Annotated in this window: 289 protein-coding genes, 1 tRNA gene and 5 pseudogenes (1 of these 295 cut by a window edge); 164 read left to right on the top strand and 131 right to left on the bottom strand. The window is 66.8% G+C overall.

The features are described 5' to 3' along the window. The 3 genes and pseudogenes from J2W14_RS09535 to J2W14_RS09525 form a co-directional block, all read right to left on the bottom strand. Positions 1-447: pseudogene (locus J2W14_RS09535) on the bottom strand (hypothetical protein); the annotation flags it as partial. Between the two features lie 123 nt (positions 448-570). Continuing rightward, positions 571-1,641: an App1 family protein gene (locus tag J2W14_RS09530; RefSeq protein ID WP_307461584.1), complete on the bottom strand. Its 1,071-nt coding sequence runs from the start codon at positions 1,639-1,641 to the stop codon at positions 571-573. Between the two features lie 59 nt (positions 1,642-1,700). Beyond that, positions 1,701-2,456: a DUF72 domain-containing protein gene (locus J2W14_RS09525; protein ID WP_307461582.1), complete on the bottom strand. Its 756-nt coding sequence runs from the start codon at positions 2,454-2,456 to the stop codon at positions 1,701-1,703. 151 nt (positions 2,457-2,607) lie between these two features. On the opposite strand from J2W14_RS09525, the gene J2W14_RS09520 reads away from it, so the two are divergent. The 5 genes from J2W14_RS09520 (at position 2,608) to J2W14_RS09500 (ending at position 6,815) form a co-directional block, all read left to right on the top strand. Beyond that, positions 2,608-4,401 (top strand): glycoside hydrolase family 15 protein, encoded by a 1,794-nt coding sequence (locus J2W14_RS09520; protein WP_307461580.1) that lies wholly within the window; start codon positions 2,608-2,610, stop codon positions 4,399-4,401. Between the two features lie 122 nt (positions 4,402-4,523). Next, the gene (locus J2W14_RS09515) at positions 4,524-4,832 is read left to right on the top strand and encodes a YegP family protein (RefSeq protein ID WP_307461578.1); all 309 of its coding nucleotides are present in this window, start codon (positions 4,524-4,526) and stop codon (positions 4,830-4,832) included. Positions 4,833-4,875: 43 nt separating this feature from the next. Next, positions 4,876-5,613 carry an HAD family hydrolase gene (locus J2W14_RS09510; protein ID WP_307461576.1) on the top strand — a complete coding sequence of 246 codons (738 nt, stop codon included), beginning with the start codon at positions 4,876-4,878 and terminating at the stop codon, positions 5,611-5,613. A gap of 42 nt (positions 5,614-5,655) precedes the next feature. Further along, positions 5,656-5,970 (top strand): hypothetical protein, encoded by a 315-nt coding sequence (locus J2W14_RS09505; RefSeq protein ID WP_307461574.1) that lies wholly within the window; start codon positions 5,656-5,658, stop codon positions 5,968-5,970. Between the two features lie 83 nt (positions 5,971-6,053). Then, positions 6,054-6,815 (top strand): SDR family oxidoreductase, encoded by a 762-nt coding sequence (locus tag J2W14_RS09500; protein ID WP_307461573.1) that lies wholly within the window; start codon positions 6,054-6,056, stop codon positions 6,813-6,815. 16 nt (positions 6,816-6,831) lie between these two features. Here the strand turns inward: J2W14_RS09500 and J2W14_RS09495 are convergent, their stop codons facing one another. Next, complete coding sequence (locus J2W14_RS09495) at positions 6,832-7,248, bottom strand: sterol carrier family protein (RefSeq protein ID WP_307461571.1); 417 nt, start codon at positions 7,246-7,248, stop codon at positions 6,832-6,834. 334 nt (positions 7,249-7,582) lie between these two features. Between J2W14_RS09495 and J2W14_RS09490 the strand changes: the two genes are divergently transcribed. Next, on the top strand, positions 7,583-9,889 hold the full coding sequence (locus J2W14_RS09490; protein ID WP_307461568.1) for a DUF7402 domain-containing protein: 2,307 nt from the start codon (positions 7,583-7,585) through the stop codon (positions 9,887-9,889). A 66-nt stretch (positions 9,890-9,955) separates the two neighbouring features. Here J2W14_RS09490 and J2W14_RS09485 read toward each other — a convergent pair whose 3' ends face one another. Both J2W14_RS09485 and J2W14_RS09480 read right to left on the bottom strand, forming a co-directional pair. Further along, positions 9,956-10,972: an asparaginase gene (locus tag J2W14_RS09485; RefSeq protein WP_307461566.1), complete on the bottom strand. Its 1,017-nt coding sequence runs from the start codon at positions 10,970-10,972 to the stop codon at positions 9,956-9,958. Positions 10,973-11,007: 35 nt separating this feature from the next. Beyond that, positions 11,008-12,660: a molybdopterin-dependent oxidoreductase gene (locus J2W14_RS09480; RefSeq protein ID WP_307461564.1), complete on the bottom strand. Its 1,653-nt coding sequence runs from the start codon at positions 12,658-12,660 to the stop codon at positions 11,008-11,010. A gap of 382 nt (positions 12,661-13,042) precedes the next feature. Between J2W14_RS09480 and purD the strand changes: the two genes are divergently transcribed. Next, positions 13,043-14,347, top strand: a complete 1,305-nt coding sequence (purD, locus tag J2W14_RS09475) for a phosphoribosylamine--glycine ligase (protein WP_307461562.1) — start codon at positions 13,043-13,045, stop codon at positions 14,345-14,347. A gap of 2 nt (positions 14,348-14,349) precedes the next feature. After that, a complete protein-coding gene (locus tag J2W14_RS09470; protein WP_307461559.1) occupies positions 14,350-15,318 on the top strand; it encodes a phosphoribosylaminoimidazolesuccinocarboxamide synthase in 969 nt (322 codons plus the stop codon). A 57-nt stretch (positions 15,319-15,375) separates the two neighbouring features. Here J2W14_RS09470 and J2W14_RS09465 read toward each other — a convergent pair whose 3' ends face one another. After that, entirely contained in the window at positions 15,376-16,641 is a 1,266-nt protein-coding gene (locus J2W14_RS09465; protein WP_307461557.1) for a helix-turn-helix domain-containing protein, read from the bottom strand. A 144-nt stretch (positions 16,642-16,785) separates the two neighbouring features. Between J2W14_RS09465 and J2W14_RS09460 the strand changes: the two genes are divergently transcribed. Continuing rightward, complete coding sequence (locus tag J2W14_RS09460; protein WP_307461556.1) at positions 16,786-17,031, top strand: hypothetical protein; 246 nt, start codon at positions 16,786-16,788, stop codon at positions 17,029-17,031. Positions 17,032-17,172: 141 nt separating this feature from the next. Here the strand turns inward: J2W14_RS09460 and J2W14_RS09455 are convergent. The 5 genes from J2W14_RS09455 to J2W14_RS09435 form a co-directional block, all read right to left on the bottom strand. Next, a tRNA-Pro gene (locus J2W14_RS09455) sits at positions 17,173-17,249 on the bottom strand. Positions 17,250-17,355: 106 nt separating this feature from the next. Then, a complete protein-coding gene (locus J2W14_RS09450) occupies positions 17,356-19,185 on the bottom strand; it encodes an ABC transporter ATP-binding protein (RefSeq protein WP_307461554.1) in 1,830 nt (609 codons plus the stop codon). Further along, positions 19,182-21,014 (bottom strand): ABC transporter ATP-binding protein, encoded by a 1,833-nt coding sequence (locus J2W14_RS09445; protein ID WP_307461552.1) that lies wholly within the window; start codon positions 21,012-21,014, stop codon positions 19,182-19,184. The genes J2W14_RS09450 and J2W14_RS09445 overlap by 4 nt, the downstream gene beginning before the upstream one ends. A 296-nt stretch (positions 21,015-21,310) precedes the next feature. Beyond that, a complete protein-coding gene (locus J2W14_RS09440) occupies positions 21,311-22,258 on the bottom strand; it encodes a metallophosphoesterase (protein ID WP_307461550.1) in 948 nt (315 codons plus the stop codon). Further along, a complete protein-coding gene (locus J2W14_RS09435; RefSeq protein WP_307461547.1) occupies positions 22,255-24,552 on the bottom strand; it encodes a transglycosylase domain-containing protein in 2,298 nt (765 codons plus the stop codon). Before J2W14_RS09435 ends, J2W14_RS09440 begins: the two co-directional genes overlap by 4 nt. A gap of 37 nt (positions 24,553-24,589) precedes the next feature. Between J2W14_RS09435 and J2W14_RS09430 the strand changes: the two genes are divergently transcribed. The 3 genes from J2W14_RS09430 to J2W14_RS09420 are packed head-to-tail and all read left to right on the top strand — an operon-like array spanning position 24,590 to position 26,247. Next, positions 24,590-24,745 (top strand): DUF4177 domain-containing protein, encoded by a 156-nt coding sequence (locus J2W14_RS09430; protein ID WP_144671455.1) that lies wholly within the window; start codon positions 24,590-24,592, stop codon positions 24,743-24,745. Positions 24,746-24,747: 2 nt separating this feature from the next. Beyond that, positions 24,748-25,317, top strand: a complete 570-nt coding sequence (locus tag J2W14_RS09425) for a RidA family protein (protein ID WP_307461544.1) — start codon at positions 24,748-24,750, stop codon at positions 25,315-25,317. Between the two features lie 18 nt (positions 25,318-25,335). Beyond that, positions 25,336-26,247, top strand: coding sequence for an NUDIX hydrolase (locus tag J2W14_RS09420; RefSeq protein ID WP_307461541.1), 912 nt, complete (start codon positions 25,336-25,338; stop codon positions 26,245-26,247). Positions 26,248-26,668: 421 nt separating this feature from the next. Here J2W14_RS09420 and J2W14_RS09415 read toward each other — a convergent pair whose 3' ends face one another. Next, complete coding sequence (locus tag J2W14_RS09415; RefSeq protein ID WP_011693220.1) at positions 26,669-27,346, bottom strand: Crp/Fnr family transcriptional regulator; 678 nt, start codon at positions 27,344-27,346, stop codon at positions 26,669-26,671. Positions 27,347-27,564: 218 nt separating this feature from the next. On the opposite strand from J2W14_RS09415, the gene J2W14_RS09410 reads away from it, so the two are divergent. After that, positions 27,565-28,749 carry a MarP family serine protease gene (locus J2W14_RS09410; protein WP_307461539.1) on the top strand — a complete coding sequence of 395 codons (1,185 nt, stop codon included), beginning with the start codon at positions 27,565-27,567 and terminating at the stop codon, positions 28,747-28,749. A gap of 88 nt (positions 28,750-28,837) precedes the next feature. Here J2W14_RS09410 and J2W14_RS09405 read toward each other — a convergent pair whose 3' ends face one another. After that, on the bottom strand, positions 28,838-29,920 hold the full coding sequence (locus J2W14_RS09405) for a DUF2332 domain-containing protein (protein ID WP_307461537.1): 1,083 nt from the start codon (positions 29,918-29,920) through the stop codon (positions 28,838-28,840). Between the two features lie 2 nt (positions 29,921-29,922). Next, complete coding sequence (gene aroQ, locus J2W14_RS09400; RefSeq protein WP_307461535.1) at positions 29,923-30,396, bottom strand: type II 3-dehydroquinate dehydratase; 474 nt, start codon at positions 30,394-30,396, stop codon at positions 29,923-29,925. A 194-nt stretch (positions 30,397-30,590) separates the two neighbouring features. On the opposite strand from aroQ, the gene J2W14_RS09395 reads away from it, so the two are divergent. Then, positions 30,591-31,568 (top strand): SMP-30/gluconolactonase/LRE family protein, encoded by a 978-nt coding sequence (locus J2W14_RS09395; protein ID WP_307461533.1) that lies wholly within the window; start codon positions 30,591-30,593, stop codon positions 31,566-31,568. Positions 31,569-31,625: 57 nt separating this feature from the next. On the opposite strand, the gene J2W14_RS09390 is transcribed toward J2W14_RS09395, so the two are convergent. Genes J2W14_RS09390 through acs form a run of 3 tightly spaced genes read right to left on the bottom strand, consistent with a single transcriptional unit; the run spans position 31,626 to position 35,375 of the window. Further along, the gene (locus J2W14_RS09390; RefSeq protein ID WP_307461531.1) at positions 31,626-32,063 is read right to left on the bottom strand and encodes an SRPBCC family protein; all 438 of its coding nucleotides are present in this window, start codon (positions 32,061-32,063) and stop codon (positions 31,626-31,628) included. Then, on the bottom strand, positions 32,060-33,301 hold the full coding sequence (locus J2W14_RS09385; RefSeq protein ID WP_307461528.1) for a protoporphyrinogen/coproporphyrinogen oxidase: 1,242 nt from the start codon (positions 33,299-33,301) through the stop codon (positions 32,060-32,062). Before J2W14_RS09385 ends, J2W14_RS09390 begins: the two co-directional genes overlap by 4 nt. A 43-nt stretch (positions 33,302-33,344) precedes the next feature. After that, positions 33,345-35,375 (bottom strand): acetate--CoA ligase, encoded by a 2,031-nt coding sequence (acs, locus tag J2W14_RS09380; protein ID WP_307461618.1) that lies wholly within the window; start codon positions 35,373-35,375, stop codon positions 33,345-33,347. A 409-nt stretch (positions 35,376-35,784) separates the two neighbouring features. Here acs and J2W14_RS09375 point away from each other — a divergent pair, with 409 nt between their 5' ends. From J2W14_RS09375 to J2W14_RS09365, 3 genes are all read left to right on the top strand, one after another. Beyond that, entirely contained in the window at positions 35,785-37,170 is a 1,386-nt protein-coding gene (locus tag J2W14_RS09375) for a hypothetical protein (protein ID WP_307461525.1), read from the top strand. Positions 37,171-37,302: 132 nt separating this feature from the next. Next, positions 37,303-38,121, top strand: coding sequence for an endonuclease III (nth, locus tag J2W14_RS09370; RefSeq protein ID WP_307461615.1), 819 nt, complete (start codon positions 37,303-37,305; stop codon positions 38,119-38,121). Then, complete coding sequence (locus tag J2W14_RS09365; RefSeq protein ID WP_307461523.1) at positions 38,118-38,816, top strand: NUDIX hydrolase; 699 nt, start codon at positions 38,118-38,120, stop codon at positions 38,814-38,816. Before nth ends, J2W14_RS09365 begins: the two co-directional genes overlap by 4 nt. Before the next feature lie 8 nt (positions 38,817-38,824). Here the strand turns inward: J2W14_RS09365 and J2W14_RS09360 are convergent, their stop codons facing one another. Together J2W14_RS09360 and J2W14_RS09355 are read right to left on the bottom strand one after the other, a co-directional pair. Beyond that, a complete protein-coding gene (locus J2W14_RS09360; RefSeq protein ID WP_307461521.1) occupies positions 38,825-39,070 on the bottom strand; it encodes a YegP family protein in 246 nt (81 codons plus the stop codon). A gap of 142 nt (positions 39,071-39,212) precedes the next feature. Beyond that, a complete protein-coding gene (locus J2W14_RS09355) occupies positions 39,213-40,937 on the bottom strand; it encodes a bifunctional 3'-5' exonuclease/DNA polymerase (protein ID WP_307461519.1) in 1,725 nt (574 codons plus the stop codon). A gap of 157 nt (positions 40,938-41,094) precedes the next feature. Between J2W14_RS09355 and ssd the strand changes: the two genes are divergently transcribed. From ssd to J2W14_RS09320, 7 genes are all read left to right on the top strand, one after another. Beyond that, the gene (ssd, locus tag J2W14_RS09350) at positions 41,095-42,294 is read left to right on the top strand and encodes a septum site-determining protein Ssd (protein ID WP_307461517.1); all 1,200 of its coding nucleotides are present in this window, start codon (positions 41,095-41,097) and stop codon (positions 42,292-42,294) included. Continuing rightward, entirely contained in the window at positions 42,291-43,544 is a 1,254-nt protein-coding gene (locus J2W14_RS09345; RefSeq protein WP_307461515.1) for a TadA family conjugal transfer-associated ATPase, read from the top strand. The genes ssd and J2W14_RS09345 overlap by 4 nt, the downstream gene beginning before the upstream one ends. Beyond that, positions 43,541-44,368 carry a hypothetical protein gene (locus tag J2W14_RS09340; RefSeq protein ID WP_307461512.1) on the top strand — a complete coding sequence of 276 codons (828 nt, stop codon included), beginning with the start codon at positions 43,541-43,543 and terminating at the stop codon, positions 44,366-44,368. The genes J2W14_RS09345 and J2W14_RS09340 overlap by 4 nt, the downstream gene beginning before the upstream one ends. Continuing rightward, the gene (locus J2W14_RS09335; RefSeq protein ID WP_307461510.1) at positions 44,365-44,970 is read left to right on the top strand and encodes a type II secretion system F family protein; all 606 of its coding nucleotides are present in this window, start codon (positions 44,365-44,367) and stop codon (positions 44,968-44,970) included. Before J2W14_RS09340 ends, J2W14_RS09335 begins: the two co-directional genes overlap by 4 nt. Before the next feature lie 164 nt (positions 44,971-45,134). After that, on the top strand, positions 45,135-45,446 hold the full coding sequence (locus J2W14_RS09330) for a DUF4244 domain-containing protein (RefSeq protein ID WP_307461508.1): 312 nt from the start codon (positions 45,135-45,137) through the stop codon (positions 45,444-45,446). Positions 45,447-45,553: 107 nt separating this feature from the next. Further along, complete coding sequence (locus J2W14_RS09325; protein ID WP_307461506.1) at positions 45,554-45,937, top strand: TadE family type IV pilus minor pilin; 384 nt, start codon at positions 45,554-45,556, stop codon at positions 45,935-45,937. After that, complete coding sequence (locus tag J2W14_RS09320; RefSeq protein WP_307461504.1) at positions 45,934-46,428, top strand: Rv3654c family TadE-like protein; 495 nt, start codon at positions 45,934-45,936, stop codon at positions 46,426-46,428. The genes J2W14_RS09325 and J2W14_RS09320 overlap by 4 nt, the downstream gene beginning before the upstream one ends. A gap of 32 nt (positions 46,429-46,460) precedes the next feature. On the opposite strand, the gene J2W14_RS09315 is transcribed toward J2W14_RS09320, so the two are convergent. Together J2W14_RS09315 and J2W14_RS09310 are read right to left on the bottom strand one after the other, a co-directional pair. Continuing rightward, on the bottom strand, positions 46,461-48,848 hold the full coding sequence (locus J2W14_RS09315) for a DEAD/DEAH box helicase (RefSeq protein WP_307461502.1): 2,388 nt from the start codon (positions 48,846-48,848) through the stop codon (positions 46,461-46,463). Positions 48,849-48,909: 61 nt separating this feature from the next. Continuing rightward, entirely contained in the window at positions 48,910-49,602 is a 693-nt protein-coding gene (locus tag J2W14_RS09310; protein WP_307461499.1) for a GNAT family N-acetyltransferase, read from the bottom strand. 201 nt (positions 49,603-49,803) lie between these two features. On the opposite strand from J2W14_RS09310, the gene trhO reads away from it, so the two are divergent. Beyond that, a complete protein-coding gene (gene trhO, locus J2W14_RS09305; protein ID WP_307461497.1) occupies positions 49,804-50,697 on the top strand; it encodes an oxygen-dependent tRNA uridine(34) hydroxylase TrhO in 894 nt (297 codons plus the stop codon). 81 nt (positions 50,698-50,778) lie between these two features. Here the strand turns inward: trhO and J2W14_RS09300 are convergent, their stop codons facing one another. The 4 genes from J2W14_RS09300 to srmL form a co-directional block, all read right to left on the bottom strand. After that, positions 50,779-51,318 (bottom strand): hypothetical protein, encoded by a 540-nt coding sequence (locus J2W14_RS09300; protein WP_307461495.1) that lies wholly within the window; start codon positions 51,316-51,318, stop codon positions 50,779-50,781. A gap of 73 nt (positions 51,319-51,391) precedes the next feature. Then, entirely contained in the window at positions 51,392-51,964 is a 573-nt protein-coding gene (locus J2W14_RS09295; protein WP_307461493.1) for a hypothetical protein, read from the bottom strand. A gap of 67 nt (positions 51,965-52,031) precedes the next feature. Then, positions 52,032-52,535: a hypothetical protein gene (locus J2W14_RS09290; protein ID WP_307461491.1), complete on the bottom strand. Its 504-nt coding sequence runs from the start codon at positions 52,533-52,535 to the stop codon at positions 52,032-52,034. Between the two features lie 70 nt (positions 52,536-52,605). Continuing rightward, positions 52,606-53,763 (bottom strand): PheS-related mystery ligase SrmL, encoded by a 1,158-nt coding sequence (gene srmL, locus J2W14_RS09285; RefSeq protein WP_307461489.1) that lies wholly within the window; start codon positions 53,761-53,763, stop codon positions 52,606-52,608. Between the two features lie 367 nt (positions 53,764-54,130). Here srmL and J2W14_RS09280 point away from each other — a divergent pair, with 367 nt between their 5' ends. Together J2W14_RS09280 and J2W14_RS09275 are read left to right on the top strand one after the other, a co-directional pair. Beyond that, positions 54,131-54,895, top strand: a complete 765-nt coding sequence (locus J2W14_RS09280; protein WP_307461487.1) for a MerR family transcriptional regulator — start codon at positions 54,131-54,133, stop codon at positions 54,893-54,895. Positions 54,896-54,991: 96 nt separating this feature from the next. Then, on the top strand, positions 54,992-56,701 hold the full coding sequence (locus J2W14_RS09275) for a DUF7059 domain-containing protein (RefSeq protein ID WP_307461485.1): 1,710 nt from the start codon (positions 54,992-54,994) through the stop codon (positions 56,699-56,701). Positions 56,702-56,746: 45 nt separating this feature from the next. Here J2W14_RS09275 and J2W14_RS09270 read toward each other — a convergent pair. After that, positions 56,747-57,901: pseudogene (locus J2W14_RS09270) on the bottom strand (MFS transporter); the annotation flags it as partial. Positions 57,902-58,082: 181 nt separating this feature from the next. Here J2W14_RS09270 and J2W14_RS09265 point away from each other — a divergent pair. The 8 genes from J2W14_RS09265 (at position 58,083) to J2W14_RS09230 (ending at position 66,995) form a co-directional block, all read left to right on the top strand. After that, positions 58,083-58,751 (top strand): ArsR/SmtB family transcription factor, encoded by a 669-nt coding sequence (locus J2W14_RS09265; protein ID WP_370871238.1) that lies wholly within the window; start codon positions 58,083-58,085, stop codon positions 58,749-58,751. A 182-nt stretch (positions 58,752-58,933) separates the two neighbouring features. Next, a complete protein-coding gene (gene topA, locus J2W14_RS09260; protein ID WP_307461483.1) occupies positions 58,934-61,660 on the top strand; it encodes a type I DNA topoisomerase in 2,727 nt (908 codons plus the stop codon). 198 nt (positions 61,661-61,858) lie between these two features. After that, positions 61,859-62,308 (top strand): SseB family protein, encoded by a 450-nt coding sequence (locus tag J2W14_RS09255; RefSeq protein ID WP_307461481.1) that lies wholly within the window; start codon positions 61,859-61,861, stop codon positions 62,306-62,308. 64 nt (positions 62,309-62,372) lie between these two features. Next, a complete protein-coding gene (locus J2W14_RS09250) occupies positions 62,373-63,416 on the top strand; it encodes a Ppx/GppA phosphatase family protein (protein ID WP_307461479.1) in 1,044 nt (347 codons plus the stop codon). A gap of 116 nt (positions 63,417-63,532) precedes the next feature. Continuing rightward, on the top strand, positions 63,533-63,874 hold the full coding sequence (locus J2W14_RS09245) for a YciI family protein (RefSeq protein WP_307461477.1): 342 nt from the start codon (positions 63,533-63,535) through the stop codon (positions 63,872-63,874). A gap of 12 nt (positions 63,875-63,886) precedes the next feature. Continuing rightward, positions 63,887-65,317 (top strand): RNA polymerase sigma factor, encoded by a 1,431-nt coding sequence (locus J2W14_RS09240; protein WP_307461476.1) that lies wholly within the window; start codon positions 63,887-63,889, stop codon positions 65,315-65,317. A gap of 202 nt (positions 65,318-65,519) precedes the next feature. Continuing rightward, positions 65,520-66,353 (top strand): pyrroline-5-carboxylate reductase, encoded by an 834-nt coding sequence (gene proC, locus J2W14_RS09235; protein WP_307461472.1) that lies wholly within the window; start codon positions 65,520-65,522, stop codon positions 66,351-66,353. A 57-nt stretch (positions 66,354-66,410) separates the two neighbouring features. Next, a complete protein-coding gene (locus J2W14_RS09230; protein ID WP_307461470.1) occupies positions 66,411-66,995 on the top strand; it encodes an HhH-GPD-type base excision DNA repair protein in 585 nt (194 codons plus the stop codon). A 192-nt stretch (positions 66,996-67,187) separates the two neighbouring features. On the opposite strand, the gene J2W14_RS09225 is transcribed toward J2W14_RS09230, so the two are convergent. Further along, positions 67,188-67,826 (bottom strand): potassium channel family protein, encoded by a 639-nt coding sequence (locus J2W14_RS09225; RefSeq protein ID WP_370871241.1) that lies wholly within the window; start codon positions 67,824-67,826, stop codon positions 67,188-67,190. Positions 67,827-67,866: 40 nt separating this feature from the next. Next, the gene (locus tag J2W14_RS09220; RefSeq protein WP_307461467.1) at positions 67,867-69,297 is read right to left on the bottom strand and encodes a TrkH family potassium uptake protein; all 1,431 of its coding nucleotides are present in this window, start codon (positions 69,295-69,297) and stop codon (positions 67,867-67,869) included. Positions 69,298-69,400: 103 nt separating this feature from the next. Between J2W14_RS09220 and J2W14_RS09215 the strand changes: the two genes are divergently transcribed. Then, entirely contained in the window at positions 69,401-70,624 is a 1,224-nt protein-coding gene (locus tag J2W14_RS09215; protein ID WP_307461465.1) for an acetoin utilization protein AcuC, read from the top strand. A gap of 86 nt (positions 70,625-70,710) precedes the next feature. On the opposite strand, the gene J2W14_RS09210 is transcribed toward J2W14_RS09215, so the two are convergent. Further along, positions 70,711-71,223 carry a hypothetical protein gene (locus tag J2W14_RS09210; RefSeq protein WP_307461463.1) on the bottom strand — a complete coding sequence of 171 codons (513 nt, stop codon included), beginning with the start codon at positions 71,221-71,223 and terminating at the stop codon, positions 70,711-70,713. A 165-nt stretch (positions 71,224-71,388) separates the two neighbouring features. On the opposite strand from J2W14_RS09210, the gene J2W14_RS09205 reads away from it, so the two are divergent. Then, positions 71,389-71,973 carry an ArsR/SmtB family transcription factor gene (locus J2W14_RS09205; RefSeq protein ID WP_307461459.1) on the top strand — a complete coding sequence of 195 codons (585 nt, stop codon included), beginning with the start codon at positions 71,389-71,391 and terminating at the stop codon, positions 71,971-71,973. Between the two features lie 223 nt (positions 71,974-72,196). Continuing rightward, the gene (gene gdhA / locus J2W14_RS09200) at positions 72,197-73,534 is read left to right on the top strand and encodes an NADP-specific glutamate dehydrogenase (protein WP_307461456.1); all 1,338 of its coding nucleotides are present in this window, start codon (positions 72,197-72,199) and stop codon (positions 73,532-73,534) included. 119 nt (positions 73,535-73,653) lie between these two features. Here gdhA and J2W14_RS09195 read toward each other — a convergent pair whose 3' ends face one another. Then, positions 73,654-74,982, bottom strand: coding sequence for an alpha-hydroxy acid oxidase (locus J2W14_RS09195; protein WP_307461454.1), 1,329 nt, complete (start codon positions 74,980-74,982; stop codon positions 73,654-73,656). A 136-nt stretch (positions 74,983-75,118) separates the two neighbouring features. On the opposite strand from J2W14_RS09195, the gene J2W14_RS09190 reads away from it, so the two are divergent. Continuing rightward, positions 75,119-75,814 (top strand): FadR/GntR family transcriptional regulator, encoded by a 696-nt coding sequence (locus tag J2W14_RS09190; RefSeq protein WP_307461452.1) that lies wholly within the window; start codon positions 75,119-75,121, stop codon positions 75,812-75,814. 17 nt (positions 75,815-75,831) lie between these two features. Here J2W14_RS09190 and J2W14_RS09185 read toward each other — a convergent pair whose 3' ends face one another. Continuing rightward, on the bottom strand, positions 75,832-76,857 hold the full coding sequence (locus J2W14_RS09185) for a LacI family DNA-binding transcriptional regulator (RefSeq protein WP_307461449.1): 1,026 nt from the start codon (positions 76,855-76,857) through the stop codon (positions 75,832-75,834). A 355-nt stretch (positions 76,858-77,212) separates the two neighbouring features. On the opposite strand from J2W14_RS09185, the gene J2W14_RS09180 reads away from it, so the two are divergent. The 5 genes from J2W14_RS09180 (at position 77,213) to J2W14_RS09160 (ending at position 83,218) form a co-directional block, all read left to right on the top strand. Then, entirely contained in the window at positions 77,213-78,664 is a 1,452-nt protein-coding gene (locus tag J2W14_RS09180; protein WP_307461447.1) for a Gfo/Idh/MocA family protein, read from the top strand. Positions 78,665-78,706: 42 nt separating this feature from the next. Further along, positions 78,707-79,669, top strand: coding sequence for an NAD-dependent epimerase/dehydratase family protein (locus tag J2W14_RS09175; RefSeq protein WP_307461445.1), 963 nt, complete (start codon positions 78,707-78,709; stop codon positions 79,667-79,669). Continuing rightward, entirely contained in the window at positions 79,666-80,571 is a 906-nt protein-coding gene (locus J2W14_RS09170) for a 5-dehydro-4-deoxyglucarate dehydratase (protein ID WP_307461443.1), read from the top strand. Before J2W14_RS09175 ends, J2W14_RS09170 begins: the two co-directional genes overlap by 4 nt. After that, entirely contained in the window at positions 80,571-81,680 is a 1,110-nt protein-coding gene (locus J2W14_RS09165) for a mandelate racemase/muconate lactonizing enzyme family protein (RefSeq protein WP_307461441.1), read from the top strand. The genes J2W14_RS09170 and J2W14_RS09165 overlap by 1 nt, the downstream gene beginning before the upstream one ends. Positions 81,681-81,766: 86 nt before the next feature. Next, positions 81,767-83,218, top strand: a complete 1,452-nt coding sequence (locus J2W14_RS09160) for an aldehyde dehydrogenase (NADP(+)) (RefSeq protein ID WP_307461440.1) — start codon at positions 81,767-81,769, stop codon at positions 83,216-83,218. 120 nt (positions 83,219-83,338) lie between these two features. Here the strand turns inward: J2W14_RS09160 and J2W14_RS09155 are convergent, their stop codons facing one another. The 3 genes from J2W14_RS09155 to J2W14_RS09145 are packed head-to-tail and all read right to left on the bottom strand — an operon-like array spanning position 83,339 to position 87,795. Continuing rightward, positions 83,339-84,493 (bottom strand): M24 family metallopeptidase, encoded by a 1,155-nt coding sequence (locus J2W14_RS09155; protein WP_307461438.1) that lies wholly within the window; start codon positions 84,491-84,493, stop codon positions 83,339-83,341. Next, positions 84,490-86,619 carry a DUF6807 family protein gene (locus J2W14_RS09150; protein WP_307461436.1) on the bottom strand — a complete coding sequence of 710 codons (2,130 nt, stop codon included), beginning with the start codon at positions 86,617-86,619 and terminating at the stop codon, positions 84,490-84,492. The genes J2W14_RS09155 and J2W14_RS09150 overlap by 4 nt, the downstream gene beginning before the upstream one ends. A 15-nt stretch (positions 86,620-86,634) precedes the next feature. Then, a complete protein-coding gene (locus J2W14_RS09145; RefSeq protein WP_307461434.1) occupies positions 86,635-87,795 on the bottom strand; it encodes an acetylxylan esterase in 1,161 nt (386 codons plus the stop codon). 373 nt (positions 87,796-88,168) lie between these two features. On the opposite strand from J2W14_RS09145, the gene J2W14_RS09140 reads away from it, so the two are divergent. The 4 genes and pseudogenes from J2W14_RS09140 (at position 88,169) to J2W14_RS09125 (ending at position 92,345) form a co-directional block, all read left to right on the top strand. Beyond that, positions 88,169-89,113, top strand: a complete 945-nt coding sequence (locus J2W14_RS09140) for a carbohydrate ABC transporter permease (RefSeq protein WP_307461431.1) — start codon at positions 88,169-88,171, stop codon at positions 89,111-89,113. Beyond that, positions 89,103-90,053 carry a carbohydrate ABC transporter permease gene (locus J2W14_RS09135; RefSeq protein WP_307461429.1) on the top strand — a complete coding sequence of 317 codons (951 nt, stop codon included), beginning with the start codon at positions 89,103-89,105 and terminating at the stop codon, positions 90,051-90,053. Before J2W14_RS09140 ends, J2W14_RS09135 begins: the two co-directional genes overlap by 11 nt. 139 nt (positions 90,054-90,192) lie before the next feature. After that, positions 90,193-90,838, top strand: a pseudogene (locus J2W14_RS09130) (ABC transporter substrate-binding protein); the annotation flags it as partial. Between the two features lie 376 nt (positions 90,839-91,214). Beyond that, a complete protein-coding gene (locus tag J2W14_RS09125) occupies positions 91,215-92,345 on the top strand; it encodes an ABC transporter substrate-binding protein (protein ID WP_307461427.1) in 1,131 nt (376 codons plus the stop codon). A gap of 363 nt (positions 92,346-92,708) precedes the next feature. On the opposite strand, the gene pyk is transcribed toward J2W14_RS09125, so the two are convergent. From pyk to galT, 4 genes are all read right to left on the bottom strand, one after another. Next, on the bottom strand, positions 92,709-94,208 hold the full coding sequence (pyk, locus tag J2W14_RS09120; RefSeq protein WP_307461425.1) for a pyruvate kinase: 1,500 nt from the start codon (positions 94,206-94,208) through the stop codon (positions 92,709-92,711). A 232-nt stretch (positions 94,209-94,440) separates the two neighbouring features. Beyond that, positions 94,441-95,454 carry a UDP-glucose 4-epimerase GalE gene (galE, locus tag J2W14_RS09115; RefSeq protein ID WP_307461423.1) on the bottom strand — a complete coding sequence of 338 codons (1,014 nt, stop codon included), beginning with the start codon at positions 95,452-95,454 and terminating at the stop codon, positions 94,441-94,443. Next, a complete protein-coding gene (gene galK, locus J2W14_RS09110) occupies positions 95,451-96,623 on the bottom strand; it encodes a galactokinase (RefSeq protein WP_307461421.1) in 1,173 nt (390 codons plus the stop codon). Before galK ends, galE begins: the two co-directional genes overlap by 4 nt. Further along, complete coding sequence (gene galT, locus J2W14_RS09105; protein ID WP_307461418.1) at positions 96,620-97,774, bottom strand: galactose-1-phosphate uridylyltransferase; 1,155 nt, start codon at positions 97,772-97,774, stop codon at positions 96,620-96,622. Before galT ends, galK begins: the two co-directional genes overlap by 4 nt. Before the next feature lie 170 nt (positions 97,775-97,944). On the opposite strand from galT, the gene J2W14_RS09100 reads away from it, so the two are divergent. Further along, on the top strand, positions 97,945-98,742 hold the full coding sequence (locus J2W14_RS09100; RefSeq protein ID WP_307461416.1) for a DeoR/GlpR family DNA-binding transcription regulator: 798 nt from the start codon (positions 97,945-97,947) through the stop codon (positions 98,740-98,742). A gap of 347 nt (positions 98,743-99,089) precedes the next feature. Here J2W14_RS09100 and J2W14_RS09095 read toward each other — a convergent pair whose 3' ends face one another. Genes J2W14_RS09095 through J2W14_RS09080 form a run of 4 tightly spaced genes read right to left on the bottom strand, consistent with a single transcriptional unit; the run spans position 99,090 to position 104,344 of the window. After that, entirely contained in the window at positions 99,090-99,983 is an 894-nt protein-coding gene (locus J2W14_RS09095; RefSeq protein WP_307461413.1) for a carbohydrate ABC transporter permease, read from the bottom strand. Beyond that, positions 99,983-100,846 (bottom strand): carbohydrate ABC transporter permease, encoded by an 864-nt coding sequence (locus J2W14_RS09090; protein ID WP_307461410.1) that lies wholly within the window; start codon positions 100,844-100,846, stop codon positions 99,983-99,985. The genes J2W14_RS09095 and J2W14_RS09090 overlap by 1 nt, the downstream gene beginning before the upstream one ends. Beyond that, positions 100,847-102,127, bottom strand: a complete 1,281-nt coding sequence (locus J2W14_RS09085) for an ABC transporter substrate-binding protein (RefSeq protein WP_307461408.1) — start codon at positions 102,125-102,127, stop codon at positions 100,847-100,849. Positions 102,128-102,130: 3 nt separating this feature from the next. Then, positions 102,131-104,344 carry an alpha-galactosidase gene (locus J2W14_RS09080; protein ID WP_307461406.1) on the bottom strand — a complete coding sequence of 738 codons (2,214 nt, stop codon included), beginning with the start codon at positions 104,342-104,344 and terminating at the stop codon, positions 102,131-102,133. 136 nt (positions 104,345-104,480) lie between these two features. Between J2W14_RS09080 and J2W14_RS09075 the strand changes: the two genes are divergently transcribed. Next, complete coding sequence (locus J2W14_RS09075; RefSeq protein WP_307461403.1) at positions 104,481-105,599, top strand: ROK family transcriptional regulator; 1,119 nt, start codon at positions 104,481-104,483, stop codon at positions 105,597-105,599. Between the two features lie 113 nt (positions 105,600-105,712). Here the strand turns inward: J2W14_RS09075 and J2W14_RS09070 are convergent, their stop codons facing one another. The 6 genes and pseudogenes from J2W14_RS09070 to J2W14_RS09045 all read right to left on the bottom strand — a co-directional run bounded on the left by J2W14_RS09070 (position 105,713) and on the right by J2W14_RS09045 (position 112,570). Continuing rightward, entirely contained in the window at positions 105,713-106,150 is a 438-nt protein-coding gene (locus tag J2W14_RS09070; protein WP_307461612.1) for a type II 3-dehydroquinate dehydratase, read from the bottom strand. A gap of 93 nt (positions 106,151-106,243) precedes the next feature. Next, positions 106,244-106,480: pseudogene (locus J2W14_RS09065) on the bottom strand (LacI family DNA-binding transcriptional regulator); the annotation flags it as partial. Between the two features lie 490 nt (positions 106,481-106,970). Continuing rightward, positions 106,971-109,193 carry an alpha-galactosidase gene (locus tag J2W14_RS09060; RefSeq protein ID WP_307461401.1) on the bottom strand — a complete coding sequence of 741 codons (2,223 nt, stop codon included), beginning with the start codon at positions 109,191-109,193 and terminating at the stop codon, positions 106,971-106,973. 93 nt (positions 109,194-109,286) lie between these two features. Next, entirely contained in the window at positions 109,287-110,639 is a 1,353-nt protein-coding gene (locus J2W14_RS09055) for an ABC transporter substrate-binding protein (RefSeq protein ID WP_307461399.1), read from the bottom strand. Positions 110,640-110,713: 74 nt separating this feature from the next. After that, complete coding sequence (locus tag J2W14_RS09050; protein ID WP_307461397.1) at positions 110,714-111,613, bottom strand: carbohydrate ABC transporter permease; 900 nt, start codon at positions 111,611-111,613, stop codon at positions 110,714-110,716. Positions 111,614-111,625: 12 nt separating this feature from the next. After that, positions 111,626-112,570, bottom strand: a complete 945-nt coding sequence (locus J2W14_RS09045; RefSeq protein WP_307461610.1) for a carbohydrate ABC transporter permease — start codon at positions 112,568-112,570, stop codon at positions 111,626-111,628. Between the two features lie 189 nt (positions 112,571-112,759). Here J2W14_RS09045 and J2W14_RS09040 point away from each other — a divergent pair, with 189 nt between their 5' ends. The 3 genes from J2W14_RS09040 (at position 112,760) to J2W14_RS21210 (ending at position 115,489) form a co-directional block, all read left to right on the top strand. Then, positions 112,760-113,962 carry a Gfo/Idh/MocA family protein gene (locus J2W14_RS09040; protein WP_307461395.1) on the top strand — a complete coding sequence of 401 codons (1,203 nt, stop codon included), beginning with the start codon at positions 112,760-112,762 and terminating at the stop codon, positions 113,960-113,962. Positions 113,963-113,976: 14 nt separating this feature from the next. Further along, a complete protein-coding gene (locus tag J2W14_RS09035) occupies positions 113,977-114,996 on the top strand; it encodes a LacI family DNA-binding transcriptional regulator (protein ID WP_370871237.1) in 1,020 nt (339 codons plus the stop codon). A gap of 277 nt (positions 114,997-115,273) precedes the next feature. Then, entirely contained in the window at positions 115,274-115,489 is a 216-nt protein-coding gene (locus tag J2W14_RS21210; RefSeq protein ID WP_370871236.1) for an MmyB family transcriptional regulator, read from the top strand. Between the two features lie 247 nt (positions 115,490-115,736). On the opposite strand, the gene J2W14_RS09030 is transcribed toward J2W14_RS21210, so the two are convergent. Next, on the bottom strand, positions 115,737-116,174 hold the full coding sequence (locus tag J2W14_RS09030) for a TetR/AcrR family transcriptional regulator (protein ID WP_307461389.1): 438 nt from the start codon (positions 116,172-116,174) through the stop codon (positions 115,737-115,739). A gap of 386 nt (positions 116,175-116,560) precedes the next feature. Here J2W14_RS09030 and J2W14_RS09025 point away from each other — a divergent pair, with 386 nt between their 5' ends. Next, positions 116,561-117,919 (top strand): ABC transporter substrate-binding protein, encoded by a 1,359-nt coding sequence (locus J2W14_RS09025; RefSeq protein WP_370871235.1) that lies wholly within the window; start codon positions 116,561-116,563, stop codon positions 117,917-117,919. A 129-nt stretch (positions 117,920-118,048) separates the two neighbouring features. On the opposite strand, the gene J2W14_RS09020 is transcribed toward J2W14_RS09025, so the two are convergent. Next, positions 118,049-120,064: a beta-galactosidase gene (locus tag J2W14_RS09020; RefSeq protein ID WP_307461387.1), complete on the bottom strand. Its 2,016-nt coding sequence runs from the start codon at positions 120,062-120,064 to the stop codon at positions 118,049-118,051. 177 nt (positions 120,065-120,241) lie between these two features. Between J2W14_RS09020 and J2W14_RS09015 the strand changes: the two genes are divergently transcribed. The 5 genes from J2W14_RS09015 to J2W14_RS08995 are packed head-to-tail and all read left to right on the top strand — an operon-like array spanning position 120,242 to position 125,430. Then, positions 120,242-121,525 (top strand): ABC transporter substrate-binding protein, encoded by a 1,284-nt coding sequence (locus J2W14_RS09015; RefSeq protein WP_307461385.1) that lies wholly within the window; start codon positions 120,242-120,244, stop codon positions 121,523-121,525. Between the two features lie 45 nt (positions 121,526-121,570). Continuing rightward, positions 121,571-122,524 carry a carbohydrate ABC transporter permease gene (locus J2W14_RS09010; RefSeq protein ID WP_307461383.1) on the top strand — a complete coding sequence of 318 codons (954 nt, stop codon included), beginning with the start codon at positions 121,571-121,573 and terminating at the stop codon, positions 122,522-122,524. After that, a complete protein-coding gene (locus J2W14_RS09005) occupies positions 122,521-123,438 on the top strand; it encodes a carbohydrate ABC transporter permease (protein WP_307461381.1) in 918 nt (305 codons plus the stop codon). Before J2W14_RS09010 ends, J2W14_RS09005 begins: the two co-directional genes overlap by 4 nt. A 25-nt stretch (positions 123,439-123,463) precedes the next feature. Further along, the gene (locus tag J2W14_RS09000; RefSeq protein ID WP_307461379.1) at positions 123,464-124,117 is read left to right on the top strand and encodes a Poxvirus protein I5; all 654 of its coding nucleotides are present in this window, start codon (positions 123,464-123,466) and stop codon (positions 124,115-124,117) included. A gap of 53 nt (positions 124,118-124,170) precedes the next feature. Then, positions 124,171-125,430: an MFS transporter gene (locus J2W14_RS08995; RefSeq protein ID WP_307461377.1), complete on the top strand. Its 1,260-nt coding sequence runs from the start codon at positions 124,171-124,173 to the stop codon at positions 125,428-125,430. 112 nt (positions 125,431-125,542) lie between these two features. Here J2W14_RS08995 and J2W14_RS08990 read toward each other — a convergent pair whose 3' ends face one another. Further along, entirely contained in the window at positions 125,543-126,646 is a 1,104-nt protein-coding gene (locus tag J2W14_RS08990) for a LacI family DNA-binding transcriptional regulator (RefSeq protein WP_307461374.1), read from the bottom strand. 172 nt (positions 126,647-126,818) lie between these two features. Between J2W14_RS08990 and J2W14_RS08985 the strand changes: the two genes are divergently transcribed. The 10 genes and pseudogenes from J2W14_RS08985 (at position 126,819) to J2W14_RS08940 (ending at position 133,900) form a co-directional block, all read left to right on the top strand. Next, a complete protein-coding gene (locus tag J2W14_RS08985) occupies positions 126,819-127,988 on the top strand; it encodes a Gfo/Idh/MocA family protein (protein WP_307461372.1) in 1,170 nt (389 codons plus the stop codon). Further along, positions 127,988-129,202: a dihydrodipicolinate synthase family protein gene (locus J2W14_RS08980; RefSeq protein ID WP_307461370.1), complete on the top strand. Its 1,215-nt coding sequence runs from the start codon at positions 127,988-127,990 to the stop codon at positions 129,200-129,202. The genes J2W14_RS08985 and J2W14_RS08980 overlap by 1 nt, the downstream gene beginning before the upstream one ends. Then, positions 129,199-130,038: a sugar phosphate isomerase/epimerase family protein gene (locus J2W14_RS08975; protein ID WP_307461368.1), complete on the top strand. Its 840-nt coding sequence runs from the start codon at positions 129,199-129,201 to the stop codon at positions 130,036-130,038. Before J2W14_RS08980 ends, J2W14_RS08975 begins: the two co-directional genes overlap by 4 nt. Before the next feature lie 169 nt (positions 130,039-130,207). After that, a complete protein-coding gene (locus J2W14_RS08970; protein ID WP_307461365.1) occupies positions 130,208-131,404 on the top strand; it encodes a glycerate kinase in 1,197 nt (398 codons plus the stop codon). A 48-nt stretch (positions 131,405-131,452) separates the two neighbouring features. Further along, positions 131,453-131,668, top strand: coding sequence for a hypothetical protein (locus tag J2W14_RS08965; RefSeq protein WP_307461363.1), 216 nt, complete (start codon positions 131,453-131,455; stop codon positions 131,666-131,668). Beyond that, complete coding sequence (locus tag J2W14_RS08960; RefSeq protein WP_307461361.1) at positions 131,668-131,955, top strand: hypothetical protein; 288 nt, start codon at positions 131,668-131,670, stop codon at positions 131,953-131,955. The genes J2W14_RS08965 and J2W14_RS08960 overlap by 1 nt, the downstream gene beginning before the upstream one ends. Then, positions 131,952-132,101, top strand: a pseudogene (locus J2W14_RS08955) (ABC transporter permease); the annotation flags it as partial. The gene J2W14_RS08960 and the pseudogene J2W14_RS08955, both read left to right, overlap by 4 nt. A gap of 59 nt (positions 132,102-132,160) precedes the next feature. Then, positions 132,161-132,451, top strand: coding sequence for an ABC transporter permease subunit (locus J2W14_RS08950; protein ID WP_307461621.1), 291 nt, complete (start codon positions 132,161-132,163; stop codon positions 132,449-132,451). 48 nt (positions 132,452-132,499) lie between these two features. Then, complete coding sequence (locus J2W14_RS08945; RefSeq protein ID WP_307461360.1) at positions 132,500-133,228, top strand: rhamnogalacturonan acetylesterase; 729 nt, start codon at positions 132,500-132,502, stop codon at positions 133,226-133,228. Further along, positions 133,229-133,900 carry a DUF1961 family protein gene (locus tag J2W14_RS08940; protein WP_307461358.1) on the top strand — a complete coding sequence of 224 codons (672 nt, stop codon included), beginning with the start codon at positions 133,229-133,231 and terminating at the stop codon, positions 133,898-133,900. A 101-nt stretch (positions 133,901-134,001) separates the two neighbouring features. On the opposite strand, the gene J2W14_RS08935 is transcribed toward J2W14_RS08940, so the two are convergent. Beyond that, complete coding sequence (locus tag J2W14_RS08935; protein ID WP_307461355.1) at positions 134,002-135,405, bottom strand: FAD-binding oxidoreductase; 1,404 nt, start codon at positions 135,403-135,405, stop codon at positions 134,002-134,004. 82 nt (positions 135,406-135,487) lie between these two features. Then, the gene (locus J2W14_RS08930; RefSeq protein ID WP_307461354.1) at positions 135,488-136,519 is read right to left on the bottom strand and encodes a LacI family DNA-binding transcriptional regulator; all 1,032 of its coding nucleotides are present in this window, start codon (positions 136,517-136,519) and stop codon (positions 135,488-135,490) included. Positions 136,520-136,659: 140 nt separating this feature from the next. On the opposite strand from J2W14_RS08930, the gene J2W14_RS08925 reads away from it, so the two are divergent. The 8 genes from J2W14_RS08925 (at position 136,660) to J2W14_RS08890 (ending at position 144,971) form a co-directional block, all read left to right on the top strand. Beyond that, entirely contained in the window at positions 136,660-137,016 is a 357-nt protein-coding gene (locus J2W14_RS08925) for an L-rhamnose mutarotase (RefSeq protein ID WP_307461606.1), read from the top strand. A gap of 84 nt (positions 137,017-137,100) precedes the next feature. Next, positions 137,101-138,279 carry an L-rhamnose isomerase gene (gene rhaI, locus J2W14_RS08920; protein ID WP_307461351.1) on the top strand — a complete coding sequence of 393 codons (1,179 nt, stop codon included), beginning with the start codon at positions 137,101-137,103 and terminating at the stop codon, positions 138,277-138,279. Between the two features lie 4 nt (positions 138,280-138,283). Further along, the gene (locus J2W14_RS08915) at positions 138,284-140,320 is read left to right on the top strand and encodes a bifunctional aldolase/short-chain dehydrogenase (RefSeq protein WP_307461349.1); all 2,037 of its coding nucleotides are present in this window, start codon (positions 138,284-138,286) and stop codon (positions 140,318-140,320) included. After that, positions 140,317-141,792 carry a rhamnulokinase gene (locus J2W14_RS08910; protein WP_307461346.1) on the top strand — a complete coding sequence of 492 codons (1,476 nt, stop codon included), beginning with the start codon at positions 140,317-140,319 and terminating at the stop codon, positions 141,790-141,792. Before J2W14_RS08915 ends, J2W14_RS08910 begins: the two co-directional genes overlap by 4 nt. A 95-nt stretch (positions 141,793-141,887) precedes the next feature. Next, on the top strand, positions 141,888-142,907 hold the full coding sequence (locus J2W14_RS08905) for an acetylxylan esterase (protein ID WP_307461344.1): 1,020 nt from the start codon (positions 141,888-141,890) through the stop codon (positions 142,905-142,907). 236 nt (positions 142,908-143,143) lie between these two features. After that, on the top strand, positions 143,144-144,256 hold the full coding sequence (locus J2W14_RS08900) for a 3-deoxy-7-phosphoheptulonate synthase (protein WP_307461342.1): 1,113 nt from the start codon (positions 143,144-143,146) through the stop codon (positions 144,254-144,256). Between the two features lie 203 nt (positions 144,257-144,459). Next, positions 144,460-144,672, top strand: a complete 213-nt coding sequence (locus tag J2W14_RS08895) for a helix-turn-helix domain-containing protein (RefSeq protein ID WP_307461340.1) — start codon at positions 144,460-144,462, stop codon at positions 144,670-144,672. 200 nt (positions 144,673-144,872) lie between these two features. Next, on the top strand, positions 144,873-144,971 hold the full coding sequence (locus J2W14_RS08890) for a 30S ribosomal protein bS22 (protein WP_003792170.1): 99 nt from the start codon (positions 144,873-144,875) through the stop codon (positions 144,969-144,971). Between the two features lie 406 nt (positions 144,972-145,377). On the opposite strand, the gene J2W14_RS08885 is transcribed toward J2W14_RS08890, so the two are convergent. Further along, a complete protein-coding gene (locus J2W14_RS08885; protein WP_307461338.1) occupies positions 145,378-146,211 on the bottom strand; it encodes an HAD family hydrolase in 834 nt (277 codons plus the stop codon). Positions 146,212-146,420: 209 nt separating this feature from the next. Here J2W14_RS08885 and J2W14_RS08880 point away from each other — a divergent pair, with 209 nt between their 5' ends. Together J2W14_RS08880 and J2W14_RS08875 are read left to right on the top strand one after the other, a co-directional pair. Further along, a complete protein-coding gene (locus tag J2W14_RS08880) occupies positions 146,421-146,681 on the top strand; it encodes a glutaredoxin family protein (RefSeq protein WP_307461336.1) in 261 nt (86 codons plus the stop codon). Between the two features lie 90 nt (positions 146,682-146,771). Next, a complete protein-coding gene (locus J2W14_RS08875; protein WP_307461334.1) occupies positions 146,772-147,467 on the top strand; it encodes a redox-sensing transcriptional repressor Rex in 696 nt (231 codons plus the stop codon). A gap of 78 nt (positions 147,468-147,545) precedes the next feature. Here J2W14_RS08875 and J2W14_RS08870 read toward each other — a convergent pair whose 3' ends face one another. From J2W14_RS08870 to J2W14_RS08860, 3 genes are all read right to left on the bottom strand, one after another. Continuing rightward, positions 147,546-148,349, bottom strand: coding sequence for a hypothetical protein (locus tag J2W14_RS08870; protein ID WP_307461332.1), 804 nt, complete (start codon positions 148,347-148,349; stop codon positions 147,546-147,548). 214 nt (positions 148,350-148,563) lie between these two features. Next, positions 148,564-149,175, bottom strand: a complete 612-nt coding sequence (locus J2W14_RS08865) for a hypothetical protein (RefSeq protein WP_307461331.1) — start codon at positions 149,173-149,175, stop codon at positions 148,564-148,566. Between the two features lie 278 nt (positions 149,176-149,453). Next, entirely contained in the window at positions 149,454-150,002 is a 549-nt protein-coding gene (locus J2W14_RS08860; protein WP_307461329.1) for a YceI family protein, read from the bottom strand. A gap of 211 nt (positions 150,003-150,213) precedes the next feature. Here J2W14_RS08860 and J2W14_RS08855 point away from each other — a divergent pair, with 211 nt between their 5' ends. From J2W14_RS08855 to ccsB, 5 genes are read left to right on the top strand one after another with little or no spacing between them, the layout of a single operon-like run. Then, on the top strand, positions 150,214-150,879 hold the full coding sequence (locus tag J2W14_RS08855; protein WP_307461327.1) for a histidine phosphatase family protein: 666 nt from the start codon (positions 150,214-150,216) through the stop codon (positions 150,877-150,879). 2 nt (positions 150,880-150,881) lie between these two features. After that, complete coding sequence (locus tag J2W14_RS08850; protein WP_307461325.1) at positions 150,882-151,502, top strand: TlpA family protein disulfide reductase; 621 nt, start codon at positions 150,882-150,884, stop codon at positions 151,500-151,502. Positions 151,503-151,519: 17 nt separating this feature from the next. Then, entirely contained in the window at positions 151,520-152,275 is a 756-nt protein-coding gene (locus tag J2W14_RS08845; protein WP_282382820.1) for a cytochrome c biogenesis CcdA family protein, read from the top strand. Next, the gene (gene resB, locus J2W14_RS08840; RefSeq protein ID WP_307461321.1) at positions 152,275-154,179 is read left to right on the top strand and encodes a cytochrome c biogenesis protein ResB; all 1,905 of its coding nucleotides are present in this window, start codon (positions 152,275-152,277) and stop codon (positions 154,177-154,179) included. The genes J2W14_RS08845 and resB overlap by 1 nt, the downstream gene beginning before the upstream one ends. After that, the gene (ccsB, locus tag J2W14_RS08835) at positions 154,179-155,300 is read left to right on the top strand and encodes a c-type cytochrome biogenesis protein CcsB (RefSeq protein WP_307461319.1); all 1,122 of its coding nucleotides are present in this window, start codon (positions 154,179-154,181) and stop codon (positions 155,298-155,300) included. Before resB ends, ccsB begins: the two co-directional genes overlap by 1 nt. 484 nt (positions 155,301-155,784) lie before the next feature. Here the strand turns inward: ccsB and J2W14_RS08830 are convergent, their stop codons facing one another. The 4 genes from J2W14_RS08830 to J2W14_RS08815 form a co-directional block, all read right to left on the bottom strand. Then, entirely contained in the window at positions 155,785-156,762 is a 978-nt protein-coding gene (locus tag J2W14_RS08830) for a hypothetical protein (RefSeq protein ID WP_307461317.1), read from the bottom strand. A gap of 323 nt (positions 156,763-157,085) precedes the next feature. Next, on the bottom strand, positions 157,086-157,907 hold the full coding sequence (locus J2W14_RS08825; RefSeq protein WP_307461314.1) for an MBL fold metallo-hydrolase: 822 nt from the start codon (positions 157,905-157,907) through the stop codon (positions 157,086-157,088). Between the two features lie 156 nt (positions 157,908-158,063). Further along, positions 158,064-158,570: a GNAT family N-acetyltransferase gene (locus J2W14_RS08820; protein WP_307461312.1), complete on the bottom strand. Its 507-nt coding sequence runs from the start codon at positions 158,568-158,570 to the stop codon at positions 158,064-158,066. A 132-nt stretch (positions 158,571-158,702) separates the two neighbouring features. Next, positions 158,703-159,128 carry a PLD nuclease N-terminal domain-containing protein gene (locus tag J2W14_RS08815; protein ID WP_307461310.1) on the bottom strand — a complete coding sequence of 142 codons (426 nt, stop codon included), beginning with the start codon at positions 159,126-159,128 and terminating at the stop codon, positions 158,703-158,705. Between the two features lie 183 nt (positions 159,129-159,311). On the opposite strand from J2W14_RS08815, the gene J2W14_RS08810 reads away from it, so the two are divergent. Continuing rightward, entirely contained in the window at positions 159,312-159,620 is a 309-nt protein-coding gene (locus J2W14_RS08810) for a DUF4229 domain-containing protein (protein WP_307461308.1), read from the top strand. Between the two features lie 105 nt (positions 159,621-159,725). Here the strand turns inward: J2W14_RS08810 and J2W14_RS08805 are convergent, their stop codons facing one another. The 6 genes from J2W14_RS08805 to J2W14_RS08780 all read right to left on the bottom strand — a co-directional run bounded on the left by J2W14_RS08805 (position 159,726) and on the right by J2W14_RS08780 (position 164,797). Next, positions 159,726-160,349 carry a dihydrofolate reductase family protein gene (locus tag J2W14_RS08805; RefSeq protein WP_307461306.1) on the bottom strand — a complete coding sequence of 208 codons (624 nt, stop codon included), beginning with the start codon at positions 160,347-160,349 and terminating at the stop codon, positions 159,726-159,728. A gap of 98 nt (positions 160,350-160,447) precedes the next feature. Further along, positions 160,448-161,329, bottom strand: coding sequence for a 1,4-dihydroxy-2-naphthoate polyprenyltransferase (locus J2W14_RS08800; RefSeq protein WP_307461304.1), 882 nt, complete (start codon positions 161,327-161,329; stop codon positions 160,448-160,450). 48 nt (positions 161,330-161,377) lie between these two features. After that, positions 161,378-162,547, bottom strand: coding sequence for an AMP-binding protein (locus tag J2W14_RS08795; RefSeq protein ID WP_307461302.1), 1,170 nt, complete (start codon positions 162,545-162,547; stop codon positions 161,378-161,380). A gap of 9 nt (positions 162,548-162,556) precedes the next feature. After that, on the bottom strand, positions 162,557-163,510 hold the full coding sequence (locus J2W14_RS08790) for a 1,4-dihydroxy-2-naphthoyl-CoA synthase (protein WP_307461300.1): 954 nt from the start codon (positions 163,508-163,510) through the stop codon (positions 162,557-162,559). Positions 163,511-163,531: 21 nt separating this feature from the next. Beyond that, positions 163,532-163,972 (bottom strand): VOC family protein, encoded by a 441-nt coding sequence (locus J2W14_RS08785; RefSeq protein ID WP_307461299.1) that lies wholly within the window; start codon positions 163,970-163,972, stop codon positions 163,532-163,534. Between the two features lie 63 nt (positions 163,973-164,035). Further along, entirely contained in the window at positions 164,036-164,797 is a 762-nt protein-coding gene (locus J2W14_RS08780) for a CPBP family intramembrane glutamic endopeptidase (protein WP_307461296.1), read from the bottom strand. A gap of 52 nt (positions 164,798-164,849) precedes the next feature. On the opposite strand from J2W14_RS08780, the gene J2W14_RS08775 reads away from it, so the two are divergent. The 5 genes from J2W14_RS08775 to J2W14_RS08755 all read left to right on the top strand — a co-directional run bounded on the left by J2W14_RS08775 (position 164,850) and on the right by J2W14_RS08755 (position 171,209). Further along, positions 164,850-165,824: a metal ABC transporter substrate-binding protein gene (locus tag J2W14_RS08775; protein WP_307461293.1), complete on the top strand. Its 975-nt coding sequence runs from the start codon at positions 164,850-164,852 to the stop codon at positions 165,822-165,824. After that, positions 165,821-166,615 (top strand): metal ABC transporter ATP-binding protein, encoded by a 795-nt coding sequence (locus tag J2W14_RS08770; RefSeq protein WP_307461291.1) that lies wholly within the window; start codon positions 165,821-165,823, stop codon positions 166,613-166,615. Before J2W14_RS08775 ends, J2W14_RS08770 begins: the two co-directional genes overlap by 4 nt. Positions 166,616-166,618: 3 nt before the next feature. Further along, positions 166,619-167,494 carry a metal ABC transporter permease gene (locus J2W14_RS08765; RefSeq protein ID WP_307461289.1) on the top strand — a complete coding sequence of 292 codons (876 nt, stop codon included), beginning with the start codon at positions 166,619-166,621 and terminating at the stop codon, positions 167,492-167,494. A 181-nt stretch (positions 167,495-167,675) separates the two neighbouring features. Then, positions 167,676-169,355, top strand: coding sequence for an ABC-F family ATP-binding cassette domain-containing protein (locus J2W14_RS08760; protein WP_307461287.1), 1,680 nt, complete (start codon positions 167,676-167,678; stop codon positions 169,353-169,355). A 393-nt stretch (positions 169,356-169,748) separates the two neighbouring features. Beyond that, entirely contained in the window at positions 169,749-171,209 is a 1,461-nt protein-coding gene (locus J2W14_RS08755; RefSeq protein ID WP_307461285.1) for an amino acid permease, read from the top strand. Between the two features lie 569 nt (positions 171,210-171,778). Here the strand turns inward: J2W14_RS08755 and J2W14_RS08750 are convergent. Continuing rightward, on the bottom strand, positions 171,779-171,955 hold the full coding sequence (locus J2W14_RS08750) for a CsbD family protein (protein WP_224047463.1): 177 nt from the start codon (positions 171,953-171,955) through the stop codon (positions 171,779-171,781). A gap of 145 nt (positions 171,956-172,100) precedes the next feature. Between J2W14_RS08750 and J2W14_RS08745 the strand changes: the two genes are divergently transcribed. The 5 genes from J2W14_RS08745 to J2W14_RS08725 all read left to right on the top strand — a co-directional run bounded on the left by J2W14_RS08745 (position 172,101) and on the right by J2W14_RS08725 (position 176,356). Beyond that, complete coding sequence (locus J2W14_RS08745; RefSeq protein ID WP_307461281.1) at positions 172,101-172,559, top strand: SRPBCC family protein; 459 nt, start codon at positions 172,101-172,103, stop codon at positions 172,557-172,559. After that, the gene (locus tag J2W14_RS08740) at positions 172,559-173,233 is read left to right on the top strand and encodes a pentapeptide repeat-containing protein (RefSeq protein WP_307461280.1); all 675 of its coding nucleotides are present in this window, start codon (positions 172,559-172,561) and stop codon (positions 173,231-173,233) included. Before J2W14_RS08745 ends, J2W14_RS08740 begins: the two co-directional genes overlap by 1 nt. Before the next feature lie 185 nt (positions 173,234-173,418). After that, complete coding sequence (locus J2W14_RS08735) at positions 173,419-174,648, top strand: thiolase family protein (RefSeq protein WP_307461278.1); 1,230 nt, start codon at positions 173,419-173,421, stop codon at positions 174,646-174,648. Then, complete coding sequence (locus tag J2W14_RS08730) at positions 174,648-175,466, top strand: enoyl-CoA hydratase/isomerase family protein (protein ID WP_307461275.1); 819 nt, start codon at positions 174,648-174,650, stop codon at positions 175,464-175,466. Before J2W14_RS08735 ends, J2W14_RS08730 begins: the two co-directional genes overlap by 1 nt. Positions 175,467-175,468: 2 nt before the next feature. Further along, a complete protein-coding gene (locus J2W14_RS08725; protein ID WP_307461273.1) occupies positions 175,469-176,356 on the top strand; it encodes a 3-hydroxyacyl-CoA dehydrogenase family protein in 888 nt (295 codons plus the stop codon). Between the two features lie 11 nt (positions 176,357-176,367). On the opposite strand, the gene J2W14_RS08720 is transcribed toward J2W14_RS08725, so the two are convergent. Further along, complete coding sequence (locus J2W14_RS08720; RefSeq protein WP_307461271.1) at positions 176,368-176,601, bottom strand: DUF6480 family protein; 234 nt, start codon at positions 176,599-176,601, stop codon at positions 176,368-176,370. Positions 176,602-176,610: 9 nt separating this feature from the next. Next, entirely contained in the window at positions 176,611-177,081 is a 471-nt protein-coding gene (locus tag J2W14_RS08715) for an SRPBCC family protein (RefSeq protein ID WP_307461269.1), read from the bottom strand. Positions 177,082-177,115: 34 nt separating this feature from the next. Here J2W14_RS08715 and J2W14_RS08710 point away from each other — a divergent pair, with 34 nt between their 5' ends. Then, positions 177,116-177,736 carry a GNAT family N-acetyltransferase gene (locus tag J2W14_RS08710; protein ID WP_307461266.1) on the top strand — a complete coding sequence of 207 codons (621 nt, stop codon included), beginning with the start codon at positions 177,116-177,118 and terminating at the stop codon, positions 177,734-177,736. Between the two features lie 27 nt (positions 177,737-177,763). On the opposite strand, the gene J2W14_RS08705 is transcribed toward J2W14_RS08710, so the two are convergent. Then, a complete protein-coding gene (locus J2W14_RS08705) occupies positions 177,764-178,612 on the bottom strand; it encodes an SGNH/GDSL hydrolase family protein (RefSeq protein ID WP_307461264.1) in 849 nt (282 codons plus the stop codon). A 278-nt stretch (positions 178,613-178,890) separates the two neighbouring features. Here J2W14_RS08705 and J2W14_RS08700 point away from each other — a divergent pair, with 278 nt between their 5' ends. Together J2W14_RS08700 and J2W14_RS08695 are read left to right on the top strand one after the other, a co-directional pair. After that, entirely contained in the window at positions 178,891-179,571 is a 681-nt protein-coding gene (locus tag J2W14_RS08700; protein ID WP_307461262.1) for a tyrosine-protein phosphatase, read from the top strand. Positions 179,572-179,581: 10 nt separating this feature from the next. After that, complete coding sequence (locus tag J2W14_RS08695) at positions 179,582-182,185, top strand: S1 family peptidase (RefSeq protein WP_307461259.1); 2,604 nt, start codon at positions 179,582-179,584, stop codon at positions 182,183-182,185. Positions 182,186-182,309: 124 nt separating this feature from the next. On the opposite strand, the gene J2W14_RS08690 is transcribed toward J2W14_RS08695, so the two are convergent. From J2W14_RS08690 to J2W14_RS08680, 3 genes are all read right to left on the bottom strand, one after another. After that, positions 182,310-183,518, bottom strand: coding sequence for a globin domain-containing protein (locus tag J2W14_RS08690; protein ID WP_307461254.1), 1,209 nt, complete (start codon positions 183,516-183,518; stop codon positions 182,310-182,312). Positions 183,519-183,748: 230 nt separating this feature from the next. Next, positions 183,749-184,468 (bottom strand): DUF4397 domain-containing protein, encoded by a 720-nt coding sequence (locus tag J2W14_RS08685; RefSeq protein ID WP_307461250.1) that lies wholly within the window; start codon positions 184,466-184,468, stop codon positions 183,749-183,751. Positions 184,469-184,582: 114 nt separating this feature from the next. Next, on the bottom strand, positions 184,583-184,999 hold the full coding sequence (locus J2W14_RS08680) for a PaaI family thioesterase (protein WP_307461246.1): 417 nt from the start codon (positions 184,997-184,999) through the stop codon (positions 184,583-184,585). A 162-nt stretch (positions 185,000-185,161) separates the two neighbouring features. Here J2W14_RS08680 and paaZ point away from each other — a divergent pair, with 162 nt between their 5' ends. Further along, entirely contained in the window at positions 185,162-187,273 is a 2,112-nt protein-coding gene (gene paaZ, locus J2W14_RS08675; protein ID WP_307461243.1) for a phenylacetic acid degradation bifunctional protein PaaZ, read from the top strand. A gap of 240 nt (positions 187,274-187,513) precedes the next feature. Beyond that, positions 187,514-187,921, top strand: coding sequence for a VOC family protein (locus tag J2W14_RS08670; RefSeq protein ID WP_307461241.1), 408 nt, complete (start codon positions 187,514-187,516; stop codon positions 187,919-187,921). Positions 187,922-188,210: 289 nt separating this feature from the next. On the opposite strand, the gene J2W14_RS08665 is transcribed toward J2W14_RS08670, so the two are convergent. The 4 genes from J2W14_RS08665 to J2W14_RS08650 form a co-directional block, all read right to left on the bottom strand. Beyond that, positions 188,211-189,068 carry a DUF427 domain-containing protein gene (locus J2W14_RS08665; RefSeq protein ID WP_307461240.1) on the bottom strand — a complete coding sequence of 286 codons (858 nt, stop codon included), beginning with the start codon at positions 189,066-189,068 and terminating at the stop codon, positions 188,211-188,213. Between the two features lie 361 nt (positions 189,069-189,429). Beyond that, positions 189,430-190,035 (bottom strand): TetR/AcrR family transcriptional regulator, encoded by a 606-nt coding sequence (locus J2W14_RS08660; RefSeq protein ID WP_307461239.1) that lies wholly within the window; start codon positions 190,033-190,035, stop codon positions 189,430-189,432. A gap of 85 nt (positions 190,036-190,120) precedes the next feature. Beyond that, on the bottom strand, positions 190,121-191,449 hold the full coding sequence (paaK, locus tag J2W14_RS08655; protein ID WP_307461237.1) for a phenylacetate--CoA ligase PaaK: 1,329 nt from the start codon (positions 191,447-191,449) through the stop codon (positions 190,121-190,123). A 16-nt stretch (positions 191,450-191,465) separates the two neighbouring features. Then, on the bottom strand, positions 191,466-192,023 hold the full coding sequence (locus J2W14_RS08650; protein ID WP_307461236.1) for a hotdog fold thioesterase: 558 nt from the start codon (positions 192,021-192,023) through the stop codon (positions 191,466-191,468). 224 nt (positions 192,024-192,247) lie between these two features. On the opposite strand from J2W14_RS08650, the gene J2W14_RS08645 reads away from it, so the two are divergent. Continuing rightward, the gene (locus J2W14_RS08645) at positions 192,248-192,697 is read left to right on the top strand and encodes a cupin domain-containing protein (protein WP_307461235.1); all 450 of its coding nucleotides are present in this window, start codon (positions 192,248-192,250) and stop codon (positions 192,695-192,697) included. Between the two features lie 98 nt (positions 192,698-192,795). On the opposite strand, the gene J2W14_RS08640 is transcribed toward J2W14_RS08645, so the two are convergent. Together J2W14_RS08640 and J2W14_RS08635 are read right to left on the bottom strand one after the other, a co-directional pair. Further along, positions 192,796-193,992, bottom strand: a complete 1,197-nt coding sequence (locus J2W14_RS08640) for an acyl-CoA dehydrogenase family protein (RefSeq protein WP_307461234.1) — start codon at positions 193,990-193,992, stop codon at positions 192,796-192,798. Positions 193,993-193,995: 3 nt separating this feature from the next. Beyond that, entirely contained in the window at positions 193,996-194,490 is a 495-nt protein-coding gene (locus tag J2W14_RS08635) for a MaoC/PaaZ C-terminal domain-containing protein (protein ID WP_307461232.1), read from the bottom strand. 132 nt (positions 194,491-194,622) lie between these two features. On the opposite strand from J2W14_RS08635, the gene J2W14_RS08630 reads away from it, so the two are divergent. Genes J2W14_RS08630 through J2W14_RS08615 form a run of 4 tightly spaced genes read left to right on the top strand, consistent with a single transcriptional unit; the run spans position 194,623 to position 197,734 of the window. Beyond that, positions 194,623-196,206, top strand: coding sequence for an acyl-CoA carboxylase subunit beta (locus J2W14_RS08630; RefSeq protein ID WP_307461230.1), 1,584 nt, complete (start codon positions 194,623-194,625; stop codon positions 196,204-196,206). A gap of 12 nt (positions 196,207-196,218) precedes the next feature. Further along, on the top strand, positions 196,219-196,542 hold the full coding sequence (locus J2W14_RS08625) for an EthD family reductase (RefSeq protein ID WP_307461228.1): 324 nt from the start codon (positions 196,219-196,221) through the stop codon (positions 196,540-196,542). 2 nt (positions 196,543-196,544) lie between these two features. Then, complete coding sequence (locus J2W14_RS08620; RefSeq protein WP_307461227.1) at positions 196,545-197,213, top strand: EthD domain-containing protein; 669 nt, start codon at positions 196,545-196,547, stop codon at positions 197,211-197,213. 35 nt (positions 197,214-197,248) lie between these two features. Further along, on the top strand, positions 197,249-197,734 hold the full coding sequence (locus J2W14_RS08615) for a nuclear transport factor 2 family protein (RefSeq protein ID WP_307461225.1): 486 nt from the start codon (positions 197,249-197,251) through the stop codon (positions 197,732-197,734). 9 nt (positions 197,735-197,743) lie between these two features. Here the strand turns inward: J2W14_RS08615 and J2W14_RS08610 are convergent, their stop codons facing one another. From J2W14_RS08610 to J2W14_RS08600, 3 genes are read right to left on the bottom strand one after another with little or no spacing between them, the layout of a single operon-like run. Next, entirely contained in the window at positions 197,744-198,781 is a 1,038-nt protein-coding gene (locus tag J2W14_RS08610; RefSeq protein WP_307461224.1) for an MBL fold metallo-hydrolase, read from the bottom strand. Continuing rightward, positions 198,771-199,529, bottom strand: coding sequence for an SDR family NAD(P)-dependent oxidoreductase (locus tag J2W14_RS08605; protein ID WP_307461222.1), 759 nt, complete (start codon positions 199,527-199,529; stop codon positions 198,771-198,773). The genes J2W14_RS08610 and J2W14_RS08605 overlap by 11 nt, the downstream gene beginning before the upstream one ends. Before the next feature lie 58 nt (positions 199,530-199,587). Beyond that, the gene (locus tag J2W14_RS08600; protein ID WP_307461220.1) at positions 199,588-200,697 is read right to left on the bottom strand and encodes an alkene reductase; all 1,110 of its coding nucleotides are present in this window, start codon (positions 200,695-200,697) and stop codon (positions 199,588-199,590) included. Between the two features lie 150 nt (positions 200,698-200,847). Here J2W14_RS08600 and J2W14_RS08595 point away from each other — a divergent pair, with 150 nt between their 5' ends. Next, the gene (locus J2W14_RS08595) at positions 200,848-201,486 is read left to right on the top strand and encodes a TetR/AcrR family transcriptional regulator (RefSeq protein WP_307461218.1); all 639 of its coding nucleotides are present in this window, start codon (positions 200,848-200,850) and stop codon (positions 201,484-201,486) included. A gap of 172 nt (positions 201,487-201,658) precedes the next feature. Here the strand turns inward: J2W14_RS08595 and J2W14_RS08590 are convergent, their stop codons facing one another. Further along, positions 201,659-203,011 carry an MFS transporter gene (locus J2W14_RS08590; RefSeq protein WP_307461216.1) on the bottom strand — a complete coding sequence of 451 codons (1,353 nt, stop codon included), beginning with the start codon at positions 203,009-203,011 and terminating at the stop codon, positions 201,659-201,661. Positions 203,012-203,588: 577 nt separating this feature from the next. Between J2W14_RS08590 and J2W14_RS08585 the strand changes: the two genes are divergently transcribed. From J2W14_RS08585 to pta, 6 genes are all read left to right on the top strand, one after another. Beyond that, positions 203,589-205,124: a class I adenylate-forming enzyme family protein gene (locus J2W14_RS08585; RefSeq protein WP_307461214.1), complete on the top strand. Its 1,536-nt coding sequence runs from the start codon at positions 203,589-203,591 to the stop codon at positions 205,122-205,124. Continuing rightward, the gene (locus tag J2W14_RS08580; protein WP_307461211.1) at positions 205,121-205,942 is read left to right on the top strand and encodes a fumarylacetoacetate hydrolase family protein; all 822 of its coding nucleotides are present in this window, start codon (positions 205,121-205,123) and stop codon (positions 205,940-205,942) included. Before J2W14_RS08585 ends, J2W14_RS08580 begins: the two co-directional genes overlap by 4 nt. Positions 205,943-205,970: 28 nt before the next feature. Then, on the top strand, positions 205,971-207,737 hold the full coding sequence (locus J2W14_RS08575; protein WP_307461210.1) for an acetyl/propionyl/methylcrotonyl-CoA carboxylase subunit alpha: 1,767 nt from the start codon (positions 205,971-205,973) through the stop codon (positions 207,735-207,737). Continuing rightward, positions 207,734-208,600, top strand: coding sequence for an HpcH/HpaI aldolase/citrate lyase family protein (locus J2W14_RS08570; protein WP_307461207.1), 867 nt, complete (start codon positions 207,734-207,736; stop codon positions 208,598-208,600). The genes J2W14_RS08575 and J2W14_RS08570 overlap by 4 nt, the downstream gene beginning before the upstream one ends. A 24-nt stretch (positions 208,601-208,624) precedes the next feature. Beyond that, a complete protein-coding gene (locus J2W14_RS08565; RefSeq protein WP_307461203.1) occupies positions 208,625-209,110 on the top strand; it encodes a MaoC family dehydratase in 486 nt (161 codons plus the stop codon). A gap of 86 nt (positions 209,111-209,196) precedes the next feature. After that, positions 209,197-211,308, top strand: coding sequence for a phosphate acetyltransferase (gene pta / locus J2W14_RS08560; RefSeq protein ID WP_307461200.1), 2,112 nt, complete (start codon positions 209,197-209,199; stop codon positions 211,306-211,308). A 10-nt stretch (positions 211,309-211,318) separates the two neighbouring features. Here pta and J2W14_RS08555 read toward each other — a convergent pair whose 3' ends face one another. Then, on the bottom strand, positions 211,319-211,600 hold the full coding sequence (locus J2W14_RS08555; protein ID WP_307461197.1) for a hypothetical protein: 282 nt from the start codon (positions 211,598-211,600) through the stop codon (positions 211,319-211,321). A 209-nt stretch (positions 211,601-211,809) separates the two neighbouring features. Here J2W14_RS08555 and J2W14_RS08550 point away from each other — a divergent pair, with 209 nt between their 5' ends. Then, positions 211,810-212,982 carry an acetate kinase gene (locus tag J2W14_RS08550; RefSeq protein ID WP_307461194.1) on the top strand — a complete coding sequence of 391 codons (1,173 nt, stop codon included), beginning with the start codon at positions 211,810-211,812 and terminating at the stop codon, positions 212,980-212,982. A gap of 148 nt (positions 212,983-213,130) precedes the next feature. Here the strand turns inward: J2W14_RS08550 and J2W14_RS08545 are convergent, their stop codons facing one another. Continuing rightward, the gene (locus J2W14_RS08545; protein ID WP_307461192.1) at positions 213,131-213,712 is read right to left on the bottom strand and encodes a dihydrofolate reductase family protein; all 582 of its coding nucleotides are present in this window, start codon (positions 213,710-213,712) and stop codon (positions 213,131-213,133) included. Between the two features lie 590 nt (positions 213,713-214,302). Between J2W14_RS08545 and J2W14_RS08540 the strand changes: the two genes are divergently transcribed. Both J2W14_RS08540 and J2W14_RS08535 read left to right on the top strand, forming a co-directional pair. After that, on the top strand, positions 214,303-214,554 hold the full coding sequence (locus tag J2W14_RS08540) for a nucleotidyltransferase family protein (protein ID WP_307461190.1): 252 nt from the start codon (positions 214,303-214,305) through the stop codon (positions 214,552-214,554). Between the two features lie 38 nt (positions 214,555-214,592). Next, the gene (locus tag J2W14_RS08535) at positions 214,593-215,249 is read left to right on the top strand and encodes an HAD family hydrolase (protein WP_307461187.1); all 657 of its coding nucleotides are present in this window, start codon (positions 214,593-214,595) and stop codon (positions 215,247-215,249) included. A 94-nt stretch (positions 215,250-215,343) separates the two neighbouring features. Here the strand turns inward: J2W14_RS08535 and J2W14_RS08530 are convergent, their stop codons facing one another. Then, positions 215,344-215,634 carry an antibiotic biosynthesis monooxygenase family protein gene (locus J2W14_RS08530; protein ID WP_307461184.1) on the bottom strand — a complete coding sequence of 97 codons (291 nt, stop codon included), beginning with the start codon at positions 215,632-215,634 and terminating at the stop codon, positions 215,344-215,346. 235 nt (positions 215,635-215,869) lie between these two features. On the opposite strand from J2W14_RS08530, the gene J2W14_RS08525 reads away from it, so the two are divergent. Continuing rightward, positions 215,870-216,439 (top strand): GNAT family N-acetyltransferase, encoded by a 570-nt coding sequence (locus tag J2W14_RS08525; RefSeq protein WP_307461182.1) that lies wholly within the window; start codon positions 215,870-215,872, stop codon positions 216,437-216,439. Positions 216,440-216,693: 254 nt separating this feature from the next. Here the strand turns inward: J2W14_RS08525 and J2W14_RS08520 are convergent, their stop codons facing one another. From J2W14_RS08520 to J2W14_RS08495, 6 genes are all read right to left on the bottom strand, one after another. Then, positions 216,694-217,515 carry an HpcH/HpaI aldolase family protein gene (locus tag J2W14_RS08520; RefSeq protein WP_307461181.1) on the bottom strand — a complete coding sequence of 274 codons (822 nt, stop codon included), beginning with the start codon at positions 217,513-217,515 and terminating at the stop codon, positions 216,694-216,696. After that, positions 217,500-218,285, bottom strand: a complete 786-nt coding sequence (gene hpaH, locus J2W14_RS08515) for a 2-oxo-hept-4-ene-1,7-dioate hydratase (RefSeq protein ID WP_307461177.1) — start codon at positions 218,283-218,285, stop codon at positions 217,500-217,502. The genes J2W14_RS08520 and hpaH overlap by 16 nt, the downstream gene beginning before the upstream one ends. Positions 218,286-218,287: 2 nt before the next feature. Next, positions 218,288-219,373: a 3,4-dihydroxyphenylacetate 2,3-dioxygenase gene (gene hpaD / locus J2W14_RS08510; RefSeq protein WP_307461175.1), complete on the bottom strand. Its 1,086-nt coding sequence runs from the start codon at positions 219,371-219,373 to the stop codon at positions 218,288-218,290. A 144-nt stretch (positions 219,374-219,517) separates the two neighbouring features. Continuing rightward, complete coding sequence (gene hpaE / locus J2W14_RS08505) at positions 219,518-221,032, bottom strand: 5-carboxymethyl-2-hydroxymuconate semialdehyde dehydrogenase (RefSeq protein ID WP_307461172.1); 1,515 nt, start codon at positions 221,030-221,032, stop codon at positions 219,518-219,520. 92 nt (positions 221,033-221,124) lie between these two features. After that, positions 221,125-221,868: a GntR family transcriptional regulator gene (locus J2W14_RS08500; RefSeq protein WP_307461169.1), complete on the bottom strand. Its 744-nt coding sequence runs from the start codon at positions 221,866-221,868 to the stop codon at positions 221,125-221,127. Continuing rightward, entirely contained in the window at positions 221,861-223,450 is a 1,590-nt protein-coding gene (locus tag J2W14_RS08495) for a fumarylacetoacetate hydrolase family protein (protein WP_307461166.1), read from the bottom strand. Before J2W14_RS08495 ends, J2W14_RS08500 begins: the two co-directional genes overlap by 8 nt. A 249-nt stretch (positions 223,451-223,699) precedes the next feature. On the opposite strand from J2W14_RS08495, the gene J2W14_RS08490 reads away from it, so the two are divergent. The 6 genes from J2W14_RS08490 (at position 223,700) to J2W14_RS08465 (ending at position 231,202) form a co-directional block, all read left to right on the top strand. Then, complete coding sequence (locus tag J2W14_RS08490) at positions 223,700-225,643, top strand: FAD-binding monooxygenase (protein WP_307461163.1); 1,944 nt, start codon at positions 223,700-223,702, stop codon at positions 225,641-225,643. Between the two features lie 680 nt (positions 225,644-226,323). Beyond that, entirely contained in the window at positions 226,324-226,983 is a 660-nt protein-coding gene (locus J2W14_RS08485; RefSeq protein WP_307461161.1) for an IclR family transcriptional regulator, read from the top strand. A gap of 21 nt (positions 226,984-227,004) precedes the next feature. Then, positions 227,005-227,385, top strand: a complete 381-nt coding sequence (locus J2W14_RS08480; protein WP_307461159.1) for a VOC family protein — start codon at positions 227,005-227,007, stop codon at positions 227,383-227,385. A gap of 224 nt (positions 227,386-227,609) precedes the next feature. Continuing rightward, positions 227,610-228,866, top strand: a complete 1,257-nt coding sequence (locus J2W14_RS08475; protein ID WP_307461156.1) for a CaiB/BaiF CoA transferase family protein — start codon at positions 227,610-227,612, stop codon at positions 228,864-228,866. Next, on the top strand, positions 228,867-229,742 hold the full coding sequence (locus tag J2W14_RS08470; protein WP_307461154.1) for a hydroxymethylglutaryl-CoA lyase: 876 nt from the start codon (positions 228,867-228,869) through the stop codon (positions 229,740-229,742). Positions 229,743-229,816: 74 nt separating this feature from the next. Continuing rightward, entirely contained in the window at positions 229,817-231,202 is a 1,386-nt protein-coding gene (locus J2W14_RS08465; protein ID WP_307461151.1) for a 2-hydroxycarboxylate transporter family protein, read from the top strand. A gap of 379 nt (positions 231,203-231,581) precedes the next feature. Here J2W14_RS08465 and J2W14_RS08460 read toward each other — a convergent pair whose 3' ends face one another. Further along, positions 231,582-232,328, bottom strand: a complete 747-nt coding sequence (locus tag J2W14_RS08460) for a DUF998 domain-containing protein (protein WP_307461148.1) — start codon at positions 232,326-232,328, stop codon at positions 231,582-231,584. Positions 232,329-232,659: 331 nt separating this feature from the next. Here J2W14_RS08460 and J2W14_RS08455 point away from each other — a divergent pair, with 331 nt between their 5' ends. Further along, positions 232,660-233,745: an iron-containing redox enzyme family protein gene (locus J2W14_RS08455; RefSeq protein WP_307461145.1), complete on the top strand. Its 1,086-nt coding sequence runs from the start codon at positions 232,660-232,662 to the stop codon at positions 233,743-233,745. Between the two features lie 48 nt (positions 233,746-233,793). Continuing rightward, complete coding sequence (locus J2W14_RS08450; protein WP_307461142.1) at positions 233,794-234,042, top strand: CDGSH iron-sulfur domain-containing protein; 249 nt, start codon at positions 233,794-233,796, stop codon at positions 234,040-234,042. A 7-nt stretch (positions 234,043-234,049) separates the two neighbouring features. Here J2W14_RS08450 and J2W14_RS08445 read toward each other — a convergent pair whose 3' ends face one another. From J2W14_RS08445 to J2W14_RS08420, 6 genes are all read right to left on the bottom strand, one after another. After that, positions 234,050-235,669 carry an ABC transporter permease subunit gene (locus tag J2W14_RS08445; protein ID WP_307461138.1) on the bottom strand — a complete coding sequence of 540 codons (1,620 nt, stop codon included), beginning with the start codon at positions 235,667-235,669 and terminating at the stop codon, positions 234,050-234,052. Beyond that, positions 235,669-236,580, bottom strand: a complete 912-nt coding sequence (locus tag J2W14_RS08440) for an ABC transporter ATP-binding protein (protein WP_307461134.1) — start codon at positions 236,578-236,580, stop codon at positions 235,669-235,671. Before J2W14_RS08440 ends, J2W14_RS08445 begins: the two co-directional genes overlap by 1 nt. 285 nt (positions 236,581-236,865) lie before the next feature. Continuing rightward, a complete protein-coding gene (locus J2W14_RS08435; RefSeq protein ID WP_307461131.1) occupies positions 236,866-237,834 on the bottom strand; it encodes an alpha/beta hydrolase in 969 nt (322 codons plus the stop codon). Beyond that, positions 237,831-239,318: a flavin-containing monooxygenase gene (locus tag J2W14_RS08430; RefSeq protein ID WP_307461129.1), complete on the bottom strand. Its 1,488-nt coding sequence runs from the start codon at positions 239,316-239,318 to the stop codon at positions 237,831-237,833. Before J2W14_RS08430 ends, J2W14_RS08435 begins: the two co-directional genes overlap by 4 nt. Before the next feature lie 31 nt (positions 239,319-239,349). Continuing rightward, on the bottom strand, positions 239,350-240,504 hold the full coding sequence (locus J2W14_RS08425; protein ID WP_307461126.1) for an alcohol dehydrogenase catalytic domain-containing protein: 1,155 nt from the start codon (positions 240,502-240,504) through the stop codon (positions 239,350-239,352). Between the two features lie 168 nt (positions 240,505-240,672). Next, the gene (locus tag J2W14_RS08420) at positions 240,673-242,115 is read right to left on the bottom strand and encodes a PucR family transcriptional regulator (protein ID WP_307461123.1); all 1,443 of its coding nucleotides are present in this window, start codon (positions 242,113-242,115) and stop codon (positions 240,673-240,675) included. 125 nt (positions 242,116-242,240) lie between these two features. Here J2W14_RS08420 and J2W14_RS08415 point away from each other — a divergent pair, with 125 nt between their 5' ends. The 3 genes from J2W14_RS08415 to J2W14_RS08405 are packed head-to-tail and all read left to right on the top strand — an operon-like array spanning position 242,241 to position 245,404. Further along, complete coding sequence (locus tag J2W14_RS08415) at positions 242,241-243,599, top strand: aminotransferase class III-fold pyridoxal phosphate-dependent enzyme (protein WP_307461118.1); 1,359 nt, start codon at positions 242,241-242,243, stop codon at positions 243,597-243,599. Beyond that, positions 243,600-244,736, top strand: a complete 1,137-nt coding sequence (locus J2W14_RS08410) for a CaiB/BaiF CoA transferase family protein (RefSeq protein ID WP_307461114.1) — start codon at positions 243,600-243,602, stop codon at positions 244,734-244,736. It begins immediately after the preceding gene. After that, entirely contained in the window at positions 244,733-245,404 is a 672-nt protein-coding gene (locus J2W14_RS08405; protein WP_307461111.1) for an acyl-CoA dehydrogenase family protein, read from the top strand. Before J2W14_RS08410 ends, J2W14_RS08405 begins: the two co-directional genes overlap by 4 nt. Positions 245,405-245,418: 14 nt before the next feature. On the opposite strand, the gene J2W14_RS08400 is transcribed toward J2W14_RS08405, so the two are convergent. From J2W14_RS08400 to J2W14_RS08385, 4 genes are all read right to left on the bottom strand, one after another. After that, positions 245,419-246,138 (bottom strand): ZIP family metal transporter, encoded by a 720-nt coding sequence (locus J2W14_RS08400; RefSeq protein ID WP_307461107.1) that lies wholly within the window; start codon positions 246,136-246,138, stop codon positions 245,419-245,421. A 554-nt stretch (positions 246,139-246,692) separates the two neighbouring features. Next, positions 246,693-248,048: a purine-cytosine permease family protein gene (locus J2W14_RS08395; protein ID WP_307461104.1), complete on the bottom strand. Its 1,356-nt coding sequence runs from the start codon at positions 248,046-248,048 to the stop codon at positions 246,693-246,695. Positions 248,049-248,206: 158 nt separating this feature from the next. Then, a complete protein-coding gene (locus tag J2W14_RS08390) occupies positions 248,207-250,216 on the bottom strand; it encodes a hydantoinase B/oxoprolinase family protein (protein ID WP_307461102.1) in 2,010 nt (669 codons plus the stop codon). A 2-nt stretch (positions 250,217-250,218) separates the two neighbouring features. Further along, positions 250,219-252,273: a hydantoinase/oxoprolinase family protein gene (locus J2W14_RS08385; RefSeq protein ID WP_307461099.1), complete on the bottom strand. Its 2,055-nt coding sequence runs from the start codon at positions 252,271-252,273 to the stop codon at positions 250,219-250,221. A gap of 156 nt (positions 252,274-252,429) precedes the next feature. Between J2W14_RS08385 and J2W14_RS08380 the strand changes: the two genes are divergently transcribed. Beyond that, positions 252,430-254,031: a helix-turn-helix domain-containing protein gene (locus J2W14_RS08380; protein WP_307461097.1), complete on the top strand. Its 1,602-nt coding sequence runs from the start codon at positions 252,430-252,432 to the stop codon at positions 254,029-254,031. A 148-nt stretch (positions 254,032-254,179) separates the two neighbouring features. Here the strand turns inward: J2W14_RS08380 and J2W14_RS08375 are convergent, their stop codons facing one another. The 3 genes from J2W14_RS08375 to J2W14_RS08365 form a co-directional block, all read right to left on the bottom strand. Further along, a complete protein-coding gene (locus J2W14_RS08375; RefSeq protein WP_307461094.1) occupies positions 254,180-256,396 on the bottom strand; it encodes a S9 family peptidase in 2,217 nt (738 codons plus the stop codon). A 121-nt stretch (positions 256,397-256,517) separates the two neighbouring features. Then, positions 256,518-257,597 (bottom strand): LCP family protein, encoded by a 1,080-nt coding sequence (locus tag J2W14_RS08370; RefSeq protein ID WP_307461091.1) that lies wholly within the window; start codon positions 257,595-257,597, stop codon positions 256,518-256,520. 59 nt (positions 257,598-257,656) lie between these two features. Beyond that, complete coding sequence (locus J2W14_RS08365) at positions 257,657-258,247, bottom strand: arsenate reductase/protein-tyrosine-phosphatase family protein (RefSeq protein ID WP_307461604.1); 591 nt, start codon at positions 258,245-258,247, stop codon at positions 257,657-257,659. 241 nt (positions 258,248-258,488) lie between these two features. Here J2W14_RS08365 and J2W14_RS08360 point away from each other — a divergent pair, with 241 nt between their 5' ends. The 3 genes from J2W14_RS08360 to J2W14_RS08350 all read left to right on the top strand — a co-directional run bounded on the left by J2W14_RS08360 (position 258,489) and on the right by J2W14_RS08350 (position 262,025). Further along, positions 258,489-259,028 carry a hypothetical protein gene (locus J2W14_RS08360; RefSeq protein ID WP_307461088.1) on the top strand — a complete coding sequence of 180 codons (540 nt, stop codon included), beginning with the start codon at positions 258,489-258,491 and terminating at the stop codon, positions 259,026-259,028. Between the two features lie 192 nt (positions 259,029-259,220). Beyond that, positions 259,221-260,363: a hypothetical protein gene (locus J2W14_RS08355; RefSeq protein ID WP_307461086.1), complete on the top strand. Its 1,143-nt coding sequence runs from the start codon at positions 259,221-259,223 to the stop codon at positions 260,361-260,363. Positions 260,364-260,447: 84 nt separating this feature from the next. Then, a complete protein-coding gene (locus tag J2W14_RS08350; RefSeq protein ID WP_307461083.1) occupies positions 260,448-262,025 on the top strand; it encodes a polysaccharide biosynthesis tyrosine autokinase in 1,578 nt (525 codons plus the stop codon). Positions 262,026-262,086: 61 nt separating this feature from the next. On the opposite strand, the gene lepB is transcribed toward J2W14_RS08350, so the two are convergent. Continuing rightward, entirely contained in the window at positions 262,087-262,803 is a 717-nt protein-coding gene (gene lepB / locus J2W14_RS08345; protein ID WP_307461081.1) for a signal peptidase I, read from the bottom strand. Between the two features lie 131 nt (positions 262,804-262,934). On the opposite strand from lepB, the gene paaA reads away from it, so the two are divergent. The 7 genes from paaA to galU all read left to right on the top strand — a co-directional run bounded on the left by paaA (position 262,935) and on the right by galU (position 268,803). Further along, positions 262,935-263,966 carry a 1,2-phenylacetyl-CoA epoxidase subunit PaaA gene (gene paaA, locus J2W14_RS08340; RefSeq protein ID WP_307461078.1) on the top strand — a complete coding sequence of 344 codons (1,032 nt, stop codon included), beginning with the start codon at positions 262,935-262,937 and terminating at the stop codon, positions 263,964-263,966. Continuing rightward, positions 263,963-264,268, top strand: a complete 306-nt coding sequence (gene paaB / locus J2W14_RS08335; protein WP_024367847.1) for a 1,2-phenylacetyl-CoA epoxidase subunit PaaB — start codon at positions 263,963-263,965, stop codon at positions 264,266-264,268. Before paaA ends, paaB begins: the two co-directional genes overlap by 4 nt. Further along, a complete protein-coding gene (gene paaC / locus J2W14_RS08330) occupies positions 264,265-265,182 on the top strand; it encodes a 1,2-phenylacetyl-CoA epoxidase subunit PaaC (RefSeq protein ID WP_307461074.1) in 918 nt (305 codons plus the stop codon). Before paaB ends, paaC begins: the two co-directional genes overlap by 4 nt. An 11-nt stretch (positions 265,183-265,193) precedes the next feature. Then, positions 265,194-265,748, top strand: a complete 555-nt coding sequence (paaD, locus tag J2W14_RS08325; protein ID WP_307461602.1) for a 1,2-phenylacetyl-CoA epoxidase subunit PaaD — start codon at positions 265,194-265,196, stop codon at positions 265,746-265,748. Positions 265,749-265,763: 15 nt separating this feature from the next. Then, positions 265,764-266,996: a 1,2-phenylacetyl-CoA epoxidase subunit PaaE gene (gene paaE / locus J2W14_RS08320; RefSeq protein WP_307461071.1), complete on the top strand. Its 1,233-nt coding sequence runs from the start codon at positions 265,764-265,766 to the stop codon at positions 266,994-266,996. Positions 266,997-267,035: 39 nt separating this feature from the next. After that, positions 267,036-267,815, top strand: a complete 780-nt coding sequence (locus J2W14_RS08315; protein ID WP_307461068.1) for an enoyl-CoA hydratase/isomerase family protein — start codon at positions 267,036-267,038, stop codon at positions 267,813-267,815. A gap of 97 nt (positions 267,816-267,912) precedes the next feature. Then, positions 267,913-268,803 carry a UTP--glucose-1-phosphate uridylyltransferase GalU gene (galU, locus tag J2W14_RS08310; protein ID WP_307461065.1) on the top strand — a complete coding sequence of 297 codons (891 nt, stop codon included), beginning with the start codon at positions 267,913-267,915 and terminating at the stop codon, positions 268,801-268,803. Here the strand turns inward: galU and J2W14_RS08305 are convergent. The 4 genes from J2W14_RS08305 to J2W14_RS08290 all read right to left on the bottom strand — a co-directional run bounded on the left by J2W14_RS08305 (position 268,772) and on the right by J2W14_RS08290 (position 273,425). Further along, positions 268,772-269,293: a VanZ family protein gene (locus tag J2W14_RS08305; RefSeq protein WP_307461063.1), complete on the bottom strand. Its 522-nt coding sequence runs from the start codon at positions 269,291-269,293 to the stop codon at positions 268,772-268,774. The genes galU and J2W14_RS08305 overlap by 32 nt on opposite strands. Positions 269,294-269,318: 25 nt before the next feature. Next, the gene (locus J2W14_RS08300; RefSeq protein WP_307461060.1) at positions 269,319-269,912 is read right to left on the bottom strand and encodes an LPXTG cell wall anchor domain-containing protein; all 594 of its coding nucleotides are present in this window, start codon (positions 269,910-269,912) and stop codon (positions 269,319-269,321) included. 175 nt (positions 269,913-270,087) lie between these two features. After that, positions 270,088-271,959 carry a DUF4012 domain-containing protein gene (locus tag J2W14_RS08295; protein WP_307461058.1) on the bottom strand — a complete coding sequence of 624 codons (1,872 nt, stop codon included), beginning with the start codon at positions 271,957-271,959 and terminating at the stop codon, positions 270,088-270,090. Between the two features lie 80 nt (positions 271,960-272,039). Further along, the gene (locus tag J2W14_RS08290) at positions 272,040-273,425 is read right to left on the bottom strand and encodes a sugar transferase (RefSeq protein ID WP_307461055.1); all 1,386 of its coding nucleotides are present in this window, start codon (positions 273,423-273,425) and stop codon (positions 272,040-272,042) included. Between the two features lie 279 nt (positions 273,426-273,704). Between J2W14_RS08290 and J2W14_RS08285 the strand changes: the two genes are divergently transcribed. The 4 genes from J2W14_RS08285 to J2W14_RS08270 all read left to right on the top strand — a co-directional run bounded on the left by J2W14_RS08285 (position 273,705) and on the right by J2W14_RS08270 (position 278,644). Beyond that, positions 273,705-274,928 carry a DUF1972 domain-containing protein gene (locus tag J2W14_RS08285; RefSeq protein WP_307461053.1) on the top strand — a complete coding sequence of 408 codons (1,224 nt, stop codon included), beginning with the start codon at positions 273,705-273,707 and terminating at the stop codon, positions 274,926-274,928. 178 nt (positions 274,929-275,106) lie between these two features. Then, on the top strand, positions 275,107-276,180 hold the full coding sequence (locus J2W14_RS08280) for a glycosyltransferase family 4 protein (protein ID WP_307461599.1): 1,074 nt from the start codon (positions 275,107-275,109) through the stop codon (positions 276,178-276,180). Between the two features lie 10 nt (positions 276,181-276,190). Next, positions 276,191-277,243: a glycosyltransferase family 4 protein gene (locus tag J2W14_RS08275; protein ID WP_307461050.1), complete on the top strand. Its 1,053-nt coding sequence runs from the start codon at positions 276,191-276,193 to the stop codon at positions 277,241-277,243. A 267-nt stretch (positions 277,244-277,510) separates the two neighbouring features. Then, positions 277,511-278,644, top strand: coding sequence for an O-antigen ligase family protein (locus J2W14_RS08270; protein ID WP_307461047.1), 1,134 nt, complete (start codon positions 277,511-277,513; stop codon positions 278,642-278,644). Positions 278,645-279,035: 391 nt separating this feature from the next. Here the strand turns inward: J2W14_RS08270 and J2W14_RS08265 are convergent, their stop codons facing one another. The 9 genes from J2W14_RS08265 to J2W14_RS08225 all read right to left on the bottom strand — a co-directional run bounded on the left by J2W14_RS08265 (position 279,036) and on the right by J2W14_RS08225 (position 289,453). Next, complete coding sequence (locus J2W14_RS08265; protein ID WP_307461044.1) at positions 279,036-279,281, bottom strand: site-specific integrase; 246 nt, start codon at positions 279,279-279,281, stop codon at positions 279,036-279,038. 40 nt (positions 279,282-279,321) lie between these two features. Then, positions 279,322-280,080 (bottom strand): tyrosine-type recombinase/integrase, encoded by a 759-nt coding sequence (locus tag J2W14_RS08260; RefSeq protein ID WP_307461041.1) that lies wholly within the window; start codon positions 280,078-280,080, stop codon positions 279,322-279,324. 33 nt (positions 280,081-280,113) lie between these two features. Beyond that, positions 280,114-281,403, bottom strand: a complete 1,290-nt coding sequence (locus tag J2W14_RS08255; RefSeq protein WP_307461038.1) for an ISL3 family transposase — start codon at positions 281,401-281,403, stop codon at positions 280,114-280,116. A gap of 176 nt (positions 281,404-281,579) precedes the next feature. Next, a complete protein-coding gene (locus J2W14_RS08250) occupies positions 281,580-281,705 on the bottom strand; it encodes a hypothetical protein (protein WP_307461034.1) in 126 nt (41 codons plus the stop codon). Between the two features lie 767 nt (positions 281,706-282,472). Beyond that, positions 282,473-283,576, bottom strand: a complete 1,104-nt coding sequence (locus J2W14_RS08245) for an acyltransferase family protein (RefSeq protein ID WP_307461031.1) — start codon at positions 283,574-283,576, stop codon at positions 282,473-282,475. Between the two features lie 658 nt (positions 283,577-284,234). Further along, positions 284,235-285,413, bottom strand: a complete 1,179-nt coding sequence (locus J2W14_RS08240) for a polysaccharide pyruvyl transferase family protein (protein WP_307461028.1) — start codon at positions 285,411-285,413, stop codon at positions 284,235-284,237. A 98-nt stretch (positions 285,414-285,511) separates the two neighbouring features. Next, positions 285,512-286,969, bottom strand: coding sequence for a lipopolysaccharide biosynthesis protein (locus J2W14_RS08235; RefSeq protein WP_307461025.1), 1,458 nt, complete (start codon positions 286,967-286,969; stop codon positions 285,512-285,514). 272 nt (positions 286,970-287,241) lie between these two features. Continuing rightward, the gene (locus tag J2W14_RS08230) at positions 287,242-288,759 is read right to left on the bottom strand and encodes a polysaccharide biosynthesis tyrosine autokinase (protein ID WP_307461022.1); all 1,518 of its coding nucleotides are present in this window, start codon (positions 288,757-288,759) and stop codon (positions 287,242-287,244) included. A 229-nt stretch (positions 288,760-288,988) separates the two neighbouring features. Then, positions 288,989-289,453 carry an Lrp/AsnC family transcriptional regulator gene (locus J2W14_RS08225; protein ID WP_307461019.1) on the bottom strand — a complete coding sequence of 155 codons (465 nt, stop codon included), beginning with the start codon at positions 289,451-289,453 and terminating at the stop codon, positions 288,989-288,991. Between the two features lie 159 nt (positions 289,454-289,612). Here J2W14_RS08225 and J2W14_RS08220 point away from each other — a divergent pair, with 159 nt between their 5' ends. From J2W14_RS08220 to J2W14_RS08185, 8 genes are all read left to right on the top strand, one after another. Next, positions 289,613-290,863: a thiamine pyrophosphate-dependent dehydrogenase E1 component subunit alpha gene (locus tag J2W14_RS08220; RefSeq protein WP_307461016.1), complete on the top strand. Its 1,251-nt coding sequence runs from the start codon at positions 289,613-289,615 to the stop codon at positions 290,861-290,863. Beyond that, positions 290,860-291,972 carry an alpha-ketoacid dehydrogenase subunit beta gene (locus J2W14_RS08215; RefSeq protein ID WP_307461011.1) on the top strand — a complete coding sequence of 371 codons (1,113 nt, stop codon included), beginning with the start codon at positions 290,860-290,862 and terminating at the stop codon, positions 291,970-291,972. The genes J2W14_RS08220 and J2W14_RS08215 overlap by 4 nt, the downstream gene beginning before the upstream one ends. A 2-nt stretch (positions 291,973-291,974) precedes the next feature. Next, on the top strand, positions 291,975-293,429 hold the full coding sequence (locus J2W14_RS08210; protein WP_307461008.1) for a dihydrolipoamide acetyltransferase family protein: 1,455 nt from the start codon (positions 291,975-291,977) through the stop codon (positions 293,427-293,429). 201 nt (positions 293,430-293,630) lie between these two features. Beyond that, positions 293,631-294,578 (top strand): nitroreductase family protein, encoded by a 948-nt coding sequence (locus J2W14_RS08205; RefSeq protein ID WP_307461006.1) that lies wholly within the window; start codon positions 293,631-293,633, stop codon positions 294,576-294,578. A gap of 345 nt (positions 294,579-294,923) precedes the next feature. Continuing rightward, positions 294,924-297,029, top strand: a complete 2,106-nt coding sequence (locus tag J2W14_RS08200; protein ID WP_307461004.1) for an acyltransferase family protein — start codon at positions 294,924-294,926, stop codon at positions 297,027-297,029. Between the two features lie 373 nt (positions 297,030-297,402). Then, positions 297,403-298,218: an MBL fold metallo-hydrolase gene (locus tag J2W14_RS08195; protein ID WP_307461001.1), complete on the top strand. Its 816-nt coding sequence runs from the start codon at positions 297,403-297,405 to the stop codon at positions 298,216-298,218. 1,033 nt (positions 298,219-299,251) lie between these two features. Then, complete coding sequence (locus J2W14_RS08190; RefSeq protein WP_307460998.1) at positions 299,252-299,785, top strand: LysM peptidoglycan-binding domain-containing protein; 534 nt, start codon at positions 299,252-299,254, stop codon at positions 299,783-299,785. 123 nt (positions 299,786-299,908) lie between these two features. Next, positions 299,909-301,225 carry a MinD/ParA family ATP-binding protein gene (locus tag J2W14_RS08185; RefSeq protein WP_307460995.1) on the top strand — a complete coding sequence of 439 codons (1,317 nt, stop codon included), beginning with the start codon at positions 299,909-299,911 and terminating at the stop codon, positions 301,223-301,225. Positions 301,226-301,619: 394 nt separating this feature from the next. On the opposite strand, the gene J2W14_RS08180 is transcribed toward J2W14_RS08185, so the two are convergent. Both J2W14_RS08180 and J2W14_RS08175 read right to left on the bottom strand, forming a co-directional pair. Next, complete coding sequence (locus tag J2W14_RS08180) at positions 301,620-302,516, bottom strand: nucleotidyltransferase family protein (RefSeq protein ID WP_307460992.1); 897 nt, start codon at positions 302,514-302,516, stop codon at positions 301,620-301,622. Continuing rightward, entirely contained in the window at positions 302,516-302,812 is a 297-nt protein-coding gene (locus J2W14_RS08175) for a PqqD family protein (RefSeq protein ID WP_307460989.1), read from the bottom strand. Before J2W14_RS08175 ends, J2W14_RS08180 begins: the two co-directional genes overlap by 1 nt. A 115-nt stretch (positions 302,813-302,927) precedes the next feature. Between J2W14_RS08175 and J2W14_RS08170 the strand changes: the two genes are divergently transcribed. Next, on the top strand, positions 302,928-303,662 hold the full coding sequence (locus tag J2W14_RS08170; protein ID WP_307460987.1) for a GAF and ANTAR domain-containing protein: 735 nt from the start codon (positions 302,928-302,930) through the stop codon (positions 303,660-303,662). A gap of 448 nt (positions 303,663-304,110) precedes the next feature. Further along, positions 304,111-305,325 carry an MFS transporter gene (locus J2W14_RS08165; protein ID WP_307460984.1) on the top strand — a complete coding sequence of 405 codons (1,215 nt, stop codon included), beginning with the start codon at positions 304,111-304,113 and terminating at the stop codon, positions 305,323-305,325. A gap of 11 nt (positions 305,326-305,336) precedes the next feature. Here J2W14_RS08165 and J2W14_RS08160 read toward each other — a convergent pair whose 3' ends face one another. Beyond that, on the bottom strand, positions 305,337-306,113 hold the full coding sequence (locus J2W14_RS08160; protein WP_307460979.1) for a hypothetical protein: 777 nt from the start codon (positions 306,111-306,113) through the stop codon (positions 305,337-305,339). 10 nt (positions 306,114-306,123) lie between these two features. Beyond that, positions 306,124-307,356, bottom strand: coding sequence for an aminotransferase class I/II-fold pyridoxal phosphate-dependent enzyme (locus J2W14_RS08155; protein ID WP_307460976.1), 1,233 nt, complete (start codon positions 307,354-307,356; stop codon positions 306,124-306,126). 353 nt (positions 307,357-307,709) lie between these two features. On the opposite strand from J2W14_RS08155, the gene J2W14_RS08150 reads away from it, so the two are divergent. After that, the gene (locus J2W14_RS08150; protein WP_307460973.1) at positions 307,710-308,222 is read left to right on the top strand and encodes a hypothetical protein; all 513 of its coding nucleotides are present in this window, start codon (positions 307,710-307,712) and stop codon (positions 308,220-308,222) included. A 119-nt stretch (positions 308,223-308,341) separates the two neighbouring features. On the opposite strand, the gene J2W14_RS08145 is transcribed toward J2W14_RS08150, so the two are convergent. Continuing rightward, positions 308,342-309,262, bottom strand: coding sequence for a phosphatase PAP2 family protein (locus tag J2W14_RS08145; protein WP_307461597.1), 921 nt, complete (start codon positions 309,260-309,262; stop codon positions 308,342-308,344). A gap of 166 nt (positions 309,263-309,428) precedes the next feature. On the opposite strand from J2W14_RS08145, the gene J2W14_RS08140 reads away from it, so the two are divergent. The 11 genes from J2W14_RS08140 to J2W14_RS08090 all read left to right on the top strand — a co-directional run bounded on the left by J2W14_RS08140 (position 309,429) and on the right by J2W14_RS08090 (position 323,024). Next, positions 309,429-310,781: a glycoside hydrolase family 32 protein gene (locus J2W14_RS08140; RefSeq protein ID WP_307460970.1), complete on the top strand. Its 1,353-nt coding sequence runs from the start codon at positions 309,429-309,431 to the stop codon at positions 310,779-310,781. 248 nt (positions 310,782-311,029) lie between these two features. Then, the gene (locus J2W14_RS08135) at positions 311,030-311,446 is read left to right on the top strand and encodes an ester cyclase (protein WP_307460967.1); all 417 of its coding nucleotides are present in this window, start codon (positions 311,030-311,032) and stop codon (positions 311,444-311,446) included. A 442-nt stretch (positions 311,447-311,888) separates the two neighbouring features. After that, positions 311,889-312,386: a DUF6993 domain-containing protein gene (locus tag J2W14_RS08130; RefSeq protein WP_307460963.1), complete on the top strand. Its 498-nt coding sequence runs from the start codon at positions 311,889-311,891 to the stop codon at positions 312,384-312,386. A gap of 14 nt (positions 312,387-312,400) precedes the next feature. Further along, positions 312,401-313,201 carry a class E sortase gene (locus J2W14_RS08125; protein ID WP_370871227.1) on the top strand — a complete coding sequence of 267 codons (801 nt, stop codon included), beginning with the start codon at positions 312,401-312,403 and terminating at the stop codon, positions 313,199-313,201. 3 nt (positions 313,202-313,204) lie between these two features. Continuing rightward, a complete protein-coding gene (locus tag J2W14_RS08120; RefSeq protein WP_307460960.1) occupies positions 313,205-313,360 on the top strand; it encodes a hypothetical protein in 156 nt (51 codons plus the stop codon). Positions 313,361-313,363: 3 nt separating this feature from the next. After that, positions 313,364-314,356: an o-succinylbenzoate synthase gene (locus J2W14_RS08115; RefSeq protein ID WP_307460958.1), complete on the top strand. Its 993-nt coding sequence runs from the start codon at positions 313,364-313,366 to the stop codon at positions 314,354-314,356. Positions 314,357-314,435: 79 nt separating this feature from the next. After that, on the top strand, positions 314,436-314,957 hold the full coding sequence (locus tag J2W14_RS08110; RefSeq protein ID WP_307460956.1) for a MarR family winged helix-turn-helix transcriptional regulator: 522 nt from the start codon (positions 314,436-314,438) through the stop codon (positions 314,955-314,957). 251 nt (positions 314,958-315,208) lie between these two features. Then, positions 315,209-317,290, top strand: coding sequence for a PhoX family protein (locus tag J2W14_RS08105; protein ID WP_307460954.1), 2,082 nt, complete (start codon positions 315,209-315,211; stop codon positions 317,288-317,290). 235 nt (positions 317,291-317,525) lie between these two features. Beyond that, a complete protein-coding gene (argS, locus tag J2W14_RS08100; RefSeq protein ID WP_307460952.1) occupies positions 317,526-319,415 on the top strand; it encodes an arginine--tRNA ligase in 1,890 nt (629 codons plus the stop codon). Continuing rightward, positions 319,412-321,370: a 2-succinyl-5-enolpyruvyl-6-hydroxy-3-cyclohexene-1-carboxylic-acid synthase gene (gene menD / locus J2W14_RS08095; protein ID WP_307460947.1), complete on the top strand. Its 1,959-nt coding sequence runs from the start codon at positions 319,412-319,414 to the stop codon at positions 321,368-321,370. The genes argS and menD overlap by 4 nt, the downstream gene beginning before the upstream one ends. A 700-nt stretch (positions 321,371-322,070) precedes the next feature. Then, positions 322,071-323,024, top strand: coding sequence for a hypothetical protein (locus J2W14_RS08090; protein ID WP_307460944.1), 954 nt, complete (start codon positions 322,071-322,073; stop codon positions 323,022-323,024). Between the two features lie 164 nt (positions 323,025-323,188). On the opposite strand, the gene J2W14_RS08085 is transcribed toward J2W14_RS08090, so the two are convergent. The 4 genes from J2W14_RS08085 to J2W14_RS08070 form a co-directional block, all read right to left on the bottom strand. After that, on the bottom strand, positions 323,189-323,992 hold the full coding sequence (locus J2W14_RS08085; protein WP_307460941.1) for an amino acid ABC transporter ATP-binding protein: 804 nt from the start codon (positions 323,990-323,992) through the stop codon (positions 323,189-323,191). Between the two features lie 11 nt (positions 323,993-324,003). Beyond that, a complete protein-coding gene (locus J2W14_RS08080; RefSeq protein WP_307460939.1) occupies positions 324,004-324,795 on the bottom strand; it encodes an amino acid ABC transporter permease in 792 nt (263 codons plus the stop codon). Between the two features lie 93 nt (positions 324,796-324,888). After that, complete coding sequence (locus J2W14_RS08075; RefSeq protein WP_307460936.1) at positions 324,889-325,692, bottom strand: ABC transporter substrate-binding protein; 804 nt, start codon at positions 325,690-325,692, stop codon at positions 324,889-324,891. Positions 325,693-325,855: 163 nt separating this feature from the next. Beyond that, positions 325,856-326,766: the 3' portion of an isochorismate synthase gene (locus J2W14_RS08070; protein WP_307460933.1), read on the bottom strand. The gene runs 622 nt beyond the window's last position; the window shows 911 of its 1,533 coding nt (coding positions 623-1,533); its start codon lies off the right edge, out of view; the stop codon is at positions 325,856-325,858.

The raw sequence follows: 326,766 nt of genomic DNA, 5'->3' as shown, positions 1-326,766 counted from the left end.
CGTGGTCAGGGCCTGGCTCTGATCCAGCAGGGCGCCGGCGGCGTTTTCGCTCACCGTCAGGACACACGCGAGCTCCGCGATCATCGCCATCTCCTGGACGGTGCGGTCATGAAGGGACGCCGTCGGGGACGCCATCGCCCGGGTCGCCTCCGCGTAATCCGCGGTCAGGCGAACCTTCAACGCCGCGAACCGGGCCTCCTCCCGCGCCGCCTCGGCGAGCCCGTCCAGACAGGCATCCGCCCGATCCCGCAACGGATCAGCCCAAGGATCAAGCTCGGCGTCCCGCAGCGACTCGGCATCCCGGAACCGAACGGCGCCCGACTGATCAATGCCCGGCTGTTCAATGCCCGACTGAACAATGCCGGACTGATCAGCATTGTCCGCCCCGGCGCCGCTGATTGCAGCCAGCTCGGCAACGGACGCGGCGACGGCCGCCAGGGCCGCCATGCTCTCCGCACTCCAGACTCTTCCGAGATCCACAAAAACATCACCACGAAGCACCGACAGTAATGGTGGACCGTGTTGGCAGGCGACGCTGGCACCGGCTGACGCGCCGGCGTGGGCCGGCGCTTAGAGAATCTTGAGCTCCTGTAGGCTTTTCGCCATGCCTGCACCGTCCGGGGAGTAGATCCACGGAACGTTGGAGCCTGTGTGGTCGCCGGTCTCCGAGTGCCCACCGGCCAGGACGGCTTCGCTGGCCGAGAGCTGCCGGATGCCGATGGCGGCCACCAGGTCTCCGTGCTGCTGGGCGAAGTGCGAGTAGATCGCTTCGTCGTGCTGGCCGTTGTCTCCGAAGAGCAACCAGCGCATGTTCGGGAACTCCTCGGCTAGCAGGTCCAGGTTGCGGCGCTTGTGCTCCTGGCCGCTGCGGAACCAGCGGTCGTGGGTGAGGCCCCAGTCGGTGAGTAGCAGGGCGCCGGACGGATACATGTTGCGGGTGATGAAGCGCCCCAGGGTGGGGGCGGCGTTCCACGGCCCGGTCGACAGGTAAATGACCGGGGCCTCCGGGTACTCCACCATGATCCGGTCCATCAGCACGGCCATCCCGGGGGTCGCCATCCGGGCGCGCTCGTTGAGTACGAAAGTATTCCAGAGCGCAAGGAACGGCCTCGGGAGCGCCGTGACCATGATCGTGTCATCGATGTCGGAGACGATCCCGAGCTTGGTGTCGGGAGAAATGACGAAGATCTTCGCCGAAGCCGGCTTGGTCCCCTCGGCGCGGAGCACCGCGGTGTGCCACCCCGGGGTGAGCTCCACCTGCACAACGGTGTCCACGAGTCCGCCGCGGTCCGCATGCACCCGGGCGGTCACTCCGCCGATCTCGATCTCTACCTCGGAGTACTGGATCGGGACGGACGTGAAGGCCCGCCAGCCGCGGATGTTCTGGTTGCCGTTTTGCGCTGCCTGCTCAACCCGGCTGCCGGGGTGGGGCTTGCTGGTCAGTACCACCCGGCCGAGGACCCGGACCCAAGTGGTGGATCCGTAGCCTTGGTAGGCAACGGTCGTCGGGACAAAGTCCCAGCGCCGGGCCGCTTTCAGGCGGGCACGGTTAACGGTGTCCGAGACCAGGTGCGCCAGGCGAAACGCCCGGTTGCCGGTGATTGGTTGCTGCCGGGGAGATTCCTGTGACGCCAATTCCATGCCTCCACTCTCCCACAAGGGTCGGTCCCGCCGCGGACCGTGTCCGGAAACGCTACGTTTCAGTTGACGCCCAGCACATCCCTCAGCACCGTGGCGTTACGCACGGCGTTCCCGCCGCCGTCGTTGTTGAAATACACAAAGACCTCCTTGCCGGCCACCTGCCATTCACGGATCCGGTCCGCCCACCAGCGCAGCTCGTCGTCCGAATAGGAGCCGCCGTAGAGGTGCTCCCAGTCCGGACCGTGCAGCCGGACGTAGACGAATTCCGCGGTGGCCCGGAGGATGCACGGCAGTCCGGCGCCGCTCATGACGCAGTAGGCGGCGCCATGCCGTTCCAGCAGCGTGTAGACCTCCGGGGCGTCCCAGCTCGGGTGGCGGAATTCCACGCTGACCCGGATCCAGTCGGGCAGCGCCGCCAGGAAGTACTCCAGCCGCGCGTCGTCCCGGGCAAAATTCGGCGGCAGTTGGACCAGCAGCACTGCCCGTTTGTCGCCGAGTTCGTGCCAGCAGCGGGCGATCCGTTCGATCCAGACCTCCGGGGAGTAGAGCTTTTTGCCGTGGGTCAGTCCGCGGGGGGCCTTGACGGACAGCAGGAACCCCGGCGGAAGCCGACGGCGCCAGCTGGCGAAGGACGTGTCCCGGGGCCACCGGTAGAAGCTGGCGTTGAGCTCCACCGTGGTGAAGCGCGCCGCGTAGTGCGCCAGCCGCTCCCGCGCCGGCAGCCCCGGCGGGTAGAGCACGTTCTCCCAGTGGTCATAGCTCCAGCCGCTGGTGCCGATGTGCACAGGTCCATGCTGGGTCGCTTGGTGGTCCATCCCGCCATCCCCTTTCCGGGCAGGCCTCCGGGCCGGCCATGCCTAGACTTCCCCGGTCTAGTCGCCGGCATGCAGGGACGTTGTTCCGAAGTTCCGTTCCAGCATCTATGGATCCTAGTCCTGGGGATACCGGTGTGGCACTGTATGTCCCATGGCTCGCATTGAGGATTACGCACTGGTCGGCGATCTCCAGACTGCGGCCCTGATCAGCACCGAGGGTTCGATTGATTGGCTCTGCCTGCCGCGCTTCGACTCGCCGGCCTGCTTCAATGCCCTGCTGGACACTCCCCGGGCGGGGCGCTGGCTGCTGGCGCCGGCGGACGGCGGTGAATGCGCCCGAAGGCACTACCGCAAGGGCACTCTCATCCTGGAAACCGAATGGGAGACGCCCTCGGGAAAGGTCAGGGTCATCGATTTCATGCCGCCCCGTGACGCGGTAGCGGACATCGTGCGGATCGTTGTGGGCATCCGAGGAACGGTCAGGATGCGCGGTGAGCTGGTCCTGCGTTTCGACTACGGCCACATTGTCCCGTGGGTCCGCCACGACGATCAGGGGATCCACGCGATCGCCGGTCCCGATGCCGCGTATCTCGTGACCGAGGCGCCGCTCCGGGGCGAACGCCTGCGTACCATCAGCGATTTCACCGTCAAGGCCGGGGAGCGGGTCCCGTTTGTGCTGACCTGGGCGCCGAGCCATCTGGACCGTCCCCGCGCCGTGGACCCGGAACCGGTGCTCGCTTCGACTGAGGATTTCTGGCGGCTCTGGACTGCCAAGTGCACGGTCGCCGGGCCGTACCGCTCGGCCGTGCAGCGATCTCTGATCACCTTGAAGGCACTCACGTTCGCCCCTACCGGAGGGATCGTGGCGGCGGTGACAACTTCCCTGCCGGAGGAGCTCGGTGGCGAACGGAACTGGGACTACCGGTTCTGCTGGCTCCGTGATGCCACCCTGACGCTTCAGGCGCTGCTCGCGGCCGGATACACGGAGGAGGCCGCCTCCTGGCGTGACTGGTTGCTGCGGGCAGTCGCGGGAGACCCCAAGGACCTGCAGATCATGTACGGCATCCATGGCGAGCGCCGCCTCCCCGAGGTGGAACTGCCCTGGTTGCAGGGATACGAGAATTCCGCTCCCGTCCGGACCGGCAACGGTGCGGCCGGGCAGCTCCAGCTCGATGTCTGGGGCGAGGTGCTGGACTGCCTGTCGCTGACCCGGAACTCGCTGCTCACCAGCACCGACGAATCATGGGACCTCCAGCTAGCCCTGATGGAACACCTCGAGACGGCCTGGGACCGGCCCGACAACGGGCTCTGGGAGATGCGCGGGCCCCGACGGCACTTCACCCACTCCAAGGTGATGGCGTGGGTGGCGGCCGACCGTATGGTGAAGGGCGTCCGGGACTTCGGCCTGGCCGGACCCGCGGACCGCTGGGAGGAGCTCCGGGACACGATCCGGGCCGATGTCATGGCCAAGGGGTTCGACGTCGACAGAAACACCTTCGTGCAGTCCTACGGGCGGCCGGAGCTCGATGCGAGCCTGCTGCTCATCCCGCGCGTCGGGTTCCTGGCCCCGGATGACCCGCGGGTGATCGGGACGATTGATGCCGTCCAGCGGGAGCTGACCCATGACGGCTTCCTGCGCCGCTACAAGCCGGCAGAATGCGACGACGGGCTGCCGGGCGGGGAGGGAGTGTTCCTGGCCTGTTCGTTCTGGCTGGTCGAGGCGCTCCTGGGGGCAGGGCGGCACCGCGAGGCGCGGGAACTGTTCGAGCGGCTGCTCGCGCTGCGCAACGACGTCGGACTCCTCAGCGAGGAATGGAGCATCGAGGACGGGCGGCAGCTGGGAAATACGCCGCAGGCGTTCAGCCATTTCGCCCTCGTGATGAGCGCCCTCGAGCTGCACGAGGACGGCGTGCGGCGCAGCGACTCTCCGTCGGCGGGGCCCTGATCCAAAGCGCCGCGCGGGCCGAAGTCCGCTCTCAGTTACCCCGGCCGAGGTTTTCTTCAAGTCCTTAGATAAGTATACTTACTAATACCCTAGTGTGGGGGTAAGGATTAAAGGAGTGTGCGATGGCTGGATATTTCGAGCTCGTGGATGCGCCCGACGGCGGCTACCGGATTCGGATGCTGGACGGAGCAGGAAGCCTGATGGCTATTTCGGTCACGTTTCCCACAAAGCGCGCAGCTGTGGCCGGTATCGCCCAGGCCCGCGAAATCGCCGGCACTGGGCTCATCCGGGACCGGAGCGCCGGCGGGCAGTCCGCACCGGCGGGACCACTCTCCAGGGTATCGAGGAGGACCGCCGGAGGCGCCGGCCGCGGAACCTCCTTGTCCGGCGGATCGCTGGCAGCCGGAAAACGGGCACGAGCACACCGCTGATGCAAGTCCTGACAGTCCCCTCCGCCGCGGCCCCGCAGTCAGCATGACCGCCGCACCGCCCCGTGGCCCGCGCCGGGCGGCCGTGCTGTTCGACGTCGACGGCACGCTGGTTGACTCCGCCTACCTTCACACCCTGGCCTGGTGGCAGGCTTTCCGGCAGGCCGGTTACGACGTGCCGATGGCGAGCATTCACCGCTCGGTCGGCATGGGCGGGGACAGGATCCTCGCCAGGCTGCTGCCGGACGGCCGGGACAGGAACGAGGACAGCACCATCATGGCCTCGCACGCGGGCGTGTTCGCCACCTTCTGGCCGGCCCTGCGTCCGCTGGAGGGCGCCCGCGAGTTGCTGGCGCGATGCCACGAGGACGGGCTCGCCGTCGCGCTCGCCTCCTCCGCCCGGCAGCGGGACCTTGAGGTGCTGCGGGCCGCGATCGGCGCCGACGCCTTCATTGACGCGGCCACGAGTTCGGCTGACGCGAAGGAGAGCAAGCCGGCGCCGGACATCCTCGTCGCCGCCCTCCACACCGTGGGCGTGCAGGCATCGGATGCCGTCTACGTGGGCGACGCCGTGTGGGACATCTACGCCGCCGGGAAGCTCGACATCCCGGCCATCGGACTGACATGCGGCGGCACCAGCGAAGCGGAACTCCGGGACGCCGGTGCCGTCGAGATCTACACCAGCCCCCGGGCGCTGCTGGAAAATCTCGCGGACAGCGCGATCGGACGGCTCGCCGCCCGGGTCCGCACTATAGCTGAACCGGGAGCCCGCCGCGGGCCGTGAACTCACAAGTCCACCGCCTTGACCGGCGGGTACAGTGTGTCCATGAATCCGTCCAGCGGTAAGGAATCCGGGCCGTCCCGGCAACGGCGGCTGATCTGGCTCGCGGGGCCGCTTCTGGGTGCGGTCCTGCTGGCGGCGGGGGCGGTCTTCCTGTCGCTGCCGGGGCTGGAGGAGTTCGGCTGGTTCGCCTATGCCCCGCTGTCCCGGCAGACCTTTGCGGCCCCGGGCCTGCTGGTCATGGACGCGGAGAAATGGGCGGGCGTCGTGCTGGTCGGTCTCGGACTGTTGACGCTCGCCTTCTGGTCCGGCGTCCTCGCCGGCCGGCACTCCCGCCGGCCCCCCGCTGATGCGGGGTAGACCGGCACATCCCAGGCGGCACTTCGCCGCAATGTTGGCGCGGAACACTGTCATGGTGCGGGATCTGGGCATACGCTAGCCGGATGACACGACATCACCTGCCCGGCCGAGTGGCCGTAGTCACCGGCGCGGGCTCAGGGATCGGCCGGGCAGTCGCCCGGCTCATGCTCGCGGACGGGTACCGGGTGGTGCTGGCCGGCCGGCGGGAAGCGCAGCTGCTGGAGACCGGGGCCGGACATGCCCAGGCGCTCGCCGTGGCCTGCGATGTCACCGTGCCCGACGACGTCGAGCGGCTCTTCGCTGCCGCCCTGGAGCTGTGGGGCCGCGTGGACGTGCTGTTCAACAACGCCGGAGTGTTCGGGCCGGCGGCCTCCGTGGACGAGATCAGCCTCGCGGACTGGGACGCCACCGTGGCGGTGAACCTGACCGGCTCCATGCTGTGCGCCGCTGCTGCCGTCCGGGCCATGAAGTCGCAGTCACCCCAGGGCGGGCGGATCATCAACAATGGCTCGATCGCCGCCCACTCGCCCCGGCCCCGGACGGTCGCCTACACCGTCACGAAACACGCCATGACCGGGCTGACCAAGAGCATCGAACTCGATGGCCGCGGCTTCGGCATCAGTTGCGGTCAGATCGACATCGGCAACACGGCCACCGAGCTGATGGACACGATCGGCGTCGGCTCCGGGGCCGTCCAGGCCGACGGCAGCAGCCGCGTGGAGCCAACCTTCCCGGTCGACGACGCCGCTCGTGCGGTGCTGCTGATGGCCGGGATGCCGCCCTCCGCCAGCGTCGGATCCCTCGTGATTACCGCCGCCGGGATGCCGTATATCGGACGCGGATAGCCCGGACGCCGTCCGTCTAGAGCGGCAGCAGGCCGGATAGGTCGGCGCGCAGCCCGGAGGCCGCCACCCGGCCGGCGCCGACGGCGTCCGCCCAGCTCAACTGGCCGCTGACCATCGACAGCCAGGTGGCGGCGTCGCACTCAATGACGTTCGGGGGCGTGCCGCGGGTATGCCGCGGGCCCTCCACACACTGCGTGACGCCGAACGGCGGGACGCGCACCTCCACTGAATTCCCGGGTGCCCGGGCGGTGACCTCCTCCAGGGAGTAGCGCACCGCCGTCGCCAGCGTGCTGCGGGGGACCTGCGTGCCGGCTCCCGGGCTGGCCGTGTCCGCGGCGTCCGCGGTGTCCCGCCCTGGGGCGTTGGCGGCCTGCCAGGCGGCGAGGGCCGCGCGCCCCTCGTCGAGGGCGATACGACGTCGGGCTACCACCACTGTTTTGCCTCCCGGCCGATCGAAAGCGTTCGCGGCTAGCCGCTCATCTGGCCGCCTCTGGATCCACCCTACCCTCCACCCTTTTCGGCGGCGGCCCCGGCATCCCGGGTTCTCCGGACCCCTATTAACTATGTCGAAAAGCATGTAGCTTGGATATTAAGTAAAATAGATGTAGTTTTACTTGGTGGGTTGCCCCAGCGGAATCCTTGCCTGTTGTCATGACCGACACGGCAAAGTCATAACAGTAAGGATGAGCCAGATGCCGTCTTCCCGGCCTCGCAGAGGGTCCGTGGTTCTGCTGGCGTTAGCGCTGGTCGCGGCACTCACCGGGAGCATGGCGACCGCACCGGACGCCTCCGCTGACGCGGGGTGCGCTGCGGGCACGGCACTTAACATCGTCGCTCACCAGGATGATGACCTGCTGTTCCAGAGCCCCGGGCTCCTCTCGGCCATCCGCGACGGGCTGTGCGTGCGCACCGTCTACCTCACGGCCGGCGACGCCAACGACTCGGAGGCCTACTGGAGCTCGCGGGAGAGCGGCGTGAAGGCCGCCTACGCCCATCTCGCCGGGGTCGCCGACTCCTGGACGACTGCTGACGCCGGTATCGCCGGACACCCGATCCCGGTGGCTACCCTGGACGGTGCAACGCAGCTCTCGCTGGCCTTCATGCGGCTGCCGGACGGATACCGCGATGGAAGAGGCGGGTCGGACTACGGTTACCAGAGCCTGCAGAAGCTCTACAGCGGCGCGATCAGCACGATCACGGCCGTCAACCGGTCCTCCTCGTACACCCTCCCGGAGCTCCGGGCCACCTTGCTGGCGTTGATGAACAGCTACCAGCCGGACCAGATCTCCACGCTGGACTTCGCCGGCACGTACGGCGACGGAGACCACAGCGACCACCACGCCGTCGCCTACCTCGTGCTCGCCGCGCAGCAGCTCTACACCACACCCCACACGATCACCGGCTACCAGGGCTACCCCATCTCCCAGCGCCCGTCCAATGTGGTCGATCCAGATCTGACGGCCAAGACCGACGCCTTCCTGGCCTATGCCCAGCACGATTCCAAGACCTGCACGACGGCCCTTGCATGTTCCCAGAACTCGGTCGGCAGTTGGCTGTCACGGGCCTACACCGTCACGCCGCCTGCAGTGGCGCCGGCGGCGGGCACGGAGACGGTTAACGTTCCAGGCGACCTCGCCAACGTTGCGGCCCTGGCGACGGTCACGGCCAGTTCCCAGAACGACACCGCGGGACAGACTGCAGTGAAGGCCGTCGACGGCGTCATTGCCGGCCACCCGGTCGATTCGACCCGGGAGTGGGCGACCGTGGGTGGCCGGGCCGGAAGCTACCTCGACCTTGCCTTCCCGTCCGCCGTCACCCTGAACCGGGTGGTGTTTTACGACCGGCCGAACGCCAAGGACCAGATCACCGGCGGCACCCTGACCTTCTCTGACGGGACTAGCGTCGCGGTGCCGGCGTTGGACAATGCCGGACAGGCGACCAGCGTCAGTTTCCCTGACACTGCCACCACCAGCGTGCGGCTCACCGTCACCACCGTCAGCGGCACCACCCGAAACGTTGGGCTCGCCGAACTCCAGGTCTACCCGGGCACCGAGGCGCCCGCACCGACCGCGCCTGTGACTGAGGATCCGGCACCGGTCGTGCCTGTGATTGTGGATCCGGCGCCGGTTGTGCCCGTGACTGAGGATCCGGCGCCGGTTGTGCCCGTGACTGAGGATCCGGCGCCGGTCGTGCCCGTGCCAGCCCCCGTCACGGAACCCGTCAACGTCGCGGGCTCGGCGTCGGTCACCGCCAGCTCCCAGAACACGACGTCGGGCCAGACCGCGGTAAAGGCCGTGGACGGTGTCGTTGCCGGTCATCCGGTCGACGCCACCCGGGAATGGGCGACCGTCGGCGGCAAAGCCGGAAGCTACCTCAATCTTGCTTTCCCGGCCGCCGTCACCCTGAACAGGGTGGTGCTTTTTGACCGGCCCAACGCCGGAGACCAGATCACCGGCGGCACCCTGACCTTCTCCGACGGAACCACCGTCCCGGTGCCGGCGCTGGACAACGCCGGCCAGGCGACCAGTATCAGCTTCCCCGACCGCGCCACCACGAGCCTGCGGCTGACCGTCACCACGGTCAGCGGCACCACCAAGAACGTCGGACTCGCCGAACTTCAGGCCTACCCCGGCGTGACGGCCCCGGCCATAACCGCCGCGAACATTGCGGCCCTGGCGTCGGTCACGGCCAGTTCCCAGAACGAGCTTGCGGGACAGACTGCCAGGAAGGCCGTTGACGGTGTCATTGCCGGCTACCCGGTCGACTCGACCCGGGAATGGGTCACCATGGGCGGCAGGGCCGGGAGCTACCTCGATCTTGCTTTCCCGGCCGTTGTCACCCTGAACCGGGTCGTGCTCTATGACCGGCCGAACGCCAAGGACCAGATCACCGGCGGCATCCTGACCTTCTCTGACGGAACCACCGTCCCGGTGCCGGCCCTGGACAATGCCGGCCAAGCGACCAGCATCAGCTTCCCCGACACCGCCACCACAAGCGTGCGGCTGACCGTCACCACCGTCAGCGGCACCACCCGAAACGTCGGGCTCGCCGAATTCCAGGCCTACGCCAGCTGACAACCACCGCCGTCAGGCGGTGCCGGGCAGTGTCCAGTCGGGCAGCGTCCGGTCGGGCCGTGTCGGTCAGACGAGGAGCGCCGAGACGGCGTTGCCCAGGCGGATTTTGCCGACCGGCCGGCCGCCGCCGAGCACGGGGGTGACCACTTTGTCGAGGACACTGGCCACTTCCGGGACGTCGACGGCGCCGGCCGCTGCCAGCAGCGTCAGTCCGACGAGCGTCGTGGCCCGGATGTTGCCGTCGAGGATCTTGATGGCGACCGAGGCACCCGTGGGGGTGGCCATCGCCAGCACGCCCTCGGCGCCGATCTTGGCGAGGATGCCGAGGTCGTCCATGACGATTGTGTTGCATTCGCCCTTGCCCTGCACGGCCCACGGGTAGTCGAGCATGGACGTGGCGATCGTGGCGGCGCGGGCATTCGAATGTTTGTCCCCGGGCGCCTTGGCCAGCTTGGAGAAGGCCCGGGCCAGTCCGGTCAGGGACACGGCGGCCACCGGCGCGCCGCAGCCGTCGATGCCCAGGTGGGCGATGCTTTCGCCGCAGTATTCCTCGATGACGGAGCGGACGCGCTGCTGCAGCGGGTGGTTGGGTTCGAGGTAGCTGTGGGTGTCCCAGCCGTTTTCGGTGCAGGCCCAGAGGAACGCGGCGTGCTTGCCGGAGCAGTTGAAAGCGAGCTTGGACTTGCCCCGCTCGGCGCGGACCAGCCAGTTCCGGGCGGTTTCGTCCTCGGGCCAGGCTGTCGGGCACTGGAGTTGCTCTTCCTTGACGCCGGCGGCCTTGAGCATTCCCTCGACGACGTCCATGTGGTCCAGTGAGCCGACATGGCTGCCGCAGGCGATCGCTGCCTGCGCGCCGCGCAGGGGCACGCCGGACTGCATGGACGCGAGGGCCTGCAGCGGCTTGAGCGCGGACCTGGCGTAGATCGGGGTGGTGATGTCGCCCAGTTCGGTAACGACGGTGCCGTCCCCGGCAAGGAGGACGGCGGAGCCGATGTGCCGGGACTCCACAAAGCCGCTGCGTTCAACCACGGCCAGTTCGACGGCGGACTCGGCGGTGAAGGTGGCGTGAGAATTCAGGGGCATGCAGCAAGTCTATGGTGCCCGCCGGTGATACCCCGTTATTCCACGGTCACCATCAGCGACTGCCAGCCTGAGGCGCCGTCGGGCACCGGATCCGCGCGCTGGTCTGTCTGGACCTCGCCGGTTCCGTCGGTGGCGCGGGCCTTGATGTAGTGCGGGCCGGGCGTGGCTTCCCAGTCGAAGGACCACTGCCGCCAGGTCACGACGGACGCCTCGGTGGAAAGCACGGCCTCGGTCCAGGGCCCGTTGTCGATCTGCACTTCAACCTTGGTGATGCCGCGTGTCTGGGCCCAGGCGGTGCCGCCGATCGCGACCCGCCCGGCCGGTACCTTGGCGAAGGACTTGGGGACTTCCACCCGGGCCATGGTCTTGATGGGGCCGCGCTCGGACCAGCCGCGCTGCGTCCAGTAGGCCTGGCTGTCCGCGAAGCGGGTGACTTCCAGGTCCACCACCCATTTAGTGGCCGAGACGAAGCCGTACAGTCCGGGGACGACCATGCGCACCGGGTACCCGTGTTCGAGCGGGAGGGCTTCATCGTTCATGCCGAACGCCAGCATGGCGTCCCGGTCGTCCTGGAGGACCTCGAGCGGAGTGGAGGCGCTGAAGCCGTCGATGGAGGTGGAGAGCACCATGTCCGCGCCTTCCTGGGGCCCCGCCATTGTGAGCACGTCGCGGATGGGCATGCCCAGCCATTTGGCGTTTCCGGCCAGGTTCCCGCCGACCGGGTTCGACACGCAGGTCAGGGAAACGTGGGATTCAATCAGGTTCGCGTCGAGCAGGTCCTGGAAACTGAGCCGGATTTCCCGGTCCACGAGCCCGTGGACCCGCAGCTCCCAGTCCTGGGCACTGATTTCGGGCACGCTCAGGGCGGTGTCAATGCGGTAGAAATCGTTGTTGGGCGTCACCCATGGCGTCACGCCGGGCGCCTTGGACTGCACTCCGGCGGGGACGGCGGGGGCCGGTTTCGCCGGCGTCGGGAGCTGCAGGGATTCGCGGGCCTGGGCCACGTTGCTGCGGGCGGCGCTGAGCAGGCGCCCGCCGGTCGCGGCGATGGCTGAGGCGGCGGCGGTGACGCCGGTCGCGGCGAAGAAGGCGCGGCGGCTCGTGGCGGGACGGTCCGGAGCCTTGGCGGCCAGGTCCGAGTCCAGGTTCGGCCACACCTGCATGCGCCACAGCCTGGTGACCAGGAAGCGGAGCGCAATGAGTCCGGCCACGGTGCCGATCACCGTGGGAATAGCATCCAGCGGCTTCACCCCGGAGCGCGTCACGACGGCCGTCACGATCACCGCGCCCATCAGCAGCACACCGGCGACGCCGAGCGCCCATTTGCGGTACGCCACGACGCCCAGTACGCAGGCAAGCAGCAGGATGGTCACCGCCATGCCCACGAACAGGGCGACCTTGTCGTTGGTGCCGAAGGTGGCGATCGCGAAGTCCTTCAGCCATGACGGCGTGAAGTCGATGAAGGTCGAGCCCAGGGCGATCACCGGCGTCGCCCGTGCGGTGAAGAACGCCCCGATCAGTTCCGCCACGGACAGCACGACGGCGGCCGCGGCGACGCCGGCCAGGGCGGCAAGGACGGTGGGGCCGGTCAGCCGCTTCGAGGCCGTATGCTGCCCAGGCCGCTTCCGGGCGGGCTTCTCGATCCTGAGTTCTTCCGCGCGGGGCGTCTGCGTGCTGGGCTTGTCCATACTGGGTCTTCGTAGCAGTCCGGGCCGCGGATTGCCGGCCGGGGCGGCGGCAGTGTGGGACATGCCCTCCCTTCGGGCGCAGGAACGGGCATGTTGGCATTATGTCCGGCGGTCCTGGCCAGGACCGGACATGTCCCGTGGGGGAGCGGGCGCGCAGTGTGGGACATGCCCTTCCCTCGGGCGCAGTGCTGGGCATCTTGGCATTATGTCCGGCCGCCCGAGTCAGGACTGGGCATGTCCCCCGTGGGGCCGGGCCAGGGCAGCAGCGGGGACTGGGCATGTCCCCCATGGGGCCGGGCCAGGGCAGCAGCGGGGACTGGGCATGTCCAGCGGTGGACACAGCTTAGGAGCCTGCCCGGTCCACAAAGTACTCTTGGGAACTGTGAAGGTACTTGTCATCGGCCCCGGCGGCCGCGAACACGCCATTGTCCGATCCCTGCTTGCCGACCCGAACGTGTCCGAGGTCCATGCGGCCCCGGGCAACGCCGGCATCAGCAAACTGGTCCCCACACACGCCGTCGACGCGAACGATCCCGACGCCGTCGCGGCCCTGGCCGCCAAGCTTACGGTGGATCTTGTGGTGGTCGGCCCGGAGGCGCCGCTTGCCGCCGGAGTGTCCGACGCCGTCCGCGCCGCAGGCATCCCCGTGTTCGGCCCCAGCAAGGCCGCCGCCCAGCTCGAAGCCTCCAAGGCCTTCGCCAAGGAGGTCATGGCCGAGGCCGGTGTCCCCACCGCCATGGCCCGGGTGGCCAGCAACGCCGAGGAAGCCGCCGACGCGCTCGACACCTTCGGCGCACCCTACGTGGTCAAGGACGACGGGCTCGCCGCAGGCAAGGGCGTGGTCGTCACCAAGAACCGGGACGAGGCGCTGGCGCACGCGCAGAGCTGCTTCGACGCCGGCGGAACGGTCGTGATCGAGGAATTCCTCGACGGCCCCGAGGTCTCCGTCTTCGTCCTCTGCGACGGCCGCAACACCGTCGCGCTTTCCCCGGCCCAGGACTTCAAGCGGATCTTCGACAACGACGAGGGCCCCAACACCGGCGGAATGGGCGCCTACACCCCGCTGGAATGGGCCCCCGAAGGCCTCGTCCAGGAAGTCATCGACAGGGTCGCCCAGCCCACGGTCAACCAGATGGCGCACCGCGGCACCCCGTTCGTCGGTGTCCTGTTCGTCGGCCTGGCCCTGACCTCCCGCGGCACCCGCGTGATCGAATTCAACGTCCGCTTCGGCGACCCGGAAACCCAGGCCGTCCTCGCCCGCCTCAAGACCCCCCTCGGCGGGCTCCTGATGGCAGCCGCCAGGGGCGAACTGGACAAGGTCCAGCCGCTGCGCTGGTCCAAGGAAACCGCCGTCGCCGTCGTCGTCGCCGCCGAAAACTACCCGGACACGCCCCGCACCGGCGACCGCATCCGGGGGCTCAAGAAAGCCGAGTCCGTCGAGGGCGTCCACGTGATCCACGCCGGCACCAGGCTCGACGACGAAGGCAAAGTGGTGTCCGCCGGCGGACGGGTCCTCGCCGTGGTGGCGCTCGGCACCGACCTCGTGGAGGCCCGGGAACGAGCGTACGACGGCGTCGAACTGGTCCACTTGGAGGGCAGCCAGTTCCGCACCGACATCGGAGGCAAAGCGGCCCGCGGCGAAATCAAAGTGACGACCCCCGGCGCCGTCCCGAAAGCGAAGGCCTGAGCATGAGCACCCCCGAACCCTCCGTGCCGGAAGCCGCCTCGTCCGCGCCCAAGGGCGGCCTGGTCACCGCGACGCTGGACCTGCCCGGCTGGAAGCACATCTACTCCGGCAAGGTCCGTGACCTCTATGTTCCGGCGGACGAGTCCATCACCGAGCGCATCGGCCAGGAGTGCGTCCTCGTCGTCGCCAGCGACCGGATCAGCGCCTATGACCACGTCCTCGCCAGCGAGATCCCGGACAAGGGACGCATCCTGACCCAGCTGAGCCTGTGGTGGTTCGAGCAGCTCGGCGTGGAGCACCATGTGCTCGCGTCCACGGTCGACGCCGGTGTGCCCGCCGCGGTGGAGGGCCGGGCGATGATCTGCACGAAGCTGGACATGTTCCCGGTCGAGTGCATTGCCCGCGGCTACCTCACCGGCTCGGGGCTCCTGGAGTACAAGCAGTCCCGCACCGTGTGCGGCATCCCCCTGCCGGAGGGCCTGGTGGACGGGTCCCGGCTGGACGAGGCCATCTTCACCCCGTCCGCGAAGGCCGAGGTGGGCGAGCACGACGAGAACATCACCTACGACGCCGTCGTGGACATCGTGGGCGCGGACATCGCGTCCCGGCTGCGCGAGCTCACGCTGGAGATCTACACGAAGGCCGAGGGGATCGCCCGCGGCCGCGGCATCGTCCTCGCCGATACCAAGGTGGAATTCGGCTTCGACGCCGCCACCGGCGTCATCACGCTCGGCGACGAGGTGCTCACCCCGGACTCCTCACGGTTCTGGGACGCAGCCACCTACGAGCCGGGCAGGGCCCAGCCCTCCTACGACAAGCAGTACGTCCGAGACTGGCTGACCTCGGCCGAGTCCGGCTGGGACAAGTCCTCGGACGAGACGCCGCCGGCGCTGCCGGCCGACGTCATCGCCCGCACCCGCAGCCGCTACGTCGAGGCCTACGAGAAGCTCACCGGCCGGACGTTCGCGTAGGACGCCGCGGGGAGTAGACCCCCGGCGGGGAACAGGACGCAGCGCGGGGCAGGCCGCCTAGGTTCCGGTTGACGCGGCCTGCGCGCGGCGCTGCGCGAGCCGGATTTCCAGCACGGCGTCCATCGCCTGCTGGACCCGGTCCGAGGCGCCGGCTGCACTGAATTCCTTCTGGGCTTCGTCGAGATAGACGAGGGCCTCGTCGGATTCGCCCGCGGCCTTGAGCGCCTTGCCGAGCAGCAGGGCCACCTCCCCGGCGACGTGCTTGGCGAGCGCATCCTTGTCGGCATGGATCTCGCGCAGTTTCTGCACCGCTGCCACGATGTCCCCGGTCAGGTAGAGCCAGCGGGCCCGGATGAACGCGACCTCAAGCTGGTCCGTTCGGTTGCCGCCGACGATCGAGAGCGCCAGCTCGGCACGCTCGATCGAAGTCAGGGTCTCAGGCTCAACAATTCCGGAGGACAGGCGGACGGCGGCCGAGGCTTTGTTGAACCGCGCCCAAAGGTCGATGTCGTTGGCGGGGGAGAGCAGCTGGGCCGCCCGCTCGTGGTATTTGATGCCCTCCGTGTAGTCATGCCGCATGAAGGCTACATTCCCGATCACCCAGGCGACCTCGCCGGCGAGCTGGGTCATGGAGTGGTCGTCCATCTGCTCGTTCATGGCCTGGCAATACTCCCAGGCCTCATCGAGGCGTCCGCTTTCGGCCAGCGCGCCGATGAGGGCGCGCAGCGCACCGATGATCAGGGTGGAACCCTTGGGAAGCTCGGCGCAGAGCCGCACGGCCTCCTGCGCGTGTTCGACGGCGACTGTCAGCTGGCCCTGGCCGTGGCACACGGCCGCGAGCATCTGACGGGCGCGGACCCCCAGGCCTGCCGATTCGGCGGCCATCGGGTGGTCCAGCAGTCGCTGCACAAGGTCCTGGCATTCCTTCAGCTGGCCCTGCTTCATCAGGCACTCGGCCTGCATGTAGGTCATATTCCACCAGGCGCTGGTGTTCTTGGCCTCGAGGGCAATCTGGGCCGCAGCCGCGGCGTGGGTCGCCGCCAGCGCGTAATCCCGGAGGTCCCAGGCCTGACGCGCATAGAGGCCCGCGAGAACATACTCGGCGTCGCTGACCGACACCGGCTGGCTCCACGCCTCCAGCGCCTTGGGGGCGAGTTCGAGCCGCCGGGCCAGCTCCTCGATCACATCGGCTGTTGGTTCACGGCGCCCGGTCTCCAGCAGGGAGATGTAGCTGGGCGAGTACAGATCCCGGCCCAATTCCGCTTGCGTCAGGCCGCGTTCGAGCCTTTCCGCTCGGAGTTTCTCCCCGAATCCGTTCCCCACGGATACCTCCTAATTCCGGACAGTCTTTGTACTAAATGCTTGACAGTCTCTGTGCAAGCCATTTTACAATGTATGTCAACAAGGGCTCGTGCTGGCTTTGTAATGTGTCCGACTCGCGTTTCCGACCCGTATTGAGGAACCCACATGATCAAGAAGATTGCAGCTTCCGTCGCCCTGGCGGGGGCGCTGGCTCTCTCCGCAGCGGCTCCCGCAGTCCTGTCAATTAGCGCCATCGGCAACTGGCCTGACCCGATGGGCAGCACCACCCTGGCGATCGGCAACTGGCCCGATCCCATGAGTTCCACCCAGGGCAGCCTCTCAGCCATCGGCAACTGGCCGGACCCGATGACCTTCTCCACCAACATCGGCAACTGGCCGGACCCGATGTAGACAGTAGCTTGATAGCTCCGGGGCAGGCGCGAACCCTGTCCCGGGGCTATTTTTATGCCCTTCGAACCCCGCGCGGTGGCCGGTGGAACCCCGGGCGCGCAAAAGAAGAGGGCCTTCCAGCTGGAAGACCCTCTTCTTGATTGGTCGGGATGACAGGATTTGAACCTGCGACCTCGTCGTCCCGAACGACGCGCGCTACCAAGCTGCGCCACATCCCGATCCGTTACTTCAAAAGCAACTTCACAAGAGTATCCGATCAGGACCCCGGATGCGAAATCGGTCGGCCGGCGCGCCGGCATCAGAAGCCGCTCAGCCCGTAAGGTCTCAGACCAGCGAGTCCTTCCAGGCCCCGTGCAGCTGCGCGAAGCGGCCGCCGCCGCCGATCAGCTGCTCCGGCGTGCCGTCCTCGACGACCCGCCCGTCGTGGACCACGAGGACCCGGTCGGCGGTCTCCACCGTCGACAGGCGGTGCGCGATGATGAGGGCGGTCCGGCCGCTGTCGGCGCCGATTCCCTGCAGCAGCCTGGCGAGGCCGGCCTGCACGAGCCGCTCGGACGGGATGTCCAGCGAGGAGGTGGCCTCGTCCAGGATCAGCACGGCGGGCCGGGCCAGGAAGGCGCGGGCGAAGCTGATCAGCTGGCGCTGCCCGGCGGAGACGCGGCCGCCGCGCTTGTTGACGTCCGTGTCGTAGCCTTCCGGGAGCTCCTGGATGAACTCGTGGGCCCCCACGGCCTTCGCGGCGGCCTCGATCTCCTCGCGGGAGGCCCCGGGCCGGCCCAGGGCGATGTTGTCCGCGACGGAGCCGCTGAACAGGAAGGCCTCCTGGGTGACCATCACGACGTTCCGGCGCAGATCCGCCGTCGCCAGCTCCCGCAGGTCCACGCCGTCGAGCGTGAGGGAGCCGGCGGAGACGTCATAGAAGCGGGCGATCAGCTTCGCGAAGGTGGACTTCCCGGCGCCGGTCTGGCCCACCAGCGCCACGGTCTGGCCGGCCGGGATGTGCAGGTCCATGGTGGGGATGATGACCGGGCCGTCGCCGTAGCGGAATTCCACACCCCTGAAGTCGATGGTTCCCTTGGCATCGTGCAGGGCCACCGGATTCTTGGGCGGACGGACGGTGGGGACCTCCTCGAGCAGCCCGGAGACCTTCTCCAGCGCCGCCTGGGCGCTCTGGAAGGAGTTGTAGAACATGGCCATCTGGTCCACCGGCTGGAAGAAACGTTTGGTGGACAGGATCAGGGCCAGCAGCACACCGACGGCGAGCTCGCCGCTGAGCACCCGGAAGCCGCCGAAGAGCAGCACGACGGCGACGCAGACGTTGCCGATCAGCACCAGGCCGGGCTGGAAGATGCCGTTGAGGTTGATGGAGCGGACCGTGACCTTGCGGTAGTCCTCGGAGAGGTCGGCGTAGCGTGCGGCGTTTTCGGGTTCCTTGCGGAAGGCCTTGACCGCGCGGATGCCGGTCATGGTTTCGACGAAGTGCACGATCAGCCGGGCCGAGACGACGCGGGATTCGCGGAACGCGATCTGGGAGTGCTTCTGGTACCAGCGGGCCAGGAAGTACATCGGCACGCCGGCGGCCAGCACCAGGAGCCCGCTGCGCCAGTCGAGGGCGAACACGGTCACGGCTGTGAACACCATAAACAGCATCCCCGAGGCCAGCGAGCTGATCCCGGAGTCCAGGAGTTCGCGCAGCGCCTCCAGGTCCGAGGTCTGCCGGGCGATGATGCGCCCGGAGGTGTACTTTTCGTGAAATTCCAGGCTGAGCCGCTGGGTGTGCCGGAACACCCGGACGCGCAGGTCCAGCAGCATCGCCTGGCTCAGCCGCGCCGTGGAGGTCACGTACAGGGCGGTGAGGGACGCGGTCGCGACGGCGGCGGCCAGGTAGGCGACGCCGGTCAGCAGCAGCGGGAGGTTGTCGCCGGCGGTCAGGGCGGGCAGGGCCCGGTCGATGCCGAAGGCGATCAGCACGGGCCCGGCGACCCGCGCCGCCTGGGACAGCACGACGGCGGCAATGGTCAGCCAGAAGCGCCGGCGGACCGGGCGGATGAGCGAGCCCAGCAGGGCCAGGGAGCGGCGCCGGACGGTCTTGCTCTCGCTTTTGGACAGGTGCGCGTTGTCCTCGTTCGCGGTGCCGAAGGTTGCGCTGCTCATCGGGACACCTCCTCGGCGTTGAGCCCAGACAGTTCGGAGTCCAGCAGGTCGGAGTCCAGGTCCCGCGGTTCCGGGTCGAGGCTGGCGATCACGTAACGGTAGTGCCGGTTCTCCGTGAGCAGTTCGGTGTGGGTGCCGACCGCGGTGATCCGGCCCTCCTCCAGCAGCGCCACCCGGTCCGCCAGCGCCACGGTGGAGGGCCGATGGGCCACGATCAGGGTCGTGGTGTCGGTGAGCACCGCCCGCAGCCTGGTCTCGACGAGTTCCTCGGTGTGGACGTCCAAGGCGGAGAGCGGATCGTCCAGGACCAGGACCCTGGGCCGGGCCGCGATGGCCCGGGCCAGGGCGATGCGCTGCCGTTGCCCGCCGGAGAGGCTGAGTCCCTCTTCGCCGATCAAGGTGTCCAGACCGTCCGGGAGCGAGTAGGCGAAGTGGGCCTGGGCGACGTCGAGCGCCTCCTCGAGGGCGGCCTCGCGGCGCTCGGCCGGGAGGCCGGAGGGGGCGCCGAGCAGAACATTGTCGCGGACCGAGCTGGAGAACAGGGTGGTGTCCTCGAACGCGACGGCGACCACGGTGCGGAGCTCCTCGACGCTGAACTCGCGCAGGTCCACCCCGTCGATGGTGATGGATCCGTCGGTGACGTCGTAGAGCCGGGGGACCAGCTGGAGCAGCGCGCTTTTGCCGCTGCCGGTGATGCCGACCAGGGCCATGGTTTCGCCGGGCCGGATGTCCAGGGTGATGTCCTTGAGGATCGGCTTGTCCGGGGCGTCCTCATAGGCGAAGCTGGCGCCGTTGAAGCTGAGGGCGCCCTTGAGCTCGGCGGGGCGGCGGGGCTGTTCGGGGCTGGTGATGGTGTTTGCCGCGTCCATGACCTCGAAGTGCCGGTCGACGGCGGACTTGGCGGTGAGGGCCATGGCGAGCAGCATGCCGGAGAACTCGACCGGGGTGGCGATCACGGCGGCGGTGGCGAAGAACGCCACGAGGGCGCCGATGCTCAGCTCGCCGGTGGAGGCCAGCATGACGCCGACGACGAGGCCGGCGCCGAGGGCCAGCTCGGGCAGGAGGGTGACGACGAGGCTGAAGGTCGCGAGGTGCTTGGCCTTGACGATCTCCGTCTGGCGGAGCTCTTCGGCCTGTTCGTTGAAGTTCTCCAGCGCCTCGCGGCTGCGGCCGAAGGCTTTGAGCACGCGGATCCCGTGGACGGATTCCTCGACCGTGGTGGCGAGGTCGCCGGCCTGGTCCTGGCTGCGGCGGGCCACCTTGCTGAAGCGGGTGCGGAACCGGAAGCCGTAGATCATGATCGGCACGGCCGCGGCGAGGAAGATCAGCGCCAGCTGCCAGCTCATCGTGAACATGACCACAACGCCGATCACCACGGTCAGGGTGGTCACCACCAGCATGATGGCGCCGAAGGCCATCCAGCGGCGCAGGAAGTTCAGGTCCGTCATGGCGCGGGAGAGCAGCTGCCCGGAGCCCCAGCGGTCGTGGAAGGAGACCGTCAGGTCCTGCAGGTGGTCATAGAGGGACACCCGCATCCGCGTCTCGACGGTGGTGGCGGGGTTGATCACGAACTGCCGGCGCAGCGCCACCAGCCCGGCTTCGGCGATGCCGAGGCCAAGGATGATCAGGGAGGCGATCCAGACGGCGTCCGCGCTGCCGCCGGGCTGGAGGGACTCGTTGACCAGCACTCGCAGCACCTGGGGGATGGTCAGGGCCACCACGCTGGCGAGCAGGGCGCAGAGCAGCCCCAGGACGAGCCGCGGAATGATCGGCTTGACGTGGGGGTAGAGACGGCTGATGGAGGAGAAAAATGAGGTCTGCTTGGCCATGCCTGCTTCTTCAAGTGCACGTGCGGATATCTAACGCAACTGGATGTAGTTTCCTGTAGCAACTACCCTAGGCCATCGGGTGACCGGGTTCACATGAAAATGGACAGCATCAGGATCTCGCCCAGTAATTACATTCCGCAATGCGCGCCCGGCGCGCCATGCCTCCGGGGACATGTCCAGCCCACGCCGCGGGACATGTCCAGTCTTGGGCGCGGGGAGTGGACATGGGCCCACTATGCCCATCCGTGGAGCCCAGGGGAGGGCATGTCCCGTGGTGCCGGGGGAGCCGGGCAGGCTCAGGAACGCGCGGTGAGCGTGAGCAGCACGGCCTCGGGCTTGCAGGCAATCCGGACCGGGGCGAAACGCGAGGTGCCGATGCCGCCGGAGACGTTCACCGGCGTCGTGCGTCCCTTGCTTTCCCAGTCGTGCAGGCCCTTGGCGCGCCAGGTCGGGAGGTCGCAGTTGGCGACGAGGGCCCCGAATCCCGGAACGCAGATCTGGCCGCCGTGGGTGTGTCCGGCCAGCAGCAGGTCGGCGCCGTCCTCGGTGAAACGGTCCAGGACGCGCTGGTACGGGGCATGGATGACGGCAACCCGCAGGTGCGGTCTGGCGTCCTGGCCCTTGGTGCCCCTGGGCCAGCCGGCGTACCGTTCGAGGCCCAGGTGCGGATCGTCCACGCCGGAAAAGTCCACGCGCAGGCCCTTGATCACGAGCGACTGGCAGCGGTTGGTCAGGTCCACCCAGCCGCCCATCCCGAAGCCGGAGCGGAGCCGCGGCCAGTCGAGCTGGGCCTGGTCCTCGGGTTTGGAGGACGGCCCGAGGAAGTACGACGCCGGGTTCTTCAGCCGCGGCGCGAAGTAGTCGTTGGAGCCGGGAACGAAGACGCCGGGGAACTTCATCAGCGGGCGCAGCGACTTCAGCAGGGGTTCCACGGCCTTGACATGGCTGAGGTTGTCGCCGGTGTTCACCACCAGGTCCGGCTTCAGCTCCGCCAGCGAGGACAGCCATTCGGCCTTCCGGTGCTGGCCGGGTACGAAGTGGATGTCGCTCACGTGCAGCACCCGGATCGGGCCGAAGCCGGCCGGAAGGATCGGCAGGGTCTCTTCGCGCAGCACGAACTTGTTCTTCTCCCACAGTCCGTACCCGGTGGCGGCGGCACCAGCCACGGCCCCGGCGGCGGCGGTGACGGCAAAGCCGCGCCCGATGCTCCGGGCGCGGCTTGCCAGCGAGTCAAGCCCGGTCACGGGTTGGGCTCGTCTTCCTTCTTGTCCTGGCCCGGCGGAGCGGGCTCACTCGGCGCCGGGCTTGCCGGGGCGGAGCTGGGCGGCGCGGAGCCGGACGGCGCCGGCGTCGCCTGGGTGGATGGCCTGGGTGCCGGGGCCGGACCGGTCACCAGGTTCGACGGCGGGGCCGTGAACGGGTCGGTGCCGTAGGTCGGCGCCACCTGGGTCATGTAGTTCGAGAACTGCGGGCCCGCGATCATGTAACCGTCGATGGCGTCGTAGAACTTGCCGTTGAGGGTCAGGTTGCGTCCCGGCCGGTCCTGGCCGCCCAGCGCGTCGCCGAACCAGGAGGCAGTCGCCAGGCCGCTGGTGTAGCCGACCACCCAGGTGGAGTTGTTGGGGTCGTTGGTGCCGGTCTTGGCGGCGATCGGGAAGCTGGTCCGGGTGGAGATCCGCGGCTTGATCAGCGAGCCGGAGCCGCGGTTGAGGACTTCCTGCAGCGCGTAGCTCACGCCGCGGGCAACCTCGGGTTTGATCGCGTCGCGGCAGCTTGTGGCTTGGGCCGGCAGCTGGGCGCCGGTCGTGTCGGTCACCGATTCGATGGCGATCGGCTCGCAGTACTTCCCGTCGTTCGCGAAGGTGGCGAACGCGCTGGCCATGGTCAGCGGCGAGGTCTGGGTGGCGCCGATCAGGTTGGACAGTCGCGTCATCGGAACGGGCTCGTTGGTCTGGCCGGCGTGGATGCCCGCGGCGTCGACGATTTTCTGGATCCCGCAGAGGTCGACCTGCGCCGCCGTGGCGAAGGTCATCGTGTTGATCGAGTTCGCCAGCCCGTCGACGACGCTCATGTTCTTGTAATAGCCATCTTCGGCGTTCTGCAGGTCATCGGCCGCGCCCAGGCGCTTCTCGGCCGTGTTGTAGGCGCCGTCAACCCGGGTGGGGCAGGTGTTCTTCCAGCGGTAGTTCAGCGGATACTTGCGCACGGTGCCGTTCAGGATCGTGTTCATGGACTTGCCCTCGTTGAGCCACGCGGCGAAGGTGAACGGCTTCATCGTGGAGCCGGGCTGGAACCCGCCCAGCCCGCCGAGGTCGTTGCCCTGGGCGTCGCGCATGTCCACGTTGAAGTTGATGACGTTGTTGAACTTGCCTTCGGCCTCCAGGAACTGCGTGTTCTGGGCCATCGAGATGATCTTGCCGGAGCCCGGCTGCACGGAAACCAGCGAGGCGCCCCACTTGTCCGGGTTCTCTCCGGCGGAACCGTCAACCTGGGCCTGCGCCACGGCCTGGGCGTTCGGGTCCAGGGTGGTTTTGATGGTCAGGCCGCCGCGGAAGACCTTCCGCTCGCGCTCCTCGGCGTCGGCGCCGTAGGCCGGGTTGTTCAGCATCAGGTGCAGCACGTAGTCGCAGAAGTACGGGGCTGTCGACGAGTAGGCGCAGCCCTGGCGGGGCTGGGTGATCTTCGTTTCCACCGGGGTGGCCACGGCGGCGTCGTAGTCGGCCCGCGTGATCTTGCCCTGGGTCAGCATGGAGTCGAGCACCAGGTTCCGGCGGGACTGGGCGTTCTCCGGGTTGTTGATCGGGTCGAAGAACGACGGGCTGTTGACCAGGCCGGCGAGCAGCGCGGCCTGCGGCAGGGTCAGGTCCTTGGCGGTGGTGCTGAAGAAGAACTTGGAGGCAGCCTCGATGCCGTATGCGTCACGGTTGAAGAACACGATGTTGAGGTAGCCCTCCAGGATCTGCTCCTTGGTGAACTTCTTCTCCAGTGCGATGGCGAGCTTCATTTCCCGCAGCTTGTCGCCGACACCCTTGTTTACACCGTTCAGCAGGACCTGGTCGCTCTTGCCCTCGGCCTCGAGGGAGGAGTTGATGACGTTGTTCACATACTGCTGGGTGATGGTCGACGCGCCCTGGCGGTTGCCGCGGGCGGTGCTGACGAGGGCGCGCATGATGCCGGTGGTGTCCACGCCGCCGTGCTCGTAGAAGCGGCTGTCCTCGATCGCGATGACGGCGTCCTTGATGTACGGCGACATCTGGTCGAGGGAGACCCGGGTGCGGTTCTCGGCGTAAAGGTTGGCGATCACGCTGCCGTCGGAGGCCAGGATCGACGTCGACTGGCTCGGCGGGTCGACCTGCAGTTCGGCCGGCAGCGTCTCGAAAAACTTGATCGATCCGCTGGCCGAGCTGCCGGTGACGGCGGCCGCAGGGACCAGCAGTCCCGCCACCAGGACGCCACAAATGGCGCTCACGCCCAGGAAAAGAAAGAGCTTTCCGAGGGTGGTGGCCGTGTCAAATAAAGGGTTCTTACCAGTCGCCATGTTTTCCACTTTACCGGCAAGGACTAGGCTTTAGCTCATGACCAAATGGGAGTACGCCACGATTCCGCTCATTATCCACGCCACAAAGCAGATTTTGGACCAGTGGGGTGACGACGGCTGGGAGCTTGTCCAGGTTGTCCCCGGCCCCGAAGGAAACGGCCTGGTTGCCTACCTGAAGCGGGAGAAGCAGTAGCCATGAGCACCCCCGCATCGGCCGCCGCGGGCGGCTCCGCCGTCCCCGGAACACCGGCGGACGGCACCGCCGCGGCGGGCGCGCCGTCCGCCGTCGAACAGCGCCTGGCCGAGCTCGGCCTGACCCTGCCCGAGGTCGCCGCCCCGGTTGCCGCCTACGTCCCGGCCGTGATTTCCGGCAACCACGTCTACACCTCCGGCCAGCTGCCGTTCATCAACGGCAAGCTCGAAGCGACCGGCAAGGTCTCCTCCGGCACCGAAGGCGCCTCGGACGAGGCCACGGTCTCCCCGGAAGCGGCCAAGCAGTACGCCGCCGTATGCGCGGTCAACGCCCTGGCCGCCGTCAAGAGCGTCATCGGGGACCTGGACCGCATCACCCGGATCGTCAAGGTGGTCGGCTTCGTCTCCTCCGACCCGTCCTTCACCGGCCAGCCCGGTGTCGTCAACGGCGCGTCCGAACTGCTCGGCCGGGTACTCGGCGACGCCGGCCAGCACGCACGCTCCGCCGTCGGCGTTGCGGTACTTCCCCTCGACTCCCCGGTTGAAGTCGAACTCATCGCCGAATTCGCCTAGCGGCCAGGTCAGTTTCCCGTGCCCCAGTTAGCCCGACGCCTGTTTGCCCTTCCCCCGGATCTTGAGGGGGCGGCCCGCAGCTGGCTTGAACACGGCGAACGGACCCCCCGCGCGGCCCGGTTCGCGTCCTCGGTGGTGCTCCTGCGCGACTCGCCCACGGGCCTGGAGACCTGGCTGGGCTACCGGCCCGGGTCCTCGCCGCTGGGTGTGCTCGCCTTTCCGGGCGGGTCGCTGGAGGCCTCCGACGACGACGCCGTCGGCTGGCTGGGCCCCTCGCCGCAGCATTGGGCCGAGCAGATGGGGACGGCCGACATCGGCCTGGCCCGCCGCCATGTGGTGGGCGCCATCCGCGAGCTGTTCGAGGAAACCGGCGTCCTGCTCGCCGGCCCGGACCTGTCCACCACGGTGGAGGCAACGTCGAGCGCCGAATGGATGCGGGCCCGGGTGGCCGTCGCGGACCAGGAGAAGTCCTTCACGGACGTGCTCGCCAAACGCGGCCTCTCGGTGCGGACGGACCTGCTCAAGCCCCTGGTCAACTGGCTCAGCCCGGACTTCGCGCACCGCCGCTTCAACACCCGCTATTTCGCCGCCACGGTGCCGATGAACCAGCAGCCGTCGCTGCTGGCCAGCAAGGGGGTGTGGGGCCGCTGGGTGTGCGTCCGCAAGGTCATCGAGGGACGGAACACCCCCGCGCTCGGCGATGAGGTGGGCCAGGAGAACACGGTCGGGCGCACCCTCGGCCAGCTGCTGGTGCCCGGCTCGGAGATCATGCTCGAGAAGATGGCCGCCGCGAACGGCTGCATCGCCTACCTGAGCTACAAGCGCAAGGCCCACGTCTACCAGCCGAAGCTGGTCGAGGAAGACGGCCAGCTCATGCTCGAGGTCGAGGCGGCCAAGACCGTCGCCGGCGAACCCCAGCGCGAACGCTGACCCGGCCGCGGCCCGTCCCGCTCCGCCGCTGGACATGCTCTCCGCTGACCCGGACCGGTGGACATGTTGGCATTGTGCCCACTCGTTGCCGCGAAAAATGAGCATGTCCCGCGGGGCTCGCAGCTAGGAATAAGCACGCCCTCCGCACATCCCACCCAGCCGCTGGACATGTCCGCGTGGCTCGAGATTAGGAATGAGCATGCCCCCCGCTCCATCCGCGCGCGACTGGGCATGCCCCCTCCTGGGCCGGGCCCGTGGACATGATGGCATTGTGACCACCCGCTGCAGCCAGGACTGGGCATGTCCCGCGGGATCGGAGACCGGGAAAGAGCATGTCCTCCGGAGGGGCGTGCGGCAGGCTTAAACACCGAAGGCCGGCGCCGTTTTCACGGGCCGGCCTTCGGGGTGCTGCCAAACAGGCTTAACGGGAGCGCTGGCGGAGGCGCTGCATGTCGAGGATGACGACGGCGCGGGCCTCCAAGCGCAGCCAGCCGCGCTGCACGAATTCGGCGAGGGCCTTGTTGACCGTTTCGCGGGAGGCTCCGACCAGCTGGGCCAGTTCCTCCTGCGTGAGCTCGTGGGCCACCAGGACGCCGTCGGTCGCGGGGCGGCCGAAGCGGTCCGCCAGGTCCAGCAGCGCCTTGGCCACGCGGCCGGGAACGTCGGAGAAGACCAGGTCGGACAGGGAGTCGTTGGTGCGGCGCAGGCGGCGGGCCAGGGCCTGCAGCAGTTGCGCCGACACCTCCGGGCGGGTGCGCAGCAGGGCGTTGAGGCTCTCATTCTTCAGCCCGGCCAGGCGGGTTTCCGAGACGGCCGTTGCCGTGGCGGTGCGCGGGCTCGGATCGAACAGTGCCATTTCGCCGAAGAGCTCGCCCGGGCCGAGGATGGCCAGCAGCGACTCCCGGCCGTCCGGGGACGTGCGTCCGAGCTTGACCTTGCCGGAGACGATGAAATAGAGCTGGTCGCCCTGGTCGCCTTCCCGGAATACCGAGGCTCCGCGTGAGAGGTCCACCTCGGTGAGTTCGTCCGTCAGCAGACGGAACGCCTCGTCGTCGAGCGTGGCGAAAAGGGGTGCGCGGCGCAATACCTCGATATCCATGAAATCTCCTGACTAAACTGTGTCGGCTGGGGCGCTTCAGCCATTGTTTCAGAATTTTGGCGCGTCTGTGACGTACTTGGCACCCAAACGCGCCAAACGTCGTGACAGGGAGAGATCAAAGGGGAGAACGGGGGCCGGGTCCGGGCGCCGCCCGCGCTCGGGAAACCTGTCAGCCGGCGCCGGTAGAATTGGGGCTTACCTGCCTGTAAGGAGCATTGGTGTTCGGCTTGACCATCTTGGACCTCGTGTTGATCGTGACGCTGCTGTCCTACCTGTTCCACGGCCTGCGCAACGGCTTCCTGGTCACCGTCGGCGGCATTGCCGGCTTCGCCGCGGGGGCCGTGGCTGCGTTTGTGTCCGTCCCCATCGTCAGCGGCCTGGTCGAGGACAGCGGCTGGCGGCTCACGGCGATCATTGCCGCCGCCGTGCTGCTGATGGTCCTGGGGCACGGCCTGGGCACCGCCATCGGGCGCCGGATCCGCAGCGTCGTGCGGATCCGTCCGCTCCGGTCCATGGACCGGCTGGCCGGCGGCGGCGTCAACGTCGTCGTTTCCGCCCTGGTCATGTCGATGCTGGCCTTCAGCATCGGGGCGCTGGGCGTGCCCTTCGTGTCCCAGCCGCTCGCCGAGTCCAAGGTGATCCGCTTCATCGACGGCGCGACCCCCGTGCCGCTGAAAACCTCCATGGCCCAGTTGCGGTCCGCCGTGATCGGCAACGGCATCCCGACGCTGTTCGAGGGCATCGGGCAGGGCCAGCCGGTCCCGGTTCCGGACGCCAGCACGGACACGCCCGCCCTGAACCGGGCCGCGGCGTCGGTCCTGAAGATCGCGGGAACCGCCTACCAGTGCGGCCAGAACCAGACCGGTACCGGGTTCGTGGTGTCGCCGGGCCGGGTCGTCACGAACGCCCACGTGGTCGCCGGCGTGCCGGAACCGGTGGTGGAGATTCCCGGCGGCGGCGCCCTGCCCGGGCGCGTGGTGTACTTCGACGCCCAGCACGACCTCGCGGTGGTGGCCGTGGACGGGCTGCGCTCCGCCCCGCTGACGCTCAGCTCCGACCTGCCGGCCGGCAGCCCGGCCGCGTTCTCCGGCTACCCCCACGGCGGGCCGTTCCAGTCCCGGCCGGCCACCGTGCAGGACATCGCGACGGTGCTGGTCCCGGACATCTACGGCAATAACCCCGCGCCGGAGGACGTGTACCGGATCGCCGGGGACGTCCAGCCGGGCAACTCGGGAGGCCCGCTGCTGACCACCGACGGCCAGGTGGCGGGCGTGATTTTCGCGAAGGCCACGGGCGAATCCTCGCTCGGCTATGCCCTCACGATGACGGATCTGGCACCGGTGGCCGCCCGGGCAGCGGGCCTGGGCGATGCTGTCTCCCCGGGCCAGTGCATCCAGAACTAATGCTTCCTCCGGAACGAACGGTGCAGCAGGAACGAACGGTGCAGAAGGAAGCAGCAGCGGCCGCAGCCGACGTCCGGGTGTCGGCCCGCTAAAGCCATTCCAGGCTCTGGCCGTGCGGGCCGGTGATCGCCGTGGGCTTGCCGTTGTGCAGCAGCAGGAAACGGCCGCGGAGCCGGGACTCGTCCATCTCGGGCACCACACTGGAGCCGTCCGCCTGGATGACCACCGTGTGCCCTTCATTGGACAGCCAGTGGCAGCCGCGGTCGACGGCGAGCCGCGCCATGGTGGCCCGGAACCGTTCGCGCGCCTCCGCGTCGAGGTAGGCCATGACCGCGCTGTGGAAGACCACCAGGGTGGCGTCCGACGGCGCCCGCGCCGCCAGGGCGGAGAGCTGGTCATTGAGGTCCCCGGCCACGAGGAGGGGCGGATCCGCCTGCGCGATGGCGATCGCCCGGCGCAGCCGTTCGCGGCGGAAGTCCTGCTCGGGCCAGATCAGCGCCTCCAGCCACGCGACGTCGTCGGGATTCCGGACATCGAGGGGATTGAGGTCGATCCCGGCCCGCCAGACCACCCCCGGGAGCTCCGCCGGCAGCGGGACCGGCCCGGTGACGGTGCAGCCCAGGACTGGATAGGTGCCGGCCGCGGCGCCGGCCGGGGCCAGCCGCGTGAGCCCGGGACCGGCGTCGTACTCATAGCCGTAGCGGTCCGGGAACAGCGCCAGCCCGGCCGAGGCCCCGACCTCGATGAGTGCCAGCGGACGCCCGCCGTCGGCGGCGATCTGCGCCAGGGACGGCAGCAGCGTGGCGCAGCGCCCGGCCTCATTGGTCTGGGTGGCGCGGGCGAGCACGGTCCGGGACACGTCCTCCCAGTGCGCGTCCAGGAACGCCCGGAAGTCCGGGTACGGGCTGATCCGCGCGCCGAGGAAACGGGCGGCCGCGAGCATCAGCAGCGGCTGGCGCTTGTTGTACGGCCACTCGTCGATCCGCCGGAGCAGCTCCGGGTCCTCCGCGATGCCCACCGACCAGGCGGCGTAACAGTCGGAGTTGCCGGGCGCGTCGACGGTGCCGAAGTGCCGGTACCACTGCGCCGTGGCGGACTCCGCGCCGCGCGTTTCGCCGGCGGCCAGGTCCCCGGAAGGGGAACCGGTACTGCCGGGATCAACGGGGGACATGCTCAGTCCCGGCTGGCCTGCAGCCCGGCGAGGTACTCGACGGCGAACCGGTAGCCCAGGATCCCGGCCCCGGCGATCACGGCCTTGCTGATGTCCGAGAGATAGGAATGGTGCCGGAAAGCCTCACGGGCGTGGACGTTCGTGATGTGGACCTCGACGGCGGGCAGCTGCACCGCGGAGATGGCGTCCCGGATGGCCACCGAGGTGTGCGTGTAGGCGCCGGCGTTGATGACGATGCCGACGGCCCTGCCGCGCGCGGCATGGATCGCGTCCACGAGGGCACCCTCGTGGTTCGACTGGAAGCACTCGACGTCGAGTCCGTGCGCCGCGCCGGTGTCCTTGGCGAGCTGTTCGACGTCGGCCAGGGTGGCGGTGCCGTATTTCTCGGGTTCGCGGGTGCCGAGCAGGTTCAGGTTGGGTCCGTTGAGGACCAGGATGGTGCCGCGGCCGGCGCCGGCGGGGGTGGCTTCGCTCATGCCTGCCAATGTATCGCGTTGCGTCGCGGGCTGCCGCGCCGACGGCGGAAACGGCGCCCGGATGACCGCCCCGGGGGCGCCGCAGCCCGGCTGGCGCTGGTCCGGACCGACCCGCCTGCTTAAACTGAAAGGACAACCGTGCGGAGCTCCCGTACCGGTCAGCTCGCGCGGAAAGCCCGATTTCGGAGCACATCATGCGCAACATTCATGCAGGAAAATCAATCCGCAGGGCCGCTGTGGGCATCCTCGCCCTTGCGGCGTTCCTCGTGCCGGCGCCCCTGGCCACCGCTTCCGGCACGGACCGTGATGACCGGTCCCCGGTCATTAGACTTCCCGGCGCCACCGGCGCTGAAGGCATCGCCGCGGGGGACGGCGACACTTTTTTCGCCGGCGACCTGCTCAACGGGAACATCTTCCGGGGAGACATCGAAAAAGGCACCGCAAAACTGTTCATCACGGCGCCGGAGGGCCGGGCAGCGGTCGGTATGAAGGTCGACCGGGATAACGACCTGCTCTTCGTCGCCGGGGGAGCCACCGGCCAGGCCTATGTCTATGACCTGGAGACGAGGAAAACCGTGAAAGTCTACGATCTGGCTCCGGCCGGTGCCAGTTTCATCAACGACGTCGCCCTGACCGACGACGGCGCGTGGTTCACCAACTCCCGGGCCGGTGAGCTCTACCGGATCCCGGTCAGCCGCGGCGGGAAACCGGGCGACGCCCGGACCCTGGAGCTCGACGCGCCCGCCGGCACCGTGGATGAGGGGTTCAATCTCAACGGCATCGCCGCCGCCGACGACGGCGACCGGCTGATCGTCGCCCACTTTGCCCGCGGCGCCCTCTACACCGTGGACCCGGACGACGGATCGAACAAGCTGATCAAGGTCACGGACTCCTCCGGGACCCCGGTCGCCGTGACGAACGTGGACGGCATCCTCGTCCGTGACGACACGCTCTGGGCCGTGCAGAACTTCAGCAACCAGGTCAGCCGGATCGAGCTGAACGGGTCGCTGGGCAAGGGTGAGGTGCAGGAGGTCATCACCAGCAAGGACTTCGACGTCCCGACGACGGCGGCGCTGTTCGGCGACACTCTCGCCCTGGTCAACGCGAAATTCGCCACCCCCGCAGCCACGAGCTTCGAGGTGGTCCTGGTCGCGGCCTGCTCCGGCGGCTGAGGCCCGGGTTGCCAGCGGCGGCGGCATAAGTGACGGCGTGAGTGCAGGCGTGAGTCCCTAACGGGTCGCGAGCCGCTCGATCCGGCGCAGCGCCAGGGCGCACACCGGCAGGTAGAAGGGTGCCCACCACGGGACTGTGAAGGTGACGAGGCAGCCGCCGTCCTGCGGAATGACCCGGTGGCCGGTGGCCGGGATCCCGGCGACGGACCAGGACCAGTAGCGTCCGGGCTCAACCGCTGTCACGGTGTACGGCAGCGCCGCGCCCAGGACGGTGCGGACCCTGCCGCGGCTGCCCGGCGCCAGCCCTCCGGCTGCTGTTACGGATGCGGGCCCGGCGGGTGGCCCGGCGGGCCCGGCGGGTGGCCCGGCGGGGATTCCGGCCGGCTCGACGCCGGTGATCGAGGGGCCCCAGGCCGGCCACGTCCCGGTATCGGTGAGCAGTGCCCAGACGTCCTCCGCGGGCGCGGCGATCCGGCGCGACACGGAGAAGCTCACCGCGGCCGTCCGAGGATGGCGAGGGCGGCGCGGTGGCCGCTGACGAGTGCGCCGTTAATGGACGCCGTCTCCCGGTGGTCCCCGCAGATGACCAGCCCGGACAGGCCCCCCATCGGCTGCCCGGACCGAAGCGGCGGCGGCTGCAGGGGCAGGGCCTGCCGGACCTCGTGCCGCGCCACGAGGTCCCAGCCGGCCGTGGAGGCGCTGAACAGATCCGCGGCGTGGCGGCGGACGTCGTCGTCGGTCGGGTCCGGCCGGCCCGGGCCCAGCAGCGCGGAGGTCTGGATCAGGTGCCGCCCGGCGGGGGCGTAGCTCGGCGCCGCGTTGGAAATGACGGCCGCGTTGACCAGCGGCCCGCCCGGGTGCGCGCGGGCATCGACGTGGAGCATGTCCACCGCGCTGGGGGCGGTGTCGGCAGCGAACCAGTGCGTCAGTACCCCCTTCATGGCCGGCACGTCGCCGCCGGCCAGCCGGGCGGCGTTGACCGGATCGGCGGCGAGGACCACGTGGCTGGCCCGGAGCCTCGAATCCGCGGCGGTTACCAGGAACGAGTCCCCGTCCGGGTTGATCGACTCCACCCGGGTCGAGGTGCGGACCGGGGTGGTGAGGGTGTCCGCCAGTTGCCGCGGAAGGGCCTGCATGCCGTCGCGCGGCAGCCCGGGCACGCCGGTCGCAAATACCCGCACCAGCTGCAGCGCGAAGTCGTTGGACGTACTGCCCTCGTCTTCGAGCAGGACGCCGGCGAGGAACTGGTCCACGGCCCGGCGGAGTTCGCCGGCGCATCCGGCCCGGTCCAAGGCCTGCCGCAGCGGAACGTCGCTGCCGCGGTGCCGCCGGTGACCGGCGAACGCCGGGGCGGCCCAGCGCAGCAGGCCCGCGACAGCGCGGGGGTGCAGCAGTCCGCTGCGCAGGGTCTGCAGGATCAGGCCGGGCTCGCGCACCGGGTGGGCGAGGACGGCGAGGGAGTCCTGGCGGCGGACCCGGAGGCCGGCGCCGAAGGACTGCAGCGCCAAGGCCTCGACGTCGACCCAGCGGCGGACCGCGGGGTAGGCGGGATTCAGCACCTGAAACCCCCGGTCCACCAGGAAGCCGTCGACCCGGTCGGTCCGGATCCGGCCTCCGACGTCGTCGGAGGCCTCCCACACCTGCACCTCGCGCCCGGCGGCCTGCAGCTCCCGGGCGCACTGCAGCCCGGCCAGGCCGGCGCCGACCACCAGCACGTCACACGCAGCCGTCATTGCTGCATCGTCCTGCCCTGGCCGGCCCGGACCGGGTGCCCGCTCACTTTCGCAGCGAGAGCGCGATCTTGGCCATCACGGTGTTGTCGGCCAGGGTCGTGGCGTCGCCAACCTCGCGTCCTTCCGCGACGTCCTTGAGCAGCCGGCGCATGATCTTGCCCGAACGGGTCTTGGGCAGTTCGGGCACCACGAGGATGGTCTTGGGCTTGGCAATCGGCCCGATCTCCTTGCTGACGTGGTTCCGGAGCTCCTGGACGATCGCGTCCCCGGTGTCCACGGCATCCCCGCGCAGGATCACGAAGGCGACGACCGCCTGACCGGTGGTCTCGTCCGCGGCGCCCACGACGGCGGCTTCCGCCACGGCGGGGTGGGACACCAGCGCCGACTCGATCTCGGCGGTGGAGAGCCGGTGGCCGGAAATGTTCATCACGTCATCGACCCGGCCGAGCAGCCAGATGTCGCCGTCCTCGTCCTTCTTGGCGCCGTCCCCGGCGAAGTACATGGTCTCGAAGCGGGACCAGTAGGTTTCCTTGAAGCGCTCCGGGTCGCCCCAGATGCCGCGCAGCATGGCCGGCCACGGCTCGCGGATCACGAGGTAGCCGCCGGAGCCGTTGGGCACGGATTCCCCGGCCTCGTCCACGACGTCCACGGCGATGCCGGGCAGCGGGACCTGGGCGGAGCCGGGCTTGGTCGCCGTCACGCCGGGCAGCGGCGCGATCATCTGCGCGCCGGTTTCGGTCTGCCACCAGGTGTCCACGATCGGCGCCGGGTTTTCCTTGCGCTCACCGTTCTTGCCGGCGTTGCCGCCGATGACCTCGCGGTACCACATCCACGCCTCGGGGTTGATGGGTTCCCCGACGGAGCCCAGGACGCGGATCGAGGAGAGGTCCGACTTCGCCGGGATCTCCTTGCCCCACTTCATGAACGTCCGGATGGCGGTGGGGGCGGTGTACAGGATGGAGACCTTGTACTTCTCCACGATCTCCCACCACCGGCCCTGGTGCGGGGAGTCCGGGGTGCCCTCGTAGATCACCTGGGTGGCGCCGTTGATGAGCGGGGCGTAGGCGACGTACGAGTGTCCGGTGATCCAGCCGACGTCGGCCGTGCACCAGTAGACGTCCGTTTCCGGCTTCAGGTCGAAGACGGCCTTGTGCGTGTAGGCGCCCTGGGCGAGGTAGCCGCCGGTGGTGTGCAGGATGCCCTTGGGTTTGCCGGTGGTGCCGGAGGTGTACAGGATGAAGAGCGGGTGCTCCGCGTCGTGCCCGACGGCGGTGTGCTCGGGCGAGGCGGTCCCGACCGTGTCGTCCCACCAGTGGTCGCGGCCCTCGTGCCAGTCGACGTCCTGGCCGTTGCGCTTGACGACGACGACGTTCTCAACGGTGTGACCGGAACCGTCTCCCTTATGGGCGAGGGCCTCGTCGACGGCGGGCTTGAGCGCACTGGGCTTGCCGCGCCGGTAGGTGCCGTCCGCGGTGACGACAAGCTTGGCCTCGGCGTCGTCGATCCGGGAGCGGAGCGCCTCGGCGGAGAAACCGCCGAACACCACGGAGTGGATGGCGCCGATGCGGGCGCAGGCCAGCAGCGTGATGACGGCCTCGGGAATCATCGGCAGGTACACGGCGACGCGGTCGCCCTTCGCGACGCCGAGGGACTCGAAGGCGTTGGCGGCCCGCTTGACCTCGTCGGTGAGCTGGGCGTACGTGTAGGTGCGGGTATCGCCCGGTTCGCCCTCGAAGTAAATGGCGACGCGGTCACCGTGGCCGGCCTCGACGTGGCGGTCCAGCGCGTTGTAGGCGGCGTTGATCTCGCCCCCGACGAACCATTTGGCGAAGGGCGGCGTGGACCAATCCAGGGCCTGGCTGAAGTCTTTGCTCCAGGTCAGCAGCTCGCGGGCCTGCTTCGCCCAGAAGGCGGGCCGGTCGGCGTCGGCCTCGGCGTAATCCGCGGCGGTGACCACCGAATTGGCGGCGAACTCGGGGGAGGGGGCGAACTTGCGGTTCTCCTGCGACAGGTTTTCGAAGGCATCGCGCTGGGGAGCCTGCGTCGTCGTGGAGCCGGGGGTCTGCTGGGACATGGTGAACCTCATCATTCATCGATCCGTGCTGCGCGGGGACACCCGTTCCGCCGCAGCGCCGCGCCGCTTGCGCGTCATCGGGCGTCGGCTGGTCACGGGCGTACCGCAAAGAGCTGTTCCGAAATACACACTAGCGCCTGAGCCGCCCCCAACGTGGGCCGCGTCACACAGTGAACCGTGAGCGGTGTTTGTTAAGCGACGAATGGCGGTTCGGCGGCCCGCGGCGGCGCTGGCGCAGCCCGGTTCCGTACCGCCGTCCCCGGCTTGTCAGCTAGTGATCGGCGGGCCACTTGACTAGGCTGAGATGGAATTGTGACATCCGATGGAGGCGACGGGACCGCTCGCGGTCCCGGCTTGGCCTGCCGTTAGACGGCGCTGTCCAGAGTGCCGCCATGCTAAGGAGAACCGAATGAACGAGCAAACAAACGGGCAGCTTAAGCCGCCCGCCCAAAGCCAGGGCAACGGCGGCGCGGACCGATCCGGCGGCTTCGGGGAAGCACCCCGTTTCACGGTGGACAAGGCAAGCGGGAAGACGGCCGGCAAGAAGAACCAGGCGGTCCTCGGCCCGTTCACCATCCGTGACCTCACGGTGTTTGGCTCGACGCTGATTCTTTTCGTGGCCTCACTGATCCCGATGTTTGCCGTCCGCTACAACCTGTGGAACCTGGGCAGCCTGTTCTTCCTGGGCCTCGGAATCCTTCTGCCGGTGGTTGTTACCGCCCTGTTCGTGGCTCGCCGCGTCAGCCCCGGAACGAAGGTCCGCATCGGCTCCCTGTCGGTGGACCAGTTCGCCTCCGTGGTGGCGTCCTTCGCTGTCGCGTTCTTCTTCCTGGCCGTCGCCGGCGCCTATGTCCCCAGCATGCTGCTGGCCCTCGTCGGCGCCCTCGGGCTCCTCGCGGCCACCGTGCTGGGACGCCTGATTCCCTTCTTCGCCGGAGACTTCCTGGACCGCGCAGAAGTCCCCGCCCACGTTGTGGCCCGCGAGTCGGCGGTCCCCGTCCGCAAGCCGCGCGCCCCCAAGGCGCCGAAAGAGGCCAAGGACGAGAACGAGACCGCACCGAAGGCCGCCGGCACCAGCGCCGTTGCCGGCTGGGCGAAGCGGATGACGCCGGGCGGAAAGTCCGGCGCGGCAGGGGCAGCAGGCGCTTCAGGCGCAACTGCTGCGGGAGCAGCCGCAGCAGCCGGCGCGGCAACTTCGCGCCCCGCAACTTCAGACGCTGCAACCGGGGCATCGGCAGTTCGCCCCGCGGCCGCATCGCCGGCCCAGGAAGCACCGGCCCGGGCATCCGCGCCCACCCCGGTCGTTAGCTCCCCGGAAACCCAGGTCGCGGGCATAGTGCCCGCCGCGACCGCGCCGAAGCCGTCCGCGGCCGAGCAGACCCAGGCCGCCGTCGTGGCCCCCGGCGCCGCGGCCGCTGCCGACGGACAGCCCAAGGATGTCCATGCCGCTTCCGCGGCTGAGGAAACCCGGGCCACCGAGGTTCCCGTCACGTCAGGCCACAGTGCCCCCACCACGGTGAACCCGCAGGTGCGCCAGCAGGAACCGATCGGCGCCACCGTCGACCCGGCAAGCCGCCCCGAGGAACATGAGGCCCAGGTCGTCCACGAGGCCTTCTGGTTCGCCGTCGCCCAGCCCCGCACCGCCGTGGACGAGCACAGCGGCGTCGCAGCCTTCGTGATCGAACCGGGCGGCTGGGTGCTCGCCCTGGAGGACCGGGGCCACGAATTCCTGGTCCAGCACACCGACGGCCGCGTGGGCGTGCTCCGCGACCTCAGCAACATCGAACGCGGCTAGCCAGTCCCCGTGGCCAGCGAGTCCAGCCTTCCAGTGCCCGGCAGCGCCGCGGCCGACCCCGCCGGTGCGGAACCGCAACGTCCCGGCACCAAGGGCGCGGGCACTGGCGTGGGCACGGAAGGCGCCGGCCCCATGGGCCGGCGCCCGAAGAGCGCAGCCGCTCGGGCTGCGGGGGAGTCACTGCTGGGCTTGAAGCGGCGCGCCCGCCGGATCAACAAGGCGCTCGCGGAACAGTATCCCTACGCCCATGCGGAACTCGACTTCCGCAGCCCGTTCGAGCTGGTGGTGGCCACGGTGCTGTCGGCGCAGACGACGGATGTGACGGTCAACCAGATCACGCCGCTGCTGTTCGCCCGGTACCCCGACGCGCGGAGCATGGCGGAGGCGGACCCGGCCGAGCTGGAGGCCATCATCAAGCCGACCGGGTTCTTCCGCGCCAAGACCCGGAACCTGATGGCGCTGTGCAACCGGCTCGTGGATGAGTACGACGGCGAGGTGCCGGGCCGGCTGGATGACCTGGTGACGCTTCCCGGCGTCGGGCGGAAAACCGCGAACGTGGTGCTCGGCAACGCGTTCGGCGTCCCCGGGATCACCGTGGACACCCATTTCGGCCGGCTCGCCCGGCGTTTCGGTTGGACCGAGTCCGATGACCCGGTGCGGATCGAGTCCGACGTCGCGGAACTCTTCGAGCCCCGGGACTGGACCATGCTCTCGCACCGGGTGGTGTTCCACGGCCGGCGTGTGTGCCATTCCCGCAAGCCGGCCTGCGGCGCCTGCGCGGTCGCGAACTGGTGCCCGAGCTACGGGATGGGGGAGACGGACCCGGAGAAGGCGAAGAAGCTGCTGAAGTACGAGCTGGCCCCCGGGCAGGAGGAACTGCTGTCCAAGCTCCTCGCGGAGACCCACCGTGCCGCGGAAATCCGGATGGAATCCCAGAGGAGGCCGCTGTGACCGCCCGCCAGGACCTCATCGATCTGGTCGCCGCAGTGGAGGCCGGCACCGCGCCGTCCGCCGACCCGCGCTGGCGGGAACTCGTCGTCGAGCCCGGCCAGCGGGTCCGCCGGGCTGCGGTGCTGATGCTCTTCGGCTCCCTCGATGACGTCCCCGCGGCCTCGGTGAAGCAGCTCGCCCCGGCCGATCTCGATGTCCTGCTGCTGCAGCGCGCCCAGACCCTGGATGACCATCCGGGCCAGGTTGCGTTCCCCGGCGGCGGCATCGACCCGGGTGAATCCGTGATCGGTGCCGCCCTGCGGGAAGCGGAAGAGGAAACCGGGCTGGATCCGGCCGGCGTCGAGGTCCTCGGCGTGATGCCGGAACTGGCCCTTCCCCGCGGGAACTTCCTGGTCACCCCGGTCCTGGGCTGGTGGGCGTCCCAGTCGCCCGTGCGGGTCGTGGACTACGGCGAGTCCGCCCAGGTCTTCCGCGTCCCGGTCCGGGACCTGCTGGATCCGGACAACCGCGTGATGGCGACGGTGACCCGGGTGGGGCAGACGTTCCAGAGCCCCGCCTTTACCGTCAACGACGTGGTGGTCTGGGGCTTTACCGGGATGATCCTCAACCAGCTCTTCGACCAGCTGGGGTGGGCGGTGCCCTGGGACCGCACGAGCCTGCTCGACATCGACACGTGGAGCAGGCTCGACGGCTGAGGCGGGACCTAGCTGCGGGCCAGTCTGATGCCGGGCCCCGTGGCGGCCTTCGGGGGTCCGGGCTTGCTGCGCGCCCGGGACTTGTCGACGACCAGCCCGGTGGCGGCGTTCTCCCGCACGGCGGTGATGCCCGCGGCTGCGCCCTTGATCGTGTTGAACAGTGGTGAAACGGCGACCACCGTGCCGTCGGGTGCCGTGAGCTTGAAGAAGTACTTCTTCCCGCCGGCCTCGGCGATCTCAAAAATGCCAGCCAATTGTGCTGCCTCCCCAAAAAACTATGCGTCGTTGCATGGCCGGGATTGTCGGATCAATGACCGGCCTCTTCGAGGGTATCTGCCGTCACACACGGTGCACAACGCTACCGGCGGGTACGTTACGGCGGGCAACTCCGGATGTTTATTTGGCGTTGTCGTAGGAATCCACAACAGCGACGCTGACCGGGAATTCCACCGGGATCCTGCCGAACAGCAGTTCCTTGGCGGCGTTCGCGGCTTCCTCGATGGCCCGGGTGCAGTCGGCGACCGCGGCCTCGGGGCAGTGGACCATGACCTCGTCATGCAGGAAGAAGACCAGTTCCCCGGCGGGGCCGCCCGCCGCGCGCATGGCGCGGAGCCGGCGTCGCAGTTCGGCGAGCCAGCAGGCCGCCCAGTCCGCCGCGGAACCCTGGACAACGAAATTGCGGGTGAACCGGCCCCGCGAACGGGCGATGGAATCCGCCCGGCGCTGTTCCTCGGCGCTGGTCGACTGCTGGCTCTGCAGCCAGCGCTCGGACGGCGGCGGGCTGCTGCGGCCCAGCCGGGAGGTGACCGTCCTGCCGGCCTCGCCCTCGCGGGCAGCCTGTTCCACGAAGCCCACGGCGCGCGGGTAGGTGCGGGTCAGCTGCGGCATCAGGCGTCCTGACTCGCCGGTGGTGGCCCCGTAGATCGCGCCGAGCAGCGCTACCTTGGCTTTGGCGCGGTCCCCGCCAAAGCCCTGCGCGGCGATGCCGGCGTACAGGTCCTTGTCCCGCGCGGCCTCGGCCATCTTGGAGTCCTGCGCGAGCGCCACGAGCACCCGGGGCTCCAGCTGGGAGGCGTCGGCGACGATCAGCTTGTGGCCCGGATCGGCGTGGACGGCGCCCCGGATCTGGCGCGGAATCTGCAGCGCGCCGCCGCCGCGGGAGGCCCAGCGCCCGGAAACGACGCCGCCGACCACGTACTCCGGCCGGAACCGGCCGTCCTTCACCCAGGCATCCAGCCAGGCCCAGCCGTTGGCGGCGTGCAGGCGGGAGAGCTTCTTGAAGGCCAGCAGCGGCTCGATCGCCGGGTGGCTGGACTCCTTCAGTTCCCACTGCCGGGTGGTCTTCACTTCGATGCCGTTCCGGTGCAGGGCCCGCATAAGCTCCTGCGGGGAGTCCGGGTTCAGCGCGGGGGAATTCAGCAGCTGCCGCAGCTCGGCGGTGAGGGCCTCCAGCTTGGCCGGACGGTGGCCCACCGGAGGCCGGGGGCCCAGGTAGTCCGCCAGAATCCGCTCATGCAGTTCCTCACGCCACGGCACCCCGGTGTGCTGCATCTCCGCCGCGATCATGGCGCCGGCGGACTCGGCCGCGAGCAACAGCTGGAGGCGCTGCTTGCGGTTGTCGCTCTGGCGTTCGACGCCGGCCCCGCCCGCCTGGCCGAGCGCCTCCTGCTGGGCGGCGTATTCGGCGCGGAGGTCCTCGGGGCTGTGGCGGGGTGTCTTGCGCAGGCCGGGATCATCGAACAGGGCGCCCTGGTCAGCCGGCGGGGGAGGCGGCTGCAGCGCCCGTGGCGGCGGCGGCAGCTCATCGTCCTGGACCAGTTTCTCCGCGTCCTGCGCATACGCGGTGTGGGCGGTGAACTCCGAATGGGCCAGGATCGCGCCGCACAACGTGAGGTCGTAACAGCGTTCCAGCTCGACCCCGGCGGCGAGCAGGGCGGGGTACCAGTCCTGGGTGCGGTGCCAGATCCAGCGCGGCCTCCGCTTTTCGAGGCCACGCACGACGCCGGCCAGCTCGGCGGCGCTCACGGTCCGCGGTTCCGGTGTGGCCGGGTGCGGGGCGCCGTCGGCGGTGAGTTCCTGCAGGGCTGCGCCGTCGGCGTGGGCGGCGAGCAACAGGTACATAGGGTCAATTCTGCCCTGCGGTACGGAGTGCCCCGTGCACCTGCCCTGGTGACCTCCCCAGGTGACCCGGCCTGGTCACGCGCCCTGGTGACCCGGCTTGTCCACATAGCGGCCGCCGCGGGTTATGGCCGGTTCCGGGGCCGGGCAGAGTGGGCGCATGAGCAGGCACCAGCTGGCAACCTTCGGTCCCGGGTCCGGCACTGGTCCCGGGGCAGGCCGGCTGCCGGGCCCCGGGTCCGGGCCGGGCATTGCGTCACGCACCGCGCCAGGCACTGCGCCAGGCACTGCGGCCGGTGATGCGCCGTGGGTGCCGGACGGGTCGGCGGAGACGTTGCTCGTGACGGGGTTCGAGGCGCTGCGCGGTGAAGTGGAACGCGCCGTGGCGGCGTCCGGCGGGCAGCTGCGCACGGTGGCGAACATTCGGGAAGCGGCGCCCTTCTGGGACAGTGCCGCGGTGGTGCTGCTCGGCAGCGACATCCGCGAGTTGCCGCCGCGGGGACGTTCACCGGCCGTGCTCATTGGCCTCACCGGGGACGGCGACAGCCTGTGGCACCTGGCCGCCGCCATCGGCGCCGAACGCGTCGCTGTGCTGCCCGAGGCCGCGTCCTGGCTCGCCGAGTACCTCAGCCGCTCCCGTGCTCCCGAATCCGGCGGACTCGTCCTCGGGATTGTCGGCGGTTGCGGCGGCGCCGGAGCCAGCACGGCAGCTGTGTGGCTGGCCCATGCTGCCGCACGGGAGGGTCTGCGTGTCCTGCTGGTGGACGGTGACCCGTGGGGCGGGGGCCTGGAGCTGGCGCTCGCCGCGGAGGAAACGCCAGGGCTCCGCTGGCCGGATCTGGCGGATGCCAGCGGCACGATCGATCCCCGCCAGCTCGCCGACTCGCTGCCCCTGGCCGGGGGGTTCCCCTTCCTGTCCTGGCCCGGGAACAAGGAACGCCACAGCGGCGTGGAGCAGGCCGTCGTGGCCGGGGTGCTTGACGCCGCCCGGCGGGGGTTCGAGCTGGTCCTCGTGGACATTGGCCGGGGTGCGGAAGCGCTGCGGACTTTCGCCTGGGACTGCGACCGGATGATTGTTGTTGCGCCGGCGCTGCTGCGGGCGGCCGTGGCCACGGCCCGGCTCCTGCAGGACCTCCCTGCGGTGGAGACGGTGCTGGTGGTGCGGGGCAGGCCCGGGGCCTCGCTGGATGCAGAGCTGATTGCCGAGTCCGTCGGGTTGCCCCTGGCCGGGATCATGCCGGACGTCAGGCGCGCCGCGGCCGCCACGGAACTCGGGCGCCTGCTGGATACGGGACGGCAGCGCAATGTCCGGCGGTTCGCCGGCACGGTTCTCGATTTCGGCGCCGGAGCCGCCGGATGAGCGCCCACTCGGCACCGTGGCCCCCGGACTCCGGTGCCGGCCCCGGCGACCCCGGTGGCCGGCGCTACCGGCCGCCGGGCCGGGCCTCCGTGGACGCACGGCTGCTGGAGTCCGTCCGCGAATCCGTGATGTCCGACGCCGGGCCGGTGACCCCCTCCCGGGTGGCGGCCGCCGTGCAGGCGAGCGGACGCCTGCTGGGGACCGCCGGAGCCCTGGCCGCGGTTGAGGGGATCAGCGCGGAACTGAATGGCCTCGGGCCCCTGCAGGTCCTGGTCCGGGACCCGGCCGTGACAGACATCTTTGTCAACGGACCGGCCTCCGTCTGGCTGGACCGCGGCGGCGGACTCGAAAGGGCGCCGGTGGCGTTCTCCGGTGAACCGCAGGTCCGGGCACTGGCAGCCCGGCTCGTATCGGCCGGCGGGCGGCGCCTGGATGACGGCTCGCCCTGCGTGGACGTCCGGCTCGACGGCGGGTTCCGGGTCCATGCCGTGCTTCCGCCGATCTCCACAGCGGGGACGCTCCTGAGCATCAGGATCCGGCGTGAACGGGTGTTCTCGATGGATGAGCTGCGGCGGAACGGAATGTTCGGGGCCGTGGTGCAGACCGTGCTGGAGCGGATGGTGGAACGGCGTCTGAGCTTTTTGATCAGCGGCGCCACCGGGTCGGGAAAAACAACACTGCTCGCCACGCTCCTCGGCCTGTGTCCGTCCGGCGAGCGGCTGGTCCTGATTGAGGACGCCTCGGAACTGAACCCGGTTCACCCGCACGTCGTTTCGCTGGAGGCGCGGCACGGCAACCTCGAAGGCGGCGGCGCCGTGGATTTGGGCGAGCTGGTGCGGCAGTCGCTGCGGATGCGGCCGGACCGGCTGGTGGTGGGGGAGTGCAGGGGTGCCGAAGTGCGTGAACTGCTGGCTGCCATGAACACCGGACACAGCGGGGGCGGCGGGACCATCCACGCCAACACCGCGGCCGACGTGCCGGCGCGGTTGACCGCGCTGGGTGCGCTGGCCGGGATGGGGCAGGACGCCGTCCGGCTGCAGGCGGCCAGCGCCCTCGACGCCGTGGTCCACGTGGAACGGATGAACAACGGGCGGACCGTGGCCTGCATCGGAGTGCTCGAAGACAGCCCGGCGGGCCTGGTAGTCGGCTCCGCGCTGAACATTGGCGGCGGTGATGTCCGCGGCGGGCCGGCATGGCCGCGGCTGGCGTTCCGTCTCAGCGTCGACCCGTCCCTGGTGGAGCCGGCATGACCGCACTGCTTACCGGAGTGCTGGCCCTCGCCATGATCCTCGCGCTCTCCCCGGCGGGAGCCCCCCGTCACCGGCTTCGCGCGGCGCTCGCCAGCGCACGGGACGGCTCGGCAGCAGGCTCTCCTGCGCGTGCGGGCGGCGTGGCAGGGTGGCGGCGACGGAGCGCCCCGGCGGTTTCGATGACCCTGCTCGTGCAGCAGCTGGCGGCTTTGCTCAAGGGCGGCCGAGTTCCCGCGCGGTTGTGGGATGAACTGTGGATCCTGCATGCGGGCGACCCCGCCATAACCGTGTCCGGGGCAGGAGGTGCCGGCCGGAGCCTGGTGCTCGCCCCGGAATCCGGGCGGATACTTGCCGCGGCCCGTGCCGCGGCGGCGCGCGGGTCGCCGGTCGGAGCGGCGATCCGCTCCGCCGCGGCCGGGCCCGGCGGAACGGAGTCCGGGAAGGCCTGGGGAAACGGTGCCGGCGAGCGCGTCCGGGCGCGCCGCATCTGGTTCCAGCTCGCCGCATGCTTTGACGTTGCCGAGGCCAGCGGCTGCCCGCTGGCGGAGGTGCTGACGCGCTTCGCCGCCCAGCTTGAGGCCGAGGACGACGCCGAGGCCGCCCGGCAGACGGCGTTGGCCGGGCCCCGCGCGACCGTCCGGCTGCTGACGTGGCTTCCGTTCCTGGGTCTGGGCCTGGGCGTGCTGCTGGGCGTGGACCCTGTCGCGGTCCTGCTGGGAACCCCGCTGGGTGGGGCGGCGCTCGCGGCGGGCCTCGCCCTCACCGCGGCAGGCCGGATCTGGTCGTCGCGGCTCGTCCGGACGGCTGAGGGGTCCCGGCCGTGACAGCGGACGCCGCGGGTCTTGCGGTGCTGGCGGTGCTGGCCGCCGCGGCCGTGGCCGCGTGTTCGGACCGCGGCATGGCCAGGCGGAGACTCCGGTGCCAGGTGCTGCCCGCCCCGGACGCCGGAAAGGGTTCAGAACACAGCCGCGAGCGGGCCGGGGAAGCCGGCGGACCCGGTCTGGGAGATGCGGCAATGCTGCTGGAACTGGTCGGCGCGATGCTCGAGGCGGGGGCCGGCCTCGGCCGTGCCCTGACGCTCGTCGCCGAGCTGGCGGCGCCCGAAATCCGGGGGCCGCTGCGGCCGGTCGTCGCGGCACTGGCCGTTGGCGCCGACTGGGACACCGCCTGGGGCAGCTCCGGCGCCGGGACGCCGGAACTCCTTGCCGTGCGCGATGCGCTGGGGTTTGCCGCGCTCACCGGCGCCCCCTCCTCGGCAATCCTTTACGCCCAGGCGGCCCGCCTGCGGCGCGAGCGGTTCCGGACCGCGGAGAAACAGGCCGCAGCCCTGGGCGTGAGGCTCGTGGTGCCGCTCGGCTTGTGTTCACTGCCGGCCTTCATCTGCCTGGGCGTCCTGCCGGTGCTGCTGGCGCTGCTGCCGGGCTGACCCCGGTGGTGGACAAGGCGATGGCAGTGGCGCCCTTCCTCCACAGTCCGCGTTGGCCGCCGGTTTTCCACTTGGCTGGAGGGACGCCTTACGGGGCGCGGTCCCAGCGGGAAGAGTCTTAGAACAGCCGGCGGTCCCGCCGGAACCCAAGGAAAGGAAAAACCATGGCACGTCATCCCGCTGCGACCGCCGGAACCCGCGAGGCGCTGAAAGTCCATCCCGAGGCGGAGGACGCTGAGATCCGTGAAATCTATCCGGGAGCCAGCGCCGCCGACCCGCTCAGGGTGCGAACGTCCAGAAGGCCTCGATGGCTGAGGAGGCTGTTTGGCTCGGAGACAGGGATGGCGACGGCCGAATATGCCATTGCCACGCTCGCCGCCGTGGGGTTTGCCGGCATCCTCGTGTTCATCATGCGCAGCGACGAAGTCCGGGGATTCTTGTTGAACCTCATCCGTACGGCGCTCGCCTTGCCATGAGCTGCCGATGGCCGGCCGGGAGGATGAAGGGGGCAGCGTCGACACCGCCAGCCGCACGGCGCCCCCGGCGGTGGCAGTGCGCGGGCGGCGACACGTGCCGCGGCGTCGTGACTGCCGAATTCGCGGTGGCGCTGCCCGCCGTCCTGCTCCTGCTCGCCCTGCTACTGGCCGGCTCAGCGGCGGGAGTCACCCAGCTGCGGCTGGAGGAGGCGGCCCGGGCCGGTGCCCGGGCCCTGGCCCGGGGCGAGGATGCGGCCGCCGTGGACGTGATTGTCCGCCGGCTCGCGGGCGCCTCAGCGGCGTCGGCGGTGGCGTCCGACGGCGGATGGCTCAGCGTCACAGTGTCCGGCAAGGTTCCGGGCGCCGTTGGCTCGCTCCTCCCCTGGACCCTCACGGCCCGTGCCTGGACCCGGGGCGAAACGTCCGGGCCTTCGGCCGCTGCCCGCGTCCCCGCGGCCCGGCGCCACCAGCTACAGGGTCTGGCCGCGTGAGCCGGCCTCAGCGCCGCAGCACGCCCCACGTCGGGGAGTCGGCCGCTTCGGGCAAGCTTCCGGACCATGCGCTCGAGACACCGGATTGTCCGGGCGCGTCGGGCGGGCTCCCCGAACCCGCGATCCTCGGGGAATCCGGGGAGCCCGGGGAATCCGGGGAACGGGGCGCCGGCACCGTGCTGGCGCTGGGGCTGGCACTGCTGGTCGTGCTCGCCGCGGTCCTGCTCGCAATGCTGGCCCAGTCGGCCGCGATGGCGTCCCGGGCGGCGGCCGCCGCGGACCTGGCTGCCCTCGCCGCCGCGGACGCCGCCCGGGGAATCGCTCCGGGGGAGCCGTGCGCCGTCGCCGTGGAGGTGGCACACCGGAACGGCGCCCGGGTCCTGAGCTGCGCGGCGGGCGCCGGGTTCACGGTCCAGGTCCGGACTGAACTCGATGTCCGCACGCCCGTGGGTGCGGCCACCGGTCTGGCCAGGGCCGGGCCGCCGCCGTGAGCGGGTGGCCCTGGCCGTGGACGCAGCAGCGGCTACGCCTGCAGGGGTGTCGCGGCGTGGTCCGGCAGTCCGGTGCGCATCTGGTCTGTCGCGTCCTGGAGCAGCACGTCGATGAGGGTCACGGCGGCGTCCTTGTCGAGGGGATTGTTCTTGTTGCCGCATTTGGGCGACTGCACGCAGGACGGGCAGCCGGACTCGCATTCGCAGGCCTTGATCGCGTCGCGGGTGGCGGCAAGCCAGACTCGGGCCTTGTCGTAGCCGCGCTCGGCGAAGCCTGCCCCGCCGGGGTGGCCGTCGTACACAAAGATGGTCGGCACCCCGGTGTCGGCGTGAATGGCCGTGGACACCCCGCCGATGTCCCAACGGTCGCTGGAGGCCACCAGTGGCAGGAGACCGATGGCCGCGTGTTCCGCGGCGTGCAGGGCACCCGGGAACTGCGCCTCGATCAGCCCCGCCCCGGTCAGCGAGCGGTTGTCCATGACAAACCACACCGCCTTGGTGAACAGGTCCCGGGCACCCAGCTGCAGCGGCTCCTCGCCGAGGATCTCATTGGAAATCAGCGCCTTGCGCTGGAAGGAGACCACCTGCGTTGTGACTTTCACGTCCCCGAAGTGCACGGCCACGTCGCCCCACTGCGTGGTGCGCTGCGTTTCGAGCACCTCGATCTGGGTCACGTCCCGTGCGGTGGTGTAGTAGTCCGGGTTCGCCCGGCGCACCATCACGCAGTGATCGTCCTCGTTCAGGTCCTCCACCACGTAGCTCTCGCCCTGGTGGACGTAGATCGCTCCCGTGTGGGCCTGGTAGTGCGTCTGCGGGGAATCCATGGTCCCGAGCAGGGATCCCGTGTCGGCGTCCACGATGCTCACCGGGCCGCCGCCGTCGGCCCTCAGGTTCACCATGGCCGCCGCGCTTTGCGGGTGGGTCCAGAACCATCCCGCGGGGCGCCGGCGCAGGTAGCCCTGGGCCACCAGCTGGTCCAGCAACTTCTCGGACGTGGCACCGAACAGGTCCAGCTCCGCAGAACCCAGCGGCAGTTCTGCGGCTGCGGCGCACAGGTGGGGACCGAGCACATAGGGATTGGAAGGATCAAAAACGGTGGCCTCCACCGAGACGTCGAAGATCGCCTCGGGGTGGTTCACCAGGTAGGTGTCCAGCGGGTCATCGCTGGCGACGAAAGCGGCAATGGCATCCTGTCCGGCCCGGCCGGCCCGGCCGATCTGCTGGAACAACGACGCGCGGGTTCCCGGCCAGCCGGCCACGAGCACGGCGTCGAGGCCGGAGATGTCGATCCCCAGCTCCAGGGCCGAAGTGCTGGAGACGCCCAGCAGCTCGCCGGAGCGCAGCGACTTCTCCAGGGCCCGGCGCTCCTCCGGCAGGTAGCCCGAGCGGTAGGCCGCGACCCGCTGCGGCAGGCTGGGATCGACCTCGTCGAGGAGGCGCTTGGTAATGGAGGCAATGGTCTCGGCGCCGCGCCGGGACTTGATGAACGCAATGGTCCGCACCCGCGACGAGACCAGATTGGCCAGCAGGTCCGCGGTTTCCGCGACCGCCGTGCGCCGCTCCTTGGCGCCGTTCTCGCCGCGGAGCTCGGTCAGGGCAGGCTCCCAGAACGCCACGGTCGTGGAGCCGTGGGGCGAGGAGTCCTCCGACACGGCCCGGACCGGGGCGCCGATGAGCCGGCCGAAGGAAGTGCCGGGCTCGGACGCCGTGGCGGAGGCGGCGATGAACACCGGTCCGGACCCGTCGGGGCTGTAGTAGGCGCAGATGCGGCGCAGCCGGCGCATCAGGTTGGCCACGTGCGATCCGAAGACGCCGCGGTAGCTGTGGGCCTCGTCCACGACCACGTAGCGCAGCCGGCGGAAGAACCGCGCCCACCAGGCGTGGTTGGGGAGGATCCCGAAGTGCAGCATGTCGGGGTTGGCCAGGATGAAGTTTGCGTGGTCCCGGATCCAGCGGCGGGAGGCGGGGTCGGTATCGCCGTCGTAGGTCTCGGCCCGGACGGTGGGGAGCTTCAGCGCCCGGATCGCGGCCAGCTGGTCGGCTGCCAGGGCTTTGGTGGGGGAGAGATACAGGGTGACGGCGCCGTCGTCGTGGATTTTGCCGGGATCGGCGAGGACCCGCAGTTCGGAGCGGTGGATCGCGTCCAGCGCCGGCAGCTGGTAGGCCAGCGACTTGCCGGAGGCGGTGCCGGTGGCGATCACCACGTGCTCGCCGGCGTGGGCGAGGTCGGCGGCCTGGATCTGGTGGCGGTAGGGCTCCTGGATGCCCAGCGAACCGTAGGCGTTGACCAGATCGGGGTGGGTCCAGCCGGGCCAGGGCGCGTGCACGGCCTGGCGGGCGGGAATGGTGCGCACATGACGGAGCTGTTCCGGGTCCGGGCCGCGGCCCAGCAACGGAATCAGGGACTCATGTGGGTTCACTCGTACATTCTTTCACCCGGCCTCAAATCGTCCGGGGCGCGTGACCCGCCTGCCCAGGGCCTCAGCCCACGGACAGGTCCGAGCCCTCGTCCGAGGCGGAGAGCATCAGCACGTGGCTGACCGTGGTCCAGCCGAGGTGAGAGTAGAGCTTCTGCCCGTCGAGTGAGGCGAGCAGCAGCCCGGTTTCGACGTCGTGCTCGAAAGCCTGGGCGGCGAGGGCGCGCATGATGAAGCTGCCCAGGCCCCGGCGTTGGTACCCGGGTTCGGTGACGATCTTGTCGAAGATTGCGGTGTGGCCCACCACGAACATGCGGCCGCTGGCCGCCACCTCTTCCCCGGCATAGACCACGGCATGGTGGACCCCGTCGATCCGGGACGGAACCCACCGGAGATCATCATCCGGAAGCCAGGGATCCTCGGCGTCCTGGGTCTCCATGTCCACGATCATCATCGTCTGCGAGGCGGACGTGACGTTGAGCCCTTGCTGCTGGGCCAGGAAGTGGTATCGAGCAACGTCATTCGTGAGGACTGTGAGGATCCTGGCGGGGACCTCCACGGTGGCAGCGGCCAGCGCCGCGAACTCCGCATCGGAGGGATCATGGGCGAAGTATTCCCATTCGTGGGTAGTGTCCGCCCTGAAAGCCGCCGGGAAGCGGCCCTCCTTGCGTGTCTCATATCCCCGGCAGCCGGCCCAGCCGGTGACCCAGATTTCCAGCAGATGAGTGGTGTCTTCAACCATGGCCTCAAGACTCATGTGATGAGCGTATTCCAGCCCCGCCACAAGCAACAGGGGCCGCGTCCGGTAACCGGTCTTGCTTACGTAATTGTGACCGGACCGCGGCCCCGGTGTGGGCGGTGCGGGGGCCTGGACCGCTGCCGCTGGTCCGCACGAACGGGCTTCCCTGCGCCCCGGCTCGCTGCCCGGGGCTTTCAGTCCACCCGGTACCCTTAAAACGTGGCTTTGAACAGGATTGTGCTCTTTTACGGCTTTACCCCGCTCCCGGACCCGGACGCCGTCCGGCTCTGGCAGCGTGCGCTCTGCGAGAAACTCGGCCTCACCGGCCGCATCATCATCTCCAAGGACGGCATCAATGCGACCGTCGGCGGTGAGCTGAACGCGGTCAAGCAGTACGTGAAGGCCACCCGCGAATACAAGGGCTTCCACGGTATCGACGTGAAGTGGTCCGACGGCGGCGCCGCGGACTTCCCCCGGCTGAGCGTCAAAGTCCGCGACGAGATTGTGTCCTTCGGCGCCCCCGGCGAGCTCAGGGTCGATGCCGGCGGCGTCGTCGGCGGCGGCACGCACCTCAGGCCCGAGGAACTGCACGAGCTCGTGGCGGCGCGGAAGGAGGCCGGCGAGGAAGTCGTGTTCTTCGACGGCCGCAACGGCTTCGAGGCCCAGATCGGCAAATTCAAGGACGCGGTCGTCCCGGACGTGGCCACCACCCACGACTTCATCAAGGAACTCGACTCCGGCAAGTACGACGCGCTCAAGGACAAACCGGTCGTCACGTACTGCACCGGCGGCATCCGCTGCGAGGTGCTGTCCAGCCTGATGGTGAACCGCGGCTTCAAGGAGGTCTACCAGCTCGACGGCGGGATCGTACGCTACGGCGAAACCTTCAAGGACCAGGGCCTCTGGGAGGGCTCCCTCTACGTGTTCGACAAGCGCATGCACCTTGAATTCAGCGAGGACGCGAAGACGATCGGCGCATGCGTCCGTTGCTCGGCGCCGACGAGCAAATTCGAGAACTGCTCCAACTCGTCCTGCCGTACGCTCACGCTCTACTGCTCGGACTGTGCCGCCAGCCCGGAGACGTTGCGCTGCCCGGACGGTTGCGCGGCCTAAGGCCCTGCGGCCCTGAAGCCCGGCAGTTTGAAGCCCCTGCGGCCTAAGGCCCTGCCGGCTGGGGCTGCCGACCAGGGGACCTCAGATGCGGCTAACCCGGTAGGCGAAGTTGGCTCCGGCGTTGGCTTCGACCTTGATGGTGAGCACGGAGCCCGCGGGAAGATACACCACGTTCACGCGTGAGGTCCTGCAGCGCAGTTCCAGCTCCACCAGCTCCTTGTTCTCGTGAGCCACAGTGAAGGAGACCCGCCGCGGGCTCCGGCAGGCGAGGGTCACCGAGTAGCTCCCACTTGGCAGCGGGGCGGTGATCTCCTCCCGTACCTCGTCCGCTTCAAGGGTGCCGTAACCGGTATGGAACACCTGGCCTTCGGTGGCGGGGAGCACCTGCGCCAGCCACGCATCCAGCTCGGCCCCTGAGACGGGCCACCGCGTCGACGGGTCCCGCGGCAGCGCCGCATCGGTGAACTCCGGGGCGGATGGGGATTCCGTCCCGCTGGCAAAACCGTCGTCGTATTCGTACGCGCAGCCGGCCAGTGCCATCGCCATGGCCAGCATCCAGGAGAGTCCCACGGCGGTTGCCGTGCGAGTCCGGGCCACGCTCGACACCGGAACAGTGGGCATATCCAGACTTTAACCCCGCCCCTGCCCAGGCGCCAGAGTCCAACGGCGGCCGAAAGAGGCGCTGCGCCGGTGCCTACTGCCCAGACGCGTCAAAGCTGATCCGGACGCCTGCAACGGCGCCCGTTCCGGGCCCGGGGACGCCGCTGCCATACCGGATGAGGTGAGCCGATGCAGTCCCGGGAACCAGATCGATCAACGCTTCCGTCACCTCGCCGCAGTCGAAGTTGCGCTCCAGGAGCGTGCCGCCCTGACGCGCGCCCTGGGTGACGGACAGGTGCGCATCGGGTGCCCCGACGCAGGCTGCGGTGACCTTGTATTGGCCGGCCCGGGTGATAATGCCCGACGTCCCGAGTCCGCTGCTGCCGGTGCCGCCAATCCCGCCCGATCCGCCGAAGAGAAGACCCTCCGGCGAGCCGAGCACGGCCTCCAACTCCACCAGGTTGCGGGCCTCGGCGGCAGCCAGTTCCGGGTCCCGGGTGGGCAGCGGCGCCCTCGCCGGGTAGGACCGGGCGGACGGCCCGGCTGCGTCCGGTGGGAGCCCGACGTCGTCCGCGACTTCACATCCGGTTAGTCCCGCGGCAGCGGCGGCCACCGCCAGCAACAGTGCGGCCCGGACCGGCCGGTGCATACCCCCAGTAGCAGACATGCACCGAGCCTAGCGGCGGGGGCCTTGAACACAAGTCCCGGCTCTCTGCCGTGTCGGATGCAGGCTGCTAGGCCGCAGGCGCCAGGTGGTAGGCGTAAATGAGCGGGGCATCCACGCTGGAGGCGCCGATCTGAAGCGTGCCGGCGGCGGGGATTTTGATGCGTGCCGTCTCGCGGCTGCCGTTGCAGGCCGCGCCGGCCTCGGTCAGTCTGGTGCCGTCCAGGGAGACGTCGAAGAAGGCCTTGCCGCCGCCGTCGCAGGTGATGGTCAGGATATAGCTGCCGGCTGCGATCCCGGGTGCGGTCTTGACGATCGGGTCCCGGTTGAGGATCTTTCCGGCATCCTCGACCACTACCCCGGCGGCGGAGGGAAGCGCCGTCGCCCTCCACGCCGGCACATCGGCCGACTCGATGGAACCGGCCGAGGAGCACGCGGCTGCGGCCAGGACGACGGCGGCGCCCGCCGCGAGGCCGCGCACCGCACGCCCGACGGGCCAGGCCGGGTGACGGAAGGGCCGGGTGGCGCGCCGGACGGACCGGGCACGCCGGGGGCCGGGGAAAAGGAAGAGCATGCCTCCAACTTACCGCCGCTGCGGCCGGCAGCTGATTTCCCGGCTGCCGGCCCGCAGCGGCCCCGCAGCCCTACCCGGCGATCAGCTCGAGCACCTGGCCCCGGTGCAGGGCAAGGTACACGCGGTCGCGCAGGAGGTTGGCCTCCCCGTCCGTCAGCGTCCGGTCCAGCGGCTGCAGCACCAGCCGCAAAAGCACGTTCACCTGGCCCGGGGCGAGCCGGAGCCGTTCGACGGCGGCCGGCGGAAGCCCCGACGCCGGGGTGACGGCCCGGATCTCCAGCGCGGCCAGCACCTCGGACTCCGGCCCGAGGGCCGTCCGTGCACGGTCACCCAGCAGTTCGACGTCGGCGTCCGCCGCGGAGCCGAGCACGAGGGACAGATCGCGCCGGACCTCCGGCATGACCGACACGGGCCGGTAGGCGTCCAGGTCCAGCAGCTGGACCTGGATCTCGGAGTTCTCCGCGCGCAGGAGCCGGATGTCCCGGATCCCTTTGCGCAGCATCAGCGCACGGTCCAGCCCCAGTCCCAGGGCGAGACCTGCCCAGCGGCGGGGATCCAGTCCGGAGCCGCGAAGGACCTGCGCGGCGACGAGGCCGCATTCGGCCAGTTCCAGCCATTCCCGGCTGCCGTCCGGCTGGCTGACGAGCACGTCGAGCTGCCAGCCGGTATCCGTGTAGTGGTGGTTCGCCGGGGTCGCGCGCCACTGGACGTCCGGGTGCAGTGCCGCCGGCAGCACGGCCTCCACGACGGCCGCCATCATCCGGTCCAGCTCGGCGGGACCCAGCAGGCCGCGCGCTTTGAGCCGCCACAGATCCAGCTGGTGCGGGGCGCCCACATGGGTGCGGTCGATCGAGTCCCGCCGGTACACCAGGCCGGGCAGCGCATGCAGCCGGTCGTAGTGGCCCATTTCCTGGCGCAGCGAGTCCAGCAGGGCCGGAACACCCGCCGAGGTGTGGCTCCGCAGCATCACCGTGGGGCTGACATGGCGGGAGTAGCGTGAATCGCGCGTGACGTCGCCGGGGGAGTAGCCCAGGCGGTCGTAGTTGTCGGCGGTGGCGACGAGGGGGCTGAGCCGGTGCGTCTCAACTTCGATGCCCCAGAGGCTTTGCAGCGCCCTTGTGATTTCGGCCAGCAGCAGGGTCATCGCGTGCGGGCCCTGGGCTGGATCGGACAGATCGCGGAGCGCGAGGGCTGATTGCAGGTCAGCGGGGGTCAAATACGTCTTCATGAGGGGGTCCTTGGTCTGGAGTGCGGGAGGGGGGAACTGCACCCTCGGCCACTGCACCGGACGGACCCCGGCGGCTGCAGTTACGCGCGCGACAAGAAGCCCGTGCGGCCGGAAAGCGGCCGAGGGCTGATAAATCGCTGCTGCGTGTGCATACGCCAATAGTACGGCAGCCCGCCGCATCCGGGCTGAAGCTCCAGCTGCCGGCCGCAGAGCCAACGTTCCGGCCGACCACCGAGCCGGGCCCGACCCCGACCCGGCCCGAACCCGGGCCCAGGCCAGGGCCTTGACCTTGACGTAGCGTCAAGCTCTAGCATCGGGATACCGGCCCGGAAGGGGCCGGTTCCGGAACGGAAAGGGGGGCAGCCACGTGGAATGGTCTGTGCAGCAGATCGCCAGGATCGCCGGGACCACGAGCCGGACACTGCGCCACTACGACGACGTCGGGCTGCTCAAACCCAGCCGGACCGGCGACAACGGCTACCGGTTCTACAACCAGGCCTCGCTCGTGCGGCTGCAGCGCATCCTGCTCCTGCGGGACCTGGGGCTTGGGCTCCCCGCCATCGCCGAAGTCCTCGGCCACGAGCCCGATGCCGTTAAGGCCCTGGGCCGGCACCTGGACTGGCTCCGGCAGGAACAGGACCGGCTGGCACGGCAGGTCGCCTCGGTCCGGCAGACGATTGAAGCACTGAAAGAAGGAGAACAGATCATGGCGGAGAAAATGTTCGACGGCTTCGACCACACGCAGTACAAGGACGAGGTCGAGGAGCGCTGGGGCAAGGACGCGTACGCGCAGGGCGATTCCTGGTGGCGGGGGATGGGCCCGGCCGAAAAAGACGCCTGGAAGCAGCGCTCCCGGCAGCTGGGCAGCGACTGGATCGCGGCGGCGGAGTCCGGTGCCGCCGCGGACAGCGCCGAGGCGCAGGAGCTGGCCAGGCGGCAGGTCGAATGGCTCACCGGAATACCCGGCACGCCGGCCTCCGCCACCGGCCGTGAGGGCGACCTGAAGGGCTACGTCACCGGTCTCGGTGAGATGTACGTTGCCGATCCGCGGTTTGCCGCGAACTACGGCGGCGAAGCCGGGGCCGCCTTCGTCCGCGACGCCCTCCGGATCTACGTCGCGAAGAACCTCTGACCCGACGCGTCCCGCCACGCCGTCCCAGGCCCCCGCACAGCGGGGGCCTGGGCCCGGCCCGGCCCCGGCCCCGGGGGCCTGGACTAAACTTGTCCGGTGACTCCCTCAACGCATTTCACGGCCGGCAACACCCCCGACGCCCCTCGCAGCGACCTCCCCGTCCTGCTCGACGCCCTGGCCGCGGACCTGCGCGGCATCGGCTACACCGTTGACGGCGTCGCCGCACTGCTCGGCGCGGCCGCGCACAGCGCCCTGGGCCGGGACCAGCTGGTTCCGGCGCTGATCGTCACCGAGGCGGCCCGCCGCGGGGAGCCGACGACGGCGGCGCTCGCCGCCGTCGTCCGCTTCTGGCTGCTGGCCGAACCGCAGCCCGCCGCCACCCTCGACGCCGCCCTGCCCGGCATCCGCACGGCGGGCCTGCTGGAACTGGGCCTCGTGGAGCCGTCCGCCGACGGCCTGATCCAGGCGAAGGTGGACCTGCGGCCCTACGGCTGGGACGGAACCGCCGGGGAAAACACCCAGGGGGAAGACGCCCGGAGGGAAGGCGCCCGGAGGGAAGACGCCCAGGGGGAAGACGCCCGGAGGGAAGAAACTGTCAGCGGCGGCGCGGAGCTCTGGGTGGCCAGCGACCTCGCCGCCCACCAGCGCCCCGGGGTGCTGCGCCACGACCACGTCCTCGGGATCGGGCAGGCCTCCACCACACTGGTGCAGGTCACCGCCCGCCGGCACGTGGCCCGGGCCCTGGACCTCGGCACCGGCTGCGGCATCCAGACGTTCCACCTGCTCCACCATGCCGAGCACGTGACGGCCACCGACATCTCCGACCGCGCCCTCGCGTTCACCCGCTTCAACCTGCTCCTCAACGCCGGCCAGCTGCACCTGGACCCCTCCGATCCGGAAGCCCGGGTGAGCCTGCGCCGTGGCTCGCTGCTCGATCCGGTGGCGGGCGAGGAGTTTGAGCTGGTGGTCTCCAACCCGCCGTTCGTGATCACGCCGCGCAGCCTGGGGGAGGCCGCCGGCGACCAGTTCACCTACCGCGACGGCGGCTTGCCGGGCGATGACATCGTCGCCGCGCTGGTCCGCGACCTCCCCTCGGTCCTGACCCCCGGCGGAACGGCCCAGCTCCTGGGCAACTGGGAAATCCCGGCGGGCGCGGCCTGGGACGAGCGGCCCCAGCGCTGGGCCGGCCCGGACGCGGACGCCTGGTTCATCCAGCGCGAGCAGGTCAGCCCGGAACAGTACGCTGAAACCTGGCTGCAGGACGCCTCCGAGGCCCGCGACCGGCGGCTCTTCCAGGACTCGTACGCCGCGTACCTGGACGACTTCGCCTCCCGCAGCGTCGAGGCCATCGGCTTCGGGATGATCTGGCTGCGGCGGCCCGCCGACGGCGCCACCCCGGCGCTGCGGCGCTTCGAGGAGATCACCTATCCGATCGAGCAGCCCGTCGGCCCGCACCTGGGTGCCGCCGTGGAACGCGCCGACTGGCTGGCGGACCACGATCTGGCGGCGGCGCACCTGCTTGTGGCCGAGGACGTCACCGAGGAGCGGCACCAGCGACCCGGAGCCGAACACCCCGGCGTCATCCTGCTGCGCCAGGGTGCCGGCCTGCGCCGCACCAACCTGCTCAGCACCGAGCTGGCCGGCTTTGTCTCAGCGTGCGACGGCGACCTGTCCGTCGGGCAGATCGTCGGCGCCCTTGAGGCGCTCCTGGGCGGGGGCGAGGACTGGGACGCCGGGACCTTCCGCGCCGGCGTCCTCACCGAGGTGGGGAACCTGGTCCGCGACGGCTTCCTGCTGCCCGCCTGACGCCGCCGCCGGCGCAGTCCCTGCGGCGGGAACCGCGGGACTTGCCGCGCCCTCGCTGCCGTAGCGCGGCAGGACGTACGCGGTGACGACTAGGGCCGCCAGGACCCCGCCCACCCCGGCGACCAGGAAGCTCACCCGGATGGGGAGCAGGGCACCGAGCAGCCCGCCCAGCGCGAGCGCCCCGATGGCCACGGCCCGGGTCATGCCGCCGATGATCGCCATGGCCTGGCCGCGGCCGCTTTCCGGGATCCGCATGATCGCGATCGCCCCGAAGCACGCATTCAGCATCCCGCAGCTGGCCCCCATGGCGGTGTAGGCGATGAACAACAGTTCCATGTTCGGCACCAGGGACATGATCCCCAGGAAGGCCGAGGTCAGGGCCATCGAGACCAGCAGCGCGCGCAGCCGGGTGGGGTGGCTCGTGATCCGGCTGGCCAGCCCCGCCCCGGACGCCATCCCGAGGCCGAACGACGCGGCCAGCAGCCCGTACTGCGTCTCGGTGGCGCCGAGCTCGTCGCGGGCCAGGAACACCTCAAGGACGTTGGTCGCCTCGCCGACGGTGATAAAGAACAGCGCGCCGAGGACCAGGGCCCAGACCAGGCCGTCACGCCGGATCAGGCGCAGCCCGTTCAGCAGGGCCGGAGGCTCTTTGCCGACCCGCTCGGCGGCCGTGCCGCGGCGGGTCCGGATCAGCATGGCACCGGCGGCCATCGCCAGGTAGCAGCCGCTGGCCACCGCAAACACCAGGCCGGATCCGCCCCAGCCGCTGAGCAGCCCCCCGGCCGCCGGTCCAACCATGCTGGCGATCATGATGGTGGCCTGCATGGTGCCCAGCGCCCGCGGGGTCCGTTCCTCGCCCACGATCCGGGGCAGCAGGGCCTGCCAGGTCGGCCCGGCCACCGCCTGGGCGGTGTCGAGGAGGAACGTCATGGCGAACAGCACGGGTAGATAGTTGTCCAGATACTGCATGCCCAGCCCCATCCCGGCGACCGCGGCGGCACTGACCACGGCGGACGCCGTCGCCAGCGTCCTGGAATCCCGGGTGTCGGCCAGCCGGCCCGCCCACGGCGCCAGCAGCACCAGGGGGAGCGCCGAGCAGAGCAGATAGGCCGCCACGAGCCAGGGTCCGGCGATGGCCGTCTGGCCGGCGGCGGCGAGGTTCTGCAGGTGTAGCATGACGCTGATGATGACGGCGCCCATGCCGGCCGTGGCGATGAAGCGGGCACTGCTGGCCAGGACGAAGTCCCGGTTGCGCCAGAGGGGCTGCGCGGGCGGGGCGTCACCCGGCGCCGTCTGTTTCATAAATAGCAAGCTACTCTGCGGTACATTTTGGTGTCAAGCATTTCTTTCATAGTTTGGCGGAGCTCGGTAGACTGGTGGTGTGAATGCAGAAACCCCAATGGCGGAGTCACCGGTCCCTCCGGCGCCCAAACGCCGGCAGCGCCCGGAGAAGAAAGTGGAGATCACCGACCCGAAAGCGATCCGGGCGCTGGCCCACGCCGCCCGGCTGGAAGTCATCTCCGAACTGTATTCAACCCAGGTGAGCCGGACCGCCACCGAACTCGCCGCGCAGACCGGCCTCACCCCGAGCGCCATGAGCTACCACCTGCGCGCGCTGCAGAAGTGGGGCATCGTGGTCCCGGCCGCCACCGCCGGCGACGCGCGGGAGCGCCGCTGGAAAGCCGCGGGCACCGACTTCACCATCAACTCGGGCGGCGGGGTGGCGAGCCCCGAATTCGCCGTGCTGGATCTTGAACTGGACGCCTACCGCCGGCGCGTCAACGCCTACGCCAAGACCAGGGACGAGCAGCGCCAGCGCGGCGAGGCCGTGGACGGGCCCTCCTCCGTGGTGCTGGCCAGCAATCTGCTCTATCTGACCCCGGACCAGCGGGAGGAACTGAACAACCGGCTCTTCGAGCTGCTGCGGGACTACGATCTGGAGGATCCGGACCAGGTCCCCGACGGGGCCGAGCGGATGGCGACCCTGTGGTCGATGATCCCGGATGACCGCGGAAAGCCTCCGGCGAAGCCTTCCGGCAGCCCCGCCTGACAGCGGCGCGGGCCCGCCCCGGCCGGGCCCGGCGGAGGCCTGCCTGGCGGGGGTTCATTACGTCCGGAAGTCGTGCCCGGGGGCCCTCCGTTTGGGGCTGGATGCGCGGGAATCCGCAAAATATGGTGAACTAGGCGGGTATGGGCGCATCTGCCCGAGCAACCTTTTTCTGTAGGAGCACCGTGCCAAGCAAGGCCAAAACCGGTAAGAAACTCGTGATTGTGGAGTCTCCCGCCAAGAGCAAGACCATCGCCAAGTACCTCGGCGAGGGCTTCATCGTTGAGGCCTCCATCGGTCACATCCGCGACCTCCCGCAGCCGTCGGAACTGCCGGCGGAGCTGAAGAAGACCTCGGTGGGCAAGTTCGCCGTCGACGTTGATAACGACTTCAAGCCGTACTACGTGGTGTCCCCGGACAAGAAGAAAAAGGTCGCCGAGCTCAAGGCCCAGCTCAAAGACGCTGACGCTCTCTATCTCGCAACCGATGGGGACCGCGAGGGCGAGGCCATCGCGTGGCACCTGCTCGAAGTGCTCAAGCCCAAGGTGCCGGTCTACCGGATGACCTTCGGTGAAATCACCAAGGAAGCCATCCACCGCGCCATGGACAACCTGCGCGACGTCGACCAGGACCTCGTGGACGCGCAGGAAACCCGGCGTGTGCTGGACCGCCTCTACGGCTACGAGATCTCCCCGGTGCTGTGGCGCAAGGTGGCCCGAGGCCTCTCCGCCGGCCGCGTGCAGTCCGTCGTGACCCGCATGGTCGTGGACCGCGAGCGTGAGCGGATGGCCTTCAAATCGGCCTCCTACTGGGACCTGACCGGCCAGTTCGGCGCCGGGTCCGGCTCGTTCAAGGCCAAACTGGCCATGGTCGACGGCGCCAAGGTCGCCAGCGGCCGTGACTTCAACGACAGTGGCGAGCTCACCTCCCGCAACGCCGTGCACCTCAACCAGGACCTCGCCACCTCCCTCGCCGCCGGCCTGCAGGACGCCGACTTCCGGGTCCGCTCCGTCGACACCAAGCCGTACACCCGCCGCCCGGCCGCGCCGTTCACGACCTCGACGCTGCAGCAGGAGGCCGGCCGCAAGCTGCGCTTTTCCTCCAAGAGCACCATGCAGGTGGCGCAGCGGCTGTACGAAAACGGCTACATCACCTATATGCGTACGGACTCCTCCGCGCTGAGCAACGAGGCCGTCACGGCCGCGCGGCGCCAGGCCTCCGAGCTGTACGGCCCGGAATACGTTCCCGCCTCCCCGCGCGTCTACAGCGGCAAGGCCGCGAACGCGCAGGAGGCCCACGAGGCCATCCGCCCCGCCGGTGACTCGTTCCGCACCCCGGCCCAGGTGGCCAAGCAGCTCTCCGGCGACGAGTTCCGGCTCTACGAGCTGATCTGGAAGCGCACCGTCGCCTCGCAGATGGCCGACGCCAAGGGCTCCACCGCCACGATCCGCCTCGGCGCCATCGCTGCCGACGGCCGCGACGCCGAGTTCTCGGCCTCCGGCACCGTCATCACCTTCCCCGGCTTCCTCGCCGCCTACGAAGAGGGCAAGGACGAAAGCCGCGGCGACGACGAATCCGACGAGGCCCGCCGGCTGCCGAACGTGGCCAAGGACGACGCGCTCACCGCCTCGGAGATTGCCGCCATCGGGCACGAGACGTCCCCGCCGCCGCGCTTCACCGAAGCGTCGCTGACCGCCGAGCTGGAAAAGAAGGGCATCGGCCGCCCGTCGACGTATGCCTCCACCATTTCCACCATCCAGGACCGCGGCTACGTCCGGAAGCAGGGCTCCGCGTTGGTCCCGAGCTGGATCGCGTTCTCCGTGATCCGGCTGCTCGAACAGCACTTCCACGACTACGTGGACTACGAGTTCACGGCCGACATGGAAGCGGACCTGGACAAGATCGCCAACGGCCAGGCCGAGGGACCCGCCTGGCTCAAGCACTTCTACTTCGGCGAGGACTCCAACCCCGGGCTGCTGAGCATCGTCAACAACCTCGGCGAGATCGACGCCCGCGAAATCAACTCCATCCCGATCACCGAGGGCATCACCCTGCGGGTCGGCAAGTTCGGACCGTACCTGGAGAGCTCCGTCCCCACGGTCGATCCGAAGACCGGCGAAGTGGTTGAGGCCGCCCGCGCCAACGTCCCTGAGGACCTGGCCCCGGATGAGCTCACCGCGGCCAAGGCGGTCGAGCTGATGGAAACCGCCGCCCCCGAGGAGCGGGTGCTCGGCGCGGACCCGCACACCGGGCACACCGTCGTCGCCAAGAACGGCCGCTACGGCGCCTACGTCACCGAGGTCATCCCGGAGATGACCGAGGAACAGATCGCCAACCAGCCGGTCGAGTACTACAAGAACGGCAAGCCCAAGCCGCCGAAGAAGCCGGTGAAGGCCAAGCCCCGCACCGGCTCGCTGTTCGCCTCGATGAGCGTGGACACCATCACCCTGGACGAGGCCCTGCAGCTGATGAGCCTGCCCCGGGTGCTCGGCCAGGACGCCGAAGGCAACCCGATCACGGTGCAGAACGGCCGCTTCGGCCCGTACCTGAAGAAGGGCACGGACTCCCGGTCCATCGGTTCGGAAGAGGAAATCTTCACGATCACGCTGGAGCAGGCCCTGGAGATTTACTCCCAGCCCAAACAGCGCGGCGCCCGCGCCGCCGTCGCGCCGCTGGCCGAATTCGGTCCGGACCCGGTCTCGGAGAAGAACATCGTGGTGAAGGAAGGCCGCTTCGGCCCGTACATCACCGACGGCGTCACCAACATCACCGTGCCGCGCTCCACCTCGCTGGAGGAGCTCACCCGGGAACAGGCCGTCGAACTCCTCGCGGAGAAGCGCGCCAAGGGCCCGGTCAAGCGCACGACGACGGCGCGCAAGGCCCCGGCCCGCAAGGCTGCCGCCAAGAAGTAGGGGGTGCCGCCCAAACCGGAGCAATCCTCTGCGTGCTCGCTCGTTCCTCCCCGCCGTCCCCCTCTCCTCGCAAGCTCGGACAGGGAACCCTGACGGCGGGGCCCTCGCTTAGACGCACGCTGCCGGATCACTCCGGTTTGGGCAGCGGGGACGAGTTAGGAATTGCGGACCCGCCCGCAAACGTGGTCGAGTAGAGACATGACTGAACAGCCCGATCACTTGGACCTCCAGCCGCTGAACGACCTCGAAGAGCAGCTTGCCAAGGGGGAGGAGCCCGACGCCAACCCCGTTGACGTCATCCTGGCCTTCCTCAACAACGAGGTCTACATCGTCAGCTCCGACGCGCTCGAGGGCGCCGATTCCCAGGTCGAGCCGCTGGTGCTCGCCAACTCCGCCGGGAAGCCTGTCCTGGCCGTGTTCTCCCACCCGAGCCGCGTCACCGAGCAGTACCTGGCCGCCGCCCCCAACGTGCTCGGCACCCAGGGCGCCGCGATCCTGGGCAACCTCGGCGATGACCTCGGCATGGTCATCAACCCCGGCGCAGCCTTCGGCTTCGAAATCGATCCGGAAGGCGTGGCGAACATCCGGCGCGACTTCAAGCCCGCCGACGAGCCCGAAGACGAGTCCGGCCCGGACGGTCAGGCCTAAGCCGATGTTCGGGGCGCGGCCGGCCCGTTAGGCGGGCCGCGTTCCCGGGGGCAATAATGACACTATGCGTCTTGGCGTCCTCGATATTGGATCAAACACCGTCCACCTCCTGCTCGTGGATGCCCACCCCGGTGCGCGCCCTGTGCCGTTCGCCTCGCACAAGCGCCCGCTCTCCCTCGTGCAGTTCCTCGAGAGCGACGGCAGCATCAACGACGCCGGCCAGCATGAGCTGATCGAATTCGTCCTCGAAGCGTGGGAATTCGCGGCCAAGCACAAGGCCGAAGACCTGCTGGCGTTCTGTACCTCCGCCATCCGCGAGGCCACCAACGGCCCGGAAGTGCTGGCACGGGTCAAGCATGAGACCACCGTGACGCTGCGGGAACTGACCGGCAGCGAAGAGGCCTCGATGACGTTCTTCGCGGTCCGCCGCTGGTACGGCTGGGGCGCCGGACCCATCCTGAACCTCGACATCGGCGGCGGCTCCTTCGAGATGGCCTACGGGGAGGATGAACTCCCCGAACTCGCGACCTCCGTCCCGCTCGGAGCGAGCCGGCTCACCCGGGACTGGCTGCAGGAGGACCCGCCCTCGGCCAAGAGCGTGAAGGAACTCCGCCGCTATATCCGGACCACACTCAAGCCGGTGGTGCGCGACTTCGCGAAGCTCGGCAAGGCAAACCACGTCGCGGGGACCTCCAAGACCTTCCGCTCGCTGGCCCGGGTCGCCGGCGCCGCGCCCAGCGCCGCGGGCCCCTACGTCAAGCGGGAACTGTTCGCCACGGACCTGGGCCTATGGGCACAGCGCATCTCGGCGATGGAGGTGGAGGACCGGCTGAGCCTGCCCGGTGTCTCCGAAGCCCGCGCCCCCCAGCTTCTGGCAGGGGCCCTGGTGGCGGAAGCGGCCCTGGAGATGTTCGAGTTTCCGAGCATAGAGATCTGCCCCTGGGCACTCCGCGAAGGCCTGATCCTCCGCCGGCTGGATCAGCTGGTCTTCGAGGGGCCGCTGGACCCCGCACCCCATGTGACCCAGACCGACCACCCCACAAGGCCGCAGTCACCTGATTCAGAGGCGCCGGACGCATCGAAATCCGAATCAGCCGGCGCCCGGTGACGGCTTCCCCTCAGGCCTGAGTCCCGGGAGGGATGTGTCGATCCGGGGGCAGTCCGTTCGTCTAGTAGGTGAGAGGCCGGTACAGGACCGGCCGAATCGTCAAGGAGGACAGCACCATGGCACAGTACCTGCTCAGCGTCTACCAGCCCGATGGCCCCGCCCCGGCCCCGGAATTCCTGGAGCCGATCATGCGGGACGTCGAGGCCCTGAACCGCGAGATGGAGGAAGCCGGCGCCTGGGTGTTCGGGGCCGGGCTGCATCCCGCCGAGGCCGCCACCGTCGTGCGGCAGCAGGGCAGCGAGGTGCTCATCACTGATGGTCCCTTCGCCGAAGCCAAGGAGCACCTCGGCGGGTTCACCGTCATCGAGGCCGCGGACCTCGACGCCGCCCTCGGCTGGGCCGAAAAGCTGGCCCGCGCCACTACCCTTCCCATCGAAGTGCGACCCGTCCAGCACTAGGCGCGCCAGAAAATGGTCCGCGAAACAGGGTCCCGGCCGCCGCCCGAATCCGCCGGGGCACCGGAGGAGGCCGGGCAACTCGAGCCCGAGCCGCCGCCCGAGTCCGCCGGGACACCCGAGTCCGCGCCGCAGGGACCCGCCGGGGCGCCCGCGGCGGAGGCGGGCATCGCCGGCGTCTTCCGGAAGGAATACGGGCGGGCCGTCGCCGTCCTGACCCGTGTGCTCGGGGATATCGACGCCGCCGAGGACGCCGTCCAGGACGCCTTCACCCTCGCCGTCCGGCACTGGCCCTCCACCGGCCTCCCGCCAAGCCCCGCGGGCTGGATCATCACCACTGCCAGGAACCGGGCGACCGACCGGCTGCGCCGGGAAGCCGGACGCGGCGACAAACAGCTTCAGGCCGCGCAGCTGCAGGCCGCCAGGTCCCCGGCAGAACCGACGCCCGAGGAACTCGTGATCACTGAACTCTCAAGGGAGGGCACGGTGGACGATGACAGGCTGCGGCTGATGTTCACCTGCTGCCACCCGGCCCTCGCCACCAACGCCCAGGTGGCTCTGACGCTGCGGCTGCTGGGCGGTCTCACGACGGCGGAAATCGCCCACGCCTTCCTGGTGCCGGAAACCACCTTGGCCCAGCGCCTGGTCCGGGCCAAGGCGAAAATCCGGGAGGCCGGGATTCCGTACCGGGTGCCGCACGGGGCGGACCTTCCGGCGCGCCTGCCGCCGGTCCTTGCGGTGGTGTACCTCATCTTCAACGAGGGCTACAGTTCCAGCTCCGGTGGTCCGCCCATCCGGGCGGACCTCTGCGCGGAAGCGATCAGGCTGGGCCGGCTGCTGGCCGCGCTGATGCCGGACGAAGCAGAAGTGAAGGGCCTGCTGGCCCTGATGCTGCTGACCGAGTCACGGCGCGCCGCGCGGGAAGCCGGCGGCGGCCCCGTGCTCCTGGCGGACCAGGACCGGCGCTTGTGGGACCGTGCCCTGATCGCGGAGGGCCAGGACCTGGTGCGGCAGTGCCTGCGGCGGAACCAGCCCGGACCGTACCAGCTCCAGGCGGCCATCAGCGCGGTCCACAGCGATGCGCCCGACGGCGGCGCTACGGACTGGCGCCAGATCCTCCGGCTGTACGACCGGCTCCTCGAACTCGCGCCCGGACCGGTCGTGGCCCTCAACCGGGCGGTCGCCCTGGCCGAGCTGGAGGGCCCGGAACCTGCCCTGCGCCTCGTCGACGCGCTCGGGCTCGAGGGCTACTCCCCGTTCCACGCCGTCCGCGCCGACTTCCTGGCCCGGCTGGGCCGCATCGATGAGGCCGTCGCCGCGTACGACGCTGCGCTGCAGCTGGCCGGAAACGCCGCCGACCGGACATTCCTTGAGTCCCGGCTGCTTGAGTCCCGGCTGCGTGAGACGTGGCTGCCTGAAACCGGCCCGGGCGGAGCTGCCCGTTAACGGCGAAAGGCACCGGCGTTCCGCTGCGGGAAAATGGGGGAAACCCGCTGCAGTCCACCGGTGCCGGGCAGACATCCGCATGCCTGCCGCATCACTCGCACCCTCAATGAGGTAACCACCACGTTAGTTCCGGAGTTTGTGAAGACCCTGACCTGAAGATGGGAGCTGGCTGGGAATCGGGCCGGACTGCAATGATGGGGGCATGAGTAACCGAATCGCATTCCTGGGCTGTGGATCAATGAACGAGGCCATCATGGGCGGCCTGATCGCCGGCGGCACTGACCCGGCGGACATTGTCGCCACCGTCCGCCGCGCCGAACGCGCCGACCAGCTGGCCAAACGGCATCACGGCATCACAGCCATCGCCGGCGCCGAAGAGCCGGAGAACAACAAACAGGCGGCCACCGGCTCCGGCGTCGTGATCCTGGGCGTCAAGCCCGTAGGCATCGCGGACCTGGCCCGTGAGATCGGCGACTCGCTGGCACGGGACACGATCGTCATCAGCGTCGCCGCCGCCGTGTCGCTGGAGCAGCTGGAAGCGGCCCTGCCGGCCGGCCAGCCCGTGATCCGGAGCATGCCCAACACCCCGGCGCAGCTGGGCCGGGGCGTCATTTCCGTGTCGCCGGGCACGCACTGTTCCCCGGCGCAGCTCCAGCTCGCCAAGGACCTGCTGGCCTCGGCGGGCACCGTCGTCGAAATCCCGGAAGACCAGGTCGACGCGCTGTCCGCGATCAGCGGCTCCGGCCCCGCGTACGCGTTCTACCTGGCCGAAGCGATGGCGGACGCCGGCGTCGTACTCGGACTGGACCGTGAGCTGTCGCTGCTGATTGCCCGGGAAACCGTCGCCGGGGCGGGCCTGATGCTGGCCGAGGCGGGCGCGGATGCGGCGGCGCTGCGCAAGGCTGTCACGAGCCCCAACGGCACCACCGAGCGCGCCATCGCGACCTTTGACGCGCGCGGCCTGCCCGCGATCATCGCCGACGGCGCCCGCGCCGCCGCCGAACGCGCCGCGGAGATCACCAAACAGCTCGGCTAGCGGCAAACGCAGGCGCAACCCATGACGCGGACCGCACCGGGTGGCAGGATGGGACCCATGGAACTGCACATCACAGGGGATCCCGCGGCGGACAAACTACTGAGCGATGACGCGTTTGCGCTGCTCACCGGCATGCTGCTTGACCAACAGGTGACCATGGAATCGGCCTTCGCCGGTCCGGAAAAAATCCGGACGCGCATCGGTTCCATGGATCCGGCCGCGATTGCCGCTTACGATCCGCAAGAGTTCGTCGAGATGTTCAAGGAACGGCCGGCCGTCCACCGGTTCCCCGGATCAATGGCCGGCCGCGTCCAGTCCCTTGCCGGGACCGTGCAGAAAGACTGGAACGGCGACGCGACTGCCATCTGGACGCAGGGTGACCCCGACGGGCCGGAGGTGCTGCGCCGGCTCAAGGCATTGCCGGGATTTGGCGAGCAGAAAGCGAAGATCTTCCTGGCGCTGCTGGGAAAGCAGTGTGGCCTCCAGGCTGAAGGCTGGCGCGAGGCCGCCGGACACTACGGTCAGGAGAACGCCTTCCTGTCCGTCGCTGACATTGTGGACCCGGAGTCGCTGAGCAAGGTGCGGGCCAGCAAGCAGACGGCCAAGGCCGCCGCGAAGGCTGCGAAGACCGCCGGGTCCTGACAAGGCGGTAGCTCAGGCGACGCGCAATCCGCCTCATGACGCGCCAAAGCGCTGGCGCTGCCGGAATACGGCGGCGCCAGCGCTTTGGCGCGTCGCCAGACGGTATCCGCCGCGCTGGGGACCTTGCCAAGTGAACGGGAGGCTTCTCCGCGGAGTCGATCTGTGCCGGTCGTCCAGGACGTCGCGGCGCCGCTACGGCCGGGCGGCGAACCTCTCCAGCAGGTCCACGTGCCCGGAAACAATGAGCATGTCCCGGGAGGACACCTTCGTCTCCGGCCGGGCGTAGGTGAAGTCCTCGCCCGGGGACTTCACGCCCACGATCGTGACCCCGTACTTCGAGCGGACCTTGGATTCGTCCAGGGTGAAGCCCACGGTTTCGCGCGGCGGATACATCTTCACGATCGCGAAGTCGTCGTCGAACTCGATGAAGTCCAGCATGCGGCCGGAGACCAGGTGCGCGGCGCGGACACCGGCGTCGGCCTCCGGGTAGATCACGTGGTTGGCGCCGATCCGGGTCAGGATCTTCCCGTGCGAGGGCGTGATGGCCTTGACCCAGAGGTGCTCGATGCCAAGGTCCACGAGGTTGACGGTGATCAGCACCGAGGATTCGATCGAGGTGCCGACCCCCACGACGGCGGAGCTGAACTCCTGCGCGCCGAGCTGGCGGAGCGCATCGATGTTCGTGGCGTCGGCCTCGACGACGTGGGTCAGGGTGCTGGACCACTTCTGCACCAGGTTCCGGTCGCGTTCGATGGCCAGCACCTCGCGGCCCTGCTTGACCAGCTGTTCTGCGGTGGAGGCGCCGAAACGGCCCAGCCCGATCACCAGCACCGGGGCGTTGTGGGCGGGACGGTTGACGGCGCCTGAGGAACTAGCCAATGATGGGTCTCTCTTCCGGGTAGTGGTACAGCTGGCTGCGCTGGCGCAGGGCCAGGGCAGCGGCGAGGGTGACGGTCCCGACGCGCCCGGCGAACATCAGGGCGGTGAGGACGTAAACGCCCGACGGCGGCAGCTCGGCACTGAGGTTCGTGCTGAGCCCCACCGTGGCAAAGGCGGAAATGGTTTCAAAGAGCACCCGGTCCAGGGATGCGCCGCTGATGTGGAGCAGCAGCATGGCGGCGACGGCGACGAGGGTGGCGCCGGCGACAATGACCGAGATGGCCACCCGCATGGTGCCTTCGGGGATGGTGCGGCCATAGACCTTCACATCGGAGTCGCCGCGGGCCTCAGCCATGATCGCCAGGAACATCACGGCGATGGTGGTCACCTTGATGCCGCCGGCGGTCGACGCCGAACCACCGCCGGCGAACATGAGGGCATCGGTGAGCAGCATGGTGGTGGAATCCATCTGGTTCTGGTCCACCAGGTTGAACCCGCCGGAACGCGTCATCACCGAGGCGAAGAGCGAATGGATGACCTTGTCCGCGTCGTTCATGCCGCCGATGGTCCTCACGTTTTCCCACTCCATCAGCCCCCACAGCACCGTGCCGGACACCAGCAGGATCAGCGACACCTGGATGGTCAGCTTGGTGTGCAGGTTCCATTTCTTCCAGTTCAGGCCGTTCTGCTGCAGCACCATCACCACGGGGAAGCCCAGACTGCCGAGGAAGACGCCGACCATCAGCGGGACGAGGATCCACAGATCGGTCTCGTACGGGACGATGCCGTCCGAGTGCGGGGTGAACCCGGCGTTGTTGAACGACGAAATCGCGTAGAACACCCCGTGCCAGACCGCCTGGCCGAAGCTTTCGCCCAGCATCAGGAACCGGGGGATCAGCGCCAGCGCCAGGGCGGCTTCGATCACCACCGAGGTCACGATGACGATCCGCAGCAGGGTGCCCACTTCACCGAGGCGGCCGGTGTTCATGGCCTCCTGGGCGATCAGCTTGCCGCGGACACCCAGCTTCTTGCTCACCAGGAGGGCCAGCAGCGAGGCCAGCGTCAGGGTGCCCAGGCCGCCCACGAAGATGCCGACCAGGATGACGAGCTGGCCGAAGAAGGACCAGTGCACCGCCGTGGACACCACGGTCAGCCCCGTCACGCAGACGGCGGACACGGCGGTGAACATGGCCTGGTACAGCGGGGTGAAATCACCGGTGGCGGAGGACACCGGAAGGGACAACAGGCCGGTGAAGACAAGGACCACCATGCCGAACGCGGTGAGGGCGAGGCGGGCCGGGGTGGTGTTGGCAATGTTGTCGATGAAGTCGCGGAGGCGGGTGAAGACCCACAGGCCTTCCCGCTCCGGAGTGCCGGGCTGCCAGTTGGCCGGGCTCTTGGACCTCGACTGGCTCTGCGTCATGTGTGGCTTTTCCTCGCTTGAAACTGCTTCCTTCAGTAGTAAACCACTAAACCCCCCGCAATGACTGGGGGACGGGGCCCCGCGCTCCGGTAGCCTGTGATTGATGACATACCTTCCCGGGCTCGCCAAGGCCGCACTGCCAACGACGGTGGTGTGGGATCCCGCCATGACCGCCTACAACTTCGGCCACAGCCACCCGATGGCCCCGGAGCGGATGGAGCTCACCGCCAGGTTGGCCGGAAGCCTTGGTCTGCTGGACCTGGAGCACGTCACCGTCGCGGCGCCGGACGTCGCCAGCGACGCGGAACTGTGCACCGTCCACAGCCCCGAATTCGTCGCCGCCGTGCGGCGCGTGAGCGCGGACCCCGGCACCCCGGACCTGGAACGCGGCCTCGGCACCGAGGATGACCCGGCCTTCGCCGGGATGCATGAGGCCAGTGCCCGGCTTGCCGGCGGCTCCATCCTCGCCGCCGCCGCCATCCTGGACGGCAGCGCTGTCCGTGCGGTGAACTTCGGCGGGGGTATGCACCACGCGGCCCGGGAGCGCGCGAGCGGATTCTGCATCTACAACGACGCGGCCCTCGCCATCCAGCGGCTGCTCGACGGCGGCCTGCAGCGCGTGGTGTACATCGACATCGACGCGCACCACGGCGACGGAACCCAGAGCATCTTCTGGGACGACCCGCGCGTGCTGACGATCTCCCTGCACGAGACGGGGCTGACCCTGTTCCCGGGCACCGGCTACGCCAACGAGATCGGCGGGCCCAATGCTCAGGGCAGCGCCGTGAACGTCGCCCTGCCGGCCGGCACCGGGGACGGCGGCTGGCTCCGCGCCTTCCACGCCGTCGTGCCGCAGCTCGTGGGTGCCTTCGAGCCCGAGGTCGTCGTAAGCCAGCACGGCTGCGACTCCCACCGGCTGGACCCGCTCACCCACCTCAACATCAGCGTCGACGCCCAGCGCGAGGCCGCCACCGCGATCGGCAACCTCGCGGCCCGCTACTGCGAGAACCGCTGGATCTCCACCGGCGGCGGGGGCTACAACGTCATCACCGTGGTGCCGCGGGCCTGGAGCCACCTGATCGCGATCGCGGCCGGGCGACCCGTCCCGCTGCGTACCCCGGTGCCGGAGGACTGGCGCAGTTACGTGAAGGAAAAGTACGGGGACAAGTACGGGGTCGCCGCGCCGGAAATGATGGGCGACGACGTCGACCTCTGGTGGCGCTCCTGGGAGGTCGGCTTCGACCCGAACGACGACGTGGACCGGACCGTCATGGCCACCCGCAAGGAGATCTTCCCGCTCTACGGGCTGGACCCCTGGTTCGACTAAGTAGCTGGCAGTTGCGGCCGTTATGAGGCCCTCAAAGCGGCCCCTGCTGCGAGGTAGATGCTTATGCGGGTTAGCTGCTTGAACGGCTAACCGGCTTCGGAGGCCTGCGGGCTGGGCTTCTCGGTCTGGAACACCACCCCGGCCGCGCCGATGATCCAGCCCAGCAGCGAGAGCGAGAACGCCCCGATCAGGTCGGTGGAGGCGGTGCCTTTCACCAGCCACACGCCGAGCACCAGCAGCCCGACCACGAGGTACACCATCAACGCCGCGATGACCCGGCCGGAGAGCTTCGTGGTGATCCCGCCGGCCTCGAAGACACCGACCTGGGCCTGGCTGGCGGCCTTCCCGCTCCCGCTCTGCTCCTCCCGGCGGACCTCGGCCATGGTGAAACCCAGGGCGGACGCGGTCAGTGAACTCAGCGAGGTGGACAGCGCCCCGGCGGCGCAGACGACGGCGCCGTTCAGCCGGGGCGGGGTGCCCGGAATCTCCGGGACGAACACCCAGACCTGGAAGAGCACGTTGCCCCAGACGATCACGAACAGGGCTAGGAACACGGCTGCGATGATGTTGAACAGCTGGTTCCGGAAGAAATCCCCCATGGTGGTCCACTCCTCTGCGTCGGTAGGCTGCGGCCTCACCTGCCGGGATGGCGGTGCGTCCGTTCTAGCACCGCCTTCCGGGACGGGGCAATGCCCCGCGGCTACACAGCCCGGGGCCGCAATTAGTGGATGCCATCCGGCGTATATGTCGCTAGTGTTGAGGGCATGGTGACAGACGACGTATTTGCCGTCATTGCTGAGGCAACCCGGCGTGACATTCTGGTGTCCCTCCGCAAGGGGGACAAAGCAGTGGGGGAGCTGGTCCAGGAGCTCGAGGCCAGCCAGCCCACCATTTCCAAGCATCTGAAAGTTCTCCGCGAAGCGGACCTGGTGAGCATGCGCGCCCAGGGCCAGAAGCGCTACTACACACTCAATCCCAAGCCGCTGGCCGGGATCGCCAGCTGGCTGGAGACGTTCGACGTCGGCGCTGCCGCCACCCCGGAGCCGTCGCCGGCGCGGGCGGCCGAACCCCGGCTTCAGCCCGTCCCCGTGCCGGACTCCCTCGCCGCAGCCGTCACAGCCACCCCGCCCGCCACACCGGCATCGCAGCACGCCGCCCCGGCATCGCAGCCCGCCGCCGCACTCGCCGGACGGCCCGCCGGAAGCCCGCTGAGCCCCGCCGTCGTTCTTCCGGTCGGCACGGCAGGCGAGGACAAAATGCCGCAGCAGATCGGCCGGACCGTCGGCCGGGCCGCAACCCGGGCCGCCGACCTCCTGGCCAGCCTGCCGAAGTTCGGCCGCAAGAAGTAGCCCCGCCCGGTTCTGCCGGCCGCTCCCGGTTCTGCCCGCCGCTCCCGGTTCTGCCCGCCGGCCCGTTTCTGCCCGCCCCGCCTGTTTGTGTCCCGCGCCACCCCGTCTTAGTCACACGCGGTGCCATCCGGTGCCCGAATGGAGATCCCCGCCCGTCCGGTGCCACCATGGAAGGGTTTGTTTATTGCGCCCGATGAGGGGCGCCAGGGTTTAGGGAGTTGCAATGGACGCACGGCTTGAAGCCATCCGGGACACGGTGCTGGCACGCAACCCCGGCGAAGGGGAATTCCACCAGGCGGTCACCGAGGTCTTCGAAAGCCTCGGCCCGGTCCACGACCGCCACCCCGAGTTCCTCGAAGGCGCCGTCCTCGAGCGGCTCTGCGAGCCCGAACGGCAGATCATCTTCCGCGTCCCGTGGGCCGACGACGCCGGCCGCTTCCAGATCAACAGAGGCTTCCGGGTGGAGTTCAACTCGGCATTGGGCCCCTTCAAGGGCGGCCTGCGCTTCCACCCCTCGGTGAACCTGGGCATCGTGAAGTTCCTCGGCTTCGAGCAGATCTTCAAGAATGCCCTGACCGGCATGCCCATCGGCGGCGGCAAGGGCGGCTCCGACTTCGACCCGCGCGGACGCTCGGACGCCGAGATCATGCGCTTCTGCCAGGCCTTTATGACCGAGCTCTATCGCCACATCGGCGAGTACACCGACGTCCCGGCCGGGGACATCGGCGTCGGCGGCCGGGAAATCGGCTACCTTTTCGGGCAGTACAAGCGGATCACCAACCGCTACGAATCCGGCGTCCTCACCGGCAAGGGCATTTCCTGGGGCGGCTCGCTGGTGCGGCCCGAGGCGACCGGCTACGGCACGGTGATCTTTGCCGAGGAGATGCTCAAGACGCGCGGCCAGTCCTTCGACGGCCAGCGCGTGGTGGTCTCCGGCTCCGGCAACGTCGCCATCAACGCCATTGCCAAGGCCCAGTCCCTCGGCGCCACCGTCGTTGCGTGCTCGGATTCCTCCGGCTACGTCGTGGACGAGGCCGGGATCGACGTCGCGCTGCTGCGCCAGATCAAGGAGGTCGAGCGCGGACGGCTGAAGGACTACGAGGCCCGGCGCTCCGCCGTCGACTACGTGGACGGCGGCTCCGTCTGGGACCTCGACGCGACCGTCGCGCTGCCGTGCGCCACGCAGAACGAGCTCGACGGCGACGCCGCGGCCCGGCTGGTGCGCAACGGACTGCTCGCGGTGGCGGAGGGCGCCAACATGCCCTCGACCCGTGAGGCCGTCGCGGTGTTCCAGGACGCCGGCGTCCTGTTCGGCCCCGGCAAGGCCGCCAACGCGGGCGGCGTGGCCACGTCCGCGCTGGAGATGCAGCAGAACGCCAGCCGTGATTCCTGGTCGTTCGCGCACACCGAGGACAGGCTCACCAAGATCATGGTCGGGATCCACGACCGCTGCGCGGCCACCGCGGACGAATACGGGGATCCGGGGAACTACGTGCTGGGCGCGAACATCGGCGGCTTCGTGAAGGTGGCCGACGCGATGCTCGCCCAGGGGCTGATCTAGGCCCGGACTTCCGCGCTGCAGGGCGCCGCCGGGACGCCCCCGGGCTTACCCCCGGCCCGGACACAACAAAGGCGGCCGCGTTCTCAAGAACACGGCCGCCTTTGTTGTGTCCGCGCAGGCTACTTGGAGAGCAGCCGCACGTGATCCGGGGTCAGCTCCGAGATCCGGCTGACACCCAGCAGGGCCATGGTGCGGAGCATGTCCTTCTCCAGGATCTCGATGGCCCGGTCCACGCCGGCCCGCCCGCCAGCCATCAGGCCGTAGAGGTAGGCGCGGCCGATCATCGTGAAGTCGGCCCCCAGGGCCAGCGCGGCGATGATATCCGCGCCGCTCATGATGCCGGTGTCCAGGATGATCGCCGCGTCGCTGTTGTCCGCCTCGAACGCCGCCTTCACGTCCGGGAGCAGGTGGAACGGGATCGGGGCGCGGTCCAGCTGGCGTCCGCCGTGGTTGGAGAGCACCACGCCGTCGGCCCCGTGGTCCACGACCCGGCGGGCGTCCTCCACGGTCTGGATGCCCTTGACGACGAGCTTGCCCTTCCAGGTTTCGCGCAGCCAGTCGAGGTCATCGAACGTCAGGGTGGGGTCGAACATCGAGTTGATCAGGTCCGCGACGGTTCCGGTGTAGCGGGACAGCGACGCGAAGGTCAGCGGCTCGTGGGTGAGGAAGTTGAACCACCACGCCGGCCGGTAGGAGGCGTCCAGCACGGTCTTGATCGTCAGCGCCGGCGGGATGGTCATGCCGTTGCGGACGTCGCGCAGCCGGGCACCGGCGACGGCGGTGTCCACGGTGACCATCAGGGTGTCGTTGCCGGCCCTGGCCGCGCGCTCGATCAGCTCCAGCGAGCGGTCGCGGTCGGTCCACAGGTAGAGCTGGAACCAGTTCCGGCCGTCCGGTGCGGCGGCGGCGACGTCCTCGATGGAGGCTGTGCCCATGGTGGAGAGCGTGTACGGGATGCCGGCGGCCGCGGCGGCCTGGGAACCGGCGTATTCGCCCTCGGAATGCATCATCCGGGTGAAGCCGGTGGGCGCGATGCCGACCGGCAGCCGGGACGTCTTGCCGAGGATGTCGGTGGTCAGGTCTATTTTGGAGACATTACGGAGGATGCCGGGCCGGAACTCGATGTCCAGGAACGCCTCGCGGGCGCGGCGCAGGGTGATCTCCGCTTCGGCCGCGCCGTCGGTGTAGTCGAACGGGGCCTGCGGGGTGCGGCGCTTGGCCTGGTCGCGGAGGTCCCAGATGGTGCTGGCGCGCCGCAGCCGGGCGGCGCGGCTGAACTCGGGCTTCTTGAACTGCATCAGCGGGGCGAGGTCCGAGTACTTGGGGACCCGGCGCTTGAGGGCCGCCGGAATGATCCCCGGGATGGCTGCGGCGGAGCGCGTGCCCGCGCCGGTGTCTTCGGGCTGGGTGGGCGCCTCGGGGTTGCCGGGCTCGATGGTCTGCGTCATTGCTGCCTCCGGGCAGGTCTCGTGTTCCTGGATGTCGGGATCCCCGCCGGACTAAAACTAAAACCCAGCCACCGGGGGAGTGTGGTCCAACCACAGTCTAGGCGTGTGGTCCAACCACATCAAGTAGGATGGGCCCATGCGTACCCACCAGCTTGTCCTGCAGTGGATCGAGGGCCAGCTCTCCAGCGGTCAGCTGGCCCTGGGCGGACGGCTTCCGGCCGAGCGTTCCCTCGCCGAGCAGCTCCAGGTCTCCCGCACCTCGGTCCGTGAGGCCATCCGCGTCCTGGAGGCCATGGGTGTGCTCCGGGCCGGCGTGGGGTCGGGTCCGGAGGCGGGGACCGTCGTGATCGCCGACCCGACGGCGGCGCTGGGCTCGGCGCTCCGGCTGCACGTCGCCACCTCGCACCTGCCGGTCAAGGACATTGTGGAGACGCGCGTGCTGCTCGAATCCTGGGCCGCTTCCCGGGCGCGCCCGGAGTCGCCCGCCCTGGCCGAGGCGGCCCGGCTGCTGGAGCAGATGGACAGTTGCGCCGAGACGGAGGCTTTCCTGGCCCTGGATGTCCGCTTCCACCTGGCCCTGGCGGAAGCCGCAGGCAACGCCGTCGTCAGCGCCATGATGGGCTCCCTCCGCGAAGCCATCCAGGACTATGCCGGGCGGCTGACCGGAAACCTCCAAAACTGGGATGCGACGGCGGCGCGGCTCCGGGCCGAGCACCGGGGCATCCTGGCGGCCATCTCCAACCACGACGGCGGCCGCGCGGCGCAGCTGGTCGCGGACCATATCGAGGGCTACTACGCGGAGGCCGGGGTCAGGCCCGACGCGAAGGCCTGACCCGCCGGGATGTCATGTCACGGGGCGAGGTCCGCGGGGGAGGGGCCGCTGCTGGCCCTGATTTCGAGGCGCGGCTGGTACCGGGTGTCCGCCGTTTCGAGATCTTCCTTGCGGATCAGCGCCCGCAGCTGGTGCCAGGCCTGGCCGCCCAGCTCGGAGATGGGCACGGCGGCGGTGGTCAGGGTGGGCGTGGTGTAGCGGGCGAAGGGGATGTCATCGAAGCCGGTGATCGAAATGTCGCCGGGAACGCTCACTCCGCGTTCATGGAGTCCGCTCATCAGGCCCATGGCCACAAGGTCATTGAAGGCCAGGATGCCGGTGGCGCCGCTGTCCAGGACTGCGTCCACGGCCTCATGGCCGGTATCGAAGTCTGATCCGCCGTCGAGCATGCTGACCTCCACCTGCGGATGCCTGTTCCTGAACGCCTCCAGGCCCTCGAGCCGGAGCCGGTTGGAGGCACTGCCTGCAGGGCCGGCGAGGAAGGCCAGTCGCGTATGGCCGAGGCCCGCCAGATGCTCGGCGAGGTCCTGCACGCCCTGCCCGTAGTCGACCACGAGGCTGGGAACCCCGGCAGCCGCCGTCGTCCGGTTGATCAGGACCAGCGGGTGCAGCGACGGTGCGATTTCTTCGAGTTCGGCATCAGTCATGCGCGGGGCGCAGAGCACCAATCCATCGCAGCGGCGGCGGGCCTCGCCGGCCAGGATTGCTTCCTCGCTGGGGACCTCGAACGAATCGGCAATCAGGACGCGGTACCCATCCTCGGCCGCAGCCCGGCTCAACCCGCGCAGGATAGCCTGGAACGTGGGGTTGGCAAGGTCCGGCACCACGATGCCGATGGTGTCCGTCTTGCCCAGTGCGAGGCTTCGGCCGACCGGGTTGGGCTGGTATTTAAGTTCGACGGCGGCCTCCCGCACGCGTGCCGCGATCTCCGGGTCCACGGTGAAGTTTCCGTTCATTACACGTGAAACCGTGGCGTGCGAGACGCCCGCTTTCAGGGCAACGTCCGCAATGCCGATCCTGCCAGTGGCAGATTTTCTGGCCATGGGCCCGCCTTTCGTCAGTCCAGGCCCCCGTAATGACCCGGCGCCCGAGGGAAAGCATACAGCGCTCTCAGAAACCGGTTTCCATTTCCCCGGCGAGCCGTGCTGCGGCCGAACCGCAACCGATCCGGCGCCACGGCTAGAAAACGCTTTCTCTCAGATAGCATAAGGCTTGACGGGACAGCGCGTCTATTGATAGAAATCATGTAGCGGCTGCGAGAAAACGCTTTCTCAGTGCTGAACGGAATCTGCTCCACATCCACGGCACCGCAGTTGCAAGCACCACGTTCCAAGCCATTCCAGAGCACCACCAGCGGCCGCAGCCCGGCCGAGTATTGACGCCTTCGAAAGGGTCCTCATGGTCAACACAGCCGAATCGAGTTCTGCTACCGCTGCCTCCACATCCGCTCCGCTGACGGGCGACGAAGCCGAAGCCGCTCCGGGGCCGGGCGAACGCACGAGGTCACGCATTGCCTTGATCGGCACCGGTGGACGCTCCGAGATGTACATCCGCGCCATCTTCGGCGACCACGCTGACACCGCAGAACTGGTGGCGTTCTCGGACGTTAACCCCGGCAGGGTCGAGTACTTCCAGAAACTCATCCAGGAACTGGGGGCCCCAGGTCCGGTGGCTTCCTTTGACCCCGCCGATCTCACCGCCTTCATCCAGGCCAACAGCATCGACCGCGTTGTCGTCACCACTCCGGACTACACCCACGCTGACTACATCGTGGAGTCCCTGGAGGCGGGGGCGGACGTCGTCGTCGAAAAACCCCTCACCATCGACGCCGAGGGCTGCCGCCGCATCACCAGGGCCGTGGCGGAAACCGGCCGCAACGTCGTGGTCACGTTCAACTACCGCTACTCACCGCGCAACAGCGCCCTGAAGCAAATCATCCAGAGCGGCGTGATCGGCAAGGTCACCTCCATCGACTTCAGCTGGGTCCTGGACACGGTCCACGGCGCGGACTACTTCCGCCGCTGGCACCGTGAAAAGAAGAACTCCGGCGGCCTGCTGATCCACAAGGCATCCCACCACTTCGACCTGGTCAACTGGTGGCTCAGCGATGTCCCGGAGCGCGTTTTTGCCTCCGGTGGGCTGAAGTTCTACGGCGACCACAACGCGGCCGAGCGCGGGCTGGGCCCCCGCCCCGAGCGGGGAACGCCAGACGCCGGCGCTCCCGCCACCGGGGACAAGGATCCGTTTGCGCTGGACCTCCGTGACGATGAGCGGCTCAAGGCCCTCTTCCTGGACAACGAGCACCACGACGGTTACCGCCGGGACCAGGATGTCTTCTCCGGCGGCATCACCATCGAAGACAACCTTGCCCTTGTGGTGGAGTACCAGAACGGTCCGCGCCTGAGCTACTCCCTGAACGCGCACAGCCCGTGGGAGGGCTACCGCGTTGCGGTCAACGGCACCGAAGGCCGGGCGGAACTGGAAGTGGTGGAACGCGCCGCCGTCCTGAGCAGCACGGACAAGAAAACGGTGGTGGACCCCTCGGCCACCCCCGTCGAGGAAGAGGACGCCATCCGCCGCAACGGTGAGCGCCTCGTGGTCCAGCGCCACTGGGAAGCTGCCTATGAAGTTCCGATCGTCAACGGCGAAGGCGGCCACGGCGGCGGCGACGCACTCCTCCTCTCGGACCTCTTCAACGGCCCCGGCGAGGACCCGCTGGGCCGGCCGTCCGGCTACCTGGACGGCCTCCGCTCAGTGTCCGTTGGCATCGCCGGCAACCGCTCGCTGGAGTCCTCCCTCCCTGTCCGTATCGACGATCTGGATCTCGGCGTCGACCTTCGCCGCGCCTAACGGCCGCCGGGCCGCGGCCCTTCTGAAACTTAAGGAACCAATATGAGCAGGATTTTTGTCACCGGCGGCTCCGGCCGGCTGGGTCGCAGCGTTGTGGCCGGGCTCGCCGACGCCGGCCACAACGTCTTCTCGGTGGACCGTGACGCCATCCCGGCGGATCAGCTGCCGGCCGGCGTCGTGCAGGTAACCGGCGATCTGCTGGCACCGGGCGAGGCCCTGCGCCTCCTCCAGGAGACCAGGCCCGACGCCGTCATCCACCTCGCCGCGATCGCCGTCCCGTTCAGCGCACCGGAAGACGTCATCTTTGCCACCAACACCCGTCTCGCCTATGCGGTCATCAGCGCCGCCACGGAGCTGGGCGTCGGCAAGATCGTCACGGCATCCAGCCCCACGGTGCTGGGCTACGGATCGCCGGCCGGCTGGGTGCCGGACAGCTTCCCGCTGGACGAACGCACCACGCCGAAGCCGTGGAACGCCTACGCGCTGTCCAAGCTGATCGCCGAACAGACAGTGCGGATGTTTGCCGCGGCGCAGGGGGAGAAGATCAGGTACGCCGCTTTCCGACCGTGCTATGTCATCTCGCCCGAGGAATGGGACGGCGCGCCCACACAGCAGGGCCACACCGTGGCCGAGCGCCTCGCCGATCCCGCCCTGTCCGCACCGGCGCTGTTCAACTACGTGGACGCCCGCGATGTTGCCGATTTCCTGGACGTGCTCCTGCAGAAGATGGACTCCATTCCCAACGGGGAAACCTTCTTCGTCGGAGCTGCAGACGCCCTCGCCACCGCCCCGTTGGCCGGGCTGATGCCCCGCTTCCTGCCCGGAAGCGAGGCCGTGGCCGCCGGCCTGACCGGCTCCAGCCCGGCCTTCGCCATCACCAAGGCCCGGGACCTGCTCGGCTGGGAACCCAAGCGCACCTGGCGGACCGAACTGAAGACAAGCACCACCCTCAACGACGAGACAACTGCCCTGCTGGTCACAGCCGGATCCAAGGAGACATCATGAAATTCGACGGCGTCCTGTTTTTCCCCGTCACCCCGTTCACGCCGGAAGGCGCCGTCGACGTGGAGCTCCTCAAGGAGCACATCGGCTCCAGGCTCCCCTTCGGACCCGGCGGCGTGTTTCCCGCCTGCGGGACCGGCGAGTTCCATGCCCTGAGCATCGACGAGGTACGCACCGTGGTGAGCGCCGCCGTCGAGGTTGTGGCCGGAAAGGTACCCGTCGTTGCCGGGGCCGGCGGGCCCCTGGGCCACGCCCTTGCCGCCGCCCGCGTGGCCGACGAAGCCGGTGCCGACGCACTCTTGGTCCTCCCGCCGTACCTGGTCACCGGACCCACGGACGGCCTGGTGGCCTACATCGAGGCAGTGGCGGACGCCAGCAGCCTCCCGGTGATCGTCTACCACCGCGGCAATGCCAAGTTCACTGCCGCGTCCATGGTCCGCCTGGCCGCCAACCCCAAGGTGATCGGCTTCAAGGACGGGCTCGGCGATGTTGGCCTGGCCCAGGAAATTGTGTCCGCGGTCCGGGCCACCGGACGCGAGGATTTCGCATTCTTCAACGGCCTGCTGACCGCCGAACTGACGCAGGGCGCCTACCGCGGGCTGGGCATCCCGCTCTACTCATCGGCTGCGTTCGCCATGGCACCGGAGATCGCCAAGGCCTACTACGACGCCTACATTTCCGGTGACGAGGACCGCCGCAACGCCCTCCTGGAGGGCTTTTACGCTCCGCTGGTGCGGCTCCGTGACCAGACGCCCGGCTTCGGTGTCTCGCTCGTCAAGGCGGGCCTGCGGCTTGGCGGACTTCCTGTCGGCCCGGTCCGGCCGCCGCTGATGGATCCCTCCGAGGACCAGCTGGTCCAGCTAAAGGCCATCCTGGCCAAGGGGCACGAGCTGGCCGGCCGCTGATGAGTGCACCCGCCGTCGAAACCGTCCGGGCTGCACCGGTCATCACCGGCCTGACCACCCGCATCCTGACAGTGCCACTGCGCCGCAGCTGGGGAGCGGACGCGCCGGAAAACCACGTGATCGTCACGGAGCTCCGGACGGACGACGGCGGCGCGGGGCACGGATTCTCCTGGACCCCCACCATCGGCCCGCAGGCTGTCAAAGCGCTCCTCGACTACGACATCGCGTCGTTCGTCACCGGACTGCCCGCCAATCCCGAGACCGTGTGGGACACGTTGTGGAAGCGGCTGCATGAGGCCGGCGGCGGGGGGCTGACCACGATCGCCATGGCCGGCGTCGACCTTGCCCTCTGGGACCTGCAGGCCCGCCGGGCCGGTTCTTCGGTGACAGGTCTGCTGGGCCAGCGGCAGGATTCCGCCGAAGTGTACGGCTCCGGGGTGAACTTGCACTACACGCTGGAGGAGCTGGTGGCCCAGACCGAACGCTGGGTTGCCGCAGGTCACCGGGCGGTCAAGATCAAGGTGGGCAAGCCCGATATCCGCGAGGATGCCGAGCGGGTGGCGGCCGTTCGGTCCGTGCTCGGCCCGGACCGCAAGCTGATGATTGACGCCAACCAACGGTGGGACCTTCCCACCACGTTCAAGGCCCTGGACGCGCTCGCAGTGTACGGGCTGGAATGGCTCGAAGAGCCGATCCGCGCGGACGACCTTTGGGCGTACCGCAGGCTGCGGAGGCATTCACCGGTGCCCATCGCCCTGGGCGAAAACCTCCACACCATCTACCGGTTCCGCGATTTCATTGAAGCGGAGGCGGTGGACATCATCCAGCCCAATATCATTCGGGTGGGCGGCATCACGCCGTTCCGCCGGATCGTGGAGCTGGCCCGGACCAACAGCATCCGGGTGATGCCCCACCTGCTGCCGGAGCTGTCCGGACAGCTTGCGCTCACGCTGGCCGAAAGTACCCTGGTGGAGGACGTGGAAGATGCGTCCTTCGAACAGCTGGGCGTCCTGGCAGGACCCTCACCGGTGCGCTTTGGTAACAGCCGCCTGACCCTCACGGACCAGCCGGGCTTGGGTTTTCGCTTCACGGAGAACCCGCCGTGCTGATGGCCGCAGCTGATAACCGCAGCGGGCTCACCGCGGAACCGATGACCGCAGACACGACGATTCACGACGATGAACAGGTAACTCCAGTGACTACTGCAACTCTTTCCCTCTCAGAACTCACGGCTGCCGCCACCCGGGCCGCCGCCCTTGCGGGGGCGGCCTCGGACGCCGAGCGCGCCGGCTGGCTCACCGCCGTCGCCGACGCCTTGGACGCCAATGTGACCGAACTCGTGGAGATCGCCGATGCGGAGACCAGTCTCGGCACCACCCGGCTGACCGGCGAAGTCGCCCGCACATCCGGGCAGCTGCGGCTTTTCGCCCGGGTGATCACCGAGGGCTCCTACCTGGAGGCAATCATTGACCATGCGGACCCGTCCGCCACCCCGCCCAAGCCGGACCTGCGCCGCATCCTGCGGCCCATCGGGCCGGTGGCCGTCTTCTCGGCCTCCAACTTCCCGTTCGCGTTTTCCGTGGCAGGCGGAGATACAGCGTCCGCCCTGGCAGTGGGCTCACCGGTGATCGTCAAGGCACACTCGGGCCACCTGAAGCTGTCCGAGCGGACAGCCGAAGTTGTCACCGAGGCCCTGCGTTCCGCCGGAGCCCCGGAGGGACTGTTTGCGGTGGTCAGCGGCCGGGAGCTGGGCACGGCGCTGGTGCAGGATCCGGCCATCAAGGCTGTCGGCTTCACCGGTTCCATCCCGGGCGGCCGGGCGCTGTTTGACCTCGCGGTCTCCCGGCCCGACCCCATTCCGTTCTACGGCGAGTTGGGCAGCCTGAACCCGGTGGTCATCACCGCGGCGGCACTGGCCCAGCGGTCCAGCCAGCTGGCGGCAGGACTCGCAGCCTCGTTTACGATGGGCGCCGGGCAGTTCTGCACCAAGCCCGGACTGGTGTTCCTCCCGGCCGGGACCGGCTTCGGCGCGGAGCTGGCAGAGGCCAGTAAAGACAAGCCGGCGGCGGCCATGCTCACCGCCCGGATCTCCGATGCCTACCCGGAAGGACTGCGCAGCGTGGCTTCGCTGCCTGGCGTGCAGATCGTCAGCGGCACCGCGGACCAGGACGCAACACGCGACGGCGCCGCGCCCGTGGTGTTCTCCACCTCCGCCACCAGTGTCCTGCAGCACCCGGACGAGCTGCTCGAGGAGTGTTTCGGGCCCACGACGCTGCTGATCGAATACGCCGACCAGGAAGAGCTCTCAGCTGTCCTGGCCAAGGTTCCCGGCAGCCTGACCGCCACCGTCCACCACCAGCCGGGGGAGGACGTCGCTGAGCTCGTGGAGCAGCTCTCCGGCCTGGCCGGCCGAGTCCTCTTCGATGGCTGGCCTACCGGCGTCGCAGTGAACTGGGCACAGCAGCACGGGGGCCCGTACCCCGCCACAACGTCCCTGTTCACCTCGGTGGGGGCGACGGCGGTCCGCCGGTTCCAGCGCCCCGTTGCCTACCAGGATGCTCCCGAAGCGGTGCTGCACCCGGCCCTGCGCGACGGCAACCCGCTGGGCATCCCGCGCCGCGTGGACGGGAAGCTCCGCCTCCCCTAGCAACGCCCTCTCAGTTGATGCGGGTTTAATCGAAACGCTCTCTCAGTTGTTGCCGGTACTGCGGCTACAACTGAGAGAGCGTTTCGCGTTTTGGTGCAGGATCTGAGGGAGCGTGCGCCCCTACAGCTGGAGGGTGACTGGCCGCAGCAGGCCGTTGACCGTTGTAGCGGGCCAGCGGTCGTCCAGTGTCAGGACCTTCACGCCGGACTCGGTCAGCTGGACCGTGTCCTCGACCTTCACCCCGGGTCCCGACGGGTTCCAGGTGAACGGCTGGTTGGTTACGACGGAGTCCGTGGCGGACGCGGTGACGCGAGGATCCCGTCCCGCATAGCCGGCCGGTCCGCCCTGGTGATGCTGCTCCCACTGCTCCGCGCCGAATCCGTGCCGCGCGTAGGCTGCCTTGATCTCGTCGAAGACCCGGTCCAGCCGGGCGCCGGGAACGGTGGCGTCAAAAATGTCCGCCTCAACAGCGGCGATCCGGGCCTCGGCGTCGAGTTCTTCCGGGGTGCCGGCGTCGAACCTCACCCAACGGGTGAGATTGGCGACCAGGCCGTCCCGGCGGGCGCAGATCACGGCCATGGCGCGGCGGCCGAGGGGCGCGTGGGTGGCCAGCGGGTGGCGGAAGTCGCTCCGGGAGCTGCCGTTGCACAGGAGCACCAGGGGTTCCGCGCCGACGGCGACCACACGGGCGGCCAGGGCGGAGACCAGCCCGAATTCGGTAGTTTCCGGCCGGGCGGCGGAGAGCACGTCGGTCATGATGCCGGCCATTTCTGCGCTGAGCTGCGCATAGCGGGCGGACTCGCCGGGGAGCAGCTGCTGCCGGGCGGCCCGTAGCCCCGCGGTCACCGCGGACTCGGCGAGCGGGGATCCCGCGCCCGCCCGGGAAGCTTGCCCGACGGCGGCCGCTGCCTCGTGCAGGTTCCCGTACCAGGGAACGGAGTGCAGGGAGACCCCGGCAGGGAGCTCCTCTGCGGCGATCCGTCCGGCTTCGTTGTTGAACGTCACCAGATGGTCACCCTCCCGGTCCACCAGCAGCGCGGCGATGGGGTCACCGGCCAGGCTGATGTGCACGCGGCTCCCGTCCAGGTACCAGGTCAGGGCCGTGTGGGTGGTCAGCAGCAACGAGTCCCGGCCCTCGGCGTCCAGGATATCCAGGACCCTACGCCGCTTGACGGCTCGGTCCGCGGCGGAGGCCGGCGCCGTGCGTTTGCCGGTGCTCGGTGAGTCGGGGCTCGGCGTTCCGGCGGTTGGCGTGGCGGTGATGGTCTGGCTCATGAGTCGTCCCCCTGTGATGTGGTCAGTGTCTGGATGTCTTCGGTGCTGAGGATTCCGTCGGCGATATACACGCTCACGGTGCGGTGCACCGGGGCGCCGGGGCGGGCGATGACCGGCTCATCCCAGGCCAGCGACTGTCCGACCCCCGGGTATCCGTCCACCCGGACGAACCACGGGTCTGTTGAATCCGCTGCGGGGACGAATACCAGCGTGGCGGCGCCGGCAACGGTGCCAACGCCCGCGGCGCTGCCGGGGTCACTGCCGCCCTCGGCTGGTCCTGCAGTGAAGCTGCCGGACCAGGCGAGCCACGGCGTGACGCTGCCGTGGACCTCGGCTTCCCCGGCTCCGGCCGGGGTCCACACCCTCGCTCCGGAACATGCGGGGAGGCGCCAGAAGAACCCGCCATACCCGCCGCCCTCGCGGCCGTTGGAACCCGGGCTGCCGAGGCTCACGGGCCGGTTCCCGGCGGGGGAGAGGGCGAAGTCCAGCGTGAGGCGCCAGAGGGAAGGTCCGACGCCGGCCCACGTCCACGTGCGCTGCTCGGTCAGGAGGGGAGCGCCGTCCGGGCCGTTCCAGGACAGGGACTCGGTCAGCTCACCGCCGCCCGGGGATGGATCGCCCTGGGATGGCTCGCCCGGGATACCCTCGCCGGTCCGCACGATGCTGCCGTGGTCCGGCCGCCAGACGTACCCGCCCGCTTCCCGCGTGTAAGTGCGGCCGCCCCAGAAGTTGACGCCGGCCACGTCCTGGAGGGCCACGCCGGCGCCCAGATGCCACACATGATCCAGGGGCTGGTGGTCCGTGACCACGGTGCCCCCGAGCGTGCTGACGGGGTGGAGGTAGGGGCGGGGCGAGCAGGAGGCGCGGATCCGGCTGCCGTCCTGGTACCCGGCGACGGGCTTGCCGTCGACGGCGAACGTCCGGGCCGGCGGCAGGCTGCGCGCCCACGGGACACTCAGTTCGGCGAAGGTGGCCTGCGCCTTGGCTGCACGTGCTATCAGCTCAGGGATGCCGTTGACCACAGGGTGGGCGTTGTCGCCGTCGCCATGCCAGGTGGTGTAGTCGGGGCTGATCTCCAGCGGGTCCGGGGCCGTTCGGATCGCCTCCAGTACGGCGGTGAACGCGCCGGTATCAGCCAGGGCGCAGAGCAGGGGTTCGCCGGCGGTCCGGGCGGCAAGCAGGTTCTCCAGCAGGTCGGTCCGCCCGAAGGTTTCGCGGCGCTCGCCGGCCGGTGTTGTGGTGCGGACATCGTCTTGGGTGTAGTAGAACGTGATATCCCCCCGGGTGCCGTGGACCGTCACCGAAGGGTGCTGTTGTTCGGGGGCGCAGAGCGTGAGCGCGCACAGCAGGGTCTGGCCTGCAGCGGTGCGAACTCGGATCACGGAGGTGTCGTCGCTCTGGGTGTTGTGGGCGCGGTAGAGGTCCGTCTCCACGGAGGCCACATCGGCAATTGTGTGTGCCCCGGCCATGTGCAGCCCGGTGGCCACGGCATGTGCCAGGGCGTTGGTAGCCACGCCGTCCACCACATCGGTCCCGTCAAGGCTGCGCTTGCCCGCCCAGCGGGAACGCTTGAAGTAGCCCTTGGTGCGGAGCCACATGCCTGTTGCACTCAGGCCCAGGACGTCTCCGATGTCGCCGGATTCGATGGACGCGCGCATCGCGGGCAGGGCCAAGGATCCCAGGCTCTGGAACCCCACCTGCACACGACGGCCCGAGGCTTCCGCCGCTGCCAGCACCTCCTGGAATTGCGCCATGGAGGCCACCGGCGGTTTTTCCACGTACACATCGGCTCCCGCAGCGAGGGCGGCCAGGGCCAGGGGCGCGTGGGTCTGGATGGGCGTGGCCAGGATGATCACGTCGGGTGCCGATTCAGATGCCAGCAACTGGTCCAAGGAGTCGAAGACCCCCACAGAGTTGCCCAGCGTGCCCGCCTCCGGCGGATGAGGGTCTGCCACCGCCACGAGGTCCAGGACGCCGGCTGCTGCAAGCCGGGCCAAGTTGGACAGATGCCGTTCGCCGAAGCCGTGCACGCCGACGAGCGCGACGCGCGGGAGGGCCGCCGGAACAGGGCTTTCGCCTGCCGCTGGGGGGTTAGCGGGTGCCGTGGGAGCGTGGTGCGGAATCATCGAGGTCCTCGGTGGCTAAGTGGTGGGTAGGGGATGAAGGGTGGTCCGGGCGGCGCGCAGGGTCGTGGACAGGTAACTGATGGCTTCATTCTGCATCGCCGCAGTAAACACATGGCCGCCGGGCCAGAAGCTGCCCGTATAGCTTTCGCGCCCGTGCAGGGATTCCAGGATCTGGTGGGCCTGGCGCATTCCTTCTTCGGGGAACAGCTCATCGGCCAGCGCGTACTGCACCAGGAATCCTTGGGCAGCGGATCTGCCGGTCAGTTCCGGCCAGTCGCCCACCGCCCACAGACCTGGGGTCTGGAGCAGCCAGGAATGGGCATCGAGGTAGGCAGGCAGCAGCGACTGGAACGTGGTCATCATGCACGTGATCACGTAGTTCCGGATCCGCGGGCTGAGGACCGCCAGGGCCAGGGCACGGCCGCCGCCGCCTGAGAACCCGATGCAGCCCAGCCGCTCCGCGTCCACTCCGGGCAGGCCGGCAAGGATGTCCAGGGCGGCAAGGTCGTCATGGGCCGCCATCCCCGCCAGGCTGGTGCCCAGCAGGCCAGCGGCCTTGGCCGCCGTGTCCTCGTGGATTCCGGCGGCGGCGTTATACAGGTCCGCGTCAGAAGGTTCGATGCCGGCCTCCCGCCATTGCGACTTCCTTGCCTCCAGTGCGGCTTCCGTCCTCCACGGCGGCGTGGACAGATCGAAGCGCCGGCTGCCCCAGGAGAAGGTGTCATGGGCCAGGACGGCGAAGCCCCGGCGGGCAACGTCCGTGGCCAGTGCGCGCCCTCCGTAGTGTCCGGTCCGGGCCGCTGCCGCGGATGGGTGGGATTCGGGAAGGTCGACCAGCCGGTCGGCCCCGCCGAACTTGTTTCCGCCGTGGCAGTGCAGTGCCAGCACGCCGGGCAGCGGGCCGGAGCTCCCGGCCGGGCGCACAAGCCAGCCCGTGGTGGGGGGACCGAAGCCCAACTGCCAGCTCAACCGGGAGGTTGTCACGCCGCCGTGCGTTTCCTCGCAACGGACGGTTACGTCCGCCGGTGGGACAATGGACGGGACACCCAGTGCGTCCGACAGTTCCTGCGCCGCCGGGGTGGCTGCCTGGAAGCGCGGTCGGTCCAGGACGTAGGCAGGCCAGTTCTCAAAGCCTGCAATTGCACTGGGCCGGACCGGCCGGGAATCCTTGCTCACTGACCTGCCTGTTGTTTGGTTGATGAGGATGGCGAAGGCGCGTCGGATCTGTACCGGTGTTGATCAGCCGGTGAGGAATCCGTTTCAGAAAACGCTTTCTCAAAATCTACCCAAAGGGCTATACAGGAGTCAAGAAACCGTTTACTTTGGTACGGAGCCGCTTTCAACGTCCCGGGTGACGAACGCCGGATCCGGGAGCTGAACCCCAGCCGCCGCAGAGGGCGGAAACCGATCGTACAGTGCGATCATCCCTGACGTGGAGGGCCACGATGACCAAAGGAGGCCACATGGCCGCTAGAGACAGAACCGAGTTGCCGCGCCCGGCAGGAGTGCCGGCCGCAGCGGGCCTGCTGCGCGAGAGGGAGCCGCTGCTATGAGCGCCATGAGTGAACTGAGCACTCTCAAGGGCCGCAAGGGGCCGATGACAGCAGCGGAGAAGAAAGCCAACGGCCGGGATAACAAGGCCGCGTATATCTTCCTGCTGCCGTGGCTGGTGGGCCTGGTGGCCATCACCGTCGGTCCGATGCTGATGTCGCTGTATTTGTCCTTCACGGACTACAACCTGCTGCAACCGCCGGAATGGGTCGGGCTGGATAACTTCATCCGGATGCTCGGCGACGCCCGGCTGCACAACTCGCTGGCCGTGACGTTCACGTACGTGTTTGTGGGTGTGCCGCTGCAGCTCGCGGTTGCCCTGTTGATCGCGCTGGTACTGGACAAGGGCCTGCGGGGCCTGCCGTTCTACCGCTCCGTGTTTTACCTGCCGTCCCTGCTGGGCGGTTCGGTGGCCATCGCGATTTTGTGGAAGCAGATCTTCGGCACCACCGGACTGGTCAATCAGGCCCTAGCAATGTTCGGCATCCAGGGTCCGGGCTGGATCTCCGATCCGAGCACGGCCCTGAGTTCGATCATCCTGCTGCATGTGTGGACGTTCGGCGCCCCCATGATCATCTTCCTGGCCGGACTCCGGCAGATTCCGGTGATGTACTACGAGGCCGCAAAGGTGGACGGCGCCAGCACGCTTCAGCAGTTCCGGAAGATCACGCTGCCGATGCTCAGCCCGATCATCTTCTTCAACCTGGTGCTCCAGATCATCGGATCCTTCCAGTCCTTCACGCAGGCGTTCATCGTTTCGGGCGGCAACGGCGGCCCGTCAGACTCCACGATGTTCTTCACCCTGTACCTGTACCAGAAGGGCTTCGGCCAGTTCGACATGGGCTACGCCTCCGCGATGGCCTGGTTCCTGCTGGTCATCATCGGTGTGTTCACCGCCATCAACTTCATCGCCTCCAAGTATTGGGTTTTCTATGACGACTGACCTGCAGACGCTGCCCGCCCCGGACAAGAACACCGCCGGCGCCGGCAAGCCAACGAACCACCGCAAGCCCAAAAAGGTCCGCGAATCCCGCGGGACCCTGGCCTTCAGCCGGAAACAGCGGACCAAGGCGCTTGGCAAGCACGCCATCCTGATCCTGGCCGGGGCCCTGATGATCTACCCGCTGCTGTGGATGATCGCCTCCTCGCTCCGGCCCAACGACCTGATCTTCCGCGATCCCGGCCTCTGGCTGAACAGCCTGGAAATGAGCAACTACACCGACGGCTGGTCCGCGCTGACGCACCCGTTCGGGCACTACATGCTCAACTCGGCCATCGTGGTCATCGGATCCATCCTGGGCAACCTCATCTCCTGCTCGATGGCCGCGTACGCGTTTGCCCGCCTGCAGTTCACCGGCAAGAAACTGTTCTTCGGCATCATGCTGCTGACCATCATGCTGCCGTTCCACGTCGTGATCGTGCCGCAGTACATCCTGTTCTCACAGATCGGCTGGGTCAACACCTTCTGGCCGCTCATCGTGCCCAAGCTCCTGGCCACCGACGCGTTCTTCATCTTCCTCATGGTCCAGTTCATCCGCGGCATCCCCAAGGACCTGGACGAGGCCGCACGTATCGACGGCGCCGGCCACCCCCGCATCTTCCTGCGGGTCATCCTGCCGCTGATGGTGCCGGCCCTGGCCACCACCACCATCTTCACCTTCATCTGGACCTGGAACGACTTCTTCGGCGCCCTGATCTACCTCACGGACCCGGACATGTTCACCGTCCCTGTAGCACTGCGCGCCTTCGTCGATTCGCAGTCCGCCACGAGCTGGGGATCGCTGTTCGCGATGTCCATCGTGTCGCTGCTGCCGGTGTTCCTGGTGTTCCTCTTCGGCCAGAGGTTCCTCATCAAGGGCATCGCCACCACCGGCATCAAATAAGTCCGAAAGGCTACCCGCTCTACACGCTGGCCCGTCCCCGGATGGGCCAGCGGCGTCTCCGGAGGGGCGGGCCTGTTTCCGAAGCCCAGAAACCTTCTCCCAATGGCCGCTCCAGCCGCCGTACTCCGGCTTGATCCTGATCTCCGCGGCCACCGTCTTCGCCAACCCGGCCGTCTTCAAAGCAGCCGGTGTGGAAAATCCCATTGACAAGAACTGGACGTGGGAGGACTTCGAGCGCACAGCCGCGGAGGTCACCGCGAAGTCTCCCAGGGGCACTCACGCCGCTGCGTACGGCACGGATCAGGTTTCGTTGGGGGTGTTTGGCTCAGGCAGATCGGAAAGTCGCTCCAAGCCTCGGACGGCGGTCCAACCGGCTGCCCGCCGTGGAGAAGGCCGCCGGCAGCGAGCTGCAGATCCTGCGGTTCCCGTCCAAGACCGGCAACTCTTCCGACGCGCAGCTCTGGTGCACGGCATCCTCCCGCACCAAGCACCCCGAGAAAACCGCCAAATCCATCGACTTCCTGGCCAGCAGCAACAAGGTAGGCGAGTCCCTCCTGGCCGATCGCGGCGTTTACCCCAACTCGGACGTCCGCGCCGCGATCGCCCCTAAGCTGACGGCCGCCGACATCACAGTGGTCAAGTTCATCGATCAGAGCAGGGATGAGCTCGGTGAGGCGCCTGCCCCGCCGCCCGCGGGCATCCAAGAAATCGTCAAATCCACTTGGATGTCTGCGATGGGACTGTCGACAGGGTCAGTGGCAACCCAAGCTCTGCATTCGCTCTGACGTAGCCCGGTCGCACAAGTACCTGCCTGCCTGCACAACCGCCGGGACTGTCAAGTTTTCGTGTAACTGTCTTGGATCGGCGGAGCAACTGGAATGTGCGCATTTGTGACTTAATATGCGAATATTTGCGATTTAGTCTTGACGTGTGTCGTTCATCACTCCTACTGTGTGAGAAAGCGTTTTCTCGTTTATTGCATTGAGCTGAAAAGGATTCCAGATGACTCTGTTTGCCCGGAAGAAAATCACGGGAAAGATCGCCGCGGCCGTTGCCGCAGTATCCATAACGTTGACAGGTTGTGGAGCATCACCCCAGGCGGCGTCCGATGGCCCTGTGATTTTGCGGTTCAGCTGGTGGGGATCCGACACACGCCACAAGATGACGCAGAAGCTGATTGATGCCTTCGAAGCGAAAAACCCGGGCATAAAAATCAAGGGGGAGTACGGCGACTGGTCCGGCTACTGGGACAAACTGGCCACGCAGGTTGCCTCCCAGGACGCCCCGGACATCATCCAGATGGATGCACAGTACCTCGCTGAATACGCCGAACGCGGTGCCCTGCTGGAACTGAAGGACGTGGATCTGTCCAAGTTCGACCTGGCCGCCGCAGGTGCGGGGAAGGCTGATGGCGGGCAGTATGCCGTCACTGCGGGCATGAACGCCCTGGTGGTCCTGGCCAATCCGTCGCTCCTCTCCGCCAGCGGGGTGTCCCTGCCTGATGATTCGACCTGGACCTGGGATGAATATAAGGATAGGGCGGCCGACATCACAAGCAAGAGCCAAGCCGGCGTCTATGGTTCCGGACCGTTCGTCGGTGATGCCTCCTTCAATCTCTGGATGCGCCAGCACGGGAAGTCTCTCTTCACCGAGGACGGCGGTTTGGGCTTTGATGAGGGTGACGCCACCAAGTATTTCGAGATGCAGACCGACATGCGTGACGCCAAGGCTGTTCCGCCGGCCTCCGTGATAACCGAAGACAGCAGCGCGCCGCTGGATCAGCAGGGCTTGGCAACGAACCGCTTCGCCATGGGGTGGGTGTGGTCCAACCAACTTGCCCCACTGAGTACCGCCTCAGGGCAGGCACTGGAAATCCTCCGTCCGCCGAGCGTTGAGGGCGACGCCATGAAAGCCCAGCAGTTCTACAAGGCCTCGCAGTTCTGGTCCGCAAGTTCCCGGACCAAGCATCCCGCGGAGACCCAGAAGTTTATCGACTTCCTGGCCAACAGCGTCGAGGCCGGCGAAATCGGGCTGGCGGACCGCGGCATCCCGGGCAACTCGGAAGTCCGCGCAGCCGTCGCCCCGAGGCTGACGCCCACGGACGCCCTGACGGCCAAATTCATCGATGACATTGCCGATGAAGTAGGCGAGGCCCCTGCCGTGCCTCCCGCCGGATCCAGTTCAGTCACCGAAGTCCTGACCCGGTACGCCATCGAGGTGCACTTCAGCAGGATGTCCCCGCAGGAAGCGGCCAAGAAATCGATCGACGAGATCAAGAGCGCCCTCGCCTGATGCGGGAAGGACGACGCCGGATGCACAGTGCATCCGGCGTCGTCCTGTTTTGCGGCGGTTCCGCCCAGCAAAGCCTGAAGCGGACGCCCGTCATCCACCTTGCGGCGATGATGAGGAACCGTCTTACGGTGTTGCCGCGGTCTCGGGCAGCCCGCCGAGCACGGGCGCCCTACCGCTCGAAATGTCTGGTCAGGGCTGCATCCCGTGCCGCGGCAGGGGAGTGCCGAAGCCATGGGGCGGGTTGCCTTGTGGTTCTGTGAGAGCTGTGTGGGTACGCAGCCCGTTCGAGGGCGTCCACGACGTTCAAGGCCTGAGGTTCACGGAGGAGGCCATTAACCCTCCGCTTTACATGAACCCGAAAGACTAGACCCGGCTGTTCCGCTTCTTCTTTTCGGGCCAGGGGCCGAGCTTGTCCTTGGCTACCTCGGCGTCGCCGGTGCTGCCGGCGTCGGCGAGGTCGCCGACCCTGTGGACCTTGAGCATGTTCGTGGAACCGGCCTTTCCGGGAGGCGACCCGGCGGCGATAACGACCATGTCGCCGTCCTCGACGACGTCCATGTTCAGCAGGCTGCGGTCGACCTGGGCAGTCATCGCATCGGTGTGGCCCACCATCGGGACCAGGACCGGCTGGATGCCCCAGGTCAGCGCGAGCTGGTTCCAGACATGCTCCACCGGGGTGAAGGCGAAGACCGGGCGGATCGGCCGCAGCCGTGACAGACGCCGGGCGGAGTCACCGGACTGGGTGAACGCACAGATGTACTTCGCGTCCAGCTGGTCGGCGATTTCGACGGCGGCACGGGTGATGGCGCCGCCGCGGGTCTTGGGCTTGGTGCCCAGCGGGGGGACGCGCTCCAGGCCGTGGACCTCGGTGGATTCGATGATCCGGGCCATGGTCTTGACGGTCTCGATCGGGAACTTGCCCACGCTGGTCTCGCCCGAGAGCATGACTGCGTCGGCGCCGTCGAGCACGGCGTTGGCGCAGTCGGAGGCCTCGGCGCGGGTCGGGCGCGGGTTGTCGATCATGGATTCCAGCACCTGGGTTGCCACGATGACCGGCTTGGCCCAGCGGCGGGCCAGTTCAACGGCGCGCTTCTGCACGATCGGCACTTCCTCAAGCGGAAGTTCCACGCCGAGGTCGCCACGGGCCACCATGATGGCGTCGAAGGCGTCGATGATCTCGGGGAGCTGCTCCACAGCCTGCGGCTTCTCGATCTTGGCGATGACCGGCACGCGGCGGCCCTCTTCGTCCATGATCTCGTGGACGCGCTTGATGTCCGAGGCGTCGCGGACGAAGGAGAGGGCGACCATGTCCACGCCGCGCCGCATGGCCCAGCGCAGATCGTCCTCGTCCTTGACGCTCAACGCCGGCACGTTGACGGCAACACCGGGCAGGTTGATGCCCTTGTTGTTCGACACATAACCGCCGACGATGACCTGGGCGACGACCTTGACGTCGTCGACGTCGATCGCGCGGAGGGCGACCTTGCCGTCATCGATCAGGAGCGCGTCGCCGGGCTTGACGTCCTCGGTGAGGCTCTTGAGCGTGGTGGAGCAGATGTCCTTGGTGCCCGGGACGTCCTCGGTGGTGATGGTGAACGTGTCACCGACGGCCAGCAGGTGCGGCCCGTCCACGAACCGGCCCAGGCGGATCTTCGGCCCCTGCAGGTCGGCCATGATGGCCACCGGCTTGCCGAGCTGCCCGGCAGCCTTGCGGACGTTCTCGTACGTGGTGTCGTGCACGGCGTAGTCGCCGTGGCTCATGTTCATGCGGGCCACGTCGACGCCGGCTTCCAGCACGGCGAGAGTGTTCTCGAAGCTCGCGATTGCCGGTCCGAAGGTGGCCACTATTTTAGCGCGTCTCATATACCTGTCCTTGTCTCTTGCATTGGTGGGGTTGTGGCCGAAGCAGGTGAGGCGGCGCCACTAAGGGTTCGGGTCTACTGAGGCGGACTTGGCGGGAATGAAAGCGAAGGCCGGCTCGCCCGGACCGGGGCTTTCAGGTCCGGCGGCTGCGTCCCCTGCCGCCCGAAGCCGATGCTCAACGAGAGCCGGAGTGCGCGTCCGTCGTCGTTTGCGACCAGTTACAGGGCGTTGTTCAGGCGGTGTAGCCGTGGGGGTTGTTTTTCTGCCAGCGCCAGTGGTCCACGCACATTTCATCGACGGTCCGGGTGGTGGACCAGCTGAGGTCGGCCAGGGCAGAGGACGCGTCGGCCCAGAACGCGGGCAGGTCCCCGGCCCGGCGGGCGGTGATCTCGTACGGGATCGTTTTGCCGGCGGCTAATTCGAAGGAGCGGAGCACTTCGAGCACGGAGGAGCCGGTGCCGGAGCCGAGGTTCCAGCGCCGCACCCCGGCCCGGCCGGTAATGTGCCCGAGTGCGGCGACGTGGCCTTCGGCGAGGTCGACGACGTGGATGTAGTCCCGCTGGCAGGTCCCGTCCGGGGTGTCGTAGTCGCCGCCGAAGACCATGAGCTTCTCGCGCCGGCCGACGGCGACCTGGGCGATGAACGGGACGAGGTTGTTGGGGATGCCCTGTGGGTCCTCGCCGATCCGGCCGGAGGGGTGCGCACCGACCGGGTTGAAGTAGCGCAGCAGCGCGATGTGCCAGCGTTCGTCGGCGGCGCCGAGGTCGGCGAGGATGTCCTCGATCTGTTCCTTGGTCCGGCCGTAGGGGTTGTTCGCGCCGATCTCCATCTTCTCCAGGTACGGGCTGGGGTTGTGCTCGCCGTAGACCGTGGCGGAGGAGCTGAAGACGATGGAGCGGACGTTGTGGCGGTCCATCACGCGGAGCAGGATCAGGGTGCCGACGAGATTGTTGTGGTAGTAGCGCAGGGGTTCCCGGACGGACTCGCCGACGGCCTTGAGCCCGGCGAAGTGGATCACGGCGTCCACCGGGTCCGCTGCGAAGACGGCGTCCACGGCGGCCTCGTCGAGGAGGTCAACACGGTGGAACATGGCGGCCTTCCCGCTGAGCTCTGCGACCCGGTGCAGGGATTCCTCGCTGGAGTTCGCCAGGTTGTCGACGACCACGACCTCATGGCCGGCTTCCTGCAGGGACAGGACGGTGTGCGAACCGATGTACCCGGTTCCGCCGGTGACCAGAATTCTCATCGGATGCGTTCCGCGCCGGCGGCCGGGGTGACGGTGAAAATGTCCGGTGAGGTGAACCCGGCCTGCGTGAAGGCGCGGACGACGGCGTCGCGGACCTGCTGTTCGCGCCCGACTGGGGTCAGGGCGATGGCCGAGCCGCCGAAGCCGCCGCCGGTCATCCGGGCGCCGATGGCGCCGTGGCTGCGGGCGGTGTCCACGGCCAGGTCCAGCTCGGGGCAGGAAATCTCGAAGTCGTCGCGCATGGAGGCGTGGCTGGCATCGAGCAGGGGCCCGATGCGGGCCGGGCCCTGGGACCGGAGCGTGTCCACCACCTGCAGCACGCGGTCGTTTTCGGTGACGATGTGCCGGACCCGCCGGAAGGTCACCGGGTCGAGCCGCCCCCCGGCCGCCTCGAGGTCCGCGACGGCGACATCCCGCAGGGCTTTTACACCCAGGGCTGCTGCGCCGAGCTCGCAGGACGCGCGCCGGGAGGCATATCCTCCGTCGGAGTGGGAATGCGCGACCTTCGTGTCGATGACGAGCAGGACGAGTCCGGTGTCCTGCGCTTCGAACGGGACCAGTTGCACGGTCTGGTCGCGGCAGTCGAGGAAGACGGCGTGGCCGCCGGCCCCGCGCAGCGAGGCCGACTGGTCCATGATGCCGGTGGGTGCGCCGACGAAGGCGTTTTCTGCGTGCTGGGTGAGCGTGACCATCTCCTCGGCGGTCAGTCCGGCGCCGGTGAGTTCGTTGAGGGCTGTCACGACGGCGCATTCGATGGCGTGCGAGGAGGACAATCCGGCGCCAGGCGGGACGTCGGAGTGGAGGAGGAGATCGAAGCCGGGGACGTCGATGCCGCGCTGCTGCAGCGCCCAGACCACGCCTAAAGGGTATTTGGCCCAGCCGGTGACGGCGCCCGGGACCAGCGCGGCGGTGTCGGCCGCCACGATGCCTTCGGCGCCGGCGGTGGAGAGCAGCCGGATGGTGGAGTCCCCGCGGGGCCGGATTGCCGTCGTCGCCCGCTTGTCGATGGCGAAGGGCAGGACGAAGCCCTCGTTGTAGTCGGTGTGCTCGCCGATCAGGTTGACCCGGCCGGGGGCGGCCCAGACGCCGTCTGGGGCCGCTCCGAAGGTCTCCTCGAAGCGGGACGCGAGGTCGCTGGCGTGAGCGTCAGTGCGTGCGGTGGTGTTCATGCGGGAGCGCCTTCCGGGGTCAGGGTGGCCGGGTTCTGGATAGCATCGGTCGCGACGACGGCGACTTCGCGCAGCCGGGCCGCGACGGATTCGGGGGTGGTGTCGTTGATGAACGCGCCCATGGCGGCCTCGGAGCCGGCAAGATACTTGAGCTTGTCCGCGGCGCGGCGGGGCGAGGTCAGCTGCAGGTGCAGGTGACCGGCCCGGCGCAGGGCCGGCTCGAGCGGCGCCTGGTGCCAGGCCGCGATGTAGGGGGTCGGCGTCGGATACAGGGCGTCGAACCGCTTCAGCAGTTCGGGGTAGAGCTGCGCCAGTTCGTCGCGCTCGGCCCCGTTCAACGCCGCCAAGTCCGGGACCTGGCGGTGCGGGACGAGGTGGACTTCCAGCGGCCAGCGCGCGGCAAAGGGAACGTAGGCGCTGAAGTGTTCACCCTCAAGGACCATGCGGCTGCCATCGCTGCGTTCGGATTGCAGGAGGGAGGATGTCAGGCTCGCCGTGCCGTCCGAGCTGTCGAAATAGTCGCCGGCCGCGGCGGCCAGGACCGCGGCGCGGGGCGTGACGTACGGGTAGGCGTAGATCTGGCCGTGCGGGTGGTGCAGTGTGACGCCGATGTCCGCGCCCCGGTTTTCGAACGGGAAGACCTGCTGGATGCCCGGCAAGGCGCTGAGTGCTTCCGTGCGGTGGGCCCAGGCGTCGATCACCGTCCGGGTGCGCTGCCAGCCCAGTCCGGCGAAGGACCCGGTGTGCTGCGGGGTGAAGGCGACGACTTCGCAACGTCCCACCGCAGGAGTGGTGGTCCCCCAGACAGGCGCGACAGGAATCTCGCTCGTGTCCGGACCCAGCGAGGGAAACCGGTTCTCAAAGACTGCCACGTCATAGTCCGGAGCCGGAATCTCGGTCTGGTTGGCCGGCGTCGTCGGACAGATCGGGCACTGGTCCGCCGGCGGTAAGTGCGTCCGGGACTGCCGGTGCGCCGCGACAGCCACCCAGTCCCCGCTGAGCGCATCGAAGCGCAACTGGCCGGGCTCGGGGCGGGCTGGCAGTTCGCGGTGGTCTACCAGGGACGCCGGAGGGCGCTGCGGAGACCCGGCGTCATCGAAGTAGAGGATCTCCCGGCCATCTGCCAGCCTGGTCATCGTGGTACGTGTCATAGTCTATTTTTACACTAAAAAACAATTTCAAACAATAGAGAACATAAGGAATCAATGCGACTATCGTCGGATTCAGGTGGAAGATTAGGATGGGCGGGAAAAGAAGACCGGCGCAGTCGCGATCGGATGGCCCGCCGAGTCTCCTGTCCGCCCCACATGAAGGACGCAGCATGCTAGCCCCAGCCCGCCACTCCGCCATCATCGCGGCGGTCCAGCGCGAACGGATCGTCCGCGTCGCGGACCTCGCACAGATGCTGGGCGTGTCGCTCATGACCGTCCGGCGCGACATCGAAGCGCTGGATTCGGCCGGAGCCCTGGAAAAGATCCACGGCGGCGCTAAGCTGCCCGGCGGCGTAAGCACCCATGAGCCGGGGTTTGAGCTGAAAGTCACCCAGCTGCAAAAGGAAAAAATGGCCATCGCCCACGAGGCCGCCGCCCAGGTTCGCGAGGGCATGGCCGTAGGACTCAGCGCGGGAACCACCACATGGGCCCTGGCCCAGCTGCTGTGTACCGGGCCACGGATCACGGTGGTCACCAACTCGGTGCGGATCGCCGACATCTTTCATCGGGGCACCTCGCCGTCAGCGGTGATCCTCACCGGGGGCGAACGCACCCCCTCGGACGCGTTGGTTGGTCCGCTGGCCACCTCGGCGCTCAAACAGTTGCACCTCGATATTCTCTTCCTCGGCGTCCACGGCGTTGACGCCGACGCCGGGTTCACCACGCCCAACCTGCTGGAAGCCGAAACGAACCGTGCCTTCATAGCGGCTTCCCGCAGCGTAGTGGTACTGGCCGACCACACGAAGTGGGGAACCATCGGCATCAGCACCATCGCCGGCCTGGAGGAAGCTGACGAGCTCATCAGCGACGAAGGCCTGCCCGGCGAAGCGCAGCGGATCCTAGGTGAGCGCGTTGGCCGGCTTCGCCTGGCAGTCACCGCCAACGGGGCCGCAGCCAAAATTGGGTAGACGTCTGAATCTCCTGTTACGCCTGTTTGGCCTCTCTTTCATGGGTGAGGCCGTAAGGGACTTGGTCGCTGAGTTCTAGGACGTAAAGATCCGGCCAGCGCCTCGTTGTCAAGATGCCATGCGTTCCGTCAAAGCTGGCGGCTGTCCTCAAGTCCCTCTCTGCGGCATTCAACGCGTCCTCGAGCTGGCTACGGCTTGAAATGTGTACTTCCCGTCGGTGATGTTCGATGACCATTCTTGGTAATTCTCCTTTTTCGAATGAATTTCACCTGCGTCTGCCTTCTGGCCCACTGACTTCTCTACGTCCGCGGAATGACGACAAGGGTTGGCGAGTTGGCGGTTAAACGTCACTTGATGGAGCCGCGCATGACGCCGGAGATCACCCAGCGCTGCGCGAAGAGGTAGACCAGGAGCAGTGGCGCCATGGCCATCAGGTAGGACGCAAAGGCGACCGTGTAGTTGGTGTTGAACTGGCTCTGGAACACATACTGCGCCAAGGGAAGTGTGCGCGCCGCGGGGTCCGAGAGAATGACGAGGGGCAGCAGAAAGTCGTTCCAGGCCCAGAGGCAGGTCAGGATTCCCACGGTGGCGTTCATCGGGGTGAGCAGCGGGAAGATGATCCGGCGGAAGATGCCCCAGGTGGAGGCTCCGTCCATGGTTGCCGCTTCTTCGAGTTCTCGGGGGATGGAGTGGATGAAAGCGGTGTAGACGAACACGTTAAAGCTGAGTCCGTAGACGGTGTAGAGCAGGAACAGCCCCACCGGGTTGTCCAGGCCCAGGACGGCCATTTCCTTGGTGGCCGGCAACATGATGATGGGAAACGGGACGAATAGCGCAGCGACGAAGAAGTAGTAGAGGAACTTGAAGAAGGGCTTATGCAGGTTCCGCGCGATCGCGTAGGCCACGAGGGAGTTGGACAGGATGGTCAGGACAACCGCACCCACCGTGACGATCGCGGAGACCAGCAGGGCGCGCGGAAAGTTGGTCAGGTTCCATGCATCGGAGAAGTTCTCCAGCCGGATGCGGGTGGGCCATTCGAAGCCGGAGCCGCCAAGCTGGTCCGGTGTCTTGAGTGCGGTCACCACCGTGAGGTAGAGCGGGATGAGCACGGTCAATGCCAGGACGGCTGCCAGGGCTGTGAGCGGCCAGTTCACGCCGCCGCTGAGCCGGCCCCGGCGGGGGCTTCGGCGTTGTTCCGTGACGGGACGGACCGTTGCCGGGGTGTCGGTGGTTCTGGTCATTAGAAGTCCGCCTCTTTGCGCTGGAGCGTCCGGAGCTGGATCACGGACACCGCCACGATCACCAGCAGGTATACGACGGAATTGGCCATCTGGTATCCGTACTCCCCGCCTTGGAAGCCGCCGCGGTAAATGACCATGGCGACGGATTCGGTGGCGGTTCCGGGGCCGCCGTTCGTGAGAGCGACTATCTGGTCGAAGGCCTGCAGGAACCCTTTCAGCGAGAGCACCATGTTGATGGTGAAGAAGGCCCCGATCATCGGAAAAGTGATGGAGCTGAACTGTCGCCAGTAGCTGGCGCCGTCCAGGCCCGCTGCCTCATACAGTTCCGCGGGGATGGTCTGCAGACCGGCGAGGTAGAGGATCACGCTGAATGCGATGGCCTGCCAAGCCGAGACCGCGACGATGCCCAGCCAGGCGAGGTCCTCGTTGGCCAGGATCGAGGTCGAGAGCCAGTCGATTCCTAGCCATTGGCCCAGCAGGGGGAGCGAGTTAGAGAAGATGAAGTTGAAGACGTAACCGATGATGAGGATCGCCAGCACGTTCGGGATGAAGAAGAGGCCCCGGAATGCCGTTTGGAATTTGATCTTGGCATTCAGCAGTAGGGCAAGGCCTAGGGCCAGTATGTTGACAACAACGGTAGTGGTGATGGCGAACAGGAACGTGAAGCTGTAGGAGGAGAGGACACGGTCGTCCTTGAAGAGGCTGAGGTAGTTTTCGAGCCCGACGAAGTTCCACTTCCCGTAGCCGGCGTAGTCCGTGAAGCTGAAGAAGACTCCGGTTAGCGCCGGGACCGTATGCAGCGTCACGAAGAGGACCAGCGCGGGAACCGCCATCCAGTAGAAGGCCTTGCTGGACTGCGTCATTTACTGGTCACCTCGCTTGGGCGTGCGGGCGGCTATCTTGAACCATTCGTTGTCCAGGCTGTTCAGGAAACGGGCTTTGTCTCCGTCCAGAACGAACTGCTGGGTGATGTTGACCAGTGGGATGCTGGGCGGCAGCCGGTGGTCCATGTAGCCATCAAGTTTGCCGGAGGTGAAGTATGGGGCCAGGCCCTGCAGTGCCGGGTCCTGTTGCGGCGCGGCTGACCGTAGCGGGGCGAAGGCGCTCTGATTCCTGGCGTACCTGTCAATCACTTCCTTGGTCATCAGGAAGTTGATGAATTTCTGGGCTTCAGCCCGGTGGGGCGTCTCCCTGCCCACGGCCAGCGCGACGTCGACACCGGATACCACCGTGGTCTTTGCCGGATCGTTCGTGACGGGGTAGGGAAACGAGGCGATGTTAGCGTCCGGGTTAGCGGCTCTGATGGCGGGCACGGCGAAGCTGCCGTTGAGGTACATTGCCGCTTTGCCGTCGGCGAAAGCCTTGTTGCCGGAGGCGTAGTCCACGCCGATCGCGCCTGGCTGGGCGTAGTCGAAGAGCTTGAGCAACTTGTCGGCGACTTCCGGGTAGTCCTTGCTGAAAGATACGGGGCTGTTGTCCCGGTTGGCACCGGCGGCGGTCAACTGGTCAAAGAAGCCTTTCGGTTGCAGCTGGGCGGCCAGGTTTACCAGGGCCGGGGAGGTGGTCCAGGCGTCTTTGAGGGTCATGTAAAACGGTGCGACCCCGTTGGCTTTGAACGTCTCGGCCGCAGCAATCAGCTCATCCCAGGTCTGGGGCACGGAAACCCCGTACTTGGCGAAAATCTCCGGGTTGTACAGGATCCCGCTGGCATTGTTCGCCATCGGCAGTCCGTTAATCTCGGAGCCCTCGCAGCGGCCGTTGGCGTTGAGGATGTCCTGCACTGCCGGAAGAACGTCTTTTGCCGAGGGTTCCTGGCTGAGGTCGGCGAACACGCAGGCCTTCGCGAGGAGGCCAAAGCTGGCATTTCCATTGAGGGTCAGCACATCCGGTGTCTTGTCTTTCACAAGGAGGGTCCGGATAGCGGTGTCCGGGTCAGGGACATTGTTCTGCACCACCTGGATGCCGGGATTCGCGGCTTCGAACTCGTCGATGAGAGCGGAGAATTCCTGTACCGCTTCGGGTTTGAACTGGAAGAAATTCAGCGTGACTTCATTCTCTGCCGGTGGCGCGGCGCAACTGGCCAGCATCGCTGCGGCTAGTGCGGCGATGAGGGCTTTGGTCCGCCCTCGCAAAAGGAGGAACATGTGCTATCCCTTCGTGCTCACGGAGATCGGAGGAAGAGAAGCTGCCGGACCCTCTGCGGATTCGGCCGTGATGATGATGGCTGTCTCCGGGAAGAGCACGGGTGCCTGCAATCCGACGGTCTCGAGGACGCGGCCGCTGAGGAATACCGGCTTTTGGGCCCACTCCAGCGCCGACTGGCCGGGGCTGGCCGCATCCGTTAGCGGGACGCTGAGAGCTATCGAGTACACGGTGTCCGGGTCCAGGCCCGGCAGCGTGAATACACCCGAAGGGTAGGTGACGCTGGCACTGCGCTGTGTGTAGACGAAGACGGCCCGCTGCTGGTCCTTCGCCACTACGCCCCGCAGGTCCACGGAGGGGTCGGGGTGATCCGAATGCACGCTGCGGCCGGTGTGGAAGAGGGACCGGTTGGCCTTGTGGAAGTCCACCCAGCCGCGCAGCGCCGCCAGTTCCTCCTGAGGGAGGTCCGAGATGTCCCATTCGATGCCATAGTGGCCAAAGAGCGCGGTGGCAGCACGGAAGTCAAGGCTGTGGCTGCGCCGCGTCGAGTGCGAGGTGGGCCCGCCGATGTGAGCTCCCATCAGCTCGTAGGGCACAAGGAGTCCGGTGTAGGCCTGATTGTCGAGACGTTCCAACGGATCTATGCAGTCACTTGTCCAGATCCTGTCGGTCCTGTCCAGCACGGCAAGGTCCACGCGTGCCCCGCCGGAGGCACACGACTCGATTTCCAGGCCGGGGTGATGCTCCTTGAGGGCTTCCATCAGCCGATACACGGCACTGGTGTTTTCGTGCACCGCTGCCTGACCCGAGGCAGTGCTGGCGGCGTCGAGCAGGTCGCGGTTGTGATCCCATTTGATGTAGTCGATCGGGTATTCATCCAAGATGCTGTGCATCGCCTGGAAAATGTAATCCCACGCGGCTGGAAGGGCCAGGTTCAGGACCTGTTGCTGGCGGGCCGAAACGGGCATCCGGCCGTTCACCTGCAGTATCCACTCGGGGTGGGCCCGGGCCAGTTCGCTGTCCGGATTGACCATTTCGGGCTCAAACCAAAGGCCGAACTGCATTCCGAGGCCGCGGACGTGGTCGATGATCGGGCTGAGGCCATCCGGCCAAACGGTTCTGTCCACAATCCAGTCGCCAAGACCCGCGGTGTCGTCGCGGCGCCCGAGGAACCAGCCGTCGTCGAGGACGAAGCGTTCGGCTCCCGCCGCAGCCGCTGCGGTGGCTATTGCCTTCAGCTGGGGGAGGTCGTGGTCGAAGTAGACGGCTTCCCAGCTGTTCATAGTGATAGGCCGCGGGGACCGTGGGTGGTGGGGGCGTGCCCGGAGGTCTTCGTGGAAGCGCGAGGCCAGTTCGTCCAGCCCGTTTCCCCAGGAGCCGATGGCCCAAGGGGTGCTGTAGCTCTCGCCCGGCTGCAGGCGCACCTCACCCGGGAGCAGGAGCTCGGAGGCGGTCAGGAAGTTTTGAGCGTTGATGCTCCGCTCGGCACTGAGGCGGTGATTCCCGCTCCAGGCCAGATGTACGGCGTGAACCGTACCGGTGCGGAAGCCGAAACCCTTGGCCCCGGCCGTCATGAGCAGTGATGCGTCGGCACCGGGGCGCCCGCGCCGGCTTTCCCGCACGTGTGCGCCAACTGTCAGCTCACGGCGTTGCGGCGATCGTTCCTTCAGGTGCCGGCCTGTGGTGTCAAGGACTTCAGTGGCGTCGGCTGGCAGCGGGAAGAACAGTGCGAGCGAGTCGAGATCGTAGACACCGTCACCTGTGTTGGCCACCGTGTGCTGCTGTTTGAAGAGTCCAGAGGCCGTCACTTCGAGCCGGCTGCTCAGGCTCAGTGCTGTGTGGGGATCCTCGGCCGTGATGGTGAGGCTATTGCCCGATCCAGCGATGTCCGTGACTTGGAAGTCGGGCGAGAACCCGGTGCCGGAGATGTCCGTTACTCGAAAGTCCGGCGAGAAACCTGTGCCCGAGCGGTGGCCGGAGATTCCGGGGGTCGACTGCCAGCCCTGCGCTTCCTGCGGCAGGAGGGTGAGCCGTGCAGGGTGATCGATTCCTCCAGAGACCCTTTGCGGTTTGGCCGCCGTACTCATGGAGCCCAGTTCAACGGGGCCGAGCGGGCCCAGCTCCGGTCCCCAGTGAAGAATGGCAGGCATTCCGGCCAGGGAGGCATCGACGATAACGGCGGTTCCTCCTGCGTGAAGGTGGAAGAGATGAGAAGACATGATTTATTTTTACCGCAAAAAAAATAGTGTGTCAAAGGTCATGGGCGTCGGCCATGCGGCCCTCTGAAGAGGCGTCATTGAGGTAAATTAGCTTCACGATGAAAAAAACCAGGCGTGATGATGAAGGGAGTCGGAAGTGGAACTCGAAGAATCCGTGCGGGAACTCACCCGGACCATCCTGGTCAACGGACCGATGTCCCGCGGGCAACTGGCGGTGCGGCTCGGTTTGTCTGTGGCCAGCCTCAGCCGGCTTGGAAAGCCTTTGATCGATGCGGGCCTCCTGGTTGAGGGTCCGCTGGCGAATGATGGGACGGTGGGGCGCCCCGTCCGCCTTCTCGATATTCGGCAGGACTCCCAGCGCTTCATCGGGGCGAAGATCACCGGCGACGGGATTGCCTCCGTGCTGACCGACATGAGGGCAGAACAGCTGGCGAGTTCCGAGTTTCGCCTCAGCGACCGCAGCCTGACGGGAGTCGTTCATGGACTCGCAGATAGTGTGCGGACTCTGACGCGGTCCGGCCAGATTGAAGTATCCGGGATCGGGATCAGTATCGGCGGACATGTCGACGCGGCCGGAACCGTGCTCCGCGCTCCATTCCTGGACTGGCGGAACGTGCCGCTGCAGCAGGCTTTGGAGAAGGAACTGGGTCTGCCTGTGGTCATAGAAAACGACGTTGTCGCACTGACCGTTGCCGAACAGTGGTTCGGTGTGGGCCGCGGAGTCGAGAGCTTTGCCCTGATTACCATCGGCGCGGGCGTTGGCTACGGCCTTGTCATCAACAACCGGGTTATCAGCGTTCCTGACACCGGCCTGGGACTTGGCGGGCACTTTCCGCTAGACCCGGCCGGGCCCCTCTGCGTGGCCGGGCACAGGGGCTGTTCCACGGCTTTGCTTTCGACCCAGAGCATCTGTTCGCAGGCTGCTTCCGCGTTAGGCAGGCCGGTTGACTATGAGGAGGTGCTGAACCTCGCTGCGGAGGGCCAGCCTGCCGCCGCCTACATCGTGAACGCAGCGGCACGCGGTCTGGGCAGGATGATAGCCGCTGTCGCGAATCTCGCCATGGTGAACACCGTCGTTCTGGCCGGAGAGGGAATCGGCATGCTGAAGCTGATCGATGAGCCCCTGCGCGAAGCCGTGGCGGCTGACCGCGACCCGGACGCCGGGCCCGTGGACATCCGGCTGGAATCACTCGGGTTCAACCAGTGGGCGCGAGGCGCTGCTGCCGTCGCCATCCAGCGGTCTGTCTCCGGCTGAGACCGAAAGTGCCGGGCCCTCGTCCTTAGGCAGGGCGACCCCCTCGGGGATGTCGGGATGCCAGGCGGCTATGTCGCTAGCGGGACAACGATGATTTACCGCAGGACTGCCCCTTACCCTGGCACCCCCCGCCCCGGCTGAACGATTGTGCTCAAATAGTCGATGGCCAGTTTGTAGCCGTAAATGCCAGCGCCGGAGATCGCGACTGTGAATGCGGAGAATTGAGCGATGTTATTCAGGCGGATTTCGACAGTGGGAACCGACGTGCTGGCTAACGTGTTGTGCAGTACGGGTGAGGCGGGACTGAAGCCGCCTGTGTTGATGACAATCCCGACTGACTGGGCAGCGGCGGCCCGAACAGTGTCCATCATGCCGGCTTCATTGCAAAACTTCATGCAGGCGGTGAAGCCGTGTGCCGACGCAACCGACTGGATAAATTGCTCGATCTCCGCGCTGGTAGGTTCCAGGTGCTCGTCGGGTCTGCCGGGACCCGTTAGGGCGTTGACAACGAGGATGGTCCCCCGGCTCGGTGACGCCGGGTGATCGGACATTTCGAAGGGCCCCGCGCGGGAGCATCTTGCGGTGGTCGAAGCAGGAGGCTCAACCCGCTGCAGCTGCTTAGGCAGCGCGGTCCTCCGGGTGCCCCGTGCCCGAGCCAGCTCCGATGCTGCGGACGAAGCAACGTAGCCAAGGTCGGCTGCGGCAGTCAGAATTCTTTGTCGGGTCGATTGTGAAACGCGGGGGAGTCCGCGCAGGGCACGCGAGACGGTAGCGGTCGACACACCGGCGGCGGCAGCGACGTCCCGGATGCCTGTGGCCTGTCGGAACTGGCCCGAATGCGCCTCCGACGCACCGGCAGGGTGAGTGCCCGGGTTGGTCATGAGAGTCTCCGTCCTTGCCGGCATAGCCGGGGTTTTTCTGCCAGGGCCAGTGGTCTTCGCACATCTGATCCACGGTCTTGGTGGTGGACCAGAGGAGGCCTGCCAGGGGACGTGGCTGCGGCAGCATGCGGGAACGTCGCCCGGTGCGGCGTCTGGCGATGCCGTAGGCGATAGGCTGGCCCCCCGCTTTTTCGAAGGAGTTCAGGACTTTCAGCCAGCCCGAAGACTCCGAGGCGGTCCACGGAGTGGTTCAGGTGCCATGCGGCCGTCAGCGAGGTCAACCACATGGATGTAGTCCCGCAGGCATGTACCGTCCTGGGTGTTGTCGCCGCCGATGACCAGGAGCATCTCGCGCGCCCACGGGGACTTCGGGCTGTGACCGGTATTCTCATGTGCCTTTCTCTGCCGGGGCGGAGCCTACCCCGACGTCCCCTCTACTACTGAGAGTTGGGGAACGCCGGGGCAGTCGGCGGTTTGGTTTTGTCGACGGCTAGAGCGCCATGAACTTCAACAACAGGGCGTGTTCCGGGTTGAGGGCCGGCATCGGGAGCCCGACCTCGGCAAGGAAACTGCCGCTGGCTTCGGCTCCCGAGGCCAGCCATGCCGGCGGCTGGGCCTGCGTGAACGTGTGTGCGTAATCAGCGTCGCCCGGTGCCGGGAAGATCGCCTCCACCCGGTAGGCGCGTCCGCCCTCCAGACCAGGAACTGTGATCCGTCCGGGCTGCTCGGCGAACGTTGTCCGCGTGCACACGAGAGCGAACAGTGCCGCCGTAGCACCAGATGCAACGGTGCCGGCTGAGACATTGGCTGCCGCGTAGGTGTCGGCAACAACACCGTGCAGCATCAGGGACTCGTCGGCCAGGTCCGCGCGGACCATCCGGCCGCTGTGGATCAGCCCCCGGTGTTCCTTGTAGAGTCCAATGAAGCGCTTGAGTTCCTCCCGCTCGGTGCCCTGAACGCTGCGGACGTCCCATTCCATGCCGAAGTGGCCGAACAGGGCAGTGATGGCGCGGAAGGACAGGTCGTGCGTGCGCGCCGTGGTGTGCGATGCCGTGGGGCCGATGTGTCCGCCCACCAGCTCCGGCGGAACCACCACGCCGGTCCAGCGCTGGATGGTCTGGCGTTCCAGCGCGTCGTTGCAGTCCGAACCCCAGATCCGGTCGGTGCGTTCCAGGATACCCAGGTCCACGCGGGCGCCGCCTGAGGAGCAGCTTTCAATTTCGACCCCGGGATGCGCCTTGCGGAGTTCGTCGAACAAGCGGTAGGCGGCGAGGGTCTGTTCGTGCACCGAAGAGCGGCCGGCATGGCCGTGTTCCAGCAGGTCGCGGTTCTGGTCCCACTTGAGGTAGCTGATGTTATTCTCCCGCAGGAGGGCATCGATCCGGTCGTAGATGTACTGCCAGGCCTGCGGATTCACCAGGTTGATGATGTGCTGATTCCGCCATTCAAGCGGCAGTCTGCCGCCGTCCTTGTAGCTTTGGGCAGAGGGCCCCGCAATCCACTCCGGATGTGCACGGACAATGTCCGAGTCCAGGTTAACCATTTCGGGTTCCACCCAGAGCCCGAACTCCATTCCGCGGGAGGTCACGGCGTCGATGAGCGGTGTGAGCCCGTTGGGCCAGAGGGTTTCATCCACGTACCAGTCGCCGAGGCCGGCGTGGTCGTCGCGGCGTCCGCGGAACCAGCCGTCGTCGAGCACAAAACGTTCCACGCCGAGCTCCGAAGCGGACTCGGCCAGTTCGATCAGGGTGGACAGGTTGTGGTCGAAGTAGACCGCTTCCCAGGTGTTCAGCACCACCGGACGCGGCTTTCCGGCGGGCAGGCCGGTGGCGGCCGCGGGCAGCACGTGGTGCGGGCGGTTGCGGAACCAGCTGTAGAAGGCCTCGCTGATGCCGTCCAGGCCGCGGCCGGAGTAGGCGGCGAACAGCGCAGGGGTGGTGTAGCTGGCACCCGGCTGGAGGATGACTTCGGCCGGGCCGAGGAGCTCGGAGCCGCCGATCATGGTGCGGCCATCGCCGATGCTGTCCGCAAACTGCTCGTGGTTGCCGCTCCAGGCCAGATGCGTGGCCCAGACCTGCCCGTGGCCGTTGCCGAAGCCGGCGGTGCCGGCGGCGAAAAGCAGCGAGGAGTCGTGCCCGGTCCGGCCGTGCCGGCCGGTGCGGACCCACGTGCCCTGCTGGATGGGGCGGCGCTGCGGGTGGCGTTCCCGGCACCAGCGCCCGGTCAGGTCAAGGAGTTCGACGGCGGCGGGTGCCACCGGGAGCACAGTGGCCAACTCGTCGAGCTGGTAAGGCGTCGTTCCGGTGTTGGTGATGGTGTGGCGTAGTTCCAGCAGGCCGCGGTCATGCAGGGTCAGGACGGACGATACGCGGATCCCGGCGTCGGCGTCTGCCTGGATGATGACGACGGCGCCAGCGCCGTCCGATGCCACCTCAGCCACGCGGAGCCGTACGGAGAAGTCGTAGCCGGGAACGCCGTCGGCAATGCGGTGACCGCGCAGAGCGGGTCGGCCGCGCCAGGCGGATGAGGCCTGCGGCAGCAGGCCTGCGGGAACGGTGGCGTCGATGGACGAGGGCGGGATAGCGGCCGTAAGGATAGCGAGGTCCGGCAGCGTGCTGCCAAGATCCGCGCCCCAATGGATGACCTCAGCCTCGCCGCTGTCGAAGCTGATCACCAGGCTGGTTCCGGCGGAACGGAGGTGGAGGGGTTCCATGAAATGCTGTCCTTCTGCGTGGGAGTAAAGGGGTGGGGTTGCGCGCCGCGGGGAAGACATCGCCCGCGGCGCGCAAGCTATGAAGCTGCTGGCCTACTTTTTGAAGAGGGCGTTTACCTTCTCGTTGGCCTCGCTCAGGGTGCCGGCGTCCTTCTTGCCGGACATCACAGCGTCCATGGCCGGTCCCATGAGTCCATCGACCTTGGCCGAGTTATCGGTAATGGGGAAGAGGATGGTCGTACCGTCCGTGACGTGCGTGGTAAATGCGCTGACGTCGATGCCCTTAGCTTCGAAGGCCGCGGCGGCCTTCTCGGAGGAACTCTTGATGGCGGGGAAGACAACGCCCTTGGAGGCCACGACGTCCTGGCAGTCGGCCGAGGCGAGGTACTCGACCCACTTGACGGAAGCAGCCGGGTTCTTGGTGCCGGCCCAGACGGAGTCGGCCAGCCCGTTGAACATGGACGCACGCTTGCCCTCCGGGCCTACCGGGGTGGGAGCGATGCCGGCTTTGATGCCCTTGTAGCTGGAGTACTGGCCGATCATCCACGAGCCGTTGGTATTGATGGCGGCCTTCCCTGCGCCGAAGTTGTCTGCGACGCTGGCGCCGACGGTCGTTTCAAGCTTGGGCATGTAACCCTTGTTCGCGAGGCCGGCCCACCACTTGATCGTTTCCTGGAACTTTGAATCGTCGTAGTTGAATTTGGTGCCCCACGGGTTTTTGTCGGTGTGAGTCCAGCCGGTAGTCCCAGTGAGGAAGCTCCACTGCGTCTGTCCCTGGCCGGTACCGGAGTTTTCCAGGCCGAGGCCGTAGACGGCGACGTTGTTCTTATCGAAGCCCGGCTCGTCGCCGCGCACACCCATCTTGTCTACGCTGAGGTGGGCGATGGTCTTTTCGTAGCTGCCGCCGTCCTGTGGGTTCCAGTCCAGGCTGGCCATCTGTTCGGCAGTGATCCCGGCGGCGTCGGTCATGGCTGTGTTGTAGAACAGGCCAACCGTGTCCCAGTCCTTGGGCAGGCCGTTGCGCTTGCCGTCCTGGCCTATCCAAAGATCGGCGAGGCCCTCGTTGTAGATGTCCAGCTTGATGCCGTCCTTCTCGACAGCTTCATTGAGGTCCAGCAACTGCTTCTTCGCAGCGTGTTCGGGGTACTTCGAAAGGTGGTTGGCGAAGACGTCCGGAGCATTGCCGGCGACAAACCCGTTGGTCAGCGTGGTCCAGTAATCGCCCCAGCCCCGCTGGGTGATCTTGACCTTGATGTCCGGGTTGGCCTTGGTGAAATTGGCAGCGCATTCTTTGTAGGCCGGGAGTTGATTGGAATCCCACAGCCAATAATTGATCTCGCCCTTGGCCTCACCGGCGGTTGTGGGGGTGGATCCGCCACCCCCACAGGCGGAGAGGGAGATGGCGATGGCTGCGGCGGCAGCGACGGCGCCGAGGAATTTTTTCATGATTGACCTTTCGAAAAGGGCAGGAGGTTGCCCGGAGTGGAGTGTGTGCTGGGGAAGTGGTTGGGCGGGCGGGTCTATTTGATGCCGGAGAATCCGATGGAGTTGATCACTCTCTTGCCGAAGGCGATGAACAGGATAAGGACCGGCAGTGCGGCAACGATGGTGGCGGCCATGAGGCCGGACCAGTCCGGGGCGCCCTGCGGGGACTGTGATTTGAAGACGCTCAGGCCCACGGTGAGGACCCGGACGTTCTCGTCAGTGGCAACCAGCAGTGGCCAGAAGTACTCGTTCCATTGCCCCACGAAGGTCAGCAGCGCGAGGGTGGCCAGGGGGGCAGCGGCGTTGGGCAGAACGATCTGGAAGAAGATGCGCAGGTGCCTGGCGCCGTCGAGCATTGCTGCTTCTTCCACTTCGCGGGACATGCTCAGGAAGAACTGGCGCAGGAAGAAGATGGCGAACGCGGACATGAACAGGAAGGGCAGCATCATTCCGGCAAACGTGTTCAGCAAACCCAGGTTCTTGATGAGGAGGAAATTGGGCAGGGCGGTGAAGATACCCGGAATCATCATGGTGGCCAGGAACAGGGCGAAGACTTTGTCCCGTCCGGGCCAGCGGAGCCGGGCGAAGGCGTAGGCGGCAAGGGCGCTGAAGAAGACCTGCGCTGCGGTAGTTACGGTGGCAAAGAGGATCGAGTTGCGCAGGTACAGCCAGAAGTCGATGGCGGCACCGGAACCGCCATCTGCGATGGCCTCCTCGGTGGACTGCATTCCGAAGACACGTTTGAAAGCGCCCAAGGAGAAGTCTGCCGGCAGGAGATTCGCAGAGTTGGAGGCCAGCGAGCCATTGGTGGAGAGCGCCGTACGCAACATCCAGAGGAACGGGAGGATCGTGGCAATGAGTGCAAGGACCACGAGCGACCACGCGCCGATGCGGCGCCAGTTGGTCGGTTTGCGGGTGAGGGTCTGAGTAGTCATGGCTGGGATTCCTTAGTCCAGGTCCGATTCGTTGCCCTTGAGGAACTTCATCTGGATGAAGGCCACCAGGGCGAGGATTACGAAGAGAATGACGGACAGGGCCGAGGCGTATCCGAAGTCCGATTCGCCGAAGGCCTTTTGGTATATGTACATCTGGATAACGCGGGTGGCATTGATGGGACCGCCGCCGGTGGTGATCGAGACGGTATCGAAGACCTGGAAGGAGCCGATGACGCTGACGACCATGACCAGCGCGAGGACGGGGCGCAGCAGCGGCATCGTAATGCTCCAGAACGTCCTCGTGTGCGACGCTCCGTCCAGGGAAGCCACTTCGTAGACATGGTGGGGGATTGCCTGGAGGCCGGCGAAGATCAGCAGGGCGGTGTAGCCCATGTGCTTCCAGACGTTGACGAAGGCGATGGTGGGGATGGCCCACTGCTCGCTGCCGAAGAAGGCGATGCGGGGAAGTCCCAGCCAGCTGATGATCTCGTTGACAATGCCCAGCTGGTAGTCAAGCATCCAGAACCAGAGCAGGGCCACGACCACGTTTGCGACAAAGAACGGCAGCAGCAGCGCGCCGCGGACAAAGGTTGACTTCGCCACACGGTGCATGAGAAGCGCCAGGCCCAGGGCGATGACGGTCTGCAGGCCGATGTTGATACCGACGTACTGGAGGGTCACGGCCATCGCGTTCCAGAAGAGCTCATCCTGGAAGATCGCCGTGTAATTGTCGACGCCGATCCATTCGGGCTCTCCGAGGATGCTGTACTCGGTGAAGCTGAGGTAGACGCCGCGGATGGTCGGGACCAGGCAAAAGGCCACGAGGCCGATCATCGCCGGGAGGATGAACAGCAGCGCGATCCTGACGTCCCGCAGTTTGGCCATGCGACGGCCCCGGCCTGGACGCTGGGGCGCCTTGTGCGCTGCGGCCGGTGGGTGCTTGGTAAGGGTGGTCATCATCGACCCTTCCTGAATATGTGACGTGACTAACAATCACCAGCGAATCTATACGAGTAGAAGACGATGAGCAACCCCTTTGCCCCATAAATTGAGGAAGTTTTTATTTTCTGCGCCAAGGTGTTGACGCGTGTAGATCAAAAGCGGCAGAATCTGAATAAAGATGAAGCTGGGTAGAGGAGAGAAACGATGACGTTTTCCATCGGTGTGGTGGGCGTGGGCCAGTTCGGCGGTCAGTTTGCGCATCTGTTCAATCTGCACCCGGGTGTAACCGAGGTGTTCGTCGTGGACGAACGGCCGGAGCGTGCGGCCGAAGCAATGGAACGCTACGGCCTGGCAGGTTCCGTTGGCAGCTTCGAGGATCTCCTGGCATCCGACGTCGACGCAGTCGCCATCTTCACCCAACGGTGGACACACGGCCCCCTGGTGGAGCAGGCCCTCCGGTCCGGGAAGCATGTCTACTCCGCCGTCCCCATGGCAGTCACCGAGGACGAGATTGCCCGCATCATCGATGCCGTCCGGGAGACCCGGAACGTCTACATGATGGGTGAGACCAGCTATTACAACCCTGCGACCGTCTATGCGCGCAGTCAGCAAAAAGCGGGCAGGTTCGGCCGTGTTTTCTACACCGAGGGCGACTACGTCCATGACATGGACCTCGGCTTCTACGACGCGTTCCAGCACAGCGGGGGAGAGCGCTGGAAGGAGACCGCCAGTTACCCGCCCATGCTGTACCCGACGCACGCCATCGGGGGCGTCCTGGGAGCACTGCCGGCACACGCAGTGAGCGTCAGTTGCGTGGGTGTGAAAGATGACCGGCAGGACGGCGTGTTCGATAAGAACGTGAGTATGTTCGACAACGACTTCTCAAACGCAACGGCCCTGTTCGAACTGAACGACGGCGGCGTGATGCGCACCAACGAGATGCGCCGTGTGGGTTACCCGTCCCACTTCCGCGAGTCACGCTTCAGGTTCTTCGGCACGGAGGCCAGCTTCGAGCAGTTGGCCAGGGTCACGGTCTGGCAGGACAAGACCGACGTTCACGACATTTCGGAGCAGATGGAGTCAAGGCCCAGTATGTCCCTTGATGATCCGTCCCTAGCCAATGTGGCACCAGAGCTCCGAGAGGCCTTCGTGTCGGGTCTGGCGCCCGTCCACGACAGCAGCCGTCTTCCAAAGGAGTTCCACGGAGCACCGAACGGACACGAAGGCAGCCATCACTTCCTCGTTGATGACTTCGTCACGGCGGTCAATAACCGCTCGCTTCCGCCGGTCAACGCCTGGACCGCGGCACGGTTCACGCTTCCGGGCATCGTGGCCCACGAGTCCGCCCGCCGCAACGGCGAACGCCTGCCCATCCGGGACTTCGGCGATGCCCCGGCCTCACTTTAGCTAGCATGGACCTCATGACTACCTCAGCAGTGCCGGCCCCCCGAACCCAGGTAACGCGCAAGGATGTTGCCCGGTTCGCGGGGGTGAGCACCGCCGTGGTCAGCTACGTCGTCAACAAAGGCCCCAAGAGGGTCGCGCCGGCCACCGAAGCCAAAGTGCAGGAGGCAATCCGACTCCTTGGCTACCGGCCCAACGCCGCAGCCCGTGCGCTGAAACTGGGTTCGACCGAGACGATCGGTCTCATCATCCCGGACAACAGCAACCCCTTCTTCTCGTCGCTGGCCCGGGCGGTGGAGGATGCAGCAGCCGAACTCGGTTACGCTCTCTTGCTGACTAACTCCGACGGGAACCTCGCCAAGGAACGCAGGAACCTTCGCAACCTCGCCGCCCGTCAGGTGGACGGCGTCGTCCTGTCCAGCGTCCTTTTCGAACCAGACCTTGCCGAACTTGAGTTCGACGACATTCCAGCCGTCCTCCTGGACCATGATGCCGACACCCCAGGTTTTAACAGCGTGGGCGTGGACCGGGTCACCGCCGCAAAATCCGCAGTGGAGCATCTCATCGGCCACGGACACACGAACATCGCCCTCGCCATGGGCATCAATACCGGGAACTTCATGGACGGACGCGAGCAGGGTTGGCTGCAGGCCCTGACTGAGGCAGGCCTACCTGAAGGACCTATCGTGCGCAGCTTTTTCACCCGCGACGGCGGCTACACCGCAGGCCAGCGACTGCTGGCCTCCGCCAATAGGCCGACCGCGATTTTCGCCAGCTCGGACATGCAGGCCATAGGCGTCCTCCGTGCACTCCGGGAAGCCGGCCTGTCGGTGCCCGAAGACATGGCCTTGGCCTCATTCGACGGCTCCGCCGAAGCGGAGTACAGCTGGCCGGCTCTGACCACCGTGGAACAACCCGCGCAGGCCATGGCCGAAGCCGCCGTCGCGGCACTCATCGGAGCACGCCGCGGGGAAAAGCCGGAGCACCGGACCTTCCCCACCCAGCTGCGCGTCCGGAACTCCTGCGGCTGTCACTGAGAGATACCGCGAACGGAGGCACCCATCGCACTCGCTAGCTGTCATCGGACGCCGGCCTTCACCAACATCAGCGGCGTGTCAGAAGACGTCCCCAAGGCCGCCGCCCGGGCCGGCTCGCGCGGCGCCAGCGCGCCAGGAAGTTGGCGTGGAGGCTCCTGCGGCTGATTGATTCCATGACCACGTCCGCTGCGTTCGTCCGCAAACCGCTGCCACTCCAACTTCACGCGTTTTCGCTTCCTCGACCCAGCCTCACGGGAGTTCTTCATCGACTGGGACGTTGGGGCCGCAGCCACCGCGGCGGCTACGCGCCGAAGCCGGCCGTGAACCCAACGACCGGAATCTGCAGGAGCTCGTTGAAGAATTATCGATACGACGTCCGGAGTTCCGTACGATATGGATCGCGCAAGACATCCGCTTCCGCCGCGACGGAACCAAACGGCTGCGACACACCGTAGCCGGCGACCTGGAACTCACCTATCAGTCTCCCCTGTAAACCCTTCCGCGATCCTTACATGGAATCAACCCAGTCGGCTCCGCCAGGACCGATGCCAGCCGTGTGCAGTCGCCGGGTTGTTTTTCTGCCGGACGTGTGCGGATTATGGGCTTCGAAGGCGACCGGCCGCACGCATGACCCGTGGTCAGGCGTTAGGCCCGAGTGCCGGTGCGGGGCTGGCGCGCATCATGGCCTGATAGAGGGCATCGTGAGCGGGGGAGGCGGGCAGGGGCTTCGAAGGATTGGATCATTGGGGCGGCGAGGCGTCGCTGGCCTCGGGTGCGGCCTCCCCGGCGGCGTTGATGACTCCTGCGTTGGTAGTGTGCATCAGTAAGAGATCCGAGGGGTCTAAGTCGGAGCGCAGGCGTCCTGCGGTTTTAGCGCGTTTGATCAGTCGCACCATGTCCGTGTACGCCTCATTGCGGCGCCGTTCCAGTGCCTTCGCGCTCGGCAGGGTCATGGTCAGGACGTCGGCAAAGCCTATGTCCGCGGCCTGCATCGCGCAGGCCGTTTCGATGTAGCCGGTGAATCGATGCCAGGGGTCAGGGTCCTCAAGTGCAACGGTTACCGTGTCTGCATACGCGTCCATCCGGTCGAGGAAGACGGCCTCAACCAAGTCATCTTTCGCCGGAAAGTTGCGGATAGTGGCGAACCCCACGCCTGCCTCACAAGCTATGGAAGCCATTTAAGCTTTAAGTCCGGCGTGCCCAAATACTCTGCGCCCGGCCGCGTGGTTCGACTCCTCCCGCAGCCGCTGCGGCGGCTATTTCCCTCAGCCGAGGGATTTCGTGGTTGAAGTAGAGGGCTTCCCAGCTGGGGGCCCAGCTCCGGACCCCAGTGGAGAATGGCAGGCATCCCGGTAAGGGAGGCATCGACGATGACGGTGGTTCCGCCTGCATGAAGGTGGAAGAGGGAAGGACAGGATTTTGTTTCGAGCGCAATGTATGACATCGCCACCACCGGCATCAAATAACCTCTTGTAATACAAGTCACCAACTTGTAGCATAAGACCGAGAAAGCGCTTTCTCACTCGAATCATCCTCACTAGATCAAAGAAGATCGGAGTACCCAGTGCCGCTTTTTCCCCGCTCTGACGCTGCTGGCACCAACAGTCCGGCAGCTGCGTCATCCTCTGGCGCACGGCGCCGCATCCGTAAGACGGGCGTGGTTGCCGCGGCAGCCGCCGTCGTTATGGCCCTCAGCGCTTGCGGCGGGGGAGGCGCCCCGCAGAGTGACGGCGGCCCCGTCGAGCTGCGCTTCTCCTGGTGGGGGAGCGACAAGCGGGCGCAGGTAACGCAGGCCGCCATCGCCGCCTTCGAGGCTGAGAATCCCAACATCAAGATCAAGCCCGAATACGGTGACTGGAGCGGCTACTGGGACAAGCTGGCTACCCAGGTTGCCGCCAACGATGCCCCCGACATCATCCAGATGGACGAGAAATACATCACCGAGTACTCAACGCGCGGTGCGCTGCTGGACCTCTCCAAGTACGAAATCGACACCTCCAAGCTCGACGAGGCAGCCCTCAATGCGGGAAAGGGTGAGAAGGGCCTGACGGGCATCGCGGCCGGCATCAATGCCGCCACCATCCTGGCCAACCCGGCGGTCTTCCAGGCCGCGGGGGTTGAACTTCCGGACGACAAGACCTGGACCTGGGACGACTTCGAACGCATCTCCGCCGAAGTGACCGCCAAGTCACCGAAGGGCACCTACGGTGCCGCCGCCTACGGCACAGACGAAGCCTCGCTGGGAGTCTGGCTCCGGCAGAACGGCAAGACCCTGTACACGTCCGACGGCAAGCTGGGCTTCGAGCCCGGTGACATCGCCGAGTGGTGGGCGTTCCTGAAGCAACTCAGTGAGAAGAAGGCCGTGCCCTCGGCCTCTGAGGTGGTGGAAGCTGAGGCCGCCCCGCTTGATCAGAGCGGCCTGGCCACCGGCAAGAACGGGCTCGCGTTCTGGTGGTCCAACCAGTTGCCGGCCCTGGAGAAGGCTGCCGGTTCGGACCTGCAGATCCTCCGGTTCCCCTCCACCACGGGCAAGGCTGCCGACGCCCAGCTCTGGTACAAGGCATCCCAGTTCTGGTCGGCTTCATCGCGGACCAAGCACCCTGAGGAAACCGCCAAGTTCATCAACTTCCTGGCCAACAGCGAAAAGGCCGGCGCCGCCCTGCTGGCCGACCGCGGCGTGTACCCCAACTCCGACGTCCGGGCGGCCATTGAGTCCAAGCTGACCCCCGCCGACATCAAGGTGGTCAAGTTCATTGACCAGATCAAGGATGAGCTCGGCGAGGCTCCGGCTCCGCCGCCGAAGGGCGCCGGTGCCATTCAGGAAATCGTCAAGCGCTACACCTCGGAGGTGCTGTTCAACCGACAGTCCACTGACGAGGCCGGCAAGAAGGCCCACGACGAAATGAAGTCCGCCATCAGCTAAGCCGCACACCCCGCCGCAACACATCCCGGACCCTTTTCAGGAAGCGTCCGACGGCGGGTGGCACCTTCCGTCCCGGCTGGAACCTAAGTGTTCCGGCCGGGACGGCGCTGGTTAAGGCAGGCCCCCGGATCAGTCCTCTGCGATCACCGCAACCGCGCCGGCCTCGACCGTCCCCGCAAAAGCGGTCCCGGTCAGCAGATCGACACCGGCTGCCTCCACCGCGGCGGCGGACCGGGTGTGGTTGATGGCGAAGAGGAAGCTGCTGCCGTCAGCGGCCCGGCGCCGCACAAGCTCCACGCCGGCGTCCGCCGTAGCAACGGGGACCACGCCCGATTCGGCCAGCAGCCGGTCCACGAGCGACTCGATGCCATCGCGGTCCGGGAATGTCGCCAAGTACCAGGCCGCACCGGCACCGACGGCATGGCGCGTCAGGGACGGCACACCCTCCAAGGGATACTCGGAGAAAGCCTGCACCGCCTCAGCGCCGGCAAGATGGACGTGCTCACTCCAGGTGGTGGACACTCCGCCGTCGCTCAGCTTCAACTCGCCGCCGGCCGGCAGCGGGTGGAATTCCTCCACCCTGATCCCCAGCACCTCGCGGAAGGCGCCGGGGTAGCCGCCCAGCCGGATATGGTCATTCTCGTCGACAATCCCGCTGAAGTAGGTGACCAGCACGGTGGCCCCGGCCCGCGCAGCAGCCGCGATGTTAGCCGCCGCCGCGTCCGTGACCGAGTACAGCGTGCACACCAGTACCAGGTCGTAGCCCTCGAGTGACGCGGGCGGGTGCACAAAGTCCACCGCAATCCCGCGCAGGAACAGCGAGCGGTGGAAGGCCCTCATCACGTCCAAGTACTTCACGTCCGCGCTCGGCTTGGAGTCGATTTCGCTCGCCCACCAGGCTTCGTAGTCGAACACGATCGCCGCCCGGGATTCCACCCGGGAGCCCTTCACCGGCGCGAGCCGCTTCAGGGAGGAGCCGAGCCCCACCACCTCATGCCATACGCGCGTTTCACGCCCGGCGTGGGGGACCATCGCCGAATGGAATTTCTCGGACCCGGAGGAGCTCTGCCGCCACTGGAAGAACATCACGGCGTCCGCGCCACGGGCCACATGGGCCAGCGAATTGCGCAGCAGCTCGCCCGGCATCTTGGGCCGGTTGCGCGGCTGCCAGTTGACGGCCGACGTCGAATGCTCCATCAGGATCCAGGGGTCACCTCCGGCGATGCCCCGGGTGAGATCCGCGCTGAACGCGAGTTCGATGTGCCGTTCCGGATCGGCGGCGACCAGGTAGTGGTCGTTCGCGATGACGTCCAGGTCCTTGGCCCAGTCGAAGTAGTCGAGGGCTTTGGTGGCGCTGGATGCCATCAGGTTGGTGGTGGCCGGGATGCCGGGCGTGACTTCGCGCAGCACGGCAACAAGCTCGCGGTAGTAATCGATGAGCGCCCACGAGCTGAACCGCTGGAAGTCCAGCTGCTGGCCCGGATTCAGCGTTGAAGGAGCGACTCCGGGCGGCAGGATCCCGGCAAAAGAGCCGTAGTTCTGGGACCAGAACGCCGTGCCCCACGCGGCGTTGAGTGCCTCGATGGTGCTGTACCGGCGCTCCAGCCAGGCCCGGAATGCTGAGGCGTCTTCCTCACCGAAGAACTCCGAGACATGGCAGCCAAGCTCGTTGTCCACGTGCCACAGGGCCAAAGCCGGGTGGTTCTTATACCGCTCGGCGATGAGGCGCGTGATGCCGGCGGCGTACCGGCGGTAAACGGCCGACGACGGTGTGTAGTGCCGCCGCGAGCCGGGTCCCAGCACGGTCCCGTCAGCCGTGACGGGGAGGATTTCCGGGTGCTTGCGGACCAGCCATGCCGGCGGGGCCGCCGTGGCTGTTGCCAGCGCCACCTTGATTCCGTTGGCGGCGAGGTTGTCCATGACTTCGTCCAGCCATCCGAAGTCGTACTGGCCTTCGGAGGGCTCCAGCAAAGCCCAGGAGAAGATTCCGACACTGAGGAAGCTGACACCGGCTTCCTTCATCAGCCCGAGGTCTTCCAGCCGGATGTTGACCGGCCACTGCTCCGGGTTGTAATCGCCGCCGTAGGCGATCCCTTCAATGTGGTCCCAGACGCTGGCCGGGCCGGAATTACGTTGCAAGCTCATTGGACTCCTTTGTCTGCGGGATGGATCAAACGTACCCGAAGAAGGATCTTGGGAAAACGCTTGCCCAATGACGGGAATGCCGATATTGTATCGTTTCAGAAAGCCTGTAAGCCAGCTCACAGCTCACGATGAAGTTACTGGAGTGATGGTTTGCACAACTTGAGCAAGGAGGCTCTTATGATCGACAGAAGGAATTTTCTCACTACGGTGGCGATCGGTTCAGCAGCGGCCGCGGCATTGGCGGCCTGCGGTGCACCGGCAGCCAGCCAGACGGGGTCTGCAGCGAACCCCGTCACCATCAACTACACCTGGTGGGGCAACGACGACCGTGCCGAGCGCACCCGCAAGGCCATCGCCCTGTTCGAGGCGAAGAACCCGGATATCAAGGTCAACGGCAATTTCACGGACTTCGCCGGCTACTGGCAGAAGCGGGCCACGGAGGCTGCCGGCGGCGGCCTGCCCGACGTGATGCAGTGGGACCTCTCATACCTCCGCGATTACGGTCAGCGGAACCAGCTCCTGGACCTGAGCACCGTCAAGATCAACACGGACGCCTTCGACAAGTCCCTGCTGCCTTCGGGCCAGATCAAGGGCAAGACCTACGGCATCCCCACCAGCACGAACGCGTTCGCCGTCTACTACGATCCCGCCAAGCTCGCTTCCCTGGGCATCGCGGAGCCGGACGGCACGTGGAACTACAAGGAATTCAACGCTTTCCTGGCTGAGGTCGGCGCCAAGGGCAACGGCGCGCTTTTCGGCGGCACGGATTACACGTCCGTGTGGTGGATGTTCAACGTTTGGCTGCGTCAGAACAACATCGAGGCCTTCACCGAGGACGGCAAGCTTGGCTTCACCAAGGACGACCTGAAGAAGTGGTGGAACACCACCGCGGACCTGCGCGGCACCCCTGCGATCATTTCCGAGGAACGCTTCACCCAGCTCGCGCCGAAGTCACCCTTTGGCTCGAACGTGACCGGATCGGAAGTCACGTGGGATAACTTCATGGCCAGTTACCTCGGTGACAGCGGCGCCAAGGAGCTCAAGCTGGTGCCTGTGCCCTCAGATGACCCGGACAACCTGGGCCTCTTCCTCAAGCCCTCGATGCTGATGGTGGCCAGCGCCAAGACCAAGAACAAGGACGCTGCCGCCCGCTTCATCGAATTCATGGTCAACGATCCCGAGGTGGGCCAGATCTTCAAGACCTCCCGCGGTGTTCCGGCGTCCAAAACCCAGCGCGACGGCACCACCTTCGAAGGCACCGACAAGCTGGTGGTTGACTACGAGAAATCCATCGAGAAGTACCTCAAGGACGCTCCGGAGCCGCCCATCGTTGGCTTCGGCACCCTTGAAGCCTCGTTCAAGCGCATCAGTTCGGACCTGAACTACGGCAAGTTGTCGGTCGACGGTGCCACGGACGCCTGGTTCAAGGAAGCCGAAGACCTCATCAAGCAGAACGCCTGAGCAGCTTATTGTCTGCCCGACGCTCCCGACTGACGGATTGAACTCGTGACTCAAAGCCCAACCCTGAGCAGGCGTTCGACGTCGCCGTCCGCTCCCGCTCCGCGTAAATCAAAGCGGAGCGGGGCGGACGCCCGCGCCGGCTACACCTTCCTGCTGCCCTGGCTGCTCGGATTCATCGCCCTGACCGTAGGCCCGATGATCTCCTCGCTGTACCTTTCCTTCACCAACTACAACCTCTTCGAACCGCCCAAGTGGATCGGGCTGGATAACTACATCACCCTCTTCCAGGACGAACGGTTCCTGCAGTCGGTAGGGGTGACCCTGTCCTACGTGGTCTTCGGTACCCCGCTCAAGCTCGCAGCGGCCCTGGCCATCGCCATGCTGCTGAACAGCAAGCGCCGCGGCCAGGGCTTCTACCGCTCCGCGTTCTACGCCCCCTCCCTGATCGGGGCGTCCGTTTCCATCGCCATCGTCTGGAAGGCCATGTTCGGCGACGCCGGCCCGGTGGACCAGGGCCTGTCCTTCTTCGGGATCAACCTCGGCGGCTGGGTGGGCAACCCCACCATGACCATGCCCATGATGATCCTGCTGACCGTCTGGCAGTTCGGCGCACCCATGGTGATCTTCCTCGCCGGCCTCAAACAGATCCCGGCCGACCTGTATGAAGCGGCGTCCATGGACGGCGCCGGCCCGGTCCGGAAGTTCCTCAACATCACCTGGCCCATGCTCTCCCCGGTGGTCTTCTTCAACCTCCTGATGGAAACCATCCACGCGTTCCAGATCTTCGCCTCCGCCTACATCATCTCCAACGGTGAAGGCGGCCCGGCCGGCTCCACCCTCTTCTACACCCTTTACCTGTACCTGCGGGGCTTCAGCGACTTCCGGATGGGCTACGCCTCGGCGATGGCCTGGCTCCTGCTGATCGTCGTCGGCATCATCACCATGATCTTCTTCAAAACCTCCAAATCCTGGGTCCACTACAGCGGTGATTCGAAATGACAACCACAGCAACCCCCACCCGGCCGGTCCCGGACATCGAACAGGCCGACTACAACCCCAAGTCAGAATCCGTGGCCGCCAAACGCACCAAGAGCGGCATCTTCCACGCCGTGACACTCGCCCTGACCTGCGTGGTGCTCTACCCGGCACTGTGGATGGTGGCCTCAGCCTTCAAACCGAACTCCGAGATCGGCGGCGCCAACACCTCTCTGTGGTCCAACAACTTCAGCTTCGATAACTTCCTCACCGCCATGGACGGGATCGGCGGCGTCTCGACCCTGACGTTCTTCACCAACTCCCTGGTCCTGGCGCTCGGCGCCGTCATCGGCACCATCCTCTCCGCCAGCGTCTCGGCCTACGCCTTCGCCCGGATCAAATTCCCCGGCCGGAGCATCCTCTTCGGCATGATGATCGCCACCCTCCTCCTGCCCTTCCACGTCGTGATCATCCCGCAATACATCGTCTTCCAGCAGCTGGGCCTGGTCGACACCTACGTCCCGCTGCTGATCGGCAAGTTCCTCGCCGCTGACGCGTTCTTCGTCTTCCTCATGGTCCAGTTCATGCGCAACCTCCCGGCCGAACTCGACGAAGCAGCCCGCATCGACGGCGCCGGCCACGTACGGATCTTCACCGCCATCATGCTCCCGCTGATGAAACCGGCCCTGATCTCCACCTCGATCTTCTCCTTCATCTGGAGCTGGAACGACTTCCTGGGCCCGCTGCTCTACCTCAACACCCCGGAAAAATACCCGCTCCCCCTGGCCCTGCGCCTCTTCGTGGACCAAACCCAGTCCTCGGACTACGGAGCCATGATCGCCATGTCCGTCCTGGCCCTTCTCCCGGTCCTGATCTTCTTCCTCGTCTTCCAGCGCTACATCGTCGAGGGCGTCTCCACCCAAGGCCTCAAAGGCTGACGATGGCTGAAGACGGAGAGAGGAAATGAACGTGATGGACAGCGCCAAACCCGCATCCGGCGAGAAGGACCGCATTCCGGTCAACGGGTTTGCCCTGTTCTCCGAGACCATGCTTGCCGGGCTGGTCGTGCTGGCGCTGTCCATACCGCTGGTCACGATCCCCGCCGCGTATGCGGCGGGGATCGCCCACCTGGAACGGCACCTTTCCGGACGCGACGATTCCGTCCGTTCCCTCTGGACCACCTTCCGTGCTGCCCTGCGGGGCAGTTGGAGACTAGGAATCACGACGGCGGCAGCCGCCGTCGTGATCATCCTGAACTTGTTGCTGGCAACAGTCGGGCAGTTGCCGGGCAACACAGTGGTCCTTCCGGCCACGCTCATCCTGGCCGCCACCGGCGCGGTCCTGCTCCTGCGCACCACGGCCGCCTGGTCCGACTTTCCCGGACCGGCGAAGGGCGCCGGAACGGGCTCAGCCAAAACGGCCGCCGTTCCCTGGGCCCACGCCTGGAACATCGCCACATCGCTGTCGCTCCGCGACTGGACCGGTTCCCTCCTGCTGGTCGCGGCGTTGCTCGCCGCCGTCGTCTTTGTCTGGATGCTCGTCGCGCTCTTCGTTGTGGTACCCGGCATGCTGATCCTGGCCGCTGCTGCGGTCAAGATGCGGGCCACCCGCGCGTAGCAATTCCAGCCCCCGTCACTAGCCCTTCCGTCACTAGCGAGTTGAGCCCCGTCGTGTCTTCCGACAGCCCACAGTCCGCAGAATCCCTTCGCACACTTCAGCCGCCGGTCCGCTGGCATCACCCGCTGACGCAGCAAAACTACCGCCTGTATCTGGGCATGACATTTACCGGCAGCATGGGCGTGTGGATGCAGCGCCTGGCCCAGGACTGGCTGGTGCTGCAGCTTACGGGCAGCCCCGCCGCCGTTGGCATCGCCGTCGCCCTGCAGTTCCTCCCCATGCTGGTCGTCGGACCCCTGAGCGGACTGCTGGTGGATATCTTCCCCAAACGCAGCCTCATGATGGTCTGCCAGTCCGTGATTGTCATCTTGGCCATTGGCCTGGCCGCTTGGGATGCCAGTGGCGGAATCACGGTGTGGGTCGTCTATGGCAGCTGCATAGCGCTCGGCATAACGTCCGCCATTGACGGGCCCGCCCGGCAGGTGCTTGTCAATGAAGTAGTGGGCGACGCCGGCCTCCGCCCCGCCATCGGCCTCAACAACGCCATGGGCCAGCTCGGAGCCATGGCAGGGCCCGCCCTGGGCGGCGTGGTCATCGCCCACGCCGGATCCGCCGCCGCTTTCGCCTCCAACGCCTTTTTGGGCCTGCTGGTGCTTGGCATGATCGTTGGCATCCGGCCCGGGCTCCTGCACGCAAACAGCCCTGCAGCCAAGGGCCGCGGCCAGCTCCTCGCCGGCTTCCGGTACATCCGCGACAGGCCGTCGCTGCTTCTTATCATTGCGCTGGCCGGGCTGCTCGGGGCGTTCGGCATGAACGGCCCGGTGGTCCTGGCGGCGTTCGCCGAACGCGTCTGGCACAACGGGGTAGCCGGCTTTGGCATGTTCAATACCGTGAGCGCCGTTGGCGCTCTGGCCGGTGCCTTGCTGGCCGCCCGGCTCGGGAATCTGGGCCGAAAGGGGATTGTGGCCGCGGCGGGCCTTTTTGGGCTTTCCCAGCTGATTGCCGCCCTAATGCCCACGCTGGTTCTTTTCACCGTGATGCTCGTCGTGGTGGGCATGATGGCGCTCCTCTTCCTGACGACTGCGGCCACTGCCGTCCAGCTGGAAGCCGGCCCCGAGATCCGCGGCCGGGTGATGGCTCTATACCTTCCGCTGCTGCTGGGCGGTCATGCGGTGGGGGGCCTGCTGGCGGGCTGGCTCACCGAACAGTTCGGCGTCCGTACGGGTCTGACAGTCACAGGGGCCTTGGCGATGCTGGCGGCAGCGGCCATTGGCTTCCTGCTGTGGAGGAACTCCAGGCACGCCGCGGGCTGACTGCCCCCGGAAGCAGAAAATGCCTTGCAAGTTAGCCCGTCGGCGGCAGAGGTGAAGGATGCCGCATCAGCTAAACGCTGGCGGGGCGACGGCGCATGAGTTGCCGGGCTCCCTAGGTTTGTGACAAGGCTCGTGTTTCGGTGCTTCGACGCAGCATAACTCGGCCGGCGGGAGTTGTGCCGGCCTCCGCTTCATTGTCCGCTGACCCTCCGGAGGTGCCGCCCAGCGCCGCGAGCCTGCCAAAATCCTCAAGGGGAAGATGCACCGTGGAAAGAGCCGGACGGAAGTCCCGGAGGGTCTCGATATCGTCGAAGCCTGCGATCAGCGTGTCGCGGGGGATCCGCAATCCTTCAGACCGAAGCGCCGCCACGGCGCCGATGGCCATCACATCGTTGACGGCAAGAATGCAGGGACGGGCCTCTGCTCCCTGCGGCACTCCATGTCGATGGCGTGCGCCGCCCAGGATCCGTTTGGCAAGCGAGAGGCCTGCATCGTAACCGCCTGCTCGATCAAATCCGGTGCGCACGATCTCAGCCGGCGGCAGCCCGGCTGCTTTCAGACCGCGCTGGTAACCCCGGATTCGATCGTCCGACGTCAGTAGGCCTTCAGGGCCACCCAGGATCAGGAAGGTCCCGGAGTGGATCTTCGCCAGTTTCCCGACGAGCTCTGCGGCGAGCTCCTCGTTGGGAACGTTTACGACGTGATAACACTCATGCGCAGAAGCCCCGACAACCGGGTGTCCCATAACGCCGACCCGGCCGCCATTCCGGCAGTAACGGTCGAGTTCTGCGGACAGTTCCGCATTGCTGTTCTTGTCTTCCGGCCGGATAGAGCGTGACCCGGCAATCACAATTGAGTCAGCCCGGCGCGCGGCGAAGGCGGCCACCGCGACGCACTCCTCGGCGGGCGTGCCGTTGGTGGTGGCCAGCAGGAGCATTTTGCCCTGCTCGCGGGCAGCAGCCTGCACGCCGCGGGCGATTGCGGAGAAGTAGGGGTCGGCGATGTCGTGCACAATCAAGCCGATGAGGCCGGATTTGGATTTCACCAGCCCCTGCGCCTGGGCGTTCGGCACGTAGGAGAGTGAGGCTGCCGCCTGCCGGACGCGTTCAGCGATTTCGGGCCCCGGTGTCCTGGCGGAACCATTGAGTACCCGGGAGGCGGTGGCGGGGGAGACCCCGGCCAGTCTCGCCACTTCGGACAGGGTACTTGCACTCACGGACAACTCCTCTTCAGGGGACTCAGCCTCGGGTAGCCTCGGCAAGACTCAATTATGCCAGTCACAACTTGTTTGGGAAAGCGCTTGCCAATTGCGCATCCTCAGGGCATGCTGAATGCACGGGAATGCGCTTTCCGCATCCGAAAATCACTTATCACCTGAAGAGGGACTCATGGGCTTCGAAACAAAGACGATCCGCATCGCCATGAACGGCATTACCGGGCGGATGGGGTACCGCCAGCACCTGCTGCGTTCGATTCTTCCCATCCGCGATGCCGGCGGATTCACGCTGGAGGACGGGACCCGCGTCCAGGTGGAACCCATCCTGGTGGGCCGGAATGAAGCCAAGATCCGTGAGCTCGCTGAGCTGCACAAGGTCGCGGAATGGACCACCGATCTCGATTCCGTCATCAACGATCCCAGCGTCGACGTTATCTTCGATGCATCCATGACCAGCCTGCGTGCGGCCACCCTCAAGAAGGCCATGCTGGCGGGCAAACACATTTTCACCGAGAAGCCCACTGCTGAAACGCTGGAGGAAGCCATCGAGCTGGCGCGCATCGGCAAGGAATCCGGCGTCACGGCCGGCGTTGTGCACGACAAGCTGTACCTGCCGGGACTGGTCAAGCTTCGCCGGCTGGTGGACGAAGGGTTCTTCGGCCGCATTCTGTCCATCCGCGGCGAATTCGGGTACTGGGTCTTCGAGGGCGACGTGCAGGCTGCCCAGCGCCCGTCCTGGAATTACCGCAAGGAGGACGGCGGCGGAATGACCACCGACATGTTCTGCCACTGGAACTATGTCCTGGAAGGCATCATCGGCAAGGTCAAGAGCGTCAGCGCCAAGACTGCGACCCACATCCCGGCCCGCTGGGACGAAGCTGGCAAGGAATACGCGGCTACCGCCGATGACGCCTCGTACGGCACCTTCGAACTCGAAACCCCAGGCGGCGACCAGGTTGTCGGGCAGATCAACTCGTCCTGGGCCGTGCGCGTCTATCGCGACGAACTTGTGGAATTCCAGATCGACGGCACGCACGGCTCCGCCGTCGCCGGCCTGAACAAGTGTGTCGCGCAGCAGCGCGCCCACACGCCCAAACCTGTCTGGAACCCGGACCTGCCGGTCACGGAATCCTTCCGCAGCCAGTGGCAGGAAGTCCCCGCGAACGCGGACCTGGATAACGGCTTTAAGCTGCAGTGGGAGGAATTCCTCCGCGATGTCGTCGCCGGCCGCGAGCACCGCTTCGGTCTGCTCTCCGCGGCCCGTGGTGTCCAGCTCGCGGAGCTCGGCCTGCAGTCCAACGACGAGCGCCGCACCATCGAAATCCCGGAGATCACGCTCTGATGACGTCGCTAATTCTTCCCACCGAAGACGGCGGCACCCGGGAATACCGGGTGCAGGGCCGCACGAGCTGGCCGCGCCCCACCGCACCTCTCACATCCCGGCGCGCGTACGCCGCCGCGCACGTCATTCCCGAAGTTCTGGCGGACAACACACCGGGCGCCCCGGCCCGCCTCGACTGGGACGCCACCATGGCCTACCGGCATGAACTGTGGTCTTACGGTCTCGGCGTTGCCGACGCCATGGATACGGCTCAGCGGGGCATGGGCCTTGACTGGGCCGCTACCCAGCAGCTGATCAAGCTCACGGGCGTGGAAGCGGCCTCTGTGGTCGCCTCGAGCAACGCTGCCACGGCCGGAAAGACCGTCCGGGACCTTGTCTCCTGCGGTGCAGGAACCGACCAGCTGGACATGGAGACATTGCCCAGTGGCGAGGACGGGCTGAAGGCAGTCCTCAACGCCTACCGTGAGCAGATCGCCGTCGTCAGCGAAGCCGGGCCCAAAATCATCCTGATGTCCTCCCGGGCGCTGGCCAGGGTTGCGGACGGTCCGGACGATTACCTGAAGGTGTACTCCACCCTGCTCCAGGAAGTGGACCAGCCGGTCATCCTGCACTGGCTGGGCACTATGTTTGATCCTGCGCTGGCCGGCTACTGGGGCAGTGATGACATCGCCCGGGCCACCGGGACGTTCCTCTCACTGATCCGCGACAACGCGGACAAGGTGGACGGCGTCAAGGTATCGCTGCTTGATGCCAGCCATGAGACTGCCCTCCGCGCAGCCCTCCCCGAAGGCGTCCGCCTTTACACGGGCGACGACTTCAACTACCCGGAACTAATTCACGGCGACGGAAACCACCACTCCGACGCCCTGCTGGGCATCTTCGCAGCCATCTACCCCGCGGCCTCCGTTGCCCTTCAGCACTACGACGCGGGCGACGCCGCAAAGGCGCGGGACATCCTCGACTCCACCCGCGAACTGGGCAAGCACATCTTCAGTGCCCCCACGTTCTACTACAAGACCGGCATCGCCTTTATGTCCTGGCTCAACGGTCGGCAGCCCGGCTTCCAGATGGTGGGCGGACTGCACTCCGGCCGCTCCGTGTGCCATCTGGCCAAGACGTTCGAACTCGCCGACCAGGCAGGGCTGTTGAAGGACCCGGCGCTGGCCGCGTTCCGGATGTCCGACTACCTGCGCATCAACGGAGTGGGAGCATGACCGATTTTTCGCGCTTGTCACTGAACAGCGCCACGACCAAGAAGTGGACGCTGGCCCAGGCCGTTGAAGGGTGCGTCGCCGCCGGGATCCCCGCGATCGGACCTTGGCGGGACCGGGTTGAAGAGGCCGGCCTGGACAAGGCAGCCAAGCTCATCAAGGACGCTGGCCTTCGGGTCTCGTCGCTCTGCCGGGGAGGCTTCCTGACCGCGCCCGACGCCGAAGGCCAGGCAGCCGCCCTGGCGGACAACCGCGCGGCGATCCTCGAAGCCGTGGCGCTGGACACCCGGGAACTCTTCCTGGTGGTCGGCGGACTTGCACCGGGGGAGCGGGACGTCGTGGCGGCCCGTCGGCGTGTGGCCGACCGTCTCGCCGACCTTGTCCCGTTCGCCGAGGAAAACGGGGTCCGGCTGGTGCTCGAGCCGCTGCACCCGATGTACGCTGCGGACCGAGCCCTGGTGTCCACCCTGGGACAGGCTCTGGACCTCGCTGTTCCATTTGCGGCGGAGGCTGTGGGTGTTGCGGTGGATACGTTCCATGTCTGGTGGGACCCGGAACTGAAGGCACAGATCGAGCGCGCCGGCCGCGAACACCGGCTCGCTTCCTACCAGGTCTGTGACTTCAACATGCCTATCGCCGCCGACGCCCTGCTGTCCCGGGGATACATGGGCGACGGCGTCATTGACTTCCAGGCGATCGGCACCTGGGTCCGCGATGCCGGCTACACCGGCGACATCGAAGTGGAAATCTTCAACCAGGAGATCTGGGACGCCGACGGCAACACCGTCCTGGAAACCGTCAAGGAACGATATGCACGGCTCGTGCTGCCCTACGTATAGAGGGCACTGCGGAGTTCCCCACCCGGGGGCTGGGCGCCTGAGGTACTTCCCGGCCCCGCGGTACGCGTGAGTGCCTTGACGGCGTGCCACGCTGCCGATGCCCGGACGTCCTCTGGTCGTGAAGGCGGCGAGGCAGGTCGTGCCCCCGAGGACAGAGAGAAGGCTGGAAATGCGAGTTCTGGTCGCACCCGATAAATTCAAGGGTTCACTCACTGCGAGTGAGGCGGCCTCCGCCGTCGCCGAAGGCGTCAGACGCGTGTACCCCGAGTCGACGATTATCGAATTGCCCATCGCCGACGGCGGCGAGGGCACGCTGGAGGCGGCGTATCGCGCGGGCTTTGAGAAAAGGCTCACTACCGTCGTCGGTCCAATCGGGGAGCCCATCAACGCAGAGTGGGCGTTACGGAAGGACGCGTCGGGTGCAATCAGCGCGTTGATCGAAACCGCCCGGGCTTCGGGCCTTGAACACATGCCGAGGTCTTCGCGGAATGCGCTGCGTGCGCACAGCTACGGCTGCGGTCAGCTGATCACGGCCGCGTTGGACGCAGGCGCGGCAGAAGTCATCGTCTGTCTGGGCGGATCGGCCATGACGGACGGAGGTATGGGCGCAATACGTGCCCTCGGGCTGAGCGTGCTTGATAGCAAAGGCCGCGACGTGCCCCTCGGCGGCGACGGGCTCTCCGAAGTGGCAGCCGTGGAGGCCTCGGGCTTGGATTCACGATTGGCAGGGATAAGTCTTCGTCTCGCTGTCGACGTCCGGAACCCGCTTCACGGACCAAACGGTGCCGCCCATGTCTTCGCTCCTCAAAAAGGCGCCACCCCTGGCGACGTCAGCCTGCTGGACTCGGGGCTGCGCAACTGGGCCGCTGTGCTGGGCATGGCGGACCACCGCGAGACCGACATTCCCGGCGCCGGAGCGGCCGGCGGGTTCCCGGCACCGTTCCTGACCTTTGCCAACGCCTCGATGGAAAGCGGTTTCGCTCTGGTCGCGGAGCTCACCGGCCTGGCCAGAGAACTCATGGACGCCGACCTGGTAATAACGGGTGAAGGGTCCTTGGACGTGCAGTCGCTCGAGGGCAAAGCGCCCATCGCTCTCGCACACACCGCCAGGGTGCACGGCGTTCCTGTTCTTGTGCTGGCGGGCCGAATCCTGGTTTCGGACGAGGAGTTGGCACTGCACGGCGTGACTGCCGCCGCCCAACTGCTGGACTGTGCAAGATGGGAGTCCGGCGCTCCCGACGAGGAGGACGCGGTGAATAATGCGGCACTGTACCTACGCGGCGCGGCCGCACGGCTGCTTACCGAGTCCAGGGCGAAAATACTGCGCCGAAGCCCGCGACCGGAGCGGGCCCAAGAGCTAGCCTGATCTCCGGTAGCGGTTTCTCAGCTTCCTTGCAGGAATTAGCCGGACGGTGTGAAAGTCCACGTTCCTGCGTGGATCCTGAAATCCAACGCCCTTAACCGGTCCGTGGCCGACGTCTTTGATACCTATGTGTACTTCGTGGGCATCACCCAGGGCGCCACCAGCTACTCGACGGCAGTGGGACTGTTCAAGTCACTGGTGGGCATCGTGCTGATCTTCGGCACCAACGCCCTGGCCAAGCGACTCAACCAGAGCGGACTGTTCTAATGAAGATTCACAACACCACCGGCGGGCGGATCTTCGACGCCGCCAACTACGTTTTCCTGAGCCTGATCGGCGTCATCACCCTGCTGCCGTTCGTCTACGTCTTCGCGGGCTCGTTCGCCACCGAAGCGGAGATCACCCGGCGGGCCTTCTTCGTCGGGCCGGAGCAGTTCAGCCTCGGCGCTTACGAATACATCTTCTCCACCCCGGCGTTCATCCGGGCACTGGTCACCACCGTGCTCGTCACTGTGGTGGGTACCGTGGTGCAGCTGATCCTGACCGCGGCATGATCCCCACGTTCCTGCTGGTCAAGGACCTGGGCCTGCTCAACAGCTACTGGGCGCTGATCCTTCCAGCGGCGATCAACCCGTTCAGCCTGATCATCATCAAGAACTTCTTCCAGGAGCTCCCCGTCGAGCTGGAGGAATCCGCCAAGATGGACGGCGCCACCGAAGTGGGGATCCTCTGGCGCATCCTGCTGCCGCTCTCCAAACCGTGCTGGCAACGTTTGCCCGCTTCTACGCCGTCGGGATCTGGAACGACTTCATGTCGCCCCTGCTGTACCTGTCCGATAACTCGAAGTGGACCCTGCAGATGTACCTGCGCCAGGTCACCGCGTCCTCGGACCTGCTCGGCACCGGAAACGTGGACCCGAACTACATCCCGCCGGTACAGGGCATCAAGTTCGCGGTGATCGTCGTCGCCACCCTGCCCATCCTGATCTTCTACCCCTTCCTGCAAAAACACTTCGCCAAAGGCATGCTCATCGGCTCCGTCAAGGGCTGACCGCCCGCATCCACGCCCTGAGCTGCCCCGACCACCAGAAAGCACAACATGAAAATCCTGCTCGCCGGAGATTCCACCGTGGCCAACTGTCCCACTAACGAGTACCCCATGAGTGGATGGGGTGCGCAACTGCCCCAGCATGTGTACTCGTGGGCGGCCGTACACAACTTCGCCAAGGGCGGCGCCAGCACGGAGTCCTTCCGGGCGGAGGGGCTGTGGGGGCAGCTCCTGGAAACCGCGGAGGCTGGCGACCTCGTCCTGATCCAGTTCGGGCACAACGACCAGAAGAAGGCCCACCTCGCGGCCAGGACCGGCTACACGGCCAACCTGCGCACCATGGTGGCGGAGGTCCGTGCCCTGGGCGCCGGGCCGGTGCTCTGCACCTCGGTGGAGCGCCGGCACTTCCTGGACGGCACCGGCCCACACGGCGTCCTTGAGGAGAGCCTGGAGGACTACCCGGAGGTTGTCCGTGAGATCGCGCTCGAGCTGCGGCTGCCCTTCATTGACCTTAACTCCTGGACGCGCGCGCGGTATGTGGAGCTCGGGGTTGAGGAATCGAAGTCCCTGTTCTGCCATTTCGGCCCGGGCGAGCACGCTTTCTGGCCGGCCGGGCTAGCGGACAACACGCACTTCTCCCAGAGTGGTGCCTCCCTGGTGGCGGCAGAAGTCGCCGCGCAGCTGCTGCGGCTGGGCTTCCCGGGCCGTTCGGACTCCCCGGACGGCATGACGGCGGGGCGTACGACGGCGGCGGGTACGGCGGCGGGGGTGCGGGGCTAGGTGGGCGCGGCGCACGCCGGCGGCGAGCTGCTGTACAACAACCCGCTCGCCGGCCCCGCGGACGTGGCGGACTGGGTGCCCGAGGGGCCGTTGAACGTGGGCAGCCGCGACGGTGCATTGGAGCTGTCCGGGTCCCTTCACGACGAAGAGTTCGGGGACCACGCGCACTGGACCTTCTGGTGTCCCGTGGAGTTCCCGGACGGCATCCGGATCAGCTGGGAGTTCCTGCCCCTCGCTGAGCCGGGGCTGGCCATGGTGTTCTTTGCGGCTGAAGGGCAGGGCGGCCGTGACCTGTTTTCGCCCGGGCTCGCAGCGCGGACGGGCTACTACCCGCAGTATCACCCCGGCGACATCGATGCGCTGCACGTGTCCTACTTCCGCCACAAGCACGCGTCCGAGCGGGCCTTCCGCACCTGCAACCTCCGGAAAAGCGCCGGCTTTGAACTGGTGGCCCAAGGCGCCGATCCCCTGCCGCCCACCGAGGATGCGCTGGATTTCTACCGGATGGCAGTGGTGAAGGACGGCCCGCAGGTGGCCTTCTCCATCAACGGGCTGACACTTTTTGAGTGGACGGACCAGTCGGACAGTGTGCTGGCCGGCGGGCGCCTCGGGTTCCGGCAGATGGCTCCGCTTAAGGCGGCCTACCGGAACCTCAGAGTGGAGAAAATCTAGCGGTGACTCGTCGCATTCCCGGCGGAACGGCCCGGTTGCCGTCCTTGCCGCCAGGGCCGCAGGTTCCCGGGCATGACGTTCTCCGGTCCATGAAGACGTCGTCAGCCGGGCTTGATGTTTTGGTTGAGGCTGAAGAAGTTGGTCGGGTCGTACTTGCGCTTGAGGGTCTTGAGCTTCTCGTATTTGGCGGCTCCGTAGGCCTGCCTGACCCGCCCCTCACCCTCTTCCATGAGGAAGTTCACGTAGACGCTGGTGTGGTGGGGTGCCAGGGCGGTCCAGTAGTCACGGGCCCACCGGCGTTCAGCATCGAAACCCTCGGCGGTCTTGCTGTTGCCATTGATGTTGAAGGTAAACCCGGCGTTGCGACCGTTGAATGCCGTGGCTTCGTCGTCGATGCGCCCCACCGCCCCGCCCATTTGCCATAGGGCGATGCTGGTGACGGGCGAAGTGATGCGCCTGCCGTGCTCCACCACGATGTCGATGACCTCGTCGCTGAGGGCTGCGACGTCACAGGACCTGACGTAGTAATGCCAGCCGTGCGGGAACGACGGATCAAACGTCTTCTGATGCTCCAGGAACGGCTTGGGCCGGCAAAAATCGAGCACGGGCGAACCGAATTCCTTGAGTGGCCGCAGGGCCCGTTCGCCGTCCTCGACCGGTCCCGCGTAGCAGGCGGTGACCCCGATGACGAGCTTGCCCACCAGGTCCGGAGGGACGATGGGCAGCGCCGGGGCCCGCCGCTGCACCGCGATGGTCATGAGCTCGTCGGGGCAATCCGCGATCCAGTCCCGGTAAAAGCGGAGCACTTCCGGGGCATCTTCCATCGCCCAGAAGACGGGGCCCGCCATAACGTCCGGGCCCACGGGATTCAGCCGGAACTCGAAGCCGGTGACGATGCCGAAGTTCCCGCCACCACCCCGCACGCCCCAGAAGAGGTCCGCGTTCTCGTTCTCGCTCGCCCTGACCAGGTCGCCGTCGGCGGTGACCACCTCCACGGACCGCAGCTGATCGATCGAGAGTCCGTATTTGCGCATGACCCAGCCAATGCCGCCGCCCAGCGTCAACCCTGCAACCCCGGTGTGGGTGACAATCCCTGACGGGACAGCCAAGCCGAACGCCTGCGTCTCGAGGTCGAGTTCGCCAAGCAGCACGCCCGCCTGGACACGGGCTATCCGCGTCTCGGGGTCCACCTGGACGCCCTTCATCGGCGCGAGATCGATGACCATGCCGTCGTCGCAGACGGACAAGCCGGGGAAGCTGTGTCCGCCCCCGCGCACGGCGGCCAACAGGTCCTGCGAGCGCGCGAACCGGATGGCAGCCTGCACGTCTGCGACGCCGGTGCAACGCGCTATGAGTGCGGGACGGCGGTCAATCGATCCGTTCCATATTTTGCGGTGCTCGTCGTAACCAGCATCGCCCGGCCGGACCAGGTCGCCCCGAAAGGATGTCTGAAGTTCATCGACGGCGACGCCGTCGATCTCAGGGCTTTGTGTCACTGAACTCACGAACCTCTCTCCTCCCAGCAGATTCCCACTGTTTGAATGAACTGACAAGAGAAAATTGCGGGAGTCGATTAGGCGGCAGGACCTAGCCGGCGGAGGTGCTCCGCGCCGGACCGGTGCTCTGGCGCACCACCAGTTCCGGAGTGAAAATGACTGCCCGGTGCCCCGGGTTGTTCGATTCAAGTTCCTCCGCCAGCAGTTCGATGGCGGTGCGTCCCAGCGCCTCGGTGGGCTGGCGAATGGAGGAGAGCGGTACCACTGCTGAGACGGCGAAATCGATGTCGTCGTAACCGATCAGCGCAATATCTTCGGGAATCCTCAGGGTGTGGGTCATTGTCAGGGACTGCATCACGCCCAGGGCCAGGAGGTCGTTGGCGCAGAAGATGCCGTCCGGCAGCTCCCCGCGCCCCCGCTCCACCAGCAGGTTGCCGACACCGCGGCCGGCCAGCACCGTCTGCCCGGCGGAATCCAGAACCTCCAGCGTGGCATCCGGCTCTTCCTTCACGGCCCGCTGCGCACCCTGGAGGCGGTCCGCCACCTGGCGGATGGTCGTGGGGCCGCCCACAAAGGCGAGCCGACGGCGGCCGGTGTCCAGCAGGTGCCGCGCAGCGAGGTAACCTCCGGCGTCGTCGTCCACCGAGACTGAGCTGTACTTGTTCTCGTCGGCCAGCCGGTCCACCAGCACGGTGGGGATGCCGCGTTCGCGGAGCAGATCCAGCCGCTCAGTGACGTCACCCACGGGAGAGATCAGGAGGCCCTGCACGCGCTGCTCCTGGAAAAGGTCAATGTAGTTGGATTCACGGCTGGCGTTGTGGCCGCTGTCGCCCAGCAGCACTGCACTGCCCTGGAGTGCCGCGGCGTCTTCGGCGGCCCTCACCACGGAGGTGAAGAACGGGTTGCCGACGTCGAGCACAATCAGCCCGATGGTCCTGCTGTGGCCGGCCCTGAGCTGGCGGGCGGCGTCGTTGCGGACAAAGCCCAGCTCATCAATGGCACGCAGCACGCGCTCCTTGGTCCGCTGGGACACCCTGTCGGGGTAGTTCAGGACGTTGGAGACCGTGCCCACGGCAACACTGGCGTGGTTGGCGACGTCCTTGATGCTGGCTGAGCGATTCATGATTCTCCGTGCTGATCTGCGGGTGCAGGAAATCCCCGTGGTCCATTGGGTGGAATGCTTGACACCTTCTTGTATTCAAGAGTACTTTGAATCGTAACAATGAAACGATTCAAAGAGTGGAAAGTTCAGGAGAGTCGCAGATGAGGGTGTGTTTCCGTTCGTCGGTCCAACCAGCGCTGATCGGGGAGTACCGGCGCCGGCATGCTGCCGTGTGGCCGGAGATGCTGCGGGCCCTGAAGGACGCGGGCTGGAACAACTATTCGCTCTTCCTGGGCGAGGATGGCCTCCTCATCGGCTACGTGGAATGCGACGATTTCGACGCTGTTCGCGCCCGGATGGCTCTGGCAGGCGTGAATGCGCGCTGGCAGGCCGAGATGGCCTCGCTTTTTGACAACCCGGACAACCCGGATCGGGCACCCGACGAAGGGTTCCAGCTCCTTGAAGAAGTCTTCAATCTTGACGATCAGCTTGCAGCGGAGGAGTCCACGGCCAGCTGATCCACCGAGGCTCCAGCATCGGGGCCGCAGCACCGACACCACCACACCCCAAATCGCAGCTACACAGACCGGAAGAATCCCATCATGAATGACGTAGCAACGGCGCTGGGCAGGCTCGGAGAGCTTGCCATCGAGGTCCCTTCGTGGGCCTATGGAAATTCAGGTACGCGCTTTAAGGTGTTCGGCACGCCGGGCACCCCGCGGACCGTGCAGGAAAAGATCGCCGACGCCGCCAAGGTGCACGAGCTGACCGGGCTCGCTCCCACCGTTGCCCTGCACATCCCTTGGGACAAGGTGGATGACTACGCGGCGCTGAAGGAGTACGCGGCGGGCCTCGGCGTCGGCCTGGGCACCGTCAACTCCAACACGTTCCAGGATGACGAGTACAAGTTCGGCTCCCTGACCTCCTCCAACGAGTCGGTGCGGCGCCGGGCCATAGCGCACCACCTTGACTGCATCGAGATCATGCACGCCACCGGCTCGCAGGATCTGAAGGTGTGGCTTGCGGACGGCACCAACTACCCCGGCCAGGACGACCTCCGCGGCCGGCAGGACCGGCTCGCGGAGTCCCTGCAGGAGATCTACGCAGGCCTGGGTGAGAACCAGCGCCTGGTGCTGGAGTACAAGTTCTTCGAGCCAGCGTTCTACCACACCGACGTCCCGGACTGGGGCACCTCCTACGCGCAGACCCTGGCCCTGGGGGACAAGGCAATGGTCTGCCTCGATACCGGCCACCACGCTCCGGGCACCAACATCGAATTCATCGTGATGCAGCTGCTGCGCCTGGGCAAGCTCGGTTCCTTCGACTTCAACTCGCGCTTCTACGCGGACGATGACCTGATCGTCGGAGCAGCCGATCCGTTCCAGCTGTTCCGCATCATGTACGAGGTCATCCGCGGCGGCGGCTTCGGCACGTCCGCAGGAGAGAGTTCACACGTGGCCCTCATGCTCGACCAGTGCCACAACCTGGAAGAGAAGATCCCGGGCCAGATCCGCTCGGTCCTGAACGTCCAGGAAATGACGGCCCGCGCCTTGCTCGTGGACACCGCAGCCCTGGGCGAGGCCCAGCGCGAGGGGGATGTCCTCGCCGCCAACGGCGTCTTCAACGACGCCTTCTACACCGACGTCCGCCCCATCCTGGCCGGCTGGCGTGAATCCCGCGGCCTGCCCGCGGACCCGATGGCCGCCTTCAAGGCCAGCGGATACCAGAAACAGATCAATGAGGACCGCGTCGGCGGCCAGCAAGCCGGATGGGGCGCATAAGAGAATGACTAACAAGACTGTTGAAGACCTGATTTCCCGTTCCAACCGCCTCGGTGCGGACAAGCGGAACACCAACTTTGCCGGCGGCAACACCTCGGCCAAGGGCACCGAGAAGGACCCGGTGACCGGCGAGGACGTGCAGCTGCTGTGGGTCAAGGGCTCCGGCGGGGACCTCGGCACGCTGACGGCCGGGAACCTTGCTGTCCTGCGCCTGGACCGGCTGAACGCCCTGAAGAACGTGTACCCGGGTGTTGAGCGCGAAGACGAAATGGTGGCTGCTTTTGACTACTGCCTGCACGGCAAGGGCGGCGCCGCGCCGTCGATCGACACCGCCATGCACGGGCTCGTGGGCGCCGCACACGTGGACCACCTGCACCCGGATTCCGGGATCGCCGTTGCCACCGCCGCGGACGGCGAAGCCCTGACCACTAAAATCTTTGGCAACAAAGTCCTCTGGGTTCCCTGGCGCCGTCCCGGCTTCCAGCTCGGCCTGGACATCGCCGCGATCAAGGACGCCAACCCGCAGGCCATAGGCACTATCCTGGGCGGCCACGGCATCACAGCGTGGGGCGCCACCAGTGAGGAAGCCGAGAGCAACTCGTTGTGGATCATCGAACAGGCCGAGAAGTACATCAAGGACAACGGCAAAAACGAACCGTTCGGGCCGAAGCTGCCCGGCTACGGTGCCCTGCCGGAAACAGAGCGCCGCGCCAAGGCCGCTGCACTGGCTCCGGTAATCCGGGGGCTGGCGTCCACCGACAAGCCGCAGCTGGGGCACTTCAGCGATGACGCCGTCGTCCTGGACTTCCTGGCAGCGACCGAGCACCCGCGCCTGGGCGCCCTGGGCACCTCCTGCCCGGACCACTTCCTGCGAACCAAGGTCAAGCCGTTGATTCTGGACCTGCCCGCCGATGCCTCGATCGAGGACTCCGTCGCACGGCTCAAGGAACTCCACAGCGCCTACCGCGAGGACTACCAGGCCTACTACGACCGCCACGCGACCCCGGACTCACCGGCCCTGCGCGGCGCGGACCCGGCGATCGTCCTGGTCCCGGGCGTGGGGATGTTCTCCTACGGCGCCACCAAGCAGACCGCCCGCGTCGCCGGCGAGTTCTACCTCAACGCCATCAACGTGATGCGCGGCGCCGAGGCCATCTCCGCCTACGCCCCGATCGAGGAAGCCGAGAAGTTCCGGATCGAATACTGGTCCCTCGAGGAAGCCAAGCTCGCCAGGCTGCCCAAGCCCAAGTCCCACGCCTCCCGCATCGCCCTGGTCACCGGCGCGGCGTCGGGCATCGGCAAGGCCATCGCCACCCGGTTAGCGTCCGACGGCGCCTGCGTAGTCATTGCCGACCTGAACCTGGCGAACGCCCAGGCCGTCGCGGCGGAGCTCGGCGGCGCGGACGTGGCGATCGGTGTGCAGGCGGACGTGACCGACGAAGCGCAGGTGGCCGCCGCCGTTGACGCTGCCGTGCTCGCCTTCGGCGGACTGGACCTGGTGGTCAATAACGCCGGCCTGTCGATCTCCAAGCCGCTGCTGGAAACCACCGAGAAGGACTGGGACCTCCAGCACAACGTCATGGCCAAGGGCTCCTTCCTGGTCTCCAAGGCCGCGGCGAAGGTCATGATCGACCAGGAGATGGGTGGGGACATCGTCTACATCTCCTCCAAGAACTCGGTCTTCGCCGGTCCGAACAACATCGCCTACTCCGCCACCAAGGCTGACCAGGCGCACCAGGTCCGGCTCCTCGCGGCCGAACTGGGCGAATACGGCATCCGTGTTAACGGCATCAACCCCGACGGCGTGGTCCGCGGCTCCGGCATCTTCGCCGGCGGCTGGGGCGCCAAGCGCGCCGCAGTCTACGGAGTGGACGAGCAGGAACTGGGCAAGTACTACGCCCAGCGCACGCTGCTCAAGCGCGAGGTCCTGCCGGAGAACGTGGCGAACGCCGCCGCGGTCCTCACCAGCGCCGAACTGTCCCACACCACCGGACTCCACATCCCCGTGGACGCCGGTGTGGCAGCAGCCTTCCTGCGATGACCACCACCGGAACGGCCTTGAATACCGCTCCTGCCCCGGCCGGGGCGGTATTCGCCGCCGTCGACATCGGGGCCTCCTCCGGCCGCGTCATCCTGGGCCGCGTGAGCAGTTCTGGAGTGGAGCTGGAAGTGGTTCACCGGTTCCCCAACGGTGTGGTGGAGATCGACGGCGGCCTCCGCTGGGATTTCGACGCCCTGTTCGGCGAGGTTCTCAAAGGTCTCGCTGCCGCTGCCACGGTGGCGGCAGCCCGGAACGAAACCATCGCGAGCATCGGCCTTGACACCTGGGCTGTGGACTACGGCCTGGTCAACACCGACGGCGAGCTTCACGCCCAGCCGTACAGCTACCGCGACGACCGCTGCCTCGCGGCCGTTGCGCCCGTGCACCAGAAACTGGACCCGGCCCGCCTCTACGGCACCGCGGGGCTGCAGTTCCTGCAGTTCAATACCCTCTACCAGCTGGCCGCCGAGCCGGACCTGGACGGTCTGCAGGCACTGCTGATCCCGGACCTGATCGCGTTCCTCCTGACCGGAGAGCGCCGGACCGAATCCACCAATGCCTCCACCACCGGTCTGTTCGGTGCGGTGGCAGGGGAATGGGCCACGGAGTTCCTGAGCGCCTTGGGACTGCCCGCAAAGCTGTTTCCTCCGCTGGTGGAACCCGGCGAAACCATCGGGACCCTGCGGCCGGAGATCGCGTCCCGCCTGGGCCTGCCGGCCAGCACCGAGGTGGTTGCCGTCGGCTCGCACGACACGGCGTCCGCCGTCGCTGCCGTCCCCGCGCAGGAAGGGAACTTCGCCTACATCTCCTCCGGCACGTGGTCGCTGGTGGGGCTGGAGCTGAAGCATCCGGTCCTGACCGAGGCCAGCCGGGCAGCGAATTTCACCAACGAACGCGGCGTGGACGGCACCATCCGCTACCTGCGCAACATGGGCGGCCTCTGGCTGCTCAGCGAATGCCAGCGCACCTGGGCCTCGGAGGACGTCACCCTGGGGTTCCCCGATCTGCTCCGAGCCGCGGCGGCTCTACCCCCGGGCGGGCCGCAGATCGATCCGGATGACTCCTGTTTCATCGCCCCGGACAACATGCCCGAGCGCATCCGCGCCGCGGTCCGCCACTCCGGGGACCTCCTGCCGGATGACCCTGCAACCATCACCCGGTGCATCATGGACAGCTTGGCCGCCGGGTACGCCAAGGCCATCATCGCCGCCGAGAGCCTTGCCGGCCGCACCGTGGACGTGGTCCATATCGTGGGCGGCGGCTCGCAGAACAAGCTGCTGTGCCAACTCACGGCCGATGCCACCGGCAAAAAAGTGGTGGCAGGGCCAGTGGAAGCGACCGCCGTCGGCAATGTCCTGGTCCAGGCCCGCGCTGCCGGTAAGGTCAGCGGGGGGCTCACGGATCTGCGGCGTCTGGTGGCGGCATCGCACGGCCTGCAGACGTTCACCCCCCAGCAACTCTCCCGGTTGTGACTTTTCGCAGCTCTGACCCTGGGGGGCACCGCAGGTTCAGTTCTATGACGTAGGATCTTCAACGCTATCCAGACGAGACAGGACCGGACCGCACCATGCCCCTCTTCGACCTTCCCCTTGAACAGCTCCGCGGCTACACGTCCCACGCCACGCAGCCGGCCGACCTCCAGGACTTCTGGGACGCCACCCTCGAGGAAGCCCGGACGTTGCCGCTCGGGGCCACGTTCGAGCCGGTGGAGAACCACCTGGCCGTCATCGACACCTTCGACGTGAGCTTCGCCGGCTACGGCGGAGCCCCGATCAAAGGCTGGCTGCACCTGCCGAAGAACCGGCCGGCTGGCACGCAGCTGCCGGTCGTCGTGCAGTACTGCGGCTACTCGGGCGGGCGGGGTCTGGTCAACCAGGACACGAAATGGGCCCAGGCCGGCTACGCGCAGTTCACCATGGACACCCGTGGCCAGGGCTACGGGGGCGTCCTCGGTGAGACTCCGGACCCCCACCCGTCCGCGGGTGAAGTGGCCTATGCGGGGCTCATGACGCGGGGTGCCGGCTGCCGCGAGGATTACTACTACCGGCGTGTATATGTTGATGCGTTCCGTGCGGTGGAGGCGGCGCAATCCCATCCCGGGGTGGATGCCTCGCGCGTTGTTTTGGCCGGAATCAGCCAGGGCGGCGGCATTGTCGTGGCGGTGGCCGGGCTCGTGGCCGGACGGCTCGACGGCGTCGTCGCCGCGCTGCCCGACGTCCCGTTCCTGCAGGACTTTCCCAGGGCCATCGACATCGCACCCCGCGGCCCCTATCCGGAAATCGCGGCCTTCCTGGGCCGGCACAGGGACCGGTACGAGCCGATGCTGGCGGTGTTGAACTACTTTGACGGCGTCAACCTGGCCCGGGCTGCCACTGTGCCTGCCCTCTACTCGGTGGCGTTGATGGACGATGTCTGCCCGCCCTCCACGGTGTTCGCCAGCTTCAACGCCTACGGAACCGGGGCGGGGGCGTCGTCGGGCACCGGGGCCGCCAAGGAGATCGAGGTCTACCGGTTCAACAACCATGAGGGCGGTCAGGAGCACCACTGGATCAGGCAGCTGCAGTATCTCCGCAAGCTCCTGGGCTGATCCGGATACGCCATGTGACTGCCGCGATTTTGCGACGACGGCGGCGTGCAGTTACGGTGTGCGTATGACAAACCGTTGGTATGCGTATTTTTCGTTGGCTCTGGAGGGGCCCGCGTCTAGCTGACACGCATCCAACCTTCCTTCAGAGCCAACAGGGCAGAGATCATTCTCTGCCCTTCGCCATTTCCCGGCGGGTTCTGATCAGGGCCCGCTCCGCACCCCCGGAACAGGACCCCATGAGCATCGAAGCAGCCCCCGAATCCCAGCAGTCAACATCCAACCTGCGCGTCAGCGAGTTCACGCCGCTGCCCACCCCGCAGGAGATCGTCGCGGAGCTGCCGCTGGATACCCGCCTGGCCGAGACCGTGGCCCGGGGCCGGGACGAGGTCCGCGCGATCATGGACGGCGTCGATGACCGCCTGCTCGTCATTGTGGGCCCCTGCTCCATCCATGATCCCAAGGCCGGCCTCGAATACGCCCGCCGGCTGGTCAGCCAGGCCGAGAAGCACAAGGAAGACCTGCTGATCGTGATGCGGGCCTACTTCGAAAAGCCCCGCACCACGGTGGGCTGGAAGGGCCTGATCAACGACCCCCGGCTCGACGGCAGCCACGACATCGCCGCCGGACTGCGCGCCGCGCGCCGCTTCCTGCAGCAGGTCACCGCACTCGGACTGCCGGCCGGCACTGAGTTCCTGGAACCGATCAGCCCGCAGTACATGGCGGACCTCGTCTCCTGGGGCGCCGTCGGTGCCCGCACCACCGAAAGCCAGATCCACCGCCAGCTGGCCTCCGGGCTATCCATGCCGATCGGGTTCAAAAACGGGACCGACGGCGACCTGCAGGTCGCGCTCGACGCGTGCAGTGCCGCCGGGGCAGCCCAGGCGTTCCTTGGCATCGACGGCGAGGGACGGGCCGCCCTGGTCTCCACCGCAGGCAACCCCGATACGCACATCATCCTGCGCGGCGGACGCAAGGGACCGAACTACTCCGCCCCCGACGTGGAAGCCACCACCGCCAAGCTCGCCGCCAAGCAGCTCAACCCGCGGCTGATCGTTGACGCGAGCCACGCCAACAGCGGCAAGAACCACCACCGGCAGGCCGAAGTCGCCCTGGAGATCGGCGCGCAGCTGGAGAACGGCGGTAGCTCGGCAGGGGCCATCGCCGGCGTCATGCTGGAGAGTTTCCTCGTCGGCGGGGCGCAAAACCTCGACGTTGCCGAGCACGCCGCCGGAACCGATGATCTGGTCTACGGCCAGAGCGTCACGGACGCCTGCATGGAGTGGGATGTCACGGCCTCGGTCCTGGCGCAGCTGGACGCCTCTGCGCGCGTCCGCCGCACCCGAGGCTAGGCCGTACTGCGGGCCGCGCCTCCGCAGCGCCCGCCGCGCCGCAGATTCTGCGCGTCAGGGCCTTGGAGATCCGCGCAACTCTTTCACATTGGCACCATCAGCCCCTAGAGTATCTAACACATGGTTGTTTGATGGCTCAGCATCGGCACACCGCCATGTCGTTCAGATGGGGCTGCCGTTTGCTTGAGCAAAGGAATAAGGAAATGTCTTCGGAGGCTAACTTCTCCAATGCGCGCTTCTTGACCGTGGCCGAAGTCGCGGATGTGATGCGCGTGTCGAAAATGACCGTGTACCGGCTTGTTCATTCCGGCGAAATGCCGGCTGTCCGTTTCGGGCGCTCCTACCGGGTGCCGGAATCTGCCGTCGAGCAGTACCTCAAGGGTGCTGTCGTCGACGGACACACGGAAACAGGCTGAGCATCCGCCGTCTGCTGCGGCCGGAATAAGGATCTGCGGGCCCGCACGGTGCCTGCGGTCGTGGGGCGCCCCCGATAGGCGGTACCCTGTTAAGGAACGTTTTACGTCATTGTAAGAACCTGTCCGTTGTACAGTCTGCTGCTTAGCCCGCGGACCCTTTCCAACAGGCAGGTACTGCATCTAGCCGGTAAGGAACTTTCGTGGGTTCAGTTATTAAGAAGCGTCGCAAGCGTATGGCCAAGAAGAAGCACCGCAAGCTGCTTCGCAAGACGCGCCACCAGCGTCGCAATAAGAAGTAGAGATACTTCGCATCATGTGAATGCCCGTTGCCTTCCCGGCAGCGGGCATTTTCTTTGGAATTGCCGCGCCTGGTTCGGACTGGCGTCGCGCTTCTGGACACGCGACGCGCGTTGGGACGTGCGCTACGCGGATCCGCGTAGCGCGGAGCCCGAAGCGCAGCGGTCGCCCGGAGGCGTAGCGCCGAGCGGGCAGCGTGGCGCGGAGTCGGAAGTGCATGGGAGAAGTCGTGCGGGGGACGCGCTTTCGGACACGCGACGCGGGTTGGGACGTGCGCTACGCGGATCCGCGTAGCGCTGGACCGGATGCGCAGCGGTCGCCTGGAGGCGTAGCGCCGAGCGGGCAGCGTGGCGCTGGACCCGAAGCGGGGCTCTGGACCGGAGGCGCAGGGGAGAAGCCGCGCGGGGGTTAGACCGTGGGGCCGCGGAAGCGGGAGAACCCCCGCCAGAGGCCGTAGATGGCCCCACCGACGGTCGCCGCCTTGAGCCCGAGGGTGGCCGCGCGGCGTCCGGCACGGAAGTCGTAGACCGGCCAGTTGTTGTCGCGGGCATGGCGGCGGAGCCCGGAATCCGGGTTGATGGCCACGGGGTGCCCCACCATGCTCAGCAGCGGGATGTCGTTGCGCGAATCGCTGTACGCCCAGCACCGGGCCAGGTCCAGCCCCTCGGCCTTGGCCATTGCTTGGACGGCCACTGCCTTGGCGGGGCCGTGCAGGATCTCGCCGACCAGCCGGCCGGTGTAGGAGCCGTCCAGGATTTCGCCCACCGTGCCGAGCGCGCCGGTGAGGCCCAGCCTGGTGGAGATCACCGTGGCCACCTCGATCGGCGTCGCGGTCACGAGCCAGACCCTGCGGCCCACCCGGAGGTGCTGCTCGGCCAGCGCCTTGGCCCCCGGCCAGATCCGGGATTCGATCATTTCGTCATAAACCTCTTCGCCGAGGACCTCGATGTCCTCCACGGTGAAACCGGCGGCCAGGCCCAGGGCGGTGTCGCGGACGGCGTGGACGTCGTCCATCTTCTCGCCGCGCACCACGAACATGAATTGCTTCCAGGCAATGCCGAGCGCCTGAGGAATCGTGAAGGCCCCGCGCTGGTGCATCTTGCGGGCCACGTGGAACAGGCTGGCCCCCCGCATGAGGGTGTTGTCGACGTCGAAGAACGCGGCTTCGCCGTGCTGCGCTGCTGCAACAGGCTGTGCAGCAACAGGCTCGGTGACCACAACGGCGTACTTCTTTTCGGGCATGCCACGAGTCTAGTCAACGCCGGGGCCGGTTCCCGTCGCGGAGCCCGCTGCGGCGGCGGACATGTCGGGCAGGGCCCGCGGCACTCGGCGGAGGCGGACAGGTCGGGGCACGGCCCGCGTCACCGCCCACGGCCCGCGTCGACGCGGCGGCGGAGGCGGACGTGTCGGGCGCGTCGACGGGGGAGCGGCCGCCGGGCTACCGTGGAGCCATGCCAAGCCCCGACGTCGTCCTCATCACCAAAGCTGACTGCCATCTGTGCTCGGCGGCGCGCGCCGCCGTCGAGCGCGTCACCCAGGGCCTCGGGATCGGCTGGCGTGAGCAGTCCATAGATGACGACGCCGAGCTGCGCGAACGTTTTGCGGAGGAGATCCCCGTGGTGCTGGTGGACGGCGTCCAGCGGGACTTCTGGAAGATTGACGAAGTCCGGCTGGAGCGGACGCTGCGTCGGGCGCTGGGCCAACAGGCCTGAGGCGCGGGGAGGCGCCGGGGCCGCTGCTTTGTTCGCTGAACTGCGGGGGCTCTAGAGTGGAACTCACAACGCGACTCGATGGAGCTGATAGTGACTTCGCTGGATTCATCCCCTGACGCGATGCCCGGGGGAGCAGGGACTGCCGCCAAGCAGATTCCGCCCGCGGCCGTGGCCCGGCTGACCATTTATCTGCGCGCCCTCACCACCCTGCTTGCCGAAGGCATTGACCGGGTCTCGTCCGAATCCCTGGCCGAGGCCTCCGGTGTCAGCTCCTCCACCCTCCGCAAGGACCTGTCCTACGTCGGCTCCTACGGGACCCGCGGCGTCGGCTACGAGGTTCAGTACCTCAACCGGAATATTGCCGCGGCGCTGGGCCTGACGCGCGACTGGAAGGTAGCCATCGTCGGTGCCGGCAACCTGGGCAAGGCGCTGGCCCGGTACGGCGGATTCGAATCCCGGGGCTTCGAAATTGTGGCGATCCTCGATGCGGACCAGATGGTGGTGGGCAGCGAGGTGGGCTGGCTGCGTGTCAGCGACGCCGCCGACCTCGAGCCGGTGCTGCAGCGGACCGGCGCCAACATGGTGGTGCTGGCCCTGCCGGCCGCCGTGGCGCAGGACGTCTGTGACCGGGTCATTGCCGCCGGGGTGCGGAGCATCCTCAGCTTCGCCCCGGTGATGCTGCAGGTGCCGCCCGGGGTCAACCTGCGCAAGGTCGACATGGCCACCGAACTGCAGATTCTCGCCTATCACGCACAAAGGGCGCAGGACCCGGAGGATGCCGACTAGATTCAGTCGGCCCGTCCGGCTCCCGCGCCCGCTGCGCTGGTGCCTGCGGCCTGGTACCGCCGACTTAGTACGGTTCGCTTAGTACGGTCCGCCCTGTTGCCCGTACGGGTTGGCGAACGGCTGCCGCTTGGCGAAGTACGGCGACGTGGCCGGCAGGTACAGCATCACAATACCTGCGATGCCGAGGAGGACTCCAAGGGTGCCCAGGCTCAGCGGGAAGATGCTGAGGATGGACAGGGCGGCGAAGACCGTCCCGAGGATCCGCGCCCAGTTCTTGCCTTTGCGCACGTTGAAGGCCACGAGCGCGTAGAGCCCGGCGCCGATGACGGCGAAAGTCACGATGCTGCCGACCAGGAATCCCCTGATGTCTTCAAACCTGATTTCAGCGCCGCTCCCGGCCATCCGCGCTTCAAACTCTTCCCGCATCTCGGGGGAGTCGACCATGCCGATCGCCATCAGGAGCGACAGGACCCAGACCGCGCCGGCAGCGACGATGAGCCAGAAGGCCGTGTTGACGAGCTTGGGAATGCCTGCCGGGCCAGCCATGGACTGCGGCTGCTCGGAGGGGAACTGGGCGTAGGGGGACTGGCCGTACTGCGGGGGCTGCTGGTTGTACTGCGGCGGGTTCTGCCCGTACTGGGGCTGCTGCCCGTACGGCGGCGCGGACGGGGCCTGACCGTACTGGGGCGCGGACGGCGGGGTCTGGCCGTACTGCGGCGCCGACGGCGGCTGCTCGCCGTACTGCGGCGCGTTCTGGCCGTACTGCGGCGCCGACGGCGGCTGCTCGCCGTACTGGGGTGCGTTCTGGCCGTAGCGGGGGGCCGGCTTTTCGCCCGGCTCCGGGGAGTCCGGGTTCGACGGCGGGACTGGCGGGATGCTCATGGGCGTTCCTTTGCGTGGCGGTCTGATTCGGATACCGGAAACAGCTTCCTGCCCTGCCCCCAGCATGGTTTACGTCCACCGTACCGCGGGCCGGCGCCCGCGCGGATCATTCCGGAGAGGTATTCTCGCCGGGTGCCCGGGCTCCGGTCAAGGCGCCGGTTCCGCGGGCAGCCGAATGTGCCCGGAAGCTGCTAAGGCGCAGGTCAGGCGCAGGTCAGGTGCGGCCGCGCAGAGAGGCGAACCAGGCCTGGGAGTTGGGCAGCCACATCAGCACGGCGGCCACCAGGCTGATGGTGAAGCTCGGCCAGCTGCCGGCGCCACGGCCGTCCGCGGCGCTGGTGTTGAGGATGGCCAGCAGCAGGGAGATGCCGGCGACGATCGTGAGGGCGAAGCGGGCCCACTCGTGGCCTTCCTTCATCTTCATGGACAGGACGACCTGTGCCCCCGAAAGGGCCAGTGCCACCAGCACCAGCAGGAGCACCAGGAAGCCCAGGCCCGGAACGACGGCCAGGAGCACGAACGCCCCGAAGAGGCCGACGACCCCGCCCAGCAGGCCCAGCAGCCCGCTGATGAGCCAGATCCAGTAGGCGACTTTAAGCTCGGTCGGGAGCCAGTTGACCGTGAACATGCCGGAGAATCCGCCGTGGGGCATCACGTCGTTGAAGTTCCGGGGCCGGTCCGTCGGCATCTCAAAGCGGAATCCGCCAGGCGTCTGGCCCGCAGGCCGGCTCGAGGACTGTTTACCCGGTGTGGGCTGTCCCGGCGTCGGGTTGCCCGGCTGCTGTCCCGGCTGCTGCGGCTGAGGTACCTCATTGGGGTTGCTCATGGATCTCACTTTAGACCGCGGATAGGCCGGTATCGAGGGACCTCCGGCATGTTGCGGGGCATGTCGGGGCGCCGTCAGCCGCGGCCCGTTCGCCCTCCGCGGGACAAGCAATTCCGGAGGCGGCGGCGGCCCGGCGCCGACCCGGACCCTGGCCCCGGGGTAACCCCCGGATTAAGCACAACACCCCGCTCCGTCACGCGGACGGAGCGGGGTGCCGGCGGCTCGAGGCCGCGGTCCGGCCGGATCCCTGGGGGACCGGCCGGACAAGCGTTGGGAGACTAGGCTGCGGGAGCGATGAAGGCCAGTTCGAGGTTGACGGCAACCTTGTCGCTGACGAGCACGCCGCCGGCTTCGAGGACGGCGTTCCAGGTCAGGCCGAAGTCCTTGCGGCTGATCGTGGTCTCGGCGGACAGACCGGCGCGGGTCATGCCGAACGGGTCCACGGCAACGCCGTTGAACTCGGTCTCGAGGGCCACCGGGCGGGTAACACCCTTGATGGTCAGCTCGCCCTGGAGCTCGTAGCTGTCACCCTTGGGGACGATGCTGTGGGAGACGAAGGAGATTTCCGGGAACTTCTCGACGTCGAAGAAGTCTTCGCCGCGGACGTGGCCGTCGCGGTTGACGTCGCCGGAGTCGAAGCTCGCGGTCTGGATCGTGGCGCTGACCTTGGAGTCGGCCACGTTCTCGGTGAGGTCCAGCGTGGCCTCCGCGTCCTTGAACTGGCCGCGGACCTTGCTGATGCCCGCGTGGCGGACAGTGAAGGCGATTTCGCTGTGCGAGTTGTCGAGGGTCCAGGTGCCGGTGGTGACGTTAGCGGGAAGTGCCATGGTGTTGCTCCTTGAGTCGGGTGGGTCCTGCGGGTGGTCTGATCGTCAGTTGAAGCATCATTTGTTGAAGTCTCAACTAACTGCTTCACCCAGTATAAACATGCATTTGCATCTTTTATTCCAACTCCGGGGAACATTTCGCAAAACTCTTGAGTTCTACTTCATGTAGAAGATTTCGTCATTGCCCCTGCCCTTTGAGAAACTGGTACACATGCCCCAAGCCACTGTTCATTTGCTCCGCCACGGCGAGGTCTACAATCCCGACGGCGTCCTGTACGGCAGGCTGCCCGAGTTCCATCTCTCCGAGCTCGGCCAGGAGATGGCCCGGATGCTCGCGGAGCACTTCAGTGCGAGGGCCGCGCAGGGGGCCAACATCGTCCACCTCGTCGCCTCGCCCCTGACCCGCGCGCAGGAAACGGCGCAGCCCATCGCGGAGGCGCTCAACCTCGGGATCACCACCGAGGACCGGATCATCGAGGCGGCCAACTACTTCGAGGGCCTGCACGTCAACAAGGGCGAGATCTTCCGGCCCAAGCACTGGCCCATGCTGCGCAACCCGTTCCGGCCGTCCTGGGGCGAGCCCTACAAGGTCCAGGCCGCCCGGGTCATCGCCGCGGTGCAGGATGCCCGGCTGCGCGCCATCGAGCTCGGCGGCGAGGGCGCGGAGGCCATCCTCGTCAGCCACCAGCTGCCCATCTGGGCCACCCGGCTCAGCGCCGAGGGCCGGCCGCTGTGGCACGATCCGCGCAAACGCGAATGCACCCTCACCTCGGTCACCTCCCTGGTGTTCGACGACGCCGGGAACCTCCTGCGCGTCGAGTACAGCGAGCCTGCTGCCGCCCTTCTCCCCGGTGCCTCGAGCACCCCCGGAGCCTGAGCATGACCGGAAACCACGGCAACTCATCACCGGTGTCCCGCCGCAGCGTCCTGACGGCGGGCGGTGCCGCCCTCGCCGTCGTGCTGGGCCTCTCCGGCTGCGCCCAGGAGGACGCGCTGGCGCAGCAGGCCAAGGCCGGCGACAACAAGAACTACGTGGCCGGCGACGGTTCGGTGACGGAATTCGCCGCCGCGGACCGCAAGAGCGCCATTGCCATCAAGGGCACGCTGTTTGACGGCACGGCGGTGACGCCCGAGGCCTTCCAGGGCCAGGTGACCGTGCTTAACTTCTGGTTCGCGGCGTGCGCGCCCTGCCGGGTGGAGGCGCCCGAGCTGGAGGCCCTGCACCAGGAGTTCAAGACCCAGGGTGTGCAGTTCTTCGGCGTCAACCTCCGCGACGAGAAGGCCACGGCGGAAGCGTTCGACAAGTCCTTCAACCTGACCTACCCGAGTTTCAACGACAAGGACGGCGCCGTGCTGCTGGCCGTGTCCGGGCTGGTCCCCCCGGGGGCCGTGCCCACCACCCTCGTGCTCGACAAGCAGGGGCGCGTGGCCTCCCGTGTCCTCGGCGAGATCCAAAGAGGGACCCTCAAGTCCCTCATCGCCGCTGCCGTGGCCGAGTAGCGGACGGGCCAGCCACCGTGAACAGTCCCTTCGCCGAAGCCATCCTGAGCGGATCGCTGCTGCTTGCCATCCCCGTGGCACTGCTCGCCGGCTTCGTTTCCTTCCTGTCGCCCTGCGTGCTGCCCCTTGTGCCGGGCTACCTGGGCTACGTCACGGGACTGACCGGCGTCGACCTCCAGAAGCAGAAGCGCGGCCGCATGCTGGCCGGCATCGGGCTCTTTGTCCTCGGATTCTCGGTGATTTTTGTGCTGCTCGGCGGCGCGTTCGGGCAGCTGGGGACCCTGATCACCGGCTCGCAGAACGCCTGGATCACCCAGGTCCTGGGCCTCCTCGTGATCGTCATGGGCGTTGTGTTCATGGGCGGCTTCGGCTGGCTCCAGCGTGACGCCAAGATCCAGTCGAAACCGCCGGCCGGGCTGTGGGGCGCGCCGCTGCTGGGCATCACCTTCGGCCTCGGCTGGGCGCCCTGCATCGGCCCGACCTATTCCGCGGTCCAGCTGCTGAGCCTCTCCGGCGGGTCCTCGGCCGCCAAGGGCGCGTTCCTGGCGTTCGTCTACAGCCTGGGCCTGGGCATCCCGTTCCTGCTGATCGCCCTGGCCGTGCGCCGCGGCATCGGCGTGATGTCCTTCTTCCGCAAGCACCGGCTCGCCATCCAGCGCATCGGCGGCGGCATCCTGGTGGGGCTGGGCCTGCTGATGGCCAGCGGCGTTTGGGGGACCTGGGTGTCCGAGTTGCAGTACTGGTTCCAAACCGATGTGAAATTGCCGATCTGATGAGCGAGCGAGTGAACGAAGAGAAGAAGTCCCCGGCCCCCGGCAAGTCCGGCGGCACCGAACTCGACGCTTCGTCCGGCGGCGGGCCCAGCGGGAAACCCGGCAAGTCCGGCGGCAGCCCTGTGGCCGCCGCCAAGGCTGAAGCTGTCCTTCCCACGCTCGGGCCGCTGGGCATGCTCCGCTGGGCCTGGACCCAGCTGACCAGCATGCGCACCGCGCTGTTCCTGCTGCTGATGCTGGCGGTCGGTGCGGTGCCCGGTTCGCTGTTCCCGCAGCGGCCCGCCAACCCCTCGATCGTCACGCAGTACATCAAGGACAACCCGGACTACGGCAAAATCCTCGACTCGCTCCAGCTCTACGACGTGTACTCCTCGGCGTGGTTCTCGGCGATCTACATCCTGCTGTTCATCTCGCTGATCGGCTGCGTGGTCCCGCGCGCCATCGCGCACTACAAGGCCATGCGCTCCCAGCCGCCGCGGACGCCCGCGCGGCTGTCCCGGCTGCCCGAATACGGCACCCTGGTGATTCCCGCCGGCGCCGGGATCCCGGCGTCGCGCGCCATTGACGACGCCGCCGGGCTGCTGAAGAAGCGCGGCTACCGCGTCGACGTCCGCGACCGCGACGGCGCCCGGCCCTCGATCGGTGCCGAGCGCGGCTTCCTCCGCGAGGTCGGCAACCTGGTCTTCCACACCTCGCTGATCGGGGTGCTCGTCTCGGTCGCGATCGGCGGGCTGTTCGGCTACAGCGGGCAGCGGATCCTCGTGGAGGGCGACACCTTCGTGAACACGCTCGTCGGCTACGACCAGTTCACCCCGGGCACCAACTTCGAAAGCAGCCAGCTGGAGCCGTACTCCGTCCAGCTGGACAAGTTCCAGATCACGTTCGACCGGGAGTCCCAAGGCAAGATCGGCCAGCCCATCGACTTCCAGGCCGACGTCACCACCAGGGAATCCCCGGACGCGCCCGCCCAGAAAGAGGTGCTGAAGGTCAACGACCCGCTCACCCTCGGCGGCACCAGCATGTACCTGACCGGCAACGGCTACGCCCCGGTCGTCACCATCCGCGACGGCGACGGCAACATCGCCATGCAGGGTCCGGTTGTGGCCAAGCTGCAGGGCGACAACTACTACTCCTCCGCGGTCATCAAGGTCCCCGACGCCAAGCCGGAGCAGCTCGCCTTCGCCGGCTTCTTCCTGCCCACCGCGTTCGTCACCGAGGAAGGCGTGTCCTTCAGCGGCGATCCGGAGCTGTTCAACCCGCAGCTGACCCTGAACTCGTACTACGGCGACCTCGGCCTGGACGACGGGTCCCCGCAGAACGTCTTCGAGCTCGACGTCAAGAAGCTCACCCCGCTCAACGCCCGCAACCTCGACGCCGGCGGCATCACCCTCGCCCCGGGCGCCACCTACACCCTCCCGGAGGGCAAAGGCACCATCAGCTTCGACGGCGTGAAGCGCTACATCGGCGTCGACATCCACCACAACCCGGGCCAGCTCTACGCCCTGATCTTCGCGCTGCTGGCGGTCGCCGGCCTGGTCACCTCGCTGTACGTGAACCGCCGCCGCGTCTGGGTCCGGACCGGAACGCACGCGGACGGCCGCACCATGGTCGAATACGGGCTCCTGGCCCGCGGCGAGGACCACCGGCTGGCCGGCGAGGCAGTGGCGATCCGCAGGCTCCTCGCCGGGGCCTGGGATCTCGACGACGGCGGCTCCCAGTCGGCTCCCAGCGGGGGAGCGGATAATGGCCGGGCGGATACCACGCTGCCCGGAGCCGGAGCCGGAGCCGGAGCCGGAGCCGGTGCCGGTGCCGGTGCCGGTGCCGAGCAGGACTCCCCGGACCACCCCGCAGCAGACTTCATCCAGTCAACAGCAGGCTCTTCCGAGTCACAGAAGGAACAGTAATGCTCCCCATCAACGAAACCATGGGCCAGTACAGCGAGTTGTTCATGCTCCTCGCGGCCGGCACCTACACGGTGGCATTCATCGCCTTTGCGTGGGACCTGGCCAAGAGCAGCAAGACGCTGCGCGCGGTGGACCTCAAGGCCGCCGAGCTCTCCGGTGCCGCGGCCGCCCGCGTTCCGGTGGCTGCCGGCGTCGGGGCCTCCTCCTCGTCCGCCGCCGGTGCTGTTGACCGCGCAGACGGGGACGTGGCCGGTCCTGTTGGCCGGGCCGAGCGCCCGACGTCGTCCGTGGCGGGTGGTTCCGCCGGGAACGCCGCCGGCATCGGCCAGACCGCCGACGGCGCCATGCGCTACTCCGCCGAGCGCCGCGCCCCCGCCCGGGTCGCCGTCGCCCTGACCGTGCTGGGTGCCGCCATCCACGCGGCCGGTGTCATCACCCGGGCCATCGGCGCGGGCCGGGTGCCGTGGGGCAACATGTACGAGTTCCTCACCACCGGCGCGTTCGTGGCCGTGGCCGTCTTCCTGCTGGTCCTGGTCCGGCGCGACCTGCGCTTCCTCGGCACCTTCGTGGTGGGCCTGGCGATCATCATGCTCGTGGCCGCCTCCGTGGCGTACTGGACGCCGGTGGGGCACCTCGTTCCCGCGCTGCAGAGTTACTGGCTAATCATCCACGTCTCGATCGCCGTGCTGTCCTCGGCGCTGTTCACCCTGACCTTCGCGATGTCGGCGCTGCAGCTGGTCCAGACGCACCGGCAGAAGACCATCGCCGCCGGGGGCGCCGACAAGCTGGGCTTCATGCGCCTCGTGCCGTCCGCGCTGAGCCTGGAGAACCTGTCCTACCGGATCAACGCCATCGCCTTTGTCGGCTGGACCTTCACGCTCATGTTCGGCGCCATCTGGGCCGAGAAGGCCTGGGGCCGGTTCTGGGGCTGGGACACCAAGGAAGTGTGGACCTTCGTGATCTGGGTGGTCTACGCCGGCTACCTGCACGCCCGCGCCACCCGTGGCTGGACCGGAACCCGCGCGGCCTGGCTCTCGATCGTCGGCTACCTCTGCGTGGTCTTCAACTTCACCATCGTGAACCAGTTCTTCAACGGCCTGCACTCCTACTCGGGGCTGTAGCCCGCGGGCCCTTGAGCCTCCGCGATTCGCGCACCCGTCTGTCACGAATGGCCGCTAAGCCACCCGGCTTAGCGGCCATTCGTGTCAGATGGGTGGCCCGGCGGCACGGGTAACGGCCATTCGTGTCAGATCGGTGGCCCGGCGGCACGGGTAACGGCCATTTGCGTCAGATGGATGATGGGCGTGCCAATGTTCTCCCTCGATTCGCCACAAGTGGTCGCTATTCCGTCCGTCGTGGCGGCCATTCGTGTCAGATGGATGGCCGGGCGTCCTGCATAACGGCCATTCGTGGCGGATGGGTGACTCGTGTGCCGAGGCCCTTCATCGATTCGCCACGAGTGGCTGCTATTCCGTCCGTCGTGGCGGCCATTCGTGTCAGATGGATGGCCGGGCGTCCTGCATAACGGCCATTCGTGTCAGATGGGTGACTGGTGTGCCAATGCTCTCCATCGATTTGCCACGAGTGGTCGCTATCCCAACCTTCTTAGCGACCCTTCGTGTCAGATCGCCGGGCGGGGGCGGATTGCTTGGGACCACGGCCCGGTTCGGGGGTCCAGCCGCGCTCCATGAGCGCCGCCCGCACGCGGGTCACGGCAGTCGGATCCATGCCGGGTGCCAGCGGTTCCAAGTCTGTCTGCGTCAACACGACAACGCGCCATCCGCCATCCCTGGCGTTCTCATCGCGAAAGATGTCGCTGCGACGTTGCGCCGGATTGGCGTGATGCGCGCCGTCGTACTGGATCGCGATCTTCTCCCGCTCATAGGACAGATCCGGGTCCTGGATCAACACGCCGTTCTCGTCGAAGATCGGGACGTTGATTCCGGGCTCCGGCAGACCATGGCGAATGAGGAGCAGCCGGAGCTCGGTCTCTTTAGGGGAGTCGGTGTTGGCCCGCATCAGAGCCCGGGCACGCATGGCACGCCGGTAGCCTGTCCTGCCCCGTTTCCCGGCGAGGAATGCGTCCAGGGCATCTACCGTGGTCATCGGGTTCCGCCGGCGCAGCAGAAAGTCGCCGGCAATCACCAAATCATCGAGGCTCAGTAAGGCGGCGAGGTCGAACCACGTCCGCAATGGGGACGTGCAGCTCACCCAAACCCCGGCCACGATCTCGTCCGGTTCGAGTGACTGCTGGTGGCCCACGACATTCTTGTACCGCACGGCCCGCTTGCCGGGATCGCCCGTCAGATGGACCACATCCAGGTTCGCTAGTGCAGGCGGCAGGGGGAAGCCCCACAGCACTGCCGCGGACAGGTGACTCACAACAGCGCCGGTCACGGCGGTCAGGGCGCGCAAACGTTCCAGCAGACTGTTCTCGGTGGTCGCCGAGGCGCGCACTCCGTGGCAGGGTTTGACGAGATCCCGAGTCCGCGTCCGACTCCGGCTCAGCCCGGCGGCACGGGCCTCGGCCACGGTGAAAGGCTGGTTTCGAAGCTGCGGCGGAAGCTCGCTGGGCAGGTGCATACGAGCATTCTGCTCTCGCCAGGCAGCGGCTCCGAGGTTATCCACAGTGTGGAGGAGAAGTGCCCATAGGCAAGTCCGCGGCGGGAAGTTGTCGCCTCACCGGGACAAGGCCGCGCAAGAAAAGCTGTGCCGCCTGGGGCCGGGCAAAAAAGCTGTGAGGCCTGGGGCCGGGCAAAAAAGCTGTGAGGCCTGGGGCCGCGCAAAAAAGCTGTGCCGCCTGGGGCACCGTCACCGGACAGATCACCCGGTTCGCCCTACGAACACCGTTCTGACCGTTTCCGCCAAACCGCAGGTCGTAGGGTGCTTTGTCCTCAAGGGGGCCGCTATTCGGGCGTCTCGTCCTGCTCTCTTTGGGCGAGCCGCTGTACTTGCCATCTGTGCACGTCGGGCAGCCAATCCAGCGGGGCCGATGGGCCGACCCGCGGGTCGTCGGGAACACCGCCGTCGCGCAGGGCCTCCGCGTACGCGCGATCCTGTTTGATCCGTGCTCTTAGCTGATCAGCTCCGCCGACGGAGCCGTGGCCGGGGATGACGGCATCAACGTCGTCAGCCACGGTCTCGAACAGCCGCAGCGCGGCGAGGTAGTCCCCGATCGGATCCGCGGCGTCCAGGTCGAGGAACGGCATCAGGACGTCAGAGAGCATGTCGCCGGCGACGAGGACGCCGCGTTCCTCGATCAGCAGCGCCGCGTGGCCGGGGGCATGGGCCTGATGCTCGATGATCCGGACTTTGGGGCCGTCCCAAGGAATCTGCGCGGCTTCGTCGGGCAGACCGGTAATGAGGCCGAGCAGATCCGTCGGGATCTCGTCGGCGAACTCCGGCGGGAGCACTCCGGCTATGCGGGCCTTCCAGTCCGTGTGCGACAGCAGATCGTGGATGGAGGCCGCGCAGCGGGCTGTACCGAAACGGGGCACGTCGCCGAAGGCCGCGTGCCAGAGCACGTGGTCCCAATCGGGATGCGTCGAGAAGCCTGCCACGACCGGCTGGCCCAACTCGCGAAGGTCGTTCGCGAGGTCGGCCATTTCGCCGCTCGTTATTCCTGGGTCGATGAGCAACACACCGGTCCGGCCCTGCACGACAATGGAGTTGCTCTGGATGAACTCGCTCTCGTGAAGGAGAACGCCCTCAGCGACTTGCTTCAGCATGAAACGCCTCCCGCTTGTGGTTCGCACCGCTGGTCGAGACGGTATTCCGCGCGGTAGTAGATCGCAAGCACTAAAGGCAAAGCAGAAGAGCCGCGGTCGGGTGCCCGATCAACGCGGCGGCTGAGGTGTTTCGCGAGGTACAGGGCTGCCAGCGAACTATTTGCCAGGCTCTGTGGTGCATATCCAGTAATGCCACGCGGCGCCGTTGTCGCCGTCGCCAGCATTTTCGCGGATACCGCCTTGGCGCTCGATCGTCTTTGAGGAGGCGCCGTTGCCGGCCGCGCAGACAAGGAGCAACCGGTCCATGCCGAGCACCCGCGCCTCATTCACCATCCGGCCGAGTGCCCAAGTGGCCAGCCCGCGTCGGCGCGCGGAGGGACGGATACCGTAGCCGATGTGCCCGGCCCGCTGCACGAAGTCGCTGAACTCGTGGCGCAGTGCGATCCCGCCAAGTACCTGGTCGCCTTCGATGATCCACCGGTAGGTGCAATGTGTGGAGTCTTCGGCCAACCGCGCCAGCCAAACGGCGAACCCGGCTTCTGAGGTGACGTCATCGGTCGGCAACAGTCCGAACCCATCCTCACGAAGGCCATCGCCCCACTCGGCATGTGCCTGGAGCCAGGCACCATGCAGCCGTTCGGTTGGTGCGATCAGGTCGGGCATGCCGCAACTATATCGATCCGGGCTCGCGGGGCTGTTCAGCCTTCCGGAGGAACGACGGACGTCCAGTGGAGGCCGTGATAAATCGCCACTCTTCACGAAAAGTTCCCGGAGAGACGCAGGAGCGGAACGGTACTACTTGACCTCGTCGGTGCCCTGCGCGTCGCCGCTGCCGCGGGCGTCGCCGGACTCGGTGTCGTGGGTATCGGGGGTGCCCTTGTCGTCGGCGGCCTTGCGCTCCTTGGCGTCCAGCTCGTCCTTGAGCTTCTTGAGCCGGTCAGCTTCCGCCTGCTTGCGGCGGCGGAGTTCGAGGTTGCGCAGGAAGTCCGGGTCGTCGTCGGGCGCGATGGGGTGGCTGTAATTGGTGCGCACCGGGGTGGTCCCGCGCGGCCGGCCAATCAGGAACCACAGGATGGCGCCGATCACCGGAAGGACGATCTGCACCACAATCCAGGCCGGCTTCGAGATGCCTTTGGTCTGGCGAGGATCAGTGCGGATCACATCGACGAGTCCGTAGACAAAGACGACGAGAACGGCGACAACAACCACTACACGAAGCATGTAATCAGTCTAGCCTCCGGGGGAGTGTCCGGCTTCTACCGATCGATGGCCCGGGGGGAACTCCGAGGCAACCCTGGTGAACGCTGTCGCAGTCCCGTGCCCCAGTGCCGCGCGTGCCCCGGCGGAGGCGCCGGAGAAGGGCCCCGGTGGGCCGGGGATGCCGCCGGCGGCTAAACTGGGAGAGTGGCATTCCTGAAATACTCCCTGATCCGGCTGGCGCTCTTCGTGCCGTTGTTCGCACTGTTCGTTTACCTCGAGCTCGGATGGCTGCTGGCCGTCCTTTGCGCGGGGATGATGGCCTTCGCGATCAGCTTCCTCTTCTTCCAGAAGCAGCGCAATGCCGCCGCCGCCTCGCTCCACCAGCGGTTCTCCGGCAAGGCCAAGCCGTTGCGCAGCGCCGGGGAAGTGGACGACGCCGACGCCGAGGACCGCCTGGTCGACGCGCACCCGGACATCACCGTCAACAAGGACAACCGCCCGAAGGACGCCTAGCTTCGCTCGGCACGCGGGGTTGCAGGACAGGTAGCTCCCGGGCGACGCACGGCTAGCCCGGGCGCCCCGCAACCCCGCAACTGCGGCGCCTGGCCCTTCTCGGACCTAGCTCTCCTGGTCGACGGCGGACATGTCGCCGACTCCGGGCGTGCCCTCCGCGAGCGCATAGCGCTGCAGCACCGCACCCTTCGGTGAGGCGACGACCGGTTCGATGAGCCTGAGATTCGTCGGCACCACCCCGCCGGCGAAGACCTTCTTTCCGCCGCCCAGGAGGATCGGATACACCCACAGGTTGAGCCGGTCGAAGAGCCGCTCGGCGAACAGGGTCTGCACGAAGTTGAGGCTGCCGATGACGTGGATGTTCTCGTGCCGGTCGCGCAGTTCCCGCACGGCGGCGACGACATCAGGACCGAGCAGCGTGGAGTTGGCCCACTCGAGGGCCGGCGTCTGGCGCGAGGCCACATATTTGGGGAGGCGGTTGAACAGCCGCGCGATGTCCCCCTGCGCGTGCGGCCAGTACCCGGCGAAAATGTCGTAGGTCCGGCGCCCCAGCAGCAGCGCGTCCATCCCCGCCATCCCGGAGTCGATCTGCCCGCCGACGACCTCATCCAGGAGCGGCGCCTGCCAGCCGCCAAACGCGAAGCCGCCGTCAGTGTCCTCGGTCGGCCCGCCGGGCGCCTGCGCGACGCCGTCGAGCGTGGTGAACAGGTCGATATGGATGAGTCCCATGCCGTGCCCTTTCCTGTGCCGCCCGTCGTCGTCCCGGCGACGGGATCACTTCGAGGCTGTCACACGGTCACCCTGGGAGGCAACGGGTATTTGCGCCCCTAGAACCCGTGGCTCAGGACCAGGCCCAGTGAGAACAACACCGCGTAGCCGAGGTTGATCAGCCCGGTCTGCTTGAGCACCGGAATCAGGCTCTTGCGGCGCCTCCCGGAGATCATCAGCCAGGACGGCATCAGGCTGGCCGGGATCAGCAGCAGCACAATCAGCATCCAGGGCCGGGTCGGAGCCAGCACAATCGGCAGCAGGATCGCGACGGCGAGCATCAGCACGTAGGCTTCCCGGGCGTGCTTGTCGCCGAGCCGCACGGCCAGGGTCTTCTTCCCGGCCTTCCGGTCGGTGGGGATGTCGCGGACGTTGTTGGCCATGAGCAGCGCGCAGGCGATCAGGCCGGTGCCGATGGCGCCGATGACGGCCGGGAGGCTGATCTGGCCGGCCTGCGTGTAGGTGGTGCCGAGCGTGGCGACCAGGCCGAAGAACACGAAGACGAACAAGTCGCCCAGGCCCATGTAGCCGTAGGGGTTCTTCCCGCCCGTGTACCCCCAGGCCGCGAGGACGCAGCCCAGGCCCACCAAGATCAGCCACCAGGTCTGCGAGAGGATGACCAGGGCCAGGCCGAACATCATCGCCAGCCCGAACGCGGCAAACGCGGCGTACTTGACGTGCTCGGGCTTCGCGGCGCCGGAGCCGACCAGCCGGAGCGGGCCCACCCGGTCCTCGTCGGTGCCGCGGATGCCGTCGGAGTAGTCGTTGGCGTAGTTCACGCCGACCTGCAGCAGCAGGGCCACCAGCGCGGCCAGCACGGCGTGGAGCGGAAGGAAGGCGTCCAGCTCGTACGCGGCCGCGGTGCCGATCAGGACAGGCGCGATCGCGGCCGGCAGGGTGCGCAGTCGGGCGCCTTGGATCCATTGAGCGGCTGTTGCCACGGTCAGTACCTCGTGTTGGTTCGGCGAAACCGGGAGTGCCCGGACTGTCTATTTTCCCTGATGCAGCTCGGTGAGCCGAACCGTCATCGCCAGGCGGTCCGGTTTCCCGTTCGGCAGCATCAGCAGGTCACCGGCGGCCAGCACGGTTTTCGGGGCTAGCGTGCCCAGTGCCGGCGCCCAGGCCGTGCCCGCGGTGAAGTGCCGGAGGCTGTCGGGGGAGCTGTCGGCCAGCGCCACGTAGGCGGCGAGGGCCTGGCCCCATTCGGCCGAGGGGACCCCGGCGACAAAGGCGGCCCGCACGCCGTCGAGCTTCTCCAGCTCCGCCTGCACGTGCGCGGCGGAGACCTTCACGCCGCCGGTGATGACGACGTCGTCGGCCCGGCCCAGGACGGTCAGCTTCCCGGTGGCGTCGATGGTGCCGAGGTCGCTGGTGCGGTACCAGCGGACGCCGTCCTCCTCGAAGAAGTCGCCGGCGGTGAGCCCGGGGTCGCCGAGGTAGCCGGCGGCGAGGGTGGCGCCGCCGAGCAGGATCCGGCCGTCCCCCTCCACCCGGGCCAGCACGTCCTCGAGCGGGAAACCGTCGTACACGCAGCCGCCGCAGGTCTCCGCGGAGCCGTAGGTGGTGATCACGCGGGCGCCGGCGTCGCGCGCCGCGGCGAGCAGTTCGGGCGAGGCGGGGCCGCCGCCGAGCAGGATGCCGTTGAAGCGCCGCAGCACGGCGAGCGTGTCGGCCGCCGGCGCGTCCAGCAGCCGCTGCAGTTGGGTGGGCACCAGCGAGGTGAAGCGGATCTTGTCCGTGAGCTCCAGGGCCGCGGCGGTGAACGCCTCCGGGGTGAACCCGCTGGACATGTCCATCGCCCACGGCCGGGTGCCGGCGAACAGCGAGCGCACCAGGACCTGCACCCCGGCCACATACTGCACGGGCAGCGCGAGCAGCCACTGGCCCTCGCCCTTGAGCGCGAACGCCGTCGCCACCGAGGACGCCGCCAGCGCATCCACGGTCAGGACCGTCGCCTTGGGCGTGCCGGTGGAGCCGGAGGTCCGCACCACGACGGCGGCGTCCTCATAACCCGGCGTGTCCACGGCGGAGACCACCACGTTGCCGTCCTCGCCGGCGGAGAGTTCGACGGCGGGGCCCTCACCGTGGAGGGCGTCCGCCAGGGCCTTGAGCGCCGGCTCGATGTTCGGGGGCTGGGAAGTCGCTGATCCGGAAGTCATCGGGCCGCCTTAGAAGTAGTACGGGAAGCTGGACCAGTCCGGATCGCGCTTCTCCAGGAAGGCTTCCTTGCCCTCCACGGCCTCGTCCGTCATGTACGCCAGCCGGGTGGCTTCGCCGGCGAAGACCTGCTGGCCGGCCAGGCCGTCGTCGGCGAGGTTGAAGGCAAACTTGAGCATCCGGAGGGCCTGCGGGGACTGCCGGGCGATGTCGGCGGCGTATTCCAGCGCCACGTCCTCGAGCCGTGCATGGTCCACGGCCTCGTTCACGGCCCCCATCCGGACCATGTCCTCGGCGGAATATTCGCGGGCCAGGAAGAAGATCTCGCGGGCGGACTTCTGGCCGATCTGGCGGGCCAGCAGCGCGGAGCCGTAGCCGGCGTCGAAGCTGCCGACCGTCGCGTCCGTCTGCTTGAACTTGCCGTGCTGGCGGGAGGCGATGGTCAGGTCCGAGACGACGTGCAGCGAGTGCCCGCCGCCGGCGGCCCAGCCGTTCACGACGGCGATGACCACCTTGGGCATGGTGCGCATCAGCCGCTGGACTTCCAGGATGTGGAGCCGCCCGGCGCGGGCGGGGTCGATGGTTTCCTTCGTCTCCCCTTCTGCGTACCGGTAGCCGTCGCGGCCGCGGATCCGCTGGTCCCCGCCGGAGCAGAACGAGTGGCCGCCGTCCTTGTCGGAGGGTCCGTTGCCGGTGAGCAGCACGGTCGCCACGTCCGGGCTCATCCGGGCGTGGTCCATGGCGCGGTACAGCTCGTCCACGGTGCCGGGGCGGAAGGCGTTGCGCACCTCGGGCCGGTTGAAGGCGATGCGGACGGTCGGGAGGTCTTTGACCACGCTGCCGTCCTCGGAACGCTCCACCTGCCGGTGGTAGGTCATGTCCTGGAAGTCGTCGAAGCCGGACACTGTGCGCCAGCGGGTGGGGTCAAAGACGTCGGACACCTTGGCGGGGATTTCGTTGCTCACAGTCCGAGTCTAGTAATCGCCTCAGCTGATGCAGAACTCGTTGCCTTCCGGGTCCGCCATGGTGTGCCAGGAATGCGGCCCCTGGCTGGCGGTCCAGAGGAACGTGGCGCCGCGGGCTTCGAGGGCGGCGCGCGCCGCGTCCTTGTCCGCGCCGGCCAGGTTGACGTCCCAGTGGATCCGGTTCTTGATGGTCTTTTCCTCCGGGACCGTCTGGAAGAGGATGCGGCGGGCGGGCCGCTTGGCGTCGAGTTCCTCGGGCGGGCGGATGGCGGCCCCGGCGCCCCACACGAGCCTGCCGCCGTGCGTCGTGGTTTCCGCCTCCGTGGCGAAGCCCTGCGCGATCATCGAACGGATGAAGGATTCGTCCTGCGGCTCCACGGCCCACTCGAGGGTCTCGGCCCACCAGTCGGCAAGCGCGTGCGGGTCCCGGCAGTCGACGGCGATCTGGATGTTCAGTGTCATGGAAAGAAACTACGACGTCGGCGCGCGCCGCGGAAGGTGCCCGCGGAAGTTCCCGACTTTGGGTCAGCCCTGCATCTGCTGGAGCTGCTCCATCAGTTCCGGCGGGATGGCGTAGATGAAGATGACCGCCAGCAGGTTCTTGGAGGCATGGACGAAGTAGGCGAACATAACGTTCTTGCCGGTCCAGACGTAGACGAACACCAGCACGGCGCCCATGGCGAGGTACGGCATCAGCACCGGCAGGCTCAGTTCCTCCTGGCCCACGATGTGCAGGGCCGCGAACAGCACCACGGACAGGGAGCAGCACAGCCAGATGTTGATCCGCCGACTGAGTTTGCCGATCAGCAGGTGGCGGAAGATGTACTCCTCCACGAAGGGCCCCACGATCACCAGCAGCGGCACCATCAGCCAGGCCGGGACCTGCTGCATGAGCGCCTGCAGACCGGCCTGGTTGGCGGAGGTCGCCGGCGGCCCGGTGATGGAGACCAGGACCGCGGTGAGGATCATCATGGCCACAACGGCGAGGGGGACCATCAGCATCGTGAACCAAGGCCTGGTGGCGAGCACCCTGAGGTCCCGGGCGGCGACGTGCCGGACGGCGGCCAGGGCCAGGATGCCGATGATGCCGTAGAAGACCAGGTTGACGCTATAGGTCGCCACCGCCGGGTTCGGGGACAGTTCGAGCAGCAGCGGGACCAGCAGTCCGCCGGCCACGGCGAAGAACGCGGCCACGGCCACGTACAGGCCTGCCGTGATGAAATCGAGCCGCGAGAACCGGTAAAGTTCCGGCCGCGGTGCCGGTGGTGTGCGGAGAACAGTGCCCATGTCACCAGCCTAGCGCCGCGGCCGGACGGCCGGGTCCCGTATAATATTCGGTATGCCTAATAATTTGTTTCGGTCCGCCAAAGTTGTCGGCCGAACACGTCGCCGTCGTACTGCCGGAGCCGTCGTCGCCGCCGTTCTGCTCGGACTGTCCCTGGCCGCCTGCGGGGCTGCCGTCCCGGGGCAGGGTCCGGGTTCCGCGGACGAGAAGCCCGTGGTGCTGACCACCTTCACCGTGCTGGCCGACGTCGCGCAGAACGTGGCGGGGGACAAACTGCAGGTCGAGTCCATCACCAAGGCCGGCGCCGAAATCCACGGCTACGAGCCCACGCCCGGGGACATCCGGAAGGCCTCCAAGGCCGACCTGATCCTGGACAACGGGCTGAACCTGGAAGCCTGGTTCGCCCAGTTCGTGGAGGGCCTGGACGTTCCGCACGCCGTGGTGAGCGAGGGCGTGGAGGTGCTGTCCATCGGTGAGGACTCCTACCAGGGCAAACCGAACCCGCACGCCTGGATGTCGCCGGTCAACGTCCAGATCTACGTGGACAACATGGTGAAGGCGTTCTCGAAGCTGGATCCGGAGAACGCGGCGGCCTTCGAGGCGAACGGTGCGGCATACAAGGCCCAGCTGCAGTCCGTGCAGGATGAAATGGTCCAGAAGATCGCCGCCGTCCCCGAGGCACAGCGGGCGCTGGTGACGTGTGAGGGCGCCTTCTCCTACCTGGCGCGCGACGCTGGCCTCCGCGAGGTCTACATCTGGGCCGTCAACGCCGAGCAGCAGGCCACCCCGCAGCAGATCACCAAGGCCATCGAATTCGTCAAGGCCAACAAGGTCCCGGCCGTCTTCTGTGAATCCACGGTTTCGGACGCCCCGATGCGCCAGGTGGTCGGGGCGACCGGCTCCACCTTCGGGGGGGTGCTGTACGTGGACTCGCTCTCCGAAGCGGACGGCCCCGTGCCCACGTACCTGGACCTGATCCGGCACGATTCCAAGCTCATCACTGAAGGCCTGACGGGAGCGGCATCATGAGCAATCCGGCCATTCTGGTGGAAAACGTCACCGTCCATTACGGGGAGGTCCTGGCGCTCGACGCCGCCTCGCTCACCGTGGAGGCGGCCCGGATCTGCGGGCTGGTGGGCATGAACGGCTCCGGCAAGTCCACGCTGTTCAAGGCGATCATGGGCATGGTCAAGCCCGACGCCGGCCGCGTCCTGATCAACGGCGAATCACCGGCCAAGGCGCGCAAGAAGGGCGGCATCGGCTACGTCCCGCAGAGCGAGGACGTGGACTGGCAGTTCCCGCTGTCCGTGCGCGACGTGGTGATGATGGGCCGCTACGGGCACCAGGGCTTCACCCGCCGGGCGTCCAGGGCGGACCGCGACGCCGTCGACCTCGCCCTGGACCGGGTGGAACTCTCCGAGTTCGCCAGCCGGCAGATTGGCCAGCTCTCCGGCGGGCAGAAGAAGCGCGCGTTCGTGGCCCGCGGGATCGCCCAGGGCGCCACCATGATGCTCCTGGACGAGCCCTTTGCCGGGGTGGACAAGCGCTCCGAGGCGACGATGACGCGCCTGCTGAAGGAACTCGCCGCGGACGGCTGCACCATCCTCATCTCGACTCATGACCTGCACGCCCTGCCCCAGCTCTGCGACGAGGCCGTGTTGCTGATGCGCAAGGTTCTGATGCACGGCCCGCCCGAGGTGGTGCTGCAGCCGGAGCACCTGGCCATGGCTTTCGGCCTCGACGTCCTCAACCGCGACCTTCCCGAGCAGCCGGGCGTTCCCGAGCGGCCGGACGTCGCCAACCAGCCGGGCAGGAACTGAGCCATGGATCTCTTCGACCTCCTGCTGGAACCGCTGAGCTATGACTTTATGGTCCGCGCCATCGTCACCACGGCGCTCGCGGCCGTCGTCTGCGCGGTGCTGAGCTGCTGGCTGGTGCTGATCGGCTGGTCACTGATGGGCGACGCCGTCTCGCACGCCGTGCTGCCCGGGGTGGTGCTCGCCTACATCGTCGGGGCCCCCTTCGCGCTGGGCGCCCTCGTGTTCGCGCTGATCGCGGTGACCCTGATCGGAGTGGTCCGCAACACCAGCCGGGTGAAGGAGGACGCGGCGATCGGCATCGTGTTCACCTCCCTGTTCGCGCTCGGCCTGGTGCTTATCTCCGTCACGCCCAGCCAGACCGACCTCAACCACATCATCTTCGGCAACCTGCTCGGTGTCAGCGTCCCGGACCTGATCCAGGTCCTCGTGCTGGGTGTCGTCACGTTCGCGATCCTGGTCCTCAAGCGCCGTGACCTGACGCTGTACGCCTTCGACCCCACGCACGCCCATGCGATCGGGCTGTCCCCGAAGCGCCTCGGGGCCCTGCTGCTGGGCCTGCTGGCGCTGACGTCCGTGGTGGCGCTGCAGACCGTGGGCGTGGTGCTGGTCGTGGCCATGCTGATCATTCCGGGGGCCACGGCCTACCTGCTGACGGACCGGTTCTCCCGCATGCTCGTGATCGCACCGGTCATTTCCGCGGTGTGCTCCATCGCCGGCATCTACTTCAGCTACTACCTCGACACCGCCTCCGGCGCCATGGTGGTCCTGACGCAGGGGGCCGCGTTCGCCGCCGTCTACCTGTTCAGCCCGCGGCAGGGGCTCATCGGCACGCGGCTGGCGATGGCCCGGCGCCGGAAAGCGGCTGCGCTCGCCGCCTGACGGTGCCCGGCTGACCCTCCGCCCGGGCGCCGCCCCACGCACCGTTCCGGCGCCTGCCCGCGCGGGCTCCTGCCCAAGCGGCTGCCCGACGGCGGCAGTCGGGTCAGTCACAGCCTGCGGTGTCATACTTGACGACGCAAGCCGCCGCCGGGCAGGCTCGCCACCTACCTGCGAGGACTCCTTGAGCGAACATCTCCGACTTTCGGGCGTATCCCACGGCTACGGGGACCGCCAGCTGTTTGCCGACGTCGAACTGGCCATCACCGCCGGGGAACATGTAGCGATCGTCGGCGAAAACGGCGCGGGCAAATCCACGCTGCTCCGGATCCTGGCGGGGCTCGAGACCCCGGACGAGGGCACCGCCGTCCGCCGGGGCCGCGTCGGCTACCTTGCCCAGACCCTCGGCCTGCCGGACGCGTTCACCGTGAGCAACGCTATCGACGCCGCACTGGGATCCCTCCGCGAACTGGAGGCCGAGCTGGACCGCCTGGAGGACGGGCTCGCCGACGCCGAGGCGGATGACCTGGAGCGCTACGGGAACCTGCAGACGCAGTACCAGCTCAGGGAAGGCTACGCCGCGGAATCCCGGGTGGAGGCGGCGCTGGACCGCTTGGGCCTGGGCGGGCTGGACCGGATGAGGACACTGGGCTCGCTCTCCGGCGGGGAACAGGAACGCGTGGCCCTGGCCTGCGTGATGGCCGATCCCGCGGACATCCTCCTCCTGGACGAACCCACCAACCACCTTGATGCCAGCGGGACGGCCTGGCTGGAGGCGCGGCTCGCCGCGCACCGCGGCACCGTCGTAGTGGTCTCCCACGACCGCGTCCTGCTGCGCAAAGTCGCCTCCACCGTGATCGAAGTGGACGCCGAACGCCGGACGGTCAACCGCTACGGCAACGGCTACGAAGGCTACCTGCACGAGAAGGCCGCCGAACGCCAGCGCTGGGCGCAGCAGTACACCGGGTGGCTGGACGCGATGGCGGCCGAACGGCTCCAGGCGGACACGGTCGCGGGGAAGATGGGCTACGCCCGCCAGCGCGACAACGACAAAATGGGCTTCGACTTCAAGGCCGGCACCTGGCAGAAGGCGGCCTCCAGCAAGGTCCGCAACGCCCAGGAGCGCCTCCGCCGGCTGGAGGAAAACCCCATCGACCGTCCGCCTGTGCCGCTGAAGCTGGCGACGGACCTCCATGCGGACATTGCGGCAGGACCGGCCCTGGAAGCCCGGGGCGTGACGGTCCCCGGACGCCTGGAACCGACGGACATCCGGGTGGAGGCGGGCCAGAAGATCCTCATCACCGGCCCCAACGGTGCCGGCAAGTCCACGCTGCTCTCCGTCCTGGCGGGCACGCTGGAACCGGCCCAGGGCACCGTGGTGAGGCACGGCCGGATCGGCTACCTGCAGCAGGAGCTGGAGCTCCCGCAGCGCCCGGGGCTGCGTCTGCTGCCGGCTTTCGCCGCGGGCCTGGGCGGCAACATCGATGAGCACGCGGAGGCGCTGCTGCGCCTCGGGCTCTTCCGGACCAGCGAATTCCACGTCCCGGTGGGAGGCCTCTCCGCAGGGCAGCAGCGCCGGCTGGCGCTGGCCCGGCTCCTGCTGGGCGGCTACGGGACGATGCTCGTCGATGAGCCCACCAACCATCTGGCGCCCGTCCTGGTGGAACAGCTGGAATCGGCCCTCTCGGACTTCGCCGGGACGCTGGTCATGGTCAGCCACGACCGCGCGCTGGGGGAATGGTTCGACACGTGCGCCCGCGATAGCGGCGCCGGGAACCGCGCGGGGCACGGCACCGGGCACGGCGCCGGCACCGGGACCGGGAACTGGCTCCGCTATGCGATGCGGGACGGCGCCCTGGCCTGACGGCGGCCCTAACTTACTGCGTCCAAGGGCCGTCGCTGGCCTGGCCTGGCTGCGGCTTGGCGGGAGGGCGCCCTGGCCTGACGGCAGCCCAAACTGACGGCGGAAAACCAGCAACGTCCTAACTGACGGGTAGGCCGGGACCTGCCCTGCCGAAATCGAACATAATTCGGCGTTCTGGTCCAAGTGGCGCTCTAAATTAGCAATAGTAGCCACGGGGTGTATCCCGCGTCACGACCAGGCCGTGAATGCTAGTACGATGGATGAGCCGCGCGAGCTTCGACCCTTGTGAGGTTCGGTACATGTCTGGGCCCCCACAAGGGGCTCCGGGCCGAATTTTGTGTACTTGAATCCACGGTCACTTCCCGGCCCTACCCCGACCTACAAGGAACAGCTGTGCCATCACCTACGCCCACAGAACTTAAGAGCACCACGGCGCAACCCGCCGTCGTCGACTCGACCCTCAGCGCCGAGGGCTACGCCAAATCCCTGAGCGGCCGCCAGGTCACCATGATCGCAATGGGCGGCGCCATCGGCGTCGGCCTCTTCATGGGTGCCGGCGGACGACTGGCCTCCACCGGCCCCGCACTGATTTTCTCCTACGCCATTGCCGGCGTCATCGCCTACCTGCTGATGCGCGCCCTGGGCGAGCTCATCATGTACCGCCAGACCTCCGGCTCCTTCGTCAGCTACGCGGGCGAAATGTTCGGCAAAAAGGGCGCGTATGTGTCCGGCTGGATGTACTTCATCAACTGGGCCATGACCGGCATCGCCGAGCTCATCGCCATCGGTCTGTACTTCCAGTTCTTCTTCCCCAACGTGCCGGTCGAGCTGTCCGCGATTGCGGCGCTGCTGCTGCTCGTGGGCGTGAACCTCATGAGCGTCAAGGCGTTCGGTGAATTCGAGTTCTGGGCCTCCTGCCTGAAGGTCGGCGCCATCCTCATCTTCCTGGCCGTGGGCACCTTCATGGTCATCACCAACGCCCAGGTCGGCGACGGCAACGCCTCGGTCAACAACCTCTTCGCCGCTGAAGGGGGCATGTTCCCCAAGGGCGCCCTGGTCATGATCCTGGTCCTGAACGCCGTCATCTTCGCCTACAACGGCATTGAGCTTGTCGGCATCACCGCCGGCGAAATGCAGGACCCGGCCAAGGAAGTGCCCAAGGCCATCCGCGCGGTCGTCTTCCGCATCATCGTGTTCTACGTCGGCTCCGTGACCCTCCTGGCCATGCTGCTGCCCTCCGACCAGTACGTCGCCGGCACCTCGCCGTTCGTCACCGTGTTCGGCCAGATGGGCCTCGGCTGGATGGGCGACGTCATGAACATGATCGTCATCACCGCCGCACTGTCCTCCTGCAACTCGGGCCTGTACTCGATCGGCCGGGTCTTCCGCACCATGGCCAACAATGGACATGCTCCCGAGTGGCTGACCAAGATGTCCAAGAGCCACGTGCCGTACGCGGCCATCCTGGCCATCGGCGGCGTCTACCTCGTCGGCATCCTCCTCAACATCTGGCTCGGCGGCTCGCACGCCTTCGACCTGGCGCTGAACTCCGCGTCGATCGGCGTGATCTTCACCTGGGGCGCCATCTTCGCCAGCCAGATCGCGCTGCGCAAGACCAAGGGCAAGGTCTCATCCCTACCCGCACCCGGCGGAGTCTGGGCCAGCTGGGCCGGCCTGATTGCCCTGCTGCTCATCACGGTGCTGATCGGCTTCGACACCATGACCAGCAAGACCGGCGAGGTCTTCCACCTGGGCCTCTGGACCCTGGCGACCATCCCGTTCTTCTCGCTCCTGCTGTGGCTTGGCTGGCAGAAGGTCAAGAACAACGAACCGAAGAACGCACTCTTCAACTAACCGCTACAGGCACCATCTAAGCGGACGACGACGGCGGGCCCCCAGTGCGGGGGCCCGCCGTTCCTGGCTTAACCGGGCCCCGCGGTCGGAGCGGGGGCTCGGCCGCGCCCACGTCGCGGGCAAGGGACCTGCGCCAACACTCCACCCATCTGACGAGAATGGCTGCTATTCGGGGTGGTTAGCGGCCATTTGTGGCGAATGGGTGAGGCCACGCCGCCGCGCTCAAGGGTGGTTTAGCCGCCATTCGTGGCAAATCGATGGGGTCGGGCTTCCCTCTGGGCGGTGGTCGCGCCTACGCCTCACCCATCTGACGAGAATGGTCGCTATTCGGGACGATTTAGCGACCATTCGTGGCGAATGGGTGAGGCCGGGCCTCGGTCCAGGGTGGTTTAGCCGCCATTCGTGGCAAATGGGCGAGTCGCCGCCGCAGTCCAGAGTCCTTTAGCGACCATTCGTGACGAATCGGTGCCCCGGCGCGCAACCGCCCACGCGGCACCAACCCCCGGGCACAAAGAAAACGGCGGCGGGCATCCCCCAAAGGAATGACCGCCGCCGCTTTTTTGTGAGGACTAATCCTTCTTGAAAGCGTCCTTGGTGTTCTCGCCGACCTTCTTGGCGTCTGCGACGACCTGGTCCTTCTGGCCCTCGGCGCGCAACTGGTCGTTGTTCGTGGCGTTGCCAGTAGCTTCCTTGGCCTTGCCGCCGAGGTGCTCTGCTTCGTTCTGAATCTTGTCTCCGATACCCATGGTGCAAACACCTTTCGTTTCCGGTTGAAATTCAACGTCCATTCACACTAACACAAAGCATGCTTACTAAATCAAGGGGGTGTCCAGTGAGGGTTCCGCGCCGCAGGGATGAAATCTGCGCCGGAGCCGGGCTAGGCTCGATGCCATGGACCACAAAATCAGCCTGACCCAGCACGTCAACGCCCCGGCCGATAAGGTCTGGGCGGTCATTTCCGACATTCCCGGTTCGGCCGCGACCCTCTCCGGCATTGACTCGATCCAGATGCTCAGCGACGGTCCCTACGGCGAGGGTACGCGCTGGAAGGAGACCCGCACCATGATGGGCAGGTCGGAAACCGTGGAGATGTGGGTGTCCCAGGCCGATCCGCCCCGGAGCACCATGGTGAAAGCGCTGCAGGGCGGGGCGGACTACACCTCGCGCATGACACTGGCCGATCGCGACGGCGGCACGGACCTGACCATGACGTTCGGCGCCGAGCTCCAGAATCCCTCCCGGATGCACAAGCTGGCGATGGCCGTCTTTGGAAAATTGGGCATGCGCATCACCCGCAAGGCCCTCGCCAAGGACCTGGCGGAAATCGCGGCGAAGGCCGAGTCGCTCTAGTGGCCCGGGGCACCGCGCCCAAGGCGCCGAAGGTCACCGCGCCGCGGCTCAGCCCGGTCCGGCTGGCGGAGCTGCGGGACGACCCGTCCCCGGATTTCCAGTCGGGGGAGAGGTACGACGGCGTCCGGTACAGCAGGGTCTCCGCCGATGGGCTGGAACTCGCGGGCACCGACTTCGCGGAGTGCGACTTCCAGGGCGTGTCCTTCAACGAGACCCAGCTGCGCGGCGCCACCTTCCGTGACTGCGTCCTGGCGGAGCTGTACGCCCCCGTGTTTATGGCGGCCCGGAGCACGCTGCGCGACGTCGAGTTCGGCAACCCGCGCTGGGGTTCCGCGGAACTCTACGAAAGCGGCTGGCAGTCCGTGAGGATCGACGGCGGCAAACTCGACTACGTGAATCTCCGCGGCTCCAAGCTCACGGACGTACAGGTCAGCGACTGCATCATCGCCGAACTGGACCTCGGTTCCTGCGCCGCGACCCGCGTGGCGCTGAAGAACTGCACCATCGGCACCCTCGACGTCGCGGGCGCACGGCTCAAGGACTTTGACATCCGCGGCACCGACATCCGCACCATTAGCGGGCTGGAAAGCCTCGCCGGCCTCGTGATCGACGACTACCAGCTCGGCCTGCTCGCCCCGCTCATGGCGAGCCACCTCGGCGTCGTCGTCGCGTAGTTCCCGCGTAAGTTACCGCGTAATCCGGCGGGGGTCTGATTGACCCCCTTGCCGCGCCGTGTAATCTTTATAGAACGAACGGTCAGTAAATTGGCGCGCCGGGGTCGAACGCGGACGCCGCCGCCGGGAGTTCTTTCGATGACAGATTCGATGACAGAGACGTTTATCGCGTGAAGGGTGTACCCATGGCATCAGCAGCAGCAGGACCACAGGCATTTCTCGTAGGCGGGGCCCGCACTGCGGTGGGCCGGTACGGCGGGGCACTCTCCGCGGTCCGCCCCGATGACCTGGCCGCCCTGGTGGTCCGCGAGGCTGTGGCCCGGGCCGGGCTGGACCCCGAGAGCATCGACGAGGTCATCCTGGGCAACGCCAACGGCGCCGGCGAGGAAAACCGCAACGTCGCCCGGATGGCCACCATCCTGGCCGGCCTGCCGCTGCACATCCCCGGCATCACCGTGAACAGGCTCTGCGCCTCCGGCCTGAGCGCCATCATCATGGCCAGCCACATGATCAAGTCCGGCGCCGCGGACATCGTGATCGCCGGCGGCGTGGAATCCATGAGCCGCGCCCCCTGGGTCCAGGAGAAGCCCCGGACCGCCTTCGCCAAGCCCGGCGAAATCTTCGACACCTCCATCGGCTGGCGCTTCGTGAACCCGCTGTTCCGGAAGGGCGAACTCTCCCGCAGCGGCAAGATGACCTACTCCATGCCGGAAACGGCCGAGGAAGTCGCCCGCGTGGACGGCATCACCCGCGAGGACGCCGACGCCTTCGCCGTCCGCTCGCACGAGCGCTCCCTCGCGGCCATCGCCGCCGGCCGCTTCGCCGACGAGATCGTCCCGGTCACGGTGAAGAGCCGCAAGGGCGAAACGATCGTCGACACCGACGAGGGCCCGCGCGCCGGCACCACCATGGACGTCCTCGCCGCCCTGCGCCCCGTCGTCGCCGGCGGCTCGGTGGTCACGGCCGGGAACTCCTCCACCCTCAACGACGGCGCCTCCGCCATCATCGTCGCCTCCGAGGCCGCGATCGAGCGGCTCGGCCTCACCCCGCGCGCCCGGATCATCGACGGCGCCTCCGCCGGCTGCGAACCCGAAATCATGGGCATCGGCCCGGTCCCGGCCACGCGGAAGGTGCTCGCCCGGACCGGCCTCAGCGTCGGCGACCTCGGCGCCGTCGAACTCAACGAAGCCTTCGCCACCCAGTCGCTCGCCACCATGCGCCGGCTCGGCCTGGACCCCGAGATCGTAAACCGCGACGGCGGCGCGATCTCCCTGGGGCACCCGCTGGGGTCGTCCGGCTCCCGGCTCGCGATCACCCTGCTGGGCCGGATGGAGCGCGAGGACGCCCGGATCGGCCTCGCCACCATGTGCATCGGCGTCGGCCAGGGCACCGCGATGCTGCTGGAGCGGGTGTAGTGGCCGCCGCCGCGACGGGCCTGAACCCGCTGGACTTCCGCACCCTGCTGATCGACGAGCGCGAGGACCGGCTGGTGGTGCTCCTCAACCGGCCCGAGGTCCGCAACGCGATCGACCAGCAGATGGTCGATGAGCTGCACGCCATCTGCGCCGCGCTGGAGCAGACCCCGAAGGTGCTCATCATCGCCGGCACGGAGGGCGTCTTCGCCTCCGGGGCGGACATCGGCCAGCTCCGCGAACGCCGCCGCGACGATGCCCTGCAGGGCATCAACTCCACCATTTTCGTGCGCATCGCGAAGCTGCCGATGCCCGTCATCGCGGCCCTGGACGGCTTCTGCCTGGGCGGCGGCGCGGAGCTGGCGTACGCGGCGGACTTCCGGATCGGCACACCCTCGGTGCGGATCGGCAACCCGGAGACCGGCCTGGGCATCCTCGCCGCTGCCGGGGCGAGCTGGCGGCTGAAGGAACTCGTGGGGGAGCCGGTGGCCAAGGAAATCCTGCTCGCCGGCACCGTGCTGCGCGCAGAGCGGGCCCTCGCCGTCAACCTCATCACCGAGATCCACGAGGCCCCCGAACTGATGGCGGCCGCCCACTCCCTGGCCGACCGGATCGCCGCGCAGGATCCCCTCGCGGTCCGGATCACCAAGTCGGTCTTCCACGCGCCCGCCGAGGCCCACCCCCTGATTGACCAGCTGGCCCAGGGAATCCTCTTCGAATCCCAGGCCAAGTTCGACCGCATGCAGGCTTTCCTCGATCGAAAGTCCGAAAAGAAGTCAGCCAAGAAGTCCGAGCAGGATCCAGACCGGAAGAAGAACTGAAGATGAGCAACTCCGTACTTCCCGCGAACCTTCCCGCCGGCAGCCTACCCAACTTCGTTGGAGTGCTGGGCGGCGGCCGGATGGGCGCCGGCATCGCGCACGCCTTCCTGATCAACGGCGCCAACGTCCTCGTCGTCGAACGCGATGAACAAGCGGCAGAGGCGGCCCGCGAGCGGGTGGAATCCGCGGCGGCCAAGAGCATAGAACGCGGCGCCACCGACGGCAACCTCGACGAGATGGTCTCCCGGCTCTCGGTCACGGTCGACTACGACGACTTCAAGGACCGCCATCTGGTCATCGAGGCCGTTCCGGAGGACTGGGACCTGAAGGTCGCCTCGCTGCGGGGGATCGAGGAACGGCTCGACGACGACGCCTACCTCGCCTCCAACACGTCCTCCATCTCGGTCAACGCGCTGGCCCGTGAGCTGCAGCGCCCGCACAACTTCCTGGGCCTGCATTTCTTCAACCCGGTGCCGGCGTCCACCCTGATCGAGGTCGTCCTCGGCGAGCACACCTCCGAGCCGCTGGCCCAGGCGGCCCGCGGCTGGGTCGAGGCGCTGGGCAAGACCGCCGTCGTCGTCAATGACGCCCCCGGCTTCGCGTCCTCACGGCTGGGCGTCGCGATTGCCCTCGAGGCGATGCGCATGGTGGAGGAGGGCGTGGCGTCCGCCGAGGACATCGACAACGCCATGGTCCTGGGCTACAAGCACCCCACCGGACCCCTGCGGACCACGGACATCGTGGGCCTGGACGTCCGCCTCGGCATCGCCGAATACCTCGCCTCCACCCTGGGCGAGCGTTTCGCCCCGCCGCAGATCCTGCGCGACAAAGTGGCCCGCGGCGAACTCGGACGCAAGTCCGGCAAGGGCTTCTTCGACTGGACCGACTGAGGCCAGCGGGGTTAGTCGAGGATCCCGACGATGTAGCCGACAAAGAAGAGCAGCACGAACAGCACCACCACGGCGATCATGATGATCCAGAGGTATTGCGCGAAACCGCGGTCCTCGGGGATCCGCGGTCCCTGCGGTCCCACCGAGGTTCCTTCCCCCGGGGGTGTCTCACCGGGCGGAACGCCGCCGCCCGGCTCAAGGCCGGTGAGGTTGTTGTCAGCGGGATCCGGATTCTGGGATGTCATGGTGTGCTCCTATTCCCCACCGCGTTCCCCACCGCGCCGCTGCTGCGATGCCTGGGAGTCGAGGGTCTTTTTCATGCCGTCCATGGCGGGGCCGGCCAGGGAGCGGAACGCCGGCCGGACGAAGGGTTCGGCGACCTTGAGCAAGCCCTTGAGCTGGAACTCCGCCGTGTACTTCACCTCGGAGCCCGTCCCCGCCGGCGCCACGTCGATGGTGTCCACGGAGATGACCGACTTGTTCTCGCCGCGCAGCGTGATGCGGTTTGCCGTCAGCTCGGTCACCTCGTAGGTCAGTGCCTGGCGCTTGCCGCGGAACTCGGCCTCTGCGTGGTACCGGTGCCCGACGGCGACCGGCCCCTCGGAGAGCTTGTCCACCACGGGGGTCCCGGGGTCCCACTCCGGGGTGTGCTCGAACGCTGACAGGTAGTCGAAGGCCCGGGCGGGCTCCAGGGCGGTATGGACGGTGCCGGTAACTGTGATCATGGCCCCAGCCTAACGAGAACCCTAGGATGGTGCGGTGACTTCCTTGGACCGGCCCGCGATCGCCCCCATCACCCTGACCGGCAAATTCGTCGTCCTCGAGCCGCTGAGCCCGGACCACCACGACGGCCTCGTCGAGGCGGCGCGCGACGGCGAACTGTGGCGCCTCTGGTACACGTCCGTACCCGGCCCGGAGCAGATGGCCGCCGAGATCGAGCGGCGGCTTGCCCTGCAGGACAGCGGCTCCATGCTGCCCTTCACCACGCGGCTGATGGACCCCGCCACCGGCGGACCGGGCCGGGTGATCGGCATGACCACCTACATGAACATCGACGCCGCCACGCCCCGGGTGGAGATCGGTTCCACCTGGAACGCGGCGTCAACGCACGGCAGCGGCAGCAACCCGGACTCCAAGTTGCTGCTGCTGCGGCACGCCTTCGAAACGCTGGGCTGCCCCGCCGTCGAGTTCCGGACGCACTGGCTCAACCACCAGTCCCGCGAGGCGATCGCGCGGCTGGGCGCCAAACAGGACGGTGTGCTCCGCAGCCACACCCGCAGCAGCGACGGCGCGCTGCGGGACACCGTGGTGTTTTCCATCCTGGAACACGAGTGGCCCATGGTCCGGAACGCCCTGGAGTCCAGGCTGGTCAGGCGGTAAAGGCCGGCCGGCCTGGACCAGGGTGCCCTAACGAACCGAGAAGGCCCCGGCGGCGCTCATCGACGCGTAGTACGCCTTGTAGCCGGCAGCGTTCGGGTGGAAGTTGTCCGCGCTGCCCAGGTTGGCGTAGTCGAGGTTGATCCACGGTTGGTTCGTCTTCGAGTTGATGCCGTGGCCGGCGAAAGCGGCCCTGACGTCGACGTACTCCGCACCGTTGGCCAGGGCGGCGCCGGCGATGGAGCCGTTCAGCCCGTCAGCCAGCTGTGTGGCCTGGGCGATGAAAACGGACATCGGATCGTCCGTGTTGAGGGGTACCGGATCGTAGAGGTAGGGGTAGCCGGTCACGACAATCTCGGCGTTGGGCGCGGCGGCCTTCACACTCCGGATCATCGAGGCCACCTCCGCGGCCAGCTGGCCGCTGCCGATCATGACCGCCGCGTCGGCGCTGGCTTTATCGCACGCTGCGGCCGCCGCTTCGGTGGGATTGACCATGGCCGCGCCGCAGGCCGTGACGATGGCGCCGAACCCGAGGTTGTTGCCGCCGGCCGTAATGGTCACGAGCTCCGTGCTCCTGTTCAGCCGACCCAGCTGGCTGCTCACGACGTCCTGGGTCGTCTTGCCGCTGCAGGCCGCGTTCTTGACCAGCTTGACGGCCTTGGTGTCAGCCGCGAGTTCGGAATAGGTGTTATCACTGCGGTAACAGTTATCCAGGTACGGTCCCGCGCCCTGTCCGGCGGCGTACGAGTCACCCAGCGCGACGTACGTTGTCTTGTCCACCGCCTGCGCGGGGACCGCCGCCAGTCCGGCCGCCATGGCCAGGGTGGCGAGACCGGCCCCCAAAGCCGTTCGCCGGCGTCGAAGTTTCAGAGTTCCCATGGTGTTTCCCCTCAGTAGCACGCTGGTTCAGCGCCCCGTGCCGTGATGAGGAGTCAGTCCCGGCGGCCGGCGAGCTGAAAAAAGAGCCCGGCGGCTACCGGGTTCAACGCCACTTTAGTCGCGAGCCTGAACCCGGCACCATGCCCCAGGCGCCCGTCGGGGCGAACTTTCGGAAAATTCTGCCCGTGGCTCGGCCACGGCGCGTGTGCTTAGCTGTCAGGATGACGATTCCTGCCGTGCCCGGTGGCCCAGCCCGGGGGAGTGCGCCGCCCGGAGCCATGGACTGGGACGGGGCGGTCAACGCCTGGCACGTCGCCGGCAGTGTGTTTCGGATGGGACGCCGCGAGTGGCTCACCGACGCCGGGTGGCAGCAGGCGTACGACGGCGGCATCCGGACCGTCATTGACCTCCGCAACCCGGCCGAGATCCGCCGCCGCGAAACGGATCCCCGGGTCAGCGCCGGAACCCTGGCGGCGTTCGACGTCGTGCACGCCCCCACCGAGGACCCCGGCAACAGCGAATTCCGTGAGCTCTGCGTCCCCTACCTGAACGATCCGGCGTCGTACGCGGATAACGCCCGGATCTTCCCCGAGAAACTAGCCGGGGTCTTTAAAGCCGTGGCGCGGGCGCGCGGCGGCGTCGTGATCCACTGCTCGGCCGGCCGGGACCGCAGCGGGATGATCGCGGCGATGCTCCAGGACCTCGCCGGGGCCGGTGAAGACGCCATTGCCAGGGGCTACGAGCTGGCCGTGCGTGGCATCAACGAACACCACCGCATGTCGGCGGTCCCGCATCCGCACGAGCGGTATCTGCCCGAGGAGGTCCTCGCGCCGCTGCTCGAAACACGGCGGGAAAGCCTGCTGCGTTTTGTGCGCCACGTGAAGACTGGGGAGTTCCTGCGCCACAATGGGGTAACGGATCCGGAGGTGTCTGCCATTCTGGCTAAATTGGGGCGCTAGAGTAACCCGGGTGAAGACACCGAAGTTTCAGCTGACTGTGCGGGCGGTGGCGGCTGCCGCCCTCGCGCTCGCTGGCTCGTTCCACGCCCTGCCCGCGCTCGCCGAAATTGGGGTACCGGAACCCGTTTCGACAGCTTCGACAGCCTCGCCGGCGGCGGACTCCAGTTTTGCGGCGCGGGTTGAGCCGACGACGGGTGGCGCGGTTCCTGCGACGGTGCCGGCAGCGGTCCCGAACATCAGCGCCGCAGGACTGGCCGAAGCCCTCCGGCGCGACCTCGGCATGACGCTCGAGGAGTTCAACGCGGCGGGCCAGCTGGGCCGGACCGCGGCCGATGCCCTTCCGTCCGTGCAGGAGCTCCCCGGCTACCAGGGCATCCGCCTGCAGGACGGCCAGATCCTCGTCGAGGGCAGCGGCGCCGGGCTGCAGGCCCGGGTGGATGAACTGAACGGGTCCGGTAGCGCGGCAGTGTTTGTGCTCGTCGCACCGGCTGTTGAAGCCCCCACCACTGCGGCCGTCGCGGCCCCCACTACTCCGGGCGCTGACGCCTCGACTGCTCCGGCGGATGAGCCTTCCGCCGGACCCTCCACCGCCGCCACGGCCGCGTCCTCCGCCGAGCCCACAGCCGCCTCCTCCGCCGCCCCGTCGGCCGCTTCCTCCGCCGCCTCGTCGGCCGTTCCCACACCTGCCGAGCTGCTCGCGTCCAGCACCGATCAGCTGTTCCAGGCATACGTCCGCGAGGTCGGTCCGGCCGGACTGCAGGCCGTGGCCTACTCCGGGGGCAACTTCGTCATCCGCACCGGCGGCACGAACGCGGCCGAAGCCGGCCCGACGCAGGTCCCGGATCAGCAAGCCGCACTCGACCAGCGAACCGCACCGGATCAGCAAGCCGCGCCCGACCAGCAGTCTGCCACGGAGCCCGGGCCCGCGGCCACAGCCACGGCGCCCGGGAAGATCTCCCCGGCTGACTTCGTAGCTCGCTACGCCAACGTCCAGCTGGAGCAGGGCTCCCCGGTCACCACCGAAGCGGATGTTTTCGGCGGGGAGGGAATCGCCATAGACCGGCGGACCATCTGCTCGACGGGTTTTGGCGCGTTCAGCGCGGCGGGACTTCCGGTTGTGCTGACGGCGGGGCACTGCGCCGAGGACGGCGCGGCTCTGATCGCGGAGCTTGAGCCGCCGACCTCTGCCACGGCGGGCGGGTCGGCGCCCGGGTCGGGCATGCTCGCCCCGCTCGGCAGTTTCGGCTTCAGCCAGTTCGGCGGACCGCTGAACTCCTGGATCACAGGCACCGAAGACATTCCTGGCAACGTGGGCACCGACATCGCCGTCATCGAGGATCTCGACGGCCGCATCAACCTGCAGCCGGCCGCGACTACCTGGGCCGACGCAGCGAACCCGGGCGCCACCGCCGTGAAGATCATCGGCATGGTGGCCCCGTTCGAGGGCCAGGAAGTGTGCCGCTCCGGACGGACCGCGGGTTGGTCCTGCGGCCAGGTGGAGGAAACCGGCGTCTACGTGGTGGGCGGACGAACCACCGCAACCGCAGACCTTCGGGCCTTCCGCGGTTTCCTGTCCAGGAACGTCCAGTCCCGCGGGGGAGACTCCGGAGGACCCTGGATCAGCGGCAACTTCGCCGTCGGCACCCATTCGGCCGGCGAGACGTCGGGGGAGAACTTCGCCATCGCCACGACCCTTGAGGACGCCCTCACCAAGTTCCCGACCCCCGTGCAGCTCCAGCTGTTCCTTAACAAGCCCGAGCTCGCGGCGCCGGAAGACCTGAAGGTTCTGGCCGGCCAACCCATCACGGGCCGGGTCCTCGCGGGCCCGGCGTCGGCGGTTGCCGCCAACTCGCAGGTCCGCGTCACTTTTGATGAGCCAGCTGACCAGGAAACGCTCGAAGTGCCGGTCGACGCTGCCGGCAACTGGTCCTTCCCCGCACCCGAGAGCAACGGCAGGATGAAATTCACGGCGGAAACGGTGAACGGCTTCAGCCGCTCCGGCGAAGTTTCCCTGGCGGTCGAGGTCACAGACCTGGACGCCCCGGAGATCGCCACCCCGGCCGAGGGCGCGGCGCTGGAGAGTGTGACCCGCATCGACGGCACCGGAACCCCCGGGCTCACGGTGAAGCTCACCGGCGACATCAGCGGTTCAGCAGTCGTCGGGGCGGACGGCCAATGGACCGTGCCCGTCGAGGACGCCGAACCCGGCCGGTTCACCATCAGCGCCGTCCAGACATCCCCGGGCAAGGCCGACAGCCCCTCGGTCAGCCGGACCTTCACCATTGAGGCTCCGGTCGTCGTGCCGGTCGAGCCTGTCGTGCCGGCCGAGCCCCTTGTGCCGGCTGAGCCCGCTGTGCCGGTCGAGCCCTTCGTACCGACAGAACCTGTGGTCCCGGTCGAGCCCGTTGTGCCCGCAGGGATCGTTGTCCCGCCCGCGGCACTGGCGGCCCCCGCGGATCCTGCGGAGGCCGTGACCCCGGTCCTTCCGGCCGCCTCCGGCCAGCTGCCGAACACCGGCGCCGGTTCCCTGCTCCCGACGGCGGGACTTGCCGGCGGTGCGATCCTGCTCGGCGGCGTCCTCTTGGCCGCCACACGACGCCGGACGGTCCGCTAAACCGCGCCGGACCCTAACTACCGCCGCGCGGTCCGCTAACCACCGCCGCGGGGCGCCGGGCGGAGCCATCCGGCTGCCGCCCGGCGTCGTGCGGTCCGTTAGCTGCCGCCGTCGGCCGCCGCCGCTACTGGAAGTCAGCCAGCCAGAGGTCCGGGCCGAACACCTCGTACTGGATGTCCTTGGCGGGCACGCCGCCGGCCACCAGCGCGCTGCGGACGGACTTCAGGAACGGCAGGGGACCGCAGAGGTAGTACTCGGCGTCGTCGGGGAGGTCCACCGCTCCGACGTCCATGAAGCCGGAGAACTCGGAGCCGGACGCCGACCCGCCCACGGTGGTGTTCAGGAACCAGGTCTTCAGCGTCCCGTCGGGCAGCGCGGCCAGGTCCTCCCGGACCTGCCCCCGGAGCGGGAAGGACTCCTCGCTGTCATCGGCGTGCAGCAGCATCACCTGCCGCTGGGAGCCGGACTTCACGAGGTGCGAGAGCATGCCGGCCATCGGGGTGATCCCGATTCCCGCGCTGGCCAGGACCAGGGGCCGGTCCGTGTACTCCATCACCACGTCACCGAACGGTGCCGAGAGGACCACCTCGTCGCCCACCTGGACTTCGTTGTGGAGCAGGTTGGACATCTCGCCGTCGGGGGTCTCGAGCCCGTGGACCCGCTTCACCGCGAACTGGCGGTGCTGCCCGTCGTCGGCCTTCGTCAGGCTGTACTGCCGGGGCTGGTGCACGCCGTCGTGCATGCGCATTTTGATCGTGACGTACTGCCCCGGCAGGGACGGTTTGACCTCGCGCTCGTCGACCCGCTCGACCACGAACCGGACCACGTCGTCCGTCTCCTGGATCCGCTCGACCACCCGCCAGGTCCGCCAGATTGTGTCCGGGGTGAGGTGGACCGCGTTGTACAGCCCGCGTTCCTTGTTGATCAGCATGTTCGCCATCAGCCAGTAGACCTCGTCCCAGGCTGCGGCGACGTCGGGGGTGACGGCATCGCCCAGCACATCCACGATGGCCCACATGAGGTGGTCGTGGACAACCTGGTACTGGTCCGGGCTCAGCCCCAGCGAGACGTGTTTGTGCGCGACGCGTGAGAGGAGGTGGTCCGGGATCTGGTCCACGTTGTCCACAAGCAGCCCGGCGAACGCCGCGATGGACCCGGCGAGGGCCTGCTGCTGGCGGCCGTCCGCCTGGTTCCCCCGGTTGAAGAGCCCGTCCAGGAGGTCCGGCCGCGCTTCGAACATGTGTTTGTAGAAGCGTTTGGCGATCTCCTCGATGTGCTCGCCGACGACAGGCAGCGTTGCCTTGATGACGGGAAGTGAGGTGTCTGAGAGCATGGTGGATCCCTTCCGGTGCGACCGGTATTACCCGGCGGTGTCGGGTGAATCAGCACTTCCAAGCTAACAGTCCGGGTCCGGGGCGTTGCGGGTACATCGGCCCTACATCAGCGGGCGGGACCGGTGTACGCAGGACCGGCAGCGCATCCCCTGCGGGACGCGCTGCTGGTCAGCTCTTCAGGGCCGGGCCGGCGCCTCGGTCATCAAACGCCTCACCGGCCATCAGCGGCTCAGTGCCGGTCGTGGTCGCGCCATTTGGCCGAGTCGACCACCTGGACGGCCACGCCGAGCGTGTCGTCCTCCAGGCTGCCCCAGGCGTACACAATCGTGTTCTTGCCCTCCTCGACCGGAACATCCGCCGGGCCGATCAGGGCCTCGGTGGTGCCGGCGGCCGCAACCGAGGCGGACACCGTTCCGGCCTCCAGCGTCAGCACCTCCTGCTCGGGGTTCTCCAGGTCCTCGATCACCGCGGTGTCGCCGGCAAGGACGTCGACGGCGGGCGCCGCCGCCACGTGCCGGACGGTCAGCCTGCCCTCGCCCTCGGGACTGGGCCGGGTGGTGTTCTTGAACAGGGTGGCGGTGGGGTCCCCGTCGGCATCCAGGTGCGCGACGGCGGTGTAGTTCCGGCCCTCCTTGAGATGGACCTTGACCGGGCCGATCACTGGATTGTCGGCGCTGGTGGCGTCGGAGGCCGTGATGGCGATCTTGTAGCTGCCGCCGTCGAGCTCCAGCGGGCCGGCGAGATCGCCGGGCTCGAAGTCATCCAGGGTGAGCTTGCCGTCCACCCACACATCCACGGTCAGGCCAGGGACGCCATGCAGGACGGACAGGAGGGCATCGTCGCTGTGGCGCCCGCCGCCGTCGTGCTTCCCGCCGGCCTGGGCGGGGGCGGCGAAGGCGAGTGCCGCCACCATGGACACGGCCCCGGCGGCATAAACGGTTTTGCGCATTTCAAACTCCTCGTTGAGTTGCCCGGATCCGGGCGGTGATTTGCTTACACCGTTACTACCGGCCGGGGGCGCTGTTTGGATGCAGCCGGCGGGATTTTTGCCCTGTTCGCCCGCTCAGCCCTTGCGGTCCAGCAGCAGGTTCGTGATCCGCAGCGTGCAGAGCCGTTCGCCGGCGGCGTTGCTGATCAGCACCTCGTGGGTGGTGATGGTGCCGCCGAGGTGGATCGGGGTCGCGGTGATCGTGATGAGCCCCTCGCGGGCGGACTTGTGGTGGGTGGCGGAGACGTCCACGCCGACGGCGGTCTTGCCCAGCGTGCTGGCGTGGATGACCGCGGCCCAGGAGCCCACCGCCTCCCCGACCGCCAGCGACGCGCCGCCGTGCAGCAGCCCGAAGGACTGCCGGTTGCCCTCCACCGGCATGGTGGCGACGACCCGTTCGACGGATTCCTCGACGATCTTCACGCCCATTTTCTCGTCGAGTTCGCCGAGGGTGATCTTCCACAGCTCGGTACTGCGGGGTTCGGGCGTCATAACGTCTCCTCTGTGGCCGGAAATCCAGGGGTCCCGGCGGGTCAGTGCCGCCGCAGCTAGTGTGCGGCAGGCCTCATTCATGTACTGTAGACATATTACCGAACGGACGGTCAGTAATGCTGGCCGTGTTGATCTTGCCCCTGTTGGAAGGACCCGTCAACGATGACCACCACTGCAACTGCTCCGGAACCCACAGTAGACACTGTCGAGATCGTTCCCAGCTTCATCAGGGATTCCTGGTGGACCCCCGACGCCGGCTCCGCGGCCGGCGCCGCCTCCGTCCTGGACGCGAGCACGGGTGAACTCCTCGCCAAGGTGAGCACCGAAGGACTCGACCTCGCCGCCGTCGTGGAGTACGGACGCACCACGGGCCAGGCGGAACTCGGCAAGCTGACCTTCCACCAGCGCGCGCTCAAGCTCAAGGAGCTCGCGCAGTACCTGAACGGCCGCCGCGAGGAGTTCTACGCGCTCTCCGCCCAGACCGGCGCCACCAAGATCGACTCGATGGTCGACATCGACGGCGGCATCGGCGTGCTCTTCACCTTCGGCTCCAAGGGCCGGCGCGAACTGCCCAACGCCCAGGTGATCGTGGACGGTCCCATGGAGGTGCTGTCCAAGGACGGCTCCTTCGCCGGCGAGCACATCTACACCCGCATCCCCGGCGTCGCCGTGCAGATCAACGCCTTCAACTTCCCGGTCTGGGGCATGCTCGAGAAGCTGGCCCCCGCGTTCATTGCCGGCGTGCCCACGATCGTCAAACCCGCCACCCCCACCGGCTACGTCACCGCCGCCGTGGTCCGGGCAATGATCGAATCCGGCATTCTGCCCAAGGGCTCGCTGCAGCTGATTTCCGGCTCGGTCCGCACCATGCTGGACCACCTCGACTACCGCGACATCGTGGCCTTCACCGGCTCCGCGTCGACCGCCAACACGCTCAAGTCCCACGTCAACGTGGTCAAGGGCGGGGTCCGCTTCACCTCGGAAACCGACTCCCTGAACGCCTCGATCCTGGGCCCGGACGCCGTCAAGGGCACCCCGGAGTTCGACGCCTTCATCAAGTCCCTCGTCACCGAGATGACCGCCAAGGCCGGCCAGAAGTGCACCTCGATCCGCCGCGCCATCGTGCCGCAGGAGCTGGTGCAGGACGTCGTCACCGCCGTCGGGGAGCGGATCCAGCAGCGCGTGGTCCTCGGTGACCCGCGCGCCGAGGGCGTCAACATGGGCGCCCTGGCATCCCTGGAGCAGCTCGCCGATGTGCGCGCGGCCGTCCAGTCCATGCTCGACGCCGGCGGCGAACTCGCCTACGGCACGCTCGACTCGCCGAAGGTCACCAGCGCGGACGGCACGGTCGGCGTCGTCGACGACGGCGCGTTTATGTCCCCGGTGCTGCTGAGCTGGGCTGATCCGGAGGCCGACGAGGTCCACTCGCTCGAAGCCTTCGGCCCGGTCTCCTCGGTGATCGGCTACACGGACCTGGCCGACGCCGTCCGCCTCGCCGCCCGCGGTGGCGGCTCGCTCGTCGCCTCGGTCTGCACCAACGACCCCGACGTCGCCCGCGAACTCGTCACCGGCATCGCCGCCCACCACGGCCGCGTGCACATGCTCAACCGCGAGGACGCCCGCAGCTCCACCGGCCACGGCTCACCCGTCCCGCACCTGGTCCACGGCGGACCCGGCCGCGCCGGCGGCGGCGAGGAGCTCGGCGGCATCCGCTCCGTGCTGCACCACATGCAGCGCACCGCCATCCAGGGCTCACCGAACATGCTGACCGCGGTCACCGGCGTCTGGCACACCGGCGCCGACCGCAACTTCACGCTCGAGACCGAGGGCCAGCACCCGTTCCGGAAGCACCTGAGCACCCTGCACATCGGGGACGCGATCCGCTCCGAGCTGCGCGAAGTGACCCTGGACGAGATCACGAAGTTCGCCAACTCCACCGGCGACACCTTCTACGCCCACACCAACCAGGCCGCCGCCGAGGCGAACCCGTTCTTCCCGGGCATCGTCGCGCACGGCTACCTGCTGCTGGCCTGGGGCGCCGGGCTGTTCGTGGAGCCCGCGCCGGGCCCCGTGCTGGCCAACTACGGCCTGGAAAGCCTGCGCTTCATCACTCCGGTGGCCGCGGGCGATTCCATCCGGGTCACCCTGACCGCGAAGAAGATCACCCCGCGCGAGACCGACGAGTACGGCGAGGTGGCCTGGGACGCCGTCCTGACCAACCAGAACGACGAGATCGTGGCCACCTACGACGTCCTCACCCTCGTGGAGAAATAAGCACCCCCTGACGCTCCCGCACGTGTGGCAGTTCCGGTGCTGACGCTCCCGCACGTGTGGCGGTGCCGGTGCTGACGCTCTCGCACGTGTGGCGGTTCCGGTGCTGACGCTCCCGCCGAGGTGAGATTACGCGCCCATTGTCCGCGTGGACATGGGCGCGAAGTCTCACCTCGGCGCGTAGATTTGCAGGCTCTTTCGGCCCCGCTCCGGCGTAAAATTTTCTACGTAGGAGGTGGCGAAATGACCCTAGTTTTGAACAAAGCCACAACAGTCCTGCCGGTCGATGATCTAGAGCGCGCCCACCGCTTCTATGCGGAAACCTTGGGCCTCCCGCTCCGCGGCAAGGCAGACGACGGAAGCGAACTATATGGCAGCGAAGGCGGCCCCATGCTGCAGTTGATGCCCGTCAGGGACGGAAAGCATTCCGAGCACACGACCCTGAGTTTTGAAGTCTCCGAGATTGAGCGGACCGTCCAGGAGATGGAAGCCAAGGGCGTCCAGTTCCAGGACTACGACCTGCCGGATCTCAAGACCGAGAACCACATTTGTACAACGGATTCCGAGAAGTGCGCCTGGTTCATGGACACCGAGCACAACATCCTCTGCGTTCACGAGAACCTCACCTCACCGGTGGATTACCAGCTCTAACCGGCGCATCCCAGGAGTCGAATCCTGATAGCGCCCCGGCCCGCGCCGGGGCGCTTTTCCGTGCTGCGGGGCGATACTGCGGTGCTGGTGGGCGTGCTCCTTGAGGTTCTTGGCTGGCGCACCGCCGGGGCCGTCTGCCGTCCGGGGGCACTTTGACCCGGATCCACCGGGCTTCAAGGCCGAAATCGGCGCTGCGGCCTTCAAAGTGCCCCCGGACCGCTCATGCCGGACGCCTGCCGCGGCCGTCAGGGCGCCCCGGCCCGCTCAAGCCTGACCCGCGCTGCAGCCGTCAGGGCGCCCCGGGAGCGCTGGGGCGGGACCACGGCGTCACCGGGCGCGGCTGGAGCACGCCGTCGACTGTCAGGTCCACCCGTTCGTTGAAGAAGCTGATGAGGCCGTGGATCTGGGCGGCGTCGAGGTACCTCCGGTCGTAGCTCCACGCGAGGTTCCTGCCCTCCGCGGAATCCGGGTAGCTCCAATAGCTCGCCTGGCCCTTGTACGGGCACACCGTCCGCTTCGGACTCTCCTCCAGCAGGTCCAGCCGCACATCCGCCGGCGGGATGTAGTACCGCACCGGGAGCAGCGTCTCGTAGAGCAGCTGCGCGCCGTTCGTGCTGGCCAGCGTCACGCCGTCGAGCGCCACCTGCACTTCCACGGAGGACGCGCGGATATCAACCCGGTGGAACGGATCACGGGGGTGGCCGATAATCTCCTCGTCGTCCTCGAGCCAGTCGAAGGCCTTAAAGTCCAGGATGACGTAGCCGGCCAGGTCGGGGTCCTCGGGGCGGAAGGCGGCCCGGGGAGCCGTCGCCGCTGGCGTCACGACGTCGAGTTCCCCGCCGGCCGTGGTGTGCTTGCCAAACGATGTGGAGGGGTCGAGCGACGTCGGGGCCGCGCCTTTCCGGATGGCGACGGGGTGTTCCTCGACCGACGCCGCCGGCAGGGCCGGTGACGCGAGCTCCGCCAGCAGTTCCTGCTCCGGCACCGCGTAGATGGGGGTGATCCGCCGCGGTTCCCAGATCAGGTAGGCCTGCACGGTGTCGACGACGGCGGTCCCGTCGAGGCTCGCGCGGACCCTCTTGGCTGTGGGCTCGTAACGCAACTCGGGAAAGGCGCCTAAGAGCACCGTGGATAGTCTCGTGGCCATTCCCCCAGCGTGGCCCCGGCGCCAGGTGCCGTCAATGGGGGCCGGACCTCACCAGCGTGGTGGCCGTGACCTGGGCGGAGGTGTCGCCGGGCCCTCTGCCGCCCGGGGGCACATTGAACGGACACACGGGTCTATGAGGGCAAAACCTGTGCCGAGGCCCTCAAAGTGCCCCCGGACCGCTGGTGCCTTGGCCGGACGCCGTCACAGCGACCGCGGGACTGCGGAACCGTGGACGTTTGGGGGCGCGCGGGGGGGTCGGGAGGTGAAGGGAAGGCGAAGGTGCCGCGACCTGTGGAGGAGGCTGGTCCTCGGCAGCGAGGTGGGCCCAGGCCCGGTGGCCCCTGCCCGGCGGGCCCTGGCGCTACTGCGGGGCGTGGAGGCCGTGGAAGGCCATGGTGATGACGTCGTCGGCCAGTTTCTCGGGGGAGAGGGAGCCGCCGGGTTTGTACCACTCGACGATGGAGTTGATGGTGCCGAAGAGCAGACGGGTGACGGTGCGGGGGTCGATGTCCTGGCGGAGTGAGCCCTCGTCGCGGGCGGCGGAAATCAGGGCCGCGACCTTGTGGTCGAAGGTGCGCCGGCGTTCCATCGCGTCGCGTTCGATCTCGGTGTTGCCGCGCAGGCGCAGCAGCAGGGTGACGAAGGGGAGGCGCTCCACCAGCACCGAGATGGTCTCGCGGAGGACGAACTCCAGCCGGGCCTCGGCGGTGCCGGTCTGGGCCTGGGGCTGGTCCAGGATGGCCTCGAGGCCGCCCAGGGCGTGGTCCAGCGCGAGCTTCAGGAGATCGCCCTTGGACGGCACGTGGTGGTAGATCGCGGACTTCGAGATGCCCAGGTTTTCAGCAAGGATGCCCATGGACGTGGCGTCGTAGCCGTGGCGGTTGAAGACGTCCACAGCGATCACCAGGACCGACTGCTGGTCATAACCGGGGCGGCCGCGTTTGGTGTTGGTTGCTGTTGTGGGCATAGTCGCTAGTTTCTCACGATCGGGAGATCAGTCAGCCCGCCGGGGCGGCCCGGGTGGGCCGGCCGGCGGGCTGGACTTCATATGGTCAGGCCTTGGGACGCAGGTCGTAGATCCGGCGGAGCTTGCCGTTGGACCGCTCCAGGGAGCCGGGCTCGACGACGTCGACGGCGCAGGAGGAGCCGACGTGGATCTTGATCTGCTGCTGCAGGGCCTTGGCCGCGGCCGCACCGCTCTCGATCGTGACGGACTCGCGGCGTTCAATCTTGACGGTCATCTGGTCCATCCGATGGCCCTCGGGGCGGGTGAGCTCGAGCTGGAAGTGCGGGCTCAGCTCGGGGATCCGCAGCGCGATCTCCTCGATCTGCGAGGGGAACAGGTTCACACCGCGCAGGATGATCATGTCGTCGCTGCGGCCGGTGATGCGGCCCATGCGGCGGTGCGCGGGGCGGGCGGTGCCGGGTAGCAGCCGGGTGAGGTCCTTGGTGCGGTACCGGATGATCGGCAGCGCTTCCTTGGTGAGCGACGTGAAGACCAGCTCGCCGTGTGCGCCGTCGTCCAGGACCACGGAGGGGTCGAAGGCGTCGATGATTTCGGGGCGGAAGTGGTCCTCCCAGATGTGGCTGCCGTCCTGGGTTTCCACGGCCTCGCCGGCAACGCCCGGGCCCATGACCTCGGAGAGCCCATAGATGTCGCAGGCCTTGAGGTTCATGGTCACTTCGAGCTCGTGGCGCATTTCCTCGGTCCACGGTTCGGCGCCCAGCACGGCGTACTTGAGCGAGGTGGAGGCCGGGTCGATGCCCTGCTTCATCATCGCATCGGCGATGGTCAGCAGGTAGGTCGGGGTGGCCAGGATCGCGTCGGGCTTGAAGTCCTGGATGAGGGTGATCTGGCGTTCGGTCTGGCCGCCCGAGATCGGGATGACCGTGCAGCCGAGGGCCTCGGCGCCGGCGTGGGCGCCCATGCCGCCGGTGAACAGGCCGTAGCCGTAGGCGTTGTGGACCTTCATGCCGGGCCGGACGCCGGAGGCGCGCAGGGAGCGTGCCACGAGCTTGGCCCAGTCGGCGAGGTCCTTCTTGGTGTAGCCGACGACGGTGGCGCGGCCGGTGGTGCCGGAGCTTGCGTGGATGCGGGCCACCTCGTGCTGCGGGACGGCGAACATGCCGAAGGGGTACTCCAGGCGGAGGTCTTCCTTGGTGGTGAAGGGGAACTTGCCCAGGTCGGAGAGCTCGTGGAGGTCCGTGGGGTGGACACCGGCCTCGTCGAACTTGCGCTTGTACAGGGGCACACGGTCGTAGGCGTAGGCCACGGTGTGCTGCAGGCGGCTCAGCTGCAGGGCCTCGAGCTCGTCGCGGGAGATGGTTTCTTCGCGGTCCAGGACAGCATCACTGGTGGGTGCGACAGTTTCTTGGGTCATCTGGGGTTCCCTGTTTCTATTTCTTGGAGATGGTGCGGCTGCGGCCGCGGAACTCGGCGACGAGTTCGCCCGGGAGGATGTCGGTGGGGAGTTCGCCCGGAACCGTGGCGGCCGTGGCGGCCTGCGCCGTGCCGGCGGGTGCGTGGGCTGCGCCGGCGGGGGCGGGCGCTGTGCCCGGTGCGGTGCCCGCGACCGGATCGGCGGCGTAGATCTGGATGTCGTAGAGGCCGCTGCGTCCGGTGCTGGCGCGGCGGTTGGCGACGGCGGTCAGCACCTGGCCGCGGAACGCCGGCTTGAGGAAGTTGATATCGACGCCGGACGCCACCGTGATGGTGCCTTCGTCCGCAGGAGCCGGGTTGGCCGGGTTGCAGGCCAGCGCGAAGGCGGTGTCGCCGAAGGCGAAGATCATTCCGCCGTGGGCCATGCCGAAGCCGTTCAGCATTTCCTGCCGGAGCGTCATGCGGATCGTGGCATGTCCGTCGTCCAGTGCCACTACTTCGATGCCCATCCATTCCGAGGCGGGGTCGTCTTTAAGGATGGGGTGGGTGTCACCGGAAATCGTCAGTTCAGCCATGCGTCATTGCCTCCAGCTTTATTTACCGAATGTTCATTAGGTAATCCCATTTGGGGGCCTTCTGTCAAGAGCTGGCGGGCGTATGAAGCTCTCGGCGGACAGGTTGGCGAGACACGAACGAGCGTACGTCTTGACTCGGTGGTGCGGAGGCAACATACTGAAGTCGGGCCCCGGCGGCAATGACGAGCCGGCGGCAATTTGAAAATCTCAGGAGGGGATGTGCCATGACCGACGTGGTCTTTGATATCAACCGCAACGTGGACTTGTTCCGTGTAAACCGAGCCGACGAACTCGCGGCCGCACCGGGCCAGACGCTGAATGCCCGCCGCATCTCCGGAGTCAGCAAGGAAAACAGCCCTGCTGAGCGCCTCTGGTTCGGCAAGGTCCACACCGGTCCCGGCGAGATCTCGCAAGCCCACCACCATGGGGAGGCCGATACGGGAGGCTACGTGCTCAAGGGCCGGGGCTTCATCCGCTACGGCGAGGGTTACGGCGAGATCGTCTACCTCAATGAGGGTGACTTCGTCTTCGTGCCGCCCTACATGCCGCACATCGAAGGCAACGCCAGCATGACCGAGGAACTGATCTGGATGACCACGCGCACGCCGGACAACATCGTGGTCAACCTGCACGACCAGGACGTTGTGGAGCTCGAAATCGACTACATCTCCTAGGCGACTACTAGGACATAGACAGGGGCGGCTGCCGGAAGGCAGCCGCCCCTTTCTGTGCGTCGGGCCTGTGCGTCGGTTCTGGGCCGTCAGGCGGTTGGCTAAAAGGACCGGGGGAGTCCCAGATGCTTCTCGCCGATGTAGTTGCGCGTCATCTCGTCAGTGAGGGGTGCGAACGTGTAGAGCCGGGCATCACGGAAGTAACGCTGCATGGGCAGGCCGCGGAAGAATCCCCACCCAGCCATGATCCGCATGCCGACGTCGGTGGTGGTGGTCGCCGCGTCGGACGCGGCGAGCTTTGCCAAGGCGGACCAGGTCTCGTTCGTGCCCGGGCCGGAGTCGGACGCTTCTGCTGCCTGGCGCAGGAGCAGTCGGGCCGATTCGATCTTCACGCTGGCATCCACCAGGCTGTGCTGGAGGGCCTGGAAGGATCCCACCGGGCGCCCGAAGGCATGCCGTTGGCGGGCCCACCCGATGGCGGTTTCCATGGCCCCACGGGCAATGCCCAGGGCGACAGCTGCCCCATTGAGGCGTTCGCCGTTGAGCGTATCGAGAACTTGCCGGAATCCTTTGTCCACTTCGCCCAGGACGTTCTCCGCCGGGACGCGGACGTCGTCGAGGTAGACGTCGCACTGGGCCAGGCCGCGGATGCCGACGGTGTCGATGATTTCGGTCCGGATGCCGGGGGTCGAGCGGGGGACGAGGAACATGGTGATGCCGTCGATCGCGGAGCGTGTGGTTTCGCTGGTCCGGGCCAGGAGGACGAGGTAGTCCGCGTCCATTGCACCGCCGATCCATTTCTTCTGTCCGGAGATGGAATAGCTTCCGTCCTCCAGCCGGGCCGCGGTGGTCTTCATAGCCCGGGCGACGTCAGTTCCGCCGTCGGGTTCGCTCAGTCCGAAGGACATCTTGGCTTTCCCGGCGTGCAACGGGGCCAGGAACTCCTCCTGCTGCTGGTGGTTGCCGTAGCTGTGAAGGAGCTGGACGCCCATGTACTGCACCACCATGCTGACTCCCACGGATGTGGGCCCGGCGCCGAGCTCCTCCAGAACCACGGCCTGCGCCTGGTGCCCGGGTCCGGGGCCGTAAAGTTCGCCGTCGAGCCTCACAAGGCCGGCGGCAGCAATCTCGTGGAAGAGCTCGCCGTCGTATTCCTCCGCCTCGTCGAACGTGTTGAGTCGTTCCGGGGTGACGTGCTCGGCGAGCGTGGCCCGGACGCGTTTCCGCAGCGTTGCGAATTCGTCGGGCTCGGCGATCTCGGCCGGCGGCGCGGGACGGAAATTGTCCTGGATGGTCATGGCCTACTTCCTTTTCATGATGAAGCTGCTGCTGAACGTCATGACGGTCGAGCCGTCCTGCTTCAGCACCGAGTAGTTGATCTTCCAGATCCCCTGTTCCGGCTTCTTGGTCTCACGGGCCATGTCCACGGTGGCGCTGACGTGGATCGTGTCCCCGATGAACACGGGCGCAAGTGCGCGAACCTCATCCAGCCCCAGCCAGGCAACGACGTTGCTGAAGTAGCCCGTCTGGGTCATCAGTCCCAATCCCAGGGACATCGTCAGGGGGCCATGGGCTATCCGCTGGCCGAACGGCGTCGTGGCCGCGTACGTCTCATCCAGATGCAGCGAGACGAGGTCGCCGGTAAGTCCGGCCCACTGGACCAGGTGCGCATCGGTGATGGTCATGCCTGCTGTCCGGATCACATCGCCTGCCACGAGGTCTTCCCAGTAGTGGTCCGGGCGTCCCTTGGGAAGGGGCGGGGTGGTGCTGGCGGGCCGGGCGTCGTTGCCGTGCATGGTTCTCCTGTTCGGGGTGACTGAGGACGGATGCCTTGGGGAATCGTAAGTCCACCTGCCATAAGACTAGACTAGCGAACGCTTGTTCGTATACTAATAGAGGACAACAACTCTCATTCCTGGAGGCTCAACATGACTGAAGCAACGATCGCCGCGCCCGCACCGGCGCCGGAAGCCGAAGTGCCGGCAGCCACCGTGCACGAACAACTGACCGAGAAGCTGGCCGCTGCCCGCCTCGGTGGTTCGGAGAAGAACCGCAACAAGATCATCGCCTCAGGCAAGCTCCTGGTCCGGCAGCGGCTCGCGATCCTTTTCGATGACGAAAACTACATCGAGGACGGCCTGCTGGCACGCTTCGAGGACGGCCTGCCCGGTGACGCCGTTGTCATCGCCTTCGGCCGCGTCGACGGGCGCGAAGTGTGCGTCATCGCCAATGACTACTCCGTCAAAGCCGGGACCTGGGGCAACAGAACCTTCGAGAAAATCACCCACGCCCAGCAGAAGGCTGATGCAGCCGGCGTCCCGATCGTGTACCTCTTCGACTCCGCCGGCGCGCGCATCGATGAGCAGTTCGAGAGCTTCGCGGGCCGCCACGCCTGGGGCAACATCTTCTACAATCAGGTCCAGATCTCCGGCCGCGTGCCCCAGGTCTGTGCGCTGTTCGGCCCGTCGCCTGCAGGTTCCGCCTACGTTCCGGCCCTCTGCGACATGACCATCATGGTCCGCGGCCATGCCACGGCCTACCTTGGATCGCCGCGACTGGCCGAGATGGTCACCGGCGAGAAAGTCACGCTGGAGGAGATGGGCGGGGCCGAGATGCACTGCACGGTTTCCGGACTCGGTGACGTCCTGGTGGAGAACGACGAGGAGGCCCTCAACGCCATCCGCGTCTGGCTGTCCTTCCTCCCCGCCAACTGGGAAACCCCCGCACCGATGGCACCGGCCATTGAGCCGCGGCCGGGCCGCACGCTGCAGGACATCGTTCCGCTGCGCGAAGCCGAAGTCTTCGACATGGAGGAGTTCGTCGAATCCCTCGTCGACGAAGGGTCCTGGTTCCCCTACAAGGAGCTGTTCGCACCGGAGATGCTGACCGGATTCGCCCGTATCAACGGCCGCTCCGTGGGCCTGGTGGGCAACCAGCCCACGCACATGGGCGGATCCATCTTCCCGAACTCCTCGGACAAGGCCGCGCGCTTCATCTGGATCTGCAACGCCTACAACATCCCCATCGTCTTCCTCGTGGATATCGCCGGCTACATGATCGGTTCCCAGGTGGAACGCGAGGGCATCATCCGCCACGGTGCCAAGATGATCTTCGCGGTGTCCGAGTGCCGGGTCCCGCGCATCACGGTCCTGGTCCGCAAGGCCTACGGTGGCGGTTACCTGGCCATGTCGGGTGCTCCGATGAACCCGGACGCGGTCATTGCGCTGCCGACCGCCCGCCCCGCGCTGATGGGCCCGGACGCCGCCGTCAACGGCATCTACTACAACCAGATCCACGAAATCGAGGACCCGGCCGAGCGCCGAGCGTTCATCCTGGAAAAGCATGCCGAGTACGCGGAAGGCATCGACGTTTTCAAGATCGCCAATGCCAACGCCGTCGAGGCCGTGGTGCCGGCCAACGAGCTGCGCGCCGACCTGACCCGGCGGCTCGGGCTGTACTCCAAGCGCAAGATGATCCCCGTGCAGCGGCGCCAGGCCGTCACCCCGGTCTAAGGCGGAACCAGCATGATCAAGGTCGTGGCCGTCATCAAGGCCAAACCGGAACTGAGCAGGGAGGACTTCCTGCACTTCTGGAACGTGGAACACCCCGCCTACGTCCGGAAGCTGCCGGGCATCCTCCGCTACCGGCAAAACCCGGCGATCGAGCACCGCAAGCCCTGGCCGTACAGCGGCATGGCCGAACTGTGGTTCTCCTCCGTTGCGCACGTGAAAGCCGCCTACGCCGGTCCGGAAGCCAAGGAGCTGTTTGACCACGAGCACCACTTCCTGGAAAGCGTCGAGTGGTTCCTGGCCGAAGAGGTCGAAGTGCCGCTGACGGCAGGGGACTGAGCGTGCCGAAACGCATCACTTACCTGGAGAAACGGGACGGCCTCACCCGGGAAGCGTTCCGCGCCCACTGGTCCACCACGCATGCGGACATCGCCCAAGGACTGCCCGGCGTCACGGACTACCGGCAGAACCATTTGCTGGAATCCACGCCGGGACTCGGGGCAGGGCTGTACAGCGTGGACGGCATCGTGGAGCTGTGGTTCGCCGATGACGATGTGGTGCAGGCCGGCTTCGACTCCGCGGTGGCCGACCGGCTGATCGTGGACGAGCAGGAGTTCCTCAGCGGACTCACCGGCGGGCCAGTGCACGCGGGCGGGGCACATGCGCCCTGGCCGTTCAAGCTCTGGGTACTGGCACGCTGGCGCGATGACACTGCTGCCGACGTCGAGGCGGTTGAGCCCTGGGCCGGCCGGTTGGGTGCAGCGTTCGACGGCGCCCTCGGCTGGGGCGTGAACGTGCTCGTTCCGGGGGCGGAGTTGCTGGTCCGCGCGGCGCTCCGCCGCGAGGAACAGATTCCGCAGGTTGCCGTCTCGATCGGCTTCGCCGACGAAGCCTCTGCCCGGACCGCCGTCGGTGCACTGACGGATCAGGCGGGCGATCACCTGGACGGTGTCCGGGGCATCCTGGCCGGCCTTTATGCCTGCGTCGCCGAAGAACTCGTCATTATCTGATGGGCCTGCCCCACGATTGCGAGGACCTCAGAAGCTTGGAGGACATTCGGAATCTGAAGTCGGACTATTTCCGCCACCTCGACGCCAAGCGCTGGCCGGAACTCCGCGCGCTCTTCGCCGCCGACGCAACGTTCGGCGGGTTTCCCTTCGCCGCGGACGACGCCGACGGGTTCATCAGCGGTGTGTCCGGCTTCCTGGCCGGTGTCGAGTCGGTGCACCAGGGGTTTATGCCGCGCCTGGCCGTCACCGGCGACGGCGGCATCCGCGGGCTCTGGTCGATGCACGACTATCTGGTCTGGGCGCCCGACAGCAGGCCTTATCGGGGTGCCAAAATCCCCGGACTCTACGGAATCCGGGGATACGGCCTGTACGAAGAGGAATACCGGCGCCTCGAGGGGGGATGGCGGATTGCCGCCATGCGCCTGGTGCGGACCAGGATTGATCTGCTGGTGGGCGAGCCGTTGCAGCTTCCCGGCCAGAAGTTCGGCGCCCCGGATCCTGACTGGATCCCGGGCGCCTGAACCGCCGCCCTAAACCCCTGTGGGCAGTCCCGGAACGCCGGCGTGGATGCCTGACGTTGCCAGGTATCGGATGTGCGCGGCGGTCTCGCTCAGGGCCAGCCGGAACTGCAGCCGGCCCAGCGAATCCCAGCCGCGCGACCAGGTGAGTTGCCGGGCGACCTCGTGGACCGTGGTGGCACCCGAGCCGAGAACCTCCAGGACCTCGCGGGAACGCTCTTCGATGTGCTCCTCGAGAACCCTGGCCCGGTGGCCCACGCCGCGGAAGCGGTATTCGTGCGCGGGGCAGACCTCGTAGTGGTCGTTGCCGGCGATCCGCTGTAGTGACTCGATGTTGTGCCGCAGCGGATCGGTGTCCCCGCGGATCTCCAGCGAGACGTTCGGGGAGATGCGGGGGAGGACGTGATCGCCGGAGAGCACCAGTTCGCCGTCGTCGTCCCAGAGGCAGATGTGGCCGGGGGTGTGCCCGGGGGTCTCCATGATGCGCCAGTTTTGTCCGGCCACGGCCAGGATGTCGCCGTCGCCTAGCCGCCGGTCGGGGTCCGCCAGGCGCCGCATGTCGTGGAGGCCCTGCGGGCTCATGGCCGCCTCGGCCACCCGCTCTTCGGGGACGCCCCAGGTCCGCATGCGCTCGCGGTCCAGGGCGGATTCTTCAGGCGCGTCCTGGAAGGCCGAGATGTGCCGCCGTTCCTGCTCGCCCAGGGCGATCCAGGCCCCCGAGCCGCGGGCCAGGCGCGCCGCCATGCCGAGGTGGTCGGTGTGGAAATGCGTGGCCACGATCCCGCTGATCTCCGCGGGGCCGACGTCGAGGCGGGCCAAGGCGGCCAACAGCTGGGCATGTCCCTCGTCGCTGTCGAAGCCGGGGTCCACCACCATGCACTCGTCGCCGTCGAGCAGCACATAACTCAGCGTGTAGCGCATCGGATTGCCGGGGAAGACCACCGGGACGCTGGTGACGCCGGGCGCCACCTGCTCCACCGGCGGGTGCACCCGGTGCTGCCAGGCCTCCCGCTGGGCGGTCCCGGTGATCGTGATCCCGTTAGTCTGCATGGTTGTTGAACAGGGAGAAGAGCCGGGTTGCCCCGCCGTCGATCAGAAGGTCCGCGCCGTTGATGTTGCGGGCTTCATCGGTGAGCAGGAACGCGATCATGGCGCCGATCTCGGCGGGTTCAATGATGGTCTGGGTGGGAACGCGGCGGCGGACCTGGTCACGGACCTCCTGGATCACCATCGGCGTGTCCACCACTCCGGGGCAGACGGAGTTGATGGTGATCCCGGTGCCCCAGAAGTCCTCCAGCAGGGACCGGGTGAGGTTGGTCAGGCCGGCCTTGGACGCGGCGTAGCTCGGGTACGGGTAGCCGGTGATGCCGGCGATCGAGGCAATGTTGACGATCCTTCCCCAGCCGGCCTCGATCATCCCGGGCGAGAACGCCTTGATCAGGTTGAAGGGACCCACCAGGTTCACGTCCAGGGCGCGGCGGAAGGATTCCGCGGTGCTGTCGGCGAGGTACTTCCGGTCCAGGATGCCGGCGGCGTTGACCAGCGCGTGCACCGGTCCCACCGCTGCTGTGACGTCGGCCAGCAGCTTCCCGACGGCGGCCTCATCGGCGACGTCCGCGGCAAACGCCTCAGCTTTGCCGCCGGCGTCGCGGATGGTCTGCGCGGCCGCCTCGCTGCTGGCGGCGTCGAGATCGACGCAGAGAATGGTGTGGCCGGACTCGGAGAGGCGCGCGTTGATGCCGCGGCACATCCCGCCGCCCGCTCCGGTCACCAGGACGTTAAGGGAAGTGCTGCTCATAAGTTGCTGTCTCCTTCAGGAGTTCGTGTCGGAGCGGCCCGTCGTTGGGCTGCCCGGGTCAGGCGCCGCTTGCTGCCAGCGACGGGTAGTCGGTGTAACCCTCGGGGCCGCCGCCGTAGATGCCGGTCGGGCGAAGCGGTTCGAGCGGCGCCTGCGTTTGAAAGCGGCGCGGGAGGTCGGGGTTGGAGATGAACAGCCTACCGAAGCCCACCAGGTCGGCGGTTCCGTCGGCGAGGAGCCGTTCCGCGGAAGCCTGGTCGTGGCCACCGGTGACGATCACGACGCCGTCGAACAGGGCGGCGAGCTCGGCGGTGGGAACGGAGTCCGCCGGCCGGTCCACGGTGGTGGACCCTGCGATCTCCGGTTCCACCAGGTGCAGGTAGCCGATCCGAAAGTCGTTGAGCTGGCGGACCACCGTGGAGTAGAGGGTGCGCTTGTCCGAGTCGTGCGCGTCCATCCAGTCCGACGACGGCGAGAGGCGGACGCCGATGCGGTCCATCGGCAGGTGCCGGGCCAGCTCGGTGATCACCTCGCGCAGGAACCGCGTGCGGTTTTCGAGCGATCCACCGTAAAGGTCGGTCCGGCAGTTGGACCCGTCGTTGAGGAACTGGTCGATCAGGTAACCATTGGCGGCGTGGAGTTCGACGCCGTCAAATCCGGCGCTGACGGCGTTCCGGGCCGCGGTTCCGTAGGCCTGGACGATTTCGGCGATGTCCGCCGTCGTCAGTTCGCGCGGTGTCTCGTAGGGGATCCTGCCGTTGGCACTGCGGTACTGGTAGCCGGTAATGGCGATCGGCGATGGCCCATTCGGCGGCAGTCCGTCCGGCTGGACGCTGGAATGGGATTGACGGCCCACGTGCCACAGCTGGGCGTAGACGACGGCGCCCTCCCGCTTCGCTGCCTCGACCACCGGACGCCACGCGGCCACCTGCTCGGCGGAGTACAGGCCTGGTACACGGGTGTACGCGGTGGCCTGGGGCGCGATGACTGTCCCCTCGCTGATCACCAGGCCTGCGCCTGCGCGCTGCCGGTAGTACTCCTCCATTAAGGGCGTGGGGACGCCGTCATCATCGGCACGGCTGCGCGTCAGCGGCGGCAGGACGATGCGGTTCCGGAGCCGTTGGCCTCCGACGACGGCGGTGTCGAACAGGCTGTTCTTGGGTTCCACACGGTCTCCTACTGGCTAACGAGCGTTTGTACGTCTAACGTTGAGTTTTGCTGAAGTCTTGAACCATGTCAAGACTCCACCCCCAGAGCGGACGCTTGTTAGGATGAAGAAGGCTATGACTTACACAGCAGCACGAAGGGGGAGGTCACGATGAGCGTACGAGTGGAGCGGAACACCGCCCGGGTCATCCGGGAGGGTGCAGCCAGTCTGTTCTTCGAACGCGGGTACGATGCCACCACACTGCGCCAGGTCGCCTCGGCCGCCGGACTCAAAGTCGGCAGCCTGTACAACCACATTGAAAGCAAAGAAGACCTGCTGCTGCAGATCATGGGCGGCATCATCGACGACTTGCTCGACCGCGTCCGGCAGGCGGTCGCCGACGCCGAGGGCGGGGACAGTGTGGACCTGCTGCAGGCCGCGCTCGCCGAGCACATCACCTTCCACGCGGAGCGGGCCCAGGAAGTCTTCATCGGCAACGCCGAGCTTCGCTCGCTGCCCCAGGGTGCGCGTGATGTGGTCATCAACAAGCGGACCGACTACGAATCGTTCCTTGAAGGCCTGGTCACCGCAGCAGGCAAGGCCGGGCTCGCGGACGTCATCGACGCCAAGTTCCACGTGTACAGTTTCGTCGCCCAGGCCACCCATATCGCAGGCTGGTTCAAGCACGGCGGCCGGTTCTCCCTGGAGGAGATCGTCCGGATCTATACGCGCTTCGCGCTGCGGGAACTCAAGGTTGCAGATGCTGACGAGAGGGTCGGGCGGGTTGTCCTGCCCAGCTCGGCCAAGTAGCACCTGCGGCACCTGGCGCAGCACGGCACCGGAGCCGCGGCGTCACCGGAGGTACCCGGAACGCGAATCCACGAGCAACACGAATAACGTCAATCCACGAGTAACACGATCAACAGGGAACGCCCGGCTGGAGGATCCAGCCGGGCGTTCCGTGTGTTCAGGGCGGTGGGGGTTAGTGGTCCTCGTGCAGTGACTGCTTGAACCGCTCCGGCAGCGTGAGGGTGGCAATGATCGAGATCGCCACCAGGCTGAGGGCAATCGCGGTCAGGGCCGCCGTTCCGTTCTCGGTGTTCTGGAAGATCCAGGCAGCGATGAAGGGGATGGGGGCGCCGAAGAACAGGCCAGCCAAGGTCATGCCGAGAGCGGAGCCGGTGTAGCGCATGCTCGTCGGGAGCGACTCCGAGAAGAAGGCTGCCTGGGTGCCGGCCGTGATCTGGATACCGCACAGGGCGAGCGCGATGACTGCCACGCTGGCCGGGTAGTTCATCGAGTTCATGATCGGGAACATCGTGCCGGCAGCGATGCCCTGCAGGGTCAGGCCGAGGAGGAAGGTCTTCTTGCGACCGATGCGGTCGCTGAGCCGGCCTCCGAGAACCGCTGCGGGAATGGAGACGAGATTGGCGATGAGGAGAAGCCCAAAGGTGATCGAGTTTTCGTAGCCGAGTTCCTTCGTCAGGTAGTTCACGGCATAGGTGACGCTGATCCAGAACAGCCCGGCGGAGGCGGCCCAGGACAGCACCAGCTTGATGACCGTTCCCGGCTTCTTCACGATCACGGCCAGGGCGCGTTCCTGCGGAATCGCGGACGCCGCAGCCTTTAGCTGGTTTTCCTTGAAGGCAGGGGTTTCTTCGACGCGGCGGCGGATGAACATGCCCACCACGAGCAACAGCACGCCCATCAGGAAGGGGATCCTCCAGCCCCACGAGGCAAAGTCCTCCTTGGAAAGGAACATGGCCAGGCCGGTGAGGGTAATTGACGCGAAGCTCTGGGCGAGCGGAGAACCGGTGGCCAGGATGCCGCCGTATAGACCTCGGTGGTTCGTAGGCGCGTGCTCGACGACGAGCACCTGGACGCCGGTGGCCTCGCCGCCGAGGGCGAAGCCCTGGAGGAAGCGCAGCGTGACCAGCAGAATCGGTGCCAGGATCCCGACCGTGGCGTAGCCGGGCAGCAGCCCGATCAGGATGGACGACGCGCCCATGAGGACCAGGGTGAACATGAGGACGTTGCGTCGGCCGATCTTGTCGCCCAGTGCACCGAAGACGATCCCGCCGAGCGGGCGGGCAACCATGCCGGCCCCGAAGGTGGCGAAGGAGGCGAGGATCGCCGAGTTCTCGTCAAAGCTGGGGAAGAAGAGCTGCGGAAAGAGCGTCGCGGACAGCGTGCCGTAAACGGCGAAGTCGAACCACTCCAGGGCGGTGCCAAAAGTGCCGCTGACGACGGCGCGTCGCCCGGTCTTCAGATCGACGGTGGGTGCTTCGTCCACCAGGGTCTCAGGTGGTTGAACAGGATTCGTCAATTCCGGCATTGGAACTCACTCCTTGGGATTGTTGGAAAGTCTGTGGCGTGGACCGATCTCCGTTGTGCAGCGAACCGCAACGGTTCTCCGGTTCCCCTTCGTCAAGGAGGGCACGGACCAGGCGGGGCAATTTTCGGTCCGGGGTGCTTTTGGAGAAGAACAAGCGTTCGTACGAAGTCTAGGGTGTGATGTGTATCGCACGCAAGGGGTACGACGGCGGGTGCCCAAATTTCGTCGTCGGCAGCGTCGGTGCCGGCGTGGTTCGCAGACTCTTTGGTCGGCTCGTCGGCGGCCCCTCGCGGATCCGATGGACTGGGATCCTGATTCGGAGGAGGATCGAATCGTGGGACACCGCAGGCTCGCAGGCCTCGTCCGCAGCGCTGGTGCTGGAGCCGGAGTTGGGCCGCCGTGTTGGATCGCGTTCCACGCCAGGTCTGGTCTCCCGGGCTTTCGCCCCCTCGGCAACTGTCCCTTGCGGCGGGAACCAACTCATACTAAACTTCGAACGAACGCTTGTTCGTCGAAGAGCAAGCCCAGTGGAATCCGGTTTTGCCGGACCCACACCAGCCCGACTGAGGAGTACACAGTGCGAACGATTGGTGAGTGGATCAAACTCAACCACCGGCGCTACCCGGCGCGCGAGGCAATCGTCGACGGCGTCAGCCGGCTGACCTTCGCCGAGCTCGCCGAGCGCGCGTGGGGTATGGGACGGGGCCTGCGGGACGCCGGTGTCCGCGCAGGCGACAATATCGGGGTGTTGGCCGGCAACTCGGCTTTCAACGCTGAAGTCTTCTTTGGGGTCGCCGCCGCCGGTGGCACCTATGTTGCCTACAACTGGCGCTGGGCACCCACGGAGCTCGCCGCTGGTATCAAGGAGACCGGAGCGAAAGTCATTCTGGTGGAGGAACGGTTGATTCCCAACGCCGAGGAGGCCCTGGAAATCCTGGGCCGGACCGAGCAGCAGCTGCCTAGGCTGGTCCGCCAGGGTGCGGAGATCGACGCCCTGCGCACGGGTTCCGGTCCGCTCGAGGACGTGACCACCCTGGATAGCCCGCTCTGCATCATCTATACGGGAGGAAGCACGGGGACGCCGAAGGGCGTCATCATTTCCCATCGGGCAGCGGCGGCGAACGCATTCAATGAACTGTACGACTGCGGCGTGGGCAACCGCCCGGAGGAGCGCGGCCTGATCGTCACACCGTTCTTCCATTCGGCTGCGCTGCTTTGCTGGCTGGTCCCGCACTTCATCGCGGGTGCCACCAGTGTCATCGCGGAGAAGTTCAATGACGAACTAATTGTGGACCTCGTGGGGCGGGAGCGGATCACCAACACCTTTCTCATCCCGAACATGATGCGCCGCCTGATGGAGAACGGCGTCTTCGCGGATCCGGCGATCAGGACCCACCTCAAGGCGGTCCATACCGGTGCCGGCCTGCTGCGGATGCCGGACAAGCAGATGTTTACGGATCTGCTGCCGGACGCCGAACTGTACTTCCGCTACGGCCTGACCGAGGCCGGTCCCATGGTCACCAGGCTCAAGCCCGCTGACATGCTCGATCCCGCCGTCGACGGTTCGATCGGTACCGAATACCTGCTCGCCGAAGCGCAGCTTCAGGACCCGCTTGGCGAGCCGGTTCGCCCCGGCGACCTCGGTGAAATCTGCGTCAAGGGCCCGTCGCTGATGACCGGCTACTACGGCCGGCCGGAAGCCACGGCCGAGGCGTTCCGGGGCGGCTGGCTCCACACCGGGGACCTCGCCGTCCAGGATGAGCGCGGCTACTACTTTTTCCGCGACCGGCTCAAGGAAATGATCAAAACCGGTGGCGAGAATGTCTACTCTGCCGAGATCGAACAGGCGCTCTACCTGCACCCCGCGGTCCTGGAAGCGGCCGTGGTGGGTGTTCCGGACCCGCGTTGGGACGAGGAGGTGCGAGCCGTCGTCGTGCTCCGCAGCGGGCTGCAGGCGAACGGCGAGGAAATTTCCACGTTCCTGCGCGGCCATCTGGCAGGGTACAAGATCCCGAAAAAGATCGTCTTCCTCGGCGCTGATCAACTGCCGCGCACGGCGGCCGGCAAACTCGTGAAATCCCAGCTCAAGTCCAATCTGGGGTGGGGCGCATGAGGCTCGCAACCGTCCGGACAGCGGGCGGTACGTCTGCCGCGGTGGAACTTGACGGCGGGTTGACGCTATTGCCTTTTGCCGACGTCGGGGAGTGGCTGCGCGCCGGATCGCCGGACGTGGATCAGTACGACGGCGGTGCCCGCCTTGCCCTGGAGAAGGCGGACTTCGCGCCGCTGGTCACCGCACCCGGCAAGATTGTCTGCGTCGGGCTCAACTACCGCGAGCACATCCTCGAGATGGGGCGGGAACTGCCGCTGCACCCGACTCTCTTCGCGAAATTTGCGGATGCCCTGATCGGCGCCAACGATCCCATCGTCCTGCCGCCCGGCTCCGAGTCGGTGGACTGGGAGGCCGAGCTCGCCGTTGTGATCGGAAGCAGGGTCTCGCGCGCCACGGCGGAGGAAGCCGAGGCGGCCATCGCCGGGTTCTCGATCGCGAACGACATCTCTGCCCGCGATTTCCAGCGCAGGACGCCCGAGTGGCTGCAGGGCAAGACCTTCGATGCGACCACTCCGCTCGGTCCGTTCCTGCTCACGGCCGATGAGTCTGGAAGCGCACCCGCGCTGGACATTTCCTGCACGGTGGACGGCGCTAGCAAACAGGAGGCGGATACCGGTGACCTGGTGTTCGGCCCTGTAGAACTGGTCCGCTACATTTCGGCGGTCACCACGCTCAACCCGGGCGACGTGATTCTGACCGGCACGCCGGGAGGCGTCGGCGACGGCCGCACTCCCAAGGAATTCCTGACCGATGGCAGCATCGTCACCACTTCGATCGACGGCATCGGCGAATGCCGCAACGCCTGCATCCTGCGCTGATTCCGGCGCCCTAGTTCTAAGGACAACCATGTTCACCAAGATCCTCATCGCCAACCGTGGCGAAATCGCCGTCCGGGTAGCACGCAGCTGCCGCAAGCTCGGCATCGAGTCCGTCGCCGTCCACTCGGCCGCGGACGCCGGGTCCATGCACACCCGCGTGGCTGACAATGCCATAGACCTCGGTGATGGTCCGGCCAGCAGCAACTACCTCAACATCCCCAAGATCATCGCCGCGGCGATCGAATCGGGCGCCCAGGCCATTCACCCGGGTTACGGCTTCCTTTCGGAGAACCCGGAGTTCGCGGACGCGGTTGCCGAGGCCGGCCTCGTCTTCATCGGTCCTTCTGCGCACGCCATGACCACGATGGGTGGCAAGGTGGCCGCCCGCGACGTTGCCGTCCGCGTCGAGGTCCCCCTGGCTCCGGGCACCGGAGCCATCGCCAGCTCCGCCGCCGTCGAGGCGTTCGGCGCTGAGCACGGTTACCCGGTCCTGGTGAAGGCCTCGGCCGGCGGAGGCGGACGCGGCATGCGCCGCATCGACTCTGAGCCGCAGGCGAAAGACGCCTTCGACGCCGCCGTCAGGGAGGCCACCGCGGCTTTCGGCAACGGCGAGGTCTACCTCGAGCGATACCTCACCCGGGCCCGCCACGTCGAAGTCCAGGTCTTCGCCGACACCCACGGGAACGTGGTCTATGTGGGGGACCGTGACTGCTCCGTGCAGCGGCGCCACCAGAAGCTCGTCGAGGAGTCCCCGGCTCCCGGCCTTTCGGACGAACTGCGCCGGTCCATGGGCGACGCTGCCGTGCGCCTGGCCCGCGAAGTTGATTACGTCGGCGCCGGAACGGTTGAGTTCCTGGTCGAGGATGAGAAGTTCTTCTTCCTAGAAATGAACACCCGCATCCAGGTGGAGCACCCGGTGACGGAAATGGTGCACGGCGTGGACCTGATCGCCGAGCAGATCCGGGTCGCGGCCGGGGAGAAGCTGTCCATCCTGGGCAACCTCGCCCCCAAAGGTGCGGCCATCGAGGCCCGCATCAACGCCGAGGACGTCGCCGAGGGCCTGTTCCTGCCCGCCCCGGGGCCGGTGGACCTGATCACGGCCCCCGAAGGTGAAGGCCTGCGGTTCGACGCCGGCTACGAATCCGGTGACACCGTACTGCCGCTCTACGACAGCCTGATCGGAAAGCTGATCGCCTACGGACCAGACCGCGAAACCGCTATCAAGCGCCTGCTGGACGGCCTGGACCGCCTGCAGATCGAGGGCGTGCCCACGACCGTCCCGGCCGCGCAGACGATTGTTTCGCACCCGGATTTCCGGGAACTGCGCTTCAGCACCCTGTGGCTGGAAGAAACGGTTGACTTCTCCGAGGCCGAGCCGACTGACCGGGCCAACGTCGAGGTGGGCGGGCGCTTCTACATCATCCCGACCTTCAGCGACTACGGCACCGCCGGCGGCTACGGCGGCTACGGCGCCGCAGCGCCCGCCGCAGCCGCCGATCCCGCCAGTGATCCGGTGGCCGCCACCGGGCGGATCCGGCAGGCCCGGGCCAAGCGCGAAACCGTCAGCGACGGATCGGTCAAGGCCCCGATGCAGGGCACCATCATCAAGGTCAACGTCGAAGCCGGGCAGCAGGTCACCAAGGGTGACGTCATGTTCGTCCTGGAGGCCATGAAAATGGAGAACCCCATCCCGGCGCCGGTATCCGGCGTCGTCGGGGACTTCACCGTGGTCACGGGCGATTCGATGGCCGCCGGCACGCTGCTGACCAAGGTCACCGTGGAGGTGGCGGCATGAAGCCCTACCGCTCCCTGCTCTTCGTCCCGGGGCACAAACGGGACTGGATCGACAAGGCCCTGAACTCCGAGGCCGACGCCGTCATCATCGACCTCGAGGACTCCGTGCCCCCGCAGGACAAGGACCTGGCCCGCACCAATGCGCGGGATGCCCTTGAAGCGCACGACGGTTCCAAGGGCATCCTGGTCCGTCCGAATGCCCTGGACACCGTGTTCTTCGGCCGCGATGTCGCCGACGTGACGCACCGGAACCTGACCGCGTTCCTACTGCCCAAGCTCTTCTCCCGCGACGACGTCGTCCGGTTCGACGCGCTCGTGAGTGCGGCCGAGATCGACCACGGCATTGACCGCGGAACCGTCGAACTCGTGCCCTCACTGGAGACGGCCGCCTCGATCAGCAAGGTCGACGAAATCCTCGCCGGACCCCGGGTCGGAGGAGTGATGGCAGCCGCCGCCAAGGACGCGGACGTGTCCCGGGAAGTCGGCTTCCGCTGGACCGCCGCGGGCATGGAAACCCTGTACCTGCGGAGCAAAGTGGTGGTGGCCGCGCGTGCCGCGGGCATCCGCACCATCGTTCTCGGGCTGTGGCAGGAGGTCCGGAACCTGGACGGGATGCGCACCTTCGCGCAGGACAACAGCGGGCTCGGCTATACCGGCCAGGTGCTGATCCACCCCTCGCATGCCCCGATCGCCAACGAGGAATACGGCCTGACCGAGACGCTGAAGGACTACTACGGGGGCCTGATCGAGGCTTTCGAGGAAGGCCAGCGGAACGGCCACGGCGCTGTTTCCTACCTCGGCGACCACATTGACCTGGCACACGCCAACCACGCCCGCGAGGCGCTCGCCCTCGCGGGGGCATAACCTACCCAAGCAAAGGAGGCCGTCATGGCCGGAATGTATTACGAGGACTTCACCGTCGGCGACGTCATCAAGCACGAGGTCACCCGCACCGTCACCGAGACGGACAATCTGCTGATCACCGCGCTGACCATGAACGTGCAGCCCCTGCACCTGGACGCGGAGTTTTCAAAGAAGAGCATCTTTGGGAGGCAGATCGTCAACAGCATCTTCACGCTGGGCCTGGTCACCGGAATCCCGGTCCAGGACACCACCCTGGGCACCACACTGGGTAACCTCGGCTTCCGGGACATCGAGTTCCCGAAGCCGGTGTTCTTTGGCGACACCCTGCGCGTGGAGACCGAAGCCCTGGACAAACGGGAATCGAAATCGCGTCCGGACACCGGAATTGTGGGCATCGAACACCGCGGCTACAACCAAAACGGCGAACTGGTGTGCGTTGTGCGCCGGACAGCCCTGATGCTGCGCCGCGCCGGTCAGGTGGCGGAAGCGGAAGCCGCCAGCGTTTCCTAGCGGTGTGACGCGGTGCCGCCTTGCCCGGGCGGCGGCAGGAAGTGACAGGATAGGAGGATCTGCACCAGCACAGCAAAGGGCGAACCATGGCCAAAGGAATCTACGTCAGCGCGACCACCCCGGGCTCCGGTAAGTCGCTCATAGCCCTCGGGCTGGCGGACACCCTGCACCGGCACGCGGACCGGATCGGCTTCTTCAAGCCCGTGGTCAACGGCCACGACGCGGCCTCGGACCCGATGGTGGCGCTGATGAAGGCCCGGTTCAACCTCGACGACGAACGCTGCCGCGGCGGGCTGACCTTCGCCGAGGTCCGCAGCCTGTTCGCCGAGGGCAAGCGTGAGGAGATCGACTCCCGCTGCGTGGAGATCTTCGCCGAGATGGCCCGGCACTGCGACGTCGTGATCGTCGAGGGCACCGACCTGACCGGCCAGGACGCCGCCGTCGAGTTCGACCTCAACGCCCGGCTGGCGAATAACCTCGCCGCCCCGGTCGTCGCCGTCGTCGGCGCGAAGGGCCGCACCGTCGCGGAGACCGTCGACGCCGTCGAGGTGGCGCGCAAGGAACTCGTCGCCGAGCGGTGCACGCTGCTGGCCATCATGGTCAACCGCGCCGACCCGGAGGACCTGGAGGCCATCGCCGCCGCGGTCCGCCCGGGCGCCTCCGGCCGTCCCGTGTACGTGCTGCCCGAGCTGGAGGAGATCGCGCGGCCCACCACCGGAGAGGTCGCCGCCGCCATGGGGGTCGGCCAGGTCGCCGGCCTCGCGGACCTGGAACGCGACGTCCGCTCGGTCAAAGTGGCTGCCATGAGCGTGGCCAACTTCCTGCACGTGCTCGACGACGGCGCGCTGGTGATCGTCCCCGGTGACCGCGCCGACGTGCTCGTCGCCTGCCTGGCGTCCTCGTTCTCGCCGGAATTCCCGGTTCCCTCCGCCCTGATCCTCACCGGCGGCCTGGCCCCGGACCCCACCATCTACTCACTGCTCGCGCAGGCCCCGTTCCCGATCTTCGCCGCCCCGGACGACACCTATGTGACCGCGAAGCGGGTCTCCGAGGTGCGCAGCGAAATCTGGTCCGGGCACCGCCGCAAGGTCGCCTCCGCGCTAGGCCTGTGGGCCCGCCGGGTGGACGAGGCGGAGCTGCTGGAGCGGCTGCACCTGCCGCGGCTGGAGCGGATGACGCCGCTGCGCTTCCTGCACGACCTGATCGAGCGGGCCCGGTCCGAGCGCCGGCACATCGTGCTGCCGGAAGGCACGGATGTCCGCATCCTGCGTGCCGCGGAAATCCTGCACCGCCGCGACGTCTGCGAGCTGACTCTGCTGGGCCGCGAATCCGATGTCCGGGAGCTCGCCTCCACCCAGGGCATCGACCTCTCCGGCATCCACATCATCGACCCCGCCACCTCGGAGCTGCGCCAGGGGTTCGCGGAGAAGTACGCGCAGCTGCGGGCGCACAAGGGCGTGGACCTGGCCAAGGCCCTCGAGGTCATGCTGGACGGGAGCTATTTCGGCACCATGATGGTCCAGCTCGGGGAGGTGGACGGGATGGTCTCCGGCGCCGCGCACACCACGGCGCACACCATCCGGCCGGCGCTGGAGTTCGTCAAGACGCGAGACGGCGTCAAGATCGTCTCGTCCGTGTTCCTGATGCTGATGCCGGACCGGGTGCTGGTCTACGGCGACTGTGCCGTGAACCCGGACCCGAACGCGGAGCAGCTGGCGGACATCGCGGTGGCCTCTGCGGAAACCGCGGAGCAGTTCGGGGTGGAGCCGCGGGTGGCCATGCTGTCCTACTCCACCGGCGGCTCGGGCACCGGGGAGGCCGTGGACAAAGTCCGGCAGGCCACCGAGCTCGTGCGCGAACGCCGCCCGGACCTCGCCGTGGAAGGGCCCATCCAGTACGACGCCGCCGTCGACGCCGCCATCGCCGAGTCGAAGATGCCGGGCTCGTCCGTGGCCGGGCAGGCGACCGTTTTCATCTTCCCGGACCTCAACACCGGCAACAACACGTACAAGGCGGTCCAGCAGTCCTCCGGGGCGGTCGCCGTCGGGCCCGTGCTGCAGGGCCTGCGCAAACCCGTCAACGACCTCTCGCGCGGCTGCACCGTGGAGGACATCGTCAACACGGTGGCCATCACCGCCATCCAGGCGCAATCCGCGGAGCCCGCCGCCGAGCGGGCCCCCGCGGCTGCCCATGCCTAGTCAGCGGGTTCTAGTCAGTGTTTTCCGGCTCTGCCGTGCTGTCGGGATCCTTCTGGCTGGCGGGCTCATTGGCGAGGCCCGACGGCGTGAGGTCCAGGTCCTCCAGGTTCTCCGGGGCCTCGGGGGCTTCTCCGGTCTCGGCGGCCTTGAGGTCCCCGGTGTCGTCCAGGGCGGGGTTCGCGCCCTCGACGCCGGTCGGATCCTGCTTGCCGGAGCCGCTGGTCTGCTCCGTGCCCTCCTGCTCTGTGCTGACCGGCTGCGTGGTCTCGGGTTGCGTGGTCTCGTCAGTCATGGAAGTCCCTTCGTGAGTGGTCCAGTTGCTCCGCCGACTCTAGGCGCCTGCCGCGGCTTACGCAACGAATGGGCGCGCCCGCCGCTCCGGCAAAAGTTAGTCCGGCAATTTATAGTGGGTCCCACGGAGCGCTCCGCCAGGCTCCTCCGTGTTGCCCGTCCCGGCGCGCCCTCAGGGGTCAGCGCAGCAGCCAAGGCGTAGGAGGCCCCATGCTCGTGCTCGTTATCAACTCAGGCTCGTCTTCGCTCAAGTACCAGGTCCGCGACGTCGAGGCCGGCAGTGTGCTCGCCGAAGGTCTGGTCGAGAAGATCGGCATGGGCACCGGCGGCGAGGGCGACGGCGAGATCGAGGGCCCCCGCGACCACGCCGAGGCGCTGGAACAGGTGGACGCCGAGATCCACGCGGCCCTGGGCGACCGGGAGCTCGACGCCGTCGGGCACCGGGTGGTGCACGGCGGGGAGCGCTTCGCCGAGCCGGTCCTGATCAACAACGAGATCACCCGCGCCATCGAGCGGCTCAACCCGCTGGCGCCGCTGCACAACCCGGCGAACGTGCTCGGCATCCGCGCGATCTCGAAGAAGTGGCCGGACATGCCGCAGGTCGCCGTGTTCGACACCGCCTTCCACCGCACCCTGCCCGAGCACGCCTGGCGCTACGCCGTCCCCGAGGAGCTCTACGCCAACCACGGGATCCGCCGCTATGGCTTCCACGGCACCTCCCACGAATACGTCGCGCACCGGGCGGCGGCGCTGCTGGATGTCCCGCTGGAGGAGTTCGACGCCGTCATCGCCCACCTCGGCAACGGGGCCTCGGTCACGGCGATCCGCGGCGGACAGTCCGTGGACACCTCGATGGGCTTTACCCCGCTGGAGGGACTCGTGATGGGCACCCGCTCCGGGGACCTGGACCCGTCCATCCTCGTCTTCCTCGGCCGCGCCGGCTGGTCCCCGGAGGACCTCGACGCCATGCTCAACCGCCAGTCCGGGCTCAAGGGCCTGGCCGGCAACAACGACATGCGCTCCGTGGTGGAGGCCGCGGAAGCCGGCGACGCCCGGGCCGCCATGGCGCTCGCCGTCGCCTCCTACCGGCTCGCGAAGTACATCGGCGGCTACCACGTGGCCGTCGGCGGGGCGAAGGCCCTCGTCTTCACGGCCGGGATCGGGGAGAACTCGCACCAGTTCCGGGGGCTCGTCGCCGAGCGGCTGGGCGCCCTGGGCGTACTGCTCGACGACGGCCTGAACCGCGAACGCTCCAAGGAACCGCGCGTGATCTCCACGGCGTCCTCGGCCATCCCGGTCCTCGTGGTCCCGACCGACGAGGAGCGCGCGATCGCCGAGGCCACCGCCGCCGTCGTCGCCCACCCGGCTTCCGTTGCTCCGTAACCCATCCACTGCTCCGTAACCGCCCTTTTGGGGGTTCATAACGGCACTTGTGGAGCAGTTGTCGGTCCCGGGGCAGCGATGCGCAGCCGGAGGCCCGATCTTGTGTCACCGTTCGCAGTGGATTTTTTCGCGTACCCGCTCAGATCGGTCAGCGGCGCACCCGATAGCGCAGGTGAAGCACCCGGTTGCCCTGAATCACCACGTCGGGATCCTCCAACAAGTGCTGTGCGTGGACCGACCCGAAGTAGCGCTTGCCGGACCCGAACACGACGGGGGCGACGTCCATGCGCACCTCGTCGACCAGGCCCGCGGCAAGCACCTGGCCACCGACGTCGCCAGCGGCGACCTCGACGATGCGGTCACCCGCGAGCTCCTGCGCCTTGGCCACGGCTGCCTCGACGGCGTCGACGAAGTGAAACGGCGCCTCGGGGTCCCAGCCCTCGGGCTTCGGCCGGTGCGTCACGACGACCACGTGGTCGACCCCGCCCGGAGGCTTCCCGTCCCAGCCGTCCGTCATGTCGAAGACGTGCCGGCCGACGATTGTCGCCCCGATCTGGTCCCAGTACGGCCGGATGTAGTCGTAGGAGGTCTGTGAAATCTTCAACTGGCCGCTCTCGTCCAACGGCACGTCACCGCTGGTCAACCAGTCGAACAGGGGTCCGGGCTGGTCGTTCTCGTCCGCGATGAAGCCGTCCACCGACACCGAGCTGTACATGACCACCGTGCCCATGGGCCCTCCTCTGCTTTGGGATGCCCCCAAACTAGCGTGTGGTGAGCTGTCGCTCTTGTCAGAGATCATCCGCCGGCAGCGGCCAGCTGTCCAGCACGTGGCCGGGATGTTCGCGCAGGAATCGGTTGCTCCGTAGCTGCCCTTTTGGCGGCTCATAACGGCACTTATGGAGCAAACGATGGTGAGCCCATTCATCGGTTGCTCCGTAACCGCCCTTTTGGCGGCTCAAAAGGGCGTCCATGGAGCAATCGACTGCGCGGTTCATCCGATTGGAAGACGCCAGGCTGTCCGCTCAACGATGGTGAATCCCAATTTCCTAAGGTTGCTGATGCTGGGTGATCCTGGAGCTGCAGTGGCCGTGGCCAAAGAGAGGCCCCGGTCTGTCGCGAGTCGGAGCCGGTAAGCCAGGAGTGCGGTTTGAGCCCCAGTGCCTCCGGCGTGACGACTTCGCGTATTCGCCACGGCCTCCCGCTCATTCCTGATTGGCTGAAGTCAGCGCTCAAGCGCCGGAATGCAATTGGTCGCACGGGGGCCGGTTCGTAACCCTCGCTTCGAAACCAGCGGGGGCGCTGTTCAAGACCGTTTGGAACGTGTTCGACGGCAGGGATCCTGTCGCAGGCATCCGGGGCTTCGCGGCGAAGACCTGCTGCTTCGCGGTCACGGCAGACGACGACGGTGGCCTCACAACGTATGCGCCGCACGGTTACGAGGACCTTTTCGGGCGGAAGGTCGTGCCGAACCCGGTCCTCGCCCCCAGGGACGTATACCTGGCCAAGACACAGCGGTGGAGCGAGGAATGGCCATCGCTGATCGTCCAGCCCTGGCCCACGGTCAACGTTTAGGACGGCAACCCGCAGCCTCGAGCACGTAGTGTGAGGGAATGCTGCTGCTCGTGGACTTGGACAACACCTTGGTCGACAGGGCGTCCGCTTTCATTCTCTGGGCCAATGACTTCGTGCGGTCGCTTGGAGGAACCGATTCGGAGGCCGCATGGCTTATTGCGGCGGACCGTGACGGTTACGAACCGCGGGAATCCCTGGCCCGCGCCATCAAAGAACGGTTCGGCACTGATCTGAGCGTCAATGCCCTCGTTGAGAGGCTTCTCTACGACCATGTAGGCATGATGACCATGGACCCCGCGACGATGGGCGCTCTCCGGAGGGCCCGCAACTCCGGCTGGCGCATTGGTGTCGTCACCAACGGGACGACGGCACAGCAGACTCTCAAGATCCAAACCGTCGGGCTTGGGCCGCAGGTGGATGCCGTCGTCATTTCCGAGGCAGAACGCATAAAGAAGCCGGACCCCGCAATATTCCATATTGCCGCTAACCGCCTCGGTGTCGGGCTTGCCGGGGGCTGGATGATTGGTGATCACCCGACTGCGGACATCGCTGGTGGCCGCGCAGCCGGCCTGAAAACGGGCTGGGTCTCCCGCGGCAAAGAATGGCCCAGTGATATGGCTTCCCCGGACCTCTCCGCTGACACAGCCGCAGGGGTTATCGACGCGGTCATTCTCTATGGCGCTAGGGAAGTTTGAGGCTGGGCGCCGATTGAGCGGGTTGGTTCCCAAATGACACAGGGCTGCCATGCTTTGTGCGGATCCGTCCCGGTCCGTTGTCTGGGTGAGCCGCCTACAGGACGGTCTCGTAGTGCTCCACAACGGGAAAAGGATTGTAAAAGTGGTGCAGCAGGGCGCGCCAATTCGCGTACTGCTCGGACTGCCGGAAACCAATTGTGTGATCTTCGAGCCGTTCCCACTCGACGAGTAGTAGATAGGTGTTCGGAGACTCGATCGAACGCGACAACGACAGATTCCGGAAGCCGGCCATCGAAGCGATGATGGGCCGCGCCTCGCTAAATGCCAGCTCGAAGTCGTGTTCCTGGCCCGGAGTGACATGCAATAGCGCGTGTTCGGTAATCACCGGACGAGTCTCCCATACAGCAACACACGCACGCCGACCCCTGCTCCGCGGGATTCTGGAACAAGCCGACAATCCCGCCCTCTCAGCTGGGACGCAACGGCCGAACGGAGTGAAGAGCCACAAAGCGCGCTGGCGGAGCAGTCGAAGGCGCCCGCACGCATCGGTTGCTCCGTAACTGCCCTTTTGGCGGCTCAAAAGGGCGTCCATGGAGCAATCGATGGGTAGCGTGGGAGGCATGACGGAACCCAAGCCCCTCCCGCTGCCGATCCGGACCGAACGGCTGGTGCTGCGCCGCTTCGTGGCCGGGGATCTGGACGCGTACCACGCGTACCATTCGCTGCCCGAGACCGCACGTTTCCTGCCCGGGGAGGCGAAGAGTTACACCAGGTCCATGGAGTCCGTGGGCAAGTACGCCAACTTCGTCTTCGAGAAGGAGGGCGACTGGATCTGCCTGGCCATCGAAGCCGCGGATTCGCCCGGCCTGCTCGGCGAGGTGGTGCTTAAATGGATGCAGGGCTGTGGCCAGGCCGAGATCGGCTGGAGCCTTGCCCCGGAAGCCCGGGGCAAGGGGATCGCGACCGAGGCCGCCGAGGCCCTGCTGAAGCTGGGTTTCGAGGTGCTGCACTTCCACCGGATCAACGCCAAGCTCGATGCCCTGAACACGGCCTCCGCGGCGCTGTGCGAACGCCTCGGCATGCGGAGGGAATCCACGCAGGTGGACAAGTGGCACTACAAGGGCCAGTGGGCCACGGAAGTCGTCTACGCCATCCTCGAGTCCGAATGGAAATCCCGGCACCCCGCGTAGGGCACTGCCGGGCTCACCGAGTTGACGCAACTGGCCGCTATGCTGCCCTCCGGGCCACCCATCTGACACGAATGGCCGCTAAACGGGCGGGTATAGCGACCACTTGTGACGAATCGATGAAGACCGCGGCCGCCCGGTGCATCCATCTGACACGAATGGTCGCTACCGGAGGCGCCCGGCCACCCATCTGACACGAATGGCCGCTATCGGAGATCCCATAGCGGCCACTTGCGTCAGATGGGTGCGGCAGCGAGTCAGTAGCTGGCCGGGGTGTCGCCGCCGTCGGGCCGGATGAACGCGGCGGCTAGTGCCTCCGAGCCGCGGGCCAGCAGCGCCACATCGGCGCCCACCAGCACAAACGAGGCCCCGGAATCCAGATAGTGGTGCGCGGTGTCGGGGTTGAAGGCGTTCACCCCGGCGGGTTTGCCGGCCGCAGCGGCAGCGGCCAAGCAGTGTTCGACGGCGGCGCGCACCTCGGGATGTTCCTGCTGGCCCAGCAGCCCCATCGAGGCCGCGAGGTCGGAGGGCCCCAGGAAGATGCCGTCCACGCCGTCGACCGCCAGGATGTTCTCCACAACGGCAACGGCGGCCGTGGACTCGATCTGCACGGTGACGCTGATGGTCTCGGAAGCGCGGGCAAGGTAGTCGGGCACCCGGTTCCACCGTGCGGCGCGCGCCAGGGCGGACCCGACACCGCGCACGCCGTGCGGCGGGTACCGGGTGGCGGCCACGGCGGCCTCCGCCTCGGCCGCCGAGTTCACCATCGGGATCAGCAGGTTCTGCACGCCCAGGTCCAGATACTGCTTGATGACCACGGTGTCGTTCACCGGCGGCCGGACCAAAACATGGACCGGGTAGCCGTTGACGGCCTGCAGCTGGGCGAGGATGGATTCGAGCCCGTTGGGGCTGTGTTCGGCGTCGACCAGCAGCCAGTCCAGGCCGGAGCCGGCGCAGAGCTCGGCCACCAGGGGGCTGCCGGAACAGACCCACATCCCGGCCAGCGGGCGGTCGGCAGCGCCCGTTTGGGCGGCCAGGGCTTCCCGGAAGGTCAGGAAGGGTTCTATTCGAAGCGGCATGTGACAACTCCCAGGGGTCCGTAGTCGGCGTGGACGGTATCGCCCTTGTACACCCAGAGGGGCCGGGTGAAGGAGCCGGCGAGGATGATGTCTCCGGCCTTCATGCCGTCCCCGTGGGCTGCGATCTTGTTGGCCAGCCAGTGGACGCCGTTGGCGGGGTGATCCAGGACGCCGGCGGCGACACCGGTTTCCTCCACGGTCTGGTTCTTGTAGAGGATGGCCGAGACCCAGCGCAGGTCCACGGCGTCCGGGCGGACCGGGTTCCCGCCGATCACCATGGCCCCCATCGCGGCATTGTCCGAGATAGTGTCCACGATGGTCCGGCCCTCCATTTCGATCCGGGAGTCCAGGATCTCCAGGGCCGGAATGACGTAGTCCGTGGCGTTCAGGACATCGAAGATAGTGCAGCCGGGGCCGGCGAGATCCTTCTTCAGCACAAACGCCAGCTCCACCTCCACCCGGGGATGGCTGTACTGGTCCCAAGCCACGGAGCAGCCCGTCTCCAGCACCATGTCATCGAAGATGGCGCCGTAGTCCGGTTCGGTGATGCCGGTGGCGGCCTGCATCGCCTTGGAGGTGAGGCCGATCTTGCGGCCCACCAGCTTCCGCCCCGCGTCCTCGTTCCGGCGCCGCCACAGCTGCTGGACGGCGTAGGAGTCCTCGACCGTCATCCCCGGATAACGCGCGGTCAGCAGCGGGACCGGAGTCCGGGCCCGGCCGGCCTCCAGCAGCTCGTCGGCGATGACCTCAATCGTCTTGGCATCCAGCATGGCTACAGCTGCGCCCCGAGCTTGAAACCGGTCCGGTCCCCGTCGGGGGACCCGTCCTTGCGCGTATAGGAGAACCCGTCGGCCCCCACGGTTACGGCCATCTCGGACTTTTCCTCACGCACGACGACGGGCTGCGGGTTCCCGTCGAGGTCCAGGACCAGGGAGGCCTCGGTGTACCAGGACGGGACGACGGGGTTGCCCCACCAGTCGCGGCGCTGGTTATCGTGCACATCCCAGGTGATGACCGGGTTGTCCGGGTCGCCGGTGTAGTAGTCCTGGGTGTAGATCTCGATGCGGTGGCCGTCCGGATCGAGGATGTAGAGGTAGAACGCGTTGGAGACGCCGTGGCGTCCGGGGCCGCGTTCGATCCGGTCGGAGATGCGCAGCGCGCCCATCTTGTCGCAGATCTGGATGATGTTGTGCTTCTCGTGCGTGGCGAACGCGACGTGGTGCATGCGCGGGCCGTTGCCGCCGGTCAGGGCCGTGTCGTGCACGGTCTGCTTCCGGTGCATCCAGACCGCGTACGTGACGCCGTCGGAATCCTGGATGTCCTCCGAGACCCGGAAGCCCAGGTCCTCGAGGTACTTCCGCCCCCGCGGGACATCCGGGGTGACCTGGTTGAAGTGGTCCAGCCGGACCAGTTCGCCGGCGGAGTACAGGTCATAGCGCTGGGTGAGGCGTTCGACATGCTCCACGTCGTAGAAGAACTCGTAGGGGAAGCCCAGCGGGTCCTCGACGCGGACGGAGTCGCCGATGCCCTTGGTGAATCCGCCCTTGCGGCGTTCCGTGCGGCAGCCGAGTTCCTTGTAGTACGCCTCGGCGGCGTCGACCTCGGCAGGGGACTTCACCCGGTACGCGAACGCGGCGACGGCGGCGATGGGTCCCTTCCGCAGCACCAGGTTGTGGTGGATGAACTCCTCCAGGGAGCGCAGGTAGATGTTGTTCTCGTCCTCCTCGGTCACGTGCAGGCCGAGCAGGTCCACGTAGAACTCGCGGGACTTGGCCAGGTCGGTGACCACAATCTCCATGTAGGCGCAGCGGACAATGTCCGGGGCGGGGACCGAGGGCTTGGGGATGATGTTGCTCATGGTGTTCTCTCTTCGTCGAGGAGGGGGCAGTGGTTAGGGTACGACGACGGCGGGCCGGCTGGGGCGGCTGCGTCGCCACCCAACTGACTCGCAGTAAGTGCCGTTTTGGAACCTCATAACGGCCGCAAGTGCGAGCCAGTTGGGCTAGGCGCCGAACTTCGGGGTGTGGACGGTGCCGAGGGTGATGTGGACGGCCTGCTGGTCGGTGTAGAAGTCGATGGACCGGTAGCCGCCCTCATGGCCGAGCCCGGAGGACTTGACCCCGCCGAAGGGCGTGCGCAGGTCACGGACGTTGTGGCTGTTGAGCCAGACCATTCCGGCCTCGACGTTCTGCGAGAAGTTGTGCGCCCGGGTCAGGTTCTGGGTCCAGATGTACGCCGCCAGCCCGTACTTGGTGTTGTTCGCCAGGGCGAGGGCTTCCTCGTCGCTGTCGAACGCGGTGATCGCGACGACGGGGCCGAAGATCTCCTCCTGGAAGATCCGCGCGTCGGGGGCGACGTCGGCGAACACGGTGGGCGCGATGTAGTTGCCTTCCGGCAAGTGCTCCGGGCGCCCGCCGCCGGCCAGCAGCCGGCCCTCGGTCTTGCCGATCTCCACGTAGGAGGCCACCTTGGCGTAGTGCTCCGGGTGCACCAGGGCACCGACCTCCGTCTTCGGGTCGTGCGGGTCACCGACGACGATGTTTTTGGCCCGGGCGGCGTACTTCTCGCAGAATTCCTCGTATACGGCGCGCTCCACCAGGATCCGTGACCCGGCGGTGCAGCGCTCGCCGTTGAGCGAGAAGACCCCGAACAGGGCCGAGTCGATCGCGGCGTCCAGGTCGGCGTCGGCGAACACCACGCACGGTGACTTCCCGCCGAGCTCCATCGACAGGCCCTTGAGGTTCTCCGCGGCGTTGCGGAAGATGGTCTGCCCGGTGGTGGTCTCGCCGGTGAAGGAGATCAGCGGCACGTCCGGGTGCTTCACCAGCGCGTCGCCGGCTTCCTCGCCGAGGCCGTTGACCAGGTTGAAGACACCGTCGGGCAGGCCGGCGTCCTTGAAGATCTGCGCCCAGAGCGAGGCGGAGAGCGGGGTGAACTCGGCCGGCTTGAGGACCACGGTGTTGCCGGTGGCCAGCGCGGGGGCCAGCTTCCAGGATTCGAGCATGAAGGGGGTGTTCCATGGGGTGATGAGGCCCGCGACGCCGATCGGCTTGCGGTTCACGTAGTTGATCTGCGCGCCGGGGACCTTCATGGCGTCGTCGAACTGCGCCACAATCAGGTCCGCGAAGAAGCGGAAATTCTCCGCCGCCCGGAGCGCCTGGCCCTTGGCCTGGGTGATCGGCAGGCCGGTGTCGAACGTTTCGAGCTCGGCGAGCCGGGCCTCCTGGGCTTCGACGGCGTCGGCGATCCTGTTCAGGATGCGGGCGCGTTCCCGCGGCTTCATCTTCGGCCACGGGCCGTTGGTGAACGCTTCGCGGGCGGCGGCGACGGCGAGGTCGATGTCCTCTTTCTGGCCGGCCGCGGCGGTGGCGTAGTTGGTGTTGGACACCGGATCCAGGACATCGAAGGTCTTGCCGCTGACCGAGTCGACGAATTCGCCGTTGATGTAGTGCTGGATGTGCGTGGTGAGGTCCTGCGGGACGTAGTGGGTGGCGGTCTCAGGGGCAGTGAACGTCATTGTTTTCCTTACTGAACAACTGAACTTCTGAACGGATATGGCGGCGCTGATTGCTGCAGCGCGGGGTCACGTATGGCCGGTGCGGGGGGCCCTTAGCGGGCGCTGACTGACCCCGCGTTGCTTTGGGCGAGGTAGGCGTCCAGGGTGGCGGAGCGGTGCAGGCGGGCGGCTTTTTCGATCACGTCGGCGTCGGCGGCGGACTCGATGAGCCGCAGCAGGGCCTCGTGTTCGTCCACCGATTCGTGGGCGCGGCGGGGGACGAAGCGGAACGTGGAGGACCGCAGCGACGCCAGCCGGTTCCAGCCCCGGTGGACCAGGTCCAGGATGTGCGGGTTGGGGCAGTGCTCGAACAGGATGCTGTGGAAGTCCTGGTTGAGCCGGGTGAACCGGACCGGGTCGAAGTGCTCCAGGCATTCGCGCATCTCGGCGTTGACGGCCCGGGCCCGGGCCACGTCGGCCGGCCCGATCAGGGGAGCGGACAGGGCCGTGGCGGCGCCCTCGACGATGCTGAGGGTCTGCATCGTGTAGAGGTACTCGGTGGGGTCGATCCCGGCGACGGTGGCTCCGACGTTCCGCTCGAACTTCACCAGGCCCTCGGCCTCGAGCCGCCGGATGGCCTCGCGGACCGGCACCACACTGACGCCCAGGTCCTCGGCGATCTTGGCCAGGACCAGCCGGTAGCCGGGGGAGTAGCTCCCGTCCACGATCCGGGCCTTGACGGCCGCGTAGGCCTGCTCGGACTTGCTGGCGGTGTGGGTGACCGGGGCGGGCGAGACTGCGCGAGGGGCGGCCGGGGTGGCAGTGTTCGTGCCCAGGGCAGGTGCGGTGTCATTCATTGGCTTTGCCGGCTTCCCAGTTCACGTACCGCGCCCGCCACTCGGCGTTCAGCGGGTAGAGCCCGTCCACGCTGTGGCCCTGCTGCACCATCTCGGTGATGAAGGCCTCCTCGCGCTCCTGGGCGATCGAGTCGTCCGCGAGCTCCGCGGCCAGCGCCGGCGGGATCACCAGGATGCCGTCCGCGTCGGCGACGATGATGTCCCCGGGCTGCACGGTGGTGCCGCCGCAGGCGATGGTGATGTCCGTGTCCCACGGGATGTGCCGGCGCCCCAGCACGGCGGGGTGCGGGTTGGCGTAGTAGGTGGGCATGTCCATTGCGGCGACGGCGGAGAAGTCCCGGACGCCGCCGTCGGTGATGATGGCCGCGGCGCCGCGGACCTGGGCGCGGAGTGCCAGGATATCGCCGATGGTGCCCGTGCCCTTCTCGCCGCGCGCCTCCATCACCAGGATCTCACCCTCGTTGACGGAGTCGATGGCCTTCTTCTGGGCGTTGAAGCCCCCGCCGTGGGTCTTGAAGAGGTCCTCGCGGTTGGGCACGTAGCGCAGGGTCCGGGCCAGGCCCACGATCCGCTTCTCGGGACGGGTGGAGGTCAGCCCGTCGATGCTGACGTTGTTCAGGCCGCGCTTGCGCAGCTGCGAAGACAGGGTGGCCGTGCAGACGCTTTCCAGTTTGGCCTTCAGCTCCGGGGTCAGGACAGGCACGACGGCGGCCGCCGGCGCCTCGGCTACCGGCTCGGCGGCGTCCGGCGCCTCTTCCGAGGGGACATGCTCAGCCGCGGGAAGCCCGGCCGCCGCGCGGGAGCCGTAGGCCTCCTCCCGCTGCAGGTCATCGGTCCGGGGCTGCGCGCCGAAGTCGCCGAACGGCGTCGTGCCCTCCGCCACCAGGGTGACTAGCCGGCCCGTGGTGAGGCCGCCGCCGGCGCCGCCACCCGCCGTCGTGCCCTCAGTGCTGACGCTGCCGGTGCTGACGCCGGCAGTGCTGACCTCAACCTCGACGACGTCGCCCGGCTTGGCGACAGATGCCCCGGCGGGGGTGCCGGTGAGGATGATGTCGCCCTCTTCGAGCGTGAGCAGCTGGGACAGGTCGGCGACCAGGCGGGCGAAGGGGAAGAGCAGGTCACTGGTGGTGTCGTCCTGGACCAGTTCGCCGTTGTGCCAGGTGCGGATCCGCAGGCCGGCGGGGTCCACGGCGTCCGCGGCGATCAGTCCCGGGCCCACGGGGGTGAAGCCGTCGCCGCCCTTGGAACGGAGGTTGGAGCCCTTGTCAGCCCAGCGAAGGTCGTACACGCCGAGGTCGTTGGACGCGGTGACCCATTCGACGTGGTTCCAGGCGTCCTCGATGCCCACGCGGCGGGCGGGCTTTCCGATGATCAGCGCGATTTCGCCTTCGTAGCCGAGGAGTTCGCAGCCGGCCGGGCGCTCCACGGTCGAGCCGCTGAGGGCCAGGGACGAGGAGGGCTTCAGGAAGTACGAGGGCTGTTCGGGGGTGCGGCCGCGCTGGGCTGCCCGGCTGGGATAGTTGATGTGCACCGCGATGACCTTGCGGGCCGCTGCCAGGGTGTGGTCCGTGACCTGTTCCAAGAATGACTCCTCATCGAGTACGAAATCGTATACGAAGACTATTGCCCAGGAACCGCGGATCGTCAACCCCCGGATCCGGCCGATTTGATGAGCGCTTGTAACCCACGTCATATCTGCGTACAGTTTTGGAGAAGACGGAAATTCTATTATTGAACGTCACGTTCTATTATCGAACACTCAGCGACGGCGGCGGAAGCCGCCCGGCGAAGTGCCACCCGCGCAGTGCCCACAACGAAGTGAGGAAAGCCCGTGCAGTTCCACCACCACGGTTACGTATCCGGTGACCCGCGAGTCCAGCCCGCCGCCGGCGTCGGCATCGACCGGCCCACAGACCTTCCCGACGAGGTCGACGTGCTCATTGTGGGCACGGGCCCCGCGGGCATCGTCGCCGCCGCCCAATTGTCCCAGTTCCCGGGCGTCACCACCCGGATCGTGGAGCGCCGCGGCGGGCGCCTGCCCATCGGCCAGGCCGACGGCATCCAGGCCCGCAGTGTCGAGACCTTCCAGGCCTTCGGTTTCGCCGAGCGGATCATCGCCGAGGCGTACCGCATCACCGAGATGGCCTTCTGGAAGCCGGACCCAGCCGACCCGTCCAAGATCGTCCGCGCCGCCCGCGCCAAGGACGACACCACCGGCATCAGCGAGTTCCCGCACCTCATCGTCAACCAGGCCCGCGTGCTGGACTACTTTGCCGAGTTCATGGCCAACGCGCCCACCCGCATGGCCCCCGACTACGGCTTTGAGTTCCGGAGCCTCGAGGTCGACGACGGCGCGGAGTACCCCGTCACCGTCACCCTCCTGCACACCGCCGGCCCCGACGCCGGCCGGGAGCGCACCGTGCGGGCCAAGTACGTCGTCGGCGCGGACGGCGCCAGGAGCAAGGTCCGGGACGCGATCGGCTGCACCCTCGCCGGCGACCAGGCCAACCACGCCTGGGGCGTCATGGACGTCCTCGCCGTCACCGACTTCCCGGACATCCGCACCAAGTGCGCGATCCAGTCCGGCACCGGCGGCAGCATCCTGCTGATCCCGCGCGAGGGCGGCCACCTCTTCCGCATGTACGTCGACCTCGGCGAGGTCGACAAGGAGGACAAGGGCGCCGTGCGCAGCACCACCATCGAGCAGATCATCGCCCAGGCCAACGAGATCCTGCACCCCTACACGCTCGACGTCCGCAACGTCGCCTGGAACAGCGTGTACGAGGTCGCGCACCGCCTCACTGACAGGTTCGACGACGTTCTGCCGGAGCAGCAGGGCACCCGCACGCCGCGTGTGTTCATCACCGGCGACGCGTGCCACACGCACAGCGCCAAGGCCGGCCAGGGCATGAACGTTTCCATGCAGGACGGCTTCAACCTGGGCTGGAAGCTCGGGCACGTGCTGGAGGGCCGCAGCCCGGAGAGCCTGCTGTCCACGTATTCGGCCGAGCGCCAGGTCATCGCGAAGAACCTCATCGACTTCGACAAGGAATGGTCAACGCTCATGGCGAAGAAGCCCGAGGAGTTCAACAGCCCCTCGGAGCTCGAGGACTTCTACGTGAGCACCGCCGAGTTCCCGGCCGGATTCATGACCCAGTACACCCCGTCGATGCTCATCGGCGAGGCCACGCACCAGGACCTGGCCACCGGCTTCCCCGTCGGCAAGCGCTTCAAGTCCGCACCCGTGGTCCGGGTCGGCGACACCAACCCGATGCACCTCGGCCACCACGCCACGGCGGACGGCAGGTGGCGGATCTACGTCTTCGCCGACGCCGCGGCGCCGGTAGCGCAGGGCTCGGGGCATCCGGGTACAGGCTCGGCCGTCGCCGAGTTCGCCGAGTGGATCGCGAACGCGCCGGACTCGCCGCTCGCCGCAACCCCTGAGGGGGCCGACCGCGACGCGTGGTTCGACGTGAAGGTGATCTACCAGCAGGAGCACACGAGCATCGACATCGGCGCCGTGCCGGCCGTGTTCAAGCCTTCGGTGGGTCCGTTCCAGCTCACGGACTACGAGAAGGTCTACGCCACCGATCCGGCGGCGGACATCTTCGAGCTGCGCGGCCTCGACCGCGGCGGCGTGGTGGTGGTGGTGCGCCCCGACCAGTACGTGGCCAACGTGCTGCCGCTCACGGCGACAGCGGAACTCGGCGCGTTCTTCGCACCCCTGCTGCAGGCCGGCAAGCGCGCCCCCGAGCTCCAGCACCACACGGGCTAAGCACCGATCCGGCCGGCGGGCGGCTGAAGTGCAGCCCTCCCGCCGGCGCCGCGACGCTCCCGCCCAGTTACTTCCGCCCGCACCGCCTTTCGCCCACGCAATCCCGCGGATCTGCGGGGCGGAGTCTCGGTGCGGCACCGGGTAACTGGGCGGGAGCGTCGCCAGCCCGGAAACAGGGACGAAGCCAGCCCGGGAAGCAGTGACGAAGCCCGCCCGCGTTGACCCCGCTCGGTCCTTTCCACGGCCAATTCCGCTGCGGCAAACATCCCATGACGAGCCAACGGCTCAGCGCCGCGGTATTCCCGTAGCGCTGGGCCGTCCGGGCGTCACCAGCCCGGAACCGCAGCATCTGCCCGGAACAGCAGCGAATCTCGGCTCGAGCCCGGCGTCCGAGGCTGCACACGAGGGTAGGAAGTCGTGCGCGGGGCTCCCTCCCGTCGGCGTAGCGACGCTCCTGCCCAGTTACTTCCTCCCGCACGGCCCTCTACCCGCAGAATCCCGCGGTTCTGCGGCGTGGGAGCGGGGTGCGGCACCAAGTAACTGGGCGGGAGCGTCGCCAGCCCGGGACGCAGTGACGAATGTAGCGGATTTCGCCGGGAGCGTCGCCAGCCGGGCACGCCGGGCCGGAACCCCAGCCGGGCTTGCATTCCGCTGGCGCTGTTGTCTCCTAGGCTGGGACCATGACTTCCCCGGACGCGCTGAACAGCAACCGCACCCTGGCCCGCGTCGCGTCCATCCTCGACGCGGTGGACGGCGAGGCGGTCTCGGCCACCGAACTGGCCAAGAGGTCGGGGCTTTCGGTGTCCACGGCCCACCGGCTCGCCCTGTCCATGGTCGAATACGGATTCCTGCGCCGGACGGAGTCCGGGGAATTCCGGCTGGGCCACCGATTCGTCCGCAATGCCATGGAGCAGGCAGCCCTGCCCCGGCTGGCCGAACTCCAACGCAGCACCGGGGAGACCGCCCAGCTCTGGGTCCGCCGCGGGGACGAGCGCGTCTGCCTCCTCAGCGTGGACAGCGACCATGAGCTGAAGGCCTCGCTGCCGTCCGGATCCAGGCTCCCCCTTCCCGCGGGCTCCAGCGGCAAACTGCTGGCGGAGGATCCCGAAGCCCTGGCCAGCATCGAACAGCACGGCTGGGTTGAATCCACCGGTATCCGGACGCCCGGACTGGGCTCCGTCAGTGCCCCCGTCATAGTGCGGGGACGCCTGCTCGCCAGCGTCTGCCTCGCCGTTCCGCTCCCCAGGGTGTCGGAGTCGCCCGGGCACGATTTTGGCGCCGCAGTGATCGCGGCAGCCGCACAGATCGCGGCGGACCTCGAGCAAAGCCCCAACACCTAAAGCGAGGGCTATCGTGGTGCCATGTCTAGCAAATTAGCTGTTATTGCCATCGACGCGATCCGGCCACGGGTGGTGGCCGACTTCTGGTGCGCCGTCCTCAACTGGCACATTGTCGAAGAGGACAGCGACATCATCAGCATCGCGCCGCAGGATCAAAGCTGGCCCACCATCGATGTGATTGCGGTGCCCGAGGGCAAGACCGTCAAGAACCGGCTGCATTTCGACCTGCGGGCCGACGGAGTGTCCACCGCCGAGGAGCTCGAGCGCCTGCTCGCCCTCGGCGCGCGGCGGGTGGACGTGGGCCAGGGCCCGGACGTCAGCTGGGTGGTCCTGGGCGATCCCGAGGGCAACGAGTTCTGCCTGCTGTCCCGGTCCGTCCAGGACGTCGAAGCCCAGGAATAAGGTTCAGCAACTCACTGCGCTCGCGCTGCCCACGGCCGCCCGGTCGAATCTGAAGAACGCGGATTGGGAAAGATCCTCGCCTGCCGCCGGGCGCGCCCGGAAACAATTTCTCGCAGCACCCCCTTGCTGTGTTCCACATCACTTGCTAGGGTATTCCCGCTTAATGACATGCGAATCCCACAGGATGGGAACGCTGCCTTCTATCTCAAGGGAAACCCATAGCCGTGACCGAGAAAAATGATGCAGCTTCAAACTCTCTTCCGCTGGAGGGCATCCGGGTGCTCGAGCTCGGAAACTTCATAGCGGCCCCCTTCGCCGCGCGGCTCTTCGGTGACTTCGGCGCAGAAGTCATCAAGATCGAACGCCCCGGCGGCGGTGACGAACTGCGGGACTGGCGCAAGACCCGCGGCGAGACCTCCATGCTCTTCCGCACCATCGGCCGGAACAAGAAGTCCGTGATCCTGGATCTGCGCACGCCCGAGGGCCAGGACGCCGTCCGCAAAATCGCCGCCCACTGCGATGTTGTGATCGAAAACTTCCGCCCCGGCACCCTGGAAAAATGGGGACTGGGCCCGGAGGTTCTCACCGAACTCAACCCCGAGGTCATCGTCGTCAGGATCTCCGGCTACGGCCAGACCGGCCCGTACAAGGACCGCGCCGGATTCGGCAGCTCAGCCGAGTCCTTCGCCGGACTGCGCTACATCACCGGCGAACCGGACCGCCCGGCCGGCCGCGCCGCCGCCAGCATGGGGGACACCGTGGCCGGGCTCTACGGCACCATCGGGGCCCTGATGCTCATGCTGCAGAAAGCCAAGGGCATTCAGCAGACCGGACCGCAGGTCGTCGACGTCGCGCTCTATGAGGGTGTCTTCAGCCTGCTGGAATCCCTCGTCCCGGACTACGACGCGTACGGCATGATCCGCCAGCGCACCGGCGGGCGCCTCCCGGGCGTCGTCCCGACCGGCAGCTACTCCTGCAAGGACGAGCTGGAAGTCGTCATCGGCGGCAACTCCAACTCCGTCTTCGTCCGCCTCATGCAGGCGATCGGCCGCGACGACCTCGCCGCGGACCAGACGCTGCTCGTCACCGAAGCCCGCAGCCTGCGCGAGGAGGAGCTCAACACCGCCATCTCCACCTGGACCGGCGAACGCACCCTCGCGGAAGTCCTGGACGAACTGGACATCGCCGGGGTGCCCGCCGGGCCCGTCTACGACGCGCCCAGCATCGCCGAGGACCGCCACTACCTCGCCCGCGACATGATCCAGACTCACCAGGTCGTCATCGACGGCGCCCCCGAATCCATCCGCTTTCCCGGGATCGTCCCCAAGATCCCCGGGCATGAGGGATCGGTACGGTGGCTCGGGCCCGAGCTCGGCGAGCACACTGAGGAAGTCCTCCGGGACCTCGCCGGCCTCACCCCGGAACAGCTCGCCGACGCACTGCCCCGAAACACCAGGCCCGTCCCGCAGGGCGTGGTCTAGATGCAGATCGAGATCACGGACGTCTTCCTCCGGGACGGGCTCCAGGACGTCGACGTCGTTGTTCCCACCGCGGAGAAACTCGAAACCGCGGCCCGGCTCATTGCCGCCGGCGTGCGGAGGCTCGAAGTCGCCTCCTTCGTGAACCCGAAGAAAGTGCCACAGATGGCCGACGCCGAGGCCGTCTTCGCGGGACTTGCCGTCCGCGAGAACGTGGCCTACACGTCCCTGGCGCTCAACGGCCGGGGGATCCAGCGGGCGGTCGACGCCGGGGCGGAGCACATCGCCGTCGTCACCTCGGCCAGTCAGGCGCACAGCAACGCCAATGCCGGGCAGAGCATCGAAGAGGCCCTGGCCGGTCTCGGGGAGGTGGTCGCCCGGTTCCCCGGGACGGACTTCTTCGCCGGCGTTTCCACCGCGTTCACCTGCCCCTTTGAGGGGGAGATCGCCCCGGAGCACCTGCTCCGGGTGGTCCGGGCCTTCAAGGCCATGGGCATCACCACCATCGGCCTCGCGGACACCCTCGGCACGACATCCACCGAACGGGCCATCGCCGCCGTCGGGTATGTCCTGGACGCCGAGCCTGATCTGGACTATTCCCTGCACCTCCACAACGCGCACGGTCAGGCGCTGGCTACCGTCAGCGCAGCCATCAGCCTCGGAATCACCCGTTTCGACAGCGCGCTCGGCGGGTACGGCGGATGCCCCTTCGCCCCCGGAGCCGCCGGGAACCTCGCCACCGAGGAACTCGTCCGCCACCTGCACGCCGCGGGCCACGACACCGGCATCGACGAGGCACAGCTCGCCGAGGCCGTCGCCTTCGCCCGCGGTTCAGTCACCCGGGCACCCGCCCTTTCCAGCTTTTCCGCGTCACACTAAGAACAGGCAAACCCACCTTTTTCGGCACACCGCGCCTCGCGGCGCCCTGCCACTATTCCCCTTGGGAGACAAAGATGTCAGTAACCCAGACCAACCTGCACGATCAAACACCCGCCCCCGAAACCCCCGGAACCCCCGGTGCCACCGACGAACGGGTCAGCCCGCCCAAGCCGAACCTTCGCCGCCTGGCGGACTTCCCGGCGCTGTACTACGTCAGTTTCCTGGCCGTCCTGCTCATCGCCGCGGCCACCGACAACCTCCCGGACTCGATGCTGGCGGGCTTTGCCGCGACCATCATCCTGGGCGGGCTCTTTATCTGGATCGGCAACACCGTTCCGGTGCTCCGGGACTTCGGGCTGCCGACCATCCTCTGCACCTTCGTGCCCTCCATCCTGATCTTCGCCGGCGTGATGCCCGAGAACCTCATCGCCGTGGTGCAGAACTTCGTGAAGGGCTACGGGTTCCTCGACTTCTTCGTGGTGACCATCATCGCCGGCAGCATCCTGGGCATGCCCCGGGCCCTGCTGCTCAAGGCCGGCCCCAGGTTCATCGTCCCGCTGGTCGGCTGCCTCGCCGCCACCTTCTCGATCATCGGCCTGCTCGGACTCGTCACCGGCTTCGGCTTCATCGAGGGCATCCTGTTCATCGCCGCACCGATCATGGCCGGCGGCCTGGGCGTGGGCGCGCTGCCGATGTCGGAGATGTATGCGGCCAGGACCGGCGGCAGCTCCGCGGACTTCATGGGCGACCTCATGTCCGCCGTTGTCATGGCCAACATCGTCTGCATCCTGATCGCGGGCATCTACAACGGCATCGGCAAGCGCGGCATCCAGCCCTTCATCGGATTCAACGGCCACGGCGAGCTGATGCGCATCAAGGGCAAGGCCGGGGACCTGACCTCACCGCCGAAGAAGGATGTCGCCTCATTCCTGTCCCTCGGCAAGGGCCTGGCCATCGCCGGCATCCTGTTCATCGTCGGCAACCTGGTCGCCGCCTTCATTCCCGGCCTGCACCCCTACGCCTGGACCATCATCATCGCCGCCGCCATCAAAATCTTCGGCCTCTTCCCGAAGGAACTTGAGGACGCCAGCTCCGAGTGGGGCGACATGATCGGCGCCTTCCTCATCCCGGCGCTGCTCGTGGGCGTCAGCATCACGTACATCAACATCGAGGAAGTCCTCCAGTCCCTGTCCAACCCGATGTTCATCCTCCTGACCATCGTCACCGTCCTCGTCGCCACCCTCTCCTCGGGGATCCTGGGCTGGCTGGTCAAGCTCAACTTCGTCGAGGCCTCCATCACCCCGGGCCTGGTCATGGCCGACACCGGCGGCAGTGGCGACGTCTCGGTCCTCAGCGCCGCCGGCCGCATGCACCTGATGCCGTTCGCGGCCCTGACCAACCGGATCGGCGGGGCCCTGGTGCTGTTCGTGACCTCACTGCTGGTGCCGTTCTTCGGCTAGGGCCGCTGCACCGTCCGGTTCTCTGAGGGGCACGACGGCGGCGCGACGCTCCCGCCCACTTACTTCCGGCCGCACCGCCCCGCACCCATGGAATCCCGCGGTTCTTCGGAGCGGAAGCGTGGTGCGGCGCGGAGTAACTGGGCTGGAGCGTCGCCAGCCGGGAAACACGGACGAACCTAGCGACTGCGCACGGAACCCAGGCTCGGTCCTCTCCGCGGCCAATTCCGCTGCGGTAAACGTCCCATGACGCGCCAACGGCTCAGCGCCGCGGTATACCCGTAGCGCTGGGCCGTTGGCGCGTCACCAGGCCGGAACCGCAGCGAACGTCTGCCTGAGCGCGGCGTCGGAGGAGGTGTTCGACCAATCCGGAATGAGGGGTTCAGCCGGCGTCAGGCACGCCGGCGCCCGGACGTGGGGGCGCGGCATCAAGCCGTCGCAGTGTTATGGCGGCAAGCACGACGATCCAGGCGAAGTACGTGTAGGCATTGATCCGCTCGAAGCCGCCGACCCAGGGTGTGTCATCCCGGGAGAGGCCCTGCATGGCAAACGACGACGCGGCCCCGAAGCCCACGATGATCAGCAGCGTCGCAATCGCGAACCACCGGAACCATCCCGGGTAGGCGATTGCGGAAAGGACGAGGGCCGCGAAGACAAAAAGGCCGAAAACGGACGTCAAGACAATATGCATGACGTCGTTGAAGCCGCCTGGAAGCCACCGGGAGCTCATCGCGAACACGGTATGGTTCGGAAACCCGATGAGGCCGGTGGCAACCAGGCATACGCCAACCCAGCGCAGACTCCTGCGATCGGCCGTTCGCCAGATCCCCACGCCGAAAGCCGTCATCAGCAGGGCGTGAATGAGGATGACCGTGACCATCAGCGGGCGCACCGGCGAGCCGAAGGCGCTGAGCTCGCTGATCGCCTGATCCCTGAAGCTGTACCCGCTGTACCCGCTGTACCCGCTGTACCCGCTGTACCCGTTGTACCCGCTGTACAGCAGCCCGGAGACGAGGTCTCCAATGCCGTAGAACGCAACAGCGAGGATGCCGGCGGTCAGGAGGAATCTATCGACAGCCTCCGCGCGCGGACGAACCGTGAGCGGGCGGGGATCTCGGGAGACATTCATGGCCTGCTGACCTTCGAACTGGACCACATCCACGTCACCGTACTCCCGCCGTCGGGACGCGGTTAGAGGCTAAGGACATTGGCACAAAAGACAGTTTGCTTATCAAGTAGTCTACGCTTAGAGTCTACGTTGTAGACAAGATGTTTTGGACGGCCCTCCTCGGAACCGGACATTCATCCCGGCTACGCTTTTCCCCGGATCTGCGGTGACGCAGCCACCCGGGATCCCGCTTCAATGCCGCGTGCACGGCTTCGAAGCCCAGCTGCTGTAGCCACGCGGCGGCACACATGCACCGCAAGGAAGCGAACCAGCCTTGGCAACTTCTCACCGTATGACCATCCCTCACGCGCGCGGACCCATCAGCGAAGGACTGTTCCGGCTGCTCGCCGGCAGCCCCGGAGACGATCCCGCAGCGGTGGGCACTCTGCAGGATCTCGCCGCGGCACAGCTGCCGCTCGTCGATGACATCATCGACGACGGCGACATGCAGCTGAGCCTCTTCTGCCTCTACGAACTCCATTACGGAGGCCTCGACGGGGTGACCGACCGCTGGGAATGGAACCCCGGGCTGATCGCACTGAGGCAACTGCTCGAGGAACCGTTTGAGCAAGCGCTGCGCGATGCGGCCCGCCCCTACGCCGGTACAGACTGTGCGGGTGCAGACCACGCCGGCCCTGACCAGCCCGATTCCGCCGCGGGCCTGGACAGTGACGCGGTGGCCGACCTCCTGTTCGCGATCGCGGCCCAGGAGGGCGGACCGGGGATGTCCCGGCACGTGGCCAAGAGGGCCACCCTGAAGCAGCTCCGCGAGTTCCTGATCCACAAATCGATCTACCAGCTCAAGGAAGCCGACCCGCACACGTGGGCGATCCCGCGGCTGCACGGCCGGGCCAAGGCCGCACTGGTGGAGATCCAGGCGGACGAGTACGGCGGCGGCCGTCCGGACCGCATGCACAGCACCCTCTTCGCCCGGACCATGCGCGGGCTGGGGCTGGACGACCGCTACGGCGCCTACGTTGACGCCGTCCCGCCCGTCGCCCTGGCCTCGGTCAACGTGATGTCGCTCTTCGGGCTGAACCGCCGGCTCCGCGGAGCCGTCGCGGGCCACCTGGCGATCTATGAGATGACCTCGTCCCGGCCGAACCAGCTGTACGGGAACGGGTTCCGGCGCCTCGGATTCGGGGCCGCGGTGACCGCGTACTTCGACGAGCACGTCGAGGCCGACGCCGTCCATGAACAGATCGCGGGCCGGGATCTCGCCGGCGGCCTCGTGGAGTCGGAACCGGACCTCTTCCCGGATGTCCTGTTCGGCGCGACGGCGGTGATGGCCATCGACGCCCGCCTCACGCAGCACATCATGGGGGCCTGGGACGACGGCGAGTCCTCCCTTCGCGCGGCCATCCCCGCCGCGGCCTGAACCACGGCCTGACGCCCGGCCCCTTCAAACCCCAGACAGTGAGCACCGATGAACCAAAACCCGCCTGAACCGTCGAACGAGAACTCCATCGTCGTCTGCCCCGACGGACCCATCCTGGTGCGCGGCGACTTCGAGATCGTCACGCCGTCCGGGGAACCCGTGCCCCGGCAGCGCAAAACCGTCGCCCTGTGCCGCTGCGGCGCCTCCGCGATCAAACCCTTCTGCGACGGCACGCACAAGCTGATCGGCTTCCGGACCGAAGTCCCCGGCAAGCCCGGGACGAAAGAGAGCCCCTGACGAAGCGTCAGGCGGCAAGGTCACGACGCCGGATCAGGTAGACAGCGATTCCGGCCCCCAGCAGCGCGACGGCGGTCAGGGCCAGGGCCGCCGCAGGGTCGAACGGCTCAACCGGCATCGCCGCGGAGTGGCGGAACGGGCTCAGATCCTGGACCCAAGACGGCAGCCGCAGCAGTTCCCCGAACTGGCCCAGGATCAGGCCGCCGGCCAGCAGCCCCCAGCCCACCGGAATGCACAGACGGGGTGCCGCAGCGAAGACCACGGCGGTTGCCGAGAGGAACACCGCAGCCGCGGGGACATGCGCCAGCGCGGCACCGATCAGCAGCGCCCCCGGCGGGTTGCCCGTCCCGGAGAGGGACAGCCCGACGGCGGCCGCGGTGCCGGCGACGGCGGCCACGACCGTCACCGAGGCTGCGGCCAGGACGAGGTTGGCGCCGAGCCAGCGCGCCCGCGACCTCGGGACGGCCAGCAGGAGTTCGGCCCTGCCCTCGACCTCCTCCGCGCGGAGCCGCAGCACCGCCTGGACGCCCGCGGCCGCGGCAAAGACCCCGGCGATGCCCAGCAACGCGGCGGTGAACACATCGATGATCTCGGCCCGGCTGCCCGGGACGAGCCGGCCGATGAGTTCCTTCAGCGACTCGTTCCCGACCACCGCATCGGTCACCACGGGCCCGAGGCCGCCGGCCAAGGCCCCCAGGACGGCGGCGCCGACGCACCAGCCGATCAGCGTGGGCAGCTGAAGCCGCCAGGCCAGGCCCAGGAACGAGGTGCCGCCGGCACCGGCGCGCTCCCGGCCGGCCCGCTCGGGCAGCAGGCTCCCGCCCAGATCCCGTCGGCTCCGGACCACCAGCACGGCAACGGCCACGACGGCGGCCGCCCCGGTCAGGACCAGCAGCGGCACCGGGTCGGCGTCTGAAAAGGGCCGGGAGCGCTGGCCCCAGCCGATCGGCGAGAACAACGAGGCCCAGCCGCTCGTGACCTGGGTCAGATCGGCGCTCGGGGAGCCGAAGGCATCGCCGATGCCGCGGAGCAGATACGCGGCGCCGACCAAGCCCGCGGCCGCCCCGTTCGCGCTGCGCCCCGAAGGCATGACCTGGGCGACCGCCGCGGCGACCGCGACAAAGAAGACCCCCACCGCCCCGACCGCCCCGCCGGCGGTGACCGCGCCGGTGCCGGGCAGCCCGGAGGCGGCGAAGCCCGCGGCCACACTCGCGGCGAGCACCAGGTTCGCGGCCGCGCCCAGCAGCAGCGTCGCCGCCAGGGGCGCGGCGCGGGGGACCGGAAGCGATCCGATGATCTCCTCGCGTCCCAGCTCCTCGTCGGCCCGGGTATGCCGGATGACCAGAAAGGTGCTCATCAGTCCCGCCAGCACGGCCGTGAACGCGTAGCCCTGGAAGAACACCACCGCTCCGATGCCCGTCCCGTCCGGCAGTCCCCGCAGGAACAGGAACGCCGGGCTGACCGCCGCGACGCCGATGATGGCCGCGCGCTCGGACTCCGCATCGAATTCCGTGGCCACCGCAGTGGCCGTGACGAACCCCAAAAGGGCTATGCCCAGGATCCAGACCGGAAGGAGCACCCGGTCCCGGCGCGCCTGGGCCAGCGCCAGCCGCACGACGCCGGGCATCAGCGCGCCTGCCCGTTCCGGTCGCTGTAGTGCCGGAGGAACAGCGACTCCAGCGACGGCGGGGACACGGTCAGGCCGCTGACGCCGCCGGCGGCGACGGCGGCGAGCACGGGCGCCAGGTCCGCCGCGTCCGCGTCGAACTCCACGGCCGTCCCGTTCGCGCGGACGCCCTGCACGCCCGGAATCGCCGCCAGCCTGACCGGGTCGGCGCCGCCCTCGACCCGGAAGTGGGTCCGTCTCAGATGCCGGAGCTCGGCCAGGCTTCCGGTTTCGACGGCCCGGCCGGAACGGATGATCGTCACCCGGTCACAGAGCTGCTCGACCTCACTGAGAATGTGGCTGGAGAGCAGGACGGTCGCCCCGTCGTCGCGGACCCGTCGGATCTGGCTGCGGAACACGGTGTCCATCACCGGGTCCAGGCCGGCGCTCGGTTCATCCAGCAGATACAGCCGGGCCGGGCGGGCGAACGCGGCGATCAGTGCCGCCTTCTGCCGGTTGCCCTTGGAATAGGCGCGGGCCTTCCGCTTCGGGTCAAAGTCAAAGTCCTCGATCAGCGTCCGGCGCAGCCGTTCATCCGCGCCGCCGCGCAGGCCGGTCAGCAGATCAATGACCTCGCCGCCGGTCAGGTTCGGCCAGAGGCTCACGTCGCCCGGGACGTAGGCGACGTCCCGGTGGACATTGACCGGGTCGCGCCACGGGTCCAGCCCGAAGACCCGGACGACGCCCGACGTCGGGCGGATGAGTCCCAGGAGGACCCGCAGGGTCGTTGATTTGCCGGCACCGTTGGGGCCCAGGAAGCCGTGGACCTCGCCCGCGGCGACGTTGAGGTCGAGTCCGTCCAGGGCCCGTGTGGCGCCGAAGGTCTTCGCGAGCATGGTGGCTTTAATGACGGGGTCTGCTGCAGAGGTCATCGGGGTCCTTCCCTCGGTCCAGTCAAACGACCGAGGCGGCTGCCAGGGCGTTCCGCAGGCGCACCGCCAGCGGGCCGACCAGGCTTCCCGGCTCTCCGATCCACAGCCTACAAGCAAATGGCCGCCATGGGGGACTGTTTCTAGCAGCCATCTGTGACAACTGGGGAGCGCCCGGCGCAGACAAGCCAACCAAGCCCATCCATGGCTCCGCAACGGCCCTGATGGGGGTCCAAAAGGGCCGTTGCGGAGCAGTCGATGGGAAGGAGGAGGGGCCTCAGACGTTCCCTAACCCCGTCCCAGTCCGGTTGCGTGGTTTCTGATGAAGCCGGCGATGTCGTCGACTGTTTGTTCGCCACGCTGGATCCGCCCGGCGGAGGTGAGGAGTCCGTGGGCGTACCCGGGGAGGTGCTGGTACAGGACCTCGGTTCCGGCTTGGGCCAGGGCTGCGGCATAGTCTGCCCCCTCGTCCACCAGCGGGTCGTTGTCCACTGTGATCACGTACGCCGGGGGAAGCCCGGAGGGGAGCTCCGCCAGAGCGGGGCTGATATCCGGCCGCGCCCGGTCGGTTCCCTCGGGCAGGTACTGGTCCGCGAACCAGGCGATGGTGTCCGCAACCAAGGGGAAGCCCTCCGTGACCCGGGTGTACGACGGAGCAGACATCGTCAGATCGACCATCGGGTAGATGAGGACCTGCGCCGCGATCGGCCGCGGATGAGCGCTTTTCGCGTTTTCAATTGCCAGCACCGCGGCCAGCTGCCCGCCTGCGCTGTCACCGGCCAGTACGGCCGTGATCACGTCCAGGCCGTGAACCGGACCGGCGGTGAACAGCCAGTTCAGCGCATCCCGGCTGTCCTCGATGGCCGCGGGGTATTGGTGCTCCGGGGCGAGCCGGTAGTCCACCGCCACGACCGGGAGACCGGTCAAGGCGGCCAGCCTGCGGCACAGCCCGTCGTGAGTCGAGAGGCTGCCCATCACCCATCCGCCGCCGTGGAAAAACAGCACGACGGCGGTGGGGCCTCCGACGGGGCGCGGCTCATAGACCCGTACCCCAAAGTCCTGCACCCCGAAGTCGGAAACCGCGGAGAGTGAATCGCCGTCGAGACCGTTGGCAGCGCAGCCGCGCTCGTACAGGTCACGCACCTCGTCCACGGGGTAGGTGTGGAACGAGCGTCCACCGGAGGCCCGGAACCCTTCCAGAACGGCTGCTGCGTCCTCGGCTACGGGCCTACCGCTGAACAGATCCTGGCTGGTCACTTTCCCGGGGCGGACTCGGCCAGCTGGAGGTAGTCCTCGAGCTGGAGTTCCTGCGTGTGGGCCCGGTACTCGTTGACGGTCCCGGACCAGTTGTTGATGACGCGGCCGTCCCCGTTCTTGTACCAGGAAGAGCACTCCGAAGAGAAGGCAGACTTATCGAGCTCGTCCTGAACGTGGGCGTTGAACTCCTCGAGCACGCTGCGGTCAACTTCCAGTACCGTCTTCTCGCCGGCCGCGATGTACTCAACAGCCTGCGCGATGTAGCGGTGCTGGGCCTCAAGCATGGACACCACGGAGTTGTGGTTCAGGTTGGTGTTCGGTCCGTAAACCATAAAGAGGTTGGGGAAGTTGTCGACGGTGATGCCGAGGTATGCCTCGGGGGCGTTGCCCCACCTCTCGTCCAGGCTGAGTCCGTCGCGTCCTGCAACGCGCATGGAACCCTGGAATGCGTGGCTCTTGAACCCGGTGGCGTAGACGATCACGTCGAATTCGTGCTCGACGCCGTCTGCCGTCCGGATGCCACGGGGTGTGAATTCGGTGATCTGCTCGGTCACGAGGTCCACGTTTTCGCGGTTCAGGGCAGGGTAAAAATCATCGCTCCGGAGGATGCGCTTGCAGCCGAAGTCGTAGTCGGGTGTGAGCTTGGCTCGCAGTCCAGGGTCCGCCACCTGGCTCTCGAGGTGCTGGCGAGCCTGCTGGACACCTTCCTCGGACGCTGCAGAGTGGCGGCGGGTGCGTTCGAATCCGGCTTCACGGAAATCGTGGATCGCCTGGCGCTTCGTCCGGTAAAGCTCCGGGTCCGCCAGGAACGCTGCGGTCTCCTCGGCCGTGAAGACGTACTGGTCGCGGGGGAGGATGTAGTTGGCCGAGCGCTGGAACACTGTGAGGTTCGAGGCGATCTTGGCTACCTCGGGTACATACTGGACGGCGGTGGCCGCCGAGCCGATGGATGCGACGCGCTTGCCGGTCAGGTCCAGGTCATGGCGCCAGGTGGAGGAGTGGAAGACCTCTCCTTCGAAGGACTCAATGCCCGGGATGTCCGGGATGTTTGGCTCATTCAGTTGGCCCCAGGCCGCCACGACGGAACGGGCCATGAACTGGGAGCCGTCTGCGGTATGCACGGTCCAGAGGCAGCGGTCCTGGTCCCATTCGGTTGCTGTGATGTTCTGGCCGAACCGGATGTGGTTGCCGAGGCCGAATTCCTCCACCATGGAACGCAGGTAACCCTGCAGTTCTTCCTGGCCGGCGAACAGCCGGGAAACTTTCAGGTTGAGGAAATAGCTGTAGCAGTAAACGAGCGCCTGGGTGTCGCAGGCGGCGCCCGGGTAGGTGTTCTCGCGCCATACACCTCCGACGTCGTTGCCGCGTTCAAGGATCAGGAAGTCCTCGAGGCCTTCCTGCACGAACTGGGCCCCCTGGCCCAGGCCTCCGAAGCCGGCGCCGATGACGATGGCACTGTAAATGTGGTCGTTGGTCAAAGACATGATGTTCTCTCCTCAGGGAATGTCTGGTGGGTCAGGAAAAGGTGATGATTTGGCGCAGTGCGTGGCCGCCGTCGAGCGTGTCCATGGCGCGGTTGATCTCATCGAGCGGGATGGTGTCCGAGACAAGGCCTTCAACGGCCAGTTGCCCGGAGCGCCACATCTGTTCGTAAATCGGGATGTCGTGTTCGGGAACGGCTGAGCCGAGGTAGCTGCCGACGATGGTCCGCGCCTCGGCCGTCAGGGCGAGCGGGTCGATTGAGGCGGGCTGGCCCGGGGCCGGCAGTCCGACCGTCACGGTGATGCCGCCGGGCTTTGTCAGGGCGATGGCAGCTTCCAGTGCGCGGGGGTGTCCGGCGGCTTCAATGACAGCGTCGAACTTTTCACCGCGTTCCAGCGCTGCCGCGGAGGTCATGGCGTCAGTGGCGCCGAGACTCATGGCGGCTTCCAGTTTGGCGGGCAGAGTATCGATGCCGACGACGTGTTCGACGCCGGTGGCCTTGGCGGTGATGAGCGCGGCCATGCCTACCCCGCCGACCCCGACAACGGCCACCCGGTCGGAGGGGCCCGGCTTGGCGACGTTGAGAATGGCTCCGCCGCCGGTGAGCAGGGCACAGCCGAGCAGCGCCGCGATGTGCGCCGGCACGTCCGAGCCGACGGGCACCACGGAACGGCGGGAGACCACCGCGTGCGTGGCGAACGCGGAGACGCCGAGGTGGTGGTGTACAGGCTCCCCGTCTCTGGAGAGCCTCCGGCTGCCACCGAGCAGCGTTCCTTCCGCGTTGGCGGCGCCGCCCTGCTCGCACGGCGTCTTGCCGTTCGAGCGGCATCCGGCGCACTCTCCACACCGGGGGAGGAAGGTCATCACAACACGCTGGCCCAGTGGGACGTCGTCCACGCCTTCGCCCAGTTCTTCCACGATTCCGGCGGCTTCATGACCGAGCAGCATCGGAACCGGCCGGGGGCGGTTTCCGTTGACCACGGAGAGGTCCGAGTGGCACACCCCGGCGGCCTCTATGCGGACAAGGATCTCACCCTGGCCCGGTCCTTCCAACTCAAGTTCGTCCACGCGGATGGGCAGCGAATCCTGGAAGGGCCGGTCCGCCCCTATGGCTTCCAGTACCGCCCCGCGGATGGTCCTGGTGCGGGCGGCCGTCTTCGTGGCTGGGCGGGTGTCTGCGATCGTCATGGTTGTCCTCTCAGTGGTGCAGTGAAACCGGGCAGGGACCGGTTCCGGACTGTCCATTGAGAGTAGGCAACCTGACAGCGCCCGTCATGGTGCAGAATGTCGTAAGTTGGCTTTATCTTTGTACGATTCGCCGAAACGTTGTGGCGGGACGGCAGCAGGCGGACTGTTCTACTCTTGGCGCGGCGCCTGCGTCCGGCCTCGGAGGGCCAGCCAGAGCTGGGCTGCTACGTCGGGGTCGTCGAGGTCCACGCCGAGGAGTTCCTTGGCCTGGGCAATCCTGTAGCGCACCGAGTTCCGGTGTACGCCGATTTCGCGCCCGGCGGCCTCCCACTGCCCACGGTGGGCCAGGTACGCGCGGACAGTTTCGAGGAGGTGGCCCGGGTGCGCTACCAGCGCGTCCACCCATTCGTCGGCCGGCAGATCGAGCCCGTGCCCGACGCGGATGAACTGTCCGGGCGGGGCCGAGGCCGCAATCTCGGCGACCTGGGCGCCGATTTCGTGCAGGCGCCGGAGCGGCATCGGGCCGCCCCACGCGCCGCGGGCACCCTTGGGCAGCTTCGGTGAGGGGCTGGATGCTGCCTGGAGCACGAACATCACACCGGAACGTTCGAGCACGAGTCCGTCCGGGTGGGGCTGCGATGCCAACTCTTCAAGGTCTGGGAGCACCGCGACGAAAGCTGTCTCGGGGAGCGGGTCGGACTCCATTTGCTTAGCGAGGAGGCGCGCGGCGTCGTCATGTCCCTCCAGGACGAGCGCTGCGAGCATCCCTTCGGCGCGGCGCCGTTCAGCTGCCGCGCGGCGTTGTCCTGCCGCCCGGGCGGCAAGGAGCGTGGACGCGGTCAGGAACAGGTGGCGTTCTGCAGCAGCAAGTTGTCCGCTTCGACCCAGCGCGAGGTAGCCAGACATCGCCGGAGCGGCGGAGACCGGGTAGAGGGAGGCGGTACCGGATGCGAGTTGGATATTGCCGGTCGCCCCGCGGCGGGCGGTCCGCAGTCTGACAGATTCGCGGGCCAGTTCCGCCAGCAGTCCGGCCGGCAGTTCACCGCCGCTGGCAGCCGACGACGACGGCGGCCCGTCACCTTCCGGTAAGTAGGCAACCCAGGTGCCGAGGGCGCGGGAGAGTTCACGGACGATCTCGGGCTCTGCATTTTCTTCCGCGGCGGCGCGTGTCAGTGCCACCTGAAGTCCCAGCAGGGCCGTGAGTTCGGCCTCGCCGCCTTGTCTGACAAGCTCCCAGTAGGCCCGCGATACGGCCAGGAAAGGTGATTCCCGGGGGACCGTCAGGAGGGGAAGGCCCGATTCCACGCAAGCGGCCCGGAGCTCGTCTGGCACCATGGCGTGGCCTGAGCCCAGGCCCAAACCCAGAGCTGCCACTCCGCCCTCGACGAGTCGTTGCACATAATCACGGGCCGCGTCCGCCCGGGCGTCACCGTCGAGGCCGCCGAGCTGCAGACCCACGGTGAGGAGCAGTTCGCCTCCGTAAAGGAACACGGTCGGGTCCTCGAGCTCGGACACATGAACGCCCGTGAGCTCAACACGGGGGAGCGGGACCGGCCAGTAGGGCACCAGGTCGGGCTTGGCGGCCTCGACAAGCCGGGCGAGGGTGATCATGCATAAATCATAAGCTGGGAGCCTTTGTACGATTCGGAGATCACGCCTCTCCAAAGGGCCGAATCATCCAAAGACAGCAGGCTGCGCCGTCCCTATCGTGGAATCCACTACATGAGGAGGACCACTTGACCGTCACACCAGAGACCGCCACGAGCCCGGCCGCTGATCCGGCCAGCGTCACGGCAACAGCCCGCCGCCTGCTCACCGAGCTCCCGGGCCCGCGCTCCCGTGAACTGGAAGCCGAACGCCGCCGCCATGTCACCAACGCCTTCGGCATCACCATGCCCGTGTTCATCGAGCATGCGCAGGGCTCGCTGCTCGTGGACGTTGACGGCAATCACCTGATCGACTTCGCCTCCGGCATCGCGGTGACCAGCGTGGGCGCAGCGAACCCGAAGGTGGCCAAGCGCGCCGCCGCCCAGCTCGAGCGGTTCACGCACACCTGCTTCATGGTTACCGAATATGCGTCCTTCGTTGACGTCTGCCGGTGGCTCAACGAGCACACGCCCGGCGACTTCGAGAAGCGGACCGCCCTGTTCACCACCGGTTCGGAGGCTGTGGAAAACGCGATCAAGGTCGCACGGGCCGCAACCCGGCGCCCGAACATACTCGTCTTCGACGAGGCCTACCACGGACGCACCCAGCTCACGATGGCCATGACGGCGAAGGAAAACCCGTACCGGCTCAACTTCGGACCCCTTCCGGGTTCCGTGTTCCGCGGTCCGACGGCGCCCGCGCACACCTCCCCGGACGGGCCCGGGGAAGCCCTCGGACGGATCGAGGCCCTGCTTGCCCAGAACGGGCCGGAGACCTTCGCCGCCATGGTCATCGAGCCGATCCAGGGCGAGGGTGGCTTCATCGTCCAGGCCCCCGGGTTCCTCACCGGGCTGCGGGAGATCGCGACGCGCCACGGCATCGTGCTGGTCATCGACGAGATCCAGACCGGTCTGGGCCGCACCGGCAAACTGTTCGCTTCCGAGCATGAGGGAATTGCCGGGGACATCACGTTGACCGCGAAGGCCCTCGGCGCGGGTCTGCCGCTCTCGGCCGCCACCGGGCGGGCCGAACTCATGAATGCCGTTCACCCGGGCGGACTTGGCGGAACCTATGCCGGCAACCCGGTTGCGTGCGAGGCCGCCCTGGCGGTATTCGAACTGCTGGAAGAGGGCGCCCTCCTCGACAACGCGGGTCGCATCGAGACCGCGGTGCGGGGGCGCCTGGAGCCGCTGATGGCTCTGGACGGCGTCGCGGATGTCCGCGGCCGGGGCGCCATGATGGCGATCGAGTTCCGCGACAGCTCAGGTCCCCGGGGGGACCTTGCCGCCGCCGCCGCCAAGGCGGCCAATGCCCACGGGGTCCTCACGCTCACCTGCGGCACCAACGGAAACGTGATCCGCCTGCTTCCCCCGCTGGTGATCGAGGCCGACGTCCTCGACGAGGGGCTCGCCGTGCTGGAGGCATCCATTCGCTCGGTGCTCTCATGAGTGTCCGAACGGCCAGGAACCGGGGACGATACGCGCCAGTGGGCACCGCCGTCGTCGAAAACGGGGGCAACCTACTTCGAGAGCGTCAACCGGAACAAGGAATCCGTCACGCTGGACCTGAGCGACCCTGAGGACCTGGAGCTTGCCCGGGAACTCGCGCGCCGCGCCGACGTATTGGTCGAGAACTTCAAGCCGGGCGGGCTTGCCGGCCTGGGGCTTGGGTACGAGGCGCTCGCCGCGGAGAACCCGGGGCTCGTGTACGCGTCGATCTCCGGCTTCGGCTCCACCGGCGGCCGGGGTCTGCCAGGGTATGACTTCATCGTCCAGGCGCTCGGCGGGCTCATGAGCATTACCGGCGACCCGGCCGGCGAGCCCTACAAGGTGGGGGTCGCCCTGGTCGATGTCCTGACCGCGAAAGATGCCACAATCGGCATCCTCGCCGCCCTTTCCGAGCGTGCTTCCTCAGGCCGGGGGCGCCGGATCGAGGTCAACCTGCTCTCAAGCCTCCAGGGCGCACTCGCCAACCAGGGACAGGCGTATCTGGGGGCGGGCGTCGTGCCCCAGCGGATGGGCAACGACCACCCCTCCATCGTCCCCTACCAGCTCCTGGCCACAGCGGACGCGCCTCTGGCCGTGGCCGTGGGCAACGACGCGCAGTTTGCGCGGCTTTGCGAGGCCATCGGGGCGCCGGAGCTCGCTGTGGACCCGCGCTTTGTGACCAACGCGGACAGGGTCAGGCACCGCCGCGATCTTGTCCCGCTGCTTGAGTCCTGGCTGGCCGAGGCAGGGGCGGCATCGTGGCAGGAGGACTTTGCCGCCGTCGGCGTACCCGCCGGCCGGGTGGCCAGCATCGGGGGAGGCATCGCCTACGCGGAGTCCCTGGGTCTGGCACCGACCATCGAAGTGCTCGACGCCGGCGGCACCGTCGTCGGACGCCAGATCCGCCACCCGATCACCTGGACGCCGCCGCTGCCGCCGCTGACCCACGCGCCGCCGGCGCTCGGGGAGCACACCGAGGACGTTGTGGACTGGCTGCGGCGGTCCGGGACCGACAGCCTCTCCTCACTGCCCCCTGGCCCGGCGGGCTACCATTCCCAGTCCCATTCCTATTCAGGCCCAGGAAGGACCGCATTATGAGCCTTGCCCCCAGTTCAGCCCACTTCGAGGCAGCCGCTGCCGTGGACCCCTCGGACCTCATCTCGTTCGACTCCGTCCTCAGCGCCGAAGAGCTCGCACTGCGCGGCCGGGTCCGGACGTTCGTGCGGGAGGAAATCAAGCCGAACATCGCCAGGTGGTATGAGGAGGCCCGGTTCCCGATCGAAATTGTGCCCGAGCTGGCCAAACTCGGCCTGCTCGGCATGCATCTCAAGGGCTACGGCTGCGCCGGCGGCACAGCGGTCGAGTACGGCCTCGCCGACGCCTTCGAGGACGCTCTCACCTACTCCACGGAGCGCCTTCAGTTCGGCCGCCCGCTCGCCGGGTACCAGCTCACCCAGCAGAAGCTCGTGAACATGGCGCTGGAAATCAACAAGGGATTTCTCCTGGCCCTGCACTTGGGGCGGCTCAAGGACGCGGGAAAACTGCAGCCCCATCAGATCAGCGTGGGCAAACTCAACAACTGCCGCGAGGCGATCGGCATCTGCCGCGAGGCCCGGACGATCCTTGGCGGCAACGGGATCACCCTCGAGCACTCACCGTTGCGGCACGCCAACAACCTCGAATCGGTGCGAACCTACGAAGGCACCGACGAAATCCACACCCTCATCCTTGGTCAGAAACTGACGGGCGTGGGAGCCTTCCGGTGAGTGTCCCCGCGGCCTCAGTGCCCGCCGAGGATTTCCACAAGGGCGAACGAGAGGCCGAATCCGACGGCGATCGCGATGCCGGCGGCGGCGCCGGCGTCCTGGAGCCCCTCCGGGACCATACGGGTCGTGACGTTCGTCAGGATGCCGCCGCCGGCGCAGGCCAGCGCGAAGGCCACCACCTCGGGCGGGGCTGCCCGCAGCAGCACCGTGAAGAGGGCGACCGATGCGCCGCACAAGAACGTCATGGCCAGCCAGGCGGACATGACGTGGCGGGTGGTCATGCCTGACTTGCGCAGCGGTCCGGTGTCGGCCATGGCTTCGGGCACGCCACAGAGGAAGACTGCGGCAAGCACCGCGGCAGTGATGCCGTAGCCGCCGAGTAGCGCCCCGGTGATAACAACCGCTTCGGCAACCACGGACAGCCCGATTACAAGGAATCTAGGCTCGTGGAGGGGAGGTTCGGACAGCCGCCGGCCGCGCACGGCACCCGTCACCACCCACGCCGTCGCCACGGCCCCGCTGATCAGTCCCACTCCGACATAACCGCTTCCACCGGCCAATCGCCCGGCCTCGGCGACGAGCTTGTAGGCGACGGCCGAGAGCAGGGCGCCGGCACCGAGCCCGGTCAGGATGCCGAGCAGGACGCTGTTGCCAACGCGCCACCGCAGGGCGAGCAGTCCACCCAGGAAGTACGAGGACCCGGCAAGCAGACCCCAGCCAAATGCCTGCAGCATCGGCGCCCCTTTCGGCATAGGAACTAAAGCCGCGCCTAGGCATCATCGCGAAGGGCCGCGGGAATGGCAAGGGCTGCGCGCGAGGCGCCCCTCGCACTGGCGTAACGGCAGCACTGTCCGGGACCCAGTGAGCTGAGCCCCCGGGGGCCGGTTGCACCTGACGCATCGTCGTAGGTGGCTCTTTCCTACCTCGGGTTTTGACCGCCGTGCGCTGGCGCCGTCGTGAGCGTCGATTGGGTGCTCCGCCGCTCGACGTCGCCTTCACTGGTCACGGGGCTTGTCCACTTTGACTGCTGCATGCCGGCGAGCGGCAGCCGGCCACTGCTGGGTTCCGGTGATACGAAACGCCGGTTGCTGTTGGCCTGTACCAGGGTTCTATTTTTCACGTCTTTGAGTCCTTTCGGTGCAGCGAGGGGTCGAGTTTATAAACGGAATCCACACTTTTGTACTTCTCGCCGGTACTTCGAGAATGCACCCCGGTCCCCTGCATTGCCGAACTCCACCGAACGACTTTGTCCGGTGGAGTTCGGCTGCATTTGGACGCGATAGGGGCTTCAGCCGGCCTGACGCGTTATGGCAAGGTCCAGCTCTTCATCGGCAGCGTCTGTCTCAATGGAACTGATCAGTCGCGGCGGTGAGAGTTTGTAGGCCGCGTAGTAGACGCCCGCGGCCAGGGCCATTGTAATCAAAGGCGTTAGCTGGGACACGACCGGCCACACTGTCTGTTCAGTGAGCACAATTCCCACTGCTGAGGCGAACACCCAGGCGACTGCCCCGGGGCTGATCGCCTTGAGGTTGGCCGGCCTAATATCAGGGACAAGGTCCTGCTTTTTCCAGTTCAGGCCGATGTATACCAGGGCGATGGCAACCCAGGCTGTCACAAAAACGCCTTGCCAGGCCAGGGCCTTGAGCAGGTAGCTCAATACGTCTGTGAGCATGAGCAAGAAGGCCAGCGCGCCGCTCAAGATAACCCAGACATAGCGGGGCAGGTCAAGCCTGAATACTCTACTGGCGAAGGCTGAAAGGTTTTCTGAGGCGAGGAAGTAGTTGGCTGTGTTGATGCGGGTCTGTGAAATGAGAATGACCAGCAAGCCGACGAGTCCCAGCGATGAGATAAACGCCTGGACGACTCCGGTTTCGGAGGCTTCAATGCGCCATGCACTCATGATGTAGATGCCGACCAGCCCGTTCAGCCCGAAGGTGAATGCGTAGAAGACCCAGCCGAACGTCACTGTCCCCAGGAATTTCTCGTCTTTTTCACGTCCGAGACGGGCATAGTCAAAGGTGTACATCATCATGATGTAGACACCCATGTAGATAAGGTACGAGGTCAGCCAGCCCGGCAGCGCCGACGAAGCGGCGGCGTCGCCGATCCAGTCAGTGGGCACGCCCTTGATCAGGGTGGCCGCAACGACTACCGCTACCAGACCTGCAACGTAGAGCGGGAGCAGGACGCCGTTGAGTTTGTCCAGCCAGTTCTGCACGCCACCCAGGGCCAGCGGTATGGCGTAGAGCACCACCACGCCATACCAGACCATGATGCTTCCGCCGAAGTACTCGTGGAACGCGACGGCGATGATGGATCCTTCGAACACGGCGTAGTAGATGGCAGTCGCTGCGAAGATCAGCGACGCCAGGGCGGAGCCCACCAGCCCGAAAAGCGTCCGGGAGAAGAGGCTGACGGTAAGCCCTGTCCGCGCCGCATAACGCGACAGGACCGTGTTGATGGCACCGTAGGTGGCAATGGTGAGCGCCATCCCAATCAGGGTGTTCGTCACGCCGACTGCTCCGGCCGAGGCCACGGCTATGTAGATCCAGAACATCGCGGAGAATACGGCCCACCAGGCCATGGTGAGTGACAATCTTCCGGCACGCATACGGGCCGGCAGGACATAGTTTGAGTACGACAATTTCGCACCTTTCACATCGTTTGAGGAAGCTGAGGAAGCTAGGGAAGGAATGCCTGGCCTTGGACCGTTCGCGGGGATCTGCCGCGGATGCAGGGCCCTATACTGCCGGGCCCGCCGGCGCGATCAGCGCCGGCGGGCCCGGTTTGGTCAGAATGCGCCTAGTGCTGCCAGTGGGACGAGGAACGCATCTCCATGCTCTTGCGGAACTCTGAGGTGGTCTCCGGGAACAGCTCCCCGGTGCCCCAGTCCAGGATGACGCCGTGGCGGCGGATCACGTCGAGCATGTCCACCTCCCCGGCGCGGTACTTCTCCGCCACGGCGACCGGATCGGCGGTCAGCCAACCGGTCCGGTGGGCGCGGATCTGCTGCCGCAGTTCGGTGCTGGCTGCCTGGTCGATCTCGAACTGGTCCAGTTCGCGGTCAATTTCGCGGATGATGACGCCGTAGTCCTTCGCCGCCCGTTCGATCGACACGTACTCGTCGATAACATCGTCCAGGACTTCGTCGAAGGGGCGTTCCAGGGGATCGCCATAGCCGCCCCCGCCGGCGGATGGGCGGGTGAACGAGTCCCCGGACTCCAGCGGAACCGCTGAGAAGTTGGAACCGAGGAACTTTTCCTGATCGGTGCCCTTGTTCATCCAGACACCGTGCGGGATGGACGGCAGGCCGCCTTCGATCCCCCAGGTGATGGAGCGTGCACGGTCGCAGCAGTAGCTCATCACCGTCTTCGTCGCGTCGACCAGGGTGCCGCCCTTTTCGATGCCAAGGCCGCCGCGGAACCTGCCGGGCCCGCCGGAGTCGGTGGCGATCTGGTGCACGGTGGTCAGGACTGGCGACAGCCGCTCCTGCCCTTCGATGGGCTGGACCGCCAGGCCGGGGCCGAAGACCGGGGCAGTGGCGCTGGACCCGTCCTTGGAGGCTCGGCCACCCCAGCCGCCCGCCATCCAGTCGTACCACATGAAGTAGGGGTTATCGTCGGTGCGGCCATCGCGGCCACCCACCAGCAGGTACTCGAGGTTGAACGCACATGCCATGGCCCGCTCGGGCATGATCTGGGACCACAGCTCGAAGATCCCGTTCATCAGCTTTTCGTAGGGACCGGAACAGAACCCGGTGACCGCGTAGGGCCAACCGGCGTTGACCACGGTGCCCTCCGGCCCGATTTCCGCATCGACCGCGGCGTAGAAGCCGGAGTTCAGCGGAACATCCGGGAAGAACGTCTTGGTGCCGGCGTAGATGGCCGAGTGGGTGGTGCCGTAACCGGAGTTAAGGAAGGTTTCGACGGCGGGCGCGGAACCGGTCAGGTCATAGTGGATCCCCTTCCCGTCCAGCGTCAGCTTGATCCTGATGGGCACCAGGCCCTCGCCCTTGCCCGGGTCGAAGTCGATGTAGTCGGTGGTCTCCCACACTCCCTGCGGCAGCGATTCCAGCCGGCGCAGGACGATCCGTTCAACGTAGTCCTGGGTTTCCTGCATCGCGGCGACCACCGTCGATTTGGAGTACTTGTCCACCAGGCGGAGGACTTCGCGCTCGCAGACCGCTGTGGCTTCTGACTGGGCGTGGAGGTCGCCCATCGCCTGGCGCGGTGCCCGGGTGTTAGACACCAGGAGCTGGGCGACGTCGTGAAGGAAGACACCCTTGCTCCAGATCCGCACGGGAGTGATCCGCAGGCCTTCGCCGAAATGCTCCTTGGCGTTGACATCGAATGACCCCGGAACGTTGCCGCCGATGTCAGCCCAGTGGCCCTTGTTCTGGGCGAAGGCGATCACCTCGCCCTCGGAGAAGATCGGCCGGATGAAGCTTACGTCGTTGAAGTGCGTGCCGCCCCGGTAGGGGTCGTTGATGGCGAAGACGTCCCCGGGGTGGATGTCTGTTCCGAACTCCTCGATGACGGCCTTGCACTGGAAGTGCAGGGTGCCGACGTGGACGGCAATGTCGCCGCTGCCCTGCATGACGGTGTTTCCGTTCGCGTCGCAGAGGGCGGAGGAAAAGTCACGGGAGTAGATGACGAAGGAGTAGCAGGTCCGGAGAATCTGCTCGCTCATCAGATCGACGCTGGTGACGAAGGCGTTTTTCAGCACCTCGAACGTCACGGGGTCAAGGCCTGATGCCTGGCGCGCATCGGTGTGGGCGACATGGAGATCTGGCATGGTGATCACGTCGGTCATGATTAGGCTTCCTGCTCGTCTTTGAACTCTGTGAGGTGGATCCGGATGTTGAGCCACTCGTCGATCTCGGCGGTGGTGCGCGGGGGCACCACCGTTGTGGAGTCAAGCTGGTCGATGATCGCGGGACCCGGGAACGTTGCGCCGGCGCCGAGTTTGGTGCGGTCGTAGACGGGGGTATCGACCCAGCCGTCCTGGCCGAAGTACACCGGCCGGACCGAATCGGGCTCGCCGGGCTCAGAGACCCATTCCTTAGCCGGCGCGAAGGAGGGCTTGGGCGTCTTGCCGATTGCGGAGAGCTGCAGCTGGTAGATCTCCACGGGCTGGTCGTCCTGGCGGAACGCGAATTCGCGCTCGTGCTGCTGGTGGAAGCTCTGGATGGCTTCTTCCAGAGCGCCGGCGCCGGTTCCCATATTCACGGCCAGCGAACGCCACTGCCCCTGGTAGCGCATCGAGATGATCCGCTGCAGGACCGAGTCCTCGTCGGACACGCCTTCGTGGCGGAGCCGGGCGGTGGCCTCCGTTTCGAGGGACTTGTACTTGCTCTCCAGGTCTTCCGGATCGGCGTCGGAGGCAACGGCCGTGTACATCGCGGACAGGTCGTGCCGGATGTCCACCAGGAGGCATCCCAGTGCGGACGTGACGCCAGGGTTGGGCGGCACGACGACGGTGGGAATGTTCAGTTCCCGGGCCACCTCCGCGCCGTGCAGGGCGCCCGCGCCGCCGAAGGCGATCAGCGCGAAGTCCCGGGGGTCGTAGCCGCGGCGGATGGAGATCAGGCGGACAGCGTCGGCCATGTTGGCGTTCGCGACCTGGAGGATGGCGTGGGCGGCCTCCGCTTCGCTCATGTCCAGCGGTTCGGCGATGGCACGCTTGATCGCGGCCTGCGAGAGTCCGCGGTCCAGCGCCTTCGCGCCGCCGGCCAGGGTGGACCCGAGCCTGTTCAGGACCACGTTGGCGTCGCAGTTGGTCGGCTCTTCGCCGCCCATGTTGTAGCAGGCGGGTCCCGGATCGGCGCCCGCGGACTGCGGGCCGTTGCGCAGCGAACCGGCAATGTCGATGTGCGCAATCGAGCCGCCGCCGGCTCCGATGGTGAGCACCTCGATGCTGGGGAAGACGATGGGGTGGCCGTATTCAACCTGCCATTCCTTGGTGATCCGGAGCTCACCGTCGGAGACCAGGGCAATGTCGGTGGACGTGCCGCCCATGTCGAGGCCCACAGCGTTTTCGAAGCCACACTGCTGGGCGACGTGCTTCGCCGCGATGGCGCCGGCCGCGATGCCGGACGCTGCGAGGCGCACCGGGTAGCGCTTGACCATGCGCGGGGTCATGGAGCCGCCGCCGGAGTGCAGGAGCAGCAGGTCGCCGTCGTAACCGCCGGTCTTGAGCTCGTCGGCGAGGCGGCTGACGTAGCCGGACACCAGGGGTCCCAGCACGGCGTTGGAGACGGCGGTGTTGAAGCGGTCGTGCTCGAAGATCTCGGGCAGGATCTCGGCCGAGGTGGAGACCGTGGCCTCCGGGAGTTCCTCTTCCAGGATTTTCCGCATCCGGATTTCGTGCTCGGCGTTGGCGTAGGAGTTGATGAAGCAGACGGCGATGGTGGTGACGCCACGCTTACGGAGCACCGCGGCAAGACGGCGGGCTTCATCCTCGTCCAGGGGCGCGACGATGTTGCCGGCGAAGTCAACACGCTCGGTCACCTCGAACCTGTCGCGGCGGCGGATGTAGGGACCGGTTACGTCGTTGTAAGCGTCCCAAAGATCGTCCTTCGTGCCGTCCCGGATCTCGATGACATCCCTGAACCCTTTGGTCGTAACCATGGCTGCCGGCGGGAAGTTCCGGGTAATCAGGGCGTTCGTTGCCACCGTGGTGCCATGCGAGAACAGCGACACGTCCGCCAGATTGATCTCGGCACGTTCCACACCGCTCAATATCGCCAGCATGGGGTCTGCCGGGGTCGACGGGACCTTGGTGACACGCATACGCTGCGTTTCTTCATCGAAAATGCAGACGTCGGTAAAGGTGCCCCCGACGTCGACTGCGACTCTGAGATTGGACATCTATGTTCCTCCAGGAAGCTGATTGGGTACCAACAACGATCCGATGTGACGTGGGTCTCTGTCACTGGCGAAACTAAAATAAAGGGGAGAGGCCGTTGTGAGATTTACAATCAGCTCCAACGGGGCCTTCCGCTCCCTGCTGCCAGGAGGCTCCAGATGCCCGACAAGCCGCCCATCACGCTTGATGACGTGATATCGGAAGCACCCTTGGGCCTGGCCCCGGTAGTTCCGGGCAACCCCGCCGCCGTCATAACGGGAGCGCACACCAGTGACATCCACAATCCGGCGGCCTGGCTGGAGCCGAACAGCGTGTTGCTGACCACCGGGTTGAGGTTTGTGAACGCCGAACGGGACGAACGGCTGGCCGTGGCTCTTGTGGAAGATCTCAGGAAAGCCCGGGTGGCAGCGATCTTTTTCGGCGTCGGGATCTACTTTGACCACGTGCCCGCCCAGCTCGTCTCGGCCTGCAAACGGGCCGGCTTCCCGTTGTATACGGTGGCAGCAGAGGTTCCCTTCCACCGCATCGAGAACTTCATCAACAAGTCGCAGGCGTCGCCTGACGCCTACCTGCAAAAGCGCGCACTGTGGCTGAGCAATGACCTGCTGCAGAGCATTTCAGCTGAGGATCCGGTCAAATCCCTCATCGCCAGACTCGCCACGGCGTGCCGGGGTACAGCGGTGCTTTACGAAGATTCCGGGCGAATCGTCGAATCCTCCGGGGACGGCCCGACCCACTTGATCTGGAAAGAGTTGCGTAACCGCAAGAACGAGTCTGATCCCATAGTGATCGGCCAGTGGGGAGTCGTGGCGAGGCCACTGGTGCTTCGAGGCGATGGCTTCGTCCTGGCCGTGGCCAGCAGGAACCACCGCGTATTGAAGGATCTCGGCGACGTCCTGCTGGAAACGACGCTGCGGCTCCTGGCGGCAGTTAAGGGGATCGCTCAGTTCTCAGATTCCAGGGAACGGCATGAAAACACGCAGTTGCTGACCATGCTGCAGGACGGTGTGCCGGTGGCCCGCGAGTTCAGGCACTGGGAGCGGATGCGCGCATTCCGGTTTGCGCCCTACGAACCGCTCCGGGCCGTGGTGGCTGCAAATCTCGCCCAGGAGCCCTTGGACCCTTCCTTTTTCGAACTGCTCTTGCGAGGAGCGGAAGTCAGCGGCCTGGGGCTCTTACTGGCAGCGAACGGACGAACCCCTGAATACCCGCCGGGCTTTCACGCTGTGGTCTCCAACTCATCAGCCTTGGATGCCTGGCTGGAGCTGACCGACAGGGCAGTGTTCGTCGGCCTGTCCGAACCCTATTCCGATCTTGCCAGGACCCCCGAGGCGTTCCGGGAAGCAGAAGCGGCAGCAGGAATTGCCCGCCGGCAAATCCAGGCCGCATCGACCACCGCCTCCGGCGCCTATCGGGGAATCGTCCGACTGGATGAGGTCGACCCGGCCACGTGGCTCCTTGCACGCCAGCAGTCTGTCCAGGATAAGGAGGACAAGCTAAAACGTTTTGTTGAAGGCCTGAACGCCGACAGCGAACTGAAACAGACGGTCATCTCCTACCTCGTGAACGACCTGGACGTCGCGAAAGTCGCCGGTGAGCTGTTTGTCCACCCGAACACTGTCCGGTACCGCCTGAAGAAGGCTGAAAACCTGGTGGGCGGGTCGCTTTCAAGCCCGCGGACCATCACGAACCTTTATCTCGCCTTTCATGACGACGTCGTTGCTTTGAGCCAGACGCTGCACGAATCGCGCGATTCCTAAAAACATCCAGCCGGCCCGGCGCAGTCATGGCCATCGGCACCCCGGGGGGCGGCGCGGCATCCCCGGCCCAGCCCATCGACTGCTCCGCAACGGCCCTTCTGGGGGCCCAAAAGGGCGGTTACGGAGCAATCGATGGGGAGGAGGGGCCCTACTTCAGCCCGGCCCCCGGCAGCAGCTCCGTGGCGCCGAGGGAGTCGGCGACGAACGCGTAGTCCCAGGCCCGTTCCTTCCACTGCACGTAGCGGCCCGAGGCGCCGCCGTGGCCGCCCTCCATCTCGATCTTCATCACGATCGGCTCGCTGCCGGTGTTGAGTTCACGCAGCCGCTGCACCCACTTGGCGGGCTCCACGTACAGCACCCGGGTGTCATTGAACGAGGTGACTGCGGCGATCTTGGGGTACGCCACCGCGCGGACGTTCTCGTACGGCGTGTAGGACTTCATGTACTCGTACACGGCGCGGTCGGTGATCGGGTTGCCCCATTCCTCCCACTCCAGCGCGGAGAGCGGCAGCTCCGGATCCAGGATGGTGGTCAGGGCGTCCACGAACGGGACGGCGGCCACGATCGCCGCGTACTTCTCCGGGGCCTGGTTGGCGACCGCGCCCATCAGCAGGCCGCCGGCCGAGCCGCCCATGGCCGCGATCCGGGCCGGGTCCACCCAGCCGGACTGCGCCAGCCAGTCGGTGGCCGCGATGAAGTCCGTGAAGGTGTTCTTCTTCTGCAGCTTCTTGCCGGTGTCGTACCAGTGCCGGCCCAGTTCCCCGCCGCCGCGGATGTGCGCGATCACAAACACGATGCCCCGGTCCAGCAGGGACAGCCGGGGGATCCCGAAGCCGGGGTCCATGCTCAGCTCGTAGGAGCCGTACCCGTAGACCAGGCCCGCCGCCGTCGAGTCCCGCTTGACCGAGGCGTGCCGCAGCACCGACAGCGGGATCCGGGTCCCGTCGGCGGCCTCCGCCCATTCGCGGGTGGCGACGTAGTCCGCGGCGGAGTAGCCGCCGAGCACCGGGCTTTCCTTGCGCAGCAGCAGCTCGCCGGCGGGCTGTTCCGCGGTGGGCAGCACAAAGTCGTAGACCCGGGACGGCGTGAAGTAGGAGGTGTAGCCCATCCGGATCACGGGGGCCTCGTAGTCGGAACCGGCCACCCCCGCGGTGTAGAGCTCCTCCTCGAAGGCCGGCTCCACCGGCGCGCCCTGCTCCGGCGTGCCCAGCCCGGCCAGCGGCAGCACCTGCACGCGCTCGATCGTGTCCTTGCGGACGGAGACCACCAGGTGCGTGGAGGTGACGCCCGCGCCGTTCACGCGCACCTCATCGGAGTGCTCGACGACGGTGGTCCAGTGCTGCTCGGCGACCGGCTTTCCGAGCTCGGCCGGGTCAAGCAGCGAGACCATGGAGTTGATGGCGTCCCTGTTGTGGGTCAGGACGATGGCCTCGGCCGGCGTCCCCGCGGCGTCCGCCAGCAGGAAAGGCTCGGCCTCGTAGAGGATGCGTTCGTCCCGGGAGATCACGGTGCTCAGTCCGGCGTCGAGCGCGTCGAAGCGCAGCAGCCGGGTCTCGCTGAACTCGGAGCAGCCGATGCTCAGCACCAGGTGGCGGCGGTCGGCGGAGAGCTCGAAGCCCAGCCACATGGCGACGTCGTCCTCCTGGTAGATGATCTCGTCGCCCTCGACGGGCGTGCCGAGGACGTGGGATTTCACCTGGTAGGGCCGCCAGGAGTCGTCCACCACGGTGTAGAAGATCCGGGTGCCGTCGGGGGAGAAGGAGATGCCGTAGAAGATGTTCTCGATCACGTCGGGCAGGAGTTCCCCGGTCCGCAGGTCCTTGATGCGCAGCGTGAACCGCTCGTCGCCGGCGTTGTCCACGGCGTAGGCGTAGAGGTTCCCGTCGATGGTCACGGCGGCGCCGCCGACGGCGAAGAACGGCTTGCCCTCGGCCTCGACGTTGCAGTCCAGCAGGATTTCCTCGCCCGGAACCTCGACGCCGACCTCGACGGCGGGGGGCGTCCAGTCGGCGACGCGGTCCCCGGTGTCCTGGGCCCGGACGCGGCACTGGATGCCGTATTCCTTGCCCGCCACGGAACGGGTGTAGTACCACCAGCCGTCCTTGCGGTTGGGCACGGAGAGGTCCGTCTCCTGGGTGCGGCCCTTGATCTCGCCGAAGATGGCCTCGCGCAGCGGCTCCTGGTGCGCGGTCACGGCCTCCTGGTAGGCGTTTTCGGCCTTGAGCAGCTCGACGACCTCGGCGGATTCCTTGTCCCGCAGCCACTCGTAGTTGTCCTCGAAGGCATCACCGTGGTGCGTGCGGAGGGCGGGGATCTTCTTGGCAACCGGGGGCTGCGGGGACGGCTGCACGGGAGTCTGGGTCATGGACCCAATATATAGAGCCACGGTCACCCCTGGCGTGGGCGTTCGCTACCGGGGTAGCGCACCGTCCGGGACGCCGGCGGGAACCCTAGGGTCAGGCCTTCCCGCCGGCGACGGCGGCGCATCAGTTGCCGTTCTGCAGCCCGTGCGCGGCGATGTACTCGCCCAGGGTCCCGTTGGCCAGCGCGGCCGCCACCGCTGCGGTCGCGGCCGGGTCCTGCCGGACGATCGACTGGCCGTCCCGGCTGAATCCCACACCGGCCGTCGGCAGGGTGAAGAACAGGCCGTTGCCCGGCGGTGTGGCGCGGAGGCTGAAGGCGAGCTGTTCCAGCGTCTCCACCGTGAGCCCGGGGGAGACCGTGACGTGGGGGAGCACGGTCTGCACCAACTGCTTCACGGTGTTCCGGTCCGACAGCCCGCCCTCCGCGGCCATTTTGGCCATCAGGGCCTTGAGGAACGTCTGCTGGTTCCGGACCCGCTGGTAGTCGCCGTCGGAGAAGGCGTGGCGCTCGCGGACGAAGGCGAGCGCCTGCGCCCCGGTGAGCCGGTTCACCCCGGGCGGGAAGTAGAAAATGTCGTCGACGGTGCTGGTGAAGGGCTGCGTGATGTTGACGTCCACCCCGCCGACCGCATCCGTCATGGCGGCGAAGCCCTGGAAGTCCGCCATCACGGTGTGGTTGATGGGCTGGCCCAGCAGGGCCTCCACGGTCTGCGTCATGAGCGGCACCCCGCCCAGTTCCAGCCCGGCGTTGACCTTGGCCGCGCCGTAGCCCGGGACGTCCACCCACAGGTCGCGCATGATCGAGATGCCGTAGATGGCCTGCCGGTCCGCCGGGAGATGGAGCAGGACCAGGGCGTCCCCGCGCTGGTCCGAGGTGGCGCCGGAGGCGGCCTCGCCGCGGGCATTAATCCGGCTGTCGCTGCCCACCAGCAGGATGTTGAGCGCGACGGGCGGCGGATCCGGGGTCGGGGTCGGTGTGGGAGTTGGGGTGGGTGCGGGCGTGGTTGTCTCCGGGGCCGAGGCGGAGGTCTGTGCCGGGGCCGCGGTTTCGGTGCGCGGCCGGTTCAGCAGGAACGCGGCGGCGGCGGCGGCGAGGACCACCAGCCCGGCGATGATGGCGATGGCAATGGTGCGGCGGCGGTGCGTGCCGCCCGGTGCCGCGGCTGAGCCTGCGGCTGCTACTGGTTCCGGCGACGTTCCCATGGCCGGACATTACCACCGCGCCCCGCCAAATGGTGCGGGCGGCGCAGTGGCAAATTTGGTCAGCTGTGCTGGCGGGCGAACCGCAGGATGGTGAGGATGGCCGGGGCCAGCTCGTCCTCCATCTGGTTGTACAGTTCCTGGCCGCGCCGGTAGGGGTCCACCACGTCGTTGTCGGCGGCTTCCGTCGCCAGCGCCAGGTGCCGCACGGAGGCGGCCCGGGCGGGGAGTTCCCGCCAGAACGCGGGAAGGTCGACGACGGCGGACGGCGCGTCGCGCTGTTCGAGGACCTGCAGCATCCGGGCAAATTCGCGGATGGTGAAGGTGCGTTTCAGCAGGGAGGCGTCCATCTGCATCACGGCGCCGCGGTGTTTGGCGGTCATCGCCAGCACCAGGTCCGACTCCCGGAGGATCTTGGGCGTCAGCAGCCGGGCCTCAAAGTTGTCCGGGGTCCCGCCGTAGGTCCTGATGATGTCGGCCGAAGGCGGCTGGATCGGATCGCCCACCATGGCCCGCGTTCCGGCGCTGCTCACCACAAAGGTATCGGGCCGCACCTGGTCCAGGCCGGTCTGCAGCAGGCGCTCGGCGACCGGCGAGCGGCAGATGTTGCCGGTGCAGACCGTCAGGATCCGGACGGGGTGGGGCGCTTCCAAGGTTTTCCCAACTTCCATTAGCGAGACTCGTGCCGGTGGCGTGGCTTTCGAGTCTAGCCGCGCCGGGCACGACCTGACCGCTCAAAGGAGATAGGGCCGACTTCTGTCGTTCTTGAAAATAAAGCATCTTGATATTGAAGATTCACGCTTTTCTGCGTACAGTCGTCGAAGAACGCCGAAACGCTCGGCTGGAGCTTGCCCGACTGAGGGTTCTCCGCAGCATTAGAACTTGGGGTAAAAGATGTCGGAGATCAAGAGCCTGGCCGCACCGAAAGTCAGTTTCGACCGCCGCGCCGTTGTCAAGGGCGCCGCGTGGAGCGTGCCGGTTATCGCGGCAGCCATTGCGGCGCCGGCCGCTGCGGCGTCGACGCCGCCGTCGGCGAAACTGTCCGGTGTGTACGCCGGCAGTCTTAGCCCGAACAACAAAAAGCTCACGGCCCCCAGTGGCTTAGACATCCTCAACACCAGCGGCGTCCCCGGGTCGGACAACGTCACGGTGACGGTTACGATCACGCGCACAGCGGGCTCGCCGGGAGTCTTCATCGCCTCGCTGGGCGGGGTTCCTCCGACTTCCGGGACTGGGACCGCGTACGCGGATAATGTCCTCACGGCCATGTTCACGATCCTCGTCACCCGGCCGACTGCCACGCAGAACTTCGCTCTTGCTTACTCCCGCGACGGAGGCGCTTCGTCACCCGGAGGCAGCTATGCGATGAACGTATCCGTATCACTGCCGACCGCGACATTGACAGATAGTTCTGCGCTCCAGTTGGGTAAGTGACGCCCCCTCGCCTCGGATATGTAGTCCGAATGCCTACCCTTCAGTGATCTAATGGCCAGAGGTAAGAGGCCGAGATCATGTTGGGGGTGCAATGTCGGAACGGTTCTGGCTGTACGGGCGGTTACCGGTAGAAGGCATCAAAGTAATAAGGCGTTGCCGGATGGGTGAAACTAGTTGAGGGCCTCCGGCGATTTGAACCTCAATGTGTTGGGTACCAGCTTCACCGTTGAGTGGGGGGCGGCCGTATCCGCTGACCAGCAGAAATCAATGGTCCAGGCCTGGAGCCGATGCCTCGCGGATCCGCGAACCACAACGCAAACCGAGCCCGGCGTATCGGCCCATCCCTTCACGGCATCCCTCCATTTCGACTCGACGCTACCGGCCGCTGGCGTGCGGCACATCGGCTCGGACACCTTTGAGGGTTTGGCTGAAGCTGTGACTTCGGAAGTCACCATCGCAGCCATCCTGGAACGAGCCGGCGAGCTGACGATGCTCCACGCCTGCGGGGTCGCGGATTCCGGCGGCGCAGTCATTGCCCTGGTTGCGAAATCCGGCACTGGCAAGACCACAGCGTCCTCGCAGCTCGCTCGGACTTTCGGCTACATAACAGACGAGACGGTAGCGATCCGGGAAGATGGGACGGTTTTGCCGTACCCGAAGCCGTTGTCCATAAAGCAGCTAGCGCCCGGTGCCGCCAAACTACAGGTGGGCCCGGACGAACTCGGCCTAAAGATCGCGCCCGACAATCCCCGCATCACGGCCATTGCGCTGCTCGACCGGGTTGCCGACGGTGACTACCAACTGCCCGTCATTGAGCCGGTCCCTTTGGTGGACGCAGTGCTGGCGCTCATTCCGGACACGTCCTCCCAGGCCGCCGTGGTCCAACCGCTGCAATCGCTCTGCCGCCTGATTGACAGCGTGGGCGGGGTGTTCCGCATCAGCTATTCAGAAGCGGCTGATCTGAAGGACAGCCTGGCGCCGCTCTTCCTTACGGGTCCGGCAAGACCGTCGGAGGGTGCCGAAGAATGGTCACCCGCCGTAGCGGAATCGGAAGCGAAAACTGATCGCTCACCCATTCCCGCAGGCTGGCTGCAGAGGGCCGCGACCGTTGACGCGGTGGAAATCGGTGAGGACCTTCTGGTCCTCACCGAAACCGAGCTCATCAGGCTCAGCGGCATCGGACCCATAATCTGGCAGTCCGCCCGGCGCCCTGTCTCTATGCAGAGTTTGGCGGGCCAGATCGAGGCCGTGCACGGGCTGCCTGAAGGCTATGAAGCGCTGCTGGATTCGGCTGTGGACAGCCTCGTGGACCAGGGATTACTCCTGCGGGGTTAATATGCACAGCAACGCGGTCACCGTACCGTACAGTAAATTTTCGTGTGGGTCGTTGGGGCCAGGCACGGGGGAGAGGACCTAAGCGTGACTGGTTTTGAAACGGCCGACAACAACGGGCAGACTGCGGCAGGGCTTGCGCTGGAGGACTACCTGCGCATCGCCCGGGCCCGGTGGAAGGGCATTCTCGCCTTTACGCTGGCCCTGACCGTGCTGGCCTTCTGCTGGACCCTTTTGCAGCCGAAGATCTATTCCGCGCAGTCCAGTGGGATCGTCGTGGCCGGCGGTTCGGACAACCTCAGTCTTTCGCTCATGAGCGAGAACCTGGCGCAAACCAAGGCCACAAAGTACGAGTCGGTGGCCAAGTCCAGGCTCGTTGCGGAACGCGTCGTGACGGACCTGGGCCTCTCCACATCGCCGGACGCCCTGCTGGGGTCAATCTCTGTGACGCTGCCAAAGGAAAGCGCCCAGATTGCGGTCACGGCCACGTCGACGGATCCCGCCACCGCGCAACGCGTCGCGGATGCCTGGGTCAGGGGTCTGGCCGCGCAAGTCAACGAGATGGAAAGCATCCCTGCCGTTGAAGGCTCGGATGTCGTCCCCGTTCCAGTAATCCGCGTGGTTGCATTGGGCGAAGCCCCACTGCCGACGGCGCCCACCTCCCCGAACGTAAAGCTCACCCTCGCGATCGGAGCGCTGGCAGGGCTGGCTCTCGGAATCCTCTATGCAATGCTCCGACACCATCTCGACCGCCGGCTCCGCAGCGCCACTGCGATCGAACGCCGTTTCGGGATTCCGGTACTGGGAACGCTCCCCGTGGACCACCGCCTGGACGGGAAGAGTAAAGTGCTGGACGACGGCTTCAGTCCGATCGCGGCAGGCGAGGGATCGCATGCCATCACCGAAGCCTTGCGGGAACTCCGGACAAACCTTCAGTACGTCGACGTCGACAATCCCCCGCGCATCATCGTGGTGACCAGCTCTGTTCCCGCGGAAGGCAAGTCGACAGTGACTGCCAACCTGGCCGTCACCATGGCCGCCGCCGGCGAGAACGTTGTGGTCGTCGACGGCGATCTGCGCCGCCCCACCCTGGTCGATGTCTTCAACCTCGTCCCCGGTGTCGGTGTCACCGACGTCCTGAGTGGCCACGCTGAGCTGGAGGACGTTCTGCAGGAATGGAGCGCAATGCCCAACCTTCGGGTACTCGGATCCGGCCGGATCCCGCCGAATCCCAGCGAATTGTTGGGGTCGCAGGCCATGAAGACCCTGCTGAGGACACTCGCCCAGGACGCCATTGTGCTGGTCGACGCCCCGCCGCTGCTCCCCGTCACGGACGCCGCCGTACTCACGCGCATTGCCGACGGAGCAATTGTAGTCATCAGGGCCGGAAAAACCACCGATGAGGAACTGGGAAAGTCCCTCGGCAACCTCAACCGGGTGAACGGCAACATCCTCGGCACCATCCTCAACCGTGTGCCCACAACCGGCGCCGGTTCTTACCGGTACTACACCGCGTATCAGTCCCACGAATCCCAGCCCGAACCGGTGTCCGTCGGATCTTCGCGGGACTACCTGGAACCCGAACCCGTCTACGACCAAAGCGCCGAGTCGCCCGCGCGTCCACCGTCGCGGTTGCCGGCGCGAAGCCGGACATCGTTTGACTGACCACTGAAGATATCCCCTCGGAGCAAACTCGCTCCGAGGGGATATTCGTTTGTCGGTGAGGTCAGCCCACCCCGCCGGCACGGTTCAGAGGCCAGAACCTGCCCGACACCTGCCCGACGACGGCCGAGGACGGGATCGTCCTTACGCACTCACCAGCGGAGTCAATAACAGGCGTCCGGCACGCAATGACGGAATCCACCGAGTTGGAACGGTGGTCGCCCAGCACCACCAGTTCGCCCTCAGGGACCGTGAACGAAGGAACGCACCGGAGCGACCGGGGGCTGGTCTGGCAGTCGAGGCTGCCTGCCTCAAACGGCAGATCCTCGAAAATATAGGGCTCCTCGACCGGCTGGCCGTCGACGCGCAGTTTGCCGTCGTCAGCGCAGCAGCTAATGGTCTGGCCGCCGGTGGCAACCACCCGCTTCACCATGAATCGGTCGTTGGAGGGTCCAATCCCGGTCACGTCGCCGAAGGATCGGGCCAGCCCCGCGACCCCGCCGCTGCGGGGCACCGCAGATTCGGCCTGCCAACTGTCCGGCCGCGTGAACACCACTATGTCGCCGTTACCCGGCCCGGAACCAAAATAGGCAAGCCTATTGACCAGGATTCTGTCCCCACCGTCCGCGGACCCCCGCAGGGTCGGCTCCATCGACCCGGACGGGATCCGGTACACCTTCACCAGGAACCCCTGCACCAGGGACACGGCCACCAGGGCGATCAGCATGTTCCGGACCACGGTGGCCCAAAGGGGTAGCTTCTTGCCGGCGCTGATCTTCACGAGTTCAAGCTACCACCGGTGATCTGTCCCAACGGGCCGCAGATCGCGCCGGTGCTTGACGCATCTCCCGCCTTCCGCATATCCTGAACGAACGGTCGGTAATTATTTATCGGAAATGCATAGGAGCAACCATGGCATCGCAGACCCTGCAGTCAGTGCCCGGAGAGCCATCAGCGGCACGGCACGAACAGAGCCTTGAAGATGTGGCCCGGCGCGAGGCCGAAGGCCAGGCATACTTCGACAAAGTCATGGCGGAAGACTCGCGGATCGAACCCCGCGACTGGATGCCCCCGGCATACCGCAAGACCCTGCTGCGCCAGATCTCCCAGCACGCCCACTCGGAGATCATCGGCATGCAGCCGGAAGCCAACTGGATCTCCCGCGCCCCCAGCCTCAAGCGCAAGGCCATCCTGATGGCCAAGGTCCAGGACGAGGCCGGCCACGGCCTGTACCTGTACTCCGCCGCCGAGACCCTCGGCCAGCCGCGCGACCAGATGATGCAGGACCTGATGGACGGCAAGGCCAAGTACTCTTCCATCTTCAACTACCCCGCCCGCACCTGGGCGGACATGGGTGCCATCGGCTGGATGGTCGACGGCGCCGCTATCGCCAACCAGGTGCCGCTCTGCCGCGCCTCCTTCGGCCCATACGGCCGCGCCATGGTCCGGGTATGCAAGGAAGAGTCCTTCCACCAGCGTCAGGGCTTCGAGATCCTGCTGGAACTCTCCCACGGCACGCCCGAGCAGAAGCAGATGGCCCAGGAAGCGGTGAACCGCTGGTACGCCCCGGCCTTGATGATGTTCGGCCCGCCGGATGATGACTCGCCCAACTCCAAGCAGTCCATGGCTTGGAACATCAAGCGCTTCAGCAACGACGAACTGCGCAACCGCTTCGTCGGAATGATGATGGAGCAGGTCAAGGTCCTGGAGCTCACCCTCCCGGACAAGGACATCCGCTTCAACGAGGAAACCAAGAAATGGGAGCACGGCCCGCTGGACTGGGACGAATTCCATGAAGTCCTCGCCGGCCGCGGCCCGTGCAACGCCCAGCGCCTGGAACGGCGCCGCGAAGCCCACAACGAAGGCACCTGGGTCCGCGAAGCCGCCGCCGCCTACGCGGAAAAACAGAGCCGTAAGCAAGCAGAGAAGGAATCCGCAGCATGACCACCCCCGAACCGCATGCAGGTAACGTCTGGCCCATCTGGGAAGTCTTCGTCCGCTCCAGCCGCGGTCTCTCCCACGTCCACGCCGGCTCCCTACACGCGCCGGACGCCGCCATGGCCCTGCGCAACGCCCGGGACCTCTACACCCGCCGCAACGAGGGCGTGTCCATCTGGGTGGTCCCGGCGGACGCCATCGCCTCCAGCGATCCGGACGCTAAGGGCTCATTCTTCGAGTCGCCCCAGGGCAAGGACTACCGGCACGCAACGTATTACACCAAGAGCGAGGGCGTGAAGCACCTGTGAGCACGTCACCCGAAACAGCAGAAACCGGCGGCCACGGCGACATCTCCGTCGGCGTCAAAGGCTCCGGCAACAGCGGCGAGGCCACGGCCAGCGCCACCCGTATCACCCCCGGCAATGCCCTCCGCCCCGAGGACATCGCCCTGGCCGTCAGCCGCGGCACCGCCAAGCCGAGCGAGGACGTCGCCGAGTTCGCCCTGCGCCTTGGCGATGACGCCCTGGTCCTCGCCCAGCGCCTGGGACACTGGATCTCCCGCGCCCCGGAGCTCGAGGAAGACATCGCCCTCGGCAACATTGCCCTGGACCAGCTGGGCCACGCCCGGTCCTTCCTCAGCTACGCTGGCGGACTCGACGACCGGAGCGAGGATGACCTCGCGTACTTCCGCCGCGAGCCCGAGTTCCGTTCCGTTGAGATCTTCGAACTCCCGAATGGCGACTTCGCCGTCACCATCGCCCGCCAGTTCGTCGTCAGCTATTACCAGTTCGAGCTCTACCGCCGGCTGACCGAGTCCACAGACGCCACCCTGGCCGGCATTGCCGCCAAGGCCGTCAAGGAAGTGGATTACCACCGCGACCACAGCGCCCAGTGGGTGCTGCGCCTGGCCCAGGGCACGGACGAGTCCCGCGAGAAGATGATCCACGCCTTCAAGGTCATCTGGCCCTACGTCGACGAGCTGTTCCGCGATGACGAGCTCACCGCACGCCTCAGTGCGTCCGGTGCCGCCGTCGAGCCCTCCAGCCTGCGCGCCGACTTCGACCGGCTCACCGGCGAGGTCCTCGCCGCGGCCGAACTGGAGGTTCCCAAGGTCCAGCCCGCCCCCGGCGGCGGACGCAGGGGACTGCACTCCGAACACCTCGGCTACCTCCTCGCCGAAATGCAGGTGCTCGCCCGCGAGTACCCCGGAGCCAGCTGGTAACCACCATGGACATGTACGTCAGCCACCCGACGGCCGCGGAAGGCCGCCCGGCGGAGCAGAAGACCCCCGAGCAGAAGGCCTGGGACCTCGCCGCCACCGTCTGCGACCCGGAAATCCCGGTCCTCACCATCGAGGACCTGGGGATCCTGCGCAACGTCCAGCTCTACGACGACGGCGGCATGGTCCCCGCGGTTCAGGTGACCATCACGCCGACGTACTCCGGCTGCCCGGCCATGGACGCCATCCGCGATGACCTCAAGGCGGCCTTCCACCGCGAAGGCTACCCCAGCGTCAACGTGGAAATGGTCCTCTCCCCGGCGTGGACCACCGACTGGATGAGCGAGGCCGGCAAGGCCAAGCTGCAGGAATACGGCATCGCGCCGCCCTCCGGCCACTCCGCCGCCGTGCGCCACGCCGGGCCGGTCCGCCTGTCCCTCGCCGTCAAGTGCCCGCAGTGTTCATCGCTGAACACCAAGGAACTCACCCGCTTCGGTTCCACCTCCTGCAAGGCGCTGTACGTCTGCCAGGACTGCAAGGAACCGTTCGACTACTTCAAAGTTTTGTAAGGAACAGGTGCACCCATGACTGTTGTCCGCCAGACCGCCGCTGAGACGGCTGCAGCCACCGGCCGCCGCCGCGCGTCCTTCCACCCGCTCACCGTGGACGAAGTCCGCCGGCTCACCGATGACGCGATCGAGGTGACCTTCGGCGTTCCGGCCGAGCTCGCCGGCCAGTTCGATTACCTCCCGGGCCAGTACGTCGCCCTGCGCACCACCCTGCCGGATGAGTCCGGCGAGCCGAAGGAAATCCGGCGCAGCTACTCGATCTGCGCCGAACCGCGGAGCTTCGCGGACGGCAGCAGCGAGATCCGGGTCGCCATCAAGAAGGATCTGGGCGGGCTGTTCTCCACCTGGGCGAACGCTGAGCTCAAGGCCGGCGACGTGCTGGATGTCATGAGCCCGATGGGCGCGTTCGTGTCCAAGCACGGCCGTGACGGCAAAGAGCAGAACCTGATGAACTCGATGAACCACCCGGAGGCCATGGCCACCGAACTGGCGGGGGAGCCCGGCTCCTTCGTCGCGATCGCCGCCGGCTCCGGCATCACCCCGGTCATCGCGATTGCCCGCACGCTGCTCGCGGCGCACCCGGAGACCCGCTTCGACCTGGTCTACGCCAACAAGGCCGCCATGGACGTGATGTTCCTCGAGGAGCTCGCAGACCTGAAGGACAAGTACCCGGCCCGGCTCGCCCTGCACCATGTGCTCTCCCGCGAACAGCGCATCGCCCCGCTGCTCAGCGGCCGGATCGACGCGGAGAAGCTGCAGGCCCTGCTGGGGACCGCCATCCACGCCGACGACGTCGACGAGTGGTTCCTCTGCGGCCCGTTCGAACTCGTCCAGCTGTGCCGGGACGCCCTGGCCGAGCGTGGCGTCAACCCGGACCACATCCGCTTCGAACTATTCACTACCGGCAAGCCCGACCGCCCCGAGGGCAACGCCGGCCGTCCCGTGATTGTGGACGAGTCCCAGGCCACCTACAAGATCACCTTCAAGCTGGACGGCCTCCAGGGCGAGGTTGCCAGCCCCACCCACGCCCGCGAGTCCATCCTCAACGCGGCCCTGCGCGTCCGCCCGGACGTGCCGTTCGCGTGCGCCGGCGGCGTCTGCGGCACCTGCCGCGCCAAGGTAGTTACCGGTGCCGTCACCATGGACGAGAACTACGCGCTGGAGCAGGACGAGTTGGACAAGGGCTACGTGCTCACGTGCCAGTCCCACCCCACGACGCCGGAAGTCACCGTCGACTTCGACGTCTAACCGTCCAAACCTGCTTCCCGCCCCGACCTCAGGAGCCCCATGATTTCCCTCTCCATCGCCGACGGCATCGCCGAGATCGTCCTTGACGCCCCTCATAAGCTCAACTCGCTGGACGGGCAGGCTCTCAGGGATTTAGCACAGGCGTACGACGACGCCGCTGCCGCCGCCTCACGCGGCGAGGTGCGGGCGCTGCTGCTCAGGGGAGAGGGGCGCGCGTTCTGCGCGGGCCGGGACATCGCCGGAGTCACGCCGGAGACCGACGACGTCCAGGCCTATCTGGGCGGGCTCCTGCAGCCGCTGCTGAAGAAGATGACATCATTCCCCGCCCCGACCTTTGCGGCGGCCCAGGGTGCCTGCCTGGGCGTGGGGCTGGGGCTGCTGCTGGCCACCGACGTGGTCTACGTGGCGGAGAACGCCAAGTTCGGTTCCCCCTTCGCGAACCTGGGGGCCACCCTCGATTCGGGCGGCCACTGGTACTTCACCGAACGCCTCGGCATGCACCGGACCCTGGACCTGATCTACACGGCCGAGCTCATGAGCGGCGCGGACGCCGTGGCCCAGGGGATGTTCAGCCGGGCCATGCCCGCGGCCGAACTGCTGGAGAACACTCGCGCCATCGTCGCCAAGGCGGCCACCGGCGCCACCAGCGCGTTCAACGCCAGCAAGGAACTCGTGGCGCACATCCGGGACCAGCGCCTGGGCCTCTGGGAGTCCATGGAAGAGGAGAACGCCGAGCAGGCCCGCCTCTGCAAGACCGAGGACTATGCCGAGGGGTTCCTGGCGTTCCAGGAAAAGCGCAAGCCGGTCTTCAAGGGCTAGCAGCACCCGAAATGGGCTACGCGGGACCGCATTTTCTCGGTACCTGTCTTTGCTTAATGGGATTTTGTTTCTCCGGGGGTGCTTGTAAGGTTCGTTTATGACTTTGGGGAAAAGCATTAGAAAAGCCGTCATTCCTGCTGCCGGTCTGGGAACGCGCTTCCTGCCCGCCACCAAGGCAATGCCAAAAGAAATGCTGCCGGTAGTGGACCAGCCGGCAATCCAGTACGTCGTCGAGGAAGCCGTCAAGGCAGGCCTGACGGACCTCCTGATGATCACCGGCCGCCAGAAGCGGGCGTTGGAAGACCACTTCGACCGCGAGCCAAACCTGGAGCGCACCCTCGAGGACAAGGGCGACGTGGACCGACTGGAAGCCGTCCAGCACGCCTCCAGCCTGGGACCCCTGCACTACGTCCGCCAAGGCGACCCCAAGGGCCTGGGGCACGCCGTCCTTTGCGCCCGGCAGCACGTGGGTGACGAGCCCTTCGCCGTCCTGCTGGGCGATGACCTGATCGACGAGCGGGACGAGCTCCTCAGCACCATGATCGAGGTGCAGGCCCGGACGGGCGGCTCCGTCATCGCCCTCATCGAGGTGGACCCTGCCGAGATCAGCGCCTACGGCTGCGCCGACGTTTCGGCTGTCGACGGCGAAGGTCATGTCCGCGTCAACCGGCTGGTGGAAAAACCCTCGATCGCCGACGCCCCCTCCAACCTGGCCGTCATCGGGCGGTACGTGCTCCACCCGGCGGTCTTTGATGTCCTGGAGGAAACGGAGCCCGGCCGCGGCGGCGAAATCCAGCTCACCGATGCCCTGCAGACTCTGGCCACTTCGGACTGCGAGGGCGGTGGCGTGTACGGGGTTGTGTTCAAAGGCCGCCGCTACGACACCGGCGACAAGTTGAGCTACTTGAAAGCCGTCATCTCCATCGCCTCGGAACGGGTGGAATTCGGAGAAGAGCTCAAGACCTGGATGAAGGCCTTCGTGAGCTAGCCCTGGCGCTCCACCAAGGGCGAACAACGTGTGCCAGCAGGAGGGCACCCACAAGGCATCCGGTGGTGTTGGTGGTAAGGTCCAGCGGGCTCGGGAAGCGGCTGTGAAGAAAGAGCAGCTGGCCCAGTTCCATACAGCCGGTGACCAGCAGCCCCAAAGCGCCGATCTGCCACCAGGGCTTTTTCGGAAAAGCTAATGCCCCCAAAACGCCGAGGGGCACAAAGAGGGCCACATTGGCAGTGGCTTCAACGAATCCGTAGCCAATCCATGGCGGAACACCAAACGCGTGGACCAAAACCAGGAACCCAGCAATCTGTCCCTGCACGGGCTTGTCCACCGGGCTGGGCCAGAAGCCAACCAGCGCCAGGAAGGCAAGGAAGCCTGCAAGGACGGCGCGCCAGGCCTGAGGTGTTGCCGTGGCCCTCATGTACTCCTCAAGAAAGTATTCAACGCAAAAGGTGGTGGTCTCCAGTATCCCGGAGACCACCACCCGTAAGTTGCTTCTTGGCTGTTGCTTAGACGGTGACGTCAGCCTTCGCGCGGCGGCGAACCACCACAACGGAGGTAACGCCGGCAGCCAGGGCGCCTGCGCCTACCAGCGACCAAATCATCAGGTTGGAATCAGCGCCGGTGTTGGCGAGAGCGGTTCCGTTACCCGTGGTCGCAAGGTTGGCACCCACTGCGGCACCCTGCACGGTGATGCTCGTGCTGGAGGTAACCCCAGACTCCTGACCGGTCGCGGTGATGGTGTAGACGCCGGTCTCGCTGATGGTGAGCGGGTAGGAGAATGCGCCCTTGCTGTCTGCTTTGGCGGAGAAGCTCTGCGGAGCCAGCGGAAGAGTGATCTTTCCGGTCACGGTCATGCCACGGCCTGCGACGCTTGCGCCGGCTGCTGACGGCCGGCCGGGCGTGACGATGATGACGAGGCCTTCGCCGGCCCGGAAGCCGTTGCCGCGGAAGACGAATCGCTCGCCCGGGCCAACCGTGCCGTCAGAAACGGCAGAGTTTGCGGGCGGTGCCGGGTACGGCGCGTTGGTTGCCATGGCCGGAACTGCACCAATGAGAGCGATAGAGCCGGCGAGCGTGAGCGCCGCAAGTGTTTTCTTCATGTGTCCCCCTGAGACCGTGTATACGAGTGTCATGCGATGTGGAGATTTCCGGCCCCCCAGCGGCCGCCAGTTGAAATCTCATTAGTTAAGTCCCTGCTGACGATAGCACTGATAACGCGAGTGACCAAAGTGACTCAAGTTGTTTTACATACCGTTAACTTGGCGTTTACTTTCCCTAATGGCAGGCTGCATTCTGGGTGGCCAGGATGACGTCTTTGACGGGCTGGACGGTTGGCGTGACAACCACGTTAGGTTCCGCGTGCTGAACGATCTTGCCGAAAGTCAGCTCCACTGTACTGCTCTGGCCCGGTGCCAGCGTGACGGTCACAGCCCCCACAGGCCTATTGGCATGGCGGTGAGCGGCAAAGTCCGTCTTCTCGCCGTCTACGGCGGCCGTCTCCACGTTTGCTTGCACTGGCCCATAAGCGATCACATTGGTCCGCACTGAACCCGCTGGCACACCGTAAAAGCCCCCAGCCGTGACGTAGGGGGGCAATGAAGTGGCTGCGTCAGCCGGGGCCGTGTTTGTGCTGGTCACGCGGACCGTAGTTTGTTCGTATCCGTCTTTGTCACAATTTTTGACAAGCTGAACGTTTCGCTTGACATAGTAATCCATCTTGGCGCCAGTGCCGTCATTGAAATAGACCCCGAACTGCGCGGGGGCGACGCTTGGGCCTGCGATTGATCCGCTCACCGGATACCTGGCAATAACCGACTGTTCCTCCGTTAGTCCCGACCACAGCAGAATCCTGCTCTCAGACGCTCCGCGTGAAATACCTTCGATGAGGCCCTTTGCGTCGCCCTTGCCCCCGGTGGATAGCGCGCCGAAGACTTCTTTGGCGACTCCAGCAAAATAGACGTCCTGGTACTGAGGCAACGCAATTTTGGCGTAGACGTCGGAAAGCAGGGTCGGAACGACATTCGCGCCGCTCAGTTGAGTCGGCAGTCCGCCGCTAGCCACTGCCAAGAGCTCGGGCTCGGTGATTTCCACAGGTCCCGTTGCGTCAAGCACATATCCCAACGAGATTGGATCCATGGAGATGACACCATCCACCCTCTGGCCGGTCTTTCTCTCCCACATCGCCTGCGCACTTGCGGCCGCGGTGGGGAAGTCAGGGGTCAGGTTGACGTCCTGCATGTATTTGCCAAGCCGCGTCGAGTAGATCTGTTGCTGTTCCTCGTCCACGGAGACTACAGGCGACATGACGCCCACTTCCCCGGCACTGCTCTGTGTGCCCAGGGTCAACTTTCCGTTGTCTAGAGTTAGTACCGCCAGGGCTCCGGGAATGCCCCCTGAGGCCCGTGCTTCGGCATTGTTCTGGATCATGAGCAAGTAGTTCCGCGGGCCGTTAATCCCCAACATTCCGGGGGCGATTCGGGCGGCATTCGCGGATGCATCGAGGGCGCCAGTTACCTCCTGCAGTTGCTCCCGGGCACGCGTCAACGGTTCAGCGACCTGGGGCCACAGGCTGCTCGCATCGATCCCGGACAGCCGTTCGGCAGAGGCCCTTACGGCATGAGCGGCGGCCGAAACGCTGGGGGATGCGTCTTGGATCGGGGCTAGGTTCGTTCCTGAACTACTTGGCAGGAGGCTGCTCCAATCGAGCGAGTCGTAAACCCTGACCAGGGGCCCGACGCCAAGGGTGGCGACATCGTCCGCTGATCGCGCAACCTCTGAAATGGCTGCGAAATTGGCTCCGACCCACGGGACCGAAGCGGCCAACGTCCAGAGCGGATCTCCCGAGGCTTCGCGTGCTGTTGCTGCGTGGGCGCGAAGCTGATCTGCCGTTGCGCTAACCCCTTGTGTGTCATTGGCGGCAATACCGGCTTTGAGAACGGGGATGAGCTGCGCCGTGGCCTCAAGTTCATTCTTGATGGTCGTGGCGCGTGTGCCCAGCCACGATCCTGCCGCTAATAGAAGGACGGCGGCGGTCAGGCCCGCAGCAGCCACCACGTAACGATGCTTGCGGTGTGTAGGGCGCATTGTTGAACGTACCAGGTGTCGCTGTTGGTATTCGTCCGATTCCATATTGCCAGGTTCAGTCATGAAGCGGGTTTTCCCTTCCCCTCTAGGGGTATTTGGTCACGAACCTTGCCGAGGGCTGGGTCCGAACGCCGTTGGAGCGCCTAGTAGGCGCCCGAGCTACCAAAGACCGCGCGAGCAGTCTTCAGGATGATTACTAGGTCTCCAGCCAGTGACCAGTTCTCCACGTAGTAAAGGTCGAGTCGGACTGAGTCTTGCCATGACAGATTCGATCGTCCGCTAACCTGCCAGAGTCCGGTCAGACCGGGTTTTACGAGTAGCCTTCGCCGGACATCTTTCTCATAGGCTGCGACTTCTCGAGGGAGTGGCGGCCGTGGGCCAACGAGGCTCATAGATCCGGCAAATATGTTGAATAGTTGGGGTAGCTCGTCGAGGCTGTACTTCCGAAGAAATCTTCCCACCGGCGTGATCCGGGGATCGTTCTTCATTTTAAAGAGGAGCCCATTACCCTCGTTACGATGTTCCAGCTCAGCGAGTCGTCGCTCGGCGTCCACAACCATCGAGCGGAATTTGAGCATCCCGAAATGTGTCCCCTCGATGCCGACTCGTTCCTGCTTGAAGAGCACAGGACCGGGATCGGTCAGCTTGAGCACCAACGCAATGATGAGAAGGAGGGGAGATGCGAGGACGATGATGGCTCCTGAAACTACGACATCGAACAGCCTTTTGGCTACTCGCTGCCCACCATCAAGCGCTGGCGTGGTGACGTGAATCAGCGGAAGGCCAGCCACCTGCTGAGTGTGAATACGGGGTCCTGCAATGTCAGTGAGCGCGGGTGCCATGATGAGGCCAACGTTCCGCGCCGCTAGCTCCCACCCAAGGTGCCGAAGAGTTTGGGGATGCAACTGAACTCCGGCTGAAACCGCGACTGCATCGGCTTTGCAAAGATCAATGGCCTCCAAGATCGCATGTGCTTCTGGTTTGTGGCCTAGTACAGGGAGACCGGATTCGGGTTCCGTTGAGAGCACTTCCTGGACCCCCGGTGTATAAGCCGCAATGGGAAGGTATCCCGCGTGCTTGGCCGCGACGAGGCTGGATGCCAAGTGCGCAACCGCGCTAGGACCACCCAACAGCATCAGTCGGGACATGCTTGAGCCGCTTTGGCGGTTCACGCTGAGGTGTTGCCTGAGAAGCCAGCGGCCCATAATGAGTCCAAGTAGCCCGACCGGCAGTGCAATTCCCACATACCCTCGCGCTGTTTCGACTCTGAATACGTAGGAGAAGATGGCTACGAGGCCAAAAAGCCAGAGGGAAGCTGCGGCCACTCGCTTGTATTCATCAGGTCCAGATCCCAAGATCCTGCTATTCCTGCTGTTCCAAGCCTCGAGCATCAGCCACCAAGCAACACATAATCCCGCCGAAAACCAAAGGTAGTTCGACTCGTCTCCGGACACAACGGAGCTTGGGTCTACGCCGAACCTAATTACGTATGCGCCCGAAACGGCCCAAATCACAACGAAGGCATCCACAAAACGCAGCGTTCGCGAAGTACTTACCCGCCAATCCGACACGGCGCTCAATCAACATCCCCCAAAAGTTAGCAACTCCGCTCTAGGGGAGATCCATGTCGAAAGGATACAGTCGGTCGGCGAATCCTTCGTAATCTTGCGATTATGGACGGCACTCGCAGCGACGGTCTGCGCAGGACCCGTTCTTTGCCGTATCTGTGTTGGCTGCGCAGCCACTTTCGCCACGACCCGCGTAACAACGGAGCAGGGAGTAGCCCCTAAGACAGAACACGGCACCACGTGGATGATTATCACGGTTCAGAGGTCCGAATTGCGGATGATAATCTTGACGCTGGCACTGTGTCGGGGCCTGAAGGAAGTGTCAAAATTGGGGGAGCGTTCATGAATCGGTCTGTTGCGATCATTGGAACCCGAGGGTATCCGAGCTTCTACGGAGGATTCGAGACTGCCGTTCGAAAGTTAGCTCCGTATCTCGTTGAGCACGATTGGGACGTAACCGTGTACGGCCGCTCATCGCCCACCGCGGGGGATCCGAACCGTGATCTGCGAGTCAAAGTCGTGACGACCGGCGGAATCGAGAACAAGTCGCTCAGTACGCTGTCATACGGACTGACGGCCTGTTTACATGCGGCTTGGAGCAAGCCTGACGTCGCTTTGGTAATGAACGTGGCCAATGGTTTCTGGCTGCCCATCTTGGCCATGCGAGGGATACCGACCGTGGTGAACGTCGACGGTATCGAATGGGAGCGCGCCAAATGGGGTCGATTCGCGAAGCTCGTCTTTAAGTGGGGCGCCAGGCTCACGGCGCGATTCGGTACAGTCCTCGTTGCAGATTCGAAAGAAATCGCTCGCAGATGGCAAGCTGAGTTCTCGCGATCCTCTATCTTCATTCCCTACGGCGGCGATGCGAGTGTAGTCGCTACTGGCGATGAGTGTTTTCCCAAAAATCGCTACATTCTCGCGGTTGCTCGATTCGTACCGGAAAACACAATCCCGGAGTTCTTAGAGGCTGTTAGGGGACTTTCCGCCGACTACCAAGTGGTCATCGTGGGATCCTCGGGTTACGGCGGCCAGCTGGAGGATGATGTGGACCGGTTGGTCGCTGATAGTGCCAATGTGCACTGGTTGGGGCACGTGGCTGATGACCAGCGTCTGTTATCCCTCTGGAAGAACTGCGGGGCTTACTTTCATGGACACAGTGTAGGAGGAACGAATCCAGCGCTAGTCCAAGCTATGGCTAACGGAGCGCCAACCGTTGCCCGGGACACGGTGTACAACCGCGAAGTGCTGGGTCCGCAGGGTCGGTTCTGCCAACCTGATGCACGGAGCATCGAGGACTCACTTCGTGCTGTGATGGAGTCCGCCGAGGAACAAAACCGGCTAAGGCAAGTCTCACTTCTGCGACTTCAGGAGGGCTACACATGGGAGTCCGTGTGTGCATCCTACGACGAGGCGCTAAGCCGGCAGACCGCAGGTCTCCCGCTCAGTAAGGTAATCCCGTGAAGCTATCCAGCAATATCCTTCGGGAGCGTGTAATCATGTTAGATGGCGGTGTTGTCCCACGCGGCCTGAGCGATGACCAGGTCGCCGCCCGGTTGCCAAAGAGGACGCTGAGTTGCCGTTGACTTCTGAGACCGAAACGTCTGCGCGGAAGATTGTTTTCATCCATTCATCCAACGAGATGTACGGTGCTGACAAGATTTTGCTCGAAGTCCTCAGCAGCCTTCCTGAGGAAGACCTGAAAAGTGCCGCCGTTTGGTTGCCAGATGACCTACCCGATGGGCAGCACCGTCTGAGTAGCGAACTCGACACGCGCGGTATTTGGAATGCATCTAGCCCAGTGCCCGTGCTCCGTCGTAAATATCTGTCGCCCTCAGGTGTGTGGCCTCTGTTGGTCCGCCTTTGGAAGACCTCTCGGATGCTGAAACGCACCCGTCCGGAAGTCGTTTACTGTACGACATCTGCCATGGTGATTTGTTTGGTCTTGGCGCGTGCCGTCGGGGTAAAGCGAGTCGTCCTGCACGTACAGGAAATATGGTCGCCCCGTGAGGCCACGGTCTTAGGTCTGCTCGCCCGTGGTGCACACCGAATACTGTGTATCTCCACTGCGACTCGGGATTCCCTGCCTGTCAACTTGCATGCCCGGGCAGAAATCCTTCTGAACGCACACAGTGAGTCAGAAATGGAAAGAGTTTCAGTCCCGTCCAATGGCGGACAACTCAGTTTCGTAGTTGCGAGTCGGTGGAATGCTTGGAAGGGGCATGGTTCACTTCTTTCCTCATGGGATGAAGAGGAGTGCCCCGGCAACCTGGTCATACTAGGGGGTCCGCCTTCCATGGGGATTGGAATCGATGTTCCGCGTCTCGTGAGCGGGCTGAAGCACAACAAATGCGTATCCGTGATCGGCGAAGTAGATGACATTTCAGCTCATATCGATGCCGCTGATTTCCTCATCCTCCCATCCGACAAACCCGAACCCTTCGGGCTCGTTTTGCTTGAAGCGTTCGCTCGTGGGCGTGCAGTCATTGCCAGCGACGCCGGCGGCGTCTTGGATGTTGTCACTAACGGAACCGATGGCTGGTTATTTCCCATAGGTAACGCTTCCGATCTAGCCACGGTCCTAAAATCGCTGGATAGTGCCATGGCCGAGGAAATGGGGAGAAATGCTCGTCTCAGTTACGAAGAGAAGTTCTCAATAGGAGCTTATCGGAGACGCTTTCGCCAGCTTTGGGACACGATACGGACCGAAAGCTAAGGTAGGGCAGATGCGCCGAGCTAACATTGTGTACTGGTATGGCCAATCGGAGATGCCTCGAGATGGGGGAGGGCTTCGCGCGTTGGCCTGGCACAAGGCTCTCACTGACCTGGGCTACGAATCGACGATTCACCCACTGCGGAAGGTGGATGCAGGCGAGGGCAATCAGGGACCGCTTCGCAGCCTCAAGAAACAGATAATCCCGATGCCGCTTCAAGGCAGACTGCCAAAGCTGCCGGCTTCCGAGCTCAACGTGATCACCGTTCCGTCCGTTTTTGCCTCCGCGGCCAGAAGTCATCCACAGTCCACCCTGCTCTTTGACTGGATGGACTTGTGGAGTGTAAACGCTCAAACGATGGCTCACTCTTCGCGTTCGATGCGGGCGGGGGGACTTGCGCAATCCTCTTGGTGGAAGGTGCTGGAGTCCAGGCTTCCGCTCAAGCCTGCTGGGAACGCGTTTGCGGGACACGATGACTTTTTATCCATGTCGCGCGGCCATGACGTGCCCTCCGCTTGGTTACCTACTCCCGTTGAGTGGCCCCAGCGCCCTGGTCCGGAAGTCAGGCGTCAGCCGCCAACACTGCCTCGTCGAATCGGTTTTCTCGGAAACATGAATTATGCACCCAACATCGTGTCTCTTAAGAAGTTCCTGTCGCAATACGCCGATCGATTGGCGCCAATGGGCATGGAGTTGGTTGTCGCGGGCTATGGTTCGGAGGTTGTCAAGACGTGGACCAGCATGGCCACGGTACTTGGCCCAGTGGACGATGTAGCCGATTTCTACGCCTCCGTGGACGCAGTAATAGTTCCCATCGATCATGGCGGCGGCATTAAGGTAAAAGCCCTCGAAGCGATGGTGCACGGCGTCCCTGTCTTCGGAACCGAGCACGTGCGTAGTGGGTTTAACCCGTCCTTTTGGGAGTATATCGGGGACGTTAATGACCTCATGAAGGGCGGAAAGGCAACTGTGAAAGTGGCGCCCGCGAGAGCCGTGCAATCGAGGTTCAGCGAGACGAGCTTTATGGACAGCGTGGCGGAACTATTGGGACGTTCGGGATTCTAGACGTCCTCCAGTAGATCTGGGCACTTCATACAGGCCCCGGGGGCCGAATCCCGACCGAACGTAATCCTGAAAGGCTCTGCATCGATGATAATTGTCATTCTCCTACTTGCTGCGGCTGGGTTATATATCTTCTATTCGGTCGCAGGCCGCGTCAATACCATTATGGCGATTGCGATGTCGACGATGTGCTTTCTTCCGAGAGTTCTGTACGGGGGATCGCTCGCAGATATGACTCGGAGTGGAATCTCGAGTTCAGAACCCAGGATCATGACCTATACCGCGGGAATTGCGATTATTCTAGTTTTCGCAGTATTCGCAGGCAGACTCTCCGGAGCAAATCGGCTGATTCTTCCTTTTGTCATTTTCCTCTCATTTTGCTACGCGTTCGTGTGGTTGCAAACGGACGAAGTCCAGGCCGGAATGGTCCATTTTCTAACAGCCGCTGCGGCGTGGGTCGCTGGGGCATATGCTGCTTCCTGCGTTGGAAGAGACGGAAAGTCAGGTAAGCAGTTCCTTTATTGGGTACTCGCAACGGTGCTCGTGCAGCTCGTGATTTCGGTTCTTCAATTCGCCGGCCTGCCGCTATTTCCAACAAATGCCGCGACTTCCGAATTGGTTGGGAGCCGGGTGAATGGATCTTTCAGTCATCCGACCGCTCTAGGCAAAGTGCTCCTGCTTTTTCTTATGGTGTGCCTGCCCTTTACCAGATCGATCGACCGCCCGGCGCGTGTGGCCGCGTGGGCGGTAGTAGCCATGTCGTTCCCCATGCTCGTGTTGTCCGGAGGGAGAGCCAACTTCTTCTCGGCTGTCGTCATGATCCTGCTTTGGACGCTGCTGCTGCCACGCGGTCGTGCCGTGGCAAGTAAAGTCGCGATCCCTTTGGCGATGGCAACCATTGCCTTTGCTTCGGCTGGAGTTTGGGCTGCGAGATTCGAAGAAGACCCTGAGGGGTCGACTCGACAGCACTTTAATGAAGTCGCAATGGCGCTGATTCCAGCCAATCCGGTTGCTGGTACAGGACCAAACACGTACATCACGACCGCTGGTCCCACGGACGCGCTCACCGCCCAAGGGTGGCCGGTGCACAATTCCGCATTGCTTGCATCAGTCGAAATTGGAATTCTCGGTGCGGTATTGCTCTTCCTCCCATTGCTGATCGTATTTCTCCTTGCGTGGCGCCAGCGGCGTGACGATACAAAGACAGGCGATTTCGCCCGAGCGTACGTGTCGGCCCTGCCGGGGATAGCGCTGGTCGCACTTACCGGCTGGGGCATGATGGGCGACATCCTTTGCCTCTGGTTGTTTTTTGCCGCTTTCTGTTATCAGCAGCAACTGCGGGTTGGGAACCGAGGTCGGCCGCTAGCAACTGCGACGACTGAGCCTCGTGCAGTCACTTCCTGAACATATGGTCTAGCCCGGATTTCTCTTGATGGAAGGGTTGGCGAACAGGTGAGGGTCTAAACCTCGTCCGGTTTGATTTTGCTGGTTTTGGGCTTGCTGGCGGGGCCTGTCGTCGCTGGTTGGGCGGCCGTTCAACGTCTCCGATAGATTGTTCTGGTGGTTGAAAGGGGGCAGCCGGTGTTTTCAAGCCAGGAGCCAGAGTCGTTGTCGGAATCGGTTTTCTGGCCCTTCGCAGATGAGCGTGGTTAGGGCGGTCTGAGACTGGCGCAGCGGCGTAGTCCGTTTCCGGCCTGCGGACCGCAGGAAAGTTCCGCGACGAACCGGAAGTAGTCCTCGCACAGATCCGACCCACCGGGCGCCGGGGAGAGGAGGGGTTTTGTGACAGTAGACATCATGACTCCAATCGTGATCTGGCGGCCGCGTACTCCTCGGCCAGAGTTGTTGCCGACAGATGGACATAGCCGGCGGTCGTCTCCGGACTGGCGTGGCCCATGAGGTCGCGCAGCACCAGCAGGTCGATTCCGGCAGCGGCGAGTTCCGTTCCATAGGTATGGCGCAGCCGGTGCGGACGGACGAGCGGAGTGCCTGCCCGCAGCCGGTGGGTGCGGAAGATCCGCCGCAGACCGGCTTCGGTCAAAGCATGGCCGGTGGTCGGTCCGCGCAACACCACAAAGCATTCAACGGCACTGCAGCCGACCGGACAGGTAGGACGCCAGTTCCGTGAAGAATGACGGGTCGACCGGCACAACACGTTCCTTCCCGCCCTTGCCCGTAACCCTGACCCTGCGCAGCCCAAAATCAACGTTGGCCAGCGGCAGCAGTCGTACCTCTGACGCGCGCAGTCCTCCCAGCAGCATCAACAGCGCCATCGAACGATCACGGGCGGTCAGCAGATCGGCGATAAAAACGGCCACCTGCGCGGGATCAAGGGCAAATGGAAGCCTCTTCGCTTCACGCACCAGCTTGCCCCCGCCACGCTCACGGCCCTTGCCCAGGTGCCCGAGCAGCCCGCGCCGCATGGCACGGAAACCTGAAGAACGCCGTGCCGCAGGGACTGGGTTCTCGTTCACAGCACCGGCTATCACGGCGTAGTCGTACAGGCTCCGCACTGCAGCAATCCGCCGGTTCATCGTCGCCGGTGCTGCGCCTGTGCGCGAGGTGAGCCGGACGACGGTGCCGCCGGAGCTCTTCTGCGGCAGTTGCTGCCAATCGAGGTAATCGAACAGATCAGTCGGGGCGACATCCGCCAGTTCGAGCCGTCGCTCCATGAGAAAACGCAGGAAGTTCAACAGGTCGAACGCATACGCCCGGCGCGTTGCAGGCGAGAAAGTCCTAGTCGTCAAATGGGCCAGGAATCCGTTGACCAATTCCCCGGTGGCGTCAGCGGCACCCGTAAGAATATGCCCGTCTCCTGACTTGGCAACCAGCAGTCCCATTCGTCCTCCTCCGGCAGGACTGTTTCCAGTCTCCTACCGGCACGACAGCACCCGGAGTTTCTGGAAATCCACGGCGTGTCCGGTCATCAAGGGCCGGTTAACTGATTTGCCTTTGATGTGTTTGATGCCGGTGTTGTTGCCTTCGACCTTCCCGGTGGTGGCGCCGGTGACGATGAGGACTTCGATCTCGTTCCACCACCGGCAGATCGTGCGGTAGAGCTTGTTTGTCTCCGGCCGTCCGGCTTCCTCGACCAGCACTTTGAGGTCCTCTTTCGCCGCGGCAGCGTCGGCCAGGGAGTTGGTGCGCAGCAGCACCCTGAGCTGCTCCTTGACCTTCCACACGGCTTGGAGCTTGCCGGTCGGGTCGTCGGCGGCGAAGACCTCAGCCAGCCGGTGAGCTGCCTTCTCGGAGAGCGCGTCGCCGGCCCGCAGGAGCAGCATCCGATGAGCCCAGGCCTTGTCCACGCCACGGCCGCGACGGCCCTTGACCCGCTGGGACAAGTTCTGCCTGGCCTCAGTCATGGCCTGGTTGCCGAGGGAGACCAGATGGAAATGATCGACCGCGACAGCGGTGCGAGGCAGCCACATCCTCAACGCTTTCCGGAACGCAGCCGACGGGTCGATCGCGACGACCTGCACCCCCAGACGCCACTGAAGCGGCCGGGCGAAGAGCCAGTCCCCGACGCCCTTGTGGTCCCGGCCATCGACCACACCCAGGACCTGCCCGGTGTCCAGATCAACGATCGTCGTCATCCACGGCTCATGCCGGATCCAAGATGCCGAGTCAGTGGCCCGGAAGTAACGCACAGACCGGAACCGGTGCTCGTCGATGCCCAGTATCCGCGGACTGAGCTCATCCACCTCGGGCTGCGTGAGCAAACAAGCTTCGGTCAATGCGGCACGGACCAACCACCAGGACACCGCGAACGCCGCGGCAGTCTCGGACACGGCCCGGCCGGAATTGATGACAGCGTCAACGACGTGGTCCCGGAGCCGGCCGGTGGACCGGGCCCGGCGCGGGACCTGGGCGGTGGATTCGAAAAACGAGAGCCGGGCACACTTGGGTTCCTCGCAGTGCCAGCGGTACTTGGACCAGAGGACCTCCACGGCGCCTGCGACCGGGATGTCGCGGATCCGCTGGAAGCGCCGTTCCTTCCGCCGCGTCGCGACGACACCGCAGCTCGGGCAGCCCGGCGGCTGGTCCGTTTCAACGATGATCTGGCGCCGGCCGTCCTCCAGAACGGTGGCCGAGATGACGGTGTAGCCGGGCAGGTTGAAGATGCTGGTGGCAGCGTCGGCCGCTGCCCCGGTAGGCTCAATCAAGGCTCGTGGTCCTGTTCCTGGTTGAATGCTAGACACACTCATCCCAGCAGGGCCACGGGCCCCTTTTTTAGCTACGACACGAAATCAATTCCCCACAAACCTTGAAGAGCCGTTTAACGGTGGATCCGCGGCTGGCATTTAGTTGATTCTTCCTTCGAAGGTGATGGCGAAGGCGTTCAGTACCGGCGCGGTCCCGCGGTCGGGCCGGTGTCCGGTTCGCGGTCGTCCGGGAAACACCCGTCAAGAATGCTGCCCGGCGTGTGGGGGATCTTCAGTTCCAGCATCGACCGGTACGTGGCCATCAGCGTTTCCTGGACCGGGGCCCGTCCGGCATATCCTCTGAGGCGCTCTCTAAGAACGCCTGTAGTTTTCCCATCAGTTCCAAGGCTGCCTCGGTCTTCTGCAGCCGGCCCTCGCTCACCTCTAACTGGCGGCGCAAACGCGCGTTCTCGGCCTGATCAGCCGACAGTTTCCCGATCGGTTCCCCGGCCTTCTTCCCGGCCAAAACCCCGGCGTCCCGCAGCCGGCGCCACTCAGACATCTGCTCCCGGCGCACGAACGCACCGCCCTCACCGCTCTCACGCGCGGTCTCGTACGCGGCCAGGAACTCGAGCTTCTGGACCGGGGTGAACGAACGGCGAGGCCGCGGCCTACCAGCACGCGGCCCGGACCCACCACTGCTCTTACTCCTACTACTCACAGCACTATCTTCGCGTACTGCACTCAAAACCGGACTGGACATAATTACTGGATTCCTGGCTCTCGCCCCACGCGATTAAACGGACTTGCTATGAGCCCTTGGCACCGTTCCAGCCTGACACGTAGGGCGCGCGTCATCCCGGCACCGTGGCCGGACACCCGGCGCTGAAGGCACGATCGGCGCGGTTAGAATAGGGGCGGACACACAAAGCTCTGAGCGGAGCCGTGGCTTCCACCCAGGGGTACGTTGGCCGTCTTAGCACAACGAAGAATCTGGGTGGATCGTTGTAGTAGGACCGATCGCATGGGACCCCTCAATATATTCAGTTAGCTGCGCACCGTCGGCACCGATCTAAAGGCCGCATACCCATCAGTGTCCTCGCCTAGCGGGCACCGGGACGTTCTTCGGCCTCAGCCGCCTTTCCAGCGGTTGCTCAATCCAGCTGAAGATTGCTGCTGCGGTTGCCGTTGCGGCGACCAAGGCGCCAGCCAGGGCGGCGAACAGGGGCAGACCGGAAAGGTCGCCTGCGGCTATCCCCGCGAAACCGAGACCCTGGAACCAGACCGTCATGACCTGCGTGTGGACAAGATAGAACCCATAAGACCAGACGCCGAGCCGGACTATTGCGGGATTGCGGAAAACGGAGCGAGTCCGGGATAGGTCAGCCTGGGCGGATGACCAGACCAGCAGCATGAAAGGGACCAGGGTCACGACCACGCGCGTGAATGTGGGAGGGGCAAACCCCGCCGCAACGAAAGAACCAAGCGCCAGTGAGGTAGCCGCCCAAAGGGGGAATGGCAGTTGGGCGCCGCGCTTCACTAAGAGTGCCAACAGGATTCCAGCCACAAACTCCAGCAGGCGCACAGGCGGGAATATCACCAAGAACCAGAAGACCACGGACGAGTCGAAGAACGGGGCCAGCGCCAGAGCTAAACCGGCCAGCAACAGAACAATTGCCACGATCCCAGTTAATGCACCGCGAACTGTGAGCCTTCTCAGTGCGGGGAATATCCAGGGGAACACGAGATAGAAGAACGCCTCACACGACAACGACCAGAAGACTGCACTGGCCGCGAAATATACAGTCTCCGAGGGAACCCACGACTGGAGCAGTGTAAGCGGCAGGAAGTCCACGACGCCGATGCTGCGCTGGCCGAGGATCATCAAGACCAGCGTCATCGCCCATGCCATTACGTATGAGGGGTAGATGCGCGCGAGGCGGCGCCGGTAGAACAAACTTGGGGTGTCATCTTCCCGTGACGTCCACCCCATTACGAAGCCACTCACTATGTAGAAGAACGAAACGCCGGACATGCCCGCCGCGAAGAGCTCGAAGCCCCCGCCCTGCGCACCATAGTGCAACCCGTGAAAACCGAACACGGCCAGCGCTGCGAAGAACCGAAGGCCGGTGAGCGAGTGTAGCCGCGGCGTGAGCGATGATGAGCTGCCGACCGGCAGGACGTTAGATGACACAGTGCCCCCATTTAATTTGCATCAGTGGATTAAGCGAATCCTACTTGGTCATGGCAGGTGCTAAGACTGCCGCAGTCCCTTGGGGAGCGCGATAAGTGCGGCGTACACGAGAAATGGCTTCGTGCAGCTCGAGGTGACGTCGTATTCCAACCCCAATTTTTGTTCGCATTCTCCACTCCTACGTGGGTGACCAGCACGCTGGCCAGGGCAGGTCCAAGGAGGCAAACTAAGACCGCTAAATGCCCAGCCCTAAATTCCCTCCATATTTGGAGGACTGTAGTATTTGTCACTAGGGGAACCGCATCGGGGTTTTAATGAGGAGCCCCCATCGACTGCAAATCTAGGCCATCTAGAGCGATAGTCGCCAGGAACTCGTGGTATAGGGCAAAATATGTCTGGGAAACGTTTGTGCTCCACCCATCTCGTCGTCTAAGGCTTCCTTATTTGCACCAGCTATTGGCTTGGATGTCTACTAGCCGCCGGTGGTCAACGCCATAAAGGGTCCCACAGATCAGCAGGCCTATGTGCGATGCGTAGTTTAGAATCCACCTGTCCGAGGCGGATCACGCCCTCCTTTGGCACCAGTCACGCCGGAAGACGTCGTATCGCTCACTACGATCGCAGCGTCTAATGGCTTCTCCTTTGATTCGGGAAGCCTTCACTTGTGGCGGAAGTTAATTTTCGAGAGGTCGCGTACGGCCTGGAGATTCGATGCAGTCTTCTCGAAGATGATCGATCGATCCTTCTCAATTTCATGAAGGAGTTTTGAGATTCTGTTACCGAAACCCGGAGTGGGCTCAACACAGTGATCGGGAATTCCAAAAAGCCTCATCAAGCCGGAAACCTTACCTTGAGTCGCCAGAACTAAGACGGGAGTGCCAGCAGAAAGGGCCAGAATTGACAAATGCATCCGCCCGGTTACGACCATGTCTGCTCTTCTTACAAGCGAAAGAACTTCACTAGGGGAAATCAGAGTTTCCACAACGTCGGCACATCGAGCCATTGGGCTCTCTCGGCGCAGCTTCGAGATGGCAGCAATATCGTCTGCCTTCGAGTGGCTCACGTGAGGCAGAAGCAGGCACCTGTATCCTAGCGTGTCAAGCGTTTGCAGGATCTGCTCGTATTCAGAATTCTGTTCAATACTGCGGCCGATGAGTCCACTCACGTTCACAACGGCCAACTTTTCGTCCACGCTCCCGTGGGATTCCCCAGAAACGTCCGGACAAGTCGTTGATTTATCTGTAGGGAATGCGAAAACAAGGTCTGCGGCCTGAACGACGCCCTCGATATTGTCATTAACCAGACGTTCCATTGAGTCCGGATCTCGCGGTAGGATACGTACTCCTGCCCGCCCAGCTTTTTGGGCTTGTCTGATGACTTCGGGATTAGCTTCGCCATTCCAACTGAAGCCCAATATTCTGGCGGGAATTCCAGATTCCTGAATTGTCCTTGAAAGGTTCCACTCGATCATGGAAGAATGGACGCCGTAGCCCCCATCCATGATATCCGCCCCCATTACCGAAAAACTTTCAGCACCTCGAATGGAACGTCCCAGGGTCCAAATATTTTTATAATGACCAAAGAATTTAGAATATATCAGGTGAGGCAACACGAGAAACGTCACCTTGTTTTTATCGGCAATATCATCAGTGGAATACGCAGTCGGGGACTTGACGACGGCGATCACTTGCTGGGAAACATTATTCACGAAGCTTTCAAACATGGCTTGATCGCCGATGTTTCCGTCTCCGGGCGAGTTGAGGATTACGTGCTTTTCCAGACGTTCGTGTTTTCCTGAAAGCGCCAGATGGAGCACTGCACGGTCGCCGAGCATCATTAGCCTAAGGGCCAATGGGTGGTGGAGGGCGGATGAAGCCTTTGATCTGAGGCTTGCAAGCGAACTAACACCTTGGCGCCGAGTTGAGAATGTTGTCACTAGATTCCTTTGATAGATGATTTCGGCCGGATAAGTTGCCTCATGGTCATAATAATGAGTTTTAGATCCATCCTTGTCCGGGGAAATACTAACGTAACTATAAGGCCAACAGCCCATCCGATAGCCGAGGCGAGCAATGGTAGTTCTATGACACCAGTAAGTGGCATCAGAAGACCGCCCGTTGTCGCAGCAAGTCCGAGGCCAATGAAACGTAACCCTCCTAAGAGCGGTATTGACGAGGGGACTCCCATCGTGCGCAACCAGAGGACTGAAATTGGCCAAGCTATGATGAGGCCGGCAGTGTAGCCCCAAACCATCTCTCCTACTCCGAAGAAGCCACCAACCAGGGTCAGCGTCAGGACAATCCCCTTGGTCAACAAGTTGTAACGTAAAAGTGATGCTGTGCGATCCTTGGCGAGAAATACCCAGTACGAGACGAATGTGGCTGCTTGGAACGTTATGCCGACAGCCAGTATTTGGAGTAGAGGGCTGACCGATCCCCATTTATCGCCCAGGAGGAGATGGATAATTGGAGCCGAAAATACGACTAAGAAGGACGAGCCAAGGGAAGCTGTGTAGCCCAGCAGGAGCTGCATTGTTCCAACGGCTCGATTAAAGGGGCCGTTGTCGTTAAGTCGCACGAGTGTCGTGAGTGCAACGTTTGTTAGCGGGCCAAATACTTGATTTACAGGTATAGTGGCGATTTGGGAAGCGCGCGAATAAGAACCCAAGGCGCTCGCCCCGTATGCATAGCCCATAAGAACGCTCGGAGCATTGGCGCTTAAATAATTCAGAAACTGCGCAACTCCGAGATTTCCGCCATAGCGGAGGAATTTCCTTACTGGCCCATTTCTTCCTGGCATACCTGGGTGCCATTCACTTACAAGAATGCGACTCATGAGAAGAAGTAGAGCAGAAATCAATTGCATTATAACGAGCGACCAATAGCCAGCACCAAGTAAAGCAGCAGTGACTGCAGCCCCGAGCGCGACAGCATTGGAAGAAATATCAGTTAGAGCAAGGGACCTAAATCGCAGCGATCGGGTCAGTTCAACTTGGTACTGCGCCTGAATGCCATTAAGTAAAAAAACGGACGAAATCGCCAGTGTAATTGGAACGAGTCGAGAGTCGGCATAGAACAAGCCCAATGGGTGACTGAGCAAAGCCGCAACGACGGCGAGACCGAGGCCTAGCGCAGAATTAATCCAAAATAGATTATTCTTCTGGATCAACGATAGGGTTGGGGACTGAATACTGGCGGTGGTGATCCCAAAATCCCTCACCAGCTCAGCCACGCCCACCACTGCGGTAACCATTGCCACGAGGCCGAAGTCCTCTGGGGTCAGGAGGCGGCCCAAGACCACTAGATTCAGCAGTAGTAGAACCATCTTGATGGCCTGGCCAGCAAGGGTGACCAGGCCGCCTCGGGCGGCTCTGTGTGCCGTGGATGTCGTCATCGGACTAGGTGGTCGCTTTCTATAACAGCCATATGAATTTGCGCGGTGGCCGGTTGGGGTGAAGATGACACCTAGCAAGTCCGGCGAGACAATGTTGGCGAACTCAACCGCTTATGAGTAAACACCTGCCAGCAAAGTCCCAAGCCGAGTCTCCTGTGCTTTTGAGAGCCCGAGGTCTTACTTTAGCGCCGGCCTCTGCATCCCGATCGCTTTGGTTCACGACGCTCGGGCGTCCGCATCTCGCTCTGCGGTGGCATAACGCCGTCAGCTTTCTAGTCTCGAAAGCGACTAGACGGGAAGCTCTTGGCCGCCTGTGCGCCGTGGTCCGTCAGTATTTCGGCGAACTCACTATCGTTCCGAATATGGCTTTCCGCATCTTGAGGCACCGGCCGCGGTCTTCTGTCCGACTTGTCCAGCGGTTGGCCATTGGGTGAGGACTTCTGATCATGCCCGTAGTACGCGTATGCATAAGCGTCCGGTCCTTTGGTGGGCAGCCGGTTAAGGACTACGCCCAACAGGTTTGCCCCAACCATTGCCAGAGAACTGAGGGACTTCTCTAGATCCTGTCGACGAAGTTTCTGGGAGCCAGCGACGAGTACCACGCCGCCTACATGCTGGGAAAGGACCGCGGCATCAGTAACGGGAAGAAGAGGTGGTGCATCTATTAGAACCGTGTCGAATGCCTGTTCCAAGCGCTTGATGAGATCCTGCATTTCCGTCGATCCCAAGAGCTCGCTCGGGTTTGGCGGAACTTGGCCTGATGTAAGTACGTAAAGATTTTCGTTTCCCCAAGGCTGGAGCAAATCATTTACGTCGCTGGTGCCAACTAGCGCAGTTGTGAGGCCGGCATTGCGTTCGAGGCCCAAATACTCGTTCACCATAGGGCGTCTGAGATCAGCATCCACCAGGCACACAGTCTGACCGGCTTGAGCTAGCGCTATGGCGAGGTTGGTTGCGGTAGTGCTCTTACCTTCACCGGGTACTGAGGAAGTGATCAGTACAGTCTTGGCCTTCCCAGAGACATTGGCGAACTGCAGATTTGTCCGCAGCTGGCGGAACGATTCTGCGCGCGGGCTCTGTGCTGCCGTCTGTGTCAGCAGTGGCTTCTTCGTCGCATCCTGGTCGAAGGATATACCTCCCAGGAGAGGCGCGTTTGTTACCTGGCGCAGGTCCGCTTCGCTCCGGATGCGGCTATCCATGGTGCTCCGCAGAATAGACGCGGCGACTCCAATCGCGAGTCCGAGTAGCAGTCCGAGGAGAAGATTCAGTTTGGTGTTCGGCGAAGAGGGAGCCACTGGTGCTACGGCAGGCTTGATAACCGAAAGGCTGACTGGCGATGTCCCGCCCGTTCGCGGTTTCTCCAATGTGTCGACAACCTTGATCAAGCTGTTGGCCACCGCTTGGGAGACTGCCGCAGCTTGCACGGCAGAGGTGTCCGAAACCGAAATGTTGATCAGAACTGTGCTTGTCTCTGTGCTTGCTTTGACATTCGCGGCAAGTTCGTCTGCTGTGATCTGAAGTCCAAGCGAGTCAATTGCTGGCTGGAGGACGGCGGGCGATCCAACTGTCTTTACGTAGGACTGGACCCGAGCTTGACTGAAGTTGTTGCCGAGCTGAAGTTCTTGGACGGACCCGGAGCTTTGAATAGCAACAAATAGTTGCGTCTCTGCTGTGTAGATCGGTTTGGCCAAAACGGAGGCAGCTCCGCCGATGAGGACACCGATCAACGTTGACGCAATTATGAGCATCCAATGCCGTCGTATTAAGCGCAGATAATCGCGTAAGTCCAAGCCGGGGTCCCCCTGTGTCGATTGCCGGGGCACCCCAACGGCGTGCCACCAGAACGGCAGTATTCGTGCGGTCCCGCCAATTGTACCCGTCATTTGGGCGTGCAATTGGTCCAGACAGTCGTCCTGCCGATCTGATCTGTATGTGCACAAGCTCAGGGAGTGCATGGCGGCAATACGGAAACTTGAACGGAACGGTAGTTCCACCCCAGGGCGGCGCCCAGGACCGGTTCTACCGCGTATCCAGATCCTCAAACACCAGAAACGTCTGCGTGTCCAGCACCCCAGGCATGGACTGCAACTGGTCAAAGATCACCCGGCGCAAGTCGATATTGTCCACCGCGCGGACCAGGAGGATGACGTCGAAGTCCCCACCCACCAGGGCGATGTGGTGCACCTCCGGAATGGCACGCAGCAGCTCCCGGAGCTCCCGCCACGAGTGCTGCCGGACCTTGAGGGTCACATAGGCGGAGGACTTGAGGCCGGCCTTGATCGGATCCACCAGCGCCGTGAACTTGGTCAGCACCCCCTCGCCGGTCAGCCGGGCAATCCGCGTGTACGCGTGGGCACGCGAGATATGGACGTTCTCCGCGACCTGCGTGACGGACATCCGGCCGTCCCGGGTCAGCTCCGCGATGATGTTCCGGTCCACATCATCCAGCGGCACCGCCGCCTGGTCTGCTTCGTCCTCCGCCATTCGTCCACAACCCCCGCCGGTAATCCACCTCACACTTACGATTCGTCTTTCAGAGTAGGTCAATTCTCTTGACTTCTCCACGATTCCCAGTGGAGCTGGATACGAAACTTCGCCCCGCGCCATACTTGGAACGAATAGTGGCTACAGAAGGACGGACCAATGACGATCTCCGCAGACCACACTGCGCAGCACCCGGCGCCCGAGGACAGGACCCCCGGCCCCGCGGCACCGGGCAACGCACCGGAAGACGCCGCCAGTGAGGCGGTGCGCAAATTCGGCATCACTGTCGAGGACTACATGCTTCCGGCCCGGCACCAGATCCAGATGGTCGGCCCGGACGGCACCCTCAACCCGCACACCGAACAGGGCACCCAGCCCGGCCATGAATACGCCCTCCCCGGCGACGGCGAACTGATGGCCGCCTACGAGCAGCTGGTCGTCGGTCGCCGCGTCAACGACCAGAACTCCGCGCTGGTCCGGCAGGGCCGCATGGCCGTCTACCCGTCCAGCCACGGCCAGGAGGCCTGCCAGGTCGCCGCCGCCCTCTGCCTGTCCGACGGCGACTGGATGTTCCCCACCTACCGCGACTCCGTGGCCGTGATGGCCCGTGGCGTGGATCCCGTCCAGACCATGACGCTCTTCCGCGGAGACTGGCACGGCGGCTACGACCCTTCAAAACACAAGGTCGGCATCCAGTGCACCCCGCTGACCACCCAGCTGCTGCACGGCGTCGGCGTGGCCCACGCCGCCAAGCTGCGCGGCGAGGACACCGTGGTCCTGGCCATGTGCGGCGACGGTGCAACGAGTGAGGGCGACTTCCACGAGGCGCTGAACTTCGCCGCGGTGTTCCACCTGCCGGTCGTGTTCTTCGTCCAGAACAACCAGTACGCCATCTCCGTGCCGCTGGCCCACCAGTCCGTGGCGCCGTCGCTCGCCCACAAGGCTGTGGGCTACGGCATGGCGGGCGAACGCGTGGACGGCAACGACATCGTCGCCCTCCTTGCTGTGCTTGGCCGCGCCGTCCGGCTCGCCCGCGAAGGCTCCGGACCGCTGCTGGTGGAGGCCCACACCTACCGCATGCAGGCCCACACCAACGCCGACGACGCCACCCGGTACCGCCAGGACAGTGAAGTCGCACAATGGGTGGCCAAGGATCCGCTGAGCCGGATGAAGACCTACTTGACGGACTGCGGACTGCTCGACGATGACCGCGCCGCCGGAATCGCCGAGAAAGCCGAAGCCGTCGCCACCCAGCTCCGCGAGGGCCTCAGCGAGGAAGTCCCGGTGGAACCGCAGGATCTCTTCAAGTACGTCTTCTCCACCCCCACACCCCAGCTGAAGGAACAGTCCGCCATGCTCGCCGACGAACTCGCCCGCGACGCCGCATCGAAGACGGAGGCCGCGAAATGAGCCCCACCATCACAACCTCATCCGAGGCGAACGGCAACGTCAGCGCCGCCACCGCCCGCGCCGCCGCCACCGCAGCGGCCACGGCCGAGCAGTCCGGCCCGCGGACCGTCACCCTCGCCAAGGCCCTGAACACCGCCATGGCCGACGCCATGCACGCGGACCCCTCGGTCCTGGTCTTCGGCGAGGACGTGGGCATGCTCGGCGGGGTCTTCCGGATCACCGACGGGCTGACCAAGACCTTCGGGAAGAACCGCTGCTTCGACACCCCGCTCGCCGAGTCCGGCATCGTCGGCATGGCGGTCGGCATGGCGATGAACGGCATGCGGCCGGTCATCGAGATGCAGTTCGACGCCTTCGCCTACCCCGCCTTCGAACAGATCGTCAGCCACGTCGCGAAGATGCACAACCGCACCAAGGGCACCGTGAAGCTGCCCATGGTCATCCGGGTGCCCTACGCCGGCGGGATCGGGGGAGTGGAGCACCACTGCGACTCCTCCGAGGCCTACTACGCCCACACCGCCGGCCTGAAGGTCTTCACCCCGGCCACCGTCGCCGACGGCTACCGGATGCTCCGCGAGGCCATCGACTCCGACGACCCGGTGATGTTCATGGAGCCCAAGAAGCTCTACTGGTCCAAGGACCAGGTTGACCTGGACGCCCTGCGCACCGAACACACCGAGAACACCGAACGCGGGACCTCCTCCGAAGGCCGCGCCGCCGTCGCCCGCCCCGGCACCGACGCGACCCTGATCGCCTACGGGCCCTCGGTCCCGACGGCACTCGCCGCCGCGGCGGCGGCCGCCGAGGAGGGACGCTCGCTCGAAGTGATCGACGTCCGCTCGATCGTGCCGTTCGACGACGAGACGGTCTGCGCCTCGGTCCGGAAGACCGGCCGCGCCGTGGTCATCGCCGAGGCCCACGGCTTCGCCTCCGTATCCTCCGAGATCGTCGCCCGGGTCCAGGAACGCTGCTTCCACCACCTGGCCGCGCCGATCCTCCGCGTCACGGGCTTCGACGTCCCATACCCGGCGCCGAAACTCGAGCACTACTACCTGCCCGGCGTGGACCGCATCCTCGACGCCGTTGACGACCTACAGTGGGAAGACTGACCATGAGCGAACCGAAAGTATTCCTCCTCCCGGACCTCGGGGAAGGCCTCACCGAAGCCGAACTCGTGAACTGGCTCGTGGCCGTGGGCGACGAAATCAGCGTCGACCAGCCCATCGCCGAAGTCGAGACCGCCAAGTCCATGGTCGAAGTGCCCTCCCCGTACGCCGGCACAGTCGCCGTGCTGCACGGCGAGCCCGGCCAGACCCTCGACGTCGGCAAGCCGCTGATCTCCGTGACGGCGGTCGGCGCCCCGGCGGTCGCGTCAGCCACGCCCCCGGCGGCAGAGCCTGCCGAAACTGCTGACATTGCAGCGGAGGTCTACCGCGAAGAGGAAAAGGCCGGATCCGGGAATGTTCTGATCGGCTACGGCACTCCGGGCGGGCACGGCGTTGCCCGCCGGACCCGGCCCCGGAAGTTTCCGGCCGGTACAGCCGTCGCCGAACCGGCGGCCCAGGTGCCCGTGGCTGAAAAAGCTGCCGATGACCTCCTGCTGATGCGGACCCGGGTTCCCGGGAAGCTGGGGGCGGTAATTTCCCCGCTCGTCCGGCGGATGGCGCGGGACCACGGGGTCGATCTGGGCGAACTCCAGGGATCCGGGACCAGCGGGCTCATCATGCGCCGCGATGTCGAGGCTGTCATCAAGCCTTCAACCGTTGAGCGCCCGGCGGCTGCGGCTGCCGAAATCGCGCCGACATCTCCCGCTCCGACCACTGGTGACACCGATGCGCGCACAGGGCTCGGCGTCACAGGGCGCACCGCCGTCCGCGGCGTCCGGAAGGCCGTTGCGGCGAACATGACGCGCAGCCGCTCGGAGATCCCCGAGGCCACTGTGTGGGTGGATGTGGACGCCACCGCCTTGGTGGAGATTAGGGCCGCGCTGAAGAAGGCTGACCCGCACCACACCCCGGGTCTGCTGGCGTTTATCGCGCGCTTCGTCACCGCCGGGCTGAAGAAGTTCCCGGAGCTGAACACGCGGATCGTCCCCACCGAGGACACCACCGGCGGAGCATCCCAGGAGATTGTGGCCTTCGACGGCGTCAACCTTGGCTTCGCGGCCCAGACCGACCGCGGCCTGATGGTGCCGTCGGTGCGCAACGCGGACAAGCTCAGCGCCCGCGAACTGGACGCCGAGATCCGCCGTCTCACCGCGGTCGTTCGGGACGGAAAGGCCAGCCCCGCAGAATTGGGCAGCGGCACCTTCACACTGAACAATTACGGCGTCTTTGGAGTGGACGGCTCCGCCGCGATCATCAACCACCCGGAGGTGGGAATCCTCGGTGTGGGGCGCATCATCGACAAGCCCTGGGTAGTCCACGGCGAGCTTGCTGTCCGCAAGGTCACCGAACTGACCCTGACATTCGACCACCGCGTCTGTGACGGCGGCACGGCTGGCGGTTTCTTACGCTACGTGGCCGATGCGATCGAGAACCCGGGGTCGGTGTTGGCGGACATGTGACCTGTGAGAGCCGGCCCCGCCACAGCGGTTTTGGCGGAGAGAATAGGGACTGAATATTGAGCGTTCGTCGTGCGTGGAGGCTCCGGGCCAGGCTGGGGCGCGCCGATTAATTCCGACTATCATCCGAAAGTGCCAATGTAAGGGGCCCTTGAACGGTCTGGGGACCATAACCGACGGTGACGACCGCTTATGCTTGGGGGCATGAAACGCATGATCAAGCAGCTACTTCCTGCCCAGATGCTCAGCTACGCTCTCGGCGTGAAAACGCGCCTGATCCAGCGACGGGAATCCGTTCTGGACCGGAGGAGGTACGAGCGCTTTTCAGCTCCGGATGACAGTGCAGCCAGTGTGCGGCTGTCCAGCCGGCAATTGGAGACCCAGTTGACTAAGGACTATCACCGGGTTGAGAAGGGTCTGGCGCTCAATGATCCCCGGAGACCCTTCGGTGCCGGCGTCTTAGGCCGGCTTGACATGTTGCTCCCCCTTGCCGACGCCCGTGGCGTTGACGACGATTATGTAGCGCATGCCCGCTCTGCACGCGTTGCCCTACTGGATTGGAATGAGTCGGGCGCCGTTGCTGCCGAGGTCAGCCCGGTTCGAGATGACGTGGAACGCGAGATTGGTGCAGAAGGTTTCTTTGCCTCCCGGCGCAGCGTCCGTGATTTCGATCCCCGTCCCGTTCCCGAGGGATTACTCACCGAGGCTGTCCGGCTTGCCATCAATACCCCGTCAGTTTGTAACCGGCAATCCTGGCGTGTTCGCTTTTACGCCGACCCCAACGATAGGGCTTCCGTGCTGAGCTTCCAGAACGGCAATGCAGGGATCGGTGACGTGCCCGTCGTGGCGCTGGTCACCGTCGATGCACGTCTGTCTGCTGGCGTGGGCGAACGTAACCAGCCTTGGATCGAGGGCGGGTTGTTTTCGATGAGCCTCGTATGGGCACTTCACAGTCTGGGCCTGGATAGTTGCATGTTGAACATGAGCCAGCCGAACAAAGTTATGACGGCGCTACGTGCCAAGATGGGCATTCCCGAGTACGAGCTGATCATCATGCAAATTGCAGTCGGTTATGGGCGGGACGGACACCGAGTGGCACGCTCGCCCCGCCGCGCAACGAGTGAAGTATTGATCAAGCAGCAGAAGGCATAGACCCAAAAATGCTTGAGTGGCTATCGGAGTCGGCCTAGTGGGCCAACCCCTTCGCCTAGGAACTCTTGCCACCTCGACCCCGGGGCGTGCAGGAGATGCTGAGGTAGCGCCAGGCGCACCCGTCACGTAGTCGGGGACGCAACGTGGTCCCGGAGGCGAACCCCCGGTCTTGACCTGCAGAGGGGGTCTCCTCGGGTATCTGGCGAATCCTCACTAAGGTAGAAGGCTTTGGCGCCGGAGCTGCAGGACGATGGGGCGCGTGGGGTCCCTCTTCGGACATCCGCCGTCGATAGTGGCAGGTAGGATGTGGCTAGTCTCAGGTCCAAAAGTGGGGGAATTATGGCCATGTCCATGCTCAAAATCCGAAGTTTGTCAGCGGCGGAACCCAAAAAGGCGACCCTTCGGGCTGACATACAAGGTCTGCGAGCATTCGCCGTGCTGGCTGTCGTCGCAAGTCATCTTGTAGGTTGGCCCACAGGCGGATTTGTAGGTGTGGACGTGTTCTTCGTTATCTCGGGGTTCATCATCACGTCGCAACTTTTGAGGGAGAAGGAACGGACTGGCACTATCTCGTTCGCGGACTTCTACCGCCGGCGCGTGAGGCGTATTCTCCCTGCGTCACTGACAGTCCTGACGCTGACGGTGGCGGCATCATTCGCTTTCCTGCCCAAGGGGCGTGCTGGGGAGACGCTGGTCGATAGCATCTGGGCGCTCCTGTTCGCAGGTAACTGGCGGTTCGCCGCGGGTGGCACAGACTACTTCCAGGAGGGCCAGCCACCATCGCCTCTCCAGCACTTCTGGTCGCTCGGCGTGGAAGAACAGTTTTACTTTATTTGGCCGTGGCTGATGCTGCTGATCTTCTGGATTGGGGTCCGTCGCGGTAACAACGGAAGCGGCAGGCGTCTTGTCGGCTGGGTCATGGTCTCGATTATGGTCACCTCTTTCGCGTGGGCCATGTACGAGACGGCTTCAAATCCAGATTGGGCCTACTTCTCCACATTTTCCCGTGCCTGGGAGCTCGGAGCCGGGGCCTTTGTCGCCGTCATTTCACCCGTCTTGACGCGGATACCGGCCGCCCTTCGCCCAGTGATCGCATGGGTCGGCTTTGCTGGTATGGTCGCTTCGATCTTGATTGTGACACCCGACCACGGGTTCCCCGCGCCCTTCGCGGCGCTCCCCGTTCTGGCCACTGCTCTAGTGATTGTCGCCGGTACGGGCGGCCCTGTTAGGTTCTTGTGGCCCCTCACAAATCGCGTCAGCGGCTACCTAGGCGACATCTCGTATTCTCTCTACTTGTGGCACTGGCCCGTGATCGTATTGCTCGTCGCCTTCATGCCCGACGGTAATCCGACCTATTATGCGACGGCAGCACTGCTCAGCCTTGCCCTGTCGGTCGCGTCGTACTACTGGATCGAGAAGCCTTTCCGTAGCGTCCCCAAGACGAAGAGGGGCCGTCGGCCTGCATCTTTCGATGCCAACGCTCAAGTGGCTACGGTTGCCTTGGCTTCGCTAACACTTCTCACCGTTGCGATGGGAGGGGTTGCCTTCATTCATGTCTCTCCTACTGATACGCCAACGGCCCTCAGTCAGGCGGTGGCTCAAACTCCCGGAGCATTGGCAACCGCGGGTGCAAAGGCGGCGCCGGTATGTCTGGGAGCCGCGGGACTGGACCCGGAAAAGGGTTGCACGCCGACAAGCCTGGGTGACACTATCCTGCCGTCGATCAATATGTTCGCCCGTGACAACGGTGATTCGTTCAAGTGCTGGCGCGAGCAGGGCAAACCCATCAATACTTGCAACGTGGGGTCGACCAAGCCCGACGCCGTCAGGCTTGCACTGATCGGTGACAGCCACGCTGCTTCTCTCATTCCCGCTATCCAAGAGTTCGCCGTGACGAATAACTGGGCGGTTGACGTGTACGTTGGTTTCAGCTGCCAGTGGATGGAGCAGCGGCCCGGCTACGACTGCTATGACGTCATGCAGAAAATTCGGGAGATAGTAGAGACTGGCGAGCCTTACGAGGGCGTTATCACGACGGCCGCTCGGGGTAAGACCGGCACTGATGCGGGTTACGCCGCGCGGATGTTTGCCAAGGCCTGGCAGCCTGTCGCGGCCAGGGGAACCAAGGTCATAACTATCGCTGACGTCCCCTCCGTGAATGCCGAAGCGCTGTCCTGTATAACGCGTGTCGGTTTCGACGTACAGAACAATGCGTGCGGCACGGACATCGGGGAAGCCACCAGCACCGTTGACCCACAGATTCAGGCCGCTTCGCTGGTCCCCGGTTCAACAGTCGTTGACCTTTCCCCATATTTCTGCAATGACAGCAAGTGCCCGGCAGTCATTGGAAACACGATTGTCTACCGGGATGCCGCTGCCCACATCACCGCCACGTACGCAAAGACATTGGCGCCCTACCTCAACAGGGAACTGACAGCGGCGCTGAAGTAATCGCCAATCCTAAGCCAAATTTCGGCGCCGGCCCTTACGGGCTTAGCGTTCACTCCTTCGGGACCGCGCTATCGGCGCTGATGAGGCCGAGGGGCGTTCTCCGCGAGGCGTTGAACCGGCCACTAGTGTGGGACGCGTTCGCTGCGGGGAGCGATAACATTCGAGCGCGGTAAGGAACCTCACCGGTTGGTCTTAGCCGAGTCCCAGGTCTCGCGATACTTTTTCTGGTGTGGTAGTGGCCTATCCGCATTGAACTCAGGATGCGACCCGGGCCAACCGTTGAGGGAAGAGTTGCGTTCCTGTTTGGCGCCGGTGGAGTGGGTAGAATCGAGGCCTAAACATCGCAACAACAACGCGGAAATACGGAGATCTAATGCCACGATGGCTCGAGGTCGGCCCGGACAACTACGTCCTGACCACCCAAGGTTCCCTGCTCAACACCGGTCTGGTCGTCGGTTCCGAACGCGCCCTCGTGATCGACACGGGCGGCGGACCCCGGCAGGGGCGCGAGATCCTTGACTCCGTGCGGAAAAAGACCCAGTTGCCCCTCGTCGTCGTGAATACCCACGCCCACTATGACCACTTCTTCGGCAACGCGGTGTTCGCCGATGCTGGAGTGACCGAGTTCTGGGCGCACGAGAACTGCGCCGCGGAGATCGACGAGAACGGCGATACTCAGCGCCGGCACGTCGGGGCCGACGAGCCGGAAATGGCAGCAGGCGAGGGCAGCAACACCGAACTCGTTGTCCCGAACGCCCTCGTGAAAGACCAACCCGTGCTGGTGGATCTCGGCGGCCAGACCGTCACGCTCTTCTACCTCGGCCACGGACACACCGACGGCGACGTCCTGGTCGGCACGGCCACCACTCTCTTCGCCGGGGACCTGGTGGAGCAGGGCTCGCACCCGTCCTTCGAGGATTCCTACCCCGAAGAATGGGCAGACGTCCTCCGGCATGTCTCGGCCCTCCGCCACCGGTACGAATTTCTGATTCCAGGACACGGCGAGCCCTGCAGCGACCAGTTCGTCAAGACCATGGCCAACACCATGACCACGGCGGTGCGGCAGGCCACCCAGGCGACAAGGGAGACTCCGGACGACGCCACCAAAGCAATCCCGATCCTGCCCTATGGGCCGGAGCAGTCCCGCTGGTTCATCAAGCGTCTGCAGGAGACCCGCGCCCACCACTGAGCCGCGGAGAGCTTGGGCGCGTCGGTGGACAACTTAGGTAACCCGTGAGTAACCTCGGGGAGGATCCGCAACCAGGGTCCAAACCCGCTAGCGCTCAGCTCGCCCGGGGGATGGGGATCCCAAGGCGCGTCAATGATGACGCTGTTCCCAGGAGGTCTCACCAGTGACTTTGCCCGGCTATATCTTGGCCCTGTGCATTCTCTCGGCAAGCCTTGTGCTTCTTGCCGCCCTTTCTTTCCTGATCCTTCGCCTGAAACGCAGACGCCAAGCGTCCGTTCTTCAACGACAGGTGCCCTGAGCTTTGCCATACATTGACATCAACCCGCACCGCAACCGGCCCAAATGGTGGGCGTATGTGGGCCTTCTGCTCCTCGCTCTCGTGACATTCGTCGTCGTCGTTCTGGCACTGACACCCTGATAGCAGCAGCAGTGCCGCCGCGCCCGGCAGCTCAACCGCGTAGACCGCTGAGCACCCACGTGGCTCGTCCAAAAATTCCGGGTAGCCGGTACGCGTGTGAAAGGCGTTTCCGCTTCGTACGCTCAGGCTAAGTCCGGAGCTGCCCGGGATCTCGTGCCGGGTTCGAGGCCTCTGCCACGGCATCTTGAAGAGCGTGCAGTCACCTTGAAGTCTTGAGCTCAGCTCAAGTCCAGGCCCGGTTGGCGCTGGTCATGAAGCGGGCTGATGCAGATGGTTCCGAACGAGCACGGTCTCCCGGGCAATCGCAGGACGACACACGCCTCCAAATCACTGAACGCCAAGGGGCCTTTGCTGCTCGCCTGCATGCTGGCGGCCTCCTTTGCGCTTCAATCGCCTGCCGGTGTTTCTACAACAGCCAGCCCGAGCCCTGCACCGCCGGGGACTTCGTCGCCGGCGGTGCAGGGCTCATTGACCGAGTCCCCGGCCGTCCAAGTTATAGCTTCTGAGCCTCCACCGGTAGCTCCCCCGGAGGCAGGCGGCGGGGTAGCTCCTGAGTCGCCACCGGCAGCTCCCGCGGAAGCGCTCGGATTCGACGCAGATTCCAACCAGTACCGCGTGGTTGCCGGAGACACCGTCGGCGCCATCGCGTCACGCTTCGGCGTCAACGTCTACGACATGCTTGAAGCCAACGGGCTGGGCGCTTACACCCTTATCCATCCGGGCCAAACACTGAAGCTGTCGGGTCCCCCCGTTCCCGGTCCTGCGCTGGCCCCCGCTCCTGCCCGTGCCGCCCCGGCGCTGACCGCGCCGGCAGTTCCAGTCGTGCGCACTATCTTCGTGGCGGGCTCGGGCGGCCAGGCCATGGTGGACAGATGCATCGGCCCCATCCACTTCACGCCCACGGATGCCTATTCGCTGTTCATCACCGAACACGACTTCTGCGGGGGGTGGGCCCGATTCTCGGGGATCGGCGTCGGCGAAACCGTGGTCATCGCCGGCTACGGCACCTATACGGCAACGGCCCGCGGACAGGTGAGTCAGGGCGGCACAACGAACAACGTCGCTGCCGTCTTCGGGGGCTTCCCCCGGGCGATCCTGCAGACCTGCATTCCCGGCACAAACCAGATGCTGCTGATAGGACTGAACTAGCCAGACCACCGTGCTCGGATGCCCGATGGTCCGCTGACCACGGTGTCTGCGCCTAGAATTGCTGTTGGAACAATTCAAACGAGCACCGCAGCGGCCTGCGCTGTGAGTCCCAGGGGGACAACTATGCCCGAACCGGTGGACAACAGCACAGCCAAGGACGACGTAGACGCAGAGCAACCGGAACTCCGGCGCCGGCGTTACAGCCGCCGCGGTGATGAGTCCGACGCCTGGACAGGAACCATGCCGATCATCACGCCCAACGAAGTCGGCAGCGAAGCCGGGCGTACGGTCCGCAGCAACTCCTGGGCAGAAGCCGCAGCAGCAGCGGATGCCCCGCAGGCCCCGACCCGTGCCCCTGCTGATACCCGTCCTCCCATTGACTCAGTCCCGCCGGCTGCCGGTCCTGTGCACGCGGACGTGCCAGCCGCCCCCGGTGCTGCGCCCTCCGTCCCGCCAATGCCGGCCCGATCCAGCCGTGCCGGGAGCCGCGCAGCAGCCCTCGCCGCCCCCGCCCCGCATTTCATCAGCTCACCCGGGCTCTTCGTGCGCGAGCAGAAACCCCGCCCCGTCGGCGGTTTCCGAGGCGCCCTCTACAAGATGACCGGCGGCGGCCTGAACCTGGGCCCGAGCGCCCGGCAGCGCGAGGAAGACGACCTTGCCCGGCGCATCTCCCGCCAGCTCCAGGGCAGCTACAACACCGCCGTGCTGAGCCTCAAGGGCGGCATCGGCAAGACCTCCACAACGGTCGGCGTCGGGCTGACCCTGGCCGAATACCGCGGGGACCCGCCGTGCGCGATCGACGCGAACCCGGACTCCGGCGACCTCGTGGAGCGCGCCCTCGGCGAGGGCATCTACCAGCAGCAGAGCCCGCGCACCATCACGGATCTGCTGAAGAACGTCGACTCCATCCATTCGCTCACCGCCCTGGCCCGGTACATGCACCATGCCGGCCGGCTGCACCTGATCGCTGGTGAGCAGGACCCCGAGGTCTCGGACTCGCTGACCGCCGAGGAATACCTGCGGATCCGCAAGCTCATCTCCGGCTATTACTCTGTGGCCCTGACCGACTGCGGGACAGGTGTCACCCACAACGCCATGAGCGGCATCCTGCAGTCCGCCGACAACCTCATCATCGCGGCGGGCTACGCCGTCAGCGGCGCCAAGCGCGCCCGCAGCACCCTGCAGTGGCTGGCCGGTCACGGATATGAAGACCTCGCGCGCAACGCGATCGTGGTGATCACCGACAAGGACGAGGTCTCCTCGCGGGTGGACAAGGACGCGATCGAGGACCACCTCTCCGGCATCTGCCGACAGCTGATCGCCGTACCGCATGACCGCGGTGTGGCCGACGGTGACCTGGTCACTCTCGATGTGTTGCGTCCGGAAACCCGGCGCGCCTACAAGGAGATTGCCGCGGCCATCGTGGACGGGTACCAGTAAAGCCTTCGCGGTTAGGGACCTAAGTGGTTCGACAGCGCTCCGCGCCCGCGCCGAACGCAGTGTGCGGGCAGGCACGTCACACAGGAAGTCAGCGAGTACCGCGTCGTCCAGACTCGGGTACCTACTACTCGGGCTACAGAGTGTGTCGGCTCTTAGTGTCAAGGCATGTTGAATCTCGTATACAGCAGTCCTCGGCGGGGTCCCCGGCCGGAGCGTCGGGCCGGTGACATTCTCCAGAATTTGGGTTGGACCAGCTTATCCATCACCGCCGGTCTCTTATTGCTTCCTGCGATCGGCATTAGCACTTTAGCAAGGACCGTAATTCCAAGAAGAGCCGAGGCTGGAGCGTGCTCAGGGTGCCCAGGGTGCTCCCCTAAGTGATTTGAATCCAGCGTTACCGCCGCCGCGTAGCTCGGGTCCTCCGGGCTGCTGCTGGAAGGCTAGCCAGCCCGCGGGCCCAACGCAAAACATAGGCCCTGAGAATCCCGCTAATTGACTCGTCAAGGTAAAGGTCGTCGTGTCGTAAGCTCTGCCGCGAGGGGAAGATCGCGCGTGCGAGCACTCGAGGTTTGACCAGCCAAGGACTATCCATGAGCTCGACCAGATAGGCCGTCCCCACACCTTGTACAGAAGTGCGGTGGAGCCACTCCTCGCTGACGGTTTCCTGCTGGATCAATAGACCGGTCGTTCCCAGACCGTCCAGGAACGGTTTCAGAGCCGCCGTCGCCTGCAATTCCACGCTGAGATCCACGATGTCATGATGCAGGCTCGCATCCACCCGCTCGAACAGGCCCGAATACTCGCGTTGATGACGGGGATCGTCCATGGCCCGGAGGCTGTGGAGCGCCTGAAAGATCACCGCTGCCGGGAGGGAAGGAACGGGGACGCTCCGGGCCGCCATGACCAGGAATTGTCTGTCGCGCCACAGCGCGTCAAAGGCACTGCCGGCCGGGGCTTCCATCCCGGGAAATCGGTCGTGGACGTCGATGTCGCAGTTCCAGTGCGGGTGGTACAGGGTCCGGGAGTGCATGTACTCGCGGACGACCGCCCTGCCCGATGGCCGTTCGAGCCAGCCTTTTGCGCCCAAGAGTTCCACCATTCTGTTTAGGTCCTCCGGGCGGACCAGGACATCCACGTCCGCGGAGACGTGATGTTCACGTAGCCCCATCATGGTGGCCGCGGGGCCTTTGATGAACAACACCGGGAGATCGGCTGATGCTGCGACATGGTCCACGAGGGCTGTGGCCAGGAGGACGCCTTCGTCCTGCTGCAGGGTCTCGGCGGCGCCCACTAGCTGGCAGCCTTATCAGGGGGAGACAAAGTGATCATTCGGCTGTTGCTCAACGAATGGATCAAGGCCATCACATCAGCATTAATGACGGAGGCATCGGTACCGTACGCACGGGCAAGCTCCTCAATGAGCTCCGTCTCGGTCCTGGTCCCGTCCAGGGCGTTCCAGACGGACGCGGCCGTTCCCACGAGGATGACCGGCACGTCCTGCTCCAGATGCAGCACGGCGACCCGGCCGCCGTCGTGACTCTGGACACAGGCCACATCGGCACTGACGCGCCACACCCGTTCCGTCATGAGACCTCCACCGACTTTAGAGAGGCCGTACAGCATCACGCGGGGCCTTCGCAAGGCTTATGCTACCGCGCGGCCGGCAAGTTGTTTCGCGCCGGGGACCGACTTAGATTTAGGCATGACCAACAACGCCGGGGACGAAGCCGCCCTGCAACTGCAGGACCTCTTGATGGGAACCGAGAACGTCGAGGACTTCCTCGGCCAGCTCGCGGAATTCTCGGCGGCCACACTCAGCCACGCCGCTGGCGCCGAGATCGAATGCGGCGTGACGCTGCAGCGCCGGCGGAAGACCATGACGGTGGCGGGGAGCAGCCCGCGGGCCGTCATCCTGGACCGCATCGAGCAAAGCCTCGGCGAAGGCCCCTGCATCGAGGCGCTGCGGACCAAGTCCGTCATCTTGCTGGCCGACGTCGCCACCGACCCGCGCTGGCCCGCCTACCAGCAGCAGCTCGCCGCCCAGGGCTGCCGCAGCACCCTGGGTGTGCCCCTGGAAATTGGCCCGGACGCGGCCGCCGCCCTGAACTTCTTCGCCCCCGGCACCGGGATCTTCACCGAGGACATCATCACCGAGGCCGCCGGCTTCGCCGACCTCGCCGGCCGTTCCCTGCGCCTGGCCGTCCGGATCGGCACCGCGCAGTCCCGGGCCGAGGACCTCCAGGCCGCCATGGAGCACCGCACCTCTATCGATCTGGCCTGCGGCGTCATCATGGCGCAGAACCGCTGCTCCCAGGAAGAAGCCATGGGCATCCTCACCAAGGTCTCCAGCAACCGGAACCAGAAGCTCCGCGACGTCGCCGCCGAGGTCCTCCGGAACCTCACCGGCGGGGAAGTCCGCACGCACTTCGAGGCCTGAGTGCCTGACGCAAGGGTCGGCCTCGGGTGCGAGGAAATCCGCTCGGGCTGGTCCTCCCAACGAAGCAAGTAGTCGTTGATACGAAGACAGGTACTCACCACTCTGTCCCCGCGTATTCCCAACCTTGCACGCTTGGTCGCGTGGGTGAGATGCCCGCGCAGCCGGCGACGGCTGTGACGCTGAGTCTGGGGAGATCAAATGAGCACTAGCACCGACTTGTATGCACGTGAGGAACTTCGTTCCGCGCGGCGACGTGCTTGGCGATTGGCGCAGCTTTCCGGGCTGGCTGTCCTCGCTGTCGTAACGTTCACAGTTGTTTACCTCGCTCTGACCCGTCAGTTCTAGGTCCAACAACTCGGGTCATTCAGCTTCCTGGATGACCGATGCTTTTCGCTGACCACGAGTGCCCTGAGGTCCCCGGCGCGCCGCCCGTCCTAGGATGAAGGGGATGAGCACCACACAGACCGCGCCGTTCAGCCTCCGCAGCATCGCCGTCCCCGCGTTCGGCCCGGCCCTGCTGTTCAGCATCGGCGAGGGCGCCATCCTGCCCGTGGTGGCACTGTCCGGCCGCGGCCTCGGCGCCTCGGTCGCCGTCGCCGCCCTGGTGGTCACCCTGATCGGCCTCGGCTCCTGGTTCTTCAACCTGCCTGCCTCGCTCATCACCCTGAAGTTCGGCGAACGCTGGGCCATCGTCGGCGCCGCGGCGGCCAGCGCCGTCGCCCTGGCCGCCGCGGCTCTGGCCCCGCTGCTGCCCGACGGGCTCTGGCTGCTGGCCGCGGCGATGCTCGTCGTCGGCATGGCCGCGAGCGTCTTCAGCCTGGCCCGGCAGAAGTACCTGACCGAGGCGGTGCCGGTGATCCTCCGGGCCCGGGCGCTGTCCACGCTCGGCGGCGTCAACCGGATCGGCATCTTCATCGGCCCCTTCATCGGCGCCGCCGTGATGCAGTTCGCCGGTATCACCGGCGCCTACTGGGTGGGCGTCGTCGCCATGGCGGCCGCCGCGGTCCTGTCGGTGACCATCCCGGACCTCGTGGCCAAGCCCGCGCCGGACGACGGCGTCCCGGTCCCGCAGGCGACGCTGCGCAGCGTCGCCGTCTCCCACGCCGGGGTGTTCCTGTCCGTGGGCCTGGGGGTGCTGCTGCTCAGTGCGCTGCGCGCGTCCCGGCAGGTGGTGATCCCGCTCTGGGCCGAGCATCTCGGGATGGACGCGACGCAGGCCTCGCTGATCTACGGGCTCTCCGGCGCCATCGACATGCTGGTGTTCTACCCGGCCGGCAAGCTGATGGACCGCAAGGGCCGGCAGTGGGTGGCCATCCCCTCGACCCTGATCATGGGCACGGCCCTGCTGCTGATCCCGCTCAGCACCGGCTTCGCGGGCCTGCTGCTCGCGGCGCTGCTGATCGGCTTCGGCAACGGCATCAGCTCGGGCCTGAACATGACGCTGGGGGCCGACTTCTCACCCGACAACGGCCGCGGCCAGTTCCTGGGCATCTGGCGGTTCATGGCCGACGCCGGGGCCACCGGCGGGCCCGTGCTGCTCTCAGCCGTGACCGCCGTGGCCTCGCTCGGGGCCGGGGTGGCCGCCACCGGCGTGCTCGGCTTCGCCGCCGCCACGGTCTTCGCCATCACCATTCCGCGGCTGAAGCACCGGCGCAACTACTGACGGAGGCGGAGTCAATGAACCGTGGGAGGAACTGAAGCCGCGTACTCGATCACAAGCTTGGGAAGGGACGCCCAGGCTGTGACGGTCATTCCCCTTTCCCGAACGGGCAATGCTTCGCCCACAAACCTCGGCTCGAGGTCCCGCAGCTGCTCCTTGCGGGGCCCGGGCGGGCACAGCAATAGCCCGAAGTGGTGCACGTCGGGCAGGAACTGATTCGCGCCGGGTCTCTGCCGCAGCGGCGGAATGTCCTGCGGGTGGTCCAGACCGTATTCGCTGCCATCCCAGTCGAGCACGGTGTAAACGGGAAACCTCCCGCCCTTGTCCTCATGGAAGCCGACCACGCGCAGGAGAAACTGCGACCCTGATTCGATGTGGCTATAGAGCTGATGCTGGCCCAGCAGGAGATCAGTGGTGGCAACGGACCGGGGTCGAAGCTTGCGGGGTGGGGGAGGCGGCGTCCGCAACGTCTCGCCCAGCTTGGTCAGCGCCTGGAGCCGGGCTTTCCTGTCCCCGGGCTCCCAACGCTCAAGCTCCTGCGGTGATTCAGTGATGGCCAGGGCCCGATCAATCACCTCGGGCACAACATGGCCGGTCTTGTGCTGCGTTGCGGCCAGGCCCAGCCACAGGTCGTTGTTGTCGGGGTCCCCGGGCATTCCGACGCCGTATTCGGCCAGGATCTGATCCGTGGATTCCGCCGGTGTGGCCCCCTGGGCCACCAGATCGCGGAAGTCCTCGCGGACGTCCGGAGCGGTGTCGTTGCTGAAAATCGCCGGTCCCCAAGTCCCCATGGGCCGAGTATCACACAGCCGAACGCTGGATCGCCGCGGCGAACACCGGCAGCGCGCGCTCGATCATGTCCTCGGAGGCGGTGAGTGAGATCCGGAAATAGCCCGGCGTCTCGAACAGGGTGCCCGGCAGCACGAACACGTCCTGGTCCGCGAGTGTGGCGGTGAACTGCTCGTCGTCGTCGGCCGGGGTGCGGACGAACAGGTAGAACGCCCCCTCCGGCCGCGTGACCTGGTACCCCATACCGGTCAGCGCCTCCACCATCAGGTCGCGTTTGCGCTGCAGCTGCCCGACGTCGATCGAGAACTGCTCCAGCCGCGGCAGCGCATACTGCAGCAGGGCGTTGGGGTAGATCCAGCCCAGCGCCATCTGCAGGGCGGTGATCGCCTCCCGCAGCGGGCCGCGGTCCGGCATAGTGGACGGCAGCGCCAGGTAGCCGATCCGCTGCCCGGGCGCCAGATGGGTCTTGCCGTACGAGTAGGCCAGAAGCGTGTACGGATAGTACTCGGCGGGGCTGTGAAACCGGGCGCCGTCGTAGACGATCCGGTTGTACGGCTCGTCGGAAAGCAGGTAGACCCGCCGCCCGTTGCTGCGCGAGGCCCCCTCCAGCATTGCCGCCAGGTCCTTCAGCAGCTCGGGCGGGTAGATCCGGCCGGTCGGGTTGTTGGGCGTGTTGACGATCACCACCCGGGTCCGCGGCGTGATGGCCGCCCCCAAAGCCGCCAGGTCGACGTCGAACGTCTCGGCGTCGCAGCGGATCTTCACCGGCACCAGCCCGGCCTCGAGCACCAGCGGCTCGTAGAAGAACCACGGCGGCAGGGTGAAGATGACCTCGTCGCCGGGGTCGGCGACGGCCTTCAGCGCCAGTGGGATCGCGGTGAAGCCGCCCGTCGTGAGGTGGATGTCCGCCGGCTCGAAGGGCATCCCCAGCAGCCGCTGCAGGGACGCCGCCGCCGCGGCCTGCGCCTCCGGCTCGTTGGTCTTGTAGGCAAACCACCGCTCGTTCCGGGGCGTCAGCGCGTCCGCGAGGGCCTCGACGTATTCGGCCTGCGGCATCTGGTGCGGGTTGCCCAGGGCCAGGTCGCAGATCCCCGGCACGTGCTGGCGCCTTGCGTAGACCGAGTCGCGGAGGAAGGTGTTGATCCGCTGCTGCGACGGGACGGACGCGAGGGTAGCGGCGCGCCTCGAAATGCTCGGCGGAGCGCTCGGCGAAACGTTGGGCGGAACCGGAGAATCAGTGCTCATGACAGTCCCTCGAGACGTGGCTGGACGAATGGACGGATGGGCCCAGCCTGAGCCAGTGGCTGGGCGGGACTAATTCTGGCCCTCGGCGGGCCGGATGTAAACGGGTTTCGCGCCGCCGGCGGGCGATCCCCAATAAGAGCGGGTAACCGCGGGGCGACTTACGAGTACCTACTACTCGGGCGGAAGCTAAGGGGGCTTAGTACGGTCGGGCGAGTGCGCCGGTGCATCCCAAGGCCGGCCCTACGTGGGGCGGCAGGAGTGCCGCCGTCAGGGTTCGCCCGTGACGATTTGCCGCGCATGGTCTCCGCCCGCTGGGTGATGCGTTTTCGCAGTACTAAATGGAGGAGAAACTCATGTTAGGAAAAAAGTCCCGCTGGATCGCGCCGCTGGCTGCATCAGCAGTCGTGCTGCTCGCCGCGTCGTCCGCGGGTGCAGCTCCAGACGACGTGACCAAAATTGTCATTCCGGCTTCGGAATCGTGCGACACCTTTGACCTTGGTCTCACGTCGAATGAGGGCAACATCAGGGTGATCGAATTGAGCAACGGCAACGTCTACCAGGTTGGCACCGGACGCATCCTCACCTGGTCCAATGAAGAGACCGGTGAGACGTACACGGTGAAGACCTCCGGTTCCGTGGCCAGGTACGTCCTGAACCCGGATGGGAAGAGCTATACGCTCACCCTCAGCGGCCACAACGGATTTGTCTACTTCTCGGCGGACAGGCCCGCAGATGAGGGTGGGGCCGGGGCCTACCAGTACACCGGACTGGTGGTGCTCCAGGTTGACTCACCGAAGACCAATAACGTGAGCAACGTCGACGCGACCGCGGGCAAGGCCGTCGACATCTGCGAACTCCTCAAATAGCCACCGCAGAACCGCAAAGGCCCGGGTGCCCTGGGGCGGCTCCCGGGCCCTTCGTGTGCCCGGCTGCCGTTCAGCCTCAGCGGCCTGGCCCCACGCCGGCTTCTGTCCGCGGGCGCCGGTCAGCGGCGGGGTGCGCTCCGCCGTCGTGCCGCGTGCCCGAACAGCCACACTCCGGCGACGGTGGCGAGGTAGCCGGCGATGACGATCAGCGCGGTCCCGGCCCAGAAGTAGTGTGTGGTGCTGTCGTCCAGGCCTGTGCCTACCGCGACGCTCAGCAGCGAGAACGCGGCCACGGCGGCCGCGGCGAGCCCCGCCAGCAGCGGCAGCGCCAGCCACAGCCGGGCGGAGGCCCAGTGCCGGCCGTAGCCTTCCCAGACGTTCCAGCGCGGGCCCCGGCGGATGATCAGCCAGCCTGCCGGGAGCATAAACACGGCCACGACGAGGAAGGCCGCGACGACGTCGGCGGGTCGGTGCCACTGGTTGATCAGCGTGGATACCCCGGTGGCGACGGCGAAGCTGCCGCCCAGGAACCCGGCGAGCGGCCGCCAGCGCGGGGAGACCATCAGGAACACCGCCGCCGCGGCCGAGGCAGCCAGGGTGGTGTGGCCGGAGGGCAGCGAGTTCAGCTCCAGGGTCTCGATCCCGCGGTAGGGCCGGTCCGGGACGATGTCTTTGAGGATCTGGGTGGCGATGTTGGCGCCTACGCAGGCCGCCACGGCGATCCCGGCCGAGGTCCAGCGCCGCTTCAGCACGGTGACGACCAGGACCACCACCGCGGAGATCAGCAGGGACAGCGCGGGCAGCGAGTCGAGGAGCTTGGTGGCGGCCTTGCCGGCGGTGCCGTGGGTTTCGACCGCCTCCACGAGGGCCGATTCGTCGATGAACTGGCCCGTGGTGGTCCGGACGAAGAAGATGTAGGTCCCGGCCAGCGCCGCCATGCTGACGAGCGTGGCGAGCAGGAACAGGAACCCGGTGCCCCGGCCCTGGCGACCTTCGGGTGCGCGGGACGGCGGCTGCGGGTACTCCGGGGCCGGCTGCATGGTGGGGTGTTCCTGCCGAAAAATCATCGATCTCAGGTTCCCACAGAACCCTGCGAACTTTCTGAGGGCCCACCGCCGGGCAGATCAGGGCGGATGCTGGGAGCGCATTCGCCCTGATCTGCCCGGCGGGCAGCCCTCCGCCCGCGGCGCGGGTAGTGTTTTGGCCATGGACACCGCGGCGCACCATCCGGACCCAGCCTTCCCCCGCTTCCACCCGCGGCCCGCGCAAGGTTGGATCAACGATCCCAACGGCCTGAGCTACGCGGACGGCCGCTACCACGTGTTCTTCCAGTACAACCCGGACTCGGCACGGCACGAGGGCATCTGCTGGGGGCACCTGAGTTCGACCGATTTGGTCCGCTGGGACGAGGAACCGGTGGCGCTGAAGCCCCAGCCCGGCGGCCCGGACGCGCTGGGCTGCTGGTCCGGCGTGGTGACCGACGACGGCGGCGTCCCCACCGCCGTGTACTCCGGCGTCGACACCGTGGGCGGGCACTCCCGCGTGGTCCTGGCCCGGGCCGATGCCGCCCTGCGCAGCTGGACCCAGAAGGGGCACGTCGCCGCCGAGGTCCCCCCGGACCCGCAGGTCACCGCCGTCCGCGACCCGTTCCTCTTCAGCTTCCAGGGCCGCCGCTTCGCCCTGCAGGGCGCCGGGCTCGCCTCCGGCCACGCCGCCGTGCTGCTGTACAGCGTCGAGGACCTCCGCGACTGGCGGTACGAGGGGATCTGGTTCAGCTCCGAGGACCCGCTCGCGGCCCGGCACCTGCCCGCGGAGATCTGGGAGTGCCCGCAGCTGGTCCGGCTCCCGGATTCCTCCGGCGCCGAAACGTGGGTGCTGATGGCCTCGCTCTGGCTCGGGACCGATGAGCACGACCACCCCAACGGCGTCGGCTACCTCCTGGGCTCGCTGGCGGACAACGGCAGCGGACTGCCGGTGTTCACCCCGGCGTCGGGCGGGAAAGCGGACCTGGGGCGGGAGTTCTACGCCCCGCAGCTCCTCGCGCTGCCGGACCGGACGCTGCTCTGGGGCTGGTCCGGGGAGGCGGAGGATTCCGAGGACCGTCCCGGGCGCAGCCAGGCGGAGATCGACGACGCCGGCTGGGCCGGGATCCTGACCTTCCCGCGCCAGCTGTCCGTGCACGGCGGGGTCCTCGCCGTCGAGCCCGTCCCCGAACTGCGCGCCTACCGCGGCGACCGGCTGCGCCACGGCGCCGCGGGCACCTTCACTGTGCCGGCCGAGGCGGAGATCCGGGTGGCCGGGGGAGAGGGCACGCTCCGGCTGGTCCTCGTCGCCGCGGGGCAGCGGCGGACCGTGTTCGCCGACACCGTGGCCGGCGGCGATGAGCTGCGGATCTTCCTCGACGCCTCGATCGTGGAGGTCTACCGCCACGGGACCGTCCCCACGACGCTGCGCGCCTACCCCGGCCCGGGCGAGGAGTGGCAGCTCGAGCTGCCGCACGGCGCCGCGGCGGACGTCTGGGAGCTCCGGCAGCCGGAGCGGCCGGACGTGTCCCTGTAGACAAGGGTCAGCGTGACTCAAACGCGAATGCCTGTTCTGGACCTGCCGTGACGTAATCCACGAGCGTGTTGATCCCGCTTGAAATCCCGCACAAATGGCGCCAAAACCGAAGCCGTTGACACCCCTCCCCGCCCGGCGTGTACTGGAATCGGCGTCTGCATTAGCAGAGGCCAAGCCACGGAGCGGCCTGACCTTTCCGTGAGGCCGCCAAAGATGGAGGTCTAGAAATGGGACAAGCACGCGATGCAATGGACCGCTTAACCGCAGCCGTGACGGCGAAGGACAAAGAGACACAGGCAGCGTGTTACTCAGCTGATGCGGTAGCCTTCACGCCCGAGGAGGGCAAACTCGTTGGGCCTGAAGCCATCAGCAACTACCTGTCACAGTTCGGGGAATCTTTCCCGGACATCACCTACGAGTACGCGGACAGGTACGAGGCCGGAAATGTGGCGATCGATGAGGGCTTTGTCGTCGGAACCAACACAGGACCGCTGATCATGCCGTCCGGCGAAAGCCTGCCTCCCACCGGAAAGAGCGTCCGGGTCAGGAGCTGCGATGTCGCCCACGTCGAAAATGGCCTGATCACAGCCCACCACTTCTACTTTGACCAGATGGAGTTTCTCGGACAACTCGGGCTGCTTCCTGAATCCCTGTCCAAGCCCTGAACCCGCAGCGTGGAGGCCCGCCGCCGCGTGAGGTGCGCTAAAGAGCGATCAATTCCACAGGCGCCGTCTACATGTACGGATTGGAGGGGAACACACCCTCAGACCCGTCCTCGGTCGGTCGGTCGTTTTTTGCCAGGCGTCGAAACCGTTTGGCGCCGCGGCGGTCATATTTTCCGCATTTCGTGCAGTGCCGGAACAGGGCGCCGTCCGGGCCCGCTTGGGCCAACCAGTGAAGCCCCAGGTTCAACCTGCACAGCAGCGTCGTGAGCATGATGCGTCCCGTCCTAAGGGCCAGGCCCGTGGCGCTCAGACCCGCACCATAGGCACTCGTATTCTACTGCGGGGCGCGTCCGTGAGCGGAGTGCGGCCACCTCCGGGAACGGAGGAGCGTGAGCACGTCATCGGCGGAGGAACGCTGGCCCCGGTATGAAAGGATGTTCCGGTGACTTCCCCTGCCCCCGCCCCGCTCCGCAGCTCACGCGGCCGCCGTTACGCGGGGCTGGTTGCTCTGGTGCTGCCGTTGGTGACCGGGTTGGCGGCGTGTTCGGCCCCCGCTCCGACGGTCGCGTCCACATCTTCCGCCTCGGCACCCGCGGCGGAAACCCCGTCCACTTCCTCCGCTGCTCCTTCCGCGGCCCCGGCCACCCCGTCCGGTGTTTCCGCTGCGGTGGAGGCGGCGCTGCAGGCGCTGGTGGCGTCCTCGCCCCAGCCCAGCACGGCGCAGGTCCGCGAGAGCCTGTCCGCGGCGGGGTTCGCCCCGGCCGCCGTCGAGGTCTCCGCGTCCCGCACCCCCACCGGACTGGCCGCGGACGCCGTCGAGGTCGGGGTCCTGGGCGAAACCGAATGTGTAATGGCGCAGCTCCGGTCCGGAACTGTGGCAACGTCAGTCTTGCCGGTTCTTCCGAACGGGCGATGCTTCATCGGCAGCGTCCAGCGGTAATCAACAGGAGTGGCATGACGAACGTACTGAACCGCCGCGCCGCCGTCGCGCAGGAAAAACGCCGCACCCGCCCGCGGCGCTCGCTGATGGTAGTCCAGGTCATCGGCGAGCTGCTGATCACCCTCGGCGTGATCGCCGTGCTGTTCGTCGCCTGGCAGCTGTGGTGGACCAACGTCGAGGCGGACGCCGCCCAGGGCGCTGCCGTGAAGCAGTTCGTCCAGGAACACCAGGCGCCCATCGCTGATCCGTCGGCTGCGGACCCGGCGGTCCCGGCGGCCCCGGCGGACCCCGCGGCCACGCCGGTCGGCACGGCGCCGGCCCACGGAACGGCGATCGGGGTCATCTACATTCCCCGCTTCGGCGCCGACTACAGCCGCCCGATCATCGAGGGCACCAGCAGCGACGTCATCGACACCCTGGGCTTGGGCCGCTACGCGGGCACGGCGATGCCCGGCGCCGTGGGGAACTTCGTCATGGCAGGCCACCGCCAGACCCACGGCGCGGTGCTCGACAACATCCACACCCTCGTGCCCGGGGACAAGATCTACGTCCAGACCGCCGACGGCTTCTACACCTACGTTTTCCGGAACCAGGAGATCGTCCTGCCGGACCGGACCGACGTGATCCTGCCGGTGCCGACCCAGCCCGGGGCGGTGCCGGAGCAGCGGCTCCTGACCCTGACCAGCTGCAACCCGCTCTTCGGGTCCGAGGAGCGCATCATCGCCTACTCGGCCTTCGACTCCTGGCAGCCGCTCAGCGCAGGGCCCCCGGCGCCCATCGCCCAACAGCTCGCCGCACTGCAGGGGAAAGGCTAGACCATGTACCTTTGGCTTTTTCAGCACCTTCCCGGGCCGCTCTGGTTGCGGATCCTGCTCTCGGCCGCGCTCCTGACGGGGGCGCTGTTCCTGCTGGTCGAGTTTGCCTTCCCCTGGCTGGCGGACCTCACCAACCTGACCGACGCGACGGTGGGCTGAGGAGTGCAGCTTCCCGACCTGGAGGAACTCCTCGCCGGCGCGCACGTGGTGAGCCTGCCGATGCGGGTGAAGTTCCGCGGCATCCTCCAGCGCGAGGCCCTGCTGCTGGACGGCCCGCGGGGCTGGGGCGAGTTCTGCCCCTTCCCGGAGTACGGCGACCCGGAAGCCTCCCGCTGGCTCGCCGCCGCCGTCGAGGCCGGCTGGCAGGGCTTCCCGGAGCCGCTCCGTGAGCTGATTCCGGTCAACGCCACGGTCCCCGCCATCGCCGCGGACCGGGTCCCGGAAATCCTGGCCCGCTTCGGCCGGGTGGACGCCGTCAAAATCAAGGTCGCCGAGCCCGGGCAGAGCCTCGACGACGACGCCGCCCGGGTCGCCGCGGTCCGCGCCGCGCTCCCGGACGCCGCGATCCGCGTGGACGCGAACGGCGGCTGGGATGTCCCGACCGCTGTCGCGGCACTCACCCGGCTGGCCGCCGTCGGGCTCGAATACGCCGAACAGCCGGTGCCGGACATCGCCGGCCTCGCCGAGGTCCGCCGCCGGCTGCGCGCCGCCGGGGTCCCGGTGCTGATCGCCGCGGACGAAAGCGTGCGCAAGGAGGAGGACCCGCTCAAGGTGGCCCGTGCCGGCGCCGCGGACCTGATCGTCGTGAAGGTGGCACCGCTCGGGGGAGTGCGGCGCGCCCTGGACATCGTGGCGCAGGCCGGGCTCCCCGCCGTCGTCAGCTCCGCGCTGGACACCTCCGTGGGGATCCGCGCCGGACTGGCGCTCGCCGCCGCGCTGCCTGAACTGCCGTACGCCTGCGGGCTGGGGACCGTGTCGCTGCTCGCCGCCGACGTCACCCGGGACTCCCTGGTGCCCAACGACGGCGCCATCCGGGTCCGCGACGTCGCCGCCGATCCGGGGCTGCTGGCCGAATACGAGGCCGCGCCGGAGCGCCGCGAGTGGTGGCTGGAGCGCCTGCGCCGGGTCCACGCGGTGCTCGCCGCCGACCGCTGACGCCCGGGGGTGCGGGTAAAGTAGGTGCGGACGCGGCGCCGTTGCCGCCGAAAAATAGCTTTAGAACGGAAGATTCGTCATGACCACCCCGGTACCCCAGCAAATCGACGAGCTGGCAAAGGCCACGCCTGCGGAGGGCCAGAACGCGACCCACCAAACCGGGCTGCTCCGCATTGTCCAGGGCCTGCGGCGGGTTGATACCGGGACGTATGCCCTCCGCATCCGGCTGTCCGAGAAGCTGGGGATCGGCACGATCGACATCAACGCGATGGCGTTTGTGGGCGAGGTGGACGGCCTCACCCCCAAGGATCTGGGCAAGGCGCTGAACATCACCACCGGCTCGGTGACCGCCATGGTGGACCGCCTGGAAGTCAAGGGCTTTATGGTGCGCAAGCCCAACCCCACGGACCGGCGCAGTGTGCTGCTGCACCTGAGCCCGGAGGGGACCGAGGCGATGCAGTGGGCCAACGACCACTTCGCCGCGGCCGCCGGGGCCCTGCTCCAGGCCTCCTCCGAGGAGAGCATCGTCGACATCGCCGAGTTCCTCGAAGGCATCGGCCAGCGGCTGATGGCCGCCGCCACGGACCCGGAAGAGGACTAAGGCCGCTCCGCACCCTTCCCCCGGACGCTCCCTCAGGTCCGGCGGGTTTCGGGCTGATGCTCTCTCACGTCCGGCGGGTTCGGGCCGATGCTCCCGCACATCCGGCGGGTTTGAGTGTGACGCTTCCGCAGGTCAGGCGGGTTCGGGCCGACGCTTCGTGTTCACCCGGACTTCATGTGAGAGTCGGCTCCGCGTAGTCCGGGGCTGAAACGGTGGGCAGGCACCCCAATCCACCCGTGGAAGGTCTCTCCATGTCTGTTTCCTCCGGACGCAAGTTCTCCCTGCTCCCCATGCTCGGCCACACCAAAGGCAAGCGCAGCGCCGTCACCTGCGCGCTGAAATGCGACAACGCCTGCAGCGGTGACGTCTGCAACACCAGCTCGAACAGCTACTTCCGCGACATCGCCTCCGCGACCATGTCCCGCCGCGCCGCCCTGGGCTTCGGCGCCGCCGGGGCCCTCGCCGTCGCGTTCGGCGGTGCCCTGGCCTCGCCCGAAGCCGCAGTCGCCGGCGGCCCCGGCCTGTCCCCGGCAGCCAAGAACGGCTACGGCGCGTCCAAGCTCAAGTTCACCGCGATCGCCCCGGTGGATGCCGCCGTCGACGCCGTCACGGTTCCGGAAGGCTTCACCTGGCAGCCCGTGATCCGCTGGGGTGACCCGATCTTCAACGACGCCCCGGACTTCGACCTCGGCAACCAGACCGCGGCCGCCCAGGCGCGGCAGTTCGGCTACAACAACGACTACACGGACATCCTCGAGATCCCGGGCAGCAAGGGCCGCCGCGCGGTGCTCTTCGCGAACCACGAATACACCAACGAGACCATCATGTTCCCGGCCTCGATGCCCGCCGCCGACGTCCGGAAGGTCGGCGCCGCCGCGCACGGGCTCACCGTCGTCGAGCTGGAGCGGCAGAACAAGAACACGCCGTGGAACTACGTCAAGGGCGCCGCGCTGAACCGCCGCTACCTGAACAACACGGCCTACGAGCTCACCGGGCCGGTGGCCGGCTCGCCGCTGGTCCGCACTTCCGCCGACCCGGCCGGCCGCACCATCCTCGGCACGCTGGGCAACTGCGCCGGCGGCACCACCCCCTGGGGCACCATCCTCTCCGGTGAGGAGAACTTCAACGGGTACTTCGTCGCGCCCGGCCTCTCCGCCGAGGACAAGCGCTACGGGCTCACCAACAAGCCCACGGCCCGGCAGTGGGAACTCGACGACCCGCGCTTCGACACCCGCACGCCGGGCTACGAGAACGAAGCCAACCGCTTCGGCTGGATCGTCGAGGTCGACCCGTTCGACCCGACGTCGACCCCGAAGAAGCATTCCTCCCTGGGCCGGTTCAAGCACGAGGGCGCCAACGTGATTGTGGCCGAGTCCGGGCATGTGGTGGCCTACTCGGGCGACGACGAGCGCTTCGACTACCTCTACAAGTTCGTCTCCGCCGCGAAGTACGTGGAGGGGGACCGGAAGCACAACATGACGCTGCTCTCCGCGGGCGACCTCTACGTGGCCCGCTTCACGGGCAGCTCCCCGGCCCTCGAAATCACCGGCACGGGCACGGTCCCGTCCGACGGCGGCTTCGACGGCACAGGCGAATGGCTGCCGCTCGTCGTCGGCGGGGTCTCCAAGGTGCCCGGGATGTCCGTCGAGGAGGTGCTCGTTTACACGCGTGTGGCCGCGGACAAGGTGGGACCTACCAAGATGGACCGCTGCGAGGACGTCGAGCCGAGCCTGCACACCGGCAAGGTCTACGTCGCCTGCACCAACAACTCGGACCGCGGCAAGATCGGCAAGGAAGGCGCCACCGAGGTCAACCCCCGCAACGCCAACCGCGACGGCCACATCGTGGAAATCACCGAGACCGGCGACCAGACCTCCACGAAGTTCACCTGGAACCTGCTGATGGTCTGCGGCGATCCGGCGTCCGGGGACGTGACCTACTTCTCCGGCTTCCCGGTCGACCAGGTCTCGCCCATCTCCTGCCCGGACAACCTCGCGTTCGACTCGGTCGGCAACCTCTGGATCTCCACCGACGGCGCCCCCTCCGGCATCGGCAAGGCCGACGGGCTGTTCAAGGTCACCCTCGACGGCGCCGAGCGCGGCCGCGTGGAGCAGTTCCTCGCCGTCCCGCGCGACGGCGAAACCTGCGGGCCGATCATCCGCGACGAGGAACGCACCGTCTTCGTCTCCGTGCAGCACCCGGGCGAGGACGGCACCTTCGACGCGCAGCTGTCCTTCTTCCCGGACTACGTCCCGGCGGGCACGACGCCGGCCCCGGGCCAGGCCCGCGCCCCGCGCCCGTCGGTGGTCCAGGTCTTCCGCACCGACGCCTGACCCCTTCCCGGACGCTCCCTCGCGTTTGGGGGCTTTCGGGCGGACGCTCCCTCACCTTTGGCAGCTTTCGGGCAGACGCTTCCTCACGTTCCGCAGTTCGACGGCGGGATGTGCGGGAGCGTCTGTCGTCTAACTGCCGGACGTGCGGGAGCGTCTGGTGACTGGGGACGCCGGCGGGGGAGCGCCGGGGCGCGGGGGAACTGATAATTTGAACAGTGTGAATAATCCGGCCGAAATGGTTGTCCCCAGAGTCCAGGCAGCAATTGCCAGCGCGTTCGGCGAAGAGTACCGCGAGACCGACCCCGTGGTCCGGCCTTCGCAGTTCGCGGACATCCAGATCAACGCCGCCATGGCACTGGCCAAGAAGGTCGGCATGGCCCCGCGGGACGCCGCCGCCCGGATCGTCGAGGCCCTGGACCTGGACGGCATCTGCACCGCCGTCGAGATCTCCGGACCCGGCTTCATCAACCTCACCTTCGACGGGACCTGGATCGAGGAACTGCTCAACGCCGCGTCTCCCGGCGCCCCGGCCCTGCCGGCGGCGGAAGCCCAGCGCGTCGTCGTCGACTACTCCTCCCCGAACGTCGCGAAGGAAATGCACGTCGGGCACCTGCGCACCACGGTGGTGGGCGACAGCCTCGTGAAGGTGCTCGAGGCGCTGGGCGACACCGTGATCCGGCAGAACCACATCGGCGACTGGGGCACCCCGTTCGGCATGCTGATCGAGCACTGGCTGGAGATCGGCGAGGACTCCCCGGAGGCGGCGCTGCTGGTCGATGACCCCAGCGCGTTCTACCAGGCGGCCCGCGCCAAGTTCGACGCCTCCGCCACTGACGAGGACGGCTTCGCCACCCGCGCGCGGCAACGCGTCGTCGCACTGCAGAGCGGCGACGAGGAGACTTTCGCCGTCTGGCAGCGGCTCGTCGCCCAGTCCAAACGCTACTTCAACGCCATCTACTCGATGCTGGGCATCAGCCTCACCGACGACCACATCGCCGGCGAAAGCTCCTACGATGCCCATCTGGCACAGCTGTGCCAGGAACTCGAGGAACGCGGCATCGCCCGGATCAGCGACGGCGCCCTGTGCACCTTCCCGGCCGGCTTCACCGGCCGCGACGGCGAGCCGATGCCGCTGATCATCCGCAAGTCCGACGGCGGCTACGGCTACGGCACCACCGACCTCGCCACCATCCGGTACCGGGTCCGCGAGCTGGAGGCCAACCGTGTCCTGTACGTCGTGGGCGCGCCGCAGAACATGCACCTGCGGATGGTGATGGCCACGGCCCGGGAAGCCGGATGGCTGCCGGACACGGTGGAGGCCGTGCACGTGCAGATCGGCAACGTGCTGGGGGAGGACGGGAAGATCCTGAAGTCCCGCTCCGGCGCCCCGGTCAAGCTCATGGCCCTGCTGGAGGAGGCCGTGGACCGCGCCCGCGCCGTCATCGACGCCAGCCGGCCCGAACTCACCGAGGCGGAGCGCGCCGTGACCGCCCGGCAGGTGGGCATCGGCGCGGTCAAATACGCCGACCTCTCCGTGGGGCACGACACCGAGTACGTCTTCGACTTCGACCGGATGCTGGCCCTGAGCGGCAACACCGGACCGTACGTCCAGTACGCCGCCGCGCGGATCCGCTCGATCCTGCGCAAGGCCGGAGTGCTGGAGCGGTACACCGCCGTTGAAGCGGCGAGGATCGACGGCGGCACGCCGGGGACAAGCGCCGGGACCAGGATCGACGGCGGCACGGCGGCGACAACCGCGGGGACGGTAATCGATGGCGGCACGGCGGCGACAACAGGGGTGGCCGAAACTGCCGGGACCGACAGCGACGGTGGCATTCCCGCCACGCCGATCGCCGTCGTCGAACCCGCCGAACGCGCCCTGGCCCTGCACCTTCTCGAGTACGGCGCCACGCTGCACAAGGTGCGCGAGGCGCTGGAGCCGCACCGGCTGTGCACCTACCTGTTCGAACTCGCGCAGCTGTTCACGGCTTTCTACGACCAGTGCCCGGTGCTGAAGTCCGAGGATTCGGTCCGGGAGTCGCGGCTCGCCCTGTGCGCCCTGGTGTTGCACCGGCTGTCCGAGGGCCTGGACCTGCTCGGCATCGAGACGCCGGAGAACATGTGAGTTCGGAGGAGCTGGGCGCGGAGGAGCTGAGCGCGCTGGATGCCGCCCGGATCGCCGTCGCGGCCCTGCTGCTCGAGGGGGTCCGCTACGTGGTGGTCGCGCCGGGCTCGCGCTCCGCGCCGATGGCCTACGCCCTGGCCGAGGCCGACGCCGCCGGCCGGGTCGAGCTGCTGGTCCGGATCGACGAGCGCGACGCCGGCTTCACCGCCCTGGGCCTGGCCCTCGCCACGGGTGCGCCCGCGGCGGTGCTGACCACCTCCGGGACCGCCGTCGGCAATCTCCTGCCGGCGGTGATGGAGGCCAACCACGCCGCCGTCCCGCTCGTGGTGATCTCGGCCGACCGTCCCGAGGAACTCCGCGGGACCGGCGCCAACCAGACCACGGCGCAGCTGGACCTGTTCGGGGAGCATGTCCGTTTCGCCGCCGACGTGCCCGCCGGCAGCGACCCGCGGCGCGCCGTCGAGACCGCGCTGAGCGCCGCCACCGGCGCCTTCGAGGACACCCCGCCCGGGCCGGTGCAGCTCAACCTGGCCTTCCGCGACCCGCTCGTTCCCGCGCCCGGGGACCGGCTGCCGCCCGAGTCCGGCCGCCGCGTGTACCGCGCGCCGCGCGGTCCGCTGGCCCTCGATTTCCCGCCCGCCTCGCCCGGCCTGCCGGAACGGCGCACGGTGGTGCTGGCCGGGCACGACGCCGGTCCGGTCGCCGAGGCGTTCGCCCGCGCCCACGGCCTGCCGCTGCTGGCCGAGCCGTCCTCCAACGCGCGGTTCGGGCCCAACGCGGTGGGACCCTACCGGATTGTCCTGGATGCGTTCGGCCCGGAGTCCGCGCAGCCGATCGAGCGCGTGGTCCTCTTTGGCCGGCCCACGCTTTCCAGGCCGGTGAGTGCCCTGCTGGCCCGTGCCGACGTCCCCTCGGCGCTGTACCAGCCGGTGCCGGTGGCCTGGTACGAGCCGGGCCGCCGCACCGAACTCCCGCTCGACAACTTGGGCGACCTCGCCGACTTCGCCGGCCGAGGCTCCGCGGCGTGGCTGGATGCCTGGCTCCTGGCCGGGGCCGCCGCGCAGCACGCGGTGGATGTGGTGCTGTCCGGGACTGCGGCTGGGGGTGCTGGGCCTGCGTCGGGGGCCGGGACCGCTTCGCCCGCCGCGACGGGGCCTGGCTCGGGGGCCGGACCCGCTTCAGCCGGGCCTGCTGCGGCCGAGACTGGCGCGACGGGGACTGGCGCGGCCGGACCCGAGGTGACCGGTTCTGCCGGGCCTGGGCCCGGGGCCGGCGCGACCGGTCCTGCGGCTACCGGGCCCGGGGCTGGGACCGGGCCCGCTGCCACCGGACCTGTAGCGACCGGACCAGCCGTCGGCGCCCTGGTCTGGGAGCATACACGCGGGCAGCTCGTGCTCGGCTCCTCCAACGGGATCCGCGACGTCGATCTCGCCGGAACGCCCGCCTCCGAGCCGGCCGCCGTCGTCTTCGCCAACCGCGGCCTCTCCGGCATTGACGGGACCCTCGCCACGGCCACCGGGATCGCTCTGGCCGGCCGGCAGGAAACCACGGTGCTGCTGGGCGACGTCACCTTCCTGCACGACGCCGGCGGCCTCCTGCTCGGCGCCGGGGAGGAGGAGCCTACGCTGCGGATCGTGGTCCTCAACGACGCCGGCGGGGCCATCTTCGGGCTGCTGGAGCACGGCGAGGTCGAGGCCGCGGGACGCTACGGCACCGCCGTCGAACGCCTCTTCGGGACCCCGCACAGCGTGAATCTTGGGGCACTCGCGGCCGCGTACGGCGTCGCGCACCGCTCGGTCAGCACCACGGCGGAGCTCGCAGCGGCGCTGGCGGAACCGTGGAAGGGCCGCAGCATTATCGAGGTTCACACGGACCGGCATGGACTGCGGGACCTGCACGTCCGCATCCGGGCCGCCGTGACCGCCGCCGTGGCCGGGGTCCTCGCCGCGCAGTAGCCCGGCCGCGCGTTAGCCCGCCGCGATTCCGCTGCGGTTGCGGGCTGGCACGCAGCACGGCCGCTGGCGGTTTCGGGCTGGCGAGCGCGACGCCAGAACGACCAGCCCAGGGGAGCTAAGAGTGCGGTCGTCCTGCAAGGCGAGGACAGCGGCGCCCGCGATGCGCCACGAGCCCGGCGACGCGCTACGAACCCTGCGATGCGCTACGAACCCTGCGATGCGGAACGCGCCTCGTGACGCGCCCAATACCGTGCGCGCTCGTATACCCGCCGCGTCAGGATTTGCGCGCCGCGCACAACGGGAACCGCATCGCAGGATGAGGGAGCGCCCGCGCGCACCGAGTCCAGCGAGGCGGAACGCAGCCGGCGATCCGATGCGCATCTGTCGCTGCGGAGCGTGCCCAGCGACGCGGAACGAGCTTCGTGACGCGCCGAATAGCCTGCGCGCTCGTATACCCGCAGCGTCAGGACTTCAGGGCCGCGCACAACGGGAACCGCATCGCAGGATGGGGGGAGCACCCGCACAGCGGGAACCGCATCGCAGGATGAGGGAGCAGGGAGCACGCATGAGCGTGGCCCGCGTCGAGTCGGGAACCAGCCGCGTCCGGTGGTCCGCGTCGCGGAGCGGGAACCGCGTCGGGTTATCCACATGGCCGCGCCGGTGCATGGTGCGGCCGCCCCTGGGCTGGGACGTTCGTTTCATGAAAGAGCTGCCAAAATTGATCCTCACCCGCGAGAACATCCAGCAAGGGCGGACCCCAAAAGAGCTTGCCAGCCGCTGCCGCTCCGGCGCCCTGGTCCGAGTGCGTCGCGGTGTCTATGTCGACGGGGGCGTCTGGCGGGCCTTGAAACCTTGGGAGCAGTACCGCGTCCGGGTCAGTGCAGCGGCGGAGACCTTTGTTGCGCCGACCATCTTCGCCTGGCACTCCGCCGCTTCAGTGTGGCGAATTCCGACCATCGGACTACGGCATCCCGTGCATGCACTGACCCTGCAGAACGACGGTGGACGCTCGCGGGCGGGAGTACTGCGGCACTATGTCCCGAAGGCCGGATTGAAGTGCGTCCGGCGGGACGGGCTCTTGGTGACCGGGAGACTTCGCACGGTGCTGGATATCGCTGCCTTCTCACCGTTTGTCGAGGCTGTGGTCCCTATCGACCACGTGCTCAAACCGGACGTTGCCCAGGGTCTGCCAGCTCTCACGAAGCAGCAGCTCTTGGCGGGAATCGACGGCAATTACACCGAGGCTGCCGGGAGACGGATCAGGGCGGCAGTGGCGTTTGCCGATTCGCGGTCCGGTTCTCCGGGCGAGTCGTACAGCCGGACTCTCATGTGGGTGGCGGGGTTCGAGGCGCCGGAACTCCAGCACGAGATACGCGATGGGTCTGGGCTCGTCGGCTACACGGACTACTACTGGGACAGTGTGCGGGTAGCTGGCGAGTTCGACGGCATCGAAAAGTACGTCAAACCCGAATATCTGAACGGCCGGACTATTTCGCAGGCCGTGGTCGAGGAGAAGGCCAGAGAGGACAGGATCCGTGCACTGGGAAACGGCGTCGTCCGCTGGGTCTGGGCCGACCTGATGGCAGCCGGCCAGCTCGAAAGTAAGCTGGCAGCGGCTGGTGTGCCCCGGCGTCGTGCACGCTCTGCGCGGTGACAGTGACGCGGCAACCTGCCTCATGACCCGCAACCTGCCTTATGACGCACAAAAGCCCTGACGCTGCCGTATTCCGGTAGCGTCAGGGCTTTTGCGCATCACCAGGCGTAACACGCATCGCCAGGCGTAACGCGCCGCGCAAGGTGGCGCGCCGGGGGAGGGATCTACTCCGTGATGTCGATGTGGGTCGGGTCGAGCACGCGGCGGAGGAATTCCTTGGTGCGGGCGTGGGCGGGGGAGCTGATGACCTTCTCGGCCACACCTTGCTCCACTACGACACCGCCGTCCATGAAGACCACACGGTCGGCGACCTCGCGGGCGAAGCCCATTTCGTGGGTCACCACCAGCATGGTCATGCCTTCCCTGGCCAGGTTCCGCATGACCGAAAGGACATCGCCTACGGTCTCTGGGTCCAGGGCCGAGGTGGGCTCGTCGAAGAGCATCAGCTCGGGGTCCATGCTCAGGGCCCGGGCGATGGCCACGCGCTGCTGCTGCCCGCCGGAGAGCTCGTCCGGGAAACGGTCCGCGAGGTGCCCCAGACCGACGCGCTCCAGGTTCTTCCGGGCCGCCGCCGAGGCATCGGCCTGGCTGCGCTTGAGCACCTTGGTCTGCGCGATCGTGCAGTTCTGCAGAGCGCTGAGGTGCGGGAAGAGGTTGAACTGCTGGAACACCATGCCCACCTTGCGGCGCATCTTGTCGATGTCCACATCCGGGTCGGTGGATTCGAAACCGCCCACGTGGATGGTGCCCTGGTTCGGTTGTTCGAGCAGGTTCACGCAGCGCAGCAGGGTCGATTTGCCCGAGCCCGAGGGCCCGATCAGGCAGACGACCTCGCCGGGGGCAACCTCGAGGTCGATCCCCTTCAGCACTTCGTTGGAGCCGTAGGACTTCCGCAGGTCCTTGATGGAGACCCCGGCGGCGTGGACGGCTCCGCTGGGGGAGGGGGCGTTCTGTACGACGTCGTTCATGACTGTCCTGCCTATCGCTTCGTCCGCGCGGAGCGGCTTTCGAACTTCCGGGCCAAGAGGCTCAGCGGGATGGTGATCACCAGGTAGAGGGCGCCGGCGATCAGGAGCGGGGTCAGACCCGCGCCGAGGCTGGAGATGCCGTCGCGGCCGAACTTCGTGAGCTCGTACTGCGAGGCGGTCAGGCCCAGCACGTAGATCAGCGAGGAGTCCTTGGTCAGCAGGATGACCTCGTTGGTCAGCGGCGGCAGGACGATCCGGAAGGCCTGCGGGATGACGATGGAGATCATCGCCCGCCACTGCGGCATGCCCAGGGAACGGGCGGCCTCCATCTGGCCCTTCGGCACGGCCTGCAGGCCGGCGCGCAGGGTTTCGGCGATGTAGGCCGCGGCCACCATGCCGAGCGAGACCATGGCCACCACGGTCACGTTCCAGGAGACACCGAAGGCCAGCGGCACGCCGTAGCCGAACGCGATGAACACCAGCAGGGCCGGGACGCCGCGGAAGAACTCGATGTAGCCGGTGGCGATCCAGCGGTACAGCGGGAACGAGGAGAGCTTCATCAGCGCCAGCAGCAGGCCGCCGGACAGGCCCACGATGAAGCCCAGGGCGGTGTAGATCAGGGTGTTCTTCAGGCCCACCAGGATGATGTCCGGGAACATCGGGCCGACCTTGGCGAAGTTGAAGACGCTGTTGCTGATGGTCTCCCAGTCCGTGGCCAGGATCAGGGCGATCACGGCCACCACAAAGATTCCGGCCTGGACGTACAGGCTGACTTTGGCTCGTTGACGTGCGGTCATTGCCATGGTGTTCTCACATTCGTTTCGCGCAGATGAGGCCCCGTACGGACTGTTGTACAGCGGTACGGGGCCTCAACTGCGTAGGTCTCAGGCCGGGTGCTACTTGGAGGGTTCGCCGAACCAGGTGGTCTCGAACTTTGCCAAGGTGCCGTCGTCGGTCAGGCGCTTGAGCGTGCCGTTGACCTGGGTGGCCATGGCGGTGTTGCCCTTCTTGATGGCGATGCCCAGCTTTTCACCGGTGGCGTAGTTCTCCACGCGCTTGAAATTGGAGTCATCCTTGATGGCGTAGCCGAGGACGGACTGGTTGCCCAGGGCGGCGTCGATGGTGCCGGCCTTGAGTGCCTGGACCAGGAGTCCGGTGTCCTCGAACTGCTGCGCGTCGAGGCCCTGATCCTTCGCGTACTGGGCGCCGGTGGTGGCCTGCTGGACGCCGACCTTCTTGCCCTTGGCGCCGTCGATGTTGGTAATGCCTGACGCCTCGCTGGCCACGAGGGTCAGGTCGTCGTCGAGGTACGGGTCGGAGAAGTCCATGACCGACTTGCGGGTGTCCGTGATGGAAATGGAGGAGATGGAGACGTCGCACTGGGTCAGCGCGGTACCGGTCTCGATGGCCTCGAAGGAGCTGTCGACGACACTGAGTTCGGCCTTCATGTCCTTGGCCACCTCGGCGGCGATGTCCATGTCGAAGCCGACGATCTTGCCGTCCTGCTGGAATTCGAACGGCTCGTAGGGCACATCCGAGCAGACGGTCAGCTTGCCGGCGTTGATGAGCTGGATGCCGCCTTCGGAGGTGGCTGCGGGGGTCGAACCGCCGCCGCAGGCCGTGAGCGTGAGGGCGCCGGCGGCGAGGAGTGCGGCTGCCTTGGCGGCCACCTTTGCCGAGGCGAGGGACTTGAGCTGCATGGTTTTTTACCTCTTGTTGCAGGAGCAGACGTGACTTAGTCGGCTTATAGTGTAACGCCGAATACGAGATGTGCATCACAGGAAACTTAGTTTCACCATTGGATAACTATTGATGACACTAGTGCAAGCCCCCGCGGGCGGGAGGTGTCTCCTATTCCGGACTCTAGCTGTTGATGCCGAGGGACTCCAGCATCGGCCGGAACTTCGCCCAGGTTTCCGCGAGCTCGGCTTCCGGAACCGAGCCCTCGACGACGCCGCAGCCGGCGTACAGCCGCACGGTCTCCGGGGACTCGATGACGGCGCCGCGCAGCGCGATGCCCCATTCGCCGTTGCCGGCCGCGTCGAGCCAGCCGACCGGTCCGGCGTACGGCCCGCGGTCCAGGTGCTCCAGCTTGCGGATCAGCGCGCCCGCGACTTGGGTTGGTGTGCCGCAGACCGCCGCCGTGGGATGCAGGGCGTTGATCAGCGCGAGGCAGGTGGGCACGTGGCCTTCGACCTCGGCGAGTTCCGCCTTCACATCCGAGGCGAGGTGCCAGACGTTGGGCAGCTCCAGGATGAAGGGTTCGCTGTGCGCGTTCATCGCCTCCGAGAACGGTGCCAGCTGCGTGGTCAGGGACTGGATGGCGATGTCGTGTTCGTGCCGCTGTTTCTCGGATCCGGCCAGCACCCGCTCGGCGAACTCCAGCGGCGAGCCGTCCATGCCGTCGGCGTCGCGGCGGTCCAGGGTGCCGGCCAGGACCCGCGCCTGCGCGGTGCGGCCCTCGACCTGGATCAGCATCTCCGGTGTCGCGCCGACGAGCCCGTCCACCCCGTAAGTCCAGCATTCGCGGTAGCGGACGGCGAGCTGGCGGAGGATTTCGGCGGCGTTCACCCCGGCCGGGACGGTGGCCACGATGTCGCGGGCCAGTACAAGCTTCTCCAGCGCCCCGGTGCGGATCTCCGCCACGCCCGCGGCGACGGCCGCCATCCAGTCTTCTTCGCTGAGCGACCCGGTGTGCAGGGTGGCCCCGGCGGCCAGCGGCATGGGGCGCACGACGGCGCCGCCCGCCGGCGCGGCGGAGGTCCCGGCGGTGC

The organism is Pseudarthrobacter oxydans (assembly GCF_030812335.1).
GTDB classification, from domain to species: Bacteria; Actinomycetota; Actinomycetes; order Actinomycetales; family Micrococcaceae; genus Arthrobacter; species Arthrobacter oxydans_B.
Note: the sequence above shows the minus strand (reverse complement) of the source record. Positions and strands in the feature narration are given on the sequence as shown.

What these genes read in the sequence shown, in the direction of transcription:
- J2W14_RS09530 (WP_307461584.1), bottom strand. Translation starts at nt 1,641, where the DNA reads ATGGAATTGGCGTCACAGGAATCTCCCCGGCAGCAACCAATCACCGGC.
- J2W14_RS09525 (WP_307461582.1), bottom strand. Translation starts at nt 2,456, where the DNA reads ATGGACCACCAAGCGACCCAGCATGGACCTGTGCACATCGGCACCAGC.
- J2W14_RS09520 (WP_307461580.1), top strand. Translation starts at nt 2,608, where the DNA reads ATGGCTCGCATTGAGGATTACGCACTGGTCGGCGATCTCCAGACTGCG.
- J2W14_RS09515 (WP_307461578.1), top strand. Translation starts at nt 4,524, where the DNA reads ATGGCTGGATATTTCGAGCTCGTGGATGCGCCCGACGGCGGCTACCGG.
- J2W14_RS09510 (WP_307461576.1), top strand. Translation starts at nt 4,876, where the DNA reads ATGACCGCCGCACCGCCCCGTGGCCCGCGCCGGGCGGCCGTGCTGTTC.
- J2W14_RS09505 (WP_307461574.1), top strand. Translation starts at nt 5,656, where the DNA reads ATGAATCCGTCCAGCGGTAAGGAATCCGGGCCGTCCCGGCAACGGCGG.
- J2W14_RS09500 (WP_307461573.1), top strand. Translation starts at nt 6,054, where the DNA reads ATGACACGACATCACCTGCCCGGCCGAGTGGCCGTAGTCACCGGCGCG.
- J2W14_RS09490 (WP_307461568.1), top strand. Translation starts at nt 7,583, where the DNA reads ATGGCGACCGCACCGGACGCCTCCGCTGACGCGGGGTGCGCTGCGGGC.
- J2W14_RS09485 (WP_307461566.1), bottom strand. Translation starts at nt 10,972, where the DNA reads ATGCCCCTGAATTCTCACGCCACCTTCACCGCCGAGTCCGCCGTCGAA.
- J2W14_RS09480 (WP_307461564.1), bottom strand. Translation starts at nt 12,660, where the DNA reads ATGGACAAGCCCAGCACGCAGACGCCCCGCGCGGAAGAACTCAGGATC.
- J2W14_RS09470 (WP_307461559.1), top strand. Translation starts at nt 14,350, where the DNA reads ATGAGCACCCCCGAACCCTCCGTGCCGGAAGCCGCCTCGTCCGCGCCC.
- J2W14_RS09460 (WP_307461556.1), top strand. Translation starts at nt 16,786, where the DNA reads ATGATCAAGAAGATTGCAGCTTCCGTCGCCCTGGCGGGGGCGCTGGCT.
- J2W14_RS09450 (WP_307461554.1), bottom strand. Translation starts at nt 19,185, where the DNA reads ATGAGCAGCGCAACCTTCGGCACCGCGAACGAGGACAACGCGCACCTG.
- J2W14_RS09445 (WP_307461552.1), bottom strand. Translation starts at nt 21,014, where the DNA reads ATGGCCAAGCAGACCTCATTTTTCTCCTCCATCAGCCGTCTCTACCCC.
- J2W14_RS09435 (WP_307461547.1), bottom strand. Translation starts at nt 24,552, where the DNA reads ATGGCGACTGGTAAGAACCCTTTATTTGACACGGCCACCACCCTCGGA.
- J2W14_RS09430 (WP_144671455.1), top strand. Translation starts at nt 24,590, where the DNA reads ATGACCAAATGGGAGTACGCCACGATTCCGCTCATTATCCACGCCACA.
- J2W14_RS09425 (WP_307461544.1), top strand. Translation starts at nt 24,748, where the DNA reads ATGAGCACCCCCGCATCGGCCGCCGCGGGCGGCTCCGCCGTCCCCGGA.
- J2W14_RS09415 (WP_011693220.1), bottom strand. Translation starts at nt 27,346, where the DNA reads ATGGATATCGAGGTATTGCGCCGCGCACCCCTTTTCGCCACGCTCGAC.
- J2W14_RS09405 (WP_307461537.1), bottom strand. Translation starts at nt 29,920, where the DNA reads ATGTCCCCCGTTGATCCCGGCAGTACCGGTTCCCCTTCCGGGGACCTG.
- aroQ (WP_307461535.1), bottom strand. Translation starts at nt 30,396, where the DNA reads ATGAGCGAAGCCACCCCCGCCGGCGCCGGCCGCGGCACCATCCTGGTC.
- J2W14_RS09395 (WP_307461533.1), top strand. Translation starts at nt 30,591, where the DNA reads ATGCGCAACATTCATGCAGGAAAATCAATCCGCAGGGCCGCTGTGGGC.
- J2W14_RS09385 (WP_307461528.1), bottom strand. Translation starts at nt 33,301, where the DNA reads ATGACGGCTGCGTGTGACGTGCTGGTGGTCGGCGCCGGCCTGGCCGGG.
- acs (WP_307461618.1), bottom strand. Translation starts at nt 35,375, where the DNA reads ATGTCCCAGCAGACCCCCGGCTCCACGACGACGCAGGCTCCCCAGCGC.
- J2W14_RS09375 (WP_307461525.1), top strand. Translation starts at nt 35,785, where the DNA reads ATGAACGAGCAAACAAACGGGCAGCTTAAGCCGCCCGCCCAAAGCCAG.
- nth (WP_307461615.1), top strand. Translation starts at nt 37,303, where the DNA reads ATGGGCCGGCGCCCGAAGAGCGCAGCCGCTCGGGCTGCGGGGGAGTCA.
- J2W14_RS09355 (WP_307461519.1), bottom strand. Translation starts at nt 40,937, where the DNA reads ATGTACCTGTTGCTCGCCGCCCACGCCGACGGCGCAGCCCTGCAGGAA.
- ssd (WP_307461517.1), top strand. Translation starts at nt 41,095, where the DNA reads ATGAGCAGGCACCAGCTGGCAACCTTCGGTCCCGGGTCCGGCACTGGT.
- J2W14_RS09345 (WP_307461515.1), top strand. Translation starts at nt 42,291, where the DNA reads ATGAGCGCCCACTCGGCACCGTGGCCCCCGGACTCCGGTGCCGGCCCC.
- J2W14_RS09340 (WP_307461512.1), top strand. Translation starts at nt 43,541, where the DNA reads ATGACCGCACTGCTTACCGGAGTGCTGGCCCTCGCCATGATCCTCGCG.
- J2W14_RS09330 (WP_307461508.1), top strand. Translation starts at nt 45,135, where the DNA reads ATGGCACGTCATCCCGCTGCGACCGCCGGAACCCGCGAGGCGCTGAAA.
- J2W14_RS09310 (WP_307461499.1), bottom strand. Translation starts at nt 49,602, where the DNA reads ATGAGTCTTGAGGCCATGGTTGAAGACACCACTCATCTGCTGGAAATC.
- J2W14_RS09300 (WP_307461495.1), bottom strand. Translation starts at nt 51,318, where the DNA reads ATGCCCACTGTTCCGGTGTCGAGCGTGGCCCGGACTCGCACGGCAACC.
- J2W14_RS09295 (WP_307461493.1), bottom strand. Translation starts at nt 51,964, where the DNA reads ATGTCTGCTACTGGGGGTATGCACCGGCCGGTCCGGGCCGCACTGTTG.
- J2W14_RS09290 (WP_307461491.1), bottom strand. Translation starts at nt 52,535, where the DNA reads ATGCTCTTCCTTTTCCCCGGCCCCCGGCGTGCCCGGTCCGTCCGGCGC.
- srmL (WP_307461489.1), bottom strand. Translation starts at nt 53,763, where the DNA reads ATGAAGACGTATTTGACCCCCGCTGACCTGCAATCAGCCCTCGCGCTC.
- J2W14_RS09255 (WP_307461481.1), top strand. Translation starts at nt 61,859, where the DNA reads ATGACTGAACAGCCCGATCACTTGGACCTCCAGCCGCTGAACGACCTC.
- J2W14_RS09250 (WP_307461479.1), top strand. Translation starts at nt 62,373, where the DNA reads ATGCGTCTTGGCGTCCTCGATATTGGATCAAACACCGTCCACCTCCTG.
- J2W14_RS09245 (WP_307461477.1), top strand. Translation starts at nt 63,533, where the DNA reads ATGGCACAGTACCTGCTCAGCGTCTACCAGCCCGATGGCCCCGCCCCG.
- J2W14_RS09240 (WP_307461476.1), top strand. Translation starts at nt 63,887, where the DNA reads ATGGTCCGCGAAACAGGGTCCCGGCCGCCGCCCGAATCCGCCGGGGCA.
- proC (WP_307461472.1), top strand. Translation starts at nt 65,520, where the DNA reads ATGAGTAACCGAATCGCATTCCTGGGCTGTGGATCAATGAACGAGGCC.
- J2W14_RS09230 (WP_307461470.1), top strand. Translation starts at nt 66,411, where the DNA reads ATGGAACTGCACATCACAGGGGATCCCGCGGCGGACAAACTACTGAGC.
- J2W14_RS09220 (WP_307461467.1), bottom strand. Translation starts at nt 69,297, where the DNA reads ATGACGCAGAGCCAGTCGAGGTCCAAGAGCCCGGCCAACTGGCAGCCC.
- J2W14_RS09215 (WP_307461465.1), top strand. Translation starts at nt 69,401, where the DNA reads ATGACATACCTTCCCGGGCTCGCCAAGGCCGCACTGCCAACGACGGTG.
- J2W14_RS09210 (WP_307461463.1), bottom strand. Translation starts at nt 71,223, where the DNA reads ATGGGGGATTTCTTCCGGAACCAGCTGTTCAACATCATCGCAGCCGTG.
- J2W14_RS09205 (WP_307461459.1), top strand. Translation starts at nt 71,389, where the DNA reads ATGGTGACAGACGACGTATTTGCCGTCATTGCTGAGGCAACCCGGCGT.
- gdhA (WP_307461456.1), top strand. Translation starts at nt 72,197, where the DNA reads ATGGACGCACGGCTTGAAGCCATCCGGGACACGGTGCTGGCACGCAAC.
- J2W14_RS09195 (WP_307461454.1), bottom strand. Translation starts at nt 74,982, where the DNA reads ATGACGCAGACCATCGAGCCCGGCAACCCCGAGGCGCCCACCCAGCCC.
- J2W14_RS09190 (WP_307461452.1), top strand. Translation starts at nt 75,119, where the DNA reads ATGCGTACCCACCAGCTTGTCCTGCAGTGGATCGAGGGCCAGCTCTCC.
- J2W14_RS09185 (WP_307461449.1), bottom strand. Translation starts at nt 76,857, where the DNA reads ATGGCCAGAAAATCTGCCACTGGCAGGATCGGCATTGCGGACGTTGCC.
- J2W14_RS09180 (WP_307461447.1), top strand. Translation starts at nt 77,213, where the DNA reads ATGGTCAACACAGCCGAATCGAGTTCTGCTACCGCTGCCTCCACATCC.
- J2W14_RS09175 (WP_307461445.1), top strand. Translation starts at nt 78,707, where the DNA reads ATGAGCAGGATTTTTGTCACCGGCGGCTCCGGCCGGCTGGGTCGCAGC.
- J2W14_RS09170 (WP_307461443.1), top strand. Translation starts at nt 79,666, where the DNA reads ATGAAATTCGACGGCGTCCTGTTTTTCCCCGTCACCCCGTTCACGCCG.
- J2W14_RS09165 (WP_307461441.1), top strand. Translation starts at nt 80,571, where the DNA reads ATGAGTGCACCCGCCGTCGAAACCGTCCGGGCTGCACCGGTCATCACC.
- J2W14_RS09155 (WP_307461438.1), bottom strand. Translation starts at nt 84,493, where the DNA reads ATGAGCCAGACCATCACCGCCACGCCAACCGCCGGAACGCCGAGCCCC.
- J2W14_RS09150 (WP_307461436.1), bottom strand. Translation starts at nt 86,619, where the DNA reads ATGATTCCGCACCACGCTCCCACGGCACCCGCTAACCCCCCAGCGGCA.
- J2W14_RS09140 (WP_307461431.1), top strand. Translation starts at nt 88,169, where the DNA reads ATGAGCGCCATGAGTGAACTGAGCACTCTCAAGGGCCGCAAGGGGCCG.
- J2W14_RS09135 (WP_307461429.1), top strand. Translation starts at nt 89,103, where the DNA reads ATGACGACTGACCTGCAGACGCTGCCCGCCCCGGACAAGAACACCGCC.
- J2W14_RS09125 (WP_307461427.1), top strand. Translation starts at nt 91,215, where the DNA reads ATGACGCAGAAGCTGATTGATGCCTTCGAAGCGAAAAACCCGGGCATA.
- pyk (WP_307461425.1), bottom strand. Translation starts at nt 94,208, where the DNA reads ATGAGACGCGCTAAAATAGTGGCCACCTTCGGACCGGCAATCGCGAGC.
- galE (WP_307461423.1), bottom strand. Translation starts at nt 95,454, where the DNA reads ATGAGAATTCTGGTCACCGGCGGAACCGGGTACATCGGTTCGCACACC.
- galK (WP_307461421.1), bottom strand. Translation starts at nt 96,623, where the DNA reads ATGAACACCACCGCACGCACTGACGCTCACGCCAGCGACCTCGCGTCC.
- galT (WP_307461418.1), bottom strand. Translation starts at nt 97,774, where the DNA reads ATGACACGTACCACGATGACCAGGCTGGCAGATGGCCGGGAGATCCTC.
- J2W14_RS09100 (WP_307461416.1), top strand. Translation starts at nt 97,945, where the DNA reads ATGCTAGCCCCAGCCCGCCACTCCGCCATCATCGCGGCGGTCCAGCGC.
- J2W14_RS09095 (WP_307461413.1), bottom strand. Translation starts at nt 99,983, where the DNA reads ATGACCAGAACCACCGACACCCCGGCAACGGTCCGTCCCGTCACGGAA.
- J2W14_RS09090 (WP_307461410.1), bottom strand. Translation starts at nt 100,846, where the DNA reads ATGACGCAGTCCAGCAAGGCCTTCTACTGGATGGCGGTTCCCGCGCTG.
- J2W14_RS09085 (WP_307461408.1), bottom strand. Translation starts at nt 102,127, where the DNA reads ATGTTCCTCCTTTTGCGAGGGCGGACCAAAGCCCTCATCGCCGCACTA.
- J2W14_RS09080 (WP_307461406.1), bottom strand. Translation starts at nt 104,344, where the DNA reads ATGTCTTCTCATCTCTTCCACCTTCACGCAGGAGGAACCGCCGTTATC.
- J2W14_RS09070 (WP_307461612.1), bottom strand. Translation starts at nt 106,150, where the DNA reads ATGTCCGATCACCCGGCGTCACCGAGCCGGGGGACCATCCTCGTTGTC.
- J2W14_RS09060 (WP_307461401.1), bottom strand. Translation starts at nt 109,193, where the DNA reads ATGGAACCCCTCCACCTCCGTTCCGCCGGAACCAGCCTGGTGATCAGC.
- J2W14_RS09055 (WP_307461399.1), bottom strand. Translation starts at nt 110,639, where the DNA reads ATGAAAAAATTCCTCGGCGCCGTCGCTGCCGCCGCAGCCATCGCCATC.
- J2W14_RS09050 (WP_307461397.1), bottom strand. Translation starts at nt 111,613, where the DNA reads ATGACTACTCAGACCCTCACCCGCAAACCGACCAACTGGCGCCGCATC.
- J2W14_RS09045 (WP_307461610.1), bottom strand. Translation starts at nt 112,570, where the DNA reads ATGACCACCCTTACCAAGCACCCACCGGCCGCAGCGCACAAGGCGCCC.
- J2W14_RS09040 (WP_307461395.1), top strand. Translation starts at nt 112,760, where the DNA reads ATGACGTTTTCCATCGGTGTGGTGGGCGTGGGCCAGTTCGGCGGTCAG.
- J2W14_RS09035 (WP_370871237.1), top strand. Translation starts at nt 113,977, where the DNA reads ATGACTACCTCAGCAGTGCCGGCCCCCCGAACCCAGGTAACGCGCAAG.
- J2W14_RS09030 (WP_307461389.1), bottom strand. Translation starts at nt 116,174, where the DNA reads ATGGCTTCCATAGCTTGTGAGGCAGGCGTGGGGTTCGCCACTATCCGC.
- J2W14_RS09020 (WP_307461387.1), bottom strand. Translation starts at nt 120,064, where the DNA reads ATGAGCTTGCAACGTAATTCCGGCCCGGCCAGCGTCTGGGACCACATT.
- J2W14_RS09015 (WP_307461385.1), top strand. Translation starts at nt 120,242, where the DNA reads ATGATCGACAGAAGGAATTTTCTCACTACGGTGGCGATCGGTTCAGCA.
- J2W14_RS09005 (WP_307461381.1), top strand. Translation starts at nt 122,521, where the DNA reads ATGACAACCACAGCAACCCCCACCCGGCCGGTCCCGGACATCGAACAG.
- J2W14_RS09000 (WP_307461379.1), top strand. Translation starts at nt 123,464, where the DNA reads ATGAACGTGATGGACAGCGCCAAACCCGCATCCGGCGAGAAGGACCGC.
- J2W14_RS08985 (WP_307461372.1), top strand. Translation starts at nt 126,819, where the DNA reads ATGGGCTTCGAAACAAAGACGATCCGCATCGCCATGAACGGCATTACC.
- J2W14_RS08980 (WP_307461370.1), top strand. Translation starts at nt 127,988, where the DNA reads ATGACGTCGCTAATTCTTCCCACCGAAGACGGCGGCACCCGGGAATAC.
- J2W14_RS08975 (WP_307461368.1), top strand. Translation starts at nt 129,199, where the DNA reads ATGACCGATTTTTCGCGCTTGTCACTGAACAGCGCCACGACCAAGAAG.
- J2W14_RS08970 (WP_307461365.1), top strand. Translation starts at nt 130,208, where the DNA reads ATGCGAGTTCTGGTCGCACCCGATAAATTCAAGGGTTCACTCACTGCG.
- J2W14_RS08960 (WP_307461361.1), top strand. Translation starts at nt 131,668, where the DNA reads ATGAAGATTCACAACACCACCGGCGGGCGGATCTTCGACGCCGCCAAC.
- J2W14_RS08945 (WP_307461360.1), top strand. Translation starts at nt 132,500, where the DNA reads ATGAAAATCCTGCTCGCCGGAGATTCCACCGTGGCCAACTGTCCCACT.
- J2W14_RS08930 (WP_307461354.1), bottom strand. Translation starts at nt 136,519, where the DNA reads ATGAATCGCTCAGCCAGCATCAAGGACGTCGCCAACCACGCCAGTGTT.
- J2W14_RS08925 (WP_307461606.1), top strand. Translation starts at nt 136,660, where the DNA reads ATGAGGGTGTGTTTCCGTTCGTCGGTCCAACCAGCGCTGATCGGGGAG.
- rhaI (WP_307461351.1), top strand. Translation starts at nt 137,101, where the DNA reads ATGAATGACGTAGCAACGGCGCTGGGCAGGCTCGGAGAGCTTGCCATC.
- J2W14_RS08915 (WP_307461349.1), top strand. Translation starts at nt 138,284, where the DNA reads ATGACTAACAAGACTGTTGAAGACCTGATTTCCCGTTCCAACCGCCTC.
- J2W14_RS08910 (WP_307461346.1), top strand. Translation starts at nt 140,317, where the DNA reads ATGACCACCACCGGAACGGCCTTGAATACCGCTCCTGCCCCGGCCGGG.
- J2W14_RS08905 (WP_307461344.1), top strand. Translation starts at nt 141,888, where the DNA reads ATGCCCCTCTTCGACCTTCCCCTTGAACAGCTCCGCGGCTACACGTCC.
- J2W14_RS08900 (WP_307461342.1), top strand. Translation starts at nt 143,144, where the DNA reads ATGAGCATCGAAGCAGCCCCCGAATCCCAGCAGTCAACATCCAACCTG.
- J2W14_RS08895 (WP_307461340.1), top strand. Translation starts at nt 144,460, where the DNA reads ATGTCTTCGGAGGCTAACTTCTCCAATGCGCGCTTCTTGACCGTGGCC.
- J2W14_RS08885 (WP_307461338.1), bottom strand. Translation starts at nt 146,211, where the DNA reads ATGCCCGAAAAGAAGTACGCCGTTGTGGTCACCGAGCCTGTTGCTGCA.
- J2W14_RS08880 (WP_307461336.1), top strand. Translation starts at nt 146,421, where the DNA reads ATGCCAAGCCCCGACGTCGTCCTCATCACCAAAGCTGACTGCCATCTG.
- J2W14_RS08870 (WP_307461332.1), bottom strand. Translation starts at nt 148,349, where the DNA reads ATGAGCATCCCGCCAGTCCCGCCGTCGAACCCGGACTCCCCGGAGCCG.
- J2W14_RS08865 (WP_307461331.1), bottom strand. Translation starts at nt 149,175, where the DNA reads ATGAGCAACCCCAATGAGGTACCTCAGCCGCAGCAGCCGGGACAGCAG.
- J2W14_RS08860 (WP_307461329.1), bottom strand. Translation starts at nt 150,002, where the DNA reads ATGGCACTTCCCGCTAACGTCACCACCGGCACCTGGACCCTCGACAAC.
- J2W14_RS08855 (WP_307461327.1), top strand. Translation starts at nt 150,214, where the DNA reads ATGCCCCAAGCCACTGTTCATTTGCTCCGCCACGGCGAGGTCTACAAT.
- J2W14_RS08850 (WP_307461325.1), top strand. Translation starts at nt 150,882, where the DNA reads ATGACCGGAAACCACGGCAACTCATCACCGGTGTCCCGCCGCAGCGTC.
- resB (WP_307461321.1), top strand. Translation starts at nt 152,275, where the DNA reads ATGAGCGAGCGAGTGAACGAAGAGAAGAAGTCCCCGGCCCCCGGCAAG.
- ccsB (WP_307461319.1), top strand. Translation starts at nt 154,179, where the DNA reads ATGCTCCCCATCAACGAAACCATGGGCCAGTACAGCGAGTTGTTCATG.
- J2W14_RS08830 (WP_307461317.1), bottom strand. Translation starts at nt 156,762, where the DNA reads ATGCACCTGCCCAGCGAGCTTCCGCCGCAGCTTCGAAACCAGCCTTTC.
- J2W14_RS08825 (WP_307461314.1), bottom strand. Translation starts at nt 157,907, where the DNA reads ATGCTGAAGCAAGTCGCTGAGGGCGTTCTCCTTCACGAGAGCGAGTTC.
- J2W14_RS08820 (WP_307461312.1), bottom strand. Translation starts at nt 158,570, where the DNA reads ATGCCCGACCTGATCGCACCAACCGAACGGCTGCATGGTGCCTGGCTC.
- J2W14_RS08815 (WP_307461310.1), bottom strand. Translation starts at nt 159,128, where the DNA reads ATGCTTCGTGTAGTGGTTGTTGTCGCCGTTCTCGTCGTCTTTGTCTAC.
- J2W14_RS08805 (WP_307461306.1), bottom strand. Translation starts at nt 160,349, where the DNA reads ATGGGACTCATCCATATCGACCTGTTCACCACGCTCGACGGCGTCGCG.
- J2W14_RS08795 (WP_307461302.1), bottom strand. Translation starts at nt 162,547, where the DNA reads ATGACTTCCGGATCAGCGACTTCCCAGCCCCCGAACATCGAGCCGGCG.
- J2W14_RS08785 (WP_307461299.1), bottom strand. Translation starts at nt 163,972, where the DNA reads ATGACACTGAACATCCAGATCGCCGTCGACTGCCGGGACCCGCACGCG.
- J2W14_RS08780 (WP_307461296.1), bottom strand. Translation starts at nt 164,797, where the DNA reads ATGGGCACTGTTCTCCGCACACCACCGGCACCGCGGCCGGAACTTTAC.
- J2W14_RS08775 (WP_307461293.1), top strand. Translation starts at nt 164,850, where the DNA reads ATGCCTAATAATTTGTTTCGGTCCGCCAAAGTTGTCGGCCGAACACGT.
- J2W14_RS08770 (WP_307461291.1), top strand. Translation starts at nt 165,821, where the DNA reads ATGAGCAATCCGGCCATTCTGGTGGAAAACGTCACCGTCCATTACGGG.
- J2W14_RS08765 (WP_307461289.1), top strand. Translation starts at nt 166,619, where the DNA reads ATGGATCTCTTCGACCTCCTGCTGGAACCGCTGAGCTATGACTTTATG.
- J2W14_RS08750 (WP_224047463.1), bottom strand. Translation starts at nt 171,955, where the DNA reads ATGGGTATCGGAGACAAGATTCAGAACGAAGCAGAGCACCTCGGCGGC.
- J2W14_RS08745 (WP_307461281.1), top strand. Translation starts at nt 172,101, where the DNA reads ATGGACCACAAAATCAGCCTGACCCAGCACGTCAACGCCCCGGCCGAT.
- J2W14_RS08735 (WP_307461278.1), top strand. Translation starts at nt 173,419, where the DNA reads ATGGCATCAGCAGCAGCAGGACCACAGGCATTTCTCGTAGGCGGGGCC.
- J2W14_RS08725 (WP_307461273.1), top strand. Translation starts at nt 175,469, where the DNA reads ATGAGCAACTCCGTACTTCCCGCGAACCTTCCCGCCGGCAGCCTACCC.
- J2W14_RS08720 (WP_307461271.1), bottom strand. Translation starts at nt 176,601, where the DNA reads ATGACATCCCAGAATCCGGATCCCGCTGACAACAACCTCACCGGCCTT.
- J2W14_RS08715 (WP_307461269.1), bottom strand. Translation starts at nt 177,081, where the DNA reads ATGATCACAGTTACCGGCACCGTCCATACCGCCCTGGAGCCCGCCCGG.
- J2W14_RS08705 (WP_307461264.1), bottom strand. Translation starts at nt 178,612, where the DNA reads ATGGGAACTCTGAAACTTCGACGCCGGCGAACGGCTTTGGGGGCCGGT.
- J2W14_RS08700 (WP_307461262.1), top strand. Translation starts at nt 178,891, where the DNA reads ATGGACTGGGACGGGGCGGTCAACGCCTGGCACGTCGCCGGCAGTGTG.
- J2W14_RS08690 (WP_307461254.1), bottom strand. Translation starts at nt 183,518, where the DNA reads ATGCTCTCAGACACCTCACTTCCCGTCATCAAGGCAACGCTGCCTGTC.
- J2W14_RS08685 (WP_307461250.1), bottom strand. Translation starts at nt 184,468, where the DNA reads ATGCGCAAAACCGTTTATGCCGCCGGGGCCGTGTCCATGGTGGCGGCA.
- J2W14_RS08680 (WP_307461246.1), bottom strand. Translation starts at nt 184,999, where the DNA reads ATGACGCCCGAACCCCGCAGTACCGAGCTGTGGAAGATCACCCTCGGC.
- paaZ (WP_307461243.1), top strand. Translation starts at nt 185,162, where the DNA reads ATGACCACCACTGCAACTGCTCCGGAACCCACAGTAGACACTGTCGAG.
- J2W14_RS08670 (WP_307461241.1), top strand. Translation starts at nt 187,514, where the DNA reads ATGACCCTAGTTTTGAACAAAGCCACAACAGTCCTGCCGGTCGATGAT.
- J2W14_RS08665 (WP_307461240.1), bottom strand. Translation starts at nt 189,068, where the DNA reads ATGGCCACGAGACTATCCACGGTGCTCTTAGGCGCCTTTCCCGAGTTG.
- J2W14_RS08660 (WP_307461239.1), bottom strand. Translation starts at nt 190,035, where the DNA reads ATGCCCACAACAGCAACCAACACCAAACGCGGCCGCCCCGGTTATGAC.
- paaK (WP_307461237.1), bottom strand. Translation starts at nt 191,449, where the DNA reads ATGACCCAAGAAACTGTCGCACCCACCAGTGATGCTGTCCTGGACCGC.
- J2W14_RS08650 (WP_307461236.1), bottom strand. Translation starts at nt 192,023, where the DNA reads ATGGCTGAACTGACGATTTCCGGTGACACCCACCCCATCCTTAAAGAC.
- J2W14_RS08645 (WP_307461235.1), top strand. Translation starts at nt 192,248, where the DNA reads ATGACCGACGTGGTCTTTGATATCAACCGCAACGTGGACTTGTTCCGT.
- J2W14_RS08640 (WP_307461234.1), bottom strand. Translation starts at nt 193,992, where the DNA reads ATGACCATCCAGGACAATTTCCGTCCCGCGCCGCCGGCCGAGATCGCC.
- J2W14_RS08635 (WP_307461232.1), bottom strand. Translation starts at nt 194,490, where the DNA reads ATGCACGGCAACGACGCCCGGCCCGCCAGCACCACCCCGCCCCTTCCC.
- J2W14_RS08630 (WP_307461230.1), top strand. Translation starts at nt 194,623, where the DNA reads ATGACTGAAGCAACGATCGCCGCGCCCGCACCGGCGCCGGAAGCCGAA.
- J2W14_RS08625 (WP_307461228.1), top strand. Translation starts at nt 196,219, where the DNA reads ATGATCAAGGTCGTGGCCGTCATCAAGGCCAAACCGGAACTGAGCAGG.
- J2W14_RS08610 (WP_307461224.1), bottom strand. Translation starts at nt 198,781, where the DNA reads ATGCAGACTAACGGGATCACGATCACCGGGACCGCCCAGCGGGAGGCC.
- J2W14_RS08605 (WP_307461222.1), bottom strand. Translation starts at nt 199,529, where the DNA reads ATGAGCAGCACTTCCCTTAACGTCCTGGTGACCGGAGCGGGCGGCGGG.
- J2W14_RS08595 (WP_307461218.1), top strand. Translation starts at nt 200,848, where the DNA reads ATGAGCGTACGAGTGGAGCGGAACACCGCCCGGGTCATCCGGGAGGGT.
- J2W14_RS08590 (WP_307461216.1), bottom strand. Translation starts at nt 203,011, where the DNA reads ATGCCGGAATTGACGAATCCTGTTCAACCACCTGAGACCCTGGTGGAC.
- J2W14_RS08580 (WP_307461211.1), top strand. Translation starts at nt 205,121, where the DNA reads ATGAGGCTCGCAACCGTCCGGACAGCGGGCGGTACGTCTGCCGCGGTG.
- J2W14_RS08575 (WP_307461210.1), top strand. Translation starts at nt 205,971, where the DNA reads ATGTTCACCAAGATCCTCATCGCCAACCGTGGCGAAATCGCCGTCCGG.
- J2W14_RS08570 (WP_307461207.1), top strand. Translation starts at nt 207,734, where the DNA reads ATGAAGCCCTACCGCTCCCTGCTCTTCGTCCCGGGGCACAAACGGGAC.
- J2W14_RS08565 (WP_307461203.1), top strand. Translation starts at nt 208,625, where the DNA reads ATGGCCGGAATGTATTACGAGGACTTCACCGTCGGCGACGTCATCAAG.
- pta (WP_307461200.1), top strand. Translation starts at nt 209,197, where the DNA reads ATGGCCAAAGGAATCTACGTCAGCGCGACCACCCCGGGCTCCGGTAAG.
- J2W14_RS08555 (WP_307461197.1), bottom strand. Translation starts at nt 211,600, where the DNA reads ATGACTGACGAGACCACGCAACCCGAGACCACGCAGCCGGTCAGCACA.
- J2W14_RS08550 (WP_307461194.1), top strand. Translation starts at nt 211,810, where the DNA reads ATGCTCGTGCTCGTTATCAACTCAGGCTCGTCTTCGCTCAAGTACCAG.
- J2W14_RS08545 (WP_307461192.1), bottom strand. Translation starts at nt 213,712, where the DNA reads ATGGGCACGGTGGTCATGTACAGCTCGGTGTCGGTGGACGGCTTCATC.
- J2W14_RS08535 (WP_307461187.1), top strand. Translation starts at nt 214,593, where the DNA reads ATGCTGCTGCTCGTGGACTTGGACAACACCTTGGTCGACAGGGCGTCC.
- J2W14_RS08525 (WP_307461182.1), top strand. Translation starts at nt 215,870, where the DNA reads ATGACGGAACCCAAGCCCCTCCCGCTGCCGATCCGGACCGAACGGCTG.
- J2W14_RS08520 (WP_307461181.1), bottom strand. Translation starts at nt 217,515, where the DNA reads ATGCCGCTTCGAATAGAACCCTTCCTGACCTTCCGGGAAGCCCTGGCC.
- hpaH (WP_307461177.1), bottom strand. Translation starts at nt 218,285, where the DNA reads ATGCTGGATGCCAAGACGATTGAGGTCATCGCCGACGAGCTGCTGGAG.
- hpaD (WP_307461175.1), bottom strand. Translation starts at nt 219,373, where the DNA reads ATGAGCAACATCATCCCCAAGCCCTCGGTCCCCGCCCCGGACATTGTC.
- hpaE (WP_307461172.1), bottom strand. Translation starts at nt 221,032, where the DNA reads ATGACGTTCACTGCCCCTGAGACCGCCACCCACTACGTCCCGCAGGAC.
- J2W14_RS08500 (WP_307461169.1), bottom strand. Translation starts at nt 221,868, where the DNA reads ATGAATGACACCGCACCTGCCCTGGGCACGAACACTGCCACCCCGGCC.
- J2W14_RS08485 (WP_307461161.1), top strand. Translation starts at nt 226,324, where the DNA reads ATGACTTCCCCGGACGCGCTGAACAGCAACCGCACCCTGGCCCGCGTC.
- J2W14_RS08480 (WP_307461159.1), top strand. Translation starts at nt 227,005, where the DNA reads ATGTCTAGCAAATTAGCTGTTATTGCCATCGACGCGATCCGGCCACGG.
- J2W14_RS08470 (WP_307461154.1), top strand. Translation starts at nt 228,867, where the DNA reads ATGCAGATCGAGATCACGGACGTCTTCCTCCGGGACGGGCTCCAGGAC.
- J2W14_RS08465 (WP_307461151.1), top strand. Translation starts at nt 229,817, where the DNA reads ATGTCAGTAACCCAGACCAACCTGCACGATCAAACACCCGCCCCCGAA.
- J2W14_RS08460 (WP_307461148.1), bottom strand. Translation starts at nt 232,328, where the DNA reads ATGAATGTCTCCCGAGATCCCCGCCCGCTCACGGTTCGTCCGCGCGCG.
- J2W14_RS08455 (WP_307461145.1), top strand. Translation starts at nt 232,660, where the DNA reads ATGACCATCCCTCACGCGCGCGGACCCATCAGCGAAGGACTGTTCCGG.
- J2W14_RS08450 (WP_307461142.1), top strand. Translation starts at nt 233,794, where the DNA reads ATGAACCAAAACCCGCCTGAACCGTCGAACGAGAACTCCATCGTCGTC.
- J2W14_RS08445 (WP_307461138.1), bottom strand. Translation starts at nt 235,669, where the DNA reads ATGCCCGGCGTCGTGCGGCTGGCGCTGGCCCAGGCGCGCCGGGACCGG.
- J2W14_RS08440 (WP_307461134.1), bottom strand. Translation starts at nt 236,580, where the DNA reads ATGACCTCTGCAGCAGACCCCGTCATTAAAGCCACCATGCTCGCGAAG.
- J2W14_RS08430 (WP_307461129.1), bottom strand. Translation starts at nt 239,318, where the DNA reads ATGTCTTTGACCAACGACCACATTTACAGTGCCATCGTCATCGGCGCC.
- J2W14_RS08425 (WP_307461126.1), bottom strand. Translation starts at nt 240,504, where the DNA reads ATGACGATCGCAGACACCCGCCCAGCCACGAAGACGGCCGCCCGCACC.
- J2W14_RS08420 (WP_307461123.1), bottom strand. Translation starts at nt 242,115, where the DNA reads ATGATCACCCTCGCCCGGCTTGTCGAGGCCGCCAAGCCCGACCTGGTG.
- J2W14_RS08405 (WP_307461111.1), top strand. Translation starts at nt 244,733, where the DNA reads ATGAGCCTTGCCCCCAGTTCAGCCCACTTCGAGGCAGCCGCTGCCGTG.
- J2W14_RS08400 (WP_307461107.1), bottom strand. Translation starts at nt 246,138, where the DNA reads ATGCTGCAGGCATTTGGCTGGGGTCTGCTTGCCGGGTCCTCGTACTTC.
- J2W14_RS08390 (WP_307461102.1), bottom strand. Translation starts at nt 250,216, where the DNA reads ATGACCGACGTGATCACCATGCCAGATCTCCATGTCGCCCACACCGAT.
- J2W14_RS08385 (WP_307461099.1), bottom strand. Translation starts at nt 252,273, where the DNA reads ATGTCCAATCTCAGAGTCGCAGTCGACGTCGGGGGCACCTTTACCGAC.
- J2W14_RS08380 (WP_307461097.1), top strand. Translation starts at nt 252,430, where the DNA reads ATGCCCGACAAGCCGCCCATCACGCTTGATGACGTGATATCGGAAGCA.
- J2W14_RS08375 (WP_307461094.1), bottom strand. Translation starts at nt 256,396, where the DNA reads ATGACCCAGACTCCCGTGCAGCCGTCCCCGCAGCCCCCGGTTGCCAAG.
- J2W14_RS08370 (WP_307461091.1), bottom strand. Translation starts at nt 257,597, where the DNA reads ATGGGAACGTCGCCGGAACCAGTAGCAGCCGCAGGCTCAGCCGCGGCA.
- J2W14_RS08360 (WP_307461088.1), top strand. Translation starts at nt 258,489, where the DNA reads ATGTCGGAGATCAAGAGCCTGGCCGCACCGAAAGTCAGTTTCGACCGC.
- paaA (WP_307461078.1), top strand. Translation starts at nt 262,935, where the DNA reads ATGGCATCGCAGACCCTGCAGTCAGTGCCCGGAGAGCCATCAGCGGCA.
- paaB (WP_024367847.1), top strand. Translation starts at nt 263,963, where the DNA reads ATGACCACCCCCGAACCGCATGCAGGTAACGTCTGGCCCATCTGGGAA.
- paaD (WP_307461602.1), top strand. Translation starts at nt 265,194, where the DNA reads ATGTACGTCAGCCACCCGACGGCCGCGGAAGGCCGCCCGGCGGAGCAG.
- paaE (WP_307461071.1), top strand. Translation starts at nt 265,764, where the DNA reads ATGACTGTTGTCCGCCAGACCGCCGCTGAGACGGCTGCAGCCACCGGC.
- J2W14_RS08315 (WP_307461068.1), top strand. Translation starts at nt 267,036, where the DNA reads ATGATTTCCCTCTCCATCGCCGACGGCATCGCCGAGATCGTCCTTGAC.
- galU (WP_307461065.1), top strand. Translation starts at nt 267,913, where the DNA reads ATGACTTTGGGGAAAAGCATTAGAAAAGCCGTCATTCCTGCTGCCGGT.
- J2W14_RS08300 (WP_307461060.1), bottom strand. Translation starts at nt 269,912, where the DNA reads ATGAAGAAAACACTTGCGGCGCTCACGCTCGCCGGCTCTATCGCTCTC.
- J2W14_RS08295 (WP_307461058.1), bottom strand. Translation starts at nt 271,959, where the DNA reads ATGACTGAACCTGGCAATATGGAATCGGACGAATACCAACAGCGACAC.
- J2W14_RS08280 (WP_307461599.1), top strand. Translation starts at nt 275,107, where the DNA reads ATGTACGGTGCTGACAAGATTTTGCTCGAAGTCCTCAGCAGCCTTCCT.
- J2W14_RS08275 (WP_307461050.1), top strand. Translation starts at nt 276,191, where the DNA reads ATGCGCCGAGCTAACATTGTGTACTGGTATGGCCAATCGGAGATGCCT.
- J2W14_RS08270 (WP_307461047.1), top strand. Translation starts at nt 277,511, where the DNA reads ATGACCTATACCGCGGGAATTGCGATTATTCTAGTTTTCGCAGTATTC.
- J2W14_RS08260 (WP_307461041.1), bottom strand. Translation starts at nt 280,080, where the DNA reads ATGGGACTGCTGGTTGCCAAGTCAGGAGACGGGCATATTCTTACGGGT.
- J2W14_RS08250 (WP_307461034.1), bottom strand. Translation starts at nt 281,705, where the DNA reads ATGGCCACGTACCGGTCGATGCTGGAACTGAAGATCCCCCACACGCCG.
- J2W14_RS08240 (WP_307461028.1), bottom strand. Translation starts at nt 285,413, where the DNA reads ATGATGCTCGGCGACCGTGCAGTGCTCCATCTGGCGCTTTCAGGAAAA.
- J2W14_RS08235 (WP_307461025.1), bottom strand. Translation starts at nt 286,969, where the DNA reads ATGACGACATCCACGGCACACAGAGCCGCCCGAGGCGGCCTGGTCACC.
- J2W14_RS08225 (WP_307461019.1), bottom strand. Translation starts at nt 289,453, where the DNA reads ATGGCGGAGGACGAAGCAGACCAGGCGGCGGTGCCGCTGGATGATGTG.
- J2W14_RS08220 (WP_307461016.1), top strand. Translation starts at nt 289,613, where the DNA reads ATGACGATCTCCGCAGACCACACTGCGCAGCACCCGGCGCCCGAGGAC.
- J2W14_RS08215 (WP_307461011.1), top strand. Translation starts at nt 290,860, where the DNA reads ATGAGCCCCACCATCACAACCTCATCCGAGGCGAACGGCAACGTCAGC.
- J2W14_RS08210 (WP_307461008.1), top strand. Translation starts at nt 291,975, where the DNA reads ATGAGCGAACCGAAAGTATTCCTCCTCCCGGACCTCGGGGAAGGCCTC.
- J2W14_RS08205 (WP_307461006.1), top strand. Translation starts at nt 293,631, where the DNA reads ATGAAACGCATGATCAAGCAGCTACTTCCTGCCCAGATGCTCAGCTAC.
- J2W14_RS08200 (WP_307461004.1), top strand. Translation starts at nt 294,924, where the DNA reads ATGTCCATGCTCAAAATCCGAAGTTTGTCAGCGGCGGAACCCAAAAAG.
- J2W14_RS08195 (WP_307461001.1), top strand. Translation starts at nt 297,403, where the DNA reads ATGCCACGATGGCTCGAGGTCGGCCCGGACAACTACGTCCTGACCACC.
- J2W14_RS08185 (WP_307460995.1), top strand. Translation starts at nt 299,909, where the DNA reads ATGCCCGAACCGGTGGACAACAGCACAGCCAAGGACGACGTAGACGCA.
- J2W14_RS08175 (WP_307460989.1), bottom strand. Translation starts at nt 302,812, where the DNA reads ATGACGGAACGGGTGTGGCGCGTCAGTGCCGATGTGGCCTGTGTCCAG.
- J2W14_RS08170 (WP_307460987.1), top strand. Translation starts at nt 302,928, where the DNA reads ATGACCAACAACGCCGGGGACGAAGCCGCCCTGCAACTGCAGGACCTC.
- J2W14_RS08165 (WP_307460984.1), top strand. Translation starts at nt 304,111, where the DNA reads ATGAGCACCACACAGACCGCGCCGTTCAGCCTCCGCAGCATCGCCGTC.
- J2W14_RS08160 (WP_307460979.1), bottom strand. Translation starts at nt 306,113, where the DNA reads ATGGGGACTTGGGGACCGGCGATTTTCAGCAACGACACCGCTCCGGAC.
- J2W14_RS08155 (WP_307460976.1), bottom strand. Translation starts at nt 307,356, where the DNA reads ATGAGCACTGATTCTCCGGTTCCGCCCAACGTTTCGCCGAGCGCTCCG.
- J2W14_RS08150 (WP_307460973.1), top strand. Translation starts at nt 307,710, where the DNA reads ATGTTAGGAAAAAAGTCCCGCTGGATCGCGCCGCTGGCTGCATCAGCA.
- J2W14_RS08145 (WP_307461597.1), bottom strand. Translation starts at nt 309,262, where the DNA reads ATGCAGCCGGCCCCGGAGTACCCGCAGCCGCCGTCCCGCGCACCCGAA.
- J2W14_RS08140 (WP_307460970.1), top strand. Translation starts at nt 309,429, where the DNA reads ATGGACACCGCGGCGCACCATCCGGACCCAGCCTTCCCCCGCTTCCAC.
- J2W14_RS08135 (WP_307460967.1), top strand. Translation starts at nt 311,030, where the DNA reads ATGGACCGCTTAACCGCAGCCGTGACGGCGAAGGACAAAGAGACACAG.
- J2W14_RS08125 (WP_370871227.1), top strand. Translation starts at nt 312,401, where the DNA reads ATGACGAACGTACTGAACCGCCGCGCCGCCGTCGCGCAGGAAAAACGC.
- J2W14_RS08120 (WP_307460960.1), top strand. Translation starts at nt 313,205, where the DNA reads ATGTACCTTTGGCTTTTTCAGCACCTTCCCGGGCCGCTCTGGTTGCGG.
- J2W14_RS08110 (WP_307460956.1), top strand. Translation starts at nt 314,436, where the DNA reads ATGACCACCCCGGTACCCCAGCAAATCGACGAGCTGGCAAAGGCCACG.
- J2W14_RS08105 (WP_307460954.1), top strand. Translation starts at nt 315,209, where the DNA reads ATGTCTGTTTCCTCCGGACGCAAGTTCTCCCTGCTCCCCATGCTCGGC.
- argS (WP_307460952.1), top strand. Translation starts at nt 317,526, where the DNA reads ATGGTTGTCCCCAGAGTCCAGGCAGCAATTGCCAGCGCGTTCGGCGAA.
- J2W14_RS08090 (WP_307460944.1), top strand. Translation starts at nt 322,071, where the DNA reads ATGAAAGAGCTGCCAAAATTGATCCTCACCCGCGAGAACATCCAGCAA.
- J2W14_RS08085 (WP_307460941.1), bottom strand. Translation starts at nt 323,992, where the DNA reads ATGAACGACGTCGTACAGAACGCCCCCTCCCCCAGCGGAGCCGTCCAC.
- J2W14_RS08080 (WP_307460939.1), bottom strand. Translation starts at nt 324,795, where the DNA reads ATGGCAATGACCGCACGTCAACGAGCCAAAGTCAGCCTGTACGTCCAG.
- J2W14_RS08075 (WP_307460936.1), bottom strand. Translation starts at nt 325,692, where the DNA reads ATGCAGCTCAAGTCCCTCGCCTCGGCAAAGGTGGCCGCCAAGGCAGCC.